Annotated in this window: 387 protein-coding genes, 8 tRNA genes, 1 pseudogene and 1 riboswitch (1 of these 397 running past the window's edge); of the genes and pseudogenes, 184 read left to right on the plus strand and 212 right to left on the minus strand. The window is 56.9% G+C overall.

Annotation, left to right across the window (positions count from 1 at the left end; genetic code table 11):
- Positions 1-18: 18 nt before the first annotated feature.
- A tRNA-Lys gene (locus HCG46_RS16080) sits at positions 19-94 on the minus strand.
- Between the two features lie 371 nt (positions 95-465).
- On the opposite strand from HCG46_RS16080, the gene HCG46_RS16085 reads away from it, so the two are divergent.
- The 3 genes from HCG46_RS16085 (at position 466) to HCG46_RS16095 (ending at position 3,036) form a co-directional block, all read left to right on the plus strand.
- Positions 466-759, plus strand: a complete 294-nt coding sequence (locus HCG46_RS16085; protein WP_031268452.1) for a hypothetical protein — start codon at positions 466-468, stop codon at positions 757-759.
- Positions 760-867: 108 nt separating this feature from the next.
- Positions 868-2,169, plus strand: coding sequence for a TAXI family TRAP transporter solute-binding subunit (locus HCG46_RS16090; RefSeq protein WP_286185408.1), 1,302 nt, complete (start codon positions 868-870; stop codon positions 2,167-2,169).
- A 126-nt stretch (positions 2,170-2,295) separates the two neighbouring features.
- The gene (locus HCG46_RS16095; RefSeq protein WP_022998556.1) at positions 2,296-3,036 is read left to right on the plus strand and encodes a cytochrome c biogenesis protein CcdA; all 741 of its coding nucleotides are present in this window, start codon (positions 2,296-2,298) and stop codon (positions 3,034-3,036) included.
- 70 nt (positions 3,037-3,106) lie between these two features.
- Here HCG46_RS16095 and HCG46_RS16100 read toward each other — a convergent pair whose 3' ends face one another.
- Positions 3,107-4,270, minus strand: coding sequence for a hypothetical protein (locus HCG46_RS16100; RefSeq protein WP_168686798.1), 1,164 nt, complete (start codon positions 4,268-4,270; stop codon positions 3,107-3,109).
- 284 nt (positions 4,271-4,554) lie between these two features.
- Between HCG46_RS16100 and glmU the strand changes: the two genes are divergently transcribed.
- The 3 genes from glmU to HCG46_RS16115 all read left to right on the plus strand — a co-directional run bounded on the left by glmU (position 4,555) and on the right by HCG46_RS16115 (position 8,298).
- A complete protein-coding gene (gene glmU, locus HCG46_RS16105; RefSeq protein WP_168686799.1) occupies positions 4,555-5,910 on the plus strand; it encodes a bifunctional UDP-N-acetylglucosamine diphosphorylase/glucosamine-1-phosphate N-acetyltransferase GlmU in 1,356 nt (451 codons plus the stop codon).
- A 117-nt stretch (positions 5,911-6,027) separates the two neighbouring features.
- The gene (gene glmS / locus HCG46_RS16110; protein WP_062488706.1) at positions 6,028-7,854 is read left to right on the plus strand and encodes a glutamine--fructose-6-phosphate transaminase (isomerizing); all 1,827 of its coding nucleotides are present in this window, start codon (positions 6,028-6,030) and stop codon (positions 7,852-7,854) included.
- A 3-nt stretch (positions 7,855-7,857) separates the two neighbouring features.
- Positions 7,858-8,298: a GNAT family acetyltransferase gene (locus HCG46_RS16115; protein ID WP_168686800.1), complete on the plus strand. Its 441-nt coding sequence runs from the start codon at positions 7,858-7,860 to the stop codon at positions 8,296-8,298.
- A 9-nt stretch (positions 8,299-8,307) separates the two neighbouring features.
- Here HCG46_RS16115 and HCG46_RS16120 read toward each other — a convergent pair whose 3' ends face one another.
- Positions 8,308-8,727 (minus strand): YbaN family protein, encoded by a 420-nt coding sequence (locus tag HCG46_RS16120; protein WP_062488708.1) that lies wholly within the window; start codon positions 8,725-8,727, stop codon positions 8,308-8,310.
- A gap of 122 nt (positions 8,728-8,849) precedes the next feature.
- Here HCG46_RS16120 and HCG46_RS16125 point away from each other — a divergent pair, with 122 nt between their 5' ends.
- On the plus strand, positions 8,850-9,587 hold the full coding sequence (locus HCG46_RS16125; RefSeq protein ID WP_055654395.1) for a DUF502 domain-containing protein: 738 nt from the start codon (positions 8,850-8,852) through the stop codon (positions 9,585-9,587).
- A 143-nt stretch (positions 9,588-9,730) separates the two neighbouring features.
- Here HCG46_RS16125 and recG read toward each other — a convergent pair whose 3' ends face one another.
- Entirely contained in the window at positions 9,731-11,833 is a 2,103-nt protein-coding gene (recG, locus tag HCG46_RS16130) for an ATP-dependent DNA helicase RecG (RefSeq protein ID WP_168686801.1), read from the minus strand.
- Between the two features lie 231 nt (positions 11,834-12,064).
- Here recG and HCG46_RS16135 point away from each other — a divergent pair, with 231 nt between their 5' ends.
- Together HCG46_RS16135 and mfd are read left to right on the plus strand one after the other, a co-directional pair.
- Entirely contained in the window at positions 12,065-12,382 is a 318-nt protein-coding gene (locus HCG46_RS16135) for a succinate dehydrogenase assembly factor 2 (RefSeq protein ID WP_168686802.1), read from the plus strand.
- Positions 12,383-12,399: 17 nt separating this feature from the next.
- A complete protein-coding gene (gene mfd, locus HCG46_RS16140; RefSeq protein WP_168686803.1) occupies positions 12,400-15,885 on the plus strand; it encodes a transcription-repair coupling factor in 3,486 nt (1,161 codons plus the stop codon).
- Positions 15,886-16,123: 238 nt separating this feature from the next.
- On the opposite strand, the gene HCG46_RS16145 is transcribed toward mfd, so the two are convergent.
- Complete coding sequence (locus tag HCG46_RS16145; protein ID WP_168686804.1) at positions 16,124-16,780, minus strand: protein-L-isoaspartate(D-aspartate) O-methyltransferase; 657 nt, start codon at positions 16,778-16,780, stop codon at positions 16,124-16,126.
- A gap of 171 nt (positions 16,781-16,951) precedes the next feature.
- Here HCG46_RS16145 and HCG46_RS16150 point away from each other — a divergent pair, with 171 nt between their 5' ends.
- The 10 genes from HCG46_RS16150 (at position 16,952) to HCG46_RS16195 (ending at position 25,421) form a co-directional block, all read left to right on the plus strand.
- A complete protein-coding gene (locus tag HCG46_RS16150; protein WP_022998567.1) occupies positions 16,952-17,245 on the plus strand; it encodes a septum formation initiator family protein in 294 nt (97 codons plus the stop codon).
- Between the two features lie 175 nt (positions 17,246-17,420).
- Complete coding sequence (pdhA, locus tag HCG46_RS16155) at positions 17,421-18,470, plus strand: pyruvate dehydrogenase (acetyl-transferring) E1 component subunit alpha (protein ID WP_022998568.1); 1,050 nt, start codon at positions 17,421-17,423, stop codon at positions 18,468-18,470.
- Positions 18,471-18,484: 14 nt separating this feature from the next.
- Entirely contained in the window at positions 18,485-19,882 is a 1,398-nt protein-coding gene (locus HCG46_RS16160) for a pyruvate dehydrogenase complex E1 component subunit beta (protein WP_022998569.1), read from the plus strand.
- A 16-nt stretch (positions 19,883-19,898) separates the two neighbouring features.
- The gene (locus tag HCG46_RS16165) at positions 19,899-21,248 is read left to right on the plus strand and encodes a pyruvate dehydrogenase complex dihydrolipoamide acetyltransferase (protein ID WP_168686805.1); all 1,350 of its coding nucleotides are present in this window, start codon (positions 19,899-19,901) and stop codon (positions 21,246-21,248) included.
- A gap of 72 nt (positions 21,249-21,320) precedes the next feature.
- A complete protein-coding gene (gene lpdA, locus HCG46_RS16170; RefSeq protein ID WP_168686806.1) occupies positions 21,321-22,769 on the plus strand; it encodes a dihydrolipoyl dehydrogenase in 1,449 nt (482 codons plus the stop codon).
- Between the two features lie 181 nt (positions 22,770-22,950).
- Entirely contained in the window at positions 22,951-23,199 is a 249-nt protein-coding gene (locus tag HCG46_RS16175; RefSeq protein ID WP_022998572.1) for a GlsB/YeaQ/YmgE family stress response membrane protein, read from the plus strand.
- 32 nt (positions 23,200-23,231) lie between these two features.
- Positions 23,232-23,471, plus strand: coding sequence for a GlsB/YeaQ/YmgE family stress response membrane protein (locus HCG46_RS16180; RefSeq protein ID WP_022998573.1), 240 nt, complete (start codon positions 23,232-23,234; stop codon positions 23,469-23,471).
- Complete coding sequence (locus tag HCG46_RS16185) at positions 23,468-23,908, plus strand: thioesterase family protein (RefSeq protein WP_055654381.1); 441 nt, start codon at positions 23,468-23,470, stop codon at positions 23,906-23,908. The genes HCG46_RS16180 and HCG46_RS16185 overlap by 4 nt, the downstream gene beginning before the upstream one ends.
- A 56-nt stretch (positions 23,909-23,964) precedes the next feature.
- Positions 23,965-24,939: a lipoyl synthase gene (lipA, locus tag HCG46_RS16190; protein ID WP_022998575.1), complete on the plus strand. Its 975-nt coding sequence runs from the start codon at positions 23,965-23,967 to the stop codon at positions 24,937-24,939.
- A gap of 29 nt (positions 24,940-24,968) precedes the next feature.
- Positions 24,969-25,421, plus strand: coding sequence for a type II toxin-antitoxin system RatA family toxin (locus HCG46_RS16195; RefSeq protein WP_023014591.1), 453 nt, complete (start codon positions 24,969-24,971; stop codon positions 25,419-25,421).
- 18 nt (positions 25,422-25,439) lie between these two features.
- On the opposite strand, the gene HCG46_RS16200 is transcribed toward HCG46_RS16195, so the two are convergent.
- From HCG46_RS16200 to HCG46_RS16220, 5 genes are all read right to left on the minus strand, one after another.
- On the minus strand, positions 25,440-25,874 hold the full coding sequence (locus HCG46_RS16200; RefSeq protein ID WP_152510735.1) for a hypothetical protein: 435 nt from the start codon (positions 25,872-25,874) through the stop codon (positions 25,440-25,442).
- Between the two features lie 98 nt (positions 25,875-25,972).
- Positions 25,973-26,449 (minus strand): hypothetical protein, encoded by a 477-nt coding sequence (locus HCG46_RS16205; RefSeq protein WP_152510736.1) that lies wholly within the window; start codon positions 26,447-26,449, stop codon positions 25,973-25,975.
- A 171-nt stretch (positions 26,450-26,620) separates the two neighbouring features.
- Entirely contained in the window at positions 26,621-27,088 is a 468-nt protein-coding gene (locus tag HCG46_RS16210) for a hypothetical protein (RefSeq protein ID WP_168686807.1), read from the minus strand.
- A gap of 104 nt (positions 27,089-27,192) precedes the next feature.
- Positions 27,193-27,702: a CinA family protein gene (locus HCG46_RS16215; protein ID WP_168686808.1), complete on the minus strand. Its 510-nt coding sequence runs from the start codon at positions 27,700-27,702 to the stop codon at positions 27,193-27,195.
- A gap of 6 nt (positions 27,703-27,708) precedes the next feature.
- A complete protein-coding gene (locus tag HCG46_RS16220) occupies positions 27,709-28,962 on the minus strand; it encodes a bifunctional 2-C-methyl-D-erythritol 4-phosphate cytidylyltransferase/2-C-methyl-D-erythritol 2,4-cyclodiphosphate synthase (protein WP_168686809.1) in 1,254 nt (417 codons plus the stop codon).
- Positions 28,963-29,132: 170 nt separating this feature from the next.
- Between HCG46_RS16220 and dusB the strand changes: the two genes are divergently transcribed.
- The 9 genes from dusB (at position 29,133) to hflX (ending at position 40,970) form a co-directional block, all read left to right on the plus strand.
- Positions 29,133-30,137: a tRNA dihydrouridine synthase DusB gene (dusB, locus tag HCG46_RS16225; protein ID WP_168686810.1), complete on the plus strand. Its 1,005-nt coding sequence runs from the start codon at positions 29,133-29,135 to the stop codon at positions 30,135-30,137.
- 8 nt (positions 30,138-30,145) lie between these two features.
- Complete coding sequence (locus HCG46_RS16230) at positions 30,146-31,285, plus strand: nitrogen regulation protein NR(II) (protein ID WP_035909465.1); 1,140 nt, start codon at positions 30,146-30,148, stop codon at positions 31,283-31,285.
- Between the two features lie 2 nt (positions 31,286-31,287).
- A complete protein-coding gene (gene ntrC / locus HCG46_RS16235; RefSeq protein WP_022998584.1) occupies positions 31,288-32,727 on the plus strand; it encodes a nitrogen regulation protein NR(I) in 1,440 nt (479 codons plus the stop codon).
- 381 nt (positions 32,728-33,108) lie between these two features.
- Complete coding sequence (locus HCG46_RS16240) at positions 33,109-35,373, plus strand: PAS domain-containing sensor histidine kinase (RefSeq protein ID WP_152510741.1); 2,265 nt, start codon at positions 33,109-33,111, stop codon at positions 35,371-35,373.
- Positions 35,363-36,730, plus strand: a complete 1,368-nt coding sequence (locus HCG46_RS16245) for a sigma-54 dependent transcriptional regulator (RefSeq protein ID WP_022998586.1) — start codon at positions 35,363-35,365, stop codon at positions 36,728-36,730. Before HCG46_RS16240 ends, HCG46_RS16245 begins: the two co-directional genes overlap by 11 nt.
- A 50-nt stretch (positions 36,731-36,780) precedes the next feature.
- Complete coding sequence (gene trkA / locus HCG46_RS16250; RefSeq protein ID WP_022998587.1) at positions 36,781-38,157, plus strand: Trk system potassium transporter TrkA; 1,377 nt, start codon at positions 36,781-36,783, stop codon at positions 38,155-38,157.
- A 103-nt stretch (positions 38,158-38,260) separates the two neighbouring features.
- Positions 38,261-39,124 carry a D-amino-acid transaminase gene (locus HCG46_RS16255; protein ID WP_022998588.1) on the plus strand — a complete coding sequence of 288 codons (864 nt, stop codon included), beginning with the start codon at positions 38,261-38,263 and terminating at the stop codon, positions 39,122-39,124.
- Positions 39,125-39,311: 187 nt separating this feature from the next.
- The gene (hfq, locus tag HCG46_RS16260; RefSeq protein WP_173006241.1) at positions 39,312-39,569 is read left to right on the plus strand and encodes an RNA chaperone Hfq; all 258 of its coding nucleotides are present in this window, start codon (positions 39,312-39,314) and stop codon (positions 39,567-39,569) included.
- Positions 39,570-39,689: 120 nt separating this feature from the next.
- Complete coding sequence (hflX, locus tag HCG46_RS16265) at positions 39,690-40,970, plus strand: GTPase HflX (RefSeq protein WP_022998589.1); 1,281 nt, start codon at positions 39,690-39,692, stop codon at positions 40,968-40,970.
- 39 nt (positions 40,971-41,009) lie between these two features.
- Here hflX and mazG read toward each other — a convergent pair whose 3' ends face one another.
- The 8 genes from mazG to HCG46_RS16305 form a co-directional block, all read right to left on the minus strand.
- Positions 41,010-41,831 carry a nucleoside triphosphate pyrophosphohydrolase gene (gene mazG / locus HCG46_RS16270; RefSeq protein WP_168686811.1) on the minus strand — a complete coding sequence of 274 codons (822 nt, stop codon included), beginning with the start codon at positions 41,829-41,831 and terminating at the stop codon, positions 41,010-41,012.
- Between the two features lie 77 nt (positions 41,832-41,908).
- Positions 41,909-43,054 carry an ABC transporter permease gene (locus HCG46_RS16275; RefSeq protein WP_075283187.1) on the minus strand — a complete coding sequence of 382 codons (1,146 nt, stop codon included), beginning with the start codon at positions 43,052-43,054 and terminating at the stop codon, positions 41,909-41,911.
- The gene (locus HCG46_RS16280; RefSeq protein WP_031268470.1) at positions 43,051-43,920 is read right to left on the minus strand and encodes an ABC transporter permease; all 870 of its coding nucleotides are present in this window, start codon (positions 43,918-43,920) and stop codon (positions 43,051-43,053) included. Before HCG46_RS16280 ends, HCG46_RS16275 begins: the two co-directional genes overlap by 4 nt.
- Positions 43,921-44,093: 173 nt before the next feature.
- Positions 44,094-44,900, minus strand: coding sequence for an ABC transporter ATP-binding protein (locus tag HCG46_RS16285; RefSeq protein WP_152507646.1), 807 nt, complete (start codon positions 44,898-44,900; stop codon positions 44,094-44,096).
- 120 nt (positions 44,901-45,020) lie between these two features.
- The gene (hydA, locus tag HCG46_RS16290; protein WP_168686812.1) at positions 45,021-46,478 is read right to left on the minus strand and encodes a dihydropyrimidinase; all 1,458 of its coding nucleotides are present in this window, start codon (positions 46,476-46,478) and stop codon (positions 45,021-45,023) included.
- 69 nt (positions 46,479-46,547) lie between these two features.
- Positions 46,548-47,318, minus strand: a complete 771-nt coding sequence (locus tag HCG46_RS16295) for an endo alpha-1,4 polygalactosaminidase (RefSeq protein WP_168686813.1) — start codon at positions 47,316-47,318, stop codon at positions 46,548-46,550.
- Between the two features lie 100 nt (positions 47,319-47,418).
- A complete protein-coding gene (locus tag HCG46_RS16300; protein ID WP_168686814.1) occupies positions 47,419-48,675 on the minus strand; it encodes a Zn-dependent hydrolase in 1,257 nt (418 codons plus the stop codon).
- A gap of 46 nt (positions 48,676-48,721) precedes the next feature.
- Positions 48,722-50,050 (minus strand): aspartate aminotransferase family protein, encoded by a 1,329-nt coding sequence (locus tag HCG46_RS16305; RefSeq protein WP_022998597.1) that lies wholly within the window; start codon positions 50,048-50,050, stop codon positions 48,722-48,724.
- A 478-nt stretch (positions 50,051-50,528) separates the two neighbouring features.
- Here HCG46_RS16305 and HCG46_RS16310 point away from each other — a divergent pair, with 478 nt between their 5' ends.
- The 3 genes from HCG46_RS16310 to HCG46_RS16320 all read left to right on the plus strand — a co-directional run bounded on the left by HCG46_RS16310 (position 50,529) and on the right by HCG46_RS16320 (position 53,789).
- Positions 50,529-51,209, plus strand: a complete 681-nt coding sequence (locus HCG46_RS16310; protein WP_022998598.1) for a TetR family transcriptional regulator C-terminal domain-containing protein — start codon at positions 50,529-50,531, stop codon at positions 51,207-51,209.
- On the plus strand, positions 51,206-51,667 hold the full coding sequence (gene arfB / locus HCG46_RS16315) for an alternative ribosome rescue aminoacyl-tRNA hydrolase ArfB (RefSeq protein ID WP_168686815.1): 462 nt from the start codon (positions 51,206-51,208) through the stop codon (positions 51,665-51,667). The genes HCG46_RS16310 and arfB overlap by 4 nt, the downstream gene beginning before the upstream one ends.
- Before the next feature lie 151 nt (positions 51,668-51,818).
- On the plus strand, positions 51,819-53,789 hold the full coding sequence (locus tag HCG46_RS16320; RefSeq protein WP_168686816.1) for a PAS domain S-box protein: 1,971 nt from the start codon (positions 51,819-51,821) through the stop codon (positions 53,787-53,789).
- 10 nt (positions 53,790-53,799) lie between these two features.
- Here the strand turns inward: HCG46_RS16320 and HCG46_RS16325 are convergent, their stop codons facing one another.
- Positions 53,800-54,876, minus strand: a complete 1,077-nt coding sequence (locus HCG46_RS16325) for a D-alanine--D-alanine ligase family protein (RefSeq protein ID WP_168686817.1) — start codon at positions 54,874-54,876, stop codon at positions 53,800-53,802.
- Positions 54,877-55,111: 235 nt separating this feature from the next.
- On the minus strand, positions 55,112-55,606 hold the full coding sequence (locus HCG46_RS16330; RefSeq protein ID WP_168686818.1) for a GNAT family N-acetyltransferase: 495 nt from the start codon (positions 55,604-55,606) through the stop codon (positions 55,112-55,114).
- A gap of 326 nt (positions 55,607-55,932) precedes the next feature.
- Between HCG46_RS16330 and HCG46_RS16335 the strand changes: the two genes are divergently transcribed.
- Positions 55,933-56,799: an aminoglycoside phosphotransferase family protein gene (locus HCG46_RS16335; protein ID WP_168687188.1), complete on the plus strand. Its 867-nt coding sequence runs from the start codon at positions 55,933-55,935 to the stop codon at positions 56,797-56,799.
- A 244-nt stretch (positions 56,800-57,043) separates the two neighbouring features.
- Here HCG46_RS16335 and HCG46_RS16340 read toward each other — a convergent pair whose 3' ends face one another.
- The 7 genes from HCG46_RS16340 to HCG46_RS16370 all read right to left on the minus strand — a co-directional run bounded on the left by HCG46_RS16340 (position 57,044) and on the right by HCG46_RS16370 (position 63,493).
- Positions 57,044-57,565 carry a RecX family transcriptional regulator gene (locus HCG46_RS16340; RefSeq protein ID WP_168686819.1) on the minus strand — a complete coding sequence of 174 codons (522 nt, stop codon included), beginning with the start codon at positions 57,563-57,565 and terminating at the stop codon, positions 57,044-57,046.
- Complete coding sequence (locus tag HCG46_RS16345) at positions 57,555-58,397, minus strand: MBL fold metallo-hydrolase (protein ID WP_168686820.1); 843 nt, start codon at positions 58,395-58,397, stop codon at positions 57,555-57,557. The genes HCG46_RS16340 and HCG46_RS16345 overlap by 11 nt, the downstream gene beginning before the upstream one ends.
- Complete coding sequence (locus HCG46_RS16350; protein ID WP_168686821.1) at positions 58,394-59,200, minus strand: TatD family hydrolase; 807 nt, start codon at positions 59,198-59,200, stop codon at positions 58,394-58,396. Before HCG46_RS16350 ends, HCG46_RS16345 begins: the two co-directional genes overlap by 4 nt.
- A gap of 144 nt (positions 59,201-59,344) precedes the next feature.
- On the minus strand, positions 59,345-60,406 hold the full coding sequence (locus tag HCG46_RS16355; protein ID WP_168686822.1) for a DNA polymerase III subunit delta': 1,062 nt from the start codon (positions 60,404-60,406) through the stop codon (positions 59,345-59,347).
- Positions 60,406-61,092, minus strand: a complete 687-nt coding sequence (gene tmk / locus HCG46_RS16360; RefSeq protein WP_168686823.1) for a dTMP kinase — start codon at positions 61,090-61,092, stop codon at positions 60,406-60,408. Before tmk ends, HCG46_RS16355 begins: the two co-directional genes overlap by 1 nt.
- 74 nt (positions 61,093-61,166) lie before the next feature.
- Positions 61,167-62,246, minus strand: coding sequence for a D-alanyl-D-alanine carboxypeptidase family protein (locus tag HCG46_RS16365; protein ID WP_209009500.1), 1,080 nt, complete (start codon positions 62,244-62,246; stop codon positions 61,167-61,169).
- 200 nt (positions 62,247-62,446) lie between these two features.
- Positions 62,447-63,493, minus strand: coding sequence for a septal ring lytic transglycosylase RlpA family protein (locus HCG46_RS16370; RefSeq protein WP_062488734.1), 1,047 nt, complete (start codon positions 63,491-63,493; stop codon positions 62,447-62,449).
- Between the two features lie 859 nt (positions 63,494-64,352).
- On the opposite strand from HCG46_RS16370, the gene HCG46_RS16375 reads away from it, so the two are divergent.
- From HCG46_RS16375 to HCG46_RS16450, 16 genes are all read left to right on the plus strand, one after another.
- Positions 64,353-64,442: transfer RNA gene (locus HCG46_RS16375), tRNA-Ser, on the plus strand.
- Between the two features lie 155 nt (positions 64,443-64,597).
- A complete protein-coding gene (locus tag HCG46_RS16380; protein ID WP_168686825.1) occupies positions 64,598-65,860 on the plus strand; it encodes an MHYT domain-containing protein in 1,263 nt (420 codons plus the stop codon).
- Between the two features lie 422 nt (positions 65,861-66,282).
- Positions 66,283-67,149, plus strand: coding sequence for a xanthine dehydrogenase family protein subunit M (locus HCG46_RS16385; RefSeq protein WP_168686826.1), 867 nt, complete (start codon positions 66,283-66,285; stop codon positions 67,147-67,149).
- A gap of 31 nt (positions 67,150-67,180) precedes the next feature.
- Positions 67,181-67,681 carry a (2Fe-2S)-binding protein gene (locus HCG46_RS16390; RefSeq protein ID WP_031268485.1) on the plus strand — a complete coding sequence of 167 codons (501 nt, stop codon included), beginning with the start codon at positions 67,181-67,183 and terminating at the stop codon, positions 67,679-67,681.
- Positions 67,678-70,098 (plus strand): aerobic carbon-monoxide dehydrogenase large subunit, encoded by a 2,421-nt coding sequence (locus HCG46_RS16395; protein WP_168686827.1) that lies wholly within the window; start codon positions 67,678-67,680, stop codon positions 70,096-70,098. The genes HCG46_RS16390 and HCG46_RS16395 overlap by 4 nt, the downstream gene beginning before the upstream one ends.
- A 130-nt stretch (positions 70,099-70,228) precedes the next feature.
- On the plus strand, positions 70,229-71,110 hold the full coding sequence (locus HCG46_RS16400) for a MoxR family ATPase (RefSeq protein WP_055654321.1): 882 nt from the start codon (positions 70,229-70,231) through the stop codon (positions 71,108-71,110).
- Between the two features lie 3 nt (positions 71,111-71,113).
- Entirely contained in the window at positions 71,114-72,313 is a 1,200-nt protein-coding gene (locus HCG46_RS16405; RefSeq protein WP_168686828.1) for a VWA domain-containing protein, read from the plus strand.
- 87 nt (positions 72,314-72,400) lie between these two features.
- Entirely contained in the window at positions 72,401-73,204 is an 804-nt protein-coding gene (locus HCG46_RS16410) for an XdhC/CoxI family protein (protein ID WP_168687189.1), read from the plus strand.
- A gap of 21 nt (positions 73,205-73,225) precedes the next feature.
- Positions 73,226-73,831: a carbon monoxide dehydrogenase subunit G gene (locus tag HCG46_RS16415; protein WP_208992300.1), complete on the plus strand. Its 606-nt coding sequence runs from the start codon at positions 73,226-73,228 to the stop codon at positions 73,829-73,831.
- Positions 73,832-73,891: 60 nt separating this feature from the next.
- Positions 73,892-74,077 (plus strand): hypothetical protein, encoded by a 186-nt coding sequence (locus HCG46_RS16420; protein WP_022998619.1) that lies wholly within the window; start codon positions 73,892-73,894, stop codon positions 74,075-74,077.
- A 429-nt stretch (positions 74,078-74,506) separates the two neighbouring features.
- Entirely contained in the window at positions 74,507-75,577 is a 1,071-nt protein-coding gene (locus HCG46_RS16425; RefSeq protein ID WP_168686829.1) for a putative urea ABC transporter substrate-binding protein, read from the plus strand.
- 72 nt (positions 75,578-75,649) lie between these two features.
- Positions 75,650-76,471 carry an ABC transporter permease subunit gene (locus HCG46_RS16430; protein ID WP_168686830.1) on the plus strand — a complete coding sequence of 274 codons (822 nt, stop codon included), beginning with the start codon at positions 75,650-75,652 and terminating at the stop codon, positions 76,469-76,471.
- Positions 76,468-77,310 (plus strand): ATP-binding cassette domain-containing protein, encoded by an 843-nt coding sequence (locus HCG46_RS16435; RefSeq protein WP_209009501.1) that lies wholly within the window; start codon positions 76,468-76,470, stop codon positions 77,308-77,310. Before HCG46_RS16430 ends, HCG46_RS16435 begins: the two co-directional genes overlap by 4 nt.
- A gap of 10 nt (positions 77,311-77,320) precedes the next feature.
- Complete coding sequence (locus tag HCG46_RS16440; protein WP_209009502.1) at positions 77,321-78,559, plus strand: agmatinase family protein; 1,239 nt, start codon at positions 77,321-77,323, stop codon at positions 78,557-78,559.
- A gap of 4 nt (positions 78,560-78,563) precedes the next feature.
- Positions 78,564-79,082, plus strand: coding sequence for a hypothetical protein (locus tag HCG46_RS16445; protein ID WP_168686831.1), 519 nt, complete (start codon positions 78,564-78,566; stop codon positions 79,080-79,082).
- The gene (locus tag HCG46_RS16450; RefSeq protein WP_168686832.1) at positions 79,079-79,312 is read left to right on the plus strand and encodes a hypothetical protein; all 234 of its coding nucleotides are present in this window, start codon (positions 79,079-79,081) and stop codon (positions 79,310-79,312) included. The genes HCG46_RS16445 and HCG46_RS16450 overlap by 4 nt, the downstream gene beginning before the upstream one ends.
- A gap of 43 nt (positions 79,313-79,355) precedes the next feature.
- Here HCG46_RS16450 and HCG46_RS16455 read toward each other — a convergent pair whose 3' ends face one another.
- Complete coding sequence (locus tag HCG46_RS16455; RefSeq protein ID WP_168686833.1) at positions 79,356-81,314, minus strand: bifunctional diguanylate cyclase/phosphodiesterase; 1,959 nt, start codon at positions 81,312-81,314, stop codon at positions 79,356-79,358.
- A 470-nt stretch (positions 81,315-81,784) separates the two neighbouring features.
- Here HCG46_RS16455 and HCG46_RS16460 point away from each other — a divergent pair, with 470 nt between their 5' ends.
- A complete protein-coding gene (locus HCG46_RS16460) occupies positions 81,785-83,434 on the plus strand; it encodes an alpha/beta-hydrolase family protein (protein WP_168686834.1) in 1,650 nt (549 codons plus the stop codon).
- Between the two features lie 22 nt (positions 83,435-83,456).
- On the opposite strand, the gene HCG46_RS16465 is transcribed toward HCG46_RS16460, so the two are convergent.
- The 12 genes from HCG46_RS16465 to HCG46_RS16520 all read right to left on the minus strand — a co-directional run bounded on the left by HCG46_RS16465 (position 83,457) and on the right by HCG46_RS16520 (position 98,572).
- Positions 83,457-84,305: a patatin-like phospholipase family protein gene (locus HCG46_RS16465; RefSeq protein ID WP_286185414.1), complete on the minus strand. Its 849-nt coding sequence runs from the start codon at positions 84,303-84,305 to the stop codon at positions 83,457-83,459.
- A gap of 343 nt (positions 84,306-84,648) precedes the next feature.
- Positions 84,649-85,713, minus strand: a complete 1,065-nt coding sequence (locus tag HCG46_RS16470) for a BMP family ABC transporter substrate-binding protein (protein WP_022998629.1) — start codon at positions 85,711-85,713, stop codon at positions 84,649-84,651.
- A gap of 98 nt (positions 85,714-85,811) precedes the next feature.
- Positions 85,812-86,726, minus strand: a complete 915-nt coding sequence (locus tag HCG46_RS16475) for an ABC transporter permease (protein WP_022998630.1) — start codon at positions 86,724-86,726, stop codon at positions 85,812-85,814.
- A complete protein-coding gene (locus tag HCG46_RS16480) occupies positions 86,719-87,807 on the minus strand; it encodes an ABC transporter permease (RefSeq protein WP_168686836.1) in 1,089 nt (362 codons plus the stop codon). The genes HCG46_RS16475 and HCG46_RS16480 overlap by 8 nt, the downstream gene beginning before the upstream one ends.
- Entirely contained in the window at positions 87,807-89,372 is a 1,566-nt protein-coding gene (locus HCG46_RS16485; protein WP_168687190.1) for an ABC transporter ATP-binding protein, read from the minus strand. Before HCG46_RS16485 ends, HCG46_RS16480 begins: the two co-directional genes overlap by 1 nt.
- A 42-nt stretch (positions 89,373-89,414) precedes the next feature.
- Positions 89,415-90,428 (minus strand): xanthine dehydrogenase accessory protein XdhC, encoded by a 1,014-nt coding sequence (xdhC, locus tag HCG46_RS16490; protein ID WP_168686837.1) that lies wholly within the window; start codon positions 90,426-90,428, stop codon positions 89,415-89,417.
- A complete protein-coding gene (gene xdhB, locus HCG46_RS16495) occupies positions 90,428-92,764 on the minus strand; it encodes a xanthine dehydrogenase molybdopterin binding subunit (protein ID WP_168686838.1) in 2,337 nt (778 codons plus the stop codon). The genes xdhC and xdhB overlap by 1 nt, the downstream gene beginning before the upstream one ends.
- A complete protein-coding gene (xdhA, locus tag HCG46_RS16500; RefSeq protein WP_168686839.1) occupies positions 92,748-94,232 on the minus strand; it encodes a xanthine dehydrogenase small subunit in 1,485 nt (494 codons plus the stop codon). Before xdhA ends, xdhB begins: the two co-directional genes overlap by 17 nt.
- 336 nt (positions 94,233-94,568) lie before the next feature.
- The gene (locus HCG46_RS16505) at positions 94,569-95,519 is read right to left on the minus strand and encodes a LysR family transcriptional regulator (RefSeq protein WP_022998636.1); all 951 of its coding nucleotides are present in this window, start codon (positions 95,517-95,519) and stop codon (positions 94,569-94,571) included.
- A 13-nt stretch (positions 95,520-95,532) separates the two neighbouring features.
- Positions 95,533-96,510: a quinone oxidoreductase gene (locus tag HCG46_RS16510; RefSeq protein ID WP_031268497.1), complete on the minus strand. Its 978-nt coding sequence runs from the start codon at positions 96,508-96,510 to the stop codon at positions 95,533-95,535.
- Positions 96,511-96,739: 229 nt separating this feature from the next.
- Positions 96,740-97,456 carry a CDP-alcohol phosphatidyltransferase family protein gene (locus HCG46_RS16515; protein ID WP_062488756.1) on the minus strand — a complete coding sequence of 239 codons (717 nt, stop codon included), beginning with the start codon at positions 97,454-97,456 and terminating at the stop codon, positions 96,740-96,742.
- 180 nt (positions 97,457-97,636) lie between these two features.
- Complete coding sequence (locus tag HCG46_RS16520; protein ID WP_168686840.1) at positions 97,637-98,572, minus strand: DUF2182 domain-containing protein; 936 nt, start codon at positions 98,570-98,572, stop codon at positions 97,637-97,639.
- A gap of 178 nt (positions 98,573-98,750) precedes the next feature.
- Here HCG46_RS16520 and HCG46_RS16525 point away from each other — a divergent pair, with 178 nt between their 5' ends.
- On the plus strand, positions 98,751-99,953 hold the full coding sequence (locus HCG46_RS16525; RefSeq protein WP_168686841.1) for a UbiH/UbiF family hydroxylase: 1,203 nt from the start codon (positions 98,751-98,753) through the stop codon (positions 99,951-99,953).
- A 20-nt stretch (positions 99,954-99,973) separates the two neighbouring features.
- Here HCG46_RS16525 and HCG46_RS16530 read toward each other — a convergent pair whose 3' ends face one another.
- Complete coding sequence (locus tag HCG46_RS16530; RefSeq protein ID WP_168686842.1) at positions 99,974-100,396, minus strand: DUF1801 domain-containing protein; 423 nt, start codon at positions 100,394-100,396, stop codon at positions 99,974-99,976.
- Positions 100,397-100,438: 42 nt separating this feature from the next.
- Positions 100,439-101,395 (minus strand): AEC family transporter, encoded by a 957-nt coding sequence (locus tag HCG46_RS16535; RefSeq protein ID WP_022998641.1) that lies wholly within the window; start codon positions 101,393-101,395, stop codon positions 100,439-100,441.
- A gap of 225 nt (positions 101,396-101,620) precedes the next feature.
- Between HCG46_RS16535 and HCG46_RS16540 the strand changes: the two genes are divergently transcribed.
- The 3 genes from HCG46_RS16540 (at position 101,621) to hspQ (ending at position 104,135) form a co-directional block, all read left to right on the plus strand.
- Positions 101,621-102,586 (plus strand): lysophospholipid acyltransferase family protein, encoded by a 966-nt coding sequence (locus HCG46_RS16540; RefSeq protein ID WP_168686843.1) that lies wholly within the window; start codon positions 101,621-101,623, stop codon positions 102,584-102,586.
- An 82-nt stretch (positions 102,587-102,668) separates the two neighbouring features.
- Positions 102,669-103,709 (plus strand): CoA ester lyase, encoded by a 1,041-nt coding sequence (locus tag HCG46_RS16545; protein WP_168686844.1) that lies wholly within the window; start codon positions 102,669-102,671, stop codon positions 103,707-103,709.
- A gap of 102 nt (positions 103,710-103,811) precedes the next feature.
- The gene (gene hspQ / locus HCG46_RS16550) at positions 103,812-104,135 is read left to right on the plus strand and encodes a heat shock protein HspQ (protein ID WP_022998644.1); all 324 of its coding nucleotides are present in this window, start codon (positions 103,812-103,814) and stop codon (positions 104,133-104,135) included.
- Positions 104,136-104,235: 100 nt separating this feature from the next.
- Here the strand turns inward: hspQ and HCG46_RS16555 are convergent, their stop codons facing one another.
- Entirely contained in the window at positions 104,236-104,847 is a 612-nt protein-coding gene (locus HCG46_RS16555; protein WP_022998645.1) for an invasion associated locus B family protein, read from the minus strand.
- 265 nt (positions 104,848-105,112) lie between these two features.
- Between HCG46_RS16555 and HCG46_RS16560 the strand changes: the two genes are divergently transcribed.
- The 4 genes from HCG46_RS16560 to HCG46_RS16575 all read left to right on the plus strand — a co-directional run bounded on the left by HCG46_RS16560 (position 105,113) and on the right by HCG46_RS16575 (position 110,630).
- Entirely contained in the window at positions 105,113-106,984 is a 1,872-nt protein-coding gene (locus HCG46_RS16560) for an extracellular solute-binding protein (RefSeq protein WP_168686845.1), read from the plus strand.
- A 24-nt stretch (positions 106,985-107,008) separates the two neighbouring features.
- Complete coding sequence (locus HCG46_RS16565) at positions 107,009-108,640, plus strand: class I adenylate-forming enzyme family protein (RefSeq protein ID WP_168686846.1); 1,632 nt, start codon at positions 107,009-107,011, stop codon at positions 108,638-108,640.
- A gap of 112 nt (positions 108,641-108,752) precedes the next feature.
- Positions 108,753-109,835: a hypothetical protein gene (locus HCG46_RS16570; protein ID WP_208993803.1), complete on the plus strand. Its 1,083-nt coding sequence runs from the start codon at positions 108,753-108,755 to the stop codon at positions 109,833-109,835.
- A 120-nt stretch (positions 109,836-109,955) separates the two neighbouring features.
- Entirely contained in the window at positions 109,956-110,630 is a 675-nt protein-coding gene (locus HCG46_RS16575) for a DsbA family oxidoreductase (RefSeq protein WP_031268503.1), read from the plus strand.
- Positions 110,631-110,705: 75 nt separating this feature from the next.
- Here the strand turns inward: HCG46_RS16575 and eno are convergent, their stop codons facing one another.
- Both eno and kdsA read right to left on the minus strand, forming a co-directional pair.
- On the minus strand, positions 110,706-111,980 hold the full coding sequence (gene eno, locus HCG46_RS16580; protein WP_168686847.1) for a phosphopyruvate hydratase: 1,275 nt from the start codon (positions 111,978-111,980) through the stop codon (positions 110,706-110,708).
- A 141-nt stretch (positions 111,981-112,121) separates the two neighbouring features.
- Complete coding sequence (gene kdsA, locus HCG46_RS16585) at positions 112,122-112,970, minus strand: 3-deoxy-8-phosphooctulonate synthase (protein ID WP_062488766.1); 849 nt, start codon at positions 112,968-112,970, stop codon at positions 112,122-112,124.
- Between the two features lie 393 nt (positions 112,971-113,363).
- Between kdsA and galU the strand changes: the two genes are divergently transcribed.
- From galU to HCG46_RS16600, 3 genes are all read left to right on the plus strand, one after another.
- Positions 113,364-114,257: a UTP--glucose-1-phosphate uridylyltransferase GalU gene (gene galU / locus HCG46_RS16590; protein WP_022998652.1), complete on the plus strand. Its 894-nt coding sequence runs from the start codon at positions 113,364-113,366 to the stop codon at positions 114,255-114,257.
- A gap of 112 nt (positions 114,258-114,369) precedes the next feature.
- Positions 114,370-115,674, plus strand: coding sequence for a nucleotide sugar dehydrogenase (locus HCG46_RS16595; RefSeq protein ID WP_168686848.1), 1,305 nt, complete (start codon positions 114,370-114,372; stop codon positions 115,672-115,674).
- Positions 115,675-115,859: 185 nt separating this feature from the next.
- Positions 115,860-116,294: a DUF4864 domain-containing protein gene (locus tag HCG46_RS16600; RefSeq protein WP_022998654.1), complete on the plus strand. Its 435-nt coding sequence runs from the start codon at positions 115,860-115,862 to the stop codon at positions 116,292-116,294.
- A 36-nt stretch (positions 116,295-116,330) separates the two neighbouring features.
- Here the strand turns inward: HCG46_RS16600 and tgt are convergent, their stop codons facing one another.
- From tgt to coaD, 5 genes are all read right to left on the minus strand, one after another.
- Positions 116,331-117,485, minus strand: coding sequence for a tRNA guanosine(34) transglycosylase Tgt (gene tgt, locus HCG46_RS16605; protein ID WP_168686849.1), 1,155 nt, complete (start codon positions 117,483-117,485; stop codon positions 116,331-116,333).
- Between the two features lie 9 nt (positions 117,486-117,494).
- Positions 117,495-118,568, minus strand: coding sequence for a tRNA preQ1(34) S-adenosylmethionine ribosyltransferase-isomerase QueA (gene queA / locus HCG46_RS16610; protein WP_168686850.1), 1,074 nt, complete (start codon positions 118,566-118,568; stop codon positions 117,495-117,497).
- A 194-nt stretch (positions 118,569-118,762) separates the two neighbouring features.
- Positions 118,763-119,236 (minus strand): peptidylprolyl isomerase, encoded by a 474-nt coding sequence (locus HCG46_RS16615; protein ID WP_168686851.1) that lies wholly within the window; start codon positions 119,234-119,236, stop codon positions 118,763-118,765.
- Positions 119,237-119,280: 44 nt separating this feature from the next.
- Positions 119,281-119,820 (minus strand): peptidylprolyl isomerase, encoded by a 540-nt coding sequence (locus HCG46_RS16620; protein WP_022998658.1) that lies wholly within the window; start codon positions 119,818-119,820, stop codon positions 119,281-119,283.
- Positions 119,821-119,860: 40 nt separating this feature from the next.
- Positions 119,861-120,367 carry a pantetheine-phosphate adenylyltransferase gene (coaD, locus tag HCG46_RS16625; RefSeq protein ID WP_168686852.1) on the minus strand — a complete coding sequence of 169 codons (507 nt, stop codon included), beginning with the start codon at positions 120,365-120,367 and terminating at the stop codon, positions 119,861-119,863.
- Positions 120,368-120,532: 165 nt separating this feature from the next.
- Here coaD and HCG46_RS16630 point away from each other — a divergent pair, with 165 nt between their 5' ends.
- Positions 120,533-120,949: a hypothetical protein gene (locus HCG46_RS16630; RefSeq protein ID WP_022998660.1), complete on the plus strand. Its 417-nt coding sequence runs from the start codon at positions 120,533-120,535 to the stop codon at positions 120,947-120,949.
- Between the two features lie 94 nt (positions 120,950-121,043).
- Here HCG46_RS16630 and gyrA read toward each other — a convergent pair whose 3' ends face one another.
- Positions 121,044-123,851, minus strand: a complete 2,808-nt coding sequence (gyrA, locus tag HCG46_RS16635; protein WP_077292873.1) for a DNA gyrase subunit A — start codon at positions 123,849-123,851, stop codon at positions 121,044-121,046.
- Between the two features lie 226 nt (positions 123,852-124,077).
- Here gyrA and HCG46_RS16640 point away from each other — a divergent pair, with 226 nt between their 5' ends.
- Positions 124,078-124,713, plus strand: coding sequence for a MarC family protein (locus HCG46_RS16640; RefSeq protein WP_168686853.1), 636 nt, complete (start codon positions 124,078-124,080; stop codon positions 124,711-124,713).
- Between the two features lie 518 nt (positions 124,714-125,231).
- On the opposite strand, the gene HCG46_RS16645 is transcribed toward HCG46_RS16640, so the two are convergent.
- Positions 125,232-125,636, minus strand: a complete 405-nt coding sequence (locus HCG46_RS16645; RefSeq protein WP_022998664.1) for a helix-turn-helix domain-containing protein — start codon at positions 125,634-125,636, stop codon at positions 125,232-125,234.
- A 106-nt stretch (positions 125,637-125,742) separates the two neighbouring features.
- Between HCG46_RS16645 and HCG46_RS16650 the strand changes: the two genes are divergently transcribed.
- The gene (locus tag HCG46_RS16650) at positions 125,743-126,777 is read left to right on the plus strand and encodes a zinc-binding alcohol dehydrogenase family protein (protein WP_168686854.1); all 1,035 of its coding nucleotides are present in this window, start codon (positions 125,743-125,745) and stop codon (positions 126,775-126,777) included.
- 67 nt (positions 126,778-126,844) lie between these two features.
- On the plus strand, positions 126,845-127,180 hold the full coding sequence (locus tag HCG46_RS16655; protein ID WP_168686855.1) for a TraR/DksA C4-type zinc finger protein: 336 nt from the start codon (positions 126,845-126,847) through the stop codon (positions 127,178-127,180).
- A 23-nt stretch (positions 127,181-127,203) separates the two neighbouring features.
- Here HCG46_RS16655 and HCG46_RS16660 read toward each other — a convergent pair whose 3' ends face one another.
- The 3 genes from HCG46_RS16660 to guaA all read right to left on the minus strand — a co-directional run bounded on the left by HCG46_RS16660 (position 127,204) and on the right by guaA (position 130,427).
- On the minus strand, positions 127,204-127,725 hold the full coding sequence (locus HCG46_RS16660; RefSeq protein WP_168686856.1) for a hypothetical protein: 522 nt from the start codon (positions 127,723-127,725) through the stop codon (positions 127,204-127,206).
- A 114-nt stretch (positions 127,726-127,839) separates the two neighbouring features.
- Positions 127,840-128,562 (minus strand): hypothetical protein, encoded by a 723-nt coding sequence (locus tag HCG46_RS16665; protein WP_075282781.1) that lies wholly within the window; start codon positions 128,560-128,562, stop codon positions 127,840-127,842.
- A gap of 293 nt (positions 128,563-128,855) precedes the next feature.
- On the minus strand, positions 128,856-130,427 hold the full coding sequence (gene guaA, locus HCG46_RS16670; protein WP_062488775.1) for a glutamine-hydrolyzing GMP synthase: 1,572 nt from the start codon (positions 130,425-130,427) through the stop codon (positions 128,856-128,858).
- Positions 130,428-130,694: 267 nt separating this feature from the next.
- On the opposite strand from guaA, the gene HCG46_RS16675 reads away from it, so the two are divergent.
- Positions 130,695-131,894, plus strand: a complete 1,200-nt coding sequence (locus tag HCG46_RS16675; RefSeq protein ID WP_168686857.1) for a tetratricopeptide repeat protein — start codon at positions 130,695-130,697, stop codon at positions 131,892-131,894.
- 19 nt (positions 131,895-131,913) lie between these two features.
- On the opposite strand, the gene HCG46_RS16680 is transcribed toward HCG46_RS16675, so the two are convergent.
- From HCG46_RS16680 to HCG46_RS28465, 4 genes are all read right to left on the minus strand, one after another.
- Positions 131,914-133,206, minus strand: a complete 1,293-nt coding sequence (locus tag HCG46_RS16680; protein ID WP_168686858.1) for an RsmB/NOP family class I SAM-dependent RNA methyltransferase — start codon at positions 133,204-133,206, stop codon at positions 131,914-131,916.
- A gap of 50 nt (positions 133,207-133,256) precedes the next feature.
- On the minus strand, positions 133,257-134,759 hold the full coding sequence (guaB, locus tag HCG46_RS16685) for an IMP dehydrogenase (protein ID WP_022998672.1): 1,503 nt from the start codon (positions 134,757-134,759) through the stop codon (positions 133,257-133,259).
- Between the two features lie 204 nt (positions 134,760-134,963).
- Complete coding sequence (locus HCG46_RS16690; RefSeq protein ID WP_022998673.1) at positions 134,964-135,671, minus strand: RlmE family RNA methyltransferase; 708 nt, start codon at positions 135,669-135,671, stop codon at positions 134,964-134,966.
- A complete protein-coding gene (locus HCG46_RS28465) occupies positions 135,668-137,326 on the minus strand; it encodes a Ppx/GppA phosphatase family protein (RefSeq protein WP_353621827.1) in 1,659 nt (552 codons plus the stop codon). Before HCG46_RS28465 ends, HCG46_RS16690 begins: the two co-directional genes overlap by 4 nt.
- Positions 137,327-137,669: 343 nt before the next feature.
- On the opposite strand from HCG46_RS28465, the gene HCG46_RS16700 reads away from it, so the two are divergent.
- Positions 137,670-137,743, plus strand: a tRNA-Gln gene (locus HCG46_RS16700).
- A 75-nt stretch (positions 137,744-137,818) separates the two neighbouring features.
- On the opposite strand, the gene HCG46_RS16705 is transcribed toward HCG46_RS16700, so the two are convergent.
- The 5 genes from HCG46_RS16705 to HCG46_RS16725 are packed head-to-tail and all read right to left on the minus strand — an operon-like array spanning position 137,819 to position 143,284.
- Complete coding sequence (locus HCG46_RS16705; protein ID WP_168686859.1) at positions 137,819-139,060, minus strand: hypothetical protein; 1,242 nt, start codon at positions 139,058-139,060, stop codon at positions 137,819-137,821.
- 6 nt (positions 139,061-139,066) lie between these two features.
- Positions 139,067-139,792: a TfuA-like protein gene (locus HCG46_RS16710; RefSeq protein WP_168687192.1), complete on the minus strand. Its 726-nt coding sequence runs from the start codon at positions 139,790-139,792 to the stop codon at positions 139,067-139,069.
- Positions 139,789-140,958, minus strand: coding sequence for a YcaO-like family protein (locus tag HCG46_RS16715; protein WP_168686860.1), 1,170 nt, complete (start codon positions 140,956-140,958; stop codon positions 139,789-139,791). Before HCG46_RS16715 ends, HCG46_RS16710 begins: the two co-directional genes overlap by 4 nt.
- Positions 140,959-141,009: 51 nt before the next feature.
- On the minus strand, positions 141,010-141,432 hold the full coding sequence (locus tag HCG46_RS16720; RefSeq protein WP_031268516.1) for a hypothetical protein: 423 nt from the start codon (positions 141,430-141,432) through the stop codon (positions 141,010-141,012).
- Between the two features lie 25 nt (positions 141,433-141,457).
- Positions 141,458-143,284, minus strand: coding sequence for an SARP family transcriptional regulator (locus tag HCG46_RS16725; protein WP_168686861.1), 1,827 nt, complete (start codon positions 143,282-143,284; stop codon positions 141,458-141,460).
- A gap of 281 nt (positions 143,285-143,565) precedes the next feature.
- Between HCG46_RS16725 and HCG46_RS16730 the strand changes: the two genes are divergently transcribed.
- On the plus strand, positions 143,566-144,066 hold the full coding sequence (locus HCG46_RS16730; protein WP_055654213.1) for a hypothetical protein: 501 nt from the start codon (positions 143,566-143,568) through the stop codon (positions 144,064-144,066).
- Between the two features lie 216 nt (positions 144,067-144,282).
- Here HCG46_RS16730 and HCG46_RS16735 read toward each other — a convergent pair whose 3' ends face one another.
- The 3 genes from HCG46_RS16735 to doeA are packed head-to-tail and all read right to left on the minus strand — an operon-like array spanning position 144,283 to position 147,375.
- On the minus strand, positions 144,283-145,059 hold the full coding sequence (locus HCG46_RS16735) for a GntR family transcriptional regulator (RefSeq protein WP_353621821.1): 777 nt from the start codon (positions 145,057-145,059) through the stop codon (positions 144,283-144,285).
- Positions 145,008-146,183 (minus strand): acetylornithine deacetylase, encoded by a 1,176-nt coding sequence (gene argE / locus HCG46_RS16740; RefSeq protein ID WP_205838569.1) that lies wholly within the window; start codon positions 146,181-146,183, stop codon positions 145,008-145,010. Before argE ends, HCG46_RS16735 begins: the two co-directional genes overlap by 52 nt.
- 7 nt (positions 146,184-146,190) lie before the next feature.
- Positions 146,191-147,375, minus strand: coding sequence for an ectoine hydrolase DoeA (gene doeA / locus HCG46_RS16745; protein WP_168686863.1), 1,185 nt, complete (start codon positions 147,373-147,375; stop codon positions 146,191-146,193).
- 175 nt (positions 147,376-147,550) lie between these two features.
- Between doeA and eutB the strand changes: the two genes are divergently transcribed.
- The 5 genes from eutB to HCG46_RS16770 all read left to right on the plus strand — a co-directional run bounded on the left by eutB (position 147,551) and on the right by HCG46_RS16770 (position 153,063).
- On the plus strand, positions 147,551-148,558 hold the full coding sequence (gene eutB, locus HCG46_RS16750) for a hydroxyectoine utilization dehydratase EutB (protein WP_168686864.1): 1,008 nt from the start codon (positions 147,551-147,553) through the stop codon (positions 148,556-148,558).
- Positions 148,548-149,543: a cyclodeaminase gene (locus HCG46_RS16755; protein WP_075282770.1), complete on the plus strand. Its 996-nt coding sequence runs from the start codon at positions 148,548-148,550 to the stop codon at positions 149,541-149,543. Before eutB ends, HCG46_RS16755 begins: the two co-directional genes overlap by 11 nt.
- A gap of 17 nt (positions 149,544-149,560) precedes the next feature.
- Positions 149,561-150,076 carry an Lrp/AsnC family transcriptional regulator gene (locus tag HCG46_RS16760; RefSeq protein WP_173017366.1) on the plus strand — a complete coding sequence of 172 codons (516 nt, stop codon included), beginning with the start codon at positions 149,561-149,563 and terminating at the stop codon, positions 150,074-150,076.
- A gap of 90 nt (positions 150,077-150,166) precedes the next feature.
- The gene (locus HCG46_RS16765; RefSeq protein WP_168686865.1) at positions 150,167-151,663 is read left to right on the plus strand and encodes an NAD-dependent succinate-semialdehyde dehydrogenase; all 1,497 of its coding nucleotides are present in this window, start codon (positions 150,167-150,169) and stop codon (positions 151,661-151,663) included.
- Between the two features lie 32 nt (positions 151,664-151,695).
- On the plus strand, positions 151,696-153,063 hold the full coding sequence (locus HCG46_RS16770; RefSeq protein WP_168686866.1) for an aspartate aminotransferase family protein: 1,368 nt from the start codon (positions 151,696-151,698) through the stop codon (positions 153,061-153,063).
- Positions 153,064-153,139: 76 nt separating this feature from the next.
- Here the strand turns inward: HCG46_RS16770 and HCG46_RS16775 are convergent, their stop codons facing one another.
- Together HCG46_RS16775 and HCG46_RS16780 are read right to left on the minus strand one after the other, a co-directional pair.
- A complete protein-coding gene (locus HCG46_RS16775; RefSeq protein ID WP_152506571.1) occupies positions 153,140-155,356 on the minus strand; it encodes an ABC transporter transmembrane domain-containing protein in 2,217 nt (738 codons plus the stop codon).
- Positions 155,353-156,999 carry an ABC transporter transmembrane domain-containing protein gene (locus tag HCG46_RS16780; RefSeq protein WP_168686867.1) on the minus strand — a complete coding sequence of 549 codons (1,647 nt, stop codon included), beginning with the start codon at positions 156,997-156,999 and terminating at the stop codon, positions 155,353-155,355. Before HCG46_RS16780 ends, HCG46_RS16775 begins: the two co-directional genes overlap by 4 nt.
- Positions 157,000-157,273: 274 nt before the next feature.
- Here HCG46_RS16780 and HCG46_RS28595 point away from each other — a divergent pair, with 274 nt between their 5' ends.
- Positions 157,274-166,849, plus strand: coding sequence for a cadherin domain-containing protein (locus HCG46_RS28595; RefSeq protein WP_286185416.1), 9,576 nt, complete (start codon positions 157,274-157,276; stop codon positions 166,847-166,849).
- A gap of 112 nt (positions 166,850-166,961) precedes the next feature.
- On the opposite strand, the gene HCG46_RS16810 is transcribed toward HCG46_RS28595, so the two are convergent.
- Positions 166,962-168,245 carry an HlyD family type I secretion periplasmic adaptor subunit gene (locus HCG46_RS16810; protein ID WP_209009505.1) on the minus strand — a complete coding sequence of 428 codons (1,284 nt, stop codon included), beginning with the start codon at positions 168,243-168,245 and terminating at the stop codon, positions 166,962-166,964.
- A 292-nt stretch (positions 168,246-168,537) separates the two neighbouring features.
- Between HCG46_RS16810 and paaG the strand changes: the two genes are divergently transcribed.
- The 3 genes from paaG to paaK are packed head-to-tail and all read left to right on the plus strand — an operon-like array spanning position 168,538 to position 171,119.
- Positions 168,538-169,332 (plus strand): 2-(1,2-epoxy-1,2-dihydrophenyl)acetyl-CoA isomerase PaaG, encoded by a 795-nt coding sequence (gene paaG / locus HCG46_RS16815; protein ID WP_168686868.1) that lies wholly within the window; start codon positions 168,538-168,540, stop codon positions 169,330-169,332.
- Between the two features lie 12 nt (positions 169,333-169,344).
- Positions 169,345-169,770, plus strand: coding sequence for a hydroxyphenylacetyl-CoA thioesterase PaaI (gene paaI / locus HCG46_RS16820; RefSeq protein ID WP_152510828.1), 426 nt, complete (start codon positions 169,345-169,347; stop codon positions 169,768-169,770).
- A gap of 38 nt (positions 169,771-169,808) precedes the next feature.
- Complete coding sequence (paaK, locus tag HCG46_RS16825) at positions 169,809-171,119, plus strand: phenylacetate--CoA ligase PaaK (protein WP_062491659.1); 1,311 nt, start codon at positions 169,809-169,811, stop codon at positions 171,117-171,119.
- 132 nt (positions 171,120-171,251) lie between these two features.
- Here the strand turns inward: paaK and paaZ are convergent, their stop codons facing one another.
- The 8 genes from paaZ to HCG46_RS16865 form a co-directional block, all read right to left on the minus strand.
- Positions 171,252-173,300 (minus strand): phenylacetic acid degradation bifunctional protein PaaZ, encoded by a 2,049-nt coding sequence (gene paaZ, locus HCG46_RS16830; RefSeq protein WP_168686869.1) that lies wholly within the window; start codon positions 173,298-173,300, stop codon positions 171,252-171,254.
- A 31-nt stretch (positions 173,301-173,331) separates the two neighbouring features.
- Complete coding sequence (paaE, locus tag HCG46_RS16835; RefSeq protein ID WP_168686870.1) at positions 173,332-174,405, minus strand: 1,2-phenylacetyl-CoA epoxidase subunit PaaE; 1,074 nt, start codon at positions 174,403-174,405, stop codon at positions 173,332-173,334.
- Positions 174,406-174,533: 128 nt separating this feature from the next.
- Complete coding sequence (paaD, locus tag HCG46_RS16840) at positions 174,534-175,046, minus strand: 1,2-phenylacetyl-CoA epoxidase subunit PaaD (RefSeq protein ID WP_075283934.1); 513 nt, start codon at positions 175,044-175,046, stop codon at positions 174,534-174,536.
- A gap of 4 nt (positions 175,047-175,050) precedes the next feature.
- Positions 175,051-175,827: a 1,2-phenylacetyl-CoA epoxidase subunit PaaC gene (gene paaC, locus HCG46_RS16845; RefSeq protein ID WP_205838570.1), complete on the minus strand. Its 777-nt coding sequence runs from the start codon at positions 175,825-175,827 to the stop codon at positions 175,051-175,053.
- Positions 175,827-176,111: a 1,2-phenylacetyl-CoA epoxidase subunit PaaB gene (gene paaB, locus HCG46_RS16850; protein ID WP_006933303.1), complete on the minus strand. Its 285-nt coding sequence runs from the start codon at positions 176,109-176,111 to the stop codon at positions 175,827-175,829. The genes paaC and paaB overlap by 1 nt, the downstream gene beginning before the upstream one ends.
- Before the next feature lie 16 nt (positions 176,112-176,127).
- Positions 176,128-176,610 carry a DUF3291 domain-containing protein gene (locus HCG46_RS16855; protein ID WP_022998700.1) on the minus strand — a complete coding sequence of 161 codons (483 nt, stop codon included), beginning with the start codon at positions 176,608-176,610 and terminating at the stop codon, positions 176,128-176,130.
- Between the two features lie 5 nt (positions 176,611-176,615).
- Complete coding sequence (paaA, locus tag HCG46_RS16860; protein ID WP_168687195.1) at positions 176,616-177,608, minus strand: 1,2-phenylacetyl-CoA epoxidase subunit PaaA; 993 nt, start codon at positions 177,606-177,608, stop codon at positions 176,616-176,618.
- A gap of 129 nt (positions 177,609-177,737) precedes the next feature.
- Positions 177,738-178,598, minus strand: a complete 861-nt coding sequence (locus HCG46_RS16865; protein ID WP_168686871.1) for a PaaX family transcriptional regulator C-terminal domain-containing protein — start codon at positions 178,596-178,598, stop codon at positions 177,738-177,740.
- Positions 178,599-178,769: 171 nt separating this feature from the next.
- Here HCG46_RS16865 and HCG46_RS16870 point away from each other — a divergent pair, with 171 nt between their 5' ends.
- On the plus strand, positions 178,770-179,915 hold the full coding sequence (locus tag HCG46_RS16870; protein WP_168686872.1) for a zinc ABC transporter substrate-binding protein: 1,146 nt from the start codon (positions 178,770-178,772) through the stop codon (positions 179,913-179,915).
- 81 nt (positions 179,916-179,996) lie between these two features.
- On the opposite strand, the gene HCG46_RS16875 is transcribed toward HCG46_RS16870, so the two are convergent.
- Positions 179,997-181,886 carry a L,D-transpeptidase family protein gene (locus HCG46_RS16875; RefSeq protein WP_209009506.1) on the minus strand — a complete coding sequence of 630 codons (1,890 nt, stop codon included), beginning with the start codon at positions 181,884-181,886 and terminating at the stop codon, positions 179,997-179,999.
- A 531-nt stretch (positions 181,887-182,417) separates the two neighbouring features.
- Between HCG46_RS16875 and HCG46_RS16880 the strand changes: the two genes are divergently transcribed.
- Positions 182,418-182,894, plus strand: coding sequence for a hypothetical protein (locus tag HCG46_RS16880; RefSeq protein ID WP_022998705.1), 477 nt, complete (start codon positions 182,418-182,420; stop codon positions 182,892-182,894).
- A gap of 61 nt (positions 182,895-182,955) precedes the next feature.
- On the opposite strand, the gene HCG46_RS16885 is transcribed toward HCG46_RS16880, so the two are convergent.
- Positions 182,956-183,510 (minus strand): single-stranded DNA-binding protein, encoded by a 555-nt coding sequence (locus HCG46_RS16885; protein ID WP_055654172.1) that lies wholly within the window; start codon positions 183,508-183,510, stop codon positions 182,956-182,958.
- A 584-nt stretch (positions 183,511-184,094) separates the two neighbouring features.
- Here HCG46_RS16885 and uvrA point away from each other — a divergent pair.
- From uvrA to trmFO, 4 genes are all read left to right on the plus strand, one after another.
- Complete coding sequence (gene uvrA, locus HCG46_RS16890) at positions 184,095-187,025, plus strand: excinuclease ABC subunit UvrA (RefSeq protein WP_022998707.1); 2,931 nt, start codon at positions 184,095-184,097, stop codon at positions 187,023-187,025.
- 244 nt (positions 187,026-187,269) lie between these two features.
- Positions 187,270-187,419, plus strand: a complete 150-nt coding sequence (locus HCG46_RS16895) for a DUF1127 domain-containing protein (protein WP_006933294.1) — start codon at positions 187,270-187,272, stop codon at positions 187,417-187,419.
- A gap of 830 nt (positions 187,420-188,249) precedes the next feature.
- Complete coding sequence (locus HCG46_RS16900; RefSeq protein WP_006933293.1) at positions 188,250-188,399, plus strand: DUF1127 domain-containing protein; 150 nt, start codon at positions 188,250-188,252, stop codon at positions 188,397-188,399.
- A gap of 293 nt (positions 188,400-188,692) precedes the next feature.
- Positions 188,693-190,111 (plus strand): methylenetetrahydrofolate--tRNA-(uracil(54)-C(5))-methyltransferase (FADH(2)-oxidizing) TrmFO, encoded by a 1,419-nt coding sequence (trmFO, locus tag HCG46_RS16905; RefSeq protein ID WP_205838571.1) that lies wholly within the window; start codon positions 188,693-188,695, stop codon positions 190,109-190,111.
- A gap of 128 nt (positions 190,112-190,239) precedes the next feature.
- Here the strand turns inward: trmFO and HCG46_RS16910 are convergent, their stop codons facing one another.
- The 5 genes from HCG46_RS16910 to yajC form a co-directional block, all read right to left on the minus strand.
- Complete coding sequence (locus HCG46_RS16910; RefSeq protein WP_168686874.1) at positions 190,240-191,091, minus strand: phytoene/squalene synthase family protein; 852 nt, start codon at positions 191,089-191,091, stop codon at positions 190,240-190,242.
- A 25-nt stretch (positions 191,092-191,116) separates the two neighbouring features.
- Positions 191,117-191,494, minus strand: a complete 378-nt coding sequence (locus HCG46_RS16915; RefSeq protein WP_022998711.1) for an Mth938-like domain-containing protein — start codon at positions 191,492-191,494, stop codon at positions 191,117-191,119.
- A gap of 10 nt (positions 191,495-191,504) precedes the next feature.
- Positions 191,505-192,455 (minus strand): protein translocase subunit SecF, encoded by a 951-nt coding sequence (gene secF / locus HCG46_RS28600; RefSeq protein WP_022998712.1) that lies wholly within the window; start codon positions 192,453-192,455, stop codon positions 191,505-191,507.
- Between the two features lie 16 nt (positions 192,456-192,471).
- Positions 192,472-194,082, minus strand: coding sequence for a protein translocase subunit SecD (gene secD / locus HCG46_RS28605; RefSeq protein ID WP_022998713.1), 1,611 nt, complete (start codon positions 194,080-194,082; stop codon positions 192,472-192,474).
- A 71-nt stretch (positions 194,083-194,153) separates the two neighbouring features.
- Positions 194,154-194,489 (minus strand): preprotein translocase subunit YajC, encoded by a 336-nt coding sequence (yajC, locus tag HCG46_RS16930; protein WP_022998714.1) that lies wholly within the window; start codon positions 194,487-194,489, stop codon positions 194,154-194,156.
- A 243-nt stretch (positions 194,490-194,732) separates the two neighbouring features.
- On the opposite strand from yajC, the gene HCG46_RS16935 reads away from it, so the two are divergent.
- The gene (locus HCG46_RS16935) at positions 194,733-195,605 is read left to right on the plus strand and encodes an ATP-binding protein (protein WP_168686875.1); all 873 of its coding nucleotides are present in this window, start codon (positions 194,733-194,735) and stop codon (positions 195,603-195,605) included.
- 125 nt (positions 195,606-195,730) lie between these two features.
- Here the strand turns inward: HCG46_RS16935 and HCG46_RS16940 are convergent, their stop codons facing one another.
- The 11 genes from HCG46_RS16940 to nagZ all read right to left on the minus strand — a co-directional run bounded on the left by HCG46_RS16940 (position 195,731) and on the right by nagZ (position 205,726).
- Positions 195,731-196,714 (minus strand): peptidoglycan DD-metalloendopeptidase family protein, encoded by a 984-nt coding sequence (locus tag HCG46_RS16940; RefSeq protein ID WP_209009507.1) that lies wholly within the window; start codon positions 196,712-196,714, stop codon positions 195,731-195,733.
- A 674-nt stretch (positions 196,715-197,388) separates the two neighbouring features.
- Positions 197,389-198,081: a protein-L-isoaspartate(D-aspartate) O-methyltransferase gene (locus HCG46_RS16945; RefSeq protein ID WP_209009508.1), complete on the minus strand. Its 693-nt coding sequence runs from the start codon at positions 198,079-198,081 to the stop codon at positions 197,389-197,391.
- Positions 198,082-198,101: 20 nt separating this feature from the next.
- Entirely contained in the window at positions 198,102-198,860 is a 759-nt protein-coding gene (gene surE / locus HCG46_RS16950) for a 5'/3'-nucleotidase SurE (protein ID WP_022998718.1), read from the minus strand.
- Between the two features lie 189 nt (positions 198,861-199,049).
- The gene (gene serS / locus HCG46_RS16955) at positions 199,050-200,330 is read right to left on the minus strand and encodes a serine--tRNA ligase (RefSeq protein WP_168686876.1); all 1,281 of its coding nucleotides are present in this window, start codon (positions 200,328-200,330) and stop codon (positions 199,050-199,052) included.
- Between the two features lie 71 nt (positions 200,331-200,401).
- Positions 200,402-201,202, minus strand: coding sequence for a twin-arginine translocase subunit TatC (gene tatC, locus HCG46_RS16960; protein WP_022998720.1), 801 nt, complete (start codon positions 201,200-201,202; stop codon positions 200,402-200,404).
- Entirely contained in the window at positions 201,199-201,627 is a 429-nt protein-coding gene (gene tatB, locus HCG46_RS16965; protein WP_022998721.1) for a Sec-independent protein translocase protein TatB, read from the minus strand. The genes tatC and tatB overlap by 4 nt, the downstream gene beginning before the upstream one ends.
- A 41-nt stretch (positions 201,628-201,668) precedes the next feature.
- Positions 201,669-201,893 carry a twin-arginine translocase TatA/TatE family subunit gene (locus HCG46_RS16970; protein ID WP_022998722.1) on the minus strand — a complete coding sequence of 75 codons (225 nt, stop codon included), beginning with the start codon at positions 201,891-201,893 and terminating at the stop codon, positions 201,669-201,671.
- 126 nt (positions 201,894-202,019) lie between these two features.
- Positions 202,020-203,159, minus strand: coding sequence for an ABC transporter ATP-binding protein (locus tag HCG46_RS16975; protein ID WP_168686877.1), 1,140 nt, complete (start codon positions 203,157-203,159; stop codon positions 202,020-202,022).
- Positions 203,159-203,866 carry an SMC-Scp complex subunit ScpB gene (scpB, locus tag HCG46_RS16980; RefSeq protein WP_022998724.1) on the minus strand — a complete coding sequence of 236 codons (708 nt, stop codon included), beginning with the start codon at positions 203,864-203,866 and terminating at the stop codon, positions 203,159-203,161. The genes HCG46_RS16975 and scpB overlap by 1 nt, the downstream gene beginning before the upstream one ends.
- Positions 203,856-204,686: a ScpA family protein gene (locus HCG46_RS16985; RefSeq protein ID WP_035909502.1), complete on the minus strand. Its 831-nt coding sequence runs from the start codon at positions 204,684-204,686 to the stop codon at positions 203,856-203,858. Before HCG46_RS16985 ends, scpB begins: the two co-directional genes overlap by 11 nt.
- 20 nt (positions 204,687-204,706) lie before the next feature.
- Complete coding sequence (nagZ, locus tag HCG46_RS16990; RefSeq protein ID WP_168686878.1) at positions 204,707-205,726, minus strand: beta-N-acetylhexosaminidase; 1,020 nt, start codon at positions 205,724-205,726, stop codon at positions 204,707-204,709.
- Between the two features lie 117 nt (positions 205,727-205,843).
- Between nagZ and HCG46_RS16995 the strand changes: the two genes are divergently transcribed.
- On the plus strand, positions 205,844-206,857 hold the full coding sequence (locus HCG46_RS16995; RefSeq protein ID WP_168686879.1) for an alpha/beta hydrolase-fold protein: 1,014 nt from the start codon (positions 205,844-205,846) through the stop codon (positions 206,855-206,857).
- Positions 206,858-206,875: 18 nt separating this feature from the next.
- Here HCG46_RS16995 and HCG46_RS17000 read toward each other — a convergent pair whose 3' ends face one another.
- The gene (locus HCG46_RS17000; RefSeq protein ID WP_168686880.1) at positions 206,876-207,799 is read right to left on the minus strand and encodes a DMT family transporter; all 924 of its coding nucleotides are present in this window, start codon (positions 207,797-207,799) and stop codon (positions 206,876-206,878) included.
- A gap of 132 nt (positions 207,800-207,931) precedes the next feature.
- On the opposite strand from HCG46_RS17000, the gene HCG46_RS17005 reads away from it, so the two are divergent.
- Entirely contained in the window at positions 207,932-208,849 is a 918-nt protein-coding gene (locus HCG46_RS17005; RefSeq protein WP_168686881.1) for a LysR family transcriptional regulator, read from the plus strand.
- Positions 208,850-208,905: 56 nt separating this feature from the next.
- Here the strand turns inward: HCG46_RS17005 and HCG46_RS28675 are convergent, their stop codons facing one another.
- The 3 genes from HCG46_RS28675 to HCG46_RS17020 form a co-directional block, all read right to left on the minus strand.
- Positions 208,906-211,302 carry an SPOR domain-containing protein gene (locus HCG46_RS28675; protein WP_168686882.1) on the minus strand — a complete coding sequence of 799 codons (2,397 nt, stop codon included), beginning with the start codon at positions 211,300-211,302 and terminating at the stop codon, positions 208,906-208,908.
- Between the two features lie 208 nt (positions 211,303-211,510).
- Positions 211,511-213,280, minus strand: a complete 1,770-nt coding sequence (argS, locus tag HCG46_RS17015) for an arginine--tRNA ligase (protein WP_168686883.1) — start codon at positions 213,278-213,280, stop codon at positions 211,511-211,513.
- Between the two features lie 97 nt (positions 213,281-213,377).
- The gene (locus HCG46_RS17020) at positions 213,378-214,595 is read right to left on the minus strand and encodes a deoxyguanosinetriphosphate triphosphohydrolase (protein WP_077293721.1); all 1,218 of its coding nucleotides are present in this window, start codon (positions 214,593-214,595) and stop codon (positions 213,378-213,380) included.
- Positions 214,596-214,749: 154 nt separating this feature from the next.
- Between HCG46_RS17020 and erpA the strand changes: the two genes are divergently transcribed.
- On the plus strand, positions 214,750-215,091 hold the full coding sequence (erpA, locus tag HCG46_RS17025) for an iron-sulfur cluster insertion protein ErpA (RefSeq protein WP_022998733.1): 342 nt from the start codon (positions 214,750-214,752) through the stop codon (positions 215,089-215,091).
- 67 nt (positions 215,092-215,158) lie between these two features.
- Positions 215,159-215,941: an exodeoxyribonuclease III gene (gene xth / locus HCG46_RS17030; RefSeq protein WP_168686884.1), complete on the plus strand. Its 783-nt coding sequence runs from the start codon at positions 215,159-215,161 to the stop codon at positions 215,939-215,941.
- A 650-nt stretch (positions 215,942-216,591) separates the two neighbouring features.
- Here the strand turns inward: xth and HCG46_RS17035 are convergent.
- The gene (locus tag HCG46_RS17035) at positions 216,592-217,449 is read right to left on the minus strand and encodes a tetratricopeptide repeat protein (protein ID WP_173013998.1); all 858 of its coding nucleotides are present in this window, start codon (positions 217,447-217,449) and stop codon (positions 216,592-216,594) included.
- Positions 217,450-218,037: 588 nt separating this feature from the next.
- On the opposite strand from HCG46_RS17035, the gene parE reads away from it, so the two are divergent.
- The 4 genes from parE (at position 218,038) to HCG46_RS17055 (ending at position 223,844) form a co-directional block, all read left to right on the plus strand.
- Positions 218,038-220,083, plus strand: a complete 2,046-nt coding sequence (parE, locus tag HCG46_RS17040) for a DNA topoisomerase IV subunit B (RefSeq protein ID WP_168686885.1) — start codon at positions 218,038-218,040, stop codon at positions 220,081-220,083.
- Between the two features lie 99 nt (positions 220,084-220,182).
- Complete coding sequence (locus tag HCG46_RS17045) at positions 220,183-220,911, plus strand: sulfotransferase family 2 domain-containing protein (protein WP_139314249.1); 729 nt, start codon at positions 220,183-220,185, stop codon at positions 220,909-220,911.
- Positions 220,912-221,210: 299 nt separating this feature from the next.
- Positions 221,211-222,659, plus strand: coding sequence for a DEAD/DEAH box helicase (locus HCG46_RS17050; protein WP_168686886.1), 1,449 nt, complete (start codon positions 221,211-221,213; stop codon positions 222,657-222,659).
- Positions 222,660-222,764: 105 nt separating this feature from the next.
- Positions 222,765-223,844: a GGDEF domain-containing protein gene (locus HCG46_RS17055; RefSeq protein WP_208984159.1), complete on the plus strand. Its 1,080-nt coding sequence runs from the start codon at positions 222,765-222,767 to the stop codon at positions 223,842-223,844.
- 74 nt (positions 223,845-223,918) lie between these two features.
- Here HCG46_RS17055 and tenA read toward each other — a convergent pair whose 3' ends face one another.
- From tenA to HCG46_RS17095, 8 genes are all read right to left on the minus strand, one after another.
- Positions 223,919-224,581 carry a thiaminase II gene (gene tenA, locus HCG46_RS17060; protein WP_022998741.1) on the minus strand — a complete coding sequence of 221 codons (663 nt, stop codon included), beginning with the start codon at positions 224,579-224,581 and terminating at the stop codon, positions 223,919-223,921.
- Between the two features lie 32 nt (positions 224,582-224,613).
- Positions 224,614-224,991, minus strand: coding sequence for a Fe-S cluster assembly scaffold SufA (gene sufA / locus HCG46_RS17065; RefSeq protein ID WP_022998742.1), 378 nt, complete (start codon positions 224,989-224,991; stop codon positions 224,614-224,616).
- Between the two features lie 73 nt (positions 224,992-225,064).
- Positions 225,065-225,460, minus strand: coding sequence for an SUF system Fe-S cluster assembly protein (locus HCG46_RS17070; protein ID WP_006933232.1), 396 nt, complete (start codon positions 225,458-225,460; stop codon positions 225,065-225,067).
- Between the two features lie 11 nt (positions 225,461-225,471).
- Entirely contained in the window at positions 225,472-226,728 is a 1,257-nt protein-coding gene (locus HCG46_RS17075) for a cysteine desulfurase (protein WP_075283955.1), read from the minus strand.
- A 35-nt stretch (positions 226,729-226,763) separates the two neighbouring features.
- The gene (locus tag HCG46_RS17080) at positions 226,764-228,083 is read right to left on the minus strand and encodes a SufD family Fe-S cluster assembly protein (RefSeq protein WP_168686887.1); all 1,320 of its coding nucleotides are present in this window, start codon (positions 228,081-228,083) and stop codon (positions 226,764-226,766) included.
- Between the two features lie 14 nt (positions 228,084-228,097).
- Positions 228,098-228,853: a Fe-S cluster assembly ATPase SufC gene (gene sufC, locus HCG46_RS17085; RefSeq protein ID WP_006933229.1), complete on the minus strand. Its 756-nt coding sequence runs from the start codon at positions 228,851-228,853 to the stop codon at positions 228,098-228,100.
- Positions 228,854-228,919: 66 nt separating this feature from the next.
- Positions 228,920-230,392, minus strand: a complete 1,473-nt coding sequence (gene sufB, locus HCG46_RS17090; protein WP_031268546.1) for a Fe-S cluster assembly protein SufB — start codon at positions 230,390-230,392, stop codon at positions 228,920-228,922.
- Positions 230,393-230,495: 103 nt separating this feature from the next.
- Positions 230,496-231,665: a cysteine desulfurase family protein gene (locus HCG46_RS17095; protein WP_168686888.1), complete on the minus strand. Its 1,170-nt coding sequence runs from the start codon at positions 231,663-231,665 to the stop codon at positions 230,496-230,498.
- 300 nt (positions 231,666-231,965) lie between these two features.
- Between HCG46_RS17095 and HCG46_RS17100 the strand changes: the two genes are divergently transcribed.
- From HCG46_RS17100 to HCG46_RS17110, 3 genes are all read left to right on the plus strand, one after another.
- Positions 231,966-232,634 (plus strand): alpha/beta hydrolase, encoded by a 669-nt coding sequence (locus HCG46_RS17100; protein ID WP_022998747.1) that lies wholly within the window; start codon positions 231,966-231,968, stop codon positions 232,632-232,634.
- Positions 232,635-232,694: 60 nt separating this feature from the next.
- Entirely contained in the window at positions 232,695-233,171 is a 477-nt protein-coding gene (locus HCG46_RS17105) for a GNAT family N-acetyltransferase (protein ID WP_168686889.1), read from the plus strand.
- Positions 233,172-233,268: 97 nt separating this feature from the next.
- Positions 233,269-234,060: a GNAT family N-acetyltransferase gene (locus HCG46_RS17110; protein ID WP_152506600.1), complete on the plus strand. Its 792-nt coding sequence runs from the start codon at positions 233,269-233,271 to the stop codon at positions 234,058-234,060.
- A gap of 27 nt (positions 234,061-234,087) precedes the next feature.
- Here the strand turns inward: HCG46_RS17110 and HCG46_RS17115 are convergent, their stop codons facing one another.
- Together HCG46_RS17115 and HCG46_RS17120 are read right to left on the minus strand one after the other, a co-directional pair.
- Positions 234,088-234,570 (minus strand): DUF2155 domain-containing protein, encoded by a 483-nt coding sequence (locus HCG46_RS17115; protein ID WP_168687199.1) that lies wholly within the window; start codon positions 234,568-234,570, stop codon positions 234,088-234,090.
- 177 nt (positions 234,571-234,747) lie between these two features.
- A complete protein-coding gene (locus tag HCG46_RS17120) occupies positions 234,748-237,678 on the minus strand; it encodes a valine--tRNA ligase (protein WP_168686890.1) in 2,931 nt (976 codons plus the stop codon).
- 182 nt (positions 237,679-237,860) lie between these two features.
- Between HCG46_RS17120 and HCG46_RS17125 the strand changes: the two genes are divergently transcribed.
- A complete protein-coding gene (locus tag HCG46_RS17125; protein ID WP_168686891.1) occupies positions 237,861-238,289 on the plus strand; it encodes a DUF1284 domain-containing protein in 429 nt (142 codons plus the stop codon).
- A 21-nt stretch (positions 238,290-238,310) separates the two neighbouring features.
- On the opposite strand, the gene HCG46_RS17130 is transcribed toward HCG46_RS17125, so the two are convergent.
- From HCG46_RS17130 to HCG46_RS17140, 3 genes are all read right to left on the minus strand, one after another.
- Positions 238,311-239,054 carry a DUF2497 domain-containing protein gene (locus tag HCG46_RS17130; RefSeq protein WP_022998753.1) on the minus strand — a complete coding sequence of 248 codons (744 nt, stop codon included), beginning with the start codon at positions 239,052-239,054 and terminating at the stop codon, positions 238,311-238,313.
- Positions 239,055-239,338: 284 nt separating this feature from the next.
- Positions 239,339-240,730 (minus strand): TolC family outer membrane protein, encoded by a 1,392-nt coding sequence (locus HCG46_RS17135; RefSeq protein ID WP_228148040.1) that lies wholly within the window; start codon positions 240,728-240,730, stop codon positions 239,339-239,341.
- 210 nt (positions 240,731-240,940) lie between these two features.
- On the minus strand, positions 240,941-241,603 hold the full coding sequence (locus tag HCG46_RS17140) for a protein-L-isoaspartate O-methyltransferase (protein ID WP_031268553.1): 663 nt from the start codon (positions 241,601-241,603) through the stop codon (positions 240,941-240,943).
- 250 nt (positions 241,604-241,853) lie between these two features.
- On the opposite strand from HCG46_RS17140, the gene HCG46_RS17145 reads away from it, so the two are divergent.
- The 3 genes from HCG46_RS17145 to HCG46_RS17155 all read left to right on the plus strand — a co-directional run bounded on the left by HCG46_RS17145 (position 241,854) and on the right by HCG46_RS17155 (position 243,709).
- A tRNA-Cys gene (locus HCG46_RS17145) sits at positions 241,854-241,927 on the plus strand.
- Between the two features lie 187 nt (positions 241,928-242,114).
- A complete protein-coding gene (locus HCG46_RS17150; RefSeq protein WP_022998757.1) occupies positions 242,115-242,480 on the plus strand; it encodes a hypothetical protein in 366 nt (121 codons plus the stop codon).
- Positions 242,481-242,578: 98 nt separating this feature from the next.
- Complete coding sequence (locus tag HCG46_RS17155; protein WP_062491674.1) at positions 242,579-243,709, plus strand: carboxylate-amine ligase; 1,131 nt, start codon at positions 242,579-242,581, stop codon at positions 243,707-243,709.
- 33 nt (positions 243,710-243,742) lie between these two features.
- Here the strand turns inward: HCG46_RS17155 and HCG46_RS17160 are convergent, their stop codons facing one another.
- Positions 243,743-243,985, minus strand: a complete 243-nt coding sequence (locus HCG46_RS17160; protein WP_168686892.1) for a hypothetical protein — start codon at positions 243,983-243,985, stop codon at positions 243,743-243,745.
- Positions 243,986-244,310: 325 nt separating this feature from the next.
- Here HCG46_RS17160 and cobD point away from each other — a divergent pair, with 325 nt between their 5' ends.
- Positions 244,311-245,312 carry a threonine-phosphate decarboxylase CobD gene (gene cobD / locus HCG46_RS17165; protein WP_022998760.1) on the plus strand — a complete coding sequence of 334 codons (1,002 nt, stop codon included), beginning with the start codon at positions 244,311-244,313 and terminating at the stop codon, positions 245,310-245,312.
- 9 nt (positions 245,313-245,321) lie between these two features.
- Positions 245,322-246,299: an adenosylcobinamide-phosphate synthase CbiB gene (gene cbiB, locus HCG46_RS17170; protein WP_168686893.1), complete on the plus strand. Its 978-nt coding sequence runs from the start codon at positions 245,322-245,324 to the stop codon at positions 246,297-246,299.
- 1 nt (position 246,300) lies between these two features.
- Here the strand turns inward: cbiB and HCG46_RS17175 are convergent, their stop codons facing one another.
- The 6 genes from HCG46_RS17175 to cobU are packed head-to-tail and all read right to left on the minus strand — an operon-like array spanning position 246,301 to position 254,257.
- On the minus strand, positions 246,301-247,791 hold the full coding sequence (locus tag HCG46_RS17175; protein WP_168686894.1) for a cobyric acid synthase: 1,491 nt from the start codon (positions 247,789-247,791) through the stop codon (positions 246,301-246,303).
- Between the two features lie 6 nt (positions 247,792-247,797).
- Positions 247,798-248,097 (minus strand): YrhK family protein, encoded by a 300-nt coding sequence (locus HCG46_RS17180; protein ID WP_168686895.1) that lies wholly within the window; start codon positions 248,095-248,097, stop codon positions 247,798-247,800.
- Positions 248,098-248,147: 50 nt separating this feature from the next.
- A complete protein-coding gene (gene cobO, locus HCG46_RS17185) occupies positions 248,148-248,786 on the minus strand; it encodes a cob(I)yrinic acid a,c-diamide adenosyltransferase (RefSeq protein ID WP_022998764.1) in 639 nt (212 codons plus the stop codon).
- Positions 248,783-252,541 (minus strand): cobaltochelatase subunit CobN, encoded by a 3,759-nt coding sequence (gene cobN / locus HCG46_RS17190; protein ID WP_168686896.1) that lies wholly within the window; start codon positions 252,539-252,541, stop codon positions 248,783-248,785. The genes cobO and cobN overlap by 4 nt, the downstream gene beginning before the upstream one ends.
- Before the next feature lie 34 nt (positions 252,542-252,575).
- Entirely contained in the window at positions 252,576-253,709 is a 1,134-nt protein-coding gene (gene cobW / locus HCG46_RS17195) for a cobalamin biosynthesis protein CobW (protein ID WP_152506674.1), read from the minus strand.
- Positions 253,706-254,257 carry a bifunctional adenosylcobinamide kinase/adenosylcobinamide-phosphate guanylyltransferase gene (gene cobU / locus HCG46_RS17200; RefSeq protein ID WP_075283043.1) on the minus strand — a complete coding sequence of 184 codons (552 nt, stop codon included), beginning with the start codon at positions 254,255-254,257 and terminating at the stop codon, positions 253,706-253,708. Before cobU ends, cobW begins: the two co-directional genes overlap by 4 nt.
- 32 nt (positions 254,258-254,289) lie before the next feature.
- Positions 254,290-254,508, minus strand: a riboswitch (cobalamin riboswitch).
- A gap of 334 nt (positions 254,509-254,842) precedes the next feature.
- Here cobU and HCG46_RS17205 point away from each other — a divergent pair.
- Both HCG46_RS17205 and HCG46_RS17210 read left to right on the plus strand, forming a co-directional pair.
- A tRNA-Asn gene (locus HCG46_RS17205) sits at positions 254,843-254,918 on the plus strand.
- A 364-nt stretch (positions 254,919-255,282) separates the two neighbouring features.
- Positions 255,283-256,191, plus strand: coding sequence for a cupin-like domain-containing protein (locus tag HCG46_RS17210; protein ID WP_075283013.1), 909 nt, complete (start codon positions 255,283-255,285; stop codon positions 256,189-256,191).
- A gap of 66 nt (positions 256,192-256,257) precedes the next feature.
- On the opposite strand, the gene nagA is transcribed toward HCG46_RS17210, so the two are convergent.
- Genes nagA through HCG46_RS17225 form a run of 3 tightly spaced genes read right to left on the minus strand, consistent with a single transcriptional unit; the run spans position 256,258 to position 259,216 of the window.
- Positions 256,258-257,412, minus strand: coding sequence for an N-acetylglucosamine-6-phosphate deacetylase (gene nagA / locus HCG46_RS17215; RefSeq protein WP_168686897.1), 1,155 nt, complete (start codon positions 257,410-257,412; stop codon positions 256,258-256,260).
- Positions 257,409-258,449, minus strand: a complete 1,041-nt coding sequence (locus HCG46_RS17220) for an SIS domain-containing protein (RefSeq protein ID WP_168686898.1) — start codon at positions 258,447-258,449, stop codon at positions 257,409-257,411. Before HCG46_RS17220 ends, nagA begins: the two co-directional genes overlap by 4 nt.
- Positions 258,450-258,454: 5 nt before the next feature.
- Positions 258,455-259,216: a GntR family transcriptional regulator gene (locus tag HCG46_RS17225; protein ID WP_075283015.1), complete on the minus strand. Its 762-nt coding sequence runs from the start codon at positions 259,214-259,216 to the stop codon at positions 258,455-258,457.
- Between the two features lie 205 nt (positions 259,217-259,421).
- Here HCG46_RS17225 and HCG46_RS17230 point away from each other — a divergent pair, with 205 nt between their 5' ends.
- The 8 genes from HCG46_RS17230 (at position 259,422) to ugpC (ending at position 267,562) form a co-directional block, all read left to right on the plus strand.
- The gene (locus HCG46_RS17230) at positions 259,422-260,303 is read left to right on the plus strand and encodes an N-acetylmuramic acid 6-phosphate etherase (RefSeq protein ID WP_168686899.1); all 882 of its coding nucleotides are present in this window, start codon (positions 259,422-259,424) and stop codon (positions 260,301-260,303) included.
- A 254-nt stretch (positions 260,304-260,557) separates the two neighbouring features.
- Entirely contained in the window at positions 260,558-261,469 is a 912-nt protein-coding gene (locus HCG46_RS17235; protein ID WP_168686900.1) for an ROK family protein, read from the plus strand.
- On the plus strand, positions 261,466-262,212 hold the full coding sequence (locus HCG46_RS17240; RefSeq protein ID WP_168686901.1) for a copper homeostasis protein CutC: 747 nt from the start codon (positions 261,466-261,468) through the stop codon (positions 262,210-262,212). The genes HCG46_RS17235 and HCG46_RS17240 overlap by 4 nt, the downstream gene beginning before the upstream one ends.
- Positions 262,209-263,378: a Gfo/Idh/MocA family oxidoreductase gene (locus HCG46_RS17245; RefSeq protein WP_168686902.1), complete on the plus strand. Its 1,170-nt coding sequence runs from the start codon at positions 262,209-262,211 to the stop codon at positions 263,376-263,378. The genes HCG46_RS17240 and HCG46_RS17245 overlap by 4 nt, the downstream gene beginning before the upstream one ends.
- Positions 263,379-263,386: 8 nt before the next feature.
- Positions 263,387-264,283, plus strand: coding sequence for a sugar ABC transporter permease (locus HCG46_RS17250; RefSeq protein ID WP_168686903.1), 897 nt, complete (start codon positions 263,387-263,389; stop codon positions 264,281-264,283).
- Positions 264,273-265,115: a carbohydrate ABC transporter permease gene (locus HCG46_RS17255; RefSeq protein ID WP_022998786.1), complete on the plus strand. Its 843-nt coding sequence runs from the start codon at positions 264,273-264,275 to the stop codon at positions 265,113-265,115. The genes HCG46_RS17250 and HCG46_RS17255 overlap by 11 nt, the downstream gene beginning before the upstream one ends.
- A gap of 35 nt (positions 265,116-265,150) precedes the next feature.
- The gene (locus HCG46_RS17260; RefSeq protein ID WP_031268566.1) at positions 265,151-266,362 is read left to right on the plus strand and encodes a sugar ABC transporter substrate-binding protein; all 1,212 of its coding nucleotides are present in this window, start codon (positions 265,151-265,153) and stop codon (positions 266,360-266,362) included.
- Positions 266,363-266,434: 72 nt separating this feature from the next.
- A complete protein-coding gene (gene ugpC, locus HCG46_RS17265) occupies positions 266,435-267,562 on the plus strand; it encodes a sn-glycerol-3-phosphate ABC transporter ATP-binding protein UgpC (RefSeq protein WP_168686904.1) in 1,128 nt (375 codons plus the stop codon).
- Positions 267,563-267,652: 90 nt separating this feature from the next.
- On the opposite strand, the gene HCG46_RS17270 is transcribed toward ugpC, so the two are convergent.
- The 3 genes from HCG46_RS17270 to HCG46_RS17280 are packed head-to-tail and all read right to left on the minus strand — an operon-like array spanning position 267,653 to position 270,765.
- Positions 267,653-268,720, minus strand: coding sequence for a D-TA family PLP-dependent enzyme (locus HCG46_RS17270; RefSeq protein WP_168686905.1), 1,068 nt, complete (start codon positions 268,718-268,720; stop codon positions 267,653-267,655).
- A gap of 3 nt (positions 268,721-268,723) precedes the next feature.
- Positions 268,724-270,241 carry a M81 family metallopeptidase gene (locus tag HCG46_RS17275; protein WP_168686906.1) on the minus strand — a complete coding sequence of 506 codons (1,518 nt, stop codon included), beginning with the start codon at positions 270,239-270,241 and terminating at the stop codon, positions 268,724-268,726.
- A 2-nt stretch (positions 270,242-270,243) separates the two neighbouring features.
- Entirely contained in the window at positions 270,244-270,765 is a 522-nt protein-coding gene (locus HCG46_RS17280) for a hypothetical protein (RefSeq protein WP_168686907.1), read from the minus strand.
- An 87-nt stretch (positions 270,766-270,852) separates the two neighbouring features.
- Here HCG46_RS17280 and HCG46_RS17285 point away from each other — a divergent pair, with 87 nt between their 5' ends.
- From HCG46_RS17285 to HCG46_RS17325, 9 genes are all read left to right on the plus strand, one after another.
- Positions 270,853-271,239: a RidA family protein gene (locus HCG46_RS17285; protein WP_022998792.1), complete on the plus strand. Its 387-nt coding sequence runs from the start codon at positions 270,853-270,855 to the stop codon at positions 271,237-271,239.
- 4 nt (positions 271,240-271,243) lie between these two features.
- On the plus strand, positions 271,244-272,110 hold the full coding sequence (locus HCG46_RS17290; protein ID WP_168686908.1) for a MurR/RpiR family transcriptional regulator: 867 nt from the start codon (positions 271,244-271,246) through the stop codon (positions 272,108-272,110).
- Positions 272,103-272,903: an SDR family oxidoreductase gene (locus HCG46_RS17295; RefSeq protein WP_168686909.1), complete on the plus strand. Its 801-nt coding sequence runs from the start codon at positions 272,103-272,105 to the stop codon at positions 272,901-272,903. Before HCG46_RS17290 ends, HCG46_RS17295 begins: the two co-directional genes overlap by 8 nt.
- Positions 272,904-272,906: 3 nt before the next feature.
- A complete protein-coding gene (locus tag HCG46_RS17300) occupies positions 272,907-274,817 on the plus strand; it encodes a family 20 glycosylhydrolase (protein ID WP_168686910.1) in 1,911 nt (636 codons plus the stop codon).
- Between the two features lie 20 nt (positions 274,818-274,837).
- The gene (locus HCG46_RS17305; protein WP_168686911.1) at positions 274,838-276,274 is read left to right on the plus strand and encodes a M81 family metallopeptidase; all 1,437 of its coding nucleotides are present in this window, start codon (positions 274,838-274,840) and stop codon (positions 276,272-276,274) included.
- A gap of 910 nt (positions 276,275-277,184) precedes the next feature.
- The gene (locus HCG46_RS17310) at positions 277,185-277,784 is read left to right on the plus strand and encodes a hypothetical protein (protein WP_022998797.1); all 600 of its coding nucleotides are present in this window, start codon (positions 277,185-277,187) and stop codon (positions 277,782-277,784) included.
- Between the two features lie 294 nt (positions 277,785-278,078).
- Complete coding sequence (locus HCG46_RS17315; protein ID WP_168686912.1) at positions 278,079-279,377, plus strand: FAD-dependent oxidoreductase; 1,299 nt, start codon at positions 278,079-278,081, stop codon at positions 279,375-279,377.
- Positions 279,374-280,225: a DUF1365 domain-containing protein gene (locus tag HCG46_RS17320; RefSeq protein WP_168686913.1), complete on the plus strand. Its 852-nt coding sequence runs from the start codon at positions 279,374-279,376 to the stop codon at positions 280,223-280,225. Before HCG46_RS17315 ends, HCG46_RS17320 begins: the two co-directional genes overlap by 4 nt.
- 19 nt (positions 280,226-280,244) lie before the next feature.
- Positions 280,245-281,474 (plus strand): cyclopropane-fatty-acyl-phospholipid synthase family protein, encoded by a 1,230-nt coding sequence (locus tag HCG46_RS17325; RefSeq protein WP_168686914.1) that lies wholly within the window; start codon positions 280,245-280,247, stop codon positions 281,472-281,474.
- A gap of 39 nt (positions 281,475-281,513) precedes the next feature.
- On the opposite strand, the gene HCG46_RS17330 is transcribed toward HCG46_RS17325, so the two are convergent.
- Both HCG46_RS17330 and HCG46_RS17335 read right to left on the minus strand, forming a co-directional pair.
- Positions 281,514-282,320 (minus strand): SDR family NAD(P)-dependent oxidoreductase, encoded by an 807-nt coding sequence (locus HCG46_RS17330; protein ID WP_168686915.1) that lies wholly within the window; start codon positions 282,318-282,320, stop codon positions 281,514-281,516.
- Positions 282,321-282,378: 58 nt separating this feature from the next.
- The gene (locus HCG46_RS17335; RefSeq protein WP_168686916.1) at positions 282,379-283,035 is read right to left on the minus strand and encodes a ChrR family anti-sigma-E factor; all 657 of its coding nucleotides are present in this window, start codon (positions 283,033-283,035) and stop codon (positions 282,379-282,381) included.
- Between the two features lie 314 nt (positions 283,036-283,349).
- On the opposite strand from HCG46_RS17335, the gene HCG46_RS17340 reads away from it, so the two are divergent.
- The 3 genes from HCG46_RS17340 (at position 283,350) to HCG46_RS17350 (ending at position 286,751) form a co-directional block, all read left to right on the plus strand.
- Positions 283,350-284,384: a cysteine synthase A gene (locus tag HCG46_RS17340; protein ID WP_062488848.1), complete on the plus strand. Its 1,035-nt coding sequence runs from the start codon at positions 283,350-283,352 to the stop codon at positions 284,382-284,384.
- A gap of 24 nt (positions 284,385-284,408) precedes the next feature.
- The gene (gene cls / locus HCG46_RS17345) at positions 284,409-285,923 is read left to right on the plus strand and encodes a cardiolipin synthase (protein WP_168686917.1); all 1,515 of its coding nucleotides are present in this window, start codon (positions 284,409-284,411) and stop codon (positions 285,921-285,923) included.
- A 183-nt stretch (positions 285,924-286,106) separates the two neighbouring features.
- Positions 286,107-286,751 carry a LysE family translocator gene (locus HCG46_RS17350; RefSeq protein ID WP_022998805.1) on the plus strand — a complete coding sequence of 215 codons (645 nt, stop codon included), beginning with the start codon at positions 286,107-286,109 and terminating at the stop codon, positions 286,749-286,751.
- Between the two features lie 53 nt (positions 286,752-286,804).
- Here HCG46_RS17350 and HCG46_RS28680 read toward each other — a convergent pair whose 3' ends face one another.
- Positions 286,805-287,866, minus strand: coding sequence for an AraC family transcriptional regulator (locus HCG46_RS28680; protein ID WP_168686918.1), 1,062 nt, complete (start codon positions 287,864-287,866; stop codon positions 286,805-286,807).
- Positions 287,867-287,958: 92 nt separating this feature from the next.
- Between HCG46_RS28680 and HCG46_RS17360 the strand changes: the two genes are divergently transcribed.
- The 4 genes from HCG46_RS17360 to sseA all read left to right on the plus strand — a co-directional run bounded on the left by HCG46_RS17360 (position 287,959) and on the right by sseA (position 290,597).
- Positions 287,959-288,384, plus strand: coding sequence for a hypothetical protein (locus HCG46_RS17360; RefSeq protein WP_168686919.1), 426 nt, complete (start codon positions 287,959-287,961; stop codon positions 288,382-288,384).
- Between the two features lie 145 nt (positions 288,385-288,529).
- On the plus strand, positions 288,530-289,246 hold the full coding sequence (locus HCG46_RS17365; RefSeq protein WP_168686920.1) for an alanyl-tRNA editing protein: 717 nt from the start codon (positions 288,530-288,532) through the stop codon (positions 289,244-289,246).
- 22 nt (positions 289,247-289,268) lie between these two features.
- Positions 289,269-289,742, plus strand: a complete 474-nt coding sequence (locus tag HCG46_RS17370) for a GFA family protein (RefSeq protein WP_077292957.1) — start codon at positions 289,269-289,271, stop codon at positions 289,740-289,742.
- A 9-nt stretch (positions 289,743-289,751) separates the two neighbouring features.
- Positions 289,752-290,597 (plus strand): 3-mercaptopyruvate sulfurtransferase, encoded by an 846-nt coding sequence (sseA, locus tag HCG46_RS17375; protein ID WP_022998810.1) that lies wholly within the window; start codon positions 289,752-289,754, stop codon positions 290,595-290,597.
- Positions 290,598-290,617: 20 nt separating this feature from the next.
- Here sseA and HCG46_RS17380 read toward each other — a convergent pair whose 3' ends face one another.
- Both HCG46_RS17380 and HCG46_RS17385 read right to left on the minus strand, forming a co-directional pair.
- On the minus strand, positions 290,618-291,958 hold the full coding sequence (locus tag HCG46_RS17380; protein WP_055654069.1) for a globin-coupled sensor protein: 1,341 nt from the start codon (positions 291,956-291,958) through the stop codon (positions 290,618-290,620).
- Between the two features lie 266 nt (positions 291,959-292,224).
- Positions 292,225-293,124, minus strand: a complete 900-nt coding sequence (locus HCG46_RS17385; RefSeq protein ID WP_209009510.1) for an HD domain-containing protein — start codon at positions 293,122-293,124, stop codon at positions 292,225-292,227.
- On the opposite strand from HCG46_RS17385, the gene HCG46_RS17390 reads away from it, so the two are divergent.
- Positions 293,108-293,740 (plus strand): TetR/AcrR family transcriptional regulator, encoded by a 633-nt coding sequence (locus HCG46_RS17390; protein WP_168686921.1) that lies wholly within the window; start codon positions 293,108-293,110, stop codon positions 293,738-293,740. The genes HCG46_RS17385 and HCG46_RS17390 overlap by 17 nt on opposite strands.
- Here the strand turns inward: HCG46_RS17390 and HCG46_RS17395 are convergent.
- The 5 genes from HCG46_RS17395 to HCG46_RS17415 form a co-directional block, all read right to left on the minus strand.
- On the minus strand, positions 293,723-294,427 hold the full coding sequence (locus tag HCG46_RS17395; RefSeq protein ID WP_168686922.1) for a TIGR02117 family protein: 705 nt from the start codon (positions 294,425-294,427) through the stop codon (positions 293,723-293,725). The two genes, HCG46_RS17390 and HCG46_RS17395, sit on opposite strands and share 18 nt — an antisense overlap.
- Positions 294,428-294,444: 17 nt before the next feature.
- Complete coding sequence (locus tag HCG46_RS17400; RefSeq protein WP_022998815.1) at positions 294,445-295,248, minus strand: amino acid ABC transporter ATP-binding protein; 804 nt, start codon at positions 295,246-295,248, stop codon at positions 294,445-294,447.
- Between the two features lie 69 nt (positions 295,249-295,317).
- Positions 295,318-296,469: an amino acid ABC transporter permease gene (locus tag HCG46_RS17405; RefSeq protein ID WP_031268584.1), complete on the minus strand. Its 1,152-nt coding sequence runs from the start codon at positions 296,467-296,469 to the stop codon at positions 295,318-295,320.
- A 10-nt stretch (positions 296,470-296,479) separates the two neighbouring features.
- Positions 296,480-297,685: an amino acid ABC transporter permease gene (locus HCG46_RS17410; RefSeq protein WP_022998817.1), complete on the minus strand. Its 1,206-nt coding sequence runs from the start codon at positions 297,683-297,685 to the stop codon at positions 296,480-296,482.
- 237 nt (positions 297,686-297,922) lie between these two features.
- The gene (locus tag HCG46_RS17415) at positions 297,923-298,942 is read right to left on the minus strand and encodes an amino acid ABC transporter substrate-binding protein (RefSeq protein ID WP_031268586.1); all 1,020 of its coding nucleotides are present in this window, start codon (positions 298,940-298,942) and stop codon (positions 297,923-297,925) included.
- 469 nt (positions 298,943-299,411) lie between these two features.
- Here HCG46_RS17415 and metC point away from each other — a divergent pair, with 469 nt between their 5' ends.
- On the plus strand, positions 299,412-300,590 hold the full coding sequence (gene metC / locus HCG46_RS17420) for a cystathionine beta-lyase (protein ID WP_168686923.1): 1,179 nt from the start codon (positions 299,412-299,414) through the stop codon (positions 300,588-300,590).
- Between the two features lie 28 nt (positions 300,591-300,618).
- Here metC and HCG46_RS17425 read toward each other — a convergent pair whose 3' ends face one another.
- From HCG46_RS17425 to HCG46_RS17440, 4 genes are all read right to left on the minus strand, one after another.
- Positions 300,619-300,933, minus strand: coding sequence for a lipid-A-disaccharide synthase N-terminal domain-containing protein (locus HCG46_RS17425; protein ID WP_022998819.1), 315 nt, complete (start codon positions 300,931-300,933; stop codon positions 300,619-300,621).
- A 64-nt stretch (positions 300,934-300,997) separates the two neighbouring features.
- A complete protein-coding gene (locus HCG46_RS17430) occupies positions 300,998-301,759 on the minus strand; it encodes a glycosyltransferase family 2 protein (protein ID WP_022998820.1) in 762 nt (253 codons plus the stop codon).
- Positions 301,756-302,667, minus strand: coding sequence for a phosphatase PAP2 family protein (locus HCG46_RS17435; RefSeq protein WP_168686924.1), 912 nt, complete (start codon positions 302,665-302,667; stop codon positions 301,756-301,758). The genes HCG46_RS17430 and HCG46_RS17435 overlap by 4 nt, the downstream gene beginning before the upstream one ends.
- Positions 302,651-304,468, minus strand: coding sequence for a glycosyltransferase family 39 protein (locus tag HCG46_RS17440; protein WP_168686925.1), 1,818 nt, complete (start codon positions 304,466-304,468; stop codon positions 302,651-302,653). The genes HCG46_RS17435 and HCG46_RS17440 overlap by 17 nt, the downstream gene beginning before the upstream one ends.
- Before the next feature lie 194 nt (positions 304,469-304,662).
- Here HCG46_RS17440 and HCG46_RS17445 point away from each other — a divergent pair, with 194 nt between their 5' ends.
- Both HCG46_RS17445 and HCG46_RS17450 read left to right on the plus strand, forming a co-directional pair.
- Complete coding sequence (locus tag HCG46_RS17445; RefSeq protein WP_208997723.1) at positions 304,663-305,499, plus strand: phosphodiesterase; 837 nt, start codon at positions 304,663-304,665, stop codon at positions 305,497-305,499.
- The gene (locus HCG46_RS17450; RefSeq protein ID WP_168686926.1) at positions 305,499-306,047 is read left to right on the plus strand and encodes a CAP domain-containing protein; all 549 of its coding nucleotides are present in this window, start codon (positions 305,499-305,501) and stop codon (positions 306,045-306,047) included. The genes HCG46_RS17445 and HCG46_RS17450 overlap by 1 nt, the downstream gene beginning before the upstream one ends.
- A gap of 151 nt (positions 306,048-306,198) precedes the next feature.
- On the opposite strand, the gene HCG46_RS17455 is transcribed toward HCG46_RS17450, so the two are convergent.
- Positions 306,199-307,572 carry a YcaO-like family protein gene (locus HCG46_RS17455; RefSeq protein WP_168686927.1) on the minus strand — a complete coding sequence of 458 codons (1,374 nt, stop codon included), beginning with the start codon at positions 307,570-307,572 and terminating at the stop codon, positions 306,199-306,201.
- Positions 307,573-307,856: 284 nt separating this feature from the next.
- Between HCG46_RS17455 and HCG46_RS17460 the strand changes: the two genes are divergently transcribed.
- Together HCG46_RS17460 and HCG46_RS17465 are read left to right on the plus strand one after the other, a co-directional pair.
- Positions 307,857-308,147 (plus strand): hypothetical protein, encoded by a 291-nt coding sequence (locus HCG46_RS17460; protein WP_168686928.1) that lies wholly within the window; start codon positions 307,857-307,859, stop codon positions 308,145-308,147.
- Positions 308,148-308,336: 189 nt separating this feature from the next.
- Positions 308,337-308,618, plus strand: a complete 282-nt coding sequence (locus HCG46_RS17465) for a hypothetical protein (RefSeq protein ID WP_168686929.1) — start codon at positions 308,337-308,339, stop codon at positions 308,616-308,618.
- Position 308,619: 1 nt separating this feature from the next.
- On the opposite strand, the gene HCG46_RS17470 is transcribed toward HCG46_RS17465, so the two are convergent.
- Positions 308,620-310,608, minus strand: coding sequence for a BTAD domain-containing putative transcriptional regulator (locus tag HCG46_RS17470; protein WP_168686930.1), 1,989 nt, complete (start codon positions 310,606-310,608; stop codon positions 308,620-308,622).
- A 180-nt stretch (positions 310,609-310,788) separates the two neighbouring features.
- Here HCG46_RS17470 and HCG46_RS17475 point away from each other — a divergent pair, with 180 nt between their 5' ends.
- Positions 310,789-311,043, plus strand: a complete 255-nt coding sequence (locus HCG46_RS17475; RefSeq protein WP_022998829.1) for a hypothetical protein — start codon at positions 310,789-310,791, stop codon at positions 311,041-311,043.
- Positions 311,044-311,235: 192 nt separating this feature from the next.
- Here the strand turns inward: HCG46_RS17475 and HCG46_RS17480 are convergent.
- Together HCG46_RS17480 and HCG46_RS17485 are read right to left on the minus strand one after the other, a co-directional pair.
- Positions 311,236-311,312: transfer RNA gene (locus HCG46_RS17480), tRNA-Arg, on the minus strand.
- A 236-nt stretch (positions 311,313-311,548) separates the two neighbouring features.
- Positions 311,549-311,854: an ETC complex I subunit gene (locus tag HCG46_RS17485; protein ID WP_022998830.1), complete on the minus strand. Its 306-nt coding sequence runs from the start codon at positions 311,852-311,854 to the stop codon at positions 311,549-311,551.
- A gap of 348 nt (positions 311,855-312,202) precedes the next feature.
- Between HCG46_RS17485 and HCG46_RS17490 the strand changes: the two genes are divergently transcribed.
- Together HCG46_RS17490 and HCG46_RS17495 are read left to right on the plus strand one after the other, a co-directional pair.
- On the plus strand, positions 312,203-312,451 hold the full coding sequence (locus tag HCG46_RS17490; RefSeq protein WP_055654038.1) for a hypothetical protein: 249 nt from the start codon (positions 312,203-312,205) through the stop codon (positions 312,449-312,451).
- 87 nt (positions 312,452-312,538) lie between these two features.
- The gene (locus HCG46_RS17495; protein ID WP_075283039.1) at positions 312,539-313,045 is read left to right on the plus strand and encodes a hypothetical protein; all 507 of its coding nucleotides are present in this window, start codon (positions 312,539-312,541) and stop codon (positions 313,043-313,045) included.
- Here the strand turns inward: HCG46_RS17495 and HCG46_RS17500 are convergent.
- From HCG46_RS17500 to HCG46_RS17520, 5 genes are all read right to left on the minus strand, one after another.
- Complete coding sequence (locus tag HCG46_RS17500) at positions 313,017-313,727, minus strand: hypothetical protein (RefSeq protein WP_168686931.1); 711 nt, start codon at positions 313,725-313,727, stop codon at positions 313,017-313,019. The genes HCG46_RS17495 and HCG46_RS17500 overlap by 29 nt on opposite strands.
- A gap of 231 nt (positions 313,728-313,958) precedes the next feature.
- Positions 313,959-314,035 (minus strand) — tRNA-Pro (locus HCG46_RS17505).
- 670 nt (positions 314,036-314,705) lie between these two features.
- Positions 314,706-315,191 (minus strand): hypothetical protein, encoded by a 486-nt coding sequence (locus HCG46_RS17510; protein WP_168686932.1) that lies wholly within the window; start codon positions 315,189-315,191, stop codon positions 314,706-314,708.
- A gap of 4 nt (positions 315,192-315,195) precedes the next feature.
- Positions 315,196-316,683 carry a hypothetical protein gene (locus HCG46_RS17515; RefSeq protein WP_168686933.1) on the minus strand — a complete coding sequence of 496 codons (1,488 nt, stop codon included), beginning with the start codon at positions 316,681-316,683 and terminating at the stop codon, positions 315,196-315,198.
- Between the two features lie 890 nt (positions 316,684-317,573).
- Entirely contained in the window at positions 317,574-317,819 is a 246-nt protein-coding gene (locus HCG46_RS17520) for a hypothetical protein (RefSeq protein WP_168686934.1), read from the minus strand.
- Positions 317,820-318,057: 238 nt separating this feature from the next.
- Between HCG46_RS17520 and HCG46_RS17525 the strand changes: the two genes are divergently transcribed.
- Positions 318,058-318,273 (plus strand): hypothetical protein, encoded by a 216-nt coding sequence (locus HCG46_RS17525; RefSeq protein WP_168686935.1) that lies wholly within the window; start codon positions 318,058-318,060, stop codon positions 318,271-318,273.
- Between the two features lie 36 nt (positions 318,274-318,309).
- On the opposite strand, the gene HCG46_RS17530 is transcribed toward HCG46_RS17525, so the two are convergent.
- The 3 genes from HCG46_RS17530 to HCG46_RS17540 form a co-directional block, all read right to left on the minus strand.
- Positions 318,310-318,795 (minus strand): DUF192 domain-containing protein, encoded by a 486-nt coding sequence (locus tag HCG46_RS17530; protein WP_168686936.1) that lies wholly within the window; start codon positions 318,793-318,795, stop codon positions 318,310-318,312.
- Positions 318,796-318,964: 169 nt separating this feature from the next.
- The gene (locus tag HCG46_RS17535; protein ID WP_022999344.1) at positions 318,965-319,546 is read right to left on the minus strand and encodes a cold-shock protein; all 582 of its coding nucleotides are present in this window, start codon (positions 319,544-319,546) and stop codon (positions 318,965-318,967) included.
- Between the two features lie 154 nt (positions 319,547-319,700).
- A complete protein-coding gene (locus HCG46_RS17540; protein WP_168686937.1) occupies positions 319,701-320,462 on the minus strand; it encodes a Sir2 family NAD-dependent protein deacetylase in 762 nt (253 codons plus the stop codon).
- A gap of 54 nt (positions 320,463-320,516) precedes the next feature.
- Between HCG46_RS17540 and HCG46_RS17545 the strand changes: the two genes are divergently transcribed.
- Together HCG46_RS17545 and HCG46_RS17550 are read left to right on the plus strand one after the other, a co-directional pair.
- Positions 320,517-320,957, plus strand: a complete 441-nt coding sequence (locus tag HCG46_RS17545) for a VOC family protein (protein WP_022999346.1) — start codon at positions 320,517-320,519, stop codon at positions 320,955-320,957.
- Between the two features lie 125 nt (positions 320,958-321,082).
- Positions 321,083-321,158, plus strand: a tRNA-Glu gene (locus HCG46_RS17550).
- Between the two features lie 54 nt (positions 321,159-321,212).
- Here the strand turns inward: HCG46_RS17550 and HCG46_RS17555 are convergent.
- Positions 321,213-322,067 carry a hypothetical protein gene (locus HCG46_RS17555; RefSeq protein ID WP_168686938.1) on the minus strand — a complete coding sequence of 285 codons (855 nt, stop codon included), beginning with the start codon at positions 322,065-322,067 and terminating at the stop codon, positions 321,213-321,215.
- A 476-nt stretch (positions 322,068-322,543) separates the two neighbouring features.
- Here HCG46_RS17555 and HCG46_RS17560 point away from each other — a divergent pair, with 476 nt between their 5' ends.
- Positions 322,544-324,112, plus strand: a complete 1,569-nt coding sequence (locus tag HCG46_RS17560) for a caspase family protein (RefSeq protein ID WP_077292973.1) — start codon at positions 322,544-322,546, stop codon at positions 324,110-324,112.
- A gap of 130 nt (positions 324,113-324,242) precedes the next feature.
- On the opposite strand, the gene HCG46_RS17565 is transcribed toward HCG46_RS17560, so the two are convergent.
- Positions 324,243-324,668, minus strand: a complete 426-nt coding sequence (locus tag HCG46_RS17565; RefSeq protein ID WP_055654021.1) for a biopolymer transporter ExbD — start codon at positions 324,666-324,668, stop codon at positions 324,243-324,245.
- A 145-nt stretch (positions 324,669-324,813) separates the two neighbouring features.
- Between HCG46_RS17565 and HCG46_RS17570 the strand changes: the two genes are divergently transcribed.
- From HCG46_RS17570 to HCG46_RS17580, 3 genes are all read left to right on the plus strand, one after another.
- Positions 324,814-325,272, plus strand: a complete 459-nt coding sequence (locus HCG46_RS17570) for a DUF1036 domain-containing protein (protein WP_168686939.1) — start codon at positions 324,814-324,816, stop codon at positions 325,270-325,272.
- Between the two features lie 141 nt (positions 325,273-325,413).
- On the plus strand, positions 325,414-325,770 hold the full coding sequence (locus HCG46_RS17575; protein ID WP_022999351.1) for a hypothetical protein: 357 nt from the start codon (positions 325,414-325,416) through the stop codon (positions 325,768-325,770).
- Positions 325,771-325,805: 35 nt separating this feature from the next.
- Entirely contained in the window at positions 325,806-326,477 is a 672-nt protein-coding gene (locus HCG46_RS17580; RefSeq protein WP_168686940.1) for a MotA/TolQ/ExbB proton channel family protein, read from the plus strand.
- Here HCG46_RS17580 and HCG46_RS17585 read toward each other — a convergent pair.
- From HCG46_RS17585 to tssI, 11 genes are read right to left on the minus strand one after another with little or no spacing between them, the layout of a single operon-like run.
- Positions 326,469-328,211, minus strand: coding sequence for a hypothetical protein (locus HCG46_RS17585; protein ID WP_168686941.1), 1,743 nt, complete (start codon positions 328,209-328,211; stop codon positions 326,469-326,471). The two genes, HCG46_RS17580 and HCG46_RS17585, sit on opposite strands and share 9 nt — an antisense overlap.
- On the minus strand, positions 328,208-328,630 hold the full coding sequence (locus tag HCG46_RS17590) for a biopolymer transporter ExbD (RefSeq protein WP_055654016.1): 423 nt from the start codon (positions 328,628-328,630) through the stop codon (positions 328,208-328,210). Before HCG46_RS17590 ends, HCG46_RS17585 begins: the two co-directional genes overlap by 4 nt.
- Positions 328,631-328,669: 39 nt before the next feature.
- Positions 328,670-330,649, minus strand: coding sequence for a serine/threonine-protein kinase (locus tag HCG46_RS17595; RefSeq protein ID WP_077292978.1), 1,980 nt, complete (start codon positions 330,647-330,649; stop codon positions 328,670-328,672).
- Positions 330,649-331,413 (minus strand): PP2C family serine/threonine-protein phosphatase, encoded by a 765-nt coding sequence (locus tag HCG46_RS17600; protein WP_022999356.1) that lies wholly within the window; start codon positions 331,411-331,413, stop codon positions 330,649-330,651. Before HCG46_RS17600 ends, HCG46_RS17595 begins: the two co-directional genes overlap by 1 nt.
- Positions 331,410-332,084 carry a type VI secretion system-associated protein TagF gene (tagF, locus tag HCG46_RS17605; protein ID WP_168686942.1) on the minus strand — a complete coding sequence of 225 codons (675 nt, stop codon included), beginning with the start codon at positions 332,082-332,084 and terminating at the stop codon, positions 331,410-331,412. The genes HCG46_RS17600 and tagF overlap by 4 nt, the downstream gene beginning before the upstream one ends.
- A 1-nt stretch (position 332,085) precedes the next feature.
- Positions 332,086-335,739: a type VI secretion system membrane subunit TssM gene (tssM, locus tag HCG46_RS17610; RefSeq protein ID WP_168686943.1), complete on the minus strand. Its 3,654-nt coding sequence runs from the start codon at positions 335,737-335,739 to the stop codon at positions 332,086-332,088.
- A gap of 33 nt (positions 335,740-335,772) precedes the next feature.
- A complete protein-coding gene (gene icmH, locus HCG46_RS17615) occupies positions 335,773-337,392 on the minus strand; it encodes a type IVB secretion system protein IcmH/DotU (RefSeq protein ID WP_168686944.1) in 1,620 nt (539 codons plus the stop codon).
- Entirely contained in the window at positions 337,392-338,726 is a 1,335-nt protein-coding gene (tssK, locus tag HCG46_RS17620; protein WP_055654006.1) for a type VI secretion system baseplate subunit TssK, read from the minus strand. The genes icmH and tssK overlap by 1 nt, the downstream gene beginning before the upstream one ends.
- A gap of 58 nt (positions 338,727-338,784) precedes the next feature.
- Entirely contained in the window at positions 338,785-340,506 is a 1,722-nt protein-coding gene (gene tagH, locus HCG46_RS17625; protein ID WP_168686945.1) for a type VI secretion system-associated FHA domain protein TagH, read from the minus strand.
- Between the two features lie 21 nt (positions 340,507-340,527).
- Positions 340,528-341,124 (minus strand): hypothetical protein, encoded by a 597-nt coding sequence (locus HCG46_RS17630; RefSeq protein ID WP_145903418.1) that lies wholly within the window; start codon positions 341,122-341,124, stop codon positions 340,528-340,530.
- A 51-nt stretch (positions 341,125-341,175) separates the two neighbouring features.
- The gene (gene tssI, locus HCG46_RS17635; RefSeq protein ID WP_168686946.1) at positions 341,176-343,002 is read right to left on the minus strand and encodes a type VI secretion system tip protein TssI/VgrG; all 1,827 of its coding nucleotides are present in this window, start codon (positions 343,000-343,002) and stop codon (positions 341,176-341,178) included.
- A gap of 397 nt (positions 343,003-343,399) precedes the next feature.
- On the opposite strand from tssI, the gene HCG46_RS17640 reads away from it, so the two are divergent.
- From HCG46_RS17640 to tssH, 9 genes are all read left to right on the plus strand, one after another.
- Positions 343,400-344,104: an OmpA family protein gene (locus HCG46_RS17640; RefSeq protein ID WP_168686947.1), complete on the plus strand. Its 705-nt coding sequence runs from the start codon at positions 343,400-343,402 to the stop codon at positions 344,102-344,104.
- Positions 344,105-344,220: 116 nt separating this feature from the next.
- Complete coding sequence (locus HCG46_RS17645) at positions 344,221-345,504, plus strand: type VI secretion system ImpA family N-terminal domain-containing protein (protein ID WP_055653998.1); 1,284 nt, start codon at positions 344,221-344,223, stop codon at positions 345,502-345,504.
- Positions 345,505-345,774: 270 nt separating this feature from the next.
- On the plus strand, positions 345,775-346,329 hold the full coding sequence (gene tssB / locus HCG46_RS17650) for a type VI secretion system contractile sheath small subunit (RefSeq protein ID WP_022999366.1): 555 nt from the start codon (positions 345,775-345,777) through the stop codon (positions 346,327-346,329).
- Positions 346,330-347,853 (plus strand): type VI secretion system contractile sheath large subunit, encoded by a 1,524-nt coding sequence (gene tssC, locus HCG46_RS17655; protein WP_022999367.1) that lies wholly within the window; start codon positions 346,330-346,332, stop codon positions 347,851-347,853. It abuts the gene before it with no gap.
- A 204-nt stretch (positions 347,854-348,057) separates the two neighbouring features.
- Positions 348,058-348,543, plus strand: a complete 486-nt coding sequence (locus tag HCG46_RS17660) for a type VI secretion system tube protein Hcp (RefSeq protein ID WP_022999368.1) — start codon at positions 348,058-348,060, stop codon at positions 348,541-348,543.
- A gap of 144 nt (positions 348,544-348,687) precedes the next feature.
- Complete coding sequence (gene tssE / locus HCG46_RS17665) at positions 348,688-349,239, plus strand: type VI secretion system baseplate subunit TssE (protein WP_022999369.1); 552 nt, start codon at positions 348,688-348,690, stop codon at positions 349,237-349,239.
- Positions 349,236-351,233 carry a type VI secretion system baseplate subunit TssF gene (tssF, locus tag HCG46_RS17670; RefSeq protein ID WP_075282573.1) on the plus strand — a complete coding sequence of 666 codons (1,998 nt, stop codon included), beginning with the start codon at positions 349,236-349,238 and terminating at the stop codon, positions 351,231-351,233. The genes tssE and tssF overlap by 4 nt, the downstream gene beginning before the upstream one ends.
- Entirely contained in the window at positions 351,230-352,807 is a 1,578-nt protein-coding gene (gene tssG, locus HCG46_RS17675) for a type VI secretion system baseplate subunit TssG (protein ID WP_168686948.1), read from the plus strand. Before tssF ends, tssG begins: the two co-directional genes overlap by 4 nt.
- 25 nt (positions 352,808-352,832) lie before the next feature.
- Positions 352,833-355,640 (plus strand): type VI secretion system ATPase TssH, encoded by a 2,808-nt coding sequence (gene tssH / locus HCG46_RS17680; protein WP_168686949.1) that lies wholly within the window; start codon positions 352,833-352,835, stop codon positions 355,638-355,640.
- A gap of 91 nt (positions 355,641-355,731) precedes the next feature.
- Here the strand turns inward: tssH and HCG46_RS17685 are convergent, their stop codons facing one another.
- The 6 genes from HCG46_RS17685 to HCG46_RS17710 all read right to left on the minus strand — a co-directional run bounded on the left by HCG46_RS17685 (position 355,732) and on the right by HCG46_RS17710 (position 365,577).
- The gene (locus HCG46_RS17685; RefSeq protein WP_031268781.1) at positions 355,732-356,028 is read right to left on the minus strand and encodes a PAAR domain-containing protein; all 297 of its coding nucleotides are present in this window, start codon (positions 356,026-356,028) and stop codon (positions 355,732-355,734) included.
- Positions 356,029-356,135: 107 nt separating this feature from the next.
- Entirely contained in the window at positions 356,136-357,953 is a 1,818-nt protein-coding gene (locus HCG46_RS28685; protein WP_168686950.1) for a M23 family metallopeptidase, read from the minus strand.
- A gap of 280 nt (positions 357,954-358,233) precedes the next feature.
- Positions 358,234-360,171, minus strand: a complete 1,938-nt coding sequence (locus HCG46_RS17695; protein ID WP_168686951.1) for an adenylate/guanylate cyclase domain-containing protein — start codon at positions 360,169-360,171, stop codon at positions 358,234-358,236.
- A complete protein-coding gene (locus HCG46_RS17700; RefSeq protein WP_208984155.1) occupies positions 360,168-360,848 on the minus strand; it encodes a hypothetical protein in 681 nt (226 codons plus the stop codon). Before HCG46_RS17700 ends, HCG46_RS17695 begins: the two co-directional genes overlap by 4 nt.
- Before the next feature lie 161 nt (positions 360,849-361,009).
- The gene (locus HCG46_RS17705) at positions 361,010-362,635 is read right to left on the minus strand and encodes a caspase family protein (protein WP_168686952.1); all 1,626 of its coding nucleotides are present in this window, start codon (positions 362,633-362,635) and stop codon (positions 361,010-361,012) included.
- Positions 362,636-362,952: 317 nt separating this feature from the next.
- Positions 362,953-365,577 (minus strand): caspase family protein, encoded by a 2,625-nt coding sequence (locus HCG46_RS17710; protein WP_168686953.1) that lies wholly within the window; start codon positions 365,575-365,577, stop codon positions 362,953-362,955.
- A gap of 382 nt (positions 365,578-365,959) precedes the next feature.
- Here HCG46_RS17710 and HCG46_RS17715 point away from each other — a divergent pair, with 382 nt between their 5' ends.
- Entirely contained in the window at positions 365,960-366,811 is an 852-nt protein-coding gene (locus HCG46_RS17715; protein WP_022999381.1) for a GNAT family N-acetyltransferase, read from the plus strand.
- 35 nt (positions 366,812-366,846) lie between these two features.
- Here HCG46_RS17715 and HCG46_RS17720 read toward each other — a convergent pair whose 3' ends face one another.
- From HCG46_RS17720 to HCG46_RS17750, 7 genes are all read right to left on the minus strand, one after another.
- Positions 366,847-367,791, minus strand: a complete 945-nt coding sequence (locus HCG46_RS17720) for an ornithine cyclodeaminase family protein (protein ID WP_055653978.1) — start codon at positions 367,789-367,791, stop codon at positions 366,847-366,849.
- Between the two features lie 102 nt (positions 367,792-367,893).
- On the minus strand, positions 367,894-368,994 hold the full coding sequence (locus HCG46_RS17725; protein WP_228148041.1) for a calcium:proton antiporter: 1,101 nt from the start codon (positions 368,992-368,994) through the stop codon (positions 367,894-367,896).
- A gap of 131 nt (positions 368,995-369,125) precedes the next feature.
- A complete protein-coding gene (locus HCG46_RS17730; RefSeq protein ID WP_022999384.1) occupies positions 369,126-369,905 on the minus strand; it encodes an ABC transporter ATP-binding protein in 780 nt (259 codons plus the stop codon).
- Entirely contained in the window at positions 369,902-370,657 is a 756-nt protein-coding gene (locus tag HCG46_RS17735) for an ABC transporter ATP-binding protein (RefSeq protein ID WP_022999385.1), read from the minus strand. The genes HCG46_RS17730 and HCG46_RS17735 overlap by 4 nt, the downstream gene beginning before the upstream one ends.
- A gap of 11 nt (positions 370,658-370,668) precedes the next feature.
- A complete protein-coding gene (locus tag HCG46_RS17740; protein WP_228148144.1) occupies positions 370,669-371,736 on the minus strand; it encodes a branched-chain amino acid ABC transporter permease in 1,068 nt (355 codons plus the stop codon).
- Between the two features lie 73 nt (positions 371,737-371,809).
- Positions 371,810-372,838: a branched-chain amino acid ABC transporter permease gene (locus HCG46_RS17745; protein ID WP_022999387.1), complete on the minus strand. Its 1,029-nt coding sequence runs from the start codon at positions 372,836-372,838 to the stop codon at positions 371,810-371,812.
- Between the two features lie 89 nt (positions 372,839-372,927).
- A complete protein-coding gene (locus HCG46_RS17750; RefSeq protein ID WP_168686954.1) occupies positions 372,928-374,274 on the minus strand; it encodes a substrate-binding protein in 1,347 nt (448 codons plus the stop codon).
- Between the two features lie 484 nt (positions 374,275-374,758).
- On the opposite strand from HCG46_RS17750, the gene HCG46_RS17755 reads away from it, so the two are divergent.
- The 5 genes from HCG46_RS17755 to HCG46_RS17775 all read left to right on the plus strand — a co-directional run bounded on the left by HCG46_RS17755 (position 374,759) and on the right by HCG46_RS17775 (position 380,653).
- The gene (locus tag HCG46_RS17755) at positions 374,759-375,367 is read left to right on the plus strand and encodes a pyridoxamine 5'-phosphate oxidase family protein (protein WP_168686955.1); all 609 of its coding nucleotides are present in this window, start codon (positions 374,759-374,761) and stop codon (positions 375,365-375,367) included.
- A 225-nt stretch (positions 375,368-375,592) separates the two neighbouring features.
- Complete coding sequence (locus tag HCG46_RS17760) at positions 375,593-377,635, plus strand: M3 family metallopeptidase (RefSeq protein WP_205838574.1); 2,043 nt, start codon at positions 375,593-375,595, stop codon at positions 377,633-377,635.
- Between the two features lie 63 nt (positions 377,636-377,698).
- A complete protein-coding gene (locus HCG46_RS17765) occupies positions 377,699-378,094 on the plus strand; it encodes a DUF423 domain-containing protein (protein WP_353621822.1) in 396 nt (131 codons plus the stop codon).
- Between the two features lie 58 nt (positions 378,095-378,152).
- Positions 378,153-379,583, plus strand: coding sequence for a cytochrome P450 (locus tag HCG46_RS17770; RefSeq protein WP_168686956.1), 1,431 nt, complete (start codon positions 378,153-378,155; stop codon positions 379,581-379,583).
- The gene (locus HCG46_RS17775) at positions 379,580-380,653 is read left to right on the plus strand and encodes a lysophospholipid acyltransferase family protein (RefSeq protein ID WP_168686957.1); all 1,074 of its coding nucleotides are present in this window, start codon (positions 379,580-379,582) and stop codon (positions 380,651-380,653) included. The genes HCG46_RS17770 and HCG46_RS17775 overlap by 4 nt, the downstream gene beginning before the upstream one ends.
- 1 nt (position 380,654) lies before the next feature.
- On the opposite strand, the gene fghA is transcribed toward HCG46_RS17775, so the two are convergent.
- Together fghA and HCG46_RS17785 are read right to left on the minus strand one after the other, a co-directional pair.
- Positions 380,655-381,482: an S-formylglutathione hydrolase gene (gene fghA, locus HCG46_RS17780; RefSeq protein ID WP_168686958.1), complete on the minus strand. Its 828-nt coding sequence runs from the start codon at positions 381,480-381,482 to the stop codon at positions 380,655-380,657.
- 151 nt (positions 381,483-381,633) lie between these two features.
- A complete protein-coding gene (locus HCG46_RS17785) occupies positions 381,634-382,746 on the minus strand; it encodes an S-(hydroxymethyl)glutathione dehydrogenase/class III alcohol dehydrogenase (RefSeq protein WP_055653967.1) in 1,113 nt (370 codons plus the stop codon).
- A 392-nt stretch (positions 382,747-383,138) separates the two neighbouring features.
- Between HCG46_RS17785 and HCG46_RS17790 the strand changes: the two genes are divergently transcribed.
- The 6 genes from HCG46_RS17790 (at position 383,139) to HCG46_RS17815 (ending at position 390,509) form a co-directional block, all read left to right on the plus strand.
- Positions 383,139-384,392, plus strand: a complete 1,254-nt coding sequence (locus HCG46_RS17790) for a sarcosine oxidase subunit beta family protein (RefSeq protein WP_031268788.1) — start codon at positions 383,139-383,141, stop codon at positions 384,390-384,392.
- 14 nt (positions 384,393-384,406) lie between these two features.
- The gene (locus HCG46_RS17795) at positions 384,407-384,712 is read left to right on the plus strand and encodes a sarcosine oxidase subunit delta (RefSeq protein ID WP_077292998.1); all 306 of its coding nucleotides are present in this window, start codon (positions 384,407-384,409) and stop codon (positions 384,710-384,712) included.
- A complete protein-coding gene (locus tag HCG46_RS17800; protein ID WP_168686959.1) occupies positions 384,709-387,711 on the plus strand; it encodes a sarcosine oxidase subunit alpha family protein in 3,003 nt (1,000 codons plus the stop codon). The genes HCG46_RS17795 and HCG46_RS17800 overlap by 4 nt, the downstream gene beginning before the upstream one ends.
- Positions 387,704-388,279: a sarcosine oxidase subunit gamma family protein gene (locus HCG46_RS17805; protein ID WP_168686960.1), complete on the plus strand. Its 576-nt coding sequence runs from the start codon at positions 387,704-387,706 to the stop codon at positions 388,277-388,279. Before HCG46_RS17800 ends, HCG46_RS17805 begins: the two co-directional genes overlap by 8 nt.
- Positions 388,280-388,358: 79 nt before the next feature.
- Positions 388,359-389,720: an HD-GYP domain-containing protein gene (locus HCG46_RS17810; RefSeq protein WP_168686961.1), complete on the plus strand. Its 1,362-nt coding sequence runs from the start codon at positions 388,359-388,361 to the stop codon at positions 389,718-389,720.
- 72 nt (positions 389,721-389,792) lie between these two features.
- Positions 389,793-390,509 carry an endonuclease/exonuclease/phosphatase family protein gene (locus tag HCG46_RS17815; protein ID WP_055653958.1) on the plus strand — a complete coding sequence of 239 codons (717 nt, stop codon included), beginning with the start codon at positions 389,793-389,795 and terminating at the stop codon, positions 390,507-390,509.
- Between the two features lie 12 nt (positions 390,510-390,521).
- Here the strand turns inward: HCG46_RS17815 and HCG46_RS17820 are convergent, their stop codons facing one another.
- The 12 genes from HCG46_RS17820 to HCG46_RS17875 form a co-directional block, all read right to left on the minus strand.
- On the minus strand, positions 390,522-392,012 hold the full coding sequence (locus HCG46_RS17820) for an inorganic phosphate transporter (protein WP_055653956.1): 1,491 nt from the start codon (positions 392,010-392,012) through the stop codon (positions 390,522-390,524).
- Between the two features lie 120 nt (positions 392,013-392,132).
- A complete protein-coding gene (locus HCG46_RS17825; protein ID WP_022999403.1) occupies positions 392,133-392,618 on the minus strand; it encodes an NUDIX hydrolase in 486 nt (161 codons plus the stop codon).
- Between the two features lie 121 nt (positions 392,619-392,739).
- Positions 392,740-394,248: an inorganic phosphate transporter gene (locus HCG46_RS17830; RefSeq protein WP_353621823.1), complete on the minus strand. Its 1,509-nt coding sequence runs from the start codon at positions 394,246-394,248 to the stop codon at positions 392,740-392,742.
- A 32-nt stretch (positions 394,249-394,280) separates the two neighbouring features.
- Entirely contained in the window at positions 394,281-394,766 is a 486-nt protein-coding gene (locus HCG46_RS17835; protein ID WP_075282592.1) for an NUDIX hydrolase, read from the minus strand.
- A 113-nt stretch (positions 394,767-394,879) separates the two neighbouring features.
- Entirely contained in the window at positions 394,880-395,770 is an 891-nt protein-coding gene (locus HCG46_RS17840) for a nitrilase-related carbon-nitrogen hydrolase (protein WP_168686962.1), read from the minus strand.
- Between the two features lie 117 nt (positions 395,771-395,887).
- Positions 395,888-396,079, minus strand: coding sequence for a hypothetical protein (locus HCG46_RS17845; RefSeq protein WP_022999407.1), 192 nt, complete (start codon positions 396,077-396,079; stop codon positions 395,888-395,890).
- Between the two features lie 85 nt (positions 396,080-396,164).
- A complete protein-coding gene (gene recJ, locus HCG46_RS17850) occupies positions 396,165-397,982 on the minus strand; it encodes a single-stranded-DNA-specific exonuclease RecJ (protein ID WP_168686963.1) in 1,818 nt (605 codons plus the stop codon).
- 10 nt (positions 397,983-397,992) lie between these two features.
- Positions 397,993-398,988, minus strand: coding sequence for a class II fructose-bisphosphatase (gene glpX / locus HCG46_RS17855; RefSeq protein ID WP_022999409.1), 996 nt, complete (start codon positions 398,986-398,988; stop codon positions 397,993-397,995).
- A 51-nt stretch (positions 398,989-399,039) separates the two neighbouring features.
- On the minus strand, positions 399,040-400,362 hold the full coding sequence (locus tag HCG46_RS17860) for a homoserine dehydrogenase (RefSeq protein ID WP_022999410.1): 1,323 nt from the start codon (positions 400,360-400,362) through the stop codon (positions 399,040-399,042).
- Positions 400,363-400,384: 22 nt separating this feature from the next.
- A complete protein-coding gene (locus HCG46_RS17865) occupies positions 400,385-401,602 on the minus strand; it encodes an LL-diaminopimelate aminotransferase (protein WP_168686964.1) in 1,218 nt (405 codons plus the stop codon).
- 342 nt (positions 401,603-401,944) lie between these two features.
- Positions 401,945-403,180 (minus strand): GGDEF domain-containing protein, encoded by a 1,236-nt coding sequence (locus HCG46_RS17870; RefSeq protein WP_062488910.1) that lies wholly within the window; start codon positions 403,178-403,180, stop codon positions 401,945-401,947.
- A gap of 141 nt (positions 403,181-403,321) precedes the next feature.
- A complete protein-coding gene (locus HCG46_RS17875) occupies positions 403,322-403,573 on the minus strand; it encodes a hypothetical protein (RefSeq protein ID WP_152506738.1) in 252 nt (83 codons plus the stop codon).
- Positions 403,574-403,806: 233 nt separating this feature from the next.
- Here HCG46_RS17875 and phaC point away from each other — a divergent pair, with 233 nt between their 5' ends.
- A complete protein-coding gene (gene phaC, locus HCG46_RS17880; RefSeq protein ID WP_055653945.1) occupies positions 403,807-405,612 on the plus strand; it encodes a class I poly(R)-hydroxyalkanoic acid synthase in 1,806 nt (601 codons plus the stop codon).
- 75 nt (positions 405,613-405,687) lie between these two features.
- Here the strand turns inward: phaC and HCG46_RS17885 are convergent, their stop codons facing one another.
- Positions 405,688-408,009 carry an EAL domain-containing protein gene (locus tag HCG46_RS17885; protein WP_168686965.1) on the minus strand — a complete coding sequence of 774 codons (2,322 nt, stop codon included), beginning with the start codon at positions 408,007-408,009 and terminating at the stop codon, positions 405,688-405,690.
- A 456-nt stretch (positions 408,010-408,465) separates the two neighbouring features.
- Between HCG46_RS17885 and HCG46_RS17890 the strand changes: the two genes are divergently transcribed.
- A complete protein-coding gene (locus HCG46_RS17890; RefSeq protein ID WP_168686966.1) occupies positions 408,466-408,942 on the plus strand; it encodes a DUF6653 family protein in 477 nt (158 codons plus the stop codon).
- Between the two features lie 35 nt (positions 408,943-408,977).
- Here HCG46_RS17890 and HCG46_RS17895 read toward each other — a convergent pair whose 3' ends face one another.
- Positions 408,978-409,622, minus strand: coding sequence for a hypothetical protein (locus HCG46_RS17895; protein WP_075282597.1), 645 nt, complete (start codon positions 409,620-409,622; stop codon positions 408,978-408,980).
- A gap of 18 nt (positions 409,623-409,640) precedes the next feature.
- Positions 409,641-410,603 (minus strand): agmatinase, encoded by a 963-nt coding sequence (gene speB, locus HCG46_RS17900; protein ID WP_168686967.1) that lies wholly within the window; start codon positions 410,601-410,603, stop codon positions 409,641-409,643.
- A gap of 286 nt (positions 410,604-410,889) precedes the next feature.
- Here speB and HCG46_RS17905 point away from each other — a divergent pair, with 286 nt between their 5' ends.
- The 3 genes from HCG46_RS17905 (at position 410,890) to guaD (ending at position 413,595) form a co-directional block, all read left to right on the plus strand.
- The gene (locus tag HCG46_RS17905; RefSeq protein WP_168686968.1) at positions 410,890-411,837 is read left to right on the plus strand and encodes a cation diffusion facilitator family transporter; all 948 of its coding nucleotides are present in this window, start codon (positions 410,890-410,892) and stop codon (positions 411,835-411,837) included.
- Between the two features lie 94 nt (positions 411,838-411,931).
- Positions 411,932-412,117 (plus strand): hypothetical protein, encoded by a 186-nt coding sequence (locus HCG46_RS17910; RefSeq protein WP_168686969.1) that lies wholly within the window; start codon positions 411,932-411,934, stop codon positions 412,115-412,117.
- Positions 412,118-412,299: 182 nt separating this feature from the next.
- Positions 412,300-413,595: a guanine deaminase gene (gene guaD / locus HCG46_RS17915; protein ID WP_168687204.1), complete on the plus strand. Its 1,296-nt coding sequence runs from the start codon at positions 412,300-412,302 to the stop codon at positions 413,593-413,595.
- A gap of 44 nt (positions 413,596-413,639) precedes the next feature.
- Here guaD and HCG46_RS17920 read toward each other — a convergent pair whose 3' ends face one another.
- Entirely contained in the window at positions 413,640-414,863 is a 1,224-nt protein-coding gene (locus tag HCG46_RS17920; protein ID WP_168686970.1) for an MFS transporter, read from the minus strand.
- A 70-nt stretch (positions 414,864-414,933) separates the two neighbouring features.
- On the opposite strand from HCG46_RS17920, the gene HCG46_RS17925 reads away from it, so the two are divergent.
- On the plus strand, positions 414,934-415,380 hold the full coding sequence (locus HCG46_RS17925; protein WP_051990147.1) for a helix-turn-helix domain-containing protein: 447 nt from the start codon (positions 414,934-414,936) through the stop codon (positions 415,378-415,380).
- Between the two features lie 8 nt (positions 415,381-415,388).
- Here HCG46_RS17925 and HCG46_RS17930 read toward each other — a convergent pair whose 3' ends face one another.
- The 3 genes from HCG46_RS17930 to rplM form a co-directional block, all read right to left on the minus strand.
- Positions 415,389-416,804 (minus strand): MATE family efflux transporter, encoded by a 1,416-nt coding sequence (locus tag HCG46_RS17930; RefSeq protein ID WP_209009513.1) that lies wholly within the window; start codon positions 416,802-416,804, stop codon positions 415,389-415,391.
- Between the two features lie 135 nt (positions 416,805-416,939).
- Positions 416,940-417,416, minus strand: coding sequence for a 30S ribosomal protein S9 (gene rpsI / locus HCG46_RS17935; RefSeq protein ID WP_022999426.1), 477 nt, complete (start codon positions 417,414-417,416; stop codon positions 416,940-416,942).
- A gap of 2 nt (positions 417,417-417,418) precedes the next feature.
- Positions 417,419-417,886 carry a 50S ribosomal protein L13 gene (gene rplM, locus HCG46_RS17940; protein ID WP_006935155.1) on the minus strand — a complete coding sequence of 156 codons (468 nt, stop codon included), beginning with the start codon at positions 417,884-417,886 and terminating at the stop codon, positions 417,419-417,421.
- A gap of 326 nt (positions 417,887-418,212) precedes the next feature.
- Here rplM and HCG46_RS17945 point away from each other — a divergent pair, with 326 nt between their 5' ends.
- Positions 418,213-419,421, plus strand: coding sequence for a GGDEF domain-containing protein (locus tag HCG46_RS17945; protein ID WP_168686971.1), 1,209 nt, complete (start codon positions 418,213-418,215; stop codon positions 419,419-419,421).
- 26 nt (positions 419,422-419,447) lie between these two features.
- Here the strand turns inward: HCG46_RS17945 and HCG46_RS17950 are convergent, their stop codons facing one another.
- Complete coding sequence (locus HCG46_RS17950; protein ID WP_168686972.1) at positions 419,448-419,873, minus strand: PaaI family thioesterase; 426 nt, start codon at positions 419,871-419,873, stop codon at positions 419,448-419,450.
- Between the two features lie 242 nt (positions 419,874-420,115).
- Between HCG46_RS17950 and HCG46_RS17955 the strand changes: the two genes are divergently transcribed.
- Positions 420,116-421,027, plus strand: a complete 912-nt coding sequence (locus HCG46_RS17955) for a hypothetical protein (protein ID WP_168686973.1) — start codon at positions 420,116-420,118, stop codon at positions 421,025-421,027.
- A gap of 40 nt (positions 421,028-421,067) precedes the next feature.
- On the opposite strand, the gene HCG46_RS17960 is transcribed toward HCG46_RS17955, so the two are convergent.
- Together HCG46_RS17960 and bmt are read right to left on the minus strand one after the other, a co-directional pair.
- On the minus strand, positions 421,068-422,411 hold the full coding sequence (locus tag HCG46_RS17960) for a ferredoxin reductase family protein (RefSeq protein WP_168686974.1): 1,344 nt from the start codon (positions 422,409-422,411) through the stop codon (positions 421,068-421,070).
- A 230-nt stretch (positions 422,412-422,641) separates the two neighbouring features.
- The gene (gene bmt / locus HCG46_RS17965) at positions 422,642-423,670 is read right to left on the minus strand and encodes a betaine--homocysteine S-methyltransferase (protein WP_168686975.1); all 1,029 of its coding nucleotides are present in this window, start codon (positions 423,668-423,670) and stop codon (positions 422,642-422,644) included.
- 348 nt (positions 423,671-424,018) lie between these two features.
- On the opposite strand from bmt, the gene HCG46_RS17970 reads away from it, so the two are divergent.
- The 3 genes from HCG46_RS17970 (at position 424,019) to HCG46_RS17980 (ending at position 434,919) form a co-directional block, all read left to right on the plus strand.
- Entirely contained in the window at positions 424,019-425,557 is a 1,539-nt protein-coding gene (locus tag HCG46_RS17970) for a trimethylamine methyltransferase family protein (RefSeq protein WP_022999432.1), read from the plus strand.
- A 369-nt stretch (positions 425,558-425,926) separates the two neighbouring features.
- Entirely contained in the window at positions 425,927-433,534 is a 7,608-nt protein-coding gene (locus HCG46_RS17975; RefSeq protein WP_209009514.1) for a type I polyketide synthase, read from the plus strand.
- 26 nt (positions 433,535-433,560) lie between these two features.
- The gene (locus tag HCG46_RS17980) at positions 433,561-434,919 is read left to right on the plus strand and encodes an aminotransferase class I/II-fold pyridoxal phosphate-dependent enzyme (protein WP_168686976.1); all 1,359 of its coding nucleotides are present in this window, start codon (positions 433,561-433,563) and stop codon (positions 434,917-434,919) included.
- Between the two features lie 70 nt (positions 434,920-434,989).
- Here the strand turns inward: HCG46_RS17980 and HCG46_RS17985 are convergent, their stop codons facing one another.
- The 5 genes from HCG46_RS17985 to HCG46_RS18005 all read right to left on the minus strand — a co-directional run bounded on the left by HCG46_RS17985 (position 434,990) and on the right by HCG46_RS18005 (position 441,412).
- Entirely contained in the window at positions 434,990-435,799 is an 810-nt protein-coding gene (locus tag HCG46_RS17985) for an SDR family NAD(P)-dependent oxidoreductase (protein ID WP_168686977.1), read from the minus strand.
- Positions 435,800-435,819: 20 nt separating this feature from the next.
- On the minus strand, positions 435,820-437,265 hold the full coding sequence (locus HCG46_RS17990) for a capsular biosynthesis protein (RefSeq protein ID WP_168686978.1): 1,446 nt from the start codon (positions 437,263-437,265) through the stop codon (positions 435,820-435,822).
- 290 nt (positions 437,266-437,555) lie between these two features.
- Positions 437,556-438,878 (minus strand): capsular biosynthesis protein, encoded by a 1,323-nt coding sequence (locus tag HCG46_RS17995; protein WP_168686979.1) that lies wholly within the window; start codon positions 438,876-438,878, stop codon positions 437,556-437,558.
- Complete coding sequence (locus HCG46_RS18000; RefSeq protein WP_209009515.1) at positions 438,862-440,211, minus strand: capsular biosynthesis protein; 1,350 nt, start codon at positions 440,209-440,211, stop codon at positions 438,862-438,864. Before HCG46_RS18000 ends, HCG46_RS17995 begins: the two co-directional genes overlap by 17 nt.
- A 73-nt stretch (positions 440,212-440,284) precedes the next feature.
- A complete protein-coding gene (locus HCG46_RS18005) occupies positions 440,285-441,412 on the minus strand; it encodes a polysaccharide biosynthesis/export family protein (protein WP_031268801.1) in 1,128 nt (375 codons plus the stop codon).
- 321 nt (positions 441,413-441,733) lie between these two features.
- On the opposite strand from HCG46_RS18005, the gene HCG46_RS18010 reads away from it, so the two are divergent.
- The 6 genes from HCG46_RS18010 to HCG46_RS18040 all read left to right on the plus strand — a co-directional run bounded on the left by HCG46_RS18010 (position 441,734) and on the right by HCG46_RS18040 (position 452,928).
- Positions 441,734-442,834, plus strand: a complete 1,101-nt coding sequence (locus HCG46_RS18010; RefSeq protein WP_286185421.1) for an AGE family epimerase/isomerase — start codon at positions 441,734-441,736, stop codon at positions 442,832-442,834.
- A 136-nt stretch (positions 442,835-442,970) separates the two neighbouring features.
- The gene (folD, locus tag HCG46_RS18015; protein ID WP_022999442.1) at positions 442,971-443,882 is read left to right on the plus strand and encodes a bifunctional methylenetetrahydrofolate dehydrogenase/methenyltetrahydrofolate cyclohydrolase FolD; all 912 of its coding nucleotides are present in this window, start codon (positions 442,971-442,973) and stop codon (positions 443,880-443,882) included.
- A 240-nt stretch (positions 443,883-444,122) separates the two neighbouring features.
- Positions 444,123-446,105, plus strand: coding sequence for an autotransporter assembly complex family protein (locus HCG46_RS18020; RefSeq protein WP_209009516.1), 1,983 nt, complete (start codon positions 444,123-444,125; stop codon positions 446,103-446,105).
- Between the two features lie 5 nt (positions 446,106-446,110).
- Complete coding sequence (locus HCG46_RS18025; protein ID WP_168686981.1) at positions 446,111-450,457, plus strand: translocation/assembly module TamB domain-containing protein; 4,347 nt, start codon at positions 446,111-446,113, stop codon at positions 450,455-450,457.
- Between the two features lie 197 nt (positions 450,458-450,654).
- Positions 450,655-451,026, plus strand: coding sequence for a helix-turn-helix domain-containing protein (locus tag HCG46_RS18030; RefSeq protein WP_228148044.1), 372 nt, complete (start codon positions 450,655-450,657; stop codon positions 451,024-451,026).
- A gap of 444 nt (positions 451,027-451,470) precedes the next feature.
- The gene (locus HCG46_RS18040) at positions 451,471-452,928 is read left to right on the plus strand and encodes an NAD-dependent succinate-semialdehyde dehydrogenase (RefSeq protein ID WP_168686983.1); all 1,458 of its coding nucleotides are present in this window, start codon (positions 451,471-451,473) and stop codon (positions 452,926-452,928) included.
- Positions 452,929-452,961: 33 nt separating this feature from the next.
- Here HCG46_RS18040 and HCG46_RS18045 read toward each other — a convergent pair whose 3' ends face one another.
- Together HCG46_RS18045 and HCG46_RS18050 are read right to left on the minus strand one after the other, a co-directional pair.
- Positions 452,962-455,727, minus strand: a complete 2,766-nt coding sequence (locus tag HCG46_RS18045; protein WP_209009517.1) for an EAL domain-containing protein — start codon at positions 455,725-455,727, stop codon at positions 452,962-452,964.
- Positions 455,728-455,803: 76 nt separating this feature from the next.
- Entirely contained in the window at positions 455,804-456,841 is a 1,038-nt protein-coding gene (locus HCG46_RS18050) for a FecR family protein (protein ID WP_286185422.1), read from the minus strand.
- Positions 456,842-457,171: 330 nt separating this feature from the next.
- On the opposite strand from HCG46_RS18050, the gene HCG46_RS28690 reads away from it, so the two are divergent.
- Positions 457,172-457,594, plus strand: a complete 423-nt coding sequence (locus HCG46_RS28690; protein ID WP_353621828.1) for a hypothetical protein — start codon at positions 457,172-457,174, stop codon at positions 457,592-457,594.
- Between the two features lie 201 nt (positions 457,595-457,795).
- Here HCG46_RS28690 and HCG46_RS28695 read toward each other — a convergent pair.
- Together HCG46_RS28695 and HCG46_RS18060 are read right to left on the minus strand one after the other, a co-directional pair.
- Positions 457,796-458,302 (minus strand): annotated as a pseudogene (locus HCG46_RS28695) (hypothetical protein); the annotation flags it as partial.
- Between the two features lie 365 nt (positions 458,303-458,667).
- On the minus strand, positions 458,668-459,387 hold the full coding sequence (locus HCG46_RS18060) for a glycerophosphodiester phosphodiesterase family protein (RefSeq protein WP_168686984.1): 720 nt from the start codon (positions 459,385-459,387) through the stop codon (positions 458,668-458,670).
- 424 nt (positions 459,388-459,811) lie between these two features.
- Here HCG46_RS18060 and HCG46_RS18065 point away from each other — a divergent pair, with 424 nt between their 5' ends.
- The 3 genes in view from HCG46_RS18065 to HCG46_RS18075 are tightly spaced (at most 52 nt apart) and all read left to right on the plus strand, a layout consistent with a single transcriptional unit that may run on beyond the window.
- A complete protein-coding gene (locus HCG46_RS18065) occupies positions 459,812-460,396 on the plus strand; it encodes a YceI family protein (RefSeq protein ID WP_022999451.1) in 585 nt (194 codons plus the stop codon).
- 52 nt (positions 460,397-460,448) lie between these two features.
- Positions 460,449-461,033, plus strand: a complete 585-nt coding sequence (locus HCG46_RS18070; RefSeq protein WP_077293030.1) for a cytochrome b — start codon at positions 460,449-460,451, stop codon at positions 461,031-461,033.
- A gap of 23 nt (positions 461,034-461,056) precedes the next feature.
- On the plus strand, positions 461,057-461,373 hold the 5' portion of the coding sequence (locus HCG46_RS18075; protein WP_168686985.1) for a YceI family protein. It continues 241 nt past the right edge of the window; only the first 317 of its 558 coding nucleotides appear in the window; its start codon is at positions 461,057-461,059; its stop codon lies beyond the right edge, outside the window.

Below are 461,373 nucleotides of genomic sequence, written 5' to 3' on the forward strand. Positions count from 1 at the left end.
CTAAGGTTTTGGAAATATTGGTGAGCCGACAGGGGTTCGAACCCTGGACCTACTGATTAAAAGTCAGTTGCTCTACCAGCTGAGCTATCGGCTCTCACCAATTTCCGAAGCGGTTCAGTGCGTTGTTGCAGCGCCACCGCGTTGGTGGCGTGTGTTTAGGCCGACCTTGAGGACAATGCAAGAGGCAAAATCGATTTTTTCAACAGGGTAGGAAAAAACAGCGTTGTTCAGTGGTCACTGTTGAAAACACACAACCAAATTCGGGAAATGGTGAATTCTCGCACATGTTATTAGCAACAACGCTCCTTCGATTGATAGTATTATCAAGTACAGTCGATTTTACTCTTTTTAACTCTAGTTGCTAATTTTCGCTTCTAAGAAAATAACGATCATTCTCCTGCGAAAACTGTCAGGTAGCGCAATAAAGCTATGTGAGGTAACGTTATCAGGCACATGAGAGGTTACATGCACACAACGACAATCGACACCCACACGAGCTCCGTCGAGTTCGATTTCGTGAAAGGGCACATCGCGGCGACGATGACGCTGATTCACGGATTGATCGACCAGGGCTTGATCGACCGGGAACGGCTCGACCTGTTTTTCGCGTCGTTTATCGGAGACCTACCGCATAGCCGGGAAACGCTCGGCTTGCGTCTCATCCTTGACCAGTGGCGGCAGGGCCTTCGCGACGGTGATGCTGAAGAAGAGCTAAAGGGGAAGCTCTTTGAGGTGATCCGGGGAGGGCGAAACAACTGACGCTGTCTGGAGTATGGCCGGTCCAAGGGGTTGGGGACCGTGGCATATTCTCGTCCGTAGCATTTGTTCAATCGAAATTTGTTCTGACCAGAAATTTTTTCAAACTGTTTGCGCTATCGGTCCGGTCATGGGCTCGGTAACTTGTCATTGAACCGATCGTCCCGAACTGGTGTTGACGCGTCGCCTTTGCTATCCCTTCGACATTGCGTAATCTTGCGGGTGCCTCGGCAGCCAGATGCAGGAGTCGCACTGCAGCGCCTGATGCTGGGTTGTTGTGGTCGGTGTGTAGCCGAGTTGTTGAAGGATACCGCCATATTTGTCGGCGGCAGAAGGGCGGAACATTTGGCAAAGTCTCTGGAGACCCTCGTAGCAGCGCAGTGCTTTACGCGCCAGTTGTCCGGTTCCAATACCGCATGCAGCCGTCTCACCGCACTTCTGGGCGCGGGATTGTTGGTTATGAGCGGTGCAATCGCTGGCGTGCGTGCGGATGAACAGCATTTCATTACGATTGGCACCGGCGGCGTTACCGGCGTCTACTATCCGTCCGGCGGGGCGACTTGCAAGATCGTCAACATGACACGCGCCGACCACGGCGTTCGTTGCTCAGTCGAAACCACGCTGGGGTCAATTGCCAATATCGAAAAGATTCGTTCCGGTGAAATCGATTTTGGTTATGTGCAGTCCGACTGGCAGCATCACGCTTTTCTCGGGACCTCTGCCTTTGAAGAGGTCGGGCCGTTTGACGAGCTACGCTCTATCTTTTCACTTCATGCCGAAGTCGCAACGATCGTCGTTCGAGACGAATCTTCTTATCGGGTCTTCGATGATTTGAAAGAGGCAAAGATAAATATCGGCAGCAAGGGATCGGGGTCTGCAGCTTCCTGGAACGCACTGATCAGCGGCCTTGGCTGGACGCAGAGTGATCAGGAAGATCTTGAAGAGCTCAAGACATCGGAGCTGTCTGAAGCTCTTTGTTCAGGCAGAATTGATGCCTATTTCGAATTGATAGGTCATCCGGCTGCGTTGATCGAGGAAACTCAGGCTCGTTGCGATATTCGTCTGATTGGTATCGATGGCAAGGCGGTTGACGAGCTTTTGACAGAAGTTCCCTATTACATGCCGGCCGACATCCCTGCGGGCCTTTATGGTCTTTCGCAGCCAGTGGATTCCTTCGGCGTTGTCGCGACCTTCGTAACGTCTGCGCGCATGCCGGAACCGATCGTGACAACACTCGTAGAAGCGGTTTTCGAAAATTTCGACAGTTTCAAACGTCTGCATCCCGCACTTGGCCGCCTGACCGAAAATGACCTGGTTGCCTACGGCATGCCGGCGCCGCTACATCCTGGCGCATTGACCTATTTCCAGGAAAAAGGCCTAGTGCCCGCAACTGCACCGGCCAAGGCAAACTGACCGGTGTTCACAGCTCTCCAAATGGTGAGCACCTTGTGTCTTTGGTCAAAGCGGGGAAGCGGCTAATAAGGTCGCTCCGAGCCTCGCCGGATTGCCGGTGGGCTGCCTGAACAACCGGAATGTCGAATGATCCAGGAAGTCACCATCATAGGCGCCGCGCTTGCCGGTGTCCTATCTTTTGTCTCGCCTTGCGTTCTGCCGTTGGTGCCACCTTACCTGGGGTTCCTTGCGGGCGTTTCGCTGGAGCAGCTATCAGGTGAAGCAGAAGACAGCACGGCTGCATCGCGTCGGGTGTTTCTGAGTGCCCTGTTCTTTGTGCTTGGTTTTTCAACCGTGTTCGTTTTGCTGGGGGCGACTGCCAGTTTTCTTGGCCAGTTCATTCGCGCCTATCTCGATTACCTGAGCTATATCGCCGGCGCCGCGATCATCGTTATGGGCCTGCATTTCCTTGGCGTGTTCCGCATAGGCCTGCTTTACAAGGAAGCGCGTGTTCACGTGGAGAAAAAGCCTGCGGGTCCGCTTGGCGCCTATGTCATCGGCCTTGCCTTCGGCTTTGGCTGGACACCTTGTGTCGGCCCAATACTGGCTGCCATTCTGTTTGTCGCTGGCGGAAAAGAAACGGTTGGGCAGGGTGCCTTGCTCTTGAGCGCCTATGCACTCGGCCTCGGTATCCCGTTCCTGATTGCCGCGCTTTTCGCTTCGCCGTTTCTCAAGTTCATGCGGCGGTTCCGCAAGCACATGGGTGTCGTTGAAAAGACCATGGGCGGCGTTCTCGTATTGACCGGGGTCATGTTCCTGACCGGGCAGATGGCGGTCTTGTCCTATTGGCTCCTGGAAACGTTCCCCGCGCTGCAGACCATCGGGTAAACGCAGCGCCAAGGTTCTTCGCCTTGGCGCATTGCATCAACCGACTGAAATCTAACGAGATTAGGTTGCCTTAAAACGCCGTGTCGCGAAATTCCGCCGCAGTCACGAGCGGGTCACCCGCGAACAGGGCCGGGTGACAGAGCTCAGTCACATCCAACAGGTGAAGACACGCAACGGCAGCGTCCGCCGCATTGGCAAACGGTCCGACCATCAAGGCAATACCGCCTTGAGGCGTATTTCGTTCCATCAGGAGCGGGCGAAGGTCACGCATGCGTTCCGCATTTTGATTCTTGAAATCGGCCCATGCCTTTGCTGCTGCAGCAGTTGAGCTGTAGTGACCGATAATCGCTCCGAAATCGCTTCGCTTCAGTTTGCTGTCACCGCCACCACGAAGCCGTCCGGCGGGACTGGAAGGCGTGATAACCGCAGGTCGACTTGTCGTCTGGGTAGGTGTTGCGTCGAACGGCTCCGGCGAGGGCGGTGTAGAAGGCGTATTGTCTTCAACAGCCAAGGGTATTGAACCTGTCGCTTGGGGTTCGCCACCTGGCGCGGGCAGATCTACCCTTGGCAGGTCGACTATCCGGACCGGTTCGGCAGGATTGAAACTTCGGGTAGGCGCGTCGACTGGAGCGGTTCCGGAATCGATGCTGACCATCCGGGGGGGCACCTTGGGAACATCAAGGGCCGGCGTTGGAAACTGATTCTTGATGTCCGCCTGATCTGGTGCCACAGAAGTCGTCTGGTTCAGCTTTGAAGCATCGCGTTTTGCTTTTGGCGACGCTACGGGGACGGGAAGTGGTTTTTCCAGTTTTTCCGTCACCTCGGTGCGGACGATGCCCGGGCTCGGTTCCACTGGTTCGCCGCTGTCTCTGTCGGTATTTCCCGTTTCAGAAAGCCTGGAAAAAGCAGCTTCCTTCTCCAGTGCAGCGATGCGGCGCGAATACGCAAGATTTTGTTCGGCTAGTGCGCTAAGGCGTCGACGCAACCCGACGATTTCTTTCTGCAGCACCGCGATTTGGCTCTGGTCCAGGCCGGGAAGGGGGGCGTGATCGCTATCTTCCGGCAACTGCATGACTTCTACCGGCACCCCTCTGCCGGAAGGTGACGTGATGGAGGCAGTTGAACCCACGCTTCCGATCGGGGGCAGAGTTATTCCCGTCGGGAAATCGAACTTCGGTGTGAACTGGCCGTGGGCGTTGCTGAACTGATAGGAAGCAAGGCCGACAGTTCCCATGCAAACGGCCGCAAATGCCCAGGAAAGCAGGCCGACACGCGAAGGCGTGAACGTATCCCGGACAACGTCCCGAACAGATTTTTGTGCCTTCCGTTTTGCCAAAAGTCCTGCTTTCCGAGCCTGAAAACGAATCTCAAAGAAGATACCTCATCAGGTGTGCATTATGGTTAATGAAAAGCAAACCGAAGCACTCAGGAAGTCAGATCTTTCAATGTTCTGTGGATCGGGGCATATAGAGGCCGACTTGTGTGGGTGATGCCCGAAAAATTGACAGTGGACCTTTGATGACTTCCCGTTCTTGCCTTTCGATTGTTCTGGCCGCCGGACTCGGCACCCGGATGAAATCCAACCTGCCAAAGGTGATGCATGAGATCGGCGGACTGCCGTTGGTCGGGCATGTGGTAAAGGCCCTGAAACAGGCTGGCTCTGACCGAATTTCCGTCGTAACCGGCCCAGATATGCCCGAGCTTGAAAAGCTGGTTCAAAACCTTGCGCCGGAAGCACATTGTCATGTCCAGCACGAGAGGCTGGGTACGGCTCACGCAGCGCTTGCCGCCCGTTCTGCGCTGGCCTCGCCTTCAGACGATGTCCTGATCCTGTTCGGCGACACTCCACTGGTGACGGCAGACACGATCGGCAAAGTTCGACGGGCCTTGTCGGATGGCGCAGACCTGGCCGTGCTTGGGTTCGAAACCCAACAACCATTCGGCTATGGCCGGTTGCTGACCGATAACGGGCAACTGGTTGCCATTCGGGAAGAAAAGGACGCCTCGGACGCAGAACGGAGGATCACGTTCTGCAATTCCGGCATCATGGGTTTCTCGGGGCAGCATGCGCTTTCTTTGTTGGATGCGATTGGCAATGCCAATGCCAAAAGCGAATTTTACCTGACGGACGCGGTTGAAATCGCCAACAGCAGGGGCTTGAAGGTTGTTGCGGTTTCGGGTTCGGAAGTCGAAACGCAAGGCATCAATACACGTGCCCAGCTGGCTGCCTGTGAAGAGGATTTCCAGGTTCGTATGCGTAATTTCGCTTTGGAAAACGGCTGCACATTGCTTGCGCCGCACACGGTTTATTTCTCGCATGATACCGTTCTGGAATCTGATGTGGTCGTAGAGCAGAATGTCGTCTTCGCCCCGGGGGTAAGGGTCGCAAGCGGAGCAAGGATCCGCGCCTTCAGTCACCTTGAGGGAGCATCCGTTGGCAGAAATAGCGCTGTTGGCCCCTATGCCCGTCTGCGGCCCGGCGCGGTTCTGGGGGCCGACACCCGTGTCGGTAACTTTGTCGAAGTCAAAAACACGACCTTCGAAGACGGTGCCAAGGCCAATCATCTCAGTTACATCGGCGATGCAAGTGTCGGTTCGAAGTCGAACATTGGTGCTGGCACGATTACCTGCAATTACGACGGCTACCTGAAACACCGGACAGAGATTGGAGCGGGCAGTTTTGTCGGTTCCAATTCCACGCTGGTGGCACCGGTCAGCCTCGGCAGTGGGTCTTTTGTCGCTGCCGGAAGCGTGATCACCGATGATGTGGACCAGGATTCCATGGCATTTGGCCGCGCTCGGCAGACCGTCAAGGAAGGCAAGGCAAAACAGCTGCGGGAGCGGCTGAAGGCTGCCAAGGAAAGCAAATCCTGACTTTCATACAATTCTCGTCCCTTGTCATTTAATGAAACAGGGATTGATTTCTGGTTGGCAGGCGCTGTCGTCTAAAGCAGTGCGGTCCGTTGGATCCATTTTTAAAGGGCTTTTTGCATGTGTGGCATTGTTGGCGTGTTGGGAACGGTTGATGCGGCGCCGCGGATTGTGGATTCGCTGAAGCGACTGGAATACCGGGGCTATGATTCTGCTGGCGTTGCCACATTGGTGGATGGTGCCATCGTGCGCCGCAGGGCGGAAGGCAAGCTGCGCAATCTTGAAGCTGTTCTCGAAAAGTCGCCCCTGACAGGCATCTCCGGGATCGGTCACACACGGTGGGCAACACACGGTGCACCAACTGTTGCCAATGCCCACCCGCACCAGGCCGGCTCGGTTGCCGTCGTTCATAATGGTATCATCGAAAACTATCTGGAACTGCGAGAGGAAATCGTCGCTGCCGGCGCCGTGCTGGATACCGAAACCGACACAGAAGTCGTGGCCCATCTGGTCAATTTGGCGATGGCCAAGGGACTTTCTCCTCGCGATGCTGTTGCACAGGTTCTGCCACGCCTGAAGGGTGCTTTTGCATTGGCGATGCTGTTTTCCGGTGAGGAAGATCTTCTTATCGGTGCCCGCAAAGGATCGCCGCTTGCTGTCGGGCATGGAGACGGGGAAATGTTCTTCGGGTCCGATGCCATCGCCCTGTCGCCGTTTACCGACCGGATTACCTATCTTGATGAGGGCGATTGGGCTGTCATCACTAGGGCAGGTGTTGAGATTTTCGATCAGGCGAACCAGCCTGTCACGCGCCCGGAAGCAAGGTCGTCTGTCACCTCCAGTCTTATGGACAAAGGCAACTACAAGCATTTCATGGCCAAGGAAATCCACGAGCAGCCGGAAGTGCTGGGCCATACGCTGTCACGCTATTTCGATTACACGACCAAGCGGGCCCGCGTGGAAGGGGCTGACCAACTCAAGTTCAAGGACCTGTCGCGTCTGATCATTACGGCCTGCGGGACAGCGTATCTTGCCGGTCTGGTGTCCAAATACTGGTTCGAGAAATACGCCCGCCTTCCAGTAGAGATCGATATCGCCAGCGAGTTCCGCTATCGCGAAACACCGGTGAGCGACAAGGACACGGCGCTGGTCATTTCCCAGTCTGGCGAAACTGCAGACACGCTCGCCTCACTGCGCTACTGCAAGACGAATGGTGCCACGATCGGCGCGATCGTCAATGTTCCGGAAAGCACGATAGCCCGGGAAGCCGACAGGGTTTTCCAGACAATTGCCGGACCTGAAATCGGCGTTGCCTCGACAAAGGCCTTCACGTGTCAGCTTGCGGTGCTCGCCGGTCTTGCCCTGCAGGCCGGACGGGAGCGCGGCGTGCTGACGCCGGAGCGGGAGCAGGAGCTTGTCGCGGAATTGATCGAAGTGCCGAGCCTCGCTCTCAAGGCCCTGGCCCGTGAAAGCGATATCGAGAAACTGGCGCATCCGCTCTCCAAGGCAAGCAATGCACTTTACCTCGGCCGGGCAACCAATTTCCCGCTTGCACTGGAAGGCGCGCTGAAGCTCAAGGAGCTCTCCTACATCCACGCAGAAGGCTACGCTGCCGGGGAACTCAAGCACGGTCCTATAGCCCTCATCGATGAAAACATGCCGGTTTTCGTGATCGCGCCCTTTGACGCGATTTACGAGAAAACCGTTTCCAACATGCAGGAAGTGGCCGCGCGCGGCGGACGGATCGTGCTCATCACAGACGAGCGCGGTGCGTCGGAGTGTGGCAATGCGGCCGAAAATACCGTCATTCTGCCGGACATGTCGGATATCGTTGCGCCGATCATCTACGCGTTGCCTGTTCAGCTCATTGCCTACCACACGGCTGTCTTCATGGGCACCGATGTCGATCAGCCGAGGAACCTGGCCAAATCGGTGACGGTTGAATAGTCCATGGACAGCACAAGCACGCAAGATCGGGTTTTGCCCTTTGAGGAGCGGTACAGAGCCGACGTCATTGCGCTCTGGGAGAAATGTGGCCTGACGCGCCCCTGGAATGATCCGGACAAGGACATCGACCGCAAGCAGACCGACGAAAACGGTGCCTTCTTCGTGCTTCTGCGCGGGGACAGGCTTATCGGGTCCGTCATGGCCGGGTATGACGGCCACCGCGGCTCGATCAACTATCTTTCAGTCGATCCCGAATGCCAGACGGCGGGCCTTGGGAAAATGCTGATGAGCCGCTGCGAGGCATTCCTGGTTGCGAAGGGCTGTCCGAAGATCAACCTTATGGTACGTCAGGACAACGACAAGGTTCTGCGGTTTTACGAACAACTCGGATATGCGGAAGAAAGCGCTGTTTCCCTTGGGAAACGGCTTATTCCAGACATTTAGCCCGTCGACCTATGACGGATCCTTGCAACCGTCGGGAGGGGTGTTGCCCGGGCCCGATGGACGAGACAGGACGTAGGCTGCGCAGCCGATCATGAACAGTCCGACACCTATGGCAAGCCACAGGTCAGGATGGGCTGAAAGATAGAAGACGCAATATCCGAAGGTCATTCCGGAAATGGCGAAGATCTTTGCCTTCGGCGGGATCGCGCCATGTTCGCGCCAGGCAATCACTGGCGGCCCGAAGATAGGGTGGTTGAGGATGCGCGCCTCAAGTGCGGGAGAGGATCTGGCAAAACAGGCAGCGGCGAGGATGAAGAAGATCGTGCTCGGCAGAATGGGAAGGAACGCACCGACAATCCCGAGGCCGACACATCCGGTTCCCAGAAGTTTGAACGTGGTCCGCCGCAACACTGCCTCCAAATCCGGCATAATTTGAATACATCGCTGAAAAATAAATCAAGCGAAGGATACCGCACTGCGATAAAGATGCTTATCTAATTGCGGGTCAGTTGAAAAGACGAGCACACACAGGGAAGTTTCGGGTTTAACCCATGAGCCGACACAAACATAAAGCAGAAGACGCGCACAAGATAGGCCATCGGCCGGGTGCGGCAACACGTCTTCGCAACTACTTCCTGACAGGGCTGGTCATCGCCGGCCCGATCGGCATTACCCTGTGGTTGACCTGGACCTTCATCAAATGGGTGGACGGCTGGGTCAAGCCGTTTGTACCCAAGATCTACAATCCGGACACCTACCTGCCGTTTCCGATACCCGGTTTCGGGCTCATTGTTGCAGTTTTTGTCCTCACGGTCGTCGGCTTTCTTGCAGCAAACTTCCTTGGGCGCAGTCTTATCTCGGTTGGCGAAAAAATCGTCGGTCGCATGCCGCTCGTTCGTAACATTTACAGTGGCTTGAAGCAGATTTTTGAGACAGTGCTTGATCAGCGTGGAAGCAGCTTTACCACAGCTGCACTGATTGAATATCCGCGTAGAGGCCTCTGGGCGATTGTGTTCATCTCCACCGACACCAAGGGCGAAGTGGAGCGCCGGCTCAAGGACAAGGCCGATACACTTTCCGTGTTCCTGCCGACCACGCCGAACCCGACATCGGGTTTCTTGCTGTTTGTTCCGAAGGAAGATGTGATCGAACTGGACATGAGTGTCGAAGATGCCGCAAAGCTCGTGATCTCGGCTGGTCTGGTCAATCCGAAATATCCGGAAATTCTCGCAGACGATATTGTCGATCCGGCGCAGCTGGAGCGGGTGAGAAGCTCTGAAGACGCCTGAGTGCGTTAGCAAGCAATCTAATCCATTATTCACTTTGCCCTACGTCGTCAGGCGTCCTTGCCGAATTACGTACGATTGGCTCAAATGGCTGCTGGTGTAGTCGTGCCGACACCTGGGTATTGACTTGCTGCTGTTCGAACTTGTCAGCCGGCCCTGAGGAGCCTGATCGCGGCATCGCGGCCGAACAGATACAAAAGACACCGCAGAGCTTCGCCGCGTTTGGTTTTCAGATCCGGATCCAGTTCAAGGATAAGTCTCGCGTCGTCGCGTGCAACTTCCATCAGATCGGCGTGTTCGTCGGCGCGTGCGATACGAAAACCTGGCGTGCCGGATTGTCGGGTGCCGAGAATTTCACCACCGCCGCGAAGCTTCAGATCTTCTTCCGCGATCAGGAAACCATCGTTGGTCTGGCGCATGATATTGAGGCGCGCGCCGGCCGTTTCTCCAAGCGGTCCCTTGTAAAGAAGGACGCAGGACGAGGGCTTGTCACCGCGTCCGACACGGCCTCGCAGCTGGTGCAATTGCGCGAGGCCAAAGCGTTCGGCGTGTTCGATCACGATTATGGTGGCATCGGGCACATCGACGCCGACTTCAATAACGGTTGTTGCCACCAGCACCTTGGTTGCGCCGGACTTGAAGTCAGCCATGGCGGCATCCTTTTCGTCGGCGTTCATGCGGCCGTGGACCAGTGAGACGCGTTGCCGAAGAGCATGTTCCAGAACCCGGTGACGCTCCTCAACGGCGGCCAGGTCGATCTTTTCGGATTCTTCCACCAATGGACATACCCAATAAACCTTCTGTCCGTCGGCGACCGCTGCACCAACCCGGCCAATGATCTCGTCCAGGCGGTCCAGGGACACTGATACGGTGGTGATGGGCTTGCGGCCCGCGGGCTTGTCCGTCAGGCGAGACACGTCCATGTCGCCAAAGCCTGTCAGCACAAGAGTTCTCGGAATAGGGGTGGCGGTCATGACCAGAACATCGACGCCGTTGCCCTTGGCTGAGAGGGCGAGCCGTTGATGCACACCGAAGCGATGCTGCTCGTCTACGACGACCATGGCCAGATTGCGAAAAGTCACGGTTCCCTGGAAAAGAGCGTGGGTGCCGACTACGAGGTCGATCTCACCTGCGTCCAACTGCTCCTGTCGAAGGCGACGTTCCTTCTGGCTGTCCTTTCCGGTCATCAGGGCAAGGCGAATGCCTGCCTTTTCGCACAGTGGCAACATCGACGCGTAGTGCTGGCGGGCGAGAATTTCCGTCGGCGCCATCAGGGCCCCTTGCGCACCGGTTTCTATCACCTGTGCCAGGGCGGCAAGCGCAACAACGGTCTTGCCGGCGCCGACATCGCCTTGCAGAAGCCGCAACATGCGCACCGGCTTGGCGAGGTCTTCATTTATTTCTTCGATCGCTTTTGCCTGACTGCCGGTCAATTGAAACGGCAGTGACGCTATCACCGCTTTTTGCAGTTCCCCTTTGGGGCGTCGCGATATTCCGCCAAGCGTACGCATGTGTGCCCGCACCATGGCAAGAGCCAACTGGCTGGCGAGCAGCTCGTCATAGGCAAGCCGCTGCATGAAGGGGGAGGCGGGGTCGATGTCGTTGCGTTCATGCGGTGCATGCAGTGTCTTCAAGGCTTCTGCAAAGTCCGGCCAGCCAGTCTGGTGAAGATGGGCGTCATTCAGCCATTCCGGGAGGTGAGGCACACGGTCGACAGCCGCCCGCACAGCCTTTTGCAGGGTTTTGGAGCTCAAACCGGCGGTTAACGGATAGACCGGTTCGATTGCCGGCATTTCTTCCGCTTCCTCAGGTTTCAGCGAATAGTCCGGGTGCACCATCTGAGGGCGCTCGTTGAACCATTCGACCTTGCCTGACACGATTCTTCGTTCGCCTTCGGGAAAAGTTTTCTCCAGCCAGTCATGGCGCGGGTGAAAGAAGACAAAGGTGATCTGGCCTGTCTCGTCGTAGGCGTTGATCCGGTAAGGTGCTTTCGAATGCCGGGGGGGCGCCATGTGCCGGCCGATGGTGACATCCAGTGTGACGATGTCGCCATTTTCCGAATAGGCGATGCCCGGGCGGTGCCGCCGGTCTATAAGGCTATGAGGAATATGAAAAAGCAGATCAGCAACGGTCGCATCACGGTCCGGCTGGCTGCCGACGAGGCCGGACACCAGCTGTTCGATCTTTGGCCCGATTCCAGGCAAAGTCGAAACCGGGGCAAACAGTGGATCGAGGACCGGCGGGCGCATGTTCGGCGTGTAAACCTTCGAGAGACGGCAGGGTATTCGGTATCACGAACCCCTGTTCTGCCACGAAGGCGGAGCGCTGCGCAACAAATAGAACATTCTGTGAACTGGGCGCTGACAAGCTCGTTCTCTGGCGCTATATAACCGACACGAAATCACTCGTCCGGCCGATATCGGCGAAAACAATACTGCCTTTGCCTAAAGGCCGGTCAGCTTCTCATAGGTCTGTTTCTCATGTCCGAAATGTCCGGCGCACACGTCGATATCAATGGTGGCGAACGGGATTCCCGGCGCAAGAAAATACTGTTTCGGTGCTGGCATCGGGGCATGAAGGAAATGGATCTGCTGTTGGGTGGATTCGCGGATGCCAAGATCGACAGCCTTGCGGAAGAAGAACTCCTGGAACTCGAGCACTTGCTGACAGCGCATGACCAGGATCTGTACGCCTGGATGACAGGTCGCAAGCCCTTGCCGCAGGAGTGGGACGGTCCGCTTTACCGCCGCATCATTGCCTATCATGAAGCCGCCGGTCCGGCCGGGTTTGGCAGATAACAACAAGGACGCCAGCTGTGTTTGACAGCCTGCTGAAGGATCAGGCCAACGTGACGCTTGCCGGCGTTCCGGATGGGGCCGAAAGCTACGCTCTTGCAAGGCTGCTCGCCGAAACCCGGGCGCAGGGTCTTGCCCTGGTATTTGTCGCTCGCGACGCCACGCGCATGGCCATGGTCAGCGAAGCACTTCAGTTCTTCGATCCCGAGGTCGAAATCCTGCAGTTGCCCGCCTGGGATTGCCTGCCATACGACCGCGTTTCGCCCAACTCTGCGATCAGTGCACGCCGCTTGCTGGCGCTCGGCCAACTTGCGCGTGGCATGACGGACGGCAAGAAAACCGTACTGATGACAACGCTCAACGCGGCACTTCAGCGTGTTCCCGAGCGCTCTTTCATGGCCGACCAGACCTTCTCCATGGCGCCGGGTAACCGGGTCGACATGGGAGCGATCTCCACATGGCTGGAGATGAACGGTTTTTCGCGAACTCCGACCGTTCGTGAAACCGGTGAATATGCTGTTCGGGGCGGTATTGTCGACCTCTTCGCGCCTGGAGCGGAGGAGCCCGTGCGGCTCGATTTCTTCGGCGATACCCTTGAATCGATCCGCTCATTCAACGCGGAAACACAGAGAACCTCCAAACAGCTGAAACGACTTGACCTGGTTCCGATGAGCGAGGTCGTATTGTCCGAGGAAGCCATCTCCCGCTTCCGTCGTTCCTATCTTGCCAATTTTGGCGCAGCCAGCCGAGAAGACGTGCTCTATCAGTCGATCAGTGACGGTCGCCGATACGCAGGCATGGAGCATTGGCTGCCACTGTTCCACGACCGACTGGAAAGTCTGTTCGATTACATCGGCGATACGCCTGTCGTTCTGGACACCAGCATGAGTGACGCAGTCCGCGAACGCGTTGACCAAGTCACGGAATACTACCGCGCACGTCAGGAAGCGCGCGAAATGGGGACAAGCGCCGGAACGGTGCCTTACATGCCGGTGGAACCGGCCAGTCTCTATGTCACCGAAGAGGAATGGCGAGCAGCTGTCGCCGACCGCGCAAGCGCCGCACTTGATCCCTTTACGCCGCCGCCAGGCAGCGGCAAGACGATTGTCGAACTGGGTGGGCGTCAGGGCCGGAGTTTTGCTGCCGAAAGGGCAGCGGGCGACATCAACATTTTTGACGCGCTGACAACTCACGTGCGCCAACTGCAAAAGCAAGGCAAACGCACGGTGATTGCCTGCTGGTCGGAAGGTTCGCGCGACCGACTCGGCCAGATTCTTGAAGACCATGGTCTTGGAGCGGTCAAGAATGCGGACACGCTGAAGGACATCGAGGAACTTCCCGCCAAGACAACTGCGCTGTGTGTACTGGGCATCGAGCATGGCTTTGAGCTCAATGACGTCGTCTTCATCGGCGAACAGGACATTCTCGGCGACAGGCTGGTTCGCAAGTCGCGTCGCAAGTCCAAGGGCGCCAACGTCATTACCGAAGCGACGGGCCTTTCGGAAGGCGATCTCGTCGTTCACGTGGACCACGGTATCGGCAGGTTCATCGGTCTGAAAACGATTGAAGCTGTCGGCGCGCCGCATGACTGCCTGGAACTTCAATATGCCGGTGGCGACAAACTCTATCTTCCGGTCGAAAACATCGAGCTTCTGTCCCGCTATGGCTCGGAAGACCAGGAAGCCCAGCTCGACAAGCTCGGTGGCGGTGCCTGGCAGGCACGCAAGGCCAAGCTCAAGAAGCGCATTCTGGAAATCGCCGACGGCCTGATCAAGACAGCAGCTCAACGCGCTCTAAAGACCGCGCCGGTGGTGGAAACACCGGAAGGCGTCTACGACGAGTTCGCGACGCGATTCCCCTACGAGGAAACAGACGATCAGCTTACGGCGATCGATGCGGTTTTCGAAGATCTGTCATCGGGGCGGCCGATGGATCGGCTGGTTTGCGGCGACGTTGGATTCGGCAAGACGGAAGTGGCACTTCGTGCAGCTTTCATTGCCGCCATGTCCGGGCGCCAGGTTGCGGTGGTGGTACCGACGACCCTTTTGGCCCGTCAGCACTTCAAGACCTTCTCCGAGCGCTTTCATGGTCTGCCGATCAACGTAGCCCATGCATCCCGCCTGGTGCCCACCAAACAACTGAGCCTGACCAAGAAAGGCATCACGGACGGTTCAGTCGATATTGTCGTCGGCACCCATGCTTTGCTGGGCAAGTCCATCGAATTCCGGGATCTCGGCCTGCTTATCATCGACGAGGAGCAGCATTTCGGGGTCAAGCACAAGGAGCGGCTGAAGGAGCTGAAATCGGACGTTCACGTGTTGACGCTATCGGCCACACCGATCCCGCGGACCTTGCAGCTTGCGCTGACCGGGGTACGCGAACTGTCGCTGATCGCAACGCCGCCTGTGGACCGACTGGCAGTGCGCACGTTCGTTTCGCCGTTCGATCCGTTGGTGGTTCGAGAAGCCCTTCTGCGCGAGCATTACAGAGGCGGGCAGAGCTTCTATGTCTGTCCGCGCCTTGCCGACATCGCAGAGCGCCTCGAGTTCCTTGAAAATCAGGTGCCTGAACTGAAAGTGGCGGTTGCCCACGGCCAGATGCCTCCGGGGGAACTGGAAGACGTCATGAACGCCTTCTATGAGGGCAAGTACAACGTCCTGCTGTCGACAACGATCGTGGAATCCGGGCTGGATATTCCGACCGCGAACACGTTGATCGTACACCGGGCGGATATGTTCGGCCTTGCACAGCTCTACCAGCTGCGCGGCCGTGTCGGCCGGTCCAAGACCCGCGCCTACGCGCTCTTTACGGTTCCTGCCAACAAGACGTTGACGGCGACTGCCGAGCGCCGATTGAAGGTGCTGCAGTCTCTCGAAACATTGGGGGCGGGCTTCCAGCTGGCCAGCCACGATCTCGACATTCGCGGGGCCGGAAACCTGCTTGGCGAGGAGCAGTCCGGGCATATCAAGGAAGTCGGATTTGAACTGTACCAGCAGATGCTGGAAGAGGCGGTTGCCCAGCTCAAGGATGGTGGCGCGGATTTTGGCGACGAGCAGTGGTCACCTCAAATCAACATCGGCACGCCTGTGCTTATCCCGGAAAACTACGTCGCGGACCTGCAACTGCGTCTGCAGCTTTACCGCCGTTTGGGGGATGTCACCGAGGCGGAGGAAATCGATTCCTTCGGCGCGGAACTGATCGACCGCTTTGGACCGTTGCCGGAAGAAGTGCAGCATCTCCTCAAGATCGTCTTCATCAAGGGGCTTTGCCGCAAGGCCAATGTCGAGAAGGTCGATGCCGGGCCGAAAGGGATCGTCATCACCTTCCGCAATAGCGAATTCTCCAATCCGGCCGGTCTGGTTTCCTACATTGCCGAGCAGGGTGTCCTTGCGAAGATCCGACCGGATCAGAAGGTGGTCCTGACACGCGATTGGGATAAGACCGACGCACGTTTGAAAGGCACCGCAACGGTGCTGACCAAGCTGGCGCGCCTGGCGGCCGCCTGAGGCAGAGTTCGCCGGCTCGCTCATACGTGTGGAACGAGGGCGTGGACCCGAGCAGGGGCCAGCCTAAAATTGCATTGAAAGTGTGGTTATCCGGAGGGTCGAGGAGTTCGCGATAGACGAACTGGTGGCCCCAAGCCAAAGTAACTTCCTGTTTTACAGTGTTTTTCTGTAACAACGCTTGAAGCAATAGAAGGGGCCGCCGGGATACCTGATGTTGGTGGCTGACACCCGACAGGCATCAGCCTGCATCCGTCCATCCTTCGGCGCCTACCAGAGGTACGTAGGCGACGGCTCCGAGATTGTCTGTTTTGAACTCGGTTTCGGAAAGCCTTTCGATCCGGATGAGATCTTGCTGCCGCTTTGACCTGCCAACCGGAATCACCAGTCGACCGCCTACCTTGAGTTGCTTTTTGAGAGAATCGGGGACAGCCGGCGCTCCCGCCGCAACTGCGATGGCATCGAAAGGGGCTTCCGCCGGACAGCCACGTGTTCCGTCGGCGCAAATAACCTCGACGTTCCTGCAACCTGCCTGTTCCAGATTTTCCCTGGAAAGGTTGACGAGCTCCTGAAGTCGATCGATCGAAATGACTTTGTGAGCGAGATTTCCAAGCACAGCAGCTGCGTAACCAGAACCTGCTCCGATCTCCAGAACCTTCGCGTTTTCGCTGATTTCAAGCAGTTCGCAAGTGAGAGCAACAACATAGGGCTGGGATATTGTCTGGCCATATCCGATGGACAAAGGCCCATCCCAGTAGGCTCGGTTTACCTGGCTCTCCGGAACAAAGATATGGCGCGGCACACTGGCCATGGCGGACAGAACCCGTTTATCGCTAATACCGCGCCTGTGCAGTTGCTGCTCAACCATTTCTGCGCGTGCGGTCGTCCACTGATCCATGGGCTGCTCTCGCCGGACACAAATTTACCGTGCATTTGATTGGCTGTCTCAAGATTCTATTAAACCTAAATCCGCATAGTGAGAGAACCAAGAGGCCAGTGTATCAGCGTTAAGGTCCAAAGAGTGCCCCGAGCAGCTACCCGTCAGCGAAAACAGTCATTTCTCCGTCGATTGATCACGCCTGCAATCGCCATTGCTGCGCTTGGTTATTTTGGCTTCCATGCGATGAGCGGTGAGCTCGGTATGGTTGGCCGAGCAATGATCGAGCGTCAGGTTTCCGAACTTGAAGGTGAATTGGCTGTCTTGACCGCCCAGCGTCAGGAGCTCGTCTCAAGGGTTAGTCTGCTTCGGCCGGAGAGCCTCGATCCTGATATGCTCGATGAGCGCGCAAGGCTCAATCTCAACCTGGTGCATCCTGACGAGCTGGTTGTTCTCAGGCCGGGCCACCGTTACAGCATGAACTGAATTTCAGTTGATTTTGCTGCATTAACAATAATCTGGTTAAATATAAAATTCTGTAGTATCAACAATGCTTTGATGCTGTTGTTGCAGTGCGAGATGCGTGGATTGGATTGACAGACCCAACCGGATAAGTTGCTCCTACCTATCTTAGGGGAAACGTCACGCCGAGATGAGGGTTATGGCCACAGCATCAAAGACCACTTCCGCTAGCTCCAAGAGCACCAGCCGGACACGCAGCTCCGCCAAGAAGGCGCAGCCTGCGATCGCCGAGTTCGATAAGGACGAAGAACTTCACGCTTACCGCGAAATGCTTCTGATCCGACGTTTTGAGGAAAAAGCCGGGCAACTGTACGGCATGGGCCTCATCGGCGGGTTTTGTCATTTGTATATCGGACAGGAAGCTGTCGTCGTCGGTATGCAGATGGCCAAGAAAGACGGCGATCAGATGATCACCGGTTACCGGGATCATGGCCACATGCTGGCAATGGATCTCGATCCGAAAGGCGTGATGGCGGAATTGACCGGTCGTCGCGGTGGCTTGTCGAAAGGCAAGGGCGGCTCCATGCACATGTTCTCCAAGGAGAAGCATTTTTATGGCGGCCATGGCATCGTCGGTGCGCAGGTGTCGCTTGGCACCGGCCTCGGGTTCGCGAACAAATACCGTGAAAACGGCAACGTGGCGATGGCCTTCTTTGGTGACGGCGCGTCCAACCAGGGTCAGGTCTACGAGAGCTTCAACATGGCCGAGCTGTGGAAGCTTCCGGTCGTTTACGTGATCGAGAACAACAAGTACGGCATGGGCACCAGCGTTGCCCGCGCCTCCGCCACCACAGATCTTTCCCAACGCGGTGCTTCCTTCGGAATTCCGGGCAAGCAGGTCGACGGTATGGATGTGCGCGCAGTCAAGGCAGCCTCCGCTGAAGCGCTGGAATGGTGCCGTGAAGGCAAGGGGCCGTTCATTCTTGAAATGATCACCTACCGCTACCGCGGGCACTCCATGTCGGATCCGGCGAAATACCGCTCCAAGGACGAAGTCCAGAAGATGCGGACCGAACATGATCCGATCGAACAGGTGCGTGCGCGCCTCATGGACAAGGGTTGGGCTTCCGAAGACGACCTCAAGGCCATCGACAAGGATGTGCGGGCTAGGGTCGCGGAAGCTGCCGAATTTGCACAGACGGATCCGGAACCGGATGTGTCTGAACTCTACACCGACATTCTGCTCTAAGGCCGGGGGACAACATGCCGATTGACATTTTGATGCCGGCGCTTTCGCCGACTATGGAAGAGGGCAAGCTCGCCAAGTGGCTGAAGGCCGAGGGCGACACCATCTCTGCAGGCGATGTGATCGCCGAAATCGAGACCGACAAGGCTACCATGGAAGTGGAAGCGGTTGATGAAGGCACGCTTGGAAAAATCCTGGTTGCCGAAGGAACCGACAACGTCAAGGTAAACGCGAAGATTGCGGTTCTGCTGGCCGAGGGCGAAGACGCCAGTGCCATCGACGCCGCAGCTTCCGCGCCAGCCGCCGCTGCGGCCCCTGAAGCCCCTGCGGCTGCAGAAGCCTCGAGCGCACCGGCTGTTGCCTCCGCTCCGACGCCTGCTGCTCCTGCGCCTGAAACTGCTGACGATCCGGAAATTCCGGCCGGTACGGCAATGAAGTCCTCCACCGTTCGCGAAGCTTTGCGGGATGCGATGGCAGAGGAAATGCGCCGTGATCCGGACGTCTTCATCATGGGTGAGGAGGTCGCGGAGTATCAGGGCGCCTACAAGATCACCCAGGGCCTGCTGGACGAGTTTTCCGCCAAGCGTGTCATCGATACGCCGATCACCGAGCACGGCTTCGCCGGTCTTGGCGTCGGGGCAGCGATGGCCGGTCTGAAGCCGATCGTCGAGTTCATGACCTTCAACTTCGCCATGCAGGCGATTGACCAGATCATCAACTCCGCCGCCAAGACGTTGTACATGTCCGGCGGTCAGATGGGTGCACCGATTGTCTTCCGTGGACCAAACGGTGCCGCGGCGCGAGTCGGTGCCCAGCATTCACAGGATTACGCTTCCTGGTACGCCCACGTGCCGGGCCTGAAGGTGGTCCAGCCGTATTCGGCTGCGGATGCAAAAGGTCTTCTGAAGGCAGCAATTCGCGACCCGAACCCGGTCATCTTCCTGGAAAACGAAATCCTCTACGGTCATTCCTTCGAAGTCCCGGACATGGACGATTTTGTTCTGCCGATCGGCAAGGCGAAGGTGGAACGCGGTGGAACGGACGTGACGCTGGTTTCCTGGGGCATCGGCATGACCTACACCATCAAGGCGGCTGAAGAGCTGGCTGGAATGGGGATCTCGGCCGAGGTCATCAACCTGCGCACCATTCGTCCGCTGGATATCGACACCGTGTTGGCGTCCGTCCGCAAGACAGGCCGGATCGTGACGATCGAAGAAGCCTTCCCGATGTGCTCCGTTTCATCGGAAATCGCCTACCAGGTTCAGGAAAAGGCGTTCGACTATCTCGACGCACCGATCCTGCGCGTGACCGGCAAGGACGTTCCGATGCCTTACGCTGCAAACCTGGAAAAGCTGGCTCTGCCGAACGTTGGTGAAGTCATCGATGCGGTCAAAGCCGTAACCTACACCGCCTGAGGCCAGGGAGACGGACATGCCAATCAATATTACCATGCCGGCCCTTTCTCCGACCATGGAGGAGGGCAACCTGGCCAAATGGCTGGTCAAAGAAGGCGATCAGGTTTCGGCCGGTGATGTAATCGCCGAGATTGAAACCGACAAGGCGACCATGGAAGTGGAAGCGGTTGACGAAGGCACCGTCGGCAAGATTGTCGTGCCTGCGGGAACCTCAGGTGTGAAGGTCAACGAACTGATCGCCGTACTTCTGGAAGACGGTGAAGATGCCAGTTCCATCGACACCTCCGGTGGATCGGCGGCACCTGCTTCTTCATCGGGAGGCGACAAGGCTCCGGCTGTGCCGGAAAGCTCGCCGGCGATTGAGGTCGGGGCAAAGGCGGCAACGGATCCGGTTCCGGCTCCCAAAGCCGCTGACGGAAACCGCATCTTTTCGTCCCCGCTGGCTCGCCGTCTGGCTCAGCTCAACGGTCTTGACCTGAAAGCACTTTCCGGTTCCGGTCCGCATGGCCGCATCGTCAAGCGCGACATCGAGGCAGCTCTTGCTGCAGGTACAGGCAAGGCAGTGCCCGCCGCTGCTGCTGCGGAAGCACCGAAGGCTGCCGCGGCACCGGCCATGGCAACCGGCCCGTCCGCGGATCAGGTTCTGAAACTGTTCGACAAGGACAGCTACGAACTCGTGCCGCATGACGGCATGCGCAAGACCATTGCCAAGCGTCTCACCGAGTCCAAGCAGACCATTCCGCACTTCTATGTGTCCGTGGACTGTGAACTCGACGCTCTTCTGGCTCTTCGGGCACAGCTCAACGATGCTGCCGCCAAGGACAAGGAAGGCAAGCCGGCCTACAAGCTTTCAGTCAACGATATGACCATCAAGGCTCTGGCTCTGGCCCTGCGCGATGTCCCTGATGCGAACGTCTCGTGGACCGACGATAACATGGTCATGCACAAGCATGCCGATGTCGGTGTCGCCGTTTCCATCCCGGGTGGCCTGATCACGCCGATCATCCGCCGGGCGGAAGAAAAGCCTCTTTCCGTCATTTCCAACGAGATGAAGGATTACGGCAAGCGTGCGAAAGAACGGAAGCTGAAGCCCGAAGAGTACCAGGGTGGTACCACCGCGGTCTCCAACATGGGCATGATGGGCGTGAAGAACTTCTCGGCCGTCGTCAACCCGCCGCATGCGACCATTCTGGCCGTCGGCGCCGGCGAAAAACGCCCTGTCGTCAAGAACGGCGAACTGGCTGTTGCCACGGTGATGAGCGTGACGCTTTCGACCGACCACCGCTGCGTGGACGGTGCGCTTGGCGCCGAGCTTCTTGCCGCCTTCAAGGGCTACATCGAAAACCCGATGAGCATGCTTGTTTAAGCCTCATCTCCGGCGCGGCGGCAACGCCGCGCCGTTTTCAATCGATGACTTCATTCGCCGGGGAAATACACCATGGCTGATACCAATTACGACGTGATCATTATCGGCTCAGGGCCGGGTGGTTACGTGACCGCTATTCGTTCTGCCCAGCTGGGCTTCAAGACTGCGATCGTTGAACGCGAACACCTTGGCGGCATATGCCTCAACTGGGGTTGCATTCCGACGAAGGCCCTCCTGCGTTCAGCGGAAATCCTGGACCACGCCAACCATGCCAAGAGCTTCGGGTTGACACTGGAAGGCTCCATGAAGGCGGACGTCAAGGATGTCGTTGCGCGTTCGCGCGGCGTTTCCGCTCGACTGAACGGTGGCGTCGGTTTCCTCATGAAGAAGAACAAGATCGACGTGATCTGGGGTGAGGCCAAACTCACCAAACCGGGCGAAGTCAAGGTTGGAAAATCTTCCAAGCCTGTTGTCGAGCCGCAGAATCCGGTTCCGAAAGGCGTGAAGGGTGAAGGCACCTACACCGCCAAGCATATCATCGTGGCAACTGGTGCGCGTCCGCGTGCTTTGCCTGGCATTGAACCGGACGGCAAGCTTATCTGGACTTACTTCGAGGCCATGAAACCGGCCAAGATGCCGAAATCGTTGGTGGTCATGGGGTCGGGTGCGATCGGGATCGAATTCGCGTCCTTCTATCGGTCCATGGGCGTCGACGTAACGGTTGTCGAACTGATGGCCAACGTGATGCCGGTCGAAGACGAGGAAATCTCGAAATTCGCGCGCAAGGCTCTTGAGAAGCGCGGTCTGAAGATCATTACCGAAGCAAAGGTGACCAAGGTCGACAAGGCGGCAGATTCGATTACTGCCCACGTGGAGACCAAGGATGGCAAGGTAAGCCAGATTACGGCTGATCATCTGATTTCCGCTGTCGGCGTTCAGGGCAACATCGAGAATATCGGTCTGGAATCTCTCGGCGTGAAAACCGACCGCGGATGTGTGGTCATTGATGAGTATGGCCGCACCAATGTGCCCGGCCTCTATGCCATTGGCGATGTCGCCGGTCCGCCAATGCTTGCTCACAAGGCAGAACATGAAGGCGTGATTTGCATCGAGAAGATTGCAGGTGTGCCTGGTGTTCACGGGATGGACCATCGCAAGATTCCGGGCTGCACCTACTGCAACCCGCAGGTTGCCTCTGTTGGGCTGACCGAAGCAAAGGCGAAGGAACAGGGCCGCGACATCCGCGTTGGCCGGTACATGTTCAACGCCAACGGCAAGGCCATCGCGCTTGGCGAAGACAACGGCATGATCAAGGTTATCTTTGACAAGAAGTCCGGCGAGCTTCTCGGTGCGCATATGTGCGGCGCAGAAGTGACCGAACTCATCCAGGGCTTTGTCGTCGCGATGAACCTCGAGACTACCGAAGAAGAGCTGATGCACACGATCTTCCCGCATCCGACCTTGTCGGAAATGATGAAGGAAGCCGTGCTGGACGCCTACGGCAAGGTGCTCAACGCCTGATCCCTTTTGGCCTCGGGGTAAAACTGCACCGAGGCCGCTTTCCATTTGCCGTACTCTGGATCTGCAAGCAGTGAAAGAAATGCGCAGACCTGAACGTTGATCAGGACATCAACGCTGGACGCTTTTTCTGAAACGGGTAACGTGAAACCGTCTGAGAAAAGGCTGAAAGGAGCCGTCAGTCATGGATGTAAAAGCAATTTTGATCTGGGTTGCAATCGGCATTATAGCCGGTTGGCTTGCAAGCGTCGTCGTTGGCGGCGGTGGTCTGATCCGTTACCTCGTCAGCGGTCTCATTGGCGCGTTTGTTGGTGGTTTCCTGTTCAAGCTCGCAGGTATCAACGTCAATCTGGGCAATGCCTACGTCAATGAAATTGTCGTGGCGGCCGTTGGAGCAATTGTCGTTGTGCTGCTTGCGCGACTGATCGCCTGACGAATTGAAATTTCTGGAAATAGGAGTCCGCGATGGGGTGGATCATCACAATCATCATCGGCCTCATTGCGGGCGCCGTTGCTCACCGGGTGCTGAACAGTCGCGGAGGTTTTCTTGGCAGCCTCGTTGTCGGCCTTGTCGGGGCACTGGTTGGCGGTGAACTCGCATCGCTGCTCAACCTGCATGTGACAGGTGGTATTCTCGATCGTCTGATTATCGCGGTTCTGGGCTCTATCCTGTTCCTGTTCATCTGGAAGAAAATGTTCAAGTGAGCACAAATCCGGACGAATTCGAGAGCCTGGAGGCTTTTGTTCTCAGGACAGGCGACAAGCTTCGTTATGGTGACACGGACCGGCAGGGGCACGTAAACAATGCCGTGTTCGCCACTTTTCTGGAAACCGGCCGCGTTGAATTGCTCTACAATGAAGCGCTGGCTGACCAGGGCGCAGCTTTTGTGATCGCGCGGCTGGAGCTGGATTTCCTGGCGGAAGTCAACTGGCCGGGAGAAGTGGAGATCGGCACAGCGGTGCTTGACGTTGGCCGCAGCTCGTTCAAGCTGTTCCAGAAGGTTTTTCAGGATGGAAAGCCGGTTGCGCAGGCGGTGACCGTCATCGTCCAGATGAGCGAGAGCACGCGAAAGTCTCAACCGCTTTCGGAACGTGCACGCGAGCGGCTTCAGGAACTGACCGGTCCTGCGTTAAGCACATAGCTGGCTCAACGCTAATCCGTCTTGACCTTTAACCGGAATAACGACACTTAAGGCCCATGGTTACGATCGTCGACACGCTCAATCGCCCGCAGCAGCAATCCGAAGCGCGCCCGCGCCACCCGGAAAAGGCTCACCGTCCGGACAATCCGATACAGCGCAAGCCGCACTGGATCCGCGTCAAGGCACCGACATCGCCGGTCTACCGCGAAACGCAGAATGTCGTGCGCGAGAACAATCTCGTTACGGTTTGCGAAGAGGCGGGATGCCCGAACATCGGCGAATGCTGGTCGAAGAAGCATGCCAGCTTCATGATCCTTGGTGATACCTGTACCCGTGCCTGCGCCTTCTGCAACGTGCGCACGGGCATGCCAGGGCCAGTCGACCCGAAGGAGGCCCAGGGTGTTGCGGATGCCGTTGCTGCAATGGGGCTCGAGCATGTGGTGATCACCTCCGTCGACCGGGACGATCTGGACGATGGCGGTGCACAGCATTTCGCAGATGTGATCAATGCCATTCGCAAGACCGCGCCGTCGACCACGATCGAGGTTCTGACGCCTGATTTCCTGCGTAAGGACGGTGCTCTGGAGATCGTCGTGGCGGCGAAGCCCGATGTCTTCAATCACAACCTTGAGACAGTACCGTCGAAATATCTGACCGTTCGCCCCGGAGCGCGCTATTTCCACTCGATCCGCCTTCTTCAGAAGGTCAAGGAACTTGATCCGGAAATGTTCACCAAGTCCGGGATCATGGTCGGGTTGGGGGAAGTGCGCAACGAAGTGCTGCAGCTGATGGACGACCTTCGGGCCGCCGATGTCGATTTCCTGACGGTCGGCCAGTATCTGCAACCTTCCAAGAAGCACCATCCGGTCGTGTCCTTCGTGACACCGGAAGAGTTCAAAGGCTATGAGCGTATTGCTTACGCCAAAGGTTTCCTGAAGGTGTCGGCAAGCCCGTTGACGAGGTCTTCTCACCACGCAGGTGAAGATTTCGCGGATCTTCGCGCCGCGCGCAAAGCAAAGCTCGGCCACTAACGCCAAAGCAACAGGACACTGGACACCGTATGCCCAGTTTTTCATCCGACCACAAAGTCAACCACAAGGCGGACGAGATGTTCCGCCTTGTTGCCGACGTAGAGCGATATCCCGAATTCGTGCCGCTTTGCCAGGATCTTCACGTGCGCGGCCGCAAGGAACTGGATGGCGGACGGACGGTGCTGGTGGCCGACATGACAGTTGCCTACAAGCTGTTCAAGGAAACCTTCACCAGCCGCGTGGAACTGCGCCCGCAGGACAGGACGATCCTGGTTGAGTACCTGGACGGCCCGTTCAAGCACCTGGAAAACAAATGGACTTTCGAGGACGCAGGCGAGGGCAGCTGCAACGTCGGTTTCTATATTTCCTACGAATTCCGCAGTCGGACACTCGGCTCTCTCATGGGCGTCATGTTCGAAAAGGCCTTCCGAAAGTTTTCAAGCGCCTTCGAAGCCCGCGCGGACCAGGTGTACGGGACCTGATCAAGCTGACCTGTGGTTCTACTTGAACTGCTTGAAGGCGTCGCGAATGATGCGGATACGGCTCGACTGCATGTCGAGGGGCTCTGCCTGGCGACGGATCTGCTCGATTTCCTTCTTTTTCAACCCGAGACTTTCGAGCGTTGCGAAGGACGTGTAATCGGTACAGACGGGCGTGCGGCTGGAGCCGACATTCTCTTCGACCACGAGGTTTCTTCCGGCAGCAGCTTCTTCTTCCGTCCAGATCACGGTGTTCGAGGATACCCAGAATGTGCGGTCGCAATATTGGGCCTGGTAGTAGCCCTCTTTCGGTTTTGTCAGAATTTCATGAAATCCGGTGAACGTACCGTTGGAATACTGGGACCTGATATAAAAGTCGCTCTGAGCGTAAGCGACGCCGGCAAAGGCAGTGCCAGCGGCCGTCAGTGCAGCGAAGAACGCGAGCGCGCGTTTCATGTCAGGGTCCTTTTTTCTACGCGTTTATGTCACCTGTTCCTGTTGAAAGTCTAAGCTGACCAGCTTACCCGAGCCTTACCAGCCCGGTGCCGGCTTTTTTAGTTGCCGTGATACGACTTGGCAGCGTTGTCGCCACCCGTTGTTTTGAAGGCTTCGCGAATGACCGCGAAACGGTTTACCCGCTTTACAGACGACCCGTCATTTTGAACGACAAGTCTCGGATCATCCTGTACGCCGAGGTCTTCAAGCGTCACCTGTTCTTCAGGATGATCGCAAATCGGCCGCCAGCCCTTGCCCCGGTTGAACTCCACCCGAACCTTGTAATCCTGCTGAACTTCGAGCTGCGTCCAGGCGACTGTCGCATAGCGTACAAAGTAGGATCTGCCACAATACTGAACTTCCACCAGCCCGTCCGCCATCCGGTCATAGATGCGGTGGGAGCCGCGGAACAGCTGATTGCCGTCGCGAGAAATAATGTAGGTGTCACCCGGTTTCGGCGTGTTGTTGCCGGCCTGCGCATTGGCGCACGCAAGGGCGAGGGCACTTCCTGCAAGAAGCGCACGTTGGATTAACATATCCCGTTCCCTTTGCCGCGAAATCATTTCGCGAGTTGGTTCCTGCTTACGGTGACCATACGGCAAGTGTTTGTAAAAGTGATTTCGTAAGGGAAATTAGTTTGATTAAAACTTTAAAAGCACTGATTTTGTTGAGGAAATATCGAATATCTGTCCAGAAGCAGTCGGCTTTTAGCGTGTGTGATACGTGCTGTGGCCCTCTTCGGCGCTATTGCTCTGGAACATTGCGCCGATCGCGGAAAGTCTGCTTTGTGGGGCCGAAGTCTCATCTGGGGCTGCCAGAAGATCGTGCGCGCTCATTGTGACGCCGATGTCCTCAAGACTGACCTGTCGCTCGGGATTGCCGCAGATCGGACGCCATCCACGGCCAAAATTGAATTCCACCTGAACTTTGTTGCCACGTTCGGTTTCCACTTGCGTCCACGCGACCGAATGGCTGCGTACAAAATAGCTGCGCTCGCAATAAGAGACCTTTTTCAGTCCGCGGGCGTTTTCCGTGAACAGCTTGTGACTGCCTACAAAGTGTCCGCTGCGATCGCGTGAAATCAGATAAAAATCGCCAGGCTGAGGTATGGCACCTGCAAAAGCGGTGGAGCCTGCGCACAAAAATGCAGCCAGAATGGTCGCTGGTTTAATCATAAAGGTTCTGATCTTGAGTTACGTTGAGGTCAAGTTGTCTGGAATATACATATGACCAAGCGGAAGCCCAGCGCGAACTCCCATGAGCGTTAATGAGCATTTACTCAGGAAATTGCATTTAAAATCGATGTGAGGGCAGTTCTGACGGTGGCAAGCCGGATTGATTGCCGGCCGCTGTCTGCAAACCAGCAATGGAGATGATCTGTCGGGCGATCTTTTGCCGCAACGGCAATATGGACAGTGCCAACCGGCTTTTGAGCACTTCCGCCACCTGGTCCAGCGATACCCGTTACAGAGACTGCTACATCCGCATTGGATCTGGCGAGTGCTCCTTCTGCCATGGCGATCGCGACTTCCTTGCTGACGGCTCCATACTTTTCGATAAGGTCTTTCGGAACGCCCAGCATTTCGTTCTTTGCTTCATTGGAGTAGGTCACAAACCCCCGGTCCACGGCGGCCGAAGATCCTGCGATCTCCGTAAGTGCCCCGCAAATCAGGCCTCCGGTGCAGGATTCTGCCGTTGCAACCATCTTCTTGGCGGCAATGAGCCCCTCCAGCACAGCAATTGACAGAGGTGCAAGCTCTTCCAGGTTGTTCGGGGATGTCTCGGTCATGGATTTCTAGTCCTCGTCCTGAAAAGGAAGACGCACTGTCACACTGGCCAGGGCCGCGATACCTTCCTTGCGGCCTGTGAATCCCAGACGCTCGGACGTCGTGGCCTTGACCGAGATCCTCGAAACAGGCACGGCGCAAATCTTGGCAATCGAAGAGCGAATTGCCTCGCGGTGAGGCCCGATCTTCGGTTCCTCGCACACGATGGTGATGTCGACATGAGCCAGTCTTCCGCCGCGTTCAGTCAAGCGGCGCATGGCGTCCCGTTGAAACTGGTCAGAAGAGGCACCTTTCCACTGCGGGTCGCTTGGAGGGAAATGCTGGCCGATATCACCATCGCCAATGGCACCAAGCGTAGCGTCTGTAATAGCGTGCAGCACCACATCCGCGTCTGAGTGACCTTTCAGCTTGCAGGTGTGGGGAATGGCTACTCCGCCCAAAATAACGGCATCGCCATCTTCAAAGGCGTGAACGTCGTATCCGATCCCGGTTCTGACATCGCCAAGTTCTGAAAGGGGCAACGGGGAGGCGGGGGTTGTCGACATCAGTTGTAACTCGGCCTGTTGTTCTGCACGACGGAGGTCGGCGGCAGTTGTGATCTTGAATGCAGCGGGGTCGCCCTCCGTCAGGACAATGGTCATCCCGTCCCATTCCGCAAGGCCGGTGTCGTCAGTAAAATCGAGTTTTCCAGCAGCTACCGCCTTTTCATGCGCAATGAGTATGCGCTGCAAGGGAAAGGCCTGTGGCGTCTGCGCTGCCCAGAGCCCGGCTCTGTCGACGGTTTCCAGCGAGCGACCCGATTGATCTGCTCTTTTTAACGTGTCGGCCACGGGCAGGGCGGCGAGTACGCCTTCGTTTCCTGCCTGCAGTCGCTCAAGCAATCTGTCTATCACGGCAGATGGGAGGAACGGCCGTGCAGCGTCGTGGATCAAAACGTAATCAAATCCTTCGAGTGCGAGGGCCTTCAATCCTGCCAGGACCGATTGCTGCCTGGTCGCTCCACCGTAGACTGCCGGTCCGATCTTTGAAGCTGTTTCGTTGGAAGCCGCTCTTGTTGCTTCAGAGAAATGGTTCACGTCGTCAGGGTGAATGACGGTTACGAGACGGTTGATCCGGGGGTGATTCCCGAGAGCATCCAGTGTATGGCTCAGCACTGGACGGCCAGCCAACGGCCTGTATTGCTTGGGTAACGCATTGTCGGAGCCCGCAAGACGGGTGCCACGCCCTGCGGCAACGACAAGGGCGGCAGCGGTTTTTGTCATTAACGGGCTCCTCGTGCTCTGCATCAAACCGTCAGCTTTGAACCGTCTTTACCTAGGAACCTGTTCGGACCGCAAATTTTGACTTGTTGCATTGCGAAACTTGTCTACAATATAGGCAATTATGAATCTGCACAGTCAATAAGCAGAAAAGAGACGCTGTGTCGCCGTCTATGAAAACACTCACGATTGGCCGGTATCAACTCGCAAACCCGGCCGTGCTCGCGCCGATGTCCGGCGTGACCGATCTCCCTTTCCGCCGGCTGGCTGCCAGATACGGCGCCGGCATGGTCGTCAGCGAAATGGTTGCGAGCGAATCCTTCGTCAAAGGCGACGCCGAAACACAAATGCGTGCGGAGGCTCAGGACAAGGGGCTCCATGTCGTTCAGCTTGCAGGGCGTGAAGCCCGCTGGATGGGGGAGGCCGCCAAGGTTGTCGCTGGCCTTGGTGCCGATGTAATCGATATCAACATGGGCTGTCCCGCCAAAAAGGTGACGTCCGGATACTCCGGTTCTGCGCTGATGCGGGATCTCGATCATGCCCTGACGCTGGTTGATGCGACGGTAGCAGCGGTCGATGTACCCGTCACCTTGAAGATGCGCCTTGGCTGGGATGACAAGAACCTGAATGCACCGGAGTTGGCCCGCCGTGCGGAAGCAGCCGGGGTGCAGCTCATCACCGTTCACGGGCGCACCCGGTGCCAGTTCTACAAGGGCAAGGCCGACTGGCGTGCGATAGCGGCTGTCAAGGATGCGATTTCGGTTCCCCTGATCGCAAATGGTGATTGCAAGAGTGCTGAAGATGCCTTGCGTATGCTTGAGCTTTCCGGCGCGGACGGCGTGATGATCGGCAGGGGCGCATATGGACGTCCCTGGTTGCCGGGCCACATCGGACATTTTCTGGCAAGTGGCGAACAGCTCGACGCACCTACGGGAACAGAGCTGGCGGAGCTTGTGGCGGAGCACTACGAGGCCATCCTCAGCCACTACGGGGAGCGGCAGGGTGTTCGCATCGCGCGCAAGCATCTCGGTTGGTATCTGGACGAGACAACGTCTGCGGGCGCAGCCGACATCCTTGGATCTGTCCGCAAGACCCTTATGACTTCCAATCAGCCGTCGGAGGTTATCCGCCTCGCAAGCGACTGGCTTTCTTCCTCGAACAAACGGACAGCAGCTTGAAGGACATCATGTCTCAGACAGGCCGTACGGCCGCGCTTGCCAGTGACGGGCCGACTATACTGGATGCCTTGCCTCACCCGGTGCTTCTGGTTGCGCCGGATGGCGTGATCGAGTCCGCCAACATGGCCGCGGAAATTTTCATGCGGTCCAGTGTATCGGTGCTCCGCCGCCATCCAATCAGTGACTTTGTTCCTTTCGGGAGCCCCTTGCTGACCCTGATCGAGCAGGTGCGCGAACGCAGCGCGCCGGTCAACGAATACAAGGTCGACATCGGTTCTCCGCGCATCGGAGCGCCGAAGGTGGTCGATATCAACGCTGCGCCGGTATCGGAGCGGCCGGGGGCTGTGGTGCTGATGTTCCAGGAACGCACCATGGCGGAAAAGATCGACCGGCAGCTGACGTCCCGTGGAGCGGCCCGCACCGTAACTGGCCTTGCCGCCATGTTGGCGCATGAGATCAAGAACCCGCTGTCAGGAATTCGCGGCGCAGCCCAGCTTATAGAGCAGTCGGTGCCAGCCGAAGACCGGGCCCTGACACGTCTGATCATGGATGAGACCGACAGGATCGTGAAGCTGGTCGACCGGATGGAAGTATTTTCGGACGAACGGCCGATCGAAAGAGAGCCGGTCAATATTCACGTGGTTCTGGACCACGTGAAGCGCTTGTCGGATTCCGGCTTTGCCCGTGGCAAACGCATTGTGGAGATTTATGATCCGTCGTTGCCTCCGGTTTATGCCAACAAGGATCAGCTGATTCAGGTTTTCCTGAACCTGATCAAGAACGCCAGCGAAGCGATTGGCGATGATCCTGATGGTGAAATTCGCGTTTCGACGGCGTTTCGGCCGGGTGTGCGGCTGTCTGTTCCCGGTACCGACGAAAAGGTCAGCCTGCCGTTGGAGTTCTGTGTCCAGGACAATGGGCCGGGCGTTCCGGAAGACCTTCTTCCGCATCTGTTTGAGCCGTTTATCACGACAAAGACCAATGGCTCAGGCCTTGGTCTTGCACTCGTTGCCAAGATCATTGGTGACCACGGCGGTGTCATCGAATGTGACAGCCAGCGCCAGAAGACAGTTTTCCGCATTCTGATGCCCGCATTCACGGGTGACAGCACAGCTTCGTCCGACCGGACCAGCAGAGGAACCGAGTAACCATGCCGACGGGCACGATTTTAGTTGCTGACGACGACGCAGCCATCCGCACCGTTCTCAACCAGGCCCTGTCCAGGGCTGGTTATACGGTGCGGCTGACTTCCAACGCCTCAACGCTCTGGAGATGGGTCTCATCCGGCGATGGCGATCTTGTGATCACCGACGTGGTCATGCCGGACGAAAATATCTTCGACGTGCTGCCACGCATGAAAAAGATGCGGCCGGAGTTGCCCGTTCTGGTGATGAGCGCACAGAACACCTTCATGACGGCCATCAAGGCGTCGGAAAAGGGGGCGTATGAATATCTGCCCAAGCCCTTCGACCTGAAGGAGCTGACCAGCATTGTTCAGCGCGCACTGGAAGAGCCGAAGAAGCGGCCGGCTGTCGACCTTGATGATGCGGGCGAGGGCATGCCTCTTGTGGGCCGTTCTCCCGCGATGCAGGAGATCTACCGGGTTCTTGCAAGGTTGATGCAGACCGACCTGACGGTGATGATCAACGGTGAATCCGGCACCGGCAAGGAACTTGTCGCAAGGGCGCTTCATGACTACGGCAAGCGGCGTAACGGACCGTTTGTTGCAATCAACATGGCGGCCATTCCACGGGACCTCATCGAAGCCGAGTTGTTCGGTCACGAGAAGGGCGCCTTTACCGGAGCACAGAACCGCAGCTCCGGCCGGTTTGAACAGGCAGATGGCGGTACATTGTTTCTGGACGAAATCGGCGACATGCCGATGGAAGCTCAAACCAGGTTGCTGCGCGTCTTGCAGCAGGGCGAATACACCACTGTCGGTGGTCGCACTCCGATCAAGACGGACGTCAGGATCATTGCTGCCACCAACAAGGACTTGCGGCACCTAATCAACCAGGGCCTCTTCCGCGAAGATCTTTATTTCCGGCTGAATGTGGTTCCAATCCGCCTGCCACCGTTGCGCGAGCGCGTGGAGGACATTCCGGATCTGGTGAGGCACTTCTTTACGCTCGTTGAAAAGGAGGGGCTGCCGGCAAAGCAGATCGACCAGGGAGCGCTCAATCTTCTGCGCCGGTATCGCTGGCCTGGAAACGTGCGCGAGCTGGAGAACCTCGTTCGTCGTTTGGCCGCGCTGTATCCGCAGGACGTGATCAGCGAAAACCTGCTGGAGCAGGAGTTGAGTCAGCCTTCGGTCTCGCCGATGGAAGAGGAATCCCAGGAGACCGTCAATCTCGGTGGGTCGGTCGAGCGATATCTATCCGGCTATTTCGACACATTCGGCGATGCCTTGCCGCCTCCCGGCCTCTATCACCGCATCCTGAGGGAAGTGGAGTATCCTCTGATCAGCGCAGCATTGGCGGCGACGCGCGGTAACCAGATCAAGGCGGCAGAGCTTCTCGGGGTCAACCGGAACACACTGCGCAAGAAGATCCGGGATCTCGACATCCAGGTGATGCGGTCCACCCGATAGTCTTTTCAGGACAGGTAGCAAATTGCTGCGGTCAGGCCGAAAGGTCTGGCCGCTTTTTGTTCCAGGTGCAGGTTGTCGTGACGAGTGGTCTAGTGATTCACAGAGTGGGAAACCGCTCAGGAGAGATTTTCGTCCTCAATATTAGCCTGGGTTCATGGGTTCATCTGAAGGAAAATTCCATTTTCAGGCAGGGAGTTCATTTTGTGAATGCTGCAAAAAAGAATAACGAATTCAGCAGCGTGCGATAAAGTGATCGCCTGTCCACCGCAAATTTTCTGCGCCTCTTCTGGTCTGTCGCAATTTCGCAACATTGTGTGATAAGTTTGCCGCAAATACAGCAAGACAGTCCGCATTTGGCGAGCTGAAATCAAAAGAGACCGAATGATACTGGAAGCAGTACAAGAACCCGTCGCTCAATCCAGCGCCGCAGGCAAATTCTGGCGGCGTGTGGGTCTTGCGATCATTCTGCTTGCCCTCGTTTCCATCGGTGTCACCTTCGTTATCCTGATGGGGTTGACGTCCATCGATCCCACGCGAGAAGTCATCATGGTCGCAATGACCATAAATGGCGCGCTCGCGGCAATTCTCGTAGGTGTAATCGCCTTCGAGATCCTGAAGTTGTGGCAAGCGCGGCGGCGCGGACGGGCTGCTGCTCGTCTTCATGTGCGGGTCGTGGCCCTGTTCAGCGTGGTTGCGGCTGTGCCGGCCGTTCTCATGGCCATTCTGGCGGCGATCACGCTGGACCGCGGCCTTGATCGCTGGTTCGAGGACCGGACGCGTCAGATCATCGACAACGCCCTTACCGTCGCTCAGGCCTATCTTCAGGAACACGCCAGAGTTCTGCGCGGCGACCTGATCGCCATGACCAACGATATCGACCGAGCGAAGGCGGTTTATGAATTCGAGCCGACCCGTTTCGATCAGTTCTTTGCCACGCAGGTTTCGCTTCGCGGTATCCTCGCGGCCTTTATCCTGAACGAGAACGGCGAGGTGGTTACCCGCGTCGTCATAGATCCCAACGCGGAAGTGCCGCTGCCGCCTGCCGACAGTTTCTTCAAGGCAAAGTCCGGGGATCCGATCCTGATCGCGCCTGGAAGTTCCAACCTTGTGGGCGGTGTCATGAAACTGTCCGCCTATGACAATTTCTATCTCTATGCCGTTCGCGCCATCGACCCGCGCGTTGTCGAATATCTGCGTCTTGCCGAGACGGGGGCTTCGCAATACCAGCAGATGGAGAATAGCCGCTTTGGTGTCCAGGTGGCCTTTGCTCTGGTCTATCTCGGCGTCGCTTTGGTGCTGCTCTTGTCGGCAATCTGGATAGGTTTCGGGTTTGCCAATCGACTTGTGTCGCCGATCCGAACGTTGATTTCGGCAGCGGACGAGGTGTCCAAAGGCAATCTCGTCGTCAAGGTTCCGACCGAGAAATCAGGTGGCGACCTCGCCAACCTGGGCGAAACCTTCAACAAGATGACCGGTCAGCTTCTCGGGCAGCGTGATGCACTTCTGGCGGCAAACGAACAGATCGATCGTCGTCGCCGCTTCAACGAAGCGGTTCTTTCCGGAGTGTCCACCGGCGTCATTGGCGTTGACGATGAAGCCTCGATCATGCTGATCAACCGCTCCGCCCTGGAATTGCTGCAACTGGATGAAGTGCAGATCCTGAACAAGTCTCTGATCGAGGTGGTGCCGGAGCTGAACGACTGCATTTCCGATGTCTTGAAGAATGACAGTGACAGGGTTCCGGAAACGCAGATCGAGATTGCGCGGGGCGGACGGCTGCGGACGATCAATGTGCGTATAACGAGGGAGCAGTCTACCCGGCGTGAGCATGGTTTTGTGGTGACGCTTGACGACATTACAGATCTGGTTTCGGCACAGCGCAATTCGGCCTGGGCGGATGTTGCCCGGCGCATCGCGCATGAGATCAAGAATCCGCTGACACCGATCCAGCTCTCGGCAGAACGCATCCGTCGCCGCTACGGCAAACGTATCGAGGAGGACCGGGAAGTCTTCGATCAATGCATCGACACCATTGTTCGGCAGGTGGGCGATATCGGCCAGATGGTGGACGAGTTCTCGTCCTTCGCCCGTATGCGCAAGCCAACGAAGACATCTGGAGATCTGCGCGAGGCGGTGCGCGATGCAGCGTTCATGCAGTCGGTGGCAAATCCGGAAATCAGCGTTACTGCGGATGTTCCGTCCAGTCCGGTAACGGCCGTCTTTGACGCGCGCCTGGTTGGTCAGGCCCTGACCAATGTGGTCAAGAATGCTGCAGAGGCGGTGAGTGCGCGTATCGGAGACGATTTGCCCAAAGGCAAGGTGACCGTGCATTTGCGCGGTGAACTGGAAGACGGCAGCGGCCGGATCGTGATTGATGTCATCGACAATGGCATCGGGCTGCCGGAAGAAAATCGCAGCCGGCTTTTGGAACCCTATATGACAACCCGGGAGAAGGGGACGGGCCTTGGCCTTGCTATCGTCCGCAAGATCCTGGAAGACCACGGCGGTGGCATCGAATTGCTCGACGCCCCCAAAACCAACCCAGAGGACACGGGCACGCTCGTTCGACTGACATTGGCAGCACATGCCGAGATCGAGCCGGAGACCGACCTGCAAAACCAGACTGTGACTGCCCATGGCGCATGATATTCTTGTCGTAGACGACGAAACCGATATTCGGGAAATGATTGCCGGCATCCTGGATGATGACGGTTATGGAACGCGGACCGCGCACGATTCAGACAGCGCCCTGGCCGCAGTGAAGGAGCGCAAGCCTTCGCTTGTCATTTTGGATATCTGGTTGATGGGAAGCCGCCTCGACGGCCTGGCTCTGCTCGATATCTTCCGTGAAACGGATCCTGAAATGCCGGTCGTGATCATCTCCGGTCACGGCAACATTGAAACAGCGGTCTCTGCCATCAAGCGCGGGGCCTACGATTACATCGAAAAGCCGTTCAAGGCAGACCGGCTGGTTCATATCGTCGAACGCGCTCTGGAGGCTTCCAGCCTGAAACGTGAAATCCGCGATCTGAAGCAGCGCAGCGGCGAAACCAGCGAAATCATTGGCAACTCCTCGGCTGCCCACAACCTTCGGCAAACCATCCAGAAGATTGCGGGAACGAACAGCCGTATCCTGATCGTCGGTCCTTCCGGTGCGGGCAAGGAGCGTGCTGCCCGGATGATCCACGACATGTCGCCGCGAGCCAAAAGCCCGTTCGTTGTGCTGAACGCTGCAACCATCACGCCGTCTCGGATGGAAGAAGAGCTCTTCGGTATCGAGGATGAAAACGGCAATCTGCGCAAGATTGGTGCGCTGGAAGAAGCCCATGGCGGTACGCTTTACCTCGACGAAGTCGCCGACATGCCCGCCGAGACCCAGGGAAAAATCCTGCGGGTTCTCGTGGAGCAGAGCTTCGCCCGTGTTGGCGGTACACAGAAGGTTCAGGTCGACATTCGTATCCTGTCCTCGACATCGAAAAATCTCGAGGAACACATTGCGTCGGGACTGTTCCGGCAGGATCTCTACCACCGTCTGAGCGTGGTTCCCCTGCGTGTGCCCGGTCTTGCAGAACGGCGTGAGGATATTCCGGTATTGGTGCATCACTTCATGCACCAGATTTCCGGTGCTTCAGGCATTCCGCAAAGGCCTATCGGTGATGACGCCATGGCGGTTCTGCAAACGCATGACTGGCCGGGCAACGTGCGTCAGCTACGTAACAACGTCGAACGTCTGATGATTCTGAGCCGTGGCGATCCGGACAGCACCATCACTGCGGATTTGCTGCCAGCGGAAATCGGAGAAACTCTGCCGAGCCTGCCCACGTCAGGTACGGGAGAACACCTGATGTCCGTGCCTCTGCGCGAGGCCCGGGAGATCTTCGAGCGTGAATATCTTCAGGCTCAAATCAAGAGATTTGACGGGAACATCTCGCGGACTGCCGAATTTGTCGGTATGGAACGGTCTGCGCTTCACCGGAAGCTGAAAACCCTGGGCATGACCTGAGGCACTTCGGGAAGCGATAGGTAACGGCAAGGCGGGAAAGGGATCTTTCCATGAAAATCGTGATTTGCGGCGCGGGGCAGGTGGGCTACGGCATTGCCGAGCGTCTGGCTGCGGAACAGAACGACGTGTCCGTGATCGATTCTTCTCCCCAACTGATCAACGCCATTGGCGATCAGCTGGACGTGCGTGGCTTTGTTGGGCATGGCGCGCATCCGGACGTTCTTGCACAGGCCGGGGCCGAAGAGGCCGACATGATTGTTGCCGTCACGCTTTATGACGAGGTCAACATGGTGGCCTGTCAGGTGGCGCATTCGCTCTTCAACGTTCCCACGAAGGTCGCCCGTATCCGGGCGCAATCCTATTTGCAGGGGCGCTGGCGCAATCTGTTTTCGCGCGACCACATGCCGATCGACGTGATCATCTCGCCAGAAATCGAAGTTGGCGAGATGGTACTGCGCCGTCTGGCGCTTCCAGGCGCCGTCGAGACTGTCCGGTTTGCCGACGACCAGGTTGTTGTCGTCGGGATCATGTGCGAGGAGGACTGCCCGGTGGTGGACACTCCATTGCGCCAGCTTACCGAACTCTTCCCGGACCTTGGGGCCGTTGTCGTCGGCCTTTATCGCAACAACAGGCTGTTTGTCCCCAAGAGCAGCGATTCCATTCTGACGGGTGATCTTGCCTATGTGGTTGCCCGCCGCGACCAGGTTCGCAGAACGCTGAGCATTTTCGGCCACGAGGAACCGGAAGCGGCCCGTGTCGTGATTTGTGGTGGCGGCAACATCGGGCTTTATGTCGCCAAGGCACTTGAACAGCGTCAGTCCGGAACAAAGATCAAGCTTATCGAAGCCTCCCGTGAGCGGGCGATGGCTGTTGCCGATGAGTTGAAGCGATCGGTCATCCTGCATGGCAGCGCGCTGGATCAGACGATCCTGAATGAAGCCGATGCCGGCGATGCCGATACCATGGTGGCTCTCACCAACGAGGATGAAGTCAACATTCTGTCGTCTGTCATGGCGAAGAAGCTTGGCTGCAAGCGCTCCTTGTCATTGTTGAACAATCCGAGTTACCCGGCTTTTGCCAACGCGTTGGGGATTGATGCGTTTATCAACCCGCGCGCCGTAACCATCTCTCGCATTCTCCAGCACGTGCGACGTGGTCGTATCCGGGGCGTTCATTCGCTTCAGAACGGGGCTGCGGAAATTGTCGAGGCGGAAGCACTTGATACGTCGCCGCTGGTCGGCAAGCCGCTTAGGGTTATCGATCTGCCGTCCGGTATCCGCATTGGTGCGGTTTTCCGCGGCGGCGAGGTGCTTACGCCTAATGGTGACCTGCAGATTCAGGCGCAAGACCGTATCGTGATCTTCGCGGTTGCGAACCGCGTGCGCCAGGTAGAACAGATGTTCCGCGTCAGCCTTGACTTCTTTTAAGGCTGAGTGGCTTCTTTCTGGCCTTGCTTTTGTCTGACCGAAAGGTCAAAACTTTCAAAAATACCAATCGGTTCGTTTCGAACCGTCCTGTTCTGGAGGAACCATGAGCCGGATTGCCTATGTCAACGGCCAGTATGTGCGTCATGCCGATGCTGCGGTGCATGTTGAAGACCGCGGTTATCAGTTTGCCGATGGCGTTTATGAAGTCTGTGAAGTCTGGCAGGGCAAGATCGTCGACGTTCCGCGGCATCTGGACCGCCTTGGCCGGTCCTTGAGTGAGCTGCGCATAGACTGGCCAATGGCCCGCAACGCCGTGGAATTCGTGCTGCATCAGGTAGTCCGTCGGAATCTTGTTCGCAACGGACTGGTTTATATTCAGGTGACGCGCGGTGTTTCCAAGCGCGATCACTTCTTCCCGCCGGCGCATGTTGCACCGTCGATCGTGGTGACCGCCCGTTCGTCCAGCCCGACTGCCGCCAAGGCACAGGCCGAACAGGGGATCTCGGTGTTCAGTTATCCGGAAAACCGTTGGCCGCGCGTCGATATCAAGACCGTTGCGCTTTTGCCGAACGTGCTGGCGAAACAGAACGCCAAGGAACAGGGCGGCAAGGAAGCCTGGTATGTGGATGCCGACGGCAATGTCACAGAAGGTGGATCGACCAACGCCTGGATCGTTACCAAGGAAGGCGTTTTGGTCACCCGGCCGGCCGAGAGCGGAATCCTGCGCGGTATTACACGTGCCGTGGTTCTTGATCTCGTCCAAAAGGAAGGGCTGACGTTTGAGGAAAGACCGTTTAGCCTTGAGGAAGCTTTCGATGCGAAGGAAGCTTTCGTCACGGCAGCGACGACTGTCGTGATGCCTGTGACACGTTTGGACGGCAGGATTATCGGAAACGGTCATCCTGGATCGGTGGCAACCCGATTGCGCGAATTGTTCCATACTGCTACTGATTTGCAGGCGGTATGATTCGATTGGCCTAATTGGGTCGAAAGTACGAAACTATTTTAGACCGAGGCAGACGGTCTTGACTGGTGGGCTATACGAAAAGCGGGCGGTGCGTCAAACATTAGTCATTGATACTGAACGGCTTTTGACGGTAGGCTGCTGAAACGCCGGATGCTCGGCCGCATCCGGGGCAAATAGGATAAAAAGACTGATGGCTGAGCGCGCACAAAATCTCCAAGACACTTTTCTTAATCACGTTCGCAAGCAAAAAACTCCTCTGACGATTTTTCTGATCAACGGTGTGAAATTGCAGGGTGTCGTGACATGGTTCGACAACTTCTGCGTTCTGCTGCGTCGTGATGGGCATTCCCAGCTGGTTTACAAACACGCGATTTCCACAATTATGCCAAACGGACCTGTTCAACTGTTCGATCAGGCTGAGGAAAACGCTGAAAAGGCAAGCTGATTGAAACCGAAGTCTCGCGCAGACGATTTTTCTAAATCCAACGGTTCCGAGGAACCTGGCCAGAAATCTCTAAGGTTGAAAGATACTGGGGTGGACCGTCTGCCCCAGCCCTTCCGTGCGATGATTCTGGAGCCGGTTCTGCAATTGCGTGGCGAATCCGCGCAGACAGAACTTCGCGGCAATCGCAGCCCGGAAGCGCGGCTGGAAGAAGCCCTCGGCCTCAGTGCTGCCATCAATCTCAATATCGCGCATTCCGGCGTTGTCCGGGTCAACAATCCCAAGCCTGCAACCCTGTTTGGCGATGGCAAGGTTGCCGAGCTTGCCGGGATCGTTGCAAGCGAGGACCTGGACCTCGTTGTCATAGATCATCCGCTCACCCCGGTTCAGCAGCGCAACCTTGAACGCCGGCTGAAGACCAAGGTCATCGACCGCACAGGTCTTATCCTGGAGATCTTCGGCGACAGGGCCCGCACCAAGGAAGGTCGGCTTCAGGTCGATCTGGCGCATCTGACCTGGCAGAAGAGCCGTCTCGTCCGCTCCTGGACCCACCTCGAGCGCCAGCGCGGCGGCGCAGGTTTCATGGGTGGTCCGGGTGAAACCCAGATCGAGGCCGACCGGCGCCAGATTCAGGACCGGATCATTGCGTTGCAGAAACAGCTGGAACAGGTTCGCCGGACGCGTGACCTGCACCGCAAGAAACGCAAGAAAATCCCGCAGCCGGTTGTTGCGCTGGTCGGTTATACCAATGCCGGTAAATCGACGCTTTTCAATCGGATGACCGAATCTGACGTTTTTGCCAAGGATCTTCTGTTCGCCACGCTCGATCCGACCCTTCGCAAGGTAGCCTTGCCGCATGGCAAGGAAGTCATCCTGTCGGATACGGTGGGGTTCATCTCCGATCTTCCGACCCACTTGGTCGCCGCATTCCGGGCGACGCTGGAAGAGGTGCTTGAAGCGGATCTCATTCTGCATGTGCGGGACATTTCGCATGCCGACACCGAAGCGCAGGCAGAAGACGTCAAGAAGACGCTAACCGATCTTGGTGTAGACGCGTTGACGGGCGCGCCGATCATCGAAGTCTGGAACAAGATCGACTGCCTTGATCCGGCTTACCGCGACAAGTTGCTGGAAGATGCCGGTGAAGAGGGGCCGATTGCCCTTTCCGCGCTGACCGGTGAAGGGATCGAGCAGCTTTATGCCCGTGTCGATGCTTTCATGGCGCAGCACGACGACATTCTGACTGTGAAGATCCCCGTTGCCGATGGCGCTTTGCTGGCGAAACTTTATCAGATGGCAGAGGTGCTGGAACGCACCGATGCCGAAGATTTCGTAACAGCGGAAGTGCGCGTTTCCGACAAGCAACGTGGCCCGTTTCGCGAGCTTTATGCCGCTTATCTTTAGCTAGCCTGATAGAAAGCCGGAACGAGCCGGGCAAGGGAACTATTTGTTCTTCGCTGCCTGCCACGCTGCTTCCATCTCATCCAGCGTCATAGCTTCAAGTGTCGTGTCCGTTTTCACTGCGTGAGCTTCAATGGCTGCAAAACGCTTGCGGAACTTCCGGTTTGTGCGCCTGAGAGATTCTTCCGGATCAATGTCCAGATGCCGGGCGAGGTTTGCAAGCGCGAACAACGTGTCACCGAGTTCGTCGGAGATCCGGTCTTTGTCCGGAACGGATTTGGCAAGTTCTTCGTCGAGTTCGTGAGTTTCTTCTCTGATCTTGTCCAGAACCAGTCTGGCATCGTTCCAGTCAAAACCAACCCTTGAAGCCCGTCGCTGCAGCTTGTCGGCTTCCTGAAGAGCCGGGAAGGAGGTCGGGACGTCGTCGAGAAATCCCTTTTTCGCTTCTTCGATGCCGAGCGCTTCCCTGGCGGACCTCTTTTCCGCTCGTTCTTCAGCCTTGATCCGTTCCCAGATACCTTTGACCAGTTCCGGTTTTTCTCCGTTTTCGTCACCGAAAACATGGGGGTGCCTGCGGATCAGTTTTTTTGTAATGCCTTCGACCACATCGCCAAAGTCGAAGTAGTTGTCTTCTTCAGCCATGCGTGCATGGTAGACGACCTGAAGCAACAGATCGCCGAGCTCCTCGCGCAGTTCCACCAGATCGTTCTTGGCAATGGCATCCGCGACTTCGTAGGCCTCTTCCAGCGTATAGGGCGCGATGGTCGCGAACGTCTGTTCCAGATCCCAGGGACAACCGGTCACAGGAGTTCTGAGCGCTGCCATGATTTCGATAAGGCGGGAAATGTCTCGGCTGGGAGTCATGGAGTGGAAACATCCTGTCTGCTTGTCATCCGGATGATGCCTTTTGGCATATCCCGGATGACAAGTGGAGAGGCAAATCACCCCCTGACGGACGGATGCCAGAAGGTGACGGCGCGTTCCAGGAGCGCGACGAGGCCGTAGAACAGCGATCCGGCGAGGGCGGCAACGGCGATTTCTGCCCAGACCATGTCAACGTTCATGCGGCCAACTTCCGTTGAGATGCGGAAACCCATGCCGACGATTGGTGTGCCGAAGAATTCCGCGACAATGGCACCGATCAGGGCGAGCGTCGAATTGATCTTCAGCGCATTGAAGATGAAGGGCATGGCCATCGGCAGACGCAGCTTGAAAAGCGTCTGCCAGTAGTTGGAGGCGTAGGTGCGCATCAGGTCGCGTTGCATGGCATCAGACGCGGCAAGGCCGGATACCGTGTTCACCAGCATCGGGAAGAAGGTCATGATGATCACGACCGCTGCCTTGGACGGCCAGTCGAAGCCGAACCACATCACCATGATGGGGGCGACACCGATGATCGGCAGTGCAGATACCAGATTGCCGATCGGCAGCAGTCCGCGGCGCAGGAACGGTACCCGGTCCACCAGAATGGCAGTGATGAACGCCGAACCACAACCGATGGCGTAACCGGCCAGAACGGCTTTCAGGAAAGTCTGGCGAAAGTCAGCCCACAACGTTGGCCCGGAATTGGTCAGGCGGACCCAGATTTCAGAAGGGGCCGGCAACAGAACCTTCGGAACGCCCGCGCCAGTGACCACGATTTGCCACAGTACCAGAAGAGTAATGCCAAAGAGTGCCGGAATGGCGAGGTTGATGAGCCGGGCTGCAAGTGGCGACAGGTTGCGCCATGTGGCAAGACGCTCAACGAAGAGCCATGCCGCTGCCCAGGTTGCTGCTACCAGGGCCCAGAAACCGAGCGTGGCCTGCCCGACGTGGTGCGAGGAAGTTGAGATCAGCAGCCAGGCAGCAATGGCGGTAATGATGCCGAGGACAAGGTCTCCAAAGGGGTTGCGCATGAAGCCTAGTTCGTAGCGCACACCGGCGATTGCCAGGATGACCAGGCAAAGGGCAAGACGCGGAACATCCATGATGCCGTAGTCCGGTCCGAAGATCGGACTGAACAGGCCAACTACCACCATGGCTACGATGAACCAGGCCAATAGTGCCGGCATATCGAGGCGGCTCTTTTTTGCGGTCATGGTGCTCATCCGGCCATCCCCATGCGTTTCAGCGTGCGCTTCTCGATCATGCCTATCAAGGCAACCAGGGACCCCGCCAAAAAGGCGGCCATCAGAAGTGCCGACCAGATCTGGACAGTCTGGCCGTAGTAGGAGCCGGCAAGCAAACGCGCGCCGAGACCGGCCACGGCACCTGTCGGCAGTTCACCGACGATCGCTCCGACGAGAGAGGCAGCCATGCCGATTTTCATCGAAGTGAAAAGGTAGGGCACTGCATAGGGCAGGCGCAGTTTCCAGAATGCCTGGAAGCGCGTCGCCGAATAGGTGTGCATCAGATCCATGTGAATGACTTCAGGTGATCTCAGTCCCTTCACCATGCCGACCGTGACCGGGAAGAAGGACAGGTATGTGGAGATCATCGCTTTGGGCAGCAAACCTGAGATCCCGACGGCGTTGAGAACGACGATGATCATCGGCGCGATGGCCAGAATGGGAATGGTTTGCGAGGAAATGACCCACGGCATCAACGATTTGTCGAGAACACGCGAATGAACGATGCCAATTGCCAGAAGAATGCCGAGTGTCGTGCCGATCAGAAACCCGAGAAGCGTCGAAGAGAGTGTGATGCCCGTATGATAGACCAGCGACCGTTTGGACGTGATCTTCTTGTTTACCGTCGTGTCCCAGATTTCAACAATCACCTGGTGCGGCGCAGGCAGGACCGGGCGCTCCTGGTAAAGCGTATCGGTGACCAGTTGAGAGAACCCGACATCACTTTGTCCGGCGCGCTCATACATGTCTTGCTGGAATGGGGTGTTAAGTGCGACTGCGGCGACATACCAGAGCGCTATGATCGCCAATACGACGACGGTGACCGGACCGACCGTTCCAGACATCAGACCGGCAAATGGGTTCGTGCTACGGGTCTGCGAGAGCGAGGCGTCAGTCATGTATCCGCGCCTTTCCCGCAATCGCAGAAATGCGCTGCCAAACCCTGGTCGCAAGACCATCAAGAGCCTGGATTTCCGCGGCAGGGTCGACATCCACAAATGTCGCGGGTCGATGCGATTTAGTCTTCATAGGAGTGCCCTGCCTTCAGTCCATCGCGCACCCGGTGGGCGATTTTCAGGAACTCCGGTGTCTCGCGAATATCAAGACTGCGGTTGCGAGGCAGATCGCTTTCGATCACGTCGTAGATACGGCCGGGGCGCGGGCACAGCACGACGATCTTGGTCGACAGGAACACCGCTTCCGGGATCGAGTGGGTTACGAAGACAACGGTCTTGTTGGTCTTGGCCCAAAGCTGCAGCAATTGTTCGTTGAGATGGTCGCGGACGATTTCGTCGAGCGCACCGAAAGGTTCGTCCATCAAGAGCAGATCCGGCTCGACGGCGAGGGCGCGGGCGATCGACGCGCGCTGCTGCATGCCGCCTGAAAGCTGCCAGGGATACTTCTTTTCGAAGCCGGTGAGGTTCACCAGCTCCATGTTTCGGGAAATCCGCTGTTGCTGTTCGGCCTTTGAAAGCCCCATGATTTCGAGAGGCAATGCCACGTTCTTGGCAATCGTGCGCCAGGGATAAAGGGCGGCTGCCTGAAAGACATAGCCATAGGCCCGATTGAGGCGTGCTTGTTCCGGAGAGACACCATTTACCGTGATGGACCCCGCGGTCGGCTTTTCAAGATCGGCGATAACCCTGAGCAATGTGGTCTTGCCGCAACCCGACGGACCGATGAAGGAAACGAAGTCTCCCTCTTCGATCTTCAGATCGATGTCTGAAAGCGCGTGAACCGGGCCGTCGTTGGTCTCGAATGTTAGCGAGAGGTTCTCGATATCGATCACCCGGTTAGGGCTGGCGCTTTGTTTGTTTTCCACCATTTCGGTGTCCTTTGCGCTGGCAAGTGCAGTCATCAAGTTCCTCGCGGCACGAGTCGGGTCCGGATTGACGTGTTCGTTTCTTGAAGGCCCCGCCTGTTGGAAAGGCGGGGCCGGATTGGATCAGACACCGCTGGCGGGAATGCCGGTGCGTTCCACCTTACGCGGTGCCGTCAGTTCCTTCCACGTGCTTAGCGCCTTGTTGACGGCCTGATACGGGTTGCGGGCGACAAATTCGCCATGACCCTGGCTGTGGTTGACGGTGCCGTCTTCCACCGCAACGCGGCCACGGGTGAGTGTGTAGCGCGGCAGCCCCTTGACGGCCTTGCCTTCGAAGACGTTGTAGTCGATTGCGGACTGTTGGCTGGAGGCGGAGATGGTTTTCGACTTTTCCGGATCCCAGACGACAAGATCGGCATCAGCGCCAACCAGAATTGCTCCTTTTTTCGGATAGATATTCAAGATCTTTGCAATATTGGTTGAAGTGACCGCGACGAATTCGTTGGGCGTCAGGCGACCTGTATTCACGCCATATGTCCACAACATCGGCATCCGGTCTTCAAGACCACCGGTGCCGTTCGGGATTTTGGTGAAATCGCCGACACCGGTGCGCTTCTGATCGGTGGAAAATGCGCAATGGTCGGTCGCAACCACCTGCAAGGAGCCGGATGCAAGACCTGCCCAAAGGCTATCCTGGTGTTTCTTGTCGCGGAATGGAGGCGACATGACCCGGCGTGCTGCGTGGTCCCAGTCGGCGTGCTTGTATTCGCTGTCATCAAGCGTCAGATGCTGGATAAGCGGTTCGCCATAGGCACGGATGCCGTTCTGGCGAGCCCGGCGAATGGCTTCATGCGCCTGTTCCGAAGACGTGTGGACTATATAGACCGGTACCCCAGCCATATCCGCGATCATGATGGCGCGGTTGGTTGCCTCGCCTTCCACTTCCGGCGGGCGGGAATAGGCATGTGCTTCGGGGCCATTGTTGCCTTCCGCCAGCAGCTTTTGCTGCAAGGTGGCGACGACATCGCCGTTTTCCGCGTGCACGAGCGGCAAGGCGCCAAGCTCGGCGCAGCGTGAGAACGAGGCGAACATCTCGTCGTCATTCACCATCAGGGCGCCCTTGTAGGCCATGAAGTGCTTGAACGTGTTGATGCCCTTCTTCTGGACGACGGTCTGCATGTCGTTGAAGACCTGTTCGCCCCACCAGGTGATCGCCATGTGGAAGGAATAGTCGCAATGGGCCATCGATGACTTGTTGTCCCACATCTGCAGCGCTTCCAGCAGCGACTGGCCGGGTGAGGGCAGGGCGAAATCAACGACCATGGTTGTGCCACCGGCCAACGCGGCGCGTGTGCCGCTGTCGAAATTGTCCGAAGAGAATGTGCCCATGAAAGGCATTTCGAGGTGGGTGTGCGGATCGATGCCACCCGGCATGATGTAACAGCCGGTCGCATCCAGGGTTTCGTCACCGGACAGGTTGGGGCCGATTTCGACAATGCGGCCGTCTTCGATTTTCACATCGGCTTCGTAGGAAAGATCAGCAGTTACAACCGTACCGCCCTTGATCACTTTGCTGGCCATTTGTGTTCCCCTTCTCGTTTGTTCACTCGTCCGGTGCGACGCGCCGGAAATTTCCTTCGTTTGCCTGCCTCATGGACAGGTTTGTACCGGTGACGTCAGATCCCGGTCTTTCAGGATCATCGCAATGTTCTGCTGCGCTGCGAATTCGCAGGCTTCTTGAAAGTCTATCGGCCGGTCGGTGTATTCAGCATCGAAGATCGGCTTGCCTGCCCGGACATAGGCGTTGACGTCGTCGCACCATTTGTCCTGAAAACAGCTTTCGGCGATCAGGAAGTCCATGTGGTTGATCAGATCGGCAGTCAGGTCGGGCACATTCTTCTGCCCGATGCCGAGATCGAGAGAATGGGCAATGGCGGCCAGTCTGGCGACATAGGCAACAACGTCGTCTGCGGTGATCGGAAATCCGCTGTCGTTGTCATGAACGTCCATGTTGTCAGGTTCAATCGCGTCGAAACCCTCGTTCTTGCAGGCTTCGAAACGGGATTTCATGATGGGAAGCAGGACATCAAGACGGCGGATATCGAGAAAACGCTCGTCCGGCCAGTCTTCATAGGTTTTGCCGAGCACGTCATCCGGAAATACCTTGAAATCCTCGGAGGTATTTTCCAGGGTTCCGATGCTGACATAGCAAATGGTGCGGACACCTTTTTGCCTGAGAGCTGTCAGGTCATCCGGTGTCACCAGGTCGGGGTGCAGATCCAGAACCCTGACATTCCTGTCGAGATCGACCGGCTCAGTGAGTTGCCAGTCCCAGCTGTCGCCAACGGAAAAGGCAAAGGCAGGTGCTGCTGCCCAAAACTGGGCGCAGACCATTGCCAATGCCTTTCCGTTAAAAGTCATGTTCCTCTCATTTCCCTGTAACGGGCCTCGGTTCAGGTCCGGGGCAGCCAGGTTTTCGCTCAATCCTGTCGCTGACCTGACAGGTTGGCCGATGTTTGTGCTATTCCACGATCCCCGCAGTCTCGACCACCGCGTGGAACAAGACGTCAGCACCCGCTTTCGCCCAATCCTTGGAAATCTCCTCGGCCTCGTTGTGCGACAGACCGTCGACACAGGGGCACATGATCATCGCAGTCGGCGCGACCTTGTTGATCCAGCAGGCATCGTGACCGGCGCCGGAGATGATGTTTTGATGGGAATATCCGAGACGCTCGGCAGCGTTGCGAACCGCCTCGACGCAATCCTTGTCGAATTCTACCGGGTCGAAACCGCCGACCTTTTCAAATTCGACGTCCAGTCCCATGTCATTGCAGATCTTCTTCGCGCCTGTCTTCAGGCGATCTTCCATATCCTTGATAACGGCGAGATCCGGAGAGCGGAAATCGATCGTGAAGACAGCCTTGCCGGGGATCACGTTTCGTGAATTCGGGAAAACCTCGATGTGGCCGGCAGCTCCCACAGCATGTGGAGCATGCGACCAGGCGATTTCATCGACCAGTTCCAGAATACGGGCCATGCCGAGGCCGGCGTTCTTGCGCATGGGCATCGGCGTGGAGCCCGTGTGGCTGTCCTTGCCGGTTACCGTCACTTGCGTCCAGGAAAGGCCCTGGCCGTGGGTCACGACACCAATATCCTTGCCCTCGGCTTCCAGGATCGGACCCTGTTCGATGTGGAGTTCGAACATTGCGTGCATCTTGGTCTTGCGTGCACCGACTTCTTCATCACCAACCCAGCCGATGCGCTTCAACTCATCGCCGAACTTCAAGCCTTCGTGGTCGGCCCGGTCATAGGCCCAGTCCTGTGTATGAACACCAGCAAAGACGCCTGACGCAAGCATTGCCGGTGCAAAGCGAGTGCCTTCCTCGTTGGTCCAGTTGGTGACCACGATCGGGTGTTTGGTCTTGATGCCGAGATCGTTCATGGTTCGGATGACTTCCAGTCCTCCAAGCACGCCGAGAACGCCGTCATACTTGCCGCCGGTCGGCTGTGTATCGAGGTGCGAGCCGACATAGACGGGCAGGGCGTCCGGGTCTGTTCCCGGCCGGGTCATGAACATGTTGCCCATGGTGTCGACAGCCATGGTCATGCCGGCTTCCTCGCACCATTTCTGGAACAGCTTGCGGCCCTCGGCATCGGCATCGGTCAGGGTCTGGCGATTGTTGCCACCGGCAACACCCGGACCGACCTTTGCCATCTCCATCAGACTGTCCCAGAGGCGTTCTGCGTTGATCCTCAGGTTTTCGCCGGGGGCTGCCATGCTTGTGTCTCCTAAAACGTGTCTTTGTCTCTTGTCTTGCCGGGTATCAGTCGATGGCGTTCAGCACGCTGCGCAGCTTGCCGAACAACTCGTCGATCTGTTCCTTCGAAATGATCAGCGGCGGGGACAGGGCGATGATATCGCCAGTCGTGCGGATCAGCAGCCCGTCGTCGTAGGCCTTCAGGAACGCCGAGAACGCCCGTTTCGTCGGTTCTCCTGCAATTGGCGTCAGTTCGATTGCGCCAATCAGACCGAGGTTGCGAATGTCGATGACATTCGGGCAATCCTTGAGCGAATGCAGGCCGTCTTCCCAATATTGAGCAAGGTCAGCCGCACGTGTCAGCAGGCCTTCTTCATCGTAGGTGTCGAGTGTTGCAAGAGCGGCTGCGCAGGCGAGCGGATGCGCGGAATAGGTATAACCGTGGAACAGCTCGATCATGTGTTCCGGGCCGGTCATGAACGTATGATAGATGTCCGATGTACAGAACACCGCCCCCATCGGGACGACGCCGGACGTCAGGCCCTTCGCTGTTGTGACAAGATCCGGCGTTACACCGAAAAAGTCAGTCGCAAACGGTGACCCCAGACGACCGAAACCGGTGATAACTTCGTCGAAAATCAGCAGAATGCCATGCTGAGAGCAGATTTCGCGCAGGCGTTCCAGATATCCCTTGGGCGGGATCAGAACGCCGGTCGAGCCGGCGACCGGTTCAACGATGACAGCTGCGATGGTCGAGGGATCATGAAGCTGAATGATACGGATCAGCTCTTCTGCATATTCTGCACCGTTTTCCGGCATGCCGCGGGAGAATGCATTGCGCTCGGGATCGTGGGTATGGCGCATGTGGTCGACGCCGGTGAGCATCGTGCCGAAGGTCTTGCGGTTGGAGACGATGCCGCCAACCGATATGCCGCCAAAGCCGACACCGTGGTAGCCACGTTCACGACCAATCAAACGGGTGCGAGTGCCCTGTCCGATCGCGCGCTGGTAGGCAAGTGCAATCTTCAGTGCGGTGTCCACGCTTTCCGATCCGGAATTCGTGAAAAAGACATGGTCAAGCGGGGAGGGCATCATGGCCGCGAGACGCGCAGCAAGTTCAAATGCCTTGGGATGGCCCATCTGGAAGGCGGGTGCATAGTCCAGCTCGGCAATCTGCTTCTGGACCGCTTCAACGACCTTGGGACGGGAGTGACCGGCGTTGCAGCACCAGAGGCCGGCCGTGCCGTCGAGAACCTGACGTCCGTCGGCTGTGGTGTAATGCATGTCCTTGGCCGACACGAACATGCGTGGGGCCTGCTTGAATTGCCGATTGGCCGTGAACGGCATCCAGAAAGCTTCGAGATTGTTGGTGGCAGCCTGGCTCGATGCTGACATACGTCCTCCTTGCGACCCTTCATGCTTGAAGCGGCCGACTGTTGCTGATTTGTGATGGAAGGAATAGCACGCGCACTGCGTCAACGGCAGTGCCGACTGCGCTGGTCCTCTCCCCACACTGTTCCCTGGCGTTCCGGATGGGCTTTTGCCTCTTTCCCGTTCGCCTAAATCCTCTGTCTGGCCTTGCAGCCGCCCCGGGTTGCCGGGATTCCCGAGTTGGCCGATGGCTGCCGTTTGTTCAAGACATCCCCATTGCGAGGGACGGATCAATCGACTAGCCTTCTGACCATCTGGTCAATTTACCCTAGGAGGGATTTGACCAAATGGTCAAGATGCAAATCCGGTCGTCATGACTAATTTCTGGTCATTCCCTCCGGTGCTGAACTTGCCAGTTGTGAAATCGGTGTTTTTTCCGGAAAAATGCCGTGTGGTTGGGGTGTAGGGTTGCGACCCTTCGCGGCAGAAGACGGAACGGTAGATGGCGGATTTGGGCGAGCAGACGCAGGCATCCTTTAAATCAGGCGGGCTGAGCCGGATCCAGGAAAAGAACCGATCCCTGATTCTGGAAGCGGCGCTTGGCGAGTTTTCCATGAAGGGATTTTCCGGCGCGACAGTTGAGCGGATCGCTGCGGATGCCGGAATGTCGAAGTCCAACCTGCTCTACTACTTCTCCTCCAAGGAGGCTATCTATAGCGCGACGCTGGCCCATATTCTGGAGGTATGGCTTGCCCCTTTGAAAACGCTCAATCCGGATGGAGAGCCGGCGCAGGAACTGGCTGCCTATATTCGCCAGAAGATCGAAATGTCTGCCAGGTTTCCGGAAGCCTCAAAGTTGTTTGCCAACGAAGTGATGCAGGGCGCGCCACAGATATTGCCGATCCTGCAAACGGATCTGAAGCGTTTGGTGGCCGAAAAAAGTCAGGTGATCGAAGACTGGATCGCGGCAGGCAAGATGCGAAGTGTCGATCCTGTCCATCTCATCTTCACGATTTGGGCAACCACCCAGCATTACGCGGACTTTTCGGTGCAGATCAAGGCGTTGACCGGGAAGGACCTTTCCGACGCGGCCTTCCAGGCCGAAACGGAAGCCGCGGTGACGTCGCTTATCTTGAACGGTGTCGGCCTGAAGTTGCCGACCGAGAGCGATCAGGCGGTATGAGCGGCGAGACGGACGATCCCTTTGCTGCTTCAAAGATTGCAGTGACCGGACGCCTGTTCATCCTCAAGGATGATCTCACAGAAGATTTCATTCGCGCCTCCGGGCCTGGCGGGCAGAACGTCAACAAGGTCTCAACGGCAGTTCAACTTCGGTTCGACCTTGCCGGCAATGAAACACTTCCAGAAGACGTCAAGACGCGAGCGGCGAGGCTTGCAGGCAGCCGGCTGACTCTGGGCGGCGAGATCGTCTTGCAGGCGGATCGGTTCCGGACCCGCGAACGGAATCGGGAAGACGCGTTGGAGCGTTTGCTGGACTTGCTTCGAAAGGCTACGGAAAAGCCGAAACCCCGCAAGGCCACGAAACCGACCCTCGGATCCAAGAAGCGTCGTCTCGACGCCAAGAAACAACGTGGCCAAATCAAGAAAATGCGTGGCCGTTCAGGTGGTTACGACGGTTGAGGGACGGATTGCCATGGGGGGTGTTGGCAGGGCCGTGCTGTGCGTGGATACAGCAACCCTAGATATATTTATCTATAGTTCACGTTAAACAAGATTCAAGAAGATGTCGCTAGTGTAATACGGGAAAACACCTACCTAAAGGCGATTTCTTATGACGTTGTTATTGCCGCAAAGTGACTGGCGAGAAATCGTCGACGCGTTTAGTCGTTCTCAAGCAATCATTCAATTCAAACCCGATGGCACAATTTTGGAAGCGAATGAGAATTTTCTCAGGACCTTCGGGTATTCACTGGATGAAATAAAGGGACGACATCACAGGATGTTCGTCGATCCGGACTATGCGAAGTCGTCCGATTATGAACGTCTTTGGAAAGCACTGGCGAAGGGAGAGTTTCAGTCCGCTGAATTTGCCCGGATTGCCAAGGGAGGCAAGGAAGTCTGGATCCAGGCAACCTACAATCCGGTTATCAGCAGGTCGGGGACCGTTCGGAAGATCGTCAAGATCGCAACCGATATTACCGAGAAGAAACGAAAGGCGCTTGAAGCCCAGGGGCAGATAGACGCGATCAACCGATCGCAAGCCGTTATTCTATTTGATCTGGACGGCACGATCCTCGATGCGAATCCGAATTTCCTGAAGTCGCTCGGTTACGAACTTTCGGAAGTGAAGGGCAAGCACCACAGCCTGTTTTTGGATCCGGAAGATCGGAACAAGCCAGAATACAAGGCTTTCTGGCGCAAGCTTGGAGAAGGGGCTTACCAGAGCGGCGAGTTCAGACGCCGGCATAAGGACGGTAGGGATATCTGGATCCTGGCTTCCTATAACCCGATCCTCGATGCTGCGGGACACCCGTTCAAGGTCGTGAAAATTGCGACCGACGTAACCTCCGAAAAGCTTCGAAACGCCGAATATGAAGGTCAGATAGCAGCAATCAGCCGTAGCCAGGCGATGATTTCCTTCACCAGGGAAGGGATCATTCTCGACGCGAACGAGAACTTCCTGCGTACGACCGGGTATTCTGCCGCTGAGGTGGTTGGTAAACACCACCGCATGTTTGTTTCCCCCGATTACGCACAGAGCAAGGAATATGCCTCGTTCTGGAAGGCACTGGGGGACGGGAAACATACGTCGGCCATCTATCAGCGTTACGGCAAGAGTGGCGCTCCTATCTGGCTGCAGGCGACCTACAATCCGATCTTCGACGCGTCCGGTAGGCTCATCAAGATTACCAAGTTTGCCACCGACGTTACGCAGAACATGAAGTCACGACAGACAGCCATTGCGGCCGCCGAGGAGACACTTGGAACTGTGGAGCAGACAGTTGCTTCTGCCAGGGAAATTACCGGCTCTGCACAAGATGTGTCGCGTGGAATGGACGAGGCGCAGCGGGCGGTCGATGACATGCAAACCCGCTCCGAAGCAGCTGGAAGATCCACCGAAACTCTCCGCAACGCTGCGGCTTCCATGGACGATGTCGTGCAGCTGATTTCGAAAGTTGCGGATCAGATCAACCTTTTGTCTCTCAACGCAACGATAGAGGCCGCCCGCGCAGGCGAGGCGGGACGAGGCTTTGCTGTTGTGGCGAACGAGGTCAAGGATCTCGCGAGCCAGACATCTCAAGCAACAACGCGCATTTTCGCCGAGATCGAGGAGATGCAGACCGTTGCGGGAGCTGTAGATGAAGCGCTGAAGGCCATCCAGTCGTCAATCACCGAAGTGCAGGAACTGGTTCAGGGAACATCAACTGCAGCAGAACAGCAATGCGCTGCGACTGACGAAATCAGCAGCAAGTTGATGCTTGCATCCGAAAATGTTGCGTCCGTCTGCAGCAATCTGGACAATTGGGTCGTCGGCATGGAAAACCGGCGGAAAAGCGAGCGAACCCGCGTTCATCAACATGCCGAAATCAGGTTTGGCGACAATGAGTGCCTGCAGTGTTCGGTGAGGGACATTTCCGAAACCGGAGCACGGCTTCATTTGGCTAATGCCGGAAATGTTCCGAGCCAGTTCACACTTCATTTCAACGATGGAAAGGCTGAAAGAAGTTGCCGCCTTGTGCGCAGGGATGGTGACAACATCGGCATAGAATTCGTGAAGAACGTTCTTGCGTTGAGCGCATGACGGCCAAGTTTCAAATATCCTGTTCTGCCCGGGTAATGCCGTGGGTGATCAGACGATCGATGATCTCCGGATAGCTGACGCCACTTGCAGCCATCGCTTTGGAATACATGCTGATATTCGTAAAGCCGGGGATGGTGTTTAGTTCGTTCAGCAGGATATTCATTTCCTGCGTCACAAAGAAATCGACGCGGGCCATGCCATCGCACCCCAGGGCCCTGAACGCCTTTGCCGCCAGATCCTGCATCCGGCCTTCGACCTCGTGCGGCAAATCTGCGGGCACCTTCAAGGCCGCGCCGTCTTCGTCGACATATTTTGCGTCATAGGTGTAAAAGCCATGGCTTTCGGCAGGAACAATTTCACCCGGCCTGGAGACGAACAGCGTGCCGTCGCTTTCCTCCAGAACCGCGAATTCGATTTCGCGGCCAAGAACGAACTCCTCGGCAAGAAGCTTGTTGTCGTGCTTGAACCCTTCCTTCAACGCGGCCTCAAAGTCGTCTGCCGTCTGAACCTTGCTGACACCGACCGAGGAACCCTGGCGGGCAGGTTTGATGAATACAGGCAAACCGAGTTCACGCTTCAGGAGTTCGAAGTTCGGCACATCGTCCGGCCGAATTGTGAGTGATTTGGCCGTGGGGAGGCCGGCCTCGATGAGAAGCCGTTTTGCAAGATCCTTGTCGAGTGCATTTGCAGACCCTGCGATACCGCATCCAACGAGCGGAACCCGGGCCACTTCAGCAAGTCCCTGTACCGCACCATCTTCGCCATGGAGGCCATGAAGCACGGGAAAGACCGCGTCAAGCTTGGCAAAGTCACGAGGCAACCCGTTTTCATCCATTGCAATCACTCGGCCACGGCCACCTGGAACCGGACAGATTTCAATGCCAGTTGTCGGCCGGCTCAAAAGTCCATTTTCAAAATTGCTCAGCAGCCATTGTCCTTCACGGGTGACGTAGACCGGAACCGCGTCATACTTGGAAGGATCGAGCGCGTTCATGACATTTGTGGCGGAAAGGACCGAGACTTCGTGTTCCGCAGATCGCCCGCCAAACAGGATGGCTACACGCAGTTTTTGAGAAAGTTGGGCCAAAAAAGGTCTCCGATAGAATCGAATATGCAAATCAAAAGCTGCATCAGCGATAGCGCGATATTGTGGCTACGCAAAGTCTGGCTGGCGGCGTACTCGGGTCCAATTCACTGAGACGGTTTGGGCGCACGATAAGTCAGTGTTGTTAGCAAATGGCACCGTTTTGCCAGGACGAAGGAGAGGGGGCAGGGATGGCATCTAGAAACACCATGCTGCCCGGAAAAACCAAACGGGCGCCTTAACTTGATGAACTGGCCTTCATGGGGAGTATCAAGCCCCATTGTGTCGCCTTAGAGGTACCAAACACTTCAAAGCCTGCCTTCTCATACGCTGAAATGGCACGAGTGTTGTCCGGGTGGGGATCGGTCGCAACGACCGGAACGCCGGCCTCGAACAGTGTCTTCAGGTGCTGCGAGATAAACGCAGGGCCGTGCCCTTTACCTGTCATGTCTGCTTCGCCGATGTACTGATCAATTCCCCGAGATCCCTTGGGTAGCGAGAAAAAGTGGTGATCTTCCCAGTCGTGAACGCTGTAGTCCTGCAAGTAGGCGAAGGGGCGCTGGGTTGTCTCAACAATCCAGCGCTTGACCCGAGTGTCTTTGAGTTTTTGCGCAGTAAAGGGCTCGGCCGTGTCCCACCACTTACGGACATGCGGTCGCGACTGCCATTCCGCCAAGAGAGGTAGATCTGCCGGGGTCACTTCTCGAAAAGTGTAACGTTCGCTTGCTGACATATCAGAACAATATCATACAGACATAAGCACCGGCGTCAGGCGCGTCGATACTGTGTGCGGTTCAGACTAGCTGCAAGAAGTGCAGTGTTCTTCGGCGAATAACCCCGTAATAACAGTGCTTTATGGATTTCTGCGGGAAGGGGTGTCCAATCCGGATCTGTGATCTGCCGGACATGGGGGCGTCGTTTGACGCAGATCTTGAAGTGGCGCAAAAGCCAAGTTCACCCGGCAACGTCTTCTTTTCCGGGGTGCATTTGGCTGGCATAAGATGCTGATTTGATTAGAGTTAATGGTAAGATTTGATTGGAAAAGCAACCGTGGACAATATGGAAATCGACCGAAACACAGTTGCGCTTCTCATACGCCAGCAGTTTCCACATCTTGACCATCTACCAATTGAACCGGTTTCCAAACAGGGCTGGGACAACGCCACCTTCAGGCTCGGTGATGCTCTTTCCGTGCGTCTGCCACGAAATGAATCCTATGCCGAAGCAGTGAATAAAGAAGCGCATGCGCTGGCTGTCTTGGGTGAGCATCTGTCCGTTGAAATGCCGAGTGTCGTCGCTGTCGGCCAGCCAAGCGAGACGTTTCCGCTACCGTGGTCGATAAGGCGTTGGGTCGAGGGAGATACACTTGAAAGCGCTGACGGTGTAAATCCGGAAACAATCGCAGTTTCGCTTGGCAAAGCCCTGTGTGATTTGAGAACGATCGTTACGGCTGGCGGGCTCCTTGCAGGCAAGCACTCATTCTATCGGGGTTGTCATCCCAGCGTTTACGGCGACGAAGTTCAAAAGAGTTTGGATATCCTCGGCAGCAAGGTGGACGCAATGCGGTGCCTTGAAGTCTGGCAGCGTGGCATGACGTCGGCCTGGACGGCCAGGCCTGTCTGGTACCACGGAGATGTAGCGGTCGGAAACATCATCGTCACCAAAAGCGTCGTCAAAGCTCTCATAGATTTCGGAACCTGCGGTATCGGTGATCCTGCCTGTGACTTCGTTATGGCCTGGACGTATTTCGATTCCGAAAGTCGGAAGCTTTTCCGGGATGCGTGCGAGGTAGATGATCAGACCTGGCAACGGGCCAGAGCATGGGCGCTTTGGAAAGCTCTGGTTTGCATGTCCGGTCTTTCAAGCCCGGACACCGATGGAACGCAAGCCAAAGCTCTGCAAGCTATCTGCAATGACCTCGACTAGCCAACACAGCCAAGGTCCAGCGCTTGAGCGGTGGTGAGAAAGCCCGATAGGTGACATTTGTTGCTGGGAAGGTGGAGGGCTCCCAATCCACATCACTAATTCGCATAATCAATATTATGGAACATTTATAGCTGAGCGTGTTTGCCATGCTTTGCCAATGCCTTAGTGTCGGATCCGGTTGGCGTTACCTGTCAGTTTGTGTTGCGGAGCGTCATTCCGCCCGTCAGTCGTGCTGTCGTAAAGATCAATCGCTGTCGTCCGCGTCGATCACCTTGCGAGCGATTTCAAAGGAAAAGCCCGCCCGGCACATTGCAGCCAGATCCTTGTCGCGCCGGTCATCTCGCGTTCGTGTGGTTCTGTATTGTCCAAGCCGTCTGCGTCTTGCGAAGATCCGAGCGGCTTCCTCGTCGCTGCGTTCGTCTTGTGCCAGCACCGTGTGTATCGTTTCTCTGTCAACGCCTTTGGCAGCCAACTGAGCTTCGATTTTTCGCGTTGAGCCACCGCGGCGCCGTAGTCCAGCAGTCTTGGTTTCCGCGTAGGTCTTGTCGTTGACGAGACCCGTCAGAACGCATTTTTCAACGACCGCATCAATCAGGTCGGCATAGTCGGCCGGATCGAGCTCCAGGCTCATGCAGGCTTTCAAAACCTTGCGTTCAAGAACCTTGCGAAGATTGGCGGCCGATGTCGCATAGCGTTCCAGGTAATGAAGCGCAGACTTGATCAGCCGATCTTCCGTCGGTTGTTTGTAGCGTGGCTTACCAGCCATCGGTGGTTAGAGCGCTTTCTTTGCCTGCTCCTGTGTCTTCAACGGACAGGAGCATACCATCATAGGCAGGTTCTATGGTTTCAGGCAGTTCCGCTGACAGGACTTTGTAGTCCAAGTCATTGTGAAGATTGGTGAAAATGGTGCGTTTGGGAGCAATTCTGGAAGTCCAGGACAGCGCATCCGCCAGGCAGAAATGGCTTGGATGAGGTCTGCGGCGCAAGCAATCCAGGATCAGAAGATCCAGGTGTTTCAACTGGTTGAGGCTGTTATCCGGAATGTCCGAGACATCGGGTATGTAGGCTGTGTCACCAATACGAAATCCAAGTGCATTGATCTCTCCGTGGACAACCTCGAAAGGTTCGAAGGTGATCGGACCGCCGTTTCCCTCAATGGTGACTGGTGTATCCGGACGAAGATCACGGCGTTCCAGTATTGGCGGATAGTTGGAGCCTGCCGGTGTTTCAAAGCAGTAGCTGAACGCTGTGAGTGCCCTCGCGCTTGTCGCTTCGTCCATATAGACGGGAACTCTTTTGCCGGATTGCACCCAAAAGGCCCGCAAATCGTCGATACCGTGCAGATGATCGGCATGCGAATGTGTATAGACAACCGCGTCCAGGTGCTTGACGTTGGCAGCCAGCAATTGCGACCTGATGTCGGGTCCGCTGTCTATCAACACGGTTGTGCACTCGTTATCCACACGCTTTTCCACAAGAAGCGCACAGCGGCTGCGGCGGTTCTTCGGTTCACCGGGATCGCAATCGCCCCAATCATTGCCGACACGCGGCACGCCTCCGGAAGAGCCGCATCCTAAAATGGTCAGCGTCAAGGTCATGAAGCAATCGCTTTTGTCTGCGGGTTCTGACGAGGCACCTTGCTGAAGAGCCTGAAGAAATTCTCTGTGGTCTGCCGAGCTATCTCTTCTTCCGAAACGCCCCTGGTTTCCGCCAGAACCGCTGCAGTCATCGCTGTATAGGCTGGTTCGTTGCGTTTGCCGCGTCTCGGCTGCGGTGCGAGATATGGGGCGTCGGTTTCCACCAACAACCGGTCAGCCGGCAATTCTCGGGCTATGTCACGGATCTCTTCCGAGCGCTTGAAGGTCAAAATTCCGGAAAAGGACACATAAAGGCCAAGCTCTATTCCGGTCAGTGCAAGCTCTCGGCCGGACGAAAAGCAATGCAGCAGGGCCGGGAAGGCCCCCTTCCCCATTTCTTCGCGCAAGATGGCTGCCATATCGTCATCCGCGTCGCGTGAATGAATGACCAATGGCAAGCCGGTGCGCCGTGCGGCTTCTATGTGGATGCGAAGGCCTTCCGCCTGTGCATCGCGCGGGGCCTTGTCATAGAAGTAGTCGAGACCGGCCTCGCCGATGGCGACCACCTTGGGGTGGTTCGCCAATTGCACGATTTCATCGGCTGGAATGTCGCGCTCCGTGCCGGCGTTGTGCGGATGGGTGCCAACCGAACAATAGACTTCCGGATATTCCTCGGCGATTGCCAGAACCTGGTCAAACTTGCGGATGTGGGTACAGATGGTGACCATCAGTTCCACGCCGGCCGTCTTGGCCCGCGCGATCAGATCGGCACGTTCGCCGTCAAAATCCGGGAAATCGAGATGGCAGTGGCTGTCGACAAGCATTGAGGATCCAAGTGAGTTTGATCGGTATGGCGCATATAGGTGGTACTGCCGCCTTTTAACAAAAGAATCGGGGCTTGCCCAAGTCACGAACTCTCGCTCGTGACGATTTCCAATCTGTGTTGCCGCCTGGTGGGCCTTGACGGGTCAGGCTGCGCGCAAAGCGAAGAAAAAATCCAGCACGACCTGCTTCTTGTCGAGATTGAGCGCGTCCGCATCCCGGATCGCCTTGTTCATTTTTTCCCAGATCTCGACGATCCCGTGTGCGTCACGCACACCCTTGCCAAGATCCCGGCGCATACGGTCATGCAGCCAGATCTGAACGATGTGCTGGAAGCTTTCCCAATTGTCGGATTGGCCGCGTGCGGCCACCAGATCCGCCAATGCATGTGCAGCGGCAAGATCGAGCTGTTGCGGACGGTCGGCGAGCTGACGAACGCCCTTGGCTATTGCAAGACCATCTCCCGAAAGCAAAGTGATGGCAGATCGCAAGCTGCCGTCGGCTGTTTGAGCGAGTTCACGAAGGTCATCCGCCGAGGCAACCGATCCGCCAGACAGGTCCTGCAGGCCCTGACCGACCTCCTGCTCGCTTAAGGGATCCAGATCGAGGCGCCGGCATCTGGACCGGATTGTCGGCAGCAGCCGGCCTGGCGCATGGCTCAGCACCAGGAACAGGCATCGTTGCGGTGGTTCCTCAAGGATCTTCAGGAGCGCGTTGGCGGAACTGATGTTCATGTCGTCCGCAGCATCGACAATGCAGATCCGCCAGGCCTTGGCGGATGCTGTGGTACCGAAGAAGGAAACGGTTCTGCGCACCTCATCTACCGGCAGGTCGGCTTTGAACCGTTTGGATTTCTCGTCCCAGGGTCGACGCAAATGCAGAATGTTCGGATGCCCGCCAGCCTTCAGCTGTCGGGACACTGGATGGTCGGGCACAACCGCAAGGTCGCGCGCGGCGGCAACCTGCTGTCCGAATCTGTCCGGATTTGCGATCACGAAACGCGCGAAACGAAAGGCAAGCGTTGCCTTTCCGATCCCCTTTGGACCACCCAGGATCCAGGCATGATGAAGCCGCTCGGACCTGTAGGCGTCCAGAAGAGCCTGTTCCGTTTTGGTGTGTCCGATCAGGATGTCCCGCTCATGGGGCAACGGATAGCCAGGAAGAGCATCAACTTCAGGAATGTCGATCGGTGCATTGGCACGGGCCATCAGTGCGCCCCTTCAGCAGTGACGCCCGATGCGCCGCCTTCATTCAGGTCGCCGGCAAAGGTTTCCTGCACGGCATTGCGAATGGCCGTTTCGACCTCGGCAGGCTCCTTGGCACCGTCGATCACGGCAAATCGGTAGGATTCGCTCCTGGCGAGTTCGAGGAAAAGTTCACGTCTTCGCTGATGGACCTTGAGCTCTTCCCCTTCGAACCTGTCCGGGCCGCCGCTGTCATCCGTGCGAGAACGTTTCGCCACACGTCCAAGCCCGACTTCTACCGGAACGTCGATGAGGATCGTCAGGTCGGGATAGATGCCGGCAACCGCGGCCGTTTCCAGCAGTTTCAGATAGTCGCGATCGACGCCCGCCTCGCCCTGATAAACCCAGGTCGAATCGGCGTAGCGGTCGCAGAGAACCCAGTCGCCACGCTCCAGCGCCGGTTTGATGGTGGTATCCACATGGTCCGCGCGTGCCGCGGCGAAAAGCATTGCTTCGCCGCGAGGACCGAGGTCCTTTGCGCCGCCAGACAACAGCATTGCACGGATCTTCTCAGCCCCTGGCGAGCCGCCTGGTTCGCGGGTTACGACAACGGATAGCCCCAGACCTTCAAGATAGGTTTTCAGGCGGGCGATCTGGGTCGATTTTCCGGCCCCCTCGCCACCTTCAAAGGTAATGAAATGTCCTGGCACCCTATCCCGGCTCCGCTAGTTCTTGTTGGTCTTTGTCACCGGCTTTAGCAGCAATTGCAATCTTTGTGCACCGTTTACCCGATCCAGCCGAACAGCAGCTCCTGCAGGCCGTCCAGAGCCCTGCCGATCATGGTGCCTTCCGCAACAGCGCCACCGGTTACCAATGGAGAGCGGTAGACGACCCCATCCTTGCCGATTACCCGGATTTCGCCAACCTGCTCTCCAGCGTTGACTGGCGCGGGGAGCGGTCCGTTGTAGATAACGCGTATCCTGTAATCGAGTGTGCCACCTCGCGGCAGCAGCACGTCAACGCTTTTCTCGGATACCAGCGGAACACTGCTGGTCACACCGCCAAACACCCGACCGTCCGCAACAACATCGCCCGCTGAAAACAATGTCTGAACGGAAAAATACTCCCAGGCGCCTTCGATGACCTCCTTGAGTGTCTGAAGGCGGTGTTTGTCCGACGAAAGACCCGCAACCGCAGCAATAACTCTGCGTCCATTCCTGTCCACCGAACCGAGGCCGGAATATCCTGATTCTGCATCATTGCCGCCGCCGAGGCCATCAAGGTTGCGGATTTCACCAAGCAAGGGGTTCTTGTTGCGCTGGAAAATCTTGTTCCAGGTGAATTCCGGGATAGCGAACATCGGATAAAGATCCGCGTGGTTCTCCAGAATGTACTCCGCAAGCCTTGCCTGATCACGGACAGTGGTCTGGCTTGGGACTTCCGGATAGCCAGTCGGGTTGCCGAAGCGGCTGTTCTTCATGCCGATGGATAGCGCGAATTCGTTCATGCGCACAGCAAACGCTTCTTCGGACCCGTCCAGGCATTCGGCAAGCACGATGGCGGAATCGTTGCCATTGTGAACCAGCAATCCCTTGAGCAAGTCTTCAACCGAAATATCGGATTTGATGGCGGCGAACATTGTGGCACCACGACCCGAGGGAGCGCCGCCGGTTCGCCAGGCGTGTTCGCTGACCTTGCAAGTCTGATCAAGCGAGAGATCGCCGTCTTTCACAGCCTTGAAAACCGTTGCGGCTGTCATGACCTTGGCGAGAGCGCCGGGAGCGAACGGCTGGTCAGGTTCCTTGGCAAAAAGGATTGTGCCGGAGCCGGGCTCATAGAGGAAAGCCATCGGAGCTTTCGTCACGATTGTTTCGGCTGCATTCCCTGGAAGAGCGAACGCAGAGACCACAAAAAAAGCAGAAAGCACCCCTCGCCCTACAAGGCGACGAGACGCTTTCAAAAATCCGGATACAGAATATGCGGAGGCCATGAACCGCTTGCCCTATTTATAGATTCAGGCGCGGCGTGTGGAAGATGCCGGACCTACTCCGGGTTCCGGGCCGATTAGCCGTCGTTTTCCAGTTTGACCACCAGCTCACGCATCGAAAGGCCCGTGTCGGCCACATTTGAAAGCAGCGAATGCGCGTCGGAAATTCGGCGGTTCGCAGCAAATGAGGAAATTGCACTGCCTGACACGAGACCTGCGGACGTTCCCGGAGCCGGGACGCGCAGCACGCCGAGTGTTCCTTCCGCAGGTGCAAGACCCGGAGCGGAATAGGCCGATTCGACCGGCTCGAAGCGGTTGTTGGACGCAACTTCGATTGTCGGCTTGCCGGCTTCGAATGCCTGTGCCGGATCGAAGGCAACCGTCAACGTGGTCTGTTTCGCACGGAAAGCCGTGGTCGTGGATGCGGTGGTCAGATAAGGACGTGCGCTTGGCGCCGGAACAGCCCCGAAGGTGACCTGCGGTGTGATTTGCTGAGGCGCAACCTGCTGCGGCTCGGCCTGTGCCAGCATTGTGCCCGGCATTGTCGCGCCAGGTTCGACCGCACCAGGGCCACGGTAAGAGGCCATAAGGAAGCCTTCGTCCTGTCCGTGCAGCGGTGCACGACCGACGTACTCGACCTTTACCTTGCCGATGCCGGCGCTCTTGGTGCCAAGCATCGTTGCGGCACGCTCAGAGAGGTCGATCACGCGGTTGCCGTGGAATGGGCCGCGATCATTGACGCGAACGATCATCGAGCGGCCGTTTTCCACGTTCGTCACGCGGGCATAGGACGGCAGCGGCATCGTCGTGTGCGCAGCGGTAAGGGAGTTACGGTCGAAAACCTCGCCGTTGGCTGTCTTGCGACCGTGGAAAGTCGGTCCATACCAGGAAGCCAGGCCGGTCTTCTTGTAGTCCGGATCTTCCTTTGGATAGTACCACTTGCCGGCAATCTTGTACTTCTTGCCGACGATATAGCGTCCACCACCCTTCGGCACGGGTTGGCCTTCAGCAACCATTTTCGGGCTGCCTTTAACACCATATTTTTCCGGGCTGAATTTTGATTTCTGCTGCTGCGGCGCGGTGCTGCAGGCTGCCACGGCCGAAACCGCTGCCGCCACAATCAATCCCGTGCGCAACTGGGCGCTGAGTTTCCGTGCAGGACGCGATTTACCATCAAGCGTCACAGCTGGTTCCCCTGAAGACGTTCCTGCCACCTGGTTTGTCACCCGGCAAGATTTCCCGCCTGTCCCTTGCATACTGCCGTCCTACTCACTTACGCGCTGGCGGCCCCGCAGCTCACGCGATCATTCCGGCGTGTGGTTCGGTCCACACCGGTTTTCAAGGCATTGTTCCGATCTTCAGATCAGTCCCCGCAAGACGCACTAGCCCCCGCTGCACATCCCGCATATGCCCTTGTTAAAGCGTAGTTTTATTACTTCAAAGTAAACTGCCCGTCGAGGCCGCCGCGTTGCCCAAATTCAACTCTCCACCGGATTCAGGCGACCCGAGGTTCATTTCTCAAAGGCTGTTTGTTGTAACAGTCTGAAATATATGACTAAAAACTGCGTCAATTTGCCTGCTGCCGGCTGTTGCGCGCAGGACACAGGTGAGAAGAAATCGTCATTCGGATCAGTTGTGACGTACATCACATTCAGACCTGTCAAATCAGCCTAGGGTGAACTCATTGCTGATGACCGCCCTGTCACAGCAATGCTGGACCCCACCTCCAGCTTCGGCCGCCGGTTCAAAACCCTGCCCACGACACCGGACCGGCGGCCCCTACCCTTTGGCGATGTTCCTGCGCCCGCACTGCCCGTCCTGCCCCTGTGTGCAAGCGGCGCGGGAACATCCCAAAGGAGCTTGATTTCCCCGCACATCCACACGATTTCGCCCGCCTGAACTTCATGCTGGTGATTCCGGCTTGACTTTCCCAGTGAGAAAAAGGAAACGGTTTGCACAGCCGGGCCGCCAAGGCGCCGGCATGGTGAGGTGGCCGAGTGGTTTAAGGCAGCGGTCTTGAAAACCGCCGTGCGTGAGAGCGTACCGTGGGTTCGAATCCCACCCTCACCGCCATTCTTTTCCCAGCACATTTCAAATTGATCCCGCCGCTCGTGCACGTGTGCATTGGTATCACGCGTAATTTGATGCAGATTTCTCTTTCCCCTATCATCTGATCCGGAGGAACCGTCGCTTGTTGCGGCGGCGGCTACTGGGAGGAGATAGCCGGCATGTCAGTGATGCACGAGCCCTGGCTTGTTGCGCTGTCCCTGGTGATGGCCTTTCAGGGCAGTTTCGTGGGCTTGAACCTTGCCGTTCAGGTTCGCAGCGCGATTGACCCGAGACGTCGGCTGTTGCTTGCAGGGGCAGCATTGACCGTCGCCCTTGCCATCTGGTCCATGCATTTCGTCGGAATGCTGGCAGCCCGTCTGCCTGTCGCCGTTGATTTTCTCGTTCTGCCGACACTGCTGTCGTTTCTCGTCTGTGTACTCGTTGTCGGCGTTGCTGTTTTCGCAGCGAGCAATGCGCGGCTGACTCCGATTCGCCTCGGCCTTTCCGCCTTCGTCATGGGAAGCGGTATCTGCACCATGCATTATCTGGGCATGTATGCCCTGCATGGGTCTTTGCGCATGGAGCATGACCCGGCCTACGTTTTTGCAAGCTTCCTGATTGCCTTCAACGCAGCTGGTCTCGCCATGTGGCTGTTGTTCGGTCTTGGCCGACGTCCTCCTCTCGTCTTTTCTGCAGCTGTGCTGGCGCTTGCGATTTCAGCCATGCACTACACGGCGATGGCAGGATTGACCTATGAAACGCTAAAACCGGTTTCAGGTACTCTTGCGCCGGCCCTGAGCCCCGGAATGCTAGCAATTCTCGTGTCCTGCGTTGCATTTCTGGTGTCGGGGCTGTTCCTTCTGGCGCTCGTTCCCACCCAGGAAGACCAGACCAAGGACGGCATGGTCAGGAACCAGCTGCCAGAGGAAGAGCAGCGAGAGGCACGTGAAGACAGGCAGAGCCAGTCAGCGCAAGCCACAATGACTGTTGGCAGCAAATCCGCATCTGGTTTGCAGGCGGCGGCTCAAGCGGTTCGGCCTGGTCAGCCAATTGGCAAGGGAATGTTGCCAATCGAGCGGGACGGACAGAAGACCAAGATCGGCGTGCTGGACATATATGCCATTCACGCGGACGCTCATTACACGCGTCTTTATGATGGCAGCAGAGAATTCTTCTGCCCTCTTTCCATCAGTGAAGCGGAACAGCAGCTTGATCCACGCACTTTCAACCGTGTCCACCGAAGTCACATCGTCAATCTCAGCCGCGTTGTCAGCTACAAGCGCTCCGGTGACGGCGGTGTTCTTATCCTTGCCGGCCAGGCGGGGCAGAGTGTTCCTGTCAGCCGGTCTCGTTGGGGGCGAGTGAAAGCGCGATTGAAGGCGCTTGGGCAAAACAGGCATCAAAGCCACGCGGGCCATGAACAGCCCGCTGCCGCCCAATAATCAGATCATCGGTTAGGTTCACTTTCGGTGTTGCAGTGCATGCAAGGCCGTAAAATACGCCGTTCGTGCAAATGGGCATCAAGCGGACACTCTTCATGGTGGTGGTATTTGCGGCTTGGGCTCCTGTTGTAAGCTATTGTAATTACCTTGCTTTCTTGAAAGCATTTCATTTTAAGCCGTGAAATGCGTCAGAAGAGCTGTCGCAGTTCGTGCAGGACAGCACGTCATCCGTGTGGCCAGACAGGCTGTTTGTGCAAGCGTTCTTGAGTGTGCGCCGCACTGTTCCGCACCCTTCTCAAACGTGAACAATTCGGCCGCTTCCAGCGTCCGGATACGACGTTGCCGGTGAAAGGCGAAACCAATCGCTTTTCGGGAAGATCGGCATCCGGCCCAGAGGTGGCCGGCAGAGGGAGGAGAAAGACGTGATACCTGGTGCATTCACCTATCACCGGCCATCGTCCGTGGCGGAAGCTGTCGCGATCCTGGTCAGCCATGGCGACGAAGCGCGGCCACTGTCCGGTGGCCATAGCCTGATCCCCATGATGAAGTTGCGCATGGCAGCGCCGGAACATCTGGTCGACCTTGGTGGCATTGCCGATCTCAAAGGCATTTCCGACGACGGCGGCACGATCACCATTCGCGCCATGACCACGCAGCATGAGCTGATCGCCTCGGATCTCTTGGCGTCAAAACTGCCGATCATTCGCGAAACGTCGCTTCTCATTGCCGATCCGCAGATCAGATATGTCGGCACCCTTGGCGGAAATGTCGCCAATGGCGATCCGGGTAACGATATGCCGGCGCTGATGCAGTGTCTGAATGCGACCTATGTTCTGACCGGGCCGGACGGCGAACGAGAAGTGCCTGCACGCGACTTCTATGAGGCGGCCTATTTCACGGCACTTGCGCCTGAGGAAATTCTGACAGCCGTTCGTATACCCGTCCCGCCTGCAGGGCATGGCTATGCCTATGAAAAGCTGAAGCGCAAGGTTGGCGACTATGCGACAGCCGCAGCTGCGGTGGTCCTGACAATGGAAGGTGGCAGTGTGTCCTTCTGTTCGATTGCCCTCACCAATGTCGCGGATACACCGCTTTTTGCGCAGGAAGCCGGAGAGATTCTGGCTGGTTCGACGCTCGATACGGCAACCGTTGCCCGCGCGGTCGCGGCGGCTGAGGCGATCACCGAGCCCGCTTCGGACGGACGTGGACCTGCAGAATATCGCACCAAGATGGCAGGCGTGATGTTGCAGCGGGCGCTCGCAAAAGCCGCATCGCGCGCATCCAGCTGAACCAGGATCGAGGGAAACGACTATGAGCGATATTGAACAGATCCCGGTCACCATGACCATCAACGGCAAGAAGGTGCAGCGTTTTGTTGAACCGCGCACGCTTCTGATCCATTTCCTGCGAGAGGACCTCAACCTCACCGGGCCGCATATCGGTTGCGAGACCTCTCATTGCGGTGCCTGCACGGTTGAGCTGAACGGTATGTCCGTGAAGTCCTGCACTATGTTTGCCGTTCAGGCAGACGGCGCGGAACTGACCACCATCGAGGGCATGGCCAATGCGGATGGTACCTTGTCCGCGCTTCAGGAAGGCTTCCGGCAGATGCACGGGCTGCAGTGCGGCTTCTGCACCCCGGGCATGATCCTGCGTGCACACACGCTGCTGAAGGAAAACCCGAACCCCACGGAAGAAGAAATCCGCATGGGCATTTCGGGCAATCTTTGCCGCTGCACCGGTTACCAGAACATCGTCAAGGCGATCCAGTACGCCGCTGCGAAGCTGAATGGTACTGAATTTCAGGAGGCTGCAGAATGAACGACATGACCCCGACACGGGAACAGCGCGAAGCCGCCCTGGAAGGCATGGGCTGCAAGCGCAAGCGTGTGGAAGATATTCGCTTCACGCAAGGCAAGGGCCAGTATGTCGATGATGTGAAACTGCCCGGGATGGTGTTCGGCGATTTCGTCCGTTCGCCCTATGCCCACGCCAAGGTTACGAAGATCGACGCGTCCGAAGCGTTGAAACTGCCCGGCGTGATCGCCGTCCTGACGGCGGAAGACCTGAAAGGCGTCAACCTCGCGTGGATGCCGACACTCGCCGGTGACGTGCAGATGGTGCTGGCCGCTGGCAAGGTGCTGTACCAGAACCAGGAAGTCGCCTTCGTGGTGGCCGAGAACCGCTACATCGCCGACGATGCCATTCAGCTGGTGGAAGTCGAATATGAAGAACTTCCCGTCCTGACGGACCCTTTCAAGTCGATGGATCCGGACGCTCCGGTTCTGCGGCCTGATCTCGACGGCAAGATGGAAGGCGCCCACGGGCCGCGCAAACACCACAACCACATCTTCACCTGGGAAGTTGGCGACCAGGAGGAAACCGACAGAGCCTTTGCTGAAGCCGATGTCACCATCAAGGAGCTGATCTCCTATCACCGGACGCACCCCTCACCGCTCGAAACCTGTCAGTGCGTTGCATCGATGGACAAGATCAAGGGCGAGTTAACGGTCTGGGGAACGTTCCAGGCACCCCATGTCATCCGAACGGTGGCCTCTCTACTCTCGACTATTCCGGAGCAGAAGATCCATGTGATCGCGCCGGATATCGGCGGCGGTTTCGGCAACAAGGTCGGGGCTTACCCCGGTTACATCTGTGCCATCGTTGCCTCCATCGTCACCGGAGTGCCGGTGAAGTGGGTCGAGGATCGGATGGAGAACCTTTCGACGACGTCCTTTGCTCGCGATTATCACATGACCGCGGAAATCGCTGCGAAGAACGACGGTACCGTCACTGGTCTCAAAGTGCATGTTCTGGCTGACCATGGCGGCTTTGATGCCTGTGCCGATCCGTCGAAATGGCCGGCTGGTTTCTTCAACATCGTCACCGGGTCCTACGACTTCCCGGCAGCGCATCTGGCTGTCGACGGGGTCTATACCAACAAAGCCCCGGGCGGCGTCGCCTACCGCTGTTCGTTCCGCGTAACGGAGGCGGCCTATTGTATCGAGCGGGCGATGGATATCCTGGCCCAGAAGCTCGACATGGATCCGGCGGACTTGCGGATGAAGAACTTCGTCAAGCCGGAGCAGTTCCCCTATCACTCGGCCCTTGGCTGGGAATATGACAGCGGCGACTATCACACCGCCATGCAGAAGGCGATGGACACGATCGGCTACCGCGAGCTGCGCGCTGAGCAAAAGGCCAAGCAGGAAGCCTTCAAGCGCGGCGAAACCCGCGAGATCATGGGCATCGGCGTGTCGTTCTTTACCGAGATCGTCGGTGCCGGACCGTCGAAGAATTGCGATATCCTCGGTGTCGCAATGTTCGACAGTGCGGAAATCCGCGTGCACCCAACCGGCTCGGTGATTTCCCGCATGGGCACCAAATCGCAAGGCCAGGGGCATGAAACCACCTGGGCGCAGATCATCGCCACGGAAATCGGTATTCCGGCCGCCGATATCATGGTGGAAGAAGGCAACACGGATACCGCGCCCTACGGTCTGGGAACCTATGGTTCACGCTCCACACCTGTCGCTGGTGCCGCGATTGCGCTTGCGTCTCGCAAGATCCGCAACAAGGCGCAGATGATCGCGGCGCACATGCTGGAAGTTTCCGAGTACGATCTGGAATGGGACGTGGACGGGTTCCAGGTGAAAGGCAATCCGCAGGCACGCAAGTCCATGAAGGAGATTGCCTGGGCTGCCTATCACGCCCCGCCACCGGGCATGGAACCGGGTCTTGAAGCGGTCAGTTATTATGACCCGCCCAACATGACCTATCCATTCGGCGCCTACCTCTGTGTAATGGATATCGATGTCGACACCGGAGTTGCAAAGACACGGCGGTTCTATGCGCTGGACGACTGTGGAACCCGGATCAACCCGATGATCATCGAGGGACAGGTCCACGGCGGTTTGACCGAAGCCTTTGCCATCGCGATGGGTCAGGAGATCCGCTACGACGAGATGGGCAACGTGCTGGGGGCGTCCTTCATGGACTTCTTCCTGCCGACAGCTGTCGAGACACCTCACTGGGAAACGGATTTCACCGTCACCCCCAGCCCGCATCATCCGATCGGGGCAAAGGGCGTAGGCGAAAGCCCGAATGTCGGCGGTGTGCCGGCCTTCTCCAATGCGGTGAACGACGCCTTCAAGTTCCTCGGATCGACCCATATCCAGATGCCGCATGACGCCTGGCGTATCTGGCAGGCGGCCAAGGACCTGGGTGCGCACGCATAAAGCACTTCTTACCGCAGGCTGGCTCCTCCGGGACAAAGCCTGCGGTGACGTTCCGATCGTCCTCTCGTGACTGATTCTGGATCAGCACCTGAAAGACGATGGATGCGACCTTCTCACCGAACGGACCAGCATGACCCAGACCAAGGATCAGATAGCGCTTCAGCTCGCGGATGCCGGTTACATCGCGGACGAAGGTCTTGCGACGGCACTTCTCCTGACCGGAATGCTCGGGCGGCCACTGCTTCTGGAAGGTGAAGCCGGTGTCGGCAAGACGGAAGTGGCGAAGGCTCTGGCGCGTCTTGAGAACACCGATCTTATCCGCCTGCAGTGCTATGAGGGCCTCGACCGTTCTGATGCCATCTACGAGTGGAACTATCAGCGCCAGCTTCTGGCCATCAAGGCGCGGGAAGGATCTGGCGACAGTGCAGAAACTGTCGAGGAAGCGATTTTCTCCGAGAAATATCTTCTGGAACGCCCCCTTTTGGCGGCCATCCGAAAGGACGTGCCGCCGGTTCTGCTGATCGATGAAATCGACCGGGCAGATGAGGAGTTCGAGGCATTCCTGCTTGAGATCCTGTCTGACTTCCAGGTGTCGATCCCGGAACTCGGAACGGTTCAGGCAGTTACAATCCCACGCGTGGTTCTGACCTCAAATGGTACACGCGAACTGTCGGACGCATTGCGCCGGCGTTGCCTTTATCATTTCGTCGATTACCCCTCGCCCGACCGCGAAACACGAATTCTGCTGGCGCGTGTCCCGGATCTTGATGCTGCTCTCGCCCAACAGATCGCCGAACTCATGAACAAACTGCGCAAGGAAGACCTCGTGAAGGTTCCAGGCGTTGCCGAAACCATAGATTGGGCGGCGGCTCTTCTCGGCCTAGGGGCCAAAAACCTGCAGGAGAGCCGGGAGCTTGTCTTTGAGACGCTGTCTTGTGTCCTGAAAACCCGGGAGGACAGTGCCCGTGTCAGCCGCGAAGTTACCGACAGGTTGCTTGGAAAGGTGGCTTGAGCAATGTCCGGCCTTTTCCTTGAAACCAGTGCAGACATCGGGCCGATCCTGAGGCTGCGGCTGGCAGGGTTTGTCCGCTCACTGCGTGACAGCGGCTTCAAGGTCGGATTGGCCGAGACCCGGGATGCTAGCCGGTTGCTGTGTTCGCGGATGCTTCAGCGCCCCGGAAGCTTGAAGGCGGCCTTTCGCAGTCTTTTTTGCGGACGCTTGTCCGACTGGCAGCGTTTCGACGACATCTTCGATGCCTATTGGATCGGCAAGGGTGTCAAATCTGGCGTGAAGGTTACCGGGACGAGTACGCGCAAGGGCATGAAGACCATTCGCGAACTGATCGATGCAAGTGGTAACCGTCAGGAGACAATTGCAGGCGATGTCGAACGCCTTCCCGGCGAAGAGGATGAGGCGAGCGACGACGCTCCCTCCGGACGCCGGGAAGGTGCGAGCATTGCCGAAAATCTCGGCAAAATGGATTTTCGACATCTCAGCGATCCGGAGGCGGTTAAACAGGCACATGAGCTTGCCGAACGGCTCGCACGGGCAATGCGCATAAGACTGACCCGCAGGGATCGTCAGAAACGAAAGGGCCGGAAGCTGGATCTGCGCAGAACCATCCGGCGTTCCATTACACATGGCGGGGTCCCCATAGATCTTGTGCGTAAAGGCCCACGTGAGAAACAGTTGCGATTGGTGATCCTGCTCGATGCGTCCGGGTCGATGAACAACTACACGGGTGTCTTCACTCGGTTCGTGCACGGTTTGCTTGATAGCTTCCGCGAAGCAGAAGCGTTTCTTTTTCATACCCGTCTTGTGCACGTCTCCTCAGCCCTTTCGGAGCGGGACGCCGGCCGTGCGCTCGATCGCATGGGGCTGATGGCGCAAGGGATCGGTGGCGGCACGAAGATCGGCGCGGCGCTGGCCGACTTCAACAGATGGCACGCCGCCCGGGTCGTCCACTCGCGCACCTGCGTCCTGATCCTGTCTGATGGCTACGACACAGGCACGCCGGAAGCACTTGGCGATGAGATGGCAAGGTTACGTAATCGCTGCAGGCGCATTGTCTGGCTCAACCCGCTGCTTGGCTGGCAGGGATATGAACCGACAGCCGGAGGCATGGCCGCCGCCCTGCCCCATGTCGATTTCTTCGCGCCAGCCCATAACCTCGCCAGCCTTGAAGCCCTAGAGCCTTATCTTGCGAGACTTTGAACGATGGGAGATGTTGAAATGAAGCATTCCGTTCCCGCGTCCGGCAAAGAGGCCTCACCAGAGGTCGTGCAGGACCTGCCCCGCCTGATGAACCGTTTGCAGGGTGACAACGAACCTTTTGTTCTGGCAACCGTTGTACGCACAATATCGGTGACCGCGGCCAAGGCGGGTGCGAAAGCCGTGATCGACAGCAATGGGGATATTGTCGGCGGCTGGATCGGCGGTGGCTGCGCAAGGTCGGCTGTCATCAAGGCGGCAAAGTCCGCTTTTGAAGATGGTCAGACACGATTGATCTCCCTTCAACCGGCGGACCTGTTGGCGGAGATCGGCGTGGAAGCCGGTGAGGAGCGCGAAGGCATTCAGTTTGCCCGGAACATGTGCCCGAGCCAGGGAACCATGGATATTTTCATAGAACCGGTTCTGCCGCGGCCCACGCTTGTCATCTACGGCGCCAGTCCGGTTGCCGTTGCCCTTGCGAGCCAGGCACCTTCCATCGGATTTGACCTGACCTTCTGCGCGCCTGCAGAAGAGCTGTCCGTATTTTCAGGTGCCGGAAAAAGAGCGGAAGGGTTTGACAGTCCCATTCGAAGCAACGGGCAGATCTACTCCATTATTTCGACCCAGGGGCGCGGCGATTTGGCGGCCCTGAAGGCCGCTCTTCTGACGGATGCGCGCCACATCGGGTTTGTCGGGAGCCGCCGGAAGATTGCAGCCCTCAAGGCTAAATTGCGCGAGGAAGGCGTAGCAGATCAGACCCTCGACCGGATCAAGGGGCCCGCAGGCCTCGATCTGGGAGCCATTGCACCGGAAGAAATTGCACTCTCTATCCTGGCGGAACTCTTGATGATCCGCCGCAGCGGACACCGCCAGACCAACATCCATCACATTTGACCCCACCAGGGAAGCAATCACATGCAAATGAACGACAGTCAGCGGATCGAAGCTCCAAAGCACAAGGTTTGGGAGGCATTGAATGATCCGGAAGTCCTGAAGGCCTCTATTCCGGGATGCGAAGACCTGATCAAGCATTCCGATACTGAACTGGAGGCGAAGGTACGTCTCAAGGTGGGCCCGGTAAAAGCAACTTTCGGCGGCAAGGTGACGCTCAACGATCTCGATCCGCCTAACGGCTACACCATTGAAGGCGAAGGCTCCGGTGGGGTAGCCGGGTTTGCCAGAGGTGCTGCCAAGGTTCATCTGGAAGAAGACGGTCCTGATGCGACGATCCTTCACTACGAGGTTGATGCGAAGGTTGGCGGCAAGCTGGCGCAGCTTGGTGCCAGACTGATCGATTCAACCGCCAAACGGCTTGCCGGTGAGTTTTTTACCGCCTTCGGAGAACAGGTCGCCCCGGGAAAACCGGCTGCGACGAACGAGGTGGAAGCCGATACCGCGCCAGCAGACGCTGCTCCTTCAGATAGCGAAGAGAAGAAGGGATGGATCAAAGGCCTTTTCACCGGCAAGAAAAAGCAGGACGTAGCTGGTGACGAGGGTAAGGTCGACGAACCTGCGGAGTAAATCCCGACTGCAAGAGCCGCTTGCCTGGCTCTTGCAGATGTTCAAACCGGAGGAATTGTTATGGCACATACCGAAGTTCAAGCCATGAGTGGCATTCGCGAAATGATGCGCGACCCATCGCTGGTTCTGGCGCTCGTCACCGGTTCGGCCTTGACCGGATTTTTGCTGGTGGCGCACGCCTGTTGTCTGGGCATCACCGAACAGCATTTCCTGCCGTTGGTTCAAATCTGTTCTTTCGCCGGCTGAGACTGTTTTTCGATAGATCAGCAAAGCCTGCTTAAGGTCTGGGCATGGTGCATTCTTCACCATGCTGCCCATATTCTGCTCAGATTACCAATTGTTGTTGTTTGGTTTCGACGAGCTCAATGCAGATTCTCTTTCTTAAATTATTGAAACAATGTACGAATTTTCCACCTTCGCCTTTCTGGCATTCCCCTTGCTTTGGTCATGATGTGCAGCGCGCCTAGGGATCCGGTCGCAAGACGACGCAGGACCGAGAGGTGCAAGCCGGTTGAGAGGCACATGCCGACATAGACCGGTGACACGGCGGGACAAAAACCCGGGAGACAACTGCACGAGGTTTCGCGCGCGCGAACCTGCTCCCGGCCGTGCGCAAAAACCTCATGACGTAAGTCCGGTTCTGATGACCGGGCCCAAGACAGGAGACGCGCACAGATGTTGAAATCGATTGCCAAAGCTTCCCTCCTCGCCGCAGCGCTGACGCTGCCTCTTTCCCTCACTTCGGCCAGGGCCGAGGAAAAGACGGATTTCAAGGTCTGCTGGTCCATCTATGTCGGCTGGATGCCCTGGGGTTATCTGCAGGACAGTGGCCTCATGAAGAAATGGGCCGACAAATACGACATCTCCGTCGAGATCGTTCAGATCAACGACTACGTGGAGTCCATCAATCAATACACCGCGGGGGAATATGACGGCTGCTCCATGACCAATATGGATGCCCTTTCGATCCCGGCTGGCGGTGGTGTCGACACGACTGCGCTTATCGTCGGCGACTACTCCAACGGTAACGATGGCATCATCCTGAAGGACAAGACCGAGCTTGCCGATATCAAGGGACAAAGCGTCAACCTGGTGGAGCTTTCCGTCTCCCACTACCTGCTCGCACGGGCGCTCGACACGGTTGGTCTCAGTGAACAGGATCTGACGGTCGTCAACACATCCGATGCAGACATGATCGCTGCCTATCAGACGTCGGATGTCACGGCAGTGGTCACCTGGAACCCGCTCCTGTCTGAAATCGAAGCGGAAGCAAATGCCACCAAAGTGTTCGACAGTTCCGGCATTCCAGGCGAAATCATCGATATCATGATGGTCAATACCGAGACGCTTACGGACAATCCCGCCTTCGGCAAGGCTCTTGTAGGCGCCTGGTACGAACTGATGGGGATCATGTCGTCAGACAGTGACGAAGGCATCGCGGCACGCACCGCCATGGCCGAAGCCTCCGGCACGGACCTTGCCGGCTACGACGCGCAGCTCGCGACGACCAAGATGTTCTACACGCCCGCAGAAGCGGTCGCGTTCACCAAGTCCGCTGAACTTCCCGAGACGATGAAATTCGTTGCCGAGTTCCTTTTCGACAAGGGCATTCTGGGTGAAGGGGCACCCAGCCCTGAATTCGTCGGCGTCTCTTTCCCGGATGGATCGATCTATGGCGATACCGGAAACGTGAAACTGAAATTCGACCCGAGTTTCATGACGATGGCAGCAGAAGGCACGCTCTAGGCTTCCTTTGCTGATCCGGTGTTCCGGCGCCTCGGCGCCGGAGCCGCAGCCATAGACTGATCGGACCGTTTCATGCGTATTATCAACCGGAAACCCTCCCGGGTCACCGCCCTGGCGCTTGGGCTCCTGCCTTTCGTGCTGACATTGGTCGCCTACGCGATTGCCAGCCATTATCGCCGGCTCGACAATCCGGCGGACAAGCTTCTCCCCTCCATCACCAGCATGGGAGAGGCCTTCTGGCGCATGGCGGCAGTGCCGGACCGGAGGTCGGGAGACCTTCTGCTCTGGCTGGATACATTCGACAGTCTCTGGCGTCTCGGGACGGGGATGGCAGTGTCGACCCTTCTGGCGATCTCCCTTGGCATTGCAATCGGCTTCATTCCCCATATCCGCAGCGGACTGGCGCCTTATCTCGCGACATTCTCGCTGATCCCGCCGATCACCATCCTGCCGATCCTGTTCATCACCTTCGGTCTTGGCGAACTCGCGAAAATCGCCCTGATCGTGATCGGAACGGCACCGGTGATGATCCGTTCCACGGCCCAGGCGGTTCTGGACATTCCGCGGGAGATGATCATCAAGGCGGAAACACTTGGGGCCAGCGTCTGGCAAATGGTTACGCGGCTCGTGTTGCCGCAGGTGCTTCCGCACCTGATCACCAGCCTGCGGCTTTCTCTCGTGCCTGCCTGGATCTTTCTGATTTCAGCAGAGGCTATCGCGTCCACTTCGGGGCTTGGCTACCGCATCTTCCTGGTGCGCCGTTACCTCGCGATGGATGTGATCCTGCCTTATGTCGTCTGGATAACGCTACTGGCGTTCCTGCTCGACAGAGCCCTGCTCCTCCTGTCGCGCCGCGCCTTCCGATGGCACCATCTGGGAGGGGATGCGCTATGAACACTGCGTCCAAACTCTCGGTCCAGAACCTGGCAAAATTATACGACGGCGTGCCTGTTCTCGAACGGGTCAACCTGGAAGTCCAGACCGGGTCTTTTTGCACGATCGTTGGAGCATCCGGCTGCGGAAAATCGACATTCCTGCGGATGCTGCTTTCCCAGGAACATCCAACCCGTGGACAGATCCTCCTGGACGGCGCTCCCTTGCCACTTGAGCCGACACCCGACCGCGGGATCGTCTTCCAGAAATACTCGGTGTTTTCGCATCTGACCGTGGCTGAAAACCTCATCCTTGCGCAAGAGTTTGAAACGTCGCGCTGGACCGGGCGGCTTTTTGGCACTTCCCGCAAGGCGGCTTTTGGATCGTCCGACGACCTGCTTGACAGGATCGGGCTGCGTCCAGCGGCAAACAAATATCCGGCGCAGCTGTCCGGTGGCATGCAGCAACGTCTCGCGATCGCCCAGGCCTTGATCAAGAAGCCAAGCATCCTGCTGCTCGACGAGCCTTTCGGCGCGCTAGACCCGGGTATACGCGTCGACATGCATGAATTGCTTTTGGGGCTCTGGAAAGAGTTGTCCATGACGGTGTTCATGGTGACGCACGATATTCACGAGGCCTTCAAGCTCGGCACGCGTCTGCTGGTGTTCGACAAGATCCGCCACGACCCGCAGGCGCCACAGGCCTACGGCGCGACCATCACCTACGACCTGCCACTCAAATCGCCAACAGGAGCATCCTTGCGGTCTCCGGAGGCCATCGCAGGTGCAATTGGCGCTCCACAGACAAACAAGCCCACTCCGTCTTTCCAAAGCATCCATACCCCAAACAATCAGGAATGAGGACCATCCCATGAGTTTCAATCGAGCCTCAGGCCCCAGGACGCACCACCTTGCCGCAGGTCAATTCACCCGAGCCCCCAACCGAAGACAGCATCATCCTGACTTCGACAAACTGCAATTACGAGGTTGGAAGGCCGCTGAAAAGGAAGGTGCCCTGCCCTCCGCCGCGTGGGAAAAGGAAAAGGCCTGGGCACTGCGAATGGGACTGACAGGATCGGATAGTCTTACCGACAAATCGATCCCGACTTTTGCCCGTGGAGAACTGCCCCACTATGCGGGGATCAACACCTTCCTGAAGGCGCCCTATATCGAGGATGTGACAAAGGTCGGGGCTTATGATGCCGCCGTCATCGGCATCCCTTTCGATGGGGGGACCACTTACAGACCCGGCACACGGTTCGGGCCGCAAGGAGTTCGGAAGATTTCCGCGCTCTACACGCCCTACAACTACGAGATGGGTGTCGATCTTCGGGAACAGATGACGCTTTGCGATGTCGGTGACATCTTTACCATTCCTGCCAATATCGAAAAGACGTTCGACCAGATTACGCGGGCGGTCTCGCACGTCGCATCGTCCGGAGCCTTGCCGATCATGATCGGCGGCGATCATTCAATCGGCTTTCCTTGCGTACGCGGGATCGCCCAGTGCACGTCCAAGCGCATAGGTATCGTGCATTTCGATCGGCATATCGACATTCAGGAAAAGGACCTGGATGAGCGGATGCATACGACGCCCTGGTTCCACGCCACAGATCTCGTCAACGTGCCGGCCGTCAATCTGGTTCAGATCGGTATCGGAGGGTGGCAGGTGCCGCGCGAAGGTGTGGAAGTTGCCCGGGAGCGGAACACCAACATCTTCACCATGCGCGATGTCGAGGAACTGGGATTGGCGGAAACGGCCGCACGGGCGCTGGAACTGGCATGGAAGGACGCAGATGCAGTCTATATCTCGTTCGATATCGACAGTGTCGACTGCGGCTTCGTGCCCGGTACCGGCTGGCCGGAGCCAGGTGGCTTTCTGCCGAGAGAGGCACTTGAACTGGTGTCGCTGGTCGCGAAGGAAGGCATCTGCGGTCTGGAGGTCGTAGAAGTTTCACCACCTTACGATTGCTCCGACATCACAGCCCTTCTGGCAACTCGGGTGATTGTAGATGTTCTCGGGACCCTGGTTTCCCACGGAAAAATGGGTTCGCATAAATCCATCATCGACAAGCCGGTGTCCATTCCGGCCGGTCCGGACGTGGAGTAAGGCGATGGCGCGACATCATCACGGGCACGATCACCATGTTCACCACGATCATGAACATGGTCATCATCACCACCACCACCACCACAGACATGACCACGATCATGGTAGTCTCGCCGGACATAATCACGTGGGCCCGGACCATCTGCATTCTCATGTTCATGGGGCCTCGCATGCGGACCGGGCCGAAGAACTGCAGGCACTTGCGGTGAGCTTCATCGACGGCTTTCGGGCTGCCGACGACAAGACCAGTTACCTGCGTCTTGCCGGCGTCCCGTTTCACCGTCCCGGTGCCGATGGTCTCATACAGCACCTTGTCGACGCAAAGATCGTCAGCAATTGGCAGGTCGGTACAGCCTCGCCGGCCTTTGCTTCCCGAGAACTCGTCTACATGAGTTTTCCAGGTTCAATGGTCCAAGCCCGGGAAACCATGACCTTCACCTTTGTATCCCTGTCGCAACGGTCAGACATTGACCTCATCGACATCCTCACCACTCGTCTGGCCCATGGAGATATCGCAGAATGAAACAGCTTTTGATGACGTCAATTCTTGCCTTGGCATCCACCCCTGCATTTGCACACCCTGGTGCGCACGATCATCTGACCGGTTGGCAGGGCGCAGGTGAGCATCTGCTTGGCTCGCCATTTCATCAGCTGCTGCTCGTCGTGGCTGTCAGCGGGGTGGTTCTGGCCATTTCCCTGGTCCGGAAATCGAAAAAGACCACGAGGAAACAGCCTGTAGAACGCAGGTCCTGAGGGTCTCTCTCGTTAAAGCGGGGCCTTGATACCAACCGAGGTATCAGAGCCCCGCAAGAGTGCTTTTGGAATGATCCGAGAAGAACAGGGTCGTTATGTCGTCGATCGCCATTGGACCGCCGAACAGGTAGCCTTGGCCGATGGTGCAGCCGATATCGACCAGTACATCGCGTTGCTCGACTGTCTCGATGCCTTCGATCAAGACCTGAGAGCCCATGGTTTCGGCAATACCAAGGACCATCTTGAGAATATCGCGAATTTTCTTGTCCTTGACCGCCTTGGTGGCAAACGACCTGTCGATCTTGATTTCGTCCCAGTCAAAGTCCGTCAGGTAAGACAGGGCGGAATAACCGACGCCAAAGTCATCCAGCGAAATGCCGATACCCAGTGATCGCAACTCAACGAGTGTCGTTTGAATGCGGCGCAGATCGCTCATCAGGGTTGTTTCGGTCACTTCCAGTTTCAGCCTGGAGGCTGGCAGACCGGTCCGACCGAGGCATTCGTCGAGCATTGCAACGACGTCGTCGCTCAGAATCTGCGCAACAGAAAGGTTGACCGACAGACTCAGGTCCGATGGCAACAACTGTACTTCCGAACACGATGTTTCCAGGATCTTCCATCCCAGCGAGACGATATCGCCATTGCGTTCAGCGATCGGGATGAATTCCGAGGGTGAAATCCATCCCAGTTCGGAATGGTACCAGCGTGCCAAAGCTTCAACGCCGAAAATCCGCCCGGTCATGAGGTTGAACTGAGGCTGGAAGTGCGGAAGGCATTCGTTCGCCTCTATGGCGCGGGCAAGTGCGTTTTCGACGATTGTACGCCGTTCCATTTCCGCGCGCATGGCCGGTTGGTAGGTCACGACGCGGCGGCGGCTGTGGCTGACGGCATTACCAACCGCGAGATCCGCATTGCGAATGATGTCGGTGGCATCTCGCTCGACGGTGGTTGAATCCGCATAGCCGATAGCTGGTGAAATCAGGAAGGATCCGAGTGCCGTTGGGACCGGGCGCAGGAAGATGTCGTGGATCCGGTTTGCGACGACAGAAGCAGTCAGCCCAACCTCTTCATCACTTACAGTCATGAGGAGAAATCCCTTGCCTCCTGAGCGGGCAAGGCAATTTACACCTTCCATCCGGTCTACCGCGTGACGCAACAGGTCCGCAGTCGATGCCAGGATAGCTTCCTCCGTTACAAGGCTGAACTTGTTGATAGCCGGCAGTCTGGACTCCAGATCGATGTTGAGAATGCTCAAGGTCTGATCAGGAGCAAGTGTATCGTGAGTAGAGCGCACGATCTCTGCAAAGACACGGGAATTTACCAGGCCTGTAACATTGTCGTGGTCCAGCCGGTGCTCCAGAAGCCTGGTTTGCTCGCGAGTTGCCTCTGCCTGTTCTTGCAGCACCTGGCTGCGCTTGTTGGAGAACCAGATCCATCCAAGGCTGACCAGAAGGAAAACAACAACGAGCGCGTCTTGTACAATTTGGTGGAAATGAAAGCTCTTTCTCGCCGCCGACATTTGCTTGGCAGCTTCCTGGGTCACCATCTGATTGATTTGTTGAAGGGAACTTCCTATCCCCTGCAAGATGATCAGTGCATTGCTCACGGAGGTCTGGTCATCGAGCGTATCCAGGAACGGTTTCACCCGGTTGCTCGTACGAACGATGTGAACCAGTTTGTCCTGGATGTAGTCCGACGGCCCCACAATTTCGCTATAGGCGTCGCTGGGCCACGTTTCGAAGGCGTTCAGCAGTGCTTCGTAGGTTTTTCCGGCCTCTGCAGCATCTTCCGGGCTTTTCAAGGCACTGTACCGTGCAATCAGTTTTTCCAGGGCCGTAGTGTTAAAGCGCAGCGTGTCGTTGAGGACCGAACGTTCCAACTGATCCTTGTGAAGGTAGTCGGCTTGCGCGCTATAGAGCGAGTAGGCGTTTACACCGAGCAAAAGCGTAAGGGAGGCGCAAAGCGCCGGAAATCCTATTCGCAACAGTTTATCAAAAATCATTGGCTCAACCGCCCTGATGACAGATTACACCGCCCCAATTGGAGCTTATCGATAGTCCTCTCCGGCCCAATGTCTCTGTCACAGACGAACCGGTGCCCCCCGGCTTGCCATTTCCGGTATCAGCGGCAGGCCATCTACCTGCTGCGCTGGACCAGCGGTGGATTACGCCCGATTGTTAGCGCCGCAAACTTTCACGAAACTTGCGAGGTAAAAACGGTTGTAGACCCCGATCGCGGAAAGATCTTTCTGCCCTTCAATCCACGATGTAGGAATTTAGACCCGACAACGGTTAAGACCGTCTAAATGCCAAAAGACGCAACGTAAATTATGCTTGGTTTTGCGGTGGATAACGGGGATGGGTACAAGATTGCTGTCATGTTGCCATTGTTTACCCAAGGTTGTCTTGACGCGCTCATTCCAACACGAAATCCTGCAGCTGGATCATGAAATCGTGTTGGGAGCGGGTGCAAATGCCGATCTTAAGGACACTCCGAGATGGGCTTACGCCAACCGGGCTCATAGTAGCGGCCAGTTTCTTCGGTGCCGCACTGACGCCGTCGATGATGCCGAGGGAACCAATTGTACAAGCGACCCTCGCCGCCGTGGCAGCGACGTTTGGCTATGAGGTGACCCTTCTGGCAAGGAGTGTGTGGCGTTATCTGGAGTTGCCGGAGCCCAAGGGACGTTTGTGGACACTCTGGCTCCTTGCCGCTTGCGGTATCAGCCTTGCGATCATGGTCTACAGTCTGTCGAAAGCTGCCAGTTGGCAGAACGCGACCCGTGAAGCTGTTGGTTTACCGCCGCTCGAGAGCGCAGCGCCGTTCTTCATCGTCACTGTTGGCGTGTTGATCGCACTTTGCTTGTGGCTGGTTTTCCGAGTCGCAGGTGCCTTGCGTAGAGCCGTCGCTGTTGTTCTGGACAAGATGCTTCCAAGGCGCGTTGGCGTGGTCCTGTCCATCGTTCTTGTTGGCTGGTTCCTGTGGGCACTTGTCGATGGAGCCCTTGTACGTAATGCGTTTCGTATGGCCGATACGTCTTTTCTGGCTGCAGACCTGCTTCTTGAACCTGATATCGAAAAACCTGCGGATCCGGAAAAAACCGGCAGTACCCTGTCGCTGGTCAAATGGGAGGAGATGGGGCGTTGGGGTCGTCACTATGTCGCGACCGCTCCGACTGCAGCAGAGATTTCCGAATTCTGGCCGGATAATGCCGTTGATCCTATCAGGGTCTATGTTGGACGAAGGTCTGGTGACACCGCAGAAGAACGCGCCCAACTTGCTTTGCAGGAACTAATCCGCGTCGGGGGTTTCGACCGATCGGTTCTTGTGGTCGTGGTACCACCCGGCACCGGTTGGATGGACCCAGGAGCTCACGACACAATCGATTTCATGCTTGGCGGTGATGTGGCGACGGTGGCTGTCCAATATTCCTACCTGACCAGTTTTCTGGCGCTGCTTGCCCATCCAGACTACGGCGTAGATCAGGCTGGAGCTCTTTTCAACGCGGTCTATGCCCACTGGACGCAGCTACCCAAAGACAGTCGACCGGAGCTTTATGTTCACGGGCTCAGCCAGGGGGCCTTCAACTCCCAGGCGACACTTCCCCTGTTCGACATGCTGGGTGACCCGATCCAGGGCGCTTTCTGGGCTGGGTCTCCTTTCTTCTCGCGCTATTGGTCGGAGGTCCGGGACCGGCGGAAGGCTGACAGTCCGGCATGGCGTCCGAACTATGGAAACGGCTCGCTTGTCCGGGTGATGGACCAATATGGCGGACTGGAGGGAAACTACGCACCCTGGGGCCCAATTCGTGCGGTGTTTCTGAATTATGGCAGCGACCCTATCGTGAATTTCACGTTCGATTCGGGCTTCAGGCCGCCAGCCTGGATGGCTTCACCGCGTGCGCCGGATGTTTCAGAAAAACTGTCCTGGTTTCCCGTGGTGACAATGCTTCAGATTGCGCTGGATTCCATGTTTGCGCTGGATGTACCCAGATACGGGCACTACTACATTGCGCCTGATTACATCGACGGATGGGCTGCAGTTGTCGATCCGGACGGCTGGTCACCAGAAAGAGCGGAAGCGCTGAAAAAGATATTCGAACGCCGTGATCCTGCGATCTAACGCCCGGAACCAATTGGTTGGACTATCGATTTTCCAGGAGGCTGGCCAGGCCACGCTTAAAGGTTTCTCCGGCTGGTTCTGCTGCTTTCACGATGTCTGCAACCTTGAAGAATTCCATGGTCTTGAAACGGCCGACTGGCGGTTCAATCAACAAATCAGGTTGATTGCAGGCCAATTTGGCGGCGACCAATGAGTGAAGGGTGATCGAGAACGAGCCGATCCAGGTTTCCAGGCCGGTTGGAAGCCCGCTTTTTCGCTCTTCGAAATTGCTGCCAGTAACATCGACAGCGACTGTCGGAATGCCGTCGTCCTGAAAGACATCAAACGGTGTCGGGTTGACGAAGCCCCCGTCTATCAAAACCTGGCCGTCTATCCTGACAGGCGTCAAAAGCATGGGGAGAGCGGATGAGGCTGCAATTGCAGGCAGCAAGGGTCCCTTCTCCAGAACCACCTGCGACTGGGTGTAAAAATCCGTCGCAACGATCTTCATTGGAAGTTTCAAATCCGAGAACTGCTCGGCCAGGTCTTCAGGAAACACCGTTTCGAAAAGAACGATGGGATCGATAATCGCCGGACGGACGACATTGAAGAGCGACGACCAGGTTCGGCCATCCGTCAGAAACAACTTTTGAAGCAATTGCGTTTTCTGGGAGAAGAGATCAACTGCAAACTGTCGGATCTCTCGACCGCTCATACCGCTGGCGTAAAAAGCACCCAGGATCGACCCCATTGATGTCCCGGCAATTTCGACGGCTTTGACACCCAGGTCATCCATCGCTTCCAGAATGGGAATGTGAGCGAATGCCTTTGCGGCTCCGCCACCAAGAGCCAGACGGAACCCTTGGGCAGAGCTGCGGCTGTCTTTCGTCATTTCTGCCTCTGGGGCGCTGCTGGCAGAGGCCAAGCGAGCCATGCTGCCAGATCCAGCAGCGGCCGCGGCGAGCATCAGTTCTCGTCTGCGGATCATTCGTCAAAGGTCCGTATCGTGTGGATTGCGGCGATCCATCCTGGATGGAAACGAAATTATAGTTTCGTTTGTAGAGGTGTCGATGTTGCGATTCAACGTTGCGGCGATTTCTGCGCAAGTCTTCAATCAGAACGATCGCGATCGGAAGCAGGTGCTTTACGCATAACATTCAGACAATCGGTCACCGGATATGAAAACGGCCCGGAACCGCTGGCTCCGGGCCGTCCTGGATAGGTGATAACCGCGATTATTGCGGCAGTTTGTCGTCGATACCCTGCACGTACCAGTTCATGCCGAGAATGGCTCCATCGTCGAGGGCGACGCCATCTTCAGCGGCAACCGAGCCGTCTTGCTTGGTGATCGGGCCGGTGAACGGCTCCCAACCGCCGGCGATCTTGGCTTCGGTTTCCTTGGCCATTGCAACGACATCATCCGGGAGATTGGTGTAAGGCGCCATCACGACGTGACCTTCGGCAAGGCCTGCCCAGGTGCTCTTGGGCTCCCAGGTGCCATCCATGACTTCCTGGATGCGCTCGATGTAGTACGGACCCCAATCGTCGATAATTGCCGTGTACTGGGCTTCCGGTGCGAACTGGATCATGTCGGATGCCTGACCGAAGCCATGCGCGCCACGTTCCTGTGCTACCTGAAGCGGTGCGGTGGAATCGGTGTGCTGCGTAATGACATCGGCACCCTGATCGATCAGCGCCTTTGCAGCGTCGGCTTCCTTGCCCGGATCGAACCAGGAATTGACCCAGACGACCTTCAGCTTGAAATCCGGGTTGACGGACTGAGCACCGAGCAGAAATGCATTGATGCCGGACACCACTTCCGGGATCGGGAACGAGGCGATGTAACCTGCGACGCCGGATTCGGACTGTTTGGCGGCAATCTGACCGATGATGTAACGGCCCTGGTGGAACTTGGAGTTATAGGTCGCGACGTTGTCTGCGGTCTTGTAGCCGGTTGCGTGTTCGAACTTCACATCCGGAAACTTCTTGGCGACCTTGATCGTCGGGTTCATGTAGCCGAAGGACGTGGTGAAGATGACATTGCAGCCTTCACGGGCGAAACGCTCGATCGCGCGCTCTGCATCCGGACCTTCCGGCACACTTTCAAGATATGCGGTTTCCAGCTTGTCGCCGAAATGCTTTTCCGCATCAAGACGGCCCTGGTCGTGCTGATAGGACCAACCGAAGTCGCCAACTGGTCCAACGTAGATAAAGCAGGCTTTGACGTCTGCAGCGTTTGCGGCAGAGCCGGCAGCTGCGAAGGCAACGGCGGCAACGGTTGCTTTCAAAAGAGATTTCATCTGGTTCTTTCCCCTCTGTTTCGATCTCTCTGTTGCGATCTTGTTTAAGGCCAAGCCCCCGATCGCACCGGGGCCGGGCCGACCGGTGGCTGGGAGGCTTACCGGTCTGGAACGAATGGCTTGCCGAGACAGGCTGGCGTGTTGACGAGCGTCAGTCTGCGGTTTGCCGAAATGAGCACAAGCACCAAAATAGTCGCAAGGTACGGCAAGCTGGACAGCAGTTGGGACGGAATGTCCAGCTCAACTGCCTGGGCGTGGAGGTTCAGGACGCTGACTGCACCAAACAGATAGGCGCCAACAACCACGCGAAGCGGTAGCCAGGACGAGAACACGACCAATGCCAGCGCAATCCAGCCTCGGCCTGCAGTCATGTTTTCAACCCACTGAGGCGTATAGGCAAGCGACATGTAGGCACCTGCCAGACCTGCACAGGCGCCGCCAAAAAGAACCGCTGCGAACCTGATGCGAATAACGGAATAACCGAGAGCGTGAGCCGACACGTGGTTGTCACCAACAGACCGAAGCACGAGGCCAAGCCGGGTCCGGAACAGGAAATAGGCAACAGCGATGACCAGCGCGAAACTCACATAAACGAGCGCGTCCTGCTGGAAGAAGACAGGCCCGAAAAACGGAATGTCGGACAGCACAGGAATGTAGAGATCCGGAAGCTTAAGGCCTGGAATGCCGATGAAGGCCTCCCCGATCAGGCCCGAGAAGCCGACGCCGAGGATGGTTAGGGCAAGACCGGTTGCCACCTGATTGGTTACCAGGACGAGCACCAGGAAGCCAAAAAGTGCCGACATGGCCATGCCGGCTGCAATTGCCGCAAAGACACCGAGCGTCCCGGATCCGGTCTGATTGGCGACGGCGAATCCGACCACGGCCCCCATGATCATCATGCCTTCGACACCAAGGTTCAAAACACCGGAGCGTTCAACGACGAGTTCGCCGATCGCAGCAATCAACAACGGTGTTGCCGCGGTAATAACGGTCAGGAGAACGGCTTCAAACATGGGAGACCTCCCCTGCCGAACCACGGCGGCCGACAAATCTGATGCGATAGAGGATGAGTGTGTCGCAGGCGAGTACGAAGAACAGCAGAAGGCCCTGAATGACACTGGCAATCTTGTTGGAGACGCCCATCGCCGATTGCACCGCTTCGCCGCCGATATAGGACAATGCCAACACGAAACCCGCGACGATGATACCGAAGGGATTCAGCCTTCCCAGAAAGGCGACGATAATGGCTGTAAATCCATAACCGGGAGAGATGGTCGGGAGGAGCTGGTTGAGTGCGCCGGACACTTCCATCGTGCCGGCAAGGCCTGCAAGACCACCGGCAATTGCGAAGGAAAACAGCGTCAGTTTCTTTGCAGAAAAACCGGCAAAGCTGCCTGCGCGAGGACTTTCGCCCATCACCCTGATCTCGAAACCCTTAATGGTCTTGCCGAGGACCACCGCAAGCACGACTGCGACGATCAAAGTGATCGGGGCCGCATAGCTGAGTGACGTGCCAGGTACGGTTGACAACGTGGCAGCGTCGGAGAAGATCGCCGATTCCGGGAAGTTGTAACCGCCGGGATCCCGCCACGGTCCGCGAACCAGGTAGTCCAGCAAGAGACTGGCGACATAGACCAGCATGAGGCTGGTCAGGATTTCGTTGGTATTGAACCTGGTTTTCAACAGCGCCGGGATCAGGGCCCAGAGTGCCCCACCGATAGCGCCGAAAGCCATCATCAAGGGAAGCGTGGCAGCACTTTCGAAGTCCGGCATCAGAATGGGCAGAGCAGAGCCGAACAGCGCACCGACGATGAACTGGCCTTCAGCACCGATGTTCCAGTTGTTCGACAAATAGCAAACCGACAAGCCGCAGGCGATCAGGATGAGCGGTGTTGCCTTGGCAATTGTCGCGTTGAGAGACCATTCTTGCGTCAGAGGTTCGATGAAGAACTTATATAATCCGAACAATGGGTTATGTCCGGATATTGAGAAAATGAGTCCGGCTGCGATTGCGGTCAGACCAACAGCGATCAACGGCGACAGCAGTGCCATCTTTCGGCTGTGCTCTTTTCTTTTCACGAGTTCGACGCGCATCAGGCAACCTCCCCTTGCGCTTCCGCGCCGCCTGCCATGAGTAGGCCGACCCGCTCGCGGTTCATGTCTGAAGTCGGCTCGGCCGCAGACAGATAACCTCTGGAAATAACCGCAATCCGGTCGGCGATTTCGAAGATTTCATCCAGGTCCTGGCTGATCACCAGCACCGCCGATCCGGAGCGGGCAAGGTCGATGAGTGCCTGCCGGATAAGAGCGGCGGCACCGGCATCGACACCCCAGGTTGGCTGGTTCACGATCAGCACACCAGGTTTGCGGTCCAGCTCGCGGCCGACTACAAATTTCTGAAGATTGCCCCCTGAAAGCGAACGCGCTTCCGGATCGTCATGGGACATGCGCACGTCGAAGGACTTCTTGATGCGCTGTTCCATCTTGCCTGCATTGGCATTTGAGACGAAGAAACCACTGACCAGCTTGTCGCCGGTTCTGTGGCGCGTCAGAACGATGTTCTGCGATAGTTTCATGCCCGGTACGGCGCCGTGGCCGAGACGTTCTTCTGGCACGAAAGCCGCGTTCTGCCTGCGTCGCCAGGTAATGTTCCTGTTGCCGCAAGGCTTGCCGTCCAGAATGACCATGTCGGCTGACACAGGCATTTCGCCGGAGATCGCGTCGAAGAGCTCACCCTGGCCGTTGCCTGCAACGCCGGCGATCGCAACCACCTCACCGGCCCTGAGATCCAGCGAGACCTTGTTCAGCGCTGTTGCGAATGGCGTTGCGGCTTTTGCGGACAGGTTCTTCAGGGCAAGCCGGGTTTCGCCGATCTTCGGCTTTTGAGAGCTGGCGCTTACGGAGGCAACGTCGGCTCCCACCATCATGCTGGCCAGAGATGCCGGTGTTTCCTTGGTTGGGTCGCATTCGCGAACCACCTGGCCATGCCGAAGGATCGTCGCGTGGTGACAGATGCGTTTGACCTCTTCCAGTCGATGGCTGATGTACAGAACGGCGCAGCCTTCCTTGGCCAGGCGCTCCAGCGTCAGGAAGAGAAGATCCGCTTCCTGGGGCGTAAGCACCGATGTCGGTTCGTCCATGATGATCAGCTGCGGTTCCTGAAGCAGGCATCGGACAATCTCGATACGCTGACGGATACCGACCGGCAAGTCTGCGACAATGTCGTCCGGATTCAGGGGCAAGCCATAATCGCGCGACACGGATTGGATCCGATTGGCGAGTTCAGACATTCGCCCCGGATTTGGCAATGCCAACGCGATATTTTCTGCAACCGTCAAGGCTTCGAACAGCGAAAAATGCTGGAAAACCATCCCGATGCCGAGTTCGCGGGCAGCTGCCGGGTTGCCGATGTCGACCCGTTGGCCCTGCCAGAGAATTTCACCGCCATCCGGCTCCAGTGAACCGTAAAACATTTTTACGAGGGTCGATTTGCCTGCGCCATTTTCGCCAAGGAGTGCATGTATTTCACCCTTGTTTATGACGAGATCGACCCTGTCGTTCGCCAGAATGTCGCCAAATCTTTTGGTCAGGCCCCGGGCATCGAGTAAAGTATCCTTTCCGGATCTGCTTTGCCGCGCCGTGCCGCCGTCCCCTGTCATCGTTTCTGTTTCTGCCACGCCGTCCCCCAAGCGAATGCCGCCTTATTGACCAAGTGTTAGTTTTTGTGCAAGCCCCCCGGCTGCAGCGGCCTGTTGATGATTTCCAGCTTCGTCCCGAACCAGCAGATCGACAGCTATTCCTGCAGCGATTGCAGCGGGTTGTTTTGATTTGACTGAAGTCACCCCGACGGGACAGATCATGTTTGCCGTCAAAGTGTCATTCAGCCCCCGGGCCTTCAGTCGTTTCAGGAAGCGCGCCCGCTTGGTTTTGGAGCCGATCACACCGCAATACGCAAAGCGTTGTTGAAGCAAGGCACGTGCCATGATGTCTTCATCCAGGGCGTGCGAGTGGGTCATCGCCAGGACAAAGGCGTCATCAGGGGCTTGTTCAAGGCAGACAGCTGGATCAGGGATTGAAACTTTCCGGACATTTCCCGGAACCGCAGCCGGAAACTGGTCTGCCCTGCTGTCGATCCATGTCACGCTGAAAGGCAGAGGTGCGAGCGCCAGGACAACCGCTTTTCCTACATGCCCTGCACCAAAAAGATAAAGTTCGCGCCGCTTGCTGCCAAATTGCTCTATCAGCAATTGCTTGCCCGTTTTTTGGTCAAGTTGAAGGAAGAAGCGGTTCGTTGAAACGTCCGGCAGCAGATCGCGTGTCTGCACCATACCGTTCACAACGCTGGCCTCGGTGGAAAACTGCGTTCCATCGATCTCCCGAAGCGAGAGTGTCTGAGCCATTTCAAGTGATGACGTTGTCAGCACCTCGATGGCGATTTGCGTACGTCCACCGCAGCACTGACCGAGGTCCGGGCCAAGTGAGACATTGTGGAGCTCGAGGCTGGCCACGCCATCCCGGAGAGCTTTGCGGGCACGGCGGATGGCTTCGAACTCAAGCGTGCCGCCACCAATCGTGCCATAAAATCCACCACCAGCCGTTACCACCATACGAGCGCCGTCTTCGCGTGGTGTCGAGCCATCGGCACGAGCAACGGTTACGAGTGCACAAGCGCCGTTTCGCTTCAAACAGTCGGCAATGTGCCCCCAGACCTTCATCAGGAGATCTTCCTCCGGCGCATATCCTGGACGGCTTTCATGATTGCCTCAGGTGTTGCCGGTGCGTCCAGATTGGGAACAACTCCCGGGCTGAGGCTCGCGACGGCATCATTGATCGCGCAAAACACTGCATTGGCCAACATGACAGGCGGTTCGCCAACGGCCTTGGACCGGTAAACGGTTGCCTGAGGGTTGCCGCTGCCTTCATAGAGACGGACGTTGAATTCCTCGGGAATGTCGGATGCTGTCGGGATCTTGTAGGTCGAGGGAGCGTGGGTACGAAGGCGCCCCTTTTCGTCCCAGACCAGTTCTTCGGTGGTAAGCCACCCCATCCCTTGAACAAAGCCACCTTCGATCTGCCCCAGGTCAATCGCAGGGTTCAGCGAATGGCCGACATCGTGAAGAATATCCACCCGGTCGACGGTCATCTCGCCGGTCATTGTATCGATTGTCACCTCGGCGCATGCGCCGCCAAAGGCAAAGTAATAGAAGGGGCGCCCGGTCGCGCTTTCCCTCTCCCACGTTATCCCTGGCGTTGCGTAATAGCCTGCGTGTGAAAGCTGAATACGTGCCATGTGCGCCAGCTTGGCGACTTCCGAAAGGGCAAAGCTCTGGTCACCGACAACCACCTTGTTATCGCCGAAGAAGATTGCTTCCGGTCCGCATTGATGCTGTTCGCACAGGAAGGTTATCAGGCGGTTCTTGATTTCCTTCGCCGCCAGCTTGGCGGCCATGGCGTTGAGGTCTGTTCCGGAAGATGCAGCCGTTGGGCCCGTATTGGGAACCTTTGAGGTGTTGGTGGCGGTGATACGTACCTTGTTCAGGCTGACACCGAATTCCTCCGCAACAACCTGCGCCACTTTCTGATACAGCCCCTGGCCCATCTCGGTGCCACCATGGTTCAGATGAATCGAACCGTCGGTATAAAGATGAACGAGCGCACCGGCCTGGTTGAGATGTTTCAGCGTGAAGGAAATGCCGAACTTAACCGGTGTCAGGGCCAGTCCCTTTTTCAGAACAGCGTTGTTTTCGTTGAAGAATCGCACATCATCACGTCGTGCCCAATAGTCTGAACTCTCTTCCAATTGGGCAATCAGGTCATGCATGACCTGAAACTCTTCCACCGGCATGCCGAAAGGCGTCAGGTTCCGTTCTCCGTCATAGAAATTCAGCTTGCGAATTTCGAGCGGGTCCTTGTCGAGACTGATCGCGATCGCATCGATCATACGTTCGGCAGCGAGCATACCTTGCGGTCCGCCGAACCCGCGGAATGCGGTGTTGGAGCAGGTGTCCGTGCGCAAGCGCCGGGAGCGGATGAGTGCATCCGGGTAGAAGTAGCTCGAATCGGCATGAAAAAGAGTCCGGTCGTTCACGCCAAGAGACAGGTCGACCGAGTAGCCGCAACGGGCCAGGAATTCCATGTCGACAGCACGGATGCGACCTTCGCTATCGTGGCCGACTTGCCAGTTGACCTTAAAGTCGTGTCGCTTGCCGGTCATGATCATGTCATCGTCGCGGTCGAGGCGGATCTTGCAGGTTCGGCCCGTGTGACTGGCTGCGACGGACGCCAGGGCAGCCCATTGGTTCGCCTGCGATTCCTTGCCGCCGAAACCGCCTCCCATGCGGCGAACCTCTGCCGTGACAGCGGCATCGGGTACACCGAGCACCTTGGCAACCGTGTGCTGAATTTCGGTCGGGTGCTGGGTCGAGGAATACACCAGCATGCCGCCGTCTTCCTGTGGCTGGGCCATGGCGACCTGGCCTTCCAGGTAAAAATGCTCCTGTCCGCCGATTTTCATGCTGCCAGTGAGGATCTCCTCGGCTGCGTTCATGCCGGTTTCAGGCGAACCACGCCGGAACTGATAGTCCGGAAGCACTGTGGTGTCGGCGTCGACAGCGTCTTCAGCCGTCAGGATGGGGGTGATCGGTGCAAAATCGATCTTTGCCTTCAACGCCGCTTTGCGCGCCAGGTCTCTTGTTTCGCCGACGACGGCGAAGGCGACCTGCCCGTAAAACAGGATTTCATCCTCGGCGAAAACGGGATCATCGCCAAAGGCGGATGAACAGTCATTCTTTCCTGGGACATCCTTCGCGGTCAGGACGGCAACCACACCAGGTGAAGCCTGGACCTCTTCAAGATCCATTGCCAGGATCCTGCCCCTGACAGCCTGCCTGGACCAGCCGGGCACCACGTGAAGCGTGCCAACGGGTTCGACCATGTCGTCGATATAGGTCGCCGTACCGGAAACGTGTTTAGCTGCGCTGTCATGCGGCAACGCCTTGCGGACATGCTTCAGGGGTGTTGTCAGGTCATTGGGGTCAAGCTGCGCGGTCATGGCCTGCCTCCCGCTTGGCAAGCACACGGAGTTCTTCCGGTGCGGTGCCGCTGACCTCCATAAGGGTCTTTGCGAGCAACGCCCGCGCCGTTTCCATTCGGTACTCGGCACTTGCGCGCATATCTGTCAGTGGCGTGTAATCGGACAGCAATGCCTGCATGGCAGCGCCCCAGGTGGACGGATCGTCCAGCGAAGCTCCTTTCAAGGCAGCTTCCGCACCGGTTGCCCGTTTCGGTGTTCCTGCCATGCCGCCAAAGGCTATCCGAGCATCGGTAACCACGCCTTCTCCATCCACCGTCAGGCGGAATGCTCCCATGACGGATGAGATGTCCTGATCGAAGCGCTTGGTGATCTTGTAGCAACGGAAAGCCTGATTGGCAGAAAGCCGGGGCACGAAGAGACCGGTGACGAACTCTCCCGGTCTGCGATCCTGCTTGCCGTAGTCGATGAAGAATTCTTCCAGCGGCAACGCCCTTGAGCCTTCTGCGGAATGCAGTTCCAGAGTTGTCCCCAGAGCGATCAATGCGGGTGGCGTGTCGCCGATCGGCGAGCCATTGGCAATGTTGCCACCGACTGTTCCCGAGGCGCGAACCTGCTTCGAGCCGATCCGGCGCCAGAGTTCACCCAGGTTTGATGAAATGCCAGTCATGGCTTCTTCGGTCGCGGCATAAGTAGCCGTTGCGCCGATCAGCACTCCGGACGGACTGTCTTCCACACGGTCGAGGCCCTCTATTCGGCCAAGCCAAATCATCTTGGGCAAGTCGCGCAGATGCTTCGTGATCCACAGACCGACATCTGTCGCCCCGGCAACGAGGGTCGCATTGGGGTGCTGGCCGTAAAGAGCTGCCAAACCGTCAAGCGTTGCCGGCGAGGAAAAGAAGCAGTCGCTATCTCCGATGAAGACATCGCTGCTGTCGGACAATTGTCGCAACTGTTCCCGCGTTTCATGAGCACGCCAAGAAAAAGCATCGTCTGCAGCGTCAAAACAAGAGTCCAACGCCGCGTCGATAATCGGCCTGTAGCCGGTGCACCGACAAAGGTTTCCAGCCAGCCATTCGGTGACGGTCTTGCGTGATTTTTCCGCCCCTGCGTCATGATAGAGCGTGAAAAGCGTCATGATGAAGCCGGGTGTACAGAACCCGCATTGTGAGCCATGCATCTCGACCATCGCGGCCTGAACCGGGTGGAGCCTCGTATCGTCGGAGAGGTCTTCGACAGTCACCAGTTCAGCGCCATCAATCATGCCGAGCAACTGGATGCAGCTGTTCACGGGCTGATAGACCAACTTGCCGTCGATCAATCGGCCAAGTGCGACGGTGCAGGCCCCGCAGTCACCCTCGCCGCAGCCTTCCTTCGTTCCGGTTTCGCGGCGGCGGAGGCGCAAGTAATCGAGAACGGTTTCCGTTGGACCGACATTCGCAAGTTCAACGATTTCACCACCCTTGAGGAAACGGATCGTGTCACGCATAGGCCTGATTCCCCATGTTAGTCAAAAACGGACCGGAGACATCTGATGCGTAACAGTTTGAACACTCCGCATGCATTGGGAGCATTGCATCACGAGCCGCAAAATGGTGGTCATGGAGTACCCGGTGCGAAACATGCGGGCGAGGTGCCTTACCCATGCTCCACAGCCTGCTCAGCAGACCGCTTTCAGGCCCTGCCAGGGCTGTATTCAGATCGTGCGTAGGCAAACGCCCCATCAGTTTTCTCCCTCGCACGGCGCATTGCCGCAAAACTGTCACAAAAAATGTGCCTTAAAAAAACATGGAACCAAAGCGCTCATTTGAGACCGCAATGTTGCCTATTTGGCATCAAGAGCTGAAAGTTGGTCCCTCAAAGCGAACACGGCATGGTCGAAAAACATGCCCGGCGCAAGCGCAAGAGCACGCAGAGACGACGTTACCACACAGAGTCGGTCGGCCTGAAGCGGCGTATCTGACAAAGGTTTGAAGATCAGGAAACCGTTGGCAAGGTCGTCTTCGCAACCGATCATCGTCTGAAAGCCAATTACCTGTTCCTCCCTGGCAAGGGCTCGCATCAGCCTGAGCGAATTGGCTTCCACATAAGTGCGCGAAGCGCCGGGTATCCGGCTTCGAACGATGTCCAGGCGGGTGCGCAGTGACAGTCCTTCTGCGGGCAGCGCCACCGGATATTTCAGGCAGTCTTGCAGACCAAGTGTTTTCGCTCCGGCCAACGGATGATCCGGACGCATGAGTGCTCCGATCACGAGATCATGATGAAAGGCGGTTGTGAGCGCCGAGGTCTCCGGCGGGTCGAAAGTGAAGCCGACATCCGCTTCAGCCGCCTCCACCTTGCGGGCGGCTTCTCTGGATGAGGAAATCGAGACATTCACGTGAATGCCGGGGTAGCTCTTGCGAAACGTGCTGATGACCGCCGGGAGGAGCTTTTCGGCAACGCTTTCGACGCTTGCAATAGAAACCGTACCGCGTCGCAGTCCCTTCAAGGCGTCGAGTTCGGCAACCGTGCCTTCGAAATCGGAATAGGTGCGCCGGATATGTGCCAGCAGCAACTCTCCGGCTTGCGACAGGCGCAGGCGCCGGCCGACACGGTCAAACAACTGCAGTCCGAGCGCCTCTTCCAGCCAGAGAACCTGCCGGTTTATGGCAGATGACGCCACGTTGAGCTCCCGGGACGCGGCGCGGATCGAGCCGGCCTCGGCGACGGCCAGAAAATAGCGCATCGCCGGGCTGTAAAGATTTCGAGAAAGATCCTGTGCTCGTCCGGACCGCATGAAATTCCTGCTCTTAGGGGATCAGGACCGTGGTGCCGGTGGTCTTGCGCCCTTCAAGGTCCTGATGCGCCTGGACGGCGTCGGCAAGCCTGTATTCCTGGTTGACGCCGATCTTGACGATGCCTTTCTGGACGACGTCGAACAATTCGCCCGCGGTCGCTTCCAGTGCTTCGCGGCTGGCGATGTAGCTGAACAGCGTCGGCCGGGTTGCGAAGAGAGAGCCTTTTTGGGCGAGGAGCGCCAGGTTGAAGTCGGCAATCGGCCCGGAGGACTGACCGAAAGTGACCCAAAGGCCCCTCGGTTTCAGGCAGTCGAGCGATCCGGGATAGGTGTCCTTGCCGACACTGTCATAAACAACATCGCAGCCCTTGCCGCCGGTAATATCCTTTACCCTGTCGACAAAGTTTTCAGTCCGGTAGTTGATCACGTGCTGGTAGCCGTGTGCCTTTGCAAGTTCGACCTTTGCTTCCGAACCGGCAGTGCCGATGACAGTGGCGCCGAGATGTGCCGCCCATTGACCGGCAATCAGGCCGACGCCTCCGGCAGCAGCGTGAAACAGCAGCGTCGTGTCCGGGCCAACGGAATATGTCTGGCGCAGAAGATACTGTGCCGTCATGCCCTTCAGCATCATGCCGGCAGCGGTCTTGTCATCAATCCCGTCTGGCAGGACGACAAGACGGTCAGCCGGAACGATTCTTTCCTGCGCGTAGGCACCGAGCGGGCCTACATAGGCAACACGGTCGCCGGGGCTGAGATGTGTCACACCCTCACCGACCGTCTGCACGACCCCTGCCCCCTCGTTGCCGGGGCTGAACGGCACGCCGGCAGGCGCTGGATAGAGGCCGGAGCGGAAATAGGTATCGATGAAATTGAGGCCGACTGCTGTGTGGCGGATGCGCGCCTCACCTGGGCCGGGCTCACCGACTTCGATATGTTCCCAGCGCATGACATCCGGTCCACCGGTTTCGTGTACGCAGATTGCTTGAACCATGACTTTATCCCCGGGGTGATGGGCCGAGACCGATTTGATCTTGCGGCAATTGAAGTTGGCAAGACCATAAATGATTTCAACGCCATCGGAAAAGGTCATTCCGAAGCATAAATGGCATCAGGCGTTCGTGACGCTTCCTTCCGGTCAGCGCTTCAAGAGAAAGCGCGGCACAACACCGGTGCCTTGGTTCGCGCCAGTGTCAAAACTGTATTTTGAATGTAGGGAAAGGTCAGTCGACCCTGTCGAGCAATTGCTGAACAGCAGAGACCAGCAGCAGATAGAAGCTGGCTGCCGTGAATGCCCAAGCGAGCGGGCCGTTCAAAACCATACCGTCCAGAATTGCGTAGGCGGCCAATCCCATCCAGAGCAATGTCACCGGCAAGGTAATCATGCGCCAGCGACGCACGCGGACAGGATGGACAAAGCGGACCGGTGCGAATGTCAGTGCGCAGCACAAGAGCACGAACATGATCGTGAAGCTTTGCGATGGCGACAGAACCATGAGGCCGAAAACGACCATGTTCCATCCAGCGGGAAAGCCCTTGAAGGAGCCATCGGGTGTCTTCATGCCGTTGTCGGCGAAATAAAGAGCGCCGGTAAAGACCACGAGCCCGCCACAAATCCAGTTCCAAGGGCTTGTCAGCATCAAGCTCCAGGAAAGCGCGAAAGCGGGAAGAAACACGTAAGTGGCGTAGTCGATCACGAAATCCAGCGAGGCACCGGACCAGCGAGGCAGACGCTCCGCAATCTTGTAACGGCGCGCCAGCGGGCCATCGATGCCATCGATGAAAAACGCGAGTCCAAGCCAGGCGAACATCTCCGCCCAGTTTTCACGCGCACCTGCCAAGAGGGCAATAAGAGCGATCGGAGCACCGGAAGCCGTCAGGATATGGATCAGGAACAGAGCGGGCTCAGTCCTCTCTTTACCTGGTGTAATATCCGCCACGGGGTTCCCTCACTTTATGATCTGAACGCAGTAAACTGGTGCATTTGCGTTCTGAGATGTGTGCGGTTCACGATTGACCCGCTGGCCCATGGATCACACACTGACGCTGATACGGTCCTTTATTGCAATCGTATGACAGTGTGAACCTAAAAAACAGTCCCCGCACCAATAGCAGTGAATTTAGGTTGCCGCATTTCCCAAAAGGATGAGGGAAACGAGGATACCTGCCCAGACCAGCAGAACAGCCCCGATGGCAGGTGGCAGAATGCGGCTCGGGAACGTTTTTTCAATGGCCATCAACGCGCCGAGTAGCGCGATCCAGACGATGTTCATCAGGCCGACCGCGAACATGACAGTCATTACCGCCCAGCAGCAGCCAAGGCACACCCAGCCCTGCACCAGCCCTTCCCGCAAGCCAGACATCGCACCCGGCCCAGCATCGTCACTGGCAAACACCCAGCGCGGATACCAGCAGCGCCGGAGACAGGCCTTCTTGGAGGGGGTGAACTGATATAAACCAGCGGCAAAGAGGACCGACGTCGTCAGAGCCATGCTTGCAGGAGCCATCATATTCGTCATGGCACCTGCCCTTGACAAAGCCCATTGCGCCGCGGTTGCTGCGACCGCGTAGCCAAGCCAGACCGCCAGATAGCCGAACATTGCGGTGACAACGAGAAGTACCGACGTTGCCGTGCCGCCGGACTGTGCCGAAATCTCGGTGTAATAGGCCCGAAGCATTGGCACGGCCGTAGGCAACATCATGGCAAGGGCCATCATTGCCCACATCAGGAAGATCTTCACAAGATCAACTGTCGTCATGTCTGCACCAGGCATGCCGAATGTTGCGCTGGTCGGCAGGCAAAGAACCGCAAGTGCGGCCCGCGCTTCCGCAGGCAAACCTGCGAACTGGTTGAAACTGTTGAGAATCACCATGCCGGGTCCGGCTTCGCTCATATCCATGACCGGCACCATGTCGGCTACCATTGCAATCAGGTATGCCCAGCCGGCGGCGGCCAATATCGAGACCAGCACAAGCACTAGCGGCCAGCCACGCATGTTTTGTTCCGGCTTGGTGGAACCGGCCTGATTGGAAGATGTGCGCGTCAAACTCGTCATTTCGGCCTTTAGGTGGCGTGTGTGTCCGGGGTCTTGAGACGTCTTAGCGGATTAGTCGAGGCAGGCATTTGATCTTACTCATGGTCGACCTTGAATGCCCTGCGTGTATTCGTCCCGTTGATTTTGAGCCCGCAAACAGCAATTTAGATCTCAAGATCAAATCAGTTGGAATTTTACCATGTCCAGTAGCCACGCGCCGGAACAGTTTGACATTGCAATCGTCGGCGGAGGGCCATCCGGGCGAATTGCAGCTCTTGCTCTGGCCCAGCAGGGATTGTCGTGTGTCCTGATTGCCCCCTCAATGGAAATCAAGGATGGCCGGACAACCGCTCTGTGGCAGCGTTCCATCGATCTGTTGCGCGATATTGGCGTCTGGTCGGACATAGAAGGCAACGCCGCATCCTTGAAGAAGATGCGCATGATCGACAGCACGGGGCGGCTTTTTCGTGCACCTGAAGTGGTCTTCGACAGTTCTGAGCTTGGCCTTGAAGAGTTTGGTTTCAATATCTTGAACAGTGAACTTAACGCGGTACTTGAAAAATTTTGTGCTGCGCAATCCGGACTGGAGGAGATTTCGGACACTGTCGAGAGTGCCGAATTCGGAGACGATCACGCTACCCTCGTCACCAGTGGGGGGAGGACGATTTCAGCCAAATTGGCCGTAGCTGCAGATGGCCGCCGATCGACACTGCGTGAAGCAGCCGGGATTGAAGTCAAAAGCTGGTCCTATCCGCAGGTGGCTGTTGTTCTGAACCTTGAGCACCGGCTTCCACACCAGCAGGTCTCGACCGAATTCCACACTTCGACTGGTCCGTTCACACTGGTACCGCTCCCCGGCAGACAGTCATCACTTGTTTGCGTGGAAACTGCGGACGGTGCTGCAGATCTGTTGGCGATGACGGACGAGGACCTGGAAGCGGACCTCGAACGGCGGGCACATTCGATTCTGGGTCGGTTCAAACTGTCTACGAAACCACAAAGTTTTCCGCTTTCAGGACTGACTGCCACTTCCCTAGTTGGGCCGCGTCTGGCGCTTGTGGGCGAGACCGCGCATGTCTTTCCGCCCATCGGCGCGCAGGGTCTGAACCTGTCTTTGCGTGATATCCGGGACCTCATCTCCGTCGTGGCATCGGCCAAGCGCGCGCACGCCGACTTTGGTGGCAAGACCGTTTTGAGTGCTTATGAGAAGAAACGGTTCAGCGATATCCGGACACGGACAAACGCGGTGGACATGCTGAACAGATCGCTGCTGACAGGCTTTCTGCCGGTTCAGGCTGCGCGAAGCGCGGGCATGTATCTGGCCGGCAAGATTGGTCCGTTGCGGCGCTTGCTCATGCGGGAGGGCATCGCACCGGGAACCGCCTTTCAATTACATCGATAGATGGTTTTCGGGTGCTGCTTTCAAACCCGTGTCCGTGCTGCTGATCGCTTGGCGCTGTGATACGTCAGCGCCATGCCGATCATCTGACGGAGCGCATCCTCTGGTAACGGCCGACCTTGAGTGAAGTGAACGCTTCTATCGCCACCGAAGATGAGGTCCGGGAACATTGTACGCCAGTCAGACACCAGTGAGGATTGGCAATTGACATAGAGAGCAACGTCCCCTGCCCCGGAATTGTCCCGGTCTATCCGGATTGTCGTTCCGGTTTTCGGGCGCTTCGTCAGATAGCTGGCCTGACCCCATTTCATGGTTTCTTCCAGTTCTCCGATATCGTCGCGTTGCGTCGCCGTCTCGGTGATCAATGACCTGATGGTTAGCAGTCTTTCGCGGATATCCGCCGGATATCTTTCGAATATCGCAAGGACTTCCGGATTGTCTTTCACCACAAGTCCTCTTGTTGCGACCAGGATATCTGATTGGATTTTCTAGCCACCGGTTGGAAGGAAACCGCTCGTCAGCGCCCAGATGAAACCGGTTACGGTGACGATCGACAAGGCCGTTCCTATCAGTACGAAGCTAGACGCCCGCTGAACATACGTTCCATATTGCTGCGCAATTACAAAGACGTTTGTCGCCGGCGGCAGGCAGGACATCAGGACCGCGGTTGCGATCCAGTTGGGATCGAAGCCGCCAAGCCAGGTCAGAAGCAGAAAAATCAGGATCGGGTGCAGTAGCAACTTCACACCCAGCACCAGCGGCAGTTCCAGCGGTATCCGACCGATCGGACGAAGCGCAATGCTGACGCCCATGGCAAAGAGGGCGCAAGGTGCTGCCGCATTGCTGAGATAGCGCAGAAGCGTATCTATCGCTTGAGGTGGCTTGACCTCAAGCGCGGCGGCGAAGACGCCGGCAATCGTTGCCAGGATGAACGGATGGGTGAAGATCCTGACCACAATCTTCTTCAAGGTCCCAAGGATCGATTCTTCTTCGGTACCGGCCAACGCCATCATCAGCGGTGCCAGAATGAACATCAACGCATTGTCAAAGGCCAGGATGAGCGCGGTCGGTACGGTTGCCTGCTCACCCAGAACAGCCAGCGTCAGCCCCGGCCCCATGTAACCGATGTTGGAATAGGCCCCGGCAATGCCCAGGATCGTGGATTCGCCGATGTTGCCGCGTGTTGCGACCACACCTATGCAAAAGGAGATCGCGAACACGATGTAGGTCGTGAAGGTCGTGGCGGTAATGTAGGACGCGTTTGCGAGCTCTTCGATCGGTGTCTCAGACAACAGACGGAAGAAGAGCGCCGGAAGGGCCAGGTAGATCACGAAGAAGTTCATCCAGCTCAGGCCTGCCTCGGGCAGGTTCTTGATCTTGCCGGCACCGAAGCCGAGAAGGATCAGTCCGAAAAACGGAAGAGCCAGTGAAATGACGTTCTGCATTCAAATACCAAAGATGAAGACGACGCGCTGTATCGCGGTTGGTTGGGTTTGAAGGCGCTTGCATCTTGCGCCTGGCTTGGATATGGACGCGTGACTTGGAGGTCACCTCGGTGATCCGCATTCCAATCAGGTCTGAGGGCGCATCGCAAGGCCCCAATCAGTCGGACAAGGTCGGAAGTGCCCTCTTTTCAGGACGGGCGGACAACATGAAAGCATTCGGTCGTAATGTCCCGCAAAAAAAAGCAGCGTAAACACCCGAAGCTCACAGCTGTGCAAAACCGGGTGGAAGGCTTTGCGCTGACGGTAGCCATCTGGCTGTTCCGCCTGATCCCCGTGGACGTTGCCTCCTATGTCATGGGCGCCTTCTGGCGTCGGCTCGCACCGTTCAATCCCAGACACAAGCGTGCTTTGCGCCACTTGAAGAAGGCCTTTCCGGGCATGCGGCGGGCGGAACGAGAACTGATTGTGCGTGGAATGTGGGAGAACCTCGGCCGCGTGGCAGCCGAAACTTTCCACATCGACCGGCTTCTGAAACAGGACTACCGGTTTGAAGCAGTTGCGGATGAAATCACCGAACAGGTTCTGAACGGCGAGCGTGCCTGTTTGTTCGTTTCATTCCACAGCGCAAACTGGGAATTGTGTGTTCAGCCCGCCGTCCGGCGCGGTATTGAAATAACGGGCGTCTATCAGGCTCTGCGCAATCCGGAGGCCGACAAGGCCCTGCAGGCGCTGAGGAAAGACCTCTACAAAGGCGGTCTTTTGTCGAAAAGCCACCAGACCGCTCGCAAGATCCTGGCGACCCTTAAAAGCGGCGGTATCGTCGCGATGATGGGAGATCTCAGGGAAACGCGCGGTGTGCAGGTGCCCTTTTTCGACCAGATGGCTTACGCCACGCCGGTCCCGGCTTCGCTCGCCCGGTCCTGCAACGTGCCGATTGTTCTCGGCCGGGTCGTGCGCAAGAAAGGTGTGCATTTCCGGATTGAGGCCCAGGCCGTCGAAGTGCCTGTAACGGACGACAGGCAGGCGGACATCGAGGTCGCAACCGCCAGGATCCACGCAATTTTCGAAAGCTGGATCCGCGAACACCCCGAACAATGGATGTGGATCCACAAGAAGTGGGCGCCTCCAGGTAAAACGTCTGCCCAGAAACAGGCCCGGCGCGCAGCAGCGGCTCGTCTGGAAGACGATTAAGCCTGTTCTCCTTTCGGGGTATGGTTGCAGCGCAGCATTGACGTTATAGCTATTCCTCAAACTGGTGGAGGACAGCTGTTTCATGAAAACCCCAAGCGCATTCTACAAGCCGCTCGCAATCGGCGCGCCGGACCCGTATCGCGAGCTTCCCGTCTCGCTGGAGCGCATGATCCATTTCGTCCCTCCGCATATTGAAAAGATGCGGTCCAAGGTGCCGGATCTCATCAAGAACGTCGATGTCGTACTCGGCAACCTTGAAGATGCAATCCCCGCCGATGCCAAGACCGATGCCCGCAGGGGCTTCATTCAGATGGCGCAGGATAATGACTTCGGAACCACCGGCCTGTGGACCAGGGTAAATTGCCTCAACAGCCCCTGGTTTCTCGATGACCTTCTTGAAATCGTTCCTGCGGTCGGAGAAAAACTCGACGTGGTGATGCTTCCCAAGGTGGAAGGGGCCTGGGACATTCATTATCTCGACCAATTGCTCGCGCAGCTTGAAGCCAGGGCTGGTCTTTCCAAGCCGATCATGATCCACGCCATTCTGGAAACGGCCGAAGGCGTCAAGAACGTCGAAGAGATTGCAGCGGCCAGTCCGCGGATGCACGGCATGAGCCTGGGACCGGCAGACCTTGCGGCTTCCCGCGGAATGAAAACAACACGTGTGGGCGGCGGCCATCCCGACTATGCGGTTCTTTCAGATGCTGACGGCGCAGGTGGCAGAACCGCATATCAGCAGGATCTCTGGCATTACACGGTCGGAAAGATGGTCGATGCCTGCCTGTCTTACGGCCTGAAGCCTTTCTACGGCCCGTTTGGTGATTTTTCCGATGCGGCAGCCTGCGAAAGTCAGTTCCGCAATGCATTCCTGATGGGCTGCCTTGGCGCGTGGTCCCTGCATCCGACACAAATCCAGATCGCGAAGAAGGTTTTCTCTCCGGATCCGGGCGAAGTCGCCTTTGCCCGCAAGATCCTTGAGGCTATGCCGGATGGAACCGGTGCCGTGATGATCGACGGCAAGATGCAGGATGACGCAACCTGGAAGCAGGCAAAGGTGATCGTCGACCTTGCAAAACTGGTTGCATCCAAGGACGCGGAACTCGCGGAGGTCTACGGCCTTTAGACTTTCGCAAGGCTCGTCGTCTAAGGTTTAATGTTACAATGCTTGCACGCCGGCTGCCGACACGGTATCCCGGCAGTGCATGCAGTATGCGGACGAGTAACCATGCGAACGGCAAAATTCAGAATTGGCCAGGTCGTCCGGCACCGGATCTACCCCTTCCGTGGCGTTATTTTCGATGTCGATCCGACCTTCAGCAATACGGAAGAATGGTGGAACGCCATCCCGGAGGACGTGCGTCCTTTACGTGACCAGCCGTTCTATCATCTCCTCGCCGAGAACGAGGAGACCGAATATGTGGCCTATGTCAGCGAACAGAACCTGGAAGCGGATATGACCGGTGAACCGGTGCGCCATCCGCAAGTTGAAGAGATTTTCGAGGAACAGACGGACGGCTCATATCTGCCGCGCAGCGTAGAGATCCACTAATCGTCCCAATTCCGGGCGATTTTCAGTCTTGATCTTCAAATACAAAAAAGGCCGGAACTTTCACAGTTCCGGCCTTCTTCATTTCTGGCAAAGCAGCTTCTTACTGGCTTTGCTTCTGAGCGTCGATCAGCTTCTGACGCGCTTCGTCAGCGCGCTTCTGCAATTCGCTCTGCAGTTCTTCCTGACGCTTTTGCAACTCGGCAATGTTCATCGGCTCGCCGTCGTAAACCTTGGTGAAGCCGATCAGGGTCATCTTGAAGACGATTTCCTTGGCTTGCTGGTTATACGGAGCCACAATCACCTCACCGCCCTGCTTCATGGTGTTGATGAACGAGTCATCAATCGCCAGTTCTGCGTAGCAGGCATTGGGTGCGCAGATGCTGTACTTGCCCTGTACGGGCTTGCCATCATCGATCTGGATACGCACACCCGGCTGGATAAGAACGCCGGTCGGTACAGCTACCAGCAGTTTCTTGCGGGCTTCGCCCTCAGTTTCCTGAATAGCAATGTTACTCAGGAACTGTCCGGTATTTGTGCGCAATTCAATCGAAATAAAGCAGATTTCCTTCTGCGTGTTCGGATTGGTGTTACACGCTTTCGTCCATGGGCTTTTTTCTTCCTGGGCGATTGCGGGTGCACCTGCAAAAGAAGATAGGGCTACGAACGCACCTACTGCACATCCGAACAATCCTCTTTTCAAAACACTCGTCATCGATACGTCCTCAATCGTGCGTGTACGAAACTTTCGCGTTGTTCTGAGCCATTCCGGAACCAACCGCAAGGCCCGTAACGACATTCAAACCGTGAAACCATGGTAAGACACTTAATTTGGGCGAGAGGGTGGCCGATTTGCAACGCACCCCTGTCAGCGAATTGAAACCTGAATATCTTGCGGTTTGTTGCTTGCCCCGGGCGCGTCCGTGGGAACCCTGTGCTACTGTAATCGCTGAGAATCAACAGAATCTCCGGCGGTGGTGATGCGTAGTTCGATAGTTTCCGGTCTTCTTTTTCATGCCGGCAAGGCGATCGGTTTGGCAACCTCGTCTGCATGCCTGCTTGCCTTGACAATCAGCCTGCCCGCGAGCGCGGACGATGAAAACGTCCCCTGGACGCATGCAATCGCCATGCACGGGACACCTGCACTTGGACCTGACGAACCCTTTCCCTACGCCAACCCCGATGCGCCTAAGGGCGGCACAATCACGCTTGGTGTACAGGGAACCTTCGACAGCCTGAATTCCTTCATTGTACAGGGCGGCTGGACCTCGGCACGTGGAATGCGCGAACGCGAATTCGGCAACAACATTCTGGAAAGCCTGATGGTCCGCTCCTATGCGGAACCCTTTTCCCTTTACGGTCTTCTGGCGCAACGTGTGCGCATGCCGGACAGCCGGGAGTGGATCGAGTTCGAGCTTAATCCGGATGCAAGGTTTTCCGACGGGACACCAGTCACAGTCGATGATGTCATCTTTTCTCTGGAAGTGATCCGCGACAAGGGGCGCCCGCCCTATCGAAACTGGTATGCGGCCATCACCGAAAAGCAGGTCACCGCACCGAACCGGTTGAAGCTGGTATTCGAAAACGGTGAAAACCGCGAACTGCCGCTGTTGATCGCGTTGGCTCCAATTTATTCCAAGGCAGCCACGGATGCAGAGAATTTCGACAAATCGTCGTTGAACCCGCCAACCGGCACAGGGCCGTACACCTTCAAGACGATTGAGCCAGGCAGGCTCGTCGTTTATGAGAAGAACCCGGACTATTGGGCCAAGGACCTGCCTGTCAAAGCCGGCTTCGACAACTTCGACGAGATCCGGGTAGAATATTTCCGCGACGAGACGACCTTGCAGGAATCCTTCAAGAAGGGCCTGGTCCAGGCGTTGCAGTTCCGGGATCCTGCCCGTTGGGCAACGGGGCTTGATTTTCCGGCAGTGAAAAATGGCGATGTTCTCAAGCGGGCAATTCCGCTCGGGATTCCCGCCGCCATGCAGGGCATCGCATTCAACACCCGCAAAGACCAGTTCTCCGACCCGGCCGTGCGCAAGGCCTTGCGCATGCTGTTCGATTTTGAATGGGTGAACCGCAATCTCTACTACGGCCTTTATACACGCACGGCAGGGTACTGGGACAATTCCGAGCTTTCATCGATCGGACGCCCGGCAAGCGACCGGGAAAAGGAATTGCTGGCTCCCTTCCCTGACGCCGTCGATCCCGAGGTGATGGACGGCACCTGGCGTCCGGCGGAAGCGGACGGTTCAGGACGTGACAGAAAGGTGCTGCGGGCAGCGCTGGAAGCCTTCGGCAAGGCCGGTTACAGGCTCAAGGACGGAAAGCTCCTGCACTCCGAAAACGGCAATCAGCTTTCCTTTGAAATTCTTGCCAAGAATGAGGACGAAGAAAAGCTGGCTCTTGCCTATATCCGTACTCTTGAGTTGCTCGGCGTATCCGCAAGCGTACGCAGTGTAGATCCGACGCAATTCGAAGACCGCAGGACGAAACGCGAGTTTGATATGGTGTTCAACACCTGGTTCTCCTCGCTGTCCCCTGGCGCCGAGCAATATGGGCGCTGGTCATCGAAAGCAGCGGAAACGGAAGGATCCTTCAACTTTGTGGGCGCGCATGAACCGGCAATCGATGCGATGATCGACGAGATTGTCGGTGCAAGGAGCCGCGACGAATTCGTGGCTGCCGTTCGCGCATTCGACCGCGTTCTTATTTCGGGAGCCTACGCGGTCCCGCTTTATCATGTCGCGGACGATTGGGTGGCGCACTGGAAGCAGATCGTTCCGCCGCAAAACGAGTCGCTCTACGGCCACGAATACGACACCTGGTGGTCGGCCACGGCGCAATAATCGGACCAATGGACGAAAAACAAGATGAAAGCCACGCCTGAAAGCCTGTCCTCGGAGTATCATGAGAGCGGAGCCTGGTCCGATGTGCCGCTTGATGAAATGTTCCGCAAGACAGCCGCAGAACACCCCGACCGGCTTGCGCTGGTTGATGCTCCTGACAGGGCTACCTGGACAGGTGGTGCTCCCCGAGCGTTGAGTTATGCCGAAGCCGATCGGGAAATTGATCGTCTTGCCGCTTTCTACACCACCGTCGGGCTGTCATCCGATCATGTCGTCGGTGTCCAGGCTCCCAATACAGTCGATACCGTAATCGCGATCCTGGCAGCCCTGCGAGCAGATCTGATCATTTCTCCCTTGCCATTGCACTGGCGGCAGAAGAACGTTTTGGAAGCCTTGAACTCCATAGGCGCCAAGGGATTTGTCGCGGCTGACCGGGTAGAAACACGCGAGGTTGGTGTTGCCGCACGCGATGTTGCTGCAGACCTGTTCTCGTTGCGGTTTGTTTTCGGCCTTGGCAAGGACGTTCCCGATGGTTTGATCGAATTGGGGCCGATGCTTGCCGAAATGGGTGAAGATCTGAAGTTCACTCCGAGTGAGCGCCCTGATCCGGCTGACCACACTGCGACCATCTGCTGGAGCCGAAGCGGAGAGGAAAACGTTCCGGTTACCCGCTGCCATAACCATTGGGTATCGGTCGCACATATGATCGTGCAGGAAGCTCATGTGCGCGATGCCAGCGTGATGGTCCTCCCCTATTCGCTTAGTGGCTTGACCGGCCTGGGCGGAGGACTGGTTCCCTGGTTGCTCACCGGCGGCACCTTGCATCTGCACCACCCGACTTCACTTGCCAATCTTGCCGCTCATGCCAACGAGGTTCAGGCGGATATCGTCATGACACCCGGGCCATTGGCACAGACGCTCGACCGTAAACTTGAAAACACCAAGACGACGCTACTTGCAGCCTGGAATATTGCGGCCCCGCACCCGACGACTTTCGTTGCGCGGCGCCGTCTGATCGATCTTCACATCGCTGACGAATTCGCACTTGTTGCCAAGGCGCGAGGTCCCTCGGCGAAGATGAAGGCCACCGCGCTGGGAAAGCATAGCGGGCCGATCGGGTGTGAAAGCGGGCCAGCCCTTCTTGAGATTGCGGTCACCGACGAGGTGGATACGCAAGCTCCAACGCTTCTGGTCAAGGGACCAATGGTTCCCGATGTCGGATGGCGAACAATCAATGGTGACCAGCGGCGAGTCCGCTGGGAAGGAACCGGTTTTCTGAATACCAACATCAAGGTTGAACTGACGGATGGCGGCATCGCAGGTTTCGGTATCCCGGGCCACTATGCCCTTGGCACCGGCAACCTTGAAACGGTGGATGTTGTCTACGCAGGGTACCCGGGCGTCAAGGAAGCTGCTGCCTTCATAGTGGAAGATCCTCTCCTCGGAGCCAGGATGTACGCAGCGCTTGTACCCGAGGCCGGGAACGTTCCAGATGCGGGTGCCTTTTTCGCGTATCTGGATGCCGAAGGCGTAGACCTTGCCAAGATCCCCCATCGTGTGTTGATTTTACAGTCTCTGCCGCGGAACGAGGATGGAACCATCAGCCGGGAAAGGCTGACCATGCGGACACAGCGATTGCCTGCTGCCGTGGCGTAGGTGGGGATAAGGAATGGATGTTGAAACCTCGCTTTCCTGGCGCGGCCCGTATTGGTATGCGGGACGTCGGCCAAGGCGGAGCAGCAATGGTGATGCGCCAGAAGATTTAGACGTGTCACTTATCAGCATGTTCGACCGTCGCAGCAAGCTGCCCATGGCGCTGCCCGCAGCGATCGTGGTTGATATCAGCATCCTGGAAGACGACCGCAGAGACGAATTCTTTTCCTGGCTGCTTCCGCAAATCAGACTCCTGGCAAGTGAAGTCCCATTCTACATCCTCACCGGCAGCGACGATATTCTACCCCCCGGTCTGCAACCGACTGCAATCATCGACAAGGTCGTTCCCGATGAAGTCCTGCTGATGTTGATATGCATTCATCAGCGCGCATTGCTTCGGTCAGAGGAAGCCCAACTTCGCAGACGTATTTTTGGCAGAATTCCGGGTTTCGGGAGCGCTCCGCATCATTCAGGAACCAGCAGCCTGCTTGTCGTTGGCCTGAGCGGTCGGTTTCTGGAATGGCAGGACGCCAGTGAAGAAAAGGTCGAGGTCGTCGGTGCATTCGACGGCAGCATGGCGGTCGAGTTCATGTCCAAGCGTGCATTTGACGCCGTGGTCATTGATGCGCCCTTTGAAGATGCCGTCGACTATATGCAGCAGATCCGCAGGGATGCCCGTTTCGCGGGGTTGCCGGTTCTGGCGGTCTGTGAGCGCGAGGAAGATCTCGTTCAACTGTTCCGAAACGGAGCCTCGGACGTGCTGGTCGGAGAAAACCGTAAGGAAACCCTCGCCCGCCGACTTAACTCCGCCACCCGTTTCGGCAAGAGGCGCCGTCTTGCAGACAGGGTGCTTGCGGAAAGCCACATGTGGTTGCGCCAGCAGATCCATCAGGGCGGGCTTGGCGTTGAGGAATATACGAATTATCTCGAAGCCTGTAGCAATGGCCTTGCGGCGCGCGGCCTTGATCTTTGGGAAATGAGGCTTCAGCCAGAAAACTTCGGCATTGCCGTCACTTCCGCTGAAGAACTTGAAGACATCAACACGACCTTGCTGTCCATCGCGGACGCCACGAGCCGGGACGAGGATCTTGTCTGCCTGGTGAAGGACTTCGGGCCGGTTGCCGTCTTGAAGAACGAGGCTGGCACGACAAGGCTGCAGAAGCGGATCAGCTCGATCCTCACACACACTGTTCTGTGAACAGACGCTGGTCTGTATGCGTCTTTTTTCTATTGCCTTAACACTGCCGCGAATTTGGGGTTGGCATATTTGTCAGAGTCTTTAGCCTGACAAAAATATCTCCAACGTTCTGGATGTCCGATGACCCTATCATCCGCCCTTACCGTCGATGTCGTATCCGATGTAATGTGCCCCTGGTGCTTCATTGGAAAAAGACGCCTTGAAGCGGCGTTGAAGTCGGTTCCGCAGCTCGATGTGCTGGTTCGTTGGCACCCCTTTCAGCTTGACGCCACCTTGCCGAAGTCTGGCAAGGACAGAAAACAGTATCTGAGCGACAAGTTCGGTGGTCTGGAGCGGGCGGACACGTTCTACAAACAAATCCGTGCAGCGGGACAGGAGGAAGGTATCAACTTTGCATTTGATGATATCACCTTGTCGCCGAATACCCTTGATTGCCACAGACTGATCCTTTGGTCACGTGACGACGATCTTCAGGACGAAGTCGTGGAGCTTTTGTTCAAGGCCTATTTCCTGAACGGAGAAGATCTGACACGCCCCGAGGTTCTTGTGCGAATTGCCGAGGAAGCGGGGATGCAGTCCGATCTGGTGGAGCATCTATTGGGAACCGAAACCGATCTCGACAAGGTCGAGGCCCAGATTGCCAATGCTCAAAAGTCCGGGATCACAGGTGTGCCATGTTTCATTATCGATGGCAGGTTTGTTCTGGCAGGTGCCGAAAAACCGGAAACAATTGCCGCAGCGCTTCTGCATGCCGATGAAACACGGACCGATCCACAAGCAGCAGTTTCCAATTAAAAGCAGCTTGAGTTGCCGATACTAAAAAGCCCCGCACGTATGCGGGGCTTTTCTGATTTTGACGACCTGAAAAGATCAGCCGCGCAGAATGGAATGGCCTGCATAGACCGCCTGTGCGCCCAGTTCTTCCTCGATACGGATGAGCTGGTTGTACTTTGCGAGCCGGTCGGACCGTGCGAGTGAACCGGTTTTGATCTGGCCGCAGTTGGTGGCAACCGCGAGGTCAGCAATGGTGCTGTCCTCGGTTTCGCCGGAGCGGTGGGACATCACAGCAGTGTAGGCTGCCTTGTGTGCGGTCTCGACGGCGTCCAGCGTTTCGGACAGCGTACCGATCTGGTTGACCTTGATCAGGATCGAGTTGGCAACGCCGAGGTCGATCCCCTTGCGCAGACGCTCGGAATTGGTGACGAACAGGTCGTCGCCGACCAGCTGGCACTTGTTGCCGATAAGGTCGGTCGTCGCTTTCCAGCCGTCCCAGTCGTCTTCTGCCAGGCCGTCTTCGATCGAGATGATCGGGTAGCGGGAAACGAGATCGGCGAGATATTTTGCCATTTCCTCAGGAGCCAGCGTCTTGCCTTCACCTTCCAGCACATATTTGCCGTCCTTGAAGAACTCCGTCGATGCCGCGTCCAGTGCCAGGAAGACATCTTCGCCTGGCTTGTAGCCGGCGGTTTCGATCGCCTTCATGACGAAGCCGATAGCTGCGTCTGTCGATTCCAGATTAGGAGCAAAGCCGCCCTCATCGCCAACATTGGTGTTGTGACCGGCTGCGTTCAGTGCTTTTTTCAAGGTGTGGAAAATTTCAGAACCCATGCGCACGGCATCGCCAAGGGACTCGGCGCCGACTGGCATGATCATGAATTCCTGGAAATCGATCGGATTGTCGGCATGCGCGCCGCCATTGATGATGTTCATCATGGGAACCGGAAGCGTGCGCGCAGACGTGCCGCCGACATAGCGGTAGAGCGGCAGACCGGACGCCTGGGCAGCGGCACGGGCAACCGCGAGCGATACGCCAAGTATGGAGTTGGCACCAAGACGCGACTTGTTGTGTGTACCGTCGAGATCGATCATGGCCTGGTCGATCTGAAGCTGATCTTCAGCGTCCAGACCGCCAACGGTCTCGAAGATTTCTCCGTTCACGGCATCAACTGCATTCTGGACACCCTTGCCCATGAAGCGGTCGCCGCCATCGCGCAGTTCGACGGCTTCGTGTGCACCGGTGGAAGCTCCGGACGGAACGGCAGCCCGGCCGAAGGAACCATCCTCCAGGAAAACGTCGACTTCAACGGTCGGGTTACCACGGCTGTCAAAGATCTGACGGCCGATAACATCGATAATGGCGGTCATGGAAAGAACTCCCTTGTCGCATGCACCTGAATTGACGGTCTGCCGGAGAAAATCCGGCCGTTTGGAAGCCGGAGTACCGGCGTTTTTCCGGAGCTCTTGCCCCTCAAAGGAAAGCCGCACACGAGGTGCGGCTGAAATTGACTATTCTGCAGCGGCTGCCGGTGCCTTGACGACGTTGTCCAGTGCCTTCAACTGGGCCAGCAACGCTTCGAGTTGATCGAGCGGCACCATGTTCGGTCCATCGGACGGCGCGTTGTCCGGATCAGGGTGCGTTTCGATGAAGAGACCTGCAACACCCACGGCCACTGCTGCGCGCGCAAGAACGGGTACCATTGTCCGGTCGCCGCCGGTGGAAGCGCCCTGCCCGCCCGGTTGCTGCACGGAATGTGTTGCATCAAAAATGACCGGCGCACCGGTCTGTGCCATGATCGGCAGGGAGCGCATATCGGTGACAAGCGTGTTGTAGCCGAAGCTGGCGCCGCGTTCGGTCAACATGACATTGGCATTGCCCGAACCGGTCACTTTCCCCAGAACATTTTTCATGTCCCAGGGCGCCAGGAACTGGCCTTTCTTGATGTTGACCACGCGGCCGGTCTTTGCTGCTGCCACAAGCAAGTCCGTCTGGCGGCAGAGGAATGCCGGGATCTGCAGGACATCGACAACTTCCGCAACCGGTGCGCATTGCTCGGGGCTGTGCACATCGGTCAAGACCGGCATGCCGAATTTTTCCTTCACTTCGGCAAAGATCGGCATGGCTTCTTCCATGCCAACACCCCGTTTTCCTGCGAGAGATGTCCGGTTGGCCTTATCGTATGAAGTCTTGTAAATGACGCCAATACCGAGACGATCTGTAATTTCCTTGATCGCGGCTGCGCATTCCAGTGCGTGCTCGCGGCTTTCAAGCTGGCACGGGCCGGCAATGAGACTGAAAGGCGCATCATTGCTGAAGGTTACATTGCCAACGGAAACTACGCGGTTTGCCTCGGTCATTTTCCACCTTATGCCATGCGGTTGCCGCTTGAGCGCAGCAACTCGTTCAGGAAACAAGTCCGATCTCGGAACTTGCGGAGTTCCATAGCGCTCTTTTCGCCTGCCCGCAACATCGCTATGGCGGAAAGCGGACAAGCCTTAAATCGATTTAAAAGTGTGTAGTCTCAGCCCGACATAAAATGATCACTTTGTCGAAGTTATTGCGTTAGTATTGCAGTGCACAAGCTTGCAACCGGCCAAAGACCTGAGGGTCCGGCTGATTGCCACTTGGGCTAACTGCAACGTCGCGCCCGCGGACGATCTGAGTTTAGAACGTGTATTCAACGGCTCATGAGACTATTAGTGGGTAAAAGAAGATTGAGTTCGTATTTGTAGACCATCGGAAGGCCTGACATGAACAAGCCCATTCGCAAAGCGATCCTGCCCGTGGCAGGTCTTGGCACTCGGTTTCTGCCCGCGACCAAGGCAGTGCCGAAGGAAATGCTGACGATCGTTGACCGTCCGATCATCCAGTATGTGGTGGATGAAGCACGGGCCGCAGGCATCGAACATATCGTTTTCGTCACCGGGCGAAACAAACAGGTTATCGAAGACCATTTCGATATGGCCTATGAGCTGGAAGATACCCTCAAGGCGAGAAACAAGACTGCAGCTCTGGAACTGCTTGAAAAGCACCGCCCGGTTCCGGGTGCCACTTCCTTCACCCGTCAGCAGGCCCCGCTTGGCCTCGGCCACGCTATCTGGTGCGCCCGCGATATTATCGGCAACGAGCCCTTTGCCATTCTGTTGCCGGACGTGATCATCAAGTCTCAGGTCAGCTGCCTCAAGCAGATGGTAGACCTCTATCAAAATACGGGTGGCAACATCATCGCCGTGGAAGAAGTTCCCGAAGACCAGACAGATCAGTACGGCATTGTGGAACTTGACGGAGAACTCGGTGCAAATGCGCACAAGATCTCAAACATGGTCGAAAAGCCCGCCCCCGGTACGGCGCCTTCCAATTTGATGATCACCGGCCGCTACATTCTTCAGCCGGAAATTTTCGATCTCCTGTCCAACCAGGGCAAAGGTGCAGGTGGCGAGATCCAGTTGACCGACAGCATGCTGGCCTTGATGAAGGAACAGCACTTCGCATCGCTCAAGTTCGAGGGTCGGAGCTACGACTGCGGTAACAAGGCCGGCTTCCTGAGCGCCAATATCGCATTCGGCATGGACGATCCGAAACTTGCTCGGGAACTGGTTCCGTTCATGGAAGAGATCATTCGCAAGCCTTTGGCCGCCGAATAATCTGCGATCGTTTTCACTGCGGACTTGAAAAGGTTCGCCAGAAGCCTTTAGGAGTGGGCCGGGTCTTGCGCAACACCCGGCCCTTTCCGTTTGCTCCAATCCCGGATGCCTCATGCACGACAATTCCATTCACTCCACCAAGATCGCGGTTATCGGTCTGGGTTATGTCGGCCTGCCCGTGGCAGTGGCCTTCGCTGCGAAGGGTTTTGACGTTCTCGGCTTCGATATCAACGAAAGCCGGTTGAACGAGTTGCGCAGCGGTCAGGACAGCACGTCGTCTGTCGATGACGCGGATTTGCAGCAGGAATCGCTGGTTTTTTCCAACAACGAAAAGGATCTGAGCGATAGGGATGTCTTGATCGTGGCCGTGCCGACACCTGTCGATCACGCCAAACGACCCGACCTTTCGCCTTTCAGAAACGCAGCAGCAACTGTCGGCCGCAATCTGAAACCAGGGGCCATCGTTGTCTTTGAATCTACCGTGTATCCAGGGGCTACCGAAGAGATCGCAGTTCCCGTCCTCGAGACGGAATCGGGGCTGCTCTTCAACAGGGATTTTGCCGTCGGTTATTCGCCAGAGCGCATAAATCCTGGCGATACCGAGCGAGGCTTTGCGGACATCACCAAAATCGTTTCGGGTTCCAACCCGGAAACAGCCGAAACGCTCAATACGCTCTATGGAGCGGTTGTCACGGCAGGTATTCACCTTGCCCCGTCGATCCGCGTAGCGGAAGCGGCGAAGGTGATTGAGAACACACAACGCGATCTCAATATTGCTCTCATGAACGAACTGGCGATGCTATTTCATCAGATGGGCATCGATACCCGGGACGTGTTGAAGGGGTCTTCGACCAAATGGAACTTCCTGCCGTTCCAGCCGGGACTGGTCGGGGGGCACTGCATCGGTGTCGATCCGTATTACCTGACCCACAAGGCACACGAGATCGGCATGACACCTCAGGTTATTCTGGCGGGTCGCGGTACCAACGAGGCAATGCCGGCATTTATTGCAGGCAAGATCATCCAGGAAAGCGTGAAGCTTGGCATGCCCATGCCTCCGAAAGTTGTCGTTCTCGGCATCACCTACAAGGCGAATGTGCCTGATACCCGTAATTCCAAGGTCGTCGATCTCATCAGGGAGCTGGAAAAGTTTGGGGCGCGTGTTCAGGTCTGTGATCCACTTGCACATCCCGATGAGGTCGCGGCCGAATATGGAATCACCCTCACCCGGCAAGAGGACCTTGATGCTGCGGATGTTGCCGTGCTTGCGGTCCCCCATCGGCATTTTTTCCAAGATGGAAGCGGTTGGCAGGTCCTGAAAGACGTCCTGAAAGATCAACGCGGCCTGGTCGCTGATATACCGGCGCTTTTGGATCGCTCCACTTGTCCGGAGGGAATCCAGCTCTGGCGCCTTTGATTTTACAGGACTATTTCACGGTTTTGTTGTGCCGCGGTACGCGTGACGAGAATTCGCAGCTCAAGGTCTGCCGTAAAACAGTTCAAACTGCCGGGAATTGCCGCAAGGGTTTGCTCGTATTTTAGCAATCTGAAAAGGGTTTCGAGCCGTATACTATTCGGGTTTCAGGAAAGGAGACACCGAACATGGCTCATGCTCGTTTCTGGAAGATGGTGGCGGTGGCCGGCGTCAGCGCGTTGCTGGCTACAGGGTCTGTCCGCGCCGAAGAAGGGCTCGACAGCAGTGCCTTTCACAAGATCATCAAAAATCAGATGAGTGCCTTTGCGACGGGTAATGCCCAGGCAGCCTTCTCGTTCGCAACCAGTTCCTTGCAACAGCGGTTTCAAACACCAGAGTTCTTCATGGAAATGGTGCGGCAAGGCTACCAGCCAGTTTACAAGCCTCAAAGCGTGACGTTCGGCCGGTCAAAAATGACCAAGCTCGGACCAACGCAGGAAGTCTATGTAACCGGCCCAAATGGCCAAAACTGGTTGGCACTCTACAGTTTCGAGCAACAGGATGACGGCAGTTGGAAGATTTCCGGCTGCTATCTGACGAAAGCGGACGGATTTTCCGCCTAGTCAGTTTCAGCCTGAACCTGGATTGAGTGTGCCGGGTTACAGCGCGGCAATATCGCCGCGCGCCCAGTCTTCCTTGGTCTTTGCGTAGAAGTCTTCGAAAGACCCGGCGTCAATCGCGTCGCGCATGCCCTGCATCAGGTACTGATAGTAGGCGATGTTGTTCCAGGTGAGCAGCATGCCGGCCAGTCCTTCGCCAGCTCGCACGAGATGGTGCAGATAGGCTCTGCTGTAGACGCTAGACGCGGGACAGGTGCTCGCCTCGTCCAGTGGGCGTGGGTCGTCCTGGTGACGGGCATTCTTGAGGTTGACCTTGCCATAGCGCGTATAGGCGAGACCGTGACGTCCTGCGCGGGTCGGCATCACGCAATCGAACTGATCAATCCCGCGCTTCACGCTTTCCAGAAGATCGTCCGGTGTCCCAACGCCCATCAGGTAACGTGGCTTGTCCACCGGCATAACTGGCGTCGTGATGTCGAGCATGCTCAGCATGACGTCCTGAGGTTCACCAACGGCCAGACCGCCAACCGAATAGCCTTCAAACGGCATTTTGCCGAGTTCTTCTGCCGAGCGAATACGAAGGTCGGGTTGATCGCCACCCTGAACGATACCGTAAAGCCCCTGCCCTTTCCCTGGTCCACCCATGGCTTCGAACTGGTTGCGAGAGCGTTCTGCCCATCTGAGAGACAGCTCCATAGCTCTTTGGACTTCTTCACGGGGGCTCGGCAACTTGATGCATTCGTCCAGCTGCATCTGGATATCTGACCCGAGGAGACCCTGTATCTCGACTGAACGTTCCGGTGTGAGATGGTACTTCTGACCGTCAATGTGGCTTTGGAAACGCACACCATCTTCATCCAGCTTCCGCAGCTGAGCCAGCGACATCACCTGGAACCCGCCGCTGTCGGTCAGGATCGTGTGAGGCCAGTTCATGAAGGTGTGCAGTCCGCCAAGTCTCGCGACCCGTTCGGCAGTCGGGCGAAGCATCAGGTGATATGTATTGCCTAGAACCACGTCTGCACCGGTTTCACGCACCTGCTCCGGGTACATCGCCTTCACAGTTGCCTGAGTGCCCACCGGCATGAAAGCGGGTGTGCGCACGACACCGTGAGGCGTCGTGATTTCGCCGCGCCGCGCCGCGCCGTCCGTGGTGATCAGCTTGAAGCTGAAGGTCTTGCCGGTTTGTTCGGTCATGATTGGTCCTCAGACAGCGCCTTCCTGCGGGAATAGCAGGGAAGCGTCGCCATAGCTGTAAAAACGGTATTCCTGAGAAATAGCGTGTGCATAGGCACGCCGCATCGTGTCCAGACCCGAGAGAGCCGACACCAGCATGAACAACGTAGAACGCGGAAGATGGAAGTTGGTCATCAACGCGTCGATCGCCTTGAAACGGTAACCGGGCGTGATGAAGATCGAGGTTTCACCCGCAAAGGCGGCAATGGCGCCACTTGCCTGGGCGGAGCTTTCAAGGATCCGCAGGGATGTCGTGCCGACGCTGACAACCTTGTTACCCCTTGCCTTGACGGCTAAAAGTGCAGCGGCAGTCTCTTCGGAGATTTCGCCCCATTCTGCGTGCATCTTGTGATCTGCCGTGTCTTCCGCTTTTACCGGCAGAAAGGTGCCGGCTCCGACATGCAGTGTTACGCGGTGCTGTTCGATACCGCGCTCGCTCAATGCCTTGAGCAGTTCAGGCGTAAAATGAAGACCCGCTGTCGGTGCGGCAACGGCGCCGTCCTTTTCGGCAAATATCGTCTGATAGTCCTTGCGATCCTGGTCGTCTTCGCCACGCTTTTGCGCAATATACGGTGGCAAGGGTATGTGTCCAACGGATGCGATTGCAATGTCGAGATCAGGTCCGGACCGGTCGAAAGTCAGCAATACTTCACCGCTATCACCCTTTTCGGTAACTTCCGCCGTTAGCCGTGTGCCGAACCCTTCGAAAAGGACAGTATCGCCAACCTGCAACTTCTTTGCCGGCCGGACGAAGGCCTTCCAGCGGTCTGGCCCGGTGCGCATGTGCAACGTCGCCCCGATGCCCGCGGTAATGTCTCCTCGCAGGCGTGTTCCTTCAAGCTGTGCGGGTATCACCTTGGTATCGTTGAAGACCAGCGCATCACCGGGCTCCAGCAACAGCGGCAATTCGCGAACACCCGTGTCGGATAGTTCAGGTTCAGCACCTGGTTTAACAACAAGCATGCGAGCGGAATCACGTGGCCGAGCCGGGCGCAAGGCGATCCGCTCGTTGGGAAGAACAAAGTCGAATTGGTCGACACGCATGGTGATTTGCTACTGACGGATCTCTGGAAGGTTTCGGGGTGCGGCGCCATTCCATACCAGAGCGGCAACCGGACTTTCAGTCAGCGGCTCTTACTGGCGACGGCGGAGCAGGTCAACCGTCTGACGGTACATCCAAAACAAAACAGCGCGGATGAATGATCCGCGCTGCATCGTTAAAGCCACTTTCAGGTGGTTCAGGCCGCGTCGGCCGCCACTTTCAAGGAGACGATATTGTCCGGATTGGAAACCGGTTCGCCACGCTTGATCTTGTCGACATTGTCCATGCCTTCGATCACTTCACCCCAGACGGTGTACTGACCGTCGAGCCAGGGCGCGTCGGTAAAGCAAATGAAGAACTGGCTATCACCGGAGTTCGGGTCCATTGCGCGAGCCATGGAGCAGGTGCCGCGCACGTGCTTCTCATTGCTGAATTCCGCTTTCAATTTCTTGCCGGAACCACCAGTGCCAGTGCCCTGCGGGCAGCCGGTCTGTGCCATGAAGCCGTCGATTACGCGGTGAAACACGATGCCGTCGTAAAAACCTTCGCGGACCAGTTCCTTGATACGTGCGACATGCGTCGGCGCGAGGTCCGGCTTCAGTTCGATAACAACCAGTCCCTGGCTGGTTTCCATGAGAAGGGTGTTTTCGGCGTCTTTGATTTCAGCCATCGAGTATCTCCTTGGGTATTTTCGAAATTGTAGTCGCGTGAACGTTATTGTGCGTCCGAGGCGACCTGCATCTTGATGATCTTGTCCGGATTTGCCGGCGGTTCGCCGCGGGTGATGTTGTCGACGAATTCCATACCATCGACGACTTCACCGAATACGGTGTACTGGCCATTCAGCCAGTCGCCATCGCCGAACATGATGAAAAACTGGGAATTGGCGCTGTCCGGGCTAGCGGAACGTGCCATGCCGAGTGTGCCACGCTTGAACGGTGCGTTGGAAAACTCAGCCTTCAGGTTAGGTTCGCTGGAACGGCCCGTGCCGGTGCCCGTCGGGTCACCGGTCTGGGCCATGAAGCCGTCGATGACGCGATGGAAGACGATACCGTCGTAAAAACCTTCGCGGGAAAGCTTCTTGATCCGCTCAACGTGAGCCGGAGCAAGGTCCGGACGAAGCTGTATGACGACGCGTCCGTCCTTCAAATCGAGATAAATTGTGTTTTCCGGATCGGTGCCTTGGGCACTGGCGGCCGAAGGCAGGATCAGAAGTGAAGCCAGAACGGCAAAAATTGCAAAAAAGCGCGACACTGGAGACTCCTAAGGTTCAGGTCTAGAGCTTGGCTTTGAATTACGCGCCGGGTTTCGCGCGCGATCTCAATGGTTCGGCAACCGGCTCCGGCACAAAAGCGGAGATTTCTCCGCCCATCTTCGCGATTTGACGTACCAAGGTGGCCGTGATGTGGCGCACGTTTGGGGAAGCCGGAAGAAATACCGTGCGAATGTCCGGTTCCAGCGTGCCGTTCATGCCCGCCATCTGCATCTCGTAGTCAAGATCCGTGCCGTCCCGCAGACCGCGAACCAGGTAAGCGGCGTTTTGCTGGCGTGCCGTTTCGATGACCAGATTGTCGAAGGCGATGACATCAATCCGTTCAGCTTCCTGCGGAGTGAATTCCGAACGAGCCGAAGCATGGATCAATTCGACCCGTTCCTCGAAGGAAAACAGGGGAGACTTGCCGGGGTGAATGCCGATGGCAACCACCACCTTGTCCGCCAGCGCAAGCGACTGACGCAATATATCCATGTGGCCATTGGTGACGGGATCGAAGGATCCAGGATAAAGCGCAATACGATTCATGGCACCTTCCTTACTCTGCCTGCACCTGCCTAACAAGTAGAACGCAGGCATGAACGCGTCTTTTGCCAGTAACTGACATTGTGTGACGACCGTCACAACTCTCTTTGCAAACCTAAGTCAAAGTGGCTCCATCGAAATCAATTGGCGTGAGCAGGAGCCAGCATCATGAGGAGCACTACTACAATCGACCGGACCGCAACGGCTATCGCGGTACGTCCTTTCGCCTTTCAGGCAAAGGCAATCGATCCGGCCGGACAATTCAAGATGGCCGCTATTTTCGTTCTGGCGTTGTTGACGATGATTGCCGCTGGCATGATGAGCATGCACCCGAGCAAAGCATCGCAGGCAGAAGGTCTGACCAGCCTGGCAACGCAGGGACTTGCTTCCACCAAGTCCGACCGCGCTGTGCAAATCCCGGCATCAAAGGCATGTGAAACACAAGCTTGGGGCGCCTGGAGCGAAGACTGTGCAGCGGCACTGACCGGTGCGAACCGTGTACGCAACGTGTCCTTCGTCACTGTCGAAAAAACGGCACCCACCGTAAATGAAACAATTCTGGCCCGTTACCCTGTGGCCAACTGAGCATCGTCTCAGACCTCCCTTCCCGTAACGGCAAACAGCGGCTCAGGTTCCACCCTGGCCGCTGTTGTCGTTTTCAGGTCTAGCCAATCAGAGATCAGGCTTCCGGAGGCGTTTCATCTCCTTCGGCGGAATCGTTCCCGGCGTCATTCTCACCCGGTTCAGCTGAACCCTCAGCTTCTCCTTCCAGGGCGTCTTCGAGGACATCGTCTTCATCGACTTCGGAGATCCCTTCGACCGCAACGACCTTTTCGTCGGCTGCCGTCTTGAAGACGATCACGCCCTGGGTCGCACGCCCGGCGATGCGGATACCGTCCACCGGACAGCGGATCAACTGGCCACCATCCGTCACCAGCATGATCTGGTGGCTGTCCTCGACAGGGAAAGACGAGATCAGTCCGCCATTCCGGCTGTTGACAGCCATGGCCGTGATGCCTTTGCCGCCTCGGCCGGTGACCCGGTACTCGAAGGAGGACGTCCGCTTGCCGTAGCCGTTTTCAGAGATGGTCAGGATGATCTGCTCGGCTGCACTCATCTGAGCGTAACGTTCCTGAGGCAGATCGCCGGCAACTACGCCCTCTTCATCTGCACCATTGCCGTTCTCATCTGCTTCTCCACGCATTGCACGGGAAAGCTTCAGGTAAGCGGCGCGCTCTTCTGCTGTTACATCGATGTGGTGCAGGATCTGCATGGAGATCACACGATCCTCATCGGCCAGACGAATTCCGCGGACCCCGACAGAATTACGACCGGCGAAGACACGAACATCCGTTACGGGGAAGCGGATACACTGACCGAAGTTGGTCGTCAGCATCACATCGTCATGTTCAGAACAGGTGTCGACGCCGACAATCCCGTCACCGTCTTCCAGCTTCATGGCAATCTTGCCGTTCCGGTTGATGTTGACGAAATCGGACAGTTTGTTGCGCCGGATGGTGCCACGTATGGTCGCGAACATCACATCCAGGTTTGCCCAGCTGTCCTCGTCTTCCGGCAATGGCAGGATCGAGGTGATCTGTTCGCCCTGTTCGAGAGGTAGCAGGTTGATCAATGCCTTTCCGCGCGAGGTCGGTCCGCCGAGTGGAAGACGCCACACCTTCATCTTGTAACAGATGCCGCGCGAGGAGAAGAACAGAACCGGCGTGTGGGTATTGGCGACGAACAGCCTGGTGACGAAATCCTCGTCCTTGGTTGCCATGCCGGACCGGCCCTTGCCTCCGCGTCGTTGTGCACGGTAAGTCGCCAGCGGCACGCGCTTGATGTAGCCACCGTGAGACACGGTCACGACCATGTCTTCGCGCTGGATCAGGTCTTCTTCGTCGAAATCTGCCCCGCCTTCGATGATTTCGGTTCGGCGCGGAGTTGCAAATTCTTCCTTGATCTCAAGCATTTCGTTGCGGACGATCTCCTGGATCCTGGCCCGGGAGCGCAGGATATCGAGATAGTCGGAAATTTCCGCACCGATCTTGTTGAGTTCTTCCTCGATTTCATCGCGGCCCATCGCCGTCAGGCGCTGCAGACGCAGATCGAGAATGGCTCGTGCCTGTTCTTCTGACAGTTTGTAGGTGCCGTCGTCCTGCACCATGTGGCGCGGATCGTCGATCAGAAGAATGAGCGATTCAACATCCTTTGCCGGCCAGTTGCGCTCCATCAGCTGCGCTCTCGCCGTTGCCGGGTCCGGAGCGCTGCGGATGAGCTTGATGACTTCATCGATGTTGGCAACAGCGATGCCCAGGCCCACCAAGATGTGGGCACGGTCGCGGGCTTTCTTCAGCAGGTAGCGTGTGCGTCGCTGGATCACCTCCTCGCGGAAGGAGACGAAGGCGCGCAGCATGTCGGAGAGGTTCATCTGCTCCGGCTTGCCGCCGTTCAGAGCAACAATGTTGGCACCGAACGATGTCTGCAACTGACTGAAACGGTAGAGCTGGTTCAGGATCACGTCCGGAACCGCATCGCGCTTCAGCTCGATCACGACCCGCATGCCCGAGCGGTCGCTCTCGTCACGGATGTCCGAGATGCCCTCGATACGCTTGTCGCGCACCAGTTCGGCAATCTTCTCGATCATCGTCGATTTGTTGACCTGATACGGAATTTCCGTGACGATCAGGGCCGTCCGGTCCTTGCGTACTTCCTCGACGTCGACTTTCGCCCGCATGACGATCGAACCGCGGGCCGTTTCATAGGCACTACGGATACCCGACCGACCGAGGATCATGCCACCCGTTGGGAAATCCGGGCCTGGAACGATCTGCATCAGTTCTTCGAGTGACATCGCCGGATTTTCCATCACGGCAATGGCGGCATCGATCACTTCGCCCAGGTTGTGCGGCGGAATGTTGGTCGCCATGCCGACTGCGATACCGCCGGCCCCGTTGACGAGGAGGTTCGGGAACTTGGCAGGAAGGACGACGGGCTCGCTCTCGGAGTTATCGTAGTTTTCCTGAAAGTCGACCGTCTCCTTGTCGATATCGTCCAGCAGTTTGTGGGCGACTTTTTCGAGACGGCACTCGGTGTAACGCATGGCCGCTGCTGGATCGCCGTCGATGGAGCCGAAGTTGCCCTGCCCGTCAATCAGCGGTAGCCGCAGCGAGAAATTCTGCGCCATGCGCACCAGTGCATCGTAAATCGCGCTGTCGCCATGCGGGTGATACTTACCCATGACGTCACCGACCACGCGGGCCGACTTGCGATAGGGCTTGTTCCACTCGTAGCCGTTTTCGTGCATCGAGTAGAGAATGCGCCGGTGAACCGGTTTGAGGCCGTCGCGGACGTCAGGCAGCGCACGCGACACGATCACGCTCATCGCGTAATCGAGATAGCTGCGCTTCATTTCATCGACGATGGAGACCGGTTTGATATCGGACGGAAGACCGTCAGTGGGCGTGCTGTTGTCCTGGTCAGCCAAGGAAGACACTCATTTCATTGTTATTGCTTGCTCTTTTATATCCGATTCAAGACGCCACTCCAAATTCTCGGCGCTTTTCCACCTAAGTAATAAGGGTTTAATTTCAATGCTTTACGAGGAGTATACACAGGGGGCAAAAATCATTTGGCTTGAGAACATGCCAGCACCTCGCAAAGCACTATAGTAAGGCGACAAAAGCGCCTGAAAAACCGGTCCGGGAATCGCCATGCTCGACTACTACATCAACGCCTTCGCGACCTTATTTGTCACCATTGATCCGGTCGGTCTGGCCCCGATGTTTCTTGCAATCACGGCTGGAATGAGCAAGCACGACAGGCGCAAGGTCGCCATTCGGGCAACCATTACGGCGGCAGCCATACTCCTTGTTTTTTATGCGTCCGGACAGACGGTGCTGAATGTACTCGGCATCTCCGTTTCCGCTTTCAGGGTCGCCGGAGGCATCCTGTTGTTCCTGATCGCGATCGAGATGATTTTCGGCAAGCGCCAGGCGCGTAAAACCGAAACCGCCGAAAAGGCGATGGAATCGGAATCGCATCATGGAACGATCAATGAACTCGCCATCTTTCCTTTGGCGATACCGCTTATTTCGGGACCCGCGGCAATCTCCGCGATCATCCTGTTGTCCAGTCAGGCTCCAGATACCCTCGCCTATGCAGGCCTCGGCGGCGTCATCGCGATCATCCTGCTGAGTTGCATGGGAGCCTTTCTCTTGGCTGACAAGATTGAACGGCTCCTGGGAGAAACAGCACAGCTGGTTATCACCCGTCTTCTCGGCGTGCTGTTGGCAGCTCTATCCGTACAATTCGTTGCGGATGGCATTTTGGCCTTTATCCGCACCTGACTGAGGCAACGCTTAACGGTCCAGGTTCAACTTGTATTCTTGTGGCGAAACACCGTGCACCGTGTCTCGTGCCCGGATGATGACCTGTGACACTCCCTCTGGGATCGTGATGCCCGATTGGGATCGCGTGAAGGGTTGTTCGTCGACATGGGGGTGAAGGAGCACTCTCTCGCCTAACAATTCTCCGTCTGGCGTCAAGATCTGCCAGAGGTCGGCGTAGTGGTCCCAACCCGTATCGTCATGCCTGAGAGTTACTGCGAAGGTCCACGTGCCTGCAGATCCGGTTGCTTTTGCCGAGACAATCTCGACCTCACCTGCCCGTGCTGAGCACGCTCCGAACACTAAGGACAGGAGCAACACCGCAAGCGCTGTCGAACATCTTAGGTTCATGACGCATTTCTCCCTTGGATTTCACAGGAGCATCCTCGCAACGGGCCGCGGATTGACAAAGTCACGAATGCGTCAGGAGGCTCAATGGTTTGCGAGCGACAAACGAAACTCATCTGCCTGGAAAAACGTCAGCCTGCCTGCTGAAGGTGGCTGTCCCGTTTAAACCCTTTTGGCCAGAGCGTCTTGTTTTCGTTCCCCCAGCGTGCAAGGGCCTTCACCACCGGCTCCAGCGACACGCCAAGGTCGGTCAGTTGATATTCAACCTTCGGCGGAACAACAGGATAGACGGTCCTCACGATCAACCCGTCAGCTTCCATACTACGGAGTTGAGCGGTCAAGATCCGTTGTGTGATGTCCGGAAGCGCTTTCTGGAACTCGTTGAAGCGCATGACTTCTTTTTCCATCAACAGGAACAGAATGACGCCTTTCCACTTGCCGTCGATCAAACTGAGCGCTGCTTCGACAGCACAGCCCGGATGGCAGCCATAAACGTCCTTGACCAGTTTGGGTCCTGATTTCCTAACGGTATCCATTTTGTGCCTAAGGTTCTTTTTTGTCAGTTACGGCTAGAATTGTGCATTCTTGCGCCAAACAATTTTATGATCAATTTGATTGGTACGCAAATCAGGAGAACACAGCATGCGTGCCATCGGATTTTTTGAACCACTTCCTATTGATGACCCGAAGTCGTTGACTGATCTCGACCTACCAAGGCCGGTGCCTTCCGGAAAGGATCTTCTCGTTGAGGTCAAGGCTGTTGCGGTCAACCCAGTCGACACCAAGGTGCGGCAATCCCGAACTTCGCAAAACGGCGCGCCAGTCGTCCTTGGATACGACGCGGCCGGGATCGTCGCCGAAGCTGGTCCTGACGTTACCAGCTACAAGGTGGGCGATGAGGTCTATTATGCCGGCGACATCACCAGGGACGGAACCAACTCGGAGTACCATCTCATTGATGAACGCATTGTGGGCCGCAAACCCACGAGCCTGAGTTTTGCCGAGGCAGCAGCCATGCCCTTGACGGCGATCACCGCCTGGGAAGCCCTGTTCGACCGGCTGAAAGTGAAGGACCCGGTTCCGGCTGGTTCGAACACTCTCCTGATCATTGGCGGTTCGGGAGGCGTCGGTTCCATTGCGGTTCAACTTGCCCGCCAATTGACGAACATGACGATTATCGCAACTGCTTCACGACCGGAGAGCCGTTCCTGGGTGAGTGAACTTGGTGCGCATCATGTTCTCGATCATTCAAAACCGATGGCGCCTCAGATCGAAGCTCTGGGACTGGAAGCCCCCGGCTATGTTTTCTCGACAACGCACACAGAGCAACACGTGAACGACATTGCAGAATTGATCGCGCCACAGGGCCGTTTTCTGCTCATCGACGATCCCGACAACGTCAGCATTGGGCCCTTCAAACTGAAGGCGATATCGATCCACTGGGAGATGATGTTTACACGTTCCATGTACCAGACAACCGATATGGATGAGCAACGCAAGCTGTTGAACAACGTCGCTGACCTTGTTGATGCAGGCAAGCTCAAGACCACATTGACGGAAGTGATTGAACCCATCAATGCAGACAATTTGCGCGTCGCACATCAGAAGATTGAAAGCAATAAAACCATTGGGAAGATCGTTCTTGCCGGGTTTTTAGGATCAAGTGATGCCGTTTAACAGGTGACACTTACCTCCTCTTGCACAATCAGGCCGCCGTCTTCATGCTTTCGCTGGAGGCTTGGAGATGGCGGAACACAACGTTGAAGACATTCGGATCAAGCTCTTGTCGCTCAAGTCCGAACTTGAAACATTGAGCGAATTGTCCGGGGAAGCCCGTGCCGCGGTGGAGCTAGATCAGCAATCAGTCGGTCGATTGTCGCGTATGGACGCGCTTCAAGGACAAGCTATGGCACAGGCATCCGAACGGCAGCGCCGGGCGACAATCCAGAAAATCGACGCGGCCTTATCAAGGTTGGAAGCTGGCGAATACGGTGACTGCGTGGAGTGCGGTGAAGAGATTTCCGTGAAACGGCTACAGGTGGACCCGGCCGCAGCATTCTGTATCAAATGCGCAAGATAAGGGCACACATTTCACTCTCAGGCCTATCGCTCGAAATGTCGACGCAAGCCTGTCAGGAAATCCGACACTTTTCGTGAAATCTCAACCAGCGGGAACGCCTTCAGCCGAGATTCCGTCCAGTCTGACTGCGGAGCAAGCTGCATCTGCAGTTCGACTAGTGCTTGTCGTTCCCCGATACCAAGCGGAAGTTTTTCAGCCGCTGCCAGGAGCAGCAGTTTCTCATGAATTTGCCGCAGGACGGAAAGCGCCTCTCCCATCCGTTCCGTAAGTCCGGGATCATCCCGCCATGTGTGCCCGTGAAACACTTCCTGCGTCACACGTTGTCCTGCACCGTGACAATCGTAGCTAATGCATCCACTGAAACCGAGACGCGACCTGTCAACGAAGATGGCACAACGTCCGCAGCTATCAAGTTTCGGGCAAACCTCGCCTGCTGCCTTGTCGATACCAAAGGACTCGGATTGGTCAAATGCAAAGACAACACAGCAAAGGGCTGCACAAGAAGCACAGTCTGGTGTCAGGTTCGGATGCCGTGGTGTATTCATTCACGCTCAAATCTCAACAAGGCGCTGAGCCACCAATTTCGAGAGCTCGTATCGTGATCTTTCGAAAGCCTGTCGGGTATTCAAATCTATTAAGTTGAGCAATCCAGTCTCTTTTCAAGAAGAGACTTCTTCCCCGTCAACTCTGACAGCCATGAAGGACTTGGTCAAAAACAGGAATTTTTCCTGCTTGACGAGCGCATCATCGAAAAGCGCCTTGAACATGGACTTGCTCAGCAGGCGCGCGCTTTCGACGATTTCGACGGCCTCATCGGTATTGGCCCCTTTTGCCCAATGCCCCAAGGAAAAGTGAGCAACAAGCCAGACCCTTAAAGGCTTCGGCAGCCAATGGAAAAAGAGCGTCATGCAATGCGGCTCAATGGGAAACCAGAAATTTGGTGTCTGGACAAAATAACCGCCGTGGAAATCCCGGATATTTGACGCAAACCGCTTCATTTGCGCCCAGTCACCAACATGCTCGATTACCGAGTTTGAATGGATCAGGTCAAAGTCCTGAGGGTCCAGGTAACTCCAGATGTCTTCTGTGGCATTACCTGTCAAAAAATCAAATCTCCCGTCTGCCTCAAAGGCTTGAGATCCCGGTAGATTTAAAAGGGTAATCTGTACGTTGTTGCGATCCAGAAAATCTTTGTCGATGATGTTCCAATATTGAACAGTCCCGCCAATATCTAGTATTTTTACACGGCCCTTCTCAGAAAACTTACTCTCTATCAATTCACAAAAATACTTAATTCTCTTTTTTCTAGCTGCTTTGCCGAGACTGAAGCCGTCATTTTCATATCCAGAAATAATTTTAGTTAATTTACTCACTTCAATCATTCCCATCTTTATTCGGCGAAGCAACTGATAGAGCAACAGTTTGTGGACTGTTTATATGAGCGCCTGCAAATATTCAGTTAATCGAAGCAAATTGCAGTTCGTTCACAGCATCGAGGCGCTATAAACAAAAGCAAATGCACGAGCACAATCATTGACCTTTCGCCAATGCATGCAGGCTCGACAATCGTTCGTGCAGTCACATTCCTGCGTTCGCAGAGTTACCTGCGATATTTCGGTCCGCCCACGTCAAGACCCGCCAAGCAACGTCGGGTCCAAGTGATCCAAAGCCTTGCTTATTCCCACTCAATAGTGCCGGGTGGTTTTGACGTAATGTCATAGGTTACGCGGTTGATGCCCTGTACCTCATTAATGATACGGGTTGCCGTCTCACCCAGGAAATCATGCGTGAAGGGGAAATAGTCGGCAGTCATGCCGTCGACTGACGTGACGGCTCTCAACGCGCAGGCGTAGTCATATGTGCGGCCATCGCCCATGACACCGACCGTTCGCACTGGAAGGATGGCAACGAAAGCCTGCCAGATATCGTCATAGAGACCGTGCTTACGGATCTGGTCGATATAGACCGCATCAGCCTTTCGAAGAATTTCAAGTTTCTCGCGGGTGATTTCACCCGGACAACGAATGGCAAGTCCAGGTCCCGGGAAGGGGTGGCGGCCGATGAACTTCTCGGGAAGGCCGAGTTCACGGCCAAGCGCCCTCACCTCGTCCTTGAAGAGCTCACGCAGCGGCTCGACCAGCTTCAGTCCCATCTTTTCCGGCAACCCGCCGACATTATGATGCGACTTGATGGTGACCGACGGACCTCCGGAGAAGCTGACGCTCTCAATCACGTCCGGATAGAGCGTACCTTGAGCGAGAAACTCAGCGCCCTCAATCTCATTCGCATGTTTCTGGAAAACGTCGATGAACAGTTTTCCGATGATCTTGCGTTTGGTTTCCGGGTCGGAAACACCGTCCAGCTCTCCCAGGAACAGTTCGCTCTCATCCGCATGGATCAAGGGAATGTTGTAGTTGTCCCTGAACATGGAGACCACTTCTTCCGCCTCGTTCAGGCGCAACAATCCGTGGTCCACGAAGACACATGTGAGCTGATCCCCGATCGCCTCATGGATCAACACAGCAGCAACGGAGCTGTCGACACCACCGGACAGACCACAAATGACCCTCTTGTCACCAACCTGCTCGCGGATGCGCGCAATGGCATCGTCCTTGTAGGCTCCCATAGTCCAGTCACCGGTGAAGCCGGCAAGTCGGACGAAATTCTCATAAAGCTTCTTGCCGTTCGGCGTGTGGTGCACTTCCGGGTGAAACTGTACGGCGTAGAAGTTTCTCTCCTTGTCCGCGGTAATCGCGTAGGGAGCGTTTGGCGATGTGCCGAAGACCTCAAAGCCTGGTGCGATCCGGCTGACATGGTCGCCATGGCTCATCCAGACCTGTTCTTTCCCGTCGGCAAACCATCCATCCAGGATCGACAGTTTGTTCTCGACTGGTGTTACGAATGCTCTGCCAAACTCGGCCGTGCCGCCACCGCCGGAAATCTTGCCACCGTCAACCTGTCCGCCCAACTGCTGCATCATCACCTGTTGGCCGTAACAGATCCCCAGGATCGGAACGCCCATTGTGTAGACACTTTCCGGCGGACGCGGTGAACCGGCTCGCGTAACCGAATCCGGGCCACCTGAGAAAATTACTGCCTTGGGCGAAAACTCGCTCAAAAAGGCGTCGGTAACGTTCTGATATGGATGGATTTCGCAGTAGACATTTAACTCGCGCAGGCGCCGCGCGATGAGCTGCGTGACCTGGGAGCCGAAGTCGATGATAAGAAGGCGCTGATGCTGGGTCATGGCCAGCTTCTAACCGGTCTTTTGAGTAAAATGAACCCGAATTTCACAGCCGATGCTGTCCCGCACAAGATTTTGCCGCCAACGCCTGTTCCGCGGCTTTCTTGTGTCGTAACTTTGGCGGGCAAATGTTTCCGGCGGACAAGCTGTGTACGGCTGAAATTCGCTTTTGACCGGCGCGCGCCTGCTCCTTAGGTTAACCATAAGCCCCCGTGCTTCGTCTCCGGTGAGACAAGCTGCTGGCAGGTGCTTTTAGGAAAACCGACCCAGATGACCGCAGCTGCCCGTAAAGCGTTTGAAGAAGCCGTAGCCCTTGAAAATGCGGGCAATCTTGACAGGGCGCTGGTGTCTTATCTGAAAGCCCAGGAACTGTCGCCGGACGACACGGAAATTGCCTACAGAACGGCATCCGCGTTGCTCCAGACCGGGTATCTGGACGAAGCGCAATCGCAGTTACGCCGCATCGTGTTTGCCGAACCAGACCACCTGAATGCTCGCGCGAGTCTCGGAAACTGTCAGTTGCTGCTCGGTGACATGGCAAACGCTCGGCAAAATTTTGCTGATGTGCTCTCTCAAGCACCGGACAATCGAAACGCGCTCTATGGTCTTGCCAGTGTTTTGCTGAAAGAAGACAAACCCGAAGAAGCTTCCGTTCCGGCCCGACGCCTAGTCGAGCTACTGCCGGATACGCCAGCTGTCTTGTCTCTTTTCGCAGACACACAGGCGCGTGTTGATCAAAAGGCCGCAGCGATCGCGGCTTATCGGAAAGCGCTGAAGGCCGATCCGGATTACGGTCCTGCGCTAATTGGTCTTTCGCAGACATTGCTGCTGCGTAAGCGCTTTGACGAAGTGATCGAACTGACGATACGGGCAAGTGAGCGAGCGCCGGCAGACCCGCTTCCCCTGGACCTGTTGTCCGATGCACTCGCCGGGAAAGGCGCCTTGGAAGATGCTCGTGAAGCCGCGCTTGCCGCGTTGAAGCTATCTCCGAGATCAATACAGACCCACGTTCGGCTCAGCAGTATTGCGCGTAAGTTTGGAGATCATGGTGCAGCTCTGAAACACGCCCTGGCCGCGCACGATCTCGACAAATCAGCAAAAGAACCTCTGAATGCACTTGGAGCCGCCCTCGCCGCACTCAAATATTCCAACCAGGCTAGATCCGTCCTGACGGCCATGTCTCGAGGCGACGGTCTGGAGCCGGCTATTCGAGAACTGGTAGAAGGCCTGGTTGTCGCCGAAAGGAAATCACCGGAAGCAGGCCCAGTGAACTCCCCTGCGACTTCAGCAACGGAAGCACCCTCGTCAGATAATCCCGACGATGCTGCAAAAATCGCTCAAGAAAAAGAAACCAAACAGGAAATTCAACACCAGGAAAGCCTGGAGCCCGTGACTTCAAAGAAGTTACTCGCAACAGACGGCGATCAATTGCCGAACGTTCTTGGGCTGCGCCGTCAGGACAGATCCTGACGGCAAAAACTGTCTGATCTCACTGCACGCGCCGGAACAGGGCAATGAAGAAACCGTCCGTTTGGGTAGACCCGGGCGTCAGCAGAATGTCGCCACGGTCAGAAACGTATTTCGGGAGCCGTGCATCCGGCAGAGTTGTTTTCCAGATATCCAGCGCGGAATCAGACTGGAACGACGGATTTTGCTCCAGGAACCAGTCCGCCTGGGCCTGGTTTTCCTCACGCAGGACGGAACAGGTCGCGTAGGCGAGACGTCCCCCCGGCTTGACGTATCTGCTCGCGCTTTCCAGGACACGGCGCTGGTCTTCGATACGATCCTGCAAGGCCTTTTCCGCCAGCTTCCACTTGGAGTCCGGCCGGCGACGCCATACGCCGGTCCCCGTGCAAGGGGCGTCGATGAAAACCAGGTCCATCTGATCGACAAGATCGTCGAGGCTTGAGGTTGCAGGATCTCTCACCTGAATGTTTCGAACACCGGCCCGCTGCAGTCTTTCGTGGATCGGAGCAAGCCTGAGCCGGTCCGCGTCATAGGCATATAGCTGCCCCTTGTTCTGCATGGAGGCAGCCAGAGCCAGTGTCTTGCCACCACCGCCAGCGCAAAAGTCCAAAACCTGATCACCAGGTTTGGCTTGCGCAAGATGAGCCGCCAGTTGGCTGGCCTCGTCCTGCAATTCAAACCAACCCTTTCGGTAGCCTTCCTCGGCCTGAACATGCGGCATGCGGCCAAGATCAGGCTTGGCCTCGATGCGTGCACCAACTGGTGACAGCGGTGTTGTCTTTGCCCCGGTATGAGCCAGCCGCTTGAGAACCTTGTCCCGGTCAGATTTGAGCGTATTGGTTCTCATGTCGACCGGAGCGCGTGTTGCCAGCGCCTGGCCTTCTGCAATGGCGCTTTCGCCGAAGACGGTCTCAAAATGTGGCCAAAGCCATTCTGGAATATCTGCCTGTTCAAAAGGCGACGGCGTGCTGTCAGGCTCCTGCGAGAGGCAAGCGATTTCATCAGCTGACAATGCAGCCGGAGCATGATGATCCTGCTCAAGAATGTCGCTTAACGCCTGCAGGCCTTTGCCCCAACTCAGGCAATAGGTCGCAAGAACAACGGCTCTTGCCGAACCGTCTTTCATTCTTGCACCAAGCGAAGCCTTGTTCCGAAGTGCGTCAAACACAAGATTGCCGATGACCGTCCGGTCACCAGAACCTGCAAACCGGTGTGCGGAACCCCAGTCTTTCAGGGCAAGCTGCACAGGCCTGTGCCGCGTTTCCACTTCAGTCAGGACTTCAATTGCCGCCGCCAGGCGTCCGCCATCTTTCATGCTGTTCCTTTGCGGGGCGCCTGTTCCAAAGCGCCCCGATAACGAGTGGTTTAAACGTTGGACGGGTAATTTGGGCTTTCCCGTGTAATCGTCACATCATGGGCATGGCTTTCCCGCAGGCCTGCACCAGAGATCCGAACAAAACGCGCCTTTTCCTGAAAATCAGGAATGTTGCGGCCGCCAACATAGCCCATGGCAGCCCTCAAGCCACCTGCCAGCTGATGCAGAACGCTGCCAAGCGCACCTTTGTATGGCACCTGACCTTCGATACCTTCCGGTACAAGCTTGAGACTGTCGCGTACTTCCGCCTGGAAATAACGATCGGCCGAGCCACGTGCCATGGCGCCGACGGACCCCATGCCCCGATAGGATTTGTAGGATCGTCCCTGGTGCAAATAGACCTCGCCCGGGCTTTCTTCAGTGCCTGCCAGAAGAGAGCCGACCATGACGGACGCCGCGCCAGCGGCAATCGCCTTGGCCAGGTCGCCGGAAAATTTGATGCCGCCATCAGCGACCACAGGTACGCCCTGCTTGTCCGCTTCGTTCACTGAATCCATGATGGCCGTTAGCTGCGGAACGCCAACGCCAGCGACAATTCGGGTGGTGCAAATGGAACCCGGGCCAATGCCGACTTTTACCGCATCTGCACCGGCATCAATCAAAGCCTTGGTTGCGTCACTGGTTGCAACGTTGCCTGCAAGTACCTGTACGGAATTGGAAAGGCTTTTTACCCGGCCGACCATGTCGAGAACCTTCTGGGAATGGCCATGGGCCGTGTCGACCACAAGAAGGTCCACACCTGCGTCGATCAGACGTTCTGCGCGGGCAAACCCTTCTTCCCCGACGCTGGTTGCCGCTGCAACGCGTAACCGGCCCTGATCGTCCTTGGACGCATTCGGATTGAGCTGCGCCTTTTCCATGTCCTTGACGGTGATGAGACCGATGCAGTTCCGGTTGTCATCCACGACCAGAAGCTTTTCGATGCGGTTCTGATGAAGGAGCCGCTTGGCGTCATCCTGGCTGACGTTCTCGTTGACAGTGACGAGATCGTCCTTCGTCATCAGTTCATGGATTTTCTGGTCGGGATTGGACGCGAACCGCACGTCCCTGTTTGTCAGGATGCCAACCAGCTTGCCAGTAGTCTGACCGCCTGCTCCGCCGTTTTGAACGACCGGAACGCCGGAAATGCCATACCGTTTCATCAGGTCAAGGGCGTCCTGCAGGGTCGCGTCCGGCCCGATGACCAGCGGATTGACCACCATTCCGGATTCGAACTTCTTGACCATCCGAACCTCTTCGGCCTGCTGGTCGAGAGAAAGGTTGCGGTGAATGACGCCAATGCCACCAGCCTGAGCCATGGCGATTGCCAAACGGCCTTCGGTAACTGTGTCCATTGCCGACGAGATGATCGGAATATTGAGTTCAAGTTCCCGTGTGACCCGGGTGCGCAGGTCAACTTCACCCGGCATGACTTCCGAGTGGCCAGGGATCAGCAAGACATCGTCAAACGTCAGGGCTTGCTGTCCAGTGGTAGGGACATAGAAGGATGCCATTGCCAATTCCCCTTTGTAAAAAAATAGCTGAGACGCACGCTTTGATCAAAAGCCTGCATCTTTCGAGTCGCTTCGGCTGTGCCGGAGAAGTTGGCGCGGGTCAATAACACGCAGGTGACAGAAAGAAAAGGGGGTGACGCCCGCTATGGGGCGTTCCCCCTGTCTCTCATGGCAAACCGGCTTCCCGGTCGAGTTGAAAACGGTTCAGTCCGGATCAAGATCACTTCCGCGAAAGCCCTTCGCGATCACATAAAGTTCCGGGCTTTCCTTGCGACTTGCCGGCGGTTTCAGATGGGCGACCGATTTGAATTCGCGTTTCAGGTCGTTAAGCAGTGCATTTTCCGTCCCGCCCCGAAAAACTTTCGCCAGGAACGAGCCACCCGGAACGAGGTTGCGTCTCGCGAAATCGATTGCGATCTCGAAAAGATGCGTCGTGCGCAAATGGTCGGTCTGCTTGTGGCCAGTGGTCGGCGCCGCCATGTCGGACAGAACGACATCGGGCTTGTGGCCACCGAGCGCTTCCAGCAAGGCGGCTGGAGCATCGTCGTCCAGAAAATCCTTTTGCAGGAATGTCGTTCCTCGCACGTGGTCCATTTCCAGATAGTCGATCCCGACCACCTTGGGCGCTTCCACGGAGGACTGTACCCTTTCCACCGCAACCTGACACCAGCCACCCGGTGCACAACCAAGATCGACCACCCGGTAACCGGGTTTCAGCAATTTGTGCTTGTCGTCGATCTCTATCAGCTTGTAGGCAGCTCGCGACCTGTAACCGTCCATCTTCGCGCGGCGCACGTATGGATCGTTCAATTGCCTCTGCAGCCAACGCGTGGAGGATTCGCGCCGACCAGCGGACGTCTTCACCTTGACGTGGAGACCTCGGTCGCCTGTTCCCTTTTTGCCCTGACTCATGTTCTGTTCCCTTGGCGCCCGCGATTATGCCGAGAGCCGTTTTTGCGGTGCGACCAGACACCATCGGCCGCCATCAATTCTGTAAGAATACCTTCGCGAAGTCCTCTGTCCGCGACGCGCAGACGTGAGCAACTCCAGCGGCGGCGGATAGCTTCCAGGATGGCACAACCTGCCAGAACAAGATCAGCCCTATCCGCACCAATGCATGGATTATCCACGCGTGCCTCATAAGGCATGTCGCGCAGCTGATCAATCATTCTGGAGACGTCTCCATCTTCCAGCCAGGTACCGTCGACCCTGCGCCTGTCATAACGTTTCAGGCCCAGATGGACACCGGCCAGTGTGGTAACCGTACCAGATGTTCCGAGCATATGGACCCTGCCCGACGCGATAGCTTCGGTCAGGTTATTAGCAAGATTGAACGCTGCCAGATGTTCGGCGGCATCTTCAATCATGGCTTCGAAGATATCCGGTGTCACGTGAACACCGCCGTGCCGCTCTGCAAGGTTGACGACGCCGACCGGCAACGAGATCCAAGACCGGATGAAGCGGGTCAATGCATAGCCCCGTGCGCCACAACGGTTGCGCAGATCCAGCCAGACGATCTCCGAGGACCCTCCGCCGATATCGAACAGAATCACGCCATCGGCGTCGTGATCCACAAGCGAAGCGCATCCGGCGACTGCCAGGCGAGCTTCTGTCTCGCGGTTGACGACCTCGAGCGCCAAACCTGTCTCCGCCTTCACCCTTTCGATGAAGTCAGCTCCATTTTCGGCTGCCCGGCAGGCCTCTGTCGCGATAAGCCTTGAGCGCGCAACCCCTCTGTCGGCGAGTTTCCGGTGGCATTGGGCAAGAGCATCGATTGCCCGCTCCATGGCCGCATCGCTCAACATTCTGTTCGAGCCGACACCTTCTCCGAGGCGCACTATTCGGGAATAGGCGTCGACCACACGAAATCCGCGATCTTCAGGTCGGGCGATCAAAAGCCGGCAATTGTTGGTCCCAAGATCAAGCGCGGCATAAAGCGGTGAGTTGTTCCTGCCCGCAGTCCGATCATATGGTGCAGGATTACGAGAACCGTCGACCTGTTCCTTCCGGCTTGCCGACGGGCGATTTTCACCATCCCGTCGCACACGCAATTCATGATTACGGTGGAAGGGGGTACTGGTATTCTTTTCGAGTGTCTTTGAGCTGACAACGATGTCGCCATCGTTTGTCCGTGCAACAGGGACTGATTCCGCTCCGTTGGCGGACTGTTTGCGCCGTCGGCCGCGTCTACGGGCTGCCTTCTTACCCTTCAGGCTCGTCGTGGTGTCAGGTTGTCGTTCCGCACCATCCTGGTTCAGCCCACCTGCCTGGACGTTTTGCACGCCCTCACCACCGGCTGCCCGCCCGCGCTTCCGTTTTTTGCGACGTTTCTGGGAAGTGGACGCACCCTCACCCTTTCGCGCAGGCTGTTCCTGCGCGGCGAGTGCTTGATCGACGGGTCCGGTCACAGCACTGGACGGAATTCGCCCGTCCGTATCAGGCACTCCGTTGACGACACCGTTTGCCTGTGTCGCAGAGTTGCCTTTGGGGCGCTTGCCAGACTTGCGCTTTCGGCGTCGTCTGGATGTTCCCCCGGGCTCCCTGGGAGCCCCGCTGGTTCCGGACACATCAGGGGTACGACGCCCTTTCTCGGGCGGTTCCTGACCTGACTGAGTCACGTTTTTGCCTTTCAGATCTCCAGTGCTGCCGCCGTTTTTCAAGGGGCGCTGCTGGGGACTGCGTCTTTCGTTGACAAAACTGTAACAGGTTGCCCCTCGTCGGAAAAGCTTTCCTTGAAACGAATGCATACAGTCTTTCGCGAGACTTTCCACAGGCATGCAATTTCACAAAAAAGTCGTCGACGGGTCTTGCAATCGTGAATGTGATGGATGTATATGCGGCACACCAATCGAGAGCGACCAATCATTTCGCTCTGTACCGACGATTGGCAGCTCGCCTTATGAGCATTGTTGGGGAATAGGTTAACGGTAGACCCACGGACTCTGACTCCGTTAGTCCTGGTTCGAATCCAGGTTCCCCAGCCAACCTCTTCTTCTAAAAAACTAGCCTGATGCTGAAGACGCACCTGTCCGTGTCGGTTTACATCTAGTTCCGTTCGATCAAGTTGCTTGCCGTCTGATTACCTTGCTGGCACAGCGCAGTGCGCCATTTGCATGGGCAAGGCTTTCCCAGCCAAAGACCTGCTTGGGGTCGAAGCCGAGATCCTTCCAGATCCTGGCGTTCTCCGCATCGAATTCCATGAACCTGCTGTCTTCGCCGAAGCATGGCAACCACATGATTGGTTTGCCATTTCCCTCTCGTACCGCATTTTCCAGAAGAACGTTGTTGTAGAGTCGCGGTCTGACTGCGTTCTTTACGTCGACACCACAGGGAACTGGATTGCGGATAATTTCGAAACCCTGGTCCCTCAGCCAATGTTCCGACGCATCGAGAAGTCTCTTTTCCCGCTTCGCCTTGCTGATGGCTTCTGGGGCCACGGCCACCGGGTCTGCCAGCAATAACAAGTGCTTGCCGTTGTGGCGCAAACCTGTTGGAGAAACATATCTGTCGACATGGCTTTCGCACCGCTCAATGGTCGTAACCAGATCCGGCCGCAAATGAGAAAATGGAAGGTCCCCGAGCAGATCATTCGCTGTTTGCCAGTCCAGGCCTCCCTCACGGTTAGAATCAGCAGTGTTCTTGCCGGCCTTGTTTTTATGAGTATCGACGGTGGTTTTTTCGAACAAGTCTTGTCTTCGGTATCCCCAATAGCAGACAGGTCTGTTATCGAGTTCACCGATACGCCGATCTGCGGCAAGCAAAGTGCTGTCACCGCCATACTTGTTGGAGGCTGATCTCAACCGGCTTGTGTGACCGATGAGACGAAAGCCCTCACCAACGATCTGGTCTCCACCGGGCAAAAAGAGTGGGAGATCGTGGCAGGCGACAGAGAGGTGTTCGGCCAGTAACCTCGGCAAGATGCCCCTGGGCCAGTCGCATGCTGGAGCGGCAATCCGCAGGTCGTTGCCTCGCGTTTGTACCAGGATGGAATCCTGTGCCCAGATATCTGCACTTTCAAGCGGCCTAGCGCCTGCCACGACAATGTCATAGCGACACTCGGTTTGTGTTTCGATCCAGCCCCTTGCAGCCGCCTCGTTAAAAGCATCCGCAAATGCCAGGATTGAAACACTCGAAGGAATGGCCTTGAGCAAATTTCCGATCGCGGCAAGTATCTTTTCGGCGTGAGGATTGCCGGGATCAAAAACCTTTTGAGGTAGTGAGATCGCTATCGTTTCAATCAGACCGCCACAATCCGGCACGATTGACCATGTGGTCCTGGCTTTTACAATCTCCATTTTCATTAGCTGTCACCTGCCGAGAATTTCTTTTTCAAGTGACTTGAGAAAAAGGGTGTTCTGTATTTTCCAACTGTCCTGACCATCATGCGTCTCAATCTCGATGTTCTCTTTCAGATTGGTCAGGAGCTTTTGAGCGTCTTGCCGTTTCAAGCTCTGCTCGAACTCGGGCAGGCACTTCAGAAAGTGAGCGCTTTCAGCTTCGGAAAGTCCTGTTTCGCTCAGCACGCGCACCCAGGTTCGCGTAGAAAAATGCAGACCGGTTGCAGCTTTCAGCAATGCATCATGTGCGCTCTCGGCAATGAACCCGCCTTTCAAAGCTTCAGACAGCGTCGCCTCCGCATCCACCAGCGCCAGTGTCAGCGGGTAATAGCCCAGTTCTGCCGGAGCGTGCGAAACAGCAACATCCGCATCCGATTGACGCCTTCCCGCTTGATAGTCTGCAAAAATTGCCCCGACACCAACCATCCCGAATGGGAAACACTCTGCAGCCCGTAATGCGCCCATGCTGGCCGCGCCGTACACCTTGCACCCCTCCTGTAGGGCGAACAGGATTTCCTTGTGCCAGACAGAAGGGGTGGAGTTGAAGTAACCATCAATCAATCCGATCACGCGGCGCCCCTGCCCCACGGCTCGCAGAATGTCTCCGCGTGCCGCAGGTGGGAATACGTCCAGGTCGTCAAAAAGATCGCCGGCCAAGCCGTGAACGCTCGGTCCTGCAAAAACGACGGGTTTCAACATGCAGTGCTCAGCACTTCCGTCGTCAGCAGTATCGAGTTCATGGACATTTCGGAGAAGCTGCCGGAATGCGCGTTAAGGCCTGTGACGATCGTCCTCACCACGTGAACGTCCGGGACCGGCGATTTGAGCGGGAACATGTAGGCATCTTCAATACCAGCCGCCCGCATCAGCTTCAGGACATCCTGCCACCCCATGGACGACTGCCTTGCAGGGCGGAACTCAGCCTCAAGTTTGGCGAGAGGAATGAGTGGTGGCTGGTTCCTGGCCACGCCATCCTTGGACTGCTGAAAACGATCCATCGCAAGGTCGTCGCGCGCACCGGCGATGTCCGTCAGACGTGACTGCACCGCTTCAAGCAAGGCTGCGAGTATCGCCTCGGCAACGTTCGTCCGGCAGGCAATTCCGGCAGGAGCACGCGAAATGACACCGGATGGCCCATTCACCTGCCGCGAGATGACAGCGGCAATGACCGGAAGTTTCACGCGTCCTGGAAGGGCGTATATGTGAAGATCAAGCCCGGCTTTTGAGACCTTCTCCAGAATGGCGTCTAGATCGGCGTTCGCGCCCTCGTAGTCGGTGACCTCCCGGATATTGTTGACGAACAAACCGAAAGTATCGACCACACTGGACGTGTCATGTTCCACGAGTTCAAGCAGGGCGTGTTCGATGGCCTTGTCGATCGAGAAATGCGCCGCCAACCCCTGGGATGTCATACGGAAGGCATGACGGTCCCAAGGCATGTCGCTACGCATGTCCATCCCGACCAATTCGTAGGGCGCGAAGCGTTGCTCGCCGGATATCAGGGACGTTCCAGGAACCCAGGCGCGCTGGCGGGTCGGGTCGAGCTGATGCGGGTTGACCCTTGCTAGATCAAAGAACGGAATGACGCTCCTTTGCTGGCGCGCCATGTCTTCGATCGTCGCGAACTCCGTGACGTGCTGTCGCGGTTGTTCGGCGACAGCACATTCCACGGCTTCCATGATCGCTGAAATCTTCGCCTGATCGTTGGTCACACCCTTTCCCTGGGAAACGGAAAGAGACCTGGAATTTGGCCTGGTTGCGAACCAGACCGGTATCCCGATCGTGTCCAGCCCGGTGATCTCACCCAATCTGGTTATGCCGAAGCTGCGCAGGAATTGCGGAGAGAAAGGATCGGATTGCACAGCGGATACCTCCTGTAGCGGTGCGATTTTGTCAGTCAGGCGCCTTCCGGATCAATCGTCCGAAAGCACGGCATCCTGAAGCGTGTCGGGATTTCCGGAATCAGAACCGGAGCCGGTCTTGGAAACCGGATCCTGGATCGGTGCCCAGCTCATTCTGTTGAGGTCCCAATCGCTGTCATCGACATCAGTGAGGAATGCAAAATCGACATCCGAGATCGTGCTGCCCTGCTTGATAGCCTGGTAGATACCTTCCGACTCGACCTGGCTGAGGCTTGTTTCCGGATTGCCATCACTTTCGGCGAACAGAACCCGGGCGGCAGCGGCGATGCGTGCATAGCCGTCGACACCGGCGTTTTGCGCTTCGTAAGCCAGAATTGTCTGGTGCGACACACGAGATACGCGCAGCGGATCCATCCGCAAAAAAACAACACCGTGACCACGTTTTCCGATCACGTAAAATGACGAATTAGGCATAATTTTCTCCTGTAAATGGGTTTACCTAGTCGAAGCCGGCGAGTTTCAGACCTTCCAGAAAGATCTTGCTGTTCTCTGGGTTCTTGTCTGGCATGAAGCGACTGATTTCCTGCGCGGTCATCCCCGGATAAACATCCATGAGACGCCGTGCATATTGTCTTGCGCTCTCAATTTGCCCGTCTAGAGCGAGGCTTGCCGTCAGGATGCGCAACGCGGGTTCCTCGTCATCCATCTGCTTGCACAGCCGGACGGCCTCTGCGTAGTCGGCCAGCTTGAAGGCGATGCTCGCACCCGCCCACCAGTAGATGTCCGGTGCAAGTGGATTGAGATCGATCGCGTGCTTGAAACGGTTCCAGGCGTCCTTGGGCTTGCCGAAATGCGCAAGCGCATCTGCGTGCTGTATGAGCAGATCCGAAGAGTTGGGGCTCAAGGTCTCGGCTTCCTGAAACTTGGCTTCCGAGGTCGTGTAATCACGTTGGTAAAGCGCGATGACCGCAGCCATCCAGTAGCCGATACCGGCCGTCGAATCGATCTCGATGGCTGCGTCCGCTTCCGCCTTGGCGCGGTGAAGGAGGTGCGGATCCGTACCCCCGAGCAGCAACCATTCCAGTTGCATCGTCTGCGCTATGCGAGCGCGGGCGATGGACAAATCCTTGTCGTACGTGAGACCTTGCCGGAATTCCTTTCTGGCCCGGCGGATCATGCTCAGATTACAGGTCTTGATGAGGTTCTGCCCCCGCAAGACGTGCAGATAGCTCTGGGCATTGATCGAACGACCGGAGTCGAGCATCTGTCGCTCGATCTGCTGGGCGAGATTGGCCGCCACGGTTTTTGCAAGAAGCCGGAAGGTATAGTGAAGGTCCTCCGGCTCCATCGAATACTCCGCAGACCAGATGATCTCCCCTGTGCCGTCATCGATAACGGTAAAGGAAATCTTTTGGCTGCCCGGGAGCAGAAAACTCTGCACGGAGTAGTTGGACCGAATTTTTTCCCAATTGCTTATATTGCCGCCGCGAAAGTCACGCATCGTACTGAACGGCGAGACCACGACAAATGTCTTGAACCTGGAGAAACTGTTCGCGACATCCTCAACGAATGCCTCGGCAAGCTGCGCATTCGGATGTTGATCGATGTGGCGGGGCGACGAAAAGGCAACGCGCGGAACCGGTGGTTTGGGAGGTGCCGGACGCTCCTCAACCGGTTTGACGCCCGTCGGTGCGACCCAGACAGTTCCCGAAGGCTTGCCGCTTGTATTGCCAGGCACACGAGGCAAGGCAGGATTGAGAACCGAATTCATCAACCGGTCGATACGATCGACGCCATCCTGATCGCCACACCTGCCATAAGCTTTTGAAATGATGCGATAGCATTCGGGGCTGTCAGGTTCGAAAGCCAGAAGCCGGTCAGCGATCTTGCCGATGTTGCCGCCACGATCCGCTCCGAAGCGTGTCGTTTCCTCAAGGGCTGCTGCTGCTCTGTTAAACAGTTTCTCCCTCAGGCTCGCGCGCTCGGTCAACAGCCAAAGGTTCAGCTGTTCACCTTCGAACTCCATACCATCGAGCAGTTCGCCGGTGAACTGCTCGATCCCGGACATCATGCCTTCAAGGTCGGTTGCCTTGCAGGACTGGAGAAAAGCGGCCAGGTCGGAACTTTGCGCCCCGGGACCAAGACTGATTCTGGTCTGGGTTGTTTCAATGAGCGGTCCGGCTTCGGGCTGCTTGCTTTGAACCCTCACAAGCAATTGCCTGAGGTTTGCCATGGCCCTGGTTTGGGCGACATCCTCCCAAAGCAGGGCAGCCGCCTTTTGACGCGCAAGCTCGTTGCCAGGAACAAGCAACAATACTGCAAGCAACGCGTATCCCTTGGCAGGAAACGGTGTATTCCGCGAGTAATACACTGACGGAACGCCAAGTAGTCGAATATTAGTGGCTGAACAACTTTTATTCATCACGTTGCCCCCTGGTAATTTTTTCTAACACAGTTCCCACCACAGAAGAACAGCACTGCCGTGACGGAGTCACGCCTGTGTGACGGCGCTATTGGGAATGTAGCTTTGCCGAAGGGACGAAGAGTGATCACACTTCGCGGCCAATAGCAAAAACTACGTATTATCAGATAGTAAGGAAACCATTCATGTCTGGTAAGATCTCCTTCAGGAGGACCTATGCAGGGTACGGAGACAATGTACGACCATTTGAGAGGGCTAATGACATAGGGTCCGTTATTACGGAATTTCTTTGGTACGAAGGTTCCCCATTTTATCCTCTTGGCGATTTGATCTCCGCAAATATCAGTTCTGTCTGGCTTGGTGCGGGAGAGCCGACGAAAGACGACGAAGACAATCTGGATCTCGTTTTCAAAATGCCTGAAAGCGACGGGGGCAATTTTTTCGAAATCGTCCTCAGGTCGAACGGTGGCACTTCTTATGGTGGCTGGGCCTGGGGTCAGGATCTGGAAGTAACTGACACAGTGGTTTCCGGTCACAGAGTGCTTGTCGCTCATGCAAACGAACTTAGTGTATTTCTCGAATATTCTCTCGAAAAAGGAAAATACGTTCAGAGAAACGTAGAATCCGATTGCAAGATCACGACTTCTACAGTCAGAAAACTGACGAAAATGGCAAAGAGACACTAAATTTTTTAGGAATAACTAGGCACACCGAGCATATTTGAGGTGAAAAGCCACTTTTGTTTGAGGCTATTGAAAGGATTACCCGTTCAAAGAAGTTCGTTCATCTTCTTTGAAAGCCCGGGCCGCTCCCGGAAGCAACTGATTGTATCCCACCACAATCGCTTCCGGGGGCGGTCTTATTCGTTCAACCAACCCCCAAAAGCTCCAAGAAGCCCTTGGCTAACCAGCCTTCCGGTCGGTGCTTTGTCGTGTTGCGGTTTTCAGTCGGTTGAACCCCATGGAGAGATGTGCTCGCCTAATCAAGGCTGCGGCCTGGAAGTCTCCAAGTCGCACAGCATTCGAAATTTCCGCGATTTCGCCGCAGAAGATGGCGACCTCCGTTGGCAGGTCCTTCTCATCTATCAAAGTCAGCCAGATGCGACAGGTCTTGTAGAACAGCTTTTCAGAAACTTCGCGCAGCGGCATATTCAGTGTGAGCTGCAAAAAGGCCTGAAAGAAATCGATATTGAGTCGGGCAAAAACCGCACGATCCGGCGTTGAGCTCAATCGCTCCGCCCGAATTTTGAGACTGTTGAATGTGGCTTCCAGTTCAGAATCGAGAGACCGCGTGGCCAACCTGCCGGTCAATTCATTCAGCTCAAGCCTGAGTTCATAGACCTGCGCCAATTCTTCCAGATCCACTTCAGTCACCAGTGTGCCTACGCCTTGCTGCGACAACAACAACCCGTCTGCTTCGAGTATCTGCAGTGCCTTGCGCAATGGCGAGCGACTGACACCGAATTCAGATGCCAATGCCTCTTCACTCAGTTGCGTTCCAGGCGGATAGACAAGCATGCAGATCCGGTCTCTCAAAACGGAATACATGATCTGAAACCGTTCCTGGGCGCTTGCGGCCTGGTTCAACAAGTCTGCAACGTCGGCCGTCGCTGTTATGTCCTGATCGGTCATGAGGCCTGTAACAAGGTCCTTTCCAGTCCCGTGAGCATGTCGAGACATTTATCGAGCTGGTCAACGGCCAGATATTCATCGGGCTTGTGCGCCTGTGCGATGGAGCCCGGGCCACAAACCACAACGGAAAGCCCAAGGGCCTGAAACAACCCGGCCTCGGTGCCAAATGAAACGACATCACACAGGTTCGCGCCAGTGAGCGATGTAACGATGTCCCTTGCTTCGTTTTCCGGCATCACGGCCAGTCCGGCGACTTCTCCTATTATTTCGGTGACAATCTCAGCGTCGGGGTAGACGGACGTCATTTGAGGCAACAGCACGTCCTGGCAATAGGCTTCCAGGGCAGACTTTATCTCGAGTGCGTCCTGCATCCGAACCGGGCGCATTTCCCACTCCACCGCGCAATGCCGAGCAATGACATTGCGTGCAGAGCCGCCGTCTATCCGGCCAACCTGAAGTGTCGTCCATGGCGGTGAGTAGCGCTCGCTGTCCGGACCTGACTTGTCCTTCATGGTTTCTGCCAGTTCCATCATCCTGGAGATGAAAGCGGCGGCAACGTGGATAGCGTTGACCCCCTTGTCCGGTTCGGAGGCATGCCCATCGGTGCCGTGGAACGCTGTCGTATATTCGTAACACCCCTTGTGCCCCTCAATGACCCGCATTTCCGTCGGCTCACCGATAATCGCTACGGAGGGACGAATATCACTGCGCTTCAGTTCCTCAACCAGATGCCTTGCGCCAAAGCAGCCGACTTCCTCATCATAGGTCAAGGCGACATGCAGCGGCCGTCTCAGGTCGAGTAGCGCATAGTCCTGCGATTTCGCGAGGACCGCAGCGATATAGCCTTTCATGTCGCAACTGCCTCGCCCGTACAGCAAGCCTCCTTCTTCGCGCATCTGATACGGGTTGCAGGTCCATTCTACGGGATCTGCCGGGACGACGTCCGTGTGCCCTGACAAGACAATTCCGCCGGAGACATTTGGGCCAATTGTTGCGAACAGGTTGGCTTTCTTGCCGGTCGCATCCTTGGAAACTGTCACTTGAGCACCAGCTTCACGAAGCAGGGTCGCGGCAAAGCTGATCAATTCAAGATTGCTGTCTGCCGAAATCGTCGGAAAACCGATCAGGCGATCCAGTATGGAAATCGTCCGGGTCAACAAGTCCGAGCGCATATTCACCTCAGGACTTCACGAACAATCTGCGGGGCCTGTTGCAAAGGCATTCTGCAGGCCCGTTTTCCTTGATGAGGATGCTCTCGGTGATTTCCAGTCCCCAGCCATCCATCCAAAGCCCCGGCATGAAGTGAAAGGTCATGCCGGGCTTCAGAACGGTGTTGTCTTCTTCGCGAATGGAAATCGTGCGTTCGCCCCAATCAGGTGGATAGGAAATGCCAATCGGGTACCCTGCCCGCGCGCCGCGTTCGATCCCCGCGGCCTCAAGAGGCTTCGCCAATGCACGTGCGATGTCACCCGCGGTATTGCCGGCCCTTGCGGTGTCCAGGCCGGCTTCGAGCCCCTCGACCAACGCCTTCTCGGCATCAAGCAGGTACTGTTCCGGCTTGCCAAGAAAAACGGTGCGGCACAACGGGGCATGATAGCGGCGGAAACAGCCGGAGAGTTCGAAAAATGTCGCCTCCCCTTCCTGCATGAAACGTCCGTCCCACGTCAGGTGCGGAGCGGACGCATCCGCGCCACTGGGAAGCAGCGGTACGATAGCGGGATAGTCCCCCCAGGCGTCGTCCAGTCCTCGGATGGCGTCGGCGTAGATCTCTGCAACTAGGTCGGCCTTGCGCATACCCGGCACAACACGCTCCAAGACGCCGTCCATGATTTTCTCGGAAATCCTGGCTGCCTTGCGCATGAACACGAGTTCTTCGTCGGATTTGACCGCCCTCAACCAGTTGACCATGCTTGTGGCGTCGATGAATTCAGCGTTCGGCAACTCACTCTGCAGCGTCAGGAACGCCTTGGCCGAGAAGTAGTAGTTCTCAAGTTCAACGCCAATCTTCTTGTTCGCGTAACCCCTCAATTCCAGCAGCCTGGCGAGGTCCTGCATTGGGTGGCGTTCAAACGACTGAATGAAATGATCGGCGTAGGAAGCGACGCGTGCATCGTCCATCCAGACGGTTCGACGGGCACCATTGGCATCCTGCCTGCGTCCCCACCAGATCGGTTCTTCGTCCAGAAAGACAACGACCCCCTGATGCACATAGAAAGACCATCCGTCATAGCCTGTGGTCCAGGCCATATTGGAAGGGTCCTCGAGAAACAGGACATCTATTCCCCGTTTGGACATGTCGGTACGGACAAGATCGAGACGGCGTTGATACTCGGCACTGCTGAAAGGAAGGTCGTGACCTGGCATGATTGGGCCTCGTCGTTTATTTGTACACAAATAAGAACTCAGCCATTTCAGAAATCAAGAAAATAAACACGTTCAAACATCATCACTTGCACTTTATGGGTCATTTGTACACAAATGAGGATGTTCCCCCTTGCAGGATCTTCATGATGACCACGAGCGATACCGGAAACAGTCCATGCAACTGACGCTTACGGATATTTTCGAAGCGCGAAGAGCCATCGCCGGGAGAGTGGTCAGGACACCCCTCCTACCCTCGCGATTCATGACAGAACAAACCGGACAGCCATTTTTCCTGAAGATGGAGACGATGCAGCCAACAGGCGCGTTCAAGTTGCGCGGTGCGACGAATGCGGCCCGCAATGCGCCCGAAGGCACCACGACGCTCACATGCTGTTCGACCGGAAATCATGGTCACGGTGTTGCCTATGCGGCACGGGAACTTGGATTGAACGCCGTGATCTGCATGTCATCTCTGGTTCCGCAGACCAAGCTGGATGGCATCAGAGCCCTTGGGGCTGAAACTCGGATCGTCGGCAACAGCCAGGACGATGCCCTTGCCGAGTGCCGTAAGCTGGGTCAGGCAACCGGCGTCTTTGAAATCTCACCGTTCGACGATCCATACGTGATTGCAGGCCAAGGCACCATCGGGCTTGAGATTCTGGAAGATGTTCCAAACCTCGACACCCTTTTGGTTCCCCTGTCGGGAGGCGGGCTTGCCGCGGGTGTCGCGCTTGCCGCAAAATCCATTAACCCACAGGTCCGTGTTGTCGGACTGACCATGGACAGAGGCGCGGCGATGAAGACATCGATCGACGCCGGCCGACCAGTGGAAGTGCCAGAGGTGGCAAGCCTCGCGGATTCGCTTGGAGGCGGCATAGGCCTCGACAACCGGCTTTCGTTCGCAATGTGCCGAGATCTTCTGGACGAAATCATTCTGGTAACTGAAGGCGAAATCTACCGGGCCATGCAGGCTCTTTATTACGAGGATAGTCATGTCGCGGAAGGCGCTTGCGTAGTTGGCATTGCAGCAATCCTGGCCGGAAAGCTGACCGCGCCAGAAGGTCCGGTCGCAACGATCATTACGGGTCGAAATGTCGACATGGTTCAATTCACAAAAGTCATGACCGGCCAGGACGTTATGCTTGGGGACTATCTGTTGGAGGGAAAACGCTATGGCGCATGAAATCAGGTTGGTGAACGAGGCCGATCTGCGCCGGGCCGTTCATCTTGATCTTGAAGTCATCGACTGCATTGAAAAAGCGTTTGCAAAGCTGGCAACCGGAACAGTCGTGATGCCTCCCGTGCTGTCCATGGCCCTGCCGGAGGTGAATGCGGAAGTTGATGTGAAAACCGCCTACGTGCCAGGTCTCGACGGTTTCGCGATCAAGGTATCTCCCGGCTTTTTCAACAACCCTGCTCTCGGGCTTTCAAGTCTCAACGGGTTGATGGTGCTTTTTTCGGCGCAAACCGGTCTGGTACAGGCTGTCTACCTGGACAATGGTTATCTGACCGACATCCGCACGGCTGCAGCCGGAGCGGTTGCGGCACGCCACCTTGCACCTGCAGTCGTTTCAACGATCGGCATTCTGGGAACCGGCGTTCAGGCCAGGCTGCAGCTGATTGCGGCAGCAAAGGTGCGGCCCGCGGAAAGGGCGCTGGTCTGGGGACGAGACCGTGACAAGGCCAGAGCCCTGGCCAAGGATATGTCTGCAGCGCTCGGGATAGACGTGGTCGCAACCGAGGATCGGCAGCAACTGGTTGCCGACAGCCAACTTGTCGTCACCACGACCCCTGCGAAGGAGGCTATCCTGGGCGCAGATTGTCTGCATCCCGGCTTGCATATCACTGCAATGGGATCTGATCAGGAGGACAAGAATGAACTTGCCCCGGAGATCCTGGCTAAGGCCGATGTCCTGGTCTGCGATCGGATAAGCCAATGCGAAAAACTCGGAGAGCTGCGTTCCGCCCTTGAGAACCGCACCTTGCAGGATGTGAGCCGTGTACGTGAACTCGGTGAGATTGTTTCAGGCAAGGCGCAAGGCAGGACTGGTGATGCCGATATCACCGTCTGCGATTTGACCGGCACCGGCGTTCAGGATACGGCCATTGCCACGCTGTCTCTTGGCAAGGTCAAGAAGGCAAATGCGGGCACGATGCTCGTTTCCTGAACCGGCAAGAGACATTGATGCTGAAACTGGACAACCGAGATCTGGAAATCCTGAAGGTACTTGCCAAGGAAGGACGCATTTCCAAAGCGGATCTCGCAAAGCGTATAAATCTTAGCCCGAGCCCATGCTGGAAGCGTCTTGAGAGGCTTGAGGCTGCTGGTATCATCGAAGGATATGGCGCGCGTTTCTCGCTCAAGAATCTCGCGCCTCATGTCACCGTTTTCGTGACGCTTGAATTGGAACATCACCGCGCCGAATATTTTCAGGCCTTTGAGCGGGCAATCCGCAATTGCGATGAAGTCGTTGCCTGCTGGGCGATCGGTGGCGGGCTCGATTATCTGATGCAGACCGTCACGCGTGACATCGACAGCTATCAGCGGTTCATGGATGCCCTGCTGGACCGCGGCCTTGGCGTCGTTCGCTACTTCACTTACGTGGTGACAAAACCGGTGAAACAGAGCGCTGCTCCAGCACTGGATATGTTGCTGGCCGGGATGCTTGGAACAGATACAACTGCTGACAACTCCGAATAAGAACGAAACAGCTGCCAAGCTTGTCAAGAAAAGGCGTTTCGTTCCCGGGTGCCATTCTAGGCTCTGCTCACCACTTTGGAGAGCAACGCCATGCAGTCCCGAATCCTTGCCGAGACATCCCTTGAAAGCTCGCTTTTTCACCTGATCGACAACCGTCACCTGGTAAAGCACTTCGCCTATGTCGATGGACGTTGGGCAGCGGCACGTGATGGTGCCGTGTTTCAAGTAACCGATCCGGCGGATGGAAGTCTTCTCGGAGAAGTGACATCTCTTTCCAGCGCACAATCCGCCGAAGCTATCGATGCCGCCAATGACGCCTTTTCGAGTTGGTCCACCTTGCTGCCTCAGGAAAGAGCATCCTTTCTGTTGGCCTGGCACGACTTGATCTTGGAAAACAGGGAAGATCTGGCACGTCTGATGACGCGTGAGCAGGGAAAACCACTTTCGGAATCCCGCGGCGAGATCGATTATGCAGCCTCCTTCGTATCGTTTTACGCCGAAGAGGCCAAACGACCAAATATCGAGAGCATCACTTCCCACTTGCCTGACGCAGAGATGGAAGTCTGGCGGGAACCTGTTGGCGTTGCCGCATTGATCACGCCGTGGAACTTTCCATGCGCGATGATCACGCGAAAAGCAGCTGCCGCACTCGCTGCCGGCTGTACCGTTGTCGTGCACCCTTCACAGGAAACGCCGTATTCCGCACTCGCCCTAGCTGAACTTGCTGACCAGGCAGGGCTTCCGGCAGGTGTTTTCAACGTGCTTCCCGGGAACGCGGAAGACATCGTGAAACCGTGGATGTCAGACCCGCGCGTCAGGGCGGTTTCGTTCACCGGATCGACGGGTATCGGACGGCTTCTTTATTCGCAGGGTGCGCAGACTGTAAAACGACTTGTGCTGGAACTCGGCGGTCACGCCCCCTTCCTCGTGTTTGCAGATGCTGATCTTGACCATGCCGTCGATCAGGCAATCGCCGCAAAATTCGCAACATCCGGTCAGGATTGCCTCGCGGCAAATCGAATTCTGGTTGAAAGACCGGTCTACCAGGCGTTTTGCGAAGCCTTCACCAACCGTGTTGAAGCCTTGTCTGTCGGACCTGGGCTTGAAGATCCTGACATCGGACCGCTGATGCATGAGCGGGCGGTTGCCAAGCAGGAGGAACATGTTCGAGATGCACTGGCACGAGGCGCGCGCCTCCTCACCGGTGGCCACCGTCACACGGCCGGGCCATTGTTTTTTCAGCCGACCGTTCTGGCGGACGTTCCCGCTGATGCATCGATTTTCCGGGAAGAAACATTTGGTCCGGTGGCAGCCCTGGCAGCCTTCGATAAGGAGGAGGACGCCATCGCACGGGCAAACGACACCGAATACGGCCTTATCGCCTATCTCCACACGCAGGACCCACGCCGCATCTACCGTGCAAGCCGTGCGCTTCAATACGGCATGGTTGCCGTCAATCGTACAAAAGTGACCGGCTACCCGATCCCCTTTGGAGGCGTGAAACAATCCGGCCTCGGCCGCGAAGGTGCCCGCTACGGACTGGAGGCCTTCACCGAAATCAAATACGTCTGCCGGGACTGGAGCTGACCTGGCCCAACCAACACTAGAAGGACTTGAATATGCTCAAGAACGACCAACTGGATGCCTGGGACAGAGAGAACTTCTTCCATCCCTCGACCCATCTTGCCCAACATGCGCGCGGAGAAAGCCCCAACCGGATCGTCACCGGTGGCAGCGGCGTCTATATCGAAGACCGTGACGGCACCAAACTATTGGACGCATTCGCCGGACTTTATTGCGTCAACGTCGGCTATGGCCGTTCCGAAATTGCTGACGCCATTGCGGAGCAGGCTCGTGAACTGGCCTATTACCACGCATACGTCGGCCACGGCACCGAAGCCTCCATCACGCTTGCACAAATGGTGATGGAGCGAGCGCCCGACCACATGTCCAAGGTCTATTTCGGACTGGGCGGATCGGATGCGAACGAAACCAACATCAAGCTGGTCTGGTACTACAACAACATTCTCGGCCGCCCGGAGAAGAAGAAGATCATCTCGCGCTGGCGCGGCTATCACGGCTCGGGCCTGATGACTGGTTCTCTGACGGGCCTCGAGTTGTTTCACAAGAAGTTCGACCTGCCGCTTTCACAGGTTCTGCACACGGTCGCGCCCGACTATTTCCGCAGGGAAGACCTTTCCCAGTCCGAAGCAGAATTTGTTGCCTATTGCGTTGCTGATCTGGAAGCCCTGATCGAACGCGAAGGCGCTGACACCATTGCCGCCTTCATTGGCGAGCCGGCCCTTGGTACGGGCGGGATCGTACCGCCCCCAAGCGGGTACTGGGAAGCCATTCAGGCCGTGCTCAAGAAACACGACATTCTGCTGATCGCAGATGAAGTTGTTTCAGGCTTTGGACGTCTCGGCACGATGTTCGGGTCAGACCACTACGATATTCAGCCGGATTTCATCACCATCGCAAAAGGCCTGACATCGGCATATGCTCCCCTGTCCGGCTCCATCGTTTCCGACAAGGTCTGGAAGGTGCTGGAGGACGGTACCGACGAATTTGGTCCGATCGGCCATGGGTGGACCTATTCCGCACACCCGATCGGTGCCGCAGCCGGCGTTGCGAACCTCAAGCTTATCGACAGTCTCGGCCTGGTGGCGAATGCCGGATCCGCAGGTAGCTACTTCAAGAATGCACTTACGAATGCGCTCGGAGATCACGCCAACGTTGGCGACATCCGCGGCGAGGGCCTGCTTTGCGCGATCGAATTTGTATCGGACAAGGCCAGCAGAACCTATCTCGATCCGGCAAGCAAAACCGGCCCACAGGTTGCGGCTGCCCTGTTGAAGGAAGGCGTCATCGGCCGGGCGATGCCGCAGGGCGACATCCTGGGGTTCGCCCCTCCCCTGTGCATTTCTGAAGCTGAAATCGACAAGGTTGTTGATGCAACCGTGAAAGCAGTAAAATCCGTCTTCTAAGAAGCGGCACCGCCAAATAACAAAGCCCGTCGGAGCAATCCGGCGGGCTTTTTGGTATCTTCGGAAAGAAAGCTGCCTATCCGGCTTTCGCGGTCTGTCCCATGAGTGCCGGTACTACTTGTTCCGGTGGCCCCATCATCGCAATCTGGCCACCTCTGAGCACAACCACCCGGTTGGCCATTTTCATGTGGCTAGGCCGCTGGGTATTGATGAGGATGGTCGCCTTGCCCTTGAGTTCCTCGATCATCGCCATGAATTTCTTATCGCCCTCGAAATCGAGATGCGTTCCCGGATTGTCGAACAGATAGAGCGGTGCCGCCTTCACGAAGGCACGGGCCAAAACAATGCGCTGCTTCATGTTGTCCGGGATTTGCTTCAGGACCTCGCCATTGAGGCGCGTTTCAAGTCCGTTGAAGTTCTCCTCCAGGTAGGACAGCAAGCCAAGTTTACCGGTAACCTCGATCAGTCGTTCGTCGGTAGCGCCCGGATCCGACATCAGAAGGTTCTGTTTTACCGTGCCGTAAAAGAAGTCGAGATCGTCGGGTGCATAGCCAATGGAGGAGCGCCACTCTGCGGTATCCAGCTGGCGCACATCCAGACCGTCGAACAGGATGGACCCCACCTGGGGCTGAAACAAGCCGATGACAGCTTGGAACAACGCGGTCTTGCCCGAGCCGCTCGGGCCCGTGATGGCAACGGTTTCGCCTTCCTTCACCGTCAGCTCAAGGCCCTTCAGCGAGGCTTCCGTTGCCCCTGGATACCTGAGGACAAGTGAGGACACTTTCAGATCACCGCGAATGTCACGTGTGATTTTCGGCAGATGCCCCGGCTCGCGCTCGAGCTGCACTTTCATGAGGTTATTGATCTGTTCGATCACCGTGCGGCTTTGCGCGAGCTGCGTGATGCTGAGAAAAGCCTGGTTCATCGGGTTCAGCACCCGCCAGCTGAGGGCCATTGTGGCAATCAGGGCACCCAGGCTCATTTCTCCTTCCATAACACGCATTGCCCCGATCCCCAGAACCAAGACACCACAAATGGTCATCAGCGTCTGCGACAGTGTCTGCAGCACATGCGTGATATGACGTGCATGGATGTTGAGTTTGTTGAAATTGGTGGAAAGCGCCGAAAATCGCTCCAGCCAGGTATCTTCTACAGAAAGGTTCCTGAGAGCCCGCTGGTTGCGAAAGGTCTCGATCATGAAACTGTTGAGTTTCGATTTCTGCTCGCCAACGGCAGCGACTTCGCGTTGGACCTTCGGCAGGACATAAACGGCCAGCAGCGTGTAGATGGTCAGCAGTGCGAGCGGCGGCAGCGCAACAGGTCCGCCGATCAGGAAGATCGCGACAATGAAGATCAGTGTGAAGGGAATATCGACGATCGCATTGAACAGCGAACTCTGGAATATGTCGCGCACGCTGTCGAAATAGCGCAGCCGCATGACCTGAGTGCCGATCGGTGCTTCGGACAGCATCGCATATGGAAGATGCAGGATGCGCTCAAAGGTCTTGTTGCCGACAATCGCATCAACCCGTCCGCCGAGATAGGATTGTAGCCATGTCTTCATTCTGCGCAGCGCAACTTCGCACAGAAGAATGATTCCAACGCCGACCGCCATGGTCAGAAGTACTTCAGTCGATTTTGCTCCCATTGCCTTGTCGTAAATCGCCATGATGAACAACGGCGGTGCAAGAGCGAGAATGTTGAGAACAAAACCGAGGGCCAGAATGGAGATGATACTGGTCCGGAACCGTTTGGATACGGTCGAGAACCAGCTTCGGTTATTTTGAACCTGCCCCTGTTCCTCAGTGTCTTCGGCAGCGAGATAGATCTCGTTTTTCAGAATATCCGCAGCAGGAACTGAAATTGCCTCTCCCTGACGGCCGGAATAGGCGCGAAACTCACCCGTTCCGGTTTTTCCAACGAGAACCTGAACGTCGTCCCTGGTTACACGCAGACACGGCATCTGTGCATGGGTCAGTTCCCCGGCACTTCCATGAAAAGGTGTCGTTTTGACTGTCAAGCGGCTGAGGACGGTCCGCAAGACCTGGAAAGTTTCAATCCGGTCGAAGTGCGGCAATGCCTCGAACAGAAGCCGGTCATTGCCCTGCCAGCGCATCTCCCGCAAAAGCGGGATCAGGCACCTTTCGGCAGGCGCCGCACCGTCATCAGGAAGTCCTAACCGGCTTGTGGCGGTCCCATCGGCTGCCAGTTCGGCCGACAGATCGCGCCACTGGCGGTGCACGGCATTGTCGGCAGCGTGGACGTCCTCGAGGTTGAAAAGCGGTCTACTCACGCCGGCATCCCCATTTTCTGAGGTGTACCGGTTACGTTCATCGTGCCGAGGTCATGCACGCTGCCGTCACTGAGTTCGTATTGGTGATCCGCGACTGCCAGCATGGAAGGACGGTGGCTGATGATGATAACCGTCAGATAGCCCTTCAGACGGATCAGCGCATCGACAAGCGCCTTTTCTGCCTGTTGGTCCAGTTGCGCATTCGCCTCGTCCAGGATCAGGATCTTCGGCTCGCCTGCCAATGCCCTTGCAATGCAGATACGCTGCAAGGTAGCTGCAGGAACCTTGCCGCCCAGGTCTGACCCCAGCTGCGTCTCATAACCGCGCGGCAAGAGATGGATTTCCTTTTCAAGCCCGATCAGCTTTGCCGCCATACGCGCATGAGCGATGTCGGATACGGCACCAAACATCGTGATGTTTTCAAGGATTGTGCCGTTGAAGATAGCAGACTGGTTGTCGACATAGGCAACGGTCTTGCGCAGTGCATGTTGGTGGAGGCCATCATAATCCTGCCCGCCGATCATGACCTTGCCGGTCGTCGGCGTCATTTCACCGGTCAGCAATTTCATGAGTGTGGACTTGCCGCTGCCGTCCGCACCGCGGAAACCGACGAATTGTCCGGCTTCGATTGTCAGGTTGATGTCCTCGAACACCCGGCGCTGGCTTTCGCCCAGTTCGACTGACACGTTGATCAGGTGAATGGAACCGTCGGTATCGACCGTCAAAGGCTCCTGCTGCGCAACCTCCGGCAGCTTGAAGAGCGAATTGACCTGAGCGTAGTCGTGCTTCAGTCGTTGCATGTCTGTCAGCTGGTTGATCGCGCGAAGGAAAGGCTGCACGAACTGACCGGACAGGAGTGTGCTGGCTGCGACACCACCGACGCTGAAATTGCCATAGATGGCCATCAACGCGCCGCAGATGACCACAAAGATAGTCGTGAGGGTTCCGAAAAGTGCGGATGCATCCCTCGCCTGGCCGGACAAGCGCATATATCTGGAGCTGAGCTCTGCCGTTGCTCGCTGCAATCGCTCGAAGCGGCGCATGATCAGAGCTTCCATCGCCTGGGACTTCACGGTCTTGGCGCCGGACAGTACCTCCAGGATGAAATCGGATTTGCGATCGTCCTGATCTGCCCGGTCGGCGACAACCTGCTGCAGCACCTTGTTTCTGTTGAGGGCAAACAGCATGAAGATGCCCAGCAAGGTGATCGGCACCAGCGCCAGCGGCCCTGCGATAAAGATGAGCGCTGCCAGGAAGATACCCCCCGCAGGCAGGTCGATGGCGAGAAGGCGGTTCTGGTCGCCATAGTGATCTGCAACCGATTGCAACGCCCGAAGCTGGTGCACCTGTACGGAAACAGGCGTTTTGGCAAACTGGGAAGGCTCGGCATCAAGCACCCGGCGGAAAAGTTCGGTGTGCGCCTGATGATTGAACCCTGCCCCGAGCCTGCCGACAACCGCGGTACGGGAGACCTTGATGACGGCATCGGCAATTAGAACGACAGCCACCCCGAGGATGAGCACAAGCAGCGTGTCGGTGGAAGCATTTGGCAGAACGCGGTCATAAACCTGAAGAATGGCCAGCGGCATCGCCAGCCCCATGACATTTGCGAAAACGGAAGCAACTACAACGTCGCGCGGCAATCCGGGCGAAGAAATCCAGCGTCCGGACGGAGAATGCCGGATCCTCAGACGAGGCAAAAAGAAAGATGAAAATACCGATTTCAGCATATGTGGGCCAGAGTCGTGTAGCTACTCGCTCAAACTGTGCTGATCGGGTTTAAAAAGCGTTTACCCTACGCCGTGTTTCCCGAATTTTATTAGAACTAAACTTCAGATTCTAAGAGGAATTTTGCGCTTTGTTAAGGACGCCGACGTTCATTGGCATTATCGGAAATTGTGCGGACGTGCGACCGAAATGGCAAGCGACACTCAGAATCGAGACTCCCAGGAAAACACCTCGTCAGAAGGTAACACTACGGAAACCAGGACGACCCTGAATTCCGATAGCATCCTGCATTCGGGGCTTCTCGATAATCGAGATGAGCATCTCGACAAGGCGCACGACTATCATCTCGACCAGGACATGGGCGAATCCATGGAACAGGTCAACGCCAACCTGCACCTTGGAAGCAACGAGGAAGAACAACGCTACGTCGAACAGGAAGACCCATCGTCCGGCACGCAAGGTATCGGGTTTGAGGATGATGGCACGGAGCTTTCTGCGCTTGAAGACAGCGATGCAGTCAATGCATACACTGAGCAATCTTCCGACAATTCAACTGGCACACAGGACTTTTCAGGGTCGAACAGCGACGATTTCCCGTTGGGTGGCGGTACGTCCGCAAGCATAGCTTCTGCTCTGGATGATGGATCGAACCAGACCTATTCGAATGGCTCTGCAACCAACCCGGGCGATGGCACTTTCAGTAGCCAGAATGGCCGAGTGCAGTCAGGCGCAGGTTTCGATGACGGCAACAACGACCGTGCTGCGGGCATCGTCGCTTCCGATTTGTCTGCGGTCACCGATATCGATGCAACTGAAAACGCCGTTGATGAAAATTCAGCAGTCGGATCTGCAACCGGAATTCGGGCAAACGCAACCGCCGCAGAAGGGGCCAGCGTAACCTACAGCCTCCTGGACGATGCGGGTGGTCTGTTCTCCATTGATCCCGAGACGGGCATCGTTACGGTAGCCGGTTCGCTCGATGCCGAAACGGCTGGAAGTCACCAGATCATCGTGCTTGCCACTGGATCCGACGGAGCGACGCAAACAGAAACCTTCACGATCAATATCCGTGACGTGAACGAATACGACGTCAGCCCGATCAGCACGGTCGGCGCTGTTGCGAACACAATTTCCGAAGGTGTAGACGGCGGCAGTCAGGCTGGCATCACTGTTGTTGCGACCGACCGGGACGTGAGCGACAGTGTCTCCTACTCCATAGACGACCCGCGCTTCGTCATCGATGACCAGGGTGTGGTCAGCATTGCCGAAGACGCCGTGTTTGACGCTGAAACCGAAGCGACTGTCTCCTTCACTGTGACCGCCACCTCCACCGACGGCTCGCAGTCCACGCAAAGCTTCACATTAAAGGTCGAAGACGAAAACGAATACGCTACGTCTGCAATTCAGGACACAGACACTTCCGCCAACACCATCGCGGAAGATGCTGCGGCTGGTACGCAGGTGGGCGTCACTGCATTCGCCGAAGACAAAGATGTAACGGACACCGTCTCCTACACCGTCGATGATCCCCGTTTCACGGTTGATGAGAATGGCGTCGTTCGAGTTGCGGATGGCGCGAGCTTCGATGCCGAGACTGAAGGGTCCATCGATATCATCGTGACAGCAACCTCGACCGATGGCTCAACCTCGGAAGAGACATTTACGATCGCGGTATCTGACGTCGATGAGTATGACGTCACCGCTGTTACCGATACGGATTCTTCCGACAACACCATCGCGGAAGATGCAAGCGCGGGCACTCAGGTCGGCGTGACCGCCCTGGCAACTGATTCAGACGCCACCGATACCGTCTCTTATGCTGTCAACGACAGCCGCTTTACCATCGACGAAAACGGAGTGGTTCGAGTTGCCGACGGTGCAAGCTTCGATGCCGAAACCGAAGGCTCCATCGATATCATCGTGACGGCGACCTCCACCGATGGATCAACTTCGGAAGAGACCTTCACGATCTCCGTTTCAGACGTTGATGAATATGACGTCACGGCTGTCACCGACACAGACGCATCTGCCAACACCATTGCAGAAGATGCTGTCGCAGGCACACAGGTTGGTGTCACCGCATTCGCCGAAGACAAGGACATCTCCGACACGGTCTCCTACACCGTCAACGACGCCCGTTTCACGGTGGACGAAAACGGCGTGGTTCGGGTTGCCGATGGCGCGAGCTTCGACGCGGAAACCGAAGGGTCCATCAACATCATCGTAACGGCGACTTCGACTGACGGTTCAACTTCAGAAGAAACCTTCACGATTGCAGTTTACGACGTCAACGAAAGCGCCGTGTCTGATGTTACCGACACGGATTCTTCGGCCAACACCATCGCGGAAGATGCAAGCGCAGGCACCCAGGTCGGCGTGACTGCACTGGCAACGGATTCAGACGCCACCGACACTGTCTCCTACTCCGTCGACGACGCACGATTCACTATCGATGAAAACGGCGTGGTTCGGGTTGCTGACGGCGCAAACTTCGATGCCGAAACTGAAGGGTCCATCGACATCATCGTGACGGCGACCTCGACCGACGGCTCGACCTCGGAAGAGACCTTCACGATTGCGGTTTCCGACGTCAACGAAAGCGCCGTGTCCGCTGTTACCGATACGGATTCTTCCCACAACACCATCGCGGAAGATGCGAGCGCTGGTACGCAGGTTGGCGTGACCGCTCTGGCAACTGATGCAGACGCCACCGACACGGTTTCTTATTCGATCAACGACACCCGTTTCACCGTTGACGACAATGGTGTGGTTCGGGTTGCGGATGGTGCGAGCTTCGATGCCGAAACCGAAGGCTCCATCGATATCATCGTAACGGCGACCTCCACCGATGGATCAACTTCGGAAGAGACCTTCACGGTCTCCGTTTCAGACGTTGATGAATATGACGTCACGGCTGTCACCGACACAGACGCATCTGCCAACACCATTGCAGAAGATGCTGTCGCAGGCACACAGGTTGGTGTCACCGCATTCGCCGAAGACAAGGACATCTCCGACACGGTCTCCTACACCGTCAACGACGCCCGTTTCACGGTGGACGAAAACGGCGTGGTTCGGGTTGCAGATGGCGCGAGCTTCGACGCGGAAACCGAAGGGTCCATCAACATCATCGTAACGGCGACTTCGACTGACGGTTCAACTTCAGAAGAAACCTTCACGATTGCAGTTTCCGACGTCAACGAAAGCGCCGTGTCAGATGTTACCGACACGGATTCTTCGGCCAACACCATCGCGGAAGATGCAAGCGCAGGCACCCAGGTCGGCGTGACGGCCCTGGCAACGGATGCTGACGCCACAGACACTGTCTCCTACTCCGTCGACGACGCACGCTTCACTATCGATGAGAACGGCGTGGTTCGGGTTGCTGACGGCGCAAGCTTCGATGCCGAAACTGAAGGGTCCATCGATATCATCGTGACGGCGACCTCGACCGACGGCTCGACCTCGGAAGAGACCTTCACCATCGCTGTTTCCGACGTCAACGAAAGCGCCGTGTCCGCTGTTACCGATACGGATTCTTCCGACAACACCATCGCGGAAGATGCAAGCGCGGGCACTCAGGTCGGCGTGACCGCCCTGGCAACTGATTCAGACGCCACCGATACCGTCTCTTATGCTGTCAACGACAGCCGCTTTACCATCGACGAAAACGGAGTGGTTCGAGTTGCCGACGGTGCAAGCTTCGACGCAGAAACCGAAGGGTCCATCGATATCATCGTGACGGCGACCTCCACCGACGGCTCGACCTCGGAAGAGACCTTCACGATCTCCGTTTCTGACGTTGATGAGTATGACGTCACCGCCGTGACCGACACAGACGCATCTGCCAATACCATTGCAGAAGATGCTGTGGCAGGTACCCAGGTTGGTGTGACCGCATTTGCCGAAGACAAGGACGTCACAGATACTGTCTCATACTCGGTGAACGATACGCGCTTCACTGTTGATGACAACGGTGTCGTCCGTGTGGCTGAGGGGGCGAGCTTCGATGCGGAAACCGAAGGTTCCATCGCCATTATCGTGACAGCGACCTCAAGCGATGGATCGAGCTCTAAAGAGACCTTCACAATCGCTGTTTCCGATATCAATGAAAGTGCCATCACTCCCGTAACTGATACGGACGCAACGGCAAATTCGATTACCGAAGATGCCGCCGCCGGAACGCAGGTTGGCATCACGGTTCTTGCGACCGACAGCGACATCACTGACACGGTATCCTACTCGGTAGACGATAACCGGTTCACGGTGGACGAAAACGGCGTTGTCCGCATTGCAGATGGTGCTTCTTTCGACTTTGAAAGCGAACCCAACATCACTCTGACCGTGACCGCGACGTCTTCAGACGGCTCCACGTCTTCGGATGCATTCTCGGTTTCAGTAACCGACGTTGCTGAAGACTATCAGCTCGAAGACGGCGGCCAGACCTTCACTGACGTTTCTGTCGCTGAAACCAGTATCACCGGCGGCTCCGGTGACGATACCATTGTGGCACACGCCGACGGTGGCAACGTCGATGGCGCAGATGGCAACGACACGATTTCCGGAAACAATGCTGCCGATACTCTTGCAGGTGGTGCGGGGGACGACAGGATTGAAGGTGGCGCCGGGAATGACACGATCTATGGTGAAAATGCACCTGTGTCCGGCACCTGGCACTACCAGGTTTATGATCACAACTTCAGCGGCGATGCCGGCCAGACTGTCGACATCTCCTCAGGCACGCTGATCGACGAGGGAACGACGGATGCGTTCGACCTGGACACAATTGTCCAGGGTGCGCGCGGGTCAACTGATAATCCTGAAGATTTTGGTGGCATTCTGACGTCCAACTTCACCGCCACAGATGGCGGCACCTATCGTTTCTCCACCCGCTCGGACGATGGATCCACCATCGAGATCTTCGATGCCTATGGCAACCGACTGACGTTCACCAACCAGAACGGTACGCAGACCGACTATCTCGACAACGATTACCACCAATCAGCGACCACCCGCTGGGCGGACGTTGATCTGGAACCGGGTGAGATCTACACCATTGTCGTCAAGGTCTGGGAGAACCAGGGACAAGAGGTTCTCGATGCAACGGTAACGCCTCCAGGCGGAACGTCAGTAGACCTGTTCACCTCCGATTTTGTCAGTGCGGCCGCGGTTATCCCGGGGGACGACACGCTGACGGGCGGTGCCGGCGACGATATGATTGACGGTGGGCTAGGTACTGACACAGCGGTCTACAGCGGCAATTTCGCTGACTACACCATTACCGAGAACGAAGGCATCTTCACCGTTACGGACAATCGTCCAGGTTCTCCCGATGGTACCGACACCGTCGTGAATGTTGAAAACTTCCGGTTTGCCGATGGCGATGTTCTTTCGGGCGATTTGATCGCGCAGGATATTTCTGCCGTTACCGACAAGGACAGCAGCGCAAACACGGTTGCGGAAGACGCTACTGCAGGAACGGCTGTCGGCGTCACCGCGTTCGCTGAAGATGGAAACACGTCTGATACTGTGTCCTACACCGTAGATGACGATCGCTTTGTCGTGGACGAAAACGGCGTTGTCCGGGTTGCGGATGGGGCCAGCTTCGACGCGGAAACCGAAGGTTCCATCGACATCGTTGTAACCGCCACGTCTTCAGATGGCTCGGCTTCCGAAGAGACATTCACGATTGCCGTGTCCGACGTTAACGAATACGACGTCTCAGCTGTTTCCGACACCGACGCCGCGACGAACACGATTTCCGAAGACGCATCTGCCGGGACACAGGTTGGCATTACAGCACACGCGAGTGACGCGGATATCACCGCGTCTGTGAGCTATTCCGTCGATGACAGCCGCTTTACTGTCGATGCGAATGGTGTCGTCCGTGTTGCCGATGGCGCCAGCTTCGATGCAGAAACCGAAGGATCCATCGACATTGTCGTGACTGCCACCTCCTCTGACGGTTCCACGTCGCAGGAGACCTTCTCGATTGCCGTTTCCGACGTCAACGAGGGCGCCGTTTCAAACGTCACCGATACGGACATCTCTGATAACACGATTTCTGAAGCAGCAACTGCCGGCACTCAGGTTGGCATCACGGCCCTGGCAACAGATGCAGATGCCTCTGACACGGTTTCTTACGCTGTTGATGACACGCGCTTCACAATCGATGAAAACGGTGTGGTTCGTGTTGCAGATGGTGCCAGCTTCGACGCAGAGACCGAAGGGTCCATCAACGTTACCGTGACCGCGACGTCTTCTGACGGCTCGACTTCAACGGAAACCTTTACCGTAGCGGTGTCTGACATCGACGAATTCGACGTTTCCAGCGTGACTGACGCAGACATCTCGGCAAACACAATCGCAGAAGATGCGACCGCAGGCACACAGGTTGGTATCACTGCGTCGGCAAGCGATGCCGATGTCTCGGATACGGTTTCCTATGCTGTCAACGACAGCCGCTTCACCGTGGACGAAAACGGCGTGGTTCGGGTAGCGGAAGGTGCGAGCTTTGATGCGGAAACCGAAGGGTCAATCGACATCATCGTGACGGCAACTTCAACCGATGGCTCAACCTCGGAAGAAACCTTCACGATCGCTGTTTCCGACGTCAATGAAGTTGCCGTATCTGCGGTGACCGACATCGATGCGACGGCCAATGGCTTCGCGGAAAATGCCGGAGAAGGCACCACTGTCGGTATTACTGTTCAGGCAACGGACAGTGATGTGTCCGACACGGTAACCTATACGGTGTCCGATAACCGGTTCACAGTTGGCGACGATGGCCTGGTAACGGTAGCCGCCGGGGCAACGTTTGACTACGAGAGCGAACCGACCATCAACCTGACGGTGACCGCCACGTCTTCTGACGGCTCCACGTCTCAGGAAACCTTTGCTCTTTCGGTTGCCGACGTCGCTGAAGCCTATCAGATGGCCGAAGGTCAAACGACCTTCACCGACACCGGCGTCGCCGAAACATCCATCACCGGCAACGACAGTGCCGACACAATTACCGCTCATGACGACGGCAGCACCATCTACAGCGGTGCAGGCGACGACACGATCTATGGCGGCGCAGGCAATGACACCATCATGTTCGGCGAAGGCAACGACGTCGTTTACGGCGGTGCGGGCGACGATTTCATCGATGATGAGCGTGGCACCCAGCCGAACACCGGTGACAACTACCTGGATGGCGGCGAAGGTAACGACACCATCTTTGGCGGCAGCGGGAACGACACACTGATCGGTGGCGCGGGCAACGATAGCCTGTCCGGCGAAAATGACGACGATACCCTTCAGGGCGGCTCAGGCAGCGACAAGCTGTACGGCGGCGCCGGAAACGACACGCTCGAAGGTGGGGCCGGCAACGACTATATCGACGGCGGAAGCGGTACAGACACCGCAATCTATTCCGGTAACCGTTCCGACTATACCGTTACCGAAAACGCGAACGGCACCTACACGGTAGTCGACAACCGCTCCGGCTCGCCGGACGGAACCGACACTGTCGTCGGAGTTGAGAACTTCCGCTTCGCGGATGGCGACATTCTTGCAGGCGATCTTGTCGCGAAAGATATTTCTGCGGTTTCGGATACGGACGGTTCTTCCAACAGCATCGCTGAGAACGCAGGTGCTGGCAGCACTGTTGGCGTAACAGCCTTTGCCGACGACGCGAACACCTCTGACAGTGTGACCTATACTGTCGATGACGACCGTTTCACGGTTGACGAAAACGGTGTGGTTACCGTCGCGAGCGGTGCGAGTTTCAATTACGAAACCGAGACGGAAATCACGATCACCGTTACGGCAACTTCCACAGACGGATCGACATCGCAGGAATCCTTCACGCTGGATGTCATGGATGTGGCAGAAGACCTGCAGCTTGCAGACGGCGGCGCCACCTTCACTGACACCGGTGTGTCTGAAACATCGATCAGCGGCGGGTCTGGCAACGACACGATCACGGCCCATGACGACGGTGGCAACCTTTATGGTGGCGCAGGTGATGACACGCTGATTGGTGGCTCAGGCAACGATACGCTGTCCGGTGGAGCGGGTTCCGACACGCTTCAGGGCGGCGATGGCGATGACACGTTGATTGCCGGCGACGGCGCTGCCCCAACAAACGGTGGAACCAATGCGGTTGGCGCCACCTACTCTCTCATCCACTTGGGAACCATGGCGGATGTCGACACGGATGAGAACAACGGCGTCAGCGAGAATGCCTCCAGCCTTCTGGGATCTTATGGCGATGCAGGTACCCCCCTCTACACACAGACGGTGAGAGCAACCGCAAACGACACCAATGGTGACGGAGTACTGGCGGACAACGATTTCAACGGCACGGCAGAGACCCTGACAATCGGTGGCACGAACTATGCTCTCGATTCCCTGCAGACCTTTGATGCGACCGTCACGTTCACGGACGGAACCACCGGAACCATCTCGGCGGTCGTCATTCAGCTCGACAATGGTGATGTCTATCTGGCTCCGGAATATATGTCGAATGCGGATTCCGACCTGCTTTCCAGCAAACCTATCGTTGGAATTTCACTTGATACGCTGACCATCAACGACGCTAGCATGTACGCCAACAGGCTTGACTCCGAATACCAGGTTCCAGGCGACACGCTCGAAGGCGGTGCAGGCAACGATACACTGATTGGCGGTGACGGGGCGGACATGCTGGAAGGTGGCTCCGGCAACGATACCATCGACGGCGGCAAGGGCGCGGATACCGCCATCTATTCCGGTAACTGGGAAGACTACAACATCGTCCAGAACGAAGATGGCAGCTACACGATTTCCGATCTTCGCTCCGGCGCTCCCGACGGTATCGATACGGTGTCCAACGTCGAGAACTTCAGGTTTGCCGACGGAGAAATCCAATCGGAACATCTGATCGATCGCCCAATTAGTGATGTGACCGATACCAACGCGTCCGCCAACACAATCCACGAACTGGATGGTGCCGGCACACAGGTTGGGATCACTGCTTTTGCCGACGACCCGAACGGCGATGCAGTTACCTACACTCTGAGTGACGACCGTTTCGAGATCGATGCTGACGGCAATGTCACAATTGCAGACCATGCGTTCTTCGACAGCGAGATTGAAAATTCGATCGATCTGACGATCACCGCCACTTCCGCGGATGGATCCCAGTCGAGTGAATCCTTCTCGATTGCCGTTACCGGCGAATATGACGTCACCTACAACGATACTGACGAAAGCAATACCGGCAGCGGTGCAGGCTACGACTATACGTACCACCTTGACGGCGCCGGCGGTGATGACGTTATCGAGGGCGGTTCAAACAACGACAGGATCGAAGGCGGCACAGGCAACGACAACATTTCGGCTGGTGACGGCCGCGACCTTATCTTCGGTGGCGACGGGCACGACAACATCAGCGGTGGCGCTGGAGATGATGTGATCATCGGTGGTCTTGGCAACGACAACCTGAGCGGTGGTGACGGTTCCGACCTGTTCATGTACGGCCTGGGCGACGGCAGTGACACCATCAACGCAGGCATGGGGGCCGGTTGGACTGACGTTATCGATCTGGGTGGTGGTCCAGGGATCACTGCCGCCGGCGAATACGGTACGGACTGGACAGTGACGATCACCAACGGCTCGATCGAGACAACAGACCTTGAAGGCGGCAGGCTCGACCTTTCCCAGGATGCCGATGGCTATATCGACTTTGCAGATGGCAGCCGTGTCAATTTCAACGATGTTGAGGAAATCCGCTGGTAGCTGATGTCACCGGACAGCGGTAACTGACGAAAAGCCCCGCCGGAAACGGCGGGGCTTTTCATTTATCTGCCAGCGACAGAATTCGGAAAATGAGATCTGGAAATGAGCCGGCTCAACGTTCGCTGAGCGGATCTCCGATTGCGCGGGTGACCGGCTTCAACATGTACTGGAGCACGGACTTGGACCCTGTGACGATCTTTGCGTCAACGACCATGCCTGGCGAGATTGTTTCAGCGCGCGCACCCTGCCCGATCGTGTTGGTTTTCAGCGGGATCATGGCCTTGAAATAGTAGTTGCCGTATTCGTCCCTGAAACTTGACGCCGAGATGACGGAAACTTCCCCCTTCAAGGTACCTTCGATATTCGGGTCGAAGGTCGTAACGGCGATTTCTGCTTCGTCACCGACATCCACATGGCCTATATCGCGCGGTGAAACACGAACCTCGGCAACAAGATCGCTATCGCTCGGCACAATTTCGGCAACCACATCGCCAGGCGCCAGTACACTGCCCGGACCTTTGAGATAAAGCGCCTTGATGTGCCCGCTGACCGGAGCTCGCACGAACAGTCGGTCGTACCGGTCTTTCTGTTTATCGGCTTCGAAAGTCAGCTCGCTGCGCTCCTGTGCAACCCGGCTGCGCTCTACGGCCTGCTCCTCTTCGGCTACGGCAATCGAACGTTCCAGGCTGGCGGTTGCCTCCGTCAACTGTGCTCGAACGCTGCCGCTCATACCGTTCAGTTCGCTCAAAAGGCTCTGGGCATTTTGAAGAGACGACTTGGCTTCCAGAAAGCGCCTCTTGGATGTGTAACCCTGTTCGAAGAGGTTTTCCTGGATCTTGTACTGTTCCTGCTGGATCTCGATCTGGGTTTCCTGCAGGGCTATCCGTTCCAGAATACTGGCTAGCTCCGCCTGCTTTTCACTCACCCTCGCCTTCAAGGCCTGCTGTTCTTTTTCCAGTGCCAGGCGTTGAGCGTCATAGGCAGCCTGTTGCGCTTCGCTGAAGCCTGCATCGGCGCCTAGTCTCAGACCATTGGCGGCACTGCCAAGACCCGGATTTCCGAGCCTCTGCTCTTCGGTCGCCAGAAACTTCAAGCGAGTCTGGACCTTCTCGAGATCACTTGACGCCGCGGTTTCCTGCAACCGAACGATGGGGGTGCCTATTTCAACCAGTTGGCCTTCCTGAACCAACACTTCTGCAACGATGCCACCTTCCAGGTGACCGACAGTCTGCACCTTGCCTGCCGGAACAATTTCCCCTGTCGCACTGGCGACTTCACGCACCTGACCGATTGCCGCCCACGCCAGAAAAGCCGCCGCAGTCAGCGACAAAACCTGCAGAACGCGCCGGTACGCGACTGGCGGCGGGCCTTCCTCAAGTTCAAGAGGAATGTCCAACGAAAAATTGTCAGCGGTGGTTTTACGGATAAACATGTTGCCCTAGCGCTGGCCGAAACTGGGCTAACTATTGACGATTAAAGTAAATATCAGCTGAATCGGGCTGACCATATTTTAAGCGCCTTTTCTCACAAGAGTTGAAAAGCGGACGTGTTGCCAGTGGCGAACCGACCAAAGTGATTTGGCGTACCGGAAAACTGCATTCTGCCTTTGACCAGAACGTTTCGTCGTGCATTAATGTCACAACATTATCGATTTTCATGCAAAAGATGTGATGCTTTGGGAGGGGCGCATGACAGACCGTGATACTGTGCTCGCTGAACAGCGGGATGGCTGTCTTTTTCTAACACTCAACAGACCGGACCGGCTCAATGCCTTCAACGAAGCCATGCATCATGCGCTTCGCAAGCATTTGACCACCGCAACGGAAGACAGCTCAATCAGGGCTGTGCTGCTGACCGGGGCCGGCCGCGCTTTCTGCGCTGGTCAGGACCTTTCCGATCGCGACATGCGCGGAGGTGGCGAGGCACCTGATCTCGGCGTAACACTCGAGACACTTTACAATCCCCTGGTTCGGCAAATCAGGGCTCTCAGAAAGCCTGTCATCTGTGCGGTCAACGGCGTTGCCGCGGGTGCAGGCGCCAATGTAGCGCTTGCCTGCGATATCGTCCTCGCCGCCCAGTCTGCCCGTTTCATCCAGGCTTTCTCCAAGATCGGCCTAGTTCCCGATTCGGGCGGCACATGGTTACTGCCACGCCTGATTGGAGAAGCCCGTGCGAAGGCACTCGCCATGACGGGCGAACCGTTGGGGGCCGAGACAGCTGCCACCTGGGGCCTCATCTGGAAGGCGGTTCCGGATACGGACCTCATGACGGAGGCCGGGACGCTGGCAACGCAGCTGGCCGCGGGGGCAACCACCGGCCTTGCGCTTACCAAGGAACTGATACAATCGGCAGCAGACCAGTCACTCGATCGGCAACTGGACGCCGAGCGCGATAGCCAACGTCAGGCAGGACGCACGAATGATTATCGGGAGGGCGTCACCGCTTTCCTTGAAAAGCGGTCCGCCCGATTTACCGGCGCTTGAACGAGGCACAGAATGACACCGGATGAATTTGCGCGCGCCTGCGCCGATCGCATGTGGTCGCAGGATACGGCGACACAGCACCTGGACATGAAACTTGAAGATGTACGTGCCGGACATTCGTCGATGGCGATGACGGTTACGAAGGCCATGACCAACGGCCACGGCATTTGCCACGGCGGCTATATCTTCACGCTCGCCGACAGTGCCTTCGCTTTTGCCTGCAACACGTACAACCAGGTTACGGTTGCCCAGCATTGCGACATCACGTTTCTGGCACCGGCCCATCTCGGAGACCGCTTGACGGCTACGGCCAGCGAGAAATCGCGTACCGGCCGATCCGGCCTCTACGACGTGACGGTGGCCAACCAGAATGGCACTGTCATTGCCGAATTCCGCGGCAATTCCAGAACGACCAAAGGTACAATCTTGCCGGAATGACGGCGAGCGGCCAGACGGGCTGCTCAAGGGAGGAAAATATGGAAAATCTGGCTCCGCGACCGGGAGATCTTGAGCCTATTGAAACAGCCAGCCGGGACGAATTGTCGGCCCTGCAGCTGAAGAGACTGCAATGGTCCCTCACCCATTCGTATGAAAACGTTCCGCTTTTCAAGCAACGCTTCGACGAGAAAGGCGTACACCCTTCCGACCTGAAGACCCTCTCGGACCTGTCGAAATTTCCGTTTACGACCAAGAGCGATCTCCGGGACAATTATCCGTTCGGTTTGTTCGCTGTCCCGCGCGACAAGATCGTACGCGTACACGCCTCCTCGGGCACGACCGGCAAACCGACGGTGGTTGGCTACACAGCCAACGACATCGACATGTGGGCCGGTCTCGTCGCTCGCTCCATTCGAGCCTCTGGTGGCCGTCCGGGTGACATCATCCATGTTGCTTATGGCTACGGTCTCTTTACCGGCGGACTGGGCGCCCACTACGGCGCAGAAAAGCTAGGCTGCACGGTTGTTCCGGTCTCCGGTGGCATGACGGAACGCCAGGTGACACTTATCCAGGACTTCAAACCGCGCATCATCATGGTGACGCCGTCCTACCTCCTGTCCATTCTGGATGAATTCCGGCGGCAAGGCATCGATCCTCGGGAAACGTCGCTTGCGACGGGGATCTTCGGCGCCGAACCCTGGACCAACGCAATGCGCAAGGAAATCGAAGACGCGTTCGACATGCATGCTGTCGACATCTACGGCTTGTCGGAAGTGCTTGGACCGGGCGTTGCCAACGAATGCGTTGAGACGAAGGACGGTCTCCACATCTGGGAAGACCACTTCTACCCGGAAATCATTGATCCGGTGACCGGCGACGTTCTGCCGGACGGCGAAATTGGAGAGCTGGTCTTCACCACGCTTACCAAGGAAGGCCTGCCAATGGTCCGCTACCGCACGCGCGACCTGACCAGGCTCCTGCCCGGCACGGCCCGGTCCATGCGGCGAATGGAAAAGATCACCGGTCGATCTGACGACATGATCATTCTGCGCGGCGTTAACGTATTCCCGACCCAGATCGAAGAACAGATCCTGAAATGCGAAGGCCTGTCGCCGCATTTCCAGATAGAGCTTTCCCGATCCGACCGCCTGGATGTCATGACAGTGCACGTCGAAGCCCTGCCGACAGCAGCAACAAGTGACGCACGTCAGGCATCGGCGAAGGAACTCTCGCATCACATCAAGAGCGTGGTCGGCGTATCCGCAAGGATCGATGTTGCCGAGCCCGGCAAAGTGGAACGTTCCGCCGGCAAGGCAAAGCGGGTCGTCGACAACAGACCCAAGGAATAAGGGAACACGCAGGCCAGGCGTCCGGAGGACGTTTCTCCAAGACATCAAAGTCAGCCGGTCCTTTCCAGACCTTTCGCCAAAGAAAAAGGCCACCTGATCAGGTGGCCTTTTTCATTTGGATATGTGGTTGTCTTACGCAGACATCGGCCATTCCTTGGCGACCAATGTCAGAACGTCGTACTGGGCAACAGCTTCATCATTCTGGTTGGTCACAAGACAATCCCACCGCACTTCGCCATAGTCTGCTGAAATACGCGGCGAAATCTCCTTGGCGGTCAACTGAACCTTGAGTGCATCACCTGCGTTCACCGGCGTCATGAAACGCAGATTATCAACGCCGTAATTCGCCAGCACCGGACCTTCATCAGGATCGACGAACAGACCGGCGGCGAAGGAAACAATCAGATAGCCATGTGCCACGCGGCCTTCGAAGAACGGGTTCCGTTTCGCGGCGGCTTCATCCATATGCGCATAGAAGGTGTCGCCGGTGAACTTGGCAAAATGCTCGATATCTTCCAGGGAAACTTCCCGTGCCCCGGTGTTCAGCTGATCGCCGATCTTGAGGTCGGCCAATGACTTGCGGAACGGGTGCCGGCTGTCTTCCTGACCTGGTGCACCGGAAATCCAGCGGCCGGTCACTGCGCCCAGCAAGGCGGGCGTTCCCTGGACCGCCGTCCGTTGCATGTAATGCTTGACCGAGCGAAGGCCGCCAAGTTCTTCGCCGCCACCTGCCCGGCCCGGTCCGCCGTGCACAAGCATGGGCAAGGGAGAACCATGTCCGGTTGAAGACTTTGCACTCTTCCGATTGCCGATCATGACGCGTCCATGGAAAGGCGCCATGCCGAGAACGGCTTCCTCGGCAACCAAGGGGTCGTTTGTGAACAGCGAGGCAACAAGAGAGCCCTTGCCCTTGTGGGTGAGTTCGACCGCTTCCTCCAGCTCGTCGTAGGGCATCAATGTCGCAACCGGTCCGAACGCTTCGACCGAGTGAACCGCTTCTGCGCTCATCGGGTTGGCGCAATGCAAAAGTACAGGAGCCGCGAACGCGCCGGTTGCGGGGCTTGAGCCCGCAAGATCGGAGACGATCTCTGCTTCCACCTTCAGATCACTTACCCGCGCAAGCACTTCCTCACGCTGACCGGCTGAAGCGAGTGGCCCCATCGACACCGCTTCGTCTCGCGGATCTCCGATCACAGCCTTCCCAAGCCTCTTGCCGAGTGCATCTGCGACCGCATCGGACAATTTACGCGGCACGATGACCCGTCGGATCGCAGTGCACTTCTGCCCTGCCTTCACGGTCATTTCCCGGGCAACTTCCTTGACGAAGAGGTCAAATTCGGGATCTTCGGGGCTGACATCCGGGCCCAGAACCGCAGCATTGAGGCTGTCGGCCTCCATGGAGAAGCGAACGGAATTCTGCACGATTGCCGGGTTCCGACGCAGCATTTGCCCGGTGGCGGCGGATCCGGTGAAAGTAACAACATCCTGTCCCGTGACATGGTCGATCAGATCACCCGCCGACCCGCAAAGAAGCTGAAGCGAGCCTTCAGGAAGAATGCCGGTCGCCAGTATGTGGCGAACCATCAGCTCGGTCAGATAAGCAGTCTGGCTGGCAGGCTTGACCAGGCAGGGTACGCCCGCGATCAGGGCGGGTGCGATCTTTTCCAGCATTCCCCAGCAGGGGAAGTTGAAGGCGTTGATATGAACGGCAATACCGCGCAGTGGTGTCAGCACATGCTGCCCTGAAAAACTATTGTCCCGCGACAGCGGCTCCACCGCACCTTCGACGAACACCCGGGTGTTCGGCATCTCGCGACGGGCTTTGGAGGAATAGGCGAACATGGTGCCAATGCCGCCTTCAATATCGATCCAGCTGTCCTTGCGCGTTGCCCCGGTGGCAAAACTCTCCTGGTAGAAGATTTCCTTTTGCTCGGTCAGCGCCTGCGCCAGGGTTTTCAGCATCAAGGCGCGCTCGTGGTAGGTCATCTTGCGCAAGGCCTTGCCACCGGTGTCACGCCCCCAGGCAAGGGCCTCGGCAAGGTCCAGACCGGATGCGTCAATCGCGGCGACAGGCGCACCGGTTGCAGCGTCAAGCAGCGGCTTTCCCTCGGCCTTGCCTTGCCTCCAGCTGCCAGCGAGATAGCTTTCCAAAACGCGGACTTTTTGCGGATGAACGGTCATATCGAATTCCAGTTCTTGAAACGGAATGGTCTCAGGCGTCGTAAGTCACGACGAGGCGTTTGGTCAGCGGCCGCGACTGGCATGTCAGAACGTAGCCATCCCGAATTTCGTCGTCTTCCAGAGCATGATTGGCCGCCATTTCGACCTCACCTTCCAGCACCTTGCCGCGGCATGTGGAACACACGCCTGCACAGCAGGAATATGGTGCATCGATGTTGTGACGATGCGCTGCTTCCAGAATGGTCTCGCCCGGTTCCATGTGGATTTCCCGCGTGGTGCCGTCGATGGTCAACCGAAGATCGGCCTCCTTCGCTGAACCATCGATGACCTCCGGCCGCAGCCGTGCCGGCAAGCGTCCCGGCTGGTCGGATTTGAACAGTTCCTGCCGTATCTTGTCCGCCGCGACACCGCGCGCTTCCAGGCTGCCACGAACGGTTTCCATCATTCCGTGAGGGCCGCAAAGAAAAGCAATATCAATGTCCTGAGGATCGATCAGCGTATCGAAGAGATCGTTCAGCTTCTCCTCATCGACGCGGCCGGAAAACAGCTCGGTGTCCTGCGCATCGCTTTTGAGAATGTGGATCACGTGCAGGCGACCGAGATACCGGTTTTTCAGATCCTCCAGTTCCTCTCGGAACATGATCGAGGATATCTGCCGGTTGGCATAGACCAGTGTGAATTGAGAATTCGGCTCGCGGGCCAGTACTGTCTTCAGGATCGACAGGATCGGCGTGATGCCAGACCCGCCGGCGAAACCGACATAAAAACGCGCGAGATCCGGTTCGATCGGGGCGTTGAAGCTGCCGAGTGGTGGCATGGCCTCGACCATGTCTCCCGGCCGCATGCTTTCATGTGCCCAGCAGGAAAAAGCCCCTCCGTCGACGCGCTTGATCCCGACCTTCAGGGCACCGTCTTCGGTCCCGGCACAGATTGAATAGCAACGGCGCACCTCGTGTCCGTCGAAGTCACGCCGGAAGGTCAGATATTGCCCCTGCTCGAAACGGAACAAATCCTGTTCCTCCGACTGCGGCTGAAGGGTCACAACGACCGAATCTCTTGTATCCGGCGTTACGTCAGTCACTGTCAGCGCATGAAACCGCGACATGCATGTCCTCCCGAAACATGATCTGCTGCACCCTGCCGATATCGGCAAAAACGGATGCTCAAATAACTCAGGACAACCAATGGAAGCATTTCACCTTCCCGCGCGTCCCAACTAATTGAAGTGCCCTCTCAGTGGCACTTGAAGTAATCGAATGGCTCCAGGCACGACCGGCAGCGATAAGCCGCCTTGCAGGGCGTGGAGCCAAACTGGCTGACCTTTTCCGTGTTTTCCGAACCACAGCGCGGACAGGCGACCTGAAAGCTCCCCTGACCTGTCAGCCGCGCGACCCTTCCGGCTGCCGAACTGTCCGAACGGGTTCCGTCTACCGGCGGTGCAATGCCGTAGGCACGCAATTTCGCCCGGCCTTCCTGCGTCAGCCAATCGGTTGTCCAAGGCGGGCTGAGCTGCTGCTCAAGACGCACCTTGGTAACGCCGCATTCCAGCAACTTGGTTTCAATGTCCAGATTGATCACCGCAGTTGCCGGGCAGCCGCTGTAGGTCGGCGTGACGGTTACAACAAGCGTTTCGTCTTGCCAGGAGACATCACGAATGACGCCCAGGTCCGTCAGCGACAGAACCGGAATTTCCGGATCAGGGATCTCGGAAAGCCATTGCCAGACCGTGTCCATGGAAACAGGCATCGGATCACCAGGTTGCGCCAGGATAGGCCCGCTGCAGGAACTGCATTTCTGCCAGCATGTGCCCCAGGTGTTCGGAATGACGACCAGTCAAGCCGCCCATATGGGCGAAGTCGCTTTCCGGAAGGGTAAGCGTAGCTTCATCCAGAACAGCTTCGACTGTTTCTTTCCATTCCGCTTTCAGGGAGGCGGCATCTGGAGCAAGCCCAGCTTCCGCCATCGCGGTGTCGATGGCATCACTGGCGAACATTTCACCTGTGTAGGACCACAACGCATCAAGAGCCTGCTGCATGCGGCGATGGCTCTCTTCAGTACCGTCTCCTAGACGGATCACGAGGTCCGCGGATCGGTCGAGATGGTAGGCAACCTCCTTGCCAGCCTTCGCAGCAATGGCAGCGATCCGCTCGTCCTTCGAGCTTTTCAGGGCCTCGAGCAACGGAACCTGATAGGCATCGATCAGGAACTGTCTCATCAACGTCTGGCCAAAATCACCATTTGGCTGTTCGGCCAGCAGGAAGTTGCGAAAGTCCCAGGCGTCCCGAAGGTAAGCCAGCTCATTTTCGCCGCGTCCCTTACCTTCGACCTCACCGGCAAGCCCCAGCCACATGCGCGCCTGTCCGATTAGGTCGAGAGCGACATTGGCGAGTGCGATATCTTCTTCCAACACAGGAGAATGCCCGCACCATTCAGAAACGCGGTGCCCCAGAACAAGCGCGGTATCGCCTCTGCGCAGCAACCATTCGAAGAGAGTGTCGCGTGCGATTAGTTCGTCTTTTCTGGTCATCACATTTTTCCGACTTCATCCGGAATGTCGTAAAAACTTGGGTGACGATAGATCTTGTCCATGGACGGCTCGAACAAGGCATCCTTCGCGCCCGGATCAGAAGCAGTGATCTGTGCCGACGGCACGACCCAGATCGAAACGCCTTCCTTGCGGCGCGTATAGACGTCGCGCGCATTCTTGATTGCCATTTCAGCGTCCGGTGCATGCAGTGATCCTACATGGCGATGATTGAGACCATGCTGGCCGCGAATAAAGACCTCCCAGAGGGGCCATTCCTTTTTCATGATTTCCTCCGAAATGTCAGGCTGCAGAACTTGAGCATCGTGCCGACCGCCACAGATTGGCGTCTTTCACATGCTCCCAGCCGAAGGCAAGATCCGTTGACCCGTGCTCGTTCAGATAGTCGAGCTTCTGCCAGGCCTCTTCGAGCGTTGGCACATGGCCAGCGGCGACCGGCCACATGACAAAATGCATGCGCTCCATCACTTCGAACCATTCCGCCCGTCGGTCGTAGATGCGTTTGTGAACGGTCTTGAACACGAAGTTTTCCAGAGACCCGACGTCCGTCCATACCGAAAGGTTCGGTATGACCAACGGGTCGCTTTCGCGCGTCATGGAAACCGCGTTGCCGGCCTCATCCTTCAAGCGCCAGACAAAACCGTTGCTGCGTTCGGCGGCGGCGTTTACCCGGTTCAGATTGTTGACGAAATCGGCAATCCGCGGATCGTTGATATCGTAACGGAGCCGAGCCACATTCAATTCGGCCAGATGAGTTTCGGTCATGGCGCTTACTCGGCCGCGGTTCTGGTAGCGACCCGCTTGTCAGCATGCGCCATCAACCCGTCACGCACCCAGGCACCATCTTCCCAGGCCGTCACCCGGGCTTCCATGCGTTCCCGGTTGCATGGACCATTGCCCTTGAGAACTTCGAAAAACTCGCTCCAGTCCGGTTCGGAAAAATCGTAGCCGCCCTTTTCCCCGTTCCACCTGAGGTTCTCGTCAGGAACTGTCAGTCCGAGATACTCAGCCTGGGGAACGGTCTGATCGACAAACTTCTGACGCAGCTCGTCGTTGGTGTTGATCTTGATCTTCCAGGCCATCGACTGGGCGGAATGGACAGAGTCCTTGTCGGACGGACCGAACATCATCAACGACGGATACCAGAACCTGTTCAAGGCATCCTGCGCCATGCGGCGCTGCGCTTCCGAACCCTTCGCCATCTTCATCATGATGTCGTAGCCTTGGCGCTGATGGAAGCTTTCTTCCTTGCAGATACGGATCATCGCCCGCGAGTACGGCCCGAAGGACGTCCGCTGCAACGGCACCTGGTTCATGATCGCCGCGCCGTCCACCAACCATCCGACGGCACCGATATCGGCCCACGTCAGGGTTGGGTAATTGAAGATCGAGGAATATTTCATTTTGCCGGCATGGAGCAGCTCGATCAACTCGTCCCGGCTGACGCCGAGGGTTTCAGCTGCACAGTAGAGGTAAAGGCCATGGCCTGCCTCATCCTGAACCTTGGCGAGCAGGATTGCCTTGCGCTCGAGTGTAGGCGCACGGGTTATCCAATTGCCTTCCGGCAACTGGCCGACAATTTCTGAATGAGCATGCTGACCGATCTGACGGATCAGGGTCTTGCGATAGCCTTCCGGCATCCAGTCCGTGGGTTCGATTTTCTCACCACGGTCAATGCGTTCCTGAAAGGATCTTTCCTCGTCAGTCATCTCCGCGAGAGAGAGAACTTTGGTCGAGTCGGTTTTTACCATCTGGGCATACATGACGCCTCCTTTCGTCATGTTGAATTTCCAAAAGGATACCTCACAAAACATCACAGAAAAAGCATGAAATTAATTATTTTTGTGATGTTTTGTCGCCTGTTTCAGATAATTGCCGAAACACACTATAATTCAATCAGTTAGGGAAAGTGACCGCATGCGTTCCTGCACCGCATCCGGTGTGGCCGGTAGTGGACCGTCCTGATTCAACAAGTTCCGACCGATGTAACTGTCGGCTGCCGGAGAAAGGCCCGCGTAGAGCGCTGCGAATAACGAACGCGCTTCGTATCCGGCCCAGTCTGCCGGCAAGACCGAGCGTGGCAGGCGGGGATCCCGCAGGCGAATGCCGCGATAGGCATGCACCAATGCCAGTCGGAACAACAGTGCAGACGGAGGTGCAACACCATCTGCGATCAGGTTCTGCATGGGTTTGAAGTGGGAGACAAAGCCTGTGTAGTCCCGAGCCAGCAGCTCCAGTCCGAAGGAGGAAGCAGCTATTTTTTCCAGTTCACCTGATTTCAGGTTCAAAGCCGACGCGCGAAACGCGGTACCAAGGACGGGGCGTCCCGGTCTGTCGGCGCCGATGTAGACATTCCCCTCAAGTGACGCGAAACCAAACCGCATCAGAACGGCCTGATCCGCGGCTTCCGTACAACGAGTCAGCAGCCAGCCACAATCCGGATCCTCAGGGCCATAAAACAAGTCTGCAGCCAGGTGATATTCTTCCCGGGCATCCGGTGTCAGGGCATAAAAGCTTCGCCTGCCTTCCCGCTCACCTTTCAACTGACCTTTTGAAACCAGGCGAGACACTGCTGTCCTGACAAGCGATTCATTAACGCTGAAGCCGGTACAAAGGCTGATCAGGTCTCCCATCCAAAGCACACCGCCACGCGGTTCAACGATGTCGCCGTAGATGGTCACGATCAGCTGCGCAGCCTTGGGCGGAAAAGGCCGCAGGAAACTGTCAGCAAGTATTTCAGTTCCGGTGTGCATGAAGCTTCTGATCCGTCAGCATTTTTCTAAAGCTTATCTGTACGGCGGCTGCAAACCAAGATGTTGACGGATGCTCTCGACAACATTCCGGCGAAAGTGGACTTGAAAACCCGTCTTTTGAACGTTATAAAATTACACGTTATAAAATTACATCATCCTGAAGGCCTACCTATGCCCCTCACCTTCTCCGCCATCAAGAACAGCGCCTACAGGTCACTTTATCTGACGGCTCCCGCCGCAGCAGCACTTGTGACCCTGACAGTGAATGCGCACGCCGACGCCCCCAGTGTCGTCACGTCCATCAAACCGATCCATTCCATCGCATCGGCCGTTATGGAAGGTGTCGGGACGCCCTATGTCCTTGTCGACGGTGCCTCCTCTCCTCATGGCTATGCGCTGAAACCGTCGCAGGCGTTTCTACTTCAGGGAGCCGATGTGGTGTTCTGGGTTGGGCCAGAACTGGCTCCCTCGCTCAAGAAGCCGATCGAAACCATGGCCAAGAATGCTGTAACGGTCGAACTGATCGATGCGTCTGGAATTCATCAACTCGACATCCGCGAAGGTGCCAGCTTCGACGCCCATGATCACGATCACGACGATGGGCACAGTGGCGAAGAGCATGCGCATGATCATGCAGAAGAAGATGACCACGACCACGCCGGCGGCGAACATGATCACGAAGAGGGCGAACATGAACATGCCGGCCACGAACATGATGACGACGACAGCCACGCCGAAGCCCATGACCACTCGGGTCACGACCACGACGCAGAGCATCAGCACGCGGCACACGGGGCTGTCGATCCGCATATCTGGCTGAACCCGGAAAACGGCATAGAGATCGCAAAAATCATGGCAGATACCCTGGCGAAACAGGATCCTGCCAACGCCGAAATCTATAAAAAGAATGCAGCGGCTTTTTCCAAGCGGATCGCGTCACTCGATCAGGACATTTCCGCTGAACTGGCTCCGTTTGCAGACAAAAAGTTCATCGTCTTCCACGATGCCTATCATCATTTCGAACATCACTATGAAATCGAGGCCAGTGGATCGGTTACCGTTTCTCCGGAAGCTCTGGCGAGTGCAGACCGAATTCAGGAAATCCAGGGCAAGATCAGGGACCTCGGCGTAAGCTGTGTTTTTCAGGAACCGCAATTTGACGCAAAGCTGGTTTCGGTTGTTCTGGAAGGCAGCAGCGCACGGTCAGGTACGCTTGACCCGCTGGGCACCGATCTTGAAAATGGCCCGGACCTTTATCCGCAACTTCTGAAGGGGCTCTCAAGCTCTCTGAAGGAATGCCTCGGCGGCGCCTCCTGATATTGCCTCTTGGAGAGGGCAAACAAAAAAAGCCGCCGGAGGTCACCCCTTCGGCGGCTTTTGTTGTTCTGCTATCCCAGATCAGGACGTTCTGACTTTTTCCCGCTCTGCTTCTGTTTTCTCGATGGCCTTCAACAGATGCATGTCCCTGTCGTAGACGTCGGTATAGAAGGCAACCGTCCCGTCCAGCTCAGGCCACGCCGTGAAATAGGACACATAAACCGGAATATCACCGGTCACCTGTTCTTGCTGGTTCTGACCGCCCGAAATACGCGAGCTCACGTAATCCTTGGATTTGCCGAGAACCGCAGCGGCCATGGCCTTCGGATCCTGCAGACGGATGCAGCCATGGCTGTATGCGCGCATATCCTTGTTGAAGAGGTTCTTTGACGGCGTATCGTGCATGTAGATGTGATGCCTGTTCGGGAACAGGATCTTGACTTCGCCAAGCGCGTTCGAGCTGCCCGGATACTGGCGGACGTTGACCGATTGCTGTTTGGAAGCAACCGCGTACCAGTCGACTGCGGAAGACGAAACCTGCCGGCCGCCTGGTGTCGTTACTTCATAACCGGCGCGGTCGAGATAACTCGGGTCGTTGGCCAGTTTCGGCAGCATTTCGTTGACAATGATCGAATACGGCACGCCCCAATACGGATTGTACTCAACGATTTCGATCTTGTCGTAGAAGAAGTTGGTCTGATTGGATTTCTTGCCGACTACCACCCGCATGCTCAATGGAGCTTCGTCAGGCGCGGTATAGGTCGCGGTGAAGGCAGCCTGGTTGATGAAAACCTTGCGTTCGCCGAGCTCTTCGGGAAGCCAGCGGCTGCGCTCCATGGCCAGTTCGACCTTGGCGATCTTCGCCGCGTTGGTTTCGCCGACCATCGCGTTGATGGTGTTCTTGCCGATGATACCATCCGGCGTGAGCTTGGCTTCCTTCTGGAAAGCCTTCACCAGCTCAACGAGTTCCGGAGAATAAAGTTCAGCGCCATCATAGGCAGTCAGCGTCTCTTCATGAGCCGACTTGAGTTCCTCCGAGCCGTTCTTGGCGATCGCGGCGACGATGTTCTTCATTTCCGGGCTGGATTTGCCAGCCTTCAGGAATGTGCCGGGCGCGATGACGATCTGGTCGGCGTCTTCATCTTCTGCTCGCAGGCGGGCCAACTCTTCGGTCAGCTTGCGGAAATGTTCACTCTGAGGCTGCGCTTTGGCAACTGCTGTTTCGGCATTGGCCGCTGCCTTGAAGCCTTCCAGGGCTGCAACGAGATCGACTTCATGCCTTGGCAGATCGTGATATTCGGAAATCCGGTTCGGATCGACACGGCCGCGCCTGGAATCCAGAACATATGTCAGAACGGCTGCACTCATCTCCATCTCGAACCGCATCGTAGCGGCATCGAGTGCCTCACCTTCAAGACCTTCAGTTACGGGAAGATCGACGACATAGTCTTCCGGGTTCAGCGCAAATTTGCCTGTTTCAGCGAGACTGCTGCGGACCGCGATTGCCTTTTCTGTCGGCTTACCGTCTTTCACCCAGACGAAATCGGGATGCTCACGATAGAATGAAATGACTGCAGAACCCACTTCCGGAAGGACGGTGAGCGACATGTCTTTCAATGCCGGACGCGCCGTGTCGAATGCGGTCAGAACGACCGGAGCCTGTGGCAGGCTATCGCTTTCGGTGCTCGGGGCATCCGTCGTTTCAACGGGCTGGACATCAGGCTTCACCTCGGCGGACTTGATCTCCGACAGCTCAGCCAGCGAAACCTTCTTCCAGCTGTCGGCCGTGTAATTGAGGTAGCGCGGCGCAGAGACCTTTGCGGTAACGACCTTCTTGCTAAGATCCTGCTGGCGCTCACGCTCCTGCTGTCGGCGATGCGCTTCCGGATTGAACAGACGCTGGAACAACCCCTGCGCGGAAGCAGGCTCTACCGAGACCAGGTTAAAACCGGAAAAAAGCACCGTTGCCATCAAGCCAGCCCTGAGGGACGTCCCCAGGACAGAACGTTTCGGTTTTTTCCTGGTACATTCGCTCAGTGCCATTGCATTCGCTCGCATTGTCTAAACCCGCTTATTTTAAATCTTTTCGAACCTGACGCCTTGCCCAAGTCACCAGGGTTTTATTGCTTCCCTGCAAGGATCGAAGGCTGTTCGGCATATCCGCCGAGGATGTTCTACATCCGAGCGTGATATGGCAACGCAGTTACCGTGCAACCGGGCCCCGCGACCCGATTCCCGGAAACTGCGCCCGTAAACCGTTTGATACTATAACAGGGTTCATCAGATGGTTAAGAGGCGCCGTCCTACACAGGTTTGAAATCAGTCGACTGTGACGATTTTGCCTCGTTGCTGACAGGACAGCTGCCCACCATCACGGTGCCAGAAACGACAGAACTGCGGCTGTTTGGAAAAACAACCTCGCGTGATTGGCATCACGCCACCTTCTTCATCAAAGGCGTATCTACGGCTTCACGAGTACGTGAGACATTACCGGAGAGCCAAATGCCGTTTCAATTCAATGTTGGTGACCATTCGTCACCGATCTGGAAATACACAAGTTTCAACTCTTCCCAGTATTCAAAGCTGAAATGGGCCAGAAACAAGCTTTTCAAGATGGTCAAGAACAACCCAGGATGTAATGCCTATTTCCGGACGCTGCCCAAGGGGCGAAGCTTGTCAGACATGATCAACGACAGCTCGATTTGGGTGAATTACGGACCGACCATTTCACCGCTACATGGGGAAATCCACGTTCCTTCCGGGGAAATCGCGGTTGGTGACCGGGCCTTTAAAATGGGCAGGTGGATGGTGCTGGCCACCATCATTCATGAATTCGCGCATCACAACGGCGCCCCGATTACGGGTGGCGACACACGCGCAGAAGAAGCCGTCTATCACTGCGGTCTCGGCAGTGCGAAGGAATATTACGACGGCGTTGATGACCCGAACACGCCTTACGACCCGAACGTCGGCGGTTGATCAACATACCCTGGTGCGCGGCCCCAAAGCATGGGACCGCACCCGGTAGGGCAGAAAAAGATCAGAACGGAATTTCGTCGTCCATAGGGCCGCCACCGCCACCGGACGGACCGCCGTAACCGCCACCGCTGCTGGAACCGCCGCCATAGCCACCACCGAAATTCCCGCCGGAACCGGAACCGCCGCCGCCGAAGCCACCTCCGCCACCGCCTTGTGAGTCATTGCCGTAATCGGGAAGACCGCCGGATGCACCACCACCTTCGCCGCGGCCGTCAAGCATGGTCAGGTTGGAGTTGAAACCCTGCAGCACGATCTCGGTGGAGTACCGGTCCTGACCGGACTGATCCTGCCATTTGCGGGTCTGAAGCTGGCCTTCGAGATAAACCTTTGATCCCTTGCGCAGATATTGCTCCGCAACTTTGCAAAGACCGTCGTTGAAGATCACGACGCGGTGCCACTCCGTCTTTTCACGACGCTCACCGGTGTTGCGGTCGCGCCAGGATTCCGACGTCGCAATCCGGAGATTGGCGATCGGGCGGCCATCCTGCGTACGGCGGATTTCCGGGTCTGCTCCCAGATTGCCGACCAAAATTACTTTGTTGACGCTGCCCGCCATACTGAACTCCTGTTTGTTTTTCGTTGACCCCGCCGACGATGTTCGTGTGCTTCTCCGGCACGTGTCGATAAACGGTCAACGTTGCAAGCTTTGCTGCTAGAAACCAGAACCCTAACGGCACGCCAACAGCTTCGCCGCTATTTTCGCCAGGCTTCACTCATTTTCCACAAGGCAACTTACAAACTGCCGCCTGGTTCATCCGCCTAAAATTCGAGCAAAGTCGACAGACACAATCCTTGATTGCACCTAGTTACAATTTGCTCCACTTTTGTTCCAATCAAGCCCCGATTTTTCTGTCAGGACATTATCTCACGAACTGCGAGGTTTCGGTCACCTATTTCTGGTCGGCTCCTGACGCGGCAATCGTTAATGTACTTGTTTTGTTCTTATCATTTCTGTAAAAGCGATTCAATCAGGCATCGCATCGACGAGTGCCTCTGGCACGATAATGGAAATGCCTCACTGGAAGCTCCGCCCGAAACTGCTATATCGGGGCAAACAGACATCATCGGCAATGGACCATCTTAGCGTATGCGAGAGCAACAATCGGCTTTGGGCGACGCATGCGGTCAGGAAGAACGACAATGAAGACAGCCAAGGGATCGCAGTCGGAAGAAGCCTGGAAGGCGGACCCAACACGGGTCATCAGCATCCGTGGCGCACGGGAGCATAACCTCAAGGGCGTCGACCTGGACCTGCCCCGGGACAAGTTGATTGTCATGACCGGCCTGTCTGGCTCAGGCAAGTCGTCACTCGCCTTCGACACCATATATGCAGAAGGACAGCGGCGGTACGTGGAAAGCCTGTCCGCCTACGCGCGCCAGTTCCTGGAAATGATGCAGAAACCGGACGTCGACCAGATCGACGGTCTGTCGCCGGCAATCTCCATCGAACAGAAGACCACGTCCCGCAATCCGCGCTCCACGGTCGGAACGGTTACGGAAATTTACGATTACATGCGCCTTTTGTTTGCGCGTGTCGGCGTTCCCTATTCCCCCGCTACCGGTCTGCCGATCGAAAGCCAGACCGTCAGCCAGATGGTCGATCGCATTCTGGAGCTGGAAGAAGGTGCCCGCCTCTACCTGCTCGCGCCGATGGTTCGCGGCCGCAAGGGCGAGTACCGCAAGGAACTTGCCGAGCTGATGAAGAAGGGTTTCCAGCGCGTCAAGATCGACGGAACCTTCCATGAGATTTCCGAGGCCCCTGCCCTCGACAAGAAATTCAAGCACGATATCGACGTCGTCGTAGACCGTATCGTCGTGCGCGACGATATCTCCGGTCGGCTTGCCGATTCACTGGAAACGGCGCTGAAACTTGCCGATGGCATTGCAATTGCCGAATTTGCCGACAAGACCGACGAGAACGGCAACCCGGAACGGTTGATCTTTTCCGAAAAATTTGCCTGCCCGGTATCCGGCTTCACCATTCCGGAGATCGAGCCGCGTCTGTTCTCGTTCAACAATCCCTTCGGTGCCTGCCCCACTTGTGATGGCCTTGGAACGACACTCGCCTTCGAGGAAGACCTGGTTGTTCCTGACCACTCGCTTTCCCTGCGCGAAGGAGCTGTCCTGCCGTGGGCGAAGACAGGGTCGACATCACCTTATTATGCCCAGACGCTGGAAGCACTCTGCAGTCATTTCAAGGTGTCCATGGCAACGCCCTGGAAGGATCTTCCTTCGGAAGTGCGCGAGGCAATCCTTCATGGAACCGGCAATGCGAAGATTGAATTCGTCTATGATGACGGCGTCCGCAGCTACCGGACAGAGAAGACCTTTGAAGGTGTAATCGGCAATATCGAACGGCGGTGGCGCGAGACGGAATCCACCTGGGTTCGCGAGGAACTGGCAAGGTTTCAATCCGATCATGCCTGCCCGGCTTGCAGCGGGTTCCGTCTGAAGCCGGAAGCGCTTGCCGTCAAGATTGCCGGCAGGCATATCGGTCAGATCACCGAACATTCCATTCGCGATGCAAGCCTCTGGTTTGAAGCCCTGCCGGAGCAACTGAACGACAAACAGAGCGAAATCGCAGGCCGCATCCTGAAGGAAATTCGCGAGCGGCTGAAGTTCCTGAATGACGTTGGCCTTGAATATCTCACCTTGTCCCGCTCTTCCGGAACACTGTCAGGTGGCGAAAGCCAGCGTATCCGCCTCGCCTCGCAGATCGGCTCGGGGCTGACAGGAGTTCTCTATGTACTGGATGAGCCGTCCATCGGCCTTCATCAGCGCGACAACGCCCGTCTTCTGGAAACGCTGAAACACCTGCGCGATCTCGGCAATACGGTGATTGTGGTCGAGCATGATGAAGACGCGGTGCTGACTGCCGATTACGTTGTCGACGTCGGACCAGGAGCGGGTGTCCATGGCGGGCAGATCGTCGCCAAGGGCACTCCCTCCGAAATCATGGCCAATCCCAATTCGTTGACGGGGCAGTACCTGTCTGGATCCATGATGGTTTCGCGCAACGACGAGCGCAGAAAAATCAACAAGAAGCGGAAGATCTCCGTTCGCGGCGCCCGCGGCAACAATCTCAAGGACATTGACGTCGACGTGCCGCTCAGCACGTTTACCTGCGTCACCGGTGTGTCGGGTGGCGGCAAGTCCACGTTCCTGATCGATACGCTCTACAAGGCCGCAGCTCGTCGCCTCAATGGCGCGCGGGACAACCCTGCCCCGCACGATCGCATCGAAGGCCTGGAAGTGCTCGATAAGGTCATCGACATCGATCAGTCACCGATCGGCCGGACACCCAGATCCAACCCGGCGACCTACACCGGTGCCTTTACCCCGATCCGTGAATGGTTCGCCGGCATGCCTGAAGCCAAGGCCAGAGGCTATCAGCCCGGCCGGTTCTCCTTCAACGTCAAGGGAGGCCGCTGCGAAGCCTGTCAGGGCGACGGCGTCATAAAGATCGAAATGCACTTCCTGCCGGATGTTTACGTCACTTGCGACGTATGCAAAGGCAAACGGTACAATCGGGAAACGCTCGAGGTCGAGTTCAAGGGCAAGTCGATTGCCGACGTGCTCGACATGACCGTGGATGAAGCCGCCGTGTTCTTCTCCGCAGTTCCCGCCGTGCGCGACAAGATGGAGACTCTGGCGCGTGTCGGTCTCGGCTACATCAAGGTCGGCCAACAGGCGACCACGCTCTCAGGTGGTGAAGCGCAGCGCGTAAAGCTTGCGAAGGAACTCTCCAAGCGCTCGACGGGGCGTACGCTGTACATACTGGACGAACCTACGACAGGCCTGCATTTTCACGATGTCGCAAAGCTGCTGGAAGTGCTTCACGAACTGGTTGACCAGGGCAACACGGTTTTGGTGATCGAGCACAATCTTGAAGTAATCAAGACAGCAGACTGGATTATCGATCTGGGACCGGAAGGAGGCGACGGTGGCGGCACGGTGGTTGCAACCGGACGGCCTGAAGACGTTGCCGAGGTTTCGGAAAGCTACACGGGTCAATTCCTGCAGGAACTGCTGCAGCGACGTCCGCAACGGGCACACGACGCTGCGGAATAGGTCTTAACCAGTCTCCAGTTACGTGACGACAGGCATGTGTGCACCGCACACATGCCTTTTTCATTTGTATTTCCGCATGTTCCACGAATCATCCCGATTCTGGCTGCGCAAGCTTTGCTGCATTGCATCAAACGCATGTCAGGCATGCAGAGATGGCACTTCTTTTATTTCGAGTGGTGAAATATATCATTGGACAACAACGGCGCGGAACGCACACGCGTTTCGATAATTAAGGAATAAGAAGATGTTTGACACCGTGCGCCAAAAGTACAGCAACTGGGTAAGCTACCGCCGTGCGGTTGACGAATTGTCCCGCCTTTCGGCCCGTGAGCTTGCCGACCTCGGCATCTGCCGCAGCGACATCAAATTTGTCGCGCGTCGTCAGATTGGCTGAATGAAATAAAGAGATCGCGTCCCTAGGCATCCTCCTCCCAGCCGACGGGCGTGTGACACGCAGGGCATCCTCCTCCCAGCCCTGTCACGTCGAAACGTCGCCCGCCAGCACCTCCTCCCGCTGGCGGGCGTTCGTTTTTCTGGCGTCCTGATTTCCTCCCATCCCTGTCTGGTCAGGCAAGAGATTCCTCAAAATTCTGACACTCCAACGCCAAGTGCGATATCTGGATGTGCTCAACTGTCTCCAGGTCGATGTCTCTGCTCTTGCGGCGACAGCTCGCTCATTGCTCCAAGCGAAGCATTCCCTGTGAGAACGCCCAAACGATGCAAGTCAGCACAAAATAGGTATTCACAAGCTGGGTCGTTACCCGGGCCGGGGGCGCATTCGGATAATTTTATGTCTTCGCTTGTTGCGATGCCATGTTTTCGATTGGGCTGGTAGATCGACAACCTGTCTTGTGAACTCAACCGTCTTCTCCGCTATCGCCGCCTGCCTTCCGTCAGCGCAGATCACTTGTGCGTACCAGGTCAGTCTAGAGTTTTCAGGCGAGACCAAATGACGGACTGATCCGTAGAAAGGAACCCTCCCGACTCCATTTTCATTTCGCACCTGCGAACACTCAAATCATGACAGCTATGCGAAGCATGCGGGTCGTTTTGCCATTTCAACCCCATTAAGGCTTTTTTAATCTGCATTTTTTGCATATCAGCTTCGCGATTTCCCCTCTACCTCGCACTGCACAAAACACCTATCTTCCAGCCTGTAAGAGATGAACGGGCCAGACGCCGATCCGCGGTGCCATGGCCATGAGATAGCGAAAGGCCTAAACCATGATCGATACTGTTGTTCGCAAATTCAATAACTGGAAACGCTTCCGTCAGACCTATGACGAGCTGTCCAACCTGTCCAACCGCGAACTGGACGACCTGGGCATTGCCCGCTCCGACATCGCTCGCTACGCGCGCATGTCTGCGAAATAACAAAGCTTCGCGGTCAGAAGGTATCCTCCTCCCAACCTGATGACCGCATCTTCCGCGCTCCATGCGTGGAACTCCAAAAGCGCCTGCCGGTACCTCCTCCCACCGGCGGGCGTTTTTTTGTTTTGTCGGCAATCATATCGGTGCCCGACATCAGACCATTCCGTCACATCGATATGGCGCACATTGCGGTTGCCCGACTTTGCCTGTAATCAGGGCGGCAAAGCAATTGTCCGGATCCACCTTGCCGCAAGTCGGTGATGAAAGGCGGCCGGAACAAGTCCCAGGGACACAAAATGACCCCCATCCATATCATCGGCGGCGGCCTTGCCGGTTCAGAGGCTGCCTGGCAAATCGCACAAGCCGGATTGCCCGTCGTCCTCCACGAAATGCGCCCCGTCCGCAAAACGGATGCTCATCAGACCGAAGGTCTTGCCGAACTGGTCTGCTCGAACTCTTTTCGTTCTGACGATTCCGAGCAAAACGCCGTTGGCCTGATACATCATGAACTGCGTCAGCTCGGTTCGCTCATCATGTCTTGCGCTGACGCTCATCAGGTACCTGCCGGCAGTGCACTTGCCGTGGATCGGGACGGATTCTCCAACGCTGTAACGACCGCACTTCAAAATCATCCGAATGTGACGATCTCGCGTGAGGAAGTCGCAGGTCTACCCCCCTCTGACTGGGAAAAGGTCATCATTGCAACGGGACCACTGACGTCACCGGCTCTCTCGGCGGCAATCCTGGAAAAAAGCGGGGAAGATGCTCTTGCATTCTTCGACGCTATTGCACCGATCGTCCACTTCGAAAGTGTTGATCTTTCCAAGGCCTGGTTCCAGTCACGCTATGACAAGGTGGGGCCTGGCGGCACTGGCAAGGACTATCTCAACTGCCCGCTGGACAAGGTGCAATACGAAGCATTTATCGATGCGCTTCTTGAAGGTGAAACAGCGGACTTCAAGGAATGGGAAGAAAACACGCCCTACTTTGATGGCTGCCTGCCAATTGAAGTCATGGCTGCCCGCGGCCGCGAAACACTTCGGCATGGCCCGATGAAGCCCATGGGACTGACCAACGCGCATAATCCGCAAGTGAAGGCCTACGCGGTTGTGCAACTGCGTCAGGACAATGCTCTCGGCACGCTCTACAACATGGTCGGTTTCCAGACAAAGCTGAAATACGGTGCCCAGGCCGACATTTTCCGGATGATTCCAGGCCTAGAAAACGCACAATTTGCCCGCCTTGGCGGCCTTCACCGCAACACCTTCCTGAACTCGCCGAAGGTTCTCGATGGAACCTTACGGCTCAAAGCCGATCCTCGGCTGCGGTTTGCCGGTCAGATCACCGGCTGTGAGGGCTATGTGGAATCGGCGAGCGTCGGCTGCCTCGCCGGACTGTTTGCAGTCCTTGAAGCCCGCGGTCAGGAGATCGTCCCGCCACCCGCAACGACTGCCATGGGTGCGCTGCTCGGTCATATTACCGGCGGACATATCACACGGGACGAAGGTGCCGGCAAACCGGGCTCTTTCCAGCCGATGAATGTCAATTTCGGCCTCTTCCCCGAAGTGGACGCACCAAACAAGGATGAAAACGGCAAGCGACTGAAAGGCAAGGACAAGACCCGTGCAAAGAAGCTTGCGATGACCAACCGGGCCAAGACGGATTTCTCGAGCTGGCAGGCCAAGTTGGGCCTTGTGAAACAGGCCGCCGAATAATCGGTGCCGATTGGCCCAATGTTCAGGCATGTGCGGCCGGATCGAATGCATTTTCATGGTTTTCAAACAGGTGCTTTTTCTTGCGAGAAAGCGCCTGTTTGCGTGTCTGGAAATCAGCCCATACGGGATCAGATGGCCTTCATTACGTTCCTGGACGCTCGCCAGAGCATCCATTGCCGCCTGAGTTGAGACATCTCCGCGACCTGCTTCAAGGGGTCCAGGTCTTCCCGTTCCAGTTTTTTCAGGAATGGCTCCACAAGAACCAGTGGCAGGTAGGCTGCCTGACAGGCGGTTGGTACATCCTTCGACGCCTGACGCACACGGCCGATGTGGTGGCGGACATGGCCACGCATTTCAGCAAGCACAGCCCGAAGTTCAACCGTCGTTTCGCCTCGAAACACTGACTGGACGTCAAGATTGTGCCGGTCACAGACGTCCTTCGGCAAATACATCTGCTGCCGCGACGCATGCCAAGGAAGTGCGCGCATCAAACCGGTCAGCGCATACGCCACGCCCGCGTGCCCCGCGGCCGTTGCCGTGCCGGCTTCCTTGCCATCATTCAAGACAAGGCAAGCCAGCTGGATCACACCAGAAACGGTTTCACCAGCGTAACCTTCCAGATCGTTGAGACTTGGCATCTGGTCGTTGTAGAGATCGAAAACCCTTGCCTCCGCCATCGCCACAAGGCTTTCTTTCGGCAATTCGTATCGGTCTATCGTCTGCAACAAGGCATTGGCAACCGGATTGGACGCAATAGCTCCATGTTCCGTGCCTTCGAGCAGGTCTCGCCACCATTGTAGCCGAACTTCACCCGGAAGCGGTTCCGACACCAGTTCTCTAATACGGGAAATCTCGGCGCTGTAGGCATAGAGCGCCATCAGTCCCTTGCGATGGGCTTCTGGTGCCAGCAACGCACTGAGATAGCGGTCCTTGTCAAATTGACGAACCACATCGGCAGCATGGTCAAAATCGGTCGTCATAGAGCCCGATAGCCTTTGAGGTGCTTCAGTCGACAGCGATCAGTGCAGCAGCTACAGCCCGGTCTTCCGACAAAAGCACATTGAAGGTCCGAAGCGCGGCGCCTGTCGACATCGGGTCGGACAATATGCCCGCCTCCCGAAACAGCGTTTTCAGCTCTGCCGGCAAAGGTCGAAGTTCCTTGCCGGTTCCGACCAGAAGCACTTCAATGTCCGCCTGTTCCTCCAGAACCTTCTGAAAGGCTTCAGGAGTAAAGGCGGACGCATCGCTAACGTCCCAGCCGTAGATTCCGCTCGGAACGCATAACAAGGATCCGCGATGAGACATCCCGGCAAACCGGAAGCCGCCATTGCCATAAGCTTCGAGCGGCGCCCGACCGGGAAAATGCGCATCGCGGATTTCCATCGTACCGTCCCTAAGCCGACGCTTTCGCCTTTGGATCCTTTTCGCCATCGTCGTCCTTCGGAGACATGGCCTCCGCACGAAGATTGAACAGGATCAGGAAAGGAGCCGCCAGGAAGATCGACGAATAGGTGCCGATCACGATACCGAAGATCATTGCAAGGGTGAACGACTGGATGACCTCACCGCCGAAGATGTAAAGCGCGAAAAGCGCCAGCAGCGTCGTGAGAGACGTCATGGTCGTACGAGACAGCGTCTCGTTGATCGACATGTCGAGCACTTCCGTCAATGGCCGCTTCTTGTATTTGCGCAGGTTCTCGCGAATACGGTCATAAACGACCACGGTATCGTTGAGTGAATAACCGATGATGGTCAGAACGGCCGCGATACTGGACAACGAGAAATCAAGCTGTAGCAGGACGAACAGGCCAATGGTTATGACCACGTCGTTGGCCGTTGTCAGAATGGCCCCAACTGCAAACTGCCACTCGAAGCGGAACCAGATGTAGAACAGGATCGCCAGCAACGAGGCGGCAACCGCGATTGCCCCTGCCTGAGCCAGCTCACCCGAAACACGCGGGCCCACGACTTCGACGCGGCGGAAATCCACTTCCTGACCTTCGAAAATGGTTCGCACCTTGCCGATAACGGCCTGCTGAGCAAGCTCGCCACCCGGCTGTTCTTCAACACGGATCAAAATGTCGTCCGAACCGCCGAATTCCTGTACCTGGACATCCCCAAGGTTCAGGGAAGACAGATCGGAACGGATCGAGGCGACATCGGCCGGACCATCGGTCTTGATTTCGATGATGGTACCGCCCTTGAAGTCGATGCCGTAGTTTAGCCCAATGGTGAAGAAGGCGGCGATTGATGCGATCACCAGTACGATGGACAGCGGAAAGCTGACTTTCCGCAGCCACATGAATTTGATTTTGGTGTTGTCCGGAACAATTCTCAGCAACATTTGAAAGTCTCCCGGATCAAATCGGCAATTTCGACGGACGGCGGTGGCGGAGCCAAAGGGCTACCAGCAACCGGCTGAACGTGAATGCCGAGAACACTGTGGTGAAGATACCGATGGCCAATGTCACGGCGAAGCCCTTGACCGGACCCGAGCCGAGCTGGAACAGGATCACGGCGGCGATCAGGGTCGTGATGTTGGCATCCAGGATCGTACCGAGGGCACGGCTGAAGCCTGCATCCACCGCGGAAATGACAGATCTCCCTGCCCTTGCTTCTTCGCGAATACGCTCGAAAATCAGCACGTTCGCATCCACCGCCATACCGATCGTCAAAACGATACCTGCAATGCCGGGCAAGGTCAGTGTTGCCTGCAGCATTGTCAGCGCACCGAAGATCAGGAAGATGTTCACCATCAGAGCAAGGTCGGCAATTATGCCGAAGCGGCCATAGGCCAGGATCATGAAGACGATCACCAGACCGCCGCCGATGATAGACGCCAACTTGCCTGCTTCAATGGAGTCAGCGCCGAGGCCTGGGCCGATAGAGCGTTCCTCGATGACGGTCAGCTTGGCCGGCAACGCACCGGCGCGCAACAGCACGGCAAGATCGTTGGCGCCCTCCAGCGTGAAGCTGCCGGAAATCTGACCTGAACCACCGGTGATCGGCTCACGGATAACCGGCGCGGAAATGACTTCATTGTCGAGCACGATTGCGAACGGACGGTTGACGTTCTGCTGCGTGATCTGGGCGAACTTGCGCGCGCCGGACTGATTGAAGCGGAAGTTCACAACCGGTTCGTTGTTGCGCTGATCGAAGCTGACCTGAGCATCGACAAGGTCTTCGCCCGACAGGAGCGGCGCTTCCTCGAGAAGATAAGGAATGGGCGGATCATCAACCGAAGTCATGATGACAGTGCCTGCAGGCGGACGGTTCTGAAGCGCCTGTTCGCCGGACATGGACGTATCGACCATGTGGAAAGTGAGCTGCGCCGTCTGGCCGACGAGATCTTTCAAGCGTTCCGGATCATCTTCACCCGGAGCTTCGACCAGAATCCGGTCGGCGCCCTGGCGCTGGATGCTGGGTTCCGTAGTCCCCAGTTCATCGACACGACGCCGGATGACCTCGATGGATTGCTGGACGATATTCGTCATGCGATCCTCAAGGCCACGCTCGGAATAGGAAAATCGAACCAGACCGTCTTCCGTCACGGTCATGTCAAACTCATTGACCGCCTGACCGCCAAAAACACTGGAGGCCAGCGGGTTGACGAGTGGTTGCAGACGCTCTTCCGCATCGGCCAACCGGGTCAGATCGCGAATACGAACCTGAGCGGCGTCTCCCTGAACTCCGAGCCCCGTATACCCGATGCGCGGATCTTCGCGCAGGGTTGACCGGATATCGCCGACCAGCGCCTTCATACGCTTCTGGACGTAATCCTGCTTGTCGATTTCATAAAGCAGATAAGCACCGCCCTGAAGGTCGAGACCGAGAACCATCTGGTTCTTCGGCAGGAAGTCCGGCCAGCTTTCAAGTTGTTTTTGGGAGAAGAAATTCGGCAGCGTGGTCAGGATGCCAGCGGCAACCACAAGCACGATCAGCGCGATTTTCCAGCGTGCGAAATAGAGCATGGTCAAGCCTTAAATGCAGCCAGGCCGATCTGAACCGGCCCGGCGGTATCATCGAAGCGGCGGGGATCGCGTTACGCGTTTTCCTTGGCCGGTTCGGTTTTGGAGCGCACTTCCTGCACCATGGAACGTACGAGACGAACCTTGACGCCCTCGGAAAGTTCGACCTGCACTTCACCGTCGTCTACGACTTTGGAAACCTTGCCGATCAGGCCACCGGTGGTCACGATGGTGTCACCACGACGAAGGTTGGCAACCATGTCCTGATGTTTCTTCATGCGCTGACGCTGCGGGCGGATGATCAGGAAATACATGATTGCGAAGATCGCCACGAAAGGCAGGATCTGGATCAAGAAACCGGAAGCGCCTGCCGGACCGGCTGCCTGCGCGTAGGCTGGGGTGATAAACATTCACTTCTCCTAAGTGGCGTTTTTGGTGACCACCGACCCCTCTGTCGGGTCTTCGGCAAAAACGCTCTCATTCTGGTGGCGCGGACTATAACTGCGGCGCGCCTCATTTCAAGCTTTGCAAGCAGTTTCCAGCGTACCGGTATGGGAATAACTGACGTTTTCGTGTTTCCCGCACCGTGTTAATCCTGCCATCACTTAATTCAGGGCCTGACATGGGCCTTTTTGACAGGGCTTGCAAGAAGAATGAACGCTGAAAACGACCTCACCGCATTAAATGCAAAACTCGATTCCCTGATCGACCTTATCGCACGTGCGGTGCCGGCCCGTCCCGGCAGCCCGGATTTTTCGGTTGCTGACGCTTTCGTCTGGGCGCCTGATCCGGGTGAACTGCTACCGGTTCAAAAGATCAATCGCGTCGATATCACGTTGCTTTGTGCGGTTTCCCATGTGCGAGATCTTCTTCTCGACAATACGCGCCGGTTTGCAAAGGGATTACCTGCAAACAACGCATTGCTCTGGGGCGCCAGAGGCATGGGCAAATCCTCACTGGTCAAGGCTGCCCATGCAGCGATCGCCGTCGAAAACGTTTCCGCCGGCTTGAAACTCATTGAAATTCATCGAGAAGACATCGAGTCGCTGCCCAAACTCATGAACCTCATCCGGGACGTTTCCTGCAGGTTCATCGTTTTTTGCGACGACCTGAGTTTCGACAATGACGATACCTCGTACAAGTCGCTCAAAGCCGTTCTTGAGGGCGGGATCGAAGGTCGGCCTGACAACGTCATTTTCTATGCTACTTCGAACCGCCGTCACCTTCTGCCAAGGGACATGATCGAGAACGAACGCTCGACAGCAATAAACCCCGCAGAAGCCGTTGAAGAAAAGGTTTCGCTGTCGGACCGGTTCGGGCTTTGGCTCGGATTTCACAAGTGCAGCCAGGACGACTACCTTGATATGGTGCGCGGCTATGCCGCACACTTTGACCTGAAGATCGAAGCAGACGAATTGCGAGCAAAAGCGCTGGAATGGGCGACGACGCGCGGCAGCCGGTCGGGCCGTGTCGCCTTTCAGTTCATTCAGGATCTGGCGGGCAGGCTCGGCAAGACGATTTCCTGAAATGACAAAGCCCGGCGCAAGGGCCGGGCTGATTGACAAGATTCAAGGTTTTTGGCCACGGACTGCCTTTTCTCATCCGGCGGATCGCAAGGTCCCACCGGATACGAGAATTGTCAGCGTCAGCGTCAGCGTCGCGGCAGGTATTTCAGCGGATCGACGGGCTTGTTGCCCTGGCGCAGTTCGAAATGGAGCTGCGGCTGGTTGACTGACCCAGTCGCGCCCGCCAGCGCAACCACGTCGCCGCGGCGGATCGTATCGCCCCGCTTGACCTTCAACTCGCTGTTGTGTGCATAGGCAGAGACCCAGCCATCATTGTGACGAACGAGGATCAGGTTACCGTAGCCCTTCAGTTCGTTGCCTGAATAGATCACGGAACCGTCGTCAGCAGCATGAACAGGTGTTCCTTCAGGAACAGCAAGATTCACACCCTCGTTCTTGCCACCACCCGGCTTCGCGCCGAAGTCGGAGATGATACGGCCACGAACAGGCCACCGGAACTTGGCATCCGCGCTATCGTCTTCCTGAACCTTGGCAACGACAGTTGGCGTCTTGATCGGTTCTGTGGGCCGGGCTTCCTGCGTGAGAGCGGGCTGTGGCAGCTTGGTTTTCTCTACCGTTCCCGACGGTGCCGCAGCAACGGGCTGCGAGCCCGCGGACGAAGTCTCTGGCTGACGGCGCGGTGTCGGCACGCTCGAAGAAGACGATCCGGACGAAATGGAAGCTGTGGTCAGAGTTTGATCGGATCCACCGGGCTTGCGCCTCGGCAAGGTGCTGACGCGGACAACGTCGACCTTACCCTGGCTGATATCAGCGAATGTCGGCTGCTGACCGTTCTTCTGATCAGGTCTCGGCATCGTCCCGACAGACGTCGGCACGGAGCCAGTGACAACATTATCGCTTCGTCCAGCTGTCGGCAGTTTGACCTTGCCGCTTTCGCCTTCAGTCGTGCTCGTTGAACCGTTTCGTTCAGCGTAAACGTAAGTCGGGATGATGACGCTCTGGCCCGGCTGTACCTTTGCCGGGTCGTCGATGCCATTGACAGCAACAATAGCCTGGATCGGAACACCATACCGGCGTGCCATGGAATTGATGGAATCACCCTGACGCATTTGCACCCGGGTTCCGCCGGCAGATGTCCACCCTTTCCAACTCCTCACATTCCCGGCCGATGCCACCGCTTCAGGTGCGGGCTGTGTCGCAACTGGTGCTGTGCGGACAGGTGCAGGACGCTGAGCAGTCGTCACCGGCACTGGCAACGGCGCAGACTGGACAGATGGCGCTCTGTTCGGGATGGACCCCGTCGTCACTGGCTGGGACGAACTCTGTGGAAGCCCTGCGGCGGTCCCTCCAGGCCCATTCACGATATCCTGGTATGTCGGCTGCTTCTGGCCGCCGTTGAGAATATCCCGCTGATTCTGGGTATTGCCCGTATAATAGGGTGGTTCACCAAATCGCTCGACCGCGCTGGAACATCCCGCGAGAGCAACAGCAACCAGCGACACTGTCGCTACCTTGCCCATCAGATCCCTGCGGAGGGTACGCTTCCGCTTCATCATCGCCTTAACTCTAACCGCTGACTGTGGCTGTTATGGTTAAGAGTAGACGGCAGTAAGGTTTATAAAGGCTAAAGACGGTTGACGCTTTCGCTGAAAAACAACGATTTCTCAGTATTGAAGCAAACCAGAAAGCCAGCAATCGCGCCGATTATAGTAAATTTGAACAGGCAAGTGGTCGAGTAAGCTCAACGAATGCATGGGCCCAAGAATCGGCATGAATCACCGTTCTAGAGCTTCTTGGCGATTCCCGGCTGCAACATGACCGTCCGCACCATCTTCAGCGTTTCCGCAGTCACAACACTCTCGGTTTTCTGGAACTTGATCAACGGCTGGGCCATTTTTGCCTGACCGACCGGCGCGATCAGGATGCCTCCCGGTTTCAGCTGCTGCAGCCAAGGGTCTGGCACTTCTTCCACTGCCGCGTTGACGACAATCCTGTCGTAGGGGCCTTTCTGGCGAAACTCGCTCAAACCGTCGGCCTGCCGGGCTTTCACGTTCGTCAGTTTGAGCGCCTCAAAACGTCGTGTTGCCAGATCCGTCAAGGTGGCGAACCTGTCGAGCGTTTCCACCTGGGCGGCCAGATGGGACATAACGGCTGCCTGATAGCCGGAACCGGTCCCTATCTCCAGAACCACGTGACTGGAGTCGATTGCTAGCGCCTGTACCGTAAAGGCAACGATTGAAGGTGCTGAAACGATCTGCCCGCATTCGATCGGCAGCATTGCGTCTTCATAGGCAAGACTGTGATGGCGTGCGGACAGGAAAAGGCGCCGGGGGACGCGTTCAATTGCAGCCAGTACGTCCCTCGCCCCGACACCGCGCTGTCGCAGTGCCAGAACCAATGCAGCGCGGGCTTCCGCTTCATCCGGCAAAGCGGACGCCATCGTCCTGTTTTCCTTGCCGGGCAATTGACCGGCCATGAACCGTTCCCCCTCAGGGTTTACCCCAAAGCCTCCGCCAAGTGTGTCACCAGGTCGTGGGCTGTCAGATCTATGCGTAGCGGCGAAACGGAAACATATCCATCCGCAATTGCCTGCAGATCGGAATTATCAAGTACGGATTTGCCGCGATCCTGAAAACGCAGCCAGTAATAGGGATAACCACGCCCGTCCGAACGCTCGTCGATGGACAGTCCGCTTTGTTCATGGTGCCCCTGTACGGTAACCTTGATCCCCTTCACGTCCTTGGCGTCACAGGCCGGAAAGTTGACATTCAACAACGTATATTGCGGAAGTTCGAAATCGATCAGCCTGCGGAAGAGCGCTGGTGCGTGGGCTTCAGCGGTCGAATAGTCCGGCTCGGCACGCACATCCCAGTTGTAAGCCTGGGAAACGGCGATCGACCTGATCCCGAGGATGGCTCCTTCCATCGCTCCGGCAACGGTTCCGGAATAGGTCACGTCTTCAGCGAGGTTCTGGCCCCTGTTAATTCCCGACAGCACAAGATCCGGCAAACCGGGCAGCACCTTGCGCACGCCCATGATCACGCAATCAGTTGGCGTCCCTTTCAAGGCGTAGTGCCGGTCATCGAGCTTACGAAGGCGCAGCGGGTCGCTCAGTGTCAGGGAATGGGCAACACCACTCTGGTCGGTTTCAGGAGCGATTACCCAGACATCGTCGGAAAGTGTCCTGGCAATGTTTTCCAGAACCGTCAGCCCGGGAGACTGAATTCCGTCGTCATTGGTGATGAGGATACGCATCTCGATCTTTGCTCCGTTTTCCCACGAGCTCTTCTGACATCATGTCCGAAGAGGCCCAAATGAAGATGGACGGCAAACTTGCGCGGTTGCCGTCCATTGCAATCAAAATTCCGGCGGTATGCTGCGACTGAACGCCGGCGCTCACGATCCAGGCAATGCCGATCAGGCCGCCCTTCCCGCCGGTCCCGCTCAGCCGATCTTTTCCAGACCACCCATGTAAGGTCGCAGAACGTCGGGAACGGTGATCGTGCCATCGCCATTTTGATAGTTTTCCAAAACGGCAATCAATGCCCGCCCAACTGCGATACCCGATCCGTTGAGGGTGTGCACGTGGAGCGGTTGTTTTGAGTCAGTGGGCCGGAACCTTGCATTCATGCGGCGCGCCTGAAAGTCGCCGCAAACGGAACAGGACGAAATCTCGCGGTAGGTATCCTGTCCGGGCAACCAGACCTCGATGTCGTAGGTCTTGCGTGCACCAAAGCCCATGTCGCCGCTGCACAAGGTCATCACCCGGTAATGCAGGCCGAGTTTCTGCAGAACTTTCTCCGCGCAGCCCAACATGCGTTCCAGCTCGTCGAGCGAGTCTTCCGGCTTGGTAACGGAAACGAGTTCGCATTTCTGGAACTGATGCTGGCGCAGCATTCCACGCGTATCACGCCCGGCAGACCCGGCCTCGGACCGGAAACAATAGGTGAGCGCAGTCACACGAAGCGGCAGTTGATCTTCCGGGAGGATCTCACCGGCAACCAGATTGGTCAGCGGTATTTCGGCCGTCGGGATCAGGTAGTGATCCGTGGTGGTCTTGAAGAGATCTTCCTCGAATTTCGGCAGCTGACCGGTCCCGTAGAGCGGATCGCTATGAACCAGAAGCGGCGGCGAAACCTCTGTATAGCCGTTTTCCTGGGTGTGCAGGTCAATCATGAACTGGCCAAGAGCGCGTTCCAGCCGGGCAATCTGACCCTTGAGGATCACGAAACGCGAACCAGACAGCTTGGCCGCAGCGGCAAAGTCCATGCCGCCGAGGTCTTCGCCCAGCTCATAGTGTTCTTTCGGAGCTTCATTGAACGTGAAGACCGGTTTTTCACCGTGCGTCTTCAGAAGCACGTTGCCGGCTTCATCCTCGCCCACAGGAACATCGTCATGCGGCAGATTGGGGATGACGGCCATGGCCGCTTCCAGATCGGCAATGAGCTTACGCTCTTCTTCTTCACCCGACTGAATGAAAGCCTTGATCTGTGCGACTTCGTCAATCAGCTCTTTCGCACGCGCGTCATCGCCCGAGCCCTTGGCCTTGCCGATTTCCTTGGAGGCGGCATTGCGCCGTTCCTGGGCTTCCTGAAGTTTGGTGATATGGGAGCGACGGGAATCGTCCAGTGCGATCAGCTTGGCTGCGGAAGCTTCATAACCCCGTTTAGCCAAAGCCTGGTCAAAGGCGACTGCGTTTTCCCGTATCCATCTAATATCAAACATCTTCGCTTCCCGAACGACGGTCGTTTCAATCAATTCCGTCTGTCAATCCGGGAAGCGCAGCGTTCAAAGCATCAAGCGGCCGCATCCTCGGCTTCGCGTTGAGCCTCCCTTTCGGCACGCTGGCGTTCCACCAGTTTGACGGACAGAATGGAGACTTCGTAGAGAAGCAGCGTAGGCAGCGCAAGACCGATCTGCGAGATCGGGTCGGGTGGTGTCAAAATTGCAGCAGCAGCGAAGGCACCAACAATCGCATATTTGCGTTTTTGGCGAAGCGTATCGGAGCTCACCAGGCCTGCCCTGCCGAGCAAGGTCAGCACCACCGGCAACTGGAACACCAGGCCGAAGGCGAAGATCAGGATCATGATCAGGCCCAGGTATTCACTCACCTTGGCAAGATGCTGAATGGCGACCTTACCGGTGGCCGCAGCCTGTTCCTGAGACAGGAAGAAGCCCATGGCCATGGGCATGACCAGGAAATAGACGAGACAGGCACCGATCAGGAACAAAACAGGCGTTGCGACCAGAAACGGCAGGAACGCGCCACGCTCATGCTTGTAGAGCCCGGGCGCCACGAACATGTAGATCTGGCTGGCCACGACAGGAAAAGCCAGAAAGAGCGCGCCGAAAAGCGCGAGCTTCAACTGGGTGAAAAACCATTCCTGCGGCGCGGTGAAGATCATCTCCACCGGGTGGCCCTCTCCTGCAGCACGCAGGTAAGGCACAGTCAGGATGTTGTAGATATCCGTGGCGAAATAGAAGCAGATAACGAACATCACGAGGATCGCACCGATCGACCACATAAGTCGTTGGCGCAGTTCGATCAGATGTTCGATCAGTGGCGCCTTCGAGGCGTCGATTTCGTCCTGGCTCATGCCTTTACATCTTCCGTCACCGGCGCGGTTTTCGGCTTTGCCTCGGTTTCAGCCTGGGCTGTTTCCGTAGGAGAAACCTTGTCCGCATTTGCGCTGTCTGCCGGCGGCGACGCCGGTTCGCTGGCTGCCACTTTTGGCTTGTCGGCTTTCTTGGTCGCGTCTTCTTCGATGGATTTTTTCAAATCACCCAACGGATTGAAGTTGGCGGCCGATTCGACCTGCTTCTTCATGTCAGCGATATCGGCCTGTTGTTCGGCCTCACGCAGCGCGTCGTTGAAGGTCGACTGGAACTCACGCGAAAGCTTTCGCATCTTCCCAATCGTCTGGCCAAGTGTGCGCAGCATGCGCGGCAAATCCTTTGGCCCCACGACGATGATCGCCACACAGGCGATCACCAATAGTTCGGTCCACCCGATATCGAACATGAGATGTATCGTCCCTTAAGGAGACGCGATGCAGATTGAGATCAGCTCGCTTTGGTCTGATCTTCGGCGTTCACGGACGATGCCGTTTCGCTGCTCTTGTGGTCGATGGTCTTCGGAGAGTCGGCTACGTCGTCTTCGGCCATGCCCTTCTTGAAGCTTTTGATTCCCTTTGCAACATCACCCATGAGATCGGAAATCTTGCCACGTCCGAACAGCAGAACAACGACCACTGCGATGATCAAGATCTGCCAAATACTAATGCCCATACGCCAAACTCCTGATAATCGGCTTTAAAAGCCCTTAGGCCCTTCTTACAAAAACGGCCCACTCCCTGCAACATGCCAGTCTATTTGATTTCGATCACTTAGACGGAATGATAAGTTGCCCTCCCCTTAGACTTGGGAAGGTGAACGCGGAAAAACAAGCACGTCTTTCGGATCAGTCGTAACGGCAACGTCCATTCCACGCTCCCAGGGACTGCCCGCACGAACCCTTGCCTGAAGGGGATGATTGAGCCCGTCTATTGCAATAGACAACAAATCGACCTCGCCGACGAATCGTTTCGAACGAATTCTGCCGGGAACACCGCACAATCCGGCATTGTTCAAAACAACGCCTTGTGGCCGAACGCAAACATCAACCTTCTGCCCCGGCGACAAACCCTCCGATGACAAGACGCCGACCGGCGTTTCGACACCTGCCAGGGTCACAACACCTTCCAACTGGTTCAGTTCCGAAAAGAACCTTGCGGCAAACAGGTCGACGGGCGCCTTGTAGAGGTCTGCGGCCGTGCCGTGCTGAACCAGGCGGCCCTGGCGCATCAGTGCGATCTTGTCGCCCATGCGCATGGCTTCTTCCGGATCGTGGGTCACAATGATGCAGGTGGCGCGCGTTTCGCGAATAACCGCGAGCGTTTCATCGCGCACATTGTCACGAAGACGTTTGTCGAGACCCGAGAATGGTTCGTCCATCAGGAGAATGCCGGGCCTGGGAACCAGTGCACGGGCCAGCGCGACACGCTGCTGTTCACCACCGGAAAGCGCGTGAGGATAGTCGGCTGCATAGTCCGCCAGACCGACGCGGCCGAGAGCACTCAGGGCGGCGGTCTGGGCTTCCCGTCTTGGCATGTTGGTCAGGCCGAACATTACATTCGCCAGAATGCTCATATGCGGAAAAAGCGCGTAATCCTGGAACATCAGGCCGACACCGCGCTTTTCGGGAGGCTGAAACAGTTCATCGCCGGCAATTTCCCGGCCGTTGATCAGCACCCTGCCCTTGCTCTGACGCTCAACGCCTGCGGCAATACGCATCAATGTGGTCTTGCCGCAGCCGGAATGACCAAGCAGACAAAGGATCTCGCCCGGTGCGATGGACAGGCTCAGGTCCTGAACCGATGTCACGCCATCATAGTCGTGAGACACATTCTCAAAGACCAGACCTGCAGCGATGGTTGCGCCGGCTGTTCCGGGCGCACCCCAGCTCAGCGTATGGCCATTGCCATTGGTTGAAGTCGGCTTTTTGCGATCGGGCATCAGGATCCGGCGGTCTCGTCCGCGTCATCATCGTCAAACAGAGACCCGTCTTCTAGTGGATCCTCATCTTCCGTCAATGCGATATCGTCATTGGGTGTCGGCACAAGGAACGAGGCCGGCACGGCGCTGTCCAGAAGCCCCGCTCCCTTCAGCTCCTCAAGTCCCGGCAAGTCTCGGACATTCTCCAGACCGAAGTGGATCAGGAAATGATCGGTGGTTCCGTAGGTGACCGGACGGCCGGGAGTTCTGCGGCGTCCACGCATTCGTATCCATGTCGTTTCAAGCAGAACATCAAGTGTTCCCTTGGACGTGGAAACGCCTCGAATTTCCTCAATCTCGGCGCGCGTGACCGGCTGATGATAGGCGATGATCGCAAGCGTCTCGAGTGCTGCGCGCGACAATTTGCGCTGCTCTTCGACGTTCCGGTGCATCAGGTAGGCGAGATCCTCAGCCGTTCGGAAGCACCATTTCCCCGCGACCCTCACCAGATTGACGCCTCTCGAGGCATAGGTGTTCTGCAACTCCTCGAGAAGGGCCAGCACATCCGTGCCTTCTGGCAGACGTAGTGTCAGCTCTTCAAGCGACAGCGGTTCGGACGAGGCGAACAGCAACGCTTCGACCATGCGAAGGCCAGCCGGATCCAGAGGCTTAGATGGAGCGGTTTCCTCGTCGTTTTCCAACTGCAGAAGATCGAAATCAGACGCCATGATCCGGCTCCTTCATGACGGCACGAATATAGACCGGGGAAAAAGGTTCGCCCTGCCGGATTTCGACCTGACCTTCGCGCACCATCTCGAGACTGGCGCTGAAGGTGCTTGCGACAATCGTCGCCCAATCCTTGTTGTCGTAGAGATAATCGCGCAGATAGGCATTCATTGGGGCCCATTCACCGACCCGGCCAACCAGTTTGGTGAGCAGTTCGCGCGCTTCCTGCAGCGACCATACCGTCCTGCGCAACACACGGACGGAGGTTACGGATTGCCTTTGGCGCTGCGTGGCATACGCAGACAGCAGATCGTAGATGGAAGCGTCCCAGATGCTCTTGTGTTGCACCGACATGGTTTCAGGTTCACCACGATGGAACACGTCCCGCCCCTGTCTGTTCCGGGTCAAGAGTTTTTCGGAAACCTCCCGCATAGCCTCCAGACGCCGCAAACGGAAAGCGAGAGCCGCGGCAAGTTCCTCACCTGTCGGTTCGTCCTCATTCTTCTGCTCAGGCAGCAACAGTTTGGACTTCAGGAAGGCAAGCCATGCAGCCATGACCAGATAGTCCGCGGCCAGCTCCAGCCTCATCCTGCGGGCTTCGGCCACGAATTCCAGGTATTGTTCGACGAGTTCGAGAATGGAAATACGCGCAAGATCTACCTTTTGCGTTCGCGCCAGGCCTAACAGGAGATCGAGCGGGCCTTCGAAACCTTCCACATCGACAACAAGTTGCGGATCGGAACTCGCACGCTCCTCGGGAGTGCTGACAGAACTGAGAAGATCGTAGGAACCATCCTGCTGTCTCTTCGAGCTGTTTTCCATTTCCGCCATTGCCGCTCCGGTCAAACGCCCTGCCAGCCGGTCAAGGAGTGAAATTCATCAAAGGCCGCAAGCCTGTCAAATTCCGGATCGGGAACCTGGAATCCGCTCAAGGCCGTCTCGCAACGCCGCCTGGCTTCACCCGAAAGCTCGGGCACCACCTTCGCGACTGCAATCATTTCATCCATATCACCATTGCAGTGCAAAACGATGTCGCACCCTGCCTCGATGATCTTGCCGGACCGGTCCTCAAAACTGCCACCGAGCGCCTTCATGGAAATGTCGTCGCTCATCAGACAGCCGTCGAAGCCGATTTCACCCCTGATGATTTCCTGAATGACTTTCGCGCTCTGCGTCCCAGCTGTATTTGGATCGATCCCCTCGTACACAATATGGGCTGTCATCCCCAATGACACGTGAGAAAGGGCCTTGAAGGGCCGGAAATCCACGCTTTCCAAAGAAGAAATGGCCGCGTCGACACGCGGCAGCTCCAAATGACTGTCGACACGTGCGCGTCCGTGGCCCGGAATATGTTTGATCACGGGCAACACGCCACCCGCCAAAGCACCTTCCGCCATCGCCTTGCCGAGCGTTGCAACGACTTCCGGGTCCTGTGAAAATGCCCTGTCTCCGATAGCATCAACAGTTTCAGGGAACCTGACATCCAGACAAGGCAGGCAATCGACCGTTATGCCAACCTGGTAGAGATCATCTGCAATCAGCCGCCCGGCAAGCCAGGCAACTCTTTGTCCTGCTGCAGCGTCCCGGTCGTACAGATCACCGTATGCCTTCGGTGCCGGATACTTTGGCCAATGAGGTGGCTTCAACCGTTGCACCCGGCCACCTTCCTGATCCACCAGAACGGGTGCATCGCTCCGGCCTACAGCTTCCCGAAAAGCCGATGTGAGTATCCTGACCTGTTCCGGCGTTTCGATGTTGCGCGCGAACAGGATCAGTCCCCAAGGGTCTTCCTGCTGGAAAAAGTCGATTTCGGAACTTGTCAGGGTCGGTCCGGCACACCCGGATACAAAGGCTTTGGTCATTGATCCGGCTTAGCCGCAGCGCCGGGAGCCGTCAAGAAATGCAAGTGCTGCCTCTTGCACCCTTGTCACTATCTTGCAATCTAGACGACCTTCGTCCCAGATCTGATTGGAGCCCCCATGCGCGCGCGTCTCGACATTCCTGCCGGCACCCTGCACCGTTTTTCCCATAGATCTGAAATCCTTGGACGAAACCGGCTGGGAGACACGGCAACGCGCGAGATCCACGTCTATACCCCGCATGGTCATGACGGCAGCGGCTTGCCGCTTCTGGTGGATATCGTCGGATTTACTGCCGGCGGCCCGGCCCACACGAACTGGAAGAATTTCGGTGAGAACGTACCGGAGCGGCTCGACAGGCTCATCCATGACGGTGCCATGCCACCTGTTGCAGTCGCCTTTCCCGATTGTTTCACGCGTCTTGGCGGGAACCAGTACATCGACAGCGACGCAATGGGGCCCTGGGCAACCTGGCTGACAACCGAAATGCTGGAAGATGTTGAAAATCGCTTCAAGTGCGGCGGCAACGGCAAGCGCGGTATCTTCGGAAAATCCTCAGGCGGCTACGGCGCGATCATTCACGCGATGAAACACTCAGACGTCTGGTCTGCCGCCGCCTGCCATTCCGGTGACATGGCGTTTGAACTTTGTTACCTGCCCGAAATGCCAAGCGCATTGAGGGCAATTGCAAAAGCGGGTTCAATCGAAGCCTTCGTCCGGGATTTTGAAAAGGGTCCGAAATATCCGGGCAACTCACTTCATGACCTGATGACCTTTGCCATGGCTGCAACCTACGATCCGGATCCCGATCCGGAGGTCTTTTGCGGCATCCGGCTGCCTGTCGATCCGGAAACATGCGAACTCATTGAAGAACGCTGGAATGCCTGGCTGAAGTGGGACCCTGTGCACATCGTAGGTGATCACATCGATGCCCTGAAATCCTTGAAGGGACTTTGGATCGAATGCGGCGACGTCGATCAATACAACCTGGTCTATGGTGCGCGCCGCCTGCACAGGAAACTGAGCGAAGCCAGCGTTGACCACGTCTATCAGGAATTCAGCGATAATCACTCCTCAGTGGACTACCGGCTGGATGAGAGCCTGCCGTTTCTGGCAGAAAAGCTCAGTCATTGACCTTCGGCGCCAGGCATCTCAGGAAGCCTGGCGGAACTTTCTGAAAGGGTTCGGCAGGGTCAGAATAGCACCTCCCGCCACAATCAGAACGGCCCCAAAGACAGCAACGCGAGTGGGAATTTCTCCCCAGACTGCAAAACCGAAAACAGCCGACATCACCACTGTGCCGTAATACACGGGGGCAAGTGTTGCCGCCCCTGCTCTTCTGTAGGCGGAAATATTCATGGACTGGCCGACAATTGCCAGTGGACCCATCCAGGCAAAAATCAGCAGATCGCTCCAGGAAACTCCCTCTTTGACGATCAGCCAAAGGACCGGCCCACTCAACAGCACCGCGGCAAAGACATTGACATATGCCAGGATGGTGACGGTGTCCTCGCGCTGGGCAATATAGCGCATGATCAGGGCTTCACAGGCCATGAACACGGCGCCCATGAGCGCTGACATGACGCCAGCCAACGCAAGCTCGTCATAACCCGCAGCACTTTCCGCAGACCGGACCACGAGATACGCACCTGCAGCGCACAACACACCTGCGACCCAATGACGACCGGTGATCACCTCCTTGAGGACAAGACCAGCCAACACGATGGCAATGATACCTTTTGTGAGGCCGATCGCGGTTGCGTCCGCCAAGGGCAGGACACTGGCGGCGTAGATGGAGCAGGCAAGTCCGCCAACACCACAAAACGCTCGCATGAGGTGCAGTTTCCAGAGCGGGCTGACACGTGTGAACACCGGAACACGCTTGACGGCCGCAACACTCACGATCGTTGCAGCTCCCCCAATGAACCGAAGCCAAACCAGCACAGCAACCGGCAACAAACCTCCAGACAGTTTGCCTGCGGCAAATATCGGTGTGAAAGCAGCCATACCGGCAAGTGCAAGCAACAGGGCGAGCAACGTGTTATCCGGGCGGTGATAGACGGAGTTCTGTGACATTCAACGGTTCCAGGTAATTTCAAGAGAGTCTTATCACTGCTCCGGCAGCCAAATCAGTCGTGAATACCCCATAACGGGTATGCGTATACGCATCACGTTGCTCCTCGCCTTGTATATTGGTATAACCCGCCCATGAACTGGGATGATCTGAAACTGGTTGATGCGGCTGCCCGCATGCGCTCTCTCTCCGGGGCGGCAAAGGCACTGGACATCAGCCAACCGCAACTGAGCCGCCGCCTGAAGAGCTTTGAAGACCGGATAGGCGCAAGACTGTTCGACCGCACGCCGACAGGACTGAAACCGACGGATGCCGGGCTGCGGCTGATCCCACTTGCAGATGACATGCGCAAGAAGGCGGAGGCGGCTGCACGGATCCTGCCCGATCTGTCCGGATCGGCACTGAAGGTTGTTCGTGTCGCCGTGGACGAAGTTCGTGCGCGGGTTCTGACTGACCGGTTTGAATTACTGACGAGCCTGCTCGACGGTGTTGAGCTTGAACTGATATCAAGCCACCAGCATGTCAATCACCAGTCACGCAGTATTGAGCTGCAGATCCGCAATTGCCTTCCGGAAACCGACACGTTGATTGCACGGAAAATCGGTGAATTGGCCTACGCGGTTTACGGTTCGGCCGATTACGTCGCAAAACACCCTGCCGCCAGAACACCGGACCGTTACAAACTCTGTACATGGCTTGGCTTTGCTCCAGACGACCTCTGGTATCCCTCGCAGATGCGCTGGCTGGAAACCCGGCTGGCTCAGATGCCGAAACTGCGTTCCAATACCATGACGACTCTCATGAACATGACCGCATCGGGAGCCGGATTGTGTCTCTTGCCGGTTTTCATGGGCGACAGTAACCGCGAGCTCGTCAGATTGACTGAGCCGCTTGCGGAACTCACGAACGTCGAGCACATCATCGTTCACCGGGACTTGCGCCGGGAACCCGCCGTGCGTCAGGCCATGGATGCCATCGCCGAAGTCTTCCGTCACATGGGACCGCAGTTGCGCGGCAGCTTGTTGAACGAGGCCGTCGCAGCAGCAGAATAAAACGGCCGGGAATACCCGACCGTCTCACTTACGCTTTTCAATTTTGTAGTCCGTCGTCAGGGCTGTCTGCGAACGAAGCAGTCGCCACCGGCTGCCTGGAGGCTTTCGCACAAGCTTATTGCTTCATCGCGCGACCCGGTCGGGATCCGCGCCCTGTAGAACACACCCCTGTCTTCAACAGTCGCTGCAACGATCACTGCGTTCCGGTTACCCAATACGGCCGGGAACCGCCGTTGCAGTCCAGAGTATGCGTCGCTTGCAGCAGCTTCAGAACGTTGAGACGTTACCTGAACGATATAGGTTCCAGACGGGATGCTGCCGCCGGAGGTGCTGGCAACTGGCGCCGGAGCTGCGGGCGCAGTTGTTGCCGGGGCGGCAGGCTGTTGCGTCAGGTTAAGAGGACTATCGTTCTGCTGCGCCTGCACCGGCGTCGTGACGGCGGCTGGAGCACTGGCAACCTGAACAGGTGCATCCGGCTTCTTGCGAGGCACAACAGACGGCACCGGTGCAGCAGGTTCACTTGCAGTTGGTTCCGGTGCTACGTCGGCACCGGTTACGATTGCGGGTGTATCGGGCTGAGCCGGTTCCGGTGCAGTGGCTGACGGATCTGCAGGCGCGACATCCGCACCGGTCACGACGGGCGACGTGGAAACAACCCGCGAACCGTTTTCGCCGGCAGCCGCATCAGGCTCCGCAGGTACCGCCGGTTCAGGCTGCGCCGGTGTCGCTACAGCAGGTTCTTCACCTTCAGGAATGATGGTTCCGTCCGGTCGCACGACCACAGTCCTTACCCGTTTCGGAGTTCCGGGAACGAGATCGGCGTCGCCATTGGTGCCTGCAGGTGCCGGCGGCAACTCTGCGGGTTGCGGAGATTCTGTCGGGATAAGCCTGTCTGGTCCGGCTACACCAGTGCCGTCGACCCGGTCATAAATAAGCTTGCCGGCCTGATCGTTTGCCGAAGCCTGGCTCTGCTCCGGATATACCTTGAGCGGCTCCTGCAGACCGCTGATGACCGGTGGCGGACCACTGGGTACAGGAACGGCGTCGCTATCGAACAGAAAGAAGCTTGCGCCGCCCAGGACAGCAACGCCAAGCACTCCAGCTGCAACGAACAAGCCTTTCCGGGATTTTTCGCCCGCATGCGGTATCGCGTTGCGTTCGGCTGCCGAGTGAGGCGGCAGGACGCCAGCACCGGTAAGGCTTGGATCGCTTTCCTGCATTGCCCGTGCAACCGCATCAAGGTCATAGCCTTCCGGCGGTGGCGGCGTTTCGTCGTCTTCCGATTGAGGAACCGCTGCAGCTGCAGCAGGCCAAGCCATATCGTCCAGGTCCGGCTCTGTTGATGGAGTGTCCTGCAACGATGGATCGATCGAGCCACCAACAGGCTTCCGAGACGTTGGAGCCGGGAAGTCAAGATCGGCAAAAAGGGCGTCTATGCCGGCAGGATCTCCTGCCTGTTCCGGCGCGACTTCCGCCTTTTGCGCCGCCGGTTCGGACTGAACCGGGTTCAGCGCAGCAAAGAAGTCATTCTCGTCAATCTGCGGACGTTGCCCGGTTACCGGCTGCTGGTAGCTGGAGGTTTCGAACACCTCCTCATCTCCAGCAACTGCCTCAACCGGTTCATCGTGCTGCACACCGCCAATCCGGTATTCGTCCGAGGGACGCGGCGCATCAATTGGCTTCGAAATGCTGGACGCTGCGGTCCCAATGGCGGGAGACACGGACGGCGCGCTCGGCACCTGGGTTGCGCGGGTCAAGCTGTCAGAAACGGCAAAATCGTTTTTTTCGCGGGAGTATGAAGATGCCGGTGGCATCACAGGAATTGAGGGAGTTTGAGGGGCAGCCTCTTCCACCTCGTCTGCATATCCCATATCGGGCGCGCTTGCCGGATGTGTCTCGTCAACGGACTGACGCAAGGCGCCGATCAACTCGTCTTCCAGTTCTGCCGTAAGATTCTGTTCGAGATCCATGGCAACGGAAGGTGCGAGATAGGACTTGTCGTTTGCGCCCTCCGGCTCAGCCTGCACTGGGGCAGCCTGCGGCGTGCGAAACTGGACGACATGATCCACCGGAGCATGTGACACGCCAACCGGGGGAGCGACTGATTGTACAGGTTCTGCGGCCTGCTCCGGCTCGCTCGGCCAAAGCGAAGAAACGTGTGAAGAAGGCGTCACAGGGGCTGTTTGAACCGGCTCTTCCAGCTGGAAAGACTGCTCGAAGCTGGACGGCGGTGTCGCCGCGTAGAAATCATTCCTAGAGGCGCTGTATGTTCCTTCAGGTTCTTCGGCAAAGTCCGCGCCAGCAGTGGCTTCAGGCGTATTCGACACCGGACGTAGATTTGAAAACGAAGGTTCGATGCGCGACGGCGCCGGGGTGGATTGTGCAGGCGCATCGCCTGCCACATCGTCCAGCCCCGCAAAATAATCTGTACTACCAACGCGGCCGCTGCTCACATTTGCCCCCGATTGCTTGTTCTTGTGGACAATCCGGGCCAATTCAACCAGCGGATCCTCCGCGGCCGGCCGTTCGCCGCCCGCCTCGTTTTGCGAGGCGCGCAAATCTGATCGCTTTGTTTCGTAGTCTTGTGACATGAGCTTTACGAAAACCGGTCCACTTCAAGTCGCTGGCGAGCCATTTAGTCGTTCCCAGCGGCCATTAAAACTAGCGCATTTCTTCAGGAGCATTCACGCCGAGAATCGTTAGACCTGAAGCGAGCACCAAAGATACTGCACGAACCAAAGCAAGACGCGCTAGGGTTAATTTCAAGTTACCGGCCTGAATAAAACGTAAATGAGGCAATTCGTAGCCTTTATTCCAGTGGCCATGCAAAGAACTAGCGAGTTCATGTAGATAAAACGCAATTCTGTGCGGCTCATGTGTTTCTGCAGCTGCTTCGACCACTTTCGGCCATTCCGCCATCTTGGCGATAAGCTCCTGCTCGCCGATATCATCCAGCAAGGTGAAATCGGCCCCGGCAAGATCATCAACCGCATACCCGACTTCCTTGAACTCATCGGCCGCCTGCCGCAAGACCGAACAGCAACGCGCATGGCCGTATTGAACATAGAAGACCGGATTGTCTTTCGATTGTTCCGTAACCTTTTTGAAGTCAAAGTCCAGCGGTGCATCATTCTTGCGGAACAGCATCATGAAGCGAACCGGGTCCGGCCCGACTTCATCCACGACATCGCGCAGTGTGATAAAATCGCCGGAGCGTTTGGACATCTTGACCGGTTCGCCGTCACGCATCAGCTTCACAAGCTGGCAGAACCGGACAATAACTTCCGTCTTGCCGTCGGAGATCGCCTTCCCGACTGCCTGAAGGCGTTTGGCGTAACCGCCGTGATCGGCACCAAGCACGTAGATCGTTTCGGAAAAACCCCGTTCGAACTTGTCCTGGAAATAGGCGACGTCGGCAGCGAAATACGTGTAGGAACCATCGGACTTCTTGAGCGCCCGGTCGGTATCGTCACCAAAGTCGCTTGCGCGAAACAGTGTTTGCTCGCGGTCTTCCCAGTCATCAGGAACCTGACCCTTGGGTGGCGGAAGCGTGCCTTCGTAAATCAGCCCCTTGTTCCGGAGAGTTTCGAGCATGTGATCGATCTTCGAACCGTTGCCCGAGCCGCGATCATGCAAGGTTCTTTCGGAATAGAATACCTCGTGTTCCACACCGAGCGCTGCCAGGTCCTGCCGGATCAACTCGAGCATGGCGGCAATCGCGCGTTCCTTTACCAGCGGCAACCAGTCGCTTTCTTCCTTGCTTGCCAGCGACGGACCGAACTCTGCTTTGAGTTTTTCACCGACGGGCTTCAGGTAGTCTCCCGGATAAAGGCCAGCCGGAATGTCGCCGATGTCCTCGCCAAGTGCCTCGCGGTAACGCAGGAATGCGCTACGAGCCAGCGTATCGATCTGCGAGCCAGCATCGTTGATGTAATATTCTTTGACCACGTCATTGCCGGCAAATGCCAGAATGTTCGCCAGGGCATCACCCACGACCGCTCCACGAATATGACCGACGTGCATCGGGCCTGTCGGGTTGGCGGAAACGTATTCGACGTTGACCTTCGGAGCAGGAGAACGTTCTTGGGCTCCGAAGCGGATACCCTGATCCAATACGCTGGCCAGAACCTTGTGCCAGACCCCCTGGGCGACACGCAGGTTGATGAAACCAGGGCCGGCGATCGTCGTCTCGGTAATTTCCGGGTCAGCGTTGAGCTTGGCAACAAGCTGCTCGGCAAGATCGCGCGGCTTCATGCCGAGTGGTTTTGCAAGCACCATTGCAGCATTGGTGGCAAGATCGCCATGCGCCGGATCACGCGGGGCTTCCACGACGACTCGCGAAAGATCCGGTGCCTCTCCATTTGCATCTTTTAAATCAAGGCTTTGGAGAGCGTCTTTGACGCGCAGCGTGAAGTCCGCGAAGATATTCATAGAACACCGGTCTGGTTTTGGTTTTCAAACACAAAGCCCCCGCGCGCTGCGAAGGAAAAGCCTTCGGCGCCACGGGGCTGTAAAGTCGCCTCTGCGCCTACCCCAAATCAGGAGTGTCGTCAAACAGTCTGCGGTGCTCTTCGATGGCGTATCGGTCGGTCATTCCGGCGATATAGTCGCAAACCAGTCGCGCGACTTCCGCTTCACCCAGATTGCCAAGGCCACTGTTCCATGGTTTCGGCATGAGGTCCGGTTCCGCAAGGAACCTTGTGAAAAGGTCCCGCACAACCCGGGCAACCAGCTTTCGAACTGCAAGAACATCTTCATGCCGGTAGACCCGGGCGAACAGGAACCGTTTCACTTCCTTTTCCGCAGCCGTCATGTCCGCAGAGAAACCGACGAGACAACGCCCCGCCATGCGAATCTCCTGGACGCTTTGCGGAGCAACGTCATTCAGATTGCGCACCGCTTCGCGAATGACATCCTCGACCATGCGCGTGATCGATCGCCTGACGATCTCGTGGATACGTCGGCTCTCTTCGAGACCCGGATATTTGCCATCGACCTCGGCAAGGATGTCGGCCAGGAACGGCACATCGCGCATGTCTTCGATCGCAAACAGCCCTGCCCTCAATCCGTCATCGAGATCATGCGCGTCATAGGCAATATCATCGGCAATGGCAGCGGCCTGTGCCTCTGCACCAGGCCAGGTATGCAACAGGAGGTCCTGTTTCCTGGCATAGTCGCGGATCGCAAACGGCAACTGGCTGTCCTTGAACTTTCCGAGCGGCGCACCGCTGGCATCAATCAAGGGGCCGTTGTGCTTGACCAACCCTTCCAGAGTTTCCCAGGCCAGGTTCAGACCGTCGAATTCTGCATAGCGCTGCTCCAGATGGGTCACGACCCTCAGTGATTGCGCGTTGTGGTCGAACCCGCCGAAGGGTGCCATGCACTCATGCATGACGTCTTCGCCTTCATGCCCAAACGGCGTGTGACCGAGATCATGTGACAAGGCCAGGCATTCCGCCAGATCTTCATCAAGCCGCAAAGCTCGTGCCAGCGAGCGCGCGATTTGCGATACCTCGATGGTGTGGGTCAACCGTGTGCGAAAATGGTCACCTTCGTGATAGACGAAAACCTGCGTCTTGTGCTTGAGCCTGCGAAACGCGGAAGAATGAATAATCCTGTCCCGATCCCGCTGGAAGGGTGTCCGCGTCGGGCTGTCAGGCTCGGGGAAGAGCCTTCCCCGGCTTTCCAGAGGGTTTTCCGCGTAGATTGCGCGGGATTGTCCCCCAAATCCGATATCCGCTTTCATCAGTTTCCAGCCATCCTTCACAGAAGCGGTCCGCGTTTGCTGTTGCTCGGGCCGCGGGCAACACATTGACGCGGGCGGTCGCAAAACATACTTATCTGAACAAATCAGGTTTAACGTTCCCGCACATTGCCGGAACTAAGCGAGTCGGTGAAAGATGACCGAAACACTTGAAATTGGCGTAACAGTCAGCGACCGCGCTGCCAAGCGCATTGCATCGATTTTGTCGAAGGAACCGGGCGGCAGCATGCTGCGTGTCAGCGTGGAAGGTGGCGGATGTTCCGGACTGCAGTACAAATATGACGTGGTCGACAGCCGCGAAGACGACGACCTGGTGATCGAAAAGCCGGGGGCAACGGTTCTGATCGATTCCATTTCCCTTCAATATATGAGCGGATCGGAAATCGATTTCGTCGATGATCTGATTGGCCAATCTTTTCAGATCAACAACCCGAATGCGGTCGCCGGATGTGGCTGCGGCACCAGTTTCACGATCTGACACTGTTGCGATACCGCATTGACGCCGGTTGCCCCGGCAGTTTCGAACAATTGAGGCAACCGCGCTCATGAAAATTGCGACCTGGAACATAAACGGCGTCAAGGCACGTATCGACACTGTCCTGGAGTGGCTCAAGGAAGCGTCTCCGGATGTCGCCTGCCTTCAGGAAATCAAGTCCGTCGACGAGAACTTTCCCCGTCAACCGTTTGAAGACCTCGGTTACGCCGTCGAAACGCACGGCCAAAAGGGTTTCAACGGCGTGGCGCTTCTGTCCAAGACGCCGCTGACTGATATTCAGCGCGGCTTGCCGGGAAACGATGCGGACGAACAGGCCCGTTATATTGAAGGCAGTCTGTCGACGGAAAGCGGCCAGGTTCGAATCGGCTGTCTCTATCTTCCCAACGGCAATCCGCTGGGAACAGAAAAGTTTCCGTACAAGCTCGAGTGGATGGACCGCTTGATTGCGCATGCTCAAATGCGTCTTTCAGAGGAAACGCCATTCCTGCTGCTGGGAGACTACAATGTGATCCCCGATCCCGTGGATGCCAAGAACCCGCAGAACTGGCTGGAAGACGCTCTCTTTCAGCCTGAGAGCCGGCAACGCTTCCGTGCCCTCACCCACCTCGGCTTGACCGAAGCAGTCCGGTCCTGCAGCGAAGCGCCGGAAACCTTCACGTTCTGGGACTATCAGGCAGGTGCCTGGCAAAAGAACAATGGCATTCGGATCGATCATATTCTGATGTCTCCGCAAGCAACAGACCGGTTCTCAGGCTGCGGTATCGACAAGCATGTGCGCGGCTGGGAAAAGCCGTCGGATCATGTGCCAGTTTGGGTGAAGCTGGCTGCTTGAGACTGAAACTGCCTCCAGAAATCCAGCTCCATTGCTGATGCAGGCGTGAAGCGCGGTGCGTGCCTGGAAACCGGGCTTGCAGTCGGCTGACGTCATGGTAAGCTTTTTTCATCATGGGATGACGCTCAGCCGACCAACATCCGCGACGGCGACATGCGGAACAGACATACCGGTAACGACTTCGATTGCCGGTCGTTCGGTCTTTACTGTCACCGCATGGTTGTTTTCCGGACTGATTTTCGGTCTTGTTCTTGGGTCAGGCAGCGCGGCTCGGGCGCAAGACGTCTCTTGTACCTGCCGATACCAGGGCGAGAAATACGGCGTAGGTGAATCTATCTGCCTGAAGAGCCCATCCGGGCTGCGAATGGCGACATGTGAAATGGTGCTGAACAACACGTCCTGGCAGATCAGCAACGCGCCTTGCCCACTGACCCAAATTCAAAGCCCTGCGATCGATAAATTCACGACCAAGCGTCCCACAACACCAGCTCATCCGTCAGGTTGAAGATCACTCGCCAGATAATGCAGATTTTCTGAAACCCTGGCACGCTCCTGCTTCGAACCTGAGCAGAGATGACATGGCTTGTGCGAAAGCCATTGCAGCCGATCACACGCACCTGGTGTTCAGATCGGGCTTTACGATCTTGAGGTTATTGTGCGGGCAACTGCTGTGCGGTGAGCACGTCCGGGCGATTTTGCTTCAACCATCCGTCAGCCATTGATCTGGCCATCTGCCTGACAGGCTCGGGCGAAACCGCGAAATACTGCTCGTGCATGGAATGGATCCAGCTGGCATCCGTCCCCTTTGCCTGTTCCCGGGCAACGGTCATCCACATCAGGCCGCGAGCTTTTTTCTTGTCCGACGTACCGAGTGCATAGAGCGTTTCACCAAGGCGTGCCTGGGCACCCACATGTCCCTTGAGCGCGGCAAGATTGTACCAACGAACGGCCATGCGGCTGTTGTTTTCCTGGTACATGCGGCCAAGTTCATACTGGGCATCGGCATCGCCGAAATAGGAGGCGGCATGCGTGAAGATCTGACGGGCACGTGATTCATTCTTGGGCACAGCGCCGTCGATGCCGTTCAGATAGTAGGAACCGAGCGCAACGAAGGCGCTTGAGACGAAGGGAGCATCCGGTGCATCGGGTCGATCTTCCCCGTGCTCACGAACGATCTGACTGTAATATTCAAACGCCTTGAGGTCGTCTTCCTTGACGCCGTCGCCCGAGGCATACATTTCGCCCAGCTTCCAGGCGGCCATGGGCTGACCGTTTTCGGCGGCATACTGCAGCGACCCAAGCGCAGCGGCCTTGTCGCCGGAATAATATTGGCGGGCACCGGCCCGCAGTGCTTCAGACGGGGAAAGATCGTTCGGACCGATCGCCCGTGCAGGCGCCGGCTGACCGTCAAAGGCGGCCACGGGCCCTGTCAGGCCGATCAGGATCAACGCACCGAGCACGGTTCCGGCTCTTCCCATGCGTTGAAGCTTTGTGCTGTTCTTAGGCATCCCAGTCACACTATTATCCGTCGGCAACGAAACAGATCCCCGACGGACTTTCTTGTTTTTTGTCCGCGCCAAGCGCATTTGCTGTCTCTTTGGTCCCAAAAGCATATGCCTGCGGGACCCACTGTTTCGGAGTGGCCTAAATTGGCCGATCATTTCGTCTTAAGTTGGGCCATACGACGCCGAAATAAGACCATTTCCTGACACTTTTGTCCGGGCTGTGAACCACTTCAGGAGTTGATCCCGATCTGGTCGTCCCAGACATTAGCGTAACGGGTGACGGGCAAACATGGCCGAACAGGGGCAACGGCGGCAAACCGGGGCCCTGCAAATGACTCTGTCAGTAACTGTTGCGGAATTGGCACATATTGTGACCGCCCCTCTCCCATTCAAGACCCTTATTTCAACACAGGCGGGTTGATGATGTGTTTCCAGATCGGTTTTTTGGGCCCCTGGCTGTTGAAAACGGGGGCTTTTGGCCAATTACCTTTGCCGTTCTATCTTTGTCCTTCAAACTGAGACATGATTCGGTGTAGGTAACAGCGCTGAGTTTGTAGAAACTATGACCCAAGACCCATCAGGCGATACGGAATGAGCGCAAAAGACGATCTGTTTGCAGGCAACGCGGCGGTCTCTGCCCCAATGATACGAGATGAGCCCGCCCCAGCTCCGCAAAAGCCGCGTCCCGTTGCGCCTGTCGCGGTCAGCGACGATTATTCAGCGGCCGACATCGAGGTTCTAGAAGGGCTCGAGCCGGTTCGGCGCCGGCCAGGCATGTATATCGGCGGCACTGACGAAAAGGCGTTGCATCACCTCTTTGCCGAAGTGATCGATAACTCCATGGATGAGGCGGTTGCCGGCCATGCGACGTGGATCGACGTGTCGCTTTCCAGCGATGGCTATCTGACGATCACCGACAACGGCCGCGGTATTCCTGTCGACCCTCACCCGAAGTTCAAGGACAAGTCCGCACTCGAAGTGATCATGACGACGCTGCATGCGGGCGGCAAGTTCGACAGCAAGGTCTATGAGACCTCTGGCGGTCTGCACGGTGTCGGCATTTCCGTGGTCAATGCGCTGTCAGAGGAACTGATTGTAGAGGTCGCACGCAGCCGCAAGCTCTATCGCCAGATTTTCCGCCGCGGTCACGCCCAGGGTCCTCTCCAGCTGGTTGGCGATACCCAGAACAGACGCGGGACCCAGGTCAGCTTCAAACCAGACGATCAAATCTTCGGCAAAGGCGCCAAATTTGTCCCGGCGCGCCTTTTGAAGATGGCTCGGTCCAAGGCCTATCTTTTTGGCGGTGTCGAGATCCGCTGGCACTGCGCACCTGAATTGCTGTCTGAAAAGGACGAGACACCGGCTGAGGCCGTGTTTCACTTCCCCGGCGGTCTTCGCGACTTTCTCAACGAGAGACTGACCAAGGAACGCCGTGTCGTCGACGACGTGTTCTTCGGCCGCACCGACAACGCCGGCAAACACGGGTCCGTGGAATGGGCCGTGAGCTGGTTTGCCGGCGACGGCTTTGTCAGTTCCTACTGCAACACCGTGCCGACACCGGAAGGCGGAACTCACGAAGCGGGTTTCCGATATGCCCTGCTGCGCGGCCTCAAGGCATATGGCGAACTGACAAACAACAAGAAGGCATCCATCATCACCGGCGATGATGTGATGACATCAGCCGGCGGAATGCTGTCCGTCTTCATCCGTGAGCCTGAATTCGTCGGCCAGACCAAAGACAAACTGGCGACCAACGAAGCCACGCGCATTGCAGAGACTGCTGTGCGTGATGCATTTGACCATTGGCTGACAGCCTCCCCCAACCAGGCAAACAAGCTTCTGGAGTGGGTGATCGATCGCGCGGATGAGCGCTTGCGCCGTCGCCAGGAAAAAGACGTCGCCCGCAAGACAGCCGTGCGCAAGCTGCGCCTCCCGGGCAAACTTGCCGACTGCTCGGCAAACCAGTCCGATGGCACCGAACTCTTCATCGTGGAGGGTGACTCGGCAGGTGGCTCGGCCAAACAGGCGCGCAACCGTTCCAACCAGGCCGTCTTGCCGTTGCGCGGCAAGATCCTGAACGTCGCAAACGCCGGCCGCGACAAACTCGTCGCCAACCAGCAGCTTGCCGATCTCATCCAGGCCCTTGGCTGCGGCACGCGCTCCCAATACCGGGAAAGTGACCTGCGGTACGAGAAGATCGTCATCATGACGGATGCTGACGTCGACGGCGCCCACATTGCATCACTTTTGATTACTTTCTTTTACCGCGAAATGCCGGAGCTAATCCGTGGCGGCCATCTCTTCCTGGCCGTGCCACCACTCTATCGTCTCAGCCAGGGGGGGAAGACCCTCTATGCACGCGACGATGCCCATAAAGACGAATTGATGGAGACCGTCTTCAAGGGTAAATCCAAGGTGGAAATCGGCCGTTTCAAGGGTTTGGGTGAAATGTTGCCGGCTCAGCTGAAGGAAACGACGATGGATCCGTCCAAGCGGACCATGCTGAAGGTCGTTGTCGAAGAAGAAGCTGTAACAGACACCAACGACACCGTTGAACGGCTGATGGGCAACAAGCCGGAAGCGCGCTTCCGGTTCATTCAGGACAACGCTGAATTCGCTGAGGATCTTGATATTTAGCCGCAACAGCAGGTATTTTGATCTATATCTTTTTTTGAAGAGGTTGGGCGGGCGTATATTTTTGCCCGCACTGCCTATTTGACCGGTCGGAAACGTAGCATGTTAAACCGGATGTATTCGATACTGGACAGACGGCTTCGCCCCTTGCGAAATCATGTCTTCCTGGCTTTTCCCAAGCACAAGATCGCCTTTGCCCGTATCGCAGAACCTGCTTTTCAACTTCTGCGCCCGGTTCTTCATTGCCTTGCCGGTACCGACAAGCTCAAGGCCCTTTCCGGTTTTGATCTTCGGACCGCCGCCACGGAACGGCTGCTCTTCCATGGGAATGTGGAGTTACTGACAGCACGCGAACTCAAGCGGCGGCATCCCGAAATGAAAGTCGCGGCCTGGGTCCAGGATCCGATGCATCGGTTGGCCTACTGTTATGAGAAAGTCATCCTGAGTGCCGATCCGCTTCCTGCCTACTATGAAGAGCGCCAGTTCAATCAGGACATGACACCTCAGGAGTTCGTGTCACACGTAGCGTCGATCTCGGACCTGGAAGCAGACAATCTGTTTCGCAGCCAGACAGCTGCCCTCACCTACAAAGGTATGTTGACGGCCGATCTGATCTTGCAGCTTGAAGATTTCGACCAGTCATTCGCAACTTTTCTTTCGGAAAGCTCTCTCAGGTTCCGCACGAAATCTCCTGTCGCGTATCACGTGGACAATTTTGTCGGCAGGGACACGCTGCTGTCCTTTACCGAAGACAGCCTGGTTCAGCAGCTGCGGCGGCGCTACAAGTCAGACTACGACCTGTTCTACAAACCGGCGGCTCTTTCTGCCTGACGCTGCGCAATTTTACGTATCGAATACCGGCTGAAGCGATACTTTCGGAAACACATACCTTCGTTTGCGCCTGCATTTTGGGCAACGCATACTGATTTTCCAGCCGATTTCATGAACCAACTTGGTTGCACTATTAACTGAGATGGCAAATCGTACTCGGAATTACTCGATTTTCTTGAGATTTTACCTCTCAAGCGCATTGACACCTGAGCGCATGAATGTAGGGTGTGCGCACATTGGCACCGGCGGTTCCCACGGCGCCGCCGATTAACAATCACAACATTCGGGCAAAGCGCTCCATGGCATTTAATACTCTCGGTCTTAGCGAGAAGGTCCTCGCTGCAGTTGAAGCAGCAGGTTATAAGGAACCCACGGCAATCCAGTCGGGAGCCATTCCGCAGGTGCTTGAGCGCCGCGACATCCTTGGCATTGCCCAGACCGGAACCGGCAAGACCGCAAGTTTCACACTGCCCATGCTGACGCTGCTCGAAAAGGGCCGCGCTCGTGCGCGGATGCCGCGTACGCTCATCCTGGAACCGACGCGCGAACTCGCTGCGCAGGTTGAAGAGAATTTCGCCAAATACGGCACCAACCATAAACTCAATGTCGCCCTGCTGATCGGCGGCGTCTCCTTTTCCGACCAGGACAAGAAGCTCGACCGTGGCACAGATGTTCTGATCGCGACGCCTGGCCGTCTGCTTGATCACTTCGAGCGCGGCAAACTGTTGTTGCAGGGCGTTGAAATTCTCGTCATCGACGAAGCCGATCGTATGCTCGACATGGGCTTCATTCCGGATATCGAGCGGATCTGCAAACTGATCCCGTTCACTCGTCAGACTCTTTTCTTCTCGGCGACGATGCCACCGGAAATCCAGCGTCTGACCGAAACGTTCCTGCAGAACCCGGCCCGTATCGAAGTCGCTCCGACCTCGTCGACGGCTGAAAACGTCGCTCAGTTTCTGAAGGCAGCCGAGTCCAAGGACTACGAAAAGCGCGCAGCCCTGCGCGAACTGCTGGAAGGTGCTGAAGACCTCAAGAATGCGATTGTCTTCTGCAACCGCAAACGGGACGTGACGACGCTTTACCGGTCTCTGGAGCGTCATGAATACAACGTCGGCGCTCTCCATGGCGACATGGACCAGCGTACACGTATGATGATGCTGGACAATTTCCGGAAGGGAACGATCAAGCTCCTTGTCGCGAGTGACGTTGCCGCGCGTGGCCTCGATATTCCCGAGGTCAGCCACGTCTTCAACTTCGATGTTCCGAGTAATGCCGAAGACTATGTCCACCGGATTGGCCGGACGGGCCGCGCCGGACGCAAGGGCACAGCCTTCACGCTCGTAACCGGTGAAGACCAGAAATACCTCGATGCCATTCAGACATTGATCAAGAAGGACATCGACTGGCTGGGCGATGCGATAGACTTCGAAGCTGCAGCTCAGGAACGCAAGGCACGCCGCAAGGCCGGCAAGCCTTCCAGGAACGCACGGTCGAGCAACGACAACGAGGCTGCAGAACAACCCAAGCCTTCCAATCGTCGCCGGTCGCAGAGCAAGCCACGCGAAGTCGTGGAAGAGCAGATGGAGGAACTCCCGGAAATGCTGAACCCGACACCGATCTCAAACCTGCCGCAACGGCAGACTGGCAAGCGCTCCAGAAACGATAAACTGGAACCTGCCTTCGGTGCTGGCGTTCACATTCCTGCGTTTCTTCTGCGTGAGCCTCGGCCTAAAAAGGCCTCGTAACGCCGAATTCTCTCCAGGTTTTGCTTTAAGCTTAACGGCTCCTTAAACCTTCCAGCCGAGTTTAAAACCTAGTTCTTGTGTCCGTGTGGGGCGGATTCGCAAGGCATGGGTGAGAGAAACTTGATGGCGGATGAAGACGACCATAAGCGGACTATCCAGTATGGAGAGTCCGCGATCAGTTACATCAAGAAGAATGTGCTGCCAGCCTACCCTCGTTCTTACGAGCTTTGGTACACTTACGCGGCTGGATACAATCAAGGCCTGAACAGGGCCGTCAATGAATCCATAAAATCCAACGGCAGGATCAGCACCGACGAGATGCTGACCCTTTACGGTCGCTTCCTGTCGCCGACACGGCTCGGTGATCGCCTGGATGAAGTTGGCTCCAAGGTTTCCCGGGAAGTTGAAGAACTGGTCGACACGCTAAAGCTGAGTGCCGATGCCACGTCCGATTATGGCACCGCGCTCGAGCAGGCAGGCGAAAAGATCAGGTCAGTTTCCGATCCGGAGAAATTACAGAACTACGTCACACATCTGGTGAAATCGACCCAGAATGCAGTTGCGTCCAACCGCAAGCTGGAGAGCCAGCTGCTTGAGTCCAAGAAACACATTGAGAACCTGCAGTCGTCACTGGAAGCGATCCGCTACGAATCCCTCACGGACGAGCTGACAACACTCAACAATCGCAAACACTTCGAGAACTCGATTGAACGGGTCATCGATCAATCAAAGGAGAGCGGTCGTGGCTTCTCCTTGCTGATGACCGATATCGATCACTTCAAGAAGTTCAACGACACCTATGGCCACCAGACTGGCGACCAGGTTCTGCGACTTGTCGCACTTGCGGTTAAACAGAACATCAAGGCACAGGACATCGCCTGCCGGTATGGCGGTGAGGAATTTGCGATCATTCTGCCACATGTCGGGCTCGAAGATGCTGCCGAAATTGGCGAGAACATCCGAAATGCGGTGATGTCCAAAGAACTCGTGAAACGTTCAACGGGAGAAAATCTCGGCCGTGTGACCATCTCTGTCGGCATCGCGACCTACGAGAACATCGATACGGTCCATTCCATCGTTTCGCGCGCGGACGAAGCGCTCTACCTTGCAAAAGATGCCGGTCGAAACCTTGTGAAGACTGAAAAGGATCTTGCAGGAGTGGATCAGCGGGAAGACGTTGCCTGATCCAAGGCATTGTCCCCGATCAAGTATCGAGTCTCAAAATCCATCGGAAAACAGGGGCTGAGCAGAAAACTGTCTCAGTCTTTTGCATTCAGCCCCATTTGCCAGAAATCACTTTCCAAGCGGCAGGCCTTCTCAAAAATGGACAGGACGCGCGGATAGCGGTGCTCCGTCAACGTCTGGCCTGCAGTACCGTCGAGCCAGGCGACAAAGCCCTTTGCGAGTTCCTGATAGCCTTCGCTGGCGTATTCCCGGATCCAGCGTGCGTAGGGATTGCCATCGGTGTCGCAACCTTCCGCGGCCAGCCTGGCTCCAATTTCCGCATAACCAATTACGCAAGGTGCAAGAGCTGCCTGAAGGTCCAGGAGATCACCAGCCATTCCGGCATCGAGCACAAAGCGCGTATAAGCCATTGTGGGCGTGTCTTCTGGTGCCTGCTCGATCATGTCACGCTCCATGCCCCAACTGCGGCACATCTCGACATGCAGATCGAGTTCATCATCCAGAATCGCCTTTACCCCGTCCAGTGACTGACGCATGTCGGCGACTGACGGGCTTTTGTAGACGCCAAGCGCATAAGCGCGGGCGAACTGGATGAGAAACAGATAGTCCTGAACCAGGTAGTGCTTGAAACAAGATAACGGCAGCGTTCCCGCGCCAAGCTGCTGAACAAATGCATGACGGGTGTAGTCAGACCATTGCGGGCCGGCGTCGGCCTTCAGCCGCTCGAAAAGGCTCATGAAACTCTCATCGAATAGATAGAAAGGCGCGATCAGCGTGCCAGGGCATTCAGGTCCGCAGCCTGAAGCGAAACGGATTCCCCACAGCCACAGGCGGACACTTCATTCGGGTTCTTGAAGATGAAGCCTGAACGGAACTTCGTCACTTCGAAGTCCATTTCCGTGCCGAGCAGAAAGAGCACGGCAGAAGGATCCACGAAGAGTTTCGCCCCCTTGTCTTCAACGGCATCATCACCTGGCCGCGCCGCATCCACCATTTCCATGGTGTATTCCATACCGGCACAGCCGCCCTTCTTGATACCGACACGCAAGCCGATGGCATTCTTGTCGGAGTTCTCGACAAGTTCCTTCACGCGCTCGGCGGCGGCGTCAGTCAGGGTCATCACCTGGAATTTAGCGGCGGAAGCCATATGATCCTCGTTCAGTGCAGCGAATGCTAAACCTGATATGGGGTTTCAGCTTATCCGATTAAAGGCTTGAAGCTCAATACCAGTTGAGCGCAACCTTCGCTTCGTCAGACATGCGATCAGGTGTCCAGGGAGGGTCGAAGACCATATCGACGTTGACCGGCCCTACCCCTGCGACCGCAGAAACGGCATTTTCCACCCAGCCCGGCATTTCGCCAGCCACAGGGCAGCCAGGGGCCGTCAGGGTCATGTCGATGTTGATCGACCTGTCATCCTCGATATCGACCTTGTAGATCAGGCCAAGCTCATAGATGTCGCACGGAATTTCCGGATCGTAGACCGTCTTCAGAGCACCGATGATATCGGTGGTCAGCTGGTCGAGTTCATTTGCCGGAATGGCGCTCTTGGCCGAGACTTCCGTCTGCAACTCTTCGCCGTCCGCGCCGGTATCGATTGTGGTAGCGTTTTCCATGGGGTCCGTCCTTACCCGAAAAAGCTCTGAGCCTTCAACAGGGCTTCATACAGCGCGTCGACTTCCGCACGCGTGTTGTAAAGCCCGAAGCTTGCCCGACATGTAGAGGTCACACCATATCTTGCCAAGAGCGGCTGTGCACAATGGGTCCCTGCCCGCACGGCTACCCCTGCCCGGTCGATGATCGTGGCAACGTCGTGCGCGTGGGCGCCCTGCAGTTCGAACGAAACAATTGCGCCCTTGTCCGGCGCATCCCCGAAAATCCGCAGCGAATTGATCTCGCGCAGCTTCCGGTGGGCATAATCCTTCAGATCAGCTTCGTGGCGTGCAATGTTTTCACGGCCTATCGCATCCATATAGTCGAGAGCCGCGCCAAGACCGATTGCCTGCACGATCGGTGGCGTGCCGGCCTCAAATCTGTGTGGCGGCTCGTTATAGGTAACAAGGTCCTCGGTCACGTCGAGGATCATCTCGCCGCCGCCATTGAAGGGGCGCAAGGCTTTCAGCCGATCCGGCTTTCCCCACAAGACCCCGATGCCCGACGGGCCATAGACCTTGTGTCCAGTGAAGACATAGTAGTCGCAATCGATATCCTGAACGTCGACAGGAAGATGTACGGCCGCCTGGCTTCCGTCCACAAGCACCGGGATGCCCCGTTCATGCGCTATCCGGCAAACTTCCTTCACCGGAACGACCGTGCCCAGAACATTCGACATGTGCGTGAGCGCAACCAGTCTTGTCTTGTCCGTCAAGGTATCAGCAAAGGCATCAAGATCGAACGAGCCATCCTCGCGAACATAGACCCATTTCAGCTTCGCACCGTGACGCTCCCGATGGAAATGCCAAGGCACGATGTTGGAGTGGTGCTCCATGATCGACAGAACGATTTCACCGCCATCGGCAAAATAGTCGGGCCCGAGGCCATATGACACCAAGTTGATCGCTTCGGTCGTGGACTTGGTGAAAACCACCTCATCGACGGATCCGGCATTCAGGAAACGTCGCACTTTCTCGCGCGCGGCTTCATAGTTGTCCGTTGCGGTATTCGACAGGAAATGCAGGCCACGATGAACGTTGGCGTACTCCTCCGAGTAAGCCTTGGTCACCGCATCTATCACCTGCTGGGGTTTCTGGGCGGAAGCACCGTTATCCAGATAGACCAGCGGCTTGCCGTAAACCTCCCGCGACAGGATCGGAAAATCCCGACGGATGGTTTCGACGTCGTAACCGGTGTTGCCGGTTGTTTCTTCTGCGGTCGCGACCGTCATGCGGCGCTGCTCCTTATTCCCGTTCGCTTCAGATGTCAGTGATTGGCAAGCCAGTCACGCACACGCGCTTCCAGGCCTTCGGTCACATCGTCCTCGCCGTATTCTTCAATCGCTTCGGACAGGAAAGCGAGTACCAGAAGGGTCTTTGCCTCGTCTTCCGGAATGCCACGGGCACGAAGGTAGAAGAGCAGGTCTTCATCTATCTGTCCGCTGGTCGCACCATGGGCACACAATACGTCGTCCGCAAAAATCTCCAGCTCTGGCTTGTTCGCCATTTCCGCATCCTCGGAGAGGAGCAGAGCCTGGGTCATCATCTCGCCATCGGTTTTCTGCGCATGCTGGGCCACGTTGATGCGGCCCTGGTAGACACCCCTGGCCTCGCCGTCCAGCACGGTCTTGAAGAACTCGCGGCTGTTGCAGTGTGGCACAGCATGATCGACGATCAGTGTCTGGTCGGCAAGCGACTTGCCGCCAGCCATGGTCACGCCGTAGATCTTCGCTTCGGAGTTTTCACCGGTAAAGTTGATGAATTGCTGGTTGCGCGTGAACTGCGGTCCAGCGATGAAGCCAAGCGATTTCAGCTCGGTATCAGCGCCAAGCGTTGCGATTGTCGTGAACAGCTGCGCGGCGTCCGTCTTGCCGACGATCAATCGCGTGGCAGCAAGCGCTGCCTTGTCGGCGAGATCGTAGTCAAACACCGTGTTCAGTTCCCCTTCACCGGTATCTCCGACAAAGGTTTCCAGAAGACGTAATTTTGCGCCTTCGCCAAGTTCGATGCGGTTGCGGACGGCCTGGGCGCCCGTGGAAGTCGCCACCTGAACCAGTTCGACGGGCTTGGACACTTCCACGCCCGCCGCGACTGTCATGACGACGCCGCCTTGGAGGAAGGCAGTGTTCAAGGCAACGACACCGTCGGACGGTCCCGTCTTTGGCGACGCAATCAACTGGGTGCCTGTTTCGCCGGCAAGGGCTTCGGCAACACTTGTCAGCGTCACGCCTTCGCTGGCGAGGGCTTCGACGTCGGAAAGCGCGGCAAGATAGGAACCGTTGGCGACGACGATACGGTAGCGGTCGATATCTCCGAAACCGTCCTGTGTCTCGATCAGGCTTCTGGCCGCAGCTTCATCAGCCGATCCTGCGAGCGGGGCTGCCGACTTCATGTAGGCGCGCAGGTCGGAATACTTGTATTCCTCTACCCGGCGATGCGGCAGTCCCCGGTCCCGAATCTGGCCGAGCGCCGCTTCGCGCAGAGCCTTGACGGCAACCGAGCCGGCCAAACCGTCTTTCGCGTTGTCGAAACGCTCCAGCAGGTCGCTTTCGGCCTGGGTGTGTTTGATGGGTGCGCTGGCGTTCATATCGCTTTGCTCCCTCAGGCGGCCGTGTCGATGTAGTCGGCGTAACCGTTCTTTTCCAGCTCCAGCGCAAGGTCCTTGTCGCCGGTCTTGACGATGCGGCCCTTGGACAGAACGTGGACAACATCCGGAACGATGTGGTCAAGCAGACGCTGATAGTGGGTGATCACCACCATGGCGCGATCGGGACCGCGCAGCTTGTTAACGCCTTCAGAAACGATCCTGAGTGCGTCGATGTCGAGGCCTGAATCGGTCTCGTCGAGAACGCAGAGCTTCGGCTCCAGCAAGGACATCTGCAGAATTTCCGCACGCTTCTTCTCGCCACCCGAGAAGCCCACATTGAGCGGGCGCTTCAGCATGTCCATGGAGACGTTCAGGTGGCCGGCAGCCTCCTTCACGCGCTTCATGAAGTCCGGGATAGACAGTGTATCCTCACCACGCGCCTTGCGCTGTGCGTTCATCGCCGTCTTGAGGAATTCCATGGTGGCAACACCCGGGATCTCGATCGGGTACTGGAACGCCAGGAACAGGCCCGCAGCAGCGCGCTCATCCGGCTCCATCTCAAGAAGGTTTTCTCCGTTGAACAGGATCTCGCCTTCGGTAACCTCGTAGTCGTCCTTGCCGGCCAGGATGTAGGACAGCGTCGACTTGCCGGAACCGTTCGGGCCCATGATGGCGTGTACTTCGCCTGCATTGATGGTCAGATCGATGCCGCGCAGGATCTCTGTTTCGTCTTCCGCAATGCGGGCATGCAGGTTTTTGATCTCAAGCATTGAGATTGTTCCTCGTATTTCGGCGGGCATTCAAGGCCCAAATCAATTCGTAACTTTGCAGGCCCTCTAGCCCACGGATCCTTCCAGGCTGATCGAGATCAGCTTCTGTGCCTCGACGGCGAATTCCATCGGCAGCTGCTGGATGACGTCCTTGACGAAACCGTTGACGATCAGCGCCACGGCTTCTTCTTCGGAAAGGCCGCGCTGCAGGCAATAGAACATCTGATCGTCCGAGATCTTCGAGGTGGTCGCCTCGTGTTCGAACTGAGCCGAGGCATTCTTGCTCTCGATGTAAGGCACGGTGTGAGCACCGCAGTCCTGACCGATCAGAAGCGAGTCACATTGGGTGAAGTTGCGCGCATTCGAAGCTTTCCGGTGAGCGGAAACCAGGCCACGATAAGTGTTCTGGGACTTGCCTGCGGAAATGCCCTTGGAAATGATCCGGCTGGAAGAATTCTTGCCCAGGTGGATCATCTTTGTGCCGCTGTCGACCTGCTGGTAGCCGTTGGAAACCGCGATCGAATAGAACTCACCACGCGAATTTTCGCCGCGCAGGATGCAGGACGGGTATTTCCAGGTAATCGCCGAACCGGTCTCGACCTGCGTCCAGGAGATCTTGGAATTCTTGCCGCGGCAGTCGCCACGCTTCGTGACGAAATTATAGATGCCGCCCTTGCCGTCCTTGTCGCCCGGGAACCAGTTCTGGACTGTGGAGTATTTGATCTCCGCATCATCCAGGGCCACCAGTTCAACGACAGCGGCATGAAGCTGGTTCTCGTCACGCTGAGGTGCCGTGCACCCTTCCAGATAGGAGACGTAGGCGCCCTTCTCCGCGATGATCAGCGTGCGTTCGAACTGACCGGTGTTCTGTTCGTTGATACGGAAATACGTCGACAGTTCCATCGGGCAACGGACGCCCTCGGGAACATAGACGAAGGATCCGTCCGAGAAGACAGCCGAATTCAGCGTTGCGTAGTAGTTGTCGGTCACCGGAACGACGGAGCCGAGATATTTCTTCACCAGATCCGGATATTCGCGCAGTGCTTCGGAAATGGAGCAGAAGATGACACCGGCTTTCTTCAGCTCTTCCTTGAACGTGGTCACGACGGAAACGGAATCAAACACAGCATCGACCGCAACCCGGTTCTTCGGCTCGACACCGGCCAGGATTTCCTGCTCGCGCAGCGGAATACCGAGCTTTTCGTAGGTCGCCAGCAGTTCCGGATCGACTTCGTCCAGGCTTTTCGGGCCTTCGACGGATTTCGGGGACGCCCAGTAATAGAGGTCGTCGAGATCGATCTTCGGGTAGGAAACGCGCGCCCAGGTCGGCTCTTCCATCTGCTGAAAGCGGCGGAGCGCATCAAGGCGCCATTCGGTCATCCACTCCGGCTCATTCTTTTTCGCCGACAGAAAGCGAACGGTTTCCTCGGACAGGCCTTTGGCGCCTTTTTCCGACTCGATATCGGTCACAAAGCCGTATTTATACTGGTCGACATCGATGGCTTTCACCGTATCGATGGTTTCCTGTACAGCTGGCATGTCTTGCCTCCATTCAACAGGCCTCGTGCCTGCTTTTGTTATTTCCTGCAGGGACCTTGTCACCTGCGCCATGTCTGGCAGCGAAGCTGCCTAAATCTTGTCGTCAAGCCGCCTGATGACGTGCTTGCGGATTGAGCCTGCCGACGATTTTCGGCCACAGCTCAAGGAACCTGTCGATATCGGCGCCGCTGGTATTCCACCCCATGCTGATACGCAAGGCGCAGCGGGCAAGATCTTCCGGAACGCCCATGGCTGTCAGCACATGAGACACGGACACCTTGCCGGAAGAGCAGGCTGAACCGGATGAAACCGAGATATGGTCGAGATCGAAGGCGATCAGCGCGGTTTCTGCCGGAATGCCCGGAACGGCAAAGCAACAGGTGTTGGACAGTCTTTCAGCCTTGTCGCCAAAAATAACTGTCGAAGGACAAATCGCGCACAGCCCGGCTTCGAGCTTCGCCTTCATATCGCTCAGATGGCGCGTATCGGCGGAATCTTCAAGAGCGGCCTTGCTGGCAATACCGAAGCCAGCGATTGCCGAGACATTCTCCGTGCCGCCACGGCGCCAGTTTTCCTGTCCACCTCCAACCATCAAAGGCGCTGGAACCCGAGCCGTTGAGCGCACCACAACCGCGCCAATGCCTTGCGGACCACCGAACTTGTGAGCAGACAGCGTCAGGACATCTGCCTTCCAGCTTTCCAGATCGATCGGCATCCGGCCGGCAGCCTGAACCGCGTCGACGTGAAAGAAGTGGCCGTGTCTTTCGGCAATGGCACCGATTTCGGCCAGAGGCTGGATGACACCGGTTTCATTGTTGGCAGCCATCACGGAAATGAGGCTTGGCCCGGCGTCCTTGACAGCCAGTTCGAGGGCACCGAGCTCAACACGGCCATCGCTGTCGACAGGTATGACCACCTGATCGGAAACCGCAAAGCGTCCGCCAGTCATCACGGAAGGATGCTCGATAGCGCTCCTGAACAACTTGTCGAGGTAAACGGGCGCTCCCTGGTCTTGCCAGGCCGGTGATAGCGCCGTCATGTTCGCTTCCGTTCCGCCGGACACAAATGTCACTGCACGGTTCCTGGCGTTGCAAAGACGGGCGACCTGTTCGCGTGCAGTTTCAATGCGTCCACGCGCCTTGCGGCCGTGAGCATGAACGGAGGATGCGTTGCCTGCATCATTCAGCACCTCGACCATGACCTCACGCGCGGTTTCGCGCAAAGGCGCGCCGGCGTTGTGGTCCAGATAGATCGGGGCTGACTGCTGCTGCATAGCGCCTCTTACGCTTGAACTCGAGTTTCGCAAAGAATCGAATTTTCGCTTTACTATCAGCTACATGTGCGAAAAACCTTGAATTTTTCCGCCATGATGACGATAACTGCCCCCAACCGGTCGAACCGAGCATCGTCTGCCTGTTGAGGGATGGTGCGAACTTTCGAATAATTCTAAACAGGGTTCTAGAAACTCGGAGACAAAGAGTCAAGTTTAGACTTACGGGAAACCACGTATCGTGAGCCCAAATTACCGCGCGATCTTCTTCTGCGCGACAAAATGACAAGGACATAGCGTTTCATGCCTGAGGTGATCTTCAACGGTCCCGCCGGCCGGCTTGAGGGCCGGTTCCATCCCGCCAGAAAACGCAACGCGCCCATTGCCCTGGTTCTGCATCTGCATCCGCAATTCGGCGGCACGATGAACAACCAGATCGTCTACCAGATGTACTACATGTTCGCCCGGCGCGGATTTGCAGTGCTGCGTTTCAACTTCCGCGGCGTCGGCCGGTCGCAAGGCTCCTTCGACCATGGCCAGGGCGAACTGTCCGATGCAGCGGCGGCTCTCGACTGGGTGCAGACCGTACACACCGACGCCCGCGCCTGCTGGATTGCCGGTTTCTCGTTCGGTGCCTGGATCGGCATGCAGCTTCTGATGCGCCGCCCTGAAGTGGAAGGCTTCATCTCGGTCGCCCCGCCGGCAAACCTGCACGACTTCTCTTTCCTGGCCCCCTGCCCGTCCTCCGGCCTGATCATTCATGGTGATAACGACAAGGTCGTTCCGCAGAAGGATGTGCAGACGCTGGTCGACAAGCTGAAAACCCAGAAAGGCATCGTGATCGATCACGAAACCATTCCGGGAGCCAACCATTTCTTCGAAAACGATATGGACGAGCTCATGCAGCGTTGCGGCACATATGTGGATGGGCGGCTTGGGCTGACGCCATCCGATTACGTCGACATCGACTGACACGACACCGAAGCCCGCCACCCGGCGGGCTTTTCATTTGTCCGAACGTCTGCGGTTCTCATGCCCGTCTCAACAGACAGTCTCGTCATCCGCTCGGCAAAGTCCGAAGATTTCCAGGGACTTTGCGCGCTCTATGCCCAACTGATTTCCAACGACATTGCCGCTGATGATGATTTTCGCCTCGAAACTTTTCACCAGATCCTGACGCAACAAGGTGTCGATTTGCTTGTCGGAGAACTGGCAGGCACATTGGTTGCGACCTGCATGCTGATTGTCGTGCCTAATCTGACGCGTGGCTGCGCACCATTCGCCCTTGTTGAAAATGTCGTTACACATGCCGACTGGCGGGGGAGCGGAATTGGAAAGGCACTACTTCGTGTTGCCACCGACAAGGCGTTTTCGGCCGGATGTTTCAAGGTGATGTTGCTGTCGGGTTCAGCCAACAAGGACGCTCATCGGTTCTACGAGAACCTCGGGTTCACCACCTCCAAGACAGGCTTTGAATTACACGCTCCAGGGTACCCTGCACGCAATTGAGAGCAAACGCCAAGTCCCTGTAACAATTAGCAGACTGGACAGACCGGTATTTGCCTGCCTTGATTTCCCAGATTGAGAACCGGGAGGCGTGAACACGATGGCCGGCTACTTCGGGACGGAACAGCAAATCAAGCTCCAGCAGCGAGCGGAAGAACGTTACGGCTGGACCATGAAGACGCCCGGAGCCTGCTGCAATGTACGCACGCTCGGTACGGACGATCCTGATGCCCTGGGGCTCGACACCATTTTCGAAGTACTGGCAGAAGATGGCGTGTTCGGGTTTCGTCTGCTTGAAAAAGCCCGTCAGCCCGACCTGGAAAACGCTCTGACAGAAAACGGCTACCGGCTGGACACCTGGGATGTCTTCGTGGGCGACACAAATGCGATCCGCGACGCAACAAGGCCGACCCTTTCAACCGCCCTTCCAGGCGGCATTCGCGCATTTTCAGAGCTTGACGGCGCAGAGGGTCCGCTGACGCGTTCGTTCCAGGAATTCATGGCAACGGCTGGAATCGCTCCGTTCTCAGGATCGTTCCTGAATGGCGATCATGGTGCGGTTGTTTCCGTCGGGTTGATGGATGACGCTGGCAGTCTTGCTGCTTGTGCCCACGCCTATCTGCCGCACAATCATCACAGCCCCTATCACAGTTATGCCTGGGGTGGTCTCGTTGCCGTTGCTCCCGAACATCGCGGTAAAGGGCTCGGCACTTACGTCAATGCGCTGATGGCGGACGCTGCACTGACACGACTTTCCGCGACACATGTCTATGAACTGGTAGCGGCAACGAACACAACGTCACGCCGAATGGTCGAAGGTTGCGGGCTGTCTTTGTCGCAAGAACTCTATTCCGGGCTCGCGACCAGGGGAGCAGAACGGTTTACGCGATAAGACCCAAAGCCGTTTTCCGACTTCTGCCTACCCCTGGAAGGGTTTCGGACGCGGCACGCCCGGACCAGTATCCACACCGTCGTCAGGTCCAGCCAACGGGTCTTCGCCCTCTGCAACGGTGCCTTTAATCGGAGGACCGGCATAATCTTCTGGCGGCGGAACGCTTGAGGCAAGTTTACAATCGGTCAGCCAGATATCGTACACGGGGTGCTCAACCGCGTGGAGGCCCGGGCTGGCTGCAAACATCCAGCCGGAATAGATCCGCCGAACTTCGTTGTTGAGCGTGATTTCATCGACCTGAACAAAACCGGTCGTGAGAGGCGATTCTGTCTGAGGGCGCGTGTGACAGACCCTTGGCGTGACCTGCAGCGCACCGAACTGGACGGTTTCACCAATGTAAACATCGAAGGAGATGATACGTCCGGTGATCTTGTCGAGGCCCGAAAAGACGGCGACCGGGTTTTCGATCTTTTGAGCGTGTGCAGAAACCAGGGGCATGACCATCGCCATCGCCGCGATTCCAAGGCCTGCGCCCAGGCGCTTTACCGCTTTCATCGTGTCAAACTGGTCCGCCATCAGCTTCAATTCGATTCCTCAGGTGCTAAGCATACGTGTGTTCTTTTATGCGGCGCTAGCACCGAATTGCGGCCCGGAAAAGACAAAGCTCGTTCCGGGCCGAGAAATGATCTAGCCGATTTCCGCCAGACGACCGAGCGCCGTCTGGACCTTCTCCAGCTTTTCCTTGGATTCGGCAACTTTTTCGCGTTCGCCGTCAACAACCTCTTCGGGGGCCTTGGCAACGAATGCCGGGTTGGAAAGCTTCTTCTCGATCTTCGAGATCTCACCTTCCAGCTTGCCGGCTTCCTTCTGAAGTCGGGTCTTTTCTGCACCAAGGTCGATGACCCCGGCGAGTGGCAGACAGACCGTGGCTTCGCCAACAATAATCTGGGCCGCTCCGGAGGGAGCTGCATCAGCCAGGGAAACGGTCTCTGCCCTTGCCAGACGAAGAATGGCAGATTCGTGGGTCTTGAGCCGAGCCTTGGTCTGTTCGCTGGCCCCTGTGACGACCACGGAGACCTTCGCACCTGCCGGAATGTTCATTTCCGCGCGAACCGATCTGATTTCGGAAATCAGATCCACGAGCCAGTTGATCTCACCAGCCGCAGCCTCATCGGAAACCTTGGGCTCCGGCCAGGCAGTCAGCATCAGCAAGCCATCATGCGCGTTGCCTTCGTCTCCGAGACGCTCCCACAGTTCTTCCGTCAGGAACGGCATGATCGGATGCAGGACCTTCAGGATTTCGTCCAACGCCCATGCTGCCGTTGCCCGGGTTTCAGCCTTGGCAGCTTCATCATCACCGTTGAAGATCGGCTTTGCGAGTTCCAGGTACCAGTCGCAGAACGTGTTCCAGGTGAACCGATAGGCAGCACCGGATGCATCGTTGAACCGGAAGTCCTCGAGTGCCGTGGTCACCTCGGCGATACAGCGGCTTGCTTCCGTTGCGATCCAACGGTTGAGCGTGTGCTTGGTTGCTGCCGGGTCGAACCCTTCCATCCGGGCACAGCCGTTCATTTCGGCGAACCGGGCAGCGTTCCAGAGTTTGGTGGCAAAGCGCTGACCGCCTTCGGCGGCCTGGTCGGACATCCGAAGCATTCTGCGGGCCTGAACCTCCTGGCTCGCAAGCGCAAACCGGGTGGCATCGGCGCCGAAACGGCCGATCAGATCGAGAGGATCGATCACGTTGCCGGTCGACTTGGACATTTTCTTGCCCTTACCATCAACAACGATCGAGTTGAAGTAAACCGTGTGGAACGGCACTTCGTCCATGAAATGAATGCCCTGCATCATCATCCGGGCAACCCAGAAGAAGATGATGTCGAGACCCGTGATGAGCACGTCCGTCTTGTAGTAGCGCTCGAGTTCCGGCGTCTTGTGTGGCCAACCAAGCGTCGAAAACGGCCAGAGCGCCGAGGAGAACCACGTGTCCAGGACGTCCTCATCGCGCGTCAGTGCCCTGCCGCCCGCCATTGCAACGGCCTCTTCCTCGGAATGCGCGCAGTATTCCTTGCCATCTTCATCGTACCAGACAGGGATCTGATGACCCCACCAGAGCTGGCGGGAAATACACCAGGGCTGAATGTCGTTGAGCCAGTTGAAATAGACCTTGTCGGCGTTGCCGGGAATGAGCTTGGTCGTGCCGTCCTGAACGGCTTTCAAGGCGGGAGCCGCCAGTGTCTTGGCATCGACAAACCATTGGTCCGTCAGCATAGGCTCAATGACGACCTTGGAGCGGTCTCCGAACGGCTGCATGATCTTCTTGGATTCAACCAGCGGCAACCGCTCCGGCGCTTCCGCGCCTTCCTCCAGCGGACGAACGACGGCCCGGCCAAGCGTGTTCCATTCAGGGGCCTGCCCCTTCATCCAGGCAACGTCCGGATGATCCGCCGGCGCCGTAACTGCCAGACCTTCCGCCGTGATCTGTTCAATAACGCGTTTGCGCGCCTCGAACCTGTCGAGACCGCGCAGATCGTCCGGAACAATGTTGATGAGATCGACCTCTTGAATGGTCATCTCCGCGCCATCGATGATCGCCTGGGCCTTGGCGGCCTCTTCGACATAAGGCGCACCATCGGCGCGCATCGCACCCTTGGTGTCCATCAGGCGGTACATCGGGATCTTGTTGCGCTGAGCGACACCATAGTCGTTGAAATCATGTGCACCGGTGATCTTGACCGCCCCCGAGCCGAAATCCGGATCCGGATATTCGTCGGTGATGATCGGGATCAGACGGCGATGTTCCTTCGGCCCGACCGGGATTTCGCAGAGTTTGCCGACAATTGGCTTGTAACGCTCATCGTCCGGATGAACGGCGACGGCACCGTCACCCAGCATGGTTTCCGGTCGCGTCGTGGCAATCGAAATATAGTCACGGGTCTCGCGAAGAGTGATGTTCCCCTCTTCGTCTTTCTCGACGTATTCATAGGTCGCGCCACCAGCAAGTGGGTAGCGGAAGTGCCACATGTGTCCATCGGTTTCGATGTTCTCGACCTCGAGATCCGAAATGGCTGTCTCCATCTTCGGATCCCAGTTGACGAGCCGCTTGGACTTGTAGATCAGGCCCTCGTTGTAGAGGTCGACAAAAACCTTGCGGACGGCCTCCGACAGGCCTTCGTCCATGGTGAACCGCTCACGCGACCAGTCGCATGATGCGCCCAGACGCTTGAGCTGAGCGATAATCGCGCTGCCGACTTCTCCCTTGTAGCGCCACGCACGCTGTACGAATGCCTCGCGGCCGATCTCTGTGCGGCTCTGCTCGTCGCGTTCGGCCATCTGTCGTTCGACAGCGATCTGAAGCGCGATCCCCGCATGGTCGGTGCCCGGCTGCCAAAGAGTATCGAAGCCCTGCATGCGCTTCCAGCGGATCAGGATGTCCTGAAGCGTGTTGTTGAGAGCATGCCCCATGTGCAGCGAACCGTTTACGTTCGGCGGCGGAATTACGATGGAAAAGGAAGCTGCCCCCTCTTTGGCACCAGCTCCGGCCTTGAAGGCCTCCGCCTTTTCCCAGGTTTCGTAAATCCGCGGCTCAACGCTGGCCGCATCGTAGGTCTTATCCAGCATCAGGGTCACTCAATGGGAGAATGAATTTCGATTTTCGTGAAGCACCGTGTAAATCGGATGCGCTGCCGCAAGTCAACCGCCTATGCGGGCCAAACCTGCTGCCCAGTAGCGCTTTTGATAGGTGAAGTCCTGACTGCCGATCAGAACTTGGGTTGAATGACGTTTGCTGCGATAAGCGGGTCATGACCGTTTCAATCCGTCCACACCACCTGCTTTGCATGCTGACCTATCTGGGCAAAGGCTATACGCCGGCCTTTGTCGAAAATTACAGCACAATCGTTCAGCGCCTGAATGAAGGTGAACCCATTGAGCTGGTAGAAGGTCCTGACACCTTGTGCCAGCCAATGTTGGATGAACCGGGTTGCCATTGTCGAAATGAAAGCGTTCGCAACAGGGACCGGACAGCGGCGGCTGATATTGCACTGGTGCTCGGACGCCCTCTTGAAAAGGGAAATTCCATCATTTTGGACCGACAGACCCTGTCTTTTCTGAGGGATGCGTTCGCTAACGGCTCAATCCGCAAGGCATGCCAAGGCTGCGAATGGCAGACCATGTGCTCAGCGATTGCCAGAAACGAATTCAGGGGATGCCATCTGACATCCCCTGACTGAAAATCGTCGGATAAATCCGGCCTAGCGCCGGCGCGTCACGCGCTGAATTTCCTTTTGAACCATCTGCTCGACCATTCCGGGCAGGTTCTGGTCCAGCCATGCCTTCAGCATCGGCCGCAGCATTTCCTTGACCAGCTCCTCAACCGTCTGCGCCTGGGAGCCAACAAACATGTTCGACAGGTTGTCGAATGCCGCGTGAACGGCTTCACCGGTGTTCTGCGATGTCAGAGGGGCATCGTCCGCCACATTCGGCAAATCGTCAGGCACCGGCCGAGCGGCCATCACAGGCTCAGGGTCGAAAACAGGTTCCGGTTCAGGATCAAATTCAGGAGCAGGTGGAGCCGCGAAGGAAATGTCTCCTTCGTCGCCGTCCAGGTCCTCTGCCATTCCTTCGACAATGTCCATCGCATCATCGTCAGGAATCGCCAATTCCTCGGTCAGCTCCAGAACGTCTTCGCCTTCGTCCTCTTCGGCATCCGCAGCCATGGCTGCAGCCATGTCATCCGCGTCGTCGTCTTCTACCGGAAGGTCGTCTTCATCATCGTCGCTGCTCATGTCGAACAGCTTGTCGAGATCGTCCTGGGACATTTCGGAGGCATTGCCCATATCGTCCGCCGCCTCTTCTTCTACTGGTGTCTCTACGGGTTCGCTGCTGCCGCTTTCGCCGTCTTCGGCTCCCTGGGAGTCCTCATCGGATATGATTCGGCGGATCGACGCGAGGATTTCCTCCATCGACGGCTCATCAGCCTTCTTCGCCTGCGCCATGACTTCCCCCGTACTTACCGGCTACGCTCAGGAACAGTCTGTTCCATCAAAATGATTCGTTAACCGAAATTATGCGGGTCAATAAGAAACGCGCAAAGTGAACGCGCCCCGAAGCATCGCCTTATCCCCTTTTTAGTCGGGAATTACCGATCAAGGGTGGAATTCGGCCAGACGTTTCACGTCATCCTTCGTAAATTTGTCAGGATGTTCAGCCGAATAACAAAAGCGGCTGAAGATCTTTCGACCGTCAGCCGCCATCGTGAAGAATATAAGTTACCAGTTTCTTACCGGCCATCCGGAGTGCGCAGACCAAACCACTGGTCCCGCACAGCCTCGTAATGCTGCTTCGGATTGTAGCGGGCAACATTGAGGCCAAGTGATTCAGCGTCCAACCGGCCAATCGAAGCAACCAGCTGATATCCGCTGACAATCCGGTTGCGCTGCGCTGTTACGAGATTGGACTGCTGTATAACCAGTTCGCGCTGAGCGTCAAGAACGTCGAGCGTGGTGCGCTGACCGACGCGCTGCTCTTCAATAACGCCTTCCAGAGCCAGCTGCTGTGCTTCGACGGCGGCCTGGGCTGCAACGATGGAAGCTTCTGCCGCCTGGTAGTTACCCCAGGCAGAAATGACGTTGGCGCGAATCTGATCGCGCGCCACATCCAGCTGCAGACGGGTCTGGCCCAGCTCTTCCTTGGCCTGCCGCACACGCGACGACACGCCACCACCCTGGTAGAGCGGAATGCTGACGTTACCGAAGATCTGCGCATTGTCGCTGTAGTCGGTCGTTGCAGACGGGTTCCACGATCTGGAAATGCTGCCATCCAAGGTGACGGTCGGCAGAAGTTCGCCTTCGATCGTCTTGGTGTTGAAAATGGCGGCATCGACAAGGTGTTGCGCCTGACGGATCAACGGCTGATGTGTTTCACTCAGCTGCATCGCCTCGTCAATGGACTTGGGAACGTAGCGGCTGATCGACGTATCCGCCGACAGGCTGCGTGCCTCAACGCCGATCACCTGACGGTAGATGGCGCGGCTTGTATTCAGGTTGGCCATCGCGGTGTTGAGGCTGGCGCGGGCTTCGGCAGCGCGAGCTTCCGCCTGGCTGACGTCCGTCCGGGTGCCCTCACCTACGTCGAACCGGTCACGTGCGGCTCTTACCTGTTCCTGAAGGAACGCAAGGTCACTGCGCTGAAGCGATACCAGAGCCGTATCCCTGATCACATCCACGTAGGACGTTGCCGCATCCAGCAGCGTGTCCTGCTCCGTCGACATCAGGCTTTCACGCTGAGCACGCACGACAGCTTCTGCCTGACGGGTGGAATTGATCGTCCGGAAGCCGCGGAACAGGGTCTGACTGATCGTCAGCGAGATCGACGCATTGTTGCGATAGTCGATCGCCGAGTCGGCCCCGGCTGCGAGGCGTCCGGCCGCTGCGGATGCTGTCACGGTTGGCCGCCAGCCCGTCAGTGCCTGAGGCACATTCTCATCCACACCACGAAGCTGCGCACGTGCCGCGTTCAAGGTGGGATTGTTCGAATAGGCAAGCGCCAGCGATTCTCTGATGGTTTCAGCATCAGCGGGAGACAGGGAGGCACCGGTCAAGGCGGTGGCGGAAACGCCACCCAACAGGCCAATAGCAATGGTCAAAACTTTTAGAGTTGAACGACCAGACACCCCACACTCCTTCCGGGTCAACCTACTTGATCCTGTTGAGTAAACTGATGGGTGTTATTCTTCAACCGTTTGAGAGCGGATAATTGCGAATTTCCGCGAGTGCGGCTTAATGGCAACAAGTTATCGCTGCGTTAAGCCATTTCTCCGCTTTTAAAGCAAAAACCCGCCATCATTCGGCGGGTTTCTGTCAGTCCAGACCAAATTGATCGCTCAGAAAACGAATTCGTCAGCCTTGTCGAAGCCAGGAAGCACGCTAACGGAGGCATTGAAACCGAATCGGCTGCTCACCGCTGAACCCGATTTCTGGTAGAGTTTGGCGACGCCAGCACCACCGCGTCCTTCAATCACTGCCAGACGTCCTGTCGGCTTCAGCTGGTCAGTCAGAGCCTTTGGCAGCACCTCGACGGCTCCGTCCACGAAAATGACGTCGTAAGGTCCTTCAGAAGAATATCCTGCTGCCAGTGCGCCTTCCACAACAACCGCATTTTCGATGCCGAGATCGACCAGAACCTCGGTTGCCGTCTTGGCAAGGTCCGGATTTTCCTCAAGAGCCACGACGGAAGCAGCAAGTTTGGATACGACTGCAGCGCTGTAACCGGTGCCAGCTCCAATGACCAGAACGACATCGCCTTCCCGGATATCCGCCAGTTGAACCAGCTTTCCGAAAATATGCGGCTTCATCAGCATGCGGCCGGTTTCGACTGCTCCAATCGGCAGATCTTCGTCGATATAGGCAACGGCACGTTTGGATGCGGGAACGAAGCGCTCGCGCGGCACCACTTCCATTGCGTCCAGGATCCGGTGATCGGTCACATCGTTGGTGCGCAGCTGGTTATCCACCATCTTGCGGCGGGACTGATTAAAGTCCGTCATATCGGCCCTCACTTTGACATGCCGGATTACCGGCGCCTCTTGAGAAACGTTCATTAGCGATGCAAAGGCTGCCTGACAAGTATGCGCGCGAGCAGATCCTGCGATGGCACCCGGTTTCTGCGGAAAATAAGCAGCAACTCATGGCTTTCCTCAAATCGATAATCGGCAACGGTGGAAATGTGTACGACGTTGAAAACAGGGCTTGACCAAAACGCGCAACTGTTTGATAAGGCGCGGCACACCACCTAGGGGCCCTGTGGCGGAGTGGTGACGCAGCGGATTGCAAATCCGTGTACACCGGTTCGATTCCGGTCGGGGCCTCCAGACACTTTTTCAGATCATTGCATGTTTTCAGGCGTTCGTTGTCTTGAACGAAGCCGATGCTACATCTTTCCCTAGCGTCATGTTAGCTTCTGTCCAGAAGCCTTGAAAAAGGGGATGTGCCATGAAAACACCAGGTGGAAGTCCGCCAGCGCCAGGCAAACCGGCGCGAGTGATCACGACATCAACCATGAAACGCGTTGAACCGCCCCGGCCGCGCAAGACACCGCAAGCGGTTTCCGCGAGCGACAATACCGCGGCTCTTGTGGAAGCCTTGCGCCAGCGCATCAATGACCTGGAAAACCGAATAGCTGATCTGGAAAGCGTGATTTCGCTACAGAACCAGGATGTCATCATCAGTGCGCCGAAAAGCGTGCTCATCCAGGGCATGGACACTGTCGAGATCTCGGCCGGCAGCAAATTCAAGGTTTCTGCCAGCATGACCGAGACAAGCACTCCAATCGCCAGGTTTTCCGGCATTCTTGAGTGCGACATCGTCAAGGCGAACACGGTGATGGGTGCTGCCTATACGCCTGGCGCGGGTAACATCTGGTAGATTTTGGCAAGGATGCGGGTGTCGATCGTTTCTCAGGTGCTCCATCCGCATTTATCCTGCCTTGACCGACCGCTGTAACAGCACGGAAGCTGCCTAGCATGAAGGAACCGAGTTTCAGCATTGGCGTCGAGGAAGAATATCTCCTCGTCGACAGATCGACCCGCATGTTGGCGAGTTCGCCGCCACCGGAACTGTTCAAGGCCTGCGAAACGGCCCTCGAAGGACGGGTCAGTCCTGAATTTCTGAAATGTCAGATCGAGGTTGGAACACCGGTTTGCTCCAGTCTGCAGGAAGTACGCACGGAACTCGGCTATTTCCGCAAGACCATTGCGCGCGAGGCGGCAGTGTTCGACCTGGCGCCGATTGCGTCTTCAACCCACCCCTTCGCCGACTGGACGGACCAGCCGCACACAGACAAGGAACGTTACAACGAGATCGCCAGGACCATGCAGCTCGTGGTCAAGCGCATGGTGATCTGCGGAATGCATGTTCATGTCGGTATTGAAGACGAAGAACTGCGCATCGAGCTGTTCAATCAGCTCGCCTATTTCCTGCCGCACCTGCTCGCACTGAGCACTTCATCCCCGTTCTGGCGTGGTCGGAACACCGGCCTGAAGTCCTATCGCCTGTCGGTTTTCAACGAAATGCCGCGGACCGGCCTGCCACCCGGATTCGACAGTTACTTCGACTATCGGCACACGGTCGACATTCTCGTTCGCGCCGGTGTCATCGAAGATGCCACCAAGATCTGGTGGGACCTGCGCCCGTCCGACCGGTTTCCGACACTGGAAATGCGCATTACCGATGTCTGCCCGTTGCTCGACGATGCCGTCGCCATAGCGGCGACTTTCAGATGCCTGTGCCGCATGCTTTACCGCTTGCGCCGCGCCAATCAGGGTTGGCGGCAATATTCACGGTTTCTCCTGGCGGAAAACCGCTGGCAGGCACAACGACACGGCACAAATGCACAACTGATCGATTTCGGCCGCAACGAAACGGCAGCCTTTCCGGACATGATCGAGGAACTGATTGAACTCATTCTTCCGGACGCAGTTCATTTTGACTGCGTGTCCGACGTGAACCATTTGAGGGAAATCGCCGCCAGGGGCACCTCCGCAGAACGCCAGCTGGAACTGGCTGGTGATATTCCTGAAGACGGTCATCTGCCCCAGGACATTCTCGACAGGATTGTCGACCAGTTGATTTCCGAGACCCAACGAGGGCTTTGATCAATCCAATCGTGCGGTCGGCCCTCGCCACGATCAACCGGGTTGTCTTGGCGGCGTTCCGTGAGCTTCTGTGTGAAAAAACTCGGTCGAACCGGTCAGCACAAAGGCAAACTCGTCGATTTCCTCTATCACCGCAGCGGCAGAGCGTGACAGTCCGGATCTGGGGCGCATGCCGCGCTGCGCCTTGATCAAGGCCTGCCGCGCCAGCGCAAGCTGAGCCAGCAGGGCGTCGCGTTCCACGTCCTGCAATGGTGAATGGTGGCTGGTCTTTGCCATCGAGGCGTCCTTCGGTGCACATTGTTCTTCTTTTGTTCTTTTTTTCTGCACTTTGACGGATCTGTCAATGCGCCCAAAGTTGCGTCGCCTTCGTCCTTACCCGCCTCACTTGCACCCTAATGACAGAAGCGCGGTACCGAACACGGATAAATGTTTGAAAAGGCAGGCAACAGCGCATAACAGCTTTTGGGACAGGACGAACAAAAGCGCAGGACGTTCTTGCGGCAACGCATGTCGGGAACCGTCTGTACTTTTGGCCTTCCTACCGGCTAGATGTGTGACGAAAGGCAGATCGGCCGACCTGCCAACTGCAAGAGGCATTTTCATGGAACACGGCGGGGATTTGACCCTTGCGATTGAGCGCTTTGGCGGAACGCATGACGACTGGCTGGATTTATCAACCGGGATAAATCCATACAGCTATCCCGTGCCTGACGACCTGCCGCTGTCCACCTGGACCAGCCTGCCGGCACGCGGCGCCGAAGAACACCTGATTGCAGCTGCTCGCCAAGCTTATCGCATTCCCGACAATCTCGCTGTCTGTGCAGCGCCTGGAACACAGGTCCTGCTGTCGCTTCTACCGACCATCCTTCCTGAAGGGCCGGTCGTTCTCGCCTCGCCCACCTATACCAGCCACAGGGATGCCTGGACGCGGGAAAGCCGAGCACCTATCGAAGTATCCAGCGTCTACTCCCTGCCCGCTGATGCAAAGATCGTGGTTCTGGTCAATCCGAACAATCCGGACGGACGTCTGATAGATGTCAAAAGCCTGATCGAAATCGCGCGGACACTGAGCGCACGCGGCGGTTATCTGGTGGTGGACGAAGCCTTTGCCGATGTCGTACCGGGCGCGACCTTGCTGCCGCACATCGGAACCGAAAACGTTGTCGTTTTGCGGTCCTTCGGAAAGTTCTTCGGTCTTGCGGGACTGCGGATCGGATTTCTTGCAGGCGAAAAAACCGCCATTTCCAGAATGTCCGGCCTGCTGGACAGCTGGAGCCTCAGCGGACCGGCACTGGAAATCGGGGCCAGGGCACTGCGTGACAGCACCTGGCAAGATCGGACAACCAGGCAGTTGATCGAAGACATGGCGGACCTGACAGTCGCGCTTTCCGAGGCAGGTCTCAGTGTCTTCGGCGGCACGCCTCTCTATGCGCTTGCCGGTCTGCGCAATCCCAAGGGCCTGCATGAGGCCCTTGCCCGCAGAAGGATCTGGACGCGGATCTTCGACTACGCACCCACCTGGATCCGCTTTGGCCTTCCAGGAGGACCGGAAAATCTCAAACGTCTGACAGACGCTCTTGCAGAAGCGCTAAAAGAGGTCTGACGGACCGGGATGCTGCTTTACGACCACGCTCTCTGGCTGCTTCTCGCCGCGCTGTTGCTGGACGCCCTGATCGGTGACCCCGACTGGATGTGGCAACGTCTGCCGCATCCAGTTGTCTGGATCGGCAAGTTGATTGGCCTGTTCGACCGGCATTTCAACAAAACGGAATTCGCACCGGCGACACGCAAGCTCGGCGGCGTGCTGACACTCCTGGCGCTGCTTGCCAGCGCCGGACTTGCCGGCGTCGTCATTGAAGCGGTTGCAAAGTGGCTGCCATATGGCAGGGTGCTTGAAGCTGTCGTAGCTGCGGTATTTATCGCCCAAAACAGTCTTTACCGTCACGTGGCAGCCGTGCGGGATGGCCTGTTGAAGGACGGGTTGGAAGGTGGCCGCAAGGCGGTTTCCTTGATTGTCGGGCGTGACCCGAACCGGCTGGACGAAGCCGGTGTCTCGCGGGCAGCCATCGAATCCTGCGCCGAGAATTATTCCGACGGTATCGTGGCGCCCGTATTCTGGTTCGCCGTGCTCGGCCTGCCCGGATTGATCGTCTACAAGGCGGTGAATACAGCCGACAGCATGATCGGCCACAAGAACGAGGTTTATGCCGACTTCGGCTGGGCGGCTGCCCGTTTCGACGATCTGGTCAACCTGCCCGCCTCGCGCCTGGCAGGGCTGTTTATCGCCCTGTGTGCGCCCTTGTCCCGGGGCTCGGTCCGCAAGAGCATTGCCTGTATTCTGGACGACGCCCGCAAGCACCGCTCGCCAAATGCCGGTTGGCCGGAGGCGGCCATGGCAGGCGCATTGAACCTGGCTCTTGCAGGACCTCGGATCTATCCGGGTTACACCGTCAATGACCGGTATCTGAATGCGAGTGGACGAAAGGATGCGAGGGCAGAAGATATTTCGCGCGCCTTGAGGATCCTCATTGGCTGCTACGCACTCGAGGCGTTGCTGATCGCAATTCTGGCGCTATTGCTGGCCTTCTAGGTCAGGCGTTTTCATCAGCACCGCGTGCGATCTTCAGGATGGCCTCCACGTCGAGGACGCTGTCCAGATGCCCTGCAAGATCATCCAGAATCCTGTCTATGTCCCTGTCATAACTGATGTCTGAGCGCACCCCGAAGGCATTCAGGTATGCTGTCCGGAACGCATCGGCGGTGAACAGGCCGTGAATGTAGGTTCCGTAAACTCGGCCATCCGTTGAGACCGCACCATCGGACCGACCATCATCAAGGCGCATCATGGGATTGGTACAGTCTGGCCCGGACGTTCGGCCAACATGAATTTCGTAGCCGGAGACAGAGGCTCCGCTGGCAACATGGGTCGCGCGTGCGGCAACGGTCGATTTATCTGCCGTCAAGGTGGTCTCGACATCCAGATATCCCAGGCCTTCGACCGTTCCGGGGGATCCCTCGATACCGTCCGGATCCGAGATGACCTTGCCCAGCATCTGATATCCACCGCAGACGCCCAGGATGTGCCCGCCCCGCCGGTGGTGTGCCTTGAGATCTATGTCCCAACCCTGTCTGCGGAAAAAGGCAAGGTCACCAACAGTGGACTTGGACCCGGGCAAAAGCACGACATCGGCGTCTCCCGGCAACGGGGTGCCGGGTTGAACAAGCTCAAGCGTTACACCCGGTTCAAGCCGGAGCGGATCCAGGTCGTCGAAGTTGGCGATCCGCGAGATCACGGGAACAACGATCTTGAGCCCCCCGTCACCAAATCCGTCCGCCAGACCGAGCGCATCTTCAGCCGGAAGTTTCGCTGCATCCGCAAACCACGGGACCACACCGACACCTTGCCAACCGGTGCGCTGCTCGATTTCTCGCAAGCCTTCGTCGAACAGGCTCGGGTCTCCCCTGAACCGGTTGATGAAGAAGCCCTTGATGCGCTGCCGTTCGTTTTCTTCCAGCACAGCACAAGTTCCGACGACTGATGCAATAACCCCGCCGCGATCTATATCCGCACACAGGATCACCGGCAGATCCGCCGCCTCGGCAAATCCCATGTTGGCGATGTCTCCAGTGCGGAGATTGATTTCCGCAGGGCTTCCTGCCCCCTCGACAATTACCAGATCAACACCTGAGGCGTTTATCGAAAAACTCTCCAGAACCTTCGGTAATAATTGAGCTTTCTGCTTTCCATATTCGCGCGCCCGCATCGTGCAATGTCGCTTGCCCTGGACGATTACCTGAGCACCGGTGTCGGTTTCGGGCTTCAACAGAACGGGGTTCATGTGAACACTCAACGGAACGCGGCAGCCCATGGCCTGAAGCGCCTGGGCCCGGCCGATTTCGCCGCCGTCGGCTGTTACAGCAGCGTTGTTTGACATGTTCTGCGGCTTGAAGGGGCGAACGTTCAGGCCACGGTTGGCAAAGAGACGGCACAGACCGGCGACGATCAGGCTTTTGCCAACATTCGAGCCTGTGCCCTGGACCATGATCGCCGGTACCTTGCCGGCCGCTTTTGTCTCAACCATGCAACGTCAATCTTTGCCGAATGGTGCTGCGCCATATGGCCGAAATTCGCTTGGTACCGGAAGATTGGCGAGCCGCAATTCCAGCATCAAGCGAACTGTCGGCCGAACGGCAAAGAGAACGGATCCGATCACGAACAACCATGTTCCTGCGTACATTAGGTTGTCGTAGAAAAAGAAGACGCTGCCGACAAGAAACGTCAATGCAGCCAGAAATTCGACAACGGTTCGGTACAGTTCGTATTTCCGGACCGTTTCAACATGCGCCTGCGAGGCCGTGCGAAGACTGTGGTCGAATAGCTTGCTCATCCTCGATCCCCTTTGATTACCTCTGGGTTTCGTGATCCAAGTGCCCGGGTTTAAAACTCGATGCCTTCCTGTGGTTTCACACCAGACCGGAAGGGGTGTTTTATCTGGGTCATGTCGGTGACAAGATCTGCAATGTCGATCAGCTCGTCCTTGGCATTGCGCCCCGTGATGACGACATGCACATCGTCCGGTTTTTCGTTCTTCAGGAAATCGACCACTTCGGCGATGTCCAGATAATCGTAGCGCAGAACGATGTTGAGCTCGTCACACAGGATCAGGCGGTATTCACCAGACGTGATCATGTCCTTGGCGGCTTGCCAGGCTTCGTTCGCCGCATCGATATCCCGCTGCCGGTCCTGTGTTTCCCACGTGAACCCCTCACCCATCCGTTTGATCGTGACGAGATCGGAGAACCGTTCCAGAGCCATGCGCTCACCGGTTTCGATCCGCCCCTTTACGAATTGCACCACGCCCACCTTGTGGCCGTGACCGAGAGAACGGAACACCATTCCGAAACCGGCTGTCGACTTGCCTTTGCCCTTGCCCGTGTGGACGATCAGCAAGCCCTTTTCGATGGTCTTGGTCGCCATGATCTTGTCACGTGCGGCCTTCTTCTTGCGCATCTTCTCGGCATGGCGGGCATTGAGTTCTTCTTCGGTCAGTTCCGGCTTGTCCTTGTCGGCGGTCACGATGCGTCCGTCCCTTCCAGTCTTGTTTTCAAATCATTCAGCGCAGCATGGGTCGAATTGCGTCGCGGCGTCCAGAGGCCGCGTTCAATTGCTTCATGAAAGCGGTCCAGCATTTCGGTGAGACCCGCCGGATTGGCGTCCTTGAGGAAATCCAGAACGGCTTGGTTATCCACGTAGGCGTCATACAGCTGATCAAAATGGTGATCTCCCACGGCACGGGTGGTCGCGGCAAACGCGAACAGATAGTCGAGCGTCGCAACCATCTCGAACGCGCCCTTGTAGCCATGCCGCATGACACCTGCGATCCACTTCGGATTTGCCGCACGAGCGCGCACCACGCGGCCGATCTCTTCCGAAAGGGTGCGGACCACCGGACGCTCAGGCCGCGAATGGTCGTTGTGGTAGACCGTCGGGGCTTCGCCTTTCAGTGCTTCGACAGTCGCTGCCAGTCCGCCCTCGAACTGATAATAGTCGTCACTGTCCAAAAGATCGTGTTCGCGGTTGTCCTGATTGTGCAGGACTGCGTCCACGGTTTTCAGCCTCGTTTCGAGATCGTGCCTGGCGACGGAGCCTTCCGCACCGCCACCGTAGGCGTAACCACCCCATGTCAGAAAGGCATCGGCAAAATCCGAACGTTCCTCCCAAAGCTTCTCGTCGATCAGCGCCTGCAGACCAGCACCATAGGCACCCGGTTTTGAGCCAAAGACACGGAACCCGGCCCTGCGTTCGGCTTCGTTCTTGTCCAGCCCTTCAGCCTGAAGCCGTGCACTTTCCGATCGCATTCGTGCGGCAATCGGATTGGCTTCGTCCGGTTCTTCAAGCGCACCGACCGCACGGGCGGCGCTGTCAAAAAGATCCATTTGATGCGGGAAGGCATCGCGGAAAAACCCGGAAACCCGCAAGGTAACATCGACACGCGGTCGTCCAAGTTCTGAAAGCTTCAGAATTTCGAACCCGGTGACACGGCCCGAACCCTGCTCCCACACCGGACGCGCCCCTATAAGCGCCAGCGCCTGGGCAATGTCGTCACCTCCGGTTCGCATGTTGGCAGTGCCCCAACATGTCAGGACCAGCGATTTCGGCCATTCGCCTTCTTCCTGGAAGTACCGCTCTGCAACGAGAGATGCGGATTGCCAGCCGAGCCGCCATGCGGTTTCGGTCGGCACTGCGCGTACATCGACGGAGTAGAAGTTCCGGCCAGTGGGCAGCACATCCGGACGCCCACGCGAAGGCGCGCCGGAAGGCCCGGGGGCAACGAACCCTCCTTCCAATGCCGTCAGCACTGCGCTTGTTTCAGCGTGTCCGGAGCCGGTTACAGCCGGTCGCAGAACCTGGTTTAGATCATCCAGAACAGCAAGGGTCGATTGCCACGCCTCAGGCACTCCGCGATTATCCGCAACGATTTCGCGGGCAAGAATCTCGATACGTTCGACCGTATCGCCTTGCGATCTCCAGGGAGCCTCCAGAACATTTGCGAGGTGCTCCGATCGACACTGCTGCCAGGGGGCAGCAAAATCGCAATCCAGTGGATCAAAGCCTTCAAAACCGAGGTCCGAAGCGATAGCCCTTTGCAGGCTCTGCTGTTCCGGCCTGTTGCCTCGCGGTACCCTTGCCAACGCAACCAGCAGATCCATCAGAAGATCGCCTTCGGGACTTTCGCCAAGAATATGCAGCCCGTCCCTGATCTGCAGTTCCTTCAGGTCGCACAAGTGAGCGTCGAGGCGCGCAAGGCGGGTTTCCTCGTCCATGGTCTCGGTAATACCGATATCCTTGTCCAGACCATGCCGCGCAGCGGTGTCCAGGATGTCCCGCGTCAATGCCTTCAGGCGGCGCGGGTCAACGCCGCTCGCCAGATAATACTCATCAAGCAGCGTCTCCAGCTCTTCGGCGACGCCATGGCTCTCCGCCCGGGCCAAAGGCGGTGTCAGGTGATCGACGATCACGGCCGAGGTTCGTCGCTTGGCCTGCGCCCCCTCGCCTGGATCATTGACGATGAAAGGGTAGATGTTCGGAATTGGCCCCAGAACAGCTTCCGGGAAACAGCTTTCAGCGAGGGCCAGTGCCTTGCCGGGCAGCCATTCCAGATTGCCGTGTTTGCCGAGGTGAATGACGGCATCGACGGCGAATTGTTCCCGCAGCCAAATGTAGAAGGCAAAGTAGTGGTGCGGCGGCACCAATGCCGGATCGTGGTAGGTTTCCTTCGGATCGATGTTGTAGCCACGCGCCGGCTGAATACCGACCACCTGATTGCCGAACCGGTGCAGGGCCAGGCGGAAATGGCCATCCGTTACATGAGGATCGTCCGACGGTGCTCCCCAACGATCAACAACTGCTGACCGAACAATGTCGGGCAACCTGTCGAAGGAGCGCTCGTAGTCCTGAAGCGACAAGGCCTGATACTCTTCCTTGCCTGATCGGCCCTCCAGGGCATTGGTTACGCCCGAAGTCAGGATTTCCATCAGATCGGCGGAGCTTGCTGGAACCTCACCGGCGTCATAGCCCGCGGCGGCCATGGCCTTGAGCAAATGAACGCATGACGCAGGCGTGTCGAGCCCTACGCCGTTGGCAAGACGCCCGTCCCGGTTCGGATAGTTTGCCAGGATAAGAGCCGACTTCTTGGCTGCAGCCGGTTTCCGGCCAAGTTTCCCCCAGGCGGCCGCAAGCGCCGCGGTAAACATGATCCGATCCGGAACAGGCGTAAAGGCAACCGGCGTCGACTGGGTGGCCTCATCGAAGACCCCTTCTTCCTTGAATGAGACAGCACGGGTCAAGATCCGGCCGTCAATCTCCGGCAAGACGACATGCATGGCGAGGTCACGTATCGACAAGCCCTGATCGCTGTCTTCCCAGCCCTCTTTGGAGGAAGACGAAAAGACGACCTGCAACACGGGTTTGCCGGGACGATCGAGCGGCGTTGGCTGATGGGCTGCTCCGGCCTTCGAGACGGCGAAGGCAGTACCGTTCAACACGACATCAGGCGGCGCCTCATCGAACAAGCTTTCCAGAACGGCGACGGATTCCGCTTCCTTCAGGCTGGAAACATAGATCGGCAGTGCATTTACACCGGCTTTGTCGAGAGCAGCGATCAACGCATCCAGTGGTGCGGTTTGGGCACCTTGCACCAGAGCGCGGTAGAAAGTGATCGCTGCAACAGGTCTTTCAGGATTCCGCCAGGAGGCCTTCAGTTGCGCTATATCGGGGGCCGCCTTGCCAGAAAGATAGATACCCGCGCGAGGAAGAGGCACCGGATGCGCGGGCTCTTCTCCCTTTCCGATCAGGTGCGCTGCATATCTCAAGGCATTGGCGTAATTCTCCGCGCCGCCTTCCACACAGTATCGCCAAAAGCGATGCACTTCCGCTGGTGATCGGGTGGAGCGGGACGTCAGTTCTTCGTCCCACTTGTCGTCGCCCGGAATAACGATCAGATCGATGCCATTCGCGCGGACTTCTTCTTCAAACCTTTCCAGGCCGTAGCGCCAGTACTCCACTCCACCCAGAATTCGCAGAACGATCAGCCGAGAGCCTCGGACGGTCTGTTCGGCATAAAGATCGACCGAATAGGGATGCGACAGGGCCATGAGATTGGCGAGCCGCAGGTCTGCCCGGCCTGTTCCAAGCCGTGATTGCGCAGCGGCAAAGCTTCCCAGTTCGGTGTCTGCAGCGGACAGGAACAGAATGTCGGCGGGAGACTGGCCGAGATCGACCGCGTCCCCACCGTCATCGATCCGGCGCGTCTGGCTGGCGAGAATGTGCATGCTTGGTCTTTATTTCCAGCTTCTATCCAGCGTGTCAGGCAGCAGCCGTCAATTCACCCAGCAGGCCACGAACCGCAGTCAAGTCGAGGCCCTTCAAACCGATCACGACCAGTCTGCCACTGCTCTCGGCGCCGGCGGCGAACCAGGTTTCGACACGCGGTCCGACAGCTTGAACCATTGCAGGTGCTGCCTTGCCCTCGATTTTTACGGCCCCCTTGATGCGCAGGACGCCTTTTTGCGCCATGGCTTCCAGAACCTTTGCCTCTGCATCTTTCAGGCTGGCGAAAGACGAGACTGCCAGCACGTGACTTTCAAAATCATCGTGATGGTGATGATCGTGATGATGGTCGTCATGGTGATGATCATGATCATCATCATCGTGGTCATGGTCATGGTCATGGTCATGGTCGTGGTCATCATGATGGTGATGATGCTCGTGCCGATCAGCCATATCGTCCTCGGCAGCAGAGCCTCTGCCGAGCAGAACTTCAATCGGAAGCGTGCCTTTTTCGGATGTCACCACGTGAACCGCCGGACGAACATCGGCGGCGATCTTCTCATGCACATGCTTCAAAGCGTCTTCGGAGACGAGATCAGCCTTGTTGAGAACGACGAGGTCTGCGCAACGCAATTGGTCGTGAAAGAGTTCTTCAACAGGACTGTCATGATCAAGAGCCTCGTCGGCGGCACGCTGCGCGGCAAGTGCATCTTCATCAAGTGCGATCCGGCCTTCAGCGAGTGCAGCAGCATCCAGCACCGTGACAACACCATCTACCGTTACCTTCGGCTTGACGCTCGGCCAGGAGAAGGCCCGAACGAGCGGCTGCGGCAGAGCCAGGCCAGAGGTTTCGATTACAATATGCTCCGGCGGATTGTCCCGCGCGAGCAGCATTTCCATGGTTGGCAGGAAATCGTCGGCAACGGTGCAACATATGCAGCCATTGGTAAGCTCAACCACCTCTTCCGCGGCGCAATCGGGATCAGCGCATCCATTCACCAGGGAACCGTCGAAGCCCATGTCCCCAAACTCGTTGACAATAAGTGCAATGCGTTTGCCATTAGCATTGGTAAGCAAATTGCGGATCAGCGTGGTCTTGCCTGCTCCGAGAAACCCAGTGACGATCGTTGCCGGAATTTTTGCGCCCGGCTGCAGGGATGAAGTGGTCATAATTTGATATCCGGTTGTGATGTGGGTTTCAAAAGTATCGGCAGGCCCGCAGCAACGAAGACGACCTGTTGGCACCTATGCGCCATATCCTGGTTCAGTCGTCCCTGCACATCGCGGAACGACCTCGACAGACGGTTCTCCGGCACGATCCCCATACCAACTTCGTTGGAAACGAAAACGCACGGCCCCTGAAGATCCTTCAGAACCGCGCAAAGCCGCGCCGTTTCGGCGGGGATGTCCTTGTCTGCAAACAGCAGGTTCGACAGCCACAGGGTCAGGCAGTCAACAAGAACCACCCGGTCTTGCCTGCATTCGTTTTCAAGTACCGCTGCAAGTTCGAGCTGTTCTTCCACGGTGAGCCAGGACGGGCCGCGTTGATCTTTATGAGCGGCGATCCGGCTGGCCATTTCATCGTCGTGGGCAGCACCAGTCGCGATATAGATTTTTTGCAGACCGGTTTCATGGACAAGCTTTTCCGCGAACCGGCTTTTTCCGGAGCGGGCACCGCCGAGGACCAGCGTCGTCCTCTCGCCGTTTGAATGCGTCATTCCTTCTCCCAGCCGTCCGCCCGACAGCGCCATAGGGTTGACAATGTGACGGCCGGTCTCCTGGCTTGCGGCTCAGCGCGGTCTGTACCCCTTCCCGGCCCCATCAGGACGCCAGTGGTTTTCGTACAGCCACTCACCGCTCACAGTTGCGGGGGCAGCTCCGGATCTGGACTTGAAAAAGACCGCACCGGATTCCCGTTTCATCCGGATCAGGCAAGGCCTTTTCCGGAACCGTCGGTTTCTTCCTAAACGTATCTTGAGGCCGACACAAGCAGCAGAAAGTCGCTGACGACTAACCTTGAAAATCGGCCAGGCAGTCAACACGGACGCCTTATTGCGACAAAGTCAGAAAAAGGCACAGCGGATTTAGCCTGCCCGGGGTGTTCCAATCGTCGCGAAACGTAGGGTTTTCCAAGCTCGACAGAACGCCTAGCCATCTGAAATATATCGAGTTTTCCACACCGAGATCAAAAAAATGACGGCTTGATGAAAAAAACGCCCTCGGGGGCTTGGCAAACGGATCAAGCCTTTGATATACGCATCTCCATCGACGGGGCGGCAACGCGCTGGCCCCGAGCGTGGTGATCCCCAGTAGCTCAGTTGGTAGAGCAAGCGACTGTTAATCGCTGGGTCGCTGGTTCGAGTCCGGCCTGGGGAGCCATCACCACCTCTTCTTAATCCTCCCGAATGCTGCGTTTCTGAAGGCTGGGACACCGTTCAGTGTCCAGGTTGATCTTATTCACGTTTGATCTTGCAACAATCTGCACGCCTCAAAAAACGACAGCCATTTGATGCGAGCTCGTCTTTCGCAGCAGTAACGTTCCGCGCCATCTTCCTAAACAACATTTCCTGGCTACGTTTATAGCGAAGATCGCGCCTCCATTGGCTCTGCGTTGTTGAATAGCGCTTCTTGATAAAGCTCCAGGTTGCTCCTATCGTGATTTCTCCAAAGGGAGCATCATGGAAAATCGCAGCTAGATCCAGCGCCCCTGAACCCGCAAATCTTCAAATGCGTGGTACCTTTTATGAGCGGCGACAACACACACACCATTGCCACCGTAACCGCAGCACCAGGTTATGCCGAATTTCTTGAAGCCTACTGCGACAAGGAACAGCCCCTGCTGATTAAGGGACTAGCAAAAAACTGGCCCGCGCGGGAAAGGTGGCAATCCGGCCGATTACGAGCAGAACTCCATACGCTGCCAAAGGTCCGCGACAGAGGTGTCTTTTTCGTCAGCCGCTCCCCCGTACTCGAACAAGATATCGAGATGCCGGATTTCCTGAAGGAGATCCTCGCGTCCGATCGGATAATGCAAGATTCCGTTGCCTGGAGATTCTGGATCAACAGCAGGAACAACCGGACAGAGTTCCACTACGATACCAACGCCGAGAATGTCATCACAGTTCAGGTGAAGGGCCGTAAGGAATGGGTACTGGTTTCGCCCGAAACACCGCTACCGTGCTACCCGTTCACCAACTTCTCTTTACTGAAAGACGAAGAGCGATTGCTGAGGAACAAGCGGTTCTACAAATTCGATCTGGAGGAAGGCGATCTTCTCTATCTGCCGCCACATTGGTACCACCGGGTGGTTGCCAAGGAAGACGAGAACATCAACATCAATTGGACTTTCACGAAACGCGAAACCTCGGTCATCTCGAAAGAATTCAAGCGTGACATGGAGCGGTGCGGCCTGCTGCATTCATTCAAGAACAGTGATTCCGCGCTGGTTCGGCGCTGTTACGAAACCGCTATCCGCGCCCTTCCAAATGTCGGCGGTATTGGCTGGGGTCTGAAATCGTTCATTTCATCGCCCTATACGCCAAGCCGCGGAGCATTGGTCAGCCGCTTCTTCAAGGAATTGCTGCAAATACCGAATACGCTGCTGACACTTCCAAACGTTCGCTCAACGCTGAAAAAGGTCGACAAGACCTAACCGGCGAACGCGCTGCCAATCCCACAAGTTCGGCGCAGTATGTAGACCACCAGCGTATATGCCGGGCTACGTATTCGAGAATTGCTCCCCCGCAATCCATACGCCCTCGACCTCATAGGCTTTGCCAAGCTGCACGAAGTCAGCCGGATAGCCTTCTTCGAAACGACCGAGTGGGCGCCCGAGAACGTCCGCAGGATCACTGGTTGCCATTGCAAGAGCAGCTTCAACCGGAAGCTCGAGTGTACCGGTGAGAAACCTCAAGGACGCCGGCAAATCTATATCGGCGCCGGCAAGCGTGCCGTCTTCGAGGGTCAATGTGCCATCGCGGCGAAAGATTTCCCGACCTCCGAGAAAGAAGGATGTCACATCGGTGCCGGTCTGGGACATGGCGTCGGTAACGATAAAGATCCTACCCGGGCCGGTCTTTGACTTGAGCGCGACCCGCATCGCGACCGGGTCGACATGAACACCATCAGCAATGATGCCCACGTTGAGCGCGCCCAGATCGAGCGCGGCGCCCACAAGTCCGGGTTCGCGGTGTTGCAACGGGCTCATGGCGTTAAAAAGATGGGTGACCATCGAAGCACCCGCTTCAGCCGCTGTCTTGCACTGCCGGTATGTTGCTCCGCTGTGGCCAAGACTGACGTGAATTCCCGCGTCAGCCAATTCCCGCATCTGTTCTGGCGGCACCGTTTCCGGCGCCACAGTCATGATGAGGCTTGGCAATTCCCGCGCCGCGCGCAGGTAAAGAGCCATGTCTTCGCGGACCAAAGGCCGGATCAGATTCGGGTCATGCGCCCCCTTGCGCCCCGCGAACAGATGGGGCCCTTCGAGATGCAGACCATGAAACCCCTTCACGCCCCGCGACCATGCGGCAATTGCCAGATCAACGACTTTGCGCGTCACGTCGGGCGTGTCCGTAATCAAAGTCGGTGTCAGAGCTGTTGTCCCGAGGCTGACATGGGCGGCGCAAATACGTTCGATATCGTCGACTGTTTCCGCATCCCCCAGCATCAAGCCACCGCCGCCATTGACCTGCAGATCGATCAATCCCGGTGCGAGAATGCCGTCGCCAAGATCGACAGTCTCTACGCCAACGGGCACCTGATCGGCAGAAAGAAGGCCAGCCACCTTGCCATCTTCGACAAGCAGGGCAGCATTCGCATGGATTTTCTCACCATCGAAAACCCGGCTGCAGAGATAGGCGGTTGTGGAGGTCATACGGTCTGGGTGACTTTCTTCAGGTGCTTGGGAACGTCCGGATTGAAACCGCGCTGCCGTGCAAACCATTCGATGAAGGCGTAGAAAGAAACAATCTGCACCAAGGCGTCGGTCAATGGATGCCCGGTTGCCTGGAACGCCAGCTTTTCCGCCCGTTCCACCTTGTCGGTCGTTGCAAAAACACTTCCGCCCTGGTCCACCATGCGATCCGCAGCCTGGGCTAGCCCCTCTTCGGCTGCATCGCGCACACCAAGCGCCAGGATCGGGTAACCGTTTTCGACGATCGAGACAGGACCGTGCATTACCTCGGCGGACGAATAAGCCTCCGCATGGATCTGGCAGGTTTCCTTAAATTTCAGCGCAGCTTCATTTGCGATAGCCAGACCAGGTCCGCGTCCAATGACATAAAGCGAACCCCGCTGCTCGATCGGCTCGGCAAGCGCGCGCCAGTCCTTGTCGATTGCTTTTTCAAAATGCTCCGGCAAGGCAGCCAACGCGTCGAGCAATTCCTTGTCAGCTCCGATTTCCGCCAAAAGCAGCAGGCCCGCCAAGACGGAATTGACGAAGGTCTTGGTCGCTGCGACGCTGCGCTCAGGACCTGCGCAAATATCGATCGCGGCGCTGGAAAGCTTTGCCAGTTCACTTCCCGACGTGTTGGTAAAGCCTACAGTGAAAGCCCCCTGCGCGGTTGCACTTTCCACAACCGAGAGACTGTCCGGGCTGGCGCCGGATTGGGAAATTGCAATCACAAGAGCCTCACCCAGCTTGACCTTGCCACCGTAAACCGAAGAAACGGATGGGCCGAGAGATGCCATGGCAAGACCAAGGTAGATCTCCGAGGCATATTTGAGAAACGTCGCAGCGTGGTCAGAAGAACCGCGAGCGACGCTTGCCAGGAACACCGGCGCGCCTGCCTTCTTTGCAATGTCGCGAATCAACGGGTGTCCATCGGCCAACAGACGGCGCGCAGCGTCCGGGATTTCTTCGATTTCCCGGCGCATGTGCGTCGGCGTGGCCATGGTACTTGCTTCAATCATCAGGATTAGTCTTCCGAAATCTGAAGTTCGGCGATGAAGTCATATGCATCGCCGCGGTAAACGGAACGGGTGAATTCGACGACATTTCCGGACGCGAGATAGGACACACGTTCTATTTTCAGCCCGGCAGACCCGGCCGGCACACCGAGAATGTCGGCATCTATAGGCTCAAGATTGCGGGCTGAAATGCGCTGGATAGCGCGAACAGGCTGCAAGCCGGCCGCGCGCAGGATCGCATAAAGAGACGTGGTGACCCGCTCCGGATGAGGCAGGACGCTCTCGGAAAGGGAGGCACGCTCGATTGCCATCGGGGTGCCGTCTGCCTTGCGAAGCCTGTCGACGCGGGCAACGCGCTGACCGGACGTGAGACCGAGCGTGAACATTTCTTCAGGCGAAGCTGGAAACAGTCCGCGGCGCAGCCACTCGCTGCTGGCGGAAAGACCACGGCGTGCCATATCCTCGGAAAAGGACGTCAGGCTGGAAAGGCGCTGTTCAACTTTATGCACCTTGGGCGCAACGAAGGATCCGCTGCCGCGCTTCTGGACAACGACCTGATCCTCAACAAGTCCGGCAACTGCCTTGCGCACCGTCACACGGGACAGATCCGTAATGGAGGCAATCTCGCGTTCAGACGGAAGCGGCTCATTCTCCTTCAGCACGCCGTCGTCAATAGCCTGCTGAATGCGCCGCCGCAGCTGCAGGTATCGGGGACCGCTGGAATTCGCCAACCAGTCACCATTTTCCAGCAAGGAAATGAAGTCAGTCATGAAAAGGGGCGCCTTAGGAGATGAAAATAATACCTTTCAGATACCAATTTAAACTCTATCGAAACCGAAAATCAAGTGTTAAAACAATTTCCGAACCTGCATCACCACCGATGGAGCACCCAACGGAAACGTTCCCGGAGCGTGATTGCCTTGAGAAACTTAATTCCGCGATACGAAACTTGGTGCGCCTCCGAGTTCCTGAACCATGAATTTGCCGACGACCGAAGACCGCGATCCGATTTCCATTGGCCTGTCCAAAAAGTCTGATGAAGACGTCCTGTCGCTGCTGCTGCAACGGCAGAAAGATGCGCTGAATGCCACCGAAACGGCCATTCCGGAGATCGCAAAAGCCGCCGAAGCACTTCAGACAGTCACTGTTTCAGGTGGAAAAATCGGTTATGCCGGCGCCGGCAGTGCCGGACTGACAGCCCTGGCGGATTGCCTGGAATTGCCGGGAACGTTCGGCTTTCCCGTTGAGCGCATGCGCATGCTCTATGCCGGGGGGGCTGCAAACCTGCTTCACCTTGCCGGCACATATGAGGACGACGAGGAAGCCGGCTTCGCTGACTTTCAAAAATCAGGCCTTGGAGAAGGAGATATCCTGATTGCAGTTTCTGCAAGTGGATCAACTCCTTATACTCTTGGCACGTTCAGAGGTGCACAGTCGGCAGGCACAAAAACCGTTGCATTGGCAAACAATCCTGACACTCCCCTCCTCCGTCAGGCGGATTTTCCGATCTTCCTGAAAACACCTCCCGAAATCATCGCAGGCTCTACACGTCTCGGGGCGGCAAGCGCCCAAAAAGCCGCACTCAACATGATCTCTACATTGGTGGCACTGAGGCTTGGACACGCAGTTCGTGGCCACATGGTCAACCTGGTTGCGGACAATGAAAAACTGCGCCAGCGCGCTTATCGCATCCTTCAGGATCTGACGGGCTGTACGGCAGAAACTGCAGCGGAAAAGCTCCAGCAGGCCCAAGGCAGAGTGAAGGTTGCGGTTCTCATGATTCGAGAAGGCCTCGACGCTGAAAGCGCCGAAATGTCGCTCAACGAACACAGCGGAAACTTGCGTCCTTTCCTTTGACGCGTGCCCGCGCTTCCAACAGACACCTGGCACATTTTCGAACATAATCTCGTCCGCAAACAGCAGGCTGGGCCTTCTAACGGCACTATTGAGCTTGCGCGATGTAGCCGTTGTTTTTGACAGGTGTCAGCCGCCCAATTCCTTGAAAAAATGATGCCAATTTCTTTTTTTGGTTTACTAACAATGCGATTGGTTGCATATTGGTATTATAACTGGACGTTAACAAATATAACCCAGAGGCGTTTGAACAGGCGATGACCACCTGTTTTGATATTGGCGGCTCCTTCATCCGACATGGAGAGCTCCAAGCGGATGGAACCGTTGCGGAAAAAGGCCGGGTAGCGACACCCGGATCTGACTGGCAGGCGTTTGTAGACGCGATTGCCGACTGCTCCAGGCCGGATGGATCTCCTATCTCGATTTCGCTTGCAGGCGCCTTTGATACCCGCAGCGGCATCGCGGATGTGGCCAACATCCCCTGCCTGCATAAACGACCCGTGCAATCGGATCTGGAAACCGCCCTCAAACGTCCTGTCGCCATTACAAATGACGCCAATGCTTTTGCGCTTGCCGAAGCCGTCGATGGCACCGGACGGGGCAAGCCGGTCGTTTTCGGTATTATTCTCGGGTCTGGTGTCGGTGGCGGGCTTGTCGTCAATGGCACGCTTGTTACCGGTTATGGCGGCATCGCGGGGGAATGGGGTCACGGCCCCATCATGGACCCGACAGCTGGCGGCCAGTTGAAAGGTATTGAGCACTATCCCTGCGGCTGCGGCCAGACAGGATGCATCGACGCGGTCTGCTCGGCCCGTGGCATGGAGAAGATCCACCGGTCACTGCATGGGCTGGATCTGGCAAGCAAGGATATTACTGCCGCCTGGCATGCCGGTGATGCAGCAGCCACACAAACGCTCGACGCCTTCACCACTCTGCTTTCGCGTGCGCTTTCCGCTTTCGTCAACACACTTGGTCCGGATGTCATACCGGTGAGTGGTGGCCTTTCGAACGATCTTGTTCTTCTCGACGTGATCGATCGAAAGACACGTGACCTTGTTCTTGCCGACTATAGCGAGCCACTCGTCATCAAAGGCGAATTTGCCGCCAATGGCGGCCTGCATGGTGCCGGCATCGTGGCCCGTACGCTCATCAAGGAGGCGGCCCGGTGACCAGGATCCCCCTCGAGGTATGTGTAGACACCCTCGAAGGCGCCTGGACGGCAGCCGAAAACGGCGCTGACCGAATTGAATTATGCGCAGCTCTGTCCGAAGGTGGTCTGACCCCTTCCCAGGGGTTCATGGTGGCCGCGGCCAGACTACCGGTTCCCGTCTACGCGATGATCCGCCCCCGATCCGGTAATTTCGAGTACTCGGACCTGGAAAAGGCCTTGATGCTGCGCGACATCCACGCGGCTGAAAATGCAGGTCTTGCGGGAATCGTGATCGGGGCAGTCGACAGCCAGCACAATCTCGACCGAGACTTTCTGGCTGCATCCATTAACGGCACCAGACTGCCGGCAACTTTGCACCGGGCCATCGACACCGCACGCGACTACGAAAAAGCGATTGAAGACGCGATCACGCTCGGTTTCGAACGCGTGCTGACCTCTGGACAGGCCAGCAAAGCAGAACACGGCCTTTCACTGCTTCAGCAGGCGGTCAATGTCGCTGCAGGGCGGATTTCCATTATGGCAGGATCGGGTGTCACCGCCGCCAATGCTTCCCAAATTCTCAAACGATCCGGCGTGCAGGAACTGCATGCGTCTTGTTCTTCCGTGAAGCCCTTGCTGGAGCGGCAGGACCTGGAAACGCGCCTCGGCTTCGTTTCCGAGGCAGGCATCAAGGACACCGATGGAAACGTCGTCCAGGCACTTCGCCGTGCCATGGACCAATTTACGGAGGCCGCAGCATGAAGACCGGCTATGTCGGACTGGGCGCGAGAATTGCCAATGTCAGCAACTGCCTGCAGGAGGTTTCAGGAGATCTTGATCCCTGCGCTTACGTCGACCCGACACCCGCAGGCCTCAAGCATGTCGAGGCCAAATGCGGCCACAGCCTGACCGCCTACACCGATCTCGACAGGATGATCCGAAAGGAAAAGCTAGACCTCCTGATGATCGGGTCCCCTAATTTCATGCACCTCGATCATCTGCGAACCTCGCTCAAATCCGATGTACGCTACATCTTCTGTGAAAAGCCGGTTGTCGTCAGCGAAGAGGAAACCTTCGAACTCCTGTCCCTGATGAAGGAACATGGTGGATCGAAACGTGTCCTTGTCGGACTGGTGCTGCGGTATTCGCCGCTCTACACCGAACTTCAGAAAAGCCTCAAGTCCGGCCAGATCGGCAAAGTGGTCTCGATCGAGGCGTCCGAGCATATCGGTCCCTACCACGGTTCATTCTTCATGCGCGACTGGCGCCGCTATGACCGGAATTCCGGCGGCTTCATGCTGGAAAAGTGCTGCCACGATCTGGATCTCTACCAGGGTGTCACAGGTTGTCGGCCACGTTTCGTTTCCAGCTTCGGCGGACGGAAGAGCTTTGTTCCGGAGAACCGGCCGGATCAGGACCATACCTTTCCGACACCGAAAATCGAAGGCAGGGTCGATCCGTTCACACCACGCTGGGGTGGGGGTAACGCCGACTTCGACAGTGATGGCGACATCATCGACTACCAGACAGCACTGATCGAATACGAGGACGGCGCGAACCTCTGCTTTCACACCAACATGTATGTGCCAGACGAATTCCGGCGCTTTGCCGTCATGGGGACCAAGGGCATGGCGGAAGGAGACTTCATTCGGAATTACTACCGGGTGCATGACGCCCTGACATCCGCCTGCCTGATCGACAAGCCGCAGGTCGTCGATGCCAGCCGGCACGGCCACTATGGCGCCGATGAAGCCATGGCGCGTGACCTCGACCATTACTTCCGTAACGGCGGACATCTGCCGGTCAGTGTTCTGGATGCGCTTGAGGCCGGTCTGACGGCGATCAAGCTGGACGAAGCGCGCCGGACGCGCAGCGTCATCGACCTTGCCGAAACCTGGCAGCAATTCGACAGCTACGGCGTGGCATAGGGGGCATCATGGCGCACTCGCCAAAGAAGACCGACTATTTTCCTTATCTGCTTCTGGTGCCGGCGTCCCTCGTCATGCTGGCTATCGTCGCCTATCCGCTTTTTGAAACATTCCGGCTTTCCTTCACCAACACGAGCATGAGCCCGAACTACGAATACGTAGGGCTGGAAAACTACGAGAAGCTCATGTCGCGCCGCTTTCCGGAAGTGATTGCGCGCACCTTCTACTGGATGGCTCTCTCTGTAGCGCTGAAAATGCTGATCGGAACCCTGGGAGCCGTGCTTCTCAACGCGATGGTGCCGGGTCGCACCCTGTTTCGCGTGCTGGTCATGCCGCCGTGGGTGATCCCGATTGCCATTGGCGTCTTCATCTGGGGATGGATGTACAACGGTCAGTTCGGAATGATTTCCGGAATGGCCCAACGGCTCGGCATTCTGAGCGGGCCGTTCGAATTCCTCGCCTACAAGAACTCCGCCTTCATGTCGACCATCGTGACGGACGTGTGGATCGGTGTTCCAATGGTGACGCTTTATCTGCTGGCCGCCATGCAGTCCATTTCGAAGGACCTTTATGAAGCGGCCTGGGTGGACGGGGCCTCTCGGCTCTACAGGTTCCGCCGCATTACCTTGCCACTGATCCTTCCCTCGATCGCGACGATGGCGCTTCTGTCGGCCATCGCCACCTTCAACTCCTTCGACATCATCTGGATCCTGACAGAAGGCGGTCCGCGCGGCGCAACCACCACGATGATCATCGACACCTACAAGACCGCGATCAGCCGCTTCAAATACGGCGAAGGCGCCGCCAGAACGGTGATGATCGTGGTGTTCCTGGGCTCGTTCATGCTGGTCTATTTCATGCTGCTGTCGCGCCTTGCCAAAAGGAGCCCGCACAATGCTGCATAAGTATCGCTGGTACGAATATGTGCTGATCTATCTCGGTCTCGCGGTGTTTCTGACCTTCGTCCTGGCTCCCTTCGTCGAAGCCTTCGTGGTGTCGCTGAGGCCGCTCAGCAGCCTGTTCTCGATCCCCTACAAGTTCATCACCGACAAGATGAGCTTCGATGCCTACATCACCATGTGGCAGAACGTGCCGCTGTTGTGGGTCTACATGCTCAACTCGTTCTTCATCGCCACGGTGGTGACGGTCCTCGGCCTGTTCTGCATCATCCCGGCTGCCTATGCCTTCGCCCGGTTCGAGTTTCCAGCGCGAAACTCGCTGCTCGGCATCTTCATAGCGGTGAACATGTTCTCCGGTGCCGTACTGATCATTCCGCTGTTCAAGCTGATGCAGCAATACGGGCTGCTGAACACCTATTTCGCGATGATTGCGCCTGGAACGGCCTTCGTCATTCCGACCGGTATCTGGCTTCTGCGCTCCTATCTGATCCGGATCCCCAAGGAGCTTGAGGAAGCAGCCTGGGTGGATGGCGCCGGCAAGATCTACACGCTCTGGCGCGTGATCATTCCCGTGGCGTTGCCGGGCATCGTGGTGGTCACGATCACCGCTTTCATCACCGCTTATGCGCAGCAATTCATCTATGCGCTGACCTTCAACTCCGTGAACGAACTGAACCCGCTTCCTGTGGGGCTGTTCCAGTTCTTCGGACGCCAGACCGTGGTCTGGAACGAACTCATGGCCGCCAGCCTCGTGGGCATCCTCCCTGTGCTGTTCGTCTATGTGTTCCTGCAACGTTTCATCGTCGCCGGTCTCACGGCAGGCGCTGTCAAAGAATAACAAAAAGAAGAAACCAACCAGAAAAGGGAAAACAGATGACACTTAAATCAGTGCTATTGGGAGGGGTCTTCGCGCTCTCTCTCGTCGGAGCCTCCCAGGCAGAAGACAAGGTCATTCACATGATCAACTGCGGCGACAACACCGGCGCCGGAATTCCGCTGCAGGATGAGTTGATCAAGGGTTGGGAAGGCGAAAATCCGGGCTACAAGGTCCAGCTCGAGTTCGTTCCCTGGGGCCAGTGCCAGGAAAAATCCACGACGCTCGCGTCCGCCGGGAACCCGCCGGCCGTTGCCTACATGGGCTCGCGCACGCTGAAGCAGCTCGCGGCCAATGACCTGATCATTCCGGTCAACATGACAGAAGAAGAAAAGGCCACCTACGCGGCCCCTATCCTGGCAACGATCACTGCCAACGGTCAGCAGTGGGGTCTGCCGCGCGCCTTCTCCACCAAGGCACTCTACTGGAACAAGGATCTCTACGAGGCCGCGGGCCTGGATCCGGATACGCCGCCGAAGACCTGGGACGAAATGTACGATTTCGCCAAGGCTATCAAGGACAAGACCGACTCTGACGGTTTCGGCCTCGCGGCCGCGTCCTTCGACAACACCATGCACCAGTTCATGAACTATGTTTATACGAACGGTGGTCAGGTCATCAACGAAGACGGCGAAATCGTCTTCAATTCCCCGAACAACGTTGAAGCCCTCGCCTTCTACGGCAAGATGGCCGAAGTCTCGCAGCCGGGCCCGATCGCATATGACCGCGCGAAGCTGCGTCCGCTGTTCTCCGAAGGCAAAATCGGCATGTTCATTTCCGGTCCCTGGGAGCGCACCCGCGTGACCGACGTGAACTGGGGCGTCGCACCGATCCCGGTCGGTCCGTCCGGCACTCCGGGCACTTTGCTGATCACCGACTCGCTGGCCGTTTTCAAGGGGTCCGGCGTTGAAGAACAGGCGCTTTCGCTCGCAAAGCTTCTGACCAACCCGGAAAACCAGATGGCCTTCGAATTGGCTGAAGGGTTCACGCCGCTGCGCGATCTGCCGGAAGTGCGTGCGCTGGTTGAGAAGGACCCGACCTGGTCTGCTTTCCTCGATGCGATCCCGACCGGTGGTCCGGAGCCGTTCGTCACCGATTACGTCGGTCTTCAGGATTCGATCAACGAAGCCGTTCAGGGTGTTGTCCTTGGTGAAGTCGATCCGGCTGAAGCCGTCGAAATCGCCGCGGAACAGCTTGAGGAATTCAAGTAACACCTTGAGCACTGTCCGGGCCCCCTCTCCCACTTTCGGGGGCCCGGTCACCTCTTCAAAAAAGGAATGACCATGGGCGAGTTGCAGCTGCGCGACGTACGCAAAAGCTATGGCCATATGGAAGTCATCAAGGGTGTCAATCTTGATGTGGACCATGGCGAATTCATTGTTTTTGTCGGTCCGTCCGGATGCGGAAAATCGACCTTGCTGCGCATGATTGCAGGGTTGGAGGAAATCACGGGCGGCGATATCACGATCGAGAACAAGGTCGTCAACGATCTGCCACCGGTCAAACGCGGCATCGCCATGGTATTTCAGTCTTATGCGCTCTATCCGCATATGTCTGTCTACGAGAACATCGCCTTCCCCTTGCGCGTCGAACGCCTTTCCAAGGACAAGGTGGAGGAGAAGGTTCAAGCCGCTGCCGGCATTCTTCAACTGAAGGAAAGACTGCAGCACAAACCGGGCGAGCTCTCCGGCGGGCAACGCCAGCGCGTCGCCATCGGCAGGGCCATCGTGCGCGAGCCTTCCGTTTTCCTGTTCGACGAACCCCTGTCCAATCTGGATGCGGCACTACGAGCGGAAATGCGTGTTGAACTTGCCAAGCTGCACACGGAACTTGACGCGACCATGATCTACGTCACCCATGACCAGGTTGAAGCCATGACCATGGCGGACCGGATCGTGGTGCTGGATCACGGTATCATCTCCCAGGTCGGTTCGCCGCTGGAGCTTTATCACAAACCGCAGAACACCTTCGTTGCCGGCTTTATCGGCAACCCCAAAATGAACTTCATCGAGGTGTCCGGAAAGAGTTCCGGTCCTGAAGGCGTTGTCGTCACCTTGCCATCAGGCAAGGACCTGACAGTCAAGGTAGATGCCGCGGAAGAAGTTGCAGGAAAGAGCCTTACCCTTGGCATTCGCCCGGAACATCTGACAATGGGCGCTGCCGATGCCTCCATAGAGATTGTTCCGACCGTCGTTGAACATCTCGGCATTCACACCGTCACCTACAGCACGGTTGCCGGTGCCAAGTCCACTTTTTGCAGCGTCTTGCCCGGATCCGCCCCGGCAAAAGTTGGTGTGCCAGTTTCCATGGGACTGAAGGGTGTGGATTGCCACCTGTTCGACGGTAACGGAAACGCTTTTGAACGCCAGCTTTCGCTTGAAGAACTGGATGCTACGGACATGCATATCTGACACTTGGCATCAGATGCCCCAAATGAAAACGGCCGCCCGAAAGGCGGCCGTTTGAAATTTCGGGAAACGGCGGGCAAGCCGTCTGGAGGACTAGACGACTTGCCCACGGGCGGCGACCGTCTCGATGCGGGTCACCACGCCGTCTCTGTGAAACACCAGGCGGTCGAAAAGGTTTGAAACCACGCACGTATGGTTGGGAATGATCCGGACCCGTTCGCCGATCTGCGGTTTTTTGCCGGACTTCGTCAGGTCGACGACGGCATGCTCCTCGCTGAGCGCCGCAATGGATGCCTCCGGATAATCGATCAACAGGCCGTGGTCGGAAAAACCCAACAAATCGGACGTCAACGCTTTCGATCCCGCATCCAGAACCGCCCGGTTTTCGGTCGGCCGGGAGACGACTGTGGCCAGCACATGCATGGCGCAATCGTCAAAATCGCACATACCGGCACGCACCATCGAGCGGTCGTTGAAGATATAGGTTCCGGCCCGGTGCTCCGTCGCACTAGGCACAAGATCACTGTCGAACAGGCTCGGTGAACCTCCATGCGAGACGACGGGGCACTCAAGACCTGCCTGTTTCAGAAGTGACAGTGTTTCAGAAAAAAAAGCTTCAACCGCCGTTTCGGAGGATGCCTTCGGATAGGTCAGCAGACCATGGAATACCAGTCCGGGCGATGCATCGATGCGCTTGGCCAGCGCGACCGCAGCATCCGGATTTTGCACGCCGTTGCGTCCGGCCCCTGTATCGCATTCGACCAGAACCTTCAGCGGCTGATCCCCGGAAAACGCACTCGCCAGACCGTCGACGACAACTTCATTGTCGGCAACAACCTGCAGATCCACCTTGGTATTCAACAACTTCAACCTGTCGAGCCGTGATTTGCCGAGCATATTGAAGGTGATCAGGATATCGGTGAAGCCTGCGTCGGCGAACACTTCCGCTTCGCTTATTTTCTGGCAGTTGATACCGCGTGCGCCGTAGGCCAGCTGCAATGCGGCCAGCGCCGGGATCTTGTGTGTCTTGATATGAGGCCGGAAGTTCCGGCCTATACGGTCGAAATACTCCTGTGCAACCTTGATGTTCGTCTCCATGACCGTTTCATCGATCACGGCGACAGGGGTCAGAAGATCCTGCACTGACAGCCCGACACTCATCGCTTAGCCTCCCTTGCTGCCGGCAGTGCCGGCACTGGTATCGGTTTCATGCCCGCTCGCAGTAACTGCCTCGTTGATCGGCCAGATATCCCTCGGCGCTTTCTTATAGGGGGTTACCCTCGGGTCGTTGGGATAGGGACGTCCGGCGGCGCAATAGAGGATCAACGGACTGATGCGGGCAAACGATTGATGAAAATGGTTCGTCGACTTGACCACCAGGATCTTCCTTTTGGTCGGATCGATACCGAAGTTGGAAAACAGGCTCGTGTCGAAGCATTGGGCGCGGGTCGAATTCAGGATCACTTCGATTCCGCCAATCCGGATCAAACTTGCGTCACCGATGGGAACGATGCTTTGGCCAAAAAACTGCTCTGCATTCCGGATGTTGCGGAGAATCTCAACTTCGGCGTCGATCGGCTCACCGGTTTCCGGTGCTGATTTCGCTCCGAACCGCAGCATCATCCGAGCCCCCTCGCCCGCTGCGTGACAGAGCTGAACGGCTACCGGGTCCCAGATTGAGCCGAAGGCAATATTCTCGAGGTTACCGGCAATGGCTTCTGCCAGCAGGACGGTCGCATCCCCGGCCGTTCCCCCACCGGGATTGTCCCACATGTCCGCGATCGTGACCGGACCACGTTTACAGGACAGTGCCTTGGCGTAGGCTTCGGCCGGAGTAAGTTCAGCACTTCGCACCTTGCCACGCAGCTTGAACAGGGCCTCTCCAAGGTCACGGGCAACTTCGGACCCAAGTGCCGGATCGTTGTTTGTCACTGCCAGCAACTTGGTCCCCATTTCGGGGACGTCGCCCGCCATGAAGCCATGGATGACCGAGAGAGACAAAAGGCCTGGCGTTTCCTGCTCCCGGCGGATCATCTCATCGACAAACCGGCGCATCGGCTCGGATGTTGTCGGGAAGACGTCAATCATCTTGGGATCGTAAACGCTCATCACAGGTTTGACTTTGCCTGCAACCGCTTGCCCGGCAATACGCCATGCATCCTCGGCGCGATCGACAAAATCGATGTGGGGAAATTCCTTGAAGGCGATGAGCGCATCAGCCGCGGCAACACGCTTTGCAGTCAGATGACTGTGCGGGTCGAACGTTGCAATAACAGGGACATCCGGGCCGACCGCGGATCGAATTCGGCTCAGTAAATCCCCTTCCGGATCATCATACCCATCAGCCACCATCGCACCATGCAGGCCAATGACGATAACGTCGAAAGGTCCACCTGCCACGATCTGATCCAGGATTTCGTCACGCAAGCCCTCAAAGGTCTGCCGCGAAACCAATCCGGCCGGATCTGCCCACGCCGCCGTACCTTCAACCAGTTCCCAGTCGTTTTCACAGGCAAACCGGCGCCCCACGGTGACGACGGCAGAACACAGGGTCGGGGTTTCCGGATGCTCCCCCGGCCTTGCCAGCAGCGACGCCCTGAATGCGTTGATATCAATCCGGATCGGTGAAAACGTGTTGGTTTCTGTTGCCAGAGCTGCCGTAAAAGCGCGGGGCTTCGTCATGATCAGGACGCGGCTCCGAGAGGATTGGGCAAATATCCGACAAAGCCGCAGATCTTCCAGCGCCCCTCCCTTCGGACACAGAAATAGAGCGTCTGCCACAACAAGCGGTCCTCGCCGCCATCTGCTTTGCGAATGCGGCCGTCGAATTTCTTGTGCGCGATCGCCCGGTTTACGTTGATGTCGATCTCGGTCAGGCGGGTAGCGTCGAAAATGGCGGCACGCGCGTCTTCGGCAAATTCCGTCGCTCTGAAAATTTCTGCCTGGCTCAACCAGCGTTCCCTGTAGGAGCCGAGATCCGGAAACCCGAGTTTCCAATCGTCGGGATTAGGTACCTTTCCGCCGTCTACGCCAAAAAAGGCTGGTTCGTCAAAATCATCGGCCACCTGCTCCCAGTCCGCTGCGACGAAGGCATTGATGTCCCGCATGACAAGCATGTCCCAGATCTCGGAGCGATCTTCGTCTTTTCCTTCAAATGGATTTGTCTGGCTGTCTGGAAGGGCCTGCATATCGGAAACCATTTTCATTTTGACGGTTGATTTTTGAAAAATATAAGGGTGAAATAAAACCAATGTCAAACCACTATGTAAATCATTTTCATTTTGGAGCCAAATATGTCTATCAAGCGCTATGGTGCTGAAAAATCAGGTGCCGGCGGCCAGAATCTGCCCTTCGCTCGAGCCGTCGAAGCTGATGGCTGGCTTTATGTCTCCGGCCAGGTACCAATGAAGGATGGTGAGATTGTCGGCACGGGGATTGTCGAACAAACTCACCTGACCATCAAGAATGTTATCGCGATCCTGGAAGAGGCCGGGTACGGCCTTGAACATGTTGTCCGCGTCGGTGTCTGGCTCGATGATCCGCGCGATTTCTGGTCGTTTAACGGAGTCTATAAAAGCTATTTCGGTGAACACCCACCGGCACGCGCCTGTGTCCAGTCAACCATGATGGTGGACTGCAAGGTCGAGATTGATTGCGTCGCTTACAAGAAGCCGGCCTGACCCCATGCGGGATATCCTGTCCGTTCTGCAACAGATCGAGCCGGAGCTGTCCAAGTCGGAACGGATCCTGGCTGCATTGTTGCGCAACGATGCCGAGTTCATCGTCAATGCCGGCATTACGGATGTTGCTGAACGGGCAGGTGTTTCGCCGCCGACCGTTACCCGTTTTTGCCGTCGGCTTGGCTGCGAGAGTTACACCGCCTTCAAGGTGCAGGTTGCCCAGGTCACCTTCGCCGGAACCAGGTACCTGACCGCTAATGCGGCTTCTGACGCGCCGCGCGATATTGCTGACAGTCTTCTGGCCCAGTTTCAGGATGCAGCGACCAGTACGCGCAAAGCGTTGGACATGGAGTCGGTGCTGGCAGCTGCAGATGCGATCTCTACCGCCAATCTGCTGGCAGCGTTCGGTGCGGGCGGGACATCCTCGATGATTTCGGACGAAATGCAGAACCGGTTTTTCCGCCTGGGTCTGCGTACGGTGAGCGTGACGGATCATGCCATGCAGCTGATGCAGGCGGCCACCATGAGGACCGGCGATGTCATCATTGCGTCGTCTGTCTCTGGCCGGAACCTGCAAATGGCACGTGCGCTGGAGGCAGCGAAGACCTACGGGGCAATCGTAATCGCCCTCACCCGCCCGGGTCGGCCCGTCGCCGATCTGGCCGATATCACAATTGCCATCGATCTGCCCGAAGGTGAAAACATCCTACGGCCAAGCACCAGCCGCTATGCCTTTCTGTTTGTGACAGATCTCTTGGCAACGCTTGTCGCCATGCGGCGGGGCGACGAGGCTCGAGAAAACCTCAGACGCGTCAAATACCAGCTCAGCAACACGCGCGATCCGGACGACAAGGAAGCCCTCGGTGACTGATCAAACTCCGAAACCCGTTGCCGTGGTAACGGGCGCAGCCGGCGACATCGGCATGGCCATTGCTGCACAGCTGTCAGCAACCCACATCATCGCCGCAGTCGACATCGACATGATTGCCCTCGAAGGCGCGGTGGAAAGTCTTGAAAACCACGGTGCCGATATTGCTGCGATCCAATGCGACCTGACCAGGGTTGACGACCTAGCCCGGCTTGCCAAGGAGGCTGCCAGACTGGGGCAGGTCAATACAATCATCAACAACGCAGGCGCTGCTGCGGCACTTACGCTGCATCAGATGACTGCCGAAACGCTGTCCAGGGATCTCGCTCTCAATCTGGAGGCCGCGCTCAACTGCTTCAAGGCCTTTGAACAACCCTTGATTTCAAGCGGTGCTGGCAACGTGGTCAATATTGCCTCTGTCAACGGACTGTCTGTCTTCGGTCACCCAGCCTACAGCGCTGCAAAGGCCGGCCTGATCCATGCAACAAGGTCCATTGCCGTCGAATATGGGAAGTATGGCCTCAGATCGAATGCCGTCGCGCCTGGCACTGTTAAGACCCAGGCCTGGAAGATACGGCAGGCGGCCAATCCGGATGTCTTTGCCGAGGCCCTTTCCTGGTATCCGTTCAAATCTCTGCCAGAACCGAACGACATTGCCTCGGCCGTCTCATTCCTGATCAGTCCGGCGGCGCGTTGCATCACGGGTGTTTGCCTGCCTGTCGACAGTGGGCTCACTGCCGGGTCACCCGCCCTAGCCCGAACCTTCACTCAATCTCCCGACTTCGACGGATTTTAAGTCATGACCAAGTTTGTGCTCGATTGTTTCTACCGCCCTGCGGAGGATCTTGCTGCGTCTCGTCAGGAGTTTGCACTGACCAATACAAGCTCTAAGCCCCTGAAGGATTTCACGCTGGCCTACACGGCGGTCAACCGGGCCACGGCAAATGCCAAGCTTGAAAACGCAGCGAGTTTCAGCCGGATTGCGAATTTTCACGAAATCACGCCAAACACTGGCCAAACAATCGAGCCAGGCGAAACCTGGACATTCGCCATCACCGGCCTGGCGAACGTGGCAAGACACCGGCTTGATGGTCCGAAGTCCGCCTATGTCAGCACCGGTGGCAGCGTCATCGAGGTGCTGTGCAATGATCTTGAAGCGCCGGAAGAGCTGGACAGCGGAAAACGCCGCAGCATGCCGGCTGGACACCTTTCTGAACCGCTGCATATCGTTCCCTGGCCCCAGAAAGTGGAAGTAACGACCTTCGCGGACGACAAGACAAGCTTCCTTGTTGCCCAGGGCTCTGCGGAGGAAAAGGCGGCAGCGGCCAAGATCAACGCGCTCGCAGCAAGGCTTTTTCCAGGTGCGCCACATCCTTTCCGTTTTACTCAATCGCATCATCAAATCGCGATTGAGTTCCAGCAGGACGATAGCCTTTCAGCTGACGGTTACCGGCTCGAATTTGACCAGGCGAAAGCAGCCTTGCGCTACAACGGCTCCGTCGGCCGTGACTATGGCCTGACTGTACTCGCCCAGATGGCCTACGGCACCTATGAGGCACCCGGCACATTCAAGTATCCTGCACAGGGCGTGATTGAGGACGCGCCAAGATTTTCCTGGCGTGGAACGCATCTGGATGTGTCACGACATTTCCGTGGCCCCAAAGACATCATGCGCCTGCTCGACGTTCTCGCCTGGGGTCGGATGAACGTCTTCCAATGGCATCTGACAGACGATGAAGGCTGGCGACTTGAAATCAAGGCCTATCCCGAACTGACCGTGGGCGGCGCGCGGCGTGGCCCTGGTTGCCAGCAGGTGCCCCAGCTTGGCTTTGCCGCTGAAGTCTACGAAGGGGCCTATTCGCAGGACGAGGTTCGCGAGATTGTCGCCCATGCCACCAGCCTGAACATAGATATCCTGCCGGAAATCGATGTTCCGGGGCATTCAACCGCCGTTTTGAAAACCTACCCGCGCTTCGCCGATCAGGCGGAGACCCCGGAGAGCTACCATTCCATTCAGGGCTATCCGAACAACGCGCTTAACCCGGCGATGGATGAAACTTACGAATTTCTCGAAAAGGTCTTTGCGGAAGTTGCCAGCCTGTTTCCGTTCGACTTCATCCACATCGGCGGCGATGAAGTCGACGTCAATTCATGGCTTGCCTCTCCGAAGACCCAACGCCTCATGGAAAAAAAGGGTCTTGCGGATACAATGGAAGTGCAAGCCTATTTCATGGGCCGCGTGCGCGACATCCTGAGAAAACTCAACCGGAAACTTGCCGGCTGGGACGAAGTCTCACACGGTGGCGGCATTGACCCGGACGGCGTGCTTCTGATGGCCTGGCAAAGACAGGAAGTCACCAAGGACCTGATCGATCAGGGCTACGACGTCATCTGCACCCCGGGACAGCACTATTACATGGATATGGTTCAGGCGTCCGGCTGGCATGAGCCGGGTGCGGGTTGGGCCGGCGTTTCGACACCGGAAGACTGTTATGGCTATGAAGCAGCTGCCGGTCTCAGCACCGGCAGTGAAGAGCGCCTCAAGGGGGTGCAGGCCTGCATCTGGTGCGAGCACATGACCGACAACGTCATCTTCAATCATATGGTTTTTCCGCGGCTTTATGCGGTCGCTGAAGCCGGCTGGACCGCCCCCCCCAGCAAGGCCTGGCTGCGATTTGCAGCACAGGCCCCCTTCTTCCCCCAGCTTTGAATGCGTGACGAGGCAGGAAGATGAAAATTGCAGTTGGCGGCATTCATACCGAATGCAGCACCTATTCACCGGTCCAGCAAACCGCATCAGACTTCACGGTCACCCGTGGCAAGTATTTGCTGGCACAGGCAGGCGTCGACGGCGGCAGATTTCCTGACGTCACCTTTTGTCCATTGTTTCACGCCAGATCCATTCCAGGCGGACCGGTGTCTGCGGATTGCTATGCGAGCTTCAAGTCTGCCTTTCTTGCCGAACTTGAAGCCGAGACGCCATGCGACGGTGTTCTCTTGATTATGCATGGCGCCATGCATGTGACCGGTCTGAGCGATGCGGAAGGGGACTGGATCTCTGCCGTTCGCCAACTTGTCGGGCCACAAGTGCCAATCGCTGTCAGTTACGATCTGCACGGCAATGTCACGCAAACCATTGTCGATCAGATCGACATCTTCTGTGCTTATCGCACTGCCCCTCATATCGACGTGACCGAAACCCACCGAAGTGCCGCGGCAAATCTTGTCGACCAATTGGGTGGCGGTCCCAAGAGGTACGTGGCCTGGGCTCCCGTGCCTGTTCTCCTGCCCGGGGAACGAACCAGCACGGAAGACCAACCGGCAAAATCGCTTTATGCAAGGTTGCCGGAGTTCGATCAGAGATCCGGGGTGACCGATGCCAATCTGATGGTGGGGTATGTCTGGGCTGATACGGCAAGAGCCACCGCGGCCGCCGTGGTGACGGGAACAGACCTGGATGCCATTCAACAGGCGGCTTCCGAAATTGCTGCGCAGTACTGGTCCGCAAGGCAAGACTTCGAGTTTGGTGTCCCCGCGAAGCCGCTCGAACTGTGCCTGGACGATGCAGCAACAGAAAGCTCGTCTCCCCTCATCCTTGCCGACAGTGGCGACAATCCGACAGGTGGTGGTGTTGGTGACAGATCCGATGTCCTGGCGGCCTGGTTGGAACGAGGCTTCACTGGAGGTGTATTTGCAGGGATCGCTGATCCGGTTTCGGTCGATAAACTCTGGGCATTGCCAGACGGCTCTTCTTCCCGCCTCACAATTGGCGGTGCCCTGGGCAGCGATTGCAAGGTCGTTAGCACAGAAGCTGTCTTGCTGTCTAAGCTAGGCAGAAAACTGGATCATAATCGGGAAGTGTTGACCAGGATCGCAGGTAATTTGGTGATCCTGACGGAACACAGACGCCCCTTCCATCAACTGGAGGATTTTCGGCGTTTTGCCATTGAACCATACACTGCAAGGTTCTTGATCGTGAAATCCGGATACCTGTCGCCAGAGTTGGCCCCAATCGCCAATCCCGCCCGTATGGCCCTCACAGATGGTGCGGTAAACCAGGACATTGAGGCGCTCACAAACCAACACCGCCCTGTGCCGAGCTACCCTTTTCAGCGGGTCTTCGATTGGAAACCGGTTACAAGTCTATCTCGCAGGGCGTCCTCTTGAGTATTGCGCGCTCTTTCGAGCGGCATGAGTAACTGACGAATCCAGCCGACCAAAAGGGGTGCATTGCTTACCAAGCGCGTCCTGAATGCACGGATAATTGGCATTTTGCTTGCAAATACAAGCACTCGCAAAGTTTTATTTCTATTATTTTCAGTACCGAATTTAAATCGGTCATCCGCCTGCATTTGCATTTCTCAAATCAATCATACTCTTACATGGGATCTTGAGCTCAGCAGCGCGCCCTCAAACACACTAATTGTAATTTTTACCAAGGTTGAATGTGAATGGTCGGTCAGTATCAATTTATGGGATGATCGAAACTCAGCCTTCAGGACCTGCCCCGATCTGCAGATCCAACGGCAAACTAAAACGGCCTGATTGCTGCAAGGATTTGATCTGTAGGGAGATTTGCACGTACCCCATCAACTGTGCCGATCCCATAAAGCTCCGCCGGACCTCTGCCGGTGGAGCTTTTTAATTTGAACTTCTGTCAGGTAGTTACTTCTAGCCGCATTGAGCAACCCGGCTTTCTGACCTCGAGTTCGAGGCAAGTGCACAGGCGATAGCGGAAACCGATCAAAATCATCGAAAAACATCGACAAAATTACCACAGTCAACAAACTTACTCTACGTTCATTGTTAGTTATGACGATGGCTTTGCGTTCACGAACTGGTGATTGGCCTTGAACTTCGTAGTTCAACCCACATTTATTACCGAAATATAACTGAAAAAGCCCGGATTTGTGATCTTTGTTACACGCATTCGGGAGATTGTGGTGCGATAATGGCAAAATCGTGACCGCACGAACGGGGCGCAAAAGCGCGGAAGACCTGAAAAGTCCTACAATGGACCTCCGTTTACAGACCCCACGCGCGGTAAATTAAGTTGTATTAGCCTTGGGAGGCGTACATGCAACGGAATACCAGAGCAGGAACTCTTGCGCTTGGCCTCATCCTTGCCTTGGCGGGAAGCGCTGCTGCGGCCCCATTGCCTCAGGAAACGATAACGTTGCCTGAGGATCGTTTGGCGGTCACAGTCGCGTCAGCGTCACAGGATCAGGCCGATCCGCTGGAAAGTGAGCTCACGATATGGGTGGGCGAAATCGAGCTTGAAGGCCGGAAAACGATCTGGGTAGAACTGATCGATTCCTTCGGCGAAGTTATCTATGACAGTGAAGTGAACACCAACGAAACCCATCTGCTTCCAGATGGCCGGGCCGTTGTCGTTCGCGCCATGGATCAGGATACGGTTGTCGCCGGCAAGGATGAATCAAGACTGGTCAATGAAGGCACCCTCACGGTCACACGTCGTGTGGTCAATGAAGGTGTTGATGCGACCACAATTGAACTTATCGAAACCGGCCAGCAACCCTCGCAGAAACGCGGCACCATGCTGCAGGTCGCAGATTTTGGCGAATTGGTATGGCAGAAGGTCGTTGCCTTCTTCGATGCCGCACGCACACGCGTCGAAATCGCATGGAACTGGATTGTCGACACGATTCAGGCCTGAGGCTTGTTTTGGCGCAATTGCCTTGCAGACTTGCGACACGCCATTCGCTTGCCCGGCCTTTTTGCCGGGCAGCGGCGATGCGCGTGTGAGCTTTTCCGCTCTTCCGAGGTCCCGAAACCTCGGATGGCGCTGGCTGAAGTCGCGCCAATGGTTTTGCGTCAAAAATAATCCATAAAATTCATCGTCCTATGTGATCCGCCCTTCAAGGCGAGGCGTAACCGCTGCACATCAACTGGAAAACTTGGCGTCCAACCAGGTTTCCCGCGGTAACACCGACGCCCCGAAGGATATGATATGCGGATTGCCGTAATCGGCTCCGGAATTTCCGGAAACAGTGCAGCCTGGGCCCTTAATGATCTTCATGACGTTGTTCTCTACGAGCGGCGCGAACGGCCAGGTGGTCACAGCGCCACGGCGGATATCGACTATGATGGCGCCCGGATTTCGGTGGACACCGGTTTCATCGTCTACAACGAGCTCAACTACCCGAATTTTACTGCGCTGCTTGACCATCTGGGGGTCGCCAACGAGATAAGCGACATGAGTTTTGCCTTGTCGGCGGACAACGGCAAGCTTGAATGGTCAGGCCATTCTCTGAACGCGGTCTTCGCACAACGGCGTAATCTGGTCTCACCGCGGTTCCTGCGCATGTTGCGGGATATCTTCCGCTTCAATGGCAAAGCAGTTGAAGATCTGAAGGCCGGACGCCTCAGCGGGCAAACGCTCGGTGGCTACCTGGAGCGTGAACACTACTCTTCCGGTTTCATAAACGACTATCTGCTGGCGATGGGCGCTGCCATCTGGTCGACGCCGATCAACGAAATGCGGGACTATCCTGCGGAAAGCTTCGTGGCTTTCTTTGAAAATCATCGCCTGCTTTCATTCGATCGGCCGCTGTGGCGTACCATTTCCGGTGGAAGCCGCAACTATGTGGAAAAGCTGCTGGCGCCACTTCAGGGAAAGATCAGGCTTGGCAAGCCGGTCACAGAAGTTCTCCGGCAAAACGGTCAGGTCATCGTGCGCGACGCATCCGGCCACCAGGACGTCTTCGATCATGTGATCCTTGCCAGCCACACGGACCAGACCCTTGCCATGTTGGGTGATCCCTCACCACAGGAGCGCGATATTCTTGGATCCATCCGGTATCGTCCAAACGAGGTTTACCTTCACCGCGACCAGGCCCTGATGCCGAAACGCAAAAACGTCTGGGCTTCCTGGAATTACATCTCCGATCGCGAAGCCGGCGAAACACGGGACGTAACTGTCAGCTACTGGATGAACCGGTTGCAGAACTTCGATCACTCCAAACCGGTCTTCGTTACATTGAACCCCTATACACCACCTCAGGAAGACAAGACCTTCGCAAAGTATGTTTATGATCATCCCCAGTTTGATGCCATGGCTCAGCAGGCCAAGAACCGGCTTGGGGAAATTCAAGGCGTGAACAACACCTGGTATTGTGGTGCGTGGCGCGGTCACGGCTTCCACGAAGACGGACTTTCGTCCGGACTTGATGTTGCCCGTTCGCTCGGTGCCCGGCTGCCATGGGAAAAAGACGTGGCTGGCGATACCTATCTGGAGGCTGCCGAATGAAGGCAAGGCCGAGCAATTGTATGCATGACAATGGACCGCCCCCTGATCCGGCGGCCTCCTTGTTCATGGGCTCGGTCATGCATCACCGCATGAAACCCCGTGAGCACAGGTTTTCCTATAAGGTCTTTTCCGTGCTGCTCGATCTGGATCGGCTTGAAGAAGCTGCGCAGTCCAGCCTGTTCTTCTCCGTCAACCGGTTCAATTTGCTGTCGTTTCATCAGAAGGACCACGGCCCAAGGGACGGGTCTGACTTGCGACTCCATGTCGACCGATTGCTCGCCAAGGAAGGACTAGAGGCACCTGCTCGGGTCCTGCTGCTCGCATATCCGCGGATGCTGGGGTACGGCTTCAACCCTCTCAGCGTTTATTATGCCTATGACCGGTCGAACCAACTGATTGCACTCGTTTACGAGGTACGCAACACGTTTGGCGGCATCCACACCTACGTAGCACCTGTCAAAGCCGGCCAGTGCAGTGATGCAGGTATACGTCAGGATCAGAAGAAGCTGTTCTACGTGTCGCCCTTCGTCAGCATGGAACAACACTATTACTTCCGCATGATGCCGCCGGGAAAAACCGTCCGCGTTCGCATTCTGGAAAAGGATTGCGAAGGCCCGCTTTTGTCGGCGACATTTTCCGGCACACAACACCCCGTGTCCAACGGCTCGATTCTGCAGGCCTGCCTTCAGGTGCCGCTGCTGACGTTCAAGGTCATCGGCGCCATCCATTGGGAAGCCTTTAAAATCTGGCGCAAGCGTGTACCATTTCACGCTCGACCCGCAGAAGATGCAGGGAATGACGGGTTGCCTGGGCAGACAGGTTCTGTCTTGCCAGTTTCAAACAACTGACGTTTCAAGAGGTTCTGCTATGAGTGAGCCGATTGTTCTGACCAAGGAAAACTTCCGCGCGGAGTTGAAGGGTACTCCACGCCTCGCCAAAATGGCGGCCGGCCTTGCCCTCAAAATCCGCTACGGGTCTCTTGAAGTTCAATTTCCAGACGGTCGAAGGTTCCATATCAAAGGGCAGGAAGATGGCCCACACGGTGTTCTCAAGATCCATAACTGGGCGTTTTTCCGGATGGTCGTCCAAGCAGGCGACGTTGGTGTCGGAGAAGCCTTCATGGCGGGGTACTGGTCGTCGCCCGACGTGACCACATTTCTGGAAGTCTTCTGCATAAACCAGGAATCGACGCTTGAAGCTCTCCAGGGGAAGCCGTTTACACGTTTTTTGATGTCGGTACGCCACTGGCTGAACTCCAACACCAAACGCGGGGCGAAGCGCAACATCTCGGCGCACTATGATCTCGGAAATGCATTTTACCGGGAGTGGCTCGATCCTTCGATGACCTATTCCTCGGCGATCTACAGCAACGAAACCAACAATCTGGAACAGGCCCAAACCGAGAAATATGCTTCTCTGGTGCGGCAGACGGGCATTACTCCCGATCACAAGGTTCTGGAAATCGGGTGTGGCTGGGGCGGTTTTGCCGAATATGTCGCAAAATCGGTTGGTGCCAACGTGCGAGCATTGACCATCTCGCAGGAACAATTCGATTACGCGCGCGAGCGGATCTACAAGGCCGGCCTCAACGACAAGGTTGAAGTGGTCTTCCAGGACTATCGCGACGAAAATGGCGTGTTCGACAGGATAGCCTCCATCGAGATGTTTGAGGCCGTCGGTGAAAAATACTGGCCGACCTACTTCCGCCAATTGTCGAAGTGCCTGAAGCCGGGTGGCAAGGCGGGCCTGCAGATCATCACGATCCAGGACAAGATGTTCGAGGACTATCGCAGAGGCACAGACTTCATCCAGCGCTATATCTTTCCAGGTGGAATGCTGCCTCCGCCCGGTCGTCTGGCGGAAATCGGCAAGTCACTGGGCCTGGACCTTATGGATCAGAAGATCTTCGGCCAGGACTATGCGAGAACGCTTGCAGAATGGCGGCAGAGCTTCCGACAGGCTTGGCCAAGGATCAGTCCGCTGGGATTTGACGAGCGCTTCAAGCGCCTCTGGGAATTCTACCTGCATTATTGCGAGGCAGGCTTCCGGTCCGGCAATATCGATGTTCGCCAGATGGTCTACGTCAAATCTGCCTGACAAGGCACTGATATTGAAGACACACTTCAAAGGCCGGGATCACCCGGCCTTTTTCTTGTTCCAACCCGTGGACCGGGCGACCAGCGCGAAGTAGGCACTGTACGGCAACCAGCGCAAGAGCTTCAGTTGCCGAACAAATTTACGCGGAAATGCAATCTCGAAACGGGCTGGATGGGACAGGCCTTTCCTGATTTCCTCAACAGCCTCTTCCGGAGACATCAGATAAGGCATCGGAAACGGATTGGCCTTTGTTGCCGGCGTATCGACAAAACCGGGACTGATGATCTGAATTCGGATCCCTGCAAGGTCCAGATCGAATTTCAAGGATTCAACAAGGTTGATCAGCCCCGCCTTGGTGGCACCGTATGCAGCTGACGTCGGCAAACCGCCATAACCTGCCACAGACGACACCACTGCGATCTGCCCCCTGCCCGCCACCTTCATGGCTGTGATGGCCGGCAGAAGCACATTGACCGTCCCCATGAGGTTCACATCAAAGCTTTTGCGAAAGGCGTCTGCATCGGCATCGAGGCCATCCTGCGGCAGATAAATGCCCGCATTAGCCACGAGCAGGCTCAAACCGCCGAAGTCATGCTGAATTTTTTTCACGTGTTCGGCCATGAGGTCCGTCTTCGTGACATCCCCAGGCAGCGCATGAATTGAACCGGCAAGCGTCTTAGACTGCTTCTCCAGCTCCGCCAGATCCTGTTCCGAGCGGGCAGTTACAATGACCTTCCAGCCCGAACGGGCGAGGTCAAGTGCAAGCTCCCGGCCGATACCGGAACTTGCTCCCGTGATCCAGGCGCAACCGTGATTAGCTTGGGCAACATAATTCGTCTTGGGCAATTCATTCTCCCGGTTCGTTTGCCTCTTTACGCAAACAGACCGGGTGTCGGATTGAATTTTAGCGGATAAAGGGTGCGAACCAGCGGCCAACAGGGCCGGTCAACTGCAGGCGTCCCGCCGTCACCGCGAAGCAAATGCAGTCTTCACCTTCGTCAGCTATAGGTTTGTGGTCCACATCGCCATCGGCAAAGGCAACGTCACCAGCCACATAGTGGCCGTCTTCGTCCTTGAACCCGCCCGTCAATACCAGCGTAAGCTCAGTGCCGTGGTGCGTATGGGACGGCATTGCTCGACCTGCCCGCACCCAAAGGAGACTGCTTGCGCAGCCGTCAATTTCACCGAACTTGCATTCCTTGACGCCAGGAAGGAGCGTTTTCCAGGGTAGCTGATCCATCGAGGAACCGATAATCGACTGCAGCGATTCGGGAACGGCCGGTCCGCCTTTCTCAGACAGTTCGGCGGCAGGCGCGTTATCGTTCAGGTCATCAACGGCGCCACTGAATATCGATCCGAGAAATTCGTCCCGATTGGAAATGGAGACCGGTTCGGCGTCTTCCAGTTCAAATCCGGCAAGAGTTTCAAGTGAGCTTACATATGACCTGTTGCAGTTGCTCATTTCGAGATGAGCACCGACCAATGCCTGCGCCGGATAGGTCAAGGTCCCGGCCGCATATCCGGCCAGTAACTCGTCCATTCCGGTCACGTTTTTTTCCATTACCGCTCTCATTTGGCTTTAGAATCCCAAGTTGCCTTACCGGCGATACGACAGGCAACAAAAATTGGATCAACAATTACACCAGAATTGTTAGAAATAGAATTTCAGTGAGCTGATTTCACGGAACAACTGATGGCGTGTTTTTGACACCAGAGGGAAAAAGGAACCTGATTGGCCTCAGGTGCTGGCATTCCCCATTTGAAGCCTTACATTGCGACCTTGATCAAGGCCCTTCAGACCTTTAGCGTCCGGGGCTTATCAGATTTCATCTGGCCGGTCAGCGCCACCGGACCAGATCAGCCGGGAAAGAATAAATGTCTGTGTCCGCTTCTGTTGTCGATGCGATCGGTAACACGCCCCTCATCCGTCTGAAAGCTCTGTCCGAGGAAACGGGTTGCGAAATTCTCGGCAAGGCCGAGTTCATGAACCCCGGTCAATCGGTCAAGGACCGCCCTGCCCGGCAGATGATTCTTGAAGCCGAAGCCCGCGGTGATCTCAAGCCCGGTGGTGTGATTGTCGAGGGCACGGCCGGAAACACCGGTATCGGACTGGCGCTGGTAGCCAGTGCGCGCGGTTACCGGACCGTGATCGTTATCCCGGAAACGCAAAGCCAGGAAAAGAAGGACATGTTGCGCCTGTGTGGTGCTGAACTTGTCGAAGTTCCGGCCAAGCCTTTTTCCGACCCCAACAATTACCAGCACGTCGCCCGCCGTCTTGCAGAAGAGATGGCACGGACTGAACCTAATGGCGTTATCTTTGCCGATCAGTGGAACAACCTCGATAACCGCAAGGCTCATTTCGTAACCACAGGTCCTGAAATCATGGCCCAAACGGGTGGCCGTGTTGACGGTTTCATCTGTGCGGTTGGTTCCGGCGGCACGCTGGCTGGCGTTTCAACCTATCTTCAGGAAAACAAGCCGGGTGTCGTCATCGGCTGCGCCGACCCGCGTGGCGCTGCGATGCAATCGCTGTTCACCACCGGCAAGGCGGTCGCCTCCGAAGGTGGATCGGTTTCCGAAGGCATCGGCCTTGGCCGCAGTACCGCGATTGTCGGCGATCTTAAAATCGATCACGCCTACACAATTCCAGACGAAGAAGCCCTGCCGCTGGTGTTCGATCTCGCGGAAAAGGAAGGGCTACTGCTGGGTGGGTCGACCGCTATCAACCTGGCCGGCGCCCGGCGCCTCGCACGCGAGCTTGGACCAGGCAAGACGATCGTCACGATTCTGTGCGACCACGGCACCCGCTACCAGTCCAAACTCTACAATCCGGACTTCCTCAGATCAAAGAATTTGCCGGTTCCGGAGTGGCTGGAGCGAAAAGTCACGATCCAGCCACCCTTCGCCTGATCGATTGACACCGGGGGGCATTACATGAGTTCAGCGGATCAAGCATTGGCGCAAGGCGGTGACGCGGCCGAAGCGGTGATCCGTGATGCCGTCACAGATGCCGGCGTTCTGGATGTCATGGCAAACAATCTCGGACTGGTCGCGGCATTTGTCGCGATCATGTACGTGACGGCAGGCATCTGCGCCGTTCGCGAAGTAATGAATTCAAGAACTTCCCAGGGGTCCGTCGCATGGCTGCTGTCCCTGTTTTTTCTGCCTTATCTCACGGTGCCACTCTATTTCGTGTTCGGCTGGCGATCCTTTTCCGACTACGAGAAGATTCAAGCGACCCTTGGCCGGGCAGAACGGGCAAGGCGAGCAGACGAACTTGGCCTGACCGATCACGAGGAAACCAGAGACTGGCCGGTTCTTTCCCGCGTTGCCGGGGTTCCCTTCATGGCCGGCAACAAGGCAGACCTTCTTATCGATGGCGATGCGACGTTCACAGCCATCAAGAATGATATCGCAAAGGCCAGAAACGTCATATTCTTCCAGTTCTTCGCCATCCATGACGACGAACTGGGACGTGACATGGCCGACGCCCTGATCGCCCGTGCCAAGGATGGCATAACGGTCTATTTCCTCTACGACGATGTCGGCAGCCATTCTCTGTCAAAAGACTATCTGACCCGCTTGAAGAGCGCCGGCGTCAAGGTTTGCGGTTTCAACGAAAACCACAAGTTCCTGCGACTGCTTGGACCGATGCGTCTCAACTATCGCAATCATCGCAAGCTGGTCGTGATCGACTACCGCGTCACATTTGTCGGCGGGCACAATGTTGCGGACCAGTATGTCGGCCGGGACAACTGGTTTGGCCACTGGCGCGACACCCATGTCCGTGTCGAAGGGCCCGCAGCCGTTGCTTGCGCGCTCTCCTTTGTCGAAGACTGGCTCTGGGCGAGCGGTGAGCGTATCGAACTGCCTCAGGTTGGCGAAATTCCGATGCCTGGTGACGAAGCCGTTCTGGTGATGCCGACAGGGCCTGCAGACAAGCTGGAAGAATGCGCACTGGCTTTTGTCGAAACGGCAGCCCGGGCACGAAAGAGGCTATGGATCACCACACCGTATCTGGTGCCATCTCTCGACATCCAGACAGCGCTTTGCTCGGCAGCAATGCGCGGTGTGGACGTACGCGTTCTGATGCCGGAAAAACGTGATCACTGGACTGTATGGCTCGCAAGCCACGCCTACGAGGACACCCTGGTGCAGCGCGGGGTGAAGGTTTACCGCTATATCGACGGTTTTCTGCACCAGAAGGTTACGCTGATGGACGACGAACTCGTTTCCATCGGCACGGTCAACTTCGACAACAGATCATTCCAGATCAATTTTGAACTGACCCTCTGGTTCACCCATCCGCGCATGATCGACAATGTCGAAAGCATGCTGGAGACCGATTTCCAGAACTCCCGCCTGACCTGGCCGGACGCGTTCCAGTCCCGCAGTTATGTTTTTCGTGTCCTGGCTCAAGGCGCCCGGTTGCTGTCTCCCATACTTTGATCAGTGTTCGGGACATGTTCAGTCCCTGACGGCGCGGCCATGCAGAGCGCCTCGTGCAGCTTGAAGGCAAAATCCAGCATCTGTTTTCTGAAACCGATGAAAGAGTGCCCCCTTCCGGACTGGTGCCGTCGAGGCGAATGATCTAAACCTCTATCAGACCAACTTCTCCGGCATCTGCAAACCATGGCTTACATACCCGACTACGCGACCCTGCTTGCCTTTACGGCCGCAGCACTGGTGTTGACCGTTACGCCAGGACCCGACATGACGCTGTTCATGAGCAAGACGCTGACACAAGGCCGACGCGCCGGGCTTGCTGCTGTGTTTGGGGCAACCTGTGGTCTGATCCTGCACACCGTGCTTGCCGCGATCGGTGTTTCCGCCCTGCTTTCAGCATCGGCACTTGCATTTACAGTGCTGAAGATCGTCGGCGCCGCCTATCTGATTTATCTCGCAGTTCAAGCCGTCAGGAACGGGTCCAGCCTTGCGCTGGAAGCAGCCTCCGTGAAGAAGCAACCTATTCACCGGGTCTGGCTACAGGCACTCGGGATCAACATCCTCAATCCCAAGATCGTCTTGTTCTTCGTGACCTTCCTGCCTCAGTTTGTCAGCGCGGCGGATCCGAACGCGACAGGAAAACTGATGTTCCTCGGGTTTTACTTCGTCGTTCTGGGAATGCCCATCTGCGCTGCGATGGTTCTGGGAGCCAGTGCATTTGCCCGTTTCCTGAAGTCCTCGCCGAAGTTCATGCGTGCCTTCGACTGGGCTTTTGCAGGCATCATGGGCACCTTCGCCCTGAAGCTTCTGGTCGCCAAGGCAAACAGCTGAACCGGTTCCTTTGGCTGCCGGTGACCCGTGGTGACTGAGCGTCCAAAACCAGTCTAGCGTGCCAGCAGCTCTCGCAGGCCGGCGGGGGTAACTTGGGCCATCTTGCGAAAGTCCCGGCTCATATGGTGGCGGTCCGAATAGGACGCCTGGTAGGCAATCTCATCGAGACAGCAGTCGCCCGACGCCATCATACGCGTCGCCTTTCGCAGACGGACGAAACGAGCGAGCCTGGCGTAGCCCAACCCCGCCTCCGATAGCCGCCGGGACAGACTTCTCGGCGATAAACCAAGTCCCGCCGCTGTTGACGACAAGCCAGGATGCTCCCCAACTGAAAGTTCGAGAACGCCGACGACCCGCGCAAGAAGTCGGTTTGTACCCGGCCCCTGCGGCCTGTTCAGCAGGTGGCGAAAAGACAGGCTTGAAGCAGAAGACATCATTCCGATTTCGGATTTGAACCCGGAAGTTTCTTCTGCAGGAATAATCAGGATATCGCTGTCGAAGTCCAAGTTGCCGTCGACGAAATTGCCAAACCGATAAATCGGCCGAGAAGCACTGCCGCGGCTAACCGCCCAGATGTCCTGAATATGTATCCCTGCGCTTTCAAGCGTTCCGGTCACGACACCGGCCAGCATTGCCGGTCCGAATGGTTTCTGGTTCGCGGGACGTACCTTGTAGGGTGACAAGACCAGTGAATTGCGCTGGACGGAAGAAATAAAATCCTTTCCTTGACCGCTCTCGTGAAACCGAAAGGACGCCTGCAGTGCCAGGACACCCGACCATCTGTTCACCAGGTCAGGCATGCTCGGCGCACTCGTCAGGAGATGACTGATCACATCGAAACCGGCTGGGCGACCTAGAGCACGCGCCAGATTGAAAACCGCTCCGCATCCTCGTGAAGCGTAGAGCATTCCGATACGGGACAGCGGATCCTTCGCCTCAGTGCCCTGCAAAACGGAATTCCCATAAATTGCGGGAAACCGTGCCTCAGCCTGCTTTGCAAAATGCCTCAACCACCAGTTCCAATACGCCGAATAGGCTTCTCCGAGCGGCTCGTTGACACGCACGTTCTCCGCACCTTGTTGCGGCTCAATGGAAATTTTGGCGTCGATATTCACAGGTCTTCTTTCGACCGTGCTGCAGGATGAAGTGTGCCCTGGAACGAAACCAAGGGTTTAGCGCAAATGCAAGCATCGAAATCGAGGGGAACATGCGCAACTTGAAATCTCAGCTACGACTTCTTGCACTGACGTCACTGGCAACATTGACGGGCAGCTTTTACTCACTGGCTGATCCGGCCAACCTGACGGCAGACGAGATCAACGACATGATGTCGGGAAACTCCATCCATGGTTTCTTTCCCGACGGCGTGACGAAGTACAAGCAGAACAACCACGCCGACGGCTTCGCCGTTGTCGTGGTCAAGGGCGACAAGATCCGGAACATTCCGTGGGAAGCCGTCGAAATTAACGGGACTGGTCAATATTGCGAAGACTGGAGCGGCGATGGCTGGGGCAAACTCTGTTTCACGGTGACGCGCGAAAACCCGGCCAAGCCGATCTTCACAAATGCAAAAGGCAAGGCAAATGCACAGAACTGGTCTGAAGGTTTTGTGGATCTGAATTTCGCCGACTGAACTTGGTCCACATCATTGTTATCGCCCGCGGTCCGGCCGGATTGCGGGCGTTTGTTTTTCATGACCCCGGTTTCCTGCAAATAGGGCCTTGCACCGCATGCTGTTCGTTGGTCAATTCGACGCTATTCGTTTCAGGGAGTTCCGGATGACCACGCCTTTGTTTCGCGACGATGCCTATCTCAGAACATGTGAAGCCGAAGTGACCGGCCTCAACGAGCGTGGCGGCATCGTGCTTGATAGATCGGTTTTTTACGCGACCGGTGGCGGTCAACCGGGCGACAGCGGCACATTGGAGCTGGAAGACGGCACGAAGATCGAGATTGCCACCACGGTCTATGATGACGACAAGAAAACCATCGTCCATGTTCCTTCAGAAGGACAACGCCTGCCTGCCGCCGGCACAAAAGTGACCGCCCATTTGGACTGGGCGAGACGGTACCGGTTGATGCGCATGCATACTGCCTTGCATCTATTGTCCGTGGCCCTGCCTTTTCCCGTTACAGGTGGTCAAATCGGGGATCCCGAAGGGCGGCTTGATTTCGATATGGGCGAAGACACAATCGACCGGGAAGCGCTTCTGGAGAAGCTCAATGCGCTGGCTTCTGGTGATCACGAAGTAACCACCCATTGGATCACAGACGAAGAACTCGATGCCAACCCGGGTCTGGTCAAGACCATGTCCGTCAAGCCGCCACGCGGGTCTGGCAGGGTAAGACTGGTCAGGATCGGCGATGATGTGGACTTGCAGCCTTGCGGCGGTACCCATGTAACGAGAACCTCTGAAATCGGCCTGCTTGAACTTGGCAAGATCGAAAAGAAGGGCAAGCAGAACAGGCGCGTCCGGATCCGCCTGACCGACTGACAAGCAAACGGGGGAAGTTGAAATGAAACTGTCAGGTGGCTGCCGGTGTGGAGCTGTTTCCTTCGAAGTGGAAAGCAGAACCCCCTACCCCTACATGCGCTGTTACTGTTCCATCTGCCGTAAGACAGGTGGCAGCGGCGGTTATGCAGTCAATCTGATGGGAGACGCCGGCAGCCTTGAGGTATCGGGTGCGGAGACGAAGTCGGTCTACAACGCTGTCATCGATGGAAAGACCAGTCCTGCGGAACGTCATTTCTGCAAGGCTTGCGGATCTCACCTGTGGCTATGGGATCCGCGTTGGCCTGAACTGGTGCATCCACATGCAGGAGCGGTCGATAGCCCCTTGCCAACACCGCCAGAGATTGTCCATATCATGCTGGCGTTCAAGCCTGACTGGATCGAGGTGCCGAGCGGTCCCGGACACGTTCACTTCCAGAACTATCCGGACCTCTCAATCGAGGACTGGCACAAGTCCAAAGGCTTGCTGGAGACCTAAGGAGCCGTAATGACCGACCATCCCCTCGTATCGACTCAATGGCTGGACGATCATCTCTCCTCGCCTGATCTGATTGTCATCAATGCCTGGATGCCGCCGGTCACGCATCCAGATGCTCCGCCTGTCTATCCGAACGCCCACATTCCAGGCGCCGTCTTCTTCGACGTCAACGAGGTCTGTGACAAGACCAGCGATCTGCCTCACATGCTGCCAGCTCCGCATGTGTTTTCGTCAACCATGCGGAAGATGGGGATAGGCGACGGTCAGACACTGGTGGTCTACGATGATTTCGGTTTCTATTCCGCGCCACGCGTCTGGTGGACGCTGCGCAGCATGGGCGCGGAACGAGTTTATGTTCTGGATGGTGGTTTTCCGAAGTGGCGGGCAGAAGGCCGTGCCTTTGACGACGATACGCCCCGCAGAGTTCAAAGCCACTTCTCGTCCCGTTTGAACCATGGTGCCGTTGCTGACCTCGACCAGATCCGCTCCACAATCGCAAATGGTTCGCGGCAAATACTGGATGCAAGGTCTGCCGAACGATTTGCCGGAGAAGCGCCAGAGCCGCGTGCCGGACTGAAGTCGGGTCACATGCCGACCGCGCTCAACCTACCCTTCACCCAACTCATCGCGGAAGACGGCACATTCTTGCAGAAGGAAGACCTGGCAAAGGCTTTTCAGGATGCTGGAGTGGATCTCGACAAGCCCGTCACGACCTCTTGCGGCTCCGGTGTCACAGCGGCGATCCTGACCCTTGGCCTTACCGTGCTCGGTGCTCGGGATCTTTCGCTTTACGACGGGTCCTGGGCGGAATGGGGAAGCCGGGACGACACGGACGTCGTCACCGGCCCAGCTTGAGAGATCAAATAGCGCCTTGATCAGGTGCCAGTCTTCAAGGTTTCAAAGAAATCCCGGATCTCATCCGAGATCGAACTGGTGCTTGAAGACATTCTGCTGGATGCAGCCAACAGACTGTCGGCCGCCTGATCGGTGGCGGTGATTGCCTGTTCGACACCGCCAATGTTCTCATCGAGGGTCTGCGTTCCCGAAGCGACCGTCTGGATACTGTGGGAAATTTCCTGCGTTGCAGCACCCTGCTCTTCAATCGCCGCTGCAATCGACGACGTCATTTCGTCAAGTTGCTTGACCACTTCGGAAATCGACTGGATGGAGGCCACGGCATTGTCCGTCGAACTCTGGATTTCGGTGACTTGCTGGCTGATTTCCTCGGTGGCCTTCGCGGTCTGTTCTGCGAGGGTTTTCACTTCGCTTGCGACCACCGCAAATCCCTTCCCGGCATCACCGGCACGGGCAGCCTCGATCGTTGCGTTCAGAGCCAGCAAATTGGTTTGTTCGGCAATCGCCTGAATGAGACCGATCACATCCCCAATTTTCTGGGCTGCACCTGCCAGGCTCGCCACCTGAAGGCTCGATTGTTCTGTGCCACCCGCCGCCTGGCTGGCAATACGGGATGCACCGGAGATCTGCTTAGAAATTTCCTGGATGGAACTGGAGAGCTCTTCCGTTGCAGAGGCTACGGTCTGGACGCTGACACTGGAATCTTTTGAGACATGACCGGCGTTCTCAACCTGGCTTCTCGCGGTCTGCGATACACTCGTCAAATGCTCGGCTTCACCCGCAACGCTGCGAGCACCGGCCTCCACATCGGCCAACGGTTGCTTGACGCTGCTCTGGAACTTTTCGATAGCCTTGTTCAACCGTTCCGTCTGCGCTGCGCGCTCCAGAAGAAGTTCTTCTTCGTAGGTTGATATGGCAAGGTCCATGTCAAGGAAGACGGCCGCCGTGACATCGTTCAACAAGACGGCAAGGTTTTGAAAAGACCGTCTGTATTTACGGGTCAGATGGGCATGCAGATGGCGCAGGACATAAAGATACCCGGCAATGTACCAACGCGGTTCCAGCCCGATACGGCAATGCACATGACCGATCTGGTTGATGCTCTGCTGGTAGCTCTGGTCGAAGCCCGACGTGAACAGCTTCTTCCAATGGCCCTTTTGAGCTGAAACAAGTCGGGGTTGATGCGAGCCGACGAGTGCAGCCAGATTTGGCTGGGTGTTGATGTGAACATAAAAACCCGCCAGCACATCGTCCAACACGGGCTCGATTACCGGCCAGACCTTTCTGAGGTTTTCGATTGTGGAATGATCAATTTGGGCGAATTTCAAACGGGATTGGAAGTCGTATTCCTGATCGCTCATGGCAGGTCACCTTGATAAAAACTGACCCTACGTGACCCGACAATTCTAAATAAACCATAAATTGTATTTTTACGTACGACATAGTGACAATGGCGCGTTGAGCCACAACGAAAACGAAATAGGAATAATTACCAATACCCCGATTTTTGGCCGTTTTTTGGGCAATAAAAACGCGACACCCGATTCTTTCCGATGGGAGCGGCGAACACAACCTGAAAACGAAGGCAGCGATACTTTGGTCGTATTCCGGTTGTCCAAAACAAGGCTCACTCTCCCGGCTGGGGTCTTGCCTTCAACCCCTCCGGTTTCTTGCGTGAAGGCTCCAGACTGATCAGAAAGTCGGCACGTGTGCCGGCAAGATGATGGCCTGGCCAGATCTCCAGAGCATCGTTCAGTTTCCCTTTCGGGTATCGAGCGAAGATGTCCTTGCGAACGTTTTGCGCAATCCTGCGCTGCCCCATTCCGAACACGTCACACATTGCTCCACGCGAAATAAGATGTGCTTCTGCACCATATCTTCTGGCAGACACATACCCGTTAAGGTGCAGTCCGATGGCATCGGCTATCCGATGTACCTTTGCCCGGTCATGTCCCTGGCCGACGAGGTGGTGCTGGCAGCGTTCCGCGCCATGGACCACGAAACAGCAATCCCGCGGCTCACTGGCCCGGCCTGACGCCAGGCCTACGTCATGCAATATGGCTGCACAGAAGAGGATTTCCTTGTCTACAGTGAGCTTACGATAGCCACCTAACAACAGGCCAAAGTAATAGGTGCGCCAACTGTGCCGCATCAGGTCCAAATTCTGGACTTCGTCGGCAAAGTCCAACGCATCCCGGACCAACGCGGTCTCCGGTGGCTGTAGTCCTTCAAGGTCTGCACCGAAGGTGTTGATCAGGCCCAGTTTTCCTCTGAAAGCATCCAGCGCTTCAAGCATCCCCATACGGCCAAGATTTGTAAGCACCTTCAGCTTTTCAGTTCTTGTCAGTCGCCCATTGCCGAACTGACCAGACCTTCGTCCCCAAGCTACCGTCCCCATGTCTGCTGTGTTTTCCGGCATCTCCCAAAACGTCTCCATTGATCGCTCCATTTTTATGTACCGTACCGCATAAAAATAGACATGTCGATATTTATGTGCGAATTGGTATAAAATGAAAGCCGAAAGCAAACGCGGCCGTCCGCGCAAATTCGACGAAGACATCACGCTCGACCGCATCATGCTGGTGTTCTGGCAGCACGGCTATGCCGCTACCAGTCTCGACCAGATAGCAGAAGCAACCGGCCTGAACAGACCCAGCCTCTATGCCGCATTCGGCAGCAAGAAAGATATGTATCTGAAGGTGATTTCACGGTTCGCGGACCAGATGCAGGTCCACCTGAAGGCGGCAGGACAGACAAAAACAGGGCTGAAACCCCGGCTCAAGGCCATCATGACAGCTGCTATCGATCTTTATTGCGGCAGGTCGACATTTAACGATGCGGCCTATGGTTGCCTGGCCATCTCCACACTGACGACTGAAGCTGCTGATGATCCTGACTTCAGATCAATGCTGGCGCATGTCGTTGAGCGAATGGATCGAGGGTTCGCCGGTCTGATTTACGCGGAGATGAAAGACTCGGTTCCGGAAGCAAGCGTCCAGTTCACCGCCCAGCATTTGTCTTTGATGCTGCACGGTCTTTCGGTTCGCGCCCGGGCTGGGGAATCTCGCGATATCCTGGTGGAACTGGCAGAGACTGCTGTTGACCGGCTTGTACCGGACCCTGCTTCAGCGCCCGTTATGTAGATCCAACGACCAGTCAAGCGTCAGGGGCAGCGGCGTCCACATGCCGGTCTTCACCCCTGCCCGCCTCAACATGTCGGCCGTCCAGGTGTTGCAGCCCATCATCGCGTTGAAGCCGCCAACTGCCGGAAAGAAAATGTCGTGTGCGTCGTACGCCACTCCGGGAATTGCCGTCGGAGGCGCTGTGCCATCTGACTGGAAACTGGTCCTGATATCATTGACCAGTTCCTCAAATTCCAGCTGGCTCAGTTCAACTACGCGGACGCTTTCCTGTTCAAGCGGAATATCGCCGGTGCGACGGACATGCATGACCGAGGCATCCCAGGTCAACGCGTCTATTACCGGACCCGGTTTCAAATCGCCCCACGTTGGCGTTTCGATATAGAAGGACCGCCCACCCCAGCCGAAAGCAATCCAGAAAACACCCGGATAATCCAGCTCCAGCCCGCCATCCGATACGAATCCGAACGCCTCCAGCACGTCCGGATCGGCCGGGAGGGCGATATCAGTATGGATGGGATTGTTGAGTATCAGAATACGCCGTTTATCTGCTGAACTTTGCGCAACTTCCATAACCGGGTTGGAATCGAACAAAGGCCTCGGAACGAGTGCTCCGAGGCCCAGTGCTACAATAGCAGTGAAGACAACGAGGCAAATTCCAATCAGGAACCTGCGCAGCAGTTTCATCATCCGCAGTCTTTAGCCGATCAGTGGTGCAGGATCTGGCTCAGGAAAAGCTTCGTACGTTCATGCTGCGGATTGGTGAAGAACTCTTCCGGCTCGTTCTGCTCCACAATCTGCCCCGCATCCATGAAGATAACGCGGTTTGCGACCTTGCGGGCAAAGCCCATTTCGTGAGTGACGCACAGCATGGTCATGCCTTCTTCTGCAAGTCCGACCATCACGTCCAGAACTTCCTTGATCATTTCCGGGTCGAGCGCCGAGGTCGGCTCATCGAACAGCATGATTTTCGGGTTCATGCACAAAGACCGTGCAATAGCAACGCGCTGCTGCTGGCCACCGGATAGCTGCCCCGGATATTTGTTGGCCTGCTCCGGGATCTTGACGCGCTCGAGATAGTGCATCGCGATGTCTTCGGCTTCCTTCTTGGGCATCTTGCGAACCCAGATCGGAGCCAGAGTGCAGTTCTCCAGGATCGTCAGATGCGGGAACAAGTTGAAGTGCTGGAAGCACATGCCGACTTCGCGGCGAATTTCGTCGATCTTTTTCAGATCGTCCGTCAACTCGATGCCATCCACAAGGATCTGTCCCGCCTGATGTTCTTCCAGACGGTTGATACAACGGATCATCGTGGATTTGCCGGAACCTGACGGTCCGCAGATAACGATACGTTCGCCGCGCATGACCTTCAGGTTGATGTCGCGCAGAACGTGGAAATCCCCGTACCACTTGTTCATGTTCTTGATTTCAATAGCCACGTCCGTATCGGAGATGGTCATTCTGGAACGGTCGGCTGCGAGTTCCTCGTCGCGTACAGCGTTTTCAGACATAGTTTTTAACTCCAAGAGTGTCCTGTGGCCGGGGCGCTGCGGTTCATCGCGCGCCCCGGAAGCGGTTTGCTAGCGTTTGTGTCCTGTATGAAGCTTCTTCTCCATGAAGATGGAGTAGCGCGACATGCCGAAGCAGAAGGTCCAGAACACCACTGCAGCGAACAGGTAACCCGTGTGACCGGTACTGGGCGTCGACCATGTCGGATCCGTGAAGGACGACTGGATCTGGCCGAGAAGGTCGAACATGCCGACGATCAGAACCAGAGTCGTATCCTTGAACAATCCGATGAAGGTGTTGACGATCCCGGGGATCACGAGTTTCAGAGCCTGCGGCAAAATGATGAGATACATCATCGGCCAGAACCGGAGCCCGAGCGCCATGGCACCTTCATATTGCCCCTTCGGAATGGCCTGCAGGCCACCACGGACCACTTCTGCCATATAGGCGGCAGAGAACAGGGTCACGCCGATCAGAACGCGCAGCAGCTTGTCGAAGGTCACGCCTTCCGGCAGGAACAACGGCAGCATCACCGACGACATGAACAGAACCGTGATCAGCGGAACACCGCGCCAGAACTCGATGAAGATAACCGAGACAAGCTTGATGATCGGCATTCTTGATCGACGTCCAAGCGCCAGCGCGATACCTAGCGGTAGCGAGGCCACAATACCCGTGACCGCGATGACAAGCGTAACAAGCAAACCGCCCCAAACCGCTGTTTCAACGATCGGCAGGATTACCGCATCTCCGATGACCAGGCCGGTCAGCAGGAAGTATGCGATGATCGGGAAGACGACCAGAAACAGGATTGCGTTGATTTTCTTGAACGGCGCGCTGGGGATTGCCAGCGGCACGAGCAACACCGCGAACAGGAAATAGACGATGTTCACCCGCCAGATTTCCTCGGTCGGATACCGGCCATAGATGAACTGCGGGAAGTATGCTTCCACGTAAGCCCAGCAGGCACCGCTATGGCCGCCGTCCTGCGGCAGACACGCTTCACGATTGTCGCCGCTCCAGACAGCATCGATAAATGCGAACTGGATCAAAGGCGCGATAAGTGAGTAGGCGATCAGAATGCCGATTACAGTCAGAACGGTGTTGCCGATGGACGAAAACAGGTTCTGACGCATCCAGCCGATGACGCCGGTGGTCGAGATCGGCGCCGGCAGTCGCGGCGCCTCCTCGGTTCTGATTTGGAACATATCAGTGTTAGCCATTTTGCGCTCCTTACCGTTCCACGAGCGCCATGCGCTGGTTGTACCAGTTCATGAAGGCCGATGTGATGAGGCTGAGCGACAGATAGACAACCATCCAGATACCGATGATTTCAATCGCCTGGCCGGTCTGGTTGAGCACCGTTCCACCCATCGAGACGAGGTCCGGATAGGCAATGGCAACTGCCAGTGAAGAATTCTTGGTAAGGTTCAGGTACTGACTCGTCAGCGGCGGAATGATCACGCGCATCGCCTGGGGAATGACCACCAGTCTCAACGTCGGCCCGTTCCTCAGACCAAGAGCATGCGCTGCTTCGGTCTGACCATGGCTCACTGCCTGAATACCGGCACGTACGATCTCTGCGATGAACGATGCGGTATAAATTGCCAGGGCTGCTGTAAGAGCCAGGAACTCAGGGATAATATTGAGCCCGACATTGAGTTCGAACCCCTGACGCAGTATTGGCCCGGTTTCGACGAAGTTCGGATGTTCAAGAGTGATCGGCATGCCGGTTGCAAAGTACGTCAGCAAAGGCAGCCCAATAATAAATCCGACCCCCGTCAGGAATGACGGGAACGGTTGCCCTGTGGCCTCCTGACGCTTGCGCGCCCAACGTGCCACGAGGAACGCTGCTGCTATCCCGATCAGGAACGCATAGCCGATCCATTCCGATCCGGTCCCCATGATGGGTTTGGGAAGCCGAAGACCGCCAATGTTCAGGTGGAATGTGTCGAACAACGACCATTTTTCACGCTTGCCGGGGATCGATCGCAGCACCGCGAAGTACCAGAAAAAGATCTGCAGCAGCAGCGGGATATTACGGACCAGCTCGACGTAGCAATACGCCAGACGGCTGATGACCCAGTTGTTCGACAAGCGGGCGATACCGATGATGAACCCAAAGATCGTGGCGAAGAAGATACCTACGCCCGCCACAAGCAGAGTGTTCAGGAAGCCGACATAGATCGCTCTTCCGTAACTTGATGTCTCAGAGTAGGAAACCAGTGACTGGTTGGTTCCAAACCCGGCTGTATTTTCTAGAAAGCTCCAACCGGAGGCGATGTTCTGCCTCTCCAGGTTGGCTATCGTGTTCGAAACGATGACATATCCCAAAGTCACCAGCGCGACGACCAGCAGCAGCTGGTAAAAGATGCCGCGCGCTTTGGGATCGTTCAACAGCGAAGCACGCGCCGGCGCCCCCGCCGAGTCCTGCTCCATTACTGACATAGAACCTCGCCCAAGTTTTCACGAAAGAGCCCGGCACGCAGCCTCTCCTCAATCGTGTCTGACCTGCTTCGCTGGCCGAACTTCGTCGGCACTCCCCTATCGACGGAAGCAGTCTGTTCCCCCACGCGGTTGCCGGGTATGTTGTCCGGTTTTTATTGCGTGGAATTTATTGAGGGTTCCGGCAGAACAACCGCCGGAACCCCTTCAATCCTCAATCAAAGAAGAGGATTAGCGGACCGGCGGTGCGTACATGAAGCCGCCGTCGTTCCACAGAGCGTTTACGCCACGGGAGATGCCGAGCGGAGTGTCCGGACCAACGTTGGCGTTGAAGGACTCTTCGTAGTTACCGACGTTTTTGATGATCGCATAGGCCCAGTCGTTCGGCAGGCCGATAGCTTCACCAAATGCGCCCTCAACGCCCAGAAGACGCTTGATGGACGGGTTGTCGGAAGACTTCATCTCGTCAACGTTTTCAGAGGTCACGCCGAGCTCTTCTGCGTTGAGCATCGCGTTCAGCGTCCACTTTGCAATGTTGAACCACTCATCGTCGCCCTGACGGACAACCGGACCCAGAGGCTCCTTGGAGATGATTTCCGGCAGGACCATGTGGTCGCCCGGGTTGGTCAGCTTCAGGCGCTGTGCGTACAGGCCGGATGCGTCAGTGGTGTAAACGTCGCAACGGCCGGCGTCGTATGCAGCCACAACTTCGTCGGCCTTTTCGAAGGCGACGATTTCGTACGGCATGTTGTTGGCGCGGAAGTAGTCGGCAACGTTAAGCTCAGTGGTCGTACCGGTGTTGGTGCAGACCGAAGCGCCGGACAGTTCCAGTGCGGAAGTCACGCCCAGGTCCTTGCGAACCATGAAGCCCTGACCGTCATAGTAGTTCACACCAGCAAAGTTCAGACCCAGCTGGGTGTCGCGGGACATGGTCCAGGTGGTGTTACGGGACAGAACATCAACTTCGCCGGACTGAAGCGCGGTGAAACGCTCTTTTGCGGACAGCGGAGTGTATTTCACAGCGGACGCATCGCCGAACACTGCTGCAGCCATAGCGCGGCAGTAGTCAACGTCGATACCGGTCCAGTTCCCCTGAGCATCCGGGTTCGAGAAACCCGGCAGACCCTGGCTCACGCCACACTGAATGAAGCCCTTTGCCTTGACGTCTTCCAGCGTCGTTGCACCAGCAGCCGTCGTCGCGGCGACTCCCATAGCAGCGCCGATTACGAGCGGAAGGAATTTATTGGACATGGATATGCAGCCTTTATTTGTTACCCATACTTTTATTATGCCGGGTTTGTTCGAAAGACATCTTCTCCGTCTCTTGTAATCGGACGGATGCCAGCCTTGACGGCTGCTTCCTCCAGATATCTTTCGTCCCACCCAACGGTTCCATACGATGGCATTTAGCTGTTCGGGTCAAGTACTTGCTGCAGATATCTCGTCAAATTTCTCGAGCTATCCGCCATTTGCCATCAGGTTGGATGCACAAACAGCGAACATGTCTAAATCGAATTCATTCAATGCCTAAAAAGGGTTCAATGCATTTAGCGGAGACCTTGCGAAGGTTAACGCTAATCGAAAAATTCTCCACACAAAGACCCGCGCACAACACGTGAAATGGCGGTTGCGACCATGACGCGAATGACTAAAGTGAGCGCTCGGCGCACGGCAGCTCATGTCGCGCCGCCTCTCGCAAAACACACACCCAAGAGCCTTCATGTCTTCCACCAATTCCAAGCCGCCGTTGAGGCAGGATACCAAACTGGCGCATGCAGGGCGCGACCCGCTTGCATTTCACGGTTTCGTCAATCCGCCTGTCGTGCATGCTTCGACTGTTCTCTACCCCGACACCAAAACCATGGTGACGGGTGCCCAGACCTATTCTTACGCCCGCAGGGGCAACCCGACCACGGACTCCCTTGAAGGGGCCATGAAGGAGATCGAAGGGGCAGCCGGGGTCAAGATCGCGAATTCGGGTTTGAATGCCATTGCATTGGCCATCCTGTCCTGCGTGAAATCCGGTGACCACATCCTGATTGTCGATACGGCTTACGGACCGACCCGCCATTTCGCCGACACTGTTCTGCCAGGCATCGGGGTTTCCGTGACCTTCTACGATCCGAAGATCGGCGCCGATATCAAGTCACTGTTCCAGGAAAACACGACAGCCGTGTTCACCGAAGCACCCGGCTCCCTCACCTTCGAGATGCAGGATGTTCCGGCGATTGCCGCCGAGGCCCGTGCCATCGGCGCGACCGTTCTGATGGACAATACCTGGGCGAGCCCGATTTACTGCCAGCCACTGTCCATGGGGGTCGATCTGTCGATCCAGGCGGGCACCAAATATCTTGTCGGACACTCCGACGCTATGCTCGGTACGGTCGCTGCCAGCGAACGCGCCTGGGAAAAACTGGATGCGTTCTGCGGTGCCATGGGGTGCCACGTCGCGCCGGATGACATCTACCTCGGCCTGCGAGGCCTCAGAACTCTGTCCGTGCGCCTTGAACGGCACCAGCGCAACACGCTGGCCGTTCTTGGGTGGCTGAAGGACCAGCCCAAAATCGATCGCATCCGCTATCCAGGCCTTGAATCGGATCCTGGTCATGCTCTCTGGAAACGAGATTTTTCGGGAGCCTCGGGCCTGTGCGCCTTTGACTTCAGTGAAAGCACGACACAGGAACAGGCCTACGCCTTCCTGGATGCGCTCACGCTTTATGGTCTCGGCTATTCGTGGGGTGGTTTTGAAAGCCTTGCCATTCCGGTTCGCCTCAAGGGCAGCCGCACAGCAACCCCGGTAAACCTGGATCGCCAGTCGGTTCGCCTCCACATCGGCCTGGAAGACCCGGAAGATCTGATTGCCGATCTGGATCAGGCACTGGCGAAGGCATTCGGCTGACAGACTGTCGAGCGAACGGCGGAACGGCTCAAATCGTAGGGTCGTTCCGCTTTTCCTTGAAGATCAGCCACAGGTTCCGGAAATAGATTAGCAGACCCAGTCCCTGACCGGCGATGAAGACCGGATCCTGTCGTTGAATGGCGTAGATCAGTAGCAGCGACCCACCCGCAACGGAAAAGAACCAGAAAGCGACCGGCACGATTGAGCGGCCGACGCGCTCGGATGCGATCCATTGGATGACGAAGCGCATCATGAACATGGCCTGGGCGAAGAAACCCAGAATGATCCAGAAGTCCAATTGCGCGATGAAAACAGCATGGATCCATTCGTATAGAGCGCTCATGTCTCAGGTCCAGTCAGTGTTTTTGAAAGGTCGGCGGGCTTCTCCACCCGGATTGGGGCATTAATCAGGTCAGCGGCCGGACATCCGGAATTTTTTTGCGGCGGCGGCGTAGCCACCACACTCCGAACAGATCCAGCACACCGACCAGCGCCCTGTCAAATATCCCGTATTTAGACGTTCCATGGCGCCGCTGCCGGTCCTGAACGTCGATATGGGTGACACCGTAACCCTCGCGGATAACGAGTGCGGGCAAGAACCGGTGCCAACTGTCGAAGTACGGCAGTTGCAGGAACACTTCCCGGCGCAGGGCCTTCAGGCCGCAACCGCTGTCGCGAGTGTTATCCCGCAAGATCGCGCCGCGCAGCTTGTTGGCAAACTTCGACGCATAGCGCTTGGCCAGGCTGGCCTTGCGGCCAAGCCTTTGCCCGGCGGCAAGAGCAACTGCCGGGCCGGCAGCGTCGAGAGCGTCCAAAAGCGCTGGAATATAGGCGGGGTTGTTTTCGCCATCGCCGTCTATGGTCGCGACGACGTCGCCCCTCGCATTCAAAAGACCGGTACGCACCGCGCAGCTCTGGCCACAAGACTTCTCGTGCCTGACCGGCCGCAGCCAGTCATGGGTTGCCGCGTAATCCTGCAACACGATATCCGTGCCGTCGGACGAGCCGTCGTCGATAACGATGACCTCGAAACGCCTGCCCTGCAATGCAGCTTCGATTTCATCCAGCAGGATGGGCAGGTTTTCCGCTTCGTCCTTCGCGGGAACCACGACCGTGACGGCGAGCGCGCCCTTGCTGGCCGCAACAGCTTCCAGATAGCTTTGTGTCATGCGCTTGTCCGTTCTGTCGTGTCTGCCGCGAGGACCTCGGCTTCCACACGGTCAGCGCCTCGCTGGCCGCGCAGAACCTGCCAGACAGCCCTCACACAGGCCTTGGCAGACAGGAAATTCATGTTGGGTACAATCTTTCCGGAGGAAGACAGGTGAAAGCCGATCCGCCGCCGGGCCATGGCACGAACCGTGAAAAAGGTGAACGTCATCCCCAATAGCGTGCCTGCGATGACGTCGCTGGGGTAATGCGCCCCAACCATGACGCGGCTGAACGCAAGCCAGAAGCCCGCAACAATGATCAGCCACCGGTAGGCCGGGAAAATAAAGGCCAGCGCAGTTGCAAGTGCAGCGACAGTGGTCGAGTGACCAGAGGGGAAACTGGTGAAGGTGCCGTCGAAGGCCAAAAAGTCGAAGCGGACCGGACCAACTTCCTCATAAAGCTTGGGACGCGCCCGGCCGAGCGACCACTTGAATGCAATGGCCAGAAGCCCCGTCGCGGCGACTGAATAAAAGATGAAGGCCGCATAAGTGAACACTGCGCCGATTGCCATGCGCAGGCGGAATGCGTAGCGCCCGGCATCCAGCGCCAGCAGAAACAAGCAGCATAGACCGGTAGAAACGAGGATCCAGTCGGCCTTGCCGATATCGGTGAAGGTTCGGAAGGCGGCCCGGTATTCGCCCGGGAGGGAGCGCAGCCACGGATAGGTCGGAACATCGAACGCAACGACTGCAATGCCAACCGTCAACAAGAGGACTGCGAGGATATCCTGCGGCCGCTGCCCGGGAGGAAGCGGATCCCTGTTGTGGCGCGCACGTTCCCTGCGACCGGAAAACAGTATTGCAGCCCGCCGAGAATTCCCGCGCATGCGCGCCAGAACATGCCAGACAAATTTACTGCTGTTGCTCATTGCCGTCTTCTGAAACCGTCGTCGGCACGGACTTCTCATAAAGCCCGATATCGACATCGTCCCCGCCGTTGATATTGAGGCCGTCTACCCTTTTTACAGCCTCCGGCACAAGACCAATCTCCTTTGCGGCGGCCAAAAACGCGGCTTCTTCCCGGCTTTCTATTGCCGCTATGCGACAGCTAGCTGGATTCGCGGCTTCATCGGCAGCAAGAAAGGCGGCGGCATCCTGCGCCGAAACGATCTTTGTCGTCGTGCCTTCCAGGAATATGAAACTGGGTTCGTGAAAACCGGTAGTCACGACCAGACGGTTCGACTTGTCTGCGCAACCGGGGATTTCGTCCATGGCCGCAACAAGGCGCGGACTGACCCAGATCGGCGTAAGAGCTGGGCCGACAAAGCCCCAAAACCCGATGCTGACGCAGATCGCTGTCAGACAGATGGCGGGGAAAGCATAGAGTGCCGGTCCACGCAAAACCCGGGATGCTGCTGCAATCGCAAAAACAGCTCCCACTGCAAGCAGAACGGCTCCGGGAGGTGACGGCCAGACACCCAGAGCAAAAGGACCGGCAAACGCGGCGACAGCCAACCCCAACGCAGGCACCGCCAGCAACACTGCTGCCACCCAACGCAGCCACGTTCTTGTCGTGGCGCCAGCCCCCTCCATCAGCGCAGCAGCAACAGGTAGCGCGAGCGCAGGCAGCAGCGGCATCGTGTAATGCGGAAGCTTCGTTGCAACCAGTTCGAACACGATCCAGCTTGGGACGAACCAGGCAACGGCAAACGTCACCAGCGGACTTTTTCGTTCATGCCAGATGAGCGGCAAGGCAATCAGGAAGAATGCAGGCAAAGGCCAGAATATGCCGAACATCGCCCCAAGATGGGTAAGCGGGGGTGCTCCATGACCTTCCTGCCCCTGCCCGACCTTGCCAAGCAGATCCTTGCCGATGGCTTCGGTGAAGAACGTTCCGTCCGTCGCGATCCAGATTGCCACAAACCAGGGCGAGACGAGCAGCACGAACCACAGCAGACCCGCGATTGGCGCGGTTCCCTTGAACCATGTTGCTTTCCGTTTCATGGCCATGAGGCCAACAACCGTAAGGCCAATCACCATGGGTCCAACCGGCCCCTTGATGAGCACACTGCCCGCGAGTGCAGTCCAGAACAGGAACCCAAGACCCCATAGCCGCTTGTCCGGATCCTTCAACCAGACCCGTGCCAGGGCACCTTGCGCTATTATGATCATTGCAAACAGCGCGGCATCGGTTTTTGCCAGTCGCGCCTCGACGCCGACAATGATCGCCAGCGCCACGAAACCTGCCGCCAACAGCGCACCGGCAGGCCCCATGAATGCCCGTGCAAGCCAGAAGGTTGCCAGAACACTGATTATCGAGGCTATGACGGAAGGCAGTCGATAAGCCCAAAGCGGCGCGTCCGCCCCCTGCCCTGTCAGCTTTACGGCAGCTGCCTGAAGCCAATAGATCCCGACTGGCTTTTTGTGGCGTGCCTGATCCTGAAAACGAATGTCGATGTAATCGTTCGTTTCCAGCATCTGCTTGGTTGCCTGGGTAAAACGCGGTTCGTCCCTGTCCAGCGGAGGTACCGTCCATTGACCTGGAACGAACAAGGCAAGCGACAGGAGCAACAGAAGGAACGGGGCTGTGATGTCGTGGCCGAAGATATGCAACCAGACCGGCTTCCGAACCGGGGCAGCCGACGGGCTGTCCACGTTGTCCTTGCGTTCGGAATTCCCGGCTGCCTTACCTGCCGCCTCGGGCTTCTGATCGTCGCGCGTGTCCGACATCAACTTTCTTGTCCAGTTCCTGCGTCCGGTGTCCTGCGCCCGGTATCCTGCGTCTGGGCGGTCGCCCCTGCCCGCCCGTTTCTGAACGCTTCTCCTACATGAGCTTTTCAAAAAGGGAAACTAGTGCTTGCCCTCTTCGAACGCACGGTTATCGTCCGGGCAGATGATCCACCTGACGAGTCACAAGGTTTTCCATGACATTGATTGCTCATATGACGGACCTGCATTTGCGTCCGCGAGGTTTGCCCTGCTATCGCGTTTCGGACACCAATATGCTTGCCGAGCGCGCGATCAAGTCGCTGAAGAGTCTCACCCCGAAACCTGATGCTCTCGTTATAACCGGCGATATAACCGACAGAAACGATCCAAGGGAATACGCACTCGCCCGCTCCATCCTCTCGCGCGTCGACATGCCTGTCTATCTTGTGCCCGGGAACCACGACGGCACAGAAGTCATGCGCCGCGAGCTCGGGAGCTTTCCGGGTCTTTCAGGCAGCCTTGAAGACAAGATCTGCTATACGGCGGACATCGGCGATATCCGCCTGATTGCGCTGGACACTCATATTCCGGGTGATCCGCGTGGTCGGCTCGGTCAGGCACAGCTTGACTGGCTCGACAGCCGGCTGCGCGAAAGCGCCAAGACAACGCTGATCGCCCTCCACCACCCGCCTGCACTTTCCGGAATCCGACACATGGACGACATCGGACTTGTGGATGCCGATGCGCTTGCAGAAGTTGTTTCGCCACACCGGCATGTTGCGCGCTTCCTGTGCGGTCATCTTCACCGTCCTATCATCGCGAGCTTTGCCGGAAAGGTGATGACGCTTGCTCCCAGCACCGGTCACCAGGTCGTCCTCGACCTGACGGAAGACGGCCCCGCCATGTTCAACTTCGAACCCGCAGCCTATTTTCTCCACTATCATTCGCCGAAAACCGGAGTGGTGTCACATATGGCCTACGTGGAAGCGTACCCTGGCCCGTACCATTTCTTCGCCGATGAAGGCGTCGTCTGGCCGGGAGATGAAACCTGATGTCCGTAATCGCCCTGCCCAAACGCTTCTTGGCGCTGTTGCTGCTTGGCCTTTTCGCGGCCTCACTCGGCGCCTGCGGCGCCTTGCCGGGAAAAAGCGACCTTGAAGACAAGACAGTGCTGACGGACCAGCCGGTCGACAAGGCGCAGATGCTGTCGATGATAAACGCCTACCGGCAGCAAAAAGGCTTGCCCGCTTTGCGCCACGACCCGGAACTGGATGTCGTTTCCCAAAAGATGGCACGCCATATCGCCGAGCGCGACAGTATGGACACCTGGGCTCACAGTGCCTTCGGTCTGTCACAACGGCTCGACAAGGCAGGATACGCAAATTACGCAGGCGCGGAAAACCTGGGGGCGGGATACGCTGATCTGGCAGCAGCCTTCCGTGGCTGGCAAGGCTCAGAAGGCCACAACAAGAACCTTCTCAACCCCTACGTGACACGGGTAGGTATTGCCAGAACCAACCGCAACAATGGCAAATGGCGCAATTTCTGGGTGATGACACTGTCCCGCCCTTATGCGGACGGCAGACCGACCGTCCGATAACAAGACACCTGAAAAAAGGGCGGAGCCAAGCTCCGCCAAAAGGCTTCTTCCAGAGATCGAATGACCCAGTTGTCATCCGGACGCCTCGCAAACAAAACATGAATGCAACGCTCATATTTTATTAAGGCCGGCGCATCAGCCTGTCAATCGTTCAAAAGGGAAATGGTCGGGCGGCAAATTCGGCTTCGGACGCAGGTATGTCTCGCAAACCACGCTCTACAACCCCGTCGAACAACCTTTTTTTGCCGAACCTTGGCTCCCAACTGCAAAGCTCGGGGGACAACAGCTTGATGCAGGGAATTGCAAGGTCTTGGCGGGTCGCATCAAACTCCCAAAGGCTGATCTCGCGGTCGAAACAGCCCTGAAGCAGGCTTTCAAAAGTTGAGGTCTTCTCCAGAACCTCAGGACGCGTGGCAACCGCACCCTGCAACGGCAGATCTTCGAAAATCACGCGCTCTCTGGCATACGCCAGCTGCCTGGGTAGAGACCTCAGCGCTTCTTTTGTGCCGTGACTGGCGGGATAGGATTTGTCCATCAGAGAGAGCGCGTTTTCCGATTGCAACATTTCCTGAATTGCACTGGTGCAGGCCTGTGCGGTGTCCCAACCGGCGGATGATCCAAACGCACACCCCCGGCCGTAAACGTCATGAGAGACACAAATCACCACCTGGACCGGCAGGTCCGTGTCGACGTGCAAGAGCTCCCATTCCCGCGGCTGGTCATCGAGATATTGGACCAGATCAGGAGGGAGCATTTCCCTCACATAGCCTTCAGGTAGAGAAGTTATCCCCAGGCGGTTGTACCAGGCCTGCGCAACTGCATCACGCTCTACAAGCTCAAGAAGCGCGCGCGCGCGCGCTCCCTCGAGGTCATGCCAGACAGCGCATCCTACGCTCGAAGCAAAGGGCAAACGTAAGCCCGTAACCTCATCGGCTTCGTTAAACAAGATTCCCAAACTAAGGCACTGCGCCTCTTCATCAGTCTGCAGATTCCGCAACCGGACACGCCTGCCTGAAAGAGATGACCAGTCTGAAGAGTTGACGCGTGAAAGATCCCGCCCGAGACGGAGCCTGCCGAGAGCGACACTTGCCTGGGCTTCACTCAATCCAAGCAATCGACCAAAATCTACCTGTGGTTGTTTTTTGTCGCAAGTGAACACCCTATTGTCACTAATCCCGATACTACAAAGGGTTAGCCTTTCGGAAAGCTCTCCAATACAACTAATAGCTGCAATTGATGCGATATCCCCCTGTCCACCGGCAGGAATTGGTGCCCCAGCAGCAGGTACTTTATTTGCATCTGGTTCAGGCGACTTGAGCAACCCGGTGCAAAAATGCACCGGGCATCCGGGGCGTGTCATCGGGACCAGTCTTGGGGAGAATGACGAAAGCAGCTTCAGGAAAAGACGAAGGTCCGGCTCCAGCAAGCGCACACGATCTCCCTCAACGCCCGGCTCCACCGCTATCAGGCCCAAACGCGACAGGTCCGCAAGTACGTCGTCCGCAAATCCACTTTCAACGATCATAGAAGAGACACCGCCGCCAACAGTGAGGATGCGGGACGGCTGCTTATGTTTTGATATGGCAATTTACTTCGCCTCACCCTGCAATTGCACACAACGTATATTAACAAAACTGCCATTGAGCGAGTTCATTCCCTCGTTCTACATTCTATTCGAAAGCAGTCGATCAGTAGTAAACAGTCTCAATACATAACTATTTACTAAAGTTTGACCGAATTTCAAAAAGCCAGGTGACCATCCCACCACCAGGCAGGACACATTGCAACTCAACCTATCGGAGGCTCATAATGCACGCTGACACAACTTCCCGGACTGAACTGGAAATTGGCGCGAAACTTGGCGCGATCATTCAGAACGCCACAGCACGTGAGCGGCTGGTTGCCAACCCGGCTGAAGTCCTGGCTGAAGTTGGCATCGACTCCGATGCCGCAATCTTCGCCGACACTGCTGACCTCGTCCACCTCATCATCCCGGCAGAAATCGATGCAGCGCGCGTTGCTGCTGGCGATGAGAAATATTTCGAAGAACTCGGTAAAGCTGCGCTCGGGACATGCTTTTACGACGACCTGCCGGAATAACTTTTTCTGGGCGACACGTTCCCAAACCCGAGAAAATCGTCGTGCGGCGTTTCATTTGGCATTGCCAGATCCGCCGCAGACACACTTCCATTCCCTTCAGACAATTATGGTCGGTTGTTGGATGGTTTGCGAACACCTCAATAGATCTTTGAGTTGGACTATTCTGAATTGACAGGAAGGCGGAAAGCCATGGCGAGATTTCCATATTACAGGAGAAACACAGCAGACCTAGGACGCCTTTTGGCGAAGGCGAATTTAAATCCAGATTTTGCAGAAAAGCTAAAAAGCGACCCCCGATCTGTGCTGGCAGAACTCGGGTTGCCTGCCCAAACAACAGAATTGATCGACTTCAAGGTTGTTGACGAGCGTGATTGCTACAAAGCTCGTGTTCTGCCGTTCAAACTCAATCCAGCTAAGCTGTCCTCTGCGGATGTCTCATATGTCACTAGTGTTGCGAAACTCTTGAGCTAGGTTAATCCGGCTTGTTGAACAACACCCTTTGGACCAACTGAGCGCCCCGATCAAAATTTGCCCGAACACGCGCATCCTGGAAAAAATTGATGCGCTGGCGCCACTGCTCAGGTTGAACATTAGGGTTATCGTTAGGCAACAAGAAATGATTTCGTTTCTCGTTGAAACTCTCCAGAATAGTGATTGCCTCACCTTCTCTTCCTGAGCAAACAAGTGCTGCTACGCGTGTCGTCAGGCAACCAAGACTGCTTCCCGTACCCCGTTCAATTTGAACGATGGCGTTTTCGTAGTCCTCAGCAGCAAAAAAGATATTTGCAAGGTATTCGTAGAACACCCTGGGCACGAAAGAGAACAAGCGGAACGCGCGCTCGGCCGTTTCGCGGGCTTCGTTGACATCTCCCGAAAGTGCAAGTCCTTCTGCCACCGACATGAGGTTAGCGGGATCGGAAGAGCTGAGGCGACCCGCGTTTTGGAAGGCGCGTTTTGCTTCTTCAGGCATATTGGAAAGAATTAAGGACCAGCCGTAAACTCGCTGATTCACAGCTTGCCAAGGATCCAGTACGATTGCACGCTCTGCCATATCAAGCAGACTGCTCATTCCCTCCGAAGACGTTCTGTCATTAAGGGGATAATGCAACTCTTGCTTCATAATTATTGATGCCTTCCCGGCATAAATCATGGAGAAGGTTTTATTCGTCTGCTCCAGCTCGTTCAGCAGACGCATAGCTTTTTCATCGGATTGCGGCGTAAAATCCCAAAGTAGTGCCTCGGCCTGACACCAACGCGCGAATGCCGACGTATTGGCAGGGTTCCTCAAGCGACCTGTAGCGTGACCATGAATTCGACCGACAATCTGACTAGCTGCAGGGACGATGCCTTCCCAAAGCGTTAGGTCAACAATCTCATTAAAGACAATCTGCCCGTTTGTACGATCTTCGAATTGTACAACAATTTTCCCAGAACGTTCGTCATGCCTAAACCGAAGCAGATAAGCCCCCAATTCATGACCTTCGACAAGGGTTGGTTTCGGGGTATTCTCGTCGCCGAAATATTCGGATTCAAATAAATCGAATGATCTAAAGGACGATAGGCCTGACACGATTTCTTCTCTGAGGTGAACTGCGTCGCTCAGTCCTTTCTTCAGGAGCGATGAAGATACAATCGAAATTTCAGGCAGCCTTACAACTTCGTCGCTGTTTGAAAGTCCTCCCCCGATTGGACCTAATGCTTCCTGGCGCTTGAAGAGCTCTTCCCCAGTAGCCTCAACCTCGACCTCGCTAAGCAGTTTCCGAGTCTCGTCATCAGGCTCAGCGTCCAGATGAAGGTGCATTTCCCGTTCGCATGACCGGAATTGCTGTTCGGCACGTTCTCGCTGTCCCAGCTTCATGTAGAGACGAATAAGAACGCGATGGGCCGCCTCAAACGCGGGATCGAGCTTCAGGACAAAACGCGCCCCGGCCTCTGCCTGCACACCCCCGTCTTCCGTGGATATCCTGTTCAGATGCTTGAAGGCGGCGCTGATGAGTTCTGAGCGCACCCGTTCACGCTCGACCGTCAGCCACTCGGAAAATTCAGAATCGATATCGTCGTAGCCGGTCAGGAACTCGCCGCGCCACAGTTCCCCCGCATTGCGGAAATCCGCTGCCTGCCCACGTTCCAGGAGCGTATTCATGGCCATAAGATCAGACGCAAACGCCGATGGGTCGAGTTGAATGTGACCTGGCGCTGAGCGCACTACATCGATGCCGGCAGTTTCTTCGGCGCTCTTCAACTGGCGCAATGCCTGACGCAAGGATTGCATTGCCTTGTGGCGGTCTGTCCCGCTCCAAAGCAAATCCGCCAGTGCTTCCCGGGGCGACGCCATACCGCTCATGCGGCTCAGATAGCCCATGATCGCCAGAGCCTTGCGGGTTTTGACCGCCACAGGTTCCTGGTCGCTATCAAGGAGCAAAGGCCGCCCAAGGCATGCAAAGCAGGACGCGATTGCCATCAATTCCCCGTAATTGAAATGCACGCTTCAGCCGTCGCCTTCGCGCAACCGCGAATATCACGCAACCTGAAACACAACAGCACCTTATCACGCTCATTTCACGCTGCAACAGCATGCTTTAATCGGATGGTCACAGCAGCGACGCTGCAATCGGCAAATCAAATACTGGTGGGTAGTAAAATGTCTAAGACCGTTAGCAAATCGGACCGCACTGAACTCGAGCAGGAACCTGCAATCGAGGCGATCAAGCGCATGATCCGCTACACGAAAAAAGAATCGGACAAGGACGGCCGTACGTTCTGTTCCTATTTCCTGGATATGGCTCTTCAGTCCCTGGAAGATGGTTCCGAGGACGTGGACATGATCCTCAAAACAAAGATCACGCCGCTCATGGTTGGCCAGAAGGTGGAATCGGGAAAGTCCGAGACGCTCTGACCTTCAGGCGAATCGCGGTCTAGAAACACCGCCGTGCTCCTATATTGCAGGGGCCGGCGGTTTTTGTTTTTTGCAGGCTTTTTCCAAGTACCTGACTTGAACGTCCAGTTTAGGACATCTGCACGGCAGGAAGCCTTTCCACGCAAGGTAGAGGCATCGAAGCTCAGGACTTATTCAAAAAACTCAAGGAGATGGCGACTCCGGCAGGATTCGAACCTGCGACCATTCGCTTAGAAGGCGAGTGCTCTATCCAGCTGAGCTACGGAGCCAATTTCTCAGGAACGCAAGCCGTTCCCAGATGAGACTATCAGGCAGTATCACTGAGGCCTGCCAGACGTTCATGCAAACTTGGATCGAGACCAAACGTCCGGAGGCAACCCGATCCGGCGATCGCCTCCACTGACCTAATGCGTCAAAAACCCGGCTCGTGTCGATTCGAAATCGGCGCTTTCAACAGACAATCCGAACTCTTACCGAACAGGTCAGAAGAGCCGAACGTTCTTGTTCAGTGGGTCCAGGGCGCAGACCGGTTGAATTTGAAATTGTCCGCATAGGCAGACCCGCGCACTTTGCGTTCCTGGGCTTTCTCAACCCTGTGCGGAATGCCATGGCGCTTCGCATATGCGACAGCTTCTTCAGAAGTCTCGAAATAAAGCCGGATTTGCTGCTTCATGTCGGACGACGACGTGTAGCCCATCAAAGGTTCGACGGACTTGGCGACCTCCGGCTCGTAATCCAGCACCCATCTCTGGGTTTTCGCCTTGCCTGACTGCATGGCGGTTTTCGCCGGACGGTAGATACGCGCAACCATGTGACAGTGCCCTCAAGTCTGAATATGTGAGATGCAATTCCTTACAGCAGCTTTTTCCCGCCTTTGCCGCCGGTGTCAACACCGATATTGGCCGCAACCCGCAATCTTCGGTTCGGCGACGACTCATTTAACGGCACAAGTATGTATTAACGGTGTTGGTGGAGAGGCGATTTATGACATTCACGTAACATGACATGGAGGCGCAACTCATGCTATTAACTACCCTAACGTGAACTTGTCTGGAAGACGCCGATTTTCGGAACGCAGTGCAGGTTCAAAAAGTACAGAATCGCAGGGCCGGACAGCCTGAAAGGGCCGATCCAAAGATCAAAACGATAAGGCTTTGACATGCATTACGAATTTCTGAAAAGACTGGAAGGCTATGTTCCGGAACATGTTCGGCCGGTTACCAGAGCGCCGGAAAAAATTGCGCCGGTCGAACTGAAAGCGGCGATCGACGACGCCAATCTCACTGAAATGTGGGACATGATCCTGACGCTGGACTATTCGGTATCCGATCCCACCGATCTGTCACCCGAAAAACGCGACGAATTCCTGAATGTCATGTCGCTGTTGTTGAAAGCCTTCGACCGGTAGAAATGGTTATTGGCAAACGGCCAAACATGTGCGGTGTCCCTGGTCGATTTTTGCCGGATGGAACAAATCAAAACATGAGAGAGGACCGTGCTAACACGCCCTGATACTCATTTTTCGGAACTCGGCACACAGGCCATTGAAAAAGGGCTTGCCGACCCGGCTGTGTCTGCGTTCTACGACAGCATCATGTCGACCGATGCGGTTCAGATCCAGCAATGCCTGAAACCGTTCCTGCCTCATTTGAGCCTTTGCTCGGACAAGATGCCCGGAAACGCTCCTCCTCCGATCTTCTATGTCGGCAAGGAAAGTGGGCAGCGACACTTGTTCGGCGAAGACTGGGCAAGCCCGGCGACACCCGCCTGCGGTCTGCGCACACCTGATCCGGACCTGGAGAAGGCTTCGGCGGAAGGTTATCGCAAGGCATTGGAAGGCACGCCTTATTACGGCTACGCCCACACGAAAATTCAGGTCAATGGCGAACTCTATGAAGTTGCGTTCGAGCGGTTGATCGTCGCCGTGCGACCTTCGTTGCAATCCGATCTTCGCTTCTGCGCCTACCTGGGCGTCATTCAGGATCTTCAGCGGACGTCCTGAGGATAAGTTTTACAAGGCCGTGTAGATCGCTTCTGGTGGCATAGACCAGCCAGTCATCCGGCCTGATATGTCCAGGCGCAATCTCCCAATGCGTTCCGCGTGGCACGAACCTGCGGTAACCGACCCGAATGCCGAAGCCTTTTTCTGCGCTTTTTGCGGCCATCAGGCCATAGAGATAATCCGGCGACCACTTCAATAGTGAGAGCAGAAACCCCAACTGGGTCAAAGGCTCGGCAAGGCCCTGCCCCCGGATGTCCCGTCTCAGCCAGAGATTGCCGTGATAGACGATACGCCCGCGCATGAAATAGGCGTCATGCGCGTGCTCTGTCCCGAAGCGAACCTGAGGGTTTGGATCGACAAAGATCCTGCGTTGCTGCTGATGCCAGTGCTCGGCAAGGCTCCTGTCTTTCAGGTCTTCCACCTTTGCAGCTTGCACAGCCACGACGTTACCATGGCTGTTGACGGCCCCTACCCAGAACGCGGTCGTCCCGTGCAGGTCGAAAAACCGCGGTGAAAAATCTTCCATCAGGTATTTGTCTTCGGTGCTCCGGACGGTCTTTTCGAAAAGCGCAAAATCCGCGCTTTCCTTCAGAGAAAGCCCGGCCTTTTCAATTCTGGACTGCAGCACGGCTATCGCCGCCGATACATCCAGCGTCGCCTGGTCGTCAGGATCCGGTATCATCAGCCCCATCCGGCGCGGCCTGCATGCCGTCGCAAGCGGCGTCACTCCCACAGGCATTGGAAACGCCCGTCTGACCAGTCTGTTATGCGGCGATAAGTTGCACAAGACGCCTGCGTAGCTTGGCCCTAGTTATCCCGGCCTTTAGGCACGGAACCACAGCAAGCGCATGGATTTGCATTGCAAAGTCCCAAGTCACGCGCACCGCATCACATCGATTTTCAGGAGAATGAATGGTCGGGGCAGCAAGATTCGAACTTGCGACCCTCTGGTCCCAAACCAGATGCGCTACCAGGCTGCGCTATACCCCGATCCGTTGATTTGCTTGGGTTTATAGCTCTGACAGAGGCCAGTCAAGCTAGAACAAAACATGAAATTCGCGCCTTTGTGGACAAGATGGGACAACCGAGTCCCAGAATAGTCCCAGAATAAGTTCACGGCTTGTTCTCATAGATCCGATTCGTCAATCACTTCAGTCGCCTGATTTCGGTCGGATAAGGCCTGAGCCGATAGGTTTTTACTAAACAACTTACTCCTCCAACGGCCGAAATGAGCCTAGTAGCCGACCGGTCGTAGATGTTGTTAAGTTCTGCAAAGCTGCCTTTCGTTGTTCGTCATGCGATGTTTTATAGATGGCTGAGATCGGATGTTCGCTGCGGTCGGGATGAATTACCGAAGAGAGCCCGCCTCCGGATGGTCTGGTTCTGTATTAGACAATTAGAAGGCCGATGTTCGGCCAAGAACGCATTTCGGTTGTTCAATTGGCTCCCACGAACCCTGTTTGCAGCGTGCCGACTCGGCCCTCCGAATGCCGAAGGGAACGAACTGAGGTAGGTTAGCTACTAGGTTCAAGAACCGTTGGTGCATATTTGTGCTGGTGATGCCTTTAAGTAAGCCATGAGGCGGAAAACGAGCCTCGAAGCCAATGTGTCCAGAATACTCACTAGCCTAGACGTACAAAGAGGCATTCATCTAGCGACGTCAGCCGGGCGTGGTACAATTTTCCCTGAAAAGCGTGTGCGACAGCATTAGTTCGCCCGGGGAGTTCTGGACGATATCCATCCACTCTTTGGCGTGAGCCATGCAAGACGTGTAAGTCGACTGGCCGTTTGGCTTCAACGATTGATTGAATGAGCACAGAAGAGACGGATAGCCCGCGATCATTGCTTCAACGCGATTGCGACGCCCGCTAATGCGGGCAGTGAAGCCAGACACGACCTCAACATTGACCTTCTGGCGTGCGGCCTCCTTGATGACGAAGTGATTAACTAGCGCTCCATCCTGTTTGGCGTCGGGGAACGATACTTCCGCGATCGCCGGACACAAAGGGACGATGCGACGTTCCTGTGGCGCTGGAGTTGGCGCGGAGGTGGCGCAATCACATACAACAACCACCTTCTGTGGCGTCATGATGCAAGCAGACATCACCAGCGGTATCGCCGCCGCGACGATGACAGACCTATTCATGTCATCAGGTTTTCTGACCGCGCTTGCCAGGTTTGGCGCGGGCCTCTGTCGGCGAAAACTTGTTCACCTGCAGCGTCTTCGTCACATGGGTGGAGACGGCCTTTTCGAACACCCGGTTTTTGGTCACGGCGTAGCCAACAAACCGCATCGTGCCGATGTCATCCTTAAAACTTAGTGTAGTAGTCTGCTGGTCCGTCTGATGCTGCTTCGTGTCCTCACTGTAGTTCGCCGCCGCACCGAAATTTATCCCAGCAAAGCCGAAGCCGCCACCACCGGATGCACTGAATCGGTGCCTGTAATCATACATCCAGTTCTGCGCAGACAGGAATTCTACTCCGAAGCCCCGAACGAGTATGAGCCCGGTAGGATAGTAGAGCAGTGTTCCGTCCTCACCGAAGTACTTTTCGAAATCATAGGGGTTTTCTTTGATATGCCTATGCTCGAACAAAACGGGCTTGAACCAAGCAGGATAATTGATCGACAGGCGGAAGGCGGATTCTGCGAAAAGAGTTATCTTGGTTGTCTTACTGAACTCCTCTTGGATTCGTTTGTGGTCGCTGACGCTCGCCTTCACGCTGATGAGGCCATAGGATGCACTACCCGAAGCGCCCCAATCCGTAGTGATAGAAGATGAGCTACTCGTCGACTTGTCGAAGGAAACCCCCTGAGCAAAACCGCCCGCCGTAGTAGTCTTTATTTCGGCAGCCGTCAGATTCCAGCCAACTGCGCGGCGATCATCGAAACCAGCCGTATTTCCGGTCGGAAGCGTAGCAAGATACTCAATCGTGAATTTGTCCCCGTTTGCATAGTCTGTGTCAGGGTTGATCGGATACCTGAGACGCATCGCCGGGTTGTTGAAGTCGAATTCAGCATCAACGATCTGCCTATCATCGGCGTTGGGATACTGCCTGTCGAGGATGGTCTTGATCTCGAACTGATGGACTTTGACGTTCGCAATCTCTGTCTCAATCCGATATAAATTTCCGAACTGGCCTGACCACTGCACGTAGGCAGACTGATCAGTAACCGAATATCCCATCGCTTCGGCGAACTCTTTCCAATTGGTCCGATCTTCGATGATTAAGGACACGGCAGACTTCTTGGAAAACTCGACCTTCTTATCGAGATCCGCGAGGGCGATCTGATCTTCTTTGCTCAGGTTTTTCCGAACGACGAAGCTGCGCAGCTTCTGCAAAAACTCGCCGTAGACATCGCTCAGCCCTGCGACACCCGTCATGACACCGCCTGAGACAGGTTTCGGCACAATCGAAAGATCAGATCGTCGCAACAGGTTGTAATACGAAAACCAAGGATAACCTCCATCCGCAAACTTCTTGTCCGAAACCGACACCGGATCTGCGACAAGCTTCAACTGAAGCTTTTCGTCTGCCTTTAACGTTCCAACCTGAGTTATGAGAAGGTCGTAGTAATTGTCCAGAGATATTTTTAAAGCATCTCCTAGACTTACATCTTTTACAGGACTGTTTGCCATCTTAAAATACCCCATAATAGAAGTACAAATACGCTATTTCGACTTAAGTCAATTCTCTCAATATACTTATAGTTTATGAATCTATCAATACACCAAATGATTTATATCGTTGATTTAGATCGTTCAGGTCATTTCTGATTTGCAGAAAGGAGCGTGGCCAACAAAGAAGACGACGCGCCAGGCTTCCCTTTGCTTGAGCTCGTGCTACTCCAGAACTTCAATCCACGATCCCAAGCAATTTGATGCCGGCCTCCTGTCTCCACGGTCGGCATGTTGAACTGATCTGGTCAAGCTGGTGCCCTAGATCGTTGGGGAAGCTAACTATTCTTTGACGCTACAAAGAGCGTTGGCGCGCGCCGGATCTCCCGCGTCTATTTGGCGGGAGATTGCAAATGTCCGCTCTTGCCAAATCAACCGGCCGGTCGACAACGAAACAAAGAGTGAACAAGTTTCAGGTTTGGCTATGTCACGTCGCAGCGGACGCGGTTTCATCAACACTCACGAAGTGCTGGAAAAGCTCAGCTTTGGCAGAGCTGAAGCTATCCAGGTCATATGATCGGCAAAGATCGGTTCGCCGCAATATCGGACGGCCATGCACTTGTGCGAGGCGATCGACGACATGGTCGAGAAACTGACCGGAGACTGGACCCCTTTTCACGACAGACCCGCATCAACTGCACCGCGGAAAGATCAGCTCAAAAGAAAATCAAGTAGAGCAGAACGATAGCCAAGGCGGCCAGGAGCACCCTGCCCTGACCGCGTGTTGCCTCCTTGGCGTATTTACGCTTCTTCATCGTACGTTCCCCCGTGCAGAGGTGCGACACGATAGATCCGGTGGAACCGGTAAGCCTTCAGCAGGATCTAGATGACGACAATGCCAAGAACCCCCATCAGAAAACCGGACATGCCGTCTTCTCCAGCGGCACATTCAACCCACCCAAAACAAGCGACAGAAGCGGGATCGCCAACGGCGACAGATAAAGCGCGCAAAGGGTACCGACGACGATTTTCCGCATTGCCGGCAGGAACGCTGACCACTCCATTGCAGCAGACACAGCCGCACCGGCAAGGCCGGCGGTTGCCAATTCTCCGGTTGCGGTTTGCATCCACGCCGAAAAGCTATGCCAAACTCTCATTCCACAGCCCCGCCCAAGCTGTTTCGATAGGTGTCGTGCCAGCTTGCGCAGCGCGCAACCCGGCTATTTGCCCGGCCGAGGGTCTGGTCTGTTTTTATGAGCGCGACATCAAACGGATCGCCGAGAACAACGCCCGATCGTTGTCGCTTCCTGAAGTCTTCCGGCAACGGCGGATCTGTCTGTGACTGCGCAGCCGCCGCGCCGATCCGTGCGCCGGCCGAGATCGCCCGGAGCCGCGATGGTTGCTGTCAGTGCCACAGTCGTCAACAAGACAGGTATTATCGTATCCATTGCGGGCGGTGACAAAAAGAAGGCTCAGTGCATTGGCGCGGTGATGGAGCTTTCTGCTTCCGCGGTAATCACCGCCGTGTCTGCACCAACAGGTGTCCTGCTGGTCCTGTCGGTCGCCAGTCTGGCCGCCTCATCGGTCAACGCATATAATTCATGTTTTTAGATTTTTGGAGCAGGCTGGAATAGGTACAGCTCGGGTTCATTCCAGCCCCATGGACGGGCTGCTGACCTTGTCTCCGGCCGAAATTTCGAGTTTTTCCGCCAGACCGGCGTTTATTTCGAACACGTACTTCGCCGGACCAAGCGAGGGAATGACGTCTTCGGAAAAAGGCGTGGTGTTGTCGGCGATGCTGACGATGGAACCCTTTGCGTCAATGAAAATGATGTCGAGTGGCAGGGGCGTATTTTTCATCCAGAAGTAACGGTCGCCCTCCCCTTCGAAGAGGAACAGCATGCCGCGTTCCGCCGGCATCTCTTTGCGGAACATCAATCCCATCGACCGTTGCCGGTCCGTTGCCGCAACCTCCGCCTTGAACTGGTGTTCCTCGTCTCCAGACCGAATGAGAAGATCTTCCACCGGCAGGTTCAGCTGCGGGTCCTGCGCAAGCGCCTGCCCTGTCGAACCCGCGAGCGAAATCCAGAGTGTTGCAGCAAAAAGCGAGAGGCACAGAAAGAAAGGACGCATTCTGAAAACTTCCTGAAAGGCCCGGCAGAACCGGTTTGGGAAACTGGCAGTCAAAGGCAAGGCCGGAATAACACTTCCCGTTTGCCAAAGAAGATTGCCTGAAGGTCGACAAACAAAAAGGCCGGAACATGTCCGGCCAAGTCAATGTGCAGAATGACGGAAAGCGGTGTCAGTGAGAGGCAGGTATGTGGGTGCCTGTCCCGACTGGACGGATTTCAGCGGCCATGCGGCCTTTCGGGCCTTCGCCGAAGCGCACCAGCACATCCTGGCCCGGACGCAATTCAGTGATGCCGAAACGTCGCAGCGTCTCCATGTGAATGAAGATGTCTTCAGAACCTTCACCCTGGGTCAGAAACCCGAAACCCTTGACGCGGTTGAACCATTTGACGGTCGCTTTTTCGAAACCGCTTTCGGGGACAACCTGAACATGGGTGCGCGACGGTGGCAGCTGTGACGGATGGGTCGCGGTGCTTTCGTCCATCGACAGGATGCGGAAGGCCTGAAGACCGCGCGGCCGGTCGAGTACTTCGCAAACAACCCGCGCGCCTTCATAAGCAGTCTGGTACCCGTCTCGCCTGAGGCAGGTGACGTGCAAAAGGATATCACCGTCGCCGTCGTCCGGGACGATGAAGCCATATCCTTTCCCGACGTCGAACCACTTAATCGTTCCGGCAATCTCGAGAACATCGACGGCGACTTCGTCCGTCAATGTTTCGAGTGCGCGGGGCTCCCGTGCGGTTTTAACCCCCATAGCCTTTTGTCCCGTCTCTGGTCCGCATCATTAAGCTGAAGGCAAAATTCGACTCACCAGCCAGCTGATTCCTAACAAAAGGATAACATTGTGCTTTCTGGCGAGAAGGGAAATTGTCGGACTAACCACAGACCATTTACGGAAATCAGGCCGGTTATTCGCCAAATCTCGCAAATGTTTGAGCTAAAGGTGTTCGAATGACTGTTGACGCGTAAGAATCGAGCGGCGTCTCCTGGCCGTTTAGAATCACTAGGTCTGCACCGCCACGAACAGCGATGGCCGGCAGTTGTGCGGCTGGATGCACGACAAGTGACGAGCCCAACACCAGAAAAAGATCGCAAGCAGCAGCAGCCTCCGCTGCCCGCTCCAGTTCCATTTCCGGCATCTGCTGCCCGAAACTTATGACCGCCGCCTTCAACAGTCCGTTGCAATCTGAACATCTCGGACTTTGCCCGGCGTCAACAATCGGCTTCTGAGCTTCCAGTTCAGCCCGCGCCCCGCAGGAAAGACAGGTTGCGAATGTGGAATTGCCATGGATCTCGACAAGCTGGTGTTCCGGAAACCCAGCTCGCTGGTGCAGGCCATCGACATTTTGTGTGATGAGGCAATGAAGCTTGCCGGCCTGCGCCAGGCTCGTCATGGCCAGATGTGCTGCATTCGGCTCCGCTCTTGCGAAATAGTCCATCATTTCGAACCGGCGGTCCCAGTCTTCCAGGCGACTATCCTCATCGGCAACAAAGTCCTGGTATTGAACAGGCTGACGTTTGGACCATATCCCGCCAGGTGAACGGAAATCCGGAATTCCGGAGTCCGTCGATATCCCCGCCCCGGTCAGGGCAACGATCTGCCGGTAGGAACCTTCCTTGAACTGTGCCACAAAGCGCTGAGCTTCGGGCAAGGTATCAATGCACTTCATCGGCCGGTCCGGTGCCCGTTTGGAAAATCCCTCGATTGAGGAAAAGGATAGGACATGCGTTATTTGCACACGATGGTCCGCGTGACCAACATTGAAGACTCACTTGATTTTTATTGCAACAAGATGGGCATGACGGAAGTCCGTCGCTACGAAAACGAAAAAGGCCGGTTCACGCTGATCTTCCTCGCCGGATCCGACGATGTCGAAGCCGGAAAGGCAAACGCTGCGCCGCTTCTCGAGCTGACCTACAATTGGGATCCGGAAACCTACACCGGCGGCCGCAACTTCGGCCATCTCGCCTATGAGGTCGATAACATCTACGAATTCTGCGAGAACCTGCAGAACAAAGGTGTCACCATCAACCGTCCTCCACGTGACGGCCGCATGGCCTTCGTCCGTTCGCCGGACAACATCTCCTTCGAGCTGCTTCAAAAGGGTGAAGCGCTTGAAATCAAAGAACCCTGGGCCTCCATGCCCAATACCGGCGAATGGTAAAACCGGACAGTTTTCAACAGGCGCAGGCCCGGGATTCCGGGCTTGCAAAAAATTGTCGCAAAGGCTCTTGCGGGCTGCTCCAATCCCGCCTATAAGCCTCCCCACGACGCAGCCGCGTCGACCGCGCGCCCATCGTCTAGCGGTCTAGGACGCCGCCCTTTCACGGCGGAAACACGGGTTCGAGTCCCGTTGGGCGTGCCAACTTCTTCCCTTCCGGTTCAGAAGCAGGCACCTGGCATTGGCGTAAGCTACTGGTCAAAGTGCACCTGGCGATACGTAACTGCCTTTTATATCCAGGGCAGGTTCGTCCTTGCGGAACAATGTCCGCCCCGGAAATTCCTTCTTGTAGAATGCTTCGATATCTGCGGCTGCAGGGCCGGCATACTCTATCCGTCCACTCGGGAAGAATATGTCCAGGTCGTCATCCTTGTGCTCCGTCGCATAGGTTTCCTGCGATCCGTGCAAGACCATGGCAATGCCGAGCCGGTTGTTGACGAAATGCTGCACGTCAAAAAACTTTGGCGAGCGCGTGTGCTTCTGACCCAGGCGATCCTCTCTGACGCGGATCAGCTGGTCAGGAGCGTCCATATCGACAATGCCGTAAAGATCGAAGTCTCCGTGCACACACTTGGCCGCGGTGATAAGCGAACTGGACGAGAACTTCACACAGCCGAAATAGGGGTCTTCTGGATTGCGTTCGACGAAATAAACGCCTCCACGCGGAATGTAGGTCAGTTTCCGTTGCTGTTCGAAGGTTGCCATTTCCGGTCGCAACTGTTTTTGAAATTCCCTCCATTCCTCGATCACCTTTGCCATCTTGCTCGCCTTGAAGGCCTTTTCGCCAACGATTTTTGGATCGACTACCAGGCCTGCAAAGCTCTTGCGCTGCGCGTCCGGACACTTGCTTCCGACGGGCTTAACATCGAAATCCGCAGTCTTGGCCTTGCAATCCAGACGCTTGGGTGTGGCGTAGGGTTCGCCAACGTGCTCAAGGGATGCAGTGTTTGTCCGTCGTACCAGAATCGCAACGTTGTAGAGCCGGGCTGCGGACTGAAATACGCCGACATGCTTGGCTCTCATGTGTTTGAGAATATCTGCTCTTCCGGCCATAGTGTGTTCTCCGCTGAGTGCAGGCTTCAACCGGGCCTGCGAAAACGCGCATTTGCAATGAAACCAGATTACCAGACAGTCTCCCAAACTCGGTGATTCAAGTCACAAAGCGTTTTTTCAGGTCGAAAAAACCGGTCCGTTTTCAAGTTGTGGCCGGCAAAAAATCCACTACCACCTTCCCCAACGTCCTTTCGTGTTAACGTAACTCAAAAAATGGCAGCAACTGTCTGTTGAAAAGTGGTTTTTAGAAAAAGGATTGGCTATAGTCTGCAACTGATTTTAGTGGGGTCATCAACGGACCGTTGCGGTCCGGATTCAGTTGGTTGCAGGGACAGCTTCTTCAATTTGACGTTCCTGTGACGCGTATTACAGAAACATAGTGCCATCCGGGGTACCTGTTCCTCTCAAGAGGACAAAGACCTCGTGTAAAGATCGGTTCAACCGACAGGCAACCATGATCTACGAGAGGACAGGATATGTTCAAACGAATGATCGCCGTGCTGGCAATAATTCTCGCAGGGACGGCTCCGGCACTGGCTAAGCGCGTTGCCCTCGTACTCGGCAACGGCGCTTACGAGCACACAGTACAACTTCCTAATCCGGCAAATGACGCCGAGCAGATGGCTGCCAAACTCAAGGCCCTCGGCTTCGAAGTCGTCGCCGGGCAGGACCAGACTTATGGCGAAATGCGCAGATCCGTCATGGATTTTGCGAAAAAGGCATATGGCGCGGATATCGCCATTCTCTTCTACGCCGGCCACGGCCTTCAGGTTGCCGGTCAGAATCACCTGGTACCTATCGACGCCACGATCGAGGATGAAACCTCGCTCGACTTCGAAACCATTACCGTTGATTTCATCATGCGCCAGATGTCCAAGGACGTGAAGGTTCAGATGGTGTTCCTGGATGCCTGCCGCGACAATCCGCTGGCCCGCACCCTCGCACGCCGCATGGGACCGAGCCGCTCCGGCAGCATTGGTGCAGGTCTTGCTGAAATCAAGATTCAGGAAACCGGCGGCGAAGGCTCCGTGATCGCATTCGCGACCAGCCCGGGAGATGTTGCCCTGGACGGCGACGGTGCGAACTCGCCCTTCACCTCTGCGTTGATCAGACATATCGACACGCCGAACGCTTCCATCCAGACCGTCATGACTCGCGTTACCGGAGAAGTCTATGAAGAGACGGAAAAGAAGCAGCGCCCGTGGGTGAATGCATCTCTGATCGGCGAAGTGTTCCTGAACAAGCAGGCTGCACCGGCCGCGACGACCACTGTTGCCTCCCTTGGCGACACCGCGACGTCCGCTCCGCAGCAGCCGGTTGTCAACAATGCAGCAACGACCTCCCCCAGCCAGTCGGCAATTGCATGGGAACGTGAGAAGCTCATCTGGGAAACCGCCAAGTCCAGCAACACCGTTGCTGACTACAAGGCTTACCTGGATGCCTACCCGTCAGGCCTCTTCGCGGACTTTGCCCGCAATTCCATCAAGCGGCTCGAAGCCGGTAGCCAGGTTGCTTCGGTCAATCCGACCGTCGTCCCGGGTGCAGCAACGGCTCCTGCCGCCAGCACCACGGGCGTTGTGGCGACCCTGCCGGACCCGCAAAAGGCCGTTCCGGGTAATGAGGCGACCGAAGCTTCACTCGGCTGGAACCGTACTGCCCGCCGCGAAGTTCAGACCCGTCTGAACCTGGCTGGTCAGGATGTCGGCCGCCCGGATGGTGCCTTCGGTCCGAAGACCCGCGCCGGTGTGAGTGCATGGCAGGCTGCCAACGGCATCGTCGCCACGGGTTACTTCACCGCCGCCCAATACGCCTTGCTGACTGCACAGACGGCGACGCAGTATTCGGTCTACCAGGCTGAAGTGAACCGCAAGCAGCAGGCTGCCGCGAGCGCCTCTCGCAGTGCGACTTCCACGCGCCGCACCAACAACACCACCACTCACCGTGCGAACAACAACAACAACAACGGTGGTAACTTCAACCCGGCCGGAGCCGCGTTCATCGGTGGCGTTGTGGGTGGCATCATCGGCGGTGCAATCGGTCGCTGATCAACCGACCTGTAGTCACATGCCAAACCAGAACGGCCCGGTCTTGAAAACCGGGCCGTTTTTGTAGCCACAGATGGGGTTTTGCGTACGAACGGTTCGTTTGCATTGCAGGAACGCCTTGTGTTTCCTGTCAATCGAGATGCAGCCGAACGCTTGTCAACTTTGAGGTTCGGGCTTCGTCCAAAATCCGCACGACCTGCTGAAAATCGGTTCCCTTGCCAGGCAAAAGAACAGCATCCCTGGCACCAGCTTCTGCCAACCGGTTCAGTTCCTCTGCCAACCCTGCAAGTGGCAGTTCATTTCCATTAACAGTCACGGCGGACAGATCTTCACCGGGAACAGATTTCACGACGATCAGGACTGCGGGAACGCTGGCGTTCGATTGTGCTTCTGCCCCCCCGGCCGGCGCACCACCACCAAGCGCAACTTCCAGCGGCCGCCAGACACCAAATGTGGAAGACAAAAGAAAGAACATGATCAGAATGAAGATCACATCGATCAGAGGTGTCAGCGGAATGCGCTTTCGCCTTGCAAGCGGTGTTTCGATGGAGATCATGGCTCAGGCCATCCCGGGTCTTCAGGTCATTCCGAAAATCGAGTTTCGCCGAAATACCACTTCAGCTCAATCGACTTTCCTAAATTGACCGCGGGTTCGCAATTCCTTAGCGTATTTAGCAGGTTGGCAAACTGGAAACACGAGCATGAAAACGGACCGCGACAGCGGCAAGGTTAGGCAAAAACGCCGGATCGGGTTACGCGGGATCGCGTTATTCGGGGCGGTGGCGCTGTCTGGAATTTTGTCGACCTCTGCTGCCCACGCAGGCCTGCGTGTTTGCAACGGGTCCGTTGATCTCGTGAACGTCGCGATCGGCTATGAAACCGACGAAGGCATGCGGACTGAAGGCTGGTGGACAATCACTGCCAACGCCTGCAGCCAGGTGCTGCAGGAACCTCTCGAGAAAGCACGCTACTATCTGCACGTGGCAGACGGGTTTGGCGAAAGCCGTCTTGGAGGCGATATCACGCTTTGTATTCGCGAGGAAAAATTCGTTCTTTTCGATGGCGATCAGTGCTGGCAACGCGGGCTGATCGAAGCAGATTTCTTTCAGGTCGAAACCGAGGGAAAACAGGATTGGACGGTCCTATTGTCTTACGATTAGGGACGGCAAAGACCGGCATTCACAATCCTTTCCAACATTCATTGACGCATTAACCGGGGGAACAAGATGCGGATATTGGTTCAAAGAGTTTTTATAGCGATTGCAGTTGCCATTTTGGCGGCACCCGCACAGGCACAGCAAGTGACAGGTAAAATCAGCCTCGAACTCAACCAGTTGCAACCGACAGCGGACGGCGGCTGTCGCCTTTCGATCATCGCGACCAATGGCCTTGAACGCCCCATGGACAAGCTCGGCCTGGAAATGGTTGCCTTCAACAAGGACGGCCTGGTGGATCAGTTTCTGCGTCTTCAGTTCTCCCGCATATCCGCCGGCAAAACCAAGATCCTGCAATTCGACCTTGCCGGGAAGGCATGCGACAGCCTCTCGCGGCTTCACATCAACGACGTCATGAATTGTGTGCCTTCCAGCATTACCGATGTCTATTGCCCGGATCTGCTGGACCTGAGCAATCGTACACCCATCGAATTCGGCGATTGACCCTACCCTTGAACGTCTGATGGAGCGTCTTTCGCATGGTCGAGACATCTTCCTCCCTTCTGGAGCTTGGCGGGCCGGTCGTGCTCATCCTGCTCGCAATTTCCGTTGCAGCGCTTGCAGTCATCCTCGCCAAGACCGTTCAATTCTCCACGGCCCGTGTTGGCCGTCACGGACTTGTTCGTCAGGCTGTCACGCAATGGCGAAGTGGTGAACGCACCAAAGCCGCGCAAAACCTTTTGAAGGACAGGTCCTTGTCGGGTGCACTGGTGCGCAGCGCCATGGACGCCATCCAGATGCTGGATCAGCAGCCCCTGTCCTCTCAGGTGCGCGACATCAGGGAAGAACGACTACGTGAGGAAATTTCTGCCAGGGCTGCCGACCGTCTCTTCGGCCTCGCCAGTTGGCTGAAGGCGCTTGATCTGGTGACGCAGATTTCGCCTTTGCTCGGCCTGTTCGGCACGGTTCTCGGGATGATCGAAACGTTCCAGACCCTTCAGGAATCGGGTGCGTCCGCCAATCCTGCCACGCTTGCCGGTGGCATCTGGGTAGCGCTCCTGACAACTGCCTGCGGCCTTGCCGTTGCAATGCCGGTATCCATTGCCGTCACCTGGTTCGAAACGAGGCTGGAAAAGGAACGGGCCGCGCTGGAAGTCCTCCTCACCGGCGTCTTCACTGCCGGTGCTTCATCATCGCACCCCTCAGCGTGACACCTTGAACGCCGTCAGCGAATAGACCCCAGGCTCTGCCAGTATCTCGGCCACCCGTTCGGCAGGAAGCCGTCCGAATCGAGAAGGCTGCCGCTCTGAAGGCCGGTTCCAGATTGCGAGCACGAGCGCTGTCTCGTCACTCTTGTCGCTGGCAATCATCGTCACCGGTACCTTGAAGCGCCAGCCGCCTGCCGTCTGACTGTTCGATGCAGGCAAAAGAAACTCCCGGCCGTCATGGATCTGCCCGGCATCATCGATCAGGTACAGTTCAGGTGGCCCCTTGCCGCTGAGATCCAGTCCCGACTGTTCCGCGCTTGCAATCCGCTCGATCGGCAAGTCACGCTGAATCACACCGGATACAGGGGTTCCGCTGCGCACAACCGTCCGGTCCAGTTCAACCAGACCGGCTGCTTCAATGCCTTCAGAAACGCCAAGAGCATCCAGCAAGGCGCATTGCCTGCGCGTCACCAGTCGGACTTCGATCTTTGCCTCGAAACCCTGATCCGCCTTGAAGCGCTGATCGAAGATTGCGAAAGGCGCTATGCCTGCGCCAAAGGCCGTAACTTCCGCGGTGTCCGCACCAGCTGCAAGAACAGACATATGTGTGCATTCACCGAACTTGTAACCGGCAACATAGTCCGACACCTTTGCCAGGGGATCGATGGAAGCAACCGCGACGGGCGGCACGTTTTCTGTCAACTCCCCTTGCGGCTGCGTTGCGGGGACCGTTGAAGAGACCGGGGCATTGGGCGCTAACTCGGGCGTTTCCGATTCCGTGGGCTGCAGGGCAGCAACCTGTTGTTCCGCTGGCAATACCGCATCCACCTCCGCAGTAGCCACCGGATTGACAGTAACGCTGGTGTCGGGTGCAACAATGCCCGGGCTTTCAACGGAAGGCTGCGTTTGTGGAACAAAGGCCTCAGACACGATTTCGTTGCCAGTGAGTTCGGCAGGTGTCTGATCGACTGCGAGCGGAGCCAGAACAGGACTTTCCTGCACGGCCGAAACGATTGTCTGCGTCTCACCTGCGGCGGCAACCTCACCGATATCCGTTGCGACCGAAGGCACCACTTCCACCGTGGCAAGGACTTCGGCACCGGAAAGAGTGACTTCAGATCCGGCAACAACGTTTGGCGCGACGGGCGTCACAGCGACAACGGCATCCGGTACAGGCGTGGCGGCGACAACGGTTGAGGCGGTTTGCGGAACAACAGAAGGCTGAATCACCTGAAGCTGCTCCGGTGGCGTTGCGGTGACCGGGTTTGTTTCGACGGGGCTTGTTTCGACGGGGCTGACTTCTTGCGCTTCAATGATAGGCGTGTCGTCGGAAAGCGATTGATCCAGAACGGTTACCGGCACGGCTTCAACCAGCGTATTGACTGGGCTTTCGGTGACCACCGGCTCAGACGATACCGGCTCCAGGATCTCCGCAGTCTCGGAATTGACAACCGTTTCCACTGGCACAGAAGTCTCGACGGGCAAGGGAGTGTCCGGTTCGAGCGGTTGTGTGATTTCAGTTTCGACACTTGCCAGATCTTCAAATGGCAGACCACCACTTTCCAGGATCACTTCGGTCTCTACCGGTGGCAAGGGGGCTTCTTCCGTCCAAGGCAACGCTGGCAGGCCGTAGATCAGCGCGGAAACATGCAAGGCAACCGAAACGCCCAGAACAGCCGGCCAGACGTACCCCGGGATATCCCATTGCCGGTCCTGGTTATAGGCGACAACGGTCAAGGTGCACCTGCCTCAACAGTCATCAGTGTCAGGCGTTTCACACCGCCAGCTTTCAATCTGTCGGCAAGCGCAGAAACGGCCTCCATTCTGGTTCGCTTGTCGACCTGAACCACCATGTGGGGCCTGTCGGATTGCCGAGCTTCAAGAAATGGACCCAGGTCGTCGTAAGCCAGAACTTCACCGTCGAACCAGACAGTCCCTGCCCTGTCCAGCACAAGACTGCCTTCCAGTTTGCCGCTGCCATCGTTCTGTTGCGTTTCCGCCCAGTCGAACCCTTCAGGCAAGGGCGGCCGCAGCGTTCCGGATACCAGTAGAAACAGCAGCAGCAGGAACACCACGTTGATCAATGCAAGGGAGCTGTCCGCACGCCGGTGCGGTTTCAACTCCTGCAAATGGATCGGTTTGGTGTAGCGTTTCATGGTTGGCCAGAATATCCGCTGCGCCAGGTCTCTTCCCGGTCAGGGCACCACTTTGACCGTGGTTGCCGTTGCCCGCAAGACCGGACCATCCTGCATCAGCTTTTCGAAATAGTCTTCCGGATCGTTTTCGCGGCGCTCAGAAAGCGTCTTGGTTATGTCCGGGCCCACCATGGCAATGATCAGGCCGGTTTCTTCAGTAGACGTTTTCAAGGTCAGCGGCACAACGAAACCGGCACCCCGGTCGTCCGTCTGCAGATATGGGGACAGATTGACCGTCTCCCCCTTGCTGTTGACGAATATAAGCCCGAGCCCACCCGTTGATGGTTCATAACCGGAAATTCGGCCAGCCATGTTGCTGCCGTTCGGCACGACCGTCCGCTGCATGTCGAGACGCAATTCGGTCTTGGCGTTTCCCTGTGGTGTTCCTCTCAGAAAAGCTATCGCCGGACATTGCGCATCGCTCACAAGGTTGACCTGGATCTTCGCTTCAAACCCCTGAGACTGGGTGAAGTCGCTGTCGAAACTGATGAATGGCGGCGTCCTGGAAGCAAATCCTTCGATCTCTGCGGAACGGCTCGCGATCTCTATTGGCTGCAAATACATGCAATCGCCCGCCTGGTAACTGCTCACGAAGTTCCGGATCCGGTCTTCGGGGGTCACGTTTTCAGGCGTCTCTTGCGGATCGGTTGCCACCGGTGGCCGGGTAACGGTTTCGGTCGGTTCCGGTTTCGTGTCGACGGTCTCCTCTGGAGGCGTAGTCGGAATTGTCGGCACGGTGTTGTCCGGCGTCGTCGGCGCCTGCGTTTCCGGCGTTTGTGTTGAAGGCGACTGAAGTGCAGTTGTTTGCGTTTCAGTTGGCTGCTGGGACACTGGTTGCTGCGTTGCCGGTTGCTGGGTCGTTGGCGTCTGCGTTTGTTGTGTCACATTCGTCTGCTGCGACGGTGCGTCCGGCGCATTCGGTCGTGGCGGTGCCACAAGCACAGGTTTCTGGTCCTGCTCGGGCACGGATTGACCGACCAGGAAATAGACACCCCCGGCACCGACACCGGCGAAACCGAGCAGCGACAAGGCGACCAGAATGCGCTTGCCCCAGTTTGCCTGAGGCGGCGGTTGATCCAGTGCGGATTGTTCCGGCGGTGGCGCAGAAGATGGCCGAATGATCGTGCGGTCCTGGTCCTGCCGCCCCATCGGAGCACCTAGCGTCCAGTCCGCAATCTCCTTCATGCTGGCCGGACGGTTTGCCGGGTCGGGCTGTAACATGGCCTCCAGCAACGGACGGAAACGATTGTCGATACCTTCCAAGGGAGGCGTCTGCCGTCGTTTGTCGACGATCTGCACCTGCGTGCCGCCCATGTCGATCTGTTTGCCGGTCAGGGCTTCCGCAATGACCAGGCCAAGCGAATAGATGTCGCTGCGCGCCGTCACCTTGGCATCGAAAATGCCGACCTGTTCTGGCGAAACATAATTGACCTTGCCTGCAAAGCCGTCACCGATAATGGTCGGCCCGCCTGTGTTTGCCCGCGAAATACCAAAATCGATGATTTTGGCCTGCGCGACATCGCCGTTCTGGAGAATGACGTTGTCCGGCGAAAGATCCCGGTGGATCACTTCCCGATCGTGGACCGCCTGCAGGGCTTCAGCCAGACGCTTGATCAACCGTGCCACCGCCTCCGGCTCAAGCGGACCGGATTCAAGGCGCGTGCTCAATGACGGGCCACTGACGAACTCCATCGCCAGGTAATAAATCCCGAGCGTAGGCTCCTTCGCGAACACGTAGTACTGGGTTAGTGCGTCGTGTTTGAGTTTGCGAAGGATCTTTGCTTCCCGCTTGAACAGATCCAGGATCATCGGGTCGCGCGAGAAGGTCGCGAGAAGGACCTTGACGGCAACCGGATCCCCGCTTTCCACGTCCCTTGCCTTGTAAACCGTCCCGATACCGCCGTCGGCAATATGTTCTTCAATCTCATAGAGATTGTTGAGCCGGGTTCCGGCAGGCAGCAGGTGGGCACCAACGTTCATCAGTTGCGAACTCCTTCGCGCGCAGACATTGCATCGATATCGACAATCACGACAGTCACGTTATCCGAGCCGCCCTCTTCGAGCGCTCCATTGATAAGACATTGTGCCGTCGGCTTCGGCGCGCCGTTCATCAGGAAAGTACCAATCACACTATCGTCCAGATGTCCGGTCAAGCCATCCGAACACAGAAGAAACCGATCGCCCTGACGCAGATTTCCGGAAACCAGTTCAAGTTCAAGCTCGATCCCGGATCCGATCGCCCTGGTGATGACATGCCTGCGGGCGAACGTCCTTGCTTCTTCAGGCGTCAGCACGTTCTGGTCCACCAGTTCCTGCGCCTCGGTATGATCTGTCGTCAATTGTTCAAGACGGCCATTGCGCAGACGGTAGACACGGCTGTCGCCTGCCCAAAGGCACGCAAAGTTTGATCCGGAAATCAGAAGCGCGGCGATCGTTGTGCCCATGGCGGCACCGTTCGCCTTGGCTGCGGCCTGTTCGATCCGGTCCTTTGCGGTAATCAACCTGCTTTCGAACTGCTCCAGAAGGTCTTCCGCGCTGCGCGGTTGAGCGATACTGGCAAGGGCCTCACGCACGAGACTGGACGCCATCGCACCGTCATGCATGCCTCCCGCTCCGTCCATCACTGCGAAAACGCCCTTGCCCTCGTCAACGTAGAACGTGTCCTCATTGTGCTGCCGAACCCGGCCAACATGGGTCAGTCCAATCGCAAAGCCACGCATAGAGGCTTCCATTTGTTCGATCATGTTCGATGATCCTCCGGATGAAATCGCCCATGACTATTCCCTGCCACGTCCTGTCGAGCTTCCGTATCGGCGTAGGATTCCGGGAGAAGCAGCCATCGAAAGGCGCTTGCGTCCGGCAGGCCTGCACACGAAAACTCAAAACCCACTTCTCCTGCACGGCACCAGAATTCGGATGACAGAACATCCGTTCCTGGCATCGTCGGTAATTCGGCATCCCTGCCCGTCTTGCCGCTTGCCTCCACCGCAAGTGGCGTTTCCAGACCTGCAACAGCCTTTTGGAAGTCTTCCAGGCTGGCATCTTCCTGCAAGGTGTCGCGCAAGATTATCTCGGCACGGTCGTACCAGGTCTCTTCCGGCCGACCATTCTGCGTTTCCAGTCGGATGTCGCAGACAAGTGACAATGGAAAGGTCCGGCCGACCTTGTCGACATTTGGCATGAAAGCACCGGCGACGGCCTGAACAGGTTCGTCGCCCTCTGAAGTGTGCAATAGCCAGAATCGCCACACCGGCATTGTCATGAAGGCTTCCTCCCACCCCGCGCCCAGATCCAGACGGGATTGAGCCAGTCCGGTCATCAGGAAGGCCTCCCAGCTTTTCAGAAAGCCGGCAGGGCATTGCCCGATGACAAAATCCGCTCGTGCCGGCAGTTTGCCGAAATAACCGGTTCCCATTCTAGAAGCTCGTAGGGCAACTGAAATCGCCGACTGCAGACAGGAAGAACGGGTTCGGATTCGTTCTAAGCGTCACCGTGAAGGCAACCTGTCTGCCGCCAAGCGTTTCGCGCACGACGAACTTGTTCTGTCCGGAACTGACCCTGTTATCGCGAACGAAGCGATAGAAGGCCCAATCTCCATGGATTTCACGACGAGATCTGTAGCCAGGCACTTCCGGCTGAATCACCAGTACAACGCGCGGGGTAGCCGTGTTGCTGGGCCAATCAAAATTGGCCGGCAACGGTTCGATTTCTGCGTTGAAGCCGGGACCACGCGTCACCAGTACGAGATTGCCGTTCACTTCCAGGCTGGCCGCGTCAGCCTGCTGAGACAGGGCACGCGGAACCACCTGAAGTCCGACGGACGGAAACGCGTTTCCTGTCGGGAAGAAGGCCTGCTTAATCAGGTCTGCACGTTCGAACTGCCGAAGCGTTGCGTTCGACAGACGGTCCGCCTGAGACACTTCAGGCTTCCAGTTCCAGGGGCGCGTCGAGGTATCGACTAGCGGCTTCAGGTTTTCATCGAAAAACCGCTGCATGATTCCCGTCGGTGCGAACAGTTTGGCAAATTCCGTCATCGGCACTTCGGAGCGACCGTTTTCAAACGGGTAGTTCCGGGCGACGATCCTGCGGCATTCACCAACAACCTGGGTGCTCAGCTTCTCATTCAGCTGAGTGATCGAGGTTTCCTTGAACTCCTCGTCAAATTCTTTCGCAGCCTGGATAATCAGTTTATCGAAAGGCGGCGGGAAACGCGTCGCGTTGCTTCTCAGCAGAGACGCCTGAATTTGCACGTTGGAATTTGCAGTTTCGCTCTGCAGCGGGTTGTTGGCCACGATCAGAAGATTGTCGAGGATGTTCTTGAAGTTCAGCAGCAAGGCATCGATCTTGCGACTGTTCTCGCCTTCAACCAGTACATGGTAAGGACGGAAGTGATCTTCGATCGCCTTGCCTGGAATGATGGTTGGACCTCCGCCACCAGCGGCAGTTCCAAGCGCATTCGACAAACCTCCCGGCGCGATTGCCTGAAGTCCGGCTTCAAGGCCGATACGTTTCAATCCACCGGACGAATCCAGCACGTAGCGCTGGAAGATCTTCTGTGCAGCGTCAGTGCCGGCATCTTGCGCGTTGCCGCCTGTCAGGTTTCCGGCAAGGCCTTCACTCGACAGATCCTGGGTGAGCAGGGTTTCGCGCCGAATGCTCTCAAGAAGCTGCACGACGGGTGATGTTGGTGCCGAGACGGCCTGAAGCGTCGTGTAAAGCGGCTTGTCGTTGCGCATCGACTTGAATTTCAAGTTGCCGAGCGCCTCTTCCCAGGCCTCGATGAAATCCTTGGTGTAAAGCGCCAGGATCTCGCCGGGAAGCGACTGATATTGATCGGAAAAGGCATCGGCTTCGCCGACATCCCCAAACACCCACTTGTCCCGTTCCAGTTCTTCACGAATGCCGGCAAGGTTCGGCAGAACGGAAAGGTGGAAGCCCGGATAGGTGAAAAACTTGTCGACCGCGACCGTGTCCAACGTGTCGCCATTCTCCGTTTCGAAAACGGCCTCCATGTCGGAGCCGCCACGTTGTTCTGCAATCCAGTCTTCGCTGGCAAGACCCTTGGCACGAGACTTGAGAAGTGCATACCCACGCTCAGCGAGGCTGACACGTCCGAGCTCTCGCTGGACCTCGGCAACCAGAATGCCGTCCAACTGATCGGTCAGGACATTGCCACCGAAATCGAGATCGAGCATCGCAGCAACGTGGTTGTTGAGCTCGTTGCGCAAGATCTCGCCCTGAGGTCCAGGGAAGCTTTGCAGGAAGTCGGCACGGAACGAATTCTTGATCTGCTCCTTGTCGATCTCCGGCGCATCCCCCGCCACCATGCGGTACAGCTTTGCCAGATTGTAGAGCGTATCGACGTCCTGTCCGCCCGGACCGGTGCGATTGTCGAGCACCTCGGTCATCTGCTCTTCGATCCTCAAGAGCAAACGCGGTCGCAACAACCTTTCAAGACCACTTCTGTAGGACGTCACGCCAGCTGCTTCCAGACGGTCGCGCTGGCTGAGGCCGAACTGTTCCATGACAGGCGTTGGCGTATCGCGGCTGTCGTAACCGGCCGGCAAGCTCCGCAACATCGACAGGATGTAGGCGGTATCCGCCAGATTGTCGTCGCGTACGACCCGCTCCGCCAGAACGGTTTCGCCGTTTACGCGCACCGTGTCCACAGCCTTGGCGGTTTCGTCAATCAAGGCCTTGTTGTTGAGATAACTGATCCCCCACAAGCTGCCGAGGCCCAAGGTCACGAGAGCAATGGCTGCGTAAGCCGCAATGCGGGTTGCGGTCGCAACTCTGACGGCCTGCCGGTTATGGGTTACCCAGCCGGCTTCTCCGATAATCACCTTGGAAAGAAGATCACGCAGGAAGTAGCTCTTGCCCTGACCGGATAGAGCGGCCGCCTGATAGGCTGTCCCGAAGGCCTGGCTCATTGAGCCGATGACCCTGTCGATGGCCGTGCCTTTTTGGGTGCCGGAGGTAAAATAGAAACCGCGCAGAACAGCATTCGGATAATACCGGCTCGGTTCGAAAATCGCATTGAGGAAACCGGTCAGACGGTCCTTCAGAGCAGCGACCTGTGTCGGGAAGCCATAGAGCATCAGCCGGGCGCGCGGATCCGGTTCTTCCTGAAGACGGTCCGCCATTTCCTCGTTGAGACGCTCCACCAGAAGATCAAACTCGGCGGGCGCTTCCGACACCATGTTCTTGGTTTTTTCGCGGGTCTGGAAGGTCGCTCCCCAGACCAGGTTGCGACGGGTTTCGGGATAGGAGCCGAAAAACTCCATGAAGCCCGCAACCGTGTCTGCCTTGGTGAAGATCACATAGACCGGGAAATCGATTTTCAAGGTCTTGTAAAGTTCGATCAAGCGCGTGCGGATCGCATCGGAATGCTGTTTCAACTCATCGTCAGACAGCGTCATCAGGTCTTCAAGACTGATCGACACCATAACGCCGTTAATTGGCTGACGCGGACGGGCCTTGCGCAGAATATTGAGGAACCCGTGCCAGGCTTCGCGGTCATGCCCTTCGTCGGAATCCTGCGTGGTGTAACGCCCTGCCGTATCGATCAGCACAGCCGTTTCAGCAAACCACCAGTCGCAATACCGGGTTCCGCCGAGGCCCTCCAGCTTCTGGGCCTCTCCCTTTGCGCGCGAACCGGCAAACTTCAAACCGGAGTGCATCAAAGCCGTGGTCTTGCCGGCGCCCGGAGGGCCGATCATCAGGTACCAGGGCAAGTCGTAAAGATAGGTGCGCGCGTTTCCGCTGGACGTCTTGAGCGTCTTCAGAGCGTCCTTCATGCGCTCCGACATGATCTGCAAGTCGGCATCACTTGCCTTGGGTTGCAGGATCTCACTCTCGAGTTCCCGGTTGGCCTTGACGCGCTTGTAGATCCGGTAGCCGGTCCAGCCGCCAACGGTCAGAAGGACAAGCGCAACCAGCGACAACCTTACCCAGAGAGGTTCGAAGGGCCTCACACCGGCGATCGACAGGAACGGCCCGCCAAACCAGATCAGACCGATCAGGGCGAGTATGCCGATGACGATTGCCGTTATTCCGAGCCAGAATTTCATAGATACAGCCTTGTTCTGCGGTTGCCCCGGATATCAGTTGTTGATCACCAGCCCTTTGGCCGGTGGTTTCAGGAAGACTTCCACACGTCTGTTGAGCGCCTTGCCTTCCCTGCTTGTATTGGGAGCGATCGGCTCGTCGGCGCCACGTCCTTCCACCTGCACCCGCCCTGGTGCTTGGAGGACTGATTCCATGACAGCGGCAACTGCCTTTGCCCTTTCAACGGACAGGTGCCAGTTGGTCGGGAACCGCGGATTATTGCGGATCGGGTCGCTGTCCGTATGGCCGACGACCAGAATTTCACCTTCCACCTGGTCGAGGGTCTGGCTGACCTGCTCGACAAGAAGCTGGAATTCAGGACGCAGCGTGGCAGCTGCGACGTCGAACTGCGCGCGCATGCGCAACATGATCGCCGGTCCCGCCTGCGAAATTTCCAGGCCATCGATACCTGCCAGCTGTGCGGAGACAGTATCGATTGCCGCATCTTCCGGCGGTGGTGGCGCGGGTGGCGGTTTGGGTTGATAGCCTTCGCGCGCCAGTTCAATCGGGCCTGACGGGTAAAGCGCACTTGCGCGTCCAGCGACAACTTCGCTTCCGCTCGACAGAAGAAGCATCAAGGTGACGTAGCCCCCAAGAAGCAATGCGCCTGCAACGGCCGCGACCGACCAGATCGGTACCGAGAACCCTGCCCGCTTTTGCAGGAGTTCCAAGCCACGCCAATGGGGAGAGAGATCGTCTCCAGGCCGCGGGCGAACACGACGCAGAATTTCATGCAGGTCGCGTCGTTCACGCTCCAGGCCTTGCTGGCCACCCTGGATCGCACGGTACTTGCCGTAAAAGCCGAGTGACAGACAGGAATGCATGACCTCCAGAACACCGTAGTTCCGACCGGGATCCTGCTTTGCCTTCTCCAGTAGCTGATAGAACTCGACACCGCCGGTTGCCTGACCGAAGAACTGGGTCAGCATGGAATATTGCGTCCATTGGTGACGTCCGGCAGACGGCAGGTTCTGCACGATATCGTCTGATGTCGCACAGAGCGCATAGGCGGCCGAACGGATCTGGTCGTCCGTGATTCCGGCGCTCCGCAATTCTTTCTCGAACGTCTTGATGGCACTGTAGACGTCGCGCATCAACTGGTCGAACTGGGCGTCCGTCATTGTCAGGTGAAGCCGGCCCAGAAGCAGAAGCAACGGGGCAGCCGCACGGGAAATCGGATTTCGATTGGCAACGCGGATCTGGTTGATGTCCGGCATATGCGCCAGTTTACCGGCACCTTGTGCAGGTGCGGCCGCCGGCTGTGGCGCGGCGCCTTGCGGTGCCTGGTAACCGCCTGGCGGAGTTCTGAGATCTGGTGCCTGCTGTTGGCCATACTCATACCCGGCTGGCGTTGGAGCGTAAGGATCACGTCCTCCGCCGCCTCCCCCGCTTTGCCACGGATCAGAGCCACCGGAAGGCGGATTGTGTGGCGGTGGCGGAGCTGCGTGTCCAGGAGGCGCCTGACCGGGAACCTGTTGTGGCGGCGGCGCAGGTTGCTGAGGCGGCTGCCCGGGTTGTCCTGGCTGGCCTTCGCTCCATCGCCCGCCCGGATTGGGCATTACAATTGTCTTTCCCTTGCGTTTGGAAACGCCAAAGGGATCGTCATTGTCCGACATCAGCGGCCCTCCCGGACGGCATAGAACTCAAGCTGCAGATCCGGCCAGTTGCCGGAGAATTGCAGCCCGATCGCCGAGTCCTGGCTAAATTCGCGCCAAAGCGGGGTCGTCTTGTCCAGCCGGAAGTAGACACGGTCCGTGAGAGCCCGGATCTGTGCCGGTGGTACCGGCATGTGGATCAGCGGAATACCCGGCAGGTTGGAGTAGACGATCTGGCGCATCTGACCGAAGGGGCCAACCTTGAAGAGCCTTGGAAACTCGTTCTGAATCTCCGTCAAAGGCCTGCGGGCAGCCACTTCGATGACAAAGCCCGCCTGCGAGAACAGGTTGCGATCGACAATGGTCGACTTGAACGCATTCGGCGCCAGCTGTTCCAGAGGCAAGCGGATTGCACGCCGGTCGTAGCCGGCCGACAGGAACGCCTGTATGTCGGCCAGGACCGGCTTGAAGATATCATGCAGCTTGTCGTGGTCATAAACGGGATAGTTGCGCGCTCGGCGCTCTTCCGTTGCGAACGTTGCAAGCTCCCCCGCCAGCTGCAGGAACAGTATGTACAGCCGCTCCGGATGCACATAAGCCGATTTGCGCAGGTGCATCAGCAAAGGATAAGTGCGGTTGAGCAGCTGCAACGTCAGATAATCGAAATTCTGCAATCCGCCCCCGGCGGACGTATCGGCGGCGTAACGCGCCAGTTCGCTCAGTTTGCGCTCCACCCAGCCAATGACGGAGTCAATCCAGCCGGTGACGACCGGATGCACATGACAGGCAAGTACCGGCGGCGCAAAGGAACCATCGGTTATGACAATGCGATCCTTGATTTCCGTGATACGGGCGACCGGCAGGCAGACCTGACCGGGATGGGGTGTCGAGCGAATCGAATACTGCAGGCGCGGATGCGCAACATCGATCTCCTCCTCCTGGCGGATGGTGGAGGTGGAATCGATGATCGTCTCCCTGCCCTGAATATATCTCGTAGCGGCATCGTCGCGGCCATTGGCGACTTCCACCGCATTGACGGTCGTCTCGGGAATTCCCAGCCAGACGATTTGTCCTGCCGCGTCCTCCGGAACGTCGATTGCAGGCGGCGGTGTGCCGTCTGCCGGGAAGTTGAACACCGTTCCGTCGGAGAATATGCCTCGGCCATAGCGAAGCGCGAACCGGCATTGCTGTCCTACGTCCTGATCTATTTCCAGCTCGGAAAAGCCCCAGGGATAGGGAGAGGCAAAACGGACCCGTTCGTCCAGCATATGCTCCGCGTACCGGTCGCTCTGCTGGAGATGATGAGGCCGCAGAAACAAGCCTTCGGTCCATGCAACCTTGCTATACCACGACATAAAGGTACTGCTCCCTTAACACTTTCGCGCCTTCGCGCTCTTAAAACTGGCAAAGGTCTTAATTCATCAGTCCGGAGCTCTGCTCCGGATCGTCACTGCTCAATTCTTCATAACCTTCGGTAAAGTATTGCGTGAAAAGCCCGACCACGCCATCGTCGTACGAACCGGACAAGGAACTCCAGCGTTCCTCGATCCGCTCCCATAGCTTGGCCTTCTGGTTACCGAATGTACTCTTGGCGACCTGGCCTTCTGCTTCGATCGCCTTGGGGGAAAGCTTTTCTTCAAATCTTCCTGCAGCTTTCTGCATGGCTGCATAGGTCCAGACATGATGTTTCTGGATGTCCTTGAAAGCAGCCTGCATGGCCTTTGAAATCGGCAAATACCCGTTTTCTTCCGCTCCTGGAGCCAGCATCGTCTGCAATGCCATTTGCGGTGTCGGCGAAAACTTCAGGGCATTGTTCCCGCTACGCATGATCAGCGTGCGATTGGCGTTCCGGGTCATGGCTTTCACCTGACTGCGTGCCTGCAAAAGACCCATCAAGTCGCCGGTGATGCCTTGCAATATGGCCCCGACTTCCCTGGCAAATTCTTCCGGATCGCGGCCGGCTAGCGTTGCAGCCGGGATACCGGCTCCTTCGGCGAAGGCCTTGATGAAATCAACATTGGCCGCCGGAATATTAGCCGGCTCAACATCAACCTTTGCAACCGCCGCTGTGTCTGCCTTCGCTGGTTCTTGCGGGGCAACAACAGGCATGGCCGCAGGTGCAGCTTGCTCCACTGGAGCCGGTTGTTCAGGCTGTGGTTCCTGGACCGTTGCCGGCTGTGTTTCCTCTGTCTCTGGCGCGCTCCAGACAGGCGCTTCGGGAAACGGCGACGCTGTGGGCTCTCCTGCAGGTGGCGGAGCAGATTCGGCCGCCGGTTGCTGGGTTGGTGCCTCTGGTTGAAGATCCGGCATCTGGAAAAGCGGCTCAGCACTTTCCTGCGCCGGGTTTTCAGACAGCGCCGGAAACGGAGATTGAGCTACAGGTTCCGGAAATCCAAAAAGCGGCTCTGCGGGTGCGGCTCCGGCAGATTGAAGATGCGGTTGCTGGGCAAGATGATCCAGCGGGTCTGCTTGGGCCGGTCGAGGCGCTTCCCGTTCGCCGATGTGCGCATTCGGATCGTACAGCGAAGGATCCGCCGTACCCCAGCCGTGTCCTTGCTGGCTCCAGACATCATCTGCCGGCGTGCCTATGCCTGGATTGGAGGAAGGCGGAGCGTGTCGCCCTTCCATGCCCGCTCCCGGTGTAGCCCAGGGCCCACCCTGATTTTCCATTGGGTAATGACCAGGAGCCGCGCCCGCCGATCCTGGTCCCGTAGGCCAGGAGGAGCCACCACCGGACATAGACGAGGTTTGAGGTGCGTCCCAAGGCTGCGGAGCAGCGGGAGCGACTGGTGCTGCGGACATGGCCGGCTGCCCGGATACGGCTTCCAGCGATACGACAATGATGTAATCGCCAATCATCAGCCGATCGCCGGAGCGCAGCACATGTGCCTTGTCCATGCGGGTCTGGCTGCCATTAAGGAAAGTGCCGTTTGTCGAATAGTCGTAAAGAACGAAATTCCCGCTTTCAAAGCGCACTTCGCAATGTTTGCCGGAAATCACCCGCTGGGGATCGGGCAGACTCCAGTCCAGATGCTCGTGCCGACCAATGTCGAAGCCTCGGTCGGCACAGCTGTAGGACAGCTGACCGCCGGTCTCCAACCGGTCAACATTTTCAATCTGGAGCGTTATGCGCATTCCCACATTTCCTCTTTGCGCTTAGGTAAAGGCTGACGAAGAGCTGCCGACAGTCACCGCGGGCATCATCCCACCTCCGGCGAAGGACAGCCCGGCAGACAGGCAAGATTTCAGAGCCTCATCCCGTTTGGCAGGCTCAAGTGTTCCAAGCGCAATCAACACAGCTGTATTCACGGCCTTGGCCGTCAGGTCGTCAGGCATGTCCACCCGGTGCTCGGGGCTGGGCGAAAGGGATCCGCCAGACCAGCCTGCAGCAAGACCGATCCAGACGGACGCGCTGTCCTTCTTGGCGGCCTCAGCCGCAGCGTGAACCGCAACACGGGCATCTTCATCCCCCTCGCGGACCCAGGTCTCGCTGAGTTTAAGAACCTGCCGGTCATCCTCGTTCTTGGCCTGATCCAGACCGGCAACGCAATTCATGCCCCACCAGACCGATTCCCGTTTCGGCAGGATATGAGCGAAATAGGCAATCGCCGACAGCGGTGCCTCGCTTTTCTGCAATTCCAGAGCATAGGCGTCCGGAGCGATATCCGTGGCCGGTTCGCTTACCGTTTCCGACAACTCCGGAAAAGTTTCAAATACCTGTCTAGCCTTTGTAAAGCGGATACGTGATCCCATCTGCTCTACTCCGTTTTTTCTCTTGGCCGCATTCGTTCAAGAACCGCAGCATCAATTGATCAGTACAAGGCCGCCCTTGAGTTTCAGCAACGCACTGCCTGTCACATTGGTCATTGTACCCTTGGCGTTGAGCATGCCCGAAGCCACGATATCGATTTTCACCGACTCGATCTTGATCGAGGCAGGCGTCATGGTGATTTTGCTGGCGCCGCAGATAAACTCGATCTTCGTTCCGGCAGTTACCTTCCAGTTCATGCCGATATCTTCGGTCGTGTTTCGGCCAACCGATTCCGTTCGGTCAACGTCGATCTGGGTCTCGCGGCAGTTTTTGACATGCAGCATTTCGTTATTCTCGATAACGGTCTCCATGTCCTTTTGGGCATGAACCCCAACAAGCTCATTCCCTTTGGTGTCATCGAGCACGAACTCGTTGTAACCGCCGCCGCCTACCGTTGAATCCGACTTGATGCCGGCTTTGTTTTTCTCGCCTGGCAGAGAATAAGGCGGCATGTTTTCCGCATTGTAGACTGTGCCGACGATGATCGGTTGATCCGGATCGCCTTCCAGGAACTGAACAATCACTTCCTGGCCGACACGCGGGATATAGATGCCGCCCCAGTTCTTGCCTGACCACACTTGCGCCACACGAACCCGCCGAGACGCAGTCTTGTCGCGGTCCCAGTGAAAGGCGACCAGGATCTGACCGTATTCGTCCACATCGATTTCGCCTTGCCCCACGACTTTTGCCGTTTGCGGGCCTGGTATTCGCGGTTTGCGGGTGATGGCCGGTGTGCGGTACGTTATACTGGCAGGCAGAACGTCATATGTCCCGGTATAGGCTTCTCCCTGGGCCCCACCACCACCGGATCGATATGCCTCGGTGATGATCCGATGGCTTGCACGCACGATCAGGTGCTCCGCGTTCTGCGGACTGTGTGGATGTTTGACTAACGCGAACAGCCCTCCTGCAAAGAACCGCGGCACTTCGCCGGCTGCTTCAATTCGCTTGTCCGCAGCCTGTTCGGCTTCCATACGAATCTTGCTGAAAGTGCTGCCCTTGTCTTTTTCGGTGTACCTTCCCGGATAGTCATAATTTTCCAGAGACCCGGCTCGATATTGAGTACCTGCATCACGCTCTGCTTCCAGCAGCGCACTCGGTTTCTCGAAATCATAATCATTGACTGCAAACTTGCCGGTCCGAAACTTGCGCGTCGGAATCCAATGGTAAAGATGCTCCGTATTCCTTTGACTGTCGCCGCCAAGAGCAATGTAGGGAATGGAGCTGTCACCCACGATCGGGCTGTAGGACGATTTGGCGTCCGCCAGAATCATGACGTGCTTGCCGTCCTTGTGCTCGAAGAAATAGGAAATTCCGAATTCTTCCATCAACCGGCAGCAGAAATCGTAATCCGATTCCCTGTACTGGACGCAGTAATGAATCGGATCATAGGCCTCAGTCAGCTTATCCTGGAAATCGGCGAAGTCATGCTCCCCCAGGACTTGCTTAATGATGTCAGGCGCGGACATGTCCTTGAAAATTCGACAATTTGAATTCTTGGTGAGCAGCCAGAACCACGGGCGTAGCGTCAATTTGTAGATGTAATAGGAATCGCGATAGCCCATCCATTTCGCATCGGTCAGAAGACCGTCGAAATGCCGCGTATCACCATTGTTGGTGACAACCTTCACCGTCATGGAAGTCGCTATGGCCTGGTCGAAATTCAGATCCTCTTTCTGACTCAGAACCTCAAGCCTGATCTCAAAATCTTCGCTGAGCCCCTCGTCGCACTCGATGGTGACAACGGAAAGCTCATCCTTGCCAAAGACCGATGTCAGCTCGGCCATTCGGTTAGCTTGTTTAAGTTGTCCTTCGGCCACGAAAGATCTCCTCGGAAATAACGCGGTTTTCTGCAAAAAGGCAGCCTGGCGGCTACCACGTTTCAGACACTAAGGCGTTTCCGGCAAAAATAGTGTGCTCAAGAACACACTTGATGCAAATACTTTGAACTTCAAACTCTTTTGTGAAGGAGGAGGCACTTGCCCCTTCCCCAAGTGCGGCTAAAAAACACCGCCTGCTGCTTTTAAATACCAACCCTGCTCACCGACGTCACCCCAACAGCTCTCCTCTTGCTTATTGCCGATAAAACGACATACTGACATCAAATCGCACTTTAGTGACTTTCGCCACACTATTATTCTTATCCATATGGCACGATCCATTTCGAAGCCCAAAGCGACATCGCTTTTGAACACTCCACAAGGGAGGATTGAAATCGTGACCCCTACTGTATTTTCGCTCGACCGGAACAATGCCGCTCGGACCGGCCTTCGCCGCGCTCTCCTGGCTGCTTCCGTTTCTCTTGCCATTGCCTTGCCGGCACTTGGAACCGCTCCGGCATTTGCCCAGGACGCCACTTATTCGGCCGATGAAGTCAGCAAGCACTTCAAGCAACTGAAAACGCGTTCACTGAAGCCGGCTGGCGGAACGCGAGCTCTATGTATCGGTACTCGCGACGAATGTAATCCGAACGCCAAACCGGAGGAAGGCGGCCAGGTCGCAGTCTCCCAGGACGGCGCAAAGACCGAAGGTGGTGAAACGGAACAGACCCTTGTGGTCGATCCGGAAACCAACGCCATCGACGCTGCCTTCAACCTGCTGGTTTCGTTCGAATATGCCTCGGCCAAGCTCAGCACGTCCGCACAGGCCAACCTTCGTGAGTTTGCCAAGGGCATCAATGATCCCGACCTGGCCAAAGCCACATTCGTGATCGAAGGCCATACCGACGGAATTGGCTCGACCAACTACAACCAGCGTCTTTCCGAAGACCGTGCGCAGGCGGTTACGCAGTATCTGGTCAACCTCGGCGTCAGCCGGGACCGGCTGAAAACTGTTGCCTACGGCGAATCCCGGCCGAAGGTTGCGGATGTCAACGATCCGGCAAACCGCCGCGTTGAAAGCAAGCTGGTACTCGAGCAGTAATAATTCACACATCAGACATGCCGGACCGGAGCTTTTCCCGGTCCAGGTCTCCTGAACAATAACCGGGACCGATCCCGGACATACCACCGGAATGCATACCGGGCTGGGGAGCACGAATGAATTTCGATCCGGAAACCTACGGCACTGAAGTAGCGCCGGGTGCTGGCTGCGGGCCGGACCTCTACGATACCGAACCCGCCTTTGCCGCGCTTCTGGATTCGTGTGAGGAATTGCTGCCGGAGCGATTCAGCGAATTCGACCGATCCGAGATCGACTTTACCGACCTCTTCAAGCAGATGGACGGCTTCCTGAAGCAGTCCAGAGACTTGAGACTGCTTGTCATTCTCGCGCAGTTCGGTCTGCTGAGCGGTCAAGTCCATACGTTTGCGAACTCGATTCGCATCATTCGCAAACTGTTGGAGAACCATTGGGACGACGTCCATCCAAGCGATGCCGACTTCGGCCACATGGAACGAATCGGAGCGCTCGAATCCCTCAACAACAGGCCCACGGTCGTTCTTCCGCTGGAAGCAGCGCCCCTGCTCAAAACCAGACGGACAGGGCCCATCAGCTATCGCGCCATCCAGATTGCGGCCGGCGATGCCACGGCACGTCCGGATGAGCATACAATCTCACTTGGTGCGATTGAGGCTGCACTGACATCGGGTGAACTCGAGCAGGATGCGATTGACGAGATCCTCAAGGACCTTGGAGACCTGCCGGACGAACTTCAGACCATAGCCGAGCTGTGCACCGAAAAGCTCAAGGAGAGCGGTGCGAAAGCAGCTCCTCCCAATTATGAGGCCTTGTCCACTCTCCTGAAGGAGATGAATGCCGAACTGAACAAGCGGCTCGGACGCCTCTCCCCTGAAGAGATGGAGGTCTCTTCGTCTGAAGATACTGCAGCAGAGGCGGCAGCAGGCGACACGTCGCAGGCGTCTCAATCAGAAATCAAGAATGCCGCCCAGGCAAAACTGATTCTGGATGCTGTCGAAGACTATTTCGCCAGCCGCGAACCGTCACATCCGGCACTGTTTCTGGTGCGTGAGGCTCGCGGCCTCGTCGGCAAGTCCTACCTGGATGCCTTGAAAATACTGATGCCGCGCAGGTTCGACGACGTAGCGCTGATTCTGGGTGCGAGCGGGTTACAGCTTTCCAACGACCGACTCATCGACCTGAACGACGGTGGTGACCGGGAACTGGGCGAAATTGATGATTTCGCAGTGATGGTGATCGAAAGCCGAAGTGACGCCATGAAGGGTATTGCGGCGGTCAAGGGTTACTATTCTTCCAATGAACCCACCAGCCCGATCCCCCTTTTGCTGGACGAGGCGCAGAATATGAGTTCCGGTTCATTCACCGGTCTTCTCAACCTCTTCCTGAGGCCAGAGGAGGACTGATTCAACTGCCATTACAACCCCTATGTTACCTAGGGTTTTCAGCTTCTTACTTGACACCAATGGCCAACGGGTCCTCAATATTTCGAGAAAAAATAAACCATCGATCATGTGACCGTGATCACTTCCCGTTCCCCAGAAACGCAGTACATAGATATCAACGAAACGCAGCGCCGACCTAAGTACAGCAATTAGCAAACAAGAGTTACGCGCTAGTATTTGACTAAAATTGACCTTTTTTCTTCTGGGTCATGAAAATGAAAGGCAAGTACAATGGCATCGAACAGCGGGCAAGGCTTTATCAAGCGCAACAGACCTCCGCGGGTCCACATTTTCTATGAAGATCCGTTTGACGCGGAACAGAAGGTGGAACTGCCATTCGTCATGGGCATCATGGCCGATCTTTCCGGCGACAACCCTGGCGTGGAAAAAGCCGATATCGATGACCGCAAGTTCCTCGACATCGACATGGACAACTTTTCCAAGCGCATGGAAGCAATTGAACCTGGCACCTCCTTCACCGTGAAGGACAAGCTGTCCGGCGAAGAAAACTCCAAAATGAGCGTCCAGCTGCGTTTCAAGAGCATGGACGACTTCACCCCGGGACGCGTTGCCGAACAGGTTCCGGCACTCAAGAAGCTGCTCGATGCACGCCGCAGCCTGGCTGCATTGCGCACCATGATGGACGGACGTGTCCAGGCGATCTCCCAGCTCGAGGAGCTGACCCGGGACCCGGCCCTGATGCAGGCACTTGCTCAGAAAATCGAAGCCGACAAGGCATCGTCCGCCGACAAGCAGGCAGACGGCGACGGCACGGAGGAGGCATAAATGAGCAGCACCGATACCAGCGCCCAGGCAAGTGGCGCAGCAGCTGGCGAAGTTGCGGTTGAGAAGAGCCCCGAGGAGTTCGCCTCGATCCTGAAACAGAATTTCCGGATCAAGAACGAAAACGATACGGCCAATCAGCTGGTTGACAACGCCATGTCGACCTTCCTCGCCGAAGCCCTGTCCGATCAGGCGCTTATCAAGGAAGACGTCTACGACACGATCGATGAGATGATCGCGAAGCTGGACGAAAAACTGACGGCTCAGGTGAACGAGATCATTCACGCCGAGGAGTTCCAGACACTTGAGAGTGCCTGGCGCGGGATCGATTACCTCGTGCACCAGTCTGAAACCGACGCATCGCTCAAGCTTCAGTTCCTGAACATCTCCAAGAAAGAACTTGCAGGCGTGTTCAAGAGCTACCGCGGCGCCAAGTGGGATCAGAGCCCGCTGTTCAAGCAGATCTATGAAGCCGAATTCGGCCAGCTTGGTGGTCAGCCCTACGGCTGTCTCGTGGGTGACTATGAGTTCTCCTACGACCCGCAGGACATCACCGTGCTGCGCGGCATGGCAAAGATCGCTTCGGCAGCCCATGCACCGTTCCTGGCAGCAGCCAATCCGCAACTGATGCAGATGGACAGCTGGACGGAACTGCCGGCCAAGCGTGATCTGTCGAAGATCTTCGATACGGAGATCCATGCCCAGTGGCGGACGCTGCGGGAATCCGAGGACTCCCGTTACCTTGGTCTGACAATGCCCCGCGTGCTGGCTCGCCAGCCCTACGGTGCGAAGTCCGACCCGGTGGAAGAATTCGCCTTCGAAGAAGAGTTCGGCGAAGACAGCCACGAGAATTACGCCTGGATGAGCTCGGCTTATGCCATGGCAACCAACGTCAACCGTGCCTACAAGGAATTCGGTTGGACTGTGCGCATCCGCGGCGTCGAAAGCGGTGGTCTGGTGGAAAACCTGCCGACCCACGTCTTTGAAACCGACGATGGCGGTGTGGACCAGAAGTGCCCTGCGGAAATCGCGATTTCCGACCGGCGCGAACACGAGATCTCCCGTCTGGGCCTGATCCCGCTGATCCACCGCAAGAATACGGACCAGGCAGCCTTCCTTGGAGCTCAGTCCGTCTTCAAACCGCGCCAGTTCTCCGGACCGGACGGCAAGGATGCAACGGCATCGGACAACCTGTCTGCCCGCCTGCCCTACATGTTCGCGACCACTCGTTTCGCCCACTACCTGAAAGTGATGGTGCGCAACAAGATCGGTTCGACCAAGGAATCGGCGCAGCTGCAGCGTTGGCTGAATGACTGGATCATGGACTACGTCGATGGTGATCCGGACAACTCGACCGAGGAAACCAAAGCGCGCAAGCCGCTGCGGGAAGCCAAGGTCACTATCGTGCCCGACGAGGAAAACCCCGGATATTACCGGGCCCAGTTCTTCCTTCGTCCGCACTATCAGCTGGAAGGCATGGACATCGGCATGAGCCTGGCGTCCCGCATTCCGCAAGACGGTAATTGATTTCACAAATTGCCGGCGGGGCGGCAGCCTGCCCCCCGGCATGCATCCCACGGGATGCAGCCCGGTTTTCCCGGGCGGAGGTACAAACAAGGTGCGCAAGCGCCTAGGGGTTTGGACCGCGAGGTCCGAGGTAGTTGTCAGGAATAGCAGAGTTTGAGCCAGGAACATTTACCTGGCCCTCAACAACCAAGAGGATCTATTAAAATGGCCGTCGATTTTTATCTGGAACTTGAAGGTATCAAAGGCGAAGCACAGGACAAGACCCATAAGGACAAGATTGACGTCCTTTCCTGGTCCTGGGGCGCTTCCCAGTCCGGCACCACCCACATGGGTTCGGGCTCCGGCTCCGGCAAGGCACACTTCCAGGATCTGAGCATCACCAAGTTCGTCGACAAATCCACCCCTGTGCTTCTGCAGCACGTGTCGACCGGCAAGCATATCACCAAAGGCACTCTCTTTGTTCGCAAAGCTGCCGGTGATAACCCGCTGGAATACATCAAGCTCGAAATGAAGGACATTATCGTGACCAACGTTTCGACCGGCGGCAGTGGCTCCGACGATCGCATCACGGAGAGCGTCACGCTGAACTTCGGTGAGTACAAGTACATCTACACCGAACAGAAGCCGGACGGCTCCAAGGGCGCAGCCCCTGAGTTTGCCTGGGACATTGCAGCAAACGAAAAGAAATAAGGCTTCGGCCTGCAGGGCTGCCGCGCTTCGGCGCGGCAGCCTTCTTTGGTTTGGACCGGCGATGCAGACTTTCAACTTTCGAAGCGGCACCGCCATGGTCACACTTAGGAATTTCCGGGGCAGCAGTCAGCGTGGGCTTGGCCGATGGCTAAATCAAATGTGAAAATGCACTCCCCGCTGATGTGGGCCTTCCGTGCAATGGACGACCCAGACTACAAGGCCGCTCAGGACAGGCAAAAAGAAGCACAGAACGGCGCCAACCTCAGGTCCGGTCGGCGGCTTTCCAGATCCTACGGTGTCTCTGAACACACGCTGCTTTCCGAAGTCCGGCAAGATCTGCAGGCGCTTCTCAATACGGTCAACCTCAATTCCACTCAGGACCTTTCCGATTTTCCGGAAGTTGAGAGTTCGATCATCAATTACGGATTGCCGGACCTTTCTGTCCATATTGTTGACAGCGTTCGCATTGACCGACTTGCCGAAGACATCCGACAGGCCCTCATCCATTTCGAACCGCGCATGGACCCGCGCACGCTCAAGGTCGAGCGCGACGACAAGGTCGAAAGCGATACCTTCAAGGTAAGATTTCTCATCAAGGCAGAAATACGCTGCGATCCGATCCGGGTCGCGAGTGAATTCGTAGCCGACGTCGACCCTGCTTTCGGCCGTATCAAGATCATCGGGGCAACTGCATGAACCGGGAATTTCTCGACCTCTATAATCAGGAACTCACCTACCTGCGAGAACAAGGGGCGTCATTCGCGGAGGCCTATCCTGCTGTAGCAGAACGCCTGGGTGGGCTTCTGGAAGATCGTTCCGACCCCATGCTGTCCGGATTGCTTGAAGGTACTGCCTTCCTGTCAGCTCGCGTGCAGCTGAAAATGAAGCATGAGTTCGCCGAATTCACTTCCAACCTGTTCGAACAACTATATCCAACTGCGCTGGCACCCATTCCCTCTCTGGTACTTGCCCGCGTGACGCCGAAATATGGCGACGCGAATTTGCGCAACGGCATAAAGGTCGATCGCCATGCTCCCATGGAGGCCGTCTTCCGTGAACGCCAGGGAGAGGTTCGCTGCAGGTTCACTCTCACCTCTCCTATTACGCTGACACCCCTGGAGCTGACATCTGCAAAGTACCTGAGCTCAGCTGCGCAGGTCTCCGGTCTCGGTGCGGAGATGGCTGAAGACAGACGCACGCGCGCAGGTCTGTCCATCACGTTCACACACCGCATGTCCGAGGATCCGGAAAACGAGGTTTCAGCCGAAGAAGCCTTGAAGAAACCTGAATACCAGGTGGCCGGCTGTCGGATCGATTCACTTCCCGTCCGGTTGATCGGACCTCTGGATCTGGCTGCGAAGGTCTATGAACAGATCTTCGGACATACAATCGCGCTCTACATCCGTACCGAGGACGCCTTCGGTCAGGCCAGCCTGCAGCGCCTGCCCGTCGATGCCATCGAGCAGCTGGGTTTCGATGAAGAAGATTCCCTCTTGCACAACGACTTGCGCCTGTTCACCGGCTTTGATCACTTGCGCGACTATTTCAACTTTCCGCGCAGCTTCCTCGGGTTCCGTCTGACGGGTCTGCGCCGTTACCTGGATAGGGTCAAGGCAAAAGCATTCGATCTGGTCTTCGTGTTCGATGAAGCAGAAAACCGGTTGCCTGCTCACGTTGAACGCAAGATTTTCGCGCTTCACTCAGCGCCGGCCGTCAACTTGTTCGAAAGGCAGACTGACCGGGTGCCGATCAAGAAAGGGCAGCACGAGTTTGCTGTCATAACGGACCGGACACGGCCACTGGATTATGAAGTGCATGCCGTCACTGAAGTTTCCGCCCACTTCTCAGGAGGCGAGAAACGACCGGTAGAGCCGCTCTACAGCGTTGCACCAGACACTGAAAAAGCCGGTCACGAGTGGTTTTATACCATTCGTCGTTTGCCGCGACGCCAGTCGTCTTCCGAAATCCGGCGCATGCAGCCGAGCCACTACATAGGTACAGAAACCTTCATCTCTATCTCAAGCGGAGCGCAGGCTGCCGCCCTGCTGCAAACCGGCAAGAAACGTCTTTCGGAACTATCACTGAAGGTATTGGCATCCAACCGGTCGCTAGCCGCAGATCTCCCCGTGGGAACCAACCCGGACAAGTCCGAGATTGGGGATTTCCGCATACTGGAGGATATCGGCCTCAAGGTAGATTGTGTCGCCGGACCGACGTCCCCGAGGCCGCCGCTTCTTTCCTACAATGAAAGACTAGGCGAACAGGGCCACGCTGGCGCTATTGCCTGGCGGCTCATTAACATTCTGGCCTTGAACCATACCGGCCTTGTGCACGATGCGGCAGGTCAGGACGGTCGGTCTTTCCGCGATGTGCTGAGCGTCTTCGCGCCACTTTCCGACAGTTCAGCAGACCGGCAGGCCCAGTCGGTTCGGTCGGTTTCGACAAGGCCAGTTGTGCGCCGCCTGCAACAGAAGTCCGGGACAGGTGTCGCCAGGGGGCTCGAAATCACGATCACGCTCGATGACAAGGCTTTTGAAGGGGCGAGTGCCTTTCTGATGGGGGCTGTCCTAGATCGGTTTGTCGCCGAATACGCCTCCATCAATCACTTCACGCAGTGTGTGATCGCAACGACAGAGCGCGGCGTTATCATGAAGTGGCCTCCGCGGATCGGTGCGAAAGGAATTCTATGAGCGGTCCGGCAGACAAGGATCTGACGAAAACCCGTGTTGCACGGGACAAGACCGTTGTGCCTTCATCCTCCCGGAAGGCCCCGGCATGGCCGATCAAAGAGGAGACGGCGACGGCAGTCGAGACTGATGAGAAGGCCGACGCTGACGATATCTGGACCGTAAAACCGCAGGACAACAACACACCTGCGGACGAGACAGAAGCGCCCGCGCTCAAATCGCCCGCGATTGAATCTGCCGCGATCACATCGCCAGAACACGCCGCTCCCTCACCTGCCGACACCCAACCAGAAACGCCTGTCCCACAAATCGATCCTCCGGCGGAGACCCCTGCCGAGGTTACGGAAGAGGTGATTGAAACGCAGGCCGAAGAGACTGCGTCTGATCCAACAGCTGAGGACGCAGTACCGGAAAGCCCGCGTATCGAGGTGCCGGTCCAGCAGCAATACGCGTCGTTGCTTGCAGCCCTTGGGGACCGCATCGAGAAGCATCCAGGTGGACATGATCTGCTGGCAGTGCTGAGAATGCTCGAAGGCCAGACCGCTCCGGGAATATCAGAAAGCGGAATTAAGCCGAAGAACGCCGATGAGCCCGCTCCACCCAGGATCGGCAAGAGCCGGCGCATGATGGAAGACATCGTTCGCTTCGGTCAGGACCCGTCCAGCGAATTCGCCACGTCGACCATTGAGCGTGCGACAAAGGACGGTGACGGCGGCCTGGTCTTGCTGGAACGCTTCCTTGGTTTGCTTGGACCGCAAGGCGCTCTGCCATCCGCCTATACCGACGAAGCGATCATGCGCGGACTCAGAGGCGATGACAGTTTTCCAAGATTCCTTGACCTGTTCAACAACCGCTTCGTGCAGTTGTTCTACCGCGCGTGGGCCGATGCCAGACCGATCGTTCAACATGACCGTCCAGACGACGACCGGTTTCTCGCCTATCTCGGGTCGGCGATCGGCATCGGCACCCCGTTTTACCGGGACCTCGACAGGATCGACGATCGGCTCAAGCTGCTCTACGCGGGCCTTATGGCCCCCAAGACAAAGAGCGCCGCTCGTCTGAAGGCCCTCATCACGGGCGTTTTCGATGTCCGGGTAGAGATTGATCAATGTGTCGGGACGTGGCTGCATCTGGACAAGGACGATCAGCTCAAGCTTGGAGGTTTCGGGCCAGGCGGAGCCGGGCAACTTGGCGCCGACACGATCGTTGGATCCAAGGTCTATAGTGTGAGTGACAAGATCCGGATCAGGATTTTCACGAGCAGTCTGGAGGAATATCGGCAGTTTCTCCCGCCAACCCGGGCAAGACCCAATCCCTGGACAGAGAAGCTTTTCGACCTCATCGATTTTTATCTGGGTCTGGAAATTGAATATGAAATTGAACTTGCGCTGCCGAAGAGATGCGCATCCGCTGTCCGGATGGATGCCAACAACTCCGCAACGCTTGGACATATCGGCTGGCTGAAGCCGGCCGCTTCCGGCCCCGACGACGATACTGACCTGGAGGCCGAAGAAGAAGAAATGCTTACCGACACCCGTTTCCGGCCTGTGCGTCGCCACACCACAGTCTACCAATAGGTCTCAAGTCTGAAGGACCGATATTATGAATGACATTACGGTTGAAAAAGTTGTCAACAAGACCAACTCAACTGCCTACGACAGCCTGGACAAGGCCATGAGGCTTACGAAGGATGCCGGCCACCGGCATCTCGAGCTGGTCCACTGGTTTTACTATCTGATCCGCAACGAAAATTCTGATGTATTTCATATTCTGCGGCATTTCGACGTCGATCTCGGCACCCTGGACAAGGACCTGCAGGCCGCGCTTGCAGAGTTCAAGATCAATCAGACCGAACTTCCGTCCATGTCCAAGCCTTTCCGCGAAGCGCTGGAAGGAGCCTGGTTCGTTGGCACGCTGACATACGGCGACTACAAAATCCGCACGGCCTATGTCCTTCTTTTCATGCTTGGCGAAGAGAGCACCCGCACGCAGCTTTTCCAGCTGTCCAAGGCTCTCAACAAGCTCAAGCACGATGAAATCGCGAACAACCTGGATGCCATCGCCGGATCATCCGGTGAAGTGCGGGCGAGGCCCATCGACGGTTCAAGTCCAGCCTCCGGTAGCGCAGCAGGCGAACCGGGCGCAGAGCCGCTCGCGGCAGGCGGCCCCGGGGAGGATGCACTCAGCCAGTTCACGGTAGATTTCACAGCTCGTGCGCGGGCAAAGGAATTCGATCCGATCGTCGGCCGCGACGAAGAAATCCGGCAAGTCATCGACGTTCTGATGCGCCGCCGCCAGAACAACCCGATCCTGACCGGCGAAGCCGGGGTCGGCAAAACGGCTATCGTCGAAGGCTTTGCACAGAAAATCGTTGCCGGGGATGTTCCGCCCGCGCTCTTGGGCACCCGCCTTTGTGCGCTGGATCTCGGCTTGCTTCAGGCCGGCGCGTCGATGAAAGGCGAATTCGAGAAACGTCTGCGCGCGGTCATTGATGCCGTCCATGGTTCCATCGTGCCGACGATCCTGTTCATTGATGAAGCCCACACATTGATCGGAGCCGGCGGCGCTGCCGGAACGGGCGATGCAGCCAACCTTCTGAAGCCTGCACTTGCCCGCGGCACACTCAGGACCGTCGCAGCCACGACGTGGTCGGAATACCGCCAGCATTTTGAAAAAGACCCGGCCCTGACACGGCGCTTCCAGCCCGTGCAGGTTGACGAACCGGACGAGGAAAAGTGCTTTGCCATGGTGCGCGGCCTGCTTGGCCCGATGGAAGATCATCACCAGGTTCGCATCCTCGATAGCGCTGTGCGGTCAGCGGTATCTTTGTCACATCGCTACATTCCAGCACGCCAGCTGCCGGACAAGGCGGTCAGCGTTCTCGACACCGCCTCGGCACGCGTCAACATCTCGCAAGCAGCACAGCCGGCCCGGTTGCTGGACCTGGTTGCCCGAAAAGGTTTTCTGGAGACAGAGAAAAAGGCCCTGACCAACGATGCCGAACTGGGCATGGAGCATCAGGAACAGCTCGAGGCACTTTCCAACGCGATTACGGAAACCGAAAGCGACATTGAGACTGTCCGCAATCAGTGGGAAAACGAGCGGAAACTGGTAGCCGGAATCCGGCGTTTGAATGCCGCTCTTGCAAAGCTTCGCGGTGTTGAACCTGCGCCTCATCCGGAAAGCGAGGCAATCGAAGATCCGCAGCACGACAAGCCCGCTCTAGTTCCGATCGACGAGATCGAGCTTGAACTTGACGTCGACCTGACCAACGAAGACGCCATTCGCGAAGCGCTCCAGGCGATGCGCACTGAGCTTTCCGAAATCCCCGAAGATGATCGCATGGTCTATGCCTATGTAGACGATGAGGCTGTTGCCAGCATCATTTCCGACTGGACCGGCATTCCGGTCGGCCGAATGGTGCAGGACGAAATGCAGACGATCCTGACGCTGACCGACAGCCTCAACAAGCGCGTGATCGGTCAGGCCCATGGCCTGGCAATGATCTCGAAGCGCATCGAGACCAGCCGCGCCCAGTTGGGCAATCCGGACAAGCCCATCGGCGTGTTCATGCTGTGCGGCCCCTCCGGTGTTGGTAAAACCGAAACCGCCCTGGCCCTTGCCGAGACCCTTTATGGTGGTGAGGAAAGCCTGATCACCATCAATATGTCCGAATTCCAGGAAGCACATTCCGTTTCCGGTCTCAAAGGCGCTCCTCCGGGATATGTAGGCTATGGCGAAGGCGGCCGGCTGACCGAAGCCGTGCGGCGTAAGCCTTACTCGGTCGTCCTTCTGGACGAAGTCGAAAAGGCTCATCCGGATGTTCACGAAATCTTCTTCCAGGTCTTCGACAAGGGTTGGATGGAAGACGGAATGGGTCGGAAGATCGACTTCCGCAACACGTTGATACTGCTGACCTCGAATGTCGGCACTGACATCATCATGAATGCAGCAAGTCACATGCTGGATGCGCCGGTTTCCAGTGATCCGGATCTTGCGGCAACCGACCCGAACGCACCGGATCCGGAGAAGCTCGCGGAAACCTTGAGACCAGCATTGCTCGACGTGTTCCCGCCGGCCCTGCTCGGCCGTATCGTGACCATCCCCTACTATCCGCTGTCGCCATCCATGCTCGGGTTCATCGTCCGGCTTCAGCTCAACCGTATTGTCAAACGCGTCAAGCAGAACCGGGATGCCGTGCTGAGTTATGGCGACGACGTGGTGAGCCATATCGTTTCACTCTGCCGCGACCCGGACAGCGGTGGCCGCATGATCGACAACATCCTGACCAACGACCTTCTGCCGAAGCTGTCGCGTGCGTTCCTCACGGCGCAAATGAACGGCGAAGAACTGAAGGGTGTGACCTTGAAAGCGACGGAAACCGGTATCGAAATCGAGCCGGCCAGCTGACATCAACCAACAAAAACGCCGGACAGGTTCTCCCACCTGTCCGGCGTTTCGATTCTGCCCGGAAATCTGCCTGATTGTCGCTGGTCCTGGTTCAGCCCCCGATAAGAACGGTAAATTCCCCGGTCGTGATCGCGCCACCCTTGGCTGTCGGATCGCCAATGCGGGCCGCGGGCAAACTTCCGATAAGAACAGTCAGCGACCCCATGATAATGGGGTCGACATTTGCGGGCGGAGGGCCGACACACACGCAAAGGTCCGTCATTCTCGCAGCAGGACGCTTACCGATCAGGACGTTGATCTTGCAGGGTGGCGCAATCGGCAACCCTGGCGGAACGGGTGTCATCGGGCACATATGAAAATCGCCCAGGCGGGCAGCTGGTCTGGTCATGGCAGCCTCGTGCGTTGTTACACTCTTGCCAGAATGAACGTTCCTGCGACAAATACTGGGACCTGGATCACAGTCTGGCGTAATTCAGCGCTTCCGCAAGTCCTGTTTCACTGCACGCTCAAAATGTCGGCAATCACCGTCCGGTATTCCTGCAGATCCTTGCCCCCGACAGACTGCGGTGCTTCCGCTCCCGTCTCCATTTCAAAGGCCAACGGGTCTGTCGGCTCTCCCCTGTGTCTGATTTCGAAATGAAGGTGCGGTCCGGTGGAAAGTCCCGTAGTTCCGACGTAACCAATCAGATCACCTGCCTGAACCACAGACCCTAGCTGGATGCCATCGGCGTATTCATGCATATGCGCGTAGCGGCTGGTAATTCCGTCCTTGTGGGTAAGTTCAATGAAATTGCCATAACCGCCTCGCACATCGCGATAGGTGACCTTTCCGGAAAAAGCCGCGTGGATCGCAGTTCCAGTGGGGGCCGCCCAATCGACACCCGCATGCAGGCGTTCCGTTTTCTTGATCGGATGAAATCTCATGCCGAACTTCGATGTCAGAACACCTTTGACCGGGACAAGCATGGCGCCGGACAAGCTCACCTTGCCGCCTTCGTTCACACAGGCAAAACCGCGATTACCGGGCGCTTTCAGCACGTAACAGCGAACGGACCAGTCGTCCCCACGCCGAACACCGGCAAAGAGCACCCTGCCGCCGCCACGCTTCTCGTCTCGAGCACTGTCCGTGAATACCAGAGTGACTCTCTCATCTGGTTTGATCGACCGCTTGAGGTCGGTCATGGGCGCCAAATATGCGATTGCCTCGCCCACGATAGAAGCGGGCACGGCATTGCGGACTGCGGTGGCATAAACACCGTCGATCAAGCGATGCGAGTTGGCAGGTTGAGTTGCCTCCTCACCCGCGATCTTCTGTTCCACGATCGTCTTGCCAAACCAGGGATCGGCGCCGGCTACATACCCGTCCCCATCTCTTCCGACCGAATAGGCGGCTGTACCGATATACCCTTCCCGGCCGTAGATCGAAATCTGGACAGGCCGATAATAATCGCCAATCCGGCCTACCTTGTTCGGCATGCGAACGCCACGCACCGCGATCTTGTCGCCTGCGACCAAATCGCCTTTGTCAAAGTTGTCCTTGACGAATTCCACCAGCGAATCCAGGACTTCCTCGTCAAACCCTTTGCCTTTCAGGAAATCCTTGAGCGTAGCCGCTTTTGCTACCTCCTCGCGTACTTCGACCCGGCTGGGCCCCTGACCGATGGGACGCTCGGTGAGATAGAGGTTCAACGTGTCAGTTGACGGTTTCAGAAACACCGGCAGATCAGGAGAACCATCGTCCGCGGGCTGCGCATCTTCTTCAACGACTATGCCCTCGGCTTCATCCCCGCCCCCGAAATTGCCGAACTGAAAGTCCGCCTCACTACCCGGTGCGCGAATAACCAGGTTACCGTCATCGTCCAGCATCTGGCTGTCCAGCACGTATGCGGCAACAGACGGTACCGACGCAGCACCGTCCCCGATCGCAGCGGCTGGCACTGGACGCTCCGACAAGTCTATCCGCCGATTGGCGGCACCATCCTTCAAAAGGACCGGGTCGCCCGCCAACGGAATGACTGCAGAGAGCGCCATGTCGAAAAACGGATCGGCTGGAACATCGAGATCCTCCTCGTTGGTCAACGCAGTGTCATCAACATCCTGTTCCAGGGCTTGGTCATTGGCGATGGTTTCATCCGGATCTTGCTGCGGAGCATTTTCCGGAGAGGCGCTGTCCGACACCGCTTCGGCGATATCCTGTAACCCGATTTCCTCGGGAGGTGACAGGGATATCGCGCCGGAGGAGATCAGATGGGCAATGCCGCCAGCAGCACCGCCCAGCACCAGGAACCCGATGGCCATTGCAGCATAAAGCACAATGGGTGACCGTTTCGGAGCCGCCCCCTTGGCCGGCGCAGCTCCTGGCTTTGGTGGTGGTGTAGCGGCAGGGCCAGCTTGTGGCGCCTTTTGCGACGGACGGATCACGGTCCTGTCAAACTCTGGGCGATGAGCACCCGGATTTTGGTTTTCAGGCCATTGGACCATTGTGAGACCTTAAGCGCAGCGGCGCAGCTGCTCAGGCTGCCGAAAATCAATATCCCGATCATGCCGGATGATTGGGAAAGATGCAAAAAATGCTGTGTTTGAAAGCGCTTCGTCAGGAGCGCGGAAACGTGACCAGCTTGCTCCTGTCCTGTTCCTGCCGCGCGATCGTCCGTTTTTCTTCCGGCTCCATGTACATTTCAGGTAGATCCAGAGTGTAAACGGTGATGTCGGAACTGAGACCACGCAATTGTCCTTTCCAGATCTCAGCAACCGGATAGGACGAAGGCAGTTTCTCGGCGACCGATTGACTGACTGCGAGACGAACCTTGTGGTCCTTGGCAACGGATTCGACCCGGCTTGCCGTGTTGACGGTGGTACCCATGACGGTGAAGGAACGGCGATGTTCACCACCGATGTCGCCCACCAGAACCGGTCCGGCGTTAAGGGCTATGCGCAGGTCCAGCGGTGGTTGTCCGGTGATTTCGCGCAATCTGTCTAGCAGATTTATGATTTCTGTTGCGGCATCGACAGCCGATTTTTCGGGATGCTCGACCGTATTGGGTGCGTTCCAGACCGCCATGATCGCGTCGCCGATATACTTGTCGATATACCCTTGGTGAGCGGTGATCACCTGTCCGATCCTGTCGAAACAGGAATTGACCACGCGCACCACATCCTTATCGGCGAGTTTTTCCGACATCTTGGTGAAGCCGACGATATCGATGAAGGCCACGACGACATGCCGGGTTTCCCCACCAAGCGCCGGCAACTGTTCGGAACTCGCCATCAGCTTGATGACATCCGGGGCGAGGTAGTGACCGAAGAGCCTCACCAGAGACCTCTGCCGGCGCTGCAGGATGCCGACCTTCCCGACAGCCGCGATGATTGTCGCGGTGACGAAGGCAACCGGAGCAACGCCTGGCGAAGGAAACATGCCGAGCTCCATACTGCCAAGGCTCACACCCAGTCCGCAAAGCACTCCGCCGATAGCCACAACAGGCAAGACCACCAGCGGAAGCGACAGACCTGCGAGCGTGCCAACCACGGCAAAGATGACCGCAAATGCGGGGACGAGACCAGCGGGGGACTCGGTCACGATCCTTCCGGCGATAGGCGAGCCGATGAAATCGGCCAGTACAAATACACCGGCGGTTTGCGGCTGTACGCGCGGTCGCCCGCTTGGCCCCGTTTCTGCCAGCTGTTCTGGCAGATGAGGCAGGAAACGGTCAGAAAAAAGATGCTCGTCTTCATACGGCAACAGCCCGCCGAACAGTACGATGCGGCCTTCTGCAAAACGGGCAAGTTCCTGCCTGCCCTCTTCACTTTCCAGAAGCTGCAGAACGTCGATAAGCGAAAGATACGGAACGGACGTTGCGAGGCGGGCGGATGGCACCGGAATGTAGGTTTCAGCGACCTCGACACCTGCGATACCCAAAAGCGCATCGATCAGATGTGGCGAAGCGGTGAGAGGTGAATGCGGCTCGTGTCGTCGCACCACACCGTCGCTGTCAGTTGAAACGATAACCGACCTGACACCGCCCTCACCGGCTGCAGCGGAAAACATGCGTTGAGGTACGCCTATTTCGGTGTGAGCAATGAACACCTTGCCGCGGTTCTGATAGAGGAACCGCTGAAATGCCAGGTCAAAGCCTTTCAATCTGGCTTCGCCGGTGCTGGGATCCACAAAGCCGTCCGCACTATAGGCAAATACAAAGTCATAGCCCAGCGCCACCGCGCCAGCATTCAGCATGGCTTGTCCGGCCTCTGCCAGAACCGGGGTCATCAGAACCCGCGGTATTGGTGCCAACCGGTCGGAGTTAAGCGCTTTTTGATCGAGGCCGACCACGACAACAGGTGCAGGACCTGCCTGCTCCTTGTTGTCCATGAGGGCCTTGATCTGGAACAGGCGGTCTGTCACCCACCCTTCCCAGATGGCCTTTTGAGCGGATAAACCGATGGCGATCCCAGCCCCTACCGCAACGAGTGCGATGAGCAAGATGAGCTGTTTTCGTCCAATGGCTGCGTCCGCGAACCGGCCGCCAAATATCATTTCACGATGACGACAGCGGTTTTCCGTCCAACCTGGACCGGGTCAATGGTGATCGTGCGCATGACGACACCATAGTCTGGCGCCTTGCCTTGCAGGAACAGCTCAACCTCAACGGCCTCGTCTTCCGGCTCACGGTTTGGCATGTCGGTCAGAATATTGTCGAGCATATCGAAGCGCTTGGGTTCACCGCCCCCAAAGGAAACAAACACCGTGTCGTATTGATCGCGCAGCTTGTTGTCGAACCGCAGCATCAATGACGCAGCTTTCTTGTTTTCCAGTGTAAGGCCACGCAGCGTGACGGTCAGACCTTTGTCAGCCTTTTCGCTGTCGGTTCCGCTGTCTGCCTGCAAGCAGTTACCCGCTCTCAGAACTTTCTGTTCAGAACCTTCTGCGGTGTATCCCTCGGAAGATACCTTGAGCACACCGGCCTGAATCCTGACTTCCTGACACGCGGAATAGTCCAGCAGGTCAACATGTCCGGTAGCGCCGAGATCGACTACGTCACCAGGCATAAGCTCGGTAAACGCGGACACATCAACACCTTCCGACTTGTCCAGCACCAGCGCAATCGGATCCGCTAGTGCAGATCCGGCGGACAGCGCAAACATCAGACCCGCGAGAGCACTCGTGGCCTGCAAACTTCGCCTTGAACAGGCATGCTTCAAAATCCGTTTCATGAAGGGCTCCTGATTCCCTGGTCATTCTAAATACGCCCGGCCTTTTCGATGCAGCCCAGCGCTGACTATGGTTCGATATTACCAGAGGATGGCGAAATGAGTGTGGCCATGGTCACAAAAATTCTTTTCAAGCGCAACAAGATAGAAGGAGACCTCGCGTGTCAGCCGGCGGGCTCCGTGTAGACACCGGCAATACCCACGGCATCTGCATACTGGCCAATCAACTCAAGCAATTTAGGTGTCAGCTCGGCGCTCAGAGGTTTGCCATCGAGTGCAGCCAATACGCCGACCAATTGAGGCATCGGTTTGGCCGCCCGTACCATAACGATATGGTCCGCACCGAACGGCAGGGCAGCCCTCAAGTTCAACACATAAGGCTTGGCTGCCTGAACCGTGGTGTCCTTGCCAAGCGGGTCTGCCTTCTTGTTGGGGGCAAGCAGACGAAGCGTGCCGTCTGCTTCCAGTGCGAACACGGCCATATTGCCTGCCTGGTCCGATTTAAGACCAACCTTGAACGCATCTCCTTCAGGGATATGCCCGACTGACGGCTGGAGTGTTCCTTCAATAGGCTGGCGCTCACGCGACAGGGCATAAAGATCGGTCAGAAAACCCCATTTGGTCACAACATCGGAAAACCGGTCGATGTTGGTCGCCTTGCCGCGCAGCACCACGTCGCCAAATTTGGTCAGGACGTCGCCTTCTTCCACATCCCAGAACAGATCCGCGGTCCCATCTTCAACGACCTTCAGGCGGCCCACCTGTTTGCCGGCCAGCTTCTGCAATACCGGCGTGGCAGCATTGGTGCTCGCAGACAGGGTCAAGACGCCGTTTTCATGTGCGAATATCTGCTCGTTGACACGCGGCAGGACAGCGGCGCGGCTGTCACCGCTCATGGTCAGGCTGGGCGACTGGCGCCCCTCCGTTGCGACCCGCACGGTTTCCTTGAGAAACAGGCTGAGCTCATCCATGGAGATACCGCCATCGCGATCCAGATCCGCCCTTCCCTCGACACCGCGCGCAAAGGCCCAGCTCAAGGCACCGCGTGGTTCACCGGCAATCAAAAGCTCCGGGATGACCTGTCCATCGACAGTAGCGCCTACGTAAATGACGTTGGGAAGGTCCTGAACGTCGCCTGACTGCGGGGCGTTTCCGGCCAGCATCGGCGGAAGAGGTTGAGAGCGAAGAGCGTCGTTCTCGAACGGGGGTAAACCAACCAGCCGCGTCCCCAGCCGTGTGATACGCGGGTCCACGGATCGGGTCATTGTGCCCGAGTGGCAGCTATCTGCGAGAACCAGAACACTGCGTCCACCAGCAGCCCGGAGCATTGCGGCGATGTCATCGTCTCGCAGTCTCTCGCCATTACCCGGAGCAGCAATATCGAAACCGGCCAGAAGGAAGACTTCGTCCATGCCGTCTTCTTCCGAACCCTTTACCCACTCGGGCTCCTGCGCCCCGTGTCCAGCATAGGACAAAACAAGAACATCGTCAGCATCCGCGCGGGAAATGAGATCCTGCCACGACGAAAGGATTGCCTGCCTCGACGCATCGGCATCGTATAGCGTGGTCAGATCGGTAACACCGGCAGCTGTCAGTGTTTCGGCGATGTCTCGCGCATCATTGACCGCCCCCTTCAAGGGAGAAACGTGCTGATAGGCGTCGACGCCCACAACGAGTGCTCGCCACTGTCCGGCTTCCGCTGTCGAGCCAAAGCTCACTGCGATAAGAAACAGGCCGCACATTCTGGCCCAGAAATATCGTCCGGACGCCAGGCCAAATGGAACATTCATCGGTGTTACCTTTTCTGTGCGAGGTTAGCCCCAGCTACCGCCGCCGCCGCCACTTGGGCCCCCGCCACCGCCGCCGCCGCCGCCTCCACCATTATCCCGATCCCGTGCGCTAGGATCATTGATGGGATCGTACACAGGCGAAGAAGTTGGGCTTGTTGTCGTCTTTGTTCGTGTTACTGGTTTTGCACTTTGTGGGGGTGAGACTGCTTGCGGGGCCGGGTTTTGCTGTGTCTGGCATCCTGCCACCATCAGCGTCAGCAGTCCTGTGACCGGCAATAAGTACAAGAACGATTTCATCTGAATATCTCCCTCAGCGATTAAAACAGATCATATCTGGGACGGTTCTGTTCCCACTGATGCTTAACCAGTGCAATCAGGGCCTCATCGCCTTCAGAAGGCGCCCGTCCAGAGGCTTCAAAGAAGTCGGCCAGGGCTTCACGGGTTTTCCGTCCCGGCTGCCCGTCAACCGGTCCTGGATCGAAACCGAGATCGGTCAGGGTCTGTTGCAACACCTTTGCCTTGAGGTTTTTCCGCGCATCGCCGAGAGCGGTCTTTGCCTGCTCGGCAGCCTGCGAAGACGGTTCAACAGCCACAGCCATGGCAAGCATGCGAACACGGTCCTGGCCTGCGGCATCGCCATCTTGCTGGCCAAGCATCCACGCGGTGTTGAATGCACCCCAGGGATCTCCGCGCTGGGCGCTTTCACGGAACCAGCGAGTTGCCTCTTCCGCATTTTTCTCAACACCCTGGCCATTGTAGTAAAGCAGTCCGATAGCCGTGCCTGCTGCGGGATGCCCGCCTTCATGTGCTTTCATGAACCAGCCAAGTGCTGCTTCATAGTCCTGCGGCACACCTTTACCATCGCGGTACAGCGTCCCCATGTTCAGGTAGCCATAAATGTCGTTCCGCGATGCCGAGCGATTGTAGTAATAAACGGCGCGGTCGATGTTTTCTTCCACATGCTGGCCATTGAGGTAGAAACCGCCAATGGCATTGAACGAGAACGTGTGGCCTGCCTCCACCGACTGTAGCAGTTTGTCCAGGCCGTCCTTTTCGTTCTGGGCCGTGCCTTCGCCCTTGATCTCGGCCATACCAAGCGAATGCAGAGCATAGGCGTCTCCCCGCTCCGCAGCCTTGCGGTATAGGTCGACAGCTTTCTCGCGGTCACGATCGATCCCCGCACCCAGGAAATACATGCGCCCCAGCACCTGGCCGGCACGAACATGTCCCATCTGGTAGGCCTGTTCAAAGTAACCGACAGCCTGTTGCAGGTTACCGGCGGCAAATGCTCCACGGCCGCGCTGGAAGACGAACCGGCCGATCTCCGGGTAGGCAGCCATCGCTTCGGCACAGGCCGTATCCACAGCCGCCGCATCAAGATCGTTGGCGAGCCGTCCTTCCGTAACCGCCTGCAAATCGAAAGGCTGGGTTGCCAGGCGATCGCATTGCGTTACACGGGGTTGAACGATCTGCGTGATGGTTCTTGCAGGCGTTCCTTCGACAGCCGGCAATTCCAGAGCAAATTTCCGCGCTTCACTTTCGCTGCCGATCTGCGGGCGGACGGTCAATGTCGCGAGCGCAGAAACAGGAAAACGGTCGCCGGCCTGCAGCAAGCGGTTATCGGAAGCAAGCTGCAGGTCCGTATCGACAGAGACAACCTTCAGCCAGTCGCTTGTTGCCGGCAGATCCTCGACAGGCGCATCCGGATAGACGTTTACGGGGCCGGTGCCGATATCAGCTTCTACCGCTCCCTTTGAGGCCGTGTTGCCCAGCCATGACAGGAGAGCTTCAAGCCGCTTTGTGCGGTTTTCCTCCACCTGCTCGTTTTGCACCGGCGCTTCGGCCTGTGCGACCGTAATTGAGGCGATCGCGGATGCAGAACCACCCCATTGGTCCTCTACTTCGTAGGAGATCAGTTCCACGTCGCCGGGTTTCGAGCCTTCCGGAAAGAACTCGAGACTGGCAAGCTCTGCCGCATCTATCACGTCCCCCTCAGCAACGGCCCGGCCTCCCGGCAGCTTCAAGGTACCTTTTTCAGGTAGCAAGGTGAGCTTCGCCTTCAGCGTTCCACCTTCCGGCTGAACCGGTTCGGGGATGCTGATCGGAACGGATTCAGCCGATGCAGATACACTGACCCTGTGATGGGCAGTCACGATCGGAGCCGGTTTGGGCGGTACGAAATAGAAGCTGGTGACGAGCGTTGAATCCTCATATGGGATCTGCTGGCCGCCGGTCTTGCGAACCACGTCATCGCGAACCTTGGTCATCAGGTCCTTGATCTCGAGCGCCGGATCAAGAGCATTTTCGACCACAGAAGAGGTGAACGGGCTCATCGGCCCCTTGCCGTCGTAGGCAACCTGACCAGGACGCGTGGCATAGGAGATGAATGTGCCGAGCTTGTTCGGAATCCGGCGCAGCCCTCTGGTCTTTCCGAGCGAATATTCTTCCTCGCCCCAAAACAGGCTTGCGATTTCGAACGGGTTGTCCCGGCAGGCGTCAAGCATGACGATCTGCAGGCTGGAAGCGGCCTTCATGTAGTCCAGCAGATGGGACACCTTGAGGCTTTCGAATTCCAGGTCGTATTGAGAGGACAGTTTGGCGTCGACAGGAAGAATGAAATTGGAATCGCCAACCTGAAGCGCATGACCGGAATAGTAGAACAGCGCCGTGTCGCCGTCATTCAGTTCTCGCAGGAACCGGCGTACGACCTGCTCCAGATCCTTCTTGTTGAGGTCCGTGCCGATCGTCACATCAAAATCGGCCTCCCGAAGGATCCTGGCGATTTCCGTCGTGTCCGTAACGGGATTTTCCAGCGGGGTCACATACTGGTATTCCTGGTTGCCGATGACCAGCGCAACCCTGCGCCCGTCCTCGGTCTGTGCCATCGCCTGGGCGGAAGGCAATGCAAGAGCAGCACCCACCGGCAGGCTCAGAAGGCCCATCCTGACAGCTTTCCTCAACCGGCCCACAGGCTTGGTGGAGGTCATAGATTTGCCAACTCGTGTGGCAAGAGGTCGATAATCCCGTTTCTGCATAACGTCCTCAGCGCTTAAATCCGCGTGTAACTATCGCGCTAGAGCTGCTGCCTGTCTGTGATGGAACTCACACGGAGGCACTTCCGGCTCCAAAGCGTCCGGCGCCCCCGTCGATCAAATACCCTTAGGGAAAGTGATGCACACTTGTGGTTCCGACGCAAGGGAGACGACATCAGCAACCGTCAGCTGTTCGGGCAAAGCCGAGGGAATGCCACTTCAGGCAAGTGTTTCTTTTCATTTCGAGTCATCCTACGCTGCTGCAAAAGCCTGCAAATGCTCGGGAGGTCAGATGACAGACGCGTTCAGGATTCGCCAGCTGAAGGAAAGTGAGATTCACATTCCACTCGAATTGGCGATGGAGGAAGGTTGGAACCCCGGGATTGAAGACGGCCCAGCATTCTTCACAGCCGATCCGAACGGGTATTTTGCCGGCGAAATAGACGGAAAGTTGATCAACGTTATTTCGGCAGTCCGCTACGGTGATACATTCGGCTTCATCGGGCTCTATATCTGCAAGCCCGAATTCCGGACCATGGGATACGGCCACCGGATCTGGGACCATGCAATGGCATATCTGGGGTCTCGGGTCATCGGTCTGGATGCGGTAAATGAGCAGACTGCGAGTTATGCCCAGCACGGGTTCAAATCAGTCTACCGGAACATCCGGCATGCCGGCATCTCAATGTGCGATACGCCCATGGACCCGCGCCTTGCACCACTTGGTCATGGCCTTTTTCCCGGCATACGTGATTATGACCAGCGCTTCTTTCCGGCAGAACGCACGCAATTTCTGAAAACCTGGGCCGCCCCCATGCTGGAAACACGCCGCGGCTTTGCCTTTGTCGAAGATGGTCATGTCAGGGGCTACGGCATTATCCGCCAGTGCCACGAAGGCTACAAGATCGGGCCCCTTTTCGCGGATGAGCCGGAAATTGCCGATACCTTGTTCCGCACACTTGCCGGACAGGTCAAAGGGCAGACCATTATCCTCGACACGCCCGAACCCAATGCGGCAGCATTGCTGATGGCGGAAAAATACGAGCTGTCACCGGAATTCGAAACCTTCCGCATGTATCGCGGCCTGGCACCCGATCTGCCTTTGGACCAGCTCTACGGCATCACAACGTTCGAATTGGGCTGAGGCGGCAAACCGCCCCGCGCCCTGTGTGTTTCCAATCAATGCTCGACTGACTGGTAGGCAAGAATGGCGCCGGCAAGGTCTTCCAGCGCAGCCCCCACCGACTTGAACATGGTGATGGCTTCTTCACTCTGCCGGCCAGGATGGTCACCCCGACAAAGCTCATACAGGTCAGCCTTGATTTCGCCTGGTGACAATACCCCGGCCTTGATTGGCTGAACGATATCTCCACCTTCGGAAAGGCACCCATCGCGGGTGTCCACGAAGATCTCTGCCCGCTTGACAAGATCGTCGTCACTCTCGCGCATGCTGGGCTTGAAGGCCCCCACAAGATCCACATGCGTTCCCGGCTTCAACAAGGCCCCCTTGATCAAGGGTTCGGAAGAGAGTGTTGCGGCACTGACGATATCCGCTTCCCCAAGCGCTTCCTTCAAACTTGTTGCTGATTTCAGTTTCACCGGGAACTGGTCGGCAAGCGAGCGCACGACTTCTTCCGTCTTTTCCCTGGACCGCCCCCAGATGGTGACTTCGTCAATGGAACGAACGGCCATATGCGCGGCGATCAGATTGGGAGCAAGGCGCCCGGTGCCGAGTACCAGCAGATGCCGCGCGTCGGAGCGAGCCAGGTAGCTGGCCGCAAGTGCGGAGGCCGCTGCGGTGCGCCTGGCTGTCAATTCGCCACCGTCGATTAGCGCGAGCATCTCTCCGGTTCGTGCATCCGACAAAAGGTATTGCGCAGAAATTGCGGGAAGATTGCGCTCCGAATTGCCCGGAACCACATTGACCACCTTCACGCCCGCATATCCGCCCGGCACCCAGGCCGGCATCAGCAACACAGTCGCATCGGGTTCACCGGGTATTTCCATGTCATGATGGTGGCGGGTTGGCATCACGCAGCCAGACCGGAACATCTTTGCCAAAGCGTCTATCAGATCAGGGTATGGCAATGCATCGCGGGTCTGGTCTTCGGTCAAAAGCAGCATGTTGGGCCAATCTGTTAAGTGTTAACTTTATTGATACAAATCATATTCCCCGGAGCAGTCCAAGCATTTGCTCGGACGAAAAACTCCAGGAGAGCGTAATTTTCAGGACAAGTCGAAGATCATCATTACATAGGCGGCGAACAGTGCCAGGTGAACCGCGCCCTGGAGATAGTTCGTCGCCCTGCTGCCGAACGTCAACAGGCTTATGAACAGGGTCAGCACGAGCATGATGATGTCGGCAGGTTCCAGGCCGAGTTCAATCTTGAGTCCTGTCACCCAACTTACGAGAAGAACGGCCGGCACTGTCAGACCAATGGTCGCCACCGCGGATCCAAGGCAGATATTTACAGCGCGCTGAAGCTTGTTATCCCGTGCGGCCTGCAATGCGCTGAGCCCTTCGGGCATCAGCACAAGTGCCGCAACAATGAACCCGCTCAAGGCCAGTGGTGCTCCCAGCCCTTCGATACCGAATTCCACATAGAGTGCGAGCTTCTTCGACAGGAGGATGATCGGAAGAAGTGCCCCGAACAGGCCAATGATGTGAAACGGCATCGACCGGACGACCACGCCATGATGCCCTTCATCATGGCCGTCGTCGTCGGGCTGACGAAAGATATCGCTGTGCGTTACCGTCTGGATCGCCAGAAACACACCATACAGCAGCAGGCACATGACGACATCGAACGCTGACTGTAGCGGAGACAGCTCTCCGCCAGGAGCCGAGTGGGTGATGCGCGGCAACACGAGTGCAAAGATTGCCAGAGGCACAAGCACCGACAGGAACGCATTCGCGCCTTGCAGATTATAGGTCTGGTTCTTGTGGCGCAGACCGCCTGCCAAAAGACACAGGCCAACCAGCCCGTTCAGGACAATCATCACGACCGAGAACATCGTGTTGCGTGCCATCGTCGGAATGGCGTCGCCCGACAGCATGATCGCAACAATCAGCGCAACTTCGATCCCGATGACCGCCAGTGTCAGGATCAAGGTACCGAAGGGTTCGCCAAGCAGGGTTGCCAGGCATTCCGCGTGCCGGACGACCGAAAAGGCGCACCACATAACCGTGACGAATATGACTGCCAGTAGCAACAGCGACGGGACAATCCCGATCGTTTCCGGTTTCAAGGCATCGCCCGCGAAGGTGAAGGCGGCAAAGACCGCAAATCCAGTGAAGCTCGGCAATTCCGATTTGAGGCTGGTCACAAAGAAACCCGATAAAAAATGAAAACAGTCTGGACAGACTATAGGCCGCCGCCGCCGCCTTCAACCAATGCCGGCAGACAAAAAAGGCCGGTGCTTGGCACCGGCCTTCAGCTTCTGAAATGTCCGCAGGCTCAGATCGCCAGGTATTCCTGACGCAGCTGCGGATTGTCGAGGACTTCCTGTGCCGATCCGTCGAACACGACCTCTCCCATGTCCAGAATGACCGCCCTGTCGGCAAGGTGAAGCGCCGCGATTGCGTTCTGTTCAACAATGATGGTCGTGATGCCGAGATCCTTCACGCCTTCGAGGATGCGCTCGATCTCCTGAACGATCACCGGCGCGAGGCCTTCATAGGGCTCGTCCAGCAACAGCAGTTTGATGTCGCGCGCGAGGATACGTGCAACAGCCAGCATCTGCTGTTCGCCGCCGGACATGGTGATGGCGTCCTGCGACCGTCGTTCGGCCAACCTCGGGAAATGCTCGTAGATACGCTCGATCGACCATCCGACCGGCTCGGCAATCTGCGAGAGCTCCAGGTTCTCCTGAACCGTCAGTCCCGGAATGATGCGTCTGTCTTCCGGAACGAGGCCGACGCCCTGGCGGGCTGCCTGAAAGCTCTTCATGGTGTGAAGCGGCTTGTGATCCAGCCACACCTCGCCATGTTTCAGCTGCGGATCCTCCATCCGGGCGATTGCCCGCAACGTCGATGTCTTGCCTGCGCCATTGCGGCCCAGAAGTGCCAGGATCTCGCCCTCACGAATGTCAAAACTGACACCCTGAACGATATAGCTTTCTCCGTAATAGGCATGCAGATCCCAGGCCGAGAAAAATGCGGGGGCGCCGCCTTGAGATTTGCGCGGCGGGACGCCGGGAGCGGACCGGCCGCTGAACTGATCGTCAAGTAGGGTCACAGATGCGCTCCTCCGAGATAAGCTTCCTGTACGCGCGGGTCGCCCTTGATCTCTTCGGGCTTGCCTTCCGCGATGATCGTTCCCTGTGCGAGCACGGTGACCTTGTCGGCAAGCGAGAACACGACATGCATGTCATGTTCGATGACCACCTTGGTGATACCGCGTCCGGCAATCCGTTTCAGCAGATCGATCGTGTTGTTGGTATCGGCGCGGGACATGCCCGCGGTCGGTTCATCGAGAAGCAGTAGCTTCGGATCCTGCGAGAGGCACATGGCCAGCTCGAGCCGGCGCTTGTCACCACGTGACAGGGAACCGGAAATAACGTCTTTTTTCTCCGCCAGGCCGACGTCCTCCAGCATGTGAAGTGCCTTGTCCTGGATTTCCGCATCCCTATCGAGCCGCTTGAACGGACGCAGTGAGAACTGTCCGTCGCGCTTTGCCATGGTGGGGATGATGACGTTTTCCAGCAGGGTGAGTTCTGCGAAAATTTCAGGGGTCTGGAACACCCGTGAAACGCCGACCTGGTTGATCTCGTAGGGCTTCATGCCTGTGAGCGAGATATCGCCGAACTTCACCGTGCCGGTATCCGGGATCAACCGGCCGATCATGCAGTTCAGGAAGGTCGACTTACCCGCTCCGTTCGGCCCGATGATCGCGTGAACAGTGCCCTGCTCCACCGAGAAGTTGACATTGTTGAGGGCTCTCAGACCGCCGAACGACTTGTTGACGCCCTCTACACGTAGGATTTCCATATTCTTGTTCCTTACTCTGCAGGGGCAGTTGCACGGTTCGGTTCAGACTTGCCGGACGACCGCTTGAACAGCTTACCGATCCGGGACACGCCTTCCATGATGCCACCAGGCAGGAAGATAACGATCAGCATGAAGAGAACACCTAGCGTAAGATGCCAGCCTTCACCGACGAACAGGCCGGCAACGGAGATGACGGGGCCTTCGATAAAGTCCGGAAGGAAACCGAAAATCTCATGCAGGGTCTGCTCATTGAAGGCAGAGAAGATGTTCTCGAAATACTTGATCAGAGCCGCACCGAAGATCGGGCCGAGCAAGGTGCCTGCGCCGCCGAGAATGGTCATGAGAACGACCTCTCCCGATGCAGTCCATTGCATGCGCTCAGCACCTGCCAGCGGATCGGTGATGCACATCAAAGCACCGGCCAGACCTGCATACATTCCCGAGATCACGAACGCCGCCAGTGTGTAGGGACGCGGATTGAGGCCGGTGTAGGTCATACGGTTCTGGTTGGTCTTGACGGCGCGCAACATGATGCCAAAAGGCGACCGGAAGATCCGCTGTGCAACGAAGAAGCCGATCAGAAGGATGACCGCACAGAAGTAGAACCCGCCCCACCCGGTCATTTCAATGCCGAACAGGTTCGCGATCAGCGGGCCTTCCTGACCACCATTGCCATCGAACAGACGCGGGTCGCTGCGCAGAACACGCAAGCCGGTCTCCCCGTTGGTGATTGGCGTCAGAACCGAATAGGCCAGGTTATATGACATCTGAGCGAAAGCGAGCGTCAGGATCGAGAAATAGATGCCCGACCGGCGCAGCGACACATAGCCGATGGCAAGTGCGAAGATGCCGGAGGCGATGATTGCCATGATTACGGCGGGGATCGGGTTCATGCCAAGCAGCTTGAACGTCCAGACTGCGGTGTAGGAACCGACACCCAGAAACGCGGCATGGCCGAATGACAGGTATCCAGTCAGACCGAACAGAATGTTGAAACCGGTCGCAAAGAGACCAAAGATTGCAAACTTCTGCAGAAGGTCGGGATAACCGGCACCAATCGGCTCAAGCCAGATCGGCATCGTAAGCACCGCGACAGCAAAGATCGCAAAGAAGATGTAGTCGCGTGCAGGAGATGTTTTTGTAGACATTTTTTTAGTTCTCCATGACGCCCTTGCGGCCCATCAGCCCGCGCGGACGCACGAGAAGGATGACCACAGCAACGAGATAGATGATGATCTGGTCGATGCCTGGAAGAATGGCCTTGATTTCATTCATCGATGCGAAGGACTGCAGGATGCCGAGCAGGAAACCTGCCGCGACGGCTCCAGGCAGCGACCCCATGCCGCCAACAACCACCACGACGAAGCTGAGCACGAGGAAGTCCATGCCCATGTGATAGTCGGGTGGCAGGATCGGCGTGTACATGACCCCGGCTAGACCGGCGACCACTGCGGCGATCGCGAAAACGATGGTGAAACGGCGCTCGATGTTGATGCCCAGCAGCCCGACCGTATGACGGTCTGCCATGCCGGCCCGAACAACCATGCCGAAGGTGGTGAATTGCAGGAAGGCGAATACGGCTGCGATGATGGCGCCTGCGAAGGCAAGGTAGACCATGCGCCAGTACGGATAGACGATCACGCCAGGATCCAAGCCGAGGGCAGCTCCGATGTCGGCTGCTCCGCGTACGGCATCTGGCGCGGTTTGCGGGATCGGGTTGGCGCCGAAGATCGACTTGATGATTTCCTGAAGAACGATAGCGAGGCCGAAGGTGACGAGGATCTGATCGGCGTGCGCCCGGTTGTAGAAGTGCTTGATCAGGCCACGTTCCATGATGAAACCGAAAAGCAGCATGACCGGAATGGCAAGCAGGATGGAAACCGGCACCGAATAGTTGAGCACCCAGTGACCGAAGTCTCCGAGGTATGCCTCGATGTAGGGTGTACGGATTTCGAGGGGAGTTCCCCACGCCGTCGTCTTGGTCGGATCCGTCGTCACGATCTCCAGGCTGAGAAGCTTGTTGAACGACACCGCGCAGAACGCACCCAGCATGAACAAGGCACCATGCGCGAAGTTGACGACCCCAAGGGTCCCGAAAATCAGGGTCAGTCCCAAGGCGATCAGCGCGTAGGCTCCGCCCTTGTCCAACCCGTTCAGCAGTTGAAGAATAATCACATCCATGGTCTTGCCGCTATTTGCTGCGTCACTTGCGTCCTGATAAGCAGCAGCCGCCGGCGGAGATCCTCCGGCGGCTGCCGACGTTCAAGAGCTTATGCGCCGTTGTTGCACGCGCCGAGTTCGCCACCCAGCAAGTCTGCCGGGTATTCGACCTGCGAACGCGGAGTGACTTCCACCACTTCGAGAAGGTCGAACTGGGAGCTCGGGTTTTCTTTACCCTTCACGACCAGAACGTCCTTGAAGCACTGGTGGTCTTCTGCGCGATAGAGGGTCGGACCGTTGCCCATGCCGTCGAATTCGAAGCCTTCGAGAGCTGCGGCAATCGCGCAAGGATCGAACGTGCCTGCCCGCTGTGCGGCATCTGCATAAAGCAGGGTCTGGACGTAGCAGGTGTGCGCAGCCTGGCTCGGCGGGAAGCCGTATTCCTGGCCGAAGGACTTCACGAAAGCCTTGGAGCCTTCGTCCTGCAGCGACCAGTGCCAGTTGGTGGACCCGAAGATGCCCTTAACGTTTTCACCGGCACCCTGTGCCATCAGGCGAGAATACAGCGGAACAACGATTACGAAGTCCTTGCCGTTGACCTGCTTGTCGCGCAGACCGAACTGAACAGCCTGGGTCAGGGAGTTCACCATGTCCTTGCCATAGTGGTTCAGAACAAGAACGTCAGCACCGGAGTTCAGAACCGGCGTGATGTACTGCGAGAAGTCACCAGCGCCAAGCGGCGTACGAACAGCAGCTGTCGTCTCCCAGCCCATGCCTTCGGTGTACTTCTTGATGGATTCTTCCTGAGACCAGCCCCAGGTGTAGTCGGCGGTAAGGTGATAGGCCTTGCGATCGGTGCCGTAGTTGTTCTTCAGAACCGGAGCCAGCGCAGCGCCGGACATTTCGGTGTTGAAGAAGTGACGGAAACCGTTCTTGCGCTTGTCCTTGCCGGTGGTGTCGTTGGAGTGGGTCAGACCCGCCATGAAGATGACGCCGGCTTCCTGGCAGAGCGACTGCACGGCGATCGCCACACCGGAGGACGAACCACCGGTAATCATGATAGCGCCGTCTTTTTCGATCATGCGCTTTGCGGATGCACGGGCTGCATCAGACTTGGTCTGCGTGTCACCGGTCACGAAGGCGACCTTCTTGCCGTTGACGCCGTTGCCCTTGAGTTCCTTGGACGAGAAGGTGTTCAACAGACCGCCGTCGCCTTCACCGTTCAGGTGCTTGACGGCAAGCTGATAGGCGCGCAGTTCGTCTGCCCCTTCGTCGGCATATGCGCCGGTCTGCGGAACGTTGAAGCCCAGAACGACTTCAGCGCCTGTCGGTTCGTTGAGATAACCAGCAGACCATGCGCGGCTGGTGAAAATGGTCGGCGTTGCCAATGCGGCACCGCCCAATGCGCCAGCGCGCAAAATGGAACGACGATTGAGGGGTTTACGAATTAAGCTCATACTTTCCTCCCAGAAAGGCGTCGCGTACCCACCTCGGGTACGCCTGCAATAGCTGTACAGCTGCAAGCAATTCCGGCTTGTTCCCCGTCCGGGATCCCGGCTCCTCCGCACCAAAACTGCAAGCTGCAATGACTGTAAAAAAATCATTCGCAAAACAGCAATACGACTATCGGATCGCTCACCCACACCAACTCATTATACTTTCGAAGTAATCACGGCTAATCTTCGAATTTCCTCGCGATTTTTATTGCATTGCGTCATTTTGTTTCTTTTTGATTTTCAGCCACTTACTTCTCGCGCATACCGCAACGCAAAGTTACCTTGACGTAAAGGTTCAAAAATCCGGAATTTCAAAGCGTTAGACCAAAGTGCAAGATCGTACGGAGCTCAAAGGACGTCCGCGGCGAAATTGACGGAGACGGATACGGGCGGATAAGCTGCGGTTCTCGCCTTCGTCCCCGTACACCCGCCCGGAATCATTTCAATGAACATCCTCACTTCCCTTGAGGACCTTCACGCACACTACGGTACTGCCGGAGAAGCGTCCTTGATCAAGGAAATCGATCATCTGAGCCCCGCGTATCGCAGGATTGTCGAGGCTTCCAACTTCTGCACACTTGCAACCTGTGGACCAGAAGGGCTCGACTGCTCTCCGCGCGGCGACGACGGCATGGTTGTCAGGATACAGGATGACCAGACGCTGCTGATGCCCGACCGGCGGGGCAACAACAGGATCGACTCGCTGCGCAATATTGTTCGCGACCCGCGTGTCTCACTCATGTTCATGATTCCCGGCTGGAACAACGTTCTGAGGATCAACGGCAAGGCAGTACTTTCCGTCGAGCAGGACCTTATTGCCAGCTTCGAGAAAGAGGGGCATTTGCCTCGTTCGGTGATCGTGGTCACGATCGGTTCGGTCTACTTCCAGTGCGCGCGCGCCATCATGCGTGCCGGCCTCTGGGAAACCGAGAACAGGACCGGCAAGGGCGACTTGCCGTCACCAGGTGAAATCATGAAGGAAATCAAGGCAAGTTTCGATGGTGAAACCTATGACCGCGAATGGCCGGAGCGTGCCAAGACTTCGATGTGGTAAGCGGCCTCCAATTGATGCCAATGACATCGAAAGACCGTTACAAAGCATCATGAGGCAAGCGATTGCCGTTGCCTTCCTTGCCCGCCGAACAGAAACACCGGTTGCCATATCGCGTTCTGCGGCCTGACCGGCTTCAAGGCGCTATTTAGCCGCAGAGTGCTTGGAACCGATCCCAATCTGCGCCATATGTCGCTGACATCCTTCAAGATACCTTCCGAGGCACAAATGACCGTCAATCCGCTTCTTTCCGACTGGACCACGCCGTTCGACCTGCCTCCCTTCGAGACGATCTCTCCCGAGCATTTCGAGGAAGCATTCGACGCCGCCATGGCGGAAGCCAAGGCGGACACTGACAGGATCGCCGATCAGGAGGTGGCGCCGACTTTTGAAAACACGATTGTTGCCCTGGAGACGTCAGGAAAGACGCTCACCAAGGTTGCAAGGACGTTTTTCAACCTGACTGGTGCCCATACCAATGAGTCCCTGCAAAAGATCGAGCGCGACGTGGCGCCGAAGCTTGCCAAACATTCCTCGGAAATGCTGCTGAATTCCAAGCTTTACGGCCGGATTGCTGCATTGTGGGAACAAAGGGATTCGCTTGAACTCAATTCCGAAGACGCGCGCGTGCTCGAACGGTATCAGAAAATGTTCCAGCGGGCCGGTGCTGGCCTTGACGATGCCGGCAAGGCGCGGATGGCTGACATTTCGCAAAGACTTGCCACGCTCGGCACCAGCTTTTCCCAGAACGTACTCAAGGATGAGTCGGATTATCAGCTTGTTCTGGAAACCGAGGAAGACCGTGCCGGCCTGCCTGACTTCCTGCTGACGTCGGCTGCCGAAGCTGCAAACGAACGAGGGCTTGACGGAAAGCACGTCATCACGCTTTCCCGTTCCTCGATCGAGCCTTTCCTTCAATTTTCCACGAACCGGCGCTTGCGTGAAGAAGCCTTCAAGGCATGGTCCGCCCGGGGAGAAAACGGCGACCAGACAGACAACCGGGCAATCATCAGCGAAACTCTCAAACTGCGGGACGAGAAAGCCCGGATGCTCGGCTTCAAGAACTTTGCGGAGTTCAAGCTCGATGACACGATGGCCAAGACGCCTGACAACGTCAGAGGCCTGCTTGTGAAGGTCTGGGAACCGGCGGTCGCTCAGGCGCGGGAAGAAGAAGCCAAGCTGGCGGACATGGCGCGCAATGCCGGCGAAAACCATTCTATCGAGGCATGGGACTGGCGCTTTTATTCCGAAAAAGTCCGCAAGGCCGAACACGATCTGGATGAAACGGAGCTGAAGCCTTACCTGCAGCTTGAAAACATCATCCAGGCTGCCTTTGACACGGCAACACGTCTCTTCGGGCTTACTTTCAAAGAACTCAAGGACATGCCGGTCTACCATCCGGATGTCCGGGTGTTTGAAGTACTCGGCAAGGATGGCAATCACGTCGGTCTCTTTCTGGGAGACTATTTCGCACGGTCGTCAAAAAGATCCGGTGCCTGGATGAGTGCATTCCGGTCGCAACACAGGCTGGAAGGCGACGTAACGCCAATCATCGTCAATGTGATGAATTTCTCCAAGGGTGCCAAGGGTGAGGCCACGCTGCTGACTTTCGATGATGCCCGGACCCTGTTCCACGAGTTTGGCCATGGCCTGCACGGTCTTCTTTCGAATGTGACCTACCCCATGATTTCGGGCACCAGCGTCTCGCGTGACTTCGTCGAGTTGCCCTCTCAGCTGTATGAGCACTGGTTGTCTCAACCCGAAGTGCTTTCAAAATACGCCGTTCACTACAAGACCGGCGAACCGATGCCCGAGGCGCTTCTCGACAAGCTGCTTGCTGCCGCCAATTTCAATCAGGGATTTGCGACGGTAGAGTATACGGCTTCCGCACTGATCGATCTCGAACTCCATCAATTGGAAGATCCGGCAGAACTAGATGTTGCAGCCTTCGAAAAGGAAGAACTCGGCAAGATCGGCATGCCGCAAGCCATCACGATGCGTCACCGTATCCCGCATTTCCAGCATATCTTTTCGGGCGACGGCTACGCGGCTGGATATTACAGCTACATGTGGTCGGAGGTGATGGATGCGGATGCGTTTGAGGCATTTGAAGAGAAGGGCAACGTATTTGATCCGGAAACGGCTGGAAAACTGTTGACCTACATCTACTCAGCCGGTGGCCGGCAGGACCCGGAAGCCGCGTATCTCGCATTCCGGGGGCGTGCGCCACGGATCGATGCTCTTCTTGAAAAGCGCGGCTTTGCGGCCTGATCCGACCCCTTCTCCAGGCCTGCCGGCTTGCGCCGGCGGGTCAAACGTTTCCAGGACAACCGGATGCCCCACATGCAGCCTCAGGCGACCCCGACCGCTCCTCTTCTCAGAACGGGCATGGCCATGGCCGGTGTCTCAGGTGCAGCCGGCGTCGTAAGTCTGGCATTGTCCGCGCACGCCAGCGCGTCAAGCCTGATCGAAACCGCTGCACACATGCTTTTGTTTCACGCGCCTGTGTTCCTGGGCATCGGCCTTCTCGCCCAATTGCGGAGAGTGCCGCTCCTTCCCGTCGTTTTGATATTCCTTGCCGCAGGACTGTCCCTGTTCTGTGGTGACCTGTTGATGCGGGCTTTTCTGGAAAGGCGCCTGTTTGCGATGTCGGCGCCAATCGGCGGCATGATGGTGATCCTCGGATGGCTGATGCTCGCGCTCTGTGCTTTACGTGTTCAGCCCAAGTGACTAAAAGCCATCTGACAGGTTATTCCGGTAAAACCAGAACCAATTCGGATTATTTTTAGTGACTGTTTCCGCACAAATTTCAGGCGACACCCAAAAGGCCGAACCGACAGCCACCAAGGCTGAAGACTTCGTGCCGCCCTACCCGTTCCGCTATGAAAAGATGCCGCCGGTCTGGAGCCTGATCGGCATGGCCAAGCGCAATTTTCTATCTATTTGGGGCGTTGATGATTTTCAAAGCCGCCTCAGAAGCAAAAAGATCTTCACTCGCGAACTGGTGATCTGCAACCGGCCAGACGTGGTTCGTGAAGCGTTCCAGACCAATCACGATGTCTTGCAGCGCAAAAGCCCGCAAATGCGTCATGCCTTGCAGCCTCTTCTCGGCGACGGTCTTTTTATCAGTGATACCGAAACCTGGGCGAAACGCCGCAAGGTGGTAGCACCGATCATCCACGGCTCGCGCGTCAAAGGATTCGCGCCGATCATGATCGAAACCATCGAGGAACAGCGAGCTGACTGGGCATCGCAGGGCGAAGGCGCTGAGGTCGATGCGCTCGCCGATATGGCACACCTGACAGCAGAGATCATTTGCCGGACCATTTTTGGGCGCCAGCTGGGCAAGGATCATGCTGCCGAAGTCGTTCAGGGTTTTTCGGATTATCAGCGCCATATCGACCAGGTCGACATCCTCTCCCTCTTCGGACTGCCCGAATGGCTGCCACGTTTTCGTGGCCGTGCGATCAAGAAACCTGTCGAGCGCATCATGACGGTGCTCGACAAGATCATCGCCAACTACGAAGCGCAGAAGGAAAAAGGCGAAGCATCCGTCATTGGCGGTTTGCTGGAAGCGAGAGACGAGAACGGCGAACCACTGAGCCGTGAGGCAATCATCAGCGAAGCTGCCGTGATTTTCATGGCCGGCCATGAAACAACTGCCAACACACTGGCCTGGGCCTGGTTCCTGCTGTCCCAATGCGACAAGAGCAGGGCAAAATTGCAGGCCGAACTCGACACGGTCCTCGCCGGCCGGTCACCGACATTCCAGGACGTTCCCAACCTGCCCTACACCAAGGCTGTCATCGAGGAAACCTTGCGGCTGTATCCGCCGGTCCCTATCCTTGCGCGAGAGGCAATGGCCGACACAAGCATCGGCGGCAAGTCAGTGCCGAAAGGTTCGCTGGTCATGGTGGTGCCATGGCTTATGCATCGCAATCCGGTGCTATGGTCGAAACCGGACGTTTTTGATCCCGGCCGTTTTCTCAATCCGAAATCGAAGAAACCCAATAAATACGGGTATGTCCCCTTCAGCATCGGCCCGCGCATTTGCGCCGGACTGCAATTCGGCATGACAGAAGCAATTCTCAGCTTGGCCATTCTCGCCCAGGATTTCGAACTCAAGCTGAAAGACGGTACGGACGTCCAGCCGGTAGCGCGGTTGACCTTGCGCCCAGGTGAAAACCTGCCAATGACGCTGCACCCGCGCCATTCATGACCAAACAGACGCGGCTGGAAGATATTCCCTTCGCTGAAACTCTTGCAGTAGAGCCCGCCGCTCCTCGTCTAAGGGACCTCTTTTCTCAACAGGAGGCAGAGCGGGAGGCAGCTCGGCTTCACTGGTTCGTTCATGTCAAGGACGGTGTCCTGAACTCCCTTTTTCATCATTCGCTGAAACTGTGCCCACCAGCATTCGCATCGGGTTTCGGCAATCTGCTCGTGCCGGTAATGCGCTGGTCATATCGAGACAAACTGTTTCCGCAGCGCATCAGCCGTAATTTTGAAACGCTGACCGTCAACCGCTGGAACACCGACAAGGGCCGGAAAGCGGGACTGAAACGATGGTGGCACAACATCGGCCGAACGATGTCCGAGTTCTGCATCGTCAACAAGTTATGGAAAAGTGCTCGTATTGAAGTTGAAGGGCTGGAACATCTGAAAGCAGCGCAGGCCAAAGGCGCACCAGTGATCTTCACATCCATGCATCTTGGCACCTGGGAAGCACTTTTCGTGGCAATACACGAGGGGCTCGCCGGACCGAGCATCGGTCCATTTCAACCGGAGCCAAACCGGTTCAAGAACCGCATTGTTCATGCCATCCGCAAGGAGCGAAACCAGTATCTTTTCCCACCGGGGCAAAGAAGCGCGTATCGGCTGCACCGGCTGATGAACAACGGACAGTATTCCATGACCATTTTCGTGGACGAAGTTCGCGACAAGCAGGTCCATCTGCCCAGTTTCGGTCGACCATTACCGAAAAAAGGAAATGCGATCGTCGCGGTGAAGATCGCCAATTCCTGCGGCGGCACAATTATCCCGACATATCTTGTGCGACTGGGACCGGCCCGTTTCAGGATGGTCCTTCTGCCGCCTCTTGAAAGATCTGAAGAAACCACCGGCTATGATCTACAGGAAACAATCCGGGCCATGAACGATGTGTTCGAACCGATCGTTCTCGAACACATCGAAGAATGGTACATGTTAGGCGAATTGAGATTGCCCAGAAAATTCGCCCAAAGCGCCTACGCGAAAGCCTTGAGCGAAAAGAACCAAGTCCGAAAGTGGTAGATTAACCCTTCAGTCGCTCGGCATGCCAGGCGACGTGGTCGCGCGCGAACGTTGACACGAAATAATAGGAATGGTCGTAGCCTGCCTGCAAGCGGTAGGTATGAGCCGTCTTCGTTTCGGTCAATGCATCGATGAGCGCAGCGGGTTTGAGCAGTTCGTAGAATTGATCGCCTGCACCCTGATCAATCAGAACATCACCGGCCCAGCCCTTTTCCTTGACCAGACCCGTCGCGTCATGCGCTGTCCAGAGTGTCTCATCAGCTCCGAGATAGGCCCCAAGCTGTTTGCGGCCCCAGTCGGAAGCCGTGGGGTTTGCGATCGGCGCAAAGGCTGACAATGACTGATAATGCCCGGGATATTTCATTGCCAGCGTCAACGCGCCGTGCCCGCCCATGGAATGCCCGGTGATCCCGTGATGCACGGAAACTGGGAAGTTCTCGGTCACCAGATCGCGCAATTCGCTGGCAATGTAGGTCTCCATCTGGAAATGCGGCGCCCATGGAGTCTCTGTCGCGTTGACGTAGAAGCCCGCCCCTTGCCCCAGATCATAAGCCTCATCATTGGCAACGCTCTCGCCACGCGGGCTGGTGTCCGGAAAGACGACGGCAATACCAAACTCTGCGGCATGGGCCTGCAGCCCGGCTTTGGTCATGGCGTTTTCATGGGTGCAGGTCAGACCCGACAAATACCAAAGACATGGCACGGGGCCGTCCTTGGCCTGCGGCGGAATGTAGACTGCAAAAGTCATTTCACAACCACAGGCTTCCGACATGTGGCTATAGACACCTTGGGTGCCGCCAAAGGACTTGTTTTCGGAAAGGGTTTTCATTGTCAGTCAATTCCAATCTCTGAATAGCCGCCTATCCAAAAGGACTTCTCCGGCCTTGCCTTGCCAGACCGGAGAGACGCAGCATGCGCGTCCCCGCTTTCGCAGGGACGACGCCTTGGCAATATGTCGGCGGGTTACGCCTGACGTTCGATCAGTAAACCACCACCGAGCGGATCGATTCACCGGAGTGCATCAGATCGAACCCCTTGTTGATGTCTTCGAGAGGCATCGTGTGGGTGATCATTGGATCGATCTCGATCTTGCCGTCCATGTACCAGTCAACGATCTTCGGAACGTCCGTGCGGCCACGCGCGCCACCAAATGCGGTGCCTTTCCAGACGCGGCCGGTCACAAGCTGGAACGGACGGGTCGAGATCTCAGCACCAGCCGGAGCAACACCGATGATGATGCTCTCGCCCCAACCCTTGTGGGCTGATTCAAGCGCCGTACGCATGACATTCACGTTGCCGGTCGCATCGAAGGTATAGTCGGCCCCACCTTTGGTGAGGTTCACAAGATACGGAACAAGGTCGCCGTCTACTTCACTCGGATTGACGAAATCGGTCATGCCGAAACGCTCGGCCATCTCTTTCTTTTCCGGGTTCAGGTCAACGCCGACAATCTGGTCGGCACCGGCAAGACGCAGACCCTGGAGAACGTTCAGACCGATGCCGCCGAGGCCGAAGACAATCGCACGCGAACCGATTTCAACCTTTGCGGTGTTGATCACCGCACCGATGCCGGTCGTGACACCACAGCCGATGTAGCAGACCTTGTCGAATGGCGCGTCCGGACGGATCTTCGCCAGAGCGATTTCCGGTACGACCGTGTAGTTGGAGAACGTCGATGTGCCCATGTAGTGCAGGATCGGCTCACCATCGAGGGTCGAGAATCGGGACGAGCCGTCCGGCATCAGGCCCTGCCCCTGTGTCGCGCGGATCGACTGGCAGAGGTTTGTTTTCGGATTGAGGCAATATTCGCAGGTCCGGCACTCCGGCGTGTAGAGCGGAATGACATGGTCGCCCGGCTTCAGGGTAGTCACACCCGGGCCAACCTCGACAACGACACCTGCCCCTTCGTGACCCAGAATCGCGGGAAACAGACCTTCCGGATCCGCACCCGACAGGGTGAATTCATCGGTATGACAGATGCCGGTTGCCTTGATTTCCACCAGCACTTCAAAAGCGCGCGGGCCTTCAAGCCTTACAGTGGTGACTTCAAGCGGTTTTCCGGCCCCAACGGCCACAGCGGCGCGAACTTCCATGAAGGATCTCCTGATGTGTGTTTCCCGGGGAGAGTTAACGTCCATATCTGCAAATGCAAGAACCGATGCGGCATCCGCTGTCGGGATTGCGCTATTCGATCAAATCTACCCCGCCCGACACCTTGCAGGAAGCGCTGAAATCCATTGTTTCTCCGAGGGTTTGGTTAGTCTGGCACAATTCATCGCAGGCCGTAAGACACCCATGTCGCATTCAGACAAGCATGCGACTGAAACCTTATACGCAACCTCGACCCCAATCGCGAATATGCCTCCCAATGGACGAGACACCGGCCGTGTCGCTAAAGTCGTCGTTCAATTGCGTATTGACCCTGACGGCTGGCCGAGCGGATTTATCCGATTTGCTTGCCGGCAACGTGCGGAGCCGCTGCTTCATGAAGCGATATTCCTTTCTGGAACTGGCGAAAAACGCCTTTTCCGCGCACCAGAACTGGGGCCGCCAGTGGCGCGCTCCGGAACCCAAGGCCGAATATGACGTCGTGATTGTCGGCGCCGGCGGGCACGGTCTGGCAACTGCCTATTACCTTGCCAAGGAACACGGCATCCGCAACGTCGCGGTCATCGAAAAAGGTTGGCTCGGCGGTGGCAACACCGGTCGTAATACGACCATCGTGCGCTCCAACTATCTGTGGGAGGAAAGCGCCGGGCTCTACAATCACGCAATGGGCTTGTGGCAGAACCTGTCCCAGGAACTGAACTACAACGTCATGTATTCTGCACGTGGCGTGATGATGCTCGCGCACACGGTTCACGACGTTCAGGTGGCACAACGCCATATTCACGCCAACCGTCTGGCAGGCGTTCAGAATGAGTGGCTGACGCCGGAAGAGGCAAAGGAATATTGCCCGCCTCTGAACATTTCAAAGAACATCCGTTATCCGGTCATGGGCGCAGCCTTGCAGCGCGTCGGCGGCACCGCCCGTCACGATGCGGTCGCCTGGGGCTATGCCCGCGGTGCTGATGCCCTGGGTGTCGACATTATCCAGAACTGCGCCGTCACCGGCATCCGCCGCGGCCAGAATGGGGCCGTCGAGGGTGTGGAAACGGTCAAAGGTTTCATCAAGGCCAAGAAGGTCGGTGTCGTCGCAGCCGGTCACACGTCTGTCGTCATGGACATGGCCGGCGTCCGGCTGCCGCTGGAATCCTTCCCCCTGCAGGCACTGGTCTCCGAACCCGTCAAACCTGCCTTCCCGTGCGTGGTCATGTCAAACACGATCCATGCCTACATTTCGCAGTCCGACAAGGGTGAGCTTGTGATCGGTGCGGGCACTGACCAGTTCGTTTCCTATTCGCAGGCTGGCGGCATTCACATCACCAACCACACAATCGACGCGATCTGCGAACTTTTCCCGCATTTCCGGCGCATGCGCATGCTTCGAAACTGGGGTGGTATCGTCGACACAACGCCTGACCGTTCGCCCATCCTGTCGAAAACCCCGGTTCAGGGGCTCTACGTCAACTGTGGCTGGGGCACAGGCGGCTTCAAGGCGACACCCGGATCCGGCCACGTCTTCGCGCATACGATTGCCAAGGATGAGCCGCACCCGATCAACGCACCTTTCACCATCGACCGGTTCCGGACCGGCCGCCTCATCGACGAAGCCGCTGCAGCGGCCGTGGCCCACTAGGGGAGATCACAAGAATGCTGCTGATTTATTGCCCCTACTGCCAGGTCGAGCGTGCAGAAACGGAATTTGCCTGCCGCGGTGAAGCCCATATCGCGCGACCGGCTGATCCGAGCCAGGCCACGGACGAGGACTGGGTGGAGTTTTTGTACATGCGCGACAATACCAAGGGTGTAGCAGCCGAGCGCTGGCGCCATATTCACGGCTGCGGACGGTTCTTCAACGCTGTCCGCGATACCGTCAGCGACAAGTTCCTGAAAATCTACAAGACCGGCGAACCGAAACCGGATCTTGAAGCGATTGCCAAGGAGGCCGGCAAATGAGCCAGCCATTCCGTACTGAAAAAGGCGGCCGGATCGACCGCGCCGAGCAACTCACCTTCACCTTTGACGGCGAGGAAATGCAAGGCCACAAGGGCGATACCCTTGCCTCTGCGCTGCTTGCCAATGGTGTTCACCTGGTTGGTCGTTCGTTCAAGTATCACCGCCCGCGCGGCATTCTGACTGCCGGTTCGGAAGAACCGAACGCGCTGGTCGGGGTTTACCGCAACGGTGATCAGACGCCGAACCTGCGCGCTACACAGGTTGAGCTCTATCAGGGCCTCGAAGCCGTTTCACAGAACCGTTTTCCCTCGCTCGGGTTTGACATCGGCGCCGTGAACGATCTGCTTTCGCCGCTGTTTCCGGCCGGGTTCTACTACAAGACCTTCATGTGGCCGCATGCCTTCTGGGACAAGGTCTACGAGCCGATCATCCGTTCGGCGGCCGGCCTCGGCAAACCGCCGAAAAACCCGGATCACGACTTCTACGGTAACATTTACGCCCACTGCGACGTTCTTGTCGTCGGCTCCGGACCAACCGGACTTGCAGCGGCTCTGGCTGCGGCAGAGACCGGTGCGAAGGTGATGTTGGTCGACGAGCAGGCTGAATTCGGCGGTTCGCTGCTTTCTGAAGTCAGCGCAAGCATCGACGGAAAGGATCCTGCGGAGTTCGTTTCGGAAACCATCGCCAAGCTTGCCGCGATGGACAATGTCACTCTCCTGCCGCGGACAACGGCCTTCGGTTATTTTGCGCATAACTTCATTTCGCTGGCAGAGCGCATCACCGAACATTTGCCCAACCCGGATCCCAAACTGCCGCGTGAACGACTGTGGCAGGTGCGCGCCAAGGAAGTGGTGATTGCAGCCGGTGCGATCGAACGTCCGATGGTGTTTCCGGAGAATGACCGACCGGGCATTCTGCTCGCGGAAGCTGGAAGAACCTACCTCAACCGCTATGGAGTCAAAGTCGGCCACAAGGTTCTGGTGGCAACAGCCTGCGACAGTGCGTGGCAGGCGGCATTCGACCTTGCAGACCATGGTGTCGACGTAGCTGCCATCGTGGACATGCGCGAAACACCGCCTGAAAGCCTGGTTGCAATCGCTGAAGCCAGGGGCATTCGTGTCGAGGCAGGATGCGTTGTAACAGGAACTCTCGGTCGCAAGCGTGTCAAAGGCGCCTTGCTCGGCCGGATGATGACATCGGGACAGGTTGCCTCCGGTGGCCAGATTGCGTGCGATGCGCTTTTGATGTCAGGCGGCTGGACTCCGACCGTCAGCCTGTATTCCCAGTCTCGCGGCAAGGTCGTCTGGGACGCGGACAAGGGGGCCTATGTTCCCGGTATTTCCGTTCAGAAGGAACGTTCGGCAGGCGGCTCCAAAGGCCTCTACGGCCTGCAGGCAACGCTTCACGACGGCTATGCGGCCGGTGAAGAAGCAGCCAGGGCTGCAACCGGCAAGTCCGCCAAGGTGACCTATGTCACGGCAACAGGTGGAGAAGCCGGATCAGGCGGCATCCTCGGCGCCCTGCCCCACGATCGGAACGCTTCACGGGTCAAGGCGTTCGTCGATTATCAGAACGACGTTACCGCCAAGGACGTCAAGCTGGCCGTACGCGAAGGCATGCAGTCCATCGAGCATATCAAGCGCTACACCACCACCGGCATGGCCACCGACCAGGGTCGTCTTTCGAACATGAACGCCCTGGAGATCGCATCAGGGGCCTTGCAGAAGCCGGTAACGGATGTCGGGCTCACCACGTTCCGCCAGCCCTACACTCCAACGACATTCGGTCTCTTTGCCGGTGTATCGCGTGGCGACTTCTTCGACCCGGTTCGCAAGACACCTTCCCATGACTGGGTGGTGGAGAACGGCGGCGTCTATGAGGACGTTGGCCAGTGGAAGCGCACTTGGTACTTCCCGAAGAACGGTGAAGACATGCATGCGGCGGTTGCTCGCGAATGCAAGACCGTCCGCGAAAGCGTCGGGCTGTTCGATGCCTCCACGCTCGGCAAGATCGAAATTGTCGGACCGGATGCGGCCGAATTCCTGGAGCGGATGTACACCAACCCGTGGAAGAAGCTGGCGCCCGGCCGCTGCCGCTATGGCCTGCTGCTCAATGACGCCGGTTTCATCACCGACGACGGTGTTATCGGACGCCTTGCGGAAGACCGTTTCCATGTAACAACCACAACCGGCGGCGCGCCGAGTGTGTTTGCGACCATGGAAGACTACCTGCAAACAGAATGGCCGGATCTCGATGTCTGGATCACGTCGACCACCGAACAGTTTGCGGTCGCCGCGGTTCAGGGACCGAAGGCTCGGGAGGTGATTGCGCCCTTTATCGAAGGTGTCGATCTTTCCGCCGATGCCTTCCCGCACATGAGCGTGAAGGAAGCGACCTTCTGCGGCGTTCCCTGCCGGCTTTTCCGGATTTCCTTCACCGGCGAACTCGGCTTCGAAATCAACGTTCCCCGTCGTCATGGCAAGATGATGTGGGAAACGCTCGCCAAGGAAATCGAGAAGCACAACGGCACCGTTTACGGAACGGAATCCATGCACGTTCTGCGCGCCGAGAAGGGTTACATCATCGTCGGTCAGGACACGGACGGTACCGTTACCCCGCAAGATGCCGGCATGAGCTGGGCGATCGGCAAGAACAAGTTCGACTTCGTCGGCAAGCGTGGCCTGGCCCGTACTGACCTTGTTGCAGACGGTCGGAAGCAATTCGTGGGCCTGCTGACGAAGGACCCGAAAGTGAAGCTGGAAGAAGGTGCCCAGATCACGACTGCCGAGAACCCCGCCACCGGCACGCCTGCGGAAGGTCATGTCACCTCGTCCTACTACAGTCCGGCGCTCGACCGTACGATTGCCCTCGCGATCGTGAAGAACGGCCACGCATTGGAAGGCAAAACGCTCTATGTGCCGATGCCGACCGGAAGCATTCCGGTCGAGGTGACGAGCACGGTGTTCTATGACAAGGAAGGAGCACGGATCAATGTCTGAACTTCTGGCAAGCGATCTGATCACGCCGGACGCGGGTGAAACACCGCTTCTGAGCCTACCGTCGGTCTCCATCCTGAAAGCCGCGCCCATGACGCGACTTTCCCTGCGTTGCCGTGAAGCTGCGCAAAAGGAAGCCGGCACGGCATTTGGTGCCTCTCTGCCGCTTTCTCCCTTGTCGAACTCCACTTCCGCCAAGCGGGCAGCGCTCTGGATGGGGCCGGACGAGTGGACATTGCTTGCACCTGAAGAAGACCTCAGGGCGGTGTTCGACGGCATCGAGGAAAAGCTCTCAACGCATCCTCACGCCCTGGTTGATATCTCCGACCGGTCGGAAGCGATAATCGTCAGTGGCGACAAGGCTGCCTGGTTGCTCAACACCGGGGTCTTCATCGATTTCTCGCTTGAGGTCTTTCCGGTCGGCACAGTGACAAGGACCCTGTTTCACAAGTCGCCAGTGATGATCTGGCGGACAGGTGCGGACACATTTGTGGTGGAAGCCTGGGTTTCCTTCATGGACTACGTGGCAGGTCTGCTTGTCCAATCGGCTACAGAGCTGGAAGCAGCCTGACCGGGGTCGGTGAAAACACCTGATTTTAACGAACCTTTGCGAGCCTCGCGGAACACATCGTTGCGCGAGGCTCGCTTTTATGTCCGAACAGGTTTCCAGAAAACTCCGGCTGGCGGAGCTGCTCGGCGCACTCAGTCACGCTTTGGACATCACGGAAGGCCAGCCGCGTGGTCACTGCGTTCGCTGTTGCTGGATCGGCATTCATATCGGACGGCAAGTCGGGCTGACTGAAGCGCAACTCAGCGATCTCTATTACACGCTGCTCTTGAAGGACCTTGGCTGTTCAAGCAATGCAGCGAGGATCTGCGAGCTTTATCTCACCGACGACCTGACCTTCAAACACGACTTCAAGACGATCAGCGACAGCCTGCCTGCGGCCCTGCGTTTCGTGCTTTCTCACACCGGGTTGAAGCACGGATTTGCAGAACGTGTGCGCGCCATCGTCAACATTCTTCAAAATGGCGGCGACATTGCTAACGAGATGATCGAAACACGCTGCACACGTGGCGGCGACATTGCCCGCCAGATGCATTTCTCGGAAACTGTCGTATCCGGAATTTACAGTCTGGATGAACATTGGGACGGCAAAGGACGGCCGCACGGCATTGTGGGCTCCACCATCCCGGTACTTTCCCAGATCGCCTTGCTGGCACAGGTCATGGATGTCTTTCAGATCAATGCAGGCGTACAGGGGGCCTTGCAGGAATTGAAGGAACGGGCCGGCAGCTGGTTCGACCCCGCCTTGGTGGCTGCAGCAGAAACCGTCGCTAGTAATCCCCAGTTCTGGAACGCCTTGAAGTCGGAGAACCTCGACAAGATCGTCTACGGCCTCGAGCCAGCGCAGAACATTCGTTTTGCAGATGAGGAGCAGCTCGACGACATAGCCCACGGCTTTGCGCTCGTGATCGACTCCAAAAGTCCCTACACCGCCGGACACAGCGAGCGCGTAACGCTTTACACCGACATGATCGCAGAAGAGTTGGGTTACGGAATGCGTGACCGGCAGCTGCTGAGACGGGCGGCTCTCCTGCACGACATCGGCAAACTCGGCGTCAGCAACTCAGTCCTCGACAAACCCGGAAAGCTTGATGACCTGGAGTGGGAACAAATCCGCATGCATCCCGTTTACTCCGACGAGATCCTCTCCAGGATCGATACGTTCAAGGACCTGTCGCCGATCGCGAGAGGGCATCATGAAAAACTGGACGGCCGCGGATATCCGGACGGGCTGACCACAAGCAGGATTTCGATGGAAACGCGTATTGTCACGACGGCGGATATTTTCGACGCATTGACCGCAGAACGGCCTTATCGTGGACCGATGCCGTTGCCCAAGGCACTCGGCATCATGGAAAGCGAAGCCGGCACAGCCCTGGACGCGAAATGCCTTGCTGCGCTCAAACGGGCGACGGAGCGCATGGAGCAGACCAAGGCTGCCTAAATTGGTCGCAAAGGCGGCCAAATCAACCTATTCCCCTTGCAACTTTTAACGTGAGGCCTTCACTCTGCGCCCATGCTGAAAATCGGTTCTTACAACATACAAAAATCAATAGGCGTCGACGCGCGCCGGCGGCCTGACCGGACGCTCAAGGTTATCCAGGAACTGGACTGCGACATCCTGGCCCTGCAGGAAGCAGACAAGCGCTTCGGACCACGGGAAAGCACCCTCGACAGAGACACGATTCTTCAGGAAACGGATTACCGCCCCGTTCCGTTCGCGACAGGCGACAAGAGCCTGGGCTGGCACGGCAACGCTATTCTTGTTCGAAACTCGATCGGTATTCTCGACCATCGCCGGCTAGATCTGCCGACGCTGGAACCGCGTGGTGCGGTTGCTGTCGACCTTGAAGTTGCCGGTGAAAAAATCCGTGTGGCAGCCATGCACCTGAGCCTGATTGGTCACTTTCGAAAAAAGCAGATAACCTCGCTGATGCATCAGCTGCACGAGCATCTGGATTATCTGCCGACAGTTCTGATCGGAGACCTGAACGAATGGCGAGACACGGCAGGCAGCATCAAGCTGTTTGAAGAACGCTATGAGGTGACGACGCCGGGACGGAGCTTTCCCAGTCCCCTTCCCGTCGGCAGCCTGGACCGGATCATAACCAGCCCGGAATTCGTCGTCAGGCAGGCTGGCGTCCATAAATCGAAGACGGCACGCGTTGCTTCGGACCATTTGCCGGTCTGGGCCAACCTCACCCTGGAGCCGGCCGGACATCTACCCGGTTAGAAATCGCCTTTGTCAGGCAATCAGCTTGACCATGACGAAGTAAAGCCCGGCGGACAGGACGGCAGCAGCCGGAACGGTGACGACCCAGGCGGCGACGATGGTCATGAAATGCGCCCGGCGTACCAAGTGACGGCGTGCCTGCTCCTCGCGATTGCGGACAGGTCGTACCACGTTGCCATTGCCTTGTTTCTGGTTCACGAAATCCAGGCGGCGCTTTGAGCGTTCCGTATACCACTCCCGGAAGAACCCAACACCGAAGACAGCTCCCACGGCGATGTGCGTGGAACTCACGGGCAATCCGAAACCCGAGGCAACAATCACCGTGATGGCAGCTGACAGCGAAACGCAGTAGGCCCGCATCGGGTTGAGCTTGGTAATCTGTTGGCCGACCATTTCGATCAGGCGCGGGCCGAACAACAAAAGACCGAATGAAATGCCGAAGGCACCGACTGCCATGACCCAGAGCGGAATGCTCACCTTGGCGGCGACGTCTCCGAGTTCCGCCGTGTGAACGATGGCGGCAAGTGGGCCTACAGCATTTGCAACGTCGTTCGCTCCGTGGGCGAAGGACAGAAGAGCCGCCGAACAGACAAGCGGCACGGAAAACAGGATGCGGAGAGACTGGTTGCGGTTTTCCAGCCCTTCAGACTGACGCCTGATCAGCGGTCGCACGATCGCCCAGACCGCAAGCCCGACAACAACCCCAAGCAACAATGACATCGGCATGTCGATATGCACGATCTTCTTCAGGCCCTTGAGTGCCAGATAGCTGGCAAAGGTTCCCGACATGACACCGATCAGAACCGGAACCCATTTGCGGGCAGCGGCGATTTTGTCGTCCTGATAGATGATGAAAGTCTTGATGAAGGCCAGGAAACCTGCAGCAACCAGGCCGCCGAGAAAAGGCGAAATGACCCAGCTTGCTGCGATACCGCCCATTGTCGCCCAATTGACCGCGCTGAAGCCTGCCGCCGCAATGCCAGCTCCCATGACGCCGCCAACGATGGAATGCGTTGTCGAAACCGGCGCACCGATCCAGGTGGCAAGGTTGATCCAGAGTGCGGAGGACACCAGAGCCGCCATCATCGCTGCCATGAAGACATTGGCATCGGCCACCGAAGCGGGATCAATGATGCCCTTGGAGATGGTGCTGACGACGTCCCCACCTGCGATCAGGGCCCCTGCACTTTCAAAGACGGCCGCAATGATCAGCGCCGTCAGCAGTGTCATGGCCCGCGAACCGACGGCGGGACCAACGTTGTTGGCAACATCGTTGGCACCGATATTGAGTGCCATATAGGCGCCGATGGCTGCCGCAGCGACGATGATGACCGTTCCCGGTGCTCCCGACATGGAGGCACCGGCGCCAAGGGCGCACAAGACGATAAAGACCAGCGCGATACCCGGCGCAATCAAGCCACGTCCAAGAGACCCGGCGGCCTCTTCCATGTAGCTCAGCTTGTCGAGATCCTTGTCGAGGGTCGGCTTTTTCAAATTCGGCATGGGCGTTCCAGTCGGGAAGTCCTTTGAAGGCAAGTCTTGCAAGCCAAGCGTCATCTGGCGCCTGCCTTAAACAATCGTCCGAAAAGGTCAACCAAAACGGCCCTCATTGGCCAAAATTTCTTAGTTGGGTAAATTTTCCAGTTTGCGAAGTACCTTCACGAGGCCCGGATCGCCGGCAAGCCGCATGGCTTCCTGTATCGGAAGCCACCGGACATCTCGCTCGTCCTTGTCGGGAAAACTGCTTGTCGTGCTTTCAACGTCGACAAGGAACACAAGAACTTCCGTCCTGAGCTGCAAGCCGCCTTCGCCGCCTTTGTGTGACTGAAAACTGGCAAAGGGTTTCTTCTGCGCATTTCCGATAACGCCTGCCTCTTCGAAAGCCTCCACCGCTGCGGTGTGGTGTGCTTTCAACGACATGATCGGCCAGCCTTTGGGAAGAATCCAGCGATGCGTGGATTTGGTCGTCACAAGCAGGACTTCCCGCTCCCCGTCGCGCAAACGATGGCACAACGCTGCGATCTGCAATCTCGAAGGGCGCCGGAACAACAGAAGCAGGTTCTGAAACCAGGAAGTCCGGGTGTCGATTGCTGAATAAAGCTGCGCCATGGTGCCCTTTCCGAAATGTTGATGACACTCGGAAGATAAGGCCGGAACTTGGGCTTGTCCAGAAAATGCGCACTGTGTGCTGTTTGTTATCCGACGAACTTGTTAGGGTAGAACGGAGTTCTCATGAGAGGACGAGCTTGAGCGCCGTGAATAGGCCGGCGGCCAGCAAGGCTGAGGCGGGAACAGTGACAAGCCAGGCTGCGATGATGGTGATCAGGCTTGATCGACGCACCAGGAGGCGTCTGCGACGCTCTTCCCTGTTTTTCATCATCTTGCGCGGTTTCATGACCCCGCCTTCCGCAACATACTTGTTGCGATACCATTCCCGGTAAAAACCCACACCGAACAGCGCACCAACCGCAATATGGGTGGACGATACCGGCAGCCCCGCACCAGAAGCCGTCAGCACGGTCGCAGCGGTTGCCAGGGTGATGCAAAAGGCACGTACGGGGCTAAGTTTGGTGATCTTCTTGCCGACAACAGTGACAAGCCGTCTGCCGAACAGCAGAAGACCGGCGGAAATCCCGCATGCGCCGACTGCGCTCACCCAGATCGGCACTTCGGGATTGAGCGCCCCCAGATACCAAAATACGAGATCCGGAAAATCATTCGATTGGCTGAGAACGATGGCCGCCAGCGGCCCGATGGCGTTTGCAACGTCGTTGGCGCCATGGGCAAATGACAGCAAACCTGCCGCGACCATGAGCGGTACTGCAAAAAGGTTGCGCAAGGCGCGCGCACTGTTTTCCAGCGTAAGCGTTTGGGCGTGGATTACCCGGCAATAGATCCGCCAGACAACGAAGCCGACGGTGAGCGACAGCACGATGGCGAGCCATTCAGGAACAGAGATGAGCCGGTCGGACGTTTTCAGCAGAATGTAGCCGGTGAAGGTCGCCCCCATGAGGCCCAGCAGTATCGGCAACCAATATCTGGCAGCTTTCAGCCGGTCCGGCGTATAGACAACCCTTGAATTGATAAAGGCCATGATCCCGGCCCCGACGAGACCGCCGAGAACCGGAGACAGAACCCAGGAAGCAGCAATTGTCGAAATGGTTGTCCAGTTGATGGCTGCAAAGCCGCTTGCCGCGATCCCGGCGCCGACAACACCGCCTATGATCGAATGGGTGGTCGAGACAGGTGCGCCGATCGCCGTCGCGAAATTGATCCACAAAGCTGAGGCTGCCATGGCCGTCAGCATTGCCAGCATGAATTCCGAACTGTTTCGGACATCGCTGGGGCTCAGGATATCTCCGGAAACGGTCGAGACGACATCCGCTCCGGCAAGCAATGCGCCCGCGCTTTCGCAAACGGCCGCAATCAGCAAGGCGCCGGTGAGGCTGACGACACGCGCGCCCACGGCAGGACCGACATTGTTGGCAACGTCGTTGGCGCCGATATTGAGCGCCATGTAGCCGCCAATTGCACTGGCGGCCACAAGGATGAGCATGTTGGAAAAACCGCTGGAAGACACCTGGAATGCGGCCACGCAGGCGCAGATCACGAGGAACACCAGGGCAAGACCCGGTCCGACAAGACGCCGGCCCATAGCCTCCGCCACCTCACTGACAAAGCTGATCTTGTCGAGATCCTTGTCCAGAGCCTTCTTTTTCAGGTCCTTGTTGGTGAGCACCCGAACACGCCTCGCTATCCCTCAGGAAATGTCTAGCAAATTTGCGATTTGTGCTGCCGCAAAAACCGTCTCAGCGCCGGCTCTTCGGCGGCCTCAATTGCCTTCGAGAAAGGCAGCCAGACCCTTTTGCGTTGCCCAATTTCAGGAAAGTCTTTCAACTGTTTTTCAAAACGGATCTTGAAGACAATCACCTTGGTACGGATCTTCAATCCGTCCGCAAGGCCCTTGTAGGACCGGAAGCTGCCAATGGCTCGCGGTTCGGCCGTGCCGACAATTCCCGCTTCCTCATAGGCTTCGATCAACGCCGTTTCAAATGCGGGCTTGTCCTTTTCAGGCCAGCCCTTCGGCAAGATCAAGCGGCCGGTCTCGCGGGTCGAGACCAGGAGAATTTCTGGCTCCACCTCGCCCGGACGCACGCAAAGAGCCGCGATCTGCAAACGGAGCGGTTTGACAAACAAACCTGCAATACCGTGCAGCCACGATGCATCCCGCGCTGTCAGTGCCTTAGCGAATCCCATCTCCACACCTGTTGTTCTGGAACAGCAGGTGTATAGGGAGTTCCCTTAGGGACGTCTAGAGAAAAGTGCACTCGGTGCGCGCACATTTTTATTACAAATATTACAAGTCCGCTTCAGGCCGCCGAAACGGAAACGTGATCGGCTGTCCAGGCTCCCGGCCAAACTTCCGCCTTGCCGGACTTCAGGTCTCGAAGTTCGTTGAGGGGCACCGAAACGACAAGGAACGGTTCTTCTCCGTTGCTTCCGGAGGTCGCGGCTACCTCTGCGGCAACACCTGTAAAACCGAATTCCTCTTCACACGGCAGATACAGCGCCGCTCCGGAAACGTTGGTGTCGTTCTGCGTTGTGCCCTTTGATGTGCCGACAAGACCGCAAACGGCGACCGCGCACATGAGCTCAACAGCACGTGCCTTGGCACAGCCGAAGACACGGTGATAGCCGGAGAGTTTTTCCGTCATTGAAGGGACTAGCAGAAGATCGAGATCCAGCTTCGCCAGCAGGCTGCTGAGCGCCGGCATTTCGACATCCAGGCAGATCAGGATCGCCATCTTCAAACCGTCGAGCTCGAACGTCTTCAGATCAGCTCCAGGCACCAGATGCCAGATCTCCGGATCCTGCTCAAACGGTGTGAGGCACAATTTGTCCTGACGGATCTCGCGCCCGTCGGCTGTCAGCAGAACGGCTGTGTTGGTGAAACCCTCAGGCGCCTGAACAGGCATCGATCCAGCCAACAGCGACACACCATACCTGGCAGGTAGCGGAACAAGTATCGCGAGCAAGTCGGTGCCCACGTCCGCCAGGAACGCCATTTCCTGGTCAGGCAGCAGACCTTCGGGTTTGAACGCCAGGCAACATTCCACAAGATATTCAGGAAGCATCAGGAGCTTTGCGCCCTCTCCCGCGGCGCGCTGCATTCCCTCTTCTATCTGTGCAGCAAAAGCTGCCACCGAAGCTGGAGCGCGGCTCAGGTTAAAGGACCAAAGTGCAATGGGATAATCTGTCATGGTGCCCGACGTCTCGATAACTAAGACGCAAGACTTAAAGGCAGCACGCAGAGCGTTTCAAGCCCTTGTCTGTCTTTCGTTCACCTGAACTTGGCTCCTCCGGTATTTCCGGAAGGTTCAGTCGATGAACAGTCCGAGAAATGCTACCAGAACCATCAGAAATCCTGTTCCGACAAGGGCTGCTTTCGGCTCTTGCGGCAGGGCGGTGAGTTTTGCTGAACGTCTGACTTCCCGAATCCCTTTCAGGGCCCGGTCCGTACGCCTGTCTATTTCTTCGAAATAGGGCGAAAGCTCATTCTGAGCACGCATGCCTGATCCTCACGATTCCTTCGTGGGTTCAAACCTTATGCCCGGAGACTTAGCGTTTGGTTAATTCACGTTTACCTGCGCCGCATCAAAGGCGGGTTTTCTGCGGATCCGCGACATCAAGGATGCGCAGTTGCACCTTGGGTGTCCCCTGCCAGGTGTCGATTGACAGCGTACCTGCCACATGCAGCGACTGTCCCCGGCCCTGCAAAAGCATCTGACCGTGCGGTTTGTCGTCCGCCTTGAAGCAGATTGCCTTTAACGCAGTCCCGTCACCAGAAGTAATCGAGGCTCGGACATGTCCCTTACCGACCACATCGGCGAAGGAAATCCGGTGGGCGGGAAAGGCAAACACCGGTTCAGCATGACCGGCACCATAGGGCCCCGCCTTTTCCAGCAATTCCAGAAGATCGAGATTTGCGCCCGTTGCCGTCAGCGCGGCATCAATCTTCAGTTCCCGGTTTGCACTTGCCGCCTCGACGTCGTCCTTCAGCACATCGTTGAAAAACGCTTCCAGGTCGGCGGTCTTCTCCCGCAGAACCGTAAGCCCTGCCGCCATGGCGTGCCCACCACCCTTTTCGAGCAAACCTTCGTCAACCGCTCTGCGAACGGCCTTGCCAAGGTCAACACCGGGGATGGAGCGCCCTGAACCAGTCCCCTTGCCGGTTTCATCAAAGGCGACCGCAAAGGAAGGCCTGCGGTGAGCTTCCTTGAGCCGAGAGGCAATCAGTCCAACAATCCCGGGGTGCCAATCGTCGGAACCGGTCAGGAGAACCGCCGGATCACGTGCCTGGATCGCCATTGCGGCTTCTGCGCCGGCCTGTTCCAGCATCACTGCTTCCATGGACTGACGTTCGGTATTGAGCTGGTCCAGCCGCTCGGCGATTGCCCGTGCTTCGTGCGGGTCTTCCGTCGTCAGAAGGCGCGCGCCCAGTGCAGCGTCGCCAATACGTCCTCCCGCGTTGATCCGTGGGCCTATCAAGAAACCCAGATGATAAGGCGCCGGCTTTCCGCTCACGCGCGCAGTGTCCGCAAGCGCAGTCAGCCCGTAATTGCGGCGTTGGTGCATCACCGCAAGGCCACGTGTCACATAGGCCCTGTTCAGGCCCTGCAACGGAACGACGTCGCACACGGTACCGAGCGCCACCAGATCGAGCAGCGCCATGAGATCCGGCTCCTGCCTGCCCTGGAAAACCCCGCGACGTCGCAACTCGCGGTTCAGGCCGACAAGAAACAGGAACGTGACGCCGACAGCTGCCAGATGCCCCTGCCCCGACAGATCATCCTGCCGGTTCGGGTTGACGAGCGCCTCAACCGCCGGAAGCGTTTCGCCAACCTGGTGGTGATCGATGACCACGACGTCGAGATCGAGTTGCCGGGCAGTTTCAAAAGCTTCAAAAGACGTGCTGCCGCAGTCGAGCGTCACCAGCAGATCAGCCCCGCCATGGCGAAGATGTTCGATGGCCGGACCGTTCGGTCCGTATCCTTCGATGATCCGATCCGGAATATGGATCACAGGGTCAAGGCCGAGCCACTGCAGGTATTTGGCGAATATCGCAGACGATGTCGCCCCGTCGACATCATAGTCGCCGAAGATCGCAATCTTTCGACCAGCCTGGACCGCATCCGCGACCCTTGCCACGGCGGCGTCCATATCGACCAGACCGGAAGGATCGGGCATCAGCAGCTTGAGTGACGGTTCCAGGAAGCCGGTTGCCTCGTCGGCCTGAACGCCGCGCGCAGCCATGACACGCGCCAGCACGTCCGGCAGTCCGTGAACCTGCGAAATCGCCATCGCGGTTCGCAGGTCAGCGCCACTCAGGCGCTCGCGCCAGGCGTTGTCGTTTGCGGAACGGGCGACCCCAAGTACGAGCCGCCTGTCGTCTTCCCCGGATTGTCCCAGCATTCAGCCGCGCTTAGTCCAGATGAAACTTCTCAAGATCCGTGTGCTGGGCCTTGATGTAACGCACCGTCCCAGTGGAGGACCGCATGACAACGGTGTGCGTGGTGATGTGATGACGGCCGAAGCGGACGCCCTGCAGGAAGTTACCGTCGGTTACCCCCGTTGCGGCAAAAAGCACGTCCGGCCCGGCCATTTCTTCAAGTGTGTACTTCTTCTTGATGTCCTCGATGCCCATGCGATGCGCACGCTCGACCTGCTCGTCGCGCGTGATCACAAGACGAGACTGCATCTGGCCACCGATACAACGAAGAGCGGCCGCTGCAAGCACACCTTCCGGGGCACCGCCGATACCTGCGTAGATATCGATGCCGGTTTCGTCCGGATCGGTCGTGTGAATAACGCCGGCGACGTCACCATCTCCGATCAGGCGGATTGCAGCACCAGTCGCCCGGATTTCCTCGATCAGGCGGGCGTGGCGCGGACGGTCGAGCACGCAGGCGGTGACTTCACTGACCTTGACGCCTTTTTCCTTGGCAACGGCTGCAATATTTTCGGCAATCGGCGCGTCCAGATCGATCAATCCGGCCTTGTAACCCGGCCCGATGGCAATCTTGTCCATATAGCTGTCCGGAGCGTTCAGAAGATCACCCGCCGGCGCCAATGCGATAACCGCCAGGGAGTTCGGCAGGTTCTTGGCGCAGATTGTCGTGCCTTCCAGCGGGTCGAGAGCGATGTCGACTTTCGGTCCCTGCTTCGTGCCGACGTTTTCACCGATGTAGAGCATCGGAGCTTCGTCGCGTTCCCCCTCACCGATAACCACGGTACCGTCGATAGGCAGGCGGTTCAGTTCGCGCCGCATTGCGTCCACTGCCGCCTGGTCCGCGGCCATCTCGTCGCCGTGACCGCGCAACCGGGCTGCCGACACAGCCGCTCTTTCACTGACGCGGGCCAGCTCGAGCGTCAGAATACGGTCCAGGCCGCTCGACGGTTGTTTATCAGTATTGGACATCAACATCTCCAGTCTCTCCCTCCGCAGGACGCCTCGGCGGGCACTCACTCGTCAGTTCAGTTTTTCAATGCGGATCATCTGAGGCTGTTCGGAAACTACCCCCTTGGACATGATCACGTCCAATGCCTCTTTGATTGCCACTTCAGTCGTTTCATACGTGATGAGGATGACAGGTTGAGGCAGGTCCGCATCAAATTTCACAGGAACGTCCTTATTTGCATGACGTTTCTGGACAATCGATTCCAGTGAAATGCCGGCATCGCCCATGCATCTGGCGATTTCGGCGAAAGCACCCGGCCGATCGAATACGGACAGGCGGATATAATATCCGCCTTCATGAAGCCGCATGCGGGCACGTTGATAGCTGTTAAGCTCTGCAGCGGGCATGCCAAGAACAGGCGTTTCGTCGCCCCGGGCAATATCGGCGAGATCGGCCACGACGGATGACGCCGTCGCATTGCCGCCGGCACCCGGTCCGACGAGCACGATTTCACCAACGAAGTCACCGTCGACAGCCACAGCATTCAGGACGCCGTCGATCCGAGCAATCGCAGAGGACTTCGGCACCATGGTCGGATGAACACGTTGCTCGATGCCCGTATCAGTGCGTTGGGCAACGCCCAGTAGCTTGATGCGAAAACCGAGTTCGTCTGCAGCCTGAATATCGGCGGTCGTGATCGAGGTGATGCCCTCGACGTAGATGTCGTCGCTCGAGATTTCCGTGCCGAAGGCAAGACTGGTGAGGATGGCAAGCTTGTGGGCGGTGTCGTTACCTTCGATGTCGAAGGTCGGATCCGCCTCCGCATAGCCGAGACGCTGTGCATCCGACAGACAATCCTGAAAACTGATGCCTTCTGCCTCCATCCGGGTCAGGATGTAATTGCAGGTGCCGTTCAGGATACCGTAGATGCGGCTGATGTCGTTGCTGGCCATGGATTCGCGCAGCGTCTTGACGATCGGAATGCCTCCGGCAACGGCTGCCTCGTAGTTGAGGCAGGCGTCGTTGGCCTCCGCCAGCACTGCCAGCTCAACGCCATGGCGCGCAAGCAGCGCCTTGTTTGCTGTCACGACATGAATGCCACGCGCCAGAGCAGCACGCACGCTTTCCTCAGCGGGGCCGTTGTCGCCGCCGATCAGTTCGACAAAAATATCGACATCTGCCGTCCGGGCCATTTCCACCGGATCGGTGAACCATTCGAATGCCGAGACATCGATGCCCCGATCACGGGTCCGATCACGTGCACTGACCGCTGTCACGGTCACTGCTCGCCCGGTTTTCGTTGCAATCTGTCCGCCGTGTTTTGAAAGGAGCTGCACCACGGCCGCCCCCACGGTGCCAAGGCCAGCGATGCCTACCTTCAATGCGTCTGCCATACGGAAATGAGTCCAGTTCTTATCAACCTTTGGTCCCGAGCGGGATGACGTTGTGCAGCTTTTGATCCGCAGTTTCAAGGAAGCGGCGGATATTTCTGGCTGCCTGACGCAGTCTTTGTTCGTTTTCCACCAGTCCGATGCGGACGTACTCGTCTCCGTGTTCACCGAAACCGATACCTGGTGCGACGGCCACTTCCGCCTTTTCCAGTAGCAGCTTGGAGTATTCCAGACTGCCGAGCGCCCGGAACTTCTCAGGGATCGGTGCCCAGCAGAACATGCTGGCTTCCGGTGCCGGAATATCCCAGCCGGCCCTGCCGAAACTGTCGACCACCACATCGCGGCGCTTCTTGTAGATTTCGCGGGTATCACGGATGCAGTCATCCGATCCGTTCAGGGCCGCGGTTGCTGCAACCTGAATGGGTGTGAAGGCGCCGTAATCGAGATAGGATTTCACTCGCGACAACGCAGCAATCAGCCGCTCGTTGCCGACAGCAAAGCCCATGCGCCACCCCGGCATGGAGAAGGTCTTCGAAAGTGACGTGAATTCGACGGTGACATCCATGGCACCCGGCACCTGCAGAACCGATGGCGGCGGTGTCGCACCAAAATAGATTTCGGAGTAAGCCAGGTCAGACAGGATGAAGATGTTGTGCTTGCGAGCGAATGCGACCACGTCCTTGTAGAAGTCGAGATCCGCGCAATAGGACGTCGGGTTCGCCGGGTAGCAAAGAATGATTGCGATCGGCTTCGGCACGGAATGGATCACCGCGCGTTCAAGCGCATCGAAGAACGCCGGACCCGGTTCCGCCGGAATGTTGCGGATCGAGGCACCAGCCATCAAGAAGCCGAAGGTGTGAATCGGATAGCTGGGATTGGGGCTCAGAATCACATCCCCGGGTGCGGAGATGGCCTGCGCCATGTTGGCGAAGCCTTCCTTGGAGCCGAGTGTCGCGATCACCTGGGTATCGGGATCCAGTTTCACGCCAAACCGGCGACCGTAATAAGCCGCTTGTGCCTTGCGCAGGCCTCCGATGCCCTTGGATGCGGAATAACGGTGCGTGCGTGGGTCCTGCACGACTTCGGTCAGCTTGTCGACAATGTGCTTCGGTGTCGGCAGGTCAGGGTTGCCCATGCCAAGATCGATAATGTCCGCCCCCGCCGCGCGCGCCTTCGCCTTCAAACGGTTCACCTGTTCGAACACGTACGGCGGCAGCCGCTTGATCTTATGGAATTCCTCCATGACGCGAATCCTTGCGAGTTGACAGTATCAGCTGCGCTCCCTTGCCGGGCGCGGCGACGGCGCAGCGGGGCTCTTTTAGCAGTCCGGATAAAAATACGCACCCGTCTTTGCGTCGCTAGCCGACTAAATTTGTAGCGTTTTTTAGAACATGATTGCTTTGGCAGTAGTCCTCGGCCGCCCGAGCTCCACTAACGGCTTAAATGTCCTACAAATCGCGGTGTGCAGGAGCAAAAATCTGGCGAGGAATGAATGGCAAGTGAGCAGTAAGCGGACCGCCTTCCGGAGCCAGATCCATCATTCCACTTTGCCGGGCGCGTCGCGACAATCAAAGAAAGGAAGAGATCAGGCCGCCTTTTTCCGAAGCACGGAAAAACCGGTTCTTTTTGCGTCCTTGATAAGCCGGCCGTTGGGCGCAAGATCCATCGTGACGATTTGTGCGCGGCCCTGTTTCTTTGCCCTGTGCAGGCCACCTTCGGCAGCTTCCATCGCACGCTCCAGCGGTGTCGAAACGCTGGCACTCACCAGACCGACGCTCGCGGTCACCATCAGCCGGCCGCCAGACGCTTCCTGACATTCCAGCCCGAAACGCCTGCAGATTCTCTGGGCAGTCAAATGGGCGAGTTCCTTGTTGCCCTCCGGCAGGAACACGGCGAATCCGGCACCGCCTACCCGCCCTGAAATGGCGTTTTCGACCAAGGTATCCTTCAAGATGCGCGCGAACAGCTGCAGGAGCGCATCTCCCATCGCCTGACCGAAACGCTCGTTCACCGATTTGAACTGGTCCATGTCAAACAGGATGAGGCTGTAAATGCCCTTTGGGGAGGAGTTCGAAGCGATCCAGTCCTCGGCATCGTTGAGAAACGCCCGTCGGTTCGGCAGAGCTGTCAGGTCGTCCTGAAGAGCCTGCTCCCTGAAACCGTGCAAGGATCGTTCGATGACCATGGAAGCCGGCAGGACGATCGTCATGATGATCGAAAACAGAACGGTGATCAGGTAGGTGCTCATGAACCCTTCCGTGAACGTCGACTGGAAGGACGGGAACAGCAGTATGTTCTGGTGAAAGGTAAACCACATGAACCCCGCGGTTTCGACCAGCGTTGTCATGCCAAGCATACGTGCTGAATAGAGTTTCTCCCGATTTTCGAAGAACGCCATCCAAACGACCCAGAGACCACTCAGGATGAGCACCGACTGAACATAATTCACCCGGGTGAGGAAGTTGTCCTGAAATTCGGGAAACTGGCATAGAACGAGCCAGGCGAACGCTATCGTTGCGAACACCCAGACATGACCACTGCGGCCCAGGAACACGGCGAAGCCGCTTCGCCTCAGGCCGGTCCCGAGAATGACCAGGAAATTAGCGGCAACGATACTGAAAAGGTCCGGAATTGTCCCGCGAAATGCAAGGAGAACCGTCCCGCAAGCCGCCAGAAACATTCCTGCAGACCACAGGGCTAGGCTTCTCGAACAGGCAACGCTCCGCCCGGGCCAGAACATGTAAAAAAGGAACAGGATGACGCTACCGGCAAACTCGGCAATCATAATGCAGGTAAACAGTGTCGGTGTATCGAGCGTCATGAAAACAAAGGCCTTGCGATCAAGGCTTGCAGCCTAGACCGCCAGTCGTAAAGGAAAGATTTAATCCGTATATTTATCAATATTTTATCTTCTTTAGCCACCTCACATCATCCGCATATGTATTGGGCACCGTCCCCTGCGTCACTCAGACGCAAGTGTTTCCAGATAGGCCTGCGTCTCTTGCCTCTCCTTCGGATTGATGAGGCCGGAAGACTCGCCGGGATTGACGATTGCACCATAGCCTTTCGGTGCCGGGACGTTGCCTCTCCCCTGCCCGGGTTCGGTTTTCAGCGCATCAAGCAAGGGTGTCCCTGGCCCGACGGCGCATGCCGACAATCCAAAGGCGAGAAGCAGGCACCCACCCAGTGCCAGCACGTTCCGCATGCAGCTCAACCGATCCTCCACCACTTTGTTTCCTCGTCCATCCGATCGTCACAAATTTCCACTAGCCAGAGGGCCTGAACGTGGATTGAAATCCAATCGACGGAGACGTTACCTTGTGTCATAAATAGCCGATAGTTCAAAATATCGGCGAAAAAATAACAAGATAACGCGATTGAACAACAAGGGCTCACAGGCCTTTCGTGGGCTGAATGGGGCAAGATAACCGGAGGAAATCCCTGCCTATGGCTGATGACCGCGACCATCCCATGTTGCAGTATATCATCAACAACCCGGAAGCCTTTGCACAGAATCTTGCAAAGACGCTCGAGCAGGCAGGCAAGGCACTGGCGGCCTATATCGAGCCCCGGGAACAGGGCAAGATCACCCACGATTCGACCGACGAGCTGACCGGTGTCGTAAAGACCCTCGCTCAGGTTGGCGAATACTGGGCGTCCGATCCGCAGCGCGCCGTCGAGGCCCAGTCGCGCTTGTGGAGTGGCTATATCGATCTCTGGAATTCCTCGCTGAAACGGATGATGGGCGAACCGTCTACACCGGCGATCGAAACTCCGGCACGTGACAAGCGCTTTGCCGATCCGGACTGGGAAAAAAACCAGTTCTTCGATTTCATCAAGCAGCTCTACCTGATCACCAGCAAATGGGCGGAGGACATGGTCCACGACGCCCAGGGACTGGATGAGCACACACGCCACAAGGCCGAATTCTACGTCACCCAGATCGCCAATGCCGTCTCCCCGTCCAATTTCGTGCTTACAAACCCCGAGCTGTTACGTCTGACACTGGAAAGCAACGGCGAAAACCTGGTCAAGGGCATGCGGCACCTGGTCGAGGATCTGAAAACCGGCAAGGGCGAGCTGAAGATCCGCCAGACCGACCCGACAAAATTCAAGCTCGGCGAGAACCTCGGCACCACGCCGGGCAAGGTGATCTCGCAGAACGACGTCTGCCAGGTAATCCAGTATTCGCCATCTACCGACGAGGTCCTGAAGCGTCCTCTCCTCATCGTTCCGCCGTGGATCAACAAGTTCTACATTCTCGACCTCAATCCGGAAAAATCCTTCATCAAGTGGGCGGTCGACCAGGGCCACACGGTGTTTGTCATTTCCTGGGTCAACCCGGACGAACGCCAGGCTCAAAAGAGCTTCGAGCATTATATGAAGGAAGGCATCCTCAATACGCTCGACGTCATCAAGCGGGCAACGCGCCAGGAAGAGGTCAATTCCATCGGTTACTGCGTCGGCGGCACATTGCTGGCGGTCACGCTTGCCTATATGGCAAAGATCGGCGACGACCGTATCAAGACCGCGACCTTCTTCACCACACAGGTCGACTTCACTTTCGCGGGTGACCTGAAGGTGTTCGTCGATGAAGAACAGATCTCGGTCCTTGAAAAGAGGATGGCCGAGCACGGCTACCTGGACGGGTCGAAGATGTCGTCCGCCTTCAACATGCTGCGCTCCAACGATCTGATCTGGTCCTATGTGGTCAACAACTACCTGAAGGGCCAGGACCCCTTCCCGTTTGACCTGCTCTACTGGAACTCGGATTCCACGCGCATGCCCGCCGCGAACCATTCGTTCTATCTGCGCAACTGTTATCTGGACAACAAACTGTCCAAGGGCGAAATGGAAATCGCGGGCGAGCACCTGGATCTCTCCAAGGTGACCATTCCGATCTTCAACCTGGCAACGCGTGAAGACCACATCGCACCGCCGAAATCGGTCTTTCTGGGGTCAGGCTGTTTCGGTGGCCCGGTCGATTATGTGCTGGCCGGTTCCGGGCATATTGCCGGTGTGGTCAACCCGCCTGCAAAGAAGAAATACCAGTTCTGGACAGGCGCGGAAGCCAAGGGAACGCTGGAGAACTGGCTCAAGAATGCCGAGGAACACCCTGGGTCCTGGTGGCCTTACTGGGACCAGTGGATCCGCTCGCATGACGACGCCAAGGTCAAGGCCCGCAAACCAGGTGCAAACCGGGTCAAGATCCTTGAGGATGCGCCCGGCTCTTATGTGATGACCAAGGTGTAACGTGCTGCGCCAGGACACATCCCCGCGAGCTCCATTCTCCCGGCGCTGACTACGGCTGTTTCCGAAGCGTATATCTCAACCGAAATGTGCGTCCAGAGGCGTCAATGTCATGGCCAGCAGCTTGCCGAATTTGCGGGCGGCCATCGGGCGACCGAAATGATAGCCCTGGACGACTTCACAACGGCAGCTGGCAAGAAAAGCCTGCTGCTTTGCGGTTTCCACGCCCTCAGCCACGACACAAAGGCCTAGCTCCCGCCCAAGGGAAATGATGGCCTTTGCGATACACCGGTCGCTTTCGTCGAAATCCAGATCACTTATGAAGCTGCGGTCGATCTTGAGCCTTGTCAGCGGAAAACTTTTCAGCGCGGCGAGACTTGAATACCCGGTGCCGAAATCATCTATGGCGAGCTTCACGCCCAGCCGGCGAAAATCGTCCATCAGTCCAACGGCCTGATCCGCATTCTTGATCAGCAGGCTTTCGGTCAGCTCCAGCTCAAGGTAGGTCGCGGCAAGTCCGGTTTCCTCGAGTGCATCGCGAACATCCGAAATCAAACTGTCGTCACGGAACTGGCGGGCAGAAACATTGACGCCAACCGTAATCGGCATCAGGCCACTTTCCTGCCATTCCTTGTTCTGCCGGCAGGCTTCGCGTGTCACCCATCTGCCCAGAGGCACGATCAGGCCACTATCTTCCGCCAGGGTGATGAACTCGCCCGGCATCATGCGACCAAGTGCCGGATGTTGCCAGCGCACCAGCGCTTCCGCACCTACGATACGGCCGCTGACCAGATTGTATTGCGGCTGGTATTCCAGGAAAAACTCGCCGTTCTCGATGCCGGTCCGCATTTCCTCCAGAAGTGTCAGCTTGTTGACCGAACGTTCCGGACGGGTCTGCTCGTAGACCTTGAAGCTGTCACGTCCTGCGGACTTTGCTTCGAACATCGCCTTGTCGGCATTCCGTAAAAGCTGTGCTGCACTGTCTGCATCCTGCGGATAACAGGCAGCACCAATGCTGCAGGTAACATGGAACGACAGGTCATCGATCTGGATCGTTTTGGTGATCTCGTCCCGCAGCCTTGCCATGAATTCGTTGAGGGCGGCTTTCTCTGCTGTGTCACGGTCGACAATCAGGACAAATTCGTCGCCCCCGAAGCGGATGGCCTGATGTGCACCATCGTGGACGGACATGATCCGTTCCGCGACGATCATCAGCACCTGGTCGCCTATCGCATGTCCGAAGCTGTCGTTGACGAACTTGAAGTTGTCGAGATCAACAAAAACGACGGCAACAGGCACGCCGGTCCTGTCACTTTCGGACACCTTTTCTTCCAGCTTGGTCTTGAACTCCTGCCGATTGGGCAGGCCTGTCAGGACGTCATGATTGGCCAGATAACGGATCTTGCGTTCGGCTCGGTCACGCTCGACCGCTACGGACGCAAGCCGGGCAGCTTCCAGTGCAAGCTTCAGCTCGTGATCCGTCGGGCTGCGCGTTGACTTGGTGTAGAGCCCAAACGTGCCCAGAACCTTGCTGTCCTTGCCGAAAAACGGCACCGACCAGCAGGACCGCAATTCGAAAGGAGCAACAAGGTCGCGTACATCCTCCCACAGTCGGTCCTTCTGGATATCTTCGACGATGACACTCTCGCGGCGGAACACAGCGGTTCCGCATGAACCCATTTTCGGGCTCACGGGTATGCCATCGGTGATGTCCAGGTAGTCTTGCGGCAGGTTGGGACCGACAGTCGCCAGAAGATGCTCGCCTGTGTCATCCACAAGCATGATCGACCCCATAACTCCATCGAGTTGGTCTTCAATGGTCAATACGAGTGTCGTCAACACCTCGTTCAAGGGTCTGCCCGCGGCAATTTCCTGAAGGACCTTGTTCTGCCCCTGCTGCAGCAGTAACGCCCGTTTGCGCTCGGTGATGTCCCGCGAGAGGCCAACAATGCCGACGACTTCACCCTTGCTGTTTGTGACCGGGTACTTGGACGAAGAGAACCATTTCCGCTTGCCGTTCGCCAGAATTGACGGCTCCTCGAAATCGATACGCGGAATATTCGAGGCCATGATCTCCTGCTCGATCGCATGGAACTTGGACCCGGTCTCTTCCGGATGCAGCTCCAGATCGGTCTTGCCGATCAATTGCGAAGCATCATCGAGACCGACATCAAGCGCGACCTGCAAGTTCGCCATGACGAAGCGCGAGCTGCGGTCCTTCACATAGAGATAATCGGAAACCTCGTTAAGCAGTGTATGAAGCCAGTCGCCGCTGAGGCGAAGTTCGTCACTTCTTGACAGCTTCGTGATGTGGTTAAGCCGATCCAGCTCGGAGGCCAGGGACGAAACTATTTCGCTATTTTCCGCGTCCCCATCATCCTGGCTTGTTTGTAAGACCATGCTCCAGTCCAATTGATTGGATTTATCACTCTCAAGTATTTGGCTATTTTTGCCGATTTCAAACTAAAAAACAATGAACTGAACAGAACGCAGGCCTTTTTACTCATTAGCTATTTGTTATTCATCGAACGAACTAGCCCATCCAGGCAAGTGCATTGAAACTACACCAAAATCTCTAGGAGATATCGATTAAAATACTTAGTGATATCTGGCCCTGGCCTAGGTATTTTTCACGATCTTTGCTGTTGCTTGCGACAGAATGTTGTTTGCCAAGTCCCCATTTCGCCGGGTAAGATTACCGGATATCCGAAAGGCCGGCTTCAGCATATGCAAACCACGCAACGTCACCCGAGCCCCCTTGCCCGTCCGGCATTGAAAAATGCCAATGGCCTGAGAGCTCCCGTTCTTCTGCCCAAAGCAGCGACCGGCAAGCCAGCGCCTGCCCTGGCGACTTTCATGAAGATACTCGCACCCGGCATGTTGACCGGTGCCTTGTGGACGCAAGCCTGGCTCGGTGTCTGGGGCGCACTTCTGCTCACTATTGCGGTTCTGGCAGGGGTGATTGCAGTCCCCAGACTTATCGGTGAAACCGGCAAGGCCACTAGTTGGGCCAAGCGAGTGAGCTTTGGAGAAAAGATCTGGCTCAACAGGTTGTTCCTCCCCGTTCCCGCCACCGACAGCGCCCGGATTACAACGCTTTATCTCGTTTTCTGGATGGGTGGGCTGATCGCGTTGCTCGGCGGCTTCCTGTCATCGCCAATCCTGTCGCTGACAGGTCTGGCCGTTGCGTATGCGGCCCAATTCGTCAGCTTTGGCAAGTTGATCCAGCTTTACCAGACCATGAAGGACAAAACCCCGCTCTACCGGTTCTGGACTGCTGTTCCGCACAACGACAACCTTCCCGGGAAGGCAGCGCACAGCAAACACGGCTGATTTCCTTTGAATGTCTACCTGAAGCGGATCGCTGTTCAGTCGGCTGTGCTCAACTCCAGACTCACGATGGCCACCAGACCAAGCGCGGCAAGCGCAACTTGCTGCTCCTGGACCGCGATCTTGTTGCGCAAATCCGGCTCGTGAATGTCGAGTACCCAATCCCTGCCCGTCACGAATCTTTTCAAACCTGACAGCAAACCGGCTTTCTTGCCTTCTGCCTGATCCCGATGTTTGCGGACCAACGTCCCCACTGGATTACCGTCTGCCAACAGCACCAGAGCTTCCGTGTCGCCACCAAGCATCGTGCGGACGGTTTGTTTGGCGACACTGTCAGGATTGGCGAGGCTGAACTGAACATTGCCTCCTGGGACCTCCAGTTGCCAGCCCTGCTTCAAAGGTCCTCGTCCCCCGATTTGTCCGATGCTGACGTCCGCATCGGTCCTCAGTTCCCAGCTGCCAGTACCGGACCTGGATCTGCACTCGAGTGCCCAGGCAGTCTGTGGGCCGATGCGGATGCTTGTGACGCCTCTCATGTGCGGCTTGTCCAGTTCGAACACCATGGCAGGTGCTTCCTCGAGACTTTGTCCGGTGCCAAACACCTTGAACTGCCTGGCGACACCGGGCGGCAACGGCATGCTGCCCGGCGTTTTGACAAATCGGAAGCTAAGGTTCGTTTCCATGTTGCCCCTGTTCTGGCCTCAGCCTGCCTGTTTCCGCTTTTCAGCAAGCAGGCCAATGTAGGTCAGCGCGACGCTAGCGCCGGCAATCGAGGTGATATCGGCATGGTCATAAGCCGGTGCGACTTCGACAACATCACCGCCGACGAAGTTCAATGACCCCAGCCCACGCAGGACCGACAATGCCTCGCGAGAGGACAGGCCGCCGGAAACAGGCGTACCGGTACCGGGCGCAAATGCCGGGTCAAGGCAATCGATGTCGAATGTCATATAGGCCGGGCCATTGCCCACCCGGGCCTTGATCCTGTCGATCACGCCGCCGATACCCAATTCGTCCATCTCATAGCCATGAATGATTTCCAGCCCGCAAGTTTCGGGAGCATGGGTACGGATGCCGATCTGGATCGAACGGTCCGGGTCGATAAGGCCTTCTCGCACGGCGCGTCCGGTGAAGGTGCCGTGGTCGATCCGGTCGCCTTCGTCGTTCCAAGTGTCCTGATGGGCATCGAATTGCACCAGGGCGAGCGGGCCATGTTTGGCCACATGCGCCTTGAGAAGCGGATAGGTGACGAAATGATCGCCACCGATGGAAAACAGATGCGCCCCGGAAGCCAGAATATCAGAGGCCTGAGACTGGATGTGTCCGGGAATATCAGCGTTGCGGCCATAGTCGAAAACACAGTCGCCGTAGTCCACGCAGGCAAGAACCTCGAAAGGGTCCATTTCGAACGGATATTGCGGGTCACCGTCAAAAATGGCGGATGCGCGACGCACCCCCTGAGGACCGAACCGAGCCCCCGGACGGTTGGAAACAGAGGCATCAAACGGGATGCCCCAAACCGCCAGGTCAATCCCGGTCAGATCGCGGCTATAGCGGCGGCGCATGAAGGACAGCGCGCCTGCATAGGTCGGTTCATGCGAACCGCCCTTGACCGATTTACCCAGAAATGCGTTGTCGGTTTCCCGCGGCAATTCTGCTGACATGACAATTTCCTTGAAGTCTGGTGTGGCAGGATTTTTGCGCCGCTCCGGATCAAGCGGCACGGACTGCCGGGTGTGTCATTTACCGGACACCCGAGGACGGTATTTCAGGTTTTACCAGTGATGGATCGTCCCGCCAATCCCGAGCCGCAAGGCCCGCTACAGAGTGTTGAACCAGCACTTGTCCCCCGTCTCTTTGGTGCTGTTCCGGTTCCGCTTCTTGTCAACCGTGGGGATATGTCGAAAGATCGGGGCGCCCACCTCTCCGTGCAAAGGAAGGATCACAGCCATGAGCGACAGCGGCCATCACGACCATGCCGGCGGCGGTGCGCACGGCCATTCACACGACCATGATCATGGTCAAGGGCATGACCATGATCACACCCCTGAAGTGACGGACAAGAACGCGCGCGCTGTTGCGTGGGCAGGTCTTTTGATTGCTGCCTTCATGTTTGCAGAGCTGATCGGTGGCTGGCTTTCAGGGTCTCTGGCTCTGATGGCAGACGCCGTCCACATGGTTACAGATGCCGCATCACTGGGTTTGGCCTGGTGGGCCTTTCAGCAATCCAAGAAACCTGCAGATGCCCGGCTAACTTATGGCCGCGACCGGTTGCCGGTGCTGATTGCCTTCGCCAATTCCATATTCCTGCTGGTGGTGACAGGCTGGATCTGCGTGGAAGCTGCCGGGCGCTTCATGGAGCCGGAGACCGTTCTTGCAGGCCCGATGTTCATCATTGCCGTAATCGGCCTTCTGGTGAATATCGGCGCCTTTTTCATTCTGCAGCGAGGCGGCGACGGATCGCTCAACATGCGCTCTGCGATCCTGCACGTGCTCGGCGATCTACTCGGCTCCGTTGCGGCGATCGCGGCCGCTATTGTCATCTATTTCACGGGTTGGTACCCGATTGACCCGATCCTGTCGGTTTTCGTCGCTGTGCTGATTGTTCGTTCTGCGGTCGCCGTGATGCGCCAGTCCGCGCATATCCTGCTGGAAGGAGCACCGGCAGACATCGACAGGGATACCCTGAAAACCGATCTGTTGCATGAAGTCCCTGGCCTCGCCGACGTTTATCACATCCATCTCTGGTCGCTGGCCGAAGGCAAGGTGAATGCCACCATGCATGCCATCTTGAAACCGGAAGACAGTCCGGATGCCGTTTTGCAGCAAATCCGAGAGCGGTTGAAGACAAGGCATGGCATCGGCCACGTGACGATCGAGGTAACTGAAGGCTCCTGAGTCTCTGAGCACACCCTTCCCGATCATTGCCGCTGTTTTGAAGTCCCCAACCGTTTACGCGAGATTATCTCTTGCCGGTTAGCCTGAAGTCAGGATGGCTGGATATGACAGAAATTCGGCGCAGGACCCGGCACCAACGGCCTGGAACGCCAGAAACGAAAACACCGCACCTCCGAAAGGTGCGGCCGCCATTTTCACGTTTTATGCCTGTCTTGCCATTCTCGCCACACTGGCAGCCCTGGGTGGAGCGCTATTTTCCCTGACAGGATCCGGGCAATAAAGTCGGCTTGCCTCACACACAGATTTTGTCCTCGGGATTATTTCCCGTCTTTCTTCGGATTGCGCGGCGATCCACGGGATACCGACACGGGACCGTTGTCGCCTTGCGCCTCCGGGACTAAAACGAGGAACAAACTGGCAATTGCCGGTCCATCTCCATGAGGAATTCCTGCCTTGGCAGACATGACCCCGAAGATCCTGCGCGGCAGGCTGCTTTCTTTCTCCACCGCCCCTAATGGGCCGGATGACACGGACGCTTACAGCTATATCGAGGACGGTGCCCTTCTGCTTCGTGGCGGCAAGATTGCTGCTTGCGGCGAGTTTGCGGACGTTGCCGCCACCGCCGACGAAGGAACGGCCATCATCGATCATCGGCCACATCTGATCCTGCCCGGCTTCATCGATACCCATATCCATTTCCCCCAAGCACAGGTGATTGCGTCCTGGGCGGACCAACTGCTGGACTGGCTGAACGACTATACGTTCCCGGCAGAAATGAAGTTTGCGGACAAGGCTCATGGGGAACGGATCGCCAAGGCCTTTTTTGACGCGCTTGTTGCCCACGGCACCACCACGGCCTCCGCCTATTGCTCCAGCCATCCCGCCTCGGTCGACGCCTATTTCGAAGAGGCGGAACGGCGCGGTATGTTGATGCTGGGTGGCAAGACGATGATGGACAGGAACGCGCCCGCCGATCTGTGCGACACCGCTCAAAGCGCCTATGACGACAGCAAGGCTTTGCTAAAAAAATGGAATGGACGCGGACGGGCGCATTATGTCGTCACCCCGCGCTTTGCAATTACGTCGACACCCGGGCAGCTTGAAGCTGCCGGAACATTGTTGAGGGAATATCCGGACTGCCATTTGCAGACCCACATCAACGAAAATCACAACGAAATCGCCTACACGCTGGAACTCTACCCGGAAGCGGCAGACTATCTTGGCGTTTACGAAGGGTTTGGCCTGCTCGGCCGCAAGACCTTGCTCGGTCACTGCATCCATATGAACGACCGGGAACTGGGTGTCATGCGGGAAACCAGCTCCGTTGCCGTTTTCTGTCCGACGTCCAATCTCTTCCTTGGCAGCGGTCTCTTCAACAAGGCCGGGCTGGAGCAGGCTGGCGTTCGCACGGCCATCGCCACCGACGTTGGCGGTGGCACAAACTATTCCATGCTGCGCACGCTCGACGAAGGCTACAAGGTTCTGCAGCTCCAGCGCCAGCGACTCCACCCGCTCGCCTGTTTCCACTGGATAACGCTCGGCAACGCCGAAGCGCTTTCACTGCAAGACAGGATCGGCACACTGGAGCCGGGCACAGATGCAGACCTTGTGGTCCTGAATGCGCGTGCGACCCAACCGATGGCCTTGCGGATGGAAACCGCCGAATCTCTATCGGAAGAGCTTTTCGTGCTGCAAACCCTTGGCGATGATCGTGCTGTCGTTGAAACCTATGCAGCGGGTAAAGCCTTGAAGTCCTGACACCTTGGCCGGGGCACACCTAAATGCCCCGGCTTTTGGCCGCTTCAGCCAGCGTGCCTTGGCCTGAATGGGCGAAACAGCAACAAGCTGAACCCCGCAGCGGCAAACAGGACCAGCGCCAGCGCCGTTCCCCGGTAGACAGTGGCAAAACCGAAGTCCTGAATGGGCAAAGTCAGGACCAGCGGCGAAACGACCTGGCCCAGAAACATTGCTGTCGTCACGATGCCCGAAACGCTGCCACGCCGTTCTTCCGGTGCGACTTGCAACGCAAGCAGCAGAAACGACGGCTGCACGAGAGAATAACCCGCCCCGACCAGCGCAGCACCGCCGAGGATGAGCGGCCAGACGGCGTCGATAGAAAGAATGGCGAATCCCAGCCCCATCAGCACAAAGCCGATGCCGAAAGACGCAGACAGGCCGACAAGGGAGCTGATCCTCTTGTAGGCAATCGCAACCAGGCCTCCGGTCAGTGTCAATGCACCTAGCCCCATTGCCGTTCCAGAAGCGCTATCGATGCCGTTTTCATCCAGATAATACGGCAACTGGCTGGGCATCAGGAAAAAGAACATAACGGTGACCATGGTCAGCAGGCCAACAGCCAGTGCGGGAACAAGCCATCCTTTTTGCGGGGCAAGGTCTGCATTTGCGGCTGTGCTGGCCGCACTCTCGCGCCGAGTGTTTCTTTCCTGTTGCAGGATCGGCAGCAACAGCGGCACCAGCAGAACAGGCAACATATAGACCAGGAACGGCAAACGTGGAGACAGGCCTGCAAGCCAACCGGCAAAGCCGATGAACAGGAAGCCACTGAAATTGATCGCCGCCGTCTGCCATCCCATGAAGGCACTTCGGCGCTGACCGGAAAACAGGTCCCCAACCAGCGCAACCTGTGCAGTCATGGTCATGGCGACCGCAACACCCAGCAAAAGACGGCTCACCAGGATCGACTGCAGGTCCGGCAGGTAGGCTCCAGCGCTGCCGGCAAAGGCAAAAAGAAGAACGCCAGCCAGCAGCAGCGGACCTCTTCCGAACCTGTCTGCCGCCAGCCCGGCGAACGGTGCGATCAGAACAACGGACAGCGACGGCGCTGCGACCAGGAAGCGGGTCAGATAGGCCGCCGCGGGTTCATCCGGAAAGCTTGCCTCGAGCGCCGGAAGCGCCGGGCTGATGGTCGCATTTGCCATGATTTTCAAGGTTGCCGTCATCAGCAGCGCGATTGCTGCTGTTTCCAGCCAGAGCGGTCGACCTGTTGATCGAGGTTGAGAAGACATAGTGGTTTTTCCTTGCCTTTTGAAAGCCAGGAGCACAGCCTACAAATTCAAGTCGACTTGAGGTCAATAGATGAAATTAATGGATATTTCCGAAGTATCGAAGCAAACGGGCATCGCTGCATCGGCCATTCGCCACTACGAGGAAAAGGGTTTGATCACGTCCGTCGGCCGCCGGGGGCTGAAGCGCCTGTTCGGACCGGAGGTGCTGGACCAGCTTGCCCTGATCACGCTTGGCAAGACGGGCGGCTTTTCGCTGGAAGAGATCAAGTCAATGTTCGGCTCCGACGGCCGCCCTGCCCTCTCACGGCCCGGTCTTCACATGAGAGCAGATGAACTCGACAGACAAATCCACACGCTGGAAGCACTTCGCGACATGATCCGTCACGTCGCCGACTGTCCTGCACCGTCACACATGGAATGCCCGAAGTTCCAGCAGCTGATCCGTATCAGTGGTCGAAGAAGCCGAAGTGAGCGCGTCACACACAAGTTGCCTCCGGTCAAACCGGGTCGAATGTGATTGACCGGCTACCTTCTTGAAAAGAACAGGATGACCTGACGCGCCTGACGCTGAAAGAGCCCCGGTTCTCGCGGCTTCTCATGATGCTCCTCGACGGAGCGAATGACACCACGCACGATGAGGATGGCAGCGACACCGAACAAGACGCCTCCGGCTGCCTGACCGATCAGGACACCAGGCGCCCCATACAGCGCTCCCCCGATCCAGACGAAGGGAATCGTACCGACCGTGTGCCTTCCCCAGTTGAGCATGGTTGAATAGAACGGCCGGCCCAGATTGTTGAAGCAGGCGTTCGCAACAAAGATGGCGCCGTTGAAAAAGAAGGCCAGCGCCAAGGGACCGCAGAAAAGGAAAATCAGAGTCAGGGCAACACCTTCGGCCTCGAACAGATGCGCGATCGGTTCACGAAGCATGAACAGGACCAACGCGGCCAGGCCGACCACAAGTGCCGTAAACAGAAGCGCTTCGCGCAGCGTGTCACGCACCCGGTCGAACCGTCCCGCCCCATAGTTCTGCCCCACGATGGGACCCACGGCTCCGGACAGCGCAAAGATGGTTGCAAAGGCCAATGGCGACATTCTCGCGACAACCGCCATGCCTGCGACGGCCTCTTCACCGAATTCGGCCATTGACCGGGTTACCCAGGCCTGCCCCACCGGTGTTGCGAGTTGGGTGAGAATTGCTGGACAGGCAATCGCGGCAATTGGCGACATGTCCCTGAACAAGGCCTTCGGGCGCGGCAATGTCAGGCCGCCGTGGTAGCGAAAGATCGGTACCAGCGCGAATACGGCAATGGCGACGCGGGATGCTGCGCTGGCTATTGCTGCCCCTGTCAGTTCCAGGTCGAAGCCGAAGATCAAAATCGGATCAAGCACTGCATTCACCAGCCCGCCGACAATGGTCGACATCATCGCCCACCGGGCATCGCCATGCGCTCTCAGAACGGCTCCACCTGCCATGCCGAGCAACAGGAGAGGCAACGTCGGAACGATGATTGCCAGGTAATGAACTGCGAGATCATGGGTCTGACCGGTTGCGCCGATCAACGTGACAAGCGGCCCAAGAGAAATCCAAACGGCCAGTGCAAAGACCGCGCTGAAAAGGAACCCCGCCGTAAGAGCGTTGGAAGCCTGTTGCCGTGCCTCCTCTTTGTCCCCCGCCCCCAGTGCCCTGGCCACCAGCGCACCGGCGGCAATGGCAACGCCGATGTTGAACGAGGTGGTGAAGAAAAGGATCGCGCCGGCGTATCCGACCGCCGCCGCCAGTTCCGCCTTGCCCAGCATGGAAATGAAGATCATGTCGACAAAGTCGACAGCAAAGATCGCCATCAGACCGATAGACGCGGTCAGGGACATCACGGTCACATGGCGAAACAGACTTCCAGACAGAAATTTTGCCTGGGTTGCAGTTGCCTGATCTTTCACATTCGAACTCAGCGGATTGTCCTCCTCATGGGTGGCTGCAAACGTGCCAAAGCCCTAGCAGGCATTGATGCCAACAAAAAACCCGCCGGATCGCTCCGGCGGGTTTTTCGAACTGGTAACTTCCAGATCCAGCGATTAACGCTTGGAGAACTGGAACGACCGGCGTGCCTTGCGCTTACCGAACTTCTTACGTTCGACAACGCGGCTGTCGCGGGTCAGGAAGCCGTTCTTCTTCAGAACCGCACGCAGTTCCGGCTCATAGTGGGTCAGAGCCTTGGACAGGCCGTGACGCACAGCGCCAGCCTGACCGGACAGACCACCACCGGTAACCGTTGCGATAACGTCGTACTGGCCTGCACGATCGGTCAGCATGATCGGCTGCTGAAGGATCATCTGAAGAACCGGGCGAGCGAAATACTCGGTGTAGTCCTTTTTGTTGATCACGATCTTGCCGGTGCCCGGCTTGATCCAGACGCGGGCAATAGCGTCTTTACGCTTGCCGGTTGCATATGCACGGCCATTGGCGTCCAGCTTCTGGACATGGACCGGAGCTTCGGGGGCAGCGGTTTCGACCGCACCGCCCAGTTCTTCCAGGGATTGCAGCTCAGCCATCGTTAAGCCCTCTTGCCGTCATTCTTTGCGTTGAGGCCCTTGACGTCGACGAGTTCCGGCGACTGAGCTTCATGCGGGTGGGTCGGACCAGCGTAGACCTTGAGGTTCTTCAGCTGCTTGTTGGACAGAGGACCGCCCGGCATCATGCGCTGAACGGCTTTTTCCAGGACGCGCTCCGGGAAACGACCTTCGAGGATTGCACGTGCGGTGCGCTCCTTGATGCCGCCCGGGTGGCCGGTGTGCCAGTAGTACTTCTTGTTGTCGTACTTGCGGCCGGTGAACACAACCTTGTCGGCATTGATGACGATGACGTTGTCACCGGTGTCAATGTGAGGCGTGAAGGTCGGCAGATGCTTGCCACGCAGGTGATTGGCGATGAATGCGGCGAGACGGCCGACAACCATTCCTTCTGCGTCGATCAAGATCCACTTTTTCTCGACCTCAGCCGGCTTGGCAGAGAAGGTCTTCATGAGATTGATCCGTACTGGTCGGTTAAAGAAAAGGCCCGCGCGGCCTGTAACAAGCCAGCGAACGGACCGAAATTTCGTTCGGGGGCGCTTATACGCTCACGCAGAATAAGCGTCAAGCACGATATTTTCACCACCTCTCTTATTTTCTTATATTTTTCAATAACTTAAAAAAACGGTATTATAATACCGTAAATTAGATCCGGCAAATGCGCGCCAAATACGGCTGGTTAAGGCGAAACCCCGGAAATTCTGTAGTCGATTTTACGCCAGCTTAAAGCTGAACCGCCATGATGGGCGGCAAAGAAACAAACTTAAAAGCTGTGCACATGACGTTTGCCAAAGTCAGGACGACACTGACGAACCCCCTGAGTGCCGCCATTCTTGCCGGCCTGATCCTGCTTGCCGGTATCGCTTCGGCGGTGCACTTTCTGCTGGACTGGCAGGTTCACAGATCGATAACGCAAAATGCCGAAGTCAAGGCCATGAAATGGTCTGAACATTTCTTCCGCACCATTCCGAATGCAGAAAAGATGTTCAACACCGATACCGTTGTGCCCGAGGACCTTGCTCGATTGGCCGATTCCTTTGCGATGATCGACACCATACACTTCGAGCTATTCGATGCCGAGGGTCACCGGACATTCCTTTCGACAGATGGACGCGTTGAAGAAAACACATCTTTCAGCCAGACCGCACTGGAAACCTTCCAGACCGGAGTACCTCAATTCTTCCTCCATCACGACGACACAGAGGAAGAAAACGAACAGCACGAAGCCATAATAGAATCCTATGTGCCAGCCGTGACGCCTGACGGCCGACTGCTGGGCACGATAGAAGTCTACGTCGACGTCGGCCCGCTGAATGATGCGCTTGAAGATGCATTTCAACAAATCAGCTGGGTGCTGATCATCGGAACGACCGTACTGCTCGCGATACCTGCTTCTGCCTACGTTTATCGAACGAACCAGCTCAGGAAAAAAGACCAGCGGCTTCTGGATCTTACGAGATACGACCAGTTGACCGGTGTATTTAACCGGAACTCCATTTCAGAAATCCTGAAGGAGAAATTCGCGACACCAGCCAGTTCGGCGGGCTTGGGTGTCCTTTTCGTCGACGTCGACTTCTTCAAGCAAGTCAACGACCAGTTCGGCCATGTGTGCGGTGACCGCCTGTTGAAACATATTGCCCGCATTCTTCAAGCCAGTACGCGTGACAAGGACGACATCGTCGGCCGGTTCGGTGGCGACGAATTCGTGGTCATCGCTTCCAACATATCGCAGGAAAATTTTCGCAAACTCTATGGTCGTGTCATGGAAGGGGCAAAAGCACCCTGTGTCTATGAAGACAAATCGTATGTTCCAAGCCTGAGCGTCGGGGCCTATCTGACCACAGATCGGGATACCGAAAAAACCGCCATCCACCGGGCGGATCTGGCGGTTTACGCTGCCAAGAGACGTGGACGCGGACAGGTCGTCGAATACACGACCGACCTGGAAGACTTGTTTGCGCAGGATGACGGCAGGCAATCAGCCTGACATCGAGGCCGCCAGTCCGGATACTATCAGCGGGGAGGAACGGAATAGGTCGCCGTGGCATGAGCCGCGAGTTCTTCCTGTCCCTCAGCTGCAATTTCGCAATCGACAACGGCAAGACGCTTGCCGAGTTTCAACAGGCGGCACGTGGCGAGAAGATCTCCCGCCTCAGGTTTCCTCAGAAAGTTGATGTTGAGATTTGTGGTCACGGCAAGCGCAACCGGGCCAATATGAGCCAGGATCACGACGTAAGCGGCCAGGTCGGCAAGCGCCATCATGGAAGGACCGGAGACTGTGCCCCCCGGGCGCAGGTGCAGCTCGTTGGCGGAAAGGCGCAGGACCGCTTTCCCGGGTGAGACGCTGTCGATCGCATAAACACGACCACCTGCATGGATTTGCGGAAATTCCTTGTCCAGCATTTCCATGATTTCGGTCTCAGTCATAACCGGTGTCATGTAGCCTCCCCTACCACTTTCTTTTTCAATCCATAATCTGATTTCATCTTACGTTCACGTCAATTCGTTTCTTGGGCAAAAGCGGATCCAGACACACAAGGGCCTCACTTCAGTCCTCTGTCAGGTTTTCGTTTTTGAATAGTGAGGGTCTTCAATTGATCAGACTGATTGCAGCCTTGTGCAAAGTATTTTCCGCTCGCAGCCTTCGCCCCTTGCCACCGCTTGTTGTGGCTGCCTCGATAATGACGTTCCCCGGTATCGCCGTGGCCGACGTCAAACATTACCTCTACACCAGTGCAGGTGCGTTTTCCGAGACACGTGAGCTATTGCACAATCCAGCGATTTCCGGCGTTCAGATCCTCTACAACTGGCGAATGCTGGAACCGGAAAAAGGTCGTTATGACTTTTCCGCAATCGAGCGGGACCTCGCTGTAGCCCAAAAATACGACAAGGCGTTTTTTCTCCAACTTCAGGACCGCTTCTTCTGGGAAGGTGCTCGCTTTGTGCCGGACTATTTGCTGAAAGATCCGCTCTATGCAGGCGGCCTTGCCCGGCAGGTGGACGACAGTGAAGCCGAAACCCCGACACCAGAAGGCTGGGTAGCCGTTCAATGGAACGACGCGGTTCGCTCCCGTTACCAGGCTCTATTGACCGCCCTTGCGGACCAGTTCGATGGCCGCATCGAAGGCCTCAACCTGCCGGAAAGCTCGATCGACGTTGACAGACGCAAGGACGAGACGGGCTTCAGTTGCGACGCCTATTTCAAAGCGACATTGGAAAACATGGTCCATGCGCGCAAAGCATTCCAGGCATCCCATGTCGTTCAATACGTCAACTTCTGGCCATGCGAGTGGGAAAACAGTGAAGGCTACATGCAGCGCAGTTTCGAAAAAGCAGCCGAACTCGGAATCGGTCTGGGCGGTCCCGATATCGTTCCGCACCGAAAGGCACAGATGAAGAATTCCTACCCTTTCTTTAACCAGTTCAAGGACAAATTGCCGGTCATCGCGATGGCAATCCAGGAGCCCACTATGGAGTACATCAATCCGGAAACGGGCAAGACCTTTACCCGTTCGGAATTTATCAATTTCGCGACCGACTATCTTGGCGTTGACATCATCTTCTGGAGTGCAACAGCTCCCTGGCTGCAATAAGCCCTTCCCGCACGAAGCGGGCTTTCACAGGTCGGAGGCCCTATTCTGCTGGCTGTGTCTTTTCGGCGCGGCGTTTTTCGATAGCGTAAATTCCCCGATCCCAAAGCCAGACCGCCAGTCTGCCCAGGCCAATACCGGTTCTCATCTGAAACTCCTCGAAGTGAAACCGGCTGGCTCGCAAGCCTTTCAGCACGAGGCTGCTCTTCAGTGTCTTGCGAAGGGGCGCAGGCCCGCAAAAGAAAACGTGGGCATTGCGTAGATCGCCCTTCAGGTCTTCGACAATCCGTTCGGGCGTCAGCCTGACGCCTTCAAGCGAATTGACGATCATCAGCTCAAGCTTGCCGGTTTCTTCGGCCAAATGCTGAAGGTCAGCCACATATGGAATGTCGCCACGCTCGCGCACACAATAGTAGAGCTTTACCGGCCCGCTCTCCCGGTCTTTCAGGCTCTGCGCAAATGCAAGGAAGGGAGTTATTCCGACACCGGCGGCAATCCAGACCTGAGGATCCCGTCCAGACGGCATCGAGAAATTGCCATAAGGACCGGAAACCGTAGCCTCCATACCTACCTTCAGCTCGCGGTATGGGCGGCTGGTGTAGTCGCCGAGATCCTTTATCGTGAAACGCAGAGACCTGTCATCGCGTGGCGCGGCACTGAGTGTAAACGGATGTTCTTCCGTCAAGCCTCCTCCCGTTACCGAAAGGAAGGCGAACTGTCCGGCCACATGTTTCAGCCCTCGCCCCCTAGGCTCCAGGAGCACTTCCGTCAGGCCATTGATGTGACGAACGGAGGCAACCTTGTAGGCGTGGCCACGTGGTGCCAACGGGCGCAGAACAGACATCCAGACATAGGAAACAAGGCCGAGCACACAGAACGCAGAAACGTAAAGCCCGAGCGGGTCTGCGTTCGCAAACGGCTTTTCAATGAAGAAGTAATGGAATGCTCCCATGAAAAAGAAGACGCCGATCAGCCGGTGGCTCCACTTCCACAAGTGGTAGGGAATGAAGGTGATGACGGATGCCAGCACCAGGATCAGAAGACCGTAAAGGCTAACCTCACCGATGTCTTCAGCAGCGTCGGCCAGCGGCCCACCACGCAAACCGTCCATATCCGCATCGATGATGTCGTGCAGTCCCAGGCCCACCATCGCGATGATGCCGAGCCATTTGTGCAAAACGTAGATCCGGTCGAGTGGCCCGAACACCAATTCCAGCCCCGGTACGCGCGTCGCCAGGAATTGGTTGATGCCCATCACGATCAATGCAGCGGTTCCAAGATACTGGCTGAAAAGCGCCACCGGATCTCGCGATGCAGCCAACGGGGCGAACCAGAAAAGAGGGATCAGGGCAGCCAGAGCAATCAGTGCAAGTCCAACAGGGCGCAAAACATGTGTCCGTTTCTGGCTTCAGGCTCGAAGCGGTTCCGTTAGCTTGCGGATCGGACGGCGCGCAGTTCCTGCTCATGCAGCATCGCGACTTGCCGACCTTCCGCAAAACGATCGGGATGCGTTAGAGGGCTTACGTGACAGCTGCAACACTGTTGCAGGACTATCGACGAAAAAAGGCGCCTATTGGCGCCTTTTTAAAACCCTGACTTGTGGCTTGAGCGCAAGATCTAGCTGCGCCTGCGACCCCTGCGCCGACCGGAGCCCGAACCGTCGTTTTCTGCGCGGGCGGCATCAGCTTCCTTGTTCGGAGGCGAAACAAGCGGACCGATTTCGGCAATCACCTCGTTCAGTGTCGGCCGGGCACCCGCCTGGTGGGCATCCAAGGCTGCGCGCATTGCAGCCAGATGGATCGGCGACGTGCCGCAGCAGCCACCGACAATCCGCGCACCGGCATCAAGGGCCATATGTGCGTATTTTGCCATCAGCTCCGGCGTTCCGGTGTAGACCACTTCATCGCCCTTGATCTGAGGGATGCCGCAGTTGGCTTTCGCCACGATTATCGCGTCAGGATAGGCTTCGGTGATGTCCATGATCGCTGCCAGCAGATCCGACGCACCGACACCGCAATTGGACCCGATCGCGACGGGCGTGCAGGCAAATTGGTTCTGAAGGTCGCCAAGCCCCTTGGGGGAAAGACCCATCATCGTCTTGCCGGCTGTATCGAAACTGGCAGTAATGACCAATGGCAAGTCGAAATTCTGCGCTGCTTCAGCGGCAGCCTTCATTTCTTCGACGGCTGACATGGTTTCGACCCACAAAATGTCGGCACCACCTTCAACAAGGCCTTCCATCTGCTCCTTGAAGGCTGCAACACCCTCTTCATAGCTGAGTGCGCCCAGGGGTTGGAAAAGTTCGCCGGTCGGTCCGACGGAACCTCCGATCAGAACGGTCCGTCCGGAAGCTTCGGCCACATCTCGCGCCAGCTTGACGGCGGCAATGTTGAGTTCCCTGACGCGCCCCTCCGCCTTGTGCAACTTCAACCGATGACGATTGCAGCCGAAGGTATTGGTCAGAATGATGTCGGATCCCGCATCGACAAACGACTTGTGAAGCGCAGTGATCTTTTCCGGTTCATCCGTGTTCCATAATTCCGGAGCGTCACCGGAAACGAGACCCATTTCGAACAGGTTGGTTCCGGTTGCGCCATCGGCAAGCAACGCCCCCTTCTGGGCAAGGAGCTCTTCCAGCTTGGACATTCAGCAGTCTTTCGTCTTGTTGGTGTCGTCTTCGCCCATTTTCAGGCCTGTTTCTGCAATAGCAGACCGCACCGGTAAATCCATGTGCGCAAATTATCTTCTACGAAGCCCTGGCCTGCGCGGTTAGGCATAAAGGCGGTATTTCTGTACGGCAAGGTGACCTCGACCTTCGCTTGGTCGCCAATTCCGAAACCACTTTTCACTGTGCGAAGTCAATGGACTTTCCGGCGAAAATGAAGCAACAAAGCGCCATGACGCTTTTACGGTATTGTGCGACGGTTATGGAGCCGGGTTGTCAGGGCTCCTGATAAAGACTACGCGCAACCAAAATCATCTTGGGAGCATAAGATGTCAGACGCCGCCCCATCTGGCCGTCGAGGAAGAAGCGCCCGCCGCGAGCGCCGGCAAGCCGGACCTGCCGGCCTGGCCATTCCCTACATTTCGCGCAACATTCCGAACTTCGACATTTTGAGCGATGAAGGCGCGGAACGGATCGAAGCCAATACCGACCGCATTCTCGCTGAAATCGGCCTTGAATTCCGTGACGACCCCGAAGTTATCGGTATCTGGAAAGAAGCCGGTGCGGAAGTCGACGGCGAACGTGTCCGCTTTCCAAAGGGCATGCTTCAGGAGCTGGTAAAGACGGCCCCTTCCCAATTTACCCAGCATGCCCGCAACCCTGCGCGCAACGTTGAAATCGGCGGCAACAATCTTGTGTTTGCTCCGGTCTACGGCCCCCCTTTCGTCACCGATCTCGACAAGGGCCGGCGGTACGGCACGATCGAGGACTTCCGCAACTTCGTGAAGCTCGCCTACATGTCACCGTGGATGCATCATTCCGGCGGCACCGTCTGTGAGCCTGTCGACCTTCCGGTCAACAAGCGGCACTTCGATATGGTCTATTCCCATATCAAATATTCCGACAAGCCGTTCATGGGGTCGGTCACCGCACCGGAACGCGCCGAAGATTCCGTGAAGATGGCGCAGATCACCTTCGGTGAGGACTTCGTCGATCAGAACTGCGTCATGATCCAGCTGATCAACGCCAATTCGCCACTGGTTTTCGACGCCACCATGCTTGGTGCTCTCAAGGTTTATGCCAAGCACAATCAGGCTTGTATCGTTTCGCCGTTTATCCTGGCAGGCGCCATGAGCCCGGTAACCGTTGCCGGTACGCTGTCGCAAGTGCTGGCAGAGGCTCTGGCCGGCTGTGCCCTGACCCAGTTGATTCGTCCCGGTGCTCCGGTCGTTTTCGGTGCATTCGTCAGTTCGATCTCCATGCAATCCGGCGCTCCGACTTTCGGCAGCCCGGAAGGCTCCCTGCTTCTCAACGGGGCAGCAAAACTCGCCCGCAGGCTCAACCTGCCGTTCCGTTCAGGTGGCTCGTTCACCGCATCCAAGAGCCCGGATGCGCAATCTGCGCAGGAATCCGCGCAGACCATTCTGGCCACCTTGCAATCAGGTGTGAATTTCTGCCTTCACGCAGCCGGCTGGCTGGAAGGCGGATTGTGCTCTTCCTACGAAAAGTTCGTCATGGATGCCGACCAGCTCGGCATGATGCATGTACTTGCCAAGGGCATCGAAATCTCTGATGAAACTCTGGCGATGGACGCGCTTCAGGAAGTCGGTCCCGGTGGCCATTTCCTCGGCGCTGCGCACACGCAGCGCAATTTCGAGAGCGCTTTCTTCAGGTCCTCGATCGCCGACAATAACTCCTACGAGCAATGGCTCGCAGACGGGCAACTGGATGCCGCACAACGTGCCAATGCCCGCTGGAAGGAACAATTGGCGGGTTACACGGGCCCCGAACTTGACCCGGGCATCGACGAGGCGCTGCTGGCTTTCATGACCGAACGCAAGGCCTCTTTCCCGGACAGCAACGTCTGATCCGAAGCCGAACACCAAAAAACGCCCCGCCCTCGCGCGGGGCGTTTGTTTTTCAAGAGATTTTCAAAATCTGTTCTTGCAACGCATCGACGCTTCTTAACAACACTCAGAAGAAATACGATTTTTTATGTATCTAGCCTTTTCCAGCATTTCTCCATGGGATAAAGGTTGCCAAACCCTGCGTTTGCAAGGTAGCTGGAAACGCTGTTTGGCATGGGATAAGCTTACGCATGGCAGCACTGGGACTGGGTCGCGCCGGTCTGCGATTTATCTCGAGGGAGCATGCGGAAATGACTGTTTATAAACTGTAAGTTTTCTTATGAAAATCAATAGCTTGACTGTACCCAACTAATAAAAACAGGTTGTTCTGTGGCGTCGCTTACATCAAATATCGATATTCTTGGTTATTCTACCCGCCTTCCCGGCGCCAACGATTCTGCCGAATTCTGGTCATTGCTGAAAAACGGCGAATGCGCCGTTACGTCTGTCTCCAAAGACCGCTGGCCGCTGGCCCGCTTCGGACACCCGGTCCAAAGCACGTCTGGAAAGACCTACACCTGGGCTGCCGGGCAGCTGGATGATGTGTGGGGATTTGACCCCTCTTTTTTTGGTGTCTCTCCGCGTGAAGCCGTGCAGATGGATCCGCAGCAGCGGCTGCTGCTGCAACTGGTCTGGGAAGCTCTGGAACACGCCAATATCCGCCCCAGTGACCTGGCCGGCTCGAACACCGGCGTTTATGTAGGTGCGTCGTCTCTCGATTACCACCATCGCTTCCTGGTCGATCCGGCCATGGCCGACATGCAGTTCATGACCGGCAACACGCTGTCGATCGTTTCCAACCGCATTTCCTACATTTACGACCTCAGAGGCCCGAGCTTCACGGTCGACACCGCCTGCTCCTCTTCCATTGTCGCATTGCACGAAGCGGTTTCCGCCATCGAGTCCGGCCAGATCGATACCGCGATCGTCTGCGGCGTCAGCCTTCTGCTCAGCCCGTTTGCCTTTGTCGGCTTCTCCCGCGCCACAATGCTGTCGCCAACAGGCCTCTGCCAGGCATTCGACGCCAATGGCGATGGGTACGTGCGCTCCGAAGGCGGCGCAGTAGTCGTTCTGCGTGCTGCGCGTGCTGGCATTCCGGAAGGTGCAAAGAGCCACGGCAAGCTGCTTGCAACCGGCATCAATGCCGACGGTCGCACTGTCGGCCTGTCGCTTCCGTCCCCGTATGCGCAAGCAGACCTCTTACGTGAAATTTACGAAGGCCTGGAAATCAACCCGACGGATCTTGCCTTCGTCGAGGCCCACGGCACCGGAACGCGCGTTGGTGACCCTGCAGAAGCGGATGCGCTCGGCAAGGTTATTGGCCAGAAACGCGACAAGGCGCTGCCCATCGGATCCGTCAAGACCAACGTCGGTCACCTTGAGCCTGTTTCCGGTCTGGTCGGACTTCTGAAATCCGTAATGGCGCTGCGAGAAGACCTCCTGCCGCAGTCGCTGCACTTCAGAAATCCGAACCCGGATATTCCGTTTGACGAGTTGAACCTCAAGGTTGCCGGTGAAGCCATTTCCCTTGAGCGCAATGGCACCCGCAGACTTGCAGGGGTCAATTCCTTCGGTTTCGGTGGCACAAACGCTCACGCCGTCATAGGCGATCCCGATCCCGAAACTGCCGAAGCTTCGACAGCACCGGTTGACGCGCCGCTGGTCATCAGTGCCCGGTCCAAGGAAGCCCTGCAGCAACTGGCCGGCAAGTTCGCCGAACGTCTCGACAACGAGGCGGATGAGACAGCCGGTAATGTGATTGCCTCGAGTGCCCACGGTCGCGATCTGCTTTCTGAGCGACTTGTTGTCCTCGGCAAGACCAAGGCGGAAAAACTCGACGCGCTGCGTTCATTCGCAGAGAGCGGCGATGAAAACGCAGATGTCGTGTCTGGCAGCGTCATCAAGTCGAACGCGAAGGTCGGGTTTGTCTTTTCCGGAAACGGGTCTCAATGGGCCGGTATGGGTCAGGAAGCCTACCAGGCCGACACGCCATTCCGGACCGCCTTTGACAAGGTCGATAAGATCTTCATGGGTCTGAGCGGTTGGTCGCTCGTCACCACGCTTTTTGCTGAAGACCTTGAAGCAGATCTTGAGCGCTCCGAAATCGCGCAGCCGCTTCTGTTTGCAATTCAGGTCGGCATTGTGGAATCACTGCGCCAGCGTGGCATTACTGCTGCCGGGACCGCAGGTCATTCGGTCGGTGAAGTTGCCGCAGCCTGGTGTGCAGGCGCCCTGAACCTCGAACAAGCAGTCCGCGTCATTCGCGCCCGTTCCAGTGAACAGGAAGTCGTCAGGGATCTCGGGTCCATGGCTGCCTTGCTTCTGCCGGCAGATCAGGCAGTTGCCGCCATCGCGGAAAGCGGACTGCCGAGACTTGAACTCGCTGCCGACAACAGCCCGCGAAGCGTCACAATTTCCGGCGACAGCGAAAGCCTGGATGCTTTTGCGAAGTTTGCCCGCAAGAAAAAGTGGGCCATGCGGCGCCTGAACCTGGCGTATCCGTTCCACAGCGCTCTGGTTGACCCGATCGAAAAGCCTCTGCTTGCTGCATTGGATGGTCTTGCGCCCACAGACGTGTCGCTTCCATTCTATTCGACGGTTACACCGGATGAACGCGATGTCCGCGTTGATGCCGAATACTGGTGGCACAACGTTCGTCAGCCAGTCCGGTTTGCTGCCGCCATGGAAAACATGGCAGCAGATGATTTCTCTGTCCTGATCGAGATCGGTCCCAAGCCTGTTCTCGGCACCTATGTGAACGACGTCCTGCGGGCCAAAGGCAAGAAGGCCAAGGTTCTTGAAACGCTCAAGGAACCTTCCAAGAAAGCAGCTGCCGCAGCAGGCAATCCGCTTGACAGGATTGCCGCATCCGTTGTGGCGCATGGTGGCCAGACCGACCTGATCCGATTTGTCGGCGAACGCCCAGGTCATCTGGTTCCGCTCCCGTCCTACCCCTGGCAGAACTCCGAGTATCGCCCGGAAAACAGCCCTGAACGCGTCGATTTCATGTTCGGTCAAACCTGGCCGCTGCTGGGATACCGTCTGCGTCAGGACACTGCGGAGTGGTTCAACCACATCGACAGCGGTTCCCTGCCCTTCCTGCAGGATCACAAGGTCGAGGAAAGCATAGTCTATCCGGCCGCGGGCTATATCGAGATGAGCCTGCGCGCAGCGCTCCGGTGGAGCCGGAGCGACCAGATCGAATTGCGCGACTTCGACATTCTTCGTCCGTTGGTGATCGAAGGCGATGAAGTCTGGGAAACCCAGGTCCGTATCTCGCCTGACGATCATGTGGTCGAGATCCTGTCGCGACCGCGCCTGTCCGACAACGACTGGTCCTTGAATGCCCGGGGAACATTCCTGACGCCTTCAACGACTTCCAGGACCCCATGGGCGAAACCCGGCGACAGCGTTCTGTCGGAACTCGATCACGAAACGCTTTACACGGTCACCAAGAGCTTTGGCCTGAATTACGGTCCAGCTTTCCGCCGTGCCGATAAAGTGGTCAAGCACTCGAATACCAGCGCGACCGTTACGCTGTTGCCGCAGGACGAGAGCCTCGCGGATTACTCGTTCTCGCTCTGCCCGACTTTGGTGGATGCCGGTTTCCATGGCCTGTTTGCGCTCCTGGATGGTGTCGAGGATGTTCCGCAAAACACATCCTTCCTGCCGATCCGACTTGGCACCTTGCGTCTTCTGGCACCGGAAACCCTGCCGGCTTCCGTGCGTATCGAAGTCACAAAGGCGTCTCCGCGCTCGATCGAAGCAAGCTTCGAGTTCCTGGATGCCGAAGGCCTGACGATCGCCCGCTTGACCAAGACCCGGTTCAAGGCTGTTACTCTTGGACAGGACACGCGTCCCGACGATCTGGTCTACCGCCAGATTGCGACGCTTCTTCCTGCGCAGGACCGTATCTCGCCGCTTCAGGAAACCTTCGAAGGCTTGCCTTCATTGGCAGGCAATCTGGACCTTCTGGGCGCCGACGACCAGGAACTCGACGACAGCCGTGTTCTGATCGAAGCGCTGGGTCGCACGATTGCGCACAAGACTCTTTTCGATCTTTTCGCAGATCGGAAAATTGAACTGGCGTCGCTTGTCGCGGCCGGCGATCTGCATGAAACGGCAGTGCCGCTTGCGGCAAGTCTCTTTGGCTGGCTGGCCGAGAGCGGGCTGTGCACGGAAAGTGACGAAGGTTTTGAACTCACGGATCCGTCTGGCAATCCAGATGCATCGGCGCTTCTGCAAGCCCTGACCGATGGCGGCGGAGAACATATCGCCGAGGCAGCATTGCTGGCACGACTTTGGACGGGTTTGTCCGATATCCTGAAGTTCGGCCTTCAGGAAGCTTCCGGCAAGGAATATTCTTCCAGCCTGTTCGACGCCTACCGCTCCTCCTCTCCTGGCAAGCGGGCCCTGTCGTCGGCCCTGCAGTCTGGTGTGCAAAGCCTGATTTCCAGCTGGCCAAGTGACCAGGCACTAAGGGTCCTTCTGGTTGGGGCAAACGGTGGCCTCGCTGCGGCGATCGATGCTGCGCTTGATCCCACCTACATGGCGCTGACCGTAACAGATGCAACGTCCTCCGCAGTTGGCAGGGGCGAGCGTTTGTGGCAGGGCAGTTCGGCGACCGAGTTTGTTGAACCAGGCGAAGCATCCTTTACCTTCGACCGGCATTTCGACATCGTGCTGTTCGATACGTCTCTTGCGGAAATCGATGCCGACACGCTGAAGCGTTTTACGAAATCCATCGTTCCGGGCGGGCTGGTGCTTGGCGCAGAACCGCTGCCTCATCCGCTCACCGACCTAATCATGGGCGTCGGCTCGTCGTGGTGGGACGAAGGCGCAACTGCCGAGTTCCCGATTTCCAGGCAACAGGCAGACTGGACCAAGACGCTGGAAGCTGCCGGTTTGACCGAGGTCCAGACCGTACCGCTGAAGAGCACTTTGATTGAAGCCGATCTCCTGTGCGCGCGTGCGGGTGATCGCGCTGAAGAAGCATCGGACACCGACGAAGAAGCACCGGAAGCTGAAGCCGAGAAGAAAAAATATCTTCTCCTGACCAGCTCAGAGGGCGCGTCTCACCGTCTCGCCGAAGGTCTGAAGGCTTGCCTGACCCGAAAAGGTCATACAGCCACCCTTCTTGTTCCAGGAGAAGTTACCGAACAGCTCGGCGATGACATCTGGAGTGTTGCGCTTGGCGACAAAGTTGATGCCCAGGTGGCCGACGAAGCGCTCAACGCGCTTGTTGCCGCACATAACGGCCGGGTCGTTCACCTGCTTGGTGCCTATGCTGCCCCGGCCGACGCTCTCGCATCAGTCGATAGTCGTGCCTTCAGTCTGATGACACTTCTCAAGGCGTTGGGACCAAACGGCGGCGAATTCACGGTTCTGGCACCAGCCGGCGCGCAGGATATTGCCGGTGGCAAGCCAGCCGCTCCCGAGCAAGCCGGGATCTGGGCGTTTGGCCGTGTGGTCATGAACGAATACCCGGACGCGAACCTGAAGCTGATCGACGTCTCACCAGATCTGGAGCCAGGGATAGCTGCTGCACGTGTGGCCGACGAAATCCTGGTAGCCAATTGCGAACGGGAAATCGTTCTCGACAGCAAAACCCGTTCCGGTATCCGCCTTGTAAAAGGTGGCGTCCTATCAAGCGTCATGTTGCCGGAAGGCGCCAAACCCGCCATGCGGCTGGATATCCTGCGCCAAGGCTCCCTGGACCAGCTCTCCTGGCACGCCGTTGAGCGCAAGCCGCTTGAAGGCAAGGACGTGGAAATCGCCGTTGAAGCCAGCGGTCTCAATTTCCGCGATGTGATGTGGGCACTTGGCCTGTTGCCGGAAGAAGCTCTCGAAGATGGCTTTGCCGGACCGACACTCGGCATGGAGTGCTGTGGTCATGTTGTGGGCTGTGGTCCGGAGGTGACCCGCTTCCGACCGGGTGACAAGGTTATCACCTTCGCCCCGGCCTGCTTTGCATCTCATGTCACGGTCGACGAAAGTGGCTGTGCGCCGATGCCGAGCACGGTTTCAGCGGAAGAAGCTGCGACGATACCGGTCACCTTCCTCACTGCCTATTATGCCCTTGTGCATCTGGCGGCTCTCTGTGAAGGGGAAACGGTCCTGATCCACGGTGGCGCCGGCGGCGTCGGTCTGGCCGCCTTGCAGATTGCCAAGTGGCGTGGTGCGAAAATCATTGCGACTGCAGGGTCCGAAGACAAGCGCAACACCCTGAAGCTGCTCGGGGCAGATGTCGTTCTGGACTCCAGAAGTCTGGCATTCGTTGACGCCGTCATGGAAGAAACTGCCGGCGAAGGCGTCGATGTGGTTCTCAACTCGCTGTTCGGCGAAGCCATGGAACGCAGCATTGAGGTTCTGAAACCGTTCGGCCGCTTCCTGGAACTGGGCAAACGCGACTACTACGGCAACACCCGGATCGGCCTGCGTCCGTTCCGTCAGAACCTGACCTACTTCGGCATCGATGCCGACCAGCTTCTGACCCGTCAGCCAAAGCTGGCCGTCGACCTGTTCGTCAAACTTGTCGAGCTATTCGAAGCGGGCACGCTACGTCCCTTGCCGCATCGCCTGTTCGAAGCCGCAGATGTGGTCGACGCCTTCCGGCTAATGCAGCAGGCGGGCCATATCGGCAAGATCGTGATCCGCCCGCCCGCGGTTCCCGAAAACGTGCCGACCAAGCGCGAGATCTCGTTTGACGGTGAGGCTGTTTACGTCGTTGCCGGTGGCTTTGGCGGCTTCGGTGCAGCATTGCTCCACCGCCTTGCCGATCACGGTGCCAAGTCGCTTGCGGTTCTCAGCCGCCGGGGCGCTTCAAGTGAAGACGCCCAGGAGGTTCTCGCGCAACTGACCAAGCGCGGCATCTCGATCAAGGGTTATGCCTGCGACATCACCGACGAAGCAGCAGTCAAGAAGGCGCTTGCAGAGATCCGGTCTGAAAGACATCAGATCAAGGGCGTGTTCCACACCGCGATGGTGCTGAATGACGTGCTGATCGCCAACATGGATCATGACGGCCTGACAAAAGTGCTGGCGCCCAAGGTCCGCGGCGCAGAACTGCTGGACAAACTGACATCCGACGATCCGCTCGATCATTTCGTGTTGTATTCGTCGGCCACGACCCTTGTCGGCAACCCTGGTCAGGCCAACTACGTCGCTGCCAACGGCTACCTGGAAGGTCTTGCACGCAAACGCAGGGCCGAAGGCCGGCCGGGCCTTGCTGTCGCCTGGGGTGCAATCTCCGACGCCGGGTATCTGGCCCGCAACGAAGATGTCAACGAGATGCTGTCCCGCAAGCTCGGACGCCATGCCCTGACTGCCAAGGAAGCGCTCTACGGGCTCATGACCCTTATGGTGCAGCCTTCGCAGGAAGACGTTGGCCTTGCGGCGCTTGGATATGCGCGTATCGACTGGCAGGCGGCACGCAAGGATCTGGCACTGGTCGGCACACCTCTGGTCGGTCTGCTTGGCCTTGGTGACGAAGACGAAACCGGCGCGGACGGAGCGATCGACCTTGCAGCCATGCTGGAAGGCATGGATCAGGTCACTGCCGCACAGACTGTTGCCAAGCTTCTGGCCGCCGAAATCGGCAAGATCCTGCGGATTGCACCTGAAGAGATCGATCCGCACAAGCCGCTGTCGGACATCGGCATGGATTCCCTGATGGCTCTCGAACTGCGCATGAGTGCGGAACGGCAGCTCGGGATCGACATTCCATTGATGTCTCTCGCAAACGGCGCGACGTTGATCGACCTGTCCAGCCGTGTTGCAAACCGGGTTCTGGGCGAAGAAAATGCCTCCGGAATTTCGGATGAAACGCAGCAGCTCGCCAGCTTGCACGTGGATGACCAGCGTCAGGAAACGGAAGATCTTTCCGACATTGCTGCCGAAGTTGAGAACAAGAGCCGCGAACTTGGTTCCTTCCTGTAAGCGGCATCATAAAAGGATTGACTGGTATGGGCGCTGATGATCGCGCCAAGCTGATGGACAGCTTGAAAGCCAACCGCCGTTCTGCGCGTGGACGGGCGACGTCTTCGTCGGCGCGTCCACAAGCGGCAGCCCCGAAGCGCAAGGTCTATGACTTCAAGGAGCTGCCGCAGGTCAAGCAATTGCAGATGCACAGAGCTGCGGCAGATATGATGGGGATCGAAAATCCGTTTTTCCGACCTCATGACGGGCTGGCAGCGGGTACGAGCGTCATCAACGGCAGCAACTACGACAATTTCGCTTCTTACAACTACCTCGGCCTGAACGGGCACCCCAAGGTCAACGAGGCCGCAAAGGCCTATGTCGACAAATTCGGCACGAGCGTTTCCGCAAGCCGTATTGTTGCCGGCGAGCGCCCTTTCCACGCAGAACTGGAAGCAGCGCTGGCGAGGATCCACGGTGTGGAATCGTCGATCGTCATGGTGTCCGGTCATGCCACCAACGTCACGACGATCGGCCATTTGGTCCACAAGGGTGATCTGGTCCTGACAGACTCTTTCGTGCACAACTCGATTGCCGAAGGTGTTCGCCTTTCCGGCGCGACCCGCATGAACTTCCCTCATGATGATCTTGATGCTCTGGAAAAGATGCTCGCAGATCATCGACACAAGTTCGACAAGGTGCTTGTTGTTGTGGAAGGTCTCTATTCGATGGATGGAGATTTCCCGGACCTGAAGCGGGTCGTGAAGCTCAAACAGGCTTATGACGCCTGGCTGATGGTCGACGAAGCACATTCCATCGGTGTCCTAGGCAAGACCGGCAAGGGCATCGCCGAGCATTTCGGGATAGACCCGACTGAAGTCGAGATCTGGATGGGGACGCTGTCCAAGACCTTCTCATCCTGCGGTGGCTATATCGCCGGATCCAAGGTCCTGTGCGACTACCTCAAAGTGTCTGCGCCGGGTTTCGTGTTTTCCGTTGGACTTTCCGCCGCGCTCGCGGGCGCTGCCATTGCGTCTGCCGAACTGCTCGAGCAGGAACCTGAGCGGGTCACAAAGCTTCAGAAGAACGGAGCACTCTTTCTGAAACTCGCAAAGGAAGCCGGACTGAACACCGGCCCCAGTGCCGGCTACGCGGTGGTTCCCGTCATTGTCGGCGATTCTGCAAGTGCCGCAACACTTTCCAATCGTTTGCTCGCAAAGGGAATCAATGCCCTGCCGATCATTTTCCCCGCCGTGCCTGAAAAATCAGCGCGCATTCGGTTCTTCATTACGAGCGAACATACCGAAGACCAGATCCGGCGCGCTGTAGAGACAACGGCTTCCGAACTCGACGCCATGCGCGCGGACGGAACTGCCGTCGACAGGCTTATCAAGGCTACGCGCTAACAGATTTGGGCATCATGCCTCCCGCAATTACCGGACACGGAAATGCTGTCGTGTCCGGATCAGTGAGAGCCTACCTGTCAGAGTTCTCTCGATAACGCGGATCCTGATCAATCGTCACATCAAAACCGCCCATGAAGAGATCGCCGATCTTCGTCGGCAACAGATTTTGAAGGCGAATACCCCAGGCCAGCAAAAACGGAAACGCATAGAACGGCTTGCGACGGTCGATGGCCCGTCGCATCAATGCGGCTGCTTTTGAAGCCGGCATTTCGAAAGGTTTGGCACCGTTGTGGCGCGCTGACATCGGTGAAGTGATGAACCCCGGACAGATGATCGTCACGGATATGCCGAAGGGCTTCAACCAACCGCGAAGGGAATGCCCGTAGGCAATGAGTGCCGCCTTCGTGGCGCTGTAGCTCGGCATATCCGGCAAGGCACGCATTCCGGCCAGAGACGAGATAAGCACCAGTTGCCCACGCCGGCGTTTTTGCATGTTGTCGACGAGGCCTGTGAGCGTGTTGACCACGCCACGATAATTCACATCGATCTGCCGATCGCTGTCGGCATTCGTTTCGCGTGTTCGGTTGGGGCCGAGCCCTGCAGTCACACCAGCATTTGCAATGACCAGATCGACAGGATGCCGTGCATCCAGATCACTGAGGTAGCCATGCAGTGCTTCGCGATCACGAATATCGATGGCAGTGATTTCACCGTCTGCGCCAAGCTCGCGGATTTCTGTCAGCAGAGCTTCCAGACGCGCCTCGTCCCGGGCAATGAGGGCGAAATAAATGCCAGGACCAGCGTATTCACGAGCAAGCGCCTGCCCTATGCCGCCACTGGCACCGGTCAACACGATGACCTTTTGTGTTTCGCCTGCCATTCTTGCCTCTCCCATGAGGGTTAGATTCCAAGTTTTCTGCCTAGCCAGGACGAGTGCCGCTTGATCGCGGTCACCAGAAGGTGCCGCTTGTCTGTCCGCTGCTCCGCTAGCCGCGCAACCAGAAACTCCGGTGAGCATGGCAACAAGGAAACCGGGTCAATTGTGCGGGCATACTTCACGAGAGCCAGGTAGACCAGCTCCGGCAAGGTGCGGCTTGTGCCCCTGCCTTCAATCTTGGTCAAATCCTCACAAAGGCCCCAGCCGGCATAAAAGGGCGCTCCATGGACACACACCTTTTTACCCCGCAGCAAAGCTTCGAACCCCGATAACGAAGAAAAAGTCTCGACGCCATCGACTGCCTCTATGAGGTCGATGATATTCGCATCTTCGGCAATTTCATCGGCGTATTCCAGCGCGGTTTCACGGGGCACCTTGCCTTTGCGCAAGCCGGTCTCAACATCGGGATGTGGCTTGAAAACCAGGAACGCCTCGGGATGACGGGCACGGGCGAGGCGAAGCAGATCGAGATTCACGTTCGGTGTGTTGGCGCAATCGATTGTCGCAGATCTGGATTTTCTGATTGCCGCATCGTCCGCAACCTGCCCCGGTACAAGGATCTTTTCCTTGTTGGCCGGATAGGCAAATGAACGCGTCTTGCCGAAATTGTATTTGGAGACCCTGGCGCGAATGATCAGGCCGATCAAAGTTTCGCCCCGGTTCCGTTCTTCCGGTGAAAGCACGTACTCTTTCAGTAGAACCTCGAGCCGGCTGGGCCGAGAGGGGTCGTAGTAGATGCCGAGATCATCGACCGCAAGCATAGCCCCTCTTGCAAGGCCTGCACCAAGACCGACGGAGCGCAAGAAACCGTCTTCTATGCGCGACAACTGAATCCCGTTTTGTATGCAGATCTGCTCGAACGCGGGATCGGTGCGCCCCGCCCAGGAATATATCCGCCCGCCGTCACTCCGTGCGGCTGAGACCGCGTCCTGTTGGGTTTCGTGAAACGCGACCGCCCCGCCTTTTCCGGAAAAGGTGGCGTTGATCGAAGGATGGTTCCAATACTGCGCGCCGTAACAATGGCCGGGCATGGCGTTGTCCTGCCACTGCTCCTGCATAAGCGAGTGGATCTCCAGCGCATCACCTGGGTGCAGAAGATCGCCTGTATAAGGTGAGAACCAGGCAGTCCGGCAAGACAGTATCCAGTTCAGCAGATCGTCGATGGCTATCTGCTCAAGAGCGGCCCTGTTTTTGAGCTCGGTCCAGAACAACGCTCCCTCTTGTCGGACGTCGTCTCCGGCCAAAAGCTTCTGAAGCAAAAGACCTTCGGTTCCAGCAACCGCAGTTTCGCCCGCCGCGGAACTGGAGAGCAACTGTTCACGCCAGGTGCCCGTAAAATCGCAAACCGACGCAATGTTCCGGCCATGTGTGACGAACTGCCGGATTAACGTGTCACAAGCGACGCTCATCAAAGAGCGTTCTTTCAGCTCAGTGCGGCTCAATGGCAAAAGAATTAAGCTGGAGGGCAGCCGCCGGGCTTGTGCAGGGGTCGGTCCTTCCAGGACCAGAAGAAGGCTACCTGTGACAGGCTTCATTCTGCTGAACGCATTGGCGTTTTTCAGCCAAACTGCCTGATATGGACTGGAATCTGAACTCCCAAGGATCCCGCCCTCGAGAGCCGTTTGAAGCCTGACTTCCAACGGCCGAAGCTCCGGATCGGCAATCTTCAACGCCGACTTATGCCCCTTCAGCCAACCGATCACAACGGCACTCCGAGCGCACGTGCCCTGGCGAGCCTGGGAGGAGGATCGACATAGGCTCCGAAGGCGTTCAAGTCTCTATTGGCAATCTTTTCGGCAATGTTTTTCGCCGCAACTGCGACTCCTTCCGAATTGTGGATCGACCCTCGTACCTGCGTTGAAGCTGCCAGCGCTTGAACGTAAGTGAGGAGAAGGTCACGATCCGGCTGATCCGGATTATTCCAGAAACCCGCCAGATCACCCTGGTGGGTCAGGCCGGCAATATCGTAGTGGGCCGGCACCAGCGTCTTCACCGGCACACCAGCTTGCAAGGCTTCCAGCCCGGCAGTGGAATTCAGCGTTACGACCCCGAGCGCCTGCTCGAACGGCTTTGCAAGGCCGCCGCCATCGAGAAAATGCACCCGGTGCTGCAAGCCGAAGCGGTCTGCAAGTAGATTGGCAACACCCGGCCAGTCTTCGAAGCCGACATCGAGAGGGTGGCTCTTCAAGACCAGATGAACGTCGTCATCTGCCGCTTCGGCCAAGGAGCGGAAAACGACCTCCAGAACCTCTTCAAAACTCTGAAATGGTGAATGTCTGCGCAACTGGAAATCTCCCTCCAGCTGCAACGGCAGCACGTAATAGCGAACCGCCTTCTCCTGCAATTCCGCAAGCTGGCGTTCTGCTGCCCTGTTCCTCCGCTTTTCCGTCAACAGCCTGACTGCTCCGCGCAGATATTCAGCGACCGGGGAATAGATCGTGTGCCGCTGATAGGCGGGATAGAGCGGCTTCAGGAAGACATTCGTCAGGTTATAAACTATGTCTGGAGCTGTCTGGAGCCAGAAGCTGGAGGGATAACGCGGGGTGAGATCCACCGCCTCCGCAGTCTCGGCTATACGCCTTATCGCAGCCGGGTCGGAAGGAAAGTGACTGAGCGTGGACAAACCGGTTCGCTCCAGCGTCATCCAGCCGGGCCGCAATGCCCCAAGTTCTGTCACGGCAACATAAACGCCTAGCCGGACTGCCTTTTCGACAGCAACGCGATGGTAAAGGCGCTGATCCCCATGAAGAACGAGATCTGTGATCTCGTGTTTGCGCAGATAGTCTTCTATGTAGGCCGGCCATTCGGATGGCTGCCCCTTGAAACTGATACAGCCCTTTCCGTGCCAATGTAGCCAGTCACCAGCGCAGAAGTTGATCCGGTGAACATCAAACCCGAGGGCTTTGAGGCAATCACCCGTTTGCTTGTAGAGCGGAGATAACGGTCCCTGCAGAAATAAGACCCGTCTTACGACGTTTGGGCGAGTTTCCGTTGCCACAGACGGCTCAACCGCGCCAGACATGTGTCCACCGTTCGGTTTTGCCACGCCGTTCCAGTTGTTCGGAAAAGGTCGTTGCGATCCCTCTCGCCTGCGCCTTTTGTAAACGAGGCGGCATTTCACAGAATGCTTGCGGCAAATTAACCGTGTCCGCAATCATCCGTTCCGCCATCATGTCGGCAGCCGCCTCTCTGCCTTCCTTGGTGTAGAAACATCCCTTGACCTGAATGGACGCGGCAAGCAACCGTTCAAGCGCATCCAGCAGATCCTGATCCGGCATCGTCGGGTTGCGCCAGAAATCATCAAGAGGGTTCTGGCAGGTCAGCCCCGCGATATCATAAAGTGCGATGCCAAGAACCTTCGTGGGGCAATTCGCTCTGAGGGCATGCAGACCGGTGGTGCTGTTTATCGTCAATGAGCCTGCTGCGTGTTCCAAAAGCCGGTTCAGGTTGCCACCATCCACCAGAACCACACGTTTCTTGACCCGATATTTCTTGGCGAGCGTCCGCAGGATTCGCCCCCAAGGCTCCATGCCATTGTCCAGAGGGTGGACCTTGAAGACAAGGCGCGCCGCGGCAGGTGCGTTTTCTGCAAACGACTTGATGACCTCCTCCGCAGCATCCGCAATATGGTCGTACTGGGAGTTATAGCGCAGCTGATAGTCGCTCTGAAGCTGAAGGGGAAAGACGTAGTATGGCAGGCCAGTCGCAATAATGTCGTCAATCACGTGGTGGGCATGCCTGTTGCGGTTTTTGGCGAGCGAGAATCGCGGAATATTGCTCAGGTAGTCGATCAGCGGATGATAAAGCTTGTCACGGACATACCTGGGATATGACAACGCGAAGATCACGTTCGACATATTGTAGGTTACCTCGTTCACCGCTTCGTTGATGAACGGGTACTTGTAGAGTGCCTGCCGGTCGATATCCGGAAGGCTGCTGCCTACTTTCATGATGAGTTCCGGATCATCCGGAAACCGGGAGTGCGCGGACATTCCGCAATGCTCGAGCGTTATCCAGTCCGGACGCAGATAGCCATTCTCAAAGGTCAGACACGTTATGCCGAGTTCCGCCCCCACTTCCGCCGCTGCGACATGATAAGGCACACGATCCGCGTAATAGACGATGTGGGTAATCTTCTGGTCGAGACAGTAGGCTCGAAGCCAGTTTGGCCAGTTTCGCAAGGAACCGCGATAGGATGTACATCTGCGGTCGTGCCAACCGATCCAGTCGCCGGCACACAGGTTCACACGGCGTGTGGACGCCCCTGCTTTTTCAAGGCTGTCGGCAATGGTTCGCGCAAAAACGCCAGGCGGCCCTTGCAGAAACAGCACCACCATTGAACTGACTGAAACCATGCAATCTGCCAACCTACCGGCTTTAACGGCCCACCATGTTTATCTGAGCCGTTAAATCTTCGTACGGCAACTGTTAATCCGTGATGTTACTTACCACAGAGTAGTTGCTGATGAGCGGAGCGATGATTTGCAGGAATTTGCCAAGCTCAGCAGTCGGATGGTTCGAAACGAACAGGATGTCCTTGTCCCGCATTTCGAATTTCTGCGACATGAAGAAGCCCTTCGGATCGCGAAGGCTCAGTTTGTAGACAAGAGGAACGCTCTGACCCGTCAACTTGTCCGCGAGAAGAGGCTTGAGCTTTCGCACAAGCGCGGCATCTTCGAAGCGGAACAGGAACACACCGTTTGCGTCCGCACGATCATCCCGCAAACCACCCACCGTCGCCAGGGCCTCGGCCATCGTGACGGTTTTCGTCTTGAACGGAACGAGCTGGTTTGCCTTGAGGGCACCGAAAGCAGAGAAAGTACGCGGGCGATGCGACAGGAGAATGTTGTCGTTCGGCGCGATCAGAACGTTGTTTTCCGGATAGTCGATCAGGTCTTCCAGACGCGTGGTACCGGCGCGGTTGCCGCGCTTCAGCGTAACCACGGTCTCATAGGTCGCGTCGCGCGCGCCACCTGCCTGTGCAACGAGGTCAAGCAGGCGAGTATTTCGCAGTGGCAGCGGATAAACGCCCGGCTTGGCGACATCGCCGACGACAACCGCGGTTGAGCTCAGTTTGTCTCTGAGGGAAATCAGGACCTGTGGCTCAACGGCCTTGCCAACGAGTTTCTGCTGCACCGACTGGCGCAAGCCCTCAATGCTGAGGCCTGCTGCCCGTATACGGCCAGCGTACGGCACAAAGATATAGCCGCTCTCGTCAACAACGGATGGAATGTTGCTCGACCCGCCACCGCCACTGCTGAACAGGCCGTCCGGCGACGCTTCCCAGATAGTGACATTCAGCGTGTCGCCAACGCCGAGGAGCGTTGAAGACCCGCCACTTCCAACTCCGTGGAACTGGTTGGCGAAAGCAAGTGGGCGGTAATTCTTGATAGTGTCAATGTTGGACGGCTCGACAACGACGACGGTGTAATCACCCGTCTGTGCACTGTTTTCGACATCTTGCGACGAAATATTTATCGCAGCCGGGCCCTCGCCCGGCAGGGCGGAGCACCCAAACAGAACTCCGGCAGCCGCCAATACTGACAAAAAACGCATTAGTACCCAATCCACCCAAATTGCTGCCAAGTCTGGTAACACCCTCTTGCAAGGTTGTCCAAGACGCATCGCAGCTTTCCCCGGGAGAAACCTCCCAGCTGTGACTTTGCTGTAACACTACACCGTCTTTTCCTAGTGAATTGATAAATTTCCAATTTATCGTCTTCTGTTCGGCATGTGAGCGTCGATAATCGAATTCAGCGTCAGAGCTTCCAACATCTGTCTTCGGGGTATCTTATGACCGCCAGCAACCGGCATAACGACATTAAAAACACTAAAATTCTCTCGTCAGAATTAACAATCTGGCTGCGGGATTCGGCCTTGCCGCTCTGGTCAACTGCCGGTATCGACTCGCAAACAAAAACCAGTCTTGACGTTATCGACCTCAATACTGGTGCCGGCCTTCATGTCACGCGGCGCGCGCGGGTCGTGAGCAGGCAGATCTATTCCTTTCTGGAAGGCAAGAAGCTCGGGTGGACGGGACCAGCCGAGGAATTAGCGGCCGAACTTTATGGCTGGTACACCAGCACTTTCCTGATGCCGGACGGACACTACGCCTCTTGTGTTGACATGAATAACACAGTCACAGACACGAGTTTCGACCTCTACAATCAGTCTTTTTCCCTCTTTGGCTTCGCCAAGCTGGCAGCGGATCTTCCCGCCTGTAAAACCAGCGCAAGCGAACACGCCGACAAGCTGCTGGACCATCTGATGACGGCCTATCGTCATCCGGAAGCAGGATTTCAAGAAGCCTCTCCCGCGAAGAAACCGCTTTGCTCCAATCCGCACATGCACATGTTCGAAGCGTGCCTCGCATGGGAAAAAGTCTCTTCGGATACGGCCTGGGCAGACCTTGCTGATGAAATCGCCGAACTTGCCTTGACGCGTTTCATCGACCCGGTTTCAGGCGGGCTTCGAGAATTCTTCAACAGCGACTGGACCCCGTTTGACGGTGACAAGGGCCGTGTCATGGAGCCCGGTCACCAGTTCGAATGGGCCTGGCTCCTGACAAGATGGGGGCAATCGAGAATGGATGCGGGCGCCCTGATTGCAGCGCGGCGCCTCTATGACATTGCATGGACCTACGGCATAGATGAAAGCCGCGGTGTCGCCTTCATGGCCTTGAACGACGATTTTTCCGTCCGTGACCCCATGGCACGCCTGTGGGGACAGACGGAATGGATCAAGGCCGCCGTCGCTCTGGCAGAAGTTTCAACCGGCGCGGAAAGGGATGCCTACCTGTCGGATATTCCGGAAGCCGTCCAGGCACTGAAGGTCTATTTTGCAGATGTCCCCGCCGGCTTGTGGCGAGACAAGCTTTCTCCCAACGGAACCTTTGTCGATGAACCCGCACCGGCAAGTTCGCTCTATCACATCGTTTGCGCCATCTCGGAACTTCACGATTTCGCAGAATCACTTTGACCGGGCAGTCCGCGTCAAAAAGGCGTGCATGGCGAAACCAGAGCAGTAAAAGACGCATTCGGCCTTTTTCATTTCGATACAGAGCTCTATAGCTTGTCGCCGGTTTAAGAAGACGTGCGACCAATGAGGAGGCCGAATGCCCAAGGCTCAGATCATCGATGGCAAGGCTATCGCGGAAAGTGTCAGGCAAGAAATCACCAACCGGGCAGCCAAACTGCTGGAAACCAGCGGCAAACGCCCTGGTCTGGCGGTCGTCCTGGTGGGTGAGGATCCTGCCAGCCAGGTCTACGTACGCAACAAGGACAAGGCTGCCGAAGCTTGCGGTTTTCACTCCGTGAAACACACACTCGCTGCCGACACCAGCGAGGACGCTGTGCTGGCACTTGTCGACCAGCTTAACAACGACCCTGATATTCACGGAATTCTGGTGCAGCTGCCTTTGCCGGGACATATCGACGAGAGCAAGGTGCTGCGCCTCATCCGTCCGGAAAAGGATGTCGACGGTTTCCATCCTGTCAATGTTGGACTGCTGACTGCCGGAGAACGGGACAGTGCGCTGGTGCCCTGCACACCTGCCGGTAGTCTGGTGCTGTTGAAGCGCACACTCGGCGACACGCTCTCGGGTCTCAACGCAGTCGTGGTGGGCCGATCCAACATCGTCGGCAAACCCATGGCGAGCCTTCTGCTTCAGGAAAGCTGCACTGTCACGATCGCTCACAGCCGCACAAGAGACCTGCCGGACGTCGTGCGTTCCGCGGACATTGTCGTCGCGGCGGTCGGTCGGCCGGAGATGATCAAGGGCGATTGGATCAAACCGGGCGCGACCGTTATCGATGTCGGCATCAACCGAATCCCGGCTCCGGATCTGGGTGAAGGCAAGGCTCGCCTGGTTGGCGATGTGAACTTTGCAGAAGCAGCAGAGGTTGCAGGAGCCATAACTCCGGTTCCCGGCGGTGTTGGTCCGATGACGATTGCCATGCTGATGGTCAACACCTTGACGGCTGCTCGCCGTCTGCTTGACCTCCCGGAGGAAGAAGCGCTTTTTTGAGTAATAACCGGCCGGCACGAAAGCGCGCGCAAGAATACTTTCGCGCGTTCTGTCGGCACATTCACTAAAGTCTTGTGCCACCTTCTCTCTTGAACTCGTTCCGGCGCCATGGTCTATCGTGTTTGTATTCGCTTAACCATGGCCCTTTAAGGTGCGTAACGTAGGGGCTGCAAACGCAGATGGTTGAATTGCGCTGTTATCAGATGCAATTCGGCTGACCAATTAAACAGGCGGCAGTGAGTGAAGGGTCTACCGTCTTGCAAGTCCGGCAGGTTCGCCGGCAAGCGTTTCAACGCATTTTCCTCATTGGCAGCCTGGTTGGCTGGCGGTGTTTCTTTTGTTGCCTTGCGCCCGGCTGGTGCTGGGTTGGCCTGTGCCCTTCTTCTTGCTGCTCCCCTTCCCGCAAATTCCTTTGAAATATTCGGCTGGAAGTTTTTCGAATCGGCGGAAGACGAAGCCAACGCTGTTCCCGATCCCCTGCCCTACGAGGCAGACCTGACAATCTCCAATGGTGCGGATGATCTCACCAAGGAATTGAAAGACGCCTCGCTGCTGGTACAGCAACAGGAAAAGCCTCCCTCCGGCGAGGCAGGCCTGCTCGCACGCTCTCTTTCTGATCGCGAACGGCTGATCGCCCAGCTTTATGCCGATGGCCGCTACGGTGGAACTGTCGATATCACGCTTGCAGGCATTCCGCTTGAAACCGCTCTTGAACAAAGTGATTTGCCTGACGCTCGGCCGGTGAAGGTTGAGATCCTGGTCAATCCGGGGCCGGTCTTCACCTTCAGCAATATCGACGTTTCGTCCCAGGACGGCGATCTGTCCACCGACCCGTCCTTCTGGGGCCTCGCGAAAGGCGAGGTTGCTGCTTCCGGCAAGATCCTGACGGCGGAAAAGCGCATGATCGCGGTTCTGCGAGATCGCGGGTATCCTAAGGCGCGGATCGCTGAACGCCGGATAACGGCGGACCATAGCACCAATACCCTCGCCGTGGTGCTGATCGCCGATGCCGGCCATCAGGCACGTTTCGGCCCGGTCTCGGTCAAAGGTACGGAAGTCACTGACCCGGATTTCGTCGTGCAGCAGGCAATGCTTCCGGTCGGAGGCGTCTATTCGCCTGAAGACCTGGCCCGTGCACGCAAACGGCTCAACGAACTCGGCATCTTCTCGTCCATCCGGCTCGTGGAAGGCGAAATCGAAGGGCCAGACGGCACCATGCCGGTCACCATCGAGGTGAGCGAGCGCAAGCGCCACGTGATCGGTGCCGGTGCTTCCTGGTCCAGTACCGAGGGCTTTGGTGTCGAATCCTATTGGCGCAGAAGAAATCTCTTCGGCCGGGGAGAATTGCTCTCTGTTGAAGGGTCCGTTGGCAGGATCGGCAACGAGAGCGTCCTCGACATGGAGTACTCGGCGCGGATCGCCTTTGAAAAGCCAGGCGTTTTCGGCCCGCTTACCAGCTTTTCGACCAGCCTGCAGGCACGCCAGGAACATCCTGACGCCTACAAGAGCCGGTCGATTACCTATGACGCCTATCTCAACAGGGAATTTTCCGAGCAGCTGAAAGGCCGCGCGGGCGCCGAGGTCTTTTACGCCAATGAAGAAGACGCCTTCGGCGATGGCGACTATCTGCTGGTTGGACTGCCGGCGGACCTGACCTTCGACAACCGTGATGACAAGCTCAATCCGTCCAAGGGGATTTTCGCTGCCCTGTTTGCAGAGCCCGCTTACGATACCCTGAACAGCAACGCGATGGGTTTCATCAAAGGCACTGTTTCCAGTTACTATGCGCTCGATCAGGCCAAGCGTTTCATTCTTGCGGGCCGCGTCTCCACAGGGTCGATCCTGGCGCCGTCCGTGGAATCGGTTCCCGCCAGCCGGCGGTTCATCGCCGGTGGTGGCGGGTCCATCCGGGGCTACGCCTATCGCAACGTCGGTCCACGCAAGGATGGTGAAGTTACCGGTGGACGCTCAATTATCGAGCTTTCCGGTGAAGTTCGCGTCATGGTAACCGAAACCATTGGAATCGTTGGATTTGTTGATGCAGGTAATGCATACGAAGACAGCATTCCTGATTTTTCCGAGAGCCTGAAGGTGGGCGTTGGCGCTGGTCTGCGCTACTTTACTCCAATAGGCCCGCTTCGAGTCGATGCTGCGGTGCCGCTGGATCCGGGACAGGATGACCCGGACTTCGCCCTTTATGTAGGTTTGAGCCAGGCGTTCTAACGCAGATGCGTTTTCTGAAACTTTCCTTGCGAATCTTCGGATTCCTGATCGCGGTTGCGATTGCTGTTCCCGTCCTCGCCCTTTGTGCCCTGCAAGTGCCGGCGGGCCGCACCTTTGTGTCCAGCGTCGTCAGCACGCTTGCCTCGTCCGACAATCAGTCCATCACGATCGAAGATTTGTACATCAGCTTTGGGCTGAAGGCTGAAGTCGGCAAGGTCTCCCTGGCCGACAAGGAAGGAACCTGGCTGAACGTCGAGAACATTGCCGCCGACTGGCATCCCATGCGGCTCCTTGCCGGCAATCTCGATATTTCTTCTCTCACCGCATCCCGGATAGATCTGGAAAGAACACCTGTCCAGCCACCGGCTGAAGAGGTGGCAGTGACCGAGGAGAGCAGCTCATCGGGCGGTGTATCGCTGCCATTTAACGTCACTCTCGAACGTCTGGGCCTTGACGAAATCAACCTCGGTGCTCCCCTGCTGGGAGTACCTGTCTCCCTGACGGCCGCAGGATCGGGCTCTTTCGCGCTCGACCCGGCACTTGTCACTGCCGATCTCGACCTGCACCGGATCGACGGCATAGAAGCCGGTCTTCTGGCCAAGGCACGGTTTGAACCCGCCGCCGAAACGCTTGCCTTCGATATTGAAGTGTCCGAACCGCGCGGGGGCCTTGCAGCACGTCTTCTTGAAGTTCCCGACCTGCCCGCGCTGGATCTGTCGCTCAAAGGTGATGGTCCCCTGACCGACTGGGCAGCGAACCTGAGTGTGGCTCTCGATGGCAGGACCACCGTCACCGGTTCGGCAAAAATCGAGGAAAATGCATCCGAACGGAATCTGGCCTTCGATCTGGACGGCGATCTCGCGCCACTTGCACCTCCCGCGGCACAAGCCTTTCTGCTCGGAACGACAAATGCCAAAGGAGCTGCCAGGTTCTCTACGGAGTTCGCCCCTCTTTCGGCCAACCTGACCTTGAAAACACAAACGCTTTCTCTGGAAGCAAAGGCCGATCTTGAGAACGATGCCGTCAACGCCACGGCGGATCTTGCCGTAAGTGCCGGGAATGACGCGCTGATTGCGCTCGACCTTGGCGAGAGGCGCATTGCCTTCGGTCCGTTGACCGGAACGGTACGTGTTTCCGGACAACGCTCCGCGGTCGACTGGCAAACCAAGATTGACCTGAAGTCACTGCAGACAACGGAAGCCAGGACTGGCGCCATCACTCTGACGTCCTTCGGAAATGGAGCAGATCTCTCCGAAGGAACGCTGACGTCACCCTTCTCGCTGTCGCTCGCCATTGACAGGCTGGAAGGCATTACCCCGCAAACAGAGCCTTTGACCGGTTCACTTGAATTGAAGGCTACAGGCGCCGTGAACGGCTCAACCCAATCGGCCGAGATCAAGGATCTGACCCTTTCAACCGCTGTCGCCTCGCTTGCTCTGTCGGACACGAACCTGTCAGCCGACGCTGTCAACGGATCGGGCAGGCTTTCGCTTGCCGACCTTTCCCGTCTGTCGGGCCTGGCAGGCCGCGATCTGGCCGGTGCTTTGAACGGAACATTTTCGCTGGATCTTGATCCAAGCCAGCTGTCGGGCACGATCACCAGCGCTCTCGTCACCAGGGATGTCGGGACGGCAATTCCTCAGGCCGACGCGCTTCTTGAAGGTGAAACACGCATCGACGTGTCTGTCGATCTTCAAGGCGTGGACGATATTTCCGTCACCAGTCTCGCTGTTTCGAACAAGGCGCTGGATGCGAAAGGGAATGCCCGTTACCGGCAGAACGAACTGAGTTCCAGCCTGACGACCAGCCTTGCCGATCTCGCAAAGGTCGATCCGCAACTTGCCGGCTCGCTGGAACTCGAAGCGAGCACGGAAGGTCCGATCGACGCGCTTGAAGTGCAGGCGGTTGCCTCTTCAAAGCAGATCATGCTTGCAGGCACACCACTGGATGACTTGAAACTTTCTGCAGAGGCAACGGCCAACCCAGCCGCGCCTACAGCCAAGATTACCAGCAGTGCCAGCCTGAACGGCCAACCCATTGCCGTTGATGTCGAGCTTACCAGCAAAGACGGTGGGGCGAGTGTCAGCCCGCTTTCCGTCAAACTGGCCGGCAACACCGTGACCGGTGAACTTTCTCTGGTAGATCTCGACAAGCCTGTTGAAACGCTCAAGGGCACGTTGAACATCGATGCTCCGGACCTTGCCTCGCTCTCTCCGCTCCTTCTGACGGAAATCGCCGGACGTGTTCAAGGCACAGTGACAGCCAATCCGGAAACGCGGCAACTCGCTCTTAACGTTACCGGAAGCGATATCAGCGTGCCCGCAGTTAGTCTCGGCAGCGTGAAGCTCAAGGCCAATCTTACTGCCCCTTACGAGCCGGAGACCGTTACTGCGGACATTCAGCTGTCAGACATCCTGACAGATGCGACACCGGTTCATGCGGTCAGCCTTCAGGCCCAGCCTCAAAACGGCGGCACCGCAATCACGGCGGACGTCAAGCTGGACAAGAACGGCAAGGATGGCGTGACGCTTGCAGCGCAGGTGAACGAACCGGAAGCTGGCTCCTACGTCGTCGCCCTGTCCGAGCTTGCCATGCGATATCAGGGTATCGCCAGCCAGTTGAAGCAGCCGACAACCATTTCCTATGCGGCCGGTGAAGCGACGATCGAACCACTGGAGCTTCAGCTTGGCAATGGCTCACTTGCGGTGTCCGGCAAGGCCGGCGAGACGCTTGACCTGAACGCCAACCTGACATCCATTCCGCTCAATCTTGCCAACGCCTTTGTCCCCTCGCTTGGTCTCGGCGGTGCTCTTTCCGGGAAAGTGTCTGCCACAGGCAGCTCATCGGCTCCCGAAGCGACCTGGTCGATCTCCGGAACGGGTTTGACGGCAAACGAGTTGCGAAACAACGGTCTGGCCGCGCTCAGTCTGTCGACCTCAGGCACATTGAAGGATAACCGGATCGACCAGACGACCAAGGTCAGCGATCCGAATGGACTGAACCTCACGGCTGCGGGAACGGTCGGGCTGAAGAAACCCAATCCGATTGCTCTTACCCTGAATGGCAACGTGCCGACTGCGGCTCTCAGACGCCCCATGATCGAGGCAGGTTTGCGCGGTGAAGGTACAATCGCCCTGAGCGGCAATGTCGGCGGTTCGGCGGCAGCCCCCACTTACCAGATCACCGCCACGCCCAACGGTTTGAAGATCACCAGCCTGTCGACGGGTATCACTGTTCAGAACATTCGCGGCACGGCTTCTGTCAGCCAGAACGAAGCGTCGCTGAACGGCATTGCCGGTGACCTTGCGACGGGCGGCTCCATGTCTGCGTCAGGCACTGTTGGCATGAAGGACGGATTTCCGGCGGATCTCAGCCTGAAACTGGACAATGGGCGCTACGTCGATCCTGGCCTGGTGACTGCGGAAGTGGATGCGGATCTCAAGGTTTCCGGTCCGCTTGCTTCTACCAGCGCATCTGCCCTTATCAGCGGTCAGGTATCGATCAACAAGGCGGACGTCTCAATTCCCGAGTATCTGCCCGGTGCGATACCTCCCGTTGACGTTCGGCATATCAATGCTTCCAAGGCGATCCAGCAGCAGGTTGCAGAACTTGGTGGCGAAGTCTCCCAAACACAGACCCAGCAAAAGACCTTCCCGCCGCGTCTGGACATCGTCCTGTCCGCACCGGGACGGATCTTCATTCGCGGTCGTGGTCTTGATGCGGAACTACAGGGCAATCTCAAGATCGTCGGCACAACGGCCTCGCCGCAGGCAATCGGTGCTTTCGGACTGAAGCGTGGCCAGCTCGACATTCTCACACGCCGCTTGATCTTCTCTCGCGGCAACGCCACTTTCGAGGGCTCACTGACGCCTGTCCTCGACTTTGCGGCAACGACAGTCGTGAGCGACACCACCATCACCGTTACCGTGAGCGGCGAGGCAGACGATCCCCAGATCGCGTTCTCCTCGTCTCCCGAACTTCCGCAAGATGAAGTTCTGGCACTGCTTCTGTTCGGCAAGAGCGTCGGCAACCTGTCGCCCACACAGGTGGCACGGCTTGCGGCGGCCATAGCCACCCTCACCGGGGGCAGCGACAACGGACCTCTTGCCACGATCCGGAAGTCTCTGGGCCTGGATGCCATCGACATCAACACGGACGGGGACAACGGCCCTTCGGTCGCTGTCGGAAAATACATCAATGACAACATCTACGTCGGCGTTGAACAAGGCACGGGTACCGGTTCCAGCCGGGTGAAGGTCGACATTGATCTGGACCGCGGACTGAAGGTCCGTGGTGAAGTCGGTGCGGACGGATCTTCTAAGGCCGGTATCTTTTTTGAACGCGAGTATTGAGCCCACTCCCGTTCCCGGCAAATCTGACAGGGGCGAAGCGTGTAGCCGCCGCTGGAAACCGCGATTGCGACAAATTGCCCGCCAACGGTTGCGGTGCACTTGTGTCTCGTGCGAGTGTGCCCGCCATGACCAAACAATTTATGAGAAATACTCCGTCCCATCCGGAGGAAACCGTTTTTTCGGTGACGGAGACAGCCGTGAATGACGGGGGTGCAATCATGTCGGTGAACAGCAGTGACTACACTCTGGGTGAACGGATCTGCAAGGCGCGTGATGCCTCCAATCTTTCGACCGCCCAGCTTGCACGCCGGCTGGGCATCAAGACATCCACTCTGCAGAGCTGGGAAAGTGACCGGTCCGAGCCGCGTTCCAACAAGCTCGTTTTGCTTGCCGGTATCTTGAATGTAAGCCCGACGTGGCTGCTGGTTGGCCGGGGGACACCGCCGGTTTCGGAAAGCAGCACGACCTCCGATCTCGACAGCATGCGTGTTGCCCTCGACAGGGTTCAACGCCAGGCTCAGGCACTTGCCGACGAGATTGCCACGCTACAGGATCGTCTTGAAGGCTGATCCATTTCGCTGAATGACCAATCTTCTTGTAACGGCCGCCAATAAAAAGGTGGCCGCCAATAAAAAGGTGGCCGTTTTCAAACGTGTGATTTGCTTGGCTCAAAATTCTGCAAAGCAATGGGACTGGTGTCCTTCGGCGCAGGCGTTTAGTGCATCATCCGCTTCCCCGCCCCTCTTGGGTCGCCAGACCGTGGCCTGACTGCTTGTTTGTCTGCCTACTATTTTCCGGCACAGTACGTTTGGCCGGGAAAAGCGCTTGCCAGACCTCGCGCCTCCCCCCTATCTCTAGGTCAACGATTTCCTGGCCGGAATCGAGCGAAGGCCCGAAAGCTGGACCCTCCAGCCTTTCTGGCTCCGCTCCTCGCGTTCGTCAGAATGCACTCTCTGCCGGGCGATCCGTCAGACCAACAGCGTCTGCCCCTCTCACGGTTCAGGAAACTACCCATGTCATTGAATGCTGCACTCTTGAAGGAAAAAGTGTTTATCGGCGGAGCATGGAGCGATGCGGACAGCGGACAGACCGTCGCCGTAACCAACCCTGCGACCGGAGAGACGATCGGAACCGTTCCCTTTTGCGGGCGTCCTGAAACCGCAAGGGCGATTGCGGCTGCCGAGGCCGCGCTTCCCGCCTGGAAAGCGCTGACGGCGGAGGCACGGGCCAATCATATGCACGCTCTCTGCGATGCCATCATGGCCGACCTGGACGACCTAGCCACCCTCCTGACCACGGAAATGGGCAAGCCGCTTGCAGAAGCCAAAGGCGAGATTGCGCTTGGAGTGAAATACATCCGTTTCTTTGCCGAGGAAGGCAAACGGGTTTATGGCGACACCATCCCCTCGCCCTGGGCAGACCGCCGCATTCTGGTGACCAAGGAACCTGTCGGGGTCGTCGGCTCGATCACTCCCTGGAATTTTCCGAATTCGATGATTGCCCGCAAGCTTGGCGCAGCCCTGGCCTCCGGCTGCACAATGGTGATGAAGCCTGCCGAATTCACCCCTTATTCAGCGCTGGTCTACGGCGTGATGGCAGAAAAGTCCGGTCTTCCCAAGGGCGTGATCAACATCATCACAGGTGACGCTCCGGCGATTGGCGAGGAGATGTGCGAGAACCCCGTGCTGCGGAAACTGACGTTCACCGGTTCAACCCGTGTCGGCAAGCTGCTGGCCGGGAATGCAGGCCGCAACATGAAAAAGATCTCCATGGAGCTCGGCGGCAACGCCCCCTTTATCGTTTTCGACGATGCCGACCTCGACAAGGCCGTCGAAGGAGCAATTGCCAGCAAGTTCCGCAACTCCGGACAGACCTGTGTCTGTGCCAACAGGCTCTATGTGCAGGCAGGCGTCTACGACGCTTTTGCCCAGAAGCTGAAGGACGCGATGGCGGCGCAGCTGAAGGTCGGCAACGGTCTTGAAGCCGGAACGACCCAAGGCCCGCTGATCAACGAAGCTGCGGTCGAAAAGGTCGCCGATCACGTGCAGGATGCGCTGTCCAAGGGTGGTGAACTGATTACAGGCGGACACCGCCCCAACGGCCCGGGAACGTTTTTCGAGCCGACACTGATCACCAAGGCGACGTCCGATATGAAAGTGGCGCGCGAAGAAACCTTTGGCCCGCTTGCCGTTCTGTTCAAGTTCGACACTGAAGAAGAAGCGGTGCGACTTGCCAATGACACCGAATTCGGCCTCGCCTGCTACTTCTATACCAAGGATCTTGGCCGCACCTTCCGCGTCATGGAACAGCTTCAGTACGGTCTTGTCGGGGTCAACGAAGGCGTCATCACGACAGAGGTTGCTCCCTTTGGCGGCGTCAAGGACAGCGGCATGGGCAACGAAGGCTCGAAGTACGGCCTGGACGATTATCTGAACGTGAAATACAGCTGCATCGGCGGCCTCGGCATGTAATTGCCTTGCGTCCCGGCCCAACGCCGGGACGCATTACGCTGCGTTGAGCAGTGTCGACTGGAGATTGGCGGAACTCATGGGGCGCCCGAAAAGGTAGCCCTGACCGTACTTGCAGCCCAGTTCGCGAAGCCGCTCTGCCTGTTCACCGGTTTCGATGCCCTCGACGATGACGGACATTCCATAGCCCTTCGCCATATGCAGCACTGCCTCGATCACGGAGATGTCCTGTTTGCTGGCGATCGACTGGCGAACAAATGTCTTGTCGAGCTTGATCTTCGAGAACGGATACCTGGGCAGGTAGCCGAGTGAAGAATAGCCGGTCCCGAAGTCGTCCAGTGAGAAGCTGCAGCCGAACGCCCGCATTTCTTCCATGGCAAACTTCAGATCGAGCGTTTCATCGATGAACAGGGATTCCGTGATTTCCAGATCAAGTAGGTCCGAAGGAAAGCCCGTTCTTTGCAGTGCCTCGCCGACAGTGGCAACAAGATTGCCGCGACTGAACTGTATGGCCGACACATTGATGGACAGACGGAGGTGGCTCGACCAGGTCAGCGCTTCCTTCATTCCCCTGTTCAGTGCCCAGGCACCCAATTCCACGATATAACCATTCTCCTCGGCAATCGGAACAAACTCGGCGGGCGAGATCGGCCCCAGTTCCCGATGGTCCCATCGCAGCAAGGCTTCAACACCGAAGATCGACCGGTCGGCCAGGTTGGTGAGTGGCTGATAGACCATGTGCAGCTCGTCACGGACGATTGCCTTGAAGAGTTCCGTCTCCAGTTGGCGCCGGCGCTGCAGCGCTGCGTCCATCTCCGGCAGAAAACGCAGGACCGGCGACCGATTGTTTCGCCGGACTTTTGCCAGGGCATTGCCGGATTTCTTCAAAAGATGCTCGGGTGTCATGTCCCCACTGGAAACGATGTACCCGAACTTGAGCTGCACCGAGATCCTGGCGCCTTCGATCTTGTAGTCCTCGCCGATCACTTCCTGAAGTGACTCGATCAGCGCCAGATCCTGATCCGGCTCACAGCGAAATACGCCTGCAAAAACATCTGTTGTAATGGCTGCCCATGTCGTGCGAGCGGAAAGATGGCTTTTCAGACGCATCGCGACCGTTTCACGAAGCTGATCACCGTAGGAAAATCCGAGCGAAGCAACGATCTGATCGAAATTGGCAATTGCGAACTGAACCAGACATACTTCCTGGCCTGTGCCGCGAGCCAGCTTAAGCGTTGCGGCAACTTCTTCTTCAAAACCGTTCCGGTTGAAAAGCCCGGTGCTTGGATCGAACCGTGCGAGATAAGCAAGGCGTTCCGCGGATTCCTTTTCTTCCGTCACATCCCGACATGTCAGACAGGCGACCGCTTCGGTTTCCATATCGCGCAGTTTCTTCGATTTCGCGATCGTGCGTTCAGAGCGCGTGACAACATATTCGATAAACCGGCGTCTTCCGTCGTCCAGGCGCATGTCCAGGATCTTGGCCACCGGCTGACGGTTTCCAGGGTCGGCAAGCACTGACAAAGCTTCTTCAACCAGCTCCAGCGGCAGTACATTCCTGGCAGGCTTACCAACAAGAGCATCGCTTTGGAACAATGATCGGGCCATTTGGCTTGCAGCGGAGACACGACCGTCATTCTGAACGACAACGATTGCATCAAAGCTGTCGTCGAAGACAAGTCCGAGCATACGCTCGCTGTTGCGGCGTCTGACGTTGGCGATGTGTGAGAGGAATTTGTGAAAGCCCAGTTCCCGCAAGATGATGCTTGCGGCTGCCAAAAGCAGAATGAGATGCGAACTTGCGGTCGGCACAAGAACGGGAGCCGACTTCTGGATGGCAATGGCACCAATTTCAAACATGATCGCACAGAGTGCCAGAATGCTGATCTTGAGGGACCAGCCTTCGATTTTCGTCAGAAGCAGAGCGAAGAAAACAAGGAGTGCCCACAGGACCGCAATCCCCTCACCCCTGACTTCCATGGCCCTGTTCTGCAACAGCGTTTCGGCGCCGAGAGCCTGGATTACACTTCCCGGCAAGACATCGTAGACGGGAACAGGAAACAGGTCACGAAGCTCCTGCGCACTTGCTCCGACGATCACCTTCTTGTCCAGAAACAGACCTGGGGCCGCTGACTTGTTCAGGACATCAACGAGCGATACCCGCTCCATCTGTTCCAGTGAGATACTGTAATCAATGCCAAAACCTCCGGCTGCGTCTCCGGTGTACTCGCCCAGGAGAGCCGCGGCAGAGATCTCTGAATTCCCATTGATCTCGAAACCATACAGATTTCGCCAGATGCGGCTGTCGGTTTCCATCGGAACCATGACGACGACCGGCCAGGAAACATTCAGGAACTGTTCGATCGGCTGGTTGACGACTTGCCCGGCATCCTGTTCAGCCGAAGCAGCTTGCCGAAACACGGCAAGGCTGACGTTACCGGCGCGCTCGATTGCGGCTGCAAACAGCGTGTCATCTTCAGGATTGGAAGCTGAGCTGAAATCGATGTCGAATACGATGTCGCGGGCGCCCGCTTCCGCCAGATGATCTGTCAGGTCGGCATAAAGACGGCGCGGCAATGGCCATACACCGAGTTCATTCAGGCTTCTGGCATCGATATCCACGACCACGATGTCGCCGGAGACCGGTCTTTCGATCGTGTGGAAACGAAACTCCCATAGAAACCGGTCGAACGCCGTGGTCAGGGCAACCGTGCGCAGAACAGCCACAGCGGCGATCACGCCGACCACGATCAAGACCGCACTCGCTATCCGTTTCCGCTGTTCAGAGCTTCCGATCAGCACACCCACCGCCCACTTTCTCAGTCCGCACTTCAGGTGTCAGAGGCAAAGCCTTGCACCTGCGGCATCCTGATTACCGTCAATTCTTGTTTTTTCCGTTTCCGTTTCCGGAATTGCCTTTGCCGTTCCCGCCGGCATTGTTGTTGCCGCTCCCGGAATTGCCATTTCCATTGCCACCGGAATTCCCGTTGCCGTTACCACCGGAATTGCCGTTACCGTTTCCGCCTGCGTTGTTGTTACCGCTTCCGGAATTGCCATTTCCGTTGCCGCCGGAATTCCCGTTGCCGTTTCCGCCAGAATTCCCGTTGCCATTACCACCGGAATTTCCGTTGCCATTGCCGCCGGAATTGCCGTTACCGTTGCCACCGGAATTTCCGTTGCCATTGCCGCCGGAATTGTTGTTGCCTTTGCCGGCATTCCCGTTCGAGTTCGCCGATTTCGCTTCTGCTGCATTTGATGGCACGTTTTTCACGGCCGGCGTTTCGAATGCAGGCGCGCGCTTGGCTCCAGATTTTACGGTCGGTTTGGTGCGACCGCTTACAGACAGGCCAACCCGGTTCGACGGTGCACTGGCTGCAGCCTGACCGGCTGTCAGGTCCACCCTGTCGCCGGAGGCGAAATCTTCCACAGCGACGACGCCACGTTCGACGGAAACGCGTGCCTGCTTGCCCTGCACATTGACCTCAAATCGCGTACCTTTGACCACAGCGGCAAAGAACGGGGTTTCGACGGTGAAATGCGGCTGCTGCCGTTTTTCTACATCGACCTCGATCGTTCCCTTTCTCTGCAACAGTGTGGTCTTTGTTCCATTGCTGCGGAATGATGACATGGCAAAGGTGGTGTTTGGCCCAACGGCAATGGTTTCGCCGCCTCTGCCTATGAGAGCGCGGGCACCTGCCCTGGTTCCGATGGTGTAGCCTTTTTCAAACACCATGCCATTTTTGACACGGAATGCTTCCACGCCAGGCGCAACGAAATAAACGATGCCGGACACACGTTTGACGACCCAGTCCGAAGCATTCGCAGCAGCAGGAAACAGGACCAGAGCTGCAAGCAAGAGGACCCGCAGAAGTGATCCTGCTTTCCGCTCAACTGAATACATAGCGTCTTTTTTCATCTTGCTCTTCAACACGTTACGACTGAATGTCAATGCCGTGCGCAGAACCCACGGACAGGTTTATTGAGCTCTACACATCCTGTGTAGCATTTCAGCGTTTAACCCAACGTGAAGACAGGCGGAAAATATTGCCTATGCTCGTCACTAGTTGCGATAAACGACTACTTCAAAACAGAAAGGAGCTAGGTAATCTTCCGTAACATACGGAGTTACCCAGCCCGACCTCCACGACTTGCGTCCGGCAATACGGATTGCTTGTCGTCATATTCCTGGAACGCCTTCAGCAGCAGCGAGACTTAACATCCCGGGCGATGCCTTTTCGCAGACGGAGTGGCGTTACCGACCCTTGCCATTTCCGTTGCCACCGGAATTGCCGTTGCCATTGCCACCGGAATTGCCGTTGCCGTTGCCACCGGAATTGCCGTTGCCGTTGCCACCGGAATTGCCGTTGCCGTTGCCGCCGGAATTGCCATTGCCGTTGCCGCCGGAATTGCCATTCCCGTTGCTGCCGGAGTTGCCATTGCCGTTGCCGCCGGAATTGCCATTGCCGTTGCTGCCGGAGTTGCCATTGCCGTTGCCACCGGAATTGCCATTGCCGTTGCCACCGGAATTTCCGTTGCCATTGCCACCGGAGTTGCCATTGCCGTTGTTCCCCGAGCGGGAATTTCCAGCATTGCCCCGGTTGCCGCCATTGGCAGCTCTTGCTTCAGCTTTGGTAGCTGGCACGTTTTTCACTACACGCGTTTCGAATGAAGGGGCCCGTTTGGGGCCAGAACGCACTTCAGGCTTGTTCTTCCCACTGACGGATAGACCGACGCGGCGCGAAGGGTTGGTTGCGGCCGCCTGACCGGCGCCTACGTCGGCACGATCTCCGGATGCAAAGTCATGAACACCGACAACGCCCCGCCCCACATTGACCGAAGCAGTCCTGTTGCCGACCTTAACCCTGAACTGAGTTCCTTTGACAACGGCGGCAAGGAAAGGGGTTTCCACCTTGAAGTGCCGATACCACCGGCGCTTTACGTCCACATCTACCTGACCACGGTCCTGGTAGACGACCATTCGCTTGATCAGGACGCCCTTCGGCTCAAGCGTCACAACAGAATTTGGAGAAACAACGAATGTTTCTTCACCCCGATTGATGACTACACGCCCACCGCCGGTCTTGATCTTCCATCCCTTGCGCACCGTCATGCCACGCTTGACAGCAAAGGTCTCGCCGGTACGCGTTTGCACCATGACCCGGCCGCTGACGCGTTCGACCGACCAGTGCCACGGCGTGCCACCCGTCTCCACGTCTTGCGACAATGCCTGTTGAGAAAACCAGAAGGCCATAAGGGCAGCCAGCAGAAGCGACGCTGCCAACCGCATCCGGCGATCCCAGAACTGTCCAACGTCATCAGCTTTTGCTGCCATGCAACTGGCCTGACCTGAGCGATTGACGTTTATTTTGTTGGACATGGGAGCCTTCTCTTGACCCGGCTTCAGAAGCTCGGCAAGCTATTCCGCCCCCGTTAACAAGACTTGAATTATAATGGGAAACCTTTTTATTTCATTCTTTTAGTAAAAATTGTTCTATCATCTAACGTTTCCAACTTTTTCCCATATTAGATAAAATTTTAATATTAAAACTATTTAAGATTGTATTTTTGGATTACTAGAGAAAAATCACAATCATAGATACCTGCGATCCCTGATCGAAATGGCGTATGAGGCTCAAAATATTTTTTCAATCAATCCAAAACAAATCGGCCAGGAACCCGTAAGTTCCCGGCCACGCCAGTGAATGATTTCCGTCGGAGTGCAATTTGCATCACGCTGGAGCGTCAGACTGTTGCCAAAAGCTCTTTTTCCACGGACTTGAAAATTTCGACCTGGTCGATGTTCATTTGTTCGACGCCGCAGCGCACGGCTTTCTCGAAAACGGCTCGTTCAGACCCGGCGTAGAACATCTGCGTAATCAATCCGGCCTGCTTTGCCTCGTTTATGAGGTTCTCTTCCAGGTCATCTTCATGGAATTCCAGGATATGCGCACCCTGGGCAACGGCGCGCTCGACCGAACCAACGTGAGCGTAAAGAACCATGCGCCGCAGGTCCGGTACCTTCGCACGAGCTTCAGCGCGGATTGCCTGATCGAACGAAAACGTCCAGGCGTCACTCAGCATGCCGCGGACTGCCAGCATGTCGCGAATTTCCGCGGGGTCGCCTTCCTTGATCTCAACATAGGTGCCAATACGGCCCTTGCAGGTATCCAGAAACGCGTCGAGCCTTGGAACTCGCTCGCCCTTGAAGGTCTCCTTGAACCAGCTCCCTGCATCAAGAAGGTCAATTTCGTCGGAAGTCATATCCGAAATTCGGCCACTTCCATCCGTCGTCCGGTCAACGGTTGCATCGTGCATCACGTAGAGGATGCCATCCCTGGACGGCCGAACATCCAACTCGACAACCTCGGCGCCAAGCGCAATTGCTCCCTCGAGCGAGGCAATCGTGTTTTCCGGAGCCTGAAGGCTGGCTCCGCGGTGGCACACAACGACGGCTTGTTTCACGGTTAGGTCTCCTGTGTCTCCAGAGTGATATCCGGAGCTTGGATAGGGCTGGCAAACGGCCACTCTAGAGGGAAGTCGATGAAACAGGTGCCTGAAATTCTTGATGAAATGATGACACTGCAACTTCCCTCGCAATTTCATGTGCTTACCGGCCGCGACAACCCTTAATTGAATGACTGAACAATTCACTTCTGTCTCGGAACTCTATCGCGATTCTCACCCAATACCGCAGGGTCGACTTTCTATCCCCCCTGACGCTTGAAAATCTTTCCAAAGCCACACAGTTAACGGTGAAGAAATCAACTGAATTATTGTTCAGCATTTACGAACAGTCAGTCAAATTGCACCGCACAATTTTCTTCCTATGTTCCAGTCTGCAGCGTTCATGAGCGAACGCTTCTGGTAACATCTATGAGGTTTGATCATGATCCGTCTCGCAGCTTCTGCGCTTGCCCTTTCCCTCGTCGCAGGCACCGCCCTTGCCGAACCTGTGGCCTACGACTTCGACAAGTCCCACGCCAACCTGGCTTTCTCCTATAACCACCTTGGCTACTCCACGACCGAAGGCCGTTTCGGCGAATGGGAAGGCACGCTGCTGATCGACAAGGACACGCCTGCCAATTCCTCCATCGAATTCACGATCGACGTCGGCAGCCTCGACACGTTCTGGGCAGAGCGCAACGCGCACTTCCTGAGCGCGGACTTCTTTGACGCTGAAAAATTCCCGAAGGCGACCTTCAAGAGCACCAAGGTCGAAAAGACCGGCGACAACCAGCTGGAAGTGACCGGTGACCTGACCATCAAGGACATCACCAAGCCGGTGACCCTGACCGTTGATGTCACTGCACTTGGTGAGCACCCGATGGCAAAGAAGGAAGCTGCCGGTTTTGCCGTTTCCACAGTTCTGAAGCGTTCCGACTATGGAATGGACATGTATGTTCCCTATGTAGGTGACGACATTACCGTGACCTTCCATTCCGAAGCGCTCAAGTCCGACGCGACCAACTAAGTGAACACCCTCGGAGGCCGGACAGACCGGCCTCCGTTTTCCAGGAGCCGCCATGCTGCGCAACACTTCAACCGGGTATGGAAGAATCGCCATCGCGTTCCATTGGACGATGGCAGTCTTGATCATCGGCATGCTTGGCCTCGGCCTCTACATGCACCAGCTTCCCCCGACTGAACAGGCAACCTTTGAACTCTATCAGTTGCACAAGTCGATCGGCTTTGTGGTGCTGACGCTTGCCGTGCTCCGTCTTGTCTGGCGCCTTCTCAACCCTTCGCCGAAACTGCCTGACAACATGCACCCGCTGGAAAAGGCCGGGGCGCATCTGGGACATGTCGGCCTGTACGCGCTTCTGTTTGCACTGCCACTGACCGGCTGGTTCATGGTGTCGGCCTCGCCGTGGGGCATTCCGACCATCCTGTTCAACACCTGGCCAGTGCCGCATCTGCCGGTTCCAGGTGTGCTTGGTTCGCAGGAACAGGCGGAAACCTTCTTCAAGCTGCTGCATGAATACGGCGCCTATCTGCTGATTGCGCTGATTGCCGTCCATGTCGCAGCTGCGCTGAAACACCACTTCATCGCCCGCGACGCCACGTTGAAACGCATGATTTCAACCGCACCCGCCAAGGCCGATAGCTGACAACACGAACTGGAAATCCGCAGATGACATTGAAGCATTTTACATATGCCGTTGCAGTCCTGTCGGCGACGACCTTCACCGCACCGGCGTTTGCCGACACCTGGAAAGTCGAACCGGACAAGAGCAAGCTCGGCTTTGAAGTCAAACAGGGCGGCGGCACGCTGACTGGCGTCTTCGCGTCGTGGGAAGCAGACATCGATTTTGATCCTGCGGCCCCTGAAACCGCCAAGATCAGCGCTGAAATCAAACCCATGAGCGCCACCACCGGCAACGCCCAGTTCGACGGCACCCTGCCTGGCAAGGACTGGTTCAACGCCGGGGACTTCCCGACGGCCGAATT

It is taken from the genome of Labrenzia sp. PO1, assembly GCF_012273635.1.
GTDB lineage: Bacteria > Pseudomonadota > Alphaproteobacteria > Rhizobiales > Stappiaceae > Roseibium > Roseibium algicola.

Excerpts from the sequence above, each read along its gene's own strand:
- HCG46_RS16085 (WP_031268452.1), top strand. The coding sequence starts at position 466 with ATGCACACAACGACAATCGACACCCACACGAGCTCCGTCGAGTTCGAT.
- HCG46_RS16095 (WP_022998556.1), top strand. The coding sequence starts at position 2,296 with ATGATCCAGGAAGTCACCATCATAGGCGCCGCGCTTGCCGGTGTCCTA.
- HCG46_RS16100 (WP_168686798.1), bottom strand. The coding sequence starts at position 4,270 with ATGGGAACTGTCGGCCTTGCTTCCTATCAGTTCAGCAACGCCCACGGC.
- glmU (WP_168686799.1), top strand. The coding sequence starts at position 4,555 with ATGACTTCCCGTTCTTGCCTTTCGATTGTTCTGGCCGCCGGACTCGGC.
- glmS (WP_062488706.1), top strand. The coding sequence starts at position 6,028 with ATGTGTGGCATTGTTGGCGTGTTGGGAACGGTTGATGCGGCGCCGCGG.
- HCG46_RS16115 (WP_168686800.1), top strand. The coding sequence starts at position 7,858 with ATGGACAGCACAAGCACGCAAGATCGGGTTTTGCCCTTTGAGGAGCGG.
- HCG46_RS16120 (WP_062488708.1), bottom strand. The coding sequence starts at position 8,727 with ATGCCGGATTTGGAGGCAGTGTTGCGGCGGACCACGTTCAAACTTCTG.
- HCG46_RS16125 (WP_055654395.1), top strand. The coding sequence starts at position 8,850 with ATGAGCCGACACAAACATAAAGCAGAAGACGCGCACAAGATAGGCCAT.
- recG (WP_168686801.1), bottom strand. The coding sequence starts at position 11,833 with ATGCGCCCGCCGGTCCTCGATCCACTGTTTGCCCCGGTTTCGACTTTG.
- HCG46_RS16135 (WP_168686802.1), top strand. The coding sequence starts at position 12,065 with ATGTCCGAAATGTCCGGCGCACACGTCGATATCAATGGTGGCGAACGG.
- HCG46_RS16145 (WP_168686804.1), bottom strand. The coding sequence starts at position 16,780 with ATGGATCAGTGGACGACCGCACGCGCAGAAATGGTTGAGCAGCAACTG.
- pdhA (WP_022998568.1), top strand. The coding sequence starts at position 17,421 with ATGGCCACAGCATCAAAGACCACTTCCGCTAGCTCCAAGAGCACCAGC.
- HCG46_RS16160 (WP_022998569.1), top strand. The coding sequence starts at position 18,485 with ATGCCGATTGACATTTTGATGCCGGCGCTTTCGCCGACTATGGAAGAG.
- HCG46_RS16165 (WP_168686805.1), top strand. The coding sequence starts at position 19,899 with ATGCCAATCAATATTACCATGCCGGCCCTTTCTCCGACCATGGAGGAG.
- lpdA (WP_168686806.1), top strand. The coding sequence starts at position 21,321 with ATGGCTGATACCAATTACGACGTGATCATTATCGGCTCAGGGCCGGGT.
- HCG46_RS16175 (WP_022998572.1), top strand. The coding sequence starts at position 22,951 with ATGGATGTAAAAGCAATTTTGATCTGGGTTGCAATCGGCATTATAGCC.
- HCG46_RS16180 (WP_022998573.1), top strand. The coding sequence starts at position 23,232 with ATGGGGTGGATCATCACAATCATCATCGGCCTCATTGCGGGCGCCGTT.
- lipA (WP_022998575.1), top strand. The coding sequence starts at position 23,965 with ATGGTTACGATCGTCGACACGCTCAATCGCCCGCAGCAGCAATCCGAA.
- HCG46_RS16195 (WP_023014591.1), top strand. The coding sequence starts at position 24,969 with ATGCCCAGTTTTTCATCCGACCACAAAGTCAACCACAAGGCGGACGAG.
- HCG46_RS16200 (WP_152510735.1), bottom strand. The coding sequence starts at position 25,874 with ATGAAACGCGCGCTCGCGTTCTTCGCTGCACTGACGGCCGCTGGCACT.
- HCG46_RS16205 (WP_152510736.1), bottom strand. The coding sequence starts at position 26,449 with ATGTTAATCCAACGTGCGCTTCTTGCAGGAAGTGCCCTCGCCCTTGCG.
- HCG46_RS16210 (WP_168686807.1), bottom strand. The coding sequence starts at position 27,088 with ATGATTAAACCAGCGACCATTCTGGCTGCATTTTTGTGCGCAGGCTCC.
- HCG46_RS16215 (WP_168686808.1), bottom strand. The coding sequence starts at position 27,702 with ATGACCGAGACATCCCCGAACAACCTGGAAGAGCTTGCACCTCTGTCA.
- HCG46_RS16220 (WP_168686809.1), bottom strand. The coding sequence starts at position 28,962 with ATGACAAAAACCGCTGCCGCCCTTGTCGTTGCCGCAGGGCGTGGCACC.
- dusB (WP_168686810.1), top strand. The coding sequence starts at position 29,133 with ATGAAAACACTCACGATTGGCCGGTATCAACTCGCAAACCCGGCCGTG.
- HCG46_RS16230 (WP_035909465.1), top strand. The coding sequence starts at position 30,146 with ATGTCTCAGACAGGCCGTACGGCCGCGCTTGCCAGTGACGGGCCGACT.
- ntrC (WP_022998584.1), top strand. The coding sequence starts at position 31,288 with ATGCCGACGGGCACGATTTTAGTTGCTGACGACGACGCAGCCATCCGC.
- HCG46_RS16240 (WP_152510741.1), top strand. The coding sequence starts at position 33,109 with ATGATACTGGAAGCAGTACAAGAACCCGTCGCTCAATCCAGCGCCGCA.
- HCG46_RS16245 (WP_022998586.1), top strand. The coding sequence starts at position 35,363 with ATGGCGCATGATATTCTTGTCGTAGACGACGAAACCGATATTCGGGAA.
- trkA (WP_022998587.1), top strand. The coding sequence starts at position 36,781 with ATGAAAATCGTGATTTGCGGCGCGGGGCAGGTGGGCTACGGCATTGCC.
- HCG46_RS16255 (WP_022998588.1), top strand. The coding sequence starts at position 38,261 with ATGAGCCGGATTGCCTATGTCAACGGCCAGTATGTGCGTCATGCCGAT.
- hflX (WP_022998589.1), top strand. The coding sequence starts at position 39,690 with ATGATTCTGGAGCCGGTTCTGCAATTGCGTGGCGAATCCGCGCAGACA.
- mazG (WP_168686811.1), bottom strand. The coding sequence starts at position 41,831 with ATGACTCCCAGCCGAGACATTTCCCGCCTTATCGAAATCATGGCAGCG.
- HCG46_RS16275 (WP_075283187.1), bottom strand. The coding sequence starts at position 43,054 with ATGAGCACCATGACCGCAAAAAAGAGCCGCCTCGATATGCCGGCACTA.
- HCG46_RS16280 (WP_031268470.1), bottom strand. The coding sequence starts at position 43,920 with ATGTCTGGAACGGTCGGTCCGGTCACCGTCGTCGTATTGGCGATCATA.
- HCG46_RS16285 (WP_152507646.1), bottom strand. The coding sequence starts at position 44,900 with ATGGTGGAAAACAAACAAAGCGCCAGCCCTAACCGGGTGATCGATATC.
- hydA (WP_168686812.1), bottom strand. The coding sequence starts at position 46,478 with ATGGCCAGCAAAGTGATCAAGGGCGGTACGGTTGTAACTGCTGATCTT.
- HCG46_RS16295 (WP_168686813.1), bottom strand. The coding sequence starts at position 47,318 with ATGACTTTTAACGGAAAGGCATTGGCAATGGTCTGCGCCCAGTTTTGG.
- HCG46_RS16300 (WP_168686814.1), bottom strand. The coding sequence starts at position 48,675 with ATGGCAGCCCCCGGCGAAAACCTGAGGATCAACGCAGAACGCCTCTGG.
- HCG46_RS16305 (WP_022998597.1), bottom strand. The coding sequence starts at position 50,050 with ATGTCAGCATCGAGCCAGGCTGCCACCAACAATCTCGAAGCTTTCTGG.
- HCG46_RS16310 (WP_022998598.1), top strand. The coding sequence starts at position 50,529 with ATGGCGGATTTGGGCGAGCAGACGCAGGCATCCTTTAAATCAGGCGGG.
- arfB (WP_168686815.1), top strand. The coding sequence starts at position 51,206 with ATGAGCGGCGAGACGGACGATCCCTTTGCTGCTTCAAAGATTGCAGTG.
- HCG46_RS16320 (WP_168686816.1), top strand. The coding sequence starts at position 51,819 with ATGACGTTGTTATTGCCGCAAAGTGACTGGCGAGAAATCGTCGACGCG.
- HCG46_RS16330 (WP_168686818.1), bottom strand. The coding sequence starts at position 55,606 with ATGTCAGCAAGCGAACGTTACACTTTTCGAGAAGTGACCCCGGCAGAT.
- HCG46_RS16335 (WP_168687188.1), top strand. The coding sequence starts at position 55,933 with ATGGAAATCGACCGAAACACAGTTGCGCTTCTCATACGCCAGCAGTTT.
- HCG46_RS16340 (WP_168686819.1), bottom strand. The coding sequence starts at position 57,565 with ATGGCTGGTAAGCCACGCTACAAACAACCGACGGAAGATCGGCTGATC.
- HCG46_RS16345 (WP_168686820.1), bottom strand. The coding sequence starts at position 58,397 with ATGACCTTGACGCTGACCATTTTAGGATGCGGCTCTTCCGGAGGCGTG.
- HCG46_RS16350 (WP_168686821.1), bottom strand. The coding sequence starts at position 59,200 with ATGCTTGTCGACAGCCACTGCCATCTCGATTTCCCGGATTTTGACGGC.
- HCG46_RS16355 (WP_168686822.1), bottom strand. The coding sequence starts at position 60,406 with ATGGCCCGTGCCAATGCACCGATCGACATTCCTGAAGTTGATGCTCTT.
- HCG46_RS16380 (WP_168686825.1), top strand. The coding sequence starts at position 64,598 with ATGTCAGTGATGCACGAGCCCTGGCTTGTTGCGCTGTCCCTGGTGATG.
- HCG46_RS16395 (WP_168686827.1), top strand. The coding sequence starts at position 67,678 with ATGAACGACATGACCCCGACACGGGAACAGCGCGAAGCCGCCCTGGAA.
- HCG46_RS16400 (WP_055654321.1), top strand. The coding sequence starts at position 70,229 with ATGACCCAGACCAAGGATCAGATAGCGCTTCAGCTCGCGGATGCCGGT.
- HCG46_RS16405 (WP_168686828.1), top strand. The coding sequence starts at position 71,114 with ATGTCCGGCCTTTTCCTTGAAACCAGTGCAGACATCGGGCCGATCCTG.
- HCG46_RS16410 (WP_168687189.1), top strand. The coding sequence starts at position 72,401 with ATGAACCGTTTGCAGGGTGACAACGAACCTTTTGTTCTGGCAACCGTT.
- HCG46_RS16415 (WP_208992300.1), top strand. The coding sequence starts at position 73,226 with ATGCAAATGAACGACAGTCAGCGGATCGAAGCTCCAAAGCACAAGGTT.
- HCG46_RS16420 (WP_022998619.1), top strand. The coding sequence starts at position 73,892 with ATGGCACATACCGAAGTTCAAGCCATGAGTGGCATTCGCGAAATGATG.
- HCG46_RS16425 (WP_168686829.1), top strand. The coding sequence starts at position 74,507 with ATGTTGAAATCGATTGCCAAAGCTTCCCTCCTCGCCGCAGCGCTGACG.
- HCG46_RS16430 (WP_168686830.1), top strand. The coding sequence starts at position 75,650 with ATGCGTATTATCAACCGGAAACCCTCCCGGGTCACCGCCCTGGCGCTT.
- HCG46_RS16435 (WP_209009501.1), top strand. The coding sequence starts at position 76,468 with ATGAACACTGCGTCCAAACTCTCGGTCCAGAACCTGGCAAAATTATAC.
- HCG46_RS16440 (WP_209009502.1), top strand. The coding sequence starts at position 77,321 with ATGAGTTTCAATCGAGCCTCAGGCCCCAGGACGCACCACCTTGCCGCA.
- HCG46_RS16445 (WP_168686831.1), top strand. The coding sequence starts at position 78,564 with ATGGCGCGACATCATCACGGGCACGATCACCATGTTCACCACGATCAT.
- HCG46_RS16450 (WP_168686832.1), top strand. The coding sequence starts at position 79,079 with ATGAAACAGCTTTTGATGACGTCAATTCTTGCCTTGGCATCCACCCCT.
- HCG46_RS16455 (WP_168686833.1), bottom strand. The coding sequence starts at position 81,314 with ATGATTTTTGATAAACTGTTGCGAATAGGATTTCCGGCGCTTTGCGCC.
- HCG46_RS16460 (WP_168686834.1), top strand. The coding sequence starts at position 81,785 with ATGCCGATCTTAAGGACACTCCGAGATGGGCTTACGCCAACCGGGCTC.
- HCG46_RS16465 (WP_286185414.1), bottom strand. The coding sequence starts at position 84,305 with ATGACGAAAGACAGCCGCAGCTCTGCCCAAGGGTTCCGTCTGGCTCTT.
- HCG46_RS16470 (WP_022998629.1), bottom strand. The coding sequence starts at position 85,713 with ATGAAATCTCTTTTGAAAGCAACCGTTGCCGCCGTTGCCTTCGCAGCT.
- HCG46_RS16475 (WP_022998630.1), bottom strand. The coding sequence starts at position 86,726 with ATGTTTGAAGCCGTTCTCCTGACCGTTATTACCGCGGCAACACCGTTG.
- HCG46_RS16480 (WP_168686836.1), bottom strand. The coding sequence starts at position 87,807 with ATGCGCGTCGAACTCGTGAAAAGAAAAGAGCACAGCCGAAAGATGGCA.
- HCG46_RS16485 (WP_168687190.1), bottom strand. The coding sequence starts at position 89,372 with ATGACAGGGGACGGCGGCACGGCGCGGCAAAGCAGATCCGGAAAGGAT.
- xdhC (WP_168686837.1), bottom strand. The coding sequence starts at position 90,428 with ATGAAGGTCTGGGGGCACATTGCCGACTGTTTGAAGCGAAACGGCGCT.
- xdhB (WP_168686838.1), bottom strand. The coding sequence starts at position 92,764 with ATGACCGCGCAGCTTGACCCCAATGACCTGACAACACCCCTGAAGCAT.
- xdhA (WP_168686839.1), bottom strand. The coding sequence starts at position 94,232 with ATGCGTGACACGATCCGTTTCCTCAAGGGTGGTGAAATCGTTGAACTT.
- HCG46_RS16505 (WP_022998636.1), bottom strand. The coding sequence starts at position 95,519 with ATGCGGTCCGGACGAGCACAGGATCTTTCTCGAAATCTTTACAGCCCG.
- HCG46_RS16510 (WP_031268497.1), bottom strand. The coding sequence starts at position 96,510 with ATGGTTCAAGCAATCTGCGTACACGAAACCGGTGGACCGGATGTCATG.
- HCG46_RS16520 (WP_168686840.1), bottom strand. The coding sequence starts at position 98,572 with ATGACGAGTTTGACGCGCACATCTTCCAATCAGGCCGGTTCCACCAAG.
- HCG46_RS16525 (WP_168686841.1), top strand. The coding sequence starts at position 98,751 with ATGTCCAGTAGCCACGCGCCGGAACAGTTTGACATTGCAATCGTCGGC.
- HCG46_RS16535 (WP_022998641.1), bottom strand. The coding sequence starts at position 101,395 with ATGCAGAACGTCATTTCACTGGCTCTTCCGTTTTTCGGACTGATCCTT.
- HCG46_RS16540 (WP_168686843.1), top strand. The coding sequence starts at position 101,621 with ATGTCCCGCAAAAAAAAGCAGCGTAAACACCCGAAGCTCACAGCTGTG.
- HCG46_RS16545 (WP_168686844.1), top strand. The coding sequence starts at position 102,669 with ATGAAAACCCCAAGCGCATTCTACAAGCCGCTCGCAATCGGCGCGCCG.
- hspQ (WP_022998644.1), top strand. The coding sequence starts at position 103,812 with ATGCGAACGGCAAAATTCAGAATTGGCCAGGTCGTCCGGCACCGGATC.
- HCG46_RS16555 (WP_022998645.1), bottom strand. The coding sequence starts at position 104,847 with ATGACGAGTGTTTTGAAAAGAGGATTGTTCGGATGTGCAGTAGGTGCG.
- HCG46_RS16560 (WP_168686845.1), top strand. The coding sequence starts at position 105,113 with ATGCGTAGTTCGATAGTTTCCGGTCTTCTTTTTCATGCCGGCAAGGCG.
- HCG46_RS16565 (WP_168686846.1), top strand. The coding sequence starts at position 107,009 with ATGAAAGCCACGCCTGAAAGCCTGTCCTCGGAGTATCATGAGAGCGGA.
- HCG46_RS16575 (WP_031268503.1), top strand. The coding sequence starts at position 109,956 with ATGACCCTATCATCCGCCCTTACCGTCGATGTCGTATCCGATGTAATG.
- eno (WP_168686847.1), bottom strand. The coding sequence starts at position 111,980 with ATGACCGCCATTATCGATGTTATCGGCCGTCAGATCTTTGACAGCCGT.
- kdsA (WP_062488766.1), bottom strand. The coding sequence starts at position 112,970 with ATGACCGAGGCAAACCGCGTAGTTTCCGTTGGCAATGTAACCTTCAGC.
- galU (WP_022998652.1), top strand. The coding sequence starts at position 113,364 with ATGAACAAGCCCATTCGCAAAGCGATCCTGCCCGTGGCAGGTCTTGGC.
- HCG46_RS16595 (WP_168686848.1), top strand. The coding sequence starts at position 114,370 with ATGCACGACAATTCCATTCACTCCACCAAGATCGCGGTTATCGGTCTG.
- HCG46_RS16600 (WP_022998654.1), top strand. The coding sequence starts at position 115,860 with ATGGCTCATGCTCGTTTCTGGAAGATGGTGGCGGTGGCCGGCGTCAGC.
- tgt (WP_168686849.1), bottom strand. The coding sequence starts at position 117,485 with ATGACCGAACAAACCGGCAAGACCTTCAGCTTCAAGCTGATCACCACG.
- queA (WP_168686850.1), bottom strand. The coding sequence starts at position 118,568 with ATGCGTGTCGACCAATTCGACTTTGTTCTTCCCAACGAGCGGATCGCC.
- HCG46_RS16615 (WP_168686851.1), bottom strand. The coding sequence starts at position 119,236 with ATGGCTGAAATCAAAGACGCCGAAAACACCCTTCTCATGGAAACCAGC.
- coaD (WP_168686852.1), bottom strand. The coding sequence starts at position 120,367 with ATGAATCGTATTGCGCTTTATCCTGGATCCTTCGATCCCGTCACCAAT.
- HCG46_RS16630 (WP_022998660.1), top strand. The coding sequence starts at position 120,533 with ATGAGGAGCACTACTACAATCGACCGGACCGCAACGGCTATCGCGGTA.
- HCG46_RS16640 (WP_168686853.1), top strand. The coding sequence starts at position 124,078 with ATGCTCGACTACTACATCAACGCCTTCGCGACCTTATTTGTCACCATT.
- HCG46_RS16645 (WP_022998664.1), bottom strand. The coding sequence starts at position 125,636 with ATGGATACCGTTAGGAAATCAGGACCCAAACTGGTCAAGGACGTTTAT.
- HCG46_RS16650 (WP_168686854.1), top strand. The coding sequence starts at position 125,743 with ATGCGTGCCATCGGATTTTTTGAACCACTTCCTATTGATGACCCGAAG.
- HCG46_RS16655 (WP_168686855.1), top strand. The coding sequence starts at position 126,845 with ATGGCGGAACACAACGTTGAAGACATTCGGATCAAGCTCTTGTCGCTC.
- HCG46_RS16660 (WP_168686856.1), bottom strand. The coding sequence starts at position 127,725 with ATGAATACACCACGGCATCCGAACCTGACACCAGACTGTGCTTCTTGT.
- HCG46_RS16665 (WP_075282781.1), bottom strand. The coding sequence starts at position 128,562 with ATGATTGAAGTGAGTAAATTAACTAAAATTATTTCTGGATATGAAAAT.
- guaA (WP_062488775.1), bottom strand. The coding sequence starts at position 130,427 with ATGACCCAGCATCAGCGCCTTCTTATCATCGACTTCGGCTCCCAGGTC.
- HCG46_RS16675 (WP_168686857.1), top strand. The coding sequence starts at position 130,695 with ATGACCGCAGCTGCCCGTAAAGCGTTTGAAGAAGCCGTAGCCCTTGAA.
- HCG46_RS16680 (WP_168686858.1), bottom strand. The coding sequence starts at position 133,206 with ATGAAAGATGGCGGACGCCTGGCGGCGGCAATTGAAGTCCTGACTGAA.
- guaB (WP_022998672.1), bottom strand. The coding sequence starts at position 134,759 with ATGGCATCCTTCTATGTCCCTACCACTGGACAGCAAGCCCTGACGTTT.
- HCG46_RS16690 (WP_022998673.1), bottom strand. The coding sequence starts at position 135,671 with ATGAGTCAGGGCAAAAAGGGAACAGGCGACCGAGGTCTCCACGTCAAG.
- HCG46_RS16705 (WP_168686859.1), bottom strand. The coding sequence starts at position 139,060 with ATGAAAATGGAGATTGTAAAAGCCAGGACCACATGGTCAATCGTGCCG.
- HCG46_RS16720 (WP_031268516.1), bottom strand. The coding sequence starts at position 141,432 with ATGCCTAATTCGTCATTTTACGTGATCGGAAAACGTGGTCACGGTGTT.
- HCG46_RS16730 (WP_055654213.1), top strand. The coding sequence starts at position 143,566 with ATGTCTGGTAAGATCTCCTTCAGGAGGACCTATGCAGGGTACGGAGAC.
- HCG46_RS16735 (WP_353621821.1), bottom strand. The coding sequence starts at position 145,059 with ATGTCTCGACATGCTCACGGGACTGGAAAGGACCTTGTTACAGGCCTC.
- argE (WP_205838569.1), bottom strand. The coding sequence starts at position 146,183 with ATGCGCTCGGACTTGTTGACCCGGACGATTTCCATACTGGATCGCCTG.
- doeA (WP_168686863.1), bottom strand. The coding sequence starts at position 147,375 with ATGCCAGGTCACGACCTTCCTTTCAGCAGTGCCGAGTATCAACGCCGT.
- eutB (WP_168686864.1), top strand. The coding sequence starts at position 147,551 with ATGCAACTGACGCTTACGGATATTTTCGAAGCGCGAAGAGCCATCGCC.
- HCG46_RS16755 (WP_075282770.1), top strand. The coding sequence starts at position 148,548 with ATGGCGCATGAAATCAGGTTGGTGAACGAGGCCGATCTGCGCCGGGCC.
- HCG46_RS16760 (WP_173017366.1), top strand. The coding sequence starts at position 149,561 with ATGCTGAAACTGGACAACCGAGATCTGGAAATCCTGAAGGTACTTGCC.
- HCG46_RS16765 (WP_168686865.1), top strand. The coding sequence starts at position 150,167 with ATGCAGTCCCGAATCCTTGCCGAGACATCCCTTGAAAGCTCGCTTTTT.
- HCG46_RS16770 (WP_168686866.1), top strand. The coding sequence starts at position 151,696 with ATGCTCAAGAACGACCAACTGGATGCCTGGGACAGAGAGAACTTCTTC.
- HCG46_RS28595 (WP_286185416.1), top strand. The coding sequence starts at position 157,274 with ATGGCAAGCGACACTCAGAATCGAGACTCCCAGGAAAACACCTCGTCA.
- paaG (WP_168686868.1), top strand. The coding sequence starts at position 168,538 with ATGACAGACCGTGATACTGTGCTCGCTGAACAGCGGGATGGCTGTCTT.
- paaI (WP_152510828.1), top strand. The coding sequence starts at position 169,345 with ATGACACCGGATGAATTTGCGCGCGCCTGCGCCGATCGCATGTGGTCG.
- paaK (WP_062491659.1), top strand. The coding sequence starts at position 169,809 with ATGGAAAATCTGGCTCCGCGACCGGGAGATCTTGAGCCTATTGAAACA.
- paaZ (WP_168686869.1), bottom strand. The coding sequence starts at position 173,300 with ATGACCGTTCATCCGCAAAAAGTCCGCGTTTTGGAAAGCTATCTCGCT.
- paaE (WP_168686870.1), bottom strand. The coding sequence starts at position 174,405 with ATGTCGCGGTTTCATGCGCTGACAGTGACTGACGTAACGCCGGATACA.
- paaD (WP_075283934.1), bottom strand. The coding sequence starts at position 175,046 with ATGCCTGTTTCCATGGACACGGTCTGGCAATGGCTTTCCGAGATCCCT.
- paaC (WP_205838570.1), bottom strand. The coding sequence starts at position 175,827 with ATGACCAGAAAAGACGAACTAATCGCACGCGACACTCTCTTCGAATGG.
- paaB (WP_006933303.1), bottom strand. The coding sequence starts at position 176,111 with ATGAAAAAGGAATGGCCCCTCTGGGAGGTCTTTATTCGCGGCCAGCAT.
- HCG46_RS16855 (WP_022998700.1), bottom strand. The coding sequence starts at position 176,610 with ATGACCGAAACTCATCTGGCCGAATTGAATGTGGCTCGGCTCCGTTAC.
- paaA (WP_168687195.1), bottom strand. The coding sequence starts at position 177,608 with ATGTATGCCCAGATGGTAAAAACCGACTCGACCAAAGTTCTCTCTCTC.
- HCG46_RS16865 (WP_168686871.1), bottom strand. The coding sequence starts at position 178,598 with ATGCACACCGGAACTGAAATACTTGCTGACAGTTTCCTGCGGCCTTTT.
- HCG46_RS16870 (WP_168686872.1), top strand. The coding sequence starts at position 178,770 with ATGCCCCTCACCTTCTCCGCCATCAAGAACAGCGCCTACAGGTCACTT.
- HCG46_RS16875 (WP_209009506.1), bottom strand. The coding sequence starts at position 181,886 with ATGGCAACGGTGCTTTTTTCCGGTTTTAACCTGGTCTCGGTAGAGCCT.
- HCG46_RS16880 (WP_022998705.1), top strand. The coding sequence starts at position 182,418 with ATGCCGTTTCAATTCAATGTTGGTGACCATTCGTCACCGATCTGGAAA.
- HCG46_RS16885 (WP_055654172.1), bottom strand. The coding sequence starts at position 183,510 with ATGGCGGGCAGCGTCAACAAAGTAATTTTGGTCGGCAATCTGGGAGCA.
- uvrA (WP_022998707.1), top strand. The coding sequence starts at position 184,095 with ATGAAGACAGCCAAGGGATCGCAGTCGGAAGAAGCCTGGAAGGCGGAC.
- HCG46_RS16895 (WP_006933294.1), top strand. The coding sequence starts at position 187,270 with ATGTTTGACACCGTGCGCCAAAAGTACAGCAACTGGGTAAGCTACCGC.
- HCG46_RS16900 (WP_006933293.1), top strand. The coding sequence starts at position 188,250 with ATGATCGATACTGTTGTTCGCAAATTCAATAACTGGAAACGCTTCCGT.
- trmFO (WP_205838571.1), top strand. The coding sequence starts at position 188,693 with ATGACCCCCATCCATATCATCGGCGGCGGCCTTGCCGGTTCAGAGGCT.
- HCG46_RS16910 (WP_168686874.1), bottom strand. The coding sequence starts at position 191,091 with ATGACGACCGATTTTGACCATGCTGCCGATGTGGTTCGTCAATTTGAC.
- HCG46_RS16915 (WP_022998711.1), bottom strand. The coding sequence starts at position 191,494 with ATGGAAATCCGCGATGCGCATTTTCCCGGTCGGGCGCCGCTCGAAGCT.
- secF (WP_022998712.1), bottom strand. The coding sequence starts at position 192,455 with ATGTTGCTGAGAATTGTTCCGGACAACACCAAAATCAAATTCATGTGG.
- secD (WP_022998713.1), bottom strand. The coding sequence starts at position 194,082 with ATGCTCTATTTCGCACGCTGGAAAATCGCGCTGATCGTGCTTGTGGTT.
- yajC (WP_022998714.1), bottom strand. The coding sequence starts at position 194,489 with ATGTTTATCACCCCAGCCTACGCGCAGGCAGCCGGTCCGGCAGGCGCT.
- HCG46_RS16935 (WP_168686875.1), top strand. The coding sequence starts at position 194,733 with ATGAACGCTGAAAACGACCTCACCGCATTAAATGCAAAACTCGATTCC.
- HCG46_RS16940 (WP_209009507.1), bottom strand. The coding sequence starts at position 196,714 with ATGCGTCAGGGTGATTCCATCAATTCCATGGCACGCCGGTATGGTGTT.
- HCG46_RS16945 (WP_209009508.1), bottom strand. The coding sequence starts at position 198,081 with ATGGCCGGTCAATTGCCCGGCAAGGAAAACAGGACGATGGCGTCCGCT.
- surE (WP_022998718.1), bottom strand. The coding sequence starts at position 198,860 with ATGCGTATCCTCATCACCAATGACGACGGAATTCAGTCTCCCGGGCTG.
- serS (WP_168686876.1), bottom strand. The coding sequence starts at position 200,330 with ATGTTTGATATTAGATGGATACGGGAAAACGCAGTCGCCTTTGACCAG.
- tatC (WP_022998720.1), bottom strand. The coding sequence starts at position 201,202 with ATGAGCCAGGACGAAATCGACGCCTCGAAGGCGCCACTGATCGAACAT.
- tatB (WP_022998721.1), bottom strand. The coding sequence starts at position 201,627 with ATGTTCGATATCGGGTGGACCGAACTATTGGTGATCGCCTGTGTGGCG.
- HCG46_RS16970 (WP_022998722.1), bottom strand. The coding sequence starts at position 201,893 with ATGGGCATTAGTATTTGGCAGATCTTGATCATCGCAGTGGTCGTTGTT.
- HCG46_RS16975 (WP_168686877.1), bottom strand. The coding sequence starts at position 203,159 with ATGCCCGATCGCAAAAAGCCGACTTCAACCAATGGCAATGGCCATACG.
- scpB (WP_022998724.1), bottom strand. The coding sequence starts at position 203,866 with ATGGCGTCTGATTTCGATCTTCTGCAGTTGGAAAACGACGAGGAAACC.
- HCG46_RS16985 (WP_035909502.1), bottom strand. The coding sequence starts at position 204,686 with ATGGAAAACAGCTCGAAGAGACAGCAGGATGGTTCCTACGATCTTCTC.
- nagZ (WP_168686878.1), bottom strand. The coding sequence starts at position 205,726 with ATGACCAAAGCCTTTGTATCCGGGTGTGCCGGACCGACCCTGACAAGT.
- HCG46_RS16995 (WP_168686879.1), top strand. The coding sequence starts at position 205,844 with ATGCGCGCGCGTCTCGACATTCCTGCCGGCACCCTGCACCGTTTTTCC.
- HCG46_RS17000 (WP_168686880.1), bottom strand. The coding sequence starts at position 207,799 with ATGTCACAGAACTCCGTCTATCACCGCCCGGATAACACGTTGCTCGCC.
- HCG46_RS17005 (WP_168686881.1), top strand. The coding sequence starts at position 207,932 with ATGAACTGGGATGATCTGAAACTGGTTGATGCGGCTGCCCGCATGCGC.
- argS (WP_168686883.1), bottom strand. The coding sequence starts at position 213,280 with ATGAATATCTTCGCGGACTTCACGCTGCGCGTCAAAGACGCTCTCCAA.
- HCG46_RS17020 (WP_077293721.1), bottom strand. The coding sequence starts at position 214,595 with ATGAAAGCGGATATCGGATTTGGGGGACAATCCCGCGCAATCTACGCG.
- erpA (WP_022998733.1), top strand. The coding sequence starts at position 214,750 with ATGACCGAAACACTTGAAATTGGCGTAACAGTCAGCGACCGCGCTGCC.
- xth (WP_168686884.1), top strand. The coding sequence starts at position 215,159 with ATGAAAATTGCGACCTGGAACATAAACGGCGTCAAGGCACGTATCGAC.
- HCG46_RS17035 (WP_173013998.1), bottom strand. The coding sequence starts at position 217,449 with ATGCCTAAGAACAGCACAAAGCTTCAACGCATGGGAAGAGCCGGAACC.
- parE (WP_168686885.1), top strand. The coding sequence starts at position 218,038 with ATGAGCGCAAAAGACGATCTGTTTGCAGGCAACGCGGCGGTCTCTGCC.
- HCG46_RS17045 (WP_139314249.1), top strand. The coding sequence starts at position 220,183 with ATGTTAAACCGGATGTATTCGATACTGGACAGACGGCTTCGCCCCTTG.
- HCG46_RS17050 (WP_168686886.1), top strand. The coding sequence starts at position 221,211 with ATGGCATTTAATACTCTCGGTCTTAGCGAGAAGGTCCTCGCTGCAGTT.
- HCG46_RS17055 (WP_208984159.1), top strand. The coding sequence starts at position 222,765 with ATGGGTGAGAGAAACTTGATGGCGGATGAAGACGACCATAAGCGGACT.
- tenA (WP_022998741.1), bottom strand. The coding sequence starts at position 224,581 with ATGAGCCTTTTCGAGCGGCTGAAGGCCGACGCCGGCCCGCAATGGTCT.
- sufA (WP_022998742.1), bottom strand. The coding sequence starts at position 224,991 with ATGGCTTCCGCCGCTAAATTCCAGGTGATGACCCTGACTGACGCCGCC.
- HCG46_RS17070 (WP_006933232.1), bottom strand. The coding sequence starts at position 225,460 with ATGGAAAACGCTACCACAATCGATACCGGCGCGGACGGCGAAGAGTTG.
- HCG46_RS17075 (WP_075283955.1), bottom strand. The coding sequence starts at position 226,728 with ATGACGGTCGCGACCGCAGAAGAAACAACCGGCAACACCGGTTACGAC.
- HCG46_RS17080 (WP_168686887.1), bottom strand. The coding sequence starts at position 228,083 with ATGAACGCCAGCGCACCCATCAAACACACCCAGGCCGAAAGCGACCTG.
- sufC (WP_006933229.1), bottom strand. The coding sequence starts at position 228,853 with ATGCTTGAGATCAAAAACCTGCATGCCCGCATTGCGGAAGACGAAACA.
- sufB (WP_031268546.1), bottom strand. The coding sequence starts at position 230,392 with ATGCCAGCTGTACAGGAAACCATCGATACGGTGAAAGCCATCGATGTC.
- HCG46_RS17095 (WP_168686888.1), bottom strand. The coding sequence starts at position 231,665 with ATGCAGCAGCAGTCAGCCCCGATCTATCTGGACCACAACGCCGGCGCG.
- HCG46_RS17100 (WP_022998747.1), top strand. The coding sequence starts at position 231,966 with ATGCCTGAGGTGATCTTCAACGGTCCCGCCGGCCGGCTTGAGGGCCGG.
- HCG46_RS17105 (WP_168686889.1), top strand. The coding sequence starts at position 232,695 with ATGCCCGTCTCAACAGACAGTCTCGTCATCCGCTCGGCAAAGTCCGAA.
- HCG46_RS17110 (WP_152506600.1), top strand. The coding sequence starts at position 233,269 with ATGGCCGGCTACTTCGGGACGGAACAGCAAATCAAGCTCCAGCAGCGA.
- HCG46_RS17115 (WP_168687199.1), bottom strand. The coding sequence starts at position 234,570 with ATGGCGATGGTCATGCCCCTGGTTTCTGCACACGCTCAAAAGATCGAA.
- HCG46_RS17120 (WP_168686890.1), bottom strand. The coding sequence starts at position 237,678 with ATGCTGGATAAGACCTACGATGCGGCCAGCGTTGAGCCGCGGATTTAC.
- HCG46_RS17125 (WP_168686891.1), top strand. The coding sequence starts at position 237,861 with ATGACCGTTTCAATCCGTCCACACCACCTGCTTTGCATGCTGACCTAT.
- HCG46_RS17130 (WP_022998753.1), bottom strand. The coding sequence starts at position 239,054 with ATGGCGCAGGCGAAGAAGGCTGATGAGCCGTCGATGGAGGAAATCCTC.
- HCG46_RS17140 (WP_031268553.1), bottom strand. The coding sequence starts at position 241,603 with ATGACGGACTTTAATCAGTCCCGCCGCAAGATGGTGGATAACCAGCTG.
- HCG46_RS17150 (WP_022998757.1), top strand. The coding sequence starts at position 242,115 with ATGAAACGCGTTGAACCGCCCCGGCCGCGCAAGACACCGCAAGCGGTT.
- HCG46_RS17155 (WP_062491674.1), top strand. The coding sequence starts at position 242,579 with ATGAAGGAACCGAGTTTCAGCATTGGCGTCGAGGAAGAATATCTCCTC.
- HCG46_RS17160 (WP_168686892.1), bottom strand. The coding sequence starts at position 243,985 with ATGGCAAAGACCAGCCACCATTCACCATTGCAGGACGTGGAACGCGAC.
- cobD (WP_022998760.1), top strand. The coding sequence starts at position 244,311 with ATGGAACACGGCGGGGATTTGACCCTTGCGATTGAGCGCTTTGGCGGA.
- cbiB (WP_168686893.1), top strand. The coding sequence starts at position 245,322 with ATGCTGCTTTACGACCACGCTCTCTGGCTGCTTCTCGCCGCGCTGTTG.
- HCG46_RS17175 (WP_168686894.1), bottom strand. The coding sequence starts at position 247,791 with ATGGTTGAGACAAAAGCGGCCGGCAAGGTACCGGCGATCATGGTCCAG.
- HCG46_RS17180 (WP_168686895.1), bottom strand. The coding sequence starts at position 248,097 with ATGAGCAAGCTATTCGACCACAGTCTTCGCACGGCCTCGCAGGCGCAT.
- cobN (WP_168686896.1), bottom strand. The coding sequence starts at position 252,541 with ATGCACATTCTCGCCAGCCAGACGCGCCGGATCGATGACGGTGGGGAC.
- cobW (WP_152506674.1), bottom strand. The coding sequence starts at position 253,709 with ATGACCACTTCATCCCTGCAGCCGGGCGCAAAAATTCCGGCAACGATC.
- cobU (WP_075283043.1), bottom strand. The coding sequence starts at position 254,257 with ATGACGCATTCAAACGGCGAGAGGACGACGCTGGTCCTCGGCGGTGCC.
- HCG46_RS17210 (WP_075283013.1), top strand. The coding sequence starts at position 255,283 with ATGAGCGGCGACAACACACACACCATTGCCACCGTAACCGCAGCACCA.
- nagA (WP_168686897.1), bottom strand. The coding sequence starts at position 257,412 with ATGACCTCCACAACCGCCTATCTCTGCAGCCGGGTTTTCGATGGTGAG.
- HCG46_RS17220 (WP_168686898.1), bottom strand. The coding sequence starts at position 258,449 with ATGATTGAAGCAAGTACCATGGCCACGCCGACGCACATGCGCCGGGAA.
- HCG46_RS17225 (WP_075283015.1), bottom strand. The coding sequence starts at position 259,216 with ATGACTGACTTCATTTCCTTGCTGGAAAATGGTGACTGGTTGGCGAAT.
- HCG46_RS17230 (WP_168686899.1), top strand. The coding sequence starts at position 259,422 with ATGAATTTGCCGACGACCGAAGACCGCGATCCGATTTCCATTGGCCTG.
- HCG46_RS17235 (WP_168686900.1), top strand. The coding sequence starts at position 260,558 with ATGACCACCTGTTTTGATATTGGCGGCTCCTTCATCCGACATGGAGAG.
- HCG46_RS17245 (WP_168686902.1), top strand. The coding sequence starts at position 262,209 with ATGAAGACCGGCTATGTCGGACTGGGCGCGAGAATTGCCAATGTCAGC.
- HCG46_RS17250 (WP_168686903.1), top strand. The coding sequence starts at position 263,387 with ATGGCGCACTCGCCAAAGAAGACCGACTATTTTCCTTATCTGCTTCTG.
- HCG46_RS17255 (WP_022998786.1), top strand. The coding sequence starts at position 264,273 with ATGCTGCATAAGTATCGCTGGTACGAATATGTGCTGATCTATCTCGGT.
- HCG46_RS17260 (WP_031268566.1), top strand. The coding sequence starts at position 265,151 with ATGACACTTAAATCAGTGCTATTGGGAGGGGTCTTCGCGCTCTCTCTC.
- ugpC (WP_168686904.1), top strand. The coding sequence starts at position 266,435 with ATGGGCGAGTTGCAGCTGCGCGACGTACGCAAAAGCTATGGCCATATG.
- HCG46_RS17270 (WP_168686905.1), bottom strand. The coding sequence starts at position 268,720 with ATGAGTGTCGGGCTGTCAGTGCAGGATCTTCTGACCCCTGTCGCCGTG.
- HCG46_RS17275 (WP_168686906.1), bottom strand. The coding sequence starts at position 270,241 with ATGACGAAGCCCCGCGCTTTTACGGCAGCTCTGGCAACAGAAACCAAC.
- HCG46_RS17280 (WP_168686907.1), bottom strand. The coding sequence starts at position 270,765 with ATGAAAATGGTTTCCGATATGCAGGCCCTTCCAGACAGCCAGACAAAT.
- HCG46_RS17285 (WP_022998792.1), top strand. The coding sequence starts at position 270,853 with ATGTCTATCAAGCGCTATGGTGCTGAAAAATCAGGTGCCGGCGGCCAG.
- HCG46_RS17290 (WP_168686908.1), top strand. The coding sequence starts at position 271,244 with ATGCGGGATATCCTGTCCGTTCTGCAACAGATCGAGCCGGAGCTGTCC.
- HCG46_RS17300 (WP_168686910.1), top strand. The coding sequence starts at position 272,907 with ATGACCAAGTTTGTGCTCGATTGTTTCTACCGCCCTGCGGAGGATCTT.
- HCG46_RS17305 (WP_168686911.1), top strand. The coding sequence starts at position 274,838 with ATGAAAATTGCAGTTGGCGGCATTCATACCGAATGCAGCACCTATTCA.
- HCG46_RS17310 (WP_022998797.1), top strand. The coding sequence starts at position 277,185 with ATGCAACGGAATACCAGAGCAGGAACTCTTGCGCTTGGCCTCATCCTT.
- HCG46_RS17315 (WP_168686912.1), top strand. The coding sequence starts at position 278,079 with ATGCGGATTGCCGTAATCGGCTCCGGAATTTCCGGAAACAGTGCAGCC.
- HCG46_RS17320 (WP_168686913.1), top strand. The coding sequence starts at position 279,374 with ATGAAGGCAAGGCCGAGCAATTGTATGCATGACAATGGACCGCCCCCT.
- HCG46_RS17325 (WP_168686914.1), top strand. The coding sequence starts at position 280,245 with ATGAGTGAGCCGATTGTTCTGACCAAGGAAAACTTCCGCGCGGAGTTG.
- HCG46_RS17335 (WP_168686916.1), bottom strand. The coding sequence starts at position 283,035 with ATGGAAAAAAACGTGACCGGAATGGACGAGTTACTGGCCGGATATGCG.
- HCG46_RS17340 (WP_062488848.1), top strand. The coding sequence starts at position 283,350 with ATGTCTGTGTCCGCTTCTGTTGTCGATGCGATCGGTAACACGCCCCTC.
- cls (WP_168686917.1), top strand. The coding sequence starts at position 284,409 with ATGAGTTCAGCGGATCAAGCATTGGCGCAAGGCGGTGACGCGGCCGAA.
- HCG46_RS17350 (WP_022998805.1), top strand. The coding sequence starts at position 286,107 with ATGGCTTACATACCCGACTACGCGACCCTGCTTGCCTTTACGGCCGCA.
- HCG46_RS17360 (WP_168686919.1), top strand. The coding sequence starts at position 287,959 with ATGCGCAACTTGAAATCTCAGCTACGACTTCTTGCACTGACGTCACTG.
- HCG46_RS17365 (WP_168686920.1), top strand. The coding sequence starts at position 288,530 with ATGACCACGCCTTTGTTTCGCGACGATGCCTATCTCAGAACATGTGAA.
- HCG46_RS17370 (WP_077292957.1), top strand. The coding sequence starts at position 289,269 with ATGAAACTGTCAGGTGGCTGCCGGTGTGGAGCTGTTTCCTTCGAAGTG.
- sseA (WP_022998810.1), top strand. The coding sequence starts at position 289,752 with ATGACCGACCATCCCCTCGTATCGACTCAATGGCTGGACGATCATCTC.
- HCG46_RS17380 (WP_055654069.1), bottom strand. The coding sequence starts at position 291,958 with ATGAGCGATCAGGAATACGACTTCCAATCCCGTTTGAAATTCGCCCAA.
- HCG46_RS17390 (WP_168686921.1), top strand. The coding sequence starts at position 293,108 with ATGAAAGCCGAAAGCAAACGCGGCCGTCCGCGCAAATTCGACGAAGAC.
- HCG46_RS17395 (WP_168686922.1), bottom strand. The coding sequence starts at position 294,427 with ATGATGAAACTGCTGCGCAGGTTCCTGATTGGAATTTGCCTCGTTGTC.
- HCG46_RS17400 (WP_022998815.1), bottom strand. The coding sequence starts at position 295,248 with ATGTCTGAAAACGCTGTACGCGACGAGGAACTCGCAGCCGACCGTTCC.
- HCG46_RS17405 (WP_031268584.1), bottom strand. The coding sequence starts at position 296,469 with ATGGCTAACACTGATATGTTCCAAATCAGAACCGAGGAGGCGCCGCGA.
- HCG46_RS17410 (WP_022998817.1), bottom strand. The coding sequence starts at position 297,685 with ATGGAGCAGGACTCGGCGGGGGCGCCGGCGCGTGCTTCGCTGTTGAAC.
- HCG46_RS17415 (WP_031268586.1), bottom strand. The coding sequence starts at position 298,942 with ATGTCCAATAAATTCCTTCCGCTCGTAATCGGCGCTGCTATGGGAGTC.
- metC (WP_168686923.1), top strand. The coding sequence starts at position 299,412 with ATGTCTTCCACCAATTCCAAGCCGCCGTTGAGGCAGGATACCAAACTG.
- HCG46_RS17425 (WP_022998819.1), bottom strand. The coding sequence starts at position 300,933 with ATGAGCGCTCTATACGAATGGATCCATGCTGTTTTCATCGCGCAATTG.
- HCG46_RS17430 (WP_022998820.1), bottom strand. The coding sequence starts at position 301,759 with ATGACACAAAGCTATCTGGAAGCTGTTGCGGCCAGCAAGGGCGCGCTC.
- HCG46_RS17435 (WP_168686924.1), bottom strand. The coding sequence starts at position 302,667 with ATGAGCAACAGCAGTAAATTTGTCTGGCATGTTCTGGCGCGCATGCGC.
- HCG46_RS17440 (WP_168686925.1), bottom strand. The coding sequence starts at position 304,468 with ATGTCGGACACGCGCGACGATCAGAAGCCCGAGGCGGCAGGTAAGGCA.
- HCG46_RS17445 (WP_208997723.1), top strand. The coding sequence starts at position 304,663 with ATGACATTGATTGCTCATATGACGGACCTGCATTTGCGTCCGCGAGGT.
- HCG46_RS17450 (WP_168686926.1), top strand. The coding sequence starts at position 305,499 with ATGTCCGTAATCGCCCTGCCCAAACGCTTCTTGGCGCTGTTGCTGCTT.
- HCG46_RS17455 (WP_168686927.1), bottom strand. The coding sequence starts at position 307,572 with ATGATCGTTGAAAGTGGATTTGCGGACGACGTACTTGCGGACCTGTCG.
- HCG46_RS17460 (WP_168686928.1), top strand. The coding sequence starts at position 307,857 with ATGCACGCTGACACAACTTCCCGGACTGAACTGGAAATTGGCGCGAAA.
- HCG46_RS17465 (WP_168686929.1), top strand. The coding sequence starts at position 308,337 with ATGGCGAGATTTCCATATTACAGGAGAAACACAGCAGACCTAGGACGC.
- HCG46_RS17470 (WP_168686930.1), bottom strand. The coding sequence starts at position 310,608 with ATGGCAATCGCGTCCTGCTTTGCATGCCTTGGGCGGCCTTTGCTCCTT.
- HCG46_RS17475 (WP_022998829.1), top strand. The coding sequence starts at position 310,789 with ATGTCTAAGACCGTTAGCAAATCGGACCGCACTGAACTCGAGCAGGAA.
- HCG46_RS17485 (WP_022998830.1), bottom strand. The coding sequence starts at position 311,854 with ATGGTTGCGCGTATCTACCGTCCGGCGAAAACCGCCATGCAGTCAGGC.
- HCG46_RS17490 (WP_055654038.1), top strand. The coding sequence starts at position 312,203 with ATGCATTACGAATTTCTGAAAAGACTGGAAGGCTATGTTCCGGAACAT.
- HCG46_RS17500 (WP_168686931.1), bottom strand. The coding sequence starts at position 313,727 with ATGATACCGGATCCTGACGACCAGGCGACGCTGGATGTATCGGCGGCG.
- HCG46_RS17510 (WP_168686932.1), bottom strand. The coding sequence starts at position 315,191 with ATGAATAGGTCTGTCATCGTCGCGGCGGCGATACCGCTGGTGATGTCT.
- HCG46_RS17515 (WP_168686933.1), bottom strand. The coding sequence starts at position 316,683 with ATGGCAAACAGTCCTGTAAAAGATGTAAGTCTAGGAGATGCTTTAAAA.
- HCG46_RS17520 (WP_168686934.1), bottom strand. The coding sequence starts at position 317,819 with ATGAGAGTTTGGCATAGCTTTTCGGCGTGGATGCAAACCGCAACCGGA.
- HCG46_RS17525 (WP_168686935.1), top strand. The coding sequence starts at position 318,058 with ATGGTTGCTGTCAGTGCCACAGTCGTCAACAAGACAGGTATTATCGTA.
- HCG46_RS17530 (WP_168686936.1), bottom strand. The coding sequence starts at position 318,795 with ATGCGTCCTTTCTTTCTGTGCCTCTCGCTTTTTGCTGCAACACTCTGG.
- HCG46_RS17535 (WP_022999344.1), bottom strand. The coding sequence starts at position 319,546 with ATGGGGGTTAAAACCGCACGGGAGCCCCGCGCACTCGAAACATTGACG.
- HCG46_RS17540 (WP_168686937.1), bottom strand. The coding sequence starts at position 320,462 with ATGAAGTGCATTGATACCTTGCCCGAAGCTCAGCGCTTTGTGGCACAG.
- HCG46_RS17545 (WP_022999346.1), top strand. The coding sequence starts at position 320,517 with ATGCGTTATTTGCACACGATGGTCCGCGTGACCAACATTGAAGACTCA.
- HCG46_RS17555 (WP_168686938.1), bottom strand. The coding sequence starts at position 322,067 with ATGGCCGGAAGAGCAGATATTCTCAAACACATGAGAGCCAAGCATGTC.
- HCG46_RS17560 (WP_077292973.1), top strand. The coding sequence starts at position 322,544 with ATGTTCAAACGAATGATCGCCGTGCTGGCAATAATTCTCGCAGGGACG.
- HCG46_RS17565 (WP_055654021.1), bottom strand. The coding sequence starts at position 324,668 with ATGATCTCCATCGAAACACCGCTTGCAAGGCGAAAGCGCATTCCGCTG.
- HCG46_RS17570 (WP_168686939.1), top strand. The coding sequence starts at position 324,814 with ATGAAAACGGACCGCGACAGCGGCAAGGTTAGGCAAAAACGCCGGATC.
- HCG46_RS17580 (WP_168686940.1), top strand. The coding sequence starts at position 325,806 with ATGGTCGAGACATCTTCCTCCCTTCTGGAGCTTGGCGGGCCGGTCGTG.
- HCG46_RS17590 (WP_055654016.1), bottom strand. The coding sequence starts at position 328,630 with ATGAAACGCTACACCAAACCGATCCATTTGCAGGAGTTGAAACCGCAC.
- HCG46_RS17595 (WP_077292978.1), bottom strand. The coding sequence starts at position 330,649 with ATGAACGTTGGTGCCCACCTGCTGCCTGCCGGAACCCGGCTCAACAAT.
- HCG46_RS17600 (WP_022999356.1), bottom strand. The coding sequence starts at position 331,413 with ATGATCGAACAAATGGAAGCCTCTATGCGTGGCTTTGCGATTGGACTG.
- tagF (WP_168686942.1), bottom strand. The coding sequence starts at position 332,084 with ATGGGAACCGGTTATTTCGGCAAACTGCCGGCACGAGCGGATTTTGTC.
- tssM (WP_168686943.1), bottom strand. The coding sequence starts at position 335,739 with ATGAAATTCTGGCTCGGAATAACGGCAATCGTCATCGGCATACTCGCC.
- icmH (WP_168686944.1), bottom strand. The coding sequence starts at position 337,392 with ATGTCGGACAATGACGATCCCTTTGGCGTTTCCAAACGCAAGGGAAAG.
- tssK (WP_055654006.1), bottom strand. The coding sequence starts at position 338,726 with ATGTCGTGGTATAGCAAGGTTGCATGGACCGAAGGCTTGTTTCTGCGG.
- tagH (WP_168686945.1), bottom strand. The coding sequence starts at position 340,506 with ATGCGCATAACGCTCCAGATTGAAAATGTTGACCGGTTGGAGACCGGC.
- HCG46_RS17630 (WP_145903418.1), bottom strand. The coding sequence starts at position 341,124 with ATGGGATCACGTATCCGCTTTACAAAGGCTAGACAGGTATTTGAAACT.
- HCG46_RS17645 (WP_055653998.1), top strand. The coding sequence starts at position 344,221 with ATGAATTTCGATCCGGAAACCTACGGCACTGAAGTAGCGCCGGGTGCT.
- tssB (WP_022999366.1), top strand. The coding sequence starts at position 345,775 with ATGGCATCGAACAGCGGGCAAGGCTTTATCAAGCGCAACAGACCTCCG.
- tssC (WP_022999367.1), top strand. The coding sequence starts at position 346,330 with ATGAGCAGCACCGATACCAGCGCCCAGGCAAGTGGCGCAGCAGCTGGC.
- HCG46_RS17660 (WP_022999368.1), top strand. The coding sequence starts at position 348,058 with ATGGCCGTCGATTTTTATCTGGAACTTGAAGGTATCAAAGGCGAAGCA.
- tssE (WP_022999369.1), top strand. The coding sequence starts at position 348,688 with ATGGCTAAATCAAATGTGAAAATGCACTCCCCGCTGATGTGGGCCTTC.
- tssF (WP_075282573.1), top strand. The coding sequence starts at position 349,236 with ATGAACCGGGAATTTCTCGACCTCTATAATCAGGAACTCACCTACCTG.
- tssG (WP_168686948.1), top strand. The coding sequence starts at position 351,230 with ATGAGCGGTCCGGCAGACAAGGATCTGACGAAAACCCGTGTTGCACGG.
- tssH (WP_168686949.1), top strand. The coding sequence starts at position 352,833 with ATGAATGACATTACGGTTGAAAAAGTTGTCAACAAGACCAACTCAACT.
- HCG46_RS17685 (WP_031268781.1), bottom strand. The coding sequence starts at position 356,028 with ATGACCAGACCAGCTGCCCGCCTGGGCGATTTTCATATGTGCCCGATG.
- HCG46_RS17695 (WP_168686951.1), bottom strand. The coding sequence starts at position 360,171 with ATGATATTTGGCGGCCGGTTCGCGGACGCAGCCATTGGACGAAAACAG.
- HCG46_RS17700 (WP_208984155.1), bottom strand. The coding sequence starts at position 360,848 with ATGAAACGGATTTTGAAGCATGCCTGTTCAAGGCGAAGTTTGCAGGCC.
- HCG46_RS17705 (WP_168686952.1), bottom strand. The coding sequence starts at position 362,635 with ATGAATGTTCCATTTGGCCTGGCGTCCGGACGATATTTCTGGGCCAGA.
- HCG46_RS17710 (WP_168686953.1), bottom strand. The coding sequence starts at position 365,577 with ATGGGCCTTCTGAGCCTGCCGGTGGGTGCTGCTCTTGCATTGCCTTCC.
- HCG46_RS17715 (WP_022999381.1), top strand. The coding sequence starts at position 365,960 with ATGACAGACGCGTTCAGGATTCGCCAGCTGAAGGAAAGTGAGATTCAC.
- HCG46_RS17720 (WP_055653978.1), bottom strand. The coding sequence starts at position 367,791 with ATGCTGCTTTTGACCGAAGACCAGACCCGCGATGCATTGCCATACCCT.
- HCG46_RS17735 (WP_022999385.1), bottom strand. The coding sequence starts at position 370,657 with ATGGAAATCCTACGTGTAGAGGGCGTCAACAAGTCGTTCGGCGGTCTG.
- HCG46_RS17740 (WP_228148144.1), bottom strand. The coding sequence starts at position 371,736 with ATGCCGATCTGGCTTGAGCCGATTGGTGCCGGTTATCCCGACCTTCTG.
- HCG46_RS17745 (WP_022999387.1), bottom strand. The coding sequence starts at position 372,838 with ATGGATGTGATTATTCTTCAACTGCTGAACGGGTTGGACAAGGGCGGA.
- HCG46_RS17750 (WP_168686954.1), bottom strand. The coding sequence starts at position 374,274 with ATGAGCTTAATTCGTAAACCCCTCAATCGTCGTTCCATTTTGCGCGCT.
- HCG46_RS17755 (WP_168686955.1), top strand. The coding sequence starts at position 374,759 with ATGAACATCCTCACTTCCCTTGAGGACCTTCACGCACACTACGGTACT.
- HCG46_RS17760 (WP_205838574.1), top strand. The coding sequence starts at position 375,593 with ATGACCGTCAATCCGCTTCTTTCCGACTGGACCACGCCGTTCGACCTG.
- HCG46_RS17765 (WP_353621822.1), top strand. The coding sequence starts at position 377,699 with ATGCCCCACATGCAGCCTCAGGCGACCCCGACCGCTCCTCTTCTCAGA.
- HCG46_RS17775 (WP_168686957.1), top strand. The coding sequence starts at position 379,580 with ATGACCAAACAGACGCGGCTGGAAGATATTCCCTTCGCTGAAACTCTT.
- fghA (WP_168686958.1), bottom strand. The coding sequence starts at position 381,482 with ATGAAAACCCTTTCCGAAAACAAGTCCTTTGGCGGCACCCAAGGTGTC.
- HCG46_RS17785 (WP_055653967.1), bottom strand. The coding sequence starts at position 382,746 with ATGGAAGTTCGCGCCGCTGTGGCCGTTGGGGCCGGAAAACCGCTTGAA.
- HCG46_RS17790 (WP_031268788.1), top strand. The coding sequence starts at position 383,139 with ATGAAGCGATATTCCTTTCTGGAACTGGCGAAAAACGCCTTTTCCGCG.
- HCG46_RS17795 (WP_077292998.1), top strand. The coding sequence starts at position 384,407 with ATGCTGCTGATTTATTGCCCCTACTGCCAGGTCGAGCGTGCAGAAACG.
- HCG46_RS17800 (WP_168686959.1), top strand. The coding sequence starts at position 384,709 with ATGAGCCAGCCATTCCGTACTGAAAAAGGCGGCCGGATCGACCGCGCC.
- HCG46_RS17805 (WP_168686960.1), top strand. The coding sequence starts at position 387,704 with ATGTCTGAACTTCTGGCAAGCGATCTGATCACGCCGGACGCGGGTGAA.
- HCG46_RS17810 (WP_168686961.1), top strand. The coding sequence starts at position 388,359 with ATGTCCGAACAGGTTTCCAGAAAACTCCGGCTGGCGGAGCTGCTCGGC.
- HCG46_RS17815 (WP_055653958.1), top strand. The coding sequence starts at position 389,793 with ATGCTGAAAATCGGTTCTTACAACATACAAAAATCAATAGGCGTCGAC.
- HCG46_RS17820 (WP_055653956.1), bottom strand. The coding sequence starts at position 392,012 with ATGCCGAATTTGAAAAAGCCGACCCTCGACAAGGATCTCGACAAGCTG.
- HCG46_RS17825 (WP_022999403.1), bottom strand. The coding sequence starts at position 392,618 with ATGGCGCAGCTTTATTCAGCAATCGACACCCGGACTTCCTGGTTTCAG.
- HCG46_RS17835 (WP_075282592.1), bottom strand. The coding sequence starts at position 394,766 with ATGGGATTCGCTAAGGCACTGACAGCGCGGGATGCATCGTGGCTGCAC.
- HCG46_RS17840 (WP_168686962.1), bottom strand. The coding sequence starts at position 395,770 with ATGACAGATTATCCCATTGCACTTTGGTCCTTTAACCTGAGCCGCGCT.
- HCG46_RS17845 (WP_022999407.1), bottom strand. The coding sequence starts at position 396,079 with ATGCGTGCTCAGAATGAGCTTTCGCCCTATTTCGAAGAAATAGACAGG.
- recJ (WP_168686963.1), bottom strand. The coding sequence starts at position 397,982 with ATGCTGGGACAATCCGGGGAAGACGACAGGCGGCTCGTACTTGGGGTC.
- glpX (WP_022999409.1), bottom strand. The coding sequence starts at position 398,988 with ATGTCCAATACTGATAAACAACCGTCGAGCGGCCTGGACCGTATTCTG.
- HCG46_RS17860 (WP_022999410.1), bottom strand. The coding sequence starts at position 400,362 with ATGGCAGACGCATTGAAGGTAGGCATCGCTGGCCTTGGCACCGTGGGG.
- HCG46_RS17865 (WP_168686964.1), bottom strand. The coding sequence starts at position 401,602 with ATGGAGGAATTCCATAAGATCAAGCGGCTGCCGCCGTACGTGTTCGAA.
- HCG46_RS17870 (WP_062488910.1), bottom strand. The coding sequence starts at position 403,180 with ATGACGCTCGATACACCGACACTGTTTACCTGCATTATGATTGCCGAG.
- phaC (WP_055653945.1), top strand. The coding sequence starts at position 403,807 with ATGGCTGATGACCGCGACCATCCCATGTTGCAGTATATCATCAACAAC.
- HCG46_RS17885 (WP_168686965.1), bottom strand. The coding sequence starts at position 408,009 with ATGGTCTTACAAACAAGCCAGGATGATGGGGACGCGGAAAATAGCGAA.
- HCG46_RS17890 (WP_168686966.1), top strand. The coding sequence starts at position 408,466 with ATGAAGATACTCGCACCCGGCATGTTGACCGGTGCCTTGTGGACGCAA.
- HCG46_RS17895 (WP_075282597.1), bottom strand. The coding sequence starts at position 409,622 with ATGGAAACGAACCTTAGCTTCCGATTTGTCAAAACGCCGGGCAGCATG.
- speB (WP_168686967.1), bottom strand. The coding sequence starts at position 410,603 with ATGTCAGCAGAATTGCCGCGGGAAACCGACAACGCATTTCTGGGTAAA.
- HCG46_RS17905 (WP_168686968.1), top strand. The coding sequence starts at position 410,890 with ATGAGCGACAGCGGCCATCACGACCATGCCGGCGGCGGTGCGCACGGC.
- HCG46_RS17910 (WP_168686969.1), top strand. The coding sequence starts at position 411,932 with ATGGCTGGATATGACAGAAATTCGGCGCAGGACCCGGCACCAACGGCC.
- guaD (WP_168687204.1), top strand. The coding sequence starts at position 412,300 with ATGACCCCGAAGATCCTGCGCGGCAGGCTGCTTTCTTTCTCCACCGCC.
- HCG46_RS17920 (WP_168686970.1), bottom strand. The coding sequence starts at position 414,863 with ATGTCTTCTCAACCTCGATCAACAGGTCGACCGCTCTGGCTGGAAACA.
- HCG46_RS17925 (WP_051990147.1), top strand. The coding sequence starts at position 414,934 with ATGAAATTAATGGATATTTCCGAAGTATCGAAGCAAACGGGCATCGCT.
- rpsI (WP_022999426.1), bottom strand. The coding sequence starts at position 417,416 with ATGGCTGAGCTGCAATCCCTGGAAGAACTGGGCGGTGCGGTCGAAACC.
- rplM (WP_006935155.1), bottom strand. The coding sequence starts at position 417,886 with ATGAAGACCTTCTCTGCCAAGCCGGCTGAGGTCGAGAAAAAGTGGATC.
- HCG46_RS17945 (WP_168686971.1), top strand. The coding sequence starts at position 418,213 with ATGACGTTTGCCAAAGTCAGGACGACACTGACGAACCCCCTGAGTGCC.
- HCG46_RS17950 (WP_168686972.1), bottom strand. The coding sequence starts at position 419,873 with ATGACACCGGTTATGACTGAGACCGAAATCATGGAAATGCTGGACAAG.
- HCG46_RS17955 (WP_168686973.1), top strand. The coding sequence starts at position 420,116 with ATGACGTTCCCCGGTATCGCCGTGGCCGACGTCAAACATTACCTCTAC.
- bmt (WP_168686975.1), bottom strand. The coding sequence starts at position 423,670 with ATGTCCAAGCTGGAAGAGCTCCTTGCCCAGAAGGGGGCGTTGCTTGCC.
- HCG46_RS17970 (WP_022999432.1), top strand. The coding sequence starts at position 424,019 with ATGTCAGACGCCGCCCCATCTGGCCGTCGAGGAAGAAGCGCCCGCCGC.
- HCG46_RS17980 (WP_168686976.1), top strand. The coding sequence starts at position 433,561 with ATGGGCGCTGATGATCGCGCCAAGCTGATGGACAGCTTGAAAGCCAAC.
- HCG46_RS17985 (WP_168686977.1), bottom strand. The coding sequence starts at position 435,799 with ATGGCAGGCGAAACACAAAAGGTCATCGTGTTGACCGGTGCCAGTGGC.
- HCG46_RS17990 (WP_168686978.1), bottom strand. The coding sequence starts at position 437,265 with ATGAGCGTCGCTTGTGACACGTTAATCCGGCAGTTCGTCACACATGGC.
- HCG46_RS17995 (WP_168686979.1), bottom strand. The coding sequence starts at position 438,878 with ATGTCTGGCGCGGTTGAGCCGTCTGTGGCAACGGAAACTCGCCCAAAC.
- HCG46_RS18000 (WP_209009515.1), bottom strand. The coding sequence starts at position 440,211 with ATGGTTTCAGTCAGTTCAATGGTGGTGCTGTTTCTGCAAGGGCCGCCT.
- HCG46_RS18005 (WP_031268801.1), bottom strand. The coding sequence starts at position 441,412 with ATGCGTTTTTTGTCAGTATTGGCGGCTGCCGGAGTTCTGTTTGGGTGC.
- folD (WP_022999442.1), top strand. The coding sequence starts at position 442,971 with ATGCCCAAGGCTCAGATCATCGATGGCAAGGCTATCGCGGAAAGTGTC.
- HCG46_RS18025 (WP_168686981.1), top strand. The coding sequence starts at position 446,111 with ATGCGTTTTCTGAAACTTTCCTTGCGAATCTTCGGATTCCTGATCGCG.
- HCG46_RS18040 (WP_168686983.1), top strand. The coding sequence starts at position 451,471 with ATGTCATTGAATGCTGCACTCTTGAAGGAAAAAGTGTTTATCGGCGGA.
- HCG46_RS18050 (WP_286185422.1), bottom strand. The coding sequence starts at position 456,841 with ATGAAAAAAGACGCTATGTATTCAGTTGAGCGGAAAGCAGGATCACTT.
- HCG46_RS18065 (WP_022999451.1), top strand. The coding sequence starts at position 459,812 with ATGATCCGTCTCGCAGCTTCTGCGCTTGCCCTTTCCCTCGTCGCAGGC.
- HCG46_RS18070 (WP_077293030.1), top strand. The coding sequence starts at position 460,449 with ATGCTGCGCAACACTTCAACCGGGTATGGAAGAATCGCCATCGCGTTC.